Genomic DNA, 352,660 nt, shown 5'->3' on the forward strand with positions numbered 1-352,660 from the left:
AGGCCGAATAGCGGGAGACGATGACCTGCTTCGCATGGCCTCTGCCAGTAGAGAAGGGCAGCCAATCCCGAACCTCTACCTAGGTGCGGTACATTATATGCTTCTAAGCGGCATTGAGCATGACTTGAAGGATTATTATGCGAGTATTGTGCCGAATCCGAAGGACGCCGCAGCAGCTTTTGAACCTTTCAAGGCATTCTGCCTGCTCTACCGAGATGAACTTGTTCAATTGCTGACTACGAAGCTGGTTCAGACGAATGAGGTTCGCCGCTGTGCGTATCTGTATCCGGCGTTCTGCCTCATCCACCATCTATCGAACAAACCGCTTGCATTAATCGAGATCGGAACGAGCGCCGGACTGCAGTTGTTCTGGGATAAGTATAGGTATTCCTATAGTCATGTCGATGGGTATTATGGCAATCCGCAATCCCAATTCACCTTGACCGCTTCTCTGCGCGGACCGAATCTTCCATTCCTCTACTCGGATAGTCCTCCGGTGGCGTCCAGGATCGGCATTGATCTCCATGTAAATCAACTCCATCAGTCGGAGGATCGAATGTGGATGAAGGCTTTAATTTGGCCGGAGCATCGTGAGCGTATGAACCATTTTGAAGAGGCGGCAAGTTATTTTGATCATCAAGCTGTTCAACTTATTGAAGGCAACGCCTTGGCATGTTTGGATTCGGCGGCAGTGACGACCTCTGAGGATCATGCCTTGTGCATCTTTCATACGCATGTGGCTAATCAACTCCGTCACTCAGATAAACACCAATTAGTTGAACAAATCCGAATATTGGGGGAGACAAGAGAGGTCTATCACCTCTACAATAATATGTGGGATCTTGATTTGCATCTCGATACCTATAGGGATGGCCGGTTTCAGAGTATGCGGCTAGCCGAAACGGATGGGCATGCCAGGTGGTTGAGTTGGAAACGCTAGTTTAGAGATGGTCATGACCACGTTTAGCCGTATTAAGAAATAAGGATGTGACTAGGGTGTTCACGGAGAGCGAATATTTCGATGAGCAATTCAAGGATATCAAGTTTAGCAAAGTGGAAGTCGTCGCGGTCCATTTCTACGATTGCACGTTTACGAATTGTGAGTTTAGCGAAACCGTATTCGATGAATGCAAATTTACCGGATGCACGTTTATCCGCTGCGATTTGAACCTCATGAAGGTTGCTGACAGCAAGTTCTCTCAGGTTCATTTCATGCAATCGAAGCTAGTCGGGATCAATTGGTCGGAAGCGGAATGGCCGCGAATCGCAGTGCCGAGCCTGCTCAAATTCGAAGATTGTACGTTAAATCACTCGACCTTCATCGGTGTCGCATTGCCGCAATCGTCGTTCACGAATTGTTCTGTCAAGGATGTTGATTTCCGCGAAGCGGATCTGTCGAAAGCAAATTTAAGAGGCTCGGATTTCACGGAAAGTATGTTCGGTGACACCAATTTATCCGGAGCAGACCTCTCCCACGCGCTTAATTATCAGATCGATCCTAGCCAGAATCGAATCCGCCAAGCGAAATTTATGCTGCCCGAGGCGCTTAACCTCTTGTATTGCATGGATATTGTGCTCGCTGAAGAGTAATTGACGAAGTCGCGATGAATCGCGGCTTTTTTGTTATGTATAAATATGGATATGAAAATGGCCGGTCGCCTGTTATATTGGAGAAAGCGCTTCAATTATGGTAGGCAAATCAGTAATGGGAGGCTTGAACAGAGATGAACATGGTGCTGACTGATTCACAGATTGAGCAATTTATGGAGCTGGGTTGGGTCAAAGTGGAGGAAGCATTCCCGAGAACGTTGGCGCTGGAATGCCAAGACTTCCTGTGGGAGCAGCTAAGACGATATGAGATCGATCGAGACAACCGAGATACGTGGAATACGCCTATATTGTTCATGAAAGAAAACTTTCGAAGCGAAGCATTTGATCGATGCAACACGGACCGGCTTGGTGATGCTATTGAGGATCTGATTGGAGAGGATCGCTGGACGCAGAAGGTATTGTGGTACGGCGACGAGGACCGGAATTATCCGAGCTGGGGCTGGTGGCCGGTTAATTTCAATCTTGGTGCGAACGAAGAGTGGGATGTTCCGGCAACCGGCTGGCACTGGGACGGGTCTCATTTTCGCCATTTCGTCGACGCCCGTGAGCAGGGTTTGCTGTGTTTGTGCATCTTCTCGGAGATCGGGCCGCATGGCGGGGGAACGTTAATTGCAGAAGGCTCTCATCAAGTTGTCGCCCGTTACTTAGCCACGAAGCCGGAGGGAATGGATCCGCATGAAGCGATTGCAGAGTGTAATGTCTGGCATCCCTGGCTGGCCGCGCTAACAGGAAACGCAGATGATTCTTTCTTGCCCGGAGCGAATCGTGTTGAGAGGTTTATGACGAACGGCTTTACCGACGAGCACGGCACTTTACTTCGGGTAAAGGAGACGACTATGTCGCCGGGCGACGTTATCTTATGCCATCCTTTTCTCTATCATACCCCCTCGCAAAACCATAGCGGCGTGACCCGTTTCATGTGCAATCGAACGACGCCTCTCAAAGAGCGGATGAACTTCGATCGTAGCGACGGCAGTGCGTATTCGCCGCTTGAGATGAGCATTAAACGTGCGCTCAAGCTGTAGGCCGGAGGTAGCAAAGTTCTCGTAGAAATAGTAATTGCTTCCAACCACGATCTCATATACGATGAAGATACTTGTTATTTCCGAAAGGAGTGAGCGGCATGAAACGCCGGGCTACGACCACTACTGCAACAATTATTAAGGTGAGCGTGAACTGAATAGGTGGGCAGACACAGTGAGTCTGCCGTGAAGAAGGATGTTTCTGTACTATATTTCTGTATCGGGATAGGTTTGTTTGCGTATGCAAGCAAACCCTAATGATCAGAATTATTAGGCCGCAGGCAATATGCCTTGCGGTCTTTTTGCGCGCAAAAATAAGCTTATGACGCGGAGGTCACCTGAATATGTTAAAGCTGAACTATTTATTCCATAATGAAAACTTGGCCGAAATGATTCTGAGGAACTGGGACTATGATGCAGAGTCGACTGAGATGTTTCAATATTACCGGATATCATCGAATGCGATTTATCCGTTTCGCAAGAAAAGCGAGACACAGCTGCTAAGGTTTGCTCCTGTTGGGGAGAAAAACCGATCGAATATCGAAGCCGAGCTGGCATTCATTAAGTACTTGCACGAACATGAGTATGGCGTGCTGGTGGCCGTGAAATCCAATGCAGGGGAGGAACTCGCAGAAATTCAAACGCCTTGGGGCGACTATTACGCCTCCGTATTCGAGAGAGTGCCTGGATCTGCGATGAATCAAACTGACCTTGCCGACGAGATCGTCTTTAGCCACGGCCAAGCGCTGGGTGAGCTCCACCGGTTCTCGAGCGAGTATGAGCCGGGGGATAAACGAAGATGGTCATATAGCGAGGTGCTGGATTGGATTGATGATCAGATCAAGGAGCTCCCGAATGAAGCAGCAGCCAGGACGGAGGTCCAATTGCTTCGCGATTATTTTGCTGCTTTACCCATCCATTCACGAAATTATGGTTTGATCCATTATGACTTCGAATACGACAATGTGTTCTATGATCATGAAACGAAGCGTTGTTATGCGATTGACTTCGACGATGCCATGTATCACTGGTATGCGATGGACATCGAGCAAGCGCTGGACAGCTTGCAGGACTGTATTTCGGAAGAGCTGTATCACCGTAAGAAACAGTGTTTCTTGGAGGGATACAGCACGGCATATGATTTACCGGAGAACATGGAATCGGTATTACCGGCACTGAGGCGTTTTGCAAATGTATACGGTTATGCGCGATTAATTCGATCCGTTGCGGAGAAATGGGATCATGAGCCGGAGTGGATGCAGCACTTACGAACGAGATTTGCGCAAGCCATGAGCAGAAAGTCGACGAATTTCGGCACGAAGCTCTAATAGGCGACACAAGAGTACAGAGGCTCCTTCATTGAGCCTCTGTACTCGCTTCAATAGGTAACGCGAAGGATAATAAATTGTTGTTGTGAATATCGATTACTCGTTATATAATCAAATGTGCCCGAGCACATAGCGATTGAAACCGTTCCCAACGTGCCGGACTCAAACACGCGATCCCGCGAACCATCGGAGGGAGAACATGAGTAGATACGTAGTTGAAACGCTCAAGCAAGATGGCATAACCATTATTAAGTTGTCTGATACATTAAGCGGAAGTATTGCAGAGCTGCTGCCGGAAGTTGGCAATAATCTGTACAGCTTTACGACTGATGGACGCGAAGTCATCAAGACTTCCGTAAGCTTATCTACGCTGAAGAACGAGAAATTTGCCAGCTCGAAGTACGGGACTCCGGTGTTGTCTCCACCTAACCGGATTAACAAAGGTACATTTACGTTTCGAGATCGTACGTACCATTTTCCAATCAATGAACCGCCGGATTATCATTTACACGGAGAGTTGAGCGTAAGAGCATGGGAAGTGCTTGATTGCGGTGCATCCGATGAACAGGGAGCATGGGTTACAAGTCGTTTGCGCTATGAGAATTACCCGGACATCCTGGCATATTTTCCACATTCATTAACGTTCACGATTACATACCGGCTGCTTGACGGCAAGCTGGGTATGGATAGCTGCATAAAGAATGAAGGCTCCGATGAAGCGCCATTCGCTTATGGATTGCATCCTTACTTCTCGCTGCCCTATGAAAGCGACCCCTATCTTACACTACAGGTTCCTGCTGCAGCAGAATGGCCCATTACGAATTTATCTTTCGTAACGGGACGTCCAGCGGTAACGGAGCTGAGCGAAGCGATCCAATCCGGAATCGAGCTAGCCGATTATCCGGAGCTTGGATGTACGCTGCTCACCATTGATCCGGAGTCGGATTTCATAAACCGTTTAGTACTGCCTAATGCGGGCTATACCATCGCCTACCAACTTGATGCGCAATTCCCATTCGTGCTGTTGTTCCGACCGAACTGGGATCAAGCTTTCTCCATTGAGCCTTATACCTATGTAACGGATGCATTCAATCTTCCGTATGAGCAAGAGTTAACGGGTGTCCAGGGTATAAAAGCAGGAGAAGAGCGCACGATAACAACTTCACTTTGGATCGAATCCAATAACTAGGCAAGGAACGAAGGAGGCATAAAGATGAAACAGCTTGATTTTCAAACCATTATTCGGCCTGAAATGCCCAAACGGATGGATTACCGGATAGGATGTATCGGATCCGGCTTTATTATGCGGGATTGCCACCTAGTCGCTTATCGCGATGCCGGATTCAATCCGGTTGCCATTGCGTCCCGTACGTATGAGAATGCGAAAGCCGTAGCAGAGCTGCGTAATATCCCTAAGGTTCACCGTACGTGGGAAGAGCTCGTGCGCGATCCGGAGATCGAAATTCTCGATATCGCATTGCCTCCGGATCGTCAACTTGACGTAGTCCGCGAAGCCGTGAAGCAACCGCATATTAAAGGGATTCTGTGCCAGAAGCCGCTTGCGATGAATTCACAAGAAGCTCGTCAAATCGTCGAGTTATGCGAGGCAGCAGGGGTCAAAATCGCCGTAAACTCCAACATGCGATATGACCAATCCATCCGCGCGCTTAAAGCGATTCTTGAAGGCGGATTCTTGGGACAGCCTGTTCTTGCAACGATTGAAATGCGTGCGATTCCGCACTGGCAGGGCTTCCTTGAGCAATATGAGCAAATCGAGATTCTTAATATGGGTATCCATCATATTGATGCGTTCCGTTATCTGTTCGGCGACCCTGAGAAGATCACAGCCGTTACGCGCAAAGACCCGCGCACGAAGTTCTCGCATATCGATGGTATTTCGCAATACACCTTCCAATATGAGGATGAGTTGATGGCGACTAGCTTAGATGATGTATGGGCTTGGCCGGGCGAAGGCACAGAGAAGGATATTTACATCAAGTGGCGCGTCGAAGGTTTGGATGGCATGGCTACAGGTACAATCGGCTGGCCGCGTTATCCGGAGCATTCGCCAAGCACGCTGGCATTCACGACCCGTCAGCAACCGAACGAATGGATTCGCCCGGAATGGGATTCCGTTTGGTTCCCGGATGCATTCCAAGGAACAATGGCACAGCTGCTGCGTGCCGTGGAAACAAACAGCGAGCCGGAAATCGGCGGACGCGATAATTTGAAGACCATGGCGGCGGTTGACGCTTGCTACAAGTCCATTGCCGAAGGCAGGACAGTGAAGTTATCGGAATTCATTTAAGCCAAAATATAACGCGCGGAGGTCATCATTATGTTATCAGTCGGTATTTTCAACGCTTATTATCCTTATTCGCTTCAGGAATCGATCGCTAGAATGAAGAAAGACGGTTTCTCATGCGTGCAGCTGGACTTGGCTTTCAAAGACATGGATCTATCCTTCGATTCCTTGACGAAAGAGAAATGCCGCACCATTCGCGATGCATTCCGTGATGCGAATCTGCCGATCGTCTGCATCTCCGGTTATACGAACCTGATTCACCCGGATCCCGAGAAACGCAAACAGAACGTCCATGGCGTTAAGAAAATTCTTGAATTTGCTCGTGAACTAGGCAGCCCGTACGTGGTGAGTGAGACAGGTACTTACAATACGGAGAGTGACTGGGTATGGGATCCGAAGAATGCAACGGAAGAAGCGTACGAGGAAGTAGCAAACACGATTGAAGATCTGGCTAAATTTGCTTACGACAACGGCTCTGTTTTCTTGATTGAGAACTACGTTAACAACGTTATCGGCTCTGTGGATCAAGTATCGCGCTTGCTCTCGGATGTCAATCATCCGGGACTTGGCCTACTGATGGATCCGACTAACTATTTCACCGACAATAATATCGATCATATTGATGAAACGTTGAACCGCATCTTCAATGCAGTTGGCGATAAAGTCAAAATTGCGCACGCCAAAGACTGCATGCGGGCTACTGATACGCTCGAGAAGCATGCTGATATTGACGCTTCCGAGTCTCACTCATTCCGTGGTGCAGGCGCAGTCGAACTTCCGGCTCCGGGCCTTGGCAATTTGAACTATGACTTGTATCTGGAGCGTTTGGCGAAGCTTCATCCGAACATTCCGATCATCATTGAGCATTTGGAAGAAGAGGACATTCCGCGTGCGAAAACGTTCCTCGACAATAAACTCAAATCAGTTGGCGTATAAAGGCTCTTGTGAGAATAAATCATTCGCTCTATAATAAAAGGTGCCCGAGCACACCTGGGCAATAGGAGCGAATTATGACCGTAACCATTAGAGAAATTGCCAAGCAAGCAGGGGTATCGCGAGGAACCGTTGACCGGGTGCTTAACGACAGGCCCGGCGTGAAACCGGATGTTCGCGATCGAATTCTTAGCATTGCAGCTGAACTGAATTATGTACCTAATATTGCTGCCAAAGCGTTAGCGTATCAGAAGAAACCTCTTGTATTCGGCATTATTATGCCGCCGCAGGAAATTCAGTTCTTCGAAGCGATTCGTAACGGAATCAGCGTTGCGGCAGAAGAGCTTAAGGATCTTGGCGTCCGACTGGAGTATCGATTCGTCGATAATAAGAGTCCGGAGGAAGGTGCGGCTGCCATTCGCGAGCTTGTCGAAGCTGGCGTAAGCGGTATTATGTTCTCCGTCATGGACGATGAATTGATTCGTGCAAGCATCGATTACGCTGCTGAACGGGCAGTACCGATTGTCACGTTCAACTCGGATGTAGAGCTCAGCAAACGGATTTGTTTCGTGGGGCAGGATTTGCATAAGAGCGGGATGGTTGCTGCTGGTTTGATGAACCGTGTTCTGCAGCCGAATGCCAAAGTGTTGATCGTTACCGGTAACCTGAAGTTCCATGCACATCGTTCTCGGGTTGAAGGATTCAAGCAAGGACTTGCGGAGCATGGCAATAAGCTTGAAGTGCTTCAAGTCATTGAAGGCTTTGACCGATATGCAGATACGTATCTTCACCTTGATCTTGCACTGCGTACACAACATGATATTAGCGGCATCTACATGGCGACAGGCGATATTGGCGCATGTGTTGACGTTATCAAGCATCATAAGCAAGAAGGCGCACTTCGAGTTGTCTGCAACGATCTGATTCCTCCGGCTATTCAAGGCCTTCGTGAGCGGATCATTGATTTCACGATTGTACAGAATCCGGAGAGGCAAGGGTACTTGTCGCTGCGTATCCTGTTTGATCATGTGTTTGCAGGGAAGCAGCCGGAGTCCGAGCATCATTATACAGAGACACATATTTATATTCCCGAAAGCCTGTAAGGCTTTCTTTTTTGGAGAATGACGTGCCCGCGCACGAATAGAAATAAATAAGGAGGCGGTCATAGTGGCAATTGTCGTACAACGAAGAGACTACAGTTTGAAAGGCGTTGAAAGCAAACGTGCGGATGAGAAAGGTCTTGCTTCCGCAGAGTGGCATCAAACCCCAATCCCTCGTGCAAAGATGAAGGAATTGATGAAGAGAAAGGATGGTCCGGCTATCCGAGATACGCTGATCTGGTTTGGCGGACTCATTATCCTTGGATTCCTTGCTTATCAATCTTGGGGCACATGGTGGGCAGTTCCGGCGTTCTTCCTGTACGGTTTGCTTTATGCAACACCAGGCGATTCCCGCTGGCATGAATGTGGACACGGTACCGCTTTTAAGACACCTTGGATGAATGACGTCGTTTATCACATTGCTTCGTTCTTTGTCCTGCGATCGGCTACGCCATGGCGCTGGAGTCATGCCCGTCATCATACCGATACGATTATCGTAGGCCGCGATCCGGAGATCATTACCGCCAGACCGCCGGTTTGGAAAATCCTATACATGCAAATTTTCCACTTGTACGGCGGCCCGCTGGCAATCAAAAGCTTCCTCCTGCATACATTCGGTAAGCTGGATGAGCAAGAGAAAGACTATATTCCGGCTTCCGAGCACCATAAAGTGTACCGTGAAGCACGTGTTTACATGCTGATTATTCTGGCTGTTATTGCAGCATGCATCTACATGGGCAGCATTCTGCCTGCAATGTTCATCATTCTTCCTTCATTCTATGGCGGTTTGCTTGTACTCACGTTTGGGATTACGCAGCATTTGGGTCTGTATGAAGATGTGTTGGATCATCGCCTGAATACGCGGACAATCTATATGAACCGGGTATTCCGTTTCCTTTATTGGAACATGAACTACCATACGGAGCATCATATGTTCCCGATGGTTCCGTTTCACGCCTTGCCTAAACTCCATGAAGTCATGAAATCCGATTGCCCGGCAGCTCGACCGAGTCTATGGGCAGCCCTCAAAGAAGTTATCGGCGCGCTTCGCAAGCAGAAAGACGATCCGTCTTATGTTGTCGTTAAGCCGCTGCCGGATACAGCCGTTCCTTATCGCTACGGTCCTAATTTGGACCAACTAACAAGGAGTGAAGCATAGTGTCAAACCAGGAATGGGTAGAAGTTTGCGATGCTGATGAAATTGAAGTAGAGGATGTAATCCGTTTCGATCAGGCAGATCGTTCCTTCGCTGTGTACCGCTCCGACAAAGGGGATTACCACGCGACTGACGGTTTCTGCACACATGGGAAGTACCATCTGTCAGAGGGACTTGTAATGGGGAAGCAAGTGGAATGCCCGAAGCACAACGGTCGCTTTGATATTACAACCGGTGCGGCAGTACGCGTTCCTGCTTGTGTGGATTTGCAGTCCTACCAGGTCAAAGTAGAAGATGACAAAGTGTTTATATTGATTTAATCGTGCATTACGAGTAGGCATCGAATGGATAGGGAGAAATTCCTGTTCGCTCGGTGCCTTTTATTGTATGATTAAACTTATATTGGTTTAATATTCCAAATTAGAGGTATGTTCTATGAGTGTCGCAATCGTCAATGGTCCGAATTACTATGAGCCTTGGAGCGAATTTACGATAAAAGATGCCGATGGATATCAGAATACTTTTGGTGGCGGAGTAAGCAAGAAGATAGATTAGGTTCTGCAAATACAGCTGTCTGAAACTAGGCCGCCAGCATCCGGAAGGATGAGGGCGGCTTTTCTATACACAAGAAATAAGCGTAGTGCAGCAAGCGCGACTTCCTAGATCGGGAACTAGGCATTCCAAATGATTTCGACCCGAACTCCACCGAGTGAGGATGAAGAGAACCGAATAACGGCGCGTTCTCCGAATTCCAGAACAAGCCTTCGATACACGTTCCAAATTGCGTGGCCCATATCCTCATTCAGTGTAGAATGTAATTTATCATGTAGACGGCCGATTTCTTCCTGGGTTAGTCCTTTTCCGTTATCTTCAACGACGATGATATTCATCTCACTACGAACTTGTCCTGAAATGCAAATTATACAAGGACCTTTCTTCTGTTCAAAGCCGTGAATGATGGCATTCTCTATAAAAGGCTGCAGAAATAAGTAAGGTAGTTCCATATCCAGCATTTCTTCCGGAATGTCGATCTGGTACTGCAGCCTTTTCATCCTTAATTGCTGAATCATGAGATAGTTGGTGACCAACTTCAGTTCATCATGAAGAGGTGCCGTACGCTTCTCCAATCGTGTCGTATAGCGGAAGAATTCCGCTAAGCTCAGTGCCATTGCTTCAACGGCTTCATCGTTTCCGGAGCGTGACATATTTTGAATGAAAAACAGACAGTTGTACAAAAAATGCGGATTGATTTGAGATTGAAGCTGCTTTAACATGGCCTCGCGCGCGAATAGTTTTTCCTTATAAACATTCTCGATAAGCTGTTCGATTTGTTCCGCCATCTCATTGAAACTCCCGATTAAGAAATCGAATTCATTCTTACTGGTGTCACGAATCCGCACCGCATAATTACCTTGCTTAAACTGAGTTACCCCCCAGATCAGCCTGCTAATGGGGAGTTGAACGTTTCGATAGAGCATGAAGGAGGCCGTAATTCCCGTTGCCAGCAGGAGAACGATAGAGAAATAGAATAGATTTCGGGTTTGCGTAATGGGCTCAAGAACGCGATCGAGTGGCGTGTACCCAATCATATACCAGTTCAATGTTTTGGATTTTGCGAAATACACCATATATTTTTCTCCAAGGAGCTTTAGGACTTGGCTGCCTTCATTCGGAAGCAGACTTGTATCCAGCCTAGCCGTAAGCTGCTGAACCATTGAATTATCAGTCGTTTGTCCCATAATCGGTGCACGGCCGGGGGAGTAAAAGTAGGCTTCCATTTGCTGACCTTTCGTAAAATCACCCAGCATATACCGAATATTCTCAGGAGTAAAGCTTGCCCGCAGAATAACATTCGCGTCGTCGATTACTTTATTTTGCGAGTAGGGGGAGAACAAGTATCGTTCAAAATAAGACTGATATTCCTCATTGATTCCCTGATTCCTCTTAAATGTCCACGATTCGGAGATGGCCCCTGGTAAATCAGGATATTCAAATTCACCAACGGGATAAGTGCCGACAGTTTGTTTAGCAGATATGGAATACACGCTTAAATGATTCGCGAATTGATTGGATACGCTTTGAAGAACAAGTTTTCTCTCGATCGTATTAGCAAGTTCCATCTGCTCAAATGGCTTCAATCGACCAAGGTAGGCGAAATCAATGATGCTTGGATCACTGCTTAGCGTAACAAGTACTTTCGATAATTGGTTTACATTCCCATCAAGCTGGTTGACCAGATAGACAAGCTGATTAAGCCCGGATTGCTGCTGCGTATTTTTGACTACGTTTATACTTGCTTGATTAGAGAACCAATACAGAATATTAATCGGGATTAGCAGAAGGAAAATAATGAAATTCATTTTATGAAAGGTAGTCTTATTCGTTGATGAAACTCTCATAAATGCCCCCTGACTTTAGCGCTTGGACTACTTCTGATCATTCGACGCATGGGCTCCTCTTCCTGCTGATGTATTTGTCTCAGAGCGGCTTGTTGGAGAAAATAGGAAAACATCTTTAAATAGTGACACGATATTGGGTATTTGATCTTTATAAGTTGAAAGCGCTTTATTACTATGGAGGTAGGTTAGTTTCCTTATCCAATTAAAGGGGTGACGGTATGCTTAAAAGTCGGCCAATTATCATGTTGCTTGTCATGCTATTGTGCACAATGACTTTGTTTACGGCCTGCAGCGGATTCCCGGATGACGAACAGAAGAACGCAAGTAACGACAAATCGACGACTGATCGATCCAACAACACACAAAAGAATGATCAGCAGGTACAAGAACCGGATGTGCAAGAGGACAATTCTGCGGAGAATGCCACCGTTGTTGACGGGAACTTATCAGGGAAGTTTAATCCCGAGGTAACGATTACCACCGTTCGTGGCGTTGCTGCAGGTGTTACATTCAAAGATGGTGAGAATGTCGATGATAACGTACATACGAAATGGGCGAAAGAGAGGTTTGGAATCAATATCAAAAATCTTTGGTCTGTAACGGACCAAAACGACGCCTACAAAACAAAACTAAGGCTTGCTCTCTCGTCGAATGAGCCCATGCCCGATGTGATGATTGTCTTTGATGCAAACTTGGCTCAAGACCTTATCTCTTCCGGCAAATTCATGGATGTCGGCGAGACATTCAATGAAAAGGCTGCGCCGATCTGGAAAGACGCGTTGGAAAAGTATGATTATACTTGGAACCCTTTCAAGAAGGATGGCAAGAAGTATGGTATTCCTCTATTGACCTATGGTTACGGCTCGGATCCCGTACTATGGATCCGTCAGGATTGGCTGGATCAATTGAATTTAAAGGCGCCGGAGACGATTGACGATGTAGAGAAAGTGATGGATGCATTCACCAACCAGGACCCCGATCAAAACGGCAAAAAGGATACGTACGGCCTTGTCATTGCACCGAAGGCTAGTTTGGCAGACGGCATTGGCAATTCCACCTGGATTTTCGGTGCCTACGGCGTCGTACCGGAGCAATGGAATATGACTGCAGACGGCAAAGTCGGTTATGGGCCAGTACAGCCTGAGATGAAAGCAGGCTTAGAGAAGCTGAAGCAGTGGTACGACAAAGGCTACCTACCTAAAGACTCGGGATTGTACGACGGCGGCAAAGTGGCTGAAGTAATCAGCAAAGGTACAATCGGTATGATCGCGGGACCTCAGTGGCTTCCGTGGTATCCGTTCCCTGATCTGGTTAAGAACGTTCCGTCGGCCAAGATGAAGCCGTACCACATTCCGACCGGTCCGGACGGACTAGCGGGTCGTAACGGCACGGTTCAAGGCGGTTCGGCCATCCTAATTAACAAGGACATCGAACCTAGAACCCTGGATGCACTATTCGTTTATTTCAATTACTTGTTCGAGAACCTGGCATATCCAAGAGAAGGCAGTGAGTTTGAGCACGGGTATTTCGAAGGTTATGACTGGATCATGAAGGATGGTCAGCCTACCAGGAAAAACGAGGATCTGCCTAACGGCTATATTGACTCCAAGAAGTATTTCCTGCTGTGGGAAATGCCGCAAATTCCCGAAGCCAGCGTAGAGCCGATGATTAAGCGTTACAAAGGAGAGGCTCTGTCAACGCCTAATGATCTGTTCTATAAAGATCATCCGGAGGATCAGGTTCAAGGGTACGGTAAAATATTGGAGCAGGTTGATGCCTCTAAAGTAAATGTTTTCAACGGTGCGCCTACGGCAACCATGAAGAAGAAGTGGGAACTTCTTGAGAAAATAAAACAAGAGACGTTTAGCAAAATCATTTTCGGCAACGCTCCGGTAAGTGATTTCGACAAGTTTGTTGACGAATGGAATTCCGCCGGTGGCGATGCGGTGACCGCTGAAGTGAACGAATGGTACCAATCGGTCTCCCAATAAGGAAGTCAGCATAAATAAGCTTGGATTGGTCAAAGTGGCAAGAAGACTTTGACCAATCCTTCATCTAAACGGAACAGCGTAAGAAGAAGGAAGGTGGCCACAAAGGATGCTGACGAAACTACGAAAATCACGCAAAAACGGATGGCCGCTGCATCTCATGCTGCTGCCTGCCGTTATTTTCACTTTCGTGTTCAGCTATGTACCGATCGCCGGCCTTATCATTGCGTTTCAGGATTACCAGCCTTGGCTTGGTTTCGTGAAATCCGAGTGGGTGGGACTGGATCATTTTCAATTTATGTTCGAATACCGTGACAGCAAGCAGGTAATTTGGAACACGTTCTTAATCGCACTTTTAAAAATCGTTTTTACGACTCTATCCAGCATTGTCTTTGCCGTCCTCCTCAATGAAATGCGAAAAGTCATTTTTAAACGGACGGTGCAAACGCTCGTTTATTTGCCGCATTTTCTGTCATGGGTCATTTTAGGCGGCATATTGATCGACTTATTGTCCGTTGACGGCGGGTTAATCAACCGTGTGCTTGGCAGCTGGTTTGGGATTGAACCCATCTTCTTCCTGGGAAGCGGAAACTGGTTCCGTTTTACGGTCATTCTTAGTGATATATGGAAGGAGTTTGGCTTCGGAACCATTATCTTTCTCGCTTCGCTAGCCGGAATTAATCCATCGCTATACGAAGCTGCCGAGGTCGACGGGGCGAATCGGTGGAGGCAAACATTGCACATTACTTTCCCTTCCATCATTCCGATTATTGTCGTCGTGGTCACCTTATCACTTGGGAATATCCTGAATGCCGGATTTGATCAAATTTTCAACTTATATAATCCAATGGTTTATGAAAAAGGCGATATTATCGATACATTCGTGTACCGTATGGGGATTGTGAATGGGGATTTCAGCTTTTCCACAGCGATCGGACTTTTCAAATCAGTTGTTGGGATGCTGCTAATCATTATCTCGTATCGGATGGCCTATAAGTTTGCTAATTACAGGGTGTTCTAGGGAGGGTGCTATGTATTATAAAGCGAAATCCTATAAAACCTTCTCGGCGATTAACTATGTATTCATGTTTGCGTTATCGCTTCTATGTATCCTGCCGCTCATTCATGTACTGGCCGTTTCTTTAAGCGGATCTGCGCCAGCCGGGGCAAATTTGGTCAATTTCTGGCCAATCGATTTCACCGTTGATGCATATGCGAAAACGATCGACAACCGTTTCTTTCTTCGGTCTTTGATTATCTCTGCGGAACGGACAATTCTGGGTACAGGACTTAGCATGTTCATTATTACGCTGGCCGCATATGCGTTATCGAAAGAAAACCATGTGCTGAAGTGGCGTTCGGCGTATACGTGGTATTTTCTCTTTACGCTACTGTTCAGCGGGGGGATTATCCCGAGTTATATATTAATTCAAAAGCTTCATATGATGAATACCATTTGGGCGTTGGTGCTGCCGGGAGCTGTGAATATCTGGAACCTCGTCTTGCTTATGAATTTTTTCCGTACAATTCCGAAGGAGCTGGAAGAGGCAGCACTAATTGACGGGGCCGGCCATTTCAAAACGATGATGACCATTTATATTTCGCTTTCCATGCCGGCCATCGCAACATTGTCATTGTTTACGATGGTGTCCCATTGGAATTCGTGGTTCGATGGTATGATCTATATCGCAAGGGCGGACAACTATCCGCTGGCAACCTTTCTCCAAACGATCATCGTACAGCAGGATTTTACGAAAATGAATTTTGATCCGAAAAATCTGCAGGATATTTCGAATCGGACCGTCAAAGCCGCTCAAATCTTTATCGGTGCAATGCCTATTCTTCTCGTTTATCCGTTCCTTCAGCGGTATTTTGTGAAAGGCATCGTACTGGGTGCGGTAAAGGAGTAAATCAGCTCTTTATCATCGTTTACGATATTCTTGAGGGGTTAACCCGTAATGCTTCTTAAACTGCTGGATGAAATAGGGCCGGTTGTAGAAGCCGAGCCTATCGCAAATCTCGAAGATTTTGGAGTCCGTATTTTTCAGGAGATAGGCTGCATGCTCCATTTTGATACGTGCTATATAATGTACCAATTTCTCGCCGGTTTCGAGCTTGAATATCTTCGACAAATACACCGGATGTAGAAAGACATATTCAGCAAGCATTTGTAAGGAAAGGTCCTCCGTCCTGTTAAGGTGAATGAACTCTTTCACTTTGTGGATGATGGCGCTTCGATGGTCGTGCTTCTCCATGTCCAGAACCATGGTTAATTTATGCAGTACGGAGAGTGACCAGTTCTGCAGTTTTTGTACCGACATTGCAGGCGATTTAGCAACCGTACGTACGAAATCCTCTTCAAGAAGGTCAGAAAACGTTCGGTTGTTCTTATGCAAAATGTAGGAGAATGACGATGTGATGACAAAAAAAGCTTCCAAAATGTGCTCGGTTGATTCATATGCACCATTCAAATCGCTGCAAATTCGCTCGATTTTCACCTTAACTTCCTGCCAGTTCCCGCTGTCCAGCAAATGAAGAAGTGAAGGGGGTTCGTATAATCTTCGTGAATATTTTGCCTGATTTGGTGCGCTGTCTGCCGACATGGCTGTGAAAAGTCCGTTTTCGCTTCCGAAATGTTTCATTATACCGGATATTGCAGCCTGATAATGCGTTCTCACATCCTCAGGAAACGTGCCACAAGGGCTAAGTAGGATGGAAATGTCGCAATGCAAGAAAGTATGGACGTTATGCTGAAGTTGCAGTGCCTTTTCTTCCAGAACAGGATATTTTGTCGCCTGGTCGCTGTTTCGGAACCGGACTAGGAAAACCAGATAATCGAACTCGTCTTTCGTATGCCAGATATCAAAATGAGACTCGAGTGTTTCTTTGGCAATATTGCAGATTCCATAATCCAGAAGCGATAGTCCGTTACTATCAAGAGTCGTTGCTTTCACATCCTCCATCCGGATCAGCATGAAACAAAACGGCTCATTCTCTTGATAAGGGATCCCATAGAGTTCTAGTTTCGTTTGCAATGTTTCTTTGGGGTACCGTTTACCCGTAATCAGTTCTAGCAGGAGTTTCTCCTTAAGTACTGGAATATGTTCCTTCAGTGCGTTGATTGCACGCTGATAAGAACCGGCTTCTATCCACTGCCGTTTGATGTCTTCGATCACGTTTAATACGGAATTTACTAGAAGCTCGTAGCGGATCGGCTTAAGCAAGTAATCATCTGCCTTGTTTCGAATGGCTTGCTGTGCGTAAGAAAAATCGGAGTATCCCGTTAAAATGATGCATCTGGTTTTCGGGGAGATTTCGTGGATCTTCTCTATCAGTTCAAGTCCGGTCATTTCGGGCATACGAATGTCCGAGATGATGATATCTACGGAATGAGCATCTATAATCTCGATAGCTTCATCACCTGAATAGGCTTTGAACACACGATGGATATCATGTTCGAACCAAGGGATGTTGTCAGCTAAACTATCAACATGATCGGGTTCATCATCGATAAACATGATCTGAAACACATCAGCACCTCCGGTTTATGCGTCTACTAATCATTTCGACTTGATGGTGCAGTCTCCTTTAATAGGGAAGTGGTTCCAAGATAAGTGAAATTTAAGAGTATGAAGGAGGAGCTTACATGATAATGACTCATGAAGATGTAGCTCGATATCATAGAGACGGTTTTGTGTTAGTGAATAATTTGTTTGCTCGTGAAGAAATTAATCAAATGATCCGAGAAATTGAAGATGGCGAACGGGTGGCAGGGACAACGTATAGCAACGATGATCGCTCAGGACTAAAGGCCAAACTGGCGATCTGGTTCGAACTGGGGTCTGACTTATGGTCTGCTGTGTCTACATGTCCCCGCTTGGTGAACAACGTAAGTACCTTATTAGGCGAGGATACCGCTTTCTTTCACGGCAAAGTCATGCTGAAGGAGGCTCGTTCAGGTGGGGCATGGGAGTGGCATCAAGATTATGGTTATTGGTATGATCAAGGTTTTATATATCCCAATATGATCAGCGTATTTATTGCCCTGGATGCCGCAACAATAGAGAATGGCTGCTTGCAGGTGCTACGTGGCTCCCATATGCTCGGCCGACTGGAGCACGGGAAGGTAGGCGGGCAAACCGGTGCCGATGTGAACCGCATCCAACATATTCGGTCGATGTTTGAGCTTGTTCACTGTGAGATGGAACCGGGCTCCGCACTGTTCTTTCATAGTAATCTCTTGCATAGCTCCGCTCCGAACTTGTCGGACTACCACCGTCGTACGTTCGTCTCTTGTTATAATGCGACTAGCAATCCGCAGCTTCAAGGTGATAGGGTTAAGCAGTATGATTTATGTCCGGTAGGTTCGGATAATTGGCTGAAGGAATTCTAAGTACTTGAGACAATCATCGATTAGCCGCCTCTTGCAAAGAGGCGGCTTTGTTCGATTTACATGACTATTAACGCAGTATATGAAGCACTTATGGGCCGCAGGGTACAAGACTATCAGCATGCTTAATAATACAAAATATGACAAAAATAGCGATTGTCGGTTACTTCGGCTACCTCTATAATAAAGCTATATCTAACATTATCGATAATCGATAATCGATAATGTTAAAAGGAGCAGTGAAAGCCATACGCAGTCCTCATGCGGATTATCCAATCAACTCGATAAGCGAACATGTTTATGCGGAATTGAAGAAGGTTATTCTTGAAGGCGTGCTCCAGCCCGGTGCAAGACTAATCGTGACAGAGATTGCGGGTAAATACCAAATCAGTCAAGCACCTGTACGTGAAGCATTGGAGCGGTTGAAGCAAGAGGGCCTCATATCGGGTATTCCGAACAAAGGCTCTGTCGTATCTGCGATAACAGCGAAAGAGATTAGAGATATCTTCGTCCTGCGCGAAATCATCGAGGGATTTGCGGTACGGCAATCCATGCCGCTATTAACGGAAGAAGACTACGAATATCTTCATCACATTATCGGCGAGATGGATATTGCGAATCGGCAGCAGGAAATGATGCGCATTTTGGAGCTGGATATGGATTTCCATGCCTTCTTCTACAAACGTTGCGATAATCAGGCTGTTCTGGAGCTGTGGAATCATATGCGCTCCAAGGTCATGCGTTTCATGGCGATTTCCAATCGTCATCATACCACCGAGGTTCTGGCAGAGTGGCATCTATTGCTTATCGATGCTTTACGCTCGGGCGATCCGGATGCGGCAGCGGCGGCTTTTGTAGGACACATGCACGCTTATAAGATGATTGATCTGGAATAGCAGCATGAAAGAAGCATGCAGCTGATTAACATCCGTTCGTAAAGGGGAGAAAAGATGCTAAGCGAAGGGCTGTTGTATAAGGATGATGTTATTTTGACGTGGATGCGAGACCGATTTCTTCAAGATCTTGTCTTGGGTCTCAAGCCGAAGAGTACAAATTTGAAAGATAGCTTATCTCGGTTGAATTTGAATCCCTACTTCACTTATCCTGCATTAGCGCTGCTTGAGCCTTCTACGTCTAACTTGGAGGAGCAAGAGAAAGTGCTTCTTGAGGAAATGCGGGATTATTTGCAGCAGCAGATAGCCGGTCATACCGGAAGTATTGTATTTATGGATGATCAGAATCGTCTTGCCTTGTTGTTCTCGTGGGTATCCAAGGCGGAATTGGAGAACATTCAAACCAAGCTGAGCAGGCAATTCAGCCTTCAGGTCAATATTGCTGTTGGCAATCCATGCAGTCAATTAAATGATATCAAACAATCGTATAAACAAGCAGCCTGTGCGCTGCAAGAAAAGTTTTATCGCGGAATTGGCCATATCATCTATTACAGCGAACTACCCGAATACTTGGCGTGCTCTGATTATCCGACAGACAAGGAGCTTGACTTGCATGAAGCTTTGAAATCAGCAGACAATGCTGCCGATATTGAAGAGGCTGTTGAAGTCTTCTATCATGCCATGCTTGAGCAAGGACCGGTAGACATCAAGTCTATGTATGAATTGACGGCTCGCTTATTAATTGGAACGGAGAAGAAGCTGCTTACTTCCGCTAATTATGACAGCGCTTACAATAAATTGGAAATAATGTCCATTGCTAAGATGCAAACGTTGCAGGAAATTAAACAATATGTCTGTGATTTCTTATCCGGCGTTAGAGAAGTCCTGTCCTATGATCAGAAGGAGAGCCACAGAAGCATTATTAAGAAAACCATTCATCATATGGAGCAGGAATACCAGGCATTATCGCTGCAAAGCGTCGCGCAGAAGGTTTATATGACACCGACCTACTTAAGTTTGCTCTTTAAGCTGAACACCGGCAAAACCTTTATCGAGCATTTGACGGATATTCGGATCGAGAAGGCTAAGAAGCTGCTGGTCAGCACGCATTATAAGAACTATGAAGTGGCAGAGCAGGTTGGGTACCAAGATCCTCGTTATTTTAGCCAAATCTTCAAGAAGAAGGTAGGCGTATCCCCTACGGAATATCGAGAGACGATTACGAATTAGATCGTAAAAAAGGACTCCGAAGAGCGTTCAACTAACGCTTAGACGGAGTCCTTTTTCATCGCATAGGATTACAATCGCACGTCATGACTATCGGAGCCGCCGGCTAATTTTGCCGCTTCCTCAAGCTCCTTATTCCATGCTAAATGACGGTATACCTCCGCAGCTTGATCGCTTTCGAACCAGCTTGTAAAGTCATTCCACATCGCCAATGTCCAATTGGAATCGATTTGAGCGGTGGAATAGACGCCTTGCTTGAGACGGACGAAGCCAAAGATATCGCGAACCTGAGATTTCTCCGCCTGTACGACCGTAAGCTCGGCGAGGTGCGGAGGGATGAAGATCACGCCTGCAGGCGTTCCGAGCACGATATCCCCGGGGAGGCAAATCGCCTTTCCGATGCGGGTAGGCACATTCATGCCTACCATCGTGACATCCGCGATGGCGGTAGGGTCGCTGCCCCGATAATAAACATTGATATTATCAATCTCGACAATTTGCTGATTATCTCGAATCCCGCCCCATATAACCGCGCCTCCGCGTTTCGTGCGTGTAGATATAGCTGTACTCAGATTTCCGCCAACATAAGTCCCAAGATGGACTTTGTCGAACATATCGACAACGACAACATCGTCCTCCACAAGGGAATCAATGACCCACTGGTTGAAGAAGCCTTTGCGACCTTCCTGCTCATGACCGTACTTAAGGAGAGTCTCATGCAGATCAGGACGCTTCGGAACCATAACTGCGGTCACTGCGCGGCCGACCATCACGTTGTCCGGATGAATGATTTTGAACTCACCTTCGAATTGAAAGGTGTAACCGTGGTTCCATAGAGGACCCCATGCTTCCTCCAATGTGATTTTGCGCATGCGGCGCAGCACATCCTCCGAAACTTTAGGACGGCCATTCGGGAAGCGTTCACCCTCCCATAGCGGGGTTAGCTGGACAATATCTTCCGGGTTATCGAATCTCATATAGAGCACCTCTCTCGACAGGTTTAGGGAATGAATTCTTTTCTTAAGTCTATTGTTATGGACAACTCGCAGATTGTCGATGCGAGATTCTTAAGGCATTTTCGCAGGAACACATAATAATTTCACCTATCCCGCAATCGTTTTAAATAAATCCAACCATTTCGTAAAATTGTCACCTTCACTCTTGTAACCGTTTTCTATTAGAGTTAAGACGAGCTACATCTTACAAAAAAATTACTATATCCTTTCAAGAGGAGGAGATCCAGGGGTGACAACCGAAACGTTAGCCCAAGCACCACGCACGGAGTCGGCAACAGCTTCCGTACGCAAGCGTAAAAACAAGGAAGAAACGAATCTAGCCGGGTATCTATTTATTGCTCCGTGGTTAATCGGATTTTTGCTGCTTACGCTATGGCCGATCGCGCAATCCTTCTATTTATCGTTCACGGAGTATTCGTTGTTGGAAGCCCCGGTTTGGACCGGAACAGACAATTACGCCAATATTTTCACCAATGACGATACGTTCACCAAATCGTTAAGCGTAACGTTTATGTTCGTTCTAATATCGGTCCCGTTAAAACTATTCTTCTCGCTGCTGGTCGCGATGGCGCTGAGCAAGAACATTCGGGGGATGAACCTGTACCGGACGGCGATTTACTTTCCTTCCTTAATCGGCGGCAGCATCGCGGTAGCTGCACTTTGGCGCAATATGTTCGGTTTGGAAGGCTATATCAATCAAGTGCTGTCATGGTTCGGCATACAAGGCTTAGGCTGGATCACGAATCCCGATACCTCGCTTGGAACACTCATTCTGCTCAACGCCTGGCAATTCGGTTCAACGATGGTCATCTTCTTGGCAGGACTAAAGCAAATCCCTCAGGAACTCTACGAGTCTGCATCAGTAGACGGAGCCGGGCGATTCCGTAAGTTTGTCAGCATCACCTTGCCGATGCTGTCGCCGGTCATGTTCTTTAACCTCGTGCTGGGTATCATCGGGTCCTTTCAGACCTTCACTTCGGCTTTCATCATCACCAAAGGCGGCCCGATCAATTCGACTTACATGTATGCGCTATTCCTGTACGAGAAAGCGTTTAAACATTACCAAATGGGCTATGCTTCCGCACTGGCATGGATTCTGCTGGTCATCGTTGCGGTATTGACCGCGCTCAATTTCTTGGCCTCACGTTATTGGGTATTTTACGAGTCGGACGGAGGGAAGGCCAAATGACTACGATTCGGTTCAAGCTATCCAATCATTTGTTTCTCTCTTTATTCTCGCTCTTGATGCTTTATCCGGTGATCTGGTGGATCGGCGCTTCCTTGAAGAAAGCAGAAGAGTTGCGATTACCCACGATTTGGCCTTCTATTCCGATGTGGGAGAATTACAGCAAAGGCTGGAACTTCTCTGCCGACTACAGCTTCGCTCACTTCTTCGGCAACACGCTGCTGATGGAGCTTGGCAACGTAACGGGCGGCGTGCTGACAGCAGCGCTCGTAGCCTACGGCTTCGGTCGGCTTCAATTCAAGTTTCGCGGCTTCTGGTTCTCGATTCTGCTGCTTACTATGATGCTGCCTGGTCAGGTTACCGTGGTGCCGCAATATATTCTCTTCAATAAGCTCGGCTGGGTGGACAGCTATATACCGCTGGTACTGCCGCACTTCTTCGGTGGCGGAGCCTTCTTCATCTTCCTGCTGGTTCAATTTATTCGCGGCATTCCGCGTGACTTGGATGAAGCGGCCAAAATCGACGGCAGCTCCGTGTACGGCATTTTCTTTCGTATTATTTTGCCGCTGATCAAGCCTGCACTTGTTACGGTAGCGATCTTCACCTTCATCTGGAGCTGGGACGATTTCTTTGCCCAAGTGCTGTATATCAGCTCTATCGACAAGTTTACAGTCGGTCTGGCACTTCGGATGTTTATCGACCAATTTGACATCCAGTGGGGACAGCTGCTTGCCATGTCCTTCCTGTCCATCATGCCATCGGTGATCATCTTCTTATTTGCCCAGAAGTATTTTGTGGAAGGGATTTCCACGACCGGTTTGAAAGGATAGCCCATCACTATGAAAGTATGAGAGGAGATTGGAAGGATGAGAAGAAAATCAGCCAGTTTACTATTGTTGAGCTTGGCCCTGACGCTAACGGTAACAGCGTGCAGCAGCGGAGGTGGAAACGGCAATACGAACGGCAATAACGCTGCGGGTACCGAGACCGGCGCAAATAATGAGCCGGCGAAGGATAACAACGAGGCGACCCAGTTAAGCATTATGTGGTGGGGACCGGATGCGCGACACGAAGCAACGAAGAACGCACTGTCGATCTATACCAAACAGCATGCCAATGTGACGTTTAAGCCGGAATTCATGGCCTGGGACGCCTATTGGCAGAAGCTCCCGACGCTGGCCGCGTCCAAATCGATCACGGACGTGCTGCAAATGGATGCCGCATTCCTTCAAGAATATGTAGCAAGAGGGCAGCTGGAGGATTTGTCTGATGTGGATTTAAGCGGAATCGTGGATCCGAAGGTGATCGAGAATCTGAAGATCGGCGGTAAATTATACGGGATTCCGCTGAGTCAGAATGCGGCGGGGATCGCATTCAACAAAGAGGAGCTGGCGAAATACGGCATTGCGCTGCCGAAGCAGAACTGGACCTACGATGAGTTCTTCCAATGGGCGAGGGATGCACGCGCCAAGCTGCCGGAGGGTAAATATCCGATCGGGGATTCGGGCACTTGGGATTCGTTCAATTTCTATCAGACCTCCATGGGCAAGGATCCGGTCATGGCCGATGAAGGCAAGAAGTTTACTCTCGATAAAGACTTATTCATGACCTACTACAAAACGTATGAAGAATTCCGTAAAGCCAAAATCGTTCCGCCGGCGGAACAGGGAGCCGCATTCCTCGAGAATGACCCACAGGCTGATCCGATGGCATCCGGTGTGCTTATGACACGCGGAGCGACGACAGGTTCGGTTAGTGCACTGGAGCAGCTGATGCCAGGCAAAGTAGGCGTCGTCAACATGCCGGTCGGTCCATCCGGAGGCGGCTGGGCACAATCGACGATCTTCCTGAGCGTGAGTGCGAATTCCAAGCATAAGGATGAAGCGAAGAAATTTGTACAATGGTTTATTTCGGACAAAGAAGCCGGCAATGCGCTTGGACTGACACGCGGTATTCCCATTAACCCGGAAATTTACAAAGTTCTTGAGCCGACGCTTGAACAGAAGGACAAGCTGGGCAAAGAAATCTATGATCTCTCGGTTGAGAAGGCGTTGCCGTTCTATTCGGCTGCTGCAGGATTCTCGGAGTGGGTGGATACGTATAAGAAAGAGATGGAGGCTGTCTCGTACGGACAACAATCCATTGAAGATGCTTATGACAAGATCAACAAAATGGGTATGGATTTGGCAGCCAAAGCGGCTTCGAAATAATCTCGGACTTCGTTTCCGAACCAGAGGAGATCACGACTATGAAACTAGCTGAATTTTTCTCTTCACAGCCCTCACAGCTATGGGAGCTTGCGAAGCAAATGAACGTGAACTATGCGGTTGGCGGCCTTCCCTGGGAGGAGAAAACCGAGAAAGCTTGGGACCTGATGCCGCTTATTCGCATGAAGCAGCGGTATGCCGATCACGGCCTGTCCCTATTAGTCATTGAATCCATGCCTCCGAGCAATCATATCAAGCTCGGCACACAGGGACGCGACGAAGAGATCGAGAATTTCCAGAAGTTCATCCTCAACATGGGGGCAGCCGGCATTCCGGTACTCTGTTACAATTTCATGGCGCAGTTTAATTGGTTCCGCACGTCCACAACGACCAGAGCTCGCGGAGGAGCTCTCGTTTCCAGCTATGATCATAGCCTGATGAAGGATGCGCCGCTAACGGAAGCAGGTGTCGTGACGGAAGAGCAGCTGTGGGAGAATCTTCACTATTTCATGGAACGGATTGTTCCCGTTGCAGAGGAAGCCAAAGTCAAGCTGGCGCTTCATCCGGATGATCCGCCGATTACGCCGATTCGCGGCGTCTCGCGTATTCTTCGCAGCGCGGATGCGCTTCAGCGTGCGATTGATTTAGTTCCCAGCGCATATAACGGCATTACGCTCTGCCAAGGAACAATGGCAACAGCGGGGGAGGATATCCCAAGCGTGATCCACCGTTTTGCCAAGCAGGATAAGCTATTCTTCGTCCATTTCCGCGATGTGAACGGTACGCCGGAGAAATTCGAAGAGACCTTCCATGATAATGGCAAAACGAACATGTTCGAAGCGATGAAAGCCTATTATGAGGTCGGATTTACCGGACCTGCGAGACCTGACCATGTGCCGACCATGGCAGGCGAAGCGAACGAGAATCCGGGTTACGAGCTGCTAGGCAGATTATATGGGATCGGTTATATAAATGGTTTGATGGAAGCAGCTTCGGCAGGGTAACACAAAAATACAGTCCGCAGGTGGTTTACACGACCTGCGGACTGTATTTTTATTTATATCAGCTCCAAAGCCGGTCAGAAGAATAGTATTTATTCCACTGATCTGTCGATTCCCACAGGCCCGGGATCTCAGGATGCAGATGCTGCTTAAGCAGTTCATCATTTAAATCGTCAATGCCAAGCCCTGGCGCATCCGTTAGCGTTATAAATCCATTCTGCACCAGCTTCTTCGGGAGTTTGCTGCCAATTATGATATCATCCCACCATTCCACTTCGCAGGAATGATACTCTAGGGCAAGGAAATTCTCGGTGGCAGCGGCGACATGGGCGGCAGCCAAGCATGCGATCGGGCTTTCCGCCATATGAATCGCCATCGCGACACCATAATCCTGCGCCATATCACCAATCTTCTTCGTTTCCAGAATTCCGCCTGATGTAAGGACGTCAGGGTGGATGACCGAGACGCCGCCGGCTTCGAGAAGGGGCTTGAAATTTTCCTTCAAGTAAATATCTTCCCCGGTACAGATAGGCGTCGTAACTGCACGTGCCAATCTTGCATACTGCTCCGTATACTGCCAAGGAATCATATCTTCCATCCAGGCGAGATTGAATTTCTCCACGCGTTTGCCTAGTTTAATGCAATCCTCCAGCCCGATATGACCAAAATGATCAATAGCAAGCGGTACTTCATAGCCGATTACCGCTCGTACATCGAGCACATATTGCTCCAGTATATCCAGACCTTTGTCCGTCACGTGAATGCCCGTGAACGGATGGGCGATATTGTGAATATCATAATGACGATTTCGAATGTCGCAGACTTCTGCCTCTGTCAGACCGGCAGCGTTCAGCTTGTAGCGTCTTCTTGACTTGTCTATCATTTCTTCTATGAAACCAAGAGGCGCGCTCAGCGTTCCGGGTTGATCCATCAGTTGCCCGATGCCCAGATCCATCTTGAGGAAGGTAAAACCGTCGTCCATCCGTTTCTTAAGTGCAAGACCCATGGCTGTCCCCGTATTTTTGCCGCTGACGTCCGTATCGCAATACATGCGAATCTTGTCTCGAAACTTACCGCCAAGCATTTGATAAATCGGCACGCCATACGCTTTGCCTGCCAAATCCCACAGAGCGATTTCAAGTCCGCTGACACCGCCGCCTTGACGGGCATGTCCACCGAATTGCTTGATCCGGCGGAACAGCTTGTCGATATTGCACGGGTTTTCGCCCAGCAGCCTGCCCTTTGCAATTTGAGCGTAGACCTTGTCGGCCCCGTCGCGCACTTCTCCAAAACCAACCAGCCCTTGATTGGTATACACTTTAATCAAGCTGCTATGAAACGGACCGCCAACAATGTCGGTAAAACGGATATCCGTGATGCGAAGTTCAGATGGATTGGAATGTGTATTCACATGTGCAAGTGTTTCTTCATAGGTGTTTGGCTTATTCGTCAACTCATTCACCCCGATTGAATAGAAATAGCGATGCATCTTAATCTTAGTGAATTCCATTGGTCGGTCGCGATACCGTAAAATTATGATTTCGTTTGTTTTCTTTGGAGAAAAACAAGGTCCGGTACCTGGCCTAAAATAAATGACTTATGCTAATATACTTCTAATATATTCCTAAACTATCCTTGTTATTATGATCATGTATCCGATGCAATTGCTATGCCCAAACTATATGAAAGAACGGAGAATGGTACAATGGAATCTTATTTGCAAGAGAAAATTGAATCATTACGTTTCGAAATGACTGAACGGGCATGTAAGCACGGTAGTCTCACAGATGAGAGAGTCGTCTATGTTAGTCAGCAGCTGGACAGGTACATCTTCGTGTATCAGAAGCTGCAGCGCAAACGATATCAACGCAAATCATAATCATCCAATCGGATGAATAACACCCAAGCTATACCGAGCAGTTGCCCGGTTATGGATTGGGTTTTTTGTTGGGTGGCCGGTAAGTTCTACCCATGGATGAATGAATAATGGTAAACTGGAGCTGTTATATTTTAACAGAATAAGCAGTAGATAAGGAGCCGCAGATGAATATTTCGTTTCTATCGAAAGAGGAATATCTGGTAGATGGCATTCGAGTGGACAATCTATTTGACCGGCTCTACTGTATCTTTGATTTGGAAGGCACAGGCATTCTTGCAGAGCATGAATCGATTACCCAGTTTGGTGCTGTTTTATTTCATAAGGGTCGGGTACTGGATACGTTCACATCACTGGTAAAATCCTTCAAGCCAATTCCGGAAGCTGTCCAGCAGCTAACCGGAATCTCGAATGAAAGCTTAGTGGATGCGCCAACGTATGCTGAAGTTTATCGCAGCTTTGTTGATTTTTGCGGGGATGCTGTGCTGGTTACCCAAGCGGGGTATGAGTATGATATCCCCATGCTGAAGAAACATTGTCTCTTGCATCATGTTCCTTATGCGGAGAGTACAGTTATCGATACGAAAGCATTGTTCGCTGCAATCCATCCGGAGCTGGATGATGTGTTCTCAACGGATTATTTGATCCACTATTATGGGATCGATGATGCTGATATCAAACGTCACGATGCTGCTGGTGATTGTGTGTTAATTAGTCGTATTCTAATGAATATTTTAGCTGAGTATCGAACGAAACAAGTATCTGAATTTGATCTGACAGAAGGCTTGAAGGTGAAAAGGTTCATCATTCCGCAGATGTACCTGACCTAGCGGGGGGTGAAACTTCTTCGACTTGTTGAACGTATGGGAAATTAGCAGCGTTGCTGCTTCTGTGAAGAATGGAGTTGAAGGTACTGAACTTATTCATGTCCGATCTAGATGGAACGCTGCTCAATTCGAATCAGAAATTAAGTGATTACTCGATTATGGACAATGCTCGGGACTAGGGGGAGAACGGTGTGGCGTGGATGACTCTAATGGATCATGATTTACTTTGTGCAAGGTTAGATAACGATGATCAGAGTCTGCTGCTTGAGGTTAACGATGGGGGCTTCTCGGCAGAATATGTGACAATCCGATTAGGAAGAGAAGATGTTGAACTTCTCGAAGAGGCTATTCGTCAATATAAAGAAATAACGAAGAAGTGAGGGTGATCACATGTCAGAGGACCTGAATCGTCAATTGCTCGAGGCCAAGGAGCGCATGTACCATTACCAGAAGGCGCAGCGCAAAAGCGAGGAGCTCAACAAGAGACTCCATTCGCAGGAACGCCTCATTATCCAATATGAAGTCCAGCTTGAATCCGAGCAAGCAGATGTCGAGCGCTTAACGGGTTTGACGTTGACTAATATTTTCCATACCATCCTTCGAAGCAAGGATGAACAGCTTGACATGGAAAGACAACAGGCACTGCAAGCCGCGCTTAAGCTGCAGGAAGAGAAGCAGCGATTAGCCGATACGCAGGATGAATTGAAACGAATCGGCGATGCGCTTGCTGCATTCAGTAGTGCAGAGTACGACTATCAATCGTTGATGAAGGCGAAGGAAGCGGCGCTGCGCAGCGGAAGCTTCGGCTCTGAAGAGCTAAGAAAGATGGAAGAGCAAATTGCAGAACAGACCCTTCTAGTGAAAGAAATTCATGAAGCGGTAACGGCAGGCAAGCGAGTAATGGCTTCGCTGGAGGATGCTTCGAACAGTTTGGATAAAGCGGAGAACTGGGGCAACTGGGATTTATGGGGCGGCGGAGGAGCAATCAGTACTCATATCAAACATAACCATGTTGACGACGCCAAAGGGTATATCCATCAAGCGAATCATCAATTGCACAATTTCCGCGATGAGCTGGATGATCTCAATCGGAGCATCAATATTGTCATCGATATTAGCGGTACGCTGAAGATGGCTGATTATTGGTTTGATGGCCTGATTGCGGACTGGATTGTCCAAGGTCGCATCAAAGATTCACAGCAACAAACCTTGGATGCGATTCATAATATTCGTCAAGTTCTCAAACAGCTCGAAGCGGAGTATACCAAAGCAGAAGCCGCACGCAGCGGCCTCGTCACGAAGCGTCAAAGCTGGATTGAAGATACGAAGAGCGAGTAATGGGTAACAAAGTAGATGGCTCCTCTAAAGTAGAGGAGCCATCTTTATTTATGTTGGAGCAGTGCGACGAAAGCTTCGGCGGCGTCAGCAGCTCTAACGAACCGTACAGGTCTTATTCTCACGATAATGGGCTCTCCGAAATTCTAACGAACCGTAAGGACGCTATTCAGCCGAAATGGGCAGCTTGGTGCCGTGATTCGGCTGCTGCGCTTCCACCATTACAGCTTCACCCAGGCCGTCAAACCATCCGGTTCATCGGGGTTGATCCCTTGACGCTCCGCGCTCGAGAGGGCAACGATCTGTGGGATGAATAGGAACGGGATACCTTGAACCGGCACCTTAAGCTCCGATTCCGTCATAATGGCAAGATCAACATCATCTGCGGAGATGTTTGCAGCAGCATCGCCGAAGGCGATTACCTTCGCGCCGCGTGCACGAATGTCTTGCATCAGCTTACGTTGATGCTCGCTGCCGGCACCGGTAAGATGCGCGATAACGAGCGTTTCCGGCCCAACCGTCACCATCGGACCGTGACGGACATCCAGAACATGAAACGCATGGGCTTGCACCTTCGCGATTTCCGTCAGCGCAATTGCGCCTTCAGCAGCAAGGCCGTTCAGCTCTCCATCGGCGAGGAGGACCGCGTTCGTCCAACCATAGTCGCTTGCTTCACGGATTGCCGATTCTACACGTGCCATATAAGCTTCACCTTGAGCAATCGCAACTGCGATGTCGGCAAGAACGAATTCATCATTGCCAAGAAATGCGGCGATCATGAGATTGGCCGTATAGAGATTGGTGACGGTTCTCGTCTGGCAGACGCTGTGGTCAAACGCCCATGGAAGCGATAGTGTGAGATCTGCAATTTCAGATAGGGCGGAACCAACCACGCATGAGATTGCTAGTACCGGCGCTTCACCACGTGCTTTCAGCAGCCGAACGGATTCAACGATTTCGCTGGTAGAGCCTGAGCGAGAAGGGGCAACGAGAAGTGAATCGCTGAGCAGAGGAACGTAAGCTGCAGCATGGAGCAGCAAATCACCGCCTGCAAGTGCAGAAGCAGGTATTCCTGCACGTAAGCGAACGGAGAACGCAGCGGCTACACTGAGCGTAAAGCTCGAACCGCAGCCTATAAAGGTGACTGATCGTTTGCCTTGCGAATGAAAGAAATCGGTAATCACGGTGCGATTCGTCAGCATGTAGTCGTACGTTTGCTGCAAGGACGAATATTGCGATTTTATTTCCTCATAGGTCAAGCTCATCGGAATCCTCCTCATAATAGGTGTTGTCGATGTGTATGCCTTTATAATAGATCGTTTCGTTGATGTCATCAATCATTATTTGATTGAAACTATCAGAAAATGATTGTAAAGATCAAAATAACCCGATATGATAATCTTATCAGAGTCATAATCTTCCAATGCTAGTTTCGGTATGTAAAGCAGTCATTCAGAAACGACAGGAGGCTCCTTCCTTATGCCACTTCTTTCATCCACCCGTATGCTTCAGCAAGCCAGAGCCGGTAAATACGCCGTAGCCGCATTCAATGTTCACACGCTAGAGATGCTCCAAGCGGTAACAGAAGCAGCAATTGAAACACAATCGCCGCTAATCATTCAATCCACAGTAGGTACTGTCAAACATTTGGGCCCGGAATATATCGTTGCCGCGGCTACCGTTGCTGCCAATCAAACCGGATTGCCAATCGCGCTGCATCTCGACCATTGCACGGATTTCAATCTCATTGTAAGATGTATCCGCGCAGGCTATACCTCTGTTATGATGGATGCTTCCATGCATCCATTCGATGAGAATGTACGGCGAACTGCGAAAGTGATAGAAGTCGCAGAGGCGGCCGGTGTTAATGTAGAAGCGGAATTAGGCAAGGTTGGAGGCGTGGAGGACGATATCATTGTGGATGAGCTTGAGGCATTGCTTGCCGATCCGGATGAATGCGTGAAATTCATGGAACTAACAGGTGTCCATACGCTCGCTCCTGCAATCGGTACAGCACACGGCATTTATAAAGGAACGCCCAATATTGATTTTGCAAGAATAGCATCCATCGCTGATCGAATTGCCGCACCTCTCGTGCTGCATGGCGGTTCGGGCATTCCGGCTGAACAAGTGAAGCTGGCGGTATCGCTTGGGATGGCGAAGATGAATATCGCGACCGAGCTTCGCATTGCCTTCTCGGATGCGATTAAGGACGTTTTTGCAAACAAACCAAGTGAGAATGATCCGCGCACCTACATGGTGCCGGCCAAACAAGCAGTGAAACGGCTTGCCATGGAGAAGATGCAGCTATGCGGCTGCGTAGGCAAAGCTATCGAAATGCGCTAATGATGGAGGAAAGAGCATGCTGCAATCGAAAGGCGATCTTCGCAGAACGAAATTGCTTGAACGGATTAAGGAATCGGGCAAAGCCTCAATCGGTGATTTAATGGAAGCCACGGACAGCTCGATCGCAACCGTCCGGCGGGATCTGGAATGGCTCGAGAAATCGCACAAAATCATTCGCACCATTGGAGGAGCCATCTATGATGAAGGCAGCGGCAGAAACGCAGAGCTGGCTTTTGCCGAGAAACGCGATGTCAGCCGAGAAGGTAAGGAGCGAATCGCTGCGGCGGCGGCTTCATTAGTAGAAGAAGGCGACATCATTTGTCTCACCGGGGGCACGACCACGTTCATGATTGCCAAGGCGCTCAAAAACCACCAAAACATAACCGTCGTCACGAATGCGGTCAATATCGCAAACGAATTGTTCGATGCCGAAGGGGTCCAGGTTGTTGTATCCGGCGGAGTTATGAGGCATAAGAGCTATGAGCTTATCGGCCCGCTGGCAGAGAGCGTCATTGAGAAGCTGAACATCACGACAATGTTCCTCGGCGTTGACGGCGTTTCCAAGGAGCATGGGTTTACGACTCATAATGAGCTGGAGGCTCGTATCGCTCAGCTCTTCATCGCTCGTTCAAGTAAGGTGTATGCCGTGTTCGATCAAGCGAAGCTGCAGAAAACAGCGCTGTTTACCATCCTTCCATACGATAAAGTAACAGGTGTAATCACAGATCTGAATGATTGAGAGACGCATAGGGTTGATAAAAGGCGCAAGCAATGCTTGTCGCTTTTTTTGTTTTGCTGCAGGAATTGTGATAATCAATAAAATGATGAAGGTGCGTAAATTTCGTAGATATCTTTTCCGCGTGTCTTCTTATATTTTGAGAGTAAGGAGTACGGTTTTACATCCAATTGGGGGAGTTGAACTGCTGGTGGAAAAAGGGGCAAAGAAAGCGGTAAACTTGGGACGCTTGTATCAAGGACCATTTCAGATTGAACAAGATGATGGCTGGTACACGATCTTTACAACGACTCCATCAAACAAGCCGGTCCGCAATCCCGGCTTGGGATTGATTGCATATGCCTGGGAGGAGAATGGGCCATCCATACAAGCTAGGCAAGGACAGGAGACAATTGAAGAACATGTAGAGAAGCTTGCAAAGCTTCCTTATGTCGATGTTCTCTATATTCGCTGCGATTGGAGAGATGTACAATCCAGCCCCGGACAACTTGACCTTCATCCGATCTGGGAAGCAACGTTTGCTGCCGCTGAACGATATGGCCTCCGCGTTGCCTTCCGTATTCAGCTGTCGAGCCCTAATATTCAACCGGCAAGGCTCGCCATGCCGGATTATTTGCACGATCAAGTACCGCTGGTCAATATCGGCCGATTTCATAATCATGACTTTGATTACTATGAGCCTCGCTACGATCATCCTGCGTTTCAAGCTGCATTCACGGAGTTAAACGAGCTGCTCGCTGAACGATTTGACGGTAATCCGATCATCGAGTTTGTGGATCTGATGATGTATGGCTTCTGGGGAGAAGGTCATACGAATGATCTGAAGAATCCATTTCCCGATTACACAACGGCAGAGCATACCTTCATGTCTATGACGAGAGAGCAAATCGAACGTTGGAAATATACGCCCCTTGCAGTCAATACACAGCCTGACATTAGCCATACCGGTAATCGTACGGTTAGAGAGTATGCGATGAATGAAGACTGCTGGGTACGGACGGACAGCATCATTCTGGATGAACCGGAGCAAATTGAAGTGATTGCGGGGCGGGCGGCTTGGACCGCAGCTGTTATAGAGGATGGTTACTACAGGCATTTCAAGCAGGAGAAGCTCAAATTCGATAGCGGGAATGTCGATGTCATTGCAAACTCCATGCTGCATGCGCTGGATATCGGCGGGAATTATTGGGGGTTATGGACAGAGGCAGATGCGATAGCCGGTTATCACGAGCTGTACCCGGAGGGAATAGATACGCTTCAGCGCCGATTGGGCTATCGGCTTCGCCCATCATGGGTGTGGCAGCGAAAACGTCAGGGGACGGATGAGCTGGTCATCGCACTCGCCAATGACGGAGTTTCAGGCGTTCCAGGCACATTGTGGTTGGAAGCCGTAAACGCAGATGGCTCGGAGAAAGTGCGCGGCAAGCTGGACAAGGGATGCCCGCTGCCTGGTAAGGTAAGTCTGGCTTCGATGATTCTGCCTGCATCCTGGCGTGATCAAGAGATTAGACTATCTATCGAGCTTGAAGTAAAACCGGGTCAATATAAACAAGTAAACTGGGCATGTGCACAGAAAGTGAACGAAGACGGTTCGCTGTCGATTCAATTGAAGGCCCATAAGGATCCCGATTGGCGGTGCGGCGTCTAATGCTAACCATCGGATTAATCGGCTGCGGCTGGCATTCAAGGGCGACACATGGACCTTGCTTAAAGCAATACAAGGAGGCAATTGGCGGCATTCGTCTTACAGCTTGCTGCGATTTAGATGAGGAGGCAGCTGAAGCCTATCGGGCGGATTTCGGATTCGAGCGGGCTTACACGAGCTACGCACAGATGCTTGAGTCCGAACAATTGGATGCTGTATGGGTTATCGTTCCGGAATATCTGACTGTCCCAATCTCGCTGCAAGTCATGCATGCCGGTGTAGCCATATTCATGGAGAAACCACCGGGTATAAACACAGCAGATGTTATACAGCTCCAAGAACTTGCGGCTAAGAAAGGTATCCGGCATCGCGTTGCATTTAACCGTCGATTTATCCCGATGACCGCCACGCTCATCGAGAAGCTGCGCGAACATGCACAAGAACACGATAAAGAAATCTACAGCATCACCTATGACATGATAAGGATTAATCGCAAGGACGCTGATTTCTCCACAACAGCGATCCATGCCATTGATGCGGCGAAGTTTATCGCCGGCTCCGAATATGGGTCGCTGCGGTTTCAGTATGATGATTTGTCAGGATTAGCGCCGGGACTTATTAATATCATAGCTGAAGGTTGTTTCCGCAATGGCGTGCGTGTCAATCTGAACTGTTATCCGTATTCCGGTTCAGCAAGGGAGATGGTCACCGTAAGGGGGGAGGGCTTCTCCTATGAGCTGCATTTGCCGCTTATGGAGAGCCTGGACAGCTTCGCTGGGCTCATTTGTTCGGAGAAGGGGAAGGTTGAAGTCCTACGCGAGGAGCGGGAGTGGACGACGTCATTTGGATTCTACCACGAGAATGCCAGCTTCCTGGATGCGCTGAAATCCGGCGGGAATTTGACGCAGGATCTAAGCTCCTCGATCCAATCCGTCGCCGTCATGGAAGCCATTCGTAATCGCGCAGAAACCTATCACGGATAAAGGGAAAGCCGCTTCTATTCACGGTTAATCGTGAAAAGAAGCGGCTTTTCTTATCCTTCAATGAGATACTGCTGCTTACGGAATTCGCTTGGCGTAACGCCGCTAATCTTCTTGAACATCCGGTTGAATGAATTAATGTTCTGATAACCGACTTGGGTGGCCACATCCTGAATGCGAAGATCAGCGCCTTTCAGCAGTGATTTGGCCCTATCAATCCGGTAATTGTTGATGTAATCGATAAAATTCATGCCAGTCTTGGTCTTGAAATAGGTCGATAAATAGCTGGCAGAGATATTAAGCTTATCCGACAAAATATCAAGGGTAATATCGTCCCGGTAATGCTGCTCCATATATTTCATGACAAACTCAATGATATTGTCGCGAGCCGCTTTCTTCTCATTCACGCGAGCCATCGCGAAGGTGAGCAGCTGGATTACATAGTCCTGCAGCTCATCCTGATTCGAACAGCTGCGTGCTTTGCCGGACAATGCCAGATGACTCTGAAGTGCCTGCATATCGAGATGAAGAGATGCGAATGTTTTGGTCACCAGTTGGACGATGTTATCTGCAAAATCATAATACTGGTTAGCCGTTGCGTCTTTCTTCTCTAGCTGCCCGAGTACTTTAGAGATGATTCGAAGCACGAATTCCTCATTGCCCGATGACAAATTCGTATAGAGCTCTTGCTCTTGGCCGCCGGTCATTGCAGCTTGCCAATCCGGCAGAGGCTCGGCCGCGGTAATGATTTGAGTCACATTCCCTAGCTTCCGGTAGTCAATTAAAGCTTGTACTTGTTCGTAAGCCCGCGTTAAGTCAGATGAATTGCGATAGAGGCTGCCGACGCCGATCGTAATGGACCAATAGCGCTGGTCGAGATCGAAGACGGTCTTCAAGCTGCTGAGAAAGGCTGGGATATCCGCTAGAATCGAATCGCCTATGACAAGCGATAGAATGAGATCATGCTCAAGTTGAATCGTTTGCGTTTGCACATACGTCTTCAGGTGAGAGTCAATATACTCGCGTACGAAGAAAGAGGCTTTACCTCCATCCGCGTCGATCTCACGGAAGAACGAAGGTGTAAACTGCAATCGAAACAGGAGAAGGCGGTATGGCTCCTGGATGGAGAAGTCGTATAACTCCTGATCCTTGAGCTTAATATTTTTGATTTTATTCATAAAAGCATAATAGCTGAGCAGGGAGTTTTTGCGGCTGTTGGCTTGATCGATCGTGTTGTTCGTTTGAACGAGGTGACGGACCTGATCGTTGATGTAGTTGAATTCATGTATGCTGCTTTGAACAGCAGATGGCGCGTTTAACGTCTGAATGGACTGCATAATATTCTTAACCGGATTATGGAATCGTTTGGTGAAGAACCAAGCTGCGCAGATGCTGATAATGGCGAACGCGATCAGTAAGGTGAGCAGAATCGAGTTGATTTTGCTAATTTGAGCTGAGATCAGATTATCGGGAACGATCTTGACGTAACGGATACCGGTGACAGTGCCTACTTTGTTGAAATAATAGATATCGTTCTGGTTCACATAATTCTTACCGCTCTCCCATGCAGGCAGAGTGGCTTCAACCTGCTCATTGACGTTATCAGCCGCTAGGGGGTTCCCGGCTGCATCTAGGAGAATGAATTGATCTTGTGAGGAATCATGGAACTCGTGCAGCATCTTGTTTAAATCAAGCATAATAATGACTTGATAATCCGGGAAGAACTTGTTCCGGACAATAACCGGCATATATCGGCCTTTAGGCGTCAGTCGGTTGATTGTTTTCTCTTTGAACGTGGAGGAAGGCAGAATGCTGTAGCTGCTTGACTTGTTGAATTGCTCCGCCCAGAAAGCAGGCGAATAGTCCGCGCTTTGGTAGTATTGACTGAACATTTCATTGGCGCCGGCACCACGGTCACCGGAAATGATAAAGTTGCTTTTCTTGAAATATATGAAAATATTTTGCAAGGCGATATCTTTATGCCCTAAGTAGCTGTTAATAGAGCGCATAAGAGAGCGGGCATTCAAGTAGTCGAGGGTGGAGCGATTCAGCGTATTCAATTTCTCGTCTAGCAAGAGATCAAGTCCAATATTCCGGATCTGATTGAAATGATTCTCGTATTTCTCGATGGTTTTATTCATGCTTAAGGTATTGTATTTGATGACTTCGTCTGTGGCGTGATTCTTCAGTAGGGTGAAGGAGAAGAAAAAGAATGAGATGAGAGGGATGAGGATGGCTAGAAAGCTAAGTAAAAGCTGAATGAATAGGGAGCCTGCAGCTTGCTTAAGGAGCCCGATTTGTCCCATTGTTTTCCTCCTCTTCTATGGAATACATGAGATGTCCCCATAGTAGCATCGGGAAACTGTTAAATCAAGGTAGAAATTTGTACTTATAGGAAATTCCCCTTGTTAGATAAGGAGGAGATCGAAGCACATCCTGTCGAATAACATAGCAAAATGATCGTGTCGAACTCGGTTTAAGGAGGGCAATCGTGTGAAGAAGAACGGAGTAGCAGGTATGCTCATCATCGCCATGTTCGCACTCCTTGCTGCATGTAACGGTGAGGGAGAAGACAGTACGAATAATAGAACCAATCCGGCATCAACAAAGGCCGGTACATCAGCAGATAACGGTACCCAAGCCATAACCGGTGACGCAGTCCGCGTTTCTTATATGGACGGCTTATGGGACGCAGCCATTCCATCTCAGGATGGTCCTGCGGTTCAAGCCATTAATGAGAAATTCGGCATCGATTTTAGACCTCAATTCTATTACATGCAGGAGTACCCGGATAAGCTTGCAGTCACTATGGCAGGCGGCGATTTACCGGATATGATCGGCCTTGAGAATCCCGATACAGGCTTCATCAGATGGGCGAAGCAAGGCGCGTTCCTGCCGCTGAATGATCTTATTAAGAATTACCCGACGTTATCCAAAATCCCGCAGCCTGTATGGCAATCGGTTTCTGTCGACGGCAATATCTATGCCATTCCTAGATGGTTTACGAAGAAATACGGCAAACATCCGGTGATTCGGAAGGATTGGCTCGACAATCTAGGCTTGCCGATGCCAACCAATTATCAGGAATTGCGCGATGTACTAATTGCCTTCACCAACAATGATCCCGATAAGAACGGGAAGGATGACACGCTTGGTCTTGGTTTATCTTCCGTGGGAACCGGTCTCTTGTACGGAGCTGCAATGGGAGCAGGTTACGACTCGGCCGCCTGGTATGATCGGAATGCTGCAGGGCAGCTCATTCCCGGCACAATTTCGGAGAGCAACAAGGAGCAAATCCAATTTCTAACCGAGCTTTACTCGGCAGGCGCTATTGCCAAAGATTGGGCCGTGTCCAAAATGAGCGATGTGCGCAATGATTTCTTCTCCGGCAAGTTCGGGATGTATTTCGAGCAGCCCTATGATTTCAATGAAAAGCGTTTTACAGCACTTAGGGAGCTGCAGCCCTCTGCGAATTTAGCCGTCATCCCGCCTTTTCTGCAGAATGACGGACAAAGCGGATATGTCTCTACCGGTAAAGGCGTCTATCAGATGATCATGCTGAATGCAGAGCTGAGGGAACAGCCAGAGAAGGTGAACCTGATACTTGGCATGATCGATTATATGAGCAGTTGGATTCCATGGGAGAATCGCAATCCGGCGAACGGGGATTTTGACTGGCAGTACGGAGGCGTGAATCAGGGCTATGAGATGAAAGACGGCATACCTGTCGAGAAAGCAGATGCCCAAGACTTGCGTCCCAAAAACTACTTGATCGGCCGCTATTGGGCACCAAACGATGAAGCGGTTCAACCGCAGTACACCTTCTCAGATCCGCTGGCAAAGCAGTTCGTGCAAGATGCGGTCGACACGTTGAAAAGGTATAAGTTTTACCGGAACCCGGTGGATTACATTACTTCTCCACTGCGCAGCGAGAAGGAATCAGAGCTTGAACTAGCGTTTACGGACCATGTAACGCGTATGATTGTCGGTGATGAACCCCTCTCAAGCTGGGATGAAGCTGTTAAAGAATATCTAAGCAATGGCGGGCAAGCGATTATTGACGAGGTGAACAAGCTCATTAAGGAGCAGCATATTTCGCCGGGATGGGAATGATGCAGTAATAAATAAGAGTTGTCTTCAAAGTGTGCCGGGCACTTTGGAGACAACTTTTTTTGTTGTTTAAGCCAGAGTCGGTGTGGCGACCTGGTCGATTTTATTGGTACTTCACTTTTTTTCACCTGAACGAATAAATCGTTGAAGCAGTCAAAGAACAGTCGATTTTCATCAAGGCGCTCATCTTATACGCTTGGTGTGAGGGGGAAGCGCCTTTCATAACCAATCAAGCTAACGGAGGAGATTGCGTGAAGAGTAGAAGGTCACTGATAGTCCTTCTCGTTATGTCCCTAGCTACAACTCTTGGCGCCTGCAGAGGAGAAAATAACCTCGCACAGAAAAGCACAACGAATTCTTCGAACAACAGCACGGCAACCACTGACAATGCACCTTCAACCACCGGTGCCGATGAGCCTGCATCCGGAACCAAGGAGAGGTTCACGGTTTCGTATATGGATGGACTTTGGGATTCAGCGATCCCCGCTACTGAAGGTCCGGCGGTTACGGCAATCAATGAGAAGTTCAACATTGATTTCAAGCCTCAATTTATCTACATGCAGGAATATCCGGATAAACTGGCGGTCACGATGGCCGGGGGCGACCTGCCGGATATGATCGGCCAAGAAGGACCTGACGCCAATTTCGTGAGATGGGCGACGCAAGGCGCGTTCATGCCTCTCAATGACGTCATCAAGAGATACCCGACATTATCGCAAATTCCACAAGAGATCTGGGATGCGGTATCGGTCGACGGCAATGTATATGCCATCCCGAGATGGTTTCCTAAGAAATATGGTAAACGTCCGGTCATTCGTCAAGACTGGCTCGACAACCTCGGCCTCATGATGCCTACAAACTATGAAGAGTTGAAGCATGTACTTATCGCCTTCACGAAGGATGATCCGGATAAGAACGGCAAGAACGATACGCTCGGAATGGGGATTTCCTCAGTCGGAACAGGTCTGCTATACGGCGCAGCGATGAGCGTAGGGTGGGACTCCGGCGCATGGTACTACAAGAATGACAAAGGTCAGCTCATTCCGGGTACGATTACGAGCCAGCACAAGGATGAGATTCAATTTCTCGTGGATCTATACAAAGAAGGCGCGTTATCCAAAGACTGGGCAGTCGCAAAGCAAAGCGACGTGCGCAACGATTTCTTCACCGGCAAATACGGGATGTATTACGAGCAGCCGTATGATTTCAACCAGAAGCGTTTCACTGCCTTAAGGGAGCTGCAGCCTACTGCTAATCTGGCCGTTATTCCTCCATTCGAACAAGAGGACGGACAAAGCGGCTATATCGCTTCCGGCAAAGGCTTCTACCAAATGATTATGCTAAACGGCAACCTAAAGGATCAACCGGACAAAGCGGATCGTATTCTCGGCATGCTCGACTATATGAGCACATTCGTTCCTTGGGAGCAGCGCAATGCGGATAATGCGGATTTTGACTGGCAAAATGGGGGTCTGGGCAAAGGCTACGAGATCAAAGACGGAATCCCGATCGATCTTCCGGATAAGCAAGACTCACGTCCGAAGAGCTACCTCATCGGTCGTTATTGGGCGCCAAACGAAGAAGCGGTACAGCCGCAGAACGCGTTTACAGATCCGCTGGCGAAGCAGTTCGTGCAGGGTGCGGTCGATACGCTCAAGTCAGTAAAGTTCTACAAGAATCCGGTGGATTATATCACTTCGCCGGTTGCAAACGAGAAAGGCTCGGAACTTGATCAAGCCTTTAATGACCATGTCACACGGATGATTGTCGGCACTGAGAAGATGGAGAAGTGGTCTGCTGCGGTCAAGGAGTATCTCGACAACGGCGGTCAAGAAATGATCGATGATGTGAACAAAGTTCTATCGGAGAAACATGTAACGCCAGGTTGGGAGTAAGTCCGTACAAGCAGCCCTATGCAGGAACCCTTGTCGGTGTAGGACGAGGGTTCCTGCCTGTTACTAACTGAGGGAGGAACATACAAATGTGTCCGATATCGAACCAAGAGCTATATGAATGGTGCAAAGTGCCGGTTAACGAGCTGATGGATCACAAGGCGCGTCGGATTCCTTTTCGATTGGTCAGGGATTCAGTTGAAATGGGAACGATCATGGCCAGAGAATTTGCCGATGATATTCGTCTGGCAAATGAAGAGAGGCGTTCATTCCGAGCGATCGTGCCTTGCGGACCGAAGGCTTGGTATGAACCGTTCGTCAAGATCGTTAATGAAGAGAGCATCTCGCTTGCGAATATGACGGTGTTTCATATGGATGAGTGCTTGGATTGGGAGGGGAAGCAGCTCTCCCGCAATGACCCCTATAACTTCAGAAGCTTCATGGAGACCTATTTCTATGACGGGGTTCGGCCGGAGCTTGCCGTTCCTCAAACGCAGCGATATTTCCCGGTTCCATCGGCGATGGAGACAATCAAGTCGCGTATTGCTGAAGCTCCGATTGATCTGACGCTTGGCGGTTGGGGTCAGGATGGCCATCTGGCTTACAACCAAGCAAGAAGGCATCCATACAGCTCAATTACGGTGGAACAGCTCCGTAATTCAGAGATCCGGGTACAGGATAATAACCTCGATACGATTATAGCTCTTGCACAGCGCACCTTCGGTGGCGCGTATCAATTCGTGCCGCCGATGTCAATTACCCTTGGCATGAAAGAGTGCCTGTCAGCTAAGAAAATAAGGATTTACAGTGATACCGGTGCTTGGAAGCAGACCGCTCTCCGCGTAGCCCTATTCTCAGGGGAAACGGTCGAGTATCCGATGACCTTGCTTCAATCTCATCCGGATGCGCTTATTACAGCAACACTTGAAACGGCTGCACATCCCATTGCCGAACATCCGGAATGGGAGTTTAACGGGGTGCGTGTATGAGTACACTTCGGCCCGTCTCGGGTACCCAATATCGATATCGCCGCCTTATCGGAACCGGTGGAATCGGCTCAGGCATTTTGTTTCAGCTTGAAGGAAATCAAACCCTAGGCAGAAATGAGAGCCGCCTCGGCGTGCTGACGAATAATCAAGATTTCTGCAAGCTCCATATTATATGCCATTATCCGGCGGTCTTACTGAGCGAGCAAAAGATAGACGAAGACCGTTTCGAGCTATATCCAATTGGTAGAGTTGGAAACGACCTAGAGGGAAAAGCACTACTAGAGCAGTTGCTTGCTGCCGGGATGTCCACCGATTACGTGAACAGCCTCTCAGATGCCAAAACACTATTCAGTGTTTGCTTTCAGTATCCGGATTTGGCCGGCGGCAATATAACGACTTCGAATAGTGCCAGTGAGCGCGTAACGCCGCAAGATATCAACTGCGCATTAGAGCAGCTTCCACCAATCGGACCGGCGGAAATTGTGCTTGCCGCTCCTGAAGTACCGCTTGCCGCTCGCATCGCGCTACTCGAAGGAGGCCGAGCACGGGGGAGTTTCAATGTCGCAGCCTTGCTGTCTTCCGAAACGGCCGAGTTCGAACAGCTTGGCGGATTCGTACGCACTGATCTGCTTTCCGTTAATCGCGATGAAGCTCGCCGCATCGCCGAATTAACTGAACCCGAAGAGCAGGTGGAGTGCGGAGGTTATCAACTGGCAGCGATATGCGCGTGTCAACTCAGCAGCCACAATGCTGAGATAAAGATGATCATGACGGACGGTGCAGCCGGCTGTTACAGCTTTGAGAACGGCCGCATCACGCATACCCCTCCGCTTAAGGTTGAGGCCGTTAGTACAGCAGGTGCTGGCGATGCTTTGCTTGGCGGTGTCATTAGTGGCTTGAGCTGTGGCTTACCATTCACCAAGGCGTACAACGATACCTATTTCGCTGAAACACCGCTCGAAAGTGCGGTTGAGCTTGGCACTTTGATCGCGGCGCTGGCCGTTACTTCGCCACATTCCATTTATCTTGAGCTGAATGTGAAGCTGCTCTCCGCTTTTGCCATCAAGAATGAGCTTCCGATGACTTCCGCTTTCCGGCACATGCTTGGTGCAGATCAAATATAAGAGGGAGAGTGCAGCACGATGAAGGTGAAGGTACGACTAGTGCAGCGGTTTCACGCGGTCAGCAGAGAACAATTTCTGGCGCTTGAGAGCAAGTTTGCCAAACTCGAACGTGAGAATCCGGCGTTTCCTAAGGGTAAACGCTATTTGCCTTATAGCGGCAGAGAAGCTGGAAACACATTGATCTGGGAGTGTGAATTCGACACCCTGGAAGCGGCTAACCAAGCGCTCGCTTTCCTCGAGCAGGATACGAGTCATGAAGAGCTGGCCCAGCAGCAGCTGCCTTATTTTCAAGATGCCTATACCGAAATCTATCGATTGTTGGAGGACTAACCATGACGAAGATGAAGATTCTCCCGATTGAGGAAGTCATTCCTGAGCCGACTATCATTGTCATCTCTCCGCATTACGATGATTTCCTATTCTTTCTGGGCGGTTATGTGCTGGAGCTGAAGGAGCGAGGTCTCCTCCATACGAAAAATTTCCGCATCATCAATGTATTCTCGCGCAGCAATTACTTGGCACATACCGGAAGCGGCAATTTCGACGCAAGTCTGGATCGCATCAAGCTGGCAACCGGTAAGCGGCTATTGGAAGATCTGAATTGTATCGATGAGCTGCTCAGCCCATACAGTTACGGCTACGAGCTGCTTGCTGAATATGAATGCTTCACTAGAGGCAAAGCGCTGGCAAGCAGCGAAATGGAGTTTCCGCATGGGATGTTCGAGGATTTCGATGAGCGAGATCAAGAGATTTACGACCGGATGCTTGAGCGAATAGCTCAGTTGGCGATGCTTCCGGATACGGCTCTGGTATTCCCGATTGCATTCAAGGAGCATATCGACCACTTCATCGTGCGTGAGGCTGCGGTGCGAACGGCAAGTGAGCTTGGCAGCGAGGCGCAGGCAGCCTTTTATTTTCAAGAGGATAAGCCTTATGGCGGGATCGCAACGGAGGAGGAAGAGGCGCGAATCCAAGCTTTTATCAGCAAGCATAGTTTGGAGCGGCGCGGTTATCGCCACCATCCAGAAGTCGTTGTGGAGCTTGCCTTCAAACATTACATCAGCCAAGTCGATGAGGTATACCGGCTTGGTGTTCTTAATCGGGCAGATACCTTAAGCAGGATGTACGAAATTCCATTTCCATGTGATCAGCTATTTCGCTATGGACGGTGAGGTAGACATCAATCAACGCGATTGTAGATGAAGGAGGCGGCTTGAAGGTGGAGAAAACGTATGACATCACCTACGAAACGAGCTTTGGCGGTGAATATTCAGAACGATTGCAGTCGTATGCAGGCGAGAAGTTGAAGCTGTTCTTCGTGCCAAGCGTGAAACACGGCCGCGAGATCGTCGAATTTATTCGCCGAACCGGCGTGGCGTATGAGACGGTAACGATCGACAGAGCTTGGGATTTGAACAAATGGGGAATCGGCGATTATTACGATATTCGGGCATCGGTCGATGATCAGCATATTATGTTCGACAACTTAGAGAAGGTGTTGACCTCAGAGCAGCACTTTGATGTGCTGGTAATTCCGGCAGTTAATGGCTGGTCGCATTTCACAGCGGCATCCAGAGAAGCGATTGTTCGCCGCGTAGAGGCTGGCGCGGGACTCGTGTTAATGCGTCCTTTCCATGGAGAGGACAAGCTGAGGTCCACAGAGCTAGAAGCGCTGTCGCCGCTAGTGAACCTATTCGAAGAAGGGTTCGCTGTCGACAATAATGCCGGAGAAGGCTATCCGAAGGTAAGATTTGACTTGTTGAAATCAGGCCGATGGACAGCTGCAAAGTCGCACTTTATAACTAGCGGAATTCCACTTGAGCTGTTGCCTTGCGAGGAGCTGGCTTATTATCCTTATCAAGCGGCCGGGGAGGTGTTAATTGAAGCTGCGGATGGATCGCCAATTGCTGCGGTTAAGAGCTATGGCAAAGGCAGAGTGGTCGCGTTCGGCTACTACCCGCGCGATATCCTGCCTCAGCATAAAGCGTTCACCGGTAAGGAATCCACCTACGACGCGGTCATTGACAGATGGGCTGGCGCGAAGAGCAGCTGTACGTTTGCCTATCTGGAATCGTTCTATGAGCTTGTCTACCGAAGCGTGCTATGGGCTGCTCAGCGCGAGACCGATTGTTTAATAGAGCCTCCGGTACGCAAGGAACAGGAATGGAACGTTCGGACTTCCGGTTCCTTGGCTCCGGATCGTATCCAATATACGATCAAGAATGCGTATGATGACATTGTCGCAGAGGGGAATTGCGATGGCAGTGTGCTTCCATTGCCGAGGCAGCTCGCGAATGGTGGCGAATTTCGTGTTGAATTGAACGCTTATGCTGCGGAGGCGTTAGTAGACTTTGCGACATTCGGCCTCTCTCAACCACTTCAGACCTTTATCACTGAAACTGCGCTTAGCAATCAGTCACTTCAAGTGGGAGAAAAACTGCAAGTGATGCTCAAGCTGGAAGGGATAGCTGCCGGTGAGTTGAGTGTTCAAATCGTAGATGATTATGGCAATATCCTGCAGCAATCGGTGACGGCATTTAAGAGCGGCAGTGATCAGTTGACTCAGGAATTCCGCGCAGCGGCAATGAAATCGATGCATGTTACGGTGCAAGCAGATGTGAGAATCGGTAATCATCTGGTGCAGCGCTGGACGTCGGAGCAAATCGTAGTGAAGCCGTATCAAAGACAGATCGAGGACTTCGAAGTGTTCACAGCTCCGCAGAATCGGGGCCATGGCGACTTTCTCGATCTAATCGGCGAACGTTATCATGAGATCGGCATTACCGGTTTGTTCCCGGGCAGCTCCAAAACACTCACAATGTCAGGGGCAGAAGGCCTTGGCGTGTACTGGTATCATCGAGGACCGTATGTGGAGAGGAAGGAACAATATTACCGGACGAAAGATAAACAATATCTCGTTCGCATTCCTTGTCTGAATGATCCGGCGTTCTGGCAAGGGCTGCAGCATAAAATCACCAGCAAGGTCGCGCAGTTCAAGCACTTCGGTCCCATTGCTTATTTCGCCAATGACGAAGGCTCACTCACCTGTTACACCGATGAGCTCGACCTCTGCTTCTGTTCTCACTGCATAGGAGAGATGAGAGAGTGGCTTAAGCAAGAATATGCAGGCGACATCGAAGCGCTCAACCTATCTTGGGGAACCGCATACAGCACGTGGAATGAGGCGTATCCGCTTACACGCGAGGAAGCGAGAAGACAAGCCAGCTATGCACCGTGGGCCGATCATCGCCGTTTCATGGAGAATACGTTTATTGAAGCCTACCGGCGAATCGCTTCCATCGTGAAGAGTGAAGACGAAGGCGGCGTCATTCGAATGTCCGGCTGCCAAGCGTCTACGGCCTATTCCGGTTATGATTATTACCGCTTGCATCAGCATGTTGGTTATTTTGAAGCCTATGGCGTCGGTAACCAATACGAGTTCCACCGTTCCTTCGCCAAGCCCGGAACCATTATTGGCGGCTGGTTCGGGTATGGGGTCGATGGCGCGACTGCGAAGCATGGCGTATGGCATGGCGTCTATCACGGGCTTACGTTATGCAATATTTTCTGGGAGTTCAGCATGCTGAACCCGGACTATTCACTCAGTAATAGTGCAAAGGACCTCAGCGTGCCGTTCAAAGAAATTCGTGAAGAGGGAATCGGCAAGCTGCTGCTTCATGTGGCTGAGCGGGATCATTGCGGCATCGCCATTCATTATTCAATGGCCTCCGTACGCGGGACAACGATAGCGGCGGACAGGGCTCGTTTCGAAAGCAACCGTCAAGGCTGGATCGACATGCTGGAAGATAGCGGTTATCAATATTCGTTTGTGGCTGCGCAGCAGATCGAAGCCGGTGAACTGCTAAGTAAGGACTACAAGCTTCTCGTGCTGCCTTATTCCATCGCGCTTAGCGCAGCGGAGGCGGCCGAAATCACTCGTTTCGTTCAGCAAGGCGGCGTCATAATCGGGGATATCCAAACGGGATTGATGGATAAGCATTGTACTCCACTGGCACAAGGACAGCTTGACGATCTGTTTGGGATCGAGAGGCTTTCGACTGAGGCGGAGCCGTTCTATAACAATGATGGCTTCGTGCCGAATGCCGATTTCTCTTACTTCACACCGGATGATTCGTTTCAGGATGTACGGATTGCGGAATTCGGTATCCGTTCAAGAGATGGACAGCCGGCTTTCCGCGACGACTTCATGCGGAAGATCGCAGCCGTGAACATTCGCCAATACGGCGAGGGGAAAGCCGTATATCTGAATCTCGCGTTGGCGGAGTATACGAAGCTTCGTCGTCAAACGAATGGAGGCTCGGCACTTCGTGAGCTGATCGGACACGTGATGGGGCTTTCGGCAGCCATCAAGTCAGCCGAGCTTACGCAGGTCGATGGCAAGGCCGTTCATGCCGGCTGCGAGAGCTTCTATTACACGAATGGGAACGCGGCGTATGTGGCCGTGCTCCGCAAACTAAGCGACGTGCAATCGCTGGGTCATGATGGTTTGGCGGTTGGAGGCGGGAAGAAGGAGGAGGTAGAGGCCTCGCTGCTTCGATTCCAGTTTGCCAGCTATGCACATGTCTACGACATCCGAGAGCGTCGTTATTTAGGCTATACAGATCACGCAGAATTCTCGCTTGCCGAAGGCGATACGAAGCTATTCTCCTTGCTGCCTTGTCAAGTTACCGACCTAGGCGTGACAGCCAATCGCGAATGGAAACGCGGAGCAACGGAACAAATCAGCTTCGCACTTGAAACGAATCCACTTGCAGAACCAGACTTTGAGAGTGTGATCAGCATTCATATTAGCGCGCCGGACGGATCGAGAGATTGGCTGTATTCCGATAATATTCGTTTGGCGCGGACCAATTACGTTCATGAGGTCGCAGTTCCTTACAACGCGCGCACAGGAATTTGGACCGTGACGGCGAAAGATACAGCGACTGGTATTTCCACCCAATTTGAAGTGACAATCGTATAGGGCATTCAACTCGGAATCCGGAGGTTGAGAGATGAACGATTATTTGACGGCGCATGCAGCTTGGGAGACGACAGGGAACTGGATCACGAAGGATACAGCCATCGAGTGCGAAACGCCATTCATGAAGGATATGCTGAGCAGCGTTGCAAGTAAGCAGACGAAAGATACGTGCTATAAACGGATCTCATTCCGGTATGGCGTGACGGCAGCTGTCCGTGCGATCATCCGCGAACAACTGAAATGCGAGTATGCAGAGCATGAAGAAGGTTACGTGATACATCTCGCAGCCGATGAAATTACGGTTTACGCGGAGCAAGAACGCGGTTTGATGTATGGAGCGGTAACCTTGTCCAAGTATGTGGATCGGAGCCATGGTTACGTCAATGAAGGCATCGTCTACAACATTCCGACCTGTCCGATTAGAGGGCTGAAGGTATATCTCCCAACGGAGGATGGCATCGCATATTTCAAGAAACTCGTCGACATGCTGGTTCACTTCAAATACAATACCGTTGTCATTGAAGTCGGCGGGGCAATGGAATATAAGAAGCATCCTGAGATTAACGAAGGCTGGGTTCGTTATTGCGAGGAAATGTACGAATACAGCGGCAAAACGATCGTGATCCAGGAGAAGACCTTCTCCTGGTACAAAAATTCAATCCATGCCGAGAACGGCGGAGGCCGCTTCTTATCGCAGAAACAAGTTCGTGAGCTCGTCGATTATTGCAAAGAACGTTGCTTAGACGTCATACCGGAAGTGCCATGTCTCAGCCATTGCGATTATTTGCTCATCAATCATCCCGAAATTCGCGAACGTCATAACGATCCTTATCCGGATACGTATTGTCCATCTGACGAACGCTCTTATGAGCTGCTGTTTGATGTGCTAAGCGAGGTGCTGGAGGTGTTTGAACCGAAGACGGTTCATATCGGACATGATGAGCTGTACTCCATCGGATTATGCGACAAATGCTCAACCAAACCGGCTGAGCAGCTATATGCCGACGACATTAAGCGCATCTATACCTACTTGCAAGAACGCGGCGCACAAACGATGATTTGGAGCGAGAAGCTGCTGAACGCCATTACGTCTGATGGCAAAACCTACGGCGGCTCCGAGCGAAGAATGGTCGATTATGAAACAGGCGTCTATATGGGGGAAACGATCCCTGCCACGTACAAAGCGATTGATCTGGTTCCGGGCGATATCATCATGATGCATTGGTATTGGGGCATTGAGCGGCATTTCGACCAACCGTTTATAGAGCGAGGGATGCCGGTTGTATTTGGTAACTTCGATGGGCCATCCTTTGCAGACTGGAGTACTCGGCTTAGCGATGGACCGCTCGGGGGTATTATTTCCAACTGGAGTGCCTTGAAGGAAGAGAATCTGCAGCGTAACGGCGTGCTGTTCTCGATGGCTTATGCAGCTTATCTGTTCTGGCGTGATTCGTACGACGATACGGTGCACGAGGAAACAGCGAGTTCTGCTTTTGAAGAGCTGTACCGCTACAGGTATCGTGAGGCGCTTCGAGAAGCGGGAACAAGTGCCGGAACTTCGTATGTGGAGGTTATTCATACGACCGATCATATTCGTGAGTACCATCAATTCATTGACGGCATCTATCTAGACAATAAGGAATATCGAATAGGCGAGTACGTGCTTGAGTACGAGGATGGAGCGCGGATTAGCGTACCGATTACGTATGGCTTCAATATCTCCAATAAGGATCGGTTCTGGGATCGAAAGCTGTCCAAAGGCAGCATTCACACAGCGGCTCAGTATAGCGTGGATGCGATTCTGTATGAAGCAGCTTTCACCTCTTTACCGGTGCAGATCGGCGAAGAAACCTATTATAAATGGCTGATCACCAATCCATTCACGGACAAAACGATTACTGCGGTTAGGTTGTTGGTCGATAATCCGGTATCCGGAAACATCTGGGTTCGAGCCATCAATCAAGTTCCCGATCTTGCTGATGCGTCGAAGGCACAGGTTCCGGAACCCATTCGTATCCTCGGAGAGGCGAATTTGGCATCCAATTAGTCACATTGTTGGAAAGCATGAAAACGATGAGAGACATAAAAAACCGACGATAGGCATTTCGTCGGTTTTTTTCTATAGTATGGACATTCTGAAATACGCGGAGGTGAAGAACAGCCGAATTGCATCCTGTAATACGCCCCAAAGGGCAGGCGGGTACATCCAAGGCGCAGTCATGACCCGGTGAACAAACCAAACAAGGAGGAAGAGGATGAGAAGAAAATCGTTGGTTGTGCTTTTTGCATTGTCGCTCGTCATGGGGGTATTCAGCTTCACGCCCCAGATCAAGAAAGCTTATGCTGCTACGATCTACGAGGTTGGCCCTGGCAAAACATATACCAATATCGGGGATGTTCCGTGGGAATCCCTGGTCGCAGGCGACACAGTCAAAATTTACTGGAGATCAACGCCTTACAAAGAGAAGATCGTCATCTCCAGAATGGGTTCGTCAACAGCTCCAATTACAGTAACCGGTATACCGAACGCCAGCGGCGTACGGCCGGTTATCGACGGAAACGGTGCAACGACACGCTCGGCGCTTGATTTCTGGAACGATAACCGTTCGGTCATCAAGATCGGCGGCGCCAGATTCGCAGGCAGTGCTTCCGATCCATCAACAGGCAACCTGCCGAAATACATCACGATCGAGAATTTAGAAATTCGCGGTGCTAAATTAGGCTACAACTACACCAATAATGCCGGCACATCTGTAGCTTATGTCAAAGCAGCTTCACCGATCTTCGTCGAGTACGGCGAGAACCTAACCTTCCGCAACAATATTATCACTGATGGCGGTAACGGATTGTTCGTTGCGAGCTCAGACGCCGGCGTTTCGCGGAATATCCTTGTCGAGAAGAACTATATCTACGGCAATGGCAACAGCGGCAGCGTCTACGAGCATAACATCTACACGGCTGCGATTGGCATCACGTTCCAGTACAACCGTTTAGGCGATCTATGCAGCGGCTGCACGGGAAACAATCTGAAGGACCGTTCAGCAGGTACGGTCGTTCGTTACAACTGGATCGAGGGCGGCAATCGTCAGATTGACTTGGTGGAGGGCGATGATGCGACTGCCATAACAAGCGATGCCAGTTACAATAAGACATTCGTCTATGGCAATGTACTTATTAAGCCCAATGATACTCGTAACCCGCAATTCATCCATTATGGCGGAGATAACGGCACAACGTCACTATACCGCAAAGGAACGCTGTATCTGTACAACAACACCATTATTTCGAATCGGACTACCAATTCTACCATGCTGCGGTTATCTACGAGCAGTGAAACAGCGGATGTGCGCAACAACGTGTACTATAAGAGCGTTTCGACGTCCTCGCTTCGCATCATCGACCAGACAGGAACGGCAAATCTGTACAACAACTGGATTAACACCGGCTATACGAATATCGCTGCAGGTACGGGCGGAACGGTGACTCATTCCGGCACGATAACGGGGACGTCACCGGGCTTCACGAATTTCTCGACGCTCAACTTGCGTCCTACTACGGGGTCTGCCCTTATTAATGCCGGCACCTCATTGCATGCAAACGCAAGTGCTTACCCGGTCGGCAACGAGTATGTGCAGCATCAATTATCCGTGGCTCGCGCAGTGAACGGAACACTGGATATCGGGGCTTTCGAGTATTAGAAATCCGCATCATGATCAGGGGAGGAGAACCGGTTGGTTCTTCTCTTTTTTTATGATTCAGGTCAGATTTTAAACTAGTCGAAGAAGGATGAAGGTTCGCAAAAGGCTACTGTAGTTTGCGAGGTCAATCTACGGTACGTTCAATGGGAAAGGTGACAATCAAATTTCGATTTCAGGAGGTTCGCAGTAATGGTTAATCAATTACCCAGAAGGGCTTTACTGATTACGATTATGGCTTCCATGTTGGTTTCGCTGCTCATGATCGGCAGCGTTCGTTCAGCGGACGGAGCGGCAGCGCCATTCAAGCTGAAGGCGTTATTTAACGTCGATGCAGAAAGCGGTGTCTATGACGCCGAAAAAAGCTTCGCATTCGAGGTGGATCAGAAGGATGGATTTCAAACGTTCAAGCTACCTGTCTCTGTATTCAAAACGCTGGTTGCAGACGGCAAGCTGGGCAGTATTGCTTTTGTACCCGCAGAGGCTTCGCTCAATGACGATGGTGAAGCGGTAGGTGGATGGCCGGCAGACAAGGATGCCGTTTACGTGGACAAGATTAACCTCGGCAGCACGTCCATCTACTCCAATCAAGCGGATAAGCCGTTTTACTTTCAGAACTTTGCCAGCGAAGAAGATCTGTACTATACCTATTCCATTAACGGGATTGAATCGAAGGATTGCGGGGTCAACGACTCCAAATGCGTGGCATTCTCAGTGGCCGGAAACGCCGGCACCTCTTGGATGATCTACAAGGAGCCGATCGATCTGGCAGGCTTAGCAGACTCGGATAAGCTGACGTTTCAATTCGATCTAAGCCGTGTGAAATACGACAACTGGGAGCCGGATTCCTCGAAGAAGCAGCCCGGCGTGAATGAAGCGCCGCCGGCTACAATCGAAATCGGTCCGGGCAAAACCTACGAGAACATCAATGATTTTGCATGGGAAACGCTCAAAGCAGGCGATGTTGTTTATGTGTATTACCGAGAAACGCCTTACAAAGAGAAAATAGGTATTTTCGCAGAAGGGACGAAGGAGCAGCCGATCATTATTCATGGCGTTCCCGGTCCAAACGGTGAACTTCCGAAGATTGACGGTAACGGCGCTGTGTTCAGAGCACAGAATCCGGTTCCGAATGCGAATCGCTCGTTGGTACGTATCGGCAAAGACAGCAGGCCGGCGAAGTATGTGACGTTCGAGAATTTTGAAGTCTTTAACGCGCACGCCACTAAGAAGTATGTGAACGCAAGCGGAGCCCTGGCCAGCTATGGATTCAATGCGTCCGGTATCTGGATCGACAACGGCGATCACGTCACGCTTCGCAACAATAAGATTCATGACAACGGAAACGGCATATTCGGGACATCCTCGATGTATGTATGGGAAGGAGCGGTAATCGACTATACCTCGAATAATCTGCTCATCCAAGGAAACTCCATCTATGGCAACGGAAACGTCGGCAGAATGTTTGAGCATAACAGCTATATCGCGGCAATCGGCACGGTATACGAGAATAATCATTACGGCGATTTGCTGCCGGGTTCACAAGGGTATGGCTTGAAGGACCGCGGAGCCGGAACGGTTGTGCGGTACAACTGGATCGAAGGCGGCAGAAGGCAAATTGCGCTTGATGATGCCGAGGATTCACCGCGCATCGTATTCGATCCTACCTACAATAACTCGTTCGTTTATGCCAACGTGCTGATCGAGCGTGATCACTTATTCGATACGTGGGGCGACGATGAGATCATTAACTTCGGCGGCGATAACGTAACGGTTCCGGATCGTCATGGAACGTTGAACTTCTTCAATAACACGGTAGTGACGTACAGACAGCAGCGTGTTTATGGACAAGATGGCGTGCCTGGATTGAAGGATCCGGGTCGAACCGAACGGACGGTTCTGTTCTATGCACCGGGCAAACATGTGGATGCGCGCAACAATGTTTTCCATCAAGCCGGCGCTAATCCGGCACCGATTGTTATTACGGATGATGATGGTTCAATCGAGCTGCGCAACAACTGGTTTACGGCAGGCTACTTTTACGATTTCAATGAGCCGTCTCGTGTGCCAGCTAAGAACATAGGCACGTTGACGGGAACGAATCCGGGATGGATCGATGGTTCGCTTAGCGGGCAGAACTACAAGCTCAGCGCAGGCTCTGCCCTCATTAATGCCGGAGCGGGATTGCCTGGGCAATATGATGATTTGATCGAGAAGCAATATGTGCTGCATCAGAATAGCGAGAAGCGACCGGAGAAGGGCATACTCGATATCGGCGCTTTCGAGTATGCGAAGAACGGCGGAAATTAACACGTTTATGGACTGGAGCGGGGCGTCGATTGCCGGCGCCCCATCTCACCTTAAACCAACATCTACTTAACGGAGGTACTACCAAATGACTACCCATACCATCGGCATTATTATGAATGGCGTTACAGGACGAATGGGCACGAATCAACACTTGATCCGATCCATTCTTGCCATTCGGAACCAAGGCGGTATCCAGCTTGCGAACGGGGATACGATTATGCCTGATCCCATACTGGTCGGGCGGCAAGCGCATAAGCTGCAGGCGTTAGCGCAGAAACACGGTGTTGCGAAGTGGAGCACGGACTTGGAAGCTTGCTTGGCTGATTCGAGTTATTCGATCTATTTCGATGCGCAGACCACGAATCGACGTGCTGAGAGCATTAAGCAGGCGATTACGGCAGGCAAACATATCTATTGCGAGAAACCGACGGCGGACAGCCTTGAACAATCGCTTGCGTTAGCGCGCTTAGCGAGAGAAGCCGGTGTCAAGAACGGCGTTGTGCAGGATAAATTGTTTCTGCCAGGCTTATTGAAGCTGAAGCGGCTCGTAGATTCGGGATATTTTGGCCAGATCCTGTCCGTACGGATGGAATTCGGTTATTGGGTATTTGAGGGAGATTGGCAGGCCGGGCAACGTCCATCGTGGAATTATCGCAAGGAGGATGGCGGCGGTATAATCGTCGATATGTTCGCGCATTGGCGTTATGTGCTAGACAATTTATTCGGGGAAGTGAAAGCGGTTTCGTGTCTTGGAGCGACTCACATCCCGCAGCGGGTGGATGAGCAAGGTGAGCGTTATGCCTGCACCGCCGATGATGCAGCGTATGCGACATTCCTTCTCGAGAATGGCATCGTCGTACAGGCGAATTCCTCTTGGGCGGTGCGGGTAGATCGTGATGACTTGCTTACGATACAGGTGGACGGAACGGAAGGCAGTGCCGTAGCCGGACTTAGGGACTGTAAGGTACAGCATCGCGTGAATACGCCGAAACCGGTGTGGAATCCGGACATCCCAAATCCGTTCCAGTTCACGCAGCAGTGGCAGGAGGTACCGGACAATCTAGTGTTCGAGAACGGCTTCAAGGTGCAGTGGGAGCTATTCCTGAAGCATGTCGTTGACGACGAGATGCCATTCCGATGGGATCTGTTCGAAGGCGCGAAAGGTACGCAGATGGCGGAGCTTGGACTGCAATCTTGGGCGGAGCGCCGCTGGGTTGACGTTCCGGCTTTGCAGCTGTAGGAGGTGCGATCTACGATGACAATGATGGGAAAAACGATCAGATTGCCTCGTGCCGGCGGCGAGTTATATGATTACAAGCTTGCAGGATCAGCGCCGATTGCCTCACCTTCCGTCCCTTTGCTGGGGCGGATTGCCTTCTCCGCCGTGCATGTCGTCTGTGATCCTTTTGCCGAAGCGGAGCCGCTGCTTGGTGCAGCCATTGATTGGCAGACCACGATGGCGTATCGCCATCACCTGTGGTCGCTCGGCCTTGGCGTAGCGGAAGCGATGGACACGGCCCAGCGGGGAATGGGGCTTGATTGGCTTCGCGCCAAAGAGCTGATCGGAATTTCCTTGAAGGAAGCAAGTTCGGTGCAGGGGAAAATCGCATGCGGTGCCGGAACAGACCAGCTGATGCCCGGACCGCAAGTTACGATTGATCAGGTCATACGCGCCTATGAAGAACAATGCGAATATATCGAGAGTCGAGGCGGGCAAGTCATTCTGATGGCAAGCCGGGCACTGGCTGCCGCTGCGAAGTCGCCGGAAGATTACGAGCGGGTGTACGGCACGATATTGCGCCAAGTTTCTCGCCCGGTTATTCTACACTGGCTCGGCGACATGTTCGATCCCGCGCTGGCCGGTTATTGGGGAGAGCGCGATGTTGACGCAGCGATGGACGTCTGTCTTCGCATCATCGATGCGCATCAAGATAAGGTGGATGGCATTAAGATATCGCTGCTCAATGCGGATAAAGAAGTGCGGATGCGGCGTAAGCTGCCAAGCGGTGTTCGTATGTACACGGGCGATGATTTCAATTATCCCGAGTTGATTCTTGGCGATGAGCAAGGGTATAGCCACGCATTGCTCGGCATATTCGATGCGATTGCGCCGGTAGCCGCAGCTGCGATTCATGCGCTGGATCAAGGGGATATTGCGCAGTATCATGCGTTGTTCGATCCGACTGTTCCGTTATCCCGGCATATATTCCAGCGTCCGACTTATGCGTATAAGACAGGCATTGTGTTTATGGCGTATCTGAACGGACATCAATCTCATTTCCGAATGCTGGGCGGTGCGGAAGGTGCCAGGTCTATCATTCATCTTTCGGAGCTGTTCGCGTTAGCTGATCAAGCAGGACTGCTTGCGAAGCCGGAGCTGGCAGTTCATCGCATGAAGCAAGTACTTGCACTGGCAGGCATAACGTAGATGGGAGTGACTGGCTTGGAACAACTGACAACCTTCAAGCGACTGAGCTTGAATCAAATTACGACAGATCGATTGTCGCTGCCAGAGGCCGTGGAGGCATGCGTACGTGCTCACATTCCATCGATTGCGCTGTGGCGGCATAAATTAGCACAGACCGGATTAACCGAAGCCAAGCGGCTGATTCGCAATGCCGGACTTCATGTTTCGAGTTTATGCCGAGGCGGCATGTTTCCGGCAGCTACTTCAGAAGAACGCCGGCAGCGGATGGAGGATAATCGGCGTGCGGTCGAAGAAGCGGCTGAGCTTGGAACGGATGTCCTTGTCCTTGTCTGCGGCCCAGCCCCGGATAAAGATATTGCCGCGGCCAGGCTCATGGTGGAGGAAGGGATCGCCGAGTTGGTCCCCTATGCGGAATCACACGGGATAAAGCTTGGCATTGAGCCGCTTCATCCGATGTATGCTGCTGAGCGTTCGGTGATCAATCTGTTGTCGCAGGCGAACGATATCGCCGAGAGGTACAGACCGGATCAAGTCGGCGTTGTCGTCGATGTTTTTCATGTGTGGTGGGATCCGGCTTTATATGAACAGATTGCAAGAGCCGCCGGTAGAATTGTCGGCTACCATGTGTCCGATTGGATTGTGCCGATTCCCGACCTCCTAATGGGGCGGGGGATGATGGGGGATGGGGTCATCGATCTGCGGCGCATAAGGGCAGCCGTTGAAGCGGCAGGTTATAATGGCCCGATCGAGGTGGAGATTTTCAACAAGGCGATCTGGGATTTAGATGGCGATGAGTCGCTTGCCTTAATCAAGAATCGTTACTTGGAGCATGTGTAATGATCGGAGGTAATGTCCATGAGAACCTATTATGACGCGGATAAAGTACGTAGCGAAATTCCATATGAACCGATCCCTGATGAAGTAAGGGCGATCTACTTACGTCCGGGGGAGCTGCTGTCTATTCAGAAGCAGTTCCCTGTTGCCTATCAGCCGCTCGGCACGTTGGAATGGCATGGGCGACATAATCCGCTTGGCGTCGATTCGCTCAAAGCCGAGCATTTATGCTTGGAAGCGGCGAAGCGGGCAGGTGGCGTCGTGATGCCTACGATTCATTTTGCAGCGGATGCTTATTGGGATGCTGGGTTTGGAATCGGCTATGGGATGGACGCGACTGCAGGCTACCAGCTGCCGGGTTCGTTCTATGCGATCGATACAGCACTATTCTCCGCGTTGTTACTTAACGCATGTCGAAACTACTTGAATCGGGGCTTTAAGCTCATCGTGCTCGTATCCGGTCACAACCCCTCCATTCAGCAAAATGTACTCGATGAAGTATGCTACCATTGCAAATCTCCCGAAGGCGTGGAGCCGGTCTGTTTTACGATGGATTATTTGCTCATGGATGCGGATGATCCGCGCCGTGCCAGTGATCATGCGGCAGGCATTGAAACGAGTATGATGCTGCACTTGAACAAGGACAGAGTCAACATGACGGCGAATCTGGGGCATGCTCGGGAGCATCTTGGTATCGGCGGTTCGATGCTGTATTCGGATGCTACAGCGGAAGAAGGCGAGCTTCGGTTCAATCGACAGGTCGCTGGTTTGGTCAAGTTTGCAGCAGAACGGCATAACCGTCTGCTTGGCGCAATCTAAGGAAGTCGCACATGATGGAATCATGGAGATGAAGCTGGGCATTAACACGCCCGGCTGTCCGGATTGGACCTGGGGGCGAAAGGGGATGAAGCGATGGCAGCGCAAGCCGTATGTTTTGTTGGCGCCTCTGTTTATACACCTAATGGCATCGTGGAGCAAGGCAAAGTAATCGTAGATGAACATGGCCTACTATCCGCTATTGGCGGATTTGAAATGAATGCGGAATCTGATGTGTTGATGCAAGACGTGAGTGGCTTGCTGCTTATTCCCGGCTTTGTAGATGTACATATCCATGGCGGAAACGGCTGCAGTGTGATGAGCGGGGAATATGAGCAGTTGGACGGAATCAGTCGATTCCATGCGGCGAACGGGACGACCTCGTTCCTGGCGACGACAACCACCGCTCCGCTTGAACGAATTGAATTTGCATTACGGAATATCGCGGCTGCTATTCGCGAAGGTGTCTCGGGGGCTGAGCTGATCGGTATCCATCTGGAAGGGCCCTATATTGATGAGAAGAGGCGAGGGGCACAAAGTAAAGCGGATATCCGTGAGCCTAATGGGTTGGAGATTGAACGGTTACTCGATGCAGCTGAACATCAGATTAAGTTGGTTACCCTAGCGCCTGAGGTGAACGGAGGACTTGAAGCGGTGAAGCAGCTGGCGAGTCTTGGCATTACCGTCTCGGCAGGACACTCGAATGCAACCTACGAGCAGGTAGGTGAGGCAGTTAGCTGCGGGCTTCGCCATACGACGCATCACTTTAATGGGATGAGTCCGTTACATCATCGCGAGCCTGGTTTAGCCGGGGCAGGACTGATGATGGATGAACTGACGACGGAGCTGATTTGCGATGGCATTCATGTTCATCCTGCTGTAGTTAAACTCTTGTTCGATACGAAAGGCCCGGATCATGTGTGTATGATTACGGATGCCGTCTCCTGCGCGGGACTCGCTGATGGAGATTACGGCGACGTTACGATGCGTGGGGGTCAGATCTTGTTGAAGGACGGCTCTAGTTTGGCTGGGAGCTCGCTAACAATGATACATGCCCTGCGCAATGCAATTCGGTTCACTGGTTATCCGCTAGAGAAGCTGTTGCCCTCGATGACAGCCGTGCCCGCACGTCAAGCAGGCGTTGCTGCTTCTAAAGGATCGCTTGAGCCGGGAAAAGATGCGGATTTCCTCTTGCTGGATCAGAATCTGGATATCGTAGCTACCTATGTTCGTGGAAAATCGGTCTATCGGAGGGAGACGGATGACTGATGCGGCGGATGCGGGAGCGGTAGCTTTGAAACAAGCGTATGTGGGCGTAGATATCGGCGGCACCAACACCGTTATTGGTATTTTCGATCATTCACGGCAATTGCTGAAGAAGAAGTCGATCCCAACCCTGCTGCCACATTTGCCGAAATCGACGGATCTCCCTGCAACTTTCTTCGATTTGCTTCGGGATGAAATCTTCCTGCTGGCGAAAGAAGCCGATTGTTCGGATGGCTTGGCGATATGCGGCATGGGAGTTCCGGGCATCGTTGACCCTGTTCGTGGCAGGGCAGAGGCGGCATCTAATCTGGGCTGGTTTGGCGTGCCATTCGCAGAACAGATGAGCAGTCGTTTGGGGGTTCCTGTGTGTATCGACAATGATGTGAGAATCTATGCGCTTGGCGAAGTCATCGCAGGTGCCGGGTATGGCTATCGAAACGTGCTTTGCTTGACAGTAGGTACCGGCATCGCGGCGGCTATATTTGCTGATGGACGTATCGTTATGGGCGGGGATCATTTTGCCGGGGAAATCGGACATGATCCGGTGGATGGGGCAGTTGGCGTCTGTATTTGCGGGCGGCAGGGCTGTGTGGAGAGCATCGTCTCCGCGAAAGGAATTTCTCGTATGGCGCGAGAGGCGGTTGAACGTGATGACGTACGTACCTCGTTGCGTTCACTAAACCGAGAACCTACTGCATTTGATGTCTACACTGCCGCTACGGAAGGCGATGTTGTTGCGCAAGGAATCTTCCGATACGTTGGCGAGGTGCTTGGCTCCAAATTGCTGACAGCCGTATGTTTACTGAATCCGGACGCCGTCATCATTGGAGGCGGCGTTGCCGAAGCAGGTGAGTTGCTGCTTGCACCGATCAGAGACAAAATTTATGAACGCTACGTCAATGCGAAGAAACCGGCTATTCTCAAGGCCAAATTAGGCGATTCCGCTGGATTAATCGGTGCCGTGTCGTTTGCACGGCAGCATTGCCGCGCAGAAAGGAAGGAATGCGAAACATGACTCAATTGGGTGTTACGAAGCTGGTGTTTCCCGGCCCTTATGCGCTTGAATATGAAGTAGGAGACCTTGATCTTGCGGCAGTGGAAGATAATCAGGTCGTGGTCAAAACCACATATAGCTTAATTAGTCCCGGGACAGAGCTTGCGCTGTATACGGGCACTCATATCGATATCGATAATCCGCGGAATCGCTTCGCGAAATTTCCTTTTTATCCGGGATATGCTGCTGTGGGGGAAGTGGTTGTCGCCGGTGCCGGGAGTGGATTCGAGGTGGGCGATCGTGTTTTTACGGTGGGGCATCATGCGAGTTATGGTGTGTTTGAAGCCACGGATGAAGAGATCGTTAAGCTTTCGGACGGCGTGGACCCCAAGCTTGCCTTGTTTGCCAGAATTGCCGAAATCTCGATGACTTCGGTTCTGCAGTCACGAATTAGAGAAGGTGATTATGTCGTTGTGCTTGGCATGGGGCTGGTCGGTAATTTAGCGGCGCAGCTGTATGCGGGGCAGGGAGCTATTCCCATCGGGGTCGATGTAGTAGCGGAGCGACTTGAGTTAGCTCGAAGAACGAATGTGCAGCAGGCCGTGCAGTCGGGGGCGGATCTTCGGGAAGCGATTCATCAGATTACAGGCGGCAAAGATCCTGATATCGTCGTCGAGGCAACAGGGGTTCCGGCACTGGTCAACTCGGCGCTCGAACTGTGCAGGGTACACGGACAGGTTATTTTGCTAGGATCTACGCGCGGATTGGTCACGATGAATGTGTACGACCATATTCATCGCAAAGGCGTCAGCTTAATCGGGGCACATGCCTCTGTGAAAGATATCGACGGGCTTCCGTCGTCAGGTACGCTTTATCGCGAAATGCTGCAGCTTATCGAAACCGGTGAGCTGGTCGTGGAGCCATTCATCACGCATAAGCTGCCGAGTTCACAAGCTAAGCAAGGGTATGAGCTTTTGTTGAATAGCAAGGATCAGGCGCTAGGAGTCTTATTGGACTGGCGTGATTGATTATATGGATGCAATCACCGCCTCATATATGGAGGCGGTGACATATGAATTTGAGCTTATTAGGCATTCAGTAATAGCGAGACGTATTGGATTTCCTTAATTTGTTAGCGACACACATAATGAGATGATAATATTCAGATATGTGGAAATTAAAGTTATAAGTAAATATAGAGAGCCCACTGGGTCCCGCTGTTCTTAAACACCTTTTATATAATCCACGTAGATCTTCGGTAAACTTTTCCGAATTTACTGGTACCGCAGTTGGTTGATGATCAAATGCTGCATAATTCGTTCTAAATAAACTTACTTGATTCAACGTAGTAAAAAATGGCGCCAATTTGGCCGCCATTTTTAGGTGCACTGCAACTTACAATTGGTGGTTAGGCTGACAGTTATCAGGGTCTGCAAAACAAGAAACTCCAATTATTGGAATCGACTCAGCTTACTCGTTACGATTTTTTAAATGGCGATTCTAATTCAATTATGCGTGAATCTTTTATCGAGATATCAAGTAACTTGCAGATTCGTTGTTTCTCCCTAAAATCCATATTGTACATATACATATTTTGAATTACAAATGTTCGAAGTAAGCAATATGCAGCGAAATTATCTTTTAGGTCATCTTTCAATTTGGTTAACTCATTAAATGGCAAAGAACGAGATTGGTCGAGCTTGATTGCTATTTCAATAAGTTTAATTGATGTATAAGGGTATTGTTCAGTTATTTTTTTGAAGATACTGTATAAGTTGTCTGAACCAACTGACACGGCGATTTTCTTCAAAGATTGAAAAGTTAATGCTGTCGTTAAACTGAAAAGTAAGCGCTGGACATCTTTTAAGAGATCAACTTTCTCTTGTTGCATTTTATTTTTTTGTTCTAACAACCCCTGCAGATGGGAAGCTAATGATTCCATATGTTCACCGATAAGTAAAAGAGATGAACTTAAGGTTCGAAGCCCAACCATATAGGCTTCTGTACACAAAAGAAGTTTTTCATCAGCACGTATAGATCCAAAATAATTTTTTAAAATTTGACCGATGATTTCAATGGTTTTATAGCCTAAATTAATCTGGAGGATCATATTTTCATCTGACTCTGTTTCGTCTCTTTTGCCTTGCGATGTTTTTTCCTCCTCAGAACTAAAATGGTTCCCAGCAGCTAATTCTTGTTTAGAGCGTTGATAATCATCCCTTAATTTTAACTGTTTTTCACGATGCTTTTTTACTTCAATATTTTCATAGACGAGTTGAGGGACCTCCTCTACCAATTTATTAATAATCTGAATATCATTCTCCAATTTAGCGGGTTCAACACCTACAAATATGTTTTGTGCCTGTGTATAGAGCTCGTTTAAAATAAATGGATCTTTCGATAAATGTGTCAAAAACATCAGAATGTTTGCCAGTTCCTCAAGATAAACGCGGTTGCACATATCAGATACAATCTCTCTCGTTTTTTTCTCAGAGATATAAACTGAAAGATAGCGAGCGACAAAGTAATAGTAAATGTATTTATATTTAAATCGGAAAATGTCATTAAAACGTTCAATAATCGAAGCTTGAAGCATATGGTTTATATTTTTTTCAAAATCATAAGGAACATCGTATTCTACTGAAAACCATTTAAAAAAATCCGTCAACTCATCTTCATTCATTTCATCAATATTTTCATCGTAAAAACGGAAGGCCAGTTGAGTGATAATATGATAAAAAGCATCGATATCCTCATTCTTAATTTTTATTTTCGTCATGGACTGAAGGATCAAAAGATCGTAATAATGGCCATAAGAACTGTCTCGCAATTTATGTTGAGTATTGCCTTCAATAGCTTGCATCATAACAATAATAAAGAAGGGGAATGAAGGTACAAATCCGTCACCAATCATTGTATTTATCGTGGCTATATCCCTATCATTTTTCTTTTGAAGTTCATTCTCAGTGATTGTTTCAAGTTGCCCTAAAAGGTTCCATTGTTCAACGAAATCTGTTCGTAACTTATACCCTAATTCCATCAATTCATATTTATCAAATTGGACATTGAAACTGTTTTTATCCTGTTCTTGATCATTAAAAATATCTGTAAATCGAAAGAGTTCGTCTCCAGTCAAAACAATATATTTATATATAGGCGTAATATTTTTAACTAGTTCATACGTGAACTTGTTATTTAATTTCGAATTATCTAAATCATCAATAATAATTACCTTTTGGTCATTAGGGAACTGTTTGAACTTTTCCAAATCTTCGGTTGAATATTGCTTAACGAACGTTTTATGTAGAACATTTTGAAAATCAAGTAATGAAGATCTCGTTAGATCACTACCGTTGAGCAACACAGGTATGAGCCCCTTTTTTAGCGCAGTGTTGAACAATACTCGGGTAAATGTCGTTTTTCCTGCTTTTTCTGGACCTACCAAAAGATACTTTTCGGACTTGGAAAAATCGACAAGATTCTTTGAATTTTCGTATTTAATTTTTTCTACTTTTTCAGTTAAATGAATGATCTTGGTGTCAGGAAATATATATATATCATCTAGCAGCACACTAGTCTTTCTCGGATGGTTAATTGTAATACCCGGATCACTAAGAATGCCTTTAAATTCTTTATTCACATGGAATTCATCAGTACCTTTCTCATTCGGCCTTTGATGGATATACCAATTGCTTTCAAATCCTGGAGCGTACAATGATAACTTTTTATTCCATGAATAACGACTAAATTTATGCTGCTTTTTGGTTAAGTTAAATTGGATAAAATTAAACTCACTTATATCGGGCTTATTTGTTTCTTGCAAGACAGCGCCTTCAATATAATTAACCGAATTTCCCTCGTAATCTTCTTTTCTGCTAAATGTGCTCACATGTTCATGACCTGTTAATATAATATCGGAACATTTTTCAAGCTGTTCTCTTATACTACGAGTATTAACAGGACGAAACCAGTTAAAAGGATGGTGAATCATTGAAACGATTAGGCTACCCCTATTTTGATCTAAAACATCCACGTATTTTTCAATTGGAAAGTACATTTCACCAGATTTTTCATGCCTCTCGGAAATCCAGGATGAATTAAAGCAATTGAAAATTATTGTGAAGGAATTGAAAGTAAAGGAATATATTTCGAGTAATTTACTCGTGAAAATTCTGTTTGCAACTTGTGTATAATTAGTAGCAAAATCAAAATAATTTTTCTGGAGTATACAAATTTGTTCAATTACTGAATCATCGATAGCATTTTGAGTATCTTCAGCTTTTATGTTTTTAAGAAGCATATTTCGTACTGCCTGATTCTCTTCAAAATCACAATCGTGATTTCCAGGAATGACCAAAATAGAAACAGAAACTTCTTTTATGGAATGAATTCCAGAAATGATCCTTTTAATGTAATCCCGCATCAATTGATATTCTTCCTGCTTGCCTGAATAGGCAGAGTCCCCAGTAATTAAAATGAAAAGGTGATTGACACCAAGTAATTCAACCTGCAATGCAGAATGAATATGATCAACTTTGTAATCAAAACTATTTTTTTGTTTTTTAATATGGATATCACTAAGTTGAAGTATTCCGATATTCATCGTAAAGCCTCCTTCTGCGTTAAAGCGATCATATACTTCATGCAATAAACCTTAATTCATCGTTATTACACAGTTCCATTCTATATCCTCCACATCAGTAATAAAATATTCGACACGTTTTTACTAATTCGTCCAAATAGTTCCACTTTCCTGCATGTATAGGAAAAAAGTCTACATTAACATGGTGATAAGACAGCAGAGCATGTTAAGTTTTATCATTACCTCTATTATCGCAAGAGACATCGGCAGGAAACTGATAAGTTGAATAAGATGGTCACTCGGGGACATAAGCGGGAAACTAGTGAAAGTCGCAAAAGAAGCTCCCACTGGAATCCAAATAAACGCAATCGCTGATTGCTCGCAAAATTAGTAGCTAGAAGAGTAGCCCATGTGCCTCAATCGCTTATTCCGCGAAAGTGTTGCTCGTGGCGCAACACATTCGTAGAAATGTGTTAGAAATAAAGAAAGAGTTGCTCTAGGAGCAACTCTTTCTTGGATTTTCCGTTCAGCGACTACATATCAAACGCTTGTAACCTGCACTCGTGGAAGCAGCTCCTCTACATCCGCCAAGCTTACTTGCCCGGTACCGGGAGTCACTGCATTGGCGGTGCCGACGGCGACTGCGAACTGCAAGGCCACCGCGATGTTCAAGCCGCGAGCGCATGCGACAGTCCAGCCGGCGACAAAGGAATCGCCGCATCCCACCGTATTAACGGGTTGGATGATCGGAGGGAGTGCCAGCCACAGCTGGCCGTCCGGTGTTGCGGCAAGGCAACCGTCAGCACCTAGTGAAACAATCAAGGTTTGAACGCCATACTCGCCGAGCTGCGCCGCCATTCGGCGAACGGCTTCATAATCTCGAGGATTGGAGCCGCACCACTGGCGAAATTCATCCTCGTTAGGCTTCACCGTATGAGGGCCGCTACGAGCGCCTGCCTCCAGCGGAGTACCGCTCGTATCCAGCACAACATTCGCTCCCGCCAGTTTTGCTTCTGTAATCAGCTCGGCATAGAAATGATCACCAAGTCCGCGCGGCAAACTGCCTGACAATGTCAGCCACCGTCCCGGCACACATAAGCTGCGCCATAAGGTTATAAAACGAACTTTCTCTTCGTGCGATATGCACGGTCCGGGTTCCAATAGCTCGGTCGAATGACGACCTCCTTCATCAATAATATTCAAACAGATGCGAGACTCTTGCTCAATGGAGACCATCTGCTGCTCAAGGCCAATTTCTTGCAGTTTGTTCATAATCCATGAGCCATTGCTGCCTCCGGCGAATCCGGTCGCCATGACCGGAGCGCCGATTGACTTCGCCACACGCGCAACATTCAGACCTTTGCCTCCGGCAGTTGCATCTACGTGCGATACCCGATTTACCTCCCCAAGATGCAAAGCAGGGAGAACAAGTCGTTTATCAATTGCAGTATTCAAGGATGCGCAAACGATCGGAAGTAAACGCCATGCTTCCGTCATATCGCCTGCAACCCTTCCGGCCATAGCTTCCATAAACCTTCACGGGAAACCGTCCCGGCTCCGCCAATCGCAAGCGTCGATAGGGCACCACAAGCATTTGCGAATGAGAGCGCCTCGGAATCGGATTTGCCTTCGAGCTTGGCTGTAATATATCCGGCATTAAACGAGTCGCCAGCTCCTGTCGTATCAACCGGATTCACTGCAAAGGAGGGAGCAAATTCAACAAGCCCGTCAGGGAACACGGCCATGGAGCCTTTACTGCCGCATTTCACCACGACAGCTCCGCGAGATTCCGGTAAGCAATCCGGTAATCCTACTAAGGTATCCGATTCAAAAATCCGCAACGCTTCCTCTTCACTAGGAATGAACCAATCGGTTAAAGCAAGCAGTGAGCGTACCCGCTCGCGATCCCATCCCTCTGACGGATCCCATCCGGAATCGAAAGAGGTCGTGAGGCCATTCGTCTTGGCCTGCTTGAACACCTCAAGCCAATGCGGCTTCATCTGCTCTTGCAGAAAATACGATCCGAAATGTACATGTGCAGCCTCGCGAAGTAGTCTATCCGGAATAATCGCCGGAGTAACAGCGCCAATTGCCCCCATATAGGTTAGCAGCGAACGATCGCTTCCATCTGATAGGGAAAGCGTAACTCCGGTGCGCACATTGCTGTCCATTACGACATGCGTAACGTCAACGCCAAGTCGCTCTAATTCCTTCACACAGAATCGGCCGAACTCGTCCGCGCCAACAATGGAAACAAATGAAACATCCATTCCCAGTCCAGCCAAGCCAGCCGCTGTTATAGCGGAAGAGGAGCCTAACGCAAGCCGAAAATCCCGTATTAGCTTCTCCCGATTCGGTTCAGGTTGGATATCGGAATCAGCGAAGATCAAATCCACATTCAACTCACCAATGACAATGACTTTCCTAGAATTAACGGACATGTACAAGACCTCGTTTCACAAAGGTTTGAACCCGTTTCATTTGATTTCTCTCAATTGAATTGCTCTCATCTCATCTCATCTGATTCCATCTCATATCGTCTCTATCATCGAAGCAACGATTAACTCCGCCGTTTTCCTCCGGTAGCTGTCCCAGTCACTCCCACATGCCGACCACGAAGCTTGCCCATCTGCAATTGTCTCATGCATCCCAGTCGGAACGGCTTCCTTGGCGATCGCATCCGCCGCCGCACGGCTGCCGCGCTGCGAGGCCAGCCACAAATATTCGTAATCCTGGATACCTCGGCGGAGATTCTTCATCCGAATGGAGCTAATCGGCCCATTGATCCCCCGATCCTGCTCGCGGAAGAACGGATCGCGTCCGGGATAGAATAATAGGCCGTCGCCATTACCGAAATGAACACCGTCTTCGCCGTAATAGGCGGATTCATTGTTCGACACATACATGAACGTAACCGGATATTGAAACACATTCTGATTCCAGCGACCGCGCGGACCTTGATGATTATGACGCCAGTGCGTGCCATGCCAGATGAAATACCCTTCAATGCCATATCGCCAGCGCAGCCAAGCATTCACGCGCATATCGACTGCCTCAGATTCCAGGATGATCGACCCATGATAGGGACGATAGCCATTGTAGAACCATAGTTTATCACCGGTTTCTGCACACTGTTCAACGGAAAGCGGATCCACTGTATGTGCGCACCAAATGTCGATGGCATCCTCAATTTCAGGCGTGAATTTGCGTGTCGTAAGTAGAGGAAGTTTGCTTCCTGAGCCTTCGGAGTCGCGTATAATCTTGGCGCGCTCTCGAATCCATTCGTATTTAGCCGGGAGCGGCTCATCAATTAAATAACAGAAATAAACGCCCGGCCATTTCATGCCTTCAAAATAATCCACCCATTTGTCCGCTTCGCGCTGAATCTCCGCCGGCTCACTTCCAAGCACTTTACCCCCGTACATCCCCACCGGAAATACGCCTTCACCAACATACTCGCCCGAGCCTTCATAACCGTTCTCTAAAGTAAAGAATGTCCCGTCCAAATAAGGCGCATACTGCTCCATCATCTCAACATCAAATCGATGATTATGGACATCCGAGCCGACCAAATCAAACCGATGACGATGCGCCATTCTACGAAGCCGATCCCGAATGTCCGGTGTATCCGGGAAATATTCGTCGATTTCGTTCGCATAAACGAAAGTGACCGAGTGATTCTCGTCCGGCAGCGCAAAATCATAGAGCTGCAGTTCGACCGGCAGCTTCGCGACCAGCTCATCGCCGCGCCGTACGGTCACCGCACCGAGGTAGATCCCCGGCTTTAACGACGCCTCGCGCGGAATATACACATCGATCCAGAAGCCTTGGTTGGAGCGGGGAGACATGTGCACGGGCTGACCGCCAAGCCGCGGTTTGGCATCTGCAGGGATAAGTGCATCCGGAATCCAGCCCGAGCGGTGAAGCGGCGGAGCGGATTCCGCATAGAACCATTGAGGCGCCGTTCCAAGATCGGGGGAGACGTATAAATAATGCTGCGTGAACACTTCGATACGACGGCCAACGTAATTGGAGGGATCTTCATCGAGTAAGGCGGCATTGTCGATTCTGCAATCTCCGAACTCCGCATGAACAAGCTCGGACATCTCGACATAGAGGCCGGTAACCTCTGTGTTTCCTGCTTCTACAATAACCTGGAACGCGACCGTCTCGTTCCTTGCCCCGAACAAACGAATCGTGCTGCCATCCCAAACGCTGTTTCCGTTTTTATTCGGATTGGCCAAATCTTCCTTCAATACCTTCTCGCCGTCATTCACGGCCCACACGGAAAGCACCATATCGGATCAACTCCTTCTATATAACCGCTATCCTCATTGTGCGCCTTCCAATGGCAATGGGAAACTGTAGGAATTTCGCATGGTTCACGAATTTACCGTATCTATACTAGTCGCTTTTTTAAGTTCTTCACGAATTTTAAGACTAGCACAAAATAAATGAACTAGTGAAAAAAGCAGCAATTTTCATAGGTATCCTGCGTCCGTTACATTGAAATCAGCGAAAGCGAGAAGATGGCGAAACGAATGGGAGGCTAGTCGATGAAATTGGCATTTTCCACGCTGGGCTGTCCGACTTGGAGCTGGGAGAAAATTTTGAAAGAAGCATCCGAGCTTGGGTTCGACGGCATTGAAATCCGCGGTATCGAAGAGGAAATGGCGCTTCATAAATGTACGCCGTTTCTGCCGGCAAATATCGAGCAGTCCATGAACCAACTAGAAGAACTCGGCTTGGAAATCATTTGCCTGGATACGTCCTGCGTCTTTCACGATTCGGCGAAGCTCGAAGCTTCTATTGAAGAAGGAAAAGCAGCCGTGGATTTGGCGGTCAAGCTAGGCGTGCCTTACATCCGAGTATTCGGGGATGCGATCCAAAGCAAAGACGCCCGCGAAGAAACGATTGCGCAGGTTGCCAGAGGCTGGCAGGCGGTTTGCCGCCATGCGGAAGGCAAGGGAGTCTACGTCTTAATCGAGACGCACGGCGATTTCTCGGATTCTCGCACTTTGCTGGAAGTGATCGATCAAGTAGACAGCAGCGCGCTCGGCGTGCTCTGGGATATTAACAATCCATATAAGTACGGAGATGGGGAACCGCTTGACGTCACCTATGAACGTTTAGGACGCTACATCAAGCATACGCATATCAAAGATACGAAAGGCTCGGACATGCACAGTCAAATTACGCTCGCCGGCGAAGGCGACGTACCGATTCGCGAATGCGTTCGGCTGCTTGCTGACAAAGGGTACGACGGCTGGCTGTCCTTCGAGTGGGAGAAACGGTGGGTGCCGGAGATCGAAGAACCGGAAATCGCGTTCCCGCAATTCATCGGTTATATCAAACAATAGATTCGAACGAATTCGAAGCAGGGAGGTAGAAGCAGCATGGCTACAACATCCGTGGAAGCCAGCACAACCGTTATTAAGAGCCAGAAGGCGCCGACAAAGTCGCTTGCCTCCCGTCTATTCCGAGAGCGCTACGGATTTCTGCTCTTGCTGCCGGGGCTCTTGTACTTCATCTGGTTCCGGTATGTCCCGATGTTAGGCAATATTATCGCGTTCGAGGATTACAGTCCGTTTAAAGGCTTTATCGATAGCGAATGGGTAGGGCTGAAGCATTTTAAACGCATTTTCGAGGATGCAGAAGTGATCCGGGTGCTGTGGAACACGCTCTGGCTTTCTTTTCTGCAAATCGCCTTTGCATTCCCTGTGCCGATTGTGCTCGCTTTGATGCTGAATGAGGTGAAGAACCAAAGGGTTAAGCGGATCATTCAATCCGTCGTCTATTTGCCTCACTTCCTGTCTTGGGTCGTCGTCGTAGGTATCGTGACGATCTTCCTGAAGACAGAAGGCATTGTCAACAAGGGGTTGAGCATGGCCTTCGGCATGGAGGCGATTCCGTTCCTGCAGCAACCGGGATGGTTTATGCCGCTCATCGTGCTCGAGGTCATCTGGAAGGAAGCGGGCTGGGGCACGATTATTTTCCTGGCTGCGCTATCCGGCGTAAACCCGACTTTATACGAGGCGGCGATTGTGGATGGCGCGAACAGGTGGCGTCAGCTATGGCATATTACGCTCCCGGCCATTCGAGGCACGATTATCATTCTGTTAATACTGCGGCTTGGCAGCGTGCTCGATTCCGGTTTTACGCAGATCTTCCTCATGCTGAATCCTTTCACGATGGACGTCGGCAACGTGCTGGACACGTTCGTCTATTTCAAAGGTATCCAGCAGTCGGATTTCAGTTTCGGTACAGCGGTCGGCTTGTTTAAAGGGCTTATCGGGCTAGTACTAATTCTAGCGGCCAATAAAATTGCCAAGAAGTTCGGCGAAGACGGCGTATTTTAATCTGAGGGAGGAGCTGCGAGCCATGCCGATCAAGCGAACGTTGTCGGATCGCATAACCGATGGCATCAATTTATTGCTGCTGGTGGTGCTGTCATTAGTGATGATATTTCCGTTCTATTACATTACCGCGGTTTCGTTCTCTTCCTACGAGGAGTTCATGAATACCGATCTACTGTTGTTCCCGAAAAATTGGGTGCTCGATGCGTATCGATTCATCTTCGACTCCAAAGAATTTATCCGGTCGATCGGCGTAACGGTGTACATTACGATCATCGGCTCGATCGTGAGCCTGCTCCTCACGTCCACGATGGCTTTCGCGTTAACCAGAAAGCTGTGGGGACAACGTTTCTATATGTTCCTTGTCCTGTTTACCTTCATCTTCGGCGCAGGCATGATCCCGACGTATTTGATCGTCAAAGCGACGGGGCTCATTGATTCCTACTGGTCGCTCATCATCCCGGACGCGATCAGCTCCTTTAACTTGATCGTCATGCGCCAATTCTTCTTGAGCATTCCGGAGGAACTGAACGAAGCCGCCGTCATCGACGGTGCGAACGACTGGCAAATTTATACGCGCATCATTCTCCCGCTTTCCAAACCAGCGCTCGCCGCTTTCGGCTTATTCTACGCGGTCGGTCAATGGAACACCTACTTCACGGCTATCTTGTATTTGAACGATCCGTCAAAATGGACCGTGCAGGTTATCTTGAGGCAAATCGTCATTCTCGACGACGCTGCCAACACCCTTGCCAGCGCTGCTCGCGAAGCCGCAAGATCCGCTCACTTGCCGCCGCCGGAGACGATCGGCATGGCCGCCATCATTTTGGCTACGGTTCCGATTCTGATCGTATATCCGTTTCTGCAAAAGCATTTTGCCAAGGGGGTGATGCTGGGCTCGGTGAAAGGTTAATAAGCAGGATTGTAATTGCGTCCAGATTCAGCATACCATTAAGAGGGATACTAGGGAGGGGCTTACACATGACAACGAAAAAGCTCGTGACGCTGCTCGCAGCCGTAAGTATCATTACCGGGCTAACCGGATGCAGCGGCTCAAACGACAATACGAACAAACCTGCAAATACCGCTGAACAGACCGATTCCAGCAATACGCCGGCTACGACAACAACCGAGAATGAGCCTGCATCAACGAACCAGCAGCCTGCTGCCGAAGAAAAGAAAAATTTCGAGATCAGCACCATTCAAGGTACTTGGGCCAGCCCGCTTCCTGACCCGAACGGCAACGGCGCCAAGATGATCAACGAGAAGTTCAGCATTGATCTGAAATCGCAATTCGTGCCGTATGACGAGTATGCGAACAAGCTGCCAGTCGTTATGGCGGCAGGCGACCTGCCTGATATTATCGGCATGGAAGGCGTTGACGCCAACTTCGTCAAATGGTCGAAGCAAGGCGCGTTCCTTCCGCTGAACGATTACATCGACAAATACGATGCGATCAAGAACATTCCTAAGAGCGTCTGGGATGCCGTGACGGTCGACGGCAAGATTTACGGTATTCCGAATTACTTCCCTGCCAAGTACGGCAAGAAACCAATCATCCGCCAAGACTGGCTGAACAATCTCGGTCTGTCGATGCCGACCACCTACGATGAACTGAAGAAAGTGGCGATCGCTTTCGCGAAGAACGATCCGGATAAGAACGGCAAGAACGATACGCTCGGTCTGGGCCTCGCCAAGTCCATCGTTTACGGCGCATGGATGGGCGCGGCGTGGGACAGCGGCTGGTATAACAAGAACGAGAGCGGCCAGTTGATTCCGGGCAATATCTCCGAAGGCTTCAAGAAGCAGGTTACGCTTCTGAACGATCTGTATAAAGAAGGCGCGATCAGCAAGGACTGGGCCGTTACGAAGTCGGCTGACGTTCGTAAAGATTTCTTCGCCGGCAAAGTCGGTATCTTCTACGAGCAGCCTTACGATATTTCCGAAACGCGTTTCAAAACGTTGAAGGATACGAACCCTACAGCGGAACTCGCGGTCATTCCTCCGTTTGCGCAGGAAGACGGCCAACAAGGGTTCATGGGCTTGCCGGGCTATTACGAGCTGCATAGCTTGAATGCGAAGCTGGCGGACGATCCGGAGAAGATCGATCGCATTCTCGAAATGATCAATTACTTCATGACGTTCGTTCCGGTCGATCAGCGCAACGATCAAAATCCGGAGTTTGACTGGCAGAACGGCGGCGTAGGCAAAGGCTATAATATGGAGAACGGCATTGCCCTCGACATCGACGGCGCGTTCAGCGAAATGCCTACGACATATTTGGGCATTCGCTACTGGGCACCGACGGATGAAGATACGCAGCCGGCGATGGTGCTGCAGGATCCGTTTACGAAAGGGTTCGTTCAGTCGGCGGTCGATATGCTGAAGACGACAAAGACGTATCTGGATCCGGTCAACCGCATTCACTCCGACTTGCTGTACGCGAAAGTATCCGAGCTGGATCAAGTCGTGGCCGAGCATACGACGAAGATGATCGTCGGCCAGGAATCGATCAATGACTGGGATAAAATGGTACAGGAATATTTGAACTCGGGCGGTAAGGAAATCATTGACGATGTTAATCGTCAGCTTGACGAGAACGGTATCACGGGCGAGTGGAAATAAGCCTTCCCAATGCGAGGGAGAGAGGAAACTCTCTCCCTCTTTATCATCCGGGGGCGACAATCGAAAGGCGAAAGGAGCTGGCTATGCGTACATACTCCTTGCAAGAACAACAAGCGAATCGCAGGCGGGAGCTGTCTTATATCGACGATTATCCGAATATCGAGCGGTTTCACAGCCATCCGTTCAGGCGATATTTGGATCGGTTAAACACGGATTATTTGGTCAGCAGAAAGTCCGCGCTTCAGCAAGTGACAGACAGAGAAGAGGCATCGGCCTATCGACAGCAGGTCCGGGAAGCTTTCCGTGCTACCGTCGGTCCGCTGCCACATGCTGCCGATTGCTCAACGGTAACGGGAACGCTGGATCAAGGCAGTTACTTCATTGACAAGGTCTGTATCGAAACGGTTCCAGGGATCTTCGCAACCGGAAGCTTCTACTATCCGAAGCAGAGCAGCGGTCCGCTGCCTGCGGTGCTGCTGTTTAACGGCCATGCGAACGAAGGAAAAGCATACGGTTCTTATGTTTCGTTCTGCGTCGAAGCGGTCATGAACGGCTTCTGCGTATTGACGTTCGACCCGATCGGGCAGGGGGAGAGGCGTGTGCCCCAAGCGGAAGGGACCACGGGCGGCGAGAAGTGGATGGACGCGGTCGCCGCCCACTGCTTCTTGGACGAGAAGCTTAGCTTGCTGGGCGAGCATCTCGGTACGTATATGATGCGCGACAATATAGCCGCGTTGACATACTTGCTGTCAAGGCCGGAAGTGGATGCGGAACGCATCGGCGTAACCGGCAATTCCGGCGGCGGCACGATGTCCGCTTATATGGGCGCTTACGATGACCGAATCAAGGCGGTTGCGCCGTGCTGTTACATTACGGAGCTGCGCTCGCTGCTGTACCGGATCATGGCGCAGGATGCGGAGCAATGCTTGCCCGGCATGATGGCGCGCGGACTTGACCATAGCGATCTCGTGACGGCTGCGGCGCCAAAACCGTACTTGATCGGCGCCGCCATGTTCGATTTCTTCCCAATCGACGGCGTGCGGGATGCGTTTATTGAATCGAAGAGGCTGTACCGGCTGCTCGAAGCGGAGGAGCAGTTGGAGCTGCACGTCACGATGAAAGGCCACGGATTCTGGCATGATATGCGAGAGCAGGTGCTCCGATTCTTCTGCCGCGTCTTTGAAGTCGACTTCGTGACCGAGAAGGGGATTGATTACGAGCGGTTGCCGGCGGAAGCGGATTTGTTGTGCTTGGAAGCCGGTGATGCTTCAGGCGGAGCCGCTTTCGGCGGGACGATGATGAGCATGATCAGGGAGCGGTTGCTGCAGCTCCCTATTGAGCGGCAGCTGCAGCTGCCAGAGGTTCGCGAGCAGCTGAGAGAACTGCTTCAGCTGCCGGCTGACAGCGCTTTGAAATCTGAGCCGTTAGCCATCGACGAGACAGGGGCAGTGGCATTCGAGTCCGAAGAAGGCATGCCGCTTGTAGGATCCGTGCACCTCTTCACGGATCGGAGGGATACGGCTCGCGTTTGCCTTGCGGTAGGCGGCATGATCGGCAGGCAGGGACTAGAGCGAGCCCGCGAGGCCGGATACGACGCGGTGATTGTGATCCATCCGCGAGGTACCGGACCTGCAGCGATGGAGCCCACATGCACCTTCGGCATGTTCGAGCCGGAGAAGGCGAGCGGCTATAATGCCAGAATGCTGGGCAGATCGCTGCAAGGGATGCGGGTCACGGACGTACTTGCCGCGATAAACGGCTTGAAGCGAACGCCTGGCTACGAACGGGCGGAGATTACGCTGTACGGGCAAGAAGAGCATGCGCTCACGGCCCTTTATGCTGCCGTGCTTAGCGGAGATTGCCATGGGCTGCATGCGTCAGGCTTGCTTGAAAGTTTCCGTGCGTTTGCGGAGGCGGATTCGCACCGGTACGAATCCGGCATCATCGTTCCGGGACTGCTGCTCGCATTCGATATTCCCGATCTGCTGCAAGTGCTGGAGCAGAGGGACTTCGTCGTCGCCCAGAGCCGGCAGGATCCTATGAAAAATCCACTCGATGGAGGTACTGCGAAGCGATGAGAGGACAACTGCTCAGCGGCGTTCATCAAGCGATCGGCAATACGCCGATGGTTCACCTATCGCGGCTGACAACCGGCTTCGAAGGGACGATCTATGCGAAGCTGGAGTATTTGAACCCCGGCTTCAGCAAGAAGGACCGGATCGCGCTGCAAATCATAGAGGAAGCCGAGCGGGACGGCAGCCTGCAGCCGGGACAGACCGTCGTCGAGCTAACCAGCGGAAATACGGGCACGGGGCTTGCTATCGTATGCGCGGTAAAGGGGTATCCATTTATCGCGGTCATGTCGCGAGGCAATTCCTACGAACGAGCTCGCATGATGATGGCGCTTGGCGCCGAGGTTGTATTAGTTGACCAGGCTCCGGGATCAGCTCCGGGGCAGGTTTCAGGTGAAAGCCTAGCCCTCGTGGAGGCAGAAGCACGAAGAATCGTAAGCGAGAAAGGTGCTTTTCGAGCGGATCAATTTGAACGCCTGGGAAATACACATGCTCACGAATTCCACACCGCTGCTGAAATGTGGGAACAAACAAACGGCGAAATCGATGTTTTCGTCGATTTCGCCGGGAGTGGCGGTACATTCGCAGGCTGCGCAAAGGCGCTCAAGCGTTATAAGCCGTCGATCCGATGTTACGTGGTTGAACCTCATCATGCACCGTACCTTGCGGGTCGAGCGATCAAGAATGCTAATCACCGAATCCAAGGCGGTGGATACAGCATGCATCTGCCTTTGCTGGATCGGGAACTTGTGACCGATTACTTGACCGTTACAGATGAGGATGCGATTGCCGCTGCCAGAGAGCTGGCTAAGAAGGAAGGGATCTTCGCAGGTTACTCCTCCGGTGCGAACATCGCTGCTGCCTTGCAGCTTCTGCAGGAAAGGGAACGCGGCGCTCGAATCGCGCTTACGATCAACGACTCCGGTTTAAAGTACTTAAGTACGGACTTGTTTGAATGAACATGGGGATGGCGCGAATCAAACGCGTTCTACCTTACGAAACTCACTTGGCGTGACACCTGTGAACTTCTTGAACATCCGATTGAACGAGTTAATATTCTGGTAGCCGACCCGGGCGGCGGCGTCCTGGATTTTGACATCCGAACGGGACAGCAGCTCTTTCGCCCGGCTCACCCGAATCAAGTTGACGTAATCCACGAAATAGGTACCGGTTTTCTCCTTGAAATAGGTAGAGAGATAGCTTCTTGTGATGTTGAGCTTATCGGCCATCATATCGAGCGTAATATCATGCGCGTAATGATTCTCCAAATAATCGAAAACGAAGCTCGTAATGTGATCCTTCTTCTCCTTCTTGCTCTTGATCAGATTGGTGATGGAAGGCAGCCATTCCTCAAACAACTGCTCTAATTCTTCGAATGTATGGCTGTGCTGCAAGCGCGTTTGTACGCTTTGAAGCAGCTCCGTATCCAGATGATTCACGTTATAGGCGCGTTTCGTTCTGTCCACCACAATGCTTATGAATGCTTTGACCTCATGCTCAGTCGCTTCTTTCTTCCGTAATCCGGCAATTTCGCGTTTCATGAACTGAACGAGCTGCGATTCATTGCCGTTGTTCAAGCTTGCAGTGATCTCTTCCTCTTGTGCCGACATGAGAAAATAGTTTACCAGTCTTGAATCCGTCTCCGCCCACAGCACTTGGTTCCGATCATTGAATTTACGATGCTGGAGCAGGGATTTGGTTTGTTCAAAAGAGAGATTGAAATCGTCGGCGTGTTCATAACGCTTACTCACAGCCATCGTGGAGAAACAGTAAGCTCGGTCCAGATCCAGCACGATACGAAACCCATCCAGTGTTTCGGCGAGCGTGTGTTCGGAATGATCAGAATAGATGACAGATAACAGCTGATCGCTTTCGAGCTGCAGCGTGAGGGAATCGGGATAACGCTCCGTTAAGATTTTATCGATATAGGCGCGTATAAATAAAGTCGCACGTTCCTCGTCATCGTCGATTTCCTCCAGCAGCTGCGGTCTAAAGGTCAGCTTGAACAAAACGACTCGGTAAGGCTGGTTGTTCTTGATGAGATCTTTTAAGAAGCTGGTGTTGTTCCGTATGTTCTTCAATTGATTGATGTAGGCATAGTGGCGAAGAAGGGAGTTCTTCTCCTCCAAGTTCTGGCTGATGTCAAAGTTTGAATCAAGCAGATGCCGGACTCTCTCCTGGATGAAGGCAAATTCCTTAATTCCGCTGTGCTTCTGCGATTGGAAGCCTGTTGTAAGCTGCTGGATCGATTGCACGAGCTGTTTGACCGGACGATTAAATCGCATGCTGAACAGGAAGGACACCAGCATACTAAATAAGATAGAGAGCACGAGCAGCATAACGAACGTAATATTCCATTTCATCTGCGATACGATGCTGTCATCCGGGATTACATTGACGTAGGTAAGTCCGGTTAGCTCGCCTTTCTTGTAGAAGTAATAATTGGAGTCCTTCTTCACATAACCCTGACTGCCTTCTAATACGGGGAACTGCAGTTGTTGATTATTGACGGTAGTGAAGAATGAGCGCTGCGTGTCGTCTAGGATGTAGAAATCGTTGGTAATGGATTGATGAAAGGCTTTGTACATTTTCTGTGCGTCGGCTAAAGCGATGATATAAACAGAGGGGTTGGTTTGGTTCTTAATGATGATTGGAATCAGCTTGCGTTCACTGACTCGTTTGGCATTGTATTCAAGTTCAGAGAATACGTCGTTTGGCAATATGCGAGTCACATAAAGGTTATCAAATTGCGATTGCCAGAACTCGTAGCCATAGGTCTTGCTCACATAATAACGCTTGAACATGACGTCTGCGTCTGCGCCGCGTGTTTTCTCAATGGCGACGTTGCTTTTCTTGAAGTAGACAATCATGTTCTCCAGGAAGAGCGATTGGTTAGCGAGGTAGATTTGGATTTCGTCGATCAGCTTGCTGCCTGCAGCATAATCGAATTTGGGTTTGTCGAGCGCAGCAATGTGATCATTGAGCGAGAAGGATAGAGCGGCGTTCTCGATGAGTTGGATTTTCGACTCATAATTCTCCATGGTGTTGTTCAGGTTCACATTATTATAGGCGATGACTTCTTCCTTTATCGTGCCTCTGTAGAAAAATACAGAGTAGAGAATGAACGATACGAGCAGGATCACAATCGTCATGTAGCTAATGAGCAGCCAGAAGAACAGAGAAGGGGACTTTATACGTATGTTGGGAAACCGAAGCAGCCTACCGATTATTTTCATGAAAACAACCCTCTCCCGTCATGGTCTGTTTTCAAGCCTGTTTCTCTTATATTAAAGAAAGAAAGCGGTTTGAACAATGGTCTTATTTTCATAACTTCACTGAATTTCTAGGTATTGCAAATAAAATGAATGATAACAAATACTGCTCGTTTCTAGCATAGAATCGATTCGTTATAGTTTGGTCAAGACCGGAAGAACGTCAACTAAAGGGGGAGCAGCATGATTAGAACCATCAGGCAAGATGAAGCAGGCCAGTCGCTTGCGCTAACCCAGGCTGCTTTTGCCGTCCGATTCTCGGAATCCGATGTGCAAGCGCGTCTTGCAAAAATGAACATGGAGCACTTTCTGGGCTACTTCGTGGAGGATCAGTTAGCTGCGCAGCTGGCAGTACTTCCGCTCTATATTTACGTGCAGGGTGAAGCGATGGCGATGGGCGGGATTGCCCATGTCGCTTCCTATCCGGAATTGCGCAGGCAAGGGATGGTCAGTAAATTGCTTGTCCGCAGTTTAGAGATGATGCGGGAGCGCGGCCAAACGGTCTCGATGCTGAACCCGTTCTCCTATTCGTTCTATCGCAAATATGGCTGGGAGTATTTCTCCACGCAAAGCGTTAACACGCTGGATATGTCGGTTGTCCCGAAGTTTGGTTCCGCCGCCGGAGCAGTCAAACGAATGTCGGCTGAGGAGTGGCACACGGCAGATCAAGTCTATGATCGATACGCCCGCTCAAGCTTCAACGGGATGCTGCGCCGTGATGAGAACTGGTGGCGGCAGCATGTATTCAATCGTAAGCTCGGCAGCTTGGCCGTCTATTACGACACGGACGGCGTAGCGAGCGGATATATGCTTTACGACATTAAAGATCGCTTCATGAACATTCATGAGCTTGTTCATCTCGATCAATCTGCTAGAAACGGGTTATGGCAGTTCATCGGCAATCATGACTCTATCGTGACAAGGCTGAAGTTTACCTCAGCTAACGACGATCCTTTCCTATTAACAATGGCCGAGCCTAAGCTCCAGCAAGAGATGGTTTCGAACTTTATGTTCCGCATCGTCGACGTTGAAGCGTTCATTCGGCAATACCGTTTCACCGCGGAGTCAGTGAAGCTAATTGTCCGAATTACCGACGAACACGCAGGCTGGAACCGTGGTTTATGGGAACTTACAGTAAATGACACCGGCCGTGCGGAGGCCGTCCGCCTAGAAGATAGCGACGGAGTTGGAGTCAGCTGCGACATCCAAACGCTCTCCACAATGTTGATCGGCTGCCAGCGACCAGTCCAGCTGAGCATGAACGGCCGACTAAGCGGCAGTCCATCCGTAATTGCGAGCTGGGAGCTCGCCATCCCGCGCCGCATTGCGTATATGACGGACTTTTTCTAGTGGTCGACCTTGGTTTAATCCATATATTAATCTTTCCAAAGCCTTAGCGGAGCAGGCGAAAACAGTCAAAGGAGGCGAACATTCTCGTGAAAAGCTACGCGCTCGTAGGCGCAGGCAACAGAGGCACCTATATGTTCGCGGTTCCGATTGCACGGGATTATGCCGATGTGGCGACCATTGTCGGTGTGTATGACACGAACGCGAAACGCTCGGAGCTGCTTCGGACGCGGACCGGCGGGCATTTTCCCGTGTACACAAGCTTCGAGACCATGTTAGCCGAAGCGAAGCCGGACGTGGTCATTGTCACTTCCATCGATAGCACGCATCACCTATATATCACGCAAGCGCTGCTTGCCGGCTGTGATGTCATCACCGAGAAGCCGCTCACGATTGATGAACATAAATGCAGCCTGATTCTAGAAACGGAGCGGCAAACAGGCAAGCAAGTTACCGTTACCTTCAACTTAAGATACATGCCGTTCATGAATCGGCTCAAAGAAATTTCCCGGGAAAATTCGCGTGGCACGTTGACACATGTCCATTTCGAATGGTTTCTGGATACGATGCATGGGGCGGATTATTTTCGCAGATGGCATCGGAAGAAAGCGAATTCCGGCGGGCTGCTCGTCCACAAATCGACGCATCACTTTGATATCGTGAACTGGCTGCTTGAGGATGAACCGACATCCGTTCATGCGCTCGGTTCTACGAGATTCTACGGTCCGACACGTAAAGAAAGAGGCACCAGATGCTCGGACTGTACCTATTCCAACACCTGCGAATTCTACATCGACCTCAATCAAGGCAACTATAGAGCGCTCTACTTGGATTGCGAAGACGAAGATCACTATTACCGCGATCAATGTGTTTTCGCAGATGAAATCGACATTGAGGATACACTCAGCGTCAATGTCAAGTATTCCAAAGGTGCGATGATGAGCTACTCCCTCACTGCTTATGCCCCTTATGAAGGTTTCCGGATGGTGCTGACGGGGACGAAAGGGCGACTGGAAGCGGAATATTTTGACGGCGCGATCGGCCCATATGCAGGTAACCCGGTTCAGCGCATTCGGTTATTCAACAGTATGCAAGAGATGATCGAGATTCCGCTGCAGGAAGAAACCGGTGATCATGGCGGAGGCGATGGTCGGTTGCTCCGCGCGCTTATGATAGGATCGGATCCGAGCGATTCCAGACAGGCGTCCAGCCGAGACGGCGCAATGTCTTGCGCAATCGGATTCGCAGCTAATCGTGCGATAAGAGAGGGCGCAGCGGTACGAATTGCTGACTTTTTTCAATCTAATCCAGAGGAGGATCAACATGAACATTAGAGTAGTGGAGACTGCACGGCAATTGGGAGAGGAAGCAGCCGAACATGCCTCGCGGATCTTGCAAGAAGTGATAGAACGTCAAGGGAGAGCAAGACTGCTGCTATCTACAGGCTCATCGCAATTTGAGTTTCTCAAAGCATTCGTCAAGCAGCCGGTTGAGTGGAGCAAGGTTGAAATGTTCCATCTGGACGAATATGCAGGCATCGATGGTACGCATCCTGCAAGCTTTCAAGCTTACCTTAAGGAACGTTTTATCAGTCATGTGAATCTGGCGAAGTTCCATCTCGTTAATGGAAATGGTGATATTCAGCAGACGATTGAGCGGCTGAACGATGCCATTCAAGAAGCTCCGATCGATCTTGCCATGATCGGAATCGGCGAGAATGCGCATATTGCCTTCAATGATCCGCCCGCGAATTTCGAGACGGAAGAGCCATACATAGTAGTGGAGCTGGACGATGCGTGCAAACGTCAGCAAGTCGGAGAAGGCTGGTTTGCGAGCATGGACGATGTGCCTGCTCAGGCGATCACGATGAGTGTTCGCCAGATTATGAAGAGCAAGGTTATTCTCTCTTGCGTACCCCATGCGGTCAAAGCGGATGCCATCAAACGTACGCTCGAGAACGACATTACTCCGATAGTGCCGGCTACGATGCTGCGCACTCATCCCAATTGGACGCTCTACTTGGATCAGCAATCGGCCGCAGAAGCTGTTCAGTCTGACACGGCAGTAAACGAGTGAACCTAATCGACCAGAAGCGGCGAGGAGGTGTTGCGTCATGCAATGGATAGGAAGACGGTATGATACGGGTGAATGGGTGCGGCTCGCAGCAGAAAACGGTGTCATTCAAGCCATCTCTCCTGTGCAGCCTGACAATGACGCCAGTGACTCCAGTGATACGTGGATATCACCGGGTTGGATTGACCTGCAGGTGAATGGTTTCGCCGGTTTCGATCTTAATGGCGATGTGACCACGGAGCATGATGTAGCGGAAGTGACGTTTTCCCTATTCCGGCACGGCGTCACCACCTATTGTCCAACGGTAATTACCGGAAGTTACGCCAGAATGAATCAAGCTTTTCGCGCGATTCACTCCGCTTGTGAGAATAACAAGCTGCTCCGTCGTGTTATTGCTGGTATTCATGTCGAAGGTCCTTACCTATCCGCTGAGGATGGGCCGCGCGGCGCTCATGATAAGGCTCATATCCGAGACCCTGCTATGGCTGAATTCGATGCTTGGCAGCATTCGGCCGGAGGCCGAATTGTACTCTGCACGATTGCTCCTGAACGTGAAGGCGCCGTCGAATTCATCAAGCATGCAATCGCAAGCGGAGGAGTTAAAGTAAGCATTGGCCACACGATGGCGAATGCGGAGCAGTTGAAGTCGGCTGTTGAAGCAGGTGCCACGCTGTCCACGCATCTTGGCAATGGCGCGCATCCGGTCATGGCCAGGCATCCGAATTACATATGGGATCAATTGGCTGAAGACGGCTTGTGTGCGATGTATATTGCGGACGGCCATCATTTGACCGCATCGGTGTTGAAATCCATGATCCGCGTTAAACGCGATCGCTTCATCCTCGTCAGTGACAGCGTCATGTTCGGCGGGATGCCCCCCGGGCGTTATCCGAGTATGATCGGGCAAGAGGTAGAGCTGCTTAGCAATGGCAGACTCCAGACGGCAGCTGATCCACGAATATTGGCAGGCTCCGCTCAAGCGCTTGACCGAGGTGTGGAGAATGCCATGCGACTTGCCGGAATCAGCTTACGAGAAGCGATCGATGCGGTGACGAAGCGACCTGCGGAAGTCATGGGATGGACGATGTTAGGGAAATTGGAAGTAGGCGCAAAAGCTAATTTGACTCTATTCCAGATAGATAACAGCGGCCGCATGGATGTCCAACAAACCATTGTGAACGGGGAAACCGTTTGGAACAGCAGACAGCAGTCATTGCTAGAAGAGAATGGGAGGCTGACATGATAGAGGATCGTTTAGGTGTTATAACGGATGAAGTCTCGCCGTCGGATCTCATTGAAGCGCTGAACTTTGCCGTATTAAATGGCTTGAAGCACGTAGAAATCCGTACGATCAATGGCCAGAATGTACTTTCGCTCCATAATCAGCAGCTTGCGATAATTCGTTCAGAGACGGAACGTCGGGGACTGTTCGTTTCATGTATTGCTTCTCCGATATTTAAATGTGCGCTGGGAACAGGCAGTCAGGTAGCGGAAGGCGATCGGTTTAATCAAGAAGAGCGTACGGTTTCCGAGCATTTCACGATGCTGGAACGCGCAATGGACATTGCTGATCAGCTGGGCACTAATCGGATTCGAATCTTCTCGTTCTGGCGTGAAGCAGAGCCGGAGCAGCACCATGACGAGATTGTGAAGCATTTGACTCAAGCTGCCTTGATGGCAGCCAACCGCAGCAAGCTGCTTTTGCTCGAAAATGAACCTTCCTGTAATGGCGGGTATGCCGCAGAAGTTGCTAAACTCGTCGGAGCCGTTAATTCCCCTGCACTGCGCGTCTTATGGGATCCGGGCAATGAGCAATACGGCAACCGTTCCAGCTATCCGGAAGGTTATTCCAGCATCCGCAATCTAATGGCCCATGTTCATTTGAAAGACGTACGGTTCGACGAGAGTGGTCATCCCAAAGCAACTCCGATTGGGTCTGGTATCGTTCCGTATGTGGCTCACTTTCAAGCTTTACTTCGAGATGGCTATACGGGACTGTTCACGCTAGAGACGCATTATATTCCCGAAGGCGGAACTGCGATGGAAGGCACAGCCCAGTCGCTCCAAGGATTGAAGGCTCTTCTTGCGAATATGCGAGCACCAATGGATGCCATTCATAAACCATCTAATTAGGGAAAAGGGGAATGTTAGCATGGAACAATCAATCGTAACAATCGGGATTATCGGGCAAGGCCGCAGTGGACGCGATATTCACGGGCAATTGCTCGCCAAGCTGCCTCACTATTTCCGAATCGCAGCGGTTGCGGATTCCATCCCGGAGCGACAGCAGCTGGCGCGCCAAGAATTCAATTGTAACGCCTATGCGACATGGCAGGAGATGGTGGAGAACGAGCAGCTTGATCTAGTCGTCAATGCATCTCCAAGCCATCAGCATGTTCCCATCTCCTTGGAGTTGTTGAATCGTGGCTTTGATGTGTTGTGCGAGAAGCCGCTGGCCAGAACTTCGGAAGAAGTGGATCAACTGATTGAAGCCTCGGAGCGATCCGGCAAACGATTAGCTGTATTCCAGCAGTCCCGCTACATGCCTGCCTATGTGCGTATTCGTGAAGTGATCGAAAGCGGCGTCTTGGGACGGATTGTACAAGTCGATTTCACCAGCAACCGGTTCGCCCGCAGATGGGATTGGCAAACGCTGCAAAGCAATAATGGCGGAAGCTTGTTGAATTTAGGCTCGCATACGCTGGATCAGGTGCTCCAGCTGTTCGGAACGGATGTGACTCCGGATATCACATGCATTATGGATCAAGCTAATACGTACGGGGATGCGGAGGATTATGTGAAGCTCCTGCTTCGTGGACCAGGTCGTCCGACGATTGATTTGGAAGTCTCCTCTTGCAGCGTTTTCCCTGGGGAATCGTTCGTAATTCAAGGGACAAATGGCGGGCTGCGCGGCAATAACGATCGGTTGGAATGGAGTTATTTCAAACCGGAAGAAGCTCCTGTACAGCAATTAACGACGGAGCCGCTGATGGACAAGAACGGCATGCCAAGCTACTGTCGCGAAACGCTCAACTGGTATAAAGAGAATTGGGAACTTCAATTGGCGGAAGGACAAGGCGAATTCGATTACATGACGGAGCAATTGTATATGATGCTGTACGGAACGCTTGTCCATGGCGATGAATTAGCGATTACGCCGCAGCAGGTTCGGCAGCAGCTAGTTGTCATGGAGGAGTGCCGCCGCCAAAATCCACAAATCTATCGCCCGGCACAAGAAAGCATTAGAGGTTAATCCGATGACGTTCATTCAAACGATTGCGGAGCTCGAAGCCAAATTGTCTGAACCTTCTGAGCAGCTCGTCACCGAGATGGCGTCTATTGAAGGGGATATCATCGTGTTAGGTGTAGGCGGGAAGATGGGGCCGAGCCTAGCCAAACTAGCCGTTCATGCACTGCGCCGTTCAGGCGCTCGCAATAGAGTCATAGGTGTGTCGAGATTCTCGAATGAGGAAACGCGCAGAGAATTGGAAGCCGCAGGCATTGAGACGATCTCGTGTGACCTTCTTGACGATCAGCAATTGCAGCAGCTGCCTGATGCACCTAACATCATCTATATGGCAGGCAATAAATTCGGCACGACAGGCAATGAGCATTTCACATGGGCGATGAACGCATATTTGCCCGGAAGAGTAGCTGAGAAATATCGGAATTCGCGGATAGTCGTATTCTCATCCGGGAATGTATATCCCTTCTCGCCGGCGGGACTCGGCGGCGTAACGGAATCATGCTCACCGGAGCCTAAAGGGGAGTACGCGCAGTCTTGTTTAGGACGCGAGCGCGTGTTTGAATACTTCTCTAAGCAAAACAATATGCCAATGGTTATTTTTCGCTTGAATTACGCGATCGATCTCCGTTACGGTGTCCTGCTCGAAATTGCCAAGTCGGTTATGAATGATCGACCGATTAAGCTCGAGATGGGGCATGCCAATGTAATTTGGCAAGGGGATGCCAACGAGATGGCGCTCCGCTGCTTGGCATTATGTGAATCGCCGCCGCGTACGATCAATATTACCGGGCCGGAGACCATGTCCATACGTTGGGCAGCCGAAGAGATGGGCAAGCGTCTCGGGAAAGAGGCGTTATTCGAAGGTACGGAGTCGGACACGGCACTGCTAAGTAATGCCGGTCAATCCTTTCAATTGTTCGGGTATCCGCGCGTTTCGCTGCTGCAGATGATCGATTGGGTTGCGGAATGGGTTCGAGCAGGCGGATATACGCTGAACAAGCCGACACATTTTCAAGAACGAAAGGGGAAGTTCTGATGCGAGGCAAGCAGCTGACACCGGAACAGCTTGGAGCCCTTCATGACGGTCTGGTTATTCCCGCTCATCCCCTCGCTTTGGATCAGTATCGCAAGCTTGATCCGCGTTATCAACGTGCGCTCACTCGATACTACATCGACTCTGGAGCAGGTGGAATTGCCGTTGGCGTTCATTCCACGCAATTTGAAATTCGCGATGCGGACATCGGATTATACGAACCGGTGCTGCGACTTGCGTCCGAGGAAGTGGAGCGAGCGAAGCTGGAACGCCCTTTCATTAAGGTGGCAGGCATATGCGGCGCTACTGATCAAGCATTGAACGAAGCTGTAATTGCCTTAAATCTCGGTTATGATGCAGGGTTGCTCAGCATGGGAGGTCTTGGAAGCTATAGTGAAAGCGATCTCTTGAAACGTACGGAGCAAATAGCAGAGTTGCTGCCGGTTATTGGGTTTTATTTGCAGCCGTCAGTTGGCGGAAGAGTGCTTAGCTATGCGTTCTGGCAGGCGTTCGCGGAAATTCCCAATGTAGTTGCGATCAAAATCGCCCCGTTTAATCGTTATCAAACGATCGATGTCGTCCGTGCCGTATGCAGCTCAAGCAGGCGTGATCAAATTGCGCTTTATACCGGCAATGACGATAACATCATCACTGACCTTCTGACCGCCTATCGTTTTACGATTGATGGAAATCCGGTGGAGAAAAGGATTGTTGGAGGTTTGCTCGGGCATTGGGCGGTCTGGACAAGAAGAGCCGTGGAACTGCTCGAAGAAGTAAAGCGAGTGCGAAGCGATGCCGCATTGTCATCCGAGTGGCTGACGCGGAACATCGAAGTGACGGATATGAACGCGGCACTCTTTGACGCTGCCAATCGGTATGCTGGTTGTATCGCCGGTATACACGAGGTGCTGCACAGACAAGGTTTGTTGCCGGGAATATGGTGCTTGAATCCTCACGAGACTCTATCGGATGGTCAAGCGGATGAGCTAACTCGAGTTAGCCGCGATTATCCGCTGCGGGTTGACGATGAATTCGTTGCTGAGCATCTAGCGAAGTGGCTGGAAGATTAATAGTGGCGGCGCAGCATGCAACTTCTGCGCCGCCTATTTGATTAACTATATTAAATATTACGAGCTGTGCTGTCTCTAATTATAAGCTCGGGTTTCTTAGGAGGCTCGAGCTTAATAGGTATGCCTTCGATCCGCTGCAGCAGCATATCGACCATTTTACCGCTGGCATGTGAAATATCGAAGCTGACGCTCGTTATGTTCGGCCGAAGACTGCGATATAGATCAGAAGGACCAAAGCCAATCATGGAGATGTCCTGCGGTACGCGATAGCCATAGTCGTAGAAATAGTTCAGCGCCGCCACCGTTGTAATCTCGTTCGAAATCATAAGCGCCGTAGGTCTCTGGGTTTGGAGAAGCTGGTGAATCCCATTGTAGCTCTCTTCCATTTGGCCGGGAATACGAACGATATCATCATCCTTAAACGGCAATCCGTACTCGTTATAAGCTTTCTTAACGCCATTAATTCTCTCGTTGTTGAAGGAAATAACATCACCTTTGATGCTGCCTACAATAAAGCGGATATCGGTATGATTCAAATCAAGCAGATACTTGGCCGCCATGTAGCCGGCTTCAAGATCGTCGGAAGATGTATAGTAAATATCCTCAGGATTATTCGAATATTTCATGTTAAATACATAAGGAATACCGGCTTCCTCCAGCATAGCGGCCAGGGATTCATTGTTAGAAGGGCTTAATATAATAAAGCCGTCCGCTACTTGACTCTTAATGACATTAAAGAAAGTTTCGGAATCCGGATCACTTGCAGTAATAATCAGGATATTGTAGCCTTCGCTGTGTGCCTTCTCGGTCAATGCTTTGAATAGAGCCTGGAAGCCGGCATTGAAAATCAACTCGCTGATATGCTGCGCGCTTACGACCAGCCCGAGTATGCCGCTTTTACCGGATTTAAACATACGCGCGGTTTTGCTGGGGATATAACCTAAACTCTTAACGGCCTCAAGAACCCGCTGCCTGGTGATCGGCTTTACGAGACTTGAACCGTTCATAACTCTGGATACGGTGGAGGGCGTCACTTTGGCTTTCTCGGCGACGTCGTGTATGGTTGGCTTCTTGATTTTACGTTCCTCCTAGCTAGTCCCACGAAATGATAACGATGCCATTCTATTTGGATTGTAAGGGTTTGCGAACTAAAACGCCAGCGGAAAGTGAATCATCCCATTTCTTGTATTGACAGCGTTCTGCAATCTAGGATAATATTGGCTCGAAAAGGCTTACAAATCCTTCTTGATCGCATAAACGTCAAGCGAAGGCAGTGTGAGTTTTTTATTTCAACATAATTGGCAACGTTGCCAATTATGAGGTCGAAAGTCGCACATAATCGCCTTGAAACGAAATTAATGGGCATCAAGTACTGTCACATCACTGCTTACCATTTATGGCAACGTTAACATTATTCCAAATCACTCCTTGAGTGAACCCAGGAGGCATACGAAATGAAACTATCATTAGGTTGCGATCATGCCGGATTCCATCTGAAGTCCGCGGTCTCCGCACATCTGGCATCTATCGGCTGTGAAGTAATTGATCATGGCTGTTACAGCGCCGACGCCGTTGATTTTCCCGATATTGCAAGATTGGTCTGCCAGTCCGTTCTTAAAGGTGAAGCTGAACGCGGAATCATGGTATGCGGAACAGGCGTTGGCGCAAGTATTGCCGCGAATAAGATTCCGGGTATTCGAGCCGCTGTCTGTCATGACTATCATTCCGCGCATCAAAGCGTTGAGCATGATGACGTTAATGTGATGTGCGTAGGCGCTCAAATCGTTGGGGAGTGGCTGGTCAAAGACTTGATTTCCTCCTACGTGTCAGCGACCTTCAGCACGGAAGAACATTTCCGCAGAAGAGTTGAGAAATTAGCCATTCTTGAACGTGAAGCAGCGATTAAACTACCTGAATAAATTGCGGGAGGTCTGTTCATGCAAAGCGTACTGAAATTATCCCCTACATCAGCTCCGGCATTGAAGTCACCTTATATTCAGATTACGAAACCCAAGCTGCTGCAAGAAGCAGGTAAGCTATCTTCCCAGGAACAAGCTTACGGGGTCGAGCTGGAGGAACTTTATCATTTCATCCATCAGTCGATATCGAGCGCGCTCCATGAAGCGAAGCAGCACACCGACTTTAACTACTGGTACAGCAAGGATCGGAATCAGCGAAAGGTGGAAGAGGCGTTGTCATATATTGATGAGCATTTCCATGAAGATTTTGGCTTAGAGCAGGTTACGGATATTATGCACTGTTCTTCGACCTATCTAAATCGGCTGCTGAAGCAGTACACGGGAAGTACCTTCTACAATCTGCTGACTCAGAAAAGAATCGAGCACTCTAAGCATCTGCTTGCAATGGATCATCAGACGGTATGGGAAATCAGCAGCGAGGTCGGCTACACCAATGTGCATAGCTTCATACGAGCTTTCAAGCGCAGTGTTGGAGTTACTCCCGGGCACTTCCGTGAAAGCTGTCTCGCACATTCAGGTTGAACCGGTTAAGCAACGGACAAAGGCCGATCCGAGCAATGACAACGAAGACTTGCCGGTTTCGCTCGCATCAGCCGTGCCGCTTGAAATTACTTATGTGTTGCTAGTTTGTTAAACATATCGATATAGACGAGGCTTCGGTCAATGTCGATCGCTTCTTTGTAGAAGTGTCTGTCATCATCGGTGGAATACGTGAAATTCGGATTCAGAATCGGTGTTCTTCGCACGACAGAGGGCACCCATTCCTCATTCAACAGCCATGCGATGGCCGAGACATCCCAGAGTACCTTCGACCAACCAGGGCGATTGAGGCCGAAACGTTCGAAGCGACCATGGAACAGATCGCTGAAATAGGTACCTAGCTTGTTGCGGTCTCGCAAGCAAGCGTCGATTTCGTAGGTAGAGGTCAGCAGATGGGATGCGACGCTGTGACATGGCAGCACGACTAGCGGAACGCCGCTGTCATAGATAATGCTCGAAGCGTGATAGTCTTGCGATACATTGAAAATATCTTGCGTAGGCCACCAGTAAGAGTTTGGTCCAAGCCAGACTACGACGATTTTCCGGATGATTTCGGGGCATTTGACGATAGCCGAAGCGACGTTCGTAATGGCACCTATAGCGACGACATAAAGTGGGTCATCCAGGTCAGCTTCAAGTGCCAATGCTATGATTTTATCTACAGCCTCACTTGGAACCGGTTCTTCGCGGCTGCTCATGAATTGTGCAGATCCTCTATAAACAGGGGGAGGTGACTGCAGGTCCATCAGCTTGTAGATGTTGAAAATCTCGTTATAGCTTTTCTCCATACCTTCACCTGGGCTCGTTGAATTCCAATTGAAGAATGGAGCAGCAGTGACTGCCAGTAGGTCGATCTTATCCGGCGATAGCAGCGTGTATGCCAGTGCAAATTGATCGTCCACTTCATTGAATGCATCCGTGTCCAGAATCATTTTCACTTTGCCTGTCGGATGGTTCAGCCGCTGCAGCATCGCTGCGTGATCGAGCTGATAGTTTGCCCAACTGCTCATTTGATGCACCTCTTTCATTCCATGTTCGGTAGTTTGTAAGCTTCGAATTCAGTATAGGGGAGCGACTCGGATTTCGAAATGTTCATATATCGAATGACGGAACGTTAGATTTCTGTACATCTTGTTCGATAATTGAGAGTGGCCGGTTGAGAACTGTTTATATAATCGGGCATCCCCCTTCATTACAATAAAACCATGGAACTACCAATTAGTTGTAGAGCACATTATGAATTTTGGGGAGCGAATTAGCCATGAGTGAGCAAGTCTCTTTATTTGACAAATTTTACGGATGCATCGCCGGCGTTCATATCGGTTCCGCAATGGGCGCGCCGGTAGAAGGCTGGGATTTCGATCGAATCGACGCACAGTATGGCATTCTTGAAGATTTGCTGCCCTACGAGCATTTCCATAACGGCTGGGTTCGCGAAGCAGGGACGACAGAGGATGGCGTAGAGCGCCAGAAGCTGATGATCTCCGCGATCATGGAGAAGCAGGACCGCGTCACGGCCGAGGATGTCCGCAATATGTGGATTTCGAGGATCAAGCCGGAATCGGCGGGAATGATCTCTGAGCCTTTCGAGGCCGTACTGCTAGCCATGGCCAAGAGCGGCATTCCAGCCAGGGACATCGGCAAATATTGCGATTATGCAGGGTTAAACAGCTTCTCGCGTTCTTGCCATCCCATCGGATTAATTAATGCCGGCGATATTCCTAATGCCATTCATGATGTGAATGAAGTCGGCCAGCTCTATCAAACAACGAACGGTCGCGGACTGAAATGGGCGACAGTTACAGCGGTTGCTATCGCATCCGGCACCAAAGCAGGTGCTACCGTTGACAGCGTACTTGGCGCGATCTTCGATCACTGCGATCCGGATGTGGTGGTAAGAGAACTGGAACGTGAGCTCAAACGGACCGCGAACATCGAGGACTATCGTGAATTTAGGAAGACGCTCTATGAGTCATACAACATTCGAGGCATTCCTTACGAGGTTAGTTATGCGAATGAAGTGGTGACCAAAGCGGTCTGTATCTTTAATAGGGCCCAAGGAAATGTCAAAGAAGCGATGGTTGCCGCTGTTAATATGGGACGCGATACCGACTGTGTGACTGCGGTTGCAGCCGGTATATCCGGTGCGTTAACCGGCACGACTACGATTCCGGAGTCCTGGATCAAACAAACGGACTATGCAACAACACTGCATGTCGTTACCAACTCCCAGCGCACGATCAAAGAGCACGCGGATGGCTTGTACCAAGCTTATCGTTCGCGATTACATAAGCTGAAGGCTTATACCGAGCTGATGGGTGCATTGTAGGTTGTCGTGATCACGAGAATGAGTTAAACAAAGAGGAGCGAGCGACGATGAGTGAAGTAGTCAGCTTACAAGATAAATTCTACGGTTGTATCGCAGGGGCACAAGTTGGAGCAGCTCTCGGCGCGCCTGCACAAGGGCTAACTTGGCAGGATAGCGAAGCCGAGTTCGGCGTCCTTGATCAGCTGAAGCCCTATGAGGATGGTTGGTTCCGCGAACCCGGAACGACCGGAAGCGGAATCGAGAGGCAGAAGCTGCTCATTACGGCGATCTTAGAGCGACAGGATCGGGTAACGGCCGAGGACGTTCGTGCGATCTGGGTGTCCGATATGCCAATGGAAGCAGCTGCAAAGATCATGGAATCTTATGATGTCAGTTTGCTGGCGGTTGCGAATAGCGGCATTCCGGCACGTGATCTCGGCAAATATTGCGATTATGCGGGACTCAATAGCTTCGCCGGATACTGTCAGCCCGTTGGGTTGATCAACGCAGGTGATGTAAAGAATGCGATCCGCGATGCATTCGAGCTCGGTCAGCTTTACCAAGCATCCAGAAGCTATGGCGTGAAGTGGTCGGGCGTAACCGCTGCCGCGATTGCCTCCGCTACGAAACCAGGCGCAACGATTGACAGCGTAATCCAAGATGTATTCTCCAACTGCGTTTATTCCGATGTAGGTGCTAAGATTGATGGCTACAAGTACGGTTACTTAAGAGATAACGTGGTCGATGAACTCGAATCCGGATTGAAGCTGACAGAAGGATGCCGTGATTTCCGTGAATTACGAGAAGCCTTCGATAAGAGCTACCGCGGCTGCGGCGTTCCATACGGCAATAGCTTTGCCAACGAAGTCGTGACTAAAGCCATTTGTATTGTAAGAATGGTAAACGCCAATGTGCATGATGCGATTATCGCCGGGGCTAACATGGGCCGAGACAGCGTAAGCGTTGCGGCGCTGGCTGGCGGACTTGCAGGTGCAATCAGCGGTGCAGCAACATTGCCGGATAACCTCATTCAGCAAGTGGATTATGCCGCCGGCATTAACAAATATACGTGCTCAAAACGGACGATTCGCGAACAAGCGGATGGCGTCTATCAAGCTTTTCAAAGCCGGCTGAGCATAATTAATAAATTAGTTGAAGAAATGCTCGTATAAGAGGTATAGGTTTTATGTTTAGCGGACATACTAGCAATTATTGCGTTCATACGGTCAGATGGAAGACATGTTTACCGGATAATTGAATCATTGGAGTGAAGTATTGCCTGCAATTTGGCTTTAATCGCCTCTGTATATACGCAGTATCAAGAAGCTGAGATCATCGCGATCCAGCTTCTTTTTGATGCTCTAAAGGTTGCCTAGGAACTAAGCTTCTGCTGCAGGAATGATGATAGGCGCTTCAATTAACAAGGGTGCTGCTTTGGATGCATGAGTTGGATGCAGATCAGGCTCTAGAAGTGGTCCATGCTCCTGCTGAGGAGCTCTTTTCCATTTCTTCACGACATGTTCCATCCCGATGGGGAAGATGGTTAAGTTTCCGCCTTTATCAATATGGATACGGATGAAGTTCTTCCAGTTGTCGATTTGCATCGCAGAGAAAGCTTCGCCGCTGTGACGACCGAAACCATTCAGCGATAGGAGCAAATACAGCCCCATGATGACCGATCCGATGATCCATCCGCCATATGCGATTAATAGGCCGGTCAATGCCCATGCACCGAGTCCCCAATGAAAATGGAATTCCGTACGGACCAGATAGACAGCCGCGCAGCCGATGAAGAATGCAGCTGCAACATGGGATAAACCATGCAGGCAGCCGGCGATCCATTTGTACGTGTGGGAATGCGTATCCGTAAACAGCCAGAATCCGCCGACTATGATGAACATCCATATAAACGCGCCGGGTGTATGAGCAATCTTGTTGAAGGAAGACGTTACGAGATCCAGATAGGTCGCAGCTGCAGGGGGTGCGGTGGTGACGGATAGCACGGAGTTGCACGCTAACAGATAGAGAATAGCCGTTACGACACCGAACATCTGGTTTTTCCAAACGAACAGCAGATTGCCCCAGGTCAGTCGTCTTGATGCGGCAACATTCGGGAAGTCCATTTTTCGTTTAAATTCGATTGGTTTCTCATCCTCGTTCTTGTGCGCATAGATGGCTTGATCTTTGAGATCGTGCGTAGGATGAAGGAAGGCGCCACCACCGCCGGCCGTGATTTTCTCTACTTTGCGGCTATGATCCGCTGAACCGTCGGCTTGGACAGGGATATGCTCGAATCTGCGATAATGATGAAGATCGCCGGCGATGAAAATTTGAATGTCGACCTTGTTCTTATTCAGCATATTTTCCAGGAAGGTTAGATTGTTCTCGTTGTAAATCGGATCGAACTTCCCATATTTATGCGCGGAAACCCAGTAAGGCTCAGCATTGCACAGAATAACGCGATCACCGGCTTGCATTTGCGCAGCGATATGCTCGAAATAGCGCACCTGCTGGCCGTCGATGTCCGAATTCAGCTGAACATCGGTGCCAAGAAGCCACCAGCCATGAGGAAGCTTCAAGGCAAAGTAACTCTTCTGCTGCGGTGCGTGCCAGCCATTGAACCATTTGCGCGAAGTAAATATACGTGAGAATGAAATTAAGCCGTCATACCAGTCATGGTTACCGGGTACGGCGAAAACTTGCGGATGCGGGTCAGCCGTATATCCTTGAGCGAGATAATAAGGTGTAATCAGCCTGTTCATATACTCATCTCGGTTTGCAGTAGGGTAAACTTGGTCACCGCCAAATATAAGGACATCTCCGCGTTTGGTCGCAACGGTCTTCCTTGTTTCAGGATCAACCAGCAGCAATTCCGGACGTGTGGCATGATACGCAATGGAATAAGTGGAATCAAACCCATCGCCGAGGTCACTGATGTAATCAATCCATATTTCATCACGTGGAAGGTCCGCATCCGTCAAGTAGAAGCCATCCTGATCCACCTTATAGTTCCCGGATTCATCGTGTACGAATTGCTTGGAGTAATCGTTCAGTTGTTCTTCCTTCTGGTTGAATGCCTCAATTAATCGAAAGTCTGAATAGAGCCCGAAGATGGTCGAGAGGACCGTCTTCATACCTGTAACGACTAATTGTTTCGGATTAAACCATTCGACCATTCTAGGTCGTGTATTGGGATCCGCAATCATTTTCTCTGCCAGCTGCTGAACCTTGCTCTTTCCCATATGCTTCTCCTTTCAGCATGCCTAAGTAGATATATTATTCCATAATTCTGCTGCAAATCACGTCGAATTGCGTCCGCAGCGGATACTCTTCCCCCACAACAAACAAGCCTGCCGAATGTACGGGCAGGCTTGTTCGATCATTAGCTGAAGCGTTGCAATACTAAATAACCACTGATACTCGATGTGCTTTTGCGAAACACGATTTTGAAGCCGATGTCGTTGTCCAATAAGCAGTTTAAGGCATTTATTAGCAACGCACCTTCCTGCAGATTAGCACGGCAGGGATAGGCAGAGCCAATTACACGAGAAGCGAGAATTCTACGTGGGGATCCGCTTACCAACGGGTTTCTCGACCAACTAATAAGAATTAAGTCAGGCTGTTGAGTAGCTTTTATACGAGCCATAATATTCACCTACTTCTCTTCTAGCGTTACTCTATTAGATGAGAATCAGCGTGAAATGGTGATAGATTAAGAGAAAGAATACGTGTAAGAGGCAGTATAAGACTAGCTAACCTAGATTAATGGAGGCAGCCTGACTGTAGAAACACCCAAGCCTTCCCCATCAATAATGAATACGGTGTAATACATTAATTCTACAACCTAAGGGGATGAATATGTCGCGATATGTAGGAAGCAAATGGACGAAGACAGTTGCTATACGCAAACAACCTTTTCTCGCTCAGTACGTGCCAGAGACCTCGAGAATGACTAAGCTATCGCTTAGAAGACAATTGCTAAAGTATCGCATGGTATACGTGAAACCTGAGTTTGGCATGCACGGTAATGGCGTTATGCGCGTAGAGATGGTGGAGCAGGGTTATCGCTGTCAGCTCGGCAACACGATCAGAACCTACAAGGAGTTTGACTCCTTATATAGAGGCATCACAGCAGCGAAACAAAGAGGGCGATATCTTGTTCAGAAGGGAATCCATCTATTAAAGCATAATGGAAGAAGATTCGATATTCGCGTTATGGCGCAATACACACCAAGGAGGCAATGGATTACTACGGGGATTATCGGCAGAGTTGCAGCCAAACACAAGATTGTCACCAATTATCACAGCGGCGGTCAAATTCTCACGGCTGAGAAACTACTCCATTCTCATACCGAGAAGGTGCAATCTAAGCTCGAACTGCTGTCGAAGCTAGGCGTAGTAGCTGGGCAGGCGATGGGCCGTTCATTTCCTGGTGTTCGTATGATTGGACTGGATGTTGCCCTAGATCAATCACTCAATCCGTGGGTGCTTGAAGTAAATACTTCTCCGGATCCTCATATTTTCAGAAAACATCCGAATCCGCAAATCTATCGAAGTATTATGAAGCTGATCAGAACGAATGCCAGATAATCGCTGTATTCAGAAGCCGCGGCAACGCGGCTTTTGTTGCCTCACAATTACCCAAAACAAACAAAAATCAAACATGTAATCCAAAACATTTTTAATACTTTGTTCTTATCATAAGATGTGTTGGAAAGAATAACGCAATACCAATATACTTATATAAACTTCACACATAACAGATTAAGTACCATTTCATCAGATAAGGTGAGATTCATAATGAAGCTTGGTCAAATGGAGAAGATCAATCTATTCGAAGCTACCAAAAACATGAGTGAATATACCAACTTTATTGTCGGCGAAGTCAACGATCATGTCTTAAGAGCAGCAAGGGGAAGTCTTCACCGTCCCGCAAAATGTGTTACATAGAACGCGTTCGAACGGACGGACGATAAAACTTTGTTTTGAGAAAAAAGAAGAAATGCTAGCTTTCGGTAATGAATAGAAAGTCACCATGGCAGGAGGATAAGACACTGAAAAAAATCGGATGTTTTCATGCACACTATTCCAATATCGCTCATATCGAGAAGGCACTTGAGCCTTATGCAGTGGAGCTGGTTCACTTCGTAGATCCCGGACTGGATCGCATCAAGAACGATGCTCATTTCACCAAACAGCTGGCTGAGAAGAAAGTGAGTGAAACGCTTGAGTGGATTTCCAACTGTCATGTGGATGCGATATTAATTACATGCACCTATTTTACTTCCATCATGCATGATGAGCTTAAGCGTTTGCCAATCCCGATTATCAAGATCGATGAACCGTTATACCGGGATCTCTCCAATCAGGACAAGCCGGTTGTATTCGTTTTTACGAATCCGAATACGATTGAGGGGACTATGAGTCAGTTCCGGCATTATACGGAGAGTAAGGGAATAAACATTCAGGCTGAATCCAGATTGATTTCAAACACCTTCGAGCTGATCATGCAGGGCAAAACAAAAGAATACATCTGCGAGGTTTCTACGGGTCTCCTCAACATCGCGAAGGAACAACCTGGTGCCAAGATTATAGCTGCACAACTCTCCATGGTACCTGCCGCGAGATATGCCGAGAGCTTACTGAATGCTGAGATTGGAAATGCACTGGCTTCATTGTCCGGCCATTTGGAGCAAATCCTCCAGTTAAATAAGCATGAATTGTGAAATGAGCGAAGGAAGATGTATCGTCATGATACATCTTTTTCACATGTAAGCAAACCAAACAAAATTCTAATACTTTTCTCAATAAAGGAGTGTCATTCGAGTGCTAAATTCCAACTCAGAGCTTCTAGACAACAGTTCGGATGAAGTATTAGTCGAGAATCAGAAGCAATACATAATTGAGCTGCGCGAACGATTGTTTGTCTTGAGAAATCTGTCCGAACTTGCGGATGATATGATTTGTTACGAGCAAGCCAGACAAATCTATCGAATCGTTCATTCGATCAAAGGAAGCGCTCCAATATTAGGTTTCGACAGAATCGGCAGCATGGCCGCGCATATGATCAGCGAATGGGAATGGACGCAAGAGGAAGCGAATGAGCCTGATCAGCGGGTTTCTCTTCAGCTTCAGTTCAAGGAAAGCGCACGTGCATTGGATAAACTTCTCCCGGAACTGGAACAAGAATTAGAGAGCCGTACAAGTGGTATCAAGCCAAGTAACGTCCAAGCAGCTAATCGAAACATGGACAGCGAAATGCAGCTGGGTAAACGCATCTTAATCATTGAGGATGATAATATTCTGCGCGGATATCTGGCTCGAAGACTCTTCTTGGATGGGTATCAGGTCGATGAAGCTTCTAACGTAGAAGATGCGATTACGCTGCTGCGAATCCATCACTATCAGCTCATTACGCTCGACTTAATGATGTATCCGAAGAGCGGCTACGAAATCTTTGAAATTCTTAAAGAAGATATGATGATCCGTTGGATTCCCATGATTGTATTATCCGGCCGTGATGATATTCGGGATAAGGTACGCTGTTTTCAAATGGGAGCGGATGATTATGTCGTCAAACCGTTTCATTATGATGAACTGTGTGCACGCGTTCGAAGATTGATTGAGCGCAACCAAGAGTATAACTTCATGGCCTTTCACGATCCGCTTACAGGACTCTTCAATCGGCGGTACATGGACAAACAAATTCAGCTCGAGCTCGCCCGGGTCAATCGCTATCCTTCACCAATTACAATGATCATCCTGGACATCGATTATTTCAAAGCGATTAACGATAATTTCGGCCATCAAATCGGTGATATGGTGCTTCAGAGCTTTAGCAATATTCTGACGAGCCAGCTCCGCAAATCAGATATGATTGCCAGGTGGGGCGGCGAAGAATTTATGATCCTTATGCCCGGCACGCGAGATACAGAAGCTGTAACCCTAGTAGAATCCGTACTTACACATGTCCGCGAGAATCCGATCTTTGTCGATAATACGAGGAATACCTTTATTACCTTCTCTGCAGGTGTTGTACAGTGGAGACCGCAGAGCAGCATCACCGTCTGGACCCGCCATGCTGACTTTGCTCTCTATAAAGCGAAGCGCACAGGAAGAAACCGCGTCGTTAAATCGTCCCTCCGGAAAACAGTCGCGAAGAAGATCCTGGTCGTGGAAGATGATCGCGTACTAAGACGAATGATCGTGGAATTGGTGAAGGGCTGCTCCGAGCAAGTGTTGGAAGCCACAAATGGACTCGAAGCCTATGAGTTGTTGACTAAAGAAGATATTGATTTATGTATATTGGATTTCAACATGCCGAACCTCGATGGTTTGGCGATGCTTAGACGAGTGAATCAAGAGGGGAATGTATCGAAGCGAACGAAATTTTTGATGGTTTCCGGCAACGAGAGCCATCATAATATAAAGACAGCCATAACATTAGGCGCTGATGGCTACATTACGAAGCCATTTACATTCCCTGAATTGAAGAAGAAGGTCCTATCCTTGTTACAGCTGCGATAAAAGATTATTCGGAGGATAACAGAATGAACACAGCAATTACCGTATTAAGAAGAGTGCCGACACTGGCTGAATTCAAGCATCTATGCCAGGGAGTAGGTTGGAACGACTACATGAACTTCGATGTAGCGGAAAAATCATTAAGCCGTTCCTTATTCGGCGTTGTCATAGAGGATCAGGGCAAACCTATTGGTATGGGAAGAGTGGTCGGAGATGGCCGCATTTATTTCTATATTCAAGATATTGTAGTGCTGCCTGGTTACCAGAACCAAGGAATCGGGAAGATGATTATGGAAACGATCAAACAATTTCTGGAGGACCATGCACCTGAGAAAGCGTTTGTCGGTTTGTTTGCTGCACAAGGCAAAGAATCGTTCTATACCAAATACGGATTTCAGAACCATGACGGGATGACCGGAATGTTCGGCGTCATTCATAATGGCGTATTGAGCTAGTCTTTGTAAATCGTACCGCTGCCCATGACTTTCGTTGTTTCATGGTTTCGTTGAACCCAGAACACGATCGAGAAAATAACGATACATACGAAGGTAAGCATAAAGTTGTATAGAAACATCTTACGCATGCCAACCGCTTCGCTCGCGATTCCGCCGGCCAAGCTTCCGATAATACGGGCAACGCCTAGCGTTAATAGTCCGTTCAAGGTTTGACCGCTCGCTTTGAGCTCATTCGGCACTTCTTTATTGATGACATTCGCCATGGTGACGGATAATACGATGAAGATCAATCCGTGAAGCGCTTGAGTCGGCAGCAGCCAGACAGGGTCGTGAATGGTCGAGAACAGATACCACCGAAGCGCGGCTGCTACGCCTGCCCCAAGCAATATGTGCGAGGTTTGAATACGCCGGAAGATTTGTTTAGACATTAACAGGAATGGCACTTCGCTTAAGGAAGAGATGACCATCGACCATCCAAGCCAGGCGCTGTCGCCGCCCATTTCCTTGAAATACAGCGGGAAGAACGCATAATAATAGCCGAGTGTAATTTGAAAAACAAAGTTAGCACTTAAGTACAGCATTAATTTCCGATTACGGAATAACACCCAGACCGGAACTTTGCGATTTCTGGCTTGATGGCCTTCAATCTTCGGGAAGCGCAGTGCGAGTAAGAAGCAACAGGCAAGGATAATCGCATAGACGCCAAACAGCCAGTCAATTCGTTTCTGAGCGATGAGTCCAAATACAATCGACATGACTGCAAAGCCGAACGTCCCGCCCATGCGAATGAGGCTGAAATTCCCTTTACCACGCTTATCCAGTGTTTCTAATGTAACCGCGTCGGTTAACGCAAATATCGGGGATTGAAAGAACGTAAAGATACAGATAAATACAAGCAAAAATACAAAGTGATTGGATAACGGATAGAGCAATACGGTAAGACCGGTACCTACGATGAGAAATAGCAGAATGCTGTTCTTCGTCCTGGCGCGGTCGCTGACCAGCCCCCAGACGGGCTGTGCGAGGATGGCGACTAGCGGACCAAGCCCCAGCAAGGTACCAATCTGGGATTGCGTAAATCCGATGTGCTGGAAGTAAAGTGGAATAAATGTACCATACACGGCATTGGCCATGTAGAAGAATACATAGAAGAAGACGAAATAAGTAAGATTGATCGGCATGGTGTACCTTCCTTTGTTAACGGCTTTAAGTGGTATCGCACTTGTAGTAGTTCCTCGTTGGGCGGTCGATTCCTGCAAGCGAACTCTGCCGGACGATAACGAAAACCAAGGCTGCCGGAATGGCAGCCTTGGTTTATTTCGATTAGATATGCGAGAACTTTGCGAATTTCTTGCGATACAGCTTCTCCAGACCGACGGAGATGAGATGGAAGCCAAGTATATAGATGATGTAGAGGGCAAGCGGAATGAACAGAATCCATTGGTAAATAAATAGATTATTTCGGGCTTGACCGATTAGGCCGCTCCATTCATTCGTGCGGCTCACAAATTGAATAGGATCGAAATACTGGGTCGTACCTCCAACGAATATATTGAAGATAGCCAACTGCCCGAACAGTCCCAATATAAGCACAACTTCTTGTACGAACAAGATGACGAAGCTTTCCTTCATGTGAGGGAAGATGTGAGTGCGGATTATAGTCGCGTGACTTGCGCCGATTGACTTGGCCGACAGCACGAATTGGCGTTCTTTCACGATCATTGTTTTTTCTTTCATGGTTGAAGCTACTGATGGGATCCCAACAACGGTTAAGACGACGGCAATGATTAACGACATATAGAAGGGAGAGGTCGCCGGATTCATGGTAATGCCGATCATGATCATCCAAACGATGATGAAGATCGGAATCCCGTTCAATACATTCCAGATCGGAAACGATTTGGTGTCAGGCTCCTTCTCTTTTCCCATATAGCCAAGGAACAGTCCAATCAATCCGCCAAGGAACACACGAGCTATCGCCACTGCGAGTGAAATGAAGATCGTATATTTGGAGCCCGCAAGCAGTTTCGCCATCATATCGTAGCCGTCTTTATCGGTTCCGAAGAGAAAATTATCGTTTGGCGCAGCAGGAGGCACATAGAGCGTGCTGTTTCCATCGGCATCGACGACATAATCGGTTTCGAAATGATCATTAAGATCATGAGGCGCGAAATATTGTCCGAACAGCGAGGCAGCGATCATCATCAAGGTGATGAGCAGGCCGGCCAGTAATGTTTTATTCATCGTACAAACACCTTCTCCCATCCGAATACGACTACCTTGAGCAGCGCATAGATGATGGCATACAGCAGCAGAAGCGTGATTATTCCGTTCACGACAAGACTGTATTGGTAGCCTCCATATGCAAACGCGTTAGAGAAAACAAGCAGCGTAACGCCATTTAGATTGTATAAATATTCGAAGATGAATAGATTGCCGAATAAGATGCCCATGAACTTGTGCAAATCAGCTTTGACGAAAGGAAGTACATTCGGAAGGGCATGATAGAATACAATGTAGGTTTTCCCAAGTCCGCGTGCCTTTGCAAAATTAATATAATCTTCGGTCAGCGTGTGGCTCATATGCAATGCGACATTTCGAATCATATAAATGGCTGGTATAATGATCGTAGAAATCAAGGGTAGTGCAATCGCCGGATCATCGGTCGAGAAGCTTGCCACTTGGAAGATGACCAGTCCGGTTTCAGAAGCGATAAACACGATAAGAAATTGAAGCAGGAGCACGATGACGAAATCCGGAAATACACTCGTTAACTCCAAGATGCGTTTCAGCCAAACGACACGCGAGACTGCAAAATAAACGCCAAGAATGATGCCGAGCGTCATGCCGACAACAGCCCCGATAATCATGTACGTGAAGGTAACGGAGAAGCTGCTGCCGATCTGTTCCCAGAACGATAATTCGGTTTTGCCGGACAAGTATTGGAAGGAGTTTCCGCTCCAAAGGCCGTCAACGTAGCTGTGAATGCTGGAGAAACCTTTCGCCCAGTGGAATTGAAGCGAACTGTCCAAGCGGTCTGGCACAAGCACGGCAGGGAACATGGCGAAGAGAAGAACGAACAGCAAGATTCCGGGAATAACTAACGATAGTTGGATTGTTTTTGACATACAGTGATCGCTTCCTTTCTAATAGATTTCCAGTTGGGATCATTTTATAAAGTATAGCGGCTTGTGCAATAATTACAAGACTTGACGAAATGCGACAAATCTCAACGCCTTGATGCGTAAATGTTTACATATGATTGTTAATTTTAGGTGAAGACACCCGTGATTCGATTGGAGGGGAACTGATGAATTACGATTTCGATCAGGTCATTGCGCGCAGGAACAAATCCAGCTTAAAGTGGGATGCGGTCAAAAGGACTTCCGAACACCAAGAAATCATTCCGATGTGGGTGGCGGATATGGATTTCGCTTCACCGCCTGAAGTGATTGCTGCGCTTAAGGAGCGGGTGGAACATGGGGTATTCGGCTATTCGTTCCGTTCGGAATCTTATCTGGAGTCGATTGTTTCGTGGCTGAAGAACAGGCATCGGTGGACAGTGGCCGAAGAGTGGATTGCGCATAGTCCGGATGTGATTGCAGCTCTATCGTTGATTATGAGCACCTTTACTGAAGCGGGAGATAAGATTGTCGTGCAATCTCCGGTTTACAATTTTGCCCGAATGGTTGAGGCGCAAGGTCGCGAAATAGTCTATAATCCGTTGAAGTTTCATAATGGACGGTATGAAATGGATTATGAAGACTTGGAAGCGAAAATAGACAGCCATGTGAAGATGCTCATTCTCTGCAGCCCGCACAATCCGGTAGGTCGGGTATGGGAGCGAGAGGAATTGGTTCGTTTGGGGAATATTTGTAGGAAGAATCATATTCTTGTTGTATCGGATGAGATTCATTGCGATTTGGTTTACGGCGGACATCCGCATATTCCTTATGCTTCGTTATCGGAGGCGTTCGCGAATCATTCGTTCACCTGTATATCGCCGAGCAAAACATTCAATATACTGAGCTTTCATGCCTCAAGCGTTATTATTCCGAACCCGGCGCTGCGGGAGAAGTTCAATCAAGAGCTGAATGCCCGGGGCATCTCGTCACCTAATACGTTGGGCTTGGTTGCATTAGAGAGCGCTTATCGGTATGGTGAAGAATGGCTGAATCAATTGCTTCATTACTTGCAAGGCAATGCGCGGTTTCTGGCTCGATATGCAGAAGAGCATCTTCCGGAGATTCGCGTGAATGAATCAGAAGGCACCTATCTGGTCTGGCTCGATTGTCGCGCACTTCACTTATCGGTTAAGGAACTGGATGAACTGTTTTCGGAAGAAGCAGGTGTTGTTCTTAGTTCAGGGTCCCAGTTCGGACTCGAAGGCGAAGGGTTCATGAGGATGAATATCGCTTGTCCGAGAGCCGTGCTTGAGCAAGCGCTGGAACAGATTGCAGGTGCTATCCGATCTTTGCGTACAATTAAGGGTAAGTAATTATAGAAGATAAGTATCGTTGGTTCGATGGCGAACTTAAGATGGAGGAAATAAGATGACTGAACCTACAGCAACACCGCAAGCGGGATGGAACTTTGACAATAGCTATGCTAATTTGCCGGAGTCTTTCTTTAAGCGGCATAGTCCAACCCATGTACATGATCCGGAGTTGTTTATTCTGAATAAGCGGCTGGCGGCCTCGCTTGGACTGAATGTTGAAGCGCTGCAAACAGCTGACAGTATCGCCGTATTTGGCGGCAACGAGATTCCGAAAGGCGCAATGCCGCTGGCGCAAGCCTATGCCGGTCATCAGTTCGGGCATTTCACGATGCTCGGTGACGGGCGGGCTATTCTGCTCGGCGAACAAATCACCCCTTCGGGCGATCGTGTCGATATTCAATTGAAAGGACCGGGCAGAACGCCGTATTCCCGCCGAGGGGATGGACGGGCGGCTCTTGGTCCGATGCTGCGCGAATATATCATTAGTGAAGCGATGCATGCGCTCGGTATTCCAACTACGCGCAGCCTTGCTGTCGTAACAACCGGAGAGCCCGTTTACCGCGAAACGGAGCTGCCAGGGGCTGTTCTAACCCGCGTGGCTGCGAGTCATATTCGTGTAGGTACGTTCCAATATGGAGCGAATTGGTGCACGCTTGATGATTTATGCACGCTTGCGGATTATACGCTCGAGCGTCATTACCCGGAAGCCGCCGACGCCGATAACCGCTATCTCGCTCTGCTGAAAGCCGTTATTTCGAAGCAGGCTGACCTAATAGCGAAGTGGCAGCTCGTAGGCTTCATTCACGGCGTCATGAACACGGACAACATGGCATTAAGCGGAGAAACCATCGATTATGGCCCTTGTGCATTCATGGATGCGTACGACCCGTCGACGGTATTCAGCTCGATCGATTCACAGGGACGTTATGCCTATGGGAATCAGCCGAAGATTGCGGCATGGAATCTGGCTCGTTTCGCGGAAACACTATTGCCACTCCTTCATGAGACGGAATCAGAAGCCGTTAATTTGGCAGAAGATGCAATTGCGGAATTCGCACCGTTATTTCACTCGCATTGGCTATCGGGGATGAGAGCGAAGCTCGGGATCGTCAACGAAGAGCCGGAGGATGAGGCACTTATTGAAGAGTTATTGACCATGATGCATATGCATCATGCCGATTATACGAACACGTTCCGTGCTTTAACGGACGACAAGCCGGATGAGATCGCGATGTATGAAACTACGGGATTTACAGAGTGGCTTGAGAAATGGCAAACTAGACTGGGACGGCAATCCATAACCAAGGATGAATCGAAGCAGGTGATGCGGAGCAGGAATCCGGTCATTATACCCCGTAACCACCGAGTCGAGGAGGCGCTGGATGCTGCCGTGAATCAAGGCGATTACAATGTCCTGGAGCGATTGCTGGAAGCAATTAATCACCCGTTCGAGCAAATAGCCGAGCATGCTGATTATTGCGCAGTGCCTGCGTTATCCTCGCAACCTTACCGCACTTATTGCGGGACTTAACCGTCGAAGAGGCCGAGAACACCGAAATGGAACAAACAGCGGACCCCTGAGGTTCGCTGTCTGAGGTCGAAACTAATCAGTCGGAGGCGATGTATGGTGAACAATAAGGAACGTTATTTATTTGATCTACAGGGATACTTGGTCGTGGAGAACGTATTATCCGCTGAGCAGCTTGAGCGGATGAATCGAATTGTCGAGGAGCGCCAATCGCAGCCGGAAGATTCTATCCTGCAGTGGGGCGAGGATTTCCGTGCATTGATAGATGACGCAAAGCTTAACGCGCATTTAAATGAAATCTTAGGCGAGAATTACAGACTTGATCACGAATATGCCATCATACATCGTAAAGGAGCGCCGCAGCTTGGACTTCATGGCGGAGCTACACCGTATGATCCGGGCCAATACTACACCTTCCGCAATAATCAAATGTATAGCGGTCTCACCGTTGTTTCCTATGCATTGACAGATATCGGTGAAGATGATGGTGGATTCAGCTGTATCCCGGGAAGTCATAAATCCAATTACCGTACACCGAAGGAATATCTGGATTATTCGGAAATCGGGCCGACCGTACATATTCCTCAGAAGGCGGGCGACGTTCTGATCTTTACGGAAGCGCTTACGCACGGGACATTCGCATGGAAAGCGGAGCATGAGCGCAGATCGTTGCTGTTTAAGTTCGCACCGGAGATGATTTCTTGGAGTGAGCATAATCGCGACCAGGACTTCATGGATTCATTGCCTGAAGCACAGCGGAAACGATTGCTGCCGCCGGCATCGCCCGGCCATCGTCATTTTGGCTATTGATTTGCAGGGATTAATAGAATGGATCGATAGAGAGGATGAATCGATTGACAGCTGTCGCAACATCATTACCTAGGTGGAAGAGTATTCCTTTTACAAGTGTAGAGATTAAGGATGCTTTCTGGCGTCCCCGTCTGGAAGTATTGAAGAACGTGACTGTTCGTACCTGCTTAGATCAATGTGAAGCAACTGGGCGCATCTCTAATTTCGCTAAAGCAGGCAACCTGATGGAAGGCGAGCACGAAGGCATGTATTACAACGATTCTGACTTGTACAAAGTGATTGAAGGGGCCGCTTACGCGTTGATGCTGGAGCGGGACCCTGCATTGGAAGCCGAGCTTGATCGTATTATTGCTCTCATTCAAGCAGCTCAGGAGCCGGATGGTTATTTAACGACCTATTATACGCTGCGTACTTCAGAGCGCAAATGGTCCGATATGGAGAAGCACGAAATGTATAACGGCGGGCATCTGATTGAAGCTGCAGTCGCATATTACGAATCGACAGGCAAACGAGAGCTGCTCGATGTTGCCTGCCGTATGGTGGATCATTACGATAGCCTGTTTGGTCCAGGTAAACGGCATTGGGTAGAAGGGCATGAGGAAATTGAGCTTGCCCTCGTGAAGTTATATCGCGTTACGCAAGAAGAGCGTTACTGGAAGCTTGCTCTTTGGTTGTTAGAAGAGCGGGGACACGGACATGGGTTCGGGGCGATTTGGGACAAAGAGGATTGGGGACCTGCTTACTGCCAAGACGACGTTCCGGTGCGCGCTATTGAGAAGGTAACCGGACATGCTGTTCGCGCGATGTATCTGTATACGGCGATGGCGGATGTCGTACATGCTTCAGGCGATCCTGCTTATGTAGGCGCGCTGCACCGGGTTTGGTCACATACCGTGGATCGTAATTTGTATCTGACCGGAGGCATCGGGCCATCGGTACATAACGAAGGTTTCACGCATGATTATGATCTTCCGAATGAATCGGCTTATTGCGAGACTTGTGCGGCCATTGCAATGGCTTTCTGGAATAATCGAATGAATTTGCTATTCGGCGATGCCAAATATGCGGATGTGGTAGAGAGGGAATTGTATAACGGCGCATTGTCCGGCATATCGCTCTCCGGCGATAAGTTCTTCTACGTGAATCCGTTAGCCTCCAAAGGCGAACATCACCGCGTAGAATGGTTTCACACTTCCTGCTGTCCGACGAACCTTGTTCGTTTCCTGCCTTCAATTGGGCAGTATACGTATGCGAGCACAGGTGAAGGAATTGTAGTGAATCAATATATGAGCGGCGATGCGGTGATCGCCTATGGTGATGGCGAGGGGCATCAAGTGAAGCTCCAACAAACAACGAACTATCCATGGGATGGGTCCATTGCGATTACGGTGGAACCGAAGCAAGAAGCGGAGTTTGTCATTCGTCTTCGCTTGCCTGACTGGTGTAGAGGCTACAGCTTGCGTATAGGCGGTGAGAACGTGTTGGCGCTGCCTGTTCGAGGATATCTGGAGGTACAACGGAATTGGTCTGCCGGAGATAGCATTGAACTGGAACTGGATATGCCGGTTGAAATCGTGCGAGCGCGAAACGAAGTCGAGGCTAATCGAGGCCGGGTTGCCTTGCAACGAGGGCCGATTGTATACTGTTTGGAAGAAGCAGACAATTCGAAACTGGCTTATGACGATAGTATGATTACCGATCGGGATTCCATCTACGTCGATTACGAGCCTGAGCTGCTCGGTGGTATTACGGTACTGACCGTAAGCAATAGAGAAGCCGGAAGTATACCGCTTCGCTTCATCCCTTATTATGCTTGGGACAACCGTGAGCCTGGCTATATGCAGGTCTGGATTCGCGAGAAGCATACTACGCATCTCTATCGTTATTAAAGGATTATGGAGGGACTTATTCTAATGACTACTACAGGCAGCACATCTGCAAATGAAGGCAAGAAGTTATCCGGTAATCCAATCGTGCCAGGCTGGTATGCGGATCCGGAAGCTAGAATTTTTGAAGGCCGCTATTGGATTTATCCGACGTATTCAGCTCCGTATGATGAACAGCTGCATTTGGATGCCTTCCATTCTTCCGATTTGGTAGAGTGGACTAAGGTGACGAATATTCTTGAAATGAGCAGCATTTCTTGGGGGAATCGCGCGCTGTGGGCTCCATCTCCGATTGAGCGGGGTGGCAAGTACTATCTCTATTTTGCAGCGAATGATATTCAGAGCAACGATGAGCTTGGCGGTATCGGAGTAGCCGTTTCCGATCGCCCGGAAGGCCCATTCCGTGATGCGATCGGCAAGCCGCTGATCGATAAATTCTATCATGGAGCCCAACCTATCGATCCGCATGTATTCATTGACGATGACGGGGCTGCTTATTTGTATTATGGCGGCTGGGGACATTGCAATGTCGTGAAGCTGAATGAAGATATGATAAGCTTGGATTCATTCGAGGATGGGTCCACTTACGTAGAAATAACACCTGATCATTTCGTAGAAGGTCCTTGTATGATTAAACGCAATGGTCACTATTATTTCATGTGGGCAGAAGGCGGCTGGGGAGAGCCGGATTATTCCGTCGCCTATGCCGTCTCATCCTCGCCAATGGGTCCGTTCGAACGAGTCGGCAAAATTTTGCAGCAAAATGCTGAGATCGCCACAAGCGCCGGTCATCACGGCATCATCGAGGTTCCGGGTGCCGACGAATGGTATATCGTGTATCACCGCAGGCCATTGACTGAAACGGATCGTAATCATCGTGAACTATGTATCGATCGCATGAATTTTACAGAAGATGGCAGCATTGAGCCGGTGCGGATTACGTTCGAGGGTGTAAGTGAGCGATTGCTATAAGTTCAGATCAAAGTATGCATGGAATCCGCGGATTGTCGCGGATTCTTTTTATTTGGCGATGGCTCGAAATTAGCTATACAAAAGTTGGTGAATCGTTTAACCTAAATAGAAATGACATCAACAGAGGGACGACTCATGACTTGGAAATTGCCTTTCTTTCGGAATCGCAAAGATTCAGATCAACGCAAGTACTTGAAGATTATTACAAACGAAGGCATTTCAGGCGTTCTGCTGGCCAGCTTAATTGGAGGGCCATTCCTAACCGGATATATGCTCCATATGGGTGCATCGGCCGCACAGATCGGATTCGCACTGGCCATTCCGGCCTTTGCCAACTTGGCTCAGATCTTCACCGCGATCGTTACGCATAACGTTGATAATCGCAGAGCGTATGTATTGGGGTATGGTGTATTGTATCGATTATTGTGGGTGCTGACGGGACTTATTCCGTTTGTGCTTCCGCAAAGTTACTGGGTATATACGTTTATTATCCTGTATTTGCTCTCGTATCTATGCTCTAACATTGCAGGTGTCATATGGGCGTCGCTGATCGGGGATATGGTTCCCGCTAAGGTTCGGGGACGTTATATGGGCATTCGAAATACAATCGTAGGCGGCCTTGCAGCAGCGGCCGTATTGTTTGGCGGACAGTTGCTGGAGCATTATTCGCAGGAGAAAGGCTTTATCATCCTCTACTCCATAGCAGCGGTTTGTATGGTGTGGAATGGGTATCATTTGTGCCGCTATCCGAATATTCCATTCGAGAAATCAAAGGAATCGCAGAAACTGAAGCTGTTGCTTAAACCACTTCAGGATCGTTCCTTTATGCGAGCCACCTTGTTTCTGGCTGCTTGGATCTTTATTCAGAATGTAGCGGTACCGCTATTCTCTTATGCGATGCTCGACGTCATTAAAGTGAGTATTCAATGGGTGTCGATCATTACGACAGTTCAGATGATTGTCATGATGATCAGCTATTATGTATGGGGTAATTTGAATGCAAAGTATGGCACGAAGAAAACATTGATGTGGACGCTTCCGATTATTGCGGCCTCCTGCATCATATGGGGCGGGATTGCGTGGTTGCCCGCGATTCCGGTGTTGTTTATCGTGCATGTATTGTTGGGGATTGGCACAGGCGGTTTTACTCAACTGACATTTAACTTTACCATTGAGGATTCGCCGAGCGCTGAGCGTACCATCTATGTGGCGGTTTACGCGATGCTTACCGGTTTTACCGGATTTATTGGACCAATACTTGGCGGTGAAATCTATCATCAGCTGCGAACTATGCCTACATGGATGGAACAGTACGGATTCAGCGCAATGATGGGGCTTGTACTGCTGGCCATTGCCATGACGGTGGGTCGTGCGATGTTATTGAGCAGTAACCCTGCTGGTAAGCCGGAGCTAACGACAATGGTGCGCAACAAGAAGAAAGAGCTGCTCGGTTAACGGCCATCGAAGCATAATATGAGCTGTCGCGGAAGAAACCCAACGTTATATAACGTTGGGTTTCTTTGTGGCATTCGGTTTGTTTGAGCTTCACAGCCGCGCTGTTCTTGAGTGCATGTTTGGTTGATTTTCGTTCTTCATGTATCTGTTTAAACTCTAACGGTTGCCAGCGTGGCTATTTCATGAAAGGAGCAACTTTTTAAATTCTAACGGTTGTGAGCCGCGTTATTCGCTGCCATTTAGTAGATTTCTTTCCGAAAATGACGCAAAAAGCTCGGTGGCAACCGTTAGAAAAAATAGGAGCATTTTAGCTTCAACAAGCCCTGTCACAACCGTTACGGATTAGAAATTGACTCTAATAAAGGAATAACTAGCTTGTGTCTCGAAATCCCACTATTAATAGTCGATCGAAAGTGGGGTAATTTCATTGCAAACAACGATTTATCTGACAAGGCATGGCGAAACCGAATGGAATGTTGAAGGTAGACTGCAAGGTCACATGGATTCTGACCTCACGGAGTTAGGCGTGCTACAAGCAGGTTGGTTAGGAAAATCATTGCAGGACGTTCCTTTCGATGCGATCTATACGAGTATAAGTCCTAGAGCACAACGTACTGCTGAGATTATTAAAGGCACTCGCAGCATGGATTTGATCCCTTGCGCAGAGTTGAAGGAAATTTATTTAGGCACTTGGGAAGGACGGAAATTTACGGAGCTTGAACAAACGTTTCCAGACGAACATGTCGCCTTTTGGAATACCCCGCATCGGTATCGGCCAAGCAATGGCGGCGAATCATTCGTGCAATTGCGGGAAAGAGTCCTTCCGAAAGTAAAAGCATTAGAAGCTGTGCATCAGGGCGGAACGATTCTGATCGTTACGCATGCCGTTACATTGAAAACAATCATGACGCATTTCAAAGGGGATCCTCTGGAGCAACTGTGGTCGCTGCCTCATATTCATCCTACTTCGTTGAATAAAGTGGTTACAACAAAGAAGGGGTATCAGATCGAGCTCCATGGCGATGTCTCTCATTATCAAGCTTAGCTCGCCGGAGCTCCGGCTAACCTCTGCTCGAAGAGGTCTATGAGATGCAAGAACCGCTCCGCCTCACGATAAACGTGATCAGCAAGGAGGGGGTGGATAATGCTTTTGATCCGGCAAGCTTCTATGAGATCGCGAGCCGTTTTCTTGAAATCTCGCAGACTGGCAACCGATACCCGGTTCTGATCCAGAAACTGCGTTAACAGCGGCGTCGTTTGAGACTGCGGACGCATCGAGCTTAGATCCTGTGCTTGAAACAGCAGCTGATCGAAATCATGGCTGAAATCTCTCGCTTGCTCCACCAGCTTGCGCTCAGACGGATCCAGCAGATGTCCAATAAACTTGGCGTGATCCGCCATAATCTTGAGAAAAAATACGTTCTCATCAATAATGGCATCCGGCAGCGGCTCCAGCTGACCGTCGTTTAATTCATGAAGACGGTTTCGAAAATAATTCGCTTCCCGGCTTACATGATCCACTAAGAGAGGAAAATTGTTGCCGCCTGGGAGTTTGCATGTAAGGATCAGCCCTAATATTTTGCGTTTGTATACCCAAATATGAGATGCTGCCGTACAAACCTCGGTGTTAAACGCTCTGATTACCTGAGGATCTGTTGTAAGAGGGAATGCATTCGCTTTGGCCTCAATCTGTTCGAAGACGGAATAGAATCCGTTCGCTTCTTGTATGAGCTGTGTATCTTCACAACGAAATCCAAGCTTAAGGAATAAAGAATGCTCCTTCATGATGCGTGACCAGAAACGGATCTCTTCCAGTGATTGCGTGACAAAGCTATCTGCCATGTTATAACCTCCTTTGTTCGTCTGCCATTAATACCATATGGGCAGATGTCGGAGGTTAAATGTTGTCCGCTGCAACTTACTGAAAAAGGAATTATTGAGGAGGTTTTGGATATTGCAATTATAATATTTTTCTTTATGTTTATTGTCGTTATGGGTTTAATTAGCTTAGATAAAAGCTTTAAACGCAAATGAGCAACTTATAGAAAGGCCGCCTTCGACTGCTGCTTAGTAGCAGAATCGAAGGCGGCCTTTTGCCATCCTACATTAGATGATGATTCATGATTTATTGTCCGTAACGTCTTCTCTGGTGTCAGAGACAAGCTCCTTCGCCGAGGTCTTGAATTCATGCAAGGTACGGCCGACGGCGCGACCAAGCTCAGGCAGCTTGGATGGCCCGAAGATAATGAGAACAACAACTAAGATCATCATAAGCCCCGGCAAACCAATATTTTGCAACATGCGAATCATCTCCTATCGAATAGTTGTAGTGGCTTAGTCTTGATTATGATTGCTCGGATATGCGGCTACCGCTTCGATCTCAATCAGCCAGTCGGCATTCACGAGGCCGGCGACTCCGACAGTGGAACGCGCAGTTTTGGTCGGGTTCGTCTTGGTGTTGAAATATTTGGCGTACGCCTTAAACCAGCCATCAAAGTCGAATTTGCCTTCCTTGGCAGCATCTGGGGCGATATACACGCGCAGATAAGTTACATCCTTCATCGTCAGCCCTTGCTCCTTCAATTGTTTCTCGATATTTTGGAGAATGCTGGTTCCTTGCGCTTCCGTGTCCCCGTATCGTTCGTAGATGGTTTTACCATCCTTGTTGATGACTGCCGGCGTAGTGCCGCTAGTCTCGAAGGTAGCCGTTCCGGCTGGCATGGCTACCGCGCTTGAGATAGAGGATTGCGGGCTGCCATAGAATTCAGGCTCATGAATAGGTGTGAGTGGATATTTGTGCGGCGTAATAGCGGCATATACACTTGCGGTAGCTGCCAAGGAAGAGATAACGACGGTGAAGACGGCGATTTTGACCTTGCGTTTCAATTTCATGGTTCTTCCCTCCCGAATGTGTGGTCTATTCTTTCATAACACGCTCATGGATGTCGGTGACAACTTCCCGTGCGGACTCAATGCCTCCTGCCATCCAAGCCGTAATGTAGCTGATATGCTCTCCTGCGAGATAGACGCGGCGATCAGGCTTACAGAGTACGGGATAGTTGGTTTTTCGTTCCTCGGAGGAATAGGAAACCCAGCTTCCCATGTTATATTTGATTGTTTTCCAGTTCACGGAGAACGAAGACTCGAATTCGCTGTAATATTGCGGATGAATCTTAGCGCCTTGTTCCAGTGCAAGCGCTTCGCGCTGCTGGAAGTTGAGCGCTCCGAACTTGTCAGCACTTCCGCCGAAAGCGTAGTAGCCGAGCAGTACCCCTTTCTTGGCAAAATAGTTCGTAGGCGGGTAATAGATGGAGGAGATATCCAAGTTCGTCAGCGTGTTACCTCCATAGATTTGATCGTCTTCTTCCCAGAATCTGCGCTTGAACTGCAGTCCGATCTTGCCGGCGTTCGCGTAACTGGTGTTATTGATCGCTTTGGTCATCTCGGAAGAGAGGTCATGTTTGATCGTCTTCAGCACGGACAAGGGGATCGTGCAGATGCAGAAGTCGCCTTCGATTTGCTTAGCCTCTCCACTTAACAGGTCGGTGTAGGACACTTGGACTTTCTCCCCGACATGCTTGATCTCGGTTACCTCCATATTGTGCTTGATCCGATTGCCAAGCCGCTTCTCAAAAGCCTTCGGAATGGCGTCTATGCCGCCAACTGGGTGGAACATCATCATCTGCTGATCATAGCTGTACTCGCTGCTGAAATAATTGGCGAAACCGGAATTAATGATGGCTTTCATATCGAATGGATCGCGGATGACGCCGGCATCGAGCCTTGAACCAGGCTCGTCTTTGTAGCCGCCGCGTGACGACCCCTTATAGAACAAATCCGCATCCAAGTTGCCTTCGGAGCGAAGGTAAGCGACGACTTTCTCTTTCTCTTCCGGTGAAATCGGTAAATCAAGGCCGGGCTGATTGACGGCTTTGGCGAGCAGCTCGCTGATGTAGCCTCTCGCATCGGCTTTCGCGGCGCGTTTACGGACCCGAGTGCCGGATAAGGCACCGACCTTCTCATTGTAATAATACGCACTATCGTTTACGTTATTGAAGGGCTCCATCGGAATGCCGAATTCCCGGCAATAGTCCATCGTGACATGAAATTGCGGGATACGCATGGGACCTGCATTCAAGTAATGACCATCATCGAATCGCGCGACCTGCTTCTGACCGCCGACTTCTGTCACCGTGGTGCCTCGTCGAACGGACCAGTTTCGACCGCCTGAACGAGCGCGAGCTTCGAGAATGGTGCAATCATAACCGGCTTTGCCCAGCTCGTAAGCGGCTGTTAAGCCGGCAACGCCAGCGCCAAGAATGACGATTTTCTTGCCGGAGCGGTTCGTCCCCTTCAGATCCCAGCTGGTGGGAGGCGTGTATTCAGCCGCTTTCATCGTTTGCGGCGTGAAGAGGCCCATCGTACCCATGACGCTGAATACGGCAGCAGCACCGCCGATCTTGCCGACTGTCGTCAGAAATTGTCTGCGCGACACTTCGTTTGGAGATTCTTTCGTTTCCATGTGCTTCAGCTCCTTTGGTAGATCGTCTGTTCGACTCTGCGAGAAATGTATCATGGATTTTTTCGGAAGCGCCAATATTTTGTTAGAAAATCTAACATCAATAAAATTTATATGGATGATAGAATAAATGAATCGAATTACAATTCCCTTACAGTAAATGTTGATTTAATGCGGGTTTCAATTGAAGTTTGCGAGAGTGGACAAGGTAGTATTTACCAGTTAAACCGTTATGTTGGGTAATCCGTCCCATTGAACATTCCAAGAGATGGTGTTAACATTTCGACCCAAGAAGGTTTATGTAATGTTTTCTAACATTCGAAGTTGTCAGAAGCACTTTCGACGATCAAATACTTGAAGTCTAGGGAGGCTGCCAGCAATGAATGACAAGGTAATGAGCATTGGTACTGTGTGCGACTTGACAGGATTGACGGAAAGACAGATTCGCTATTACGAGGAGAAGCAGTTGATTTTCCCTGTACGGACTAAAGGCGGGGCACGCAAATTTTCATTCGACGATGTGGAAAGAGTGAAGGAGATCAACATGAAGCTCAGGGATGGATTTCATACGATTGAGCTTAGAAAAGCCGGAAGGGCGTGCGGGGAATGAGGAGCGGCGGAGAGACGATGACAATAATGTCGCACATTATTGAGCTGAGAAGACGAATATGGCGGATACTCGCTGTCGTGCTGCTATCACTTGGAGTCGGATTATATGTATCGCCTAAAGTGCTTCGGTATTTAAAAAGCGTGCCGCCGGGCTCGGACATCACCTGGAACGTGTTCTCGCCATGGGATGGCATTCGGATGTACATGACAATTGCGTTTGTCTTCGCACTGGCGATATCCCTTCCCTTTATTCTGTATCAGCTGTGGAGCTTCGTGAGGAAGGGGCTGCATCCTGAAGAACGTTCGGCAGCACTTCGTTATGTCCCTTACAGCGTGGTCTGTTTCTTGATTGGGCTGGCATTCGGGTATATGATCGTATTTCCGATGAGCTTCGACTTCACTTCCAAGATCACGACAAGTATGGAGCTGGTGGAGACTTACGGCGTCGCGCAATATTTCGGTTTCATGTTCAATATCGTCATTCCGCTTGGCGTAGCCTTCGAGCTTCCGGTCGTTGTGATGTTCTTGACGAAGATCGGCGTGCTGACGCCGCAGGTGCTGCACAAGATGCGGAGGTATGCGTATTTGGTGCTTGTTATCGTGGCCAGTCTGATCTCGCCTCCAGAGCTCATCTCGCACTTGATGGTTTTCATCCCGCTTGTCATTCTCTATGAAATCAGTGTTGTGCTCTCACGCATCGTCTACGGGAGAAGAAGAATAAATGCCGGAGCTGAGGTTTCCGGCTCGTTATAAGAAGAGCGCCCCGCATTAATGACGGGGCGCTCATTGTTTATTCACGAATAATGTCCTGCTTCTTCCGCTGTTTCCGATACGCAGAGGGGTTGATCTTGAACAAGCGAGTGAAAGCGGATGAGAAGTAGTTGATGTTATTAAAGCCAATTGAGTAGGCAATATGCTCAATGGACAAATTAGTTTTGTCCAGCAGCTCGGCTGCCTTATTCATGCGTACCTGTATCAGAAACGCATGAGGCGATACCCCCGCGTGCCCTCTGAACATTTTCGTAAAATAACTGCGTTCCAAACCGAGCTGTGCTGCAATGATCGGGACAGATAATGGTTCAGCATAATTATCGGTGATGAATTGTATTGCCTTGGCGATATACACATCTGCAGTAGAGGTGCTCCGGGAGATCGGTTCGCGATACGCCGTGTCTTTCATGACAGTAGCAAACAATTGATAGATAAGTCCAGTTACCAGAAATTCAGTATAGGCTGGACTTCCTTGGATGTCGAATAACTGCTGGAAGAGAGAAGTGATAGCAGCTGGAGATTCATGCGTAATGACGGGGGCTTCCGGCGTAATGCCTGCAAACTGCGCTAACGAATCACGCTGGCTGACGTTGAAACCGATCCACATGTAACTCCACGGATCTTGCTGGTCCGCTTGATAGAATCCTATTTGCTGCGGATACAGGAGGAAGCTATCGTTCGCTTTCAATTCGTAGTTCGTATCATTCGAACGGTAGACGCCTTTGCCATGCTTCACGAAGACATACAAGTAGTGATCTCGTATAGCCGGTCCATACGAATGTCCGGGCAAGCAATCCGATTGTCCGTAGAAATGCAGATGAATGGGAGGAGCATGATGATTAAACACATATTGAGAAGCTTGGATGCGAATCACGCCCTCTTCGAGTAGGTAATCTTAGATTACCACACAAAAGTGTAAATTCACCACGCAATTGTTCATATACGGTTCCATCGATTCTGCATAAAATCAAGCTATAAACCGCACAAACGAGGAGAATCGCGATGACGAATTTATCGATGGGCAAACAAAAGCTGGAGTGGAACAGCAAGTATCTGACTGAGCTTCGTGACTCCAATGCATTGCTTGGAAATATCGATGCCCTAAAAAACAGATTGCATGAGGACGGCTATTTGCTGCTGCGCTCATTTCACGACCGTGATGCTGTTATGAGAGGCCGAATGGATATCCTGCAGCAGTTGTCAGAGGCAGGGTGCTTGAATCCTCATTCGCCAATGGAGGAAGGCAGGATTGGGCCGGAGAATCGCGCTTTGGGGCTGGATTATAAGCGGATGCCTGCGTTTCTCGATGTCGTCAACTCACCTAAACTGATGACGTTCTTCAATGAATTTCTGGGAGGAGAGTCGATCACTTATGATCATAAGTGGATTCGAGCCATTCAACGCGGAGCTAATACAGGCGCACATTATGATCGGGTGTACATGGGGAGAGGAACACAAAATCTGTATACGGTATGGACTGCGTTCGGTGATATAGCGAAGGAGCAAGGGACGCTGGCGATCGCGCTCGGGTCACAGCATTGGGACAAGGTGAAGAACACTTACGGGCAGGTTGACTCTGATTCAGGACCGGTTAAGGATTCGTTGTTCAGCCGCGATCCTTATGAGATTGTGGACAAATTTGGCGGTCGCTGGGGAACGACTGATTTTGAGGCCGGTGACATTATCATGTTCGGCATGTTTACGATGCATGCATCGCTCGATAATAATACAGATCGTTATCGGTTAAGCTCAGACACGCGCTATCAATTAGAATCTGATCCGAAGGATATGCGGTGGATTGGGAAAGATCCCATTGGTCACAAAGGTGCCGATTCATCGAATGAACGTAAGAAAACGATGGCTGAAGCACGTAAGGGCTGGGGGCTTGAGTAACAATGCTTGGTTATTGACCATGCACTTCGTTTATAATGAAAGAAGCGCCAATAGACGATGAGCAAGGTGAAGGAGAGACTCCGTTCATGTACGAAACAAAGACGAAGGAAACGGACAGCAGCGTTCTGGAGTTTATTGAGAATGTGGAGAGTGCAGCAAAACGCGAAGATGCCTATAGGCTGCTGGATATTTTTGCGGAAGAATCCGGATTTGAAGCGAAGATGTGGGGACCGAGCATTATCGGATTTGGTTCGTATCACTACAAATATGAATCCGGTCATGAGGGTGATGCGCCGTATGTGGGTTATTCGCCGCGTAAAGCCAAGATCAGCTTGTATTTTGCTCCGGATGACCCCCAGCGGGAAGAATTACTGCAGCGATTGGGCAAACATACGTCAGGCAAATCATGTGTCTACATCAATAAAATAGCCGATATTGATGTTCAGGTCATGAGAGAGCTTATCCAAAATACGCTCGCATATGTTCGTGAGAAGTACGAATGAATGAAGCGCCAGTAGTATCGCAATCCAACCTCCCATGCCGGTTAAGAGCCGCATGTGGAGGTTTTTTGCGCATCGTACCGATCTAACATGTCCCATAATTGCTCGGCAACAGTGCGCGGTGGCAGGGGCATCTTGTTTTTGATCCACCATTCCACTACTCCGACGTAGGCAGATAACAGAAACTGAGTGGCAACCTCTTTGTCACCTTCCTCGTAATTCCCATTTACTTTCAATCGTTCCACGATTCCGTCTTTGATCAGTTGAATCAATTGCTCTTGAAAACTTGTGATCCCTTTGTGCGTTAGGATGGTGTAATAGAAAGAAAAATGTGCTTCAAAGTAAAGAAACATCTGCAGAAGGGAACGATCAAGTTCTAATTTCTCTTCCGGTAGTTTGGATAGAATGCAAAATTTCATCATATTACCCAAATGAGCTTTGATCACTTTGTCGAGCAAATCAAATTTGTCCGAATAATGAAGATAGACGGTACCTCTGTGAATGTCGGCTTTAGTCGAGATATCGTTAATCGTTATTGCATCGAAGTCTTTCTCGGTCATCAATTCTATCAGCGCTTGATAAATGGCTTCCCTAGTCTTCATCGATCTTCTGTCTATTTTGGTCACTGTCACGTTAGAATGACCTCCCCTCACCTTAAGTTTCTGAACAAAATAGAACAAAGCGTCCATTACATGACACAATCAACTTGTTTGACGATTGAGATCGAGTGTGGACTCTTTATAATGTAAATCAATACATGCGAGTTAATCAACGGTTATCGTCTAATCATGTTGAAAGATAAACATGTATGTCAATACAAAATAGGGAAAGAGGCGGAGAAATGATGAAAATAGAAGTTTGGTCGGATATCATGTGCCCATTGTGCTATATCGGCAAAACGAATTTAGATAAAGCTTTAGAACAATTCAGTAAGAAGGATCAAGTAGAAGTCATTTATAGACCGTTCCAGCTATTTCCCGATGCTCCCAGCAATACGGGCCAAAATTATTATGAATGGACAGCCGAGATTCATGGCGGCGGAATGTCTTCGGACTTTGTAAAAGAAAGTAATCGAGCTGTGGTCCAAATGGGCAAAAATATTGGCCTGACTTATAATCTTGACACATTAATTCCGTCCAATACGACAGATGGACTGCGTGTGGCGATTTATGCACAGGAACAGGGAAAAGCAGTGGAATGGATGGCTGCCGTTTATAAGGCTTATTTTACGGATGCAATGAATATAAGCGACCATGAGACACTTGCCAAGTTAGCCGGGGAGAGCGGTCTTGATACCCGTGCAGTTCTTGCCATGTTATCGAGTGATCGATACAAGGAGACGGTTATACAAGAACGTCAAAACGGTTCCAGAAGGGGAATTACCGGAACACCGTTCTATATCTTTAATGATAAATATGCGATTTCGGGAGTAAGGAGCAGCGATAAATTCCTCGAAGTAATGGAACAAGTCTGGGAAGAGGAACATCCTCTGCAGCTGATTGACAATGGGGCAAACGGCAATTCGGGTGGCGGTATTTGCGGGGAAGATGGCGTGTGCAGCATCTAATATGGAACTGTTGGTATTATTCCCTCTATGCGACGTTCAATTCAGCGATGCATGGAGGGATCAAGGAGGATGAAGAGGATGAAGAAAACGGGATGGCAAAAAATTAGGCTGGCTATCGTTGTTCTCACACTAATCTTTGGTCTCACTGCTTGTACTAACGGCGCTGGGGAGAAGGGAACGAACGGAACGAACGGAACGCCATCCTCAAAACCGGATAACAGCAGCCCCGCAGCTTCGAATGATGAAACAGCAGTTGCAGATCCTGAGAAGCCGATTCCCATTCCCGACCCGAACAAACGCAGCACCGTTGTCTTCTCTATGTACGACTATGACCCCTATTATGAAGATGCGAAGAAAGCTTATGAGCATGAGCATCCCAATACGACAATCGATCTGCGTTACGTAACCAAAGAGTTTGATCCTTCCGGATTGCTGGTGGAGAAATTCAGAACCAAGACCGCGGCCGAATTCCTAAACGGTAAAGGTGCCGACCTGATTGTAATGGACGACCTGCCTGTCGACCATTATATAGGCAAGAATCTGTTAATGAATTTAAGCGAATGGATAGAGGGCGATCCCGCGTACCGGAAAACCGATTATTATCAAAACCTGCTTGATCATGTGAAGGAAAGCGATGGCAGCGTGTATGCCGTTCCTCTATCGTTTTATTTAACCGGGGTAATGGCGGATGAGAATGTACTTCGCGATACGGGCCTGCAGTTTGACGACAGCAGCTGGACTTGGGAGCAATTCGGCGGCCTCGTGCAGAAGCTGCCGCTTGCAAGTCAACATAAGTACGGCTACTTCGAGAAAGCCAAGACTTCTATGTTATGGCGTTTAGTCACATCTTCTTACTCGCAATATGTAGATCAGGTTAATCGGAAGGCCAACTTCGAATCCGATGCATTCATCGCGCTGTTGAACCAGATCAATCAACTGGAAGAGGATAAGGCGGTAACATTTGACGGCAAGGATTTAATCAAGGGGAATGTGTACTTTCAACCAACAGAAATTTATACCCTGTCGGATTATCGCGGGCGTCTGAATGAAAGCAAATTGGCAAATCCGAGGTTGTATCAATTGCCTAAATCCGAGGGACAGCAGGCTGGTGGTTTCTACGCACCGCTCGCCAATATTGCGATCAATGAGAACTCCGGCGTTAAACCTGAGGCGTGGGACTTCCTGAAGTTTCTGATGTCGGGCAAAGGGAGAACGTCGGCTAAGGAATTAACAGACTCTTCCTGGTACAGTGTGTTCCCCATATCCAAATCGGCATTTGAGGCACGGGCGTTGGAGGCGAAGAAGGAAGGACGTATCGAAGACGGGGAGATTCAGTTGTTAACCGAATTGATTGTAAAAGCTGCCAATCCGATTGTCATGCTTCCAGGCGAGATTGAACTTCTTCTCTTCCAAGAAGCACCGGCATTCTTCAGCGGTCAGAAGTCGGCACAAGCCGTAGCTGAATTGCTTCAGAACAAAGCGACGACTTACCTCAATGAATAGGCTTCGGTTTCGTCGTGGCTGGACAAGAGGAGACGGACCGGCAGCCTTGTTATTTCTGGCACCAAGCCTGCTTGGTTTCTCTATGTTCTATGTCATACCGTTTGTGCTCGGTGTCGGATATTCCTTCATGAACAAACCGGCCGGCGGGGTCTTCGTAGGTTTCGCCAATTATAAGGAGCTGCTCGTTAGCAGTTCCTTCCGCCGAGCAGTTATCAATACTCTGACGTTCACCGGAATTGGCGTTCCCACCTTAATCATACTATCGCTGCTATTGGCCATTCTGTTGAATCGGCGGCTATGGCTAAGGAACAGTTTGCAGACCGCATTCGTACTGCCCCTGGTCGTGCCAGTTGCTTCTATAGTAATGATTTGGCAGATATTCGTGGATTGGAACGGTACGTTGAACGCCTTGCTGCACGGCTTGGGCATACCGCGCATCGATTGGATGAACTCGAAAAGTTCCATGACGGTTTTAGTGTTTATCTTTATTTGGAAGAATATAGGATACAATATGATTCTCTTTCTTGCCGGGCTGCAATCCATTCCGCAGAGTTATTACGAAACAGCGCGTATCGAAGGGGCGAATAGGAGCCGACAGATGTTCTCCATCACCCTCGTGTATTTAACACCTACGATGTTCTTCGTCATTCTGATATCCATCATCAATTCCTTCAAAATATTTAGGGAAACGTACTTGCTCGCAGGCGATTACCCGTTCGATCGCATTTATATGATGCAGCACTACATGAACAACATGTTTTTCTCCTTGGACATCCAAAAGTTGACCGCGGCGGCGACACTTATGTTCGGCTGTATTTTCCTGCTGGTCTCCGGTTTGCTGGCGATCGAACGCCGCTTTCAGGATCATTTGGAGTAAGCGGGAGGGAAAGCACATGCGTACGATTCGCGGGCTTACAAATATTGCATTATTTATGTGGCTAGCATCCATGTCGACGATTCTGCTCATACCGATTGTACTGACAGTTGCAAATTCGCTGATGACGCCAAGTGAAATTGCTTTGAATTACGATTTGCTTGGGAAGATGACCGAGGCTTCAAGCCATCAGCGCGCCTTCGTCAATTTGAAAATCATACCGGATCAAGTTAGCTTTGAGCAGTATAAGACATTGCTCATCGAATCGCCAAGGTTTCTGCATATGTTTTGGAACTCGGCTGGCCTTGTCGCTCCGATCGTGTTTGGACAGACATTGTTCGCATCGCTAGCAGCTTATGCGTTTGCTAAGCTTCGGTTTCGTGGACGAGACGCACTGTTCCTGGTCTACTTGATGACGATGCTTATGCCGTTTCAGGTAACGCTTGTGCCTAATTATCTGGTTATCTATCGGCTTGGCCTCTTGAATACGTCGGCAGCGATTATCCTGCCAGGCATCTTCGGCGCGTTTGGCGTCTTCATGCTTCGTCAATTCATGGCGCAGATTCCATCCGCTTACATTGAAGCGGCCAAGATTGATGGTGCCGGACATGGCGCAATTTATGTCCGTATTTTTCTTCCTCTGGTTAAGCCGGGATTGGCTGCGCTGACGGTCCTGCTTTTCGTCGATTACTGGAACATGGTCGAGCAGCCGCTGATCTTTCTGGAGGATGCGTTCAAACAACCTTTATCCCTTTATTTGCTTCAAATCAGAAAGCAGGAGGTCGATGTAATCTTCGCCGCTTCTGTGCTGTATATGAGCCCGATGGTATTGCTATTCTTGTATGCCGAAACGTATTTTATCGCGGGTATCCAGCATTCGGGAATTAAAGGATAATCCGGTGGAGGTGGTCTGAGAATGGATTCAACAGCAGAGAGAACCTCCGCGGGGAGACGTAAGCGATTAATCCAGCTTATAGCATGTATTAGCGTTGTATCGCTTGTCTTATTGACCCTCTTCAGCAATACGCTTTACGGACTGACGCTGCCCAAAGTAACGACAGAGCAGCCTGTAGACGATAGGCTCGAGCCGGCCTTCGAGGGGGAGGCGGTTGTACGTTATGCCGTAAAGCTGGAACTTTCCAACCCGGGAGGCAGCAACGTTAAGGAAGTACTCATCAAGGAAGGCGATGTGGTGACGAAAGGGCAAGGTCTTGTGCGTTACGAGAATGACGAAGCTATGCGGCAGATCGAGGCTGGACAAGCTGCGCTGGACAAGCTGAAACTTGCGCTGCCGGCATTGCGTCGAATCTATATAGAAGCAACTCGGGCATCAGATTTGGCAGTGTTGGAAGATGCTCGCATCGCCTTGGAAAGCGCGAATATCGACATCGCCGCTCAGGAGAAAAGCATTCGAGCACTGCAGCATCAAGCAGAGAAACTAGAAGTGCTAAGAGCACCATTCGACGGTGTCATTATGGCCGTTCATGCCATTGCGGGTCTGCCCTCCGGAGTTGAAGCCGCGTCGGACATTCAGCTTGCCGATCTTGGTAAAGGGCTGCAGATCGAGACACAGGTTCCCACGTATCTAACGCTTTCACTCAAGATTGGTGATCCCATTGCGATGTCAGTCGGTGAAGGTGGACGCACCGTACAAGGAGAACTCGTTGACATCGGCGCATCCAGCTTCGCAGACAGCGGAAGGGCTGAAGTTCTTGCGCCGGGCGACGTGGTTGCTCCTGTCGATGATGCTCCCCCAACCATAAGTGTGCTCATCGGCTTAAAGGATACGAAACTTAGGGATGGCGAACAGATAACGTTTAAGCTGACGACTGAACATAAAGAAGATGGGGTAATCGTGTCAAGCGCGGCCGTACATTATGACATGGACGGTGCTTATGTCTTCATCGTTCAAAGGAGAGAAGGACCTCTCGGAAATGCCGCATATGTCCGCAAAGTTGCTGTCACTGTGGTTGCAGTAAACGGACATAGAACAGCGGTCTCAGAGGGATTATCGGGGGACGAAACCGTCATCCTGGATAGCAGCGAACCGCTTGCGGACGGGGTTCAAGTCCGCCCTTAGTGCCGACAGCGTCAATGTCGGCTCAAGCGGAGTTGGACGGCTAAACGTATAGTGATGATGACAAATTTAACCACATGACGATGTCATGTGGTATTCTTTTGTCTATATGATGTCTTTGGTTGTTAAATACGAAGTTCGAGGAATGATGGAGAGGAGTAATGGATATGACGAAATTCGGACTAATCAGACATGGAGAAACGGACTGGAATATCGAAGGACGAGCACAAGGTCAGAGTGATATCGCACTCAATGATGCCGGCAGACTGCAAGCGCATGCGTTAGCCGATCGATTGCGGAATGAATCGTGGGATGTGATTTTCTCCAGTGATCTGTCACGCGCCAAGGAAACAGCTGATATAGTGGCTAGGTTAATGGGGTTAACTGTTCTAACTGATAGTCGCTTAAGGGAAATGTATAAAGGTGAGATGGAAGGCACGACATTGAAGGAACGTATACAGAAATGGGGAGAACAGTGGGAGCGACTAGCCCCAGGATTAGAATCAGAAGACTCCATTGTAAGTAGAGGAACTTCGTTTATCATAGATACTGCCGATACCTATAAAGGTAAAAATATGCTGGTAATCAGTCATGGCGTATTGATTGGTTCAATTTTAAAGCATTTAATCCCTTCCATGGATACGAAGGTACATATTGATAACACCTCAGTTACGACGATTACTCGAAGTGGTTCGAAGTGGGAATGTGAATTGTTTAACTGCTCCAAGCACGTAGTTTAATAAAAAAATTATTGTAAATTATTGGAGGGATCCAGATGAAACCATTCCAAACATCGAAACGGGCCATTAGGCGATTCTTGCTGGAGAAGCAGCTGTTGCTTCAATCGTCTCAGCCATCACTAAACTCGAATGAATCGATGAAACAGCAGGTGCTTGATGTAATCAAACAATTAGAATGCGTACAGATCGACCCTGTAGCGGCGGTACGTGCGAATCAGCACCTCGCTTTGGCTGCGAGAATTCCCGGATATGAGCCTCGCTTCTTGAATGAACTGCTTAGCAGCAATGAGGTTTTCGAATATATGGCGAACGCGGCTTGTATTATTCCGATGACTGATTATCCGATCTTTGAACCTACAAGGCTGCGACTACGGGAGAATATTCAGCCTCGTATCGATCAAATCGCGCCTGTCATTGAACAGGTGCTGCAACGATTGGAACAAGAAGGACCGCTGTCTGCAAAATCATTCGAATCGAGCGAACGGGTACAAGGGTATTGGGATAAAGTCAACTCGAGCACGAAAGCAACCTCGCACGCATTGAATTTATTAACCGATGCTGCTCAGATTCGCATTGTGGGCCGTGAAGGGAACCAGCGCAAGTTCCATACCACCAGTCATAGTGTTCCTGCTCCGCTGATTCGGCAGGCGGAGGAGATGGACGAGCAGGAAGCGCTCGAAGCGATGATGATGAAGTATTTCCGCGCTTATCGCGTGTTTGAACCAAGCGATCCTCGGTTGGGTTGGCAGAAGCTGTACGCAAGCGAAAGAAGAGAAACGATCGAATCTCACATTAGAGATGGAATTGTATCGGCGGTTGAAGTCGAGGGATTGGACAAGCCCTATTACATCCTAACTGAAGATATGGAGCTTCTTGTTGCGCACGATGAAGCAGCTCGGAATCTGCCGCCGATTCAAGATGAAACTGATCTCGCTGTACACTTCTTGCCGCCGCTTGATAACCTATTGTGGAGCCGTAAACGGTTAACCGATCTGTTCGAATTTGAATATCGTTGGGAAATTTACACGCCAGCAGTTAAACGTACTTATGGGTATTATGCGATGCCGATCTTAGTGGGCGATCGGTTAATCGGCCGCATGGACCCGCGATTGGATAAGAAGCAGGGCCATTTGAAGGTGGAGTATCTTCAAATCGACGCAGAAATCGAATTCACGACTAAGCTTCGCGATCAAGTGTATGGTGCACTTGATACTTTCGCTAAGGCTCATGGAGCGACTACGGTATCCGTGGTCCGCACTTCTTTTGAATAGTTGCATTTTATTTAAAATTTTTTTGAAAATATAGTTTACCTTGCTACGGTTATTTGATACTATAAACGAAATGTTAAAATGCGATGAAGAGACGAGTAAATAAATGAAACCTTTCACAGAGAGCTCCGGCAGCTGCAAAGGAGCAAGGGTTCATTATTGAAGAAAGACTCTGAGCAGCACATCGGCAACCTACTGTAGGGGATGGTGTGACAGGAGCTCCTGTTACAGAGCTAGAGTATAAACATGACAGGTCATGTCGTACTCGAAGAGGCTGATTTGGCGACATGTCAGCGAATTTGGAGTGGTACCACGAGCGGACTAATCTCGTCTCCAAGACTTATTAAAGTCTTGGAGGTGGGATTTTTTTTATTGTTTCAGTGGAAACACCGCTCGTTCGAACGCATAAGGTACACCAAATCATACTTTAACGGATTATGAGAAACCATTCTGAAGGGGATTGAATTGCTAATGACTAACAAACTTAGAGTTGGTATTGTCGGAGGAACAGGCATGGTTGGCCAGCGTTTCGTACAGCTGCTGGATCAGCATCCATGGTTTGAAGTAACAGCAATTGCTGCCAGCAGCAGTTCGGCTGGTAAAACATATGAAGCAGCTGTACAAGGCAGATGGAAGCTGTCCGGTTCCATTCCGGATGCAGTGAAACAAATCGTCGTTCAAGACGCTTCACAAGTAGAAGAAGTCTCCGCTCAAGTTGATTTTGTATTCTGTGCCGTGGATATGAAGAAAGATGAAATTAAAGCGCTGGAAGAAGCATACGCACGTACAGGTACGCCGGTTGTTTCCAATAACTCCGCACATCGCTGGACGCCGGATGTTCCGATGGTCATCCCGGAAATTAACCCAAGTCATCTTGAGGTCATCGCAGCACAAAGAAAGCGTCTGGGCACTTCGACAGGTTTCATTGCGGTTAAACCAAACTGCTCGATCCAAAGCTATGTACCGGCGCTTCACGCATTGCTCGATTTCAAGCCTACTCAAGTAGTGGCTTCGACTTATCAAGCCATCTCTGGTGCGGGCAAGAACTTCACGGACTGGCCGGATATGTTAGATAATGTGATTCCGTATATTGGCGGCGAGGAAGAGAAAAGCGAACAAGAGCCGCTTCGCATCTGGGGAAGCGTTGAGAATGGTGAAATCGTGAAAGCGAGTGCTCCGCACATCACAACGCAATGTATCCGCGTTCCGGTAACGGATGGTCATCTGGCTACTGTATTCGCATCGTTCGAGGTTAAACCGGCCAAGGAAGAAATTCTTGCGCGTTGGAAGGAATATCAAGGACGTCCGCAAGAGCTCGGCTTGCCTAGTGCACCGAAGCAGTTCATCACGTATTTCGAAGAAGAGAACAGACCGCAAACGAAGCTGGACCGTGATATCGAGAACGGTATGGGCGTTTCGGTTGGCAGATTGCGCGAGGATTCCCTCTACGATTATAAATTCGTAGGTTTGTCGCATAATACGCTGCGCGGTGCAGCAGGCGGAGCGGTGTTAATCGCTGAATTGCTGAAAGCAGAAGGATATATTCAAGCAAAATAAGCAGCATAGCCATAAAGTAGAAACAGCAAGCACGCTAATGTGCTTGCTGTTTCTGCATGTATAGGACAATGATCAGTTGTAGCTCATCAGTACGAACATGGGTTGGTTATTGGAATCAACATCAATGGTCATTGCCTCATAATAGCCGTCTGTTATCGATCGCTGTACCGCTTGTGTGCGAAGATCAATCTTTACGACTTCGGTAACATACGATTTATTCCCATCTGGATTGTCCTGATTATGCGAGTAGCGGTCATTTTGGTTATTATGCAGTAAGAAATATAGATTCCCATCAAACATGCTGAGTTCTCCGAGATCGGCGTAATTTTGCCTGAAGAGAGTCGTTACGGATTCGCTTCTCAAATGAATCTTCAGAATGCGGTATCCTTGCAAGAGGTAGAGGTTATCGGATGGACTATCCAGGATATATGAATTCTCCCCTTGTGTCGTACGATCATAAATGCCATCTGGCGTAGAGCGCGGAAATGCAATCGTGCCCAGCCGTTTGCCTTGTCGGTCGAAACGTTCGAGGCGTCGGTCAAGCAGCACAATGACCTCATCATGGTACGGAATAATCCGCACATGGGCTTGCATGTTCTCATTCTCGCTCAAGTAGAAGGAGCGATATTGTTTCTTCTTTTCTTGGATCTGATACAACGAACCCAAGAGATAATACCAGGTGATCCCGGTATTCTTATCGTAATACCACTCTTGCTCATGAAAGTAAGGGTAGTCGACTTTGCCCATCTGTGCAGTGGACTGAAGGCCCTGTGACTTGACGTTGATCCGCTTCAAATCTTGATCAACGATCCAGGTTAACCCAGTGGAAGCGATCTGCAGCTGTTGTCCTTTGATCGTCAGCTTATAGGGAGTGGGTACATAGATGACAGCTGTTATCTCCAGCTTGTCATTCAGCTTTAATACCCGAGATGCTTCCGTATCCGTAACGATCCAACTGCCTTGCCATCGCATGAAATCTCTTGCACCGATGCCGCCGGCCGCTTCTCCAATCTTAACGGTCACCGTAATAGGCAGCTCTCCGATTTCGGTAAGCGCTCCTGATCGGTATTCATAGAAATGACGATCAATCAACACAAACCAAGTCGAACCCATCTTACGGAATGTTTTGGCATAGCTATAATCTTCTTCGCGGTAGATCTTATCTATGGCTTCATGAAGTTCCTGTGGAATTGCAGCGTTTGTGTTGTTTTCCTCGAAATGCCATTCCAGAATCGAATGACTAAACGTTGTGTAGGGTTTGCGATTCTCGTTCTTAATGGTGAAATTCTGTAGTGGGGACGACCTGATTGAACCCAGCTCAGCCTCCTCGGTATTAATAATATCGGGCCATGACAGGGAAATGATCTTGCCATTGTCCTCATACTCCACTTGCGAACCTCGAGATGCGATCCACGTGAGCCCGTTTGTCGGGAACTGCGTGAATTTAGGCGGGTATTTGGCAGTGACTGCGGTTACAGATACAGCTCCTGCTTCGAATTCGGAATCGGTTCGCACCTCATCTTGATACTGAAGAATTTCCAGTTTGTCAGGCGCTACATGAGTGAAGGTACGATTGTTGAATGCTTGCCATTCCTCCTGCCACAGCCTCGGTTCAACCGGAAGCATGCTGAGTTCATAGTTAAGGAATGACATGAATTCTTCACCGGCTTGGTTGCGAAATAATCCGATCAGCTGCGGAGAATCTTCTAAGAATGAGATCCGTTTCACTTGCATTAATTCATACCCGACATACCTTCTCACGAGATAATGGGGGTCTTTGAAGTAGACGATGCTGCTTCCTTCATCGAGGAATGTGTAAACCGTTGGTCCTTCCGGCAATAGAAAAACGCGATTATTCGTTAATACCTGTGTATCCGGTGATTTAGTCGAGATTTCGGGTGCTGTGGATTCCGTTGTTCCTCTATCGATGGTTTCCCAGCCATCGTGGGAAGGATCAAATGCTTCCTCAGAGAATCCTGATCCATTGCGTACTTTCAGAAGGAAGAGCCGTGGTTCTTCGGTAAGTCGAATCGACATTACTTCATGAGGTCCGAAGAAGAGATTCGTGTCCTCAATCACCACCGGGGCCGGTTCAATCCGAATGGCAAGCCATGCTCCGCTTGCGCTTGAAACTTCATCTTGTGCGTTATCTTCTGTCAGTTGAGCCCCAATAAGCAAAAAATCTCCGTTCAACCACGCTTCAAGCGGAACGGGAGTTTTCCATTCGTAAATAAGCTGCTTATTTGTGCCATCAGTTGAGTAGTAGAGTTGGAGGTTTTGCACGTAAATCATAGCTTGCTCATGCTTCCAGAGCACACGGGCATCCTTCGAGTCCGCCATAAATTCGCCTTCAAGAGGCTTCCAATCCGAGTTTATAGCAGGAGATGGTGATTGGATTTCGGCAGAGGTTGAAGTTGGATCTGTGATTGTTGTTTTCTCAGTAGTAGTGCGCTCGGTGATGGGGGGATTATCTTCGGACATCCCGTGAAAATAGAAGAATACGATTGTAAGGAAGGAAAGTGCGATGAAGGTGATAATGATGAGCATACGACTTTGTGGTTTCATAGGGCCACTCCTCAATGCTACCAAATAATCTCAATCATTAGACGTTATTTGGCCGGAAAAGTTGCTGGTTGACATGATCATATTGCAGTTATGCGATTATATCCAATAGCTAATGAAGGAGAGTCAAATTGACTCTCCTTGGAGGAAACTATTTTAGGGTCTCGTGAATAATTGATTAACGGTGTCCATCGCCAAATTCACATTCACTAAAGCTTGTTGAATCATCGCCTCATCCATCACGGCTGATTGATTACCTTGCCAAATCGGCTGCTTATAGGCGATTTGTTCCATTAGAACGTTATTTTCTTCGATTCTGTCATCGGTTATCGCATTCAGCGATTTCAGATGCTGTTCGTATTGTTCCCGTTCATCGGACTTGTAAGGTGTACCAGAATCTAACGAAATCAAGGCATCCTCGAAGAAATATTTCATATAAATGACTATAGGGCCTGCCAACAAGTCTTTCATCGTTGCCAATTCTTCCTCTGTTGCTCCAACCTCATCCACCAGTTCCCAGAATTGTCGATGTGTTTCAGGCGTCAGATTGTTGCGATTGCGTAGAACCCGTGCGAGAATTTCTTGAAAAATGTCCTTCTGATGAGCGGTCATGTTCTTAGCGAGGGTTGTCGTCTGTTCTTCTGTAGTTGAAGCCGTTTGATTTGCATTCGTGTTGTCACAGCCAATAAGCAGTAGAAGTGCAAGTAAGGAAAGAATCAGTCTTGTCAGATTAATCAACACTCCCATCGGGCAAATGATGCTGTGGAAATACATACGTTGAATTATATGCATAAAAATCCGCGAAATCACAGGAATATTCACCGATGTATGACATGTTTTAGAAAGGCGGAAGGGACATGAAAGCTAAATATGTACTCCTTACAGGGATGATGTTCGTAACTGTTCTTGCACTGTCGGGGTGTGTACCCGGAGATGGAACGAATAATGTAGCCCATCCCGCAGGTTTTTTCTGGGGAATCTGGCATGGCTGGATCGCGCCGATCTCGCTCATTATTGGTATCTTCAAGCCCCATATTCGAGTCTATGAAGCTCTCAACACAGGCTGGTGGTACGATGCCGGATTCTATATCGCTGTCATTTGTGGTTTTGGCGGAATTTCTTTCCGTCGACGGAAGAAAGGAAAGCGAGATTAGCTTGCCGAAGTAGCTGGGATAGTTGGGATACCCGACTATCCCATTATTTGTTATGATCAATGTAAAGAATAGTGATCCGTAACAAGACATTGAATATTTATGCATATATCAAGGTCTGTAAACAGAATAAACACGTATTTAAGATTACATATATATAGTTATGTAAACTAACTCATAGGAGACTAAACGACATGATGGAAACAAATCGATTAATCATAAGAGAATTTAAGGCTTCCGATTTGGAAGCTGTTCATGCGTATGCCTCAGATCCTTTGGTCTGTACCCATACGATTTGGGGGCCGAATACCATTGAAGACACACAGAACTACCTCCAAAGTGTCATTGAAATGCAGAACCAGCAGCCGCGCCTGGATTACGAGTTTGCTGTTGTATTGAAGGAAAGCGGGGAATTGATCGGCGGCTGTGGCCTTCACATCGGGACCCCTTTACAAGCGGAATTGGGTTATTGCTTCAATCGCGCATTCTGGGGCAATGGTTATGCAACTGAAGCGGCTGCTGCCTTACTGCAGTTAGGTTTTCGAGAGCATGGACTTCATCGCATGTATGCAACCTGTCGCCCGGATAACGTAGGTTCTTCCACGGTGTTGCAACGAATCGGAATGAAATTCGAAGGTCATTTGAGAGAACATATGCGGCATAAAGGAAAGTGGCATGACTCCTACCAATATTCTATTTTAGAAGATGAATTTCTGTAAGTTCGAACCCATCCTTGGACGGAGGTGATCATGATGATGATGAAAGCAATCGTGTACACATCATACGGGAATACAGAAGTTCTTTCACTTCAGGAGGTGCCTAAACCTACTCCCAAGGACAATGAAGTCCTTATTCAGGTACATGCGGCATCCGTGAATTCATGGGATTGGGACTTGCTAAGAGGAGTTCCATATCTGGTTCGACTTGGCGGGCTTCGGGGACCTAGATTCCCTATTCTCGGAGCTGACATCGCAGGGCGGGTAGCAGCAGTCGGTAAGGATGTAAAGCAGCTGCGAGCAGGGGATGAAGTGTTCGGAGATCTTTCGGGTTGTCACTGGGGCGGTTTTGCTGAATATGTATGTGCGCGGGAGACTGCGTTATCGTTGAAACCGGGAGGCATGTCATTCGAGGAAGCCGCAGCCATACCGCAAGCAGCTGTACTCGCTTTACAGGCTCTACGAATAAAAGGTGAGCTGCAGAAAGGGCACAAGATACTCATTAATGGTGCCGGTGGAGGAGTGGGGACGTTCGCGCTTCAGATTGCCAAGTCATACGGCGCAGAGGTGACAGCTGTAGACCACGGCAGTAAATTGGAGCTGTTACGTTCCATAGGCGCAGATAAGGTCATTGATTATACGTCTGAAGATTTTACAAGTAATGGTCAGCGTTATGATCTGATTCTGGATGTTGCAGGCTTTCGCTCCATGTTTGACTACAAACGCGCATTAACACCTACAGGAACATATGTCATGATTGGCGGTTCGACACCTCGAATTCTTCAGCTTATGGTTGTCGGAGCCTGGGTGAAACGAACCGGAAATAAGAGAATGAAACTCTTATTGCACAAAACAAGCAGAGATGATCAAGATATCATCAGGAAGCTCTATGAGACGGGCCAAATTACTCCCGTTATTGATCGGAAATACCTTTTAAGCCAAACAGCCGATGCACTAAAGCAGCTCGGGGACGGTAACGCAAAGGGGAAATTGATCATTCAGGTGAAAGGAAGCAATAACTAGCCATCATCGTAATTGAGCTGAATACATATCGACTTCACTTAGCCGGACTAGTATAATAGGTGGATTAAATCCAACAGACAGTGGAGTGTAGACCTATGGAAATCAGAATCGACGATTTAACCGGAAATCAAATCATTGCGCTAATAGCGGAACATGTTCGCAGCATGGCCGCGCAATCTCCTGAGGAAAGCATGCATGCGCTCGACCTTGACGGATTGAAGCAGCCTGAAATCACGTTCTGGAGTGCTTGGGAAGAGAATGAATTACTCGGCTGCGGCGCCATTAAGGAGCTGGATGCGGGGCATGGGGAGATCAAGTCGATGCGTACTTCGATGCAGCATTTAAGAAAAGGAGTTGCGAAGCGACTTCTTGTACATATGATCGAAGAAGCCAAGAAACGCGGGTATGTACGACTAAGTTTAGAAACGGGATCGCTGGAATCGTTCAAACCCGCCATGAAGCTGTATGAGAGTCTCGGCTTCGAAGAGTGCGAGCCTTTCTCGGATTACATTCTAGACCCATACAGTGTTTATATGACGAAGGCATTATAAAGTCATGACCTTACAGCAGTTAAAATATATTCTTGCCATCGTAAGCTGCGGCTCCATTAGCGAGGCAGCTAAGCAGCTTTTTATCTCTCAGCCCAGCTTGTCCAGTGCAGTTAAAGAATTGGAGCAGGAGATCGGCTTGGACATCTTTTTGCGGACCTCGAAGGGTATTGCGCTTTCCAACGAAGGAGCTGAATTTCTCTCCTACGCCAGGCAAGTAGTAGAGCAAGCTGAGTTGCTTGAGCAGAGGTACATGGATAAGAAACCCACGAAGAAGCTATGCTCCATATCCACGCAGCATTATGCTTTTGCCGTTCAAGCTTTCGTGAGCCTATTGAAAGATTTGAATACGAACGAATATGAATGTACGTTGCGTGAAACCAGGACTTACGAAATTATCGAAGACGTACGAAACATGCGCAGCGAGATCGGCATCCTGTATCTAAGTGACTTTAACCGGAAGGTTATCGAGAAAATAGTGAAAGAAAGCGGACTCCGATTCCATCCGCTCTTCGAAGCAGAACCGCATGTCTTTATTAGCACGGAACATCCGCTGGCCAATAAGACGATGTTAGAAATCGATGATCTGGACGAATTCCCTTGTCTTGCTTTCGAGCAGGGGGAGTATAATTCTTTCCATTTCTCCGAGGAGATTCTAAGTACCAGGTCCTACAAGAAGAAAATTATGGTGAGCGACCGGGCGACCTTATTCAATCTACTGATCGGTTTGAATGGTTATACGATCAGTTCCGGAGTTCTGAACGAGGACTTGAACGGGGAAAACATTAAATCGGTGCGGCTGCGAACAGTCGAGAAGATGCAGATCGGTTATATCACGAATAAGAAAACCAATCTGAGCCAGCTCGCCACCGATTATGTAGGGAAGCTGGAGAGCATCATCGCGGATTTCGGATACGCCATTCTAAGTCAAAAGGATGAACTCATTTGAGTTCATCCTTTTCTGATCCCAGTAATGTTACAAAGCTGCTCTGACTTCTTTCGCAGCTTGTACCAAGTGTCGCAGACTTTCCCATGTTTCGGTTACGCCTCGCGTCTTCAATCCGCAATCGGGATTGACCCACAGTTTGGCAGCATCGATTTTGTCCAGCATGCGATGGAGTCCTTGCTTGAGCTCGTCCACGGATGGAATACGAGGGGAGTGGATATCGTAAACGCCTGGTCCAACTTCGGTCCGGAAGCCGCAAGCATTGATGGCATCGATGATGGCAAGGTCCGACCTTGATGCTTCGAACGTAATGACGTCGGCATCCATGGCATCGATATCCCGGATGATATCGCTGAATTGGCTGTAGCACATATGGGTATGAATTTGAGTATCGGCCTGGACGCCGCTATGCACCAAGCGAAAAGCAGGGATGGCCCAGCTCAAGTATTCTGCTTGCCAATCCGATTGGCGCAAAGGCAGCTTCTCTCTCAGCGCGGCTTCGTCGATCTGAATGATTTCAATATGATTGGCTTCCAAATCGAGAACCTCGTCTCGGATTGCAAGCGCAATCTGAAGGGCACTATCCTTCAAGCTAATATCTTCGCGAGGGAAGGACCAGTTGAGAATGGTAACCGGACCGGTCAACATTCCTTTTACCGGTTTGCTCGTTAAGCTCTTGGCATACGCCGAATACTCGACAGTCATCGGTCTGGAACGGCTGATATCTCCCCATACGATTGGCGGTTTGACGCATCTTGTACCATAGGATTGAACCCAAGCGTTCTCTGTGAAAATAAATCCGTCTAAACACTCACCGAAGTATTCCACCATATCGTTACGCTCATATTCGCCATGGACCAGAACGTCCAAGCCAATCTCTTCTTGAAGTGCAATACATTCCGCAATCTTATCGAAATTGAACTGTTTGTATTGTTCTTCGGTAATGGCGCCTTTCTTGAAAGAGAAGCGGTTCGCTCTGACTTCAGCTGTCTGCGGGAACGATCCGATGGTAGTCGTAGGAAGCGGAGGCAGCTTGAACTTGTCATTCTGAATCGCTTCACGTTCGGCGAAAGCAGGCAGTCTCGTGAAGTCAGCGTCCGTTAACGCTGACGTTCTGGTTTGTACAGCTTCGTTACCTGCGAAACGAGTGCCATTGAAGAGCTCTTCGTTCTGTAGGTAAAGGTCGGCTGCATATGGATTCGCATGCGCCAAAATCGCTTTAAGGTCAGCAAATTCACGAAGCTTCTCTTCAGCGAATGCGAAATAGTGTTTATGATGGTCAGACAGCTTTGTTTCGTTCTGCAAGGAGTATGGTACGTGCAGCAGCGAACAAGAGGAGCTAAGCACCAGCTGCTTCGCGAGTCCTTTCAACTCTTGCACGGTTGCAAGTGTGTGTTTATAGTTGTTCCTCCAAATATTCTTCCCGTTTACGACACCGGCGAACAGGACTTTATCAGCCGAGAATCCATTCTGGCGCACGAGCTCCAGAGATTGTTTGCCTTCAACAAAGTCAATTCCGATGCCATCGAAGGGGAGGGCTTGAAGGGCTTGATAACAGTCACGAATATCACCGAAGTAGGTTTGAATCAGAACCTTGACGTTGCCTTTCGCAGCTAGAATTTGGTCATACAACTTCGAGAAGAGGGCTAGATCCTCCCCGGTTAGGTCTGTTACCAGTGCCGGCTCGTCAATCTGAATCCACTCGGCGCCAAGTTCGTTTAGTTGCCGTAGGACGTTCGCATAGGCCGCGGCTGTTTCTTGTATGAAGTCGCCCGCTTGCTTGACGCCGGTATATTTGGCAAGCTTGAGCAGCGTGAAAGCACCGATTAATACCGGTTTCGTTGGGATATGAAGCCGTTTAGCCTCCAAGAACTCATCGAACAGCTTCGTGCCGGCCAATTGAATCGCAGTGGAATCGTCAATGATAGGAACCATATAGTGGTAGTTCGTGTTGAACCATTTTTTCATGGCCAGCGCTTTCACGTCGCCTTGCTCGCCTTGGTAACCCCTTGCCATAGCAAAATACGTTTCCAGCGGGCTAAGACCCAGCGATTGATAGCGCTCCGGAATGATATTGAACAAGCATGCCGTATCAAGCAGGCCGTCATAGAATGAGAAATCGTTGGAAGGTATAAAATCAATCCCATTCTCTTGCTGTCTTCTCCAGTGGTTGGCTCGAAGGTCCACACCGGTCTGATGGAGCTCGTCGATCGTAATGTCTCCTTTGAAATATTTCTCGGAAGCAAATTTCAGCTCTCGTAATGATCCTACTCTAGGATAGCCAATAAGTGATGTTTTCAATGTCAATCTCTCCCTACGCTTTGTGTTGAGCTTATTATAGTGCGGAGAGCTTGCTATCGGAAAACACAAAAATACTATGTCAAGGTATAGCTTTTTACTATGGGTTTAGAAGGCGAGTCGCTAATATCATAGACAAAAGCAGCAACATTCTATATTATGAATAGCAATTGAATAGAACTAGTCAAGGCGCACGCTTAGTCCATAAGCGCTGCTTAATAGGGAAGACCGGTGAAAATCCGGCGCGGTCCCGCCACTGTAAATGAAGAGCTGATCTGGGAATTGCCACTGGCCGTCAGGCTGGGAAGGTATAGAGAGGCATTGACGCATAGCCAGGAGACCTGCCTTGATTGGATTTCACACACTCTACGGATGATGGAGGCGGTGCTTTTTTTGTTGTCTTTCCTAGTAGTTGACGACGCGGGCAGCCCTTGATTCTTTCATGAATCAGGGGCATTTTTTGTTATGGTTGATATAGAATGCAACAATATACTTAGAGAGAAGGCAAGACTATGCGTTCAAAGGCACTCCAATCATTAGCTATTATCGTTTCATCCATTATGTTGTTATTGTCGATCACTGCCGGATTCGGTCCGGTGAAGACCGTTCGCGCTGAGGCGGCTTTCGATCTCGAAGCTACAATCGAAGCTGCATCGAGTTACTTCCAGAAAAGCTCATCAGGAGTTGGCTCCGATTGGGGGGCAATCGGACTGACAAAGGCGGGTAAGAAGATACCCGATACCTATGTACAATCATTAGTTAACCGCGTTAAGTATAGCGGCGGTGAATTCGATCGCGTTACCGAGTTAGAACGTACGATTATGGCTCTATCGGCTGCAGGTCAAGATGCAACGAATATCGCCGGCTTTAATTTGATCGAGAAGCTTTATACAAGCGACTACATGATTAGCCAAGGTATCAATGGCCCTATATTTGCATTGATTGCAATGGATTCAGGCCACTATGAGGTTCCGGCTGACGCGAAATGGACTAGAGAAACTCTTATTGACGAAATAGCCTCCCGCCAAAACGAAGACGGGGGATACTCGCTCGGCGTTGGCAACGATAGCGACCCGGATCTTACGGCCATGTCGTTAATCGCTCTTACGCCTTACGCTGACAATGCAACGGTTAAGAGTATGGATTTGATTTCAGATTTAACACAATGGCTTTCCGTAAAACAATCGCCGAATGGCGGTTACATCATTACGTCTTGGGGGAGTACCGTCGATTCCAGCGAAAGTGTATCGCAGGCGATTATCGGTTTAACTGCTTACGGTGTCGACCCAACCGGTCCGGATTATACCAAGAACGGAATTACACTGATCGACAAGCTCATGCAATTCCGAATGGAAGACGGTACATTCACTCATACGATGGATTGGCCAATGTCGAATGGCATGGCTACGGAGCAAGCACTTCAAGCACTTGATGCTTACAAGCTATTCTTGGAAGGTCATGGTGAGCGGCTATATGACTTTAGCGGCACATTGCCCGGACTCGAGCTAATTCCGGCTGCACCTGTAAAGATCCGAGTCGAAGGACCGGAACCTAATCAAGCCTTCTTCGAAGGAACGGTAAATGCAGCAACGCCTTTGGAAGCTTTAAAGTCGGTGTCAACCACTGGCAGCATTCAGCTGGGAATCACTTCAATGTGGGGCATGGTGTTTGTTGCCATTAACGATATTGCATACAATCATTATGATGATGATTATGGAAGCTGGAGTTTTTCAATCCAAAGAGGCAACAAATGGTTGACTTCATCGGATGGAGCTATGGATGAGATTCCATTGAAGCCAGCGGATAAACTTGTATTTTATTACAAAACTGATAACACTGAGATGATAGACACCATTAAGATGTTGCCAGAATCAGGTACATCGCTGAATGAAGATCGTGCATTCGACATCGTAGTCAATAAGATGACTATGGATTGGAGCACCTTTAAACTGGTTTCAGCTCCAGCAGAAGGCGTGAAAGTCGATGTCGTCCACGAGGGTGAAACGATTTCCACGCAGACGACTAATGTGCAAGGTACGGCGCGATTTGACGGGTTGACTGCTGGAAGTTACACCGTTTCCGTATCTAAATACGTCCCTAAGAGCGGGCCTGATGTCGTACATAAGTCCATGCCGCTGGAAGTGAGAAGCGGTATACCGCCGATTGAGCTGCAGCTACCAAATGAAGATCAGCCAACGATTACGATTCCTTCGGATGATCGCCCGTATATAATCGGCATTGCCGATTCGGATTCGAGGAAGCAAATTGCCATCACGATTCCGGAACAGAATCCGTCGTTGTTGATGTTGCACTTGCCGCTTGCCACCGCTCTCCCCGCCATAGAGGCGAAGAAGGGGAATCTAACGTTCAGCATAGCGCAAGGCACGCAACTCGTTAACGGTGATGGTTCTTCTATAGAACTGTTAACCTCCAAGAATAAGTCGGATTCCGTACTGGTAAGTCGCGTTCAATCCTTGATCTCGAGTGGTTCAATTCTTGAGAATGTGAGCGAAGCGATTACAATCGGTGGTGGAGCCGGCAGAATCGAATTTGATTCGTTTCTTACTCTGACTTTTGCAGGATTGAAGGGCAACCAGGCTGCCTATATCGAGAATGGATCTCCTCATGTGATCCAGCGATTCGCGAACGATGCCGAGGGACTGGCTAGCGGGAAAGAAGAGTATGCGTTCGACAGCGGCGATGATCTGATTGTGAAGACGAAGCATTTTACTGACTATGTGGCCTATACGACCAAAGCAGTGACAATTCCGTCAGTACCAACACCTCATGCGACGTTATCCGTTGATAAACTCACGATTAATAAAGGGTATGTGCTGCAAAACACAAGTATTGACTTGCAGCCGGGCGATACCGCATGGAGCGTGCTCAAGCGATCGCTTGACGCGAAAGGAATCGGCTATAAATCCAAATATTATGCTTCGTTCGGAAGTGTCTATGTACAAGCGATCGACGGTGACGGGGAATTCGATCATGGTCCAAACAGCGGCTGGATGTATAACGTAAACGGCAATTACCCTGGTTACGGCTCTAGCAGCTATACGCTCAAAGACGGCGACAAAGTGGAATGGAGATATACGACCAATCTCGGTAAAGACTTGGGGGCACCAACCAGCCAGTGGCCGGATTTGTCGGATGACACAACAGTTATCGAAGTGCCAGCGAATAATCAGCAAGATCAAAGCATCTCCATTACGCAGGCTATGAAAGAAAAGGGTAAAGTCGTCATTCATATGCCGGATAACACTTCCAAAGTGTATTTGGACTTGAACGAGGTGCGCAGCAGCATTCCTTCGATCCTTGCGGAGAGAGGGGACATTACATTCACCATGGACATAGGAACGGCCATCCAATCCGGTAACGCGAAGTTTGAATTGTTATCGAAATACGCTGCGGATGATTTCGGCGTGATGAAGCTTGTGAAAGACAGTCTCGCAAGCGAGAATAAGAAGCTAACGGCTCTTAGTCATGTAATCGGGCTGGGCGGCGAGAAGCAGTCCACCGTCTTCGATCGTCCGGTCACGATTGTAATCAAGAATGGTAAAGGTCAAGCAGCCGGTTATATTGACAATGGGAAGTTTACGCCGATTACGAACTACGATGCCGAGGAGCAAGGCGTTAAAGCAACGAAAGATCGTAAGCAAATCACTTATGCTTTCGTAGCAGGCAATGATCTGGTAATCAAGACAAACCATTTCACCGCATTCGTCACGTACACCGTTGCAGACTCGGATTCAAGCGGTAGCGTGAAAGTGGATCTGAGCAAACAATATTCGGATGCGAAGCAAATTGCAGCATGGGCAACCAGCGCCATCGAAGCGGCTACGAGCAAAGGCTTCGTTCAAGGCACATCAGGCAAGCTGAATCCGAAAACGAAGATTACAAGAGCTGAGTTTGCCAAGCTCATGGTGGAGGTACTCGGATTGAAGGTGACATCCGGTGCAACAAGCCAGTTCACTGATGTACCGCAGAACAAATGGTTTGCAGCCTATATTAATACGGCCTACAACTCGAGGATCATTATGGGCTTCGAGAATCGATTTAATCCGAATGAGACGATTACGAGAGAGCAAATGGCAGCCATTGTGGTGCGGGCCTTAAAACTTAAGCAGACTTCCTCATCCGTACCGCTTCAAGATCGGGATCAAGTATTGAAGTGGGCGCAAGCCGACGTTCAGACCGTTAGCGCGCTGCAAATCATGCAGGGATCGGATAACCGCTTTAACCCGGCCGATTCGGTTACACGCGAGATGGCTATAGTCGTCGCTATGCGGGCTTATACGTACAAGTTGGATCACAATTCATAATCACTGATAAAGCAAGAGCGATTCGATCGCTCTTGCTTTTATTTTACCAATATTGCATTTTGGGCCTATGGCGAGTACGATTTAGGTTATGCGAAGAAAAGGACGTGACGACACTATGAATAACTTCGAGAATATTAAATTAACTTCACTGTCCAGTAAAGGTGGCTGCGGTTGCAAAATAGGGCCGGCCGATCTGTCGGAGGTGCTGAGCAATCTCCCGGCTGCTGAGCCTAATCCCAATTTGCTGGTTGGATTAGATACGAGTGACGATGCCGGTGTATACCGTTTAAGCAATGAACTGGCACTGGTGCAAACGCTCGATTTCTTCACCCCGATTGTGGATGACCCGTACGATTTTGGACAAATTGCCGCGGCGAACGCAATCAGCGATATTTATGCGATGGGCGGTAAACCTTTAACAGTATTAAATATCGTCGCATTTCCGATCTCTACGCTAGACAAAAGCATTCTCTCCGAAATTTTGCGTGGCGCTGCTGATAAAGTACAGGAAGCCGGTGCAACACTGGTCGGTGGACATTCCATCGATGACAAAGAGCCTAAATTCGGTCTTGCCGTTACAGGTCTCGTGCATCCGGAGAAGGTACGGACCAATGCGGGAGCTAAGCCCGGAGATCGCTTAATTCTAACAAAGCCCATTGGAGTAGGCATCTTAACCACTTCGATTAAGAAAGATCAACTATCGATCGAAGAGACGAAACGATTGACCCAAGTAATGGCCACGTTGAACAAAACAGCAGCAGAGGTTATGGAGCCGTACCAGGTAAATGCGTGTACCGACGTGACAGGATTCGGACTAATCGGACATGCTCTTGAGCTGGCTAAAGGCAGCCTGATGACTGTTAAGCTTCATCATAACGATGTTCCTCTGCTTCCGAGAGTGCGAGAACTGGCGGATAGCGGATTTGTACCTGGCGGTACGAAGAATAACTTCGTTCACGTTCAGCATGATGTAACGTTCCCGGATGAGCTTGATCAGGTCGGCCGCTGGATTCTATGTGATGCGGTTACTTCTGGTGGGCTGCTTATATCCGTAGCAGGCGAGCAAGCGGAATCCCTCTTGCGGCAATTGCTGCAAGCTGGGGTAGAAGCAAGTATAATCGGTGAAATCACGGACGAGAAACCAGGACATATTATTGTAGATTAGAAGGGGAAGCCGATATGTTTCAGGACCTAAAACTTCAAGAATTGCTTGCACTGCGAGAGCAGAAGAATATGGTAACGATTGATGTAAGGTCGCCTTCCGAGTTTGAGGATGCCACCATTCCGGGCAGCTTGAATATCCCTTTCTTCGACGATAACGAACGAGCAGAGATCGGTACGATATATAAGCAAGTTAGCATCCAAGCGGCCAAAGAACGAGGCCTTGAGATTTTTTCCGCCAAGCTTCCTTCTTTCATTAAACAATTCTCCCTCATCCCCGGCAAAAAGGCTGTCTTCTGCTGGAGAGGGGGCATGCGCAGCAAAACTACAGCAACGGTCTTGTCTCTCATGGACATTCATGTTAGCCGGTTGGAAGGCGGCTATCGCACTTTTCGACAAGGCGTGGTCCAAACGCTTGATGAACTTGACGTGTTACCTCCTGCATATGTGCTGCATGGCAACACAGGCAGTGGGAAAACAGCAATTCTGCGTCAATTGCAAGAACGGGGCTATCCCGTGTTGAATTTCGAAGAGCTGGCTGGGCATCGCGGCTCCGTGTTCGGTAATATTGGGGTAAAGGCACATAATCAGAAGAAATTCGATGCATTATTAGTAGATGAGCTGGTGGGCATTCAGCAAGCCTCTTATCTGCTTTTTGAGGCGGAGAGTAAACGGATTGGCAAAGTCGTCATCCCAGATCAGCTGCTGCAGAAGAAAGAGGCGGGGCATCAAATATGGCTGGAGGTCCCGCTCGAAACGCGTGTTCAGCATATTTTGGAGGATTATCGTCCTTGGGAGCATCAAGAGGCTTGCTTGAAGTCCTTCCTTCAAATCAAACCGCGCATCCATACTCCGATCGCGGCTGAGATCGAACAGTGTTTGAAAGAAGAGAAGTATGACCGTGCTGTGGAGCTGCTGCTTGTCTATTATTATGATCAGCGTTATGCCCACACTTCGTCGGGATACAGCTCGGAGAACAAGACAGTCATTGCTGCGCAATCTACCGAAGAGGCAGTTGAAGCCGTCGAGCAGATGTTGCGTTCGCTGAAGCCTACATCTATATAGCTGAATGTCGTTAATGAATCCGCTCTAGTGGCGGATTCATTTTTTTTGCCTATGGACGAACATTTTTCGTGAGGGCAACTCTATTTACTCGTCCCACTTTTGTGAGCCGAATGACAAAACGTTTCTCTAGACCCACATCGTTATTGGCTGGTACGATAAGGCAACAAAGCATTAAAGGAAGGGATTTTTGCCGCAATGGAACAGCAGAAGTATGATCAACTCAAAATCGGAGAACGCGGTGCACTCATAAGTATAATTGCGTATATCCTTCTATCTTCATTAAAGCTTGTGGTTGGGTATATGACCGGATCTGAAGCGTTGCAGGCGGACGGTCTGAACAATGCAACCGACATCGCGGCTTCGATCGCCGTACTTATTGGACTGCGGCTGGCTCGTAAACCGGCAGATGATGATCATCCATATGGTCATTGGAAATCAGAAACGATCTCTTCCATGCTCGCTTCCTTTATTATGATGGTTGTCGGCTTGCAAGTTCTTTACCAATCCATCACTTCGATCTTTCAAGGTGAAGAGAAGTCCCCGGACCTGCTCGCGGCATGGGTGGGCATCTTCTCTGCAGTCGTCATGTATGGTGTGTATCGCTATAACAAGAGATTGGCTGCGCAGATTAACAGTCAAGCGGTCATGGCTGCAGCCAAAGATAATCTCTCGGATGCTTTCGTAAGCCTGGGCACATTCGTAGGCATCATCGGTTCGCAATTTCATCTGGCATGGCTCGACCCGTTTACCGCCATCGTCGTCGGATTAATCATCTGCAGGACGGCATGGGTGATTTTCCGTGAGGCTTCACATCATCTCTCGGATGGGTTTAATGAAGAGACGATCCTCTCCTTCAAAGAAATTGTCTTGAATGTGCAAGGCGTAGAAGACGTTCGAGATATTCGAGCAAGAAATTACGGCAGCAGTGCAGTGGTTGACGTGACCTTATTGATTAAGGGAGATATGGAATTTCAAGAAGCGCATGATGTCGCGACAAGAGTAGAGACGGAGTTGAAAAATTCGTCGAACGACGTTTACGAAGTCCATGTGCATTATGAGCCGATTGATTAAGAATCGGTAGGCTTACTCACTTGACCCGCAGACGGCTGCGGGTTTCTTTGTGGAATCAACTGAACTGGAATAATCTTGTATCCATACAGAGGTGATCATAGGCGAGATGTAGAATGCTTGAGGTGGACATTAACCCACTCACAAAGGAGAAATAAGGGTATGGATGCAGCGAAAACTAGTGTATTTAATGAGCTTAATCAATATGTACTGGATATTCGAAATCAAATTTCAGCCTCTGCAGCAACTGTTATTGTGATCCAGAATGATCAGATCGTAAACGAATATTATGCGGGTTACCATGATAAATCGCCTAACAGTCGAATGATCGATGAGCAATCACAGTTCAATGTAGCATCCATCCGCAAAACCTATTTGGGATTCGCAATTAGTCTGGCACTGTATGAAGGGAGAATTAAGGACATTAATGATTCTGTGTCCGACTATCTCGATGACCTGAACGAGAGCATTATCGCGCAGACTACGATTAGGCATCTGTTTACTCATACTCACGGATTACAGGGTCCAATGAAGAGGTTATTTCCTCCGGGAACGGATTGGAAATACAATAATGCCGGTGTGAATATGCTGATTCGCATCGTTCAACAGGTCTTTAATCAGACCCTCGCAGAGGTAATAAACGAACGAGTTTTTGAACCGTATGGGTTTACAGAGACAGGCTGGAGACGCGAAAAGAATGATAACTTGGTGTGGCTTGGTGAGGAGTATCTAAGCGATCAAGGCGGTGAGGCGAATCTCTTCGTGAGCACAAGAGAGCTAGGCTACTGGGGACAGATCCATCTGGCAAGAGGCATGTATAAGGGGAAGCAAATCCTTCCGGCTGCACTGTTTGATCGAGTAGTTTCGATTGCAACGCCGAGCCGCCTTGATGAATCATTACCTCGAAATGCTTTCTTCTGGTGGGTGAAGGACAAGTTCCGCCCGTTATCCGAACTCGGGAATGAGCTTCCGAATGGTTCCTATCAATCGCTCGGATTCTACGGTAATGCGGTATTGGTTATTCCCGCGTATAACGCTGTGGCGGTTCGAATGTTAAATCAATTAGAACCGAATCCAATCGGATATGATTATTTGCAGGATATTCAAGGCTTTGGGAATCTGGTTGCGAAATGTTTGAGTGAGCAATGAATACACAACCTATTCCAGATAATATCGACGCAGAACGAGTTCGAGCAGTCTCTAATCACTGCTTACAACTCGATCACGGATCTCTGATTGAGTGGCATTGCGAAACAATCAAATCGGCCAGACCTAATTTCGTGACAGGCGGCGTGTATCGGATTTCCGGAAGCACATATCTTGAAGATGGAACACCCCAATCATGGTCACTGATTCTAAAAGTCATCCTAGTTGACCCCAATCGAGATGATCCGACGCATTACAATTATTGGCGCCGAGAAATTGACGCTTATGAATCAGGTTATCTTCGCCATTTACCGGCGGGGTTGAAGGCTCCGGAATGCTATGCAATCGACGAAAATGTCGACGGCACCGTATGGCTCTGGCTGGAGGATTTAAGTCAGGAATCACGATCCTGGCAATGGAACGATTATGCCTATGCTGAGGAGAAGCTTGGCGAGTTTCAGTCCGCCTACTTAGCAGGCAGCCCGTTCCCGGATTTACCTTGGGCGAATCGTCACTGGATGCGCTCTTGGATTCATGAATGTCAGACCTATAGGACGACGAATGCCAAGACAGCAACCATAATTGATAACGAATCCAAGCACAGAGTGACCGCCATCATCGACCGCTTCCATTCATTTGAATTATTTATTAACGATTGGCTAATCCAGTTAGAGCAATTACCGCGAACCTTTGCACACCAGGATTTCTATGAGCTTAACATTATGTTGCATGCAGAGCATTCTCAAGTCCGGCAGCTTGCCGTGATTGATTGGCAGTTTGCCAGTATTTCCGGAATAGGGGAGGATTTGGGCCGATTCTTAGGTTTATCGCTTAGCCGCGGAAACGTGCCTATGGATCAATTTCGAGCTTATAGGGAGCATTTACTATCCTCATACCTTGAGGGGATGAAGCGAACGGGTTGGAATGGAGACAAGTCCATTCCACGATTCGGTTATCTTGCCTCTTTCGCCTTACGTGCCGTTTGGGAAGTTCCGAAGCTGCTCCGCAAATGGGAACAAGATGCCGAATCGGCAGAGTGCCAACGTTTGCTGCTCATTACAGAACTACAGATGGAAACCGTGATCGAAGCTGAACGACTGAGAACGTTTCACTTAAGGTGATCCGCATAAATGATAACAAAGAAGAAGCTCTGACGTAACTTACGCGCAGGGCTTCTTTTCATTTCTTGAATAAGGACATCCAAATGCTCACATGATAAAACGAAGCTGTTGGAAGGAGGTGGAAATGACTTGGAGCCAAACTTTCCAGTCGATGTGAACGAAAGTGTGAAAATCAATCATGATGCATTACGCCATATTTTTGATAACTGTGCGGATATCGTATTTAGACCCTTAAAACTCACTGATCAATCCGAAGTTTTACTTGTTTATATAGAAGAGTTTACAGATTCGACTAGACTGGAACAAATCATTTCGGCATGCATGATTAGTCGCGATGTTGAACGGCTGATGCAATATCATATGATTACTCGGTTCTCGGAGGTTATAGCCAACGTTCTCAAAGGCTGTACCGTTATTTTTATAGATGGCAAGCCTTGTGCTTATTTGGCCGAAATGACCGTTTACAAACAACGTGCAATCTCTGAGCCATCGAATGAGGCATCCATTCGCGGGCCGCGTGAAGGATTTACGGAAGATCTCAAAACGAACTTAAGTTTGATTCGAAGAAGAATCAGTCATTCGTCCTTAAAGTTCGAAATGCATCAGGCAGGCGAATTAACCAATACGGATTTTGTCGTGGCGTATATCGAAGAAAAGGTTAAACCAGAGTTGCTCCAAGAAGTCAGAAACCGACTTCAATCTTTTCGCACGAATCAACTGACGGACTCCAGCTATATTGAAGAGTATATCGAGGACAAGACCTTCTCCCTATTTCCACAAATCCAAAATACGGAACGTCCGGACACGGTATCTTCGAGTTTGTTATCCGGCAGGGTAGCCATTATTGTGGACGGCTCTCCAAACGCATTGCTGCTGCCTATGACGTTCTGGTCAGGCTTTCAAGCAGCGGAAGACCACTATGAACGATTTATCTACGTTTCGGCGGTCAGAATATTACGAATCATATTTGTCATTTTGTCATGCCTTCTGCCATCCGTATATGTTGCGCTCACGACGTTCCATCCACAGATGATTCCACTTGCAGTGATGCTCAGTATCTCGGCTTCGAGAGAAGGAATTCCGTTTCCAACCGTTATCGAAACCTTGTTAATGGAATTGATGTTCGAAGGATTGCGGGAAGCCGGTCTTCGATTACCTAAAGCCATTGGTTCGGCAGTGAGTATAGTTGGCGCGTTGGTAATTGGAGAAGCAGCTGTTCAAGCTGGATTTATATCTGCCCCTATAGTGATGATCGTAGCAGGTACCGGGATTGCATCCTTTGCTTTTCCAAGCTATAGCTTGGCCTTGCCGTTTCGAATGCTGCGGTTTCCACTTCTAATCGTAGGCGGTTTCCTTGGTTTATATGGTGTCGCGATCGGAGTCATCTTCATTATGATTCATCTCGTAACGTTAAAGTCGTTCGGGGTTCCTTATTTAAAGCCTGTAGCTCCTATAGGGAAAAATATCTGGAAGGATACGCTTATACGATTTAATAAACGATACGTATCGGCGCATCGAAAATAATGAGGAAAATAGGTTTCATGTCTTGTTTGATCTTGACGCTGTTCATTTCCGGATGTTGGGACAGAAATGAAATAAACGAATACGCGTTTTGGATAGGAACCGCACTGGATTTATCCGAGGAGGGGACGCTGCAGAAAAGTGCTCAGATCGCCGTTCCTGCTGATTTCAAGGCGAGAAGTGGCGGTCAGCAAAGGGCAAACATCGTTCTAACAACGACTGGTACTTCCATCGTAGATTTGGAACAAGAAATTCAAGACAAACTGCCCCGTAAGGTTTTTCTGGGACATCGAAGGTCCATATTCATCGGAGAGAAGCTTGCGCGTAAAGGCTTAACCCAAATCATGGATCAATTCTCACGGAATACCGATACACGTATGCGCACGGATATATTCGTCGTGGATGGTGGAAAAGGAAGCGACGTCCTGAAAATCAACAGTCCCTTTAATCAATTTTCCGCAATCGTTGCCGTAGATCAAGACCGCTTCTGTCGTTTAGGTGACTCTGCCTTACGGGATGTCTTACTTGATGTAGGACGTGATGGCATTCGGCCGTCTATGCCAATGGTTGAGACATCACCTAATAATGTGCTTGAGAAACATAAGATCATCGAAGTGAAATCCGTTGCAATCTTTAATCGACACTTGCAAATGGTCGGTAAGGTGACGGGTAGAGAATCGCTGGAAATGTTCTGGGTGAAAGGCGTATTAAAAAATCAGTTCATTTCGTTGGAAACGGAAGGAGGCGCCGTATCATTATTTGAAACCAACTTGAAGAAAAGCGTTCATACCGAATTTGAAGGAAATAAAATCAAAGCGTACATCAAGCTGGTGGGGACCGGAAGGGTCCTTGAAAACAATACGAATATCGATATCTCAGTAACCTCGGAACGTATTCCGTTAGAACGCAAGCTAAATGAAATGAAAGCCAAGCAAGTAGAGGCAACAATCAAGAAAGTGCAGCTTCAGTATGGACAAGATGTGTTTGGAATCGGAGAAGAGTTTCACAGAGAACATCCGTACAAGTGGAAAGAAATCAAGAGCAGATGGGATCAACTGTTTCCGGCAGTAGAGGTATCGGTTACTGTAAAATTGAGAATTCAGAATACGGGGGCAATTGGAAGACGCATCCCAGGAATAGGAGACAGGAAGTGAAAATTTCTCCTTGGCAATTGTTTTGGATGTTCACCACATTAGAAATTTCAATGAGTATCTGGCTCACGGTGTCTCCTTCAATCGAGATTGCCAGACAGGACGCCTGGATATCCCTATTAGTGGCGGGGGTCATTGGATTATTCGTGACCCTGATTTGTATTCGAGTTTCGCAAAGGCATTCTTCGCTTACCTTGGTGGAGTTTGCTCAGAAGCTGTTTGGGAAGTGGATCGGGAAGCTGATAGGCGTGTTGTATATCATCATGTGGTTTTCAGTTGCGTCAGATATCTTGCGCATTTTCTCCTTGTTCATTAAGCAATTTTTATTTCACAATACGCCGATTTGGGTTATCGCATCGCTAATGGTCGCAGCTATGGTCTATATCAATTTCGCCGGAAGCATCGAAGCGATCGCTCGTTTTAGCGAAATGGCCGGCCCACTTCTTCTGGTGGGCATCTTAGTTACATTCGGATTAAACTTAACTAATTTGCATCCATCGCTAATTTTACCTGTCTACGCAGATACCGGGTTTCAGCTTATAGTGAAAGGGTCTTTTGTGAACGCGTCATTTCTAGGGGAGTCCATGATGATCATGATGTTGACGCCTTTTATCGCAAACTCGCAAAAGTTGGTTAAGCCGACGCTGCTTGCGATATGCGTCCCATCCATAATAGCCGTACTTACAGCAATTATGGTTATTATGACATTCGGAGCCAATATCGGTTCAACCTTAATTTTCCCGTATTTCAGCATGGTTCGATTTATTAACTATTTGGAGTTTGTTCAAAATATGGATGTCTGGATTATGTTCATCTGGATCTTCAGCGTTTTCGTAAAGTTGGCGATCTATTTGTTCATTAACAGCTATGGAACCGCACAATTGCTTGGCATCAAGAACTGGCGAAGAGTTATCCTATTTGCTGCAGCCGTCATTTTCTCGGTCTCACTCGTGCCCGCAAATATAATAGGCATGCTGGATTACGCGAACTTTGTATGGATTCTGTACATATTCCCTATATTCATCGTCGGATTGCCGTTACTTCTATTGATCGTTAGTTTAATTAGAGGGCAATCTCTTATGCATGAATCCAAATAGCTGCGTTGAACTTGACATGAAAAAAAGCCGCGTAAACGCGGCTTATTCTCGAATCCAGACCAGCATTTCCCCCGGCTTACGATTACCCCACTGCGTATAAGGAACCGCATAGATGCTCTGTTTCTCTAGCTTCAGTGATGAGGTTCTATAGAGCGACGAGTTCTCCGCGTCCACATCTTCTTGGCGATATCCTTCAGCGTGCAGCGCTACGGAATTCCCATTATGAACAAGTCGAATTTCAGCATCCGCTGGGAGAATGAGATTCGGAAGGTCAGCACCATTGTCCATTTCCTCGAAGCAGTATACCAGAGGTCCGCGCTGCAAAGCTACGCGACCTGCATTGGCGCGAACGTTAGGATGAGCATAAATACGCTTAGGTTCCATATCTAGCTCGAGAGTGATGACATCGCCTTCTTGCCAGTCACGGGTCAAATAGGCAAAACCTTGACGGATTTCAGGCTCCACAACACTACCATTCAGGGTAAAGTTGGATTGCTCGGACCAAGCTGGAATACGCATCGCGATGGTAAATTCACCGGTTCCCGCCGCAGATGCAACGTGAATACGAACATGGCCATTCCAAGGTAAGCCGCTCTCGAGCTTAAGGTTTACTTGTCGTCCGGCTATTGTATGCGTCGTTTCTGTTCCGATATACAGATGCGTGTAGAGAACATCTGAACTTGCTGTGAACATGTACTGGCCGAGAGAAGAGAGCAGCCTCGAAATATTCGGCGGGCAGCAAGCGCATGCGAACCATTGTTGCCGGGTTGACTTGATGTGATGTTTGCCTGGATTGCCTCTGCCTGCTGCGGGCCACACCTCGAGCGGATTGACGTAGAAGAAGCTTTGTCCATCGCTGGCCAATGCTGCCGTTACCGTATTATATAGCGCGCGTTCCATCACATCCCCGTATTCGCCGTTCGGCTCCAGCTGCAGCATTCGTCTGGCGAAGAAGATCAAACCAATCGATGCACAGGTTTCGGAATAGTTCGTATCATTGGGCAAATCGTAGTCAAATGTGAATGCTTCGCCGTGATGCGTAGAACCGATACTTCCGGTTACATACATCTGCTTGTTCACTACATTACTCCATAACCGCTGGCATGCGGCCAGTAAACTTGCATCCCCCAGATGAAGAGCAAGATCAGCCATAGCGGTGTACATATAGACAGCTCTTACGGCATGTCCGGTTGCTACCTCTTGATTGCGTACCGGCTTATGGGCTTGCAGATAACGTAGATCCTGATGTTCCTTCTGAACGACCCCAGGCGTCCAATAGGTGATACGACCGCGTTTCTCCCATTCTTGGGCCAAGTAATTCGGCTGCTGACCGCGCTCATCAATGAAGAAACTCGCCAGCTTCAAGTATCTCTCTTCTCCAGTGACTTCATAAAGTTTGACTAGAGCTAATTCGATTTCCTGATGTCCGTCGTATCCACGCAGTTTGCCCGGTTCATCCCCGAAGTGAGTATCGATATGATCGGCCAATCGTCTAGCTACGCTCAGCAGGGTCGCCTTGCCGGTTCCTTGATGATAGGCTACAGCTGCTTCGATCAGATGGCCCGCCGTATACATCTCGTGGCAGTCCATCAAGTTCGTAAAGCGAGTACCCGGCTCGGCAATGGAGAAATAGGTGTTCAAATAACCGTCTTCCTGCTGAGCAGAGGCAATTAGGTTAATCGCTTCGTCAGCGAGTTGCTCCAAATCTGCATCCGGTGTAGCGGCAAGGGAGTAGCCGACGGCCTCCAGCCATTTGTACATATCGGTATCCTGAAAAACAAAACCTCCGAAATTCCCTTCTTCCAGTCCTGCTGCAATACGAAAGTTACGTATAACGTGGCTGGGCTCCGCCGATTCTATACGATCGTTCATCGCTTCCCATTGATAGGGAATGACTGTCTCGCGAATCAGATTTACAAATGAAGACCAATAGCTATCTTGGACTTGAACGGCACGAAGGTCGAGTGGGGAGGAGAGGGCTAGTCTATTATCTGTTTTCATGTGTGGTTTCGCTCCTTTGGTTGAACTTGCAAATCTATCATAAATGAAGAGGGAATAGGCTGTCGGTAGGCGAACTAGTAGATTAGGTGTCAAAAACTGACTTCATTCCGAAGAATTCGCCAAGACAGGAGCTGTTGCTGGATTGCTTCCTCTATATGTGCATGAACCTTATCGACTTGTAATGGCCGGTCAGTTTATGTCCGATGAAACGTGGTCACATACGGATCGTACGATTTATGACTACGAGCTTATTATTGGCGTTTCAGGTGTTGTATTCATGGAAACAGATGGCCTTATGTACGAGGTGAAAGCAGGAGATATCCTATTTCTGATGCCCGGTGAACGACATCGCGGATACAGGCTTTCTTCGCCGGGCGTGTCCTTTTATTGGTTTCATTTTCATCTGCCTGAAACACTGGGAAGTGACCCTCTGGGCCAAGTGCCGCGATATGCGGAATGCTCGAATCAGAGCAGAGTCCATATATTAGCTCGTCAATTATTGCATGCAGCCAATGGCGGTTACCGGATTCCGCGAGCGGGGGACTATTATCTGACCTGTCTGTTGATTGAGCTGGCGGAGCAGCTTGAACATTCGAATGAGCTGGAAGCGATGGATCCAAGGCTGCCGCAATTACTGGAATGGACGCGTCTTCATGCACTTGATCGCGATATTTCCGTAGAACGGATAGCCGCCCATCTGGGCTATAACAGGGATTATCTCTCTCGGATGTTCAAGCAGAAATTCGGTTCCGGCCTCCTCAATTATATCCACCATATCAAGCTTGAGACGGCGAAGGAGATCCTTGCGGATTCGAAGCTTCACGTTAAAGAAGTGGCTGTACAGGTAGGTATCGCCGATGACAAGCAGTTTGCCAAGTGGTTCAAGCGATTATCCGGCGTAACGCCGACGGCCTATCGCGAGGCTTTCGCGCGGACAAGGTTGAACAAAGATTAGCGATCAGCTTCTTGGGTGTAGATCGCACTAACCGTATGATGAGAAGGGTGATTAGATGCTTATTGTAAGGCCAATGGAACAAGATGATTTTGATTTTCTGATGGATATGCATTACGAGTCGATTCATATTCTAGAAGACAAACCGCCTAAAGACGAGCTTCTGAATGCACCTGCAATCAAGAAATATAGCGAGGGTTGGGGCAGAAGCGGTGATCAGGCGTTAATCGCATGGCTTGATGCCAAATCGGTAGGGGCTGTTTGGTATCGCTTATTCGATGAATCGGACAAAGGTTACGGATTCGTGGATCGCGAAACACCGGAGCTTGGAATTGCCATACTTCCTGATGCCAGAGGACAGGGAATAGGCAGCGTGCTAATGAACGAGATCATGCTGCAAGCTAGATCTGACGGTTACAAATCTCTATCATTGAGCGTTGATCCTACCAATACTGCAGCAGTTCGGTTGTATGAGAGGCTTGGATTTGAATATTGCGGGATGTGTGGAACTTCATGGACGATGAAGGTAGACCTCTAGAACTTGGAAAACCGTTTTCTAACACTGCCAATCATCCATAGCAGCAGCGGGATCCCGATGAGGAATATGGGGAAAATGACATTTTCCCAGAAAGCAGTGAAGTCTACTTGGGATTCGTCCACATTACGGGGGAACAGAGCGATTGCGAAGATGAGTACGCCGGTGATCCAAAGCAAATGCCGCCATTTGCGGATATGAAACAATTGAGCGGAGCCGTAGCTGGCCATGAACATATAGAGGCATACTTTGATGAATACGGTAAAGCTCATCCCAACAACCAAAAAAATATCGAGATTTTGTATGAACTCCATAACGGATATGTATTGGCTGATGGAATATACGGGGTACACCAGTTTACCCGGAACGGTACTGCCCATCATCATCAACGTGTCGATGATACCGTTTAATAGAATGACCCCGGCAATTCCCACGCTCCATAAACCAGAGGATACCGCCTTTTTCTTATCGGCAAGAAAAGCGACCAGCATCACGATCATAACCGATTCGCTCATGAAAGAAGCCGCAGGTACGCTTCCTGTTATCACAGGCAGCCAGCCCTCTGTGGGCTTGAGTGGGAGCAGACTCTCCAGGTTTAAGTCTTTAAGAGATAGAACTCGGAATAATAAGATGTTAAAGATGATGATAGGTCCGATGATTTCGCTGCAGCGTCCGACGATATGGATGCCTCCGTGTACCGCATATACGATGACCAACAAGATAAACAAGATGATGACCCATAAAGGAGTCAGCACGAATAAGGTCATATGAACAAAGTCCGCAAACTGGCGCAGAATGATGCCGGCTATGACAATCCAAATAAGCAGGTACACGAAGATGATCGCGTTACCTAACCATTTTCCTATTATCTTCGGGACATATTCGACGAACGTGTTCTCTGGATAGAGAAGGCTTAGCTTTATCGCGATATAAGTAACCAGCAAGGATGCCACGCCAGCTAAGACCATGGCGAGTGGTGCACCTTGCTTGGCCTCTTTGAACGTTGGGCCGAGCGCCAGCATGATTGTCATGCCGATCTGCATCGTAAACATCAGCCAGAACAATTGATATTTCGTCAGCTTCATCATAGGGCTCCTTACGGATTATTCCATCGTATTGGGCGGCGGACCTTGAAGTCCGATTCGCCTGATTCTCACGTGAGATTTAACGGTAATTTCAGCATCGGAAAACGCTTGCTCCCATCTGGCGTTCAATGCAGCCCAGTCTTCGGGATGCTGTCGATTTAGTGCTTTTCCAAAGTGGAATACATCGACTTTGAACTGCTTTTGCGCTTTATGAACCACATGTATTACACCTGTCTCGATATGACGGTTCAGCTCGGCTTCGTATAGGCGCAGATGATCGGGATTACGAAGATCTATTGCCGGAATACTCTCGAGAACGACGCCGTTGCCTTTCAAATCGACTTCGATTGTAACTAGACCGCCTTTCACGGATGTGCGCACTTTGCAATTCGGGTTTCGGACACTCACATTGAACGTTCCTTTTCCATTCGGCAAGGCTACCGTGATCGGAACGCTATCCGTTTGATCAGTCACCCATAACCGATACGCACCTTCAAGCCTATCGAAATAACCGACTAATTGCTCCTTCCGATTAAAAACCGCACGACCATATAATTGTATCGTTTTTTTTCGGAGTTTCGTGTCATAGATGATTTCTACGGCAGGAAGCGTCGGACCGCTTCCTTCAACGTTTTGTTCCACTAATAGCTCCAGTAACGAATTGCCGGTTCTCTTGCCAAGACTATGTCTTAATTTAGAAAGGGCTATAGCAGGCATTTTCTCAAGAGGATAGGACATTTGCATAAACGCAAGGGCAGTTCCCCCCTTCACGACCCAAATATCCGATTTAAGCCGGCTATCGGGATCTCGGGTTACAGAGTCCATGAGATTCGTGATGCCGGACACTGCCATCTCTTCTCCAATGTAGATGTTATTGCGATGCCCGCGGGTTATTCTTCGCGACAACTTTAACTGCAAATCTAAGAGACAATCAGACACAGTCGATCCCATTCCCGTTTCGATTAAGTAGCTTTGTTTCTCGCCACCGCCGGCTTCTCCGGATTTTAATGGAATCATGAATTGTCCGATCAACAGAAGCTTTCCATTCTCAAGCAGATCGACGCCGGAACCAAGCTCGAATAAGCGGTCGTTCAATTCGCGGCGATCCCAGCATCCGGTTAACAGAAGCAGAAGAAGGAGAGACGTTAACAAGCCAGGCCGTTTGCTCCGCATATTACCTCCGTGTAGGCTTTCTAATTATTGAGGCCTTTAGTGAAAACTTTTTCCACCAGGGAACGCGTATAAGAACGTCCTTGATTTGATCCGGTTGAAAGGGAGCGATCGGGGATAAGTAGGGGACACCGAATGACTCTAACCTCGCCATATGAATGATGATAATGAGTGTTCCCATAGCGATTCCGTACAAGCCAAGCGCCCCAGAGATAAGAAGAAGGGGAAATCGCAGAATACGGAAAGGAATGCTCATGTTATAACGGGGAATGGCGAAGGACGCGATTCCGGTTAAGGACACGATGATCACCATCGGCGCTGACACGATTCCCGCCTGAACTGCAGCTTCCCCGATAACTAAGGCACCGACGATACTGACAGCGGAGCCAACGGCTTTGGGCAGGCGTACCCCCGCCTCGCGTAAGCCCTCGAAAAGGAATTCCATGAGAAGCGCTTCAATGACGCCCGGGAACGGGACGCCCTCGCGAGCTGACGTGATACTCAGCAAGAAGTTCGTCGGAAGCAGCTGCGGATGAAACGTTGTAATCGCGACGTACATGGAGGGCAGGTACAAGGAAATGGTGAACAGAATAAAACGGGTCCACCTCACCAGCGTGGCATAGATGAACCGTTCGTAATAATCCTCGACAGCTTGAAATGCCGTCCAGAACGTGATCGGAACGATTAGGGCTAGAGGAGTTCCATCGGTTAGAATCGCGACTCTTCCTTCCATCAGGCTCGCTGCCACGATATCCGGACGTTCGGTATTCATGACTTGTGGGAAAGGACTGAATGATGTATCTTCGATAAATTCTTCGATATAACCAGACTCCAGCACGATATCCATTTGGATGTCGGACATGCGCTGTTTGACGAGCTCCACTAAATCCGGGCGTGCTTTTCCCTCTAAATAGGCGATGATGACTTTAGTCTTGGAAAACGTTCCAAGTGTGACGGATACAAACTTAAGTTGTGGCGATTGAATTCTTCGACGCAGGAGACTTGTATTGGTTTGAAGCGTCTCGGTAAAGCTTTCTCTTGGTCCTCGAATAGCCACCTCATTGGCAGGTTCATCGACTCCTCGGTGCTCCGAGGCGGACATATCCAGAATAATCGCTTCCGGTTCGCCGTCTACGAAGACAACAAGGCAAGCTCGCAAGACCGATTCGACAATGATTTGAAGAGAGCTTTCGTTCTGGATCGGCCGTACGATAGCAAAGTGCTCTTTCAAGATGGGGAAGTCGACTGTTTCTTTGCCGACAGTGGTGCCGCTTTTCTCTAATAGCCAGGCTTGAAAGAGCGGCGATTTAATTTCGTTCTTATCGATCATGCCGTCGACGTAGACCATTAGAATCGTACAGCTGTCGGACAACGCAACCCGTTGAAAGATGATGTCAAAGCAATGCTCGAATAGTTGTCGTAGCAGCGCTTCATTTTCGGTCAAATCGGCGCTGATCGTTTCCCGGGGAAATGCTACAGGATTTCGAGAGGAGATCAAGTCGTCACAGCTCCCTCAGTTTTTCCATATTATGCTACGCCAATGGATCCTTTATACCTGTAGGTGACAATAGAAAAAGGCTACCGATTGTAATCGGTAGCCTGCTATTAAAGGAAAGGTAACCCGTATACATCATTTATTTGGGATTGGTAATATCGAATATTTTACCGATCATTCCGGCTGAGCCCAGCGCATTCACGGCGTCGGTTGGGATAAAGATGGTTGTTGCTCGGCCATCTGCCATTTGACCGAGTGCTTCGAAGGATTTATAGGCAAGGATTTGCGCATCCAAGCCTGCTGCTTTAATGGCTTCGATTCTCGCACGCTCCGCATTAGCCACATGTTTAATCGCTTCTGCTTTACCGATCGCTTCCAGTTCCTGTGCTTTTTGCTTAGCTTCCGCATCCAAGATTTGGCGCCGCTTCTCTGCTTCAGCAGCTAGGACAACTGCAGATTGCTGCGCTTCTGCACGCAGTACGGTCGATTGTTTTTCACCTTCAGCCTGCAGAATAATGGCGCGTTTCTCGCGTTCGGCTCGCATTTGTTTCTCCATCGAATTCTGAATATCGGCAGGAATGGCTAATTGCAGCACTTCAACGCGGTCGATACGAACACCCCAATTCTCCGATGCCTGATCGAGTACCAGTCGTAGATCCGTTTGGATGCGGTCGCGGTTGGAGAGGATTTCGTCCAATTCCATTTTGCCAATCGTCGCCCGAAGAGCAGAAGCCACAATATTATGTATGCCTCCAACATAGTTCGCAATTCCGTAAGTCGCGAGCTTAGGATCCACTACACTGAAGAACGTCGCAAGCTCTATACCGATCGCGACATTATCCTTCGTAATGACGGATTGTGAAGGTACCGTTTCCTGATGAATTCGAAGATCGTGACGACCCCGAATCTTATCAATGACCGGTATGATCAAATTCACCCCGGCATGTAGCGTTTTGTTGTATTTTCCAAGCCTCTCCACAATAGCTACGGTTTGCTGGGGAATGATGCGAATCCCTTTGATGACAATAGCAACAACTACGGCCAAAATAACGATAAATACGATTATGCCAACCAAACTGCATCTACTCCTTTGTAACGAATAGTTTAGTTACACTAACCTGGGCGATGGTGACTTTACTTCCTTCCTCGATTCTCTCGTTCGCAACAGCGGACCAAATTTCACCATGCACCTTGACCAAACCGGCCTCATCCGGAGAAATGGTCTGAACGACAAACGCTTCTTGCCCTACCAAATAGTCTGAGAGTTGCGGTATCGTTGATGATTTGGATGAAGAGGGCATTAATTTGCGAAGGAGCGGCAGCAGGAAGATATACATAAGAGCAATCGCGACGACAAACGTGAAGCATTGAACCATAATCGGGAGTCCGGCAAGTGCGGTAATCATAGTGAGGATGGATGCGGCAGCAAGGAGTAGAAAATAGAACGTTCCCGTGTGCAGCTCAATTAATACGAGCACGGCAGTCAGAATCAGCCAAGCTAAGGCGAACATGAATCTCCTCCTTCACGAAGCGTCCATTTCTATAACTATGTTTCTATCTCTTATTCAGAACATTTGAAGGTGTTATATTCCAATAAAATCCTGCAAAAGCAACTCTGATCCCCTATACTAATAGAGTGAAATATAGAAGAAGTGTGAAGTGGGATACGATTAAATGAAATTTGGAGTAATCGTGTTTCGCAGCGTCGTTTCCGTGAATAATGAGAGGATATGGATTGAATTAGGATTCTTTTTGACATTTAATTATTCTAGGAGGGAACAACATGGAAGTATTTGCAGACTATTTGAATGGGATTGATAACCCGCAGCATCGCGCTCGCACGGAAGAAGTTTTGCTGTGGGTAGCGGAGAAATTTCAAGATCTAGAGCCTAAGTTTGCGTGGAAACAGCCGATGTATACCGATCACGGAACCTTTATTATTGGTTTCAGTATATCCAAACAACATTTGGCTGTTGCTCCTGAGAAGGCAGGGATGAATCAGTTCGCAGCTCAGATTAAACAGGCTGGGTATGATCAAACTAAGCTGTTATTCCGTATTCAGTGGGATCAATCGGTAGATTACGATCTACTGGAGCAAATGATCATGTTTAATATTATAGATAAAGCAGACTGTTCGACATTCTGGCGGGTATAAGGAGGCGCGATGATGAAGAAGCTTCGCTGTGCAATACTGGACGACTACCAGCAAGTGGCTTTGACTGCTGCTGACTGGTCACCGGTTCTGGATCGGGTGGAGGTTAAGAGCATCACTCGGCATATCGATCAGCAGGATGAGCTGGTCGAGTTAATAGCGGATTGTGAGATCGTCGTCATTATGCGTGAGAGAACTCCGTTCCGCGCGTCTCTTCTTGACAAGCTTCCCCAATTGAAGCTGCTTATTACGACAGGTATGCGCAATGCGTCGGTTGATCTTGAAGCTGCCGCATCCAAAGGCATCATCGTTTGTGGAACAGGTGGCGCCGGCAATGCAACCGCCGAGCTCACATGGGCGTTATTGCTCGGCTTATCCCGACATATCGTGCAGGAACATAACGCCATCCGAAGCGGTCAGTGGCAAAGCACCATCGGCATAGATTTGTACGGTAAGACCCTTGGTGTTCTTGGACTTGGTAAACTGGGCAGCCAGATCGCGAAATTCGGACAAGCGTTCGGCATGAATGTTCTGGCGTGGAGCCAGAATTTGACGCAGCAGCGAGCGGACGAGGAAGGGGTTAGATTAGCTGCTACGAAGGAAGAGCTTCTGGAAAACAGCGATTTTGTGTCGATCCATCTCGTATTGAGCGACCGCACAAGAGGATTGATTGGTGCCGCGGACCTTAAGCGTATGCGTCCTACTGCATTTCTGATCAATACTTCCCGAGCACCGATCGTTGATCAAATAGCACTTGCGGAAGCTTTACAGAGCGGCTGGATTGCCGGTGCTGCAGTAGATGTATTCGAGGTGGAACCGTTGCCGAAGGAAGATCCGTACCGATCGCTTCCGAATTTGTTAACTACGCCGCATATCGGTTATGTTTCAGAAGCCAGTTATGAGGCATTTTATAGAGACATCGTTCAAGATATAGAAGCCTATTTATCCGGAGAACCGATTCGAATAATGGCCAAGTAGTTGCCGAAACAAATTGGTTGATTGCCACGAAGCACAATGTTCAGGGAATCCATACTATAAAGGTGGTATTGAATAAGGAGGTGCTCCATTGGACTTCAATAAGCTGCTGAACTTGAACATGGGCACGTACACACGCAACATCCCCCTGAAGAATTCATTTGGCAACGTGTTCCCCGTTCTAAATGATGAACTCCTTGCGCAACTGCTTGAGATACAACCCGGAGAGTTAATCCTCGACATAGGCGGCGGTTCGAATCCGTTCACTCGCGCGAATACAGTGACTGAGCCTTATTTGACCCATAATTCTCATCGTTCCGGGACTGGTATTGATACTCGATTTGAATACGTGGAATGTTTTGCGGAGAATATGCCGTTTCGGGATAAAAGCTTCGATTTTGCTCTATCCCGCCAAGTGTTTGAACACACCAACTCTCCCAAAGACGCATGTGAGGAAATGATGCGAGTCGCCAAGCGAGGATTCATTGAAACTCCCCAGAAAATATTTGAGTTGTTGCTAGGTCCTAATCCGTCCCATAATTGGTTTGTATCTCTACAGGGGGATACGATTATCTTCGAGCGGCGGCAGTTTATTCGTCACCCGTTGGGTCATCTCTCTCTAAGTGCCGTACCTTCCTCGCCAGAGCTTCAAGTACTCACACATTGGGAACTCAAAAACCTCAGCAATGTGCAATACTACTGGGTAGGCGCTATCTCATACGAGGTGTTTGATGATCCGAAGGGATTTGATTATAACAACCCGGACCATGCCTCCCAGTCGCATCTTGATGTTGCGCTATGTGCACTCCAGCAAGGTGGTCATTATCTGGATCACCGAGAAGCGGACGCCAGGGAAGCCGTGCGACTTAAGCCCGATTGGTCCCTAGCCCGCAACACACTGGGCATTATCCTGTGGAACCAAGGGAAGAAGCTCGAATCAGTAGCTGAGTTCGCTCGCGCATTTCAATTAGATCCGCGCGAGGAATATGCCCACAATGCTCATCTATCCGAGGATGATGCGCCTGTGCTTGTACGCTTCGAAGATACACTCGCAATGGATGAGGCATTCTACAAGCGATATAGTCAAAGCAGCTATTTTGATATGAATGCGTATTTACATCGACCACATGTGAATCGTTGATGAGGAAAGCGATAACTCGCTTTTCTTTTTTTATGTCGTTTACATTTAAAGGGAAAAGAAGCTTCAATAACGAATTGTAGGAATAGTTCAACTACATATATGAATGACTAACGGCAGGAGGTCCTATGAGAACTTATATTTACATGGTAAGGCATGCGGAATCACCCAGAACGGATCCCAATGAGCGAACACGAGGGCTTACGGACAAAGGTTGGGCTGATTCGCGCAAAATAACTGAAATGCTCAAGAATGAAGGTATTGATAGTTTCATTTCTAGTCCCTATCGCAGAGCGGTACTGACAATCGAAGAAGTGGCTGGTTGCTACGATAAAGAAATAATCGCATTTGAAGATTTGCGAGAAATGACGTTTTCCAAAGATGATGGGCTGTTGTCGGATAAGGATTTTTTCCTGTTCATGGAGAATATGTTCCAAGACCCTGATCTATCATTACCTGGCGGCGAATCATGCCGAGCTTGTACGGATCGTGCTATAGGCGTATTGGCGGGGATTATGGAGAGCCATAAAGGGCAGAAAGTGGTTATCGGCACGCATGGCATGGTGATGACGCTAATGATGCGGTATTTTGACAGTAAATACGATTATGAATTTCTAGTACAGACTTCAAAACCTGATATTTATATTATGGAGTTTGATGAGGGAGTACTGCTTGGCGTACAGAGAATGCAATTTCTATAATCAGAGGAAGTGGAACAACTTTGAGTACACCAGAGTACATTTACAGTCGAATCGTAACAAATGAAAATAGTTTAACTGAATTATTATGTAGTTACATGTCATATAAACCAATTCGCGATCTATTTTTAGGATTGTTTTTAGATCAGTCAGAAATAAATAAATTCAACTATAGTGATTTTACAACACAGTATTCATTAGGTGAAAATGAATGTCGCCCGGACATCGTTATATCTAATGATGAGTACGAAATATTCGTTGAAGTTAAAACTTCGGATTCAGGATTAACTGCAAACCAACCAACTACATACTTGGCATTACTAAATGAGAGTTCAACCACCAAGCAAAAAATGCTAATATTCCTCATTCCAACGAAATACCAACATCTGTCTACATGGGAAACCAAAGTGATAGAGTATGTTCAGGCAGTTCCAAGCCATTTGCGAACAAAGACTGTATACTGGACAGATTTAATAGAAGTTATTAAACAAAGTGAATTGTATTTATTAAGCAATAAAGTAAATGGCTTATTCGGTTTACTAAAATCTTATTTCCTGACTGAACAGGTCACGTTTAATAGTGAGCAAGTTGATTTGATCTACAATAAAGATATTCCGAGCACAATGCTTAAATTATTTGCATTGATTGATTGTGTGAAAGACTATTGCGATCCGGATTTTAATTGTAAAATTCGGACTGATTCTGCAGAGACTTCACTTATAATCAAAAGTAAAGATGGTAATTTCCTATTATGTTTTGGAGTTTGGTATGATTTATGGATAGAACATGGCATTCCTTTATACTACGGTGTAGACGATGATTGTATGGAAAAAAGGGTTGTACAGAATTTTTGTGAGAGAAATGAAAAACTTACTGTAAAGAAGCTAAATCGCACGAAATTCTATCTACAAACCATTCCGCCAGATGTGATAAAGAGTGCTGATTGTTCAGAAACAATATCCAAGATCATTTATACAGAATTAATGGAATTACAAAGATCAAGTCACTCGAGAATAAAAGCGTATTGATCGAAGAGTAACACATACGCACAAAAAGACAGGCAGCCGAAACGGCAGCCTGTCTTTTTATACTCGCTTATTTGAAAAAGAGAAAATGAGTCGGTACCGGCCGAAGTTGACCGTCAGATGGGTGATTCACGATGCGGCCATTGAAAACGAGTGACGATGAGCCTCCGCCGTCTAGGTTATAGCCATCGATCGCGCCGAAGCGCTGAAGGAGCAGCTGCGCTTCTTCAAGTGTCGCGCCTGAACTGCCATTCTCGTTGCGTCCGTCGATAACGAGGAAGAGAAGCTGATTATCCTTGTAATTAGCGACAATCGTTCGTGGTGCACGCAATGGGCTGGTTCGCCATTTGTCGGGTATCGGCTGTGCGTTGCCATTATGTAAGAGCACCGGTACAAACGATGCACCAAACCTCGGATTTTCGCTGTCCAGATGCGATTTGCTCGTATATTTGCCTCCGATGAGCTCTAACTTATCGTTTAGCCCAACGAAGAACAGATCTTTGTAAGTTGGGGAAAAGCCGTTCAAATAATTACCGTTCATCACGGTGGTACCGAGCGGATAGCGCTTGCTGCCGTCATCTGCGAAGCCGCCGGCATTTACACCGGCAATGGCGCGGTAACGATTAACGGCCGCGAGAGTCGTTTCAGCTCCGCCATTCTTGTCTTGACCCAGCACCATTTTCATCGCTTTGGGCGATTTCAGCTTGACCTTCAGCGCATAACCGTTAAAGTGCTGCGCATGAATCACAAACAGCTGTGCGCGGACATTGTCCGAATCAATCTGCTGCGTTGGTGCGCCAATCTTCCGCGTAATGCGCCGATCATAAATGCGAAAGGGCCTGTTAGCTTGTGAGACGGCGAGTGCGACAATGGCGTTCATGTTTTTGCCCGTCGTCGTATAGAGTTGGATCGATTTCTTGAGTGACTTCGCTGTGACGAGTGCCGTTCTCTTCGCTTCGTCTAAACCGGCAGTCAGCTTCGCGGTATCCGCCGGCACGGTTGCCTGTGTTAAGGCAGGCTTCGGGAATGTACTGTCCGGAAGTGTGATCGACAGATCCGAGGCCATCAGCCAAATGACCAGTCCGATGAACGGGGCACATGCCATAAGAAAGAACCTATTGATTTGCTTAACATTCAACGTCATTTCAGCACATCCAAACTTTTCTGCAGTTCGGCCAGTTTTTTCTTAACCTCATTCAGCTGCGTGAATAGTTTGTTGCTGTTGTCGGTTTTTGAATTCGTATTATCTTTCGTGAACTCCAAGAGTTCGTTAAGTGCGTCTACTTTGCCCTGCACCTTACTCAGTTCGCCCGAGAAATCAGTCTGCATTTGCTTCAGCTGTGCATCGTAATTTTGCTGCATCGTCGTAATTTGCTGCGCCGTTTGAGCGCTAATATCTTGCGTCAGTTTGTCTTTCACTTGGCCGGTATACCAGACAGTGCCTATAACGCCACAGCTGATCAACAGCGCCCAGGCTGCAAGAAACATCGGAACAGATGGTTTTGATTTACGGGAAGTTCTCTCGACGGAACGGCTTGCCGACGTCGGGACGTTCGTTTCCATGCTATGAATCGCTCCTCTTACTATCATTCAGAACCTCTATTCTACCACAAAAGTAGTAGGGGAAAAAGAAACGCCGGTGCTAGAGAATAACTTGAAACCTTTTTGTCTTCTGCTTGAAGGGGTTTAACCCGACCTATCGAATATTCACAATATTAAAGTCAGAAGATGGAGTGAGTATGAGGAAAAAGTAGAGGAGAGGCTCCAGAATGAAAGAGAAATCGTTTATTCCTTTCGGTTTTCAATACTACCGCTCACCAACCCCGTACCGCGATCAGTGGGCGATGGATCTGGAAAGGATTTCGTCGAATGGCTTTAATTGCATCAAGCTCTGGGTACAATGGAGGGATTGCCATCCTTCCGAGGACACATTTATTTTCGACGATATCGCGGATTTGATGGATTTAGCGGAAAGCCATCGGTTGAAAGTCGTACTTAACGTCATCTTCGATGTTGCACCGGTTTGGTTTTACAAGAAATATCCTGATTCCCTGATGGTAACGGCTGAAGGTATGGTACTGAAACCGCAGGCGCTTAGCTACCGACAAATCGGTGGTGCTCCGGGTCCATGCTATCATCACGAGCCGGCACAACGAGAGAAGGATCGTTTTCTAATGGAAGCCGTTAAGAAGTTAGGCAGCCACTCGGCACTCTGGGTATGGGATCTATGGAATGAGCCGGAGTTGACGACCGGAATTAAGCGAAAGCTTTCGTTCGAGAACCAGGTTTGCTATTGCGATCATTCGCTGCAAGCCTTCGCTGTCTGGTTACACAAGAAATACGAATCCATAGACGCTCTAAATCTGAAATGGCAGCGCAGGTATGGCGGTTGGTCCGAAGTCGAACCGCCGAGAGGACAAGCGATTTATAACGATATGGTGGACTGGCGGTTGTTCATGTCGGATGCGCTTACCGAGGACTTAAAGCGAAGAATCCAGGTTGTCAAGGCGCTGGATACGGAGCATCCTGTCATGGTCCATACTGTACCTTCGCCAATCTTTAACTTGATTACGGCTGGTTCGGACGATTTCATGCTTGCCGAGCCTTGCGATCTGTTCGGTAACAGCCTTGGTTCCTCCGCTTGGTCCGCAGATCTGTTATTGTCCGCAGCAGGAGGAAAGCCCGTTATCAACTCCGAGATTCATGCTCTCCCCGGCACTACCGCGCTGAAGCCTCGGAAGCTCAATTGGACAGAATTGAAACGGCATGTTCTCATTCCACTTTCTCGGGGCATACTTGGCTATTTGTTCTGGCAGTATCGTCCGGAAACACTGGGACATGAGGCTCCTGCTTGGGGGAGTACCTATATGGATGGTAGTGAAACGCCTTGGTTGAAGGAAATGGCAGTATTGAACGCGACTATTCAATTTCACGGCGACAGACTTTCTGAATCAACTCGCCCCTCAGACGGTATTGCAATCCTGTTCAGCTCGGAGAACCAAATCGCCAATTTCGCCGCTTATGCGCACTTGGACACCTATAACGATTCCGTGCAAGGCATGCATCATCTGCTCCACGATCTTAACTACAAAGTCGAATTTGTCCACGATAGAATGCTAAACAAGGAAACATTAGCTCGATTCCGATGCTTATGGATGCCTTATCCTCTATATTTAAACCGGGACTTGAGTAATTTAATCCGTGAGTGGGTGGCAGACGGCGGCATTCTTCTGGCTGAGAATTCCTTCGGAGCGCTTCAGGCAGAAGACGGGACGCATAGCCCTATCGTTCCCGGTTACGGCTTCGACGAAATATTCGGTGTCCGTGAGACTTGGATTCACTCGGTCGAGCACCTGGACCACAGTTATAATGAAGTTATCGCGGAATCCCGAATTGCAATTCCGATTGCCCCGATTGACACGCTTTCAGCGTCCGTTAATTCGGAAGAAGCGAGTACCGCGAATGAAACTTTGGAAGGTTCTTACTATAAAACGGACATTGTTGTCCGTCCGGATGTCGACGTATTAGCCGCATTTGCGGAAGATGGCATGGCAGCCATCACTTGTGCCGATTATGGTCGCGGCAAAGCAGTGTGGATGGGCACATTGCTGGCGGCTGCTTATGAACGGAATCCCCTTAGCGGAACGAGAGCTTTTTTCAGAGAATTGCTTCAAACTAAATTCGGTTTAATGCCATATGTGATGATAGAGGGTGAGGACGGCGTTCGCTGTGATGCGCTTTCTTGGGAAACGGAAGGAAAAAGCGGTTGTTTCGTGTTTGCAACCAATTGGAGCCATTCTGATAAGGAAGTCTGCATCCGGCTGCCGAAGCCATATTCGCTAGTAGAGTGCTGGTTTGCAGATGGTGAAGGTACATTGGAGTCAAGCGGGGATGCGGCCTCATGTCTTCGTTTCCGACTTGCCCCCGGAGATATTCAGGTCTTTACAATGCGTGCGGGAATTGAAGAATAGGAAATGGGGTCGAATGCGGATGATGACAACGGACTGGACGAAGAAAATTACCGAAATCACATTGTTTGTGGAAGATTTGAATCGGTCGAAGGCTTTCTATCAGGAGACGTTTAAACTTGCGATCCTATTTGAAGATGACGCTTGCGCAGTGTTTGATTATGGTAATACCTATATCAATCTGTTAAATCAGTCGAATGCCAATGAGTTAGTTGAGCCGGCGCCTGTTGGTCGCAGCGGTGATGGAGCACGGTTTCAGTTCACGATCCAAGTACCAGACGTTGATAGGGTATGCGATGAGCTGAAGGAACGTGGCGTTCAATTATTGAATGGACCAATAACTCGCCCTTGGGGGCGGCGAACGGCTTGTTTTGCCGATCCGGATGGGCATGTGTGGGAAATTGCGCAGGTTCTGTAATCAATCTTCACATTAGTTAGTAGACCTAGACAGCCAACGATAGATGATCCCTGTGTTGCTCACTGCGCAGGGGTCATCTTTTTTGAATCTCGTATCAGGCTATTAAATATGCTACTATTTTCAATATAGAGTGTTGAGGAGGAGTCCATTTGTCAGATCATGATGAATTATCGGAAAGACGAAAGAATAAATTAAAGCTTATTCAATTCAACAAGGATGACCAATCGCTCATTGAATCCGATAAACCGAAAGAAACCTTTGAAGATGTCGGTGGTCTTGAAGATGTTAAGAAGAAGATTCGGATGAACTTCATACTTCCTCTTAAGCAACCGGAAATCTTCAAAGCCTATGGCAAAGAAGCCGGCGGAAGTCTGCTGTTATTTGGTCCTCCCGGTTGTGGGAAGACTTTCCTCGCACGTGCAGTTGCCGGTGAGATTGATGCGAATTTTATTCATATCGAGCTGCAGGCCATTCTGTCCATGTATGTGGGGCAGAGTGAGCATAATTTGCATGATATATTTCAGAAAGCACGCGAAAATAAACCTTGTGTCATCTTTATTGATGAGCTGGATGCCATGGGCGGGAGTCGACATCAGATGCGGCAGCATCATGAGCGTATGCTTGTCAATCAGCTGTTGACTGAGCTTGACGGATTGCAAGCCGGTAATGATCAGGTTTTCGTCATTGGTGCAACGAATACGCCATGGTATCTGGATTCTGCATTGCGCAGACCGGGGCGGTTCAACCACCTTGTATTCGTTCCGCCGCCGGAGGAAGAAGAGCGGAGTACGATTCTCAAACTGAAACTTGCAGACAAGCCGACATCTTCACTGAATTTGTCCAAGCTGGCAGCAGAAGCGAAGTTGTTCTCAGGTGCGGATCTGGAACAAGTCGTCAAGGATGCTGTGGATTACGCTATGGAGAGGACGTTTGAGACGGGGGAAATCCAGCCGATTATGCAGGAGGACCTCCGTAAATCCCTGAAGGCGCGGAAGGCTACGACCATTGAATGGTTCTCTACCGCAAGAAACTATGCCACCTTCAGCGATGTGAACGGTGATTACCAGATCGTTCTGGACTATGTGAAGAAGCATGGTATCAAATAGCCGAAGGAGCAGGAGGATATTTCTATGGTAGAAACAATAAACCCTGCAACTTCTTCAGCCTACAGTGCCGTCTATCAGCTGATTGCCTGGAAAAGGTATAAGGAAGCATTGGTTGAAACGGACAAGCTGCTGCGGGAGGATCCACATGACCCGGATCCGTATGCCATAAATGCTCAAATCTTTGTGTTAATGGGAGATTATGAGAAAGCCCAGCATTGGGCGAAAGAAGCATTAAGTCGGGATCCTGAACATCATTTAGGCTGGTATGTACGTGTTTCGGTTTATTATGAAACCGGCAATGAGAAAGCCTTTCATGAAGCACTCCAAGAAGCGCTGCGGATTAACCCGTACGAATCCCATTATTATTATTTAGCGGCGAATCAATTGAACAAGAAGGGCAAGTTCAAGGAAGCGAAGGGACAAATCGAGACGGCCCTAGAGCTGGACTCCGAGAACCCTCAATATCTGGCTGTTCTTAGTTATATCGAATCGCTTCTTGGTAATGTTGTCGAATCCAGAAGGTTGGACCGTGAAGCAATCCGTTATGGAGCCGAAGAGCCTGTCGTATTGATGTATCTTGCTTGGGCAGCGGCGAGCCGTAATGAGCATAAACTGCAAGAAACGTATATGCGCAGTGCGATCCGTCTAAATCCGGATGAGAAGCAGTACCAAGACGAATATTTGGAATCGCTTCGGCATCACTATTTAATCTATCGAATCTTTATGTGGCCTAATAAAGTATTAAGCAAAATGAAGCCTTGGCAAATCCTACTGGTGTGGGCAGCCAGCTGGATCTTATTCAAGCCACTCGTGCTGCTGTTTATTGTTCTACATATACTGGCTCATTGGTCGACAAGAGCGATTGTCCACATCAGTGTATTCGGCTGGCGTAGACGGCGGATCTAAGTTTGTTTATAAGCAAGGCAGGTTCACGCAAAAAGTGGATTGAAAACTCAGGGAACAGAGCATACTTAATTAATCGCAATGAGACTATTCGATGCAATTTTGACGAAGGTTTACTCCAAAAATAGATAGACTATGAGGTTTGCTGGGAATACCGGCAAACCTTTTGTTATGTTCAATTTCTATAGTAAATATGCTTTATATATTTATAAACGTGCGGACCGATTTCACGATCGGCCTAAAACATGCTATAATAAGTGCGCAAAACACATATTTTGCGCACTTTCGTCTCAGATCGACAAAAGATGGCAAAGTCAGCCTATCATAGAGGTGAATCCATGACCCAAAACTACGAAATTGATGAACATTACGAGGAAGAGCTGCGTGCTTTTCATATATGGATGAAGCAAGCTGGATACACATCGACTACACAGAGAGAGTATAAGAGAGAAGCGTACTCCTATCTTCAATCGCTGGACGGGTTATCGGCCCAGAAAGCCGGCAAGATGGATGTGATCGGGTATCTGGTATCCAAACAGGATTCCACCGGAGATCGCACGAGGAACAGAACGCTTTCGGCGATACGCTCCTTTTATGTGTCATTGATTGATTTTGAAATGGCAACGAGGAATCCAGCCATGGAAGTGAAGAAATCCAAGACAGAGAAAAACAAGAAACCGGTTTACCTCGAGGAAGAGGAGCTTGTTCAGAGTCTGGCATTCGTAGACGGTCGGTACCGGGATCGCAATCTGGCGATTTTCTTGCTGATGAGCTATTGCGGCTTGCGCGTTGGAGAAGTCCATCGGTTGAATCTCAAAGATTTCAAGAAAGCGAAGGGAACGATCGAAGTATTCGGTAAAGGGAGAAAATGGAACGAGATTCCCGTACCCGAAATGTTGAGCTCGATTCTGGCGAAAGTGGAGCACGAGAGAATTGCGCCCTATCGCGAGAAAGAAGAAGCATTCTTCGTCTCTCAGAAGGGGAAGAGGCTGTCCATTCGGCAAATTCAGAAAATCGCGGAACAGACCTTTACCGCGTTCAAAGCGGACAAGCCGGGGCTGAGCGATATGAAGCTGTCTTGTCATAAATTGCGACATACATTTGCGACGATGCTGCTTCGTAACGGCGTCGATATTCGGATTGTGAAGGAACTGCTCGGCCATTCCTCGATTGAAACCACGATGATTTATACGCATGTTAATGACGATCAGAAGAAACAAGCCATGTCGACCATTAACATTCCGGTACTGATCTAAATTCATATCCTTTTATTCAAGAGCAGCCGCGAGGCGGCTCTTTTTCTTAATGGTTAGGATAGTTCATCCTTCAGCTGAATAAATATTAGCATAGCTGCTTCGACAACGTCCGCAGGTGCTGAATAAGATAACGGCAAGAGGAAACGGCATTCGCCGTGAGAAAAAGGGTGACACATCATGAGAAAACAACGACGGATCAACAATCAACCATCGGATTTGTTTCCGGTCAGAGGAATCGACTTTCTCGAAATTTATGTCGGTAACGCCAAACAAGCTGCACATTATTTAAGTAAAGGGTTCGGCTTTAAGGTGGTGGCTTACGCGGGCTTAGAAACAGGGGAATCCGGTAAAGTCTCGTATCTGCTGGAGCAGAATCAAGCGCGTTTTGTACTCAGTGGAGCGTTATCGCCGGACCACCCGATTGCAGAGTTTGTCATCAAGCACGGTGATGGCGTAAAAGACATTGCCATGCGAATCGACGATGTGGAGAAAGCTTACCAGGACGCTGTCGCACGCGGCGGCATCCCCATTATGGAACCAAGGGAATATAAGGATTCGAATGGAACAGTGACGACAGCCGCCATCGGGACTTACGGGGATACCATCCATACGTTAATAAATCGCAGTAACTATAAGGGTGTGTTTCTACCCCATTATGAGGCATGTGAGCTGAACATCCCGCATCAATCGACCGGGTTAATCGGGATCGATCATGTTGTCGGCAATGTGGAGCAGATGGAGGAATGGGTATCGTATTACGAGAAGGTCATGGGCTTCAAGCAAATGATTCATTTCGATGATAAGGATATCTCGACCGAATATTCAGCGCTGATGTCGAAGGTGATGTTTGGCGGCGGACGGATCAAGTTCCCCATTAATGAGCCTGCGACAGGCAAACGTAAATCACAGATCCAAGAATTTCTCGACTATTACCACGGGGCAGGCGTCCAGCATATAGCCATTCTGTCGAATGACATCATCGCAACTGTAACGGCATTAAAGAATAACGGAATTGAGTTCCTGAGCACACCGGACAGCTATTATGAAATGTTAACCGAGCGAGTCGGTACAATCGATGAGGAGATTGCGAAGCTTCAAGAGCTGAACATCCTTGTAGACCGCGACGATGAAGGCTATCTGCTGCAGATTTTCACCAAACCGATCGTGGATCGTCCTACTTTGTTCATGGAAATCATTCAGCGTAAAGGCGCCGTTGGATTCGGGGAAGGCAACTTTAAAGCGTTGTTTGAATCGATTGAAAGGGAACAAGCGCGAAGAGGAAATTTGTAAGGAATTACGACAAACCTGAGGAGTTGATACGATGAAAGTGGATCCTGGCACACTGTCGTGGAGGGATGCCTACAAGCTGCTGATCGGCTCCGTCCTGCCTCGTCCTATCGCATTTGTCTCCACGGTTGATCTACAAGGTAATAGTAATTTAGCTCCTTTCAGCTTCTTTACCGGCATCTGCGCGAAACCGATGATGGTGTGTTTTGCGCCGATGATTCGTGGATCGGATGGGAAGAAGAAGGATACGCTTGCCAATATTGAAGCGACCAAGCAGTTCGTCATCAACATTGTGGGAGAGCAAATCGCTGCACAAATGAATGATTGCGCCATTGAATTCCCGCCTGAGGTAGACGAATTCGCTTATACGGGTCTGACGAAAGTGCCGAGTCACAGTGTGCTGCCTCCGAGAGTACAAGAAAGTGATGTCCAGCTTGAATGTACGTTGCATCAAATCGTAACACTAGGCGAGTTGCCCGGCGCGGGCAGCCTTGTGATCGGCCAGGTCGTTTGCGTTCATGTGCAGGATGAATTATTCGAAGGCGGCAGGATCAACAGTGAATTGCTGCGACCGATCGGCAGAATGGCGGGGCAAACCTACACGAGGGCGATTTCCGACACCTTTGAACTGGAAAGGAAGTAAAGCCTGGAAGTGAAGGGGGGAGAACGAATATGGCGTTCTATCATCGGATGGGGGAGATTCCGCCGAAGCGACACACGCAATTTCGCCAGCCCGACGGTACACTGTACCGTGAACAAGTGATGGGAACCAAAGGTTTCTCGGGCATCCAATCGATTCTCTATCATCACCACGCGCCGACTGCAATCACGAAAGCGCAATTGCTGTCAGCGAGCAAACCGCAATTTGAGACGCAAGGAGCGCTCCGTCATCGGCATTTTCGCACCAATCGATTGGTCTTGAAGGGGGATGCCATCTACGGCAGGCAATACATGTTCGGCAACGACGATCTCTTAATCGCTGTCGCACATCCTACAGAAGCGATGGACTATTACTATCGTAACGGGGATGGCGATGAATTGATTTTCGTCCATAAAGGGTCTGGTAAAGTGGAAACGATGTTCGGCACCTTGCGCTATCGGCCCGGCGATTATATCGTGATTCCAATCGGAACGATCTACCGGGTAGTACCGGATTCCGGTAAAACAAAGCTACTCATCGTGGAAACGAACAGTTGGATCACGACACCGAAACGATACCGCAATGAACAGGGCCAGCTGCTGGAGCACAGCCCGTACTGCGAGCGGGATATACGGCTTCCGGAAGTATTGGAAACGTTTACAGACATGGGCGAATTCGAAGTTCGCACTCGAAAAGGAGGCTATCTGCATGCTCATATTTTCACCCATCATCCGTTGAATGTTGTCGGCTGGGATGGCTATTTATATCCATGGATATTGAATATTCGCGATTTCGAACCGATTACGGGACGGATTCATATGCCTCCGCCGATTCATCAAACCTTCGAAGGCAACCAATTTGTTATCTGCTCATTCTGTCCTAGGCTCTACGATTATCATCCGGATTCGATTCCTGCGCCCTATTATCACAGTAATGTCGATAGTGATGAGGTGCTTTATTATGTAAAAGGGAATTTTGGCAGCCGCAAAGGGATTGAAGAAGGTTCGATGACTTTGCATCCATCAGGCATCCCGCATGGACCCCATCCCGGCAAAGTAGAGGAGAGCATCGGCAAGAAGGAAACCAATGAGCTGGCGGTTATGATCGATACGTTCCGTCCCTTGCAAGTCGTCGAGCATCTGCAGTCGATCGAGGATATGAATTACGTATACAGCTGGGTATCGCGTCCGGTGGATCCATAATCCGGCTAGGTACTGAAGGAGATGCTGGTTATGCGGCAACGAGCAGTATGGTTTCCGAAGCGGTCGGAACAGGAGCAAACACGATTATATCAATTCATGCACAAGCATGGATTCACGGATTATGAGGCTTTCTATACCAAATCGATTGAAGACATCAGCTGGTTCTGGGATGCGGTCGTGCAAGACATGGGGATTGAATGGGCGATTCCCTATGATCAAGTCGTAGATTTCGCAGCTGGCATTCAGTGGCCTTCTTGGTTTACGCAGGGACAGTTGAATATCGCTGTAAATGCGGTCGATAAATGGTTGTCGGACCCTCAGGCAGCGGCCAGAAAAGCAATTATTTGGGAAGGCGAGGATCATCAAACGCTTAGCTTCACCTATGCCGAGCTTGCTGAGCAAGTGAATCGTGCAGCGCATGGGTTGCGGCAGCAATTCGGATTATCGGCCGGGGAACGTGTTGCTCTCTATATGCCGATGATCCCGGAAACCGTGATAGCGATGCTTGCATTAGCCAAACTCGGCGCTGTTGCTGTTCCCATCTATTCCGGTTACAGTGCCGAAGCGGTGACTAAACGAATAGATGGATCCGGCTGTACCTTACTGATCACGGCAGACGGTTATTACCGGCGTGGAAAACAAATTCATATGAAGGAAGAAGCCGACAAGGCGACTAATAAGGCAGCTTCCAATGTTAAGCTGGTAGTTGTTCGCCGGTTGGGCATTCCGATCACTAAGCGGCAACTGGCAGGCGATATCGACTGGTTGGAGCTCATTGGCTCTGAGAATAGTGAAGATTCGAAACCATTCCCAGCAGCAGCGATGAACAGCAGCGATCCTTTAATGCTCCTCTATACCTCCGGAACAACCGGTTCGCCCAAAGGTATCATTCATACACACAGCGGATTCCCGATCAAAGCCGCATTCGATGCCGGCTATGTGATGGATTGTCGGCCGGGGGACACGATGTTATGGAATACCGATATGGGATGGATGATGGGGCCATTTATGGTTTATGGCACCTTATTAAGCGGCGGTACGATGGTGCTGTACGATGGTGCACCGGATTTTCCCGGCCCTAGTCGCATATTTAACCTCGTTAATAAACATAAAGTGACTCATCTTGGCATTTCGCCTACACTGATTCGGAGCATAATGAAGCACGGTGAAGCATGTTACAAGGAATGTGATCTGTCCTCGCTAAGGGTCATCGGTTCGTCCGGCGAGCCTTGGAATCCGGAGCCGTGGCAATGGTTATTCCATGACGTCGGTCAAGGCAGGATACCGATTGTAAATTATTCAGGAGGCACCGAGATTTCAGGGGGCATTCTGGGGAATGTGCTGCTTAAACCGATCGCCCCCGCAGGTTTTAACACTGTGATTCCAGGCATGCATGCGGATGTATTCTCACAGGACGGGAAGCCGGTTCGCGGCGAGGTTGGGGAACTGGTGCTGAAGAACGTTTGGCTCGGCATGGCAGGCGGCTTCTGGCAAGAACCGGAACGATACGAGAAAACCTATTGGTCGCGATGGTCGGGTATTTGGGTGCACGGCGATTGGGTGGAGCTGGACGATGATGGCTTCTGGATGATCACAGGACGATCTGACGACACGCTTAACGTGGCCGGAAAGCGGCTTGGTCCCACGGAAATCGAGTCGTTGCTCGTCGACCATCCTCGCGTAGTGGAAGCAGCGGCAGTTGGCGTACCCGACGATCTGAAAGGAGAAGCCGCGGTTTGTTTCGTCGTTCTGGATCATCCGCTGCTCAGTCTCCAGGAATCAACAGCGTTAACATCCGAGTTATTCGTATGGGTGGCCAGCCGACTTGGCAAAGCATTCAAACCTTCGGGGATTCATATCGTAGACGCATTACCTAAGACAAGAAATGCAAAGGTGATGCGCAGAGTCATACGATCCGCCTATTTAGCAATTGATCCCGGCGACCTGTCAGCACTTGAAAACCCTGATTCATTAGAAACAATTAGGAGATTAAGAGGGCAGGGGAATTCACAAAACGATAGCAGTTAACCACCATGTGAAGCAAAGGAGATCATCCGATGGCGTGTTCGTTTATTCATGTTGATGCGGAATCGCATTTTCCAATACAGAATTTGCCCTATGGCGTCTTCCGCCCACTGCATTTCAGTGGTTGCATGCCTCGAGTTGGTGTGGCAATTGGGGACAATGTGCTGGATCTAGCCGTGTTGGATGAAGCAGGCTGCTTCAATAACACCTCTGTTTCAGGGAAAGGCATCTTCGCTCAACCTTCGCTCAATGCATTCATGGCGATGGGAAATCAGGTGTGGAAAGAGGTTCGTTCCATCCTTACGCGGCTGCTTGATTCGGAAGAGCCGGCTCTTCGAGATAACCTCCCGCTCCGATCATCGGCATTTCACCGACAACATGATGTCGAGATGCTTCTGCCAGCGGAAATCGGTGATTACACCGATTTCTATGCATCCAAGTCACATGCTGTTAACGTCGGTACTTTATTCCGAGGCAAGGAACAGGCTTTGATGCCGAATTGGCTTCATCTGCCTGTCGGATATCATGGCAGGGCAAGCTCGATTGTCGTCAGCGGAACGGATGTTCAGCGTCCCTGCGGACAGATCAAACCTCCCGATTCCGCTCTGCCTGTCTACGGCGTGAGCGGTCAGCTTGATTTTGAGTTGGAGGTGGGGTGGTTGATTGGTACAGGGAATAAACTTGGGCAGCCCATCCCAATTGACGAAGCGAAGGAGCATTTATTCGGACTTGTGCTCGTTAACGATTGGAGTGCTCGCGACATCCAAGCCTGGGAGTACCAGCCGCTTGGACCTTTTCTCGGTAAAAATTTCGCTACCTCCATCGCTCCCTGGGTTGTCCCGCTAGAGGCGCTCGCACCATTTCGCATTACGGCAGCTATTCAACAAGAGCCTGCCCCGCTTCCTTATCTGCAACGGAATGATGTAAATTCCTTCGATATTCAACTAGAGGTTTATTGGCAAAGTGAAGCCAATGCCGGCCGTGAACGCATCGCCGTCAGCAATTACAGCAATCTCTATTGGACGATTGAGCAGCAGGTCGCACATCATACGGTTGGCGGATGTAATTTGCGGCCTGGCGACCTGCTCGCTTCCGGAACGATTAGCGGTTCCACGAAGGAATCGCGAGGCTGCATGCTGGAGCTTACTTGGCGAGGATCGGAACCGCTTCAGTTGAATAGCGGCCAAGAGGAACGCTCATGGCTTGGCGATGGCGACCGAATTACGATGACCGGCTGGTGCCAAGGCGATGGCTACAAAGTCGGCTTCGGAGAGGTTTCAGGGAAAGTACTACCGGCAACTAGATAGCAAGCGCAAATTGCAGAGGGAGTGGAAGACATGAGAATGATTCCGCCTCATTTGTCCCCTTATATATCCGAGCAAGATTATGATCAGTATACGCCTATCGATCACGCCGTCTGGCGGTATGTAATGCGCCAGAATCACCATGCCCTGCGAGATACCGCACATGCCGCTTTTGTTAGTGGACTGCAGCAGTCAGGCATTCAGAAGGAAAGTATTCCCCGCGTATCCGAGATGAACGCATGCCTTGCCCGAATCGGATGGGGGGCCGTAATCGTCAATGGGCTCATTCCCGGTGCTGTCTTCTACGAGCTGCTTGCGAATGGGATTCTGCCCATTGCCGCTGAAATCCGTAAGTTATCCAATATCGAGTACACCCCGGCTCCTGATATTATTCACGAAGCTGCCGGGCATGCACCGATCTTGTTTGATCCGGAATATAGGACCTATGTGCAAACGATAGGGTCCATTGGTACAAAGGCCTTCTCTATGAAAGAAAGAGGAGAAGCCTTCGAGGCGCTGCGCCTATTAACGATCGTCATGGAGGATCCGAAATCGACAGCGGAAGAGAAGGCTGCTGCTCAGAAGCTGGTAGAGGAGAAACAACAAGCCATAACTGAACTAACGGAAGCGGAGAAAGTGTCCCGACTCTTCTGGGCAACCGTCGAATACGGGCTGATTGGGGAGCCGGATGATCCGAAAATATACGGCGCAGGGTTGCTGTCCTCCGTCGGAGAGAGCAAACATTGTTTCACAGATGCAGTAATGAAGCTACCGTATTCCGTTGATGCTTGTGCCGCCAGCCCTAAGGTCGTAACGGAGATGCAGTCACGTCTCTTCGTATGTCATAGCTTTGAGCAATTACTAGAAGGTGTAGAAGCATTGGCGAACACCATGGCATTTCGAATCGGCGGCACGGAGAGCTTGGAGAAGGCGCTGCGTTCGCGTAATGTGGCGACTATTGCGTTCAACTCGGGTATTTGTGTTACGGGGATCATCCAGAGCATCGAGAAAGACTCGAATGGCGAAGCCATCTATGTGAACACGACAGGCGGAACAGCGTTGTCGATTGACCATCAGCAATTAAGCGGGCATGGCAAAGATTATCATGCCAAGGGATATGGCAGTCCCATTGGCAAGCTGCAAGGCGGGATTGCATTAGAAGAATGCGATGATCAAGCACTTGCCGGGTTAGGCATATGCCAAGGAAGTCACACGGAGCTGCTATTCGAAAGTGGAATCCACGTTTCAGGACGGATCAAGAGAATCCATAGAAATGCTCATCACGTCGTGCTCCTATCCTTCGAGGACTGTTCGGTCACCTGCAATGACAAGTTGCTATTCAAGAAAGAGTGGGGCACATACGATATGGCGGTCGGGTCAAGTATCGTTTCCGCGTATCCGGGTGCGGCTGACCCCGGAGCCTACTACAGTGCAGTTGTGCCACTCGCAATAGAAGCAGAAGTAGGAGATGAACCTACCCAATCCGCTCCACTTACAGAGCTTGAAACCCTCTATCAACAAGTAAGAGCAATAAGAGAGGCTAGCAGTTTCACAGCCCAGTCTCTCCAAGCGCTCAATGAGATCCATGACAGACTCAACCAAACTTATTCGAACGACTGGTTACTGCGATTAGAGATAATCGAATTAGCCGCTGCCAACCGGGAATTGCAACTACTAGAGCACCCGCTGCAAGAAGAACTGCAAGAATTGAGCAAGGCAGCCGCCATTCGCAATCTCATCCTTAATGGTTTAGCTATACTAAAGTTCCACTAAAGTTTAGAAAAAGCAGTGGTGCAGAGGAGCTCTCGTTCATACATTGATATGTATATCAATATTTGAATAAGAGGGTGTCTTTCTTGGGTCGAAATCGGTTGAGAATCGTTGTCCTCACTTTCATAGTTTCGCTGCTGCTGAGTGTGTTCCCGCTTGCCACTGCAAGCGCTAAAGCAAGTAATAACCAACTGATTGTGATAAATAAAAGCACGAACAAATTGGCGTATTTCAATAACGGCGAGCTGATTAAGACCTTTTCCGTTGCGACCGGCAGAACGCGTACATTAACACCGGAAGGCAGCTTCAAAATCGTCAACAAAATCAAGAACAGACCTTATTACAAAGAGAAAATTCCCGGAGGCGATCCTCGGAATCCGCTTGGTGACCGTTGGTTAGGCCTTGAGGTTGACGGAACAGAAGGCACCACGTATGCGATTCACGGCAATAATAATAGCAAATCGATTGGCAAGTATGTGAGCGCAGGCTGCATCCGGATGAAGAATGATGAAATTCATTGGTTATTTCCGCAAATTGAAATCGGGACGCTCGTTATCATTACGTCGTCGGAGCATACTTTAACTGAAATCGCTGAGGCACATGATTATCCAGTCATGAAGAACTATGAAGGGAAGCTGTTCGTAAACGGGGAACCGAAGGCATTGGATAACGACTTGTTCTTAGCCGATTCACGCGTGTTTATTCCGATGCGAGAAGTCTTTGAATTATTGGGAGCAGAGGTAACGTGGGATGATGCAACGAAGACGGTGACTGCGGTCATCGGTGATCGAACACTCACCCATACGATACAGTCGAATACCGTCGATGTGAATGGAGAGTCCGTAACCATAACCGCATCTAAACTTGTAGCGGATAAGGTGCTGCTCCCGCTGCGGAATATATCGGAGCTGATTGGTTATACCGTAGAGTGGGACAGCAGTACAGGAGAAATCCGAATTACCAAGTAATCCCGAGAACGTGCAACCCTTGTTTCTAATTAGGGTTTGCACGTTTTTCAATTTGCATCCGTCTCTCGACCGATTCCGTTCAGCGGCGAAAACGGTTAGAATATACAAATATGAATGAAACGGAAAGGGGGGATATCATTGTTCGAGCCTTATGATGCGCTTCTATATGCGATGTCCATTTGCACACTTGTTTCATTGGCTTACTTATGTTTCGTTTGGATTCCGACCGCTGCTAATGACGCCAGATGGACGAGAATCCGCGAAGCGGATGCGCCGCATTCGACATTGAAGAAACAACCTGGCGCTGTACTAACCCAGCGGCAGCGGCTAACTCGGCATACGAAACGCAAAGAAGCGCCTGACGATGATTCATCCCCGTGCACGACCCTGTTGATTGCCGCAGCATAACAACAACAGGGAGGATCATTAATTATGTTAAATATGTACGCTCAAGTCGGTTTTTTTCATCAATATTTTGTCTCGCCGTTCTCTTGGATGATTGATCATTTTGCAGGATGGTTTGGAGGCAGCTTCGGTCTTGCTGTTATTGCAATCACAGTAATCGTAAGGCTGGCGCTAATGCCATTCATGATTAATCAATATAAGCAGCAGCAGAAGATGAGACGCAAGATGACGGCCATGCAGCCTGAGCTCGATGCCATTAAGCAGAAATACGTGAATAATACGGATGCGGATAAGCAGCGTAAGCAAACAGAGGAAACGATGGCGGTATACAGCAAGCATGGGTACAACCCTCTGAACATAGGCTGTCTGCCGATGCTCTTACAAATTCCAATCTTATCCGGCATGTATTATGCCATTCGGTCAAACCCGGAGCTTGCTCATCATACGTTTCTATGGTTCCAGCTTGGGAAACCGGATCTTATCCTGCCGTTCCTGGCTGCCGGCGTGTACTTGGCTCAAGCTCTGATTTCGAAGAGTGCGGCACCTCAGATGAATGCAGCCAAAGGAATGGGCTGGATTGTATATCTTTCCCCGGTCATGATGGGCATATTCTCATTCTCCGCGCCGGCTGCGATGCCGCTCTATTGGTGCATTGGCGGGATGATCATCATCCTGCAGACGCTGATTTCCAAATGGATGTATCCACTAGTGGAGACTACAACGCTTCCGGTTAAGACAGCCCATTCGTAGATCAATAAAGAACCGAAGGATCATTGATTCTTCGGTTTTTCTTTATTTAGCGGCATTAATTCATTTGATTTCAGCGTCGGAAAGAGAGATAATGTCCATGCAGTACGAGAAAGTTTATCAAACTTAAGAGGAGTACCACATGACACCCATTCTACTCATACCTGTCGCCATTATGATTCCTGTTATCCTATTCATCGTTTTCATCATTATCTACAACAAGCGGCAAAAGGAAAATAAAACAGAATAAATTGGAGAGTCAAAGCAACTTAAGCAAAGTGCCGCCAACCATCCCGGCAATGACTATCGTCCAAGGCGGTAATTTCCAGAAAACCAGCATTAGAAACAGGATGGACGCCAGTGCAAAATCGGCCGAGTCGATAATTGCCGTTGTCCATAGCGGATTATACAAGGCAGCCAATAGTATACCGACCACCGCCGCGTTTATACCTGCCAGTGCAGCTCCAATGCGCCTGTTATTTCGAAGAACGCTCCAGAAGGGCAAGGTTCCGACGATCAATAAGTAAGCCGGCAGGAAGATCGCAACGGTCGCAACAATGGCCCCGGAAACGCCTTTAGTCATTGCGCCTAAGTAAGCTGCGAAAGTAAATAGCGGTCCAGGTACAGCCTGCGCCGCACCATACCCTGCAAGAAAATCTTCTTTGCTAACCCAACCCGCAGGTACCACTTCCTGTTCCAATAACGGCAGTACAACATGGCCACCACCAAATACAATCGAACCCGATCGGTAGAAACTATCGAATAAAGACAGCCATTCGGAAGACAAGGCATGTCTTAGGACAGGCAGCACAATCAATAGACCGAAGAACAACGTCAGACACAAGGCAGCAAACGTACGAGTAATTGGAACATTGAGCGCGGGAGCATCCGGCACTTTCGTAGATCGAAAAATAATTAACCCCGTTAATCCAGTTACGATAATGAGCAAGGCTTGGCTAAATACAGACTGCCACAATAGCGAAATGACAGCGACTATGATAGCAATGGAGGCTCGGATTTTATCCGGTGCGAGCTTCTGTCCCATACTCAGGATAGCTTGAGCAACAATGGCTACCGCTACGATCTTCAAACCATGAATCCAACCCACATGACTAATATCCAATCCATTTAGAAGGTAAGCGAATACCACCAACGCAATTACCGATGGCAGCGTAAATCCTAGCCAGGCTATCAAGCCGCCAATTAAGCCGGCACGAATAGTACCGATACCGATGCCGACCTGACTGCTGGCTGGGCCGGGTATGAACTGGCATAGAGCAACGAGATCGGCATAGCTCCGTTCATCCATCCACTGTCTTTTGCGTATGTACTCATTGTGAAAGTAGCCCAGATGGGCAATGGGGCCGCCGAAAGAAGTCAATCCCAGCTTGGCTGAAACAATGAATACCTCCATATAGGCTTGTAAATTTCGTTTGGGTAACTCGTTATTCGGATAGTTTGGTTTCACATCTGCAACATCCTTCTACCATAAGATGGATTGAATTTCAACGAACAGCAATGCCATTCCATGTTTTAACTGTAGCAAATGACGGGAAGTCGTTCAAATGTTTTTCTCCCCGGGGCAATACTCAATATTATGGAGACAAAGAATTCTAAAGTGGTGGTGCATATATAATGAATAACACATTTCGAAGGACAGAGATCGCTACATTCGCAGGAGGCTGTTTCTGGTGTATGGTTCAGCCGTTCGACACACTTCCCGGAATTGATTCTGTTATTTCAGGCTATACCGGCGGCCATACCGTAAATCCGACCTACCAAACAGTCGGTACGGAAACGACAGGTCATGCTGAAGCCGTTCAAATTACATTTCAGCCGGATTTGTTTCCCTATGAGCGTTTGCTCGACATCTATTGGCAGCTGATTGATCCAACGGATCGTGACGGACAATTCGGTGACCGCGGTTCGTCTTACCGAACCATAATATTCGTACATAATGAGGAGCAGCGCAAGAAGGCAGAAGCCTCCAAGCAAGCGCTGCAGAAGAGCAAACGATTCAAGAAGCCGATTGTGACCGAGATCGTACCTGCCGTACAATTCTATCCTGCGGAGGACGAGCATCAGGATTACTACAATACACATCGAAGATCCTATAATTTGTATAAAGAAGGCAGCGGTCGTGATGAATTCGCGGAACGAAGTTGGAACAGCAAGAAAGATAAAGATCGTCTGCGTCAGCAGTTAACGGAGCTGCAATACAACGTCACCCAGAACAAGGAGTCAGAGCCTGCTTTTCAGAACGAGTATTGGAATAACGAACGGGAGGGGCTTTATGTCGATATCATTAATGGCGACCCTCTGTTCAGCTCTAGGGACAAGTATGATGCGGGGACAGGGTGGCCAACCTTCTCCAAGCCGATCGAGGAGGGCTGGATCCGTAAAGAATCCGATCTAAGCGATGGTCAGGTACGAACGGCGCTGCGAGCTCGCATCTCCAAATCGCATTTGGGCCACTTAGTTCAAGAAAATAACAAGCCTCAATATCGCGTCAATTCCGCATCCTTGCGTTTTGTTCCTGTAGAACAATTAGAGACGGAGGGGTACGGTCGCTATAAGCAGCGTTTTGCATAATTCTGGGTTTACAGGAGAATACTTTCTTTGATTCTATTCTATTGTTGATCCTGGAGAACAGAAATGATAATCGATCCTTCCGTTGCAAACAACATAAGCAAATTGGAGCAGCTGTATGCGGATAACAACTACTTTTGCTTCCAGAACTTCGAATCGAAACAAGGAAAACCACTGGCTGCGGTTGCCTATTTAAGTGTGATTATCAATCAGCAAACCTTGAACAAACAATTCGTAAGGAAGATCAACGAAGATATTCACGGTCATGAGAATCCTACGGCTGAGACGATTCTCGAATCCATTCGTTCGTTAGGTATCGTCACCGAAATCCCCTTATTGGACAAGGTTACTGGGATGATCGCTGATGCCGGAATCGTCATTTTCGTCGAAGGCTTAACGGTGTGTTATGGGATCGGGATCCCCGGATATGAGACGCGCGCAGTCGATCAACCAACATCGGAAATCAACGTGCGCGGCCCTCGTGAAGGATTCACAGAGGACTTGAAAGTGAATATGGGATTGGTTTATCGCAGGATGAAATCCACCAAATTGAAATCCAAAATCGTTGTTCTGGGACGTGAAAGCCAGACGAATGTGATGATCGTATATCTCGAAGATCAAGTAGAAGCTTCCGTTCTGCGCGAGGTTGAAGAGAGAATAGACTCGGTCAAGCTGAATATCGTCGTAGACAGCGCTCAAATCGAAGAATGGATTCAAGACAGCCCTTATTCGCCGTTTCCTCAGATCATGAATACGGAGAGACCTGACCGTGTAGTTAACGCTTTAAATCTGGGGAAAGTGGTTATTTTCACGGACGGAAGCCCGAATGCGCTTATTGCACCCTCCACCTTTACGGATTTCTTGCACCCCAGCGAGGATCTCTACGAGAAGTTTTATTTTGCCAATTTCCTACGTCTATTACGTATGCTCACATTGCTTATTTCACTCTGCGGACCTTCCTTATACATCGCGTTAACGACATTCCATTTGGAGATGATTCCGACTCCGTTAATGCTCACGTTCCTGTCGACCAAATCAGGAATTCCGTTCCCGACTTTTCTGGAGGCTCTTATCATGGAGGTAGCTTTCGAGATTCTAAGGGAAGCAAGCATTAGACTGCCTCGAACGGTTGGTCAATCTGTAAGCATCGTCGGCGCGCTTATTATTGGCGAAGCTGCTGTTCAATCAGGCATTATCTCGAGACCGATGGTCATTGTCGTCGCGATGACAGGCATTGCCTCCTTTACGATTCCGGCATTTAACACTGCGATTACGCTCCGTTTGCTGCGATTTCCACTAATCTTCATATCTGCATGGACTGGCGTTCTCGGCTTGGCTCTTGGCTTGTTTGCGATTGTCCTGCATTTATGTTCGTTGCGGTCATTCGGGAAGCTGTATTTGCCTACGTTTAATTCGTATCGCTTGAAGGACGTAACCGAGCATTATCTGCTTCTCCCCATTAAGCACCGAAGACAGTCCAAGAATGACACCTCCTATGCATCCATGGAAGGGCAGGTTAGGGAACATGAGGATCATTAAACTGCTCTTATTGGGGTTCATTCCCTTGTCACTTCTTGCGGGGTGCTCACCTGATGTTAGAGAAATTAACAGTATCGCACTTGTTACGATTACAGGGGTTGATTACGATGAGCAATCCAAGAAATTCATCATTACGTTGTATTGCAATTACACCCCCTCGGCCAGTAAGGATATGCCGGATAAGACGTTAGAGTGGATCGCAAGTTCATCCGGTGAATCGATTCTTGATGCTGCGCGGAATATAAGAAGCCGTGCAGGCAAACAATTGATCTGGCAGCATGACAAATTTTTCATCGTGGGGGAAAGTGCAGCCCGGCATAAGTTCTATGAAATTATCGATTATTTTAATCGATCCCGCGAAATCCGGATGTCCGGTTATTTGGCGATCAGCAAAGGAAAAGCATCGGATATTCTTCATTTGAAGTCGGAAACCGGGGATTTGATCACCAATGAAATCGAAGGCAAGGTGAAGAACGAACATCTATGGGGCAAGAGCATCAACATCGAACTTAAGGACATCGTCAATTATTACACAGATCCGTATCGTGGCTTTGTTCTTGGGAAATTGTTTATTTCGAAGCCGATAAACAGTGATCGTGAGGTCATGATATTGAGCGGCGGTTCTGTCATCAATAAGGGTAAACTCGTTGGTTGGATGAATGCCGATGATGTGCTGAGCATTCATATGCTCATGGCGAAGAAGAAATGGAGATACCTTGAATTTGTTCAATCTGTTCCGTATAAATCCAAGAAGGTATCGCTGATGATGAAGATCGTAAAAAGTAAAATACATTACCAAGCCATCAATGGAATGCCGGCAATCACGATCGACGTGAAATTAAGAGGTACTTTAATTGATACCAGCGGACCTATTCAATTAACGGCTAACAATGCGCTGGAACAGCTGGAGCGTTCCGCAGAGGCGACAATAAAGAAGCAGCTCACTGTAAGTTTAACTCACTTCCAGCGTGATATGCAGGTTGATGTTCTTGGCATATCCGATTACCTAAGGCAATATCACCCGAATGTATGGAAGAGAACGAAACCGAATTGGACAGAGGTGTATCCCACTTTACCGGTAACGGTTAATGTCACCGCCAGTATTCCGAATCTCGGAATGAGCCAAGTCTTAGGAGGACCATGAAATGCTAATCTTTACGATCCTAGTGCTTTTCCTCGTTTACGTAATTACGGCGTACGTCAAGCTTAGGAAACAAGGGAATAGAAAAGAAGCCATCGTGCTGTTGCTCTTTAGTCTGTTTATTACCTGTTACTTCATTCCGGTAATCGAGGATTGGATGCCAACCTCTGAATCCCTGAATATGTATTTATACAAGCCTATTTCTGTGTATGTGAGAAATGCGTTGAATATACAGTTGGGGGTCGATTGAACGTGAAACAGGAGAAAATATCGAGTTTCCAGCTGGGCTGCCTTTGTTTTGCGTTTATGTCGGGATTCTCGACTTTATATTTGCTCGAAGCCAAATGTCTTACTCAGGATGTATGGATCTCGAATATGTTAGCAACGATTGCAGTTATCCTTACGTTAGTCATGACTTCCTATATTCAGAAACAATTTCCTAAGCTCAACATGAGCGATATTATCATCATCCTATTAGGGAAGTGGATAGGGAAGCTGATTCTGACGATTTTCATGGTGGACTTGATTGGGCTTGGTGTGTTGTCGGTTCGATCCATAGCGCTGTTTTATACAAGTGCAATCCTGCCCAATACCTCACCGAATTTAATTATGCTCATTGTGATAACCGTGACGATATATGCCGTTTCTCTCGGTATTGGAACGATCGTTCGGAGCGTTCTTGTCATTCTTCCGTTCTTTATTGTCTCCATGGTGGTGATCTGCATATTTATTTATCGGGATGTGGAATACAATCCTTTTCTTCCTCAATTTCAACATCCTCTACCTATGTATGTCTACGGCACGATGGTCTCCTTCGGATTTCCTTTTGGAAAATCAGGCGTGATGGCCTTTCTGTATTCGGATGTGAATAATCCTAGGAAAGTATTGTTAAGCTGCAGCGTAGGTGTCTCCTTCTCTTGCCTATATCTATTGACTGCGACGTATATTGCATTCGGCTGTTTAGGCGTAAATATGTTCCAGACGGCATCATTCCCCTTCTTCTCGGCAATTCAGTTGGTTAAATTCGGCGAGTACTTAGAACGGATCGAGATTCTGATTATCGGGATTTGGACGATCTTTACGTTATTTGAGATCATCATTGTTCAGTATGTGTTTGTGAACATATTAGGCAAAGTTGTCGGGCTCAAGAATACGAAGGCATTCATTGTGCCGGTGGGAACCTTATTGTTCGCTATTGCGATAAAAAGCTTTCTATTGCCAACCGATTTAATTGCATATGATATCAATATACTGCCATTCACTATTATTCTACCGGTTGTGTTCGTTCCCATTGTGCTCCTGTTATTAACGTGGTTGAAGATGCGAAGGTCAGGGATACGTCCTGAATAATCGTTAACAAATTCGATGCTTGCGAATAAAAAACAGCGGATTGCAAGTGTGCTTGCAGCTCCGCTGTTTTTTGTTTGCCTTCGTACCTTAACCCGTCGAAGGGCTGTTCGGTACATTTCCCTTCTGATTGCGGTTACGATCCGTAGAACCGGCTACATTATTCTCGGCTTGACGGGAATCCGCCTGCAAGGCGTTCATTTTGTCTTGCAGTGTTTTGTTCTTATTTCTGGACAATGCTCATCCTCCTCGACGATATGTAGTTGCCTTGAGGGAGGCGCTCATAGGTTGCCCAAACCGCGTGTCAGCGATTCTTCATCCAAATGGCTATCACTTATGTCCTGATCGCAACAGTTATTGTCCAGATCGACCATGATTCCATGCTTTAGGTTGATTATGATGAGGGAAGTAATCGTTTTCATGGTCAGTAAACAAGTGAAGGAGAGAATGAACCCAATGATTGGAGTTGGAATCCTCGGATTTGCCCACGGACATGTCAATGCTTATTGTGACGAATGGAGAACGGCTGATTACGGCGTGAAGGTGCTTGCCGCCTGGGATCATGATGCACAGCGATTGGAGACGGCCTGCAAGACGTATGACCTTCAAGGGTATGCGGATGCGGTCAATGTAGTCGAACGAAGCGATATTCAGGCGGTAGTGATTGCTTCCGAAACATCGCGACATGCTGAATTGGCAGAGCTCGCAGCCAGCTACGGCAAGGCGATTATCTTGCAGAAGCCGATGGCGCTCACAATGGCGGAAGCAGATCGAATTGTAGAAGCCGTGCAGAAGCATCAAGTACCATTCACGCTCGCTTGGCAGATGAGAACGGACCCCCAGAACATCCAGATGAAGCAGTGGATCGAGAGCGGAGAGCTCGGTCAAATCTTTATGGTTAGGCGCAGACATGGACTACCGGTAGGCTTGAATGCTGATTTTGCCAACAGCTGGCATGTCGATCCGGCAGCGAACCGCGATATTTGGGCGGACGATTCCGCGCATCCGACTGATTTTATTCACTGGCTGCTTGGGGCGCCGGAAAGTGTCACGGCCGAGATCAGTTCCATGTATAACCCGCGCATCCCGATGGATAACGGAATTGCCGTGTATCGTTATGCTGACGGTCCCATGGCTGAGGTAAGCTGTTCCTTCACATGTACTTCAGGTCAGAATACGACTGAAATTATCGGCGAGCTTGGCACGATTGTTCAGAACTACGGGGACGCCACAAGCTGCAATGTGCCTCGTCCTGACGATGGCGCAGGGCTCATGAAATATACGACAGCAACAGGTGCTTGGACCCCTAGCGACATCGCAACACCGGCGAATCATGGCGTCCGTATCCGCGGACTTGCGAAGCCGCTGGCTGAATTCCTTCGCGGTGAGCGTGAGCCGATTGCTACCGCTGAGGAAGGACGCACATCGCTAAGAATGGTTCTTGCTTCGTACGTTTCCAGCGGCGAAGGACGGCGTGTATTGCTCAGTGATCCGAAGATCGAGAACGTTTAATAGACAATCCAATTACTATAAAACCATTTCAGGAGGACTCAATCATGGCAGTGAAAATCGGAATCGTAGGTATGAACGGAATCGGCAATTTACATGCAGTGTGTCACAAAGAAGATGAGCTCGCTGATCTCGTTGCTGTCTGCGATATCGTCAAGGAACGTGCGGACGCCGCAGCGGAGAAGTATGGCGTGAAAGCTTACTACAGCTTGAAAGACATGATTGAGAACGAGCCGGACATCGAAGTCATCGACGTCACGACGGGTGGAATCGACAACGGAAGCTGGCATTTCGAGCCTGCGATGGAGGCCATCAGCTACGGGAAGCATGTCCTGGTCGAGAAGCCGCTTTGCCATGATATTCGCGAAGCGCGCGAGCTGGTTGCTTATGCAGAGAAACAGAAGGTCTACCTCGGCTGTAACCTGAACCATTATTTCACCGAACCGGCTGCCAAAGGCAAGCAATACATCGAGAATGGCGAAATCGGCGAGCTGGTGTACTGCTTGGCGAAGATGGGCTTTAACGGCGGAGAAGCCAATTATGGTCCAGCCGGATCGGGCAAAGTGAAAGGTCATCCTTATTTCCACATGAAGGCGTTTCTTACGCACCCACTTAGTGTAATGAGACATTTCTGTGGTGATATCACACATATTCAGACGTTCTCGGATCGTCCTGGCTTCCGCAGAAGCGCAGGCGATGTGATGGCATCGATCAACAGCATCCATCTGAAATTCGCCAATGGCGGCGTTGGTTACTTGCTTAGCCAGCGCGGCGATGCAGTCTACGGTCTTGGCGGCTGGTGGAGTCTGGAGATGGCCGGAACGAAAGGGACTTTCTGCATCGAGAACTGCGTGGAGAAAATCTCGTACTGGAAAGCAGAGAAGGGCATTCCTGCAATCAGCGTACAGCCTGAGCCTGAAGTGACGGACTATGGCACCAACGACTTTAATACGACGTTTAATCACAGGCTGCACGCATTCTTGGAGGATGTATCGAATAAGGTTCCGTTCGAGGAGCTGCGTGCCAATGGCCGCGATGCGCTTGCTGTATTGGAATATACTTTCGCGGTTATCGAGTCGTTCGAGCGTGGCGGAGAAATGGTTAGACCGAATCCGCTGCCGCCGCTTCATGGCGATCCGTTGTTCTTGAAATAGAAACTAACATTAATCAGAAACTTGAGGAGGATATAACAAATGATTCAAATTGGCGTGAACTCGGTATTATTCAAATCCTATGATTTCGCTCAAGCAGCTAAATTAATTGCACAATGCGGGTATGACGGCGTGGAAATTTCGGCGATTCAAGGCATGTGCGAGCATCTGGACCTCAGCCGCTGGCAGGAGCAGAAGGATGAGCTGCAGGCGATTGTCCAAGAGAACGGCTTGAAGTTTCTCTCGATGGAAGTCGCATCGCTGAACGAAGAACGTCTGTTGCTTGCGTTCGAAGCGGCACAAGCCATCGGAATTCCGATTATTAATGTCGGCCCTGGCGGCAAATCCGGCGTGGATGAGGACTTGGCGGCATCGATCGCAACGCTGAGCCGCTTGTCAGAGATTGCTGGCACCTACGGCGTTACACTTTGCGTGAAGGCACATGTCGGCAGCTCCATCTACAACACGCCGACTACACTCGCGGCAATGGAGCAAATCGCATCGTCATCCTTCGGTATCGATATGGACCCAAGCCATATTCATCGCTCCGGCGAGAACGCAGAAGAAGCGCTGCCTGCCGTGATCAGCCGCGTGAAGCATATCCATATCCGCGACTGCAAAGGCCGCGAGCAAGGCCCGGGTTCCATCGAGCTGCAAGCGTGCGGCCGTGGGGAGATCGATCTGTTCGGCTATTGCGAAGCACTTGTAGCGGGAGCTTATGATGGTCCGGTTGTGCTTGAAGTTATCGGCGCGCAGCCAACGCATACGATTGAGCAAGTGACCGCTGTTGCGGCGGAGTCTTATGGTTATCTGAATGCGATCTTCAAGAAATTAGACGCTCGTTAATCATTTCATTCCTCGTCGGATCAAACAATTACGCTTAGGAGGCTACTGCCATGTCCGCAAAAAAACCTAATATTCTATTCTTCGGCATCGACAGCTTGCGCCGCGACCATATGAGCGGCTATGGTTATTCGCGTCTAACGACGCCATATATTGATAAACTTGCTTCACAAGGTGTAACGTTCGAGCAGCATTTTAGCCCGAGCATTCCGACTACGCCTGCCTATGCTTCCATGCTTACGGGAATGGACGTGTTCGGCACAGACGTTGTCGCGCTCCGACATGAAGGCCCGCTTGGCGGACATGTGGACACGCTCGCAGAAGTGCTGGAGGCGAATGGGTACAACACGACTTGTATCGGATTTACGGGCAATCCATCGGCACGCGGCTTCCAGAACTACCTGAACTACGAGTCTTGGCTTCCGAATGAAGAGAGCGGTCGCGCTCCGAAAGCGGAGAACCTGAACGATGTTGCGATTCCGGAACTGGAACGCCTCGCGGCAGAGGATAAACCGTTCTTCCTGTTCCTGCGTCATATGGATCCCCATTCGCCGTATTTGCCTCCGCAGCCGTTCGAGCGGATGTTCTATGGCAAAGACGAGAAGGATCCGTCGAATACGTCGATGGAGCCGGTATATGATTTCAAGCCGTTCGGCGATTATTTGAAATCGTGGATCGGGGAAGACGTAACCGACCATGAGTATGTAACCGCTCAGTACGATGGTTCTATTGCGTATATGGACATTGCGATCCAAACGTTATTCACGAAACTTGCCGATATGGGTATTGAGGAAGATACGCTAATCGTCATTACGTCCGATCATGGCGAAACGCTGTATGAGCATGATTGTTATTTTGACCATCACGGTCTCTATGACTGTACGCTCGTCGTACCGCTTATTATCAAGTTCCCTGGACGGGTGCCAGCCGGCAAGCGAGTATCGAGCGTCAGCGTCATTTCAGACATTATGCCAACGGTTCTGGACCTGCTTCAAATCGACTCCGGCACCTCCTATGACGGGCGCAGCCTAAATGCCTTCATCAAAGGCGAAGCCGATAGCAGCCTGGAGAAAAGCGAGCTCTATATTACGGAGTGCACCTGGATGCGCAAACACGGCTGGCGCACGCCGGAGTGGAAGCTGATCTGCTCGCTGGAACCCGATTTCCATCATAAACCGGAGATCGAACTGTACAATCTGATTCGCGATCCGCAAGAGAATGTGAACGTAGCCGATCAAGAGCCGGAAGTCGTAGCTTTCCTTCAGCAGCGGATGAACGAATACATCGCTAAGCGCGAAGAAGAAGTAAACCGGACTAATCCGATCTACACGAACACCAACTGGCATGGTCAGAACAAAATTTTCACCTCCTCGCAGGAAGCGTATGACTCGCTTTATATCGGGTCGATCAACAATGCACGCAAGCTGCAGCAGAAGGAGAAGGAACAAGAAGAAGCCAAAGAGACGGTAGAGAGCAATGATTAAGGTAGCTGTCGTAGGCGTTAACCATATTGGCAAAATCCACTGTCATGCTTACAAGCAACACAAGGATACAGAGCTGACAGCGGTATGCGATCTCATGCAAGAACGTGCAGAAGCAGCGGGTAAGCTGCATGGCGTTCCGTTCTATACGGATTTGCGTGAGCTTCTTCTGAAGGAAGACGTCGATGTTGTCGTTGTGGCAACAGCCGGCGTCGAGAAGGGCAGCCATCACTTTGCTCCGACGATGATTGCGATCGAGGCCGGCAAGAGTGTTTTCGTCGAGAAGCCGATTTCGAACAACATCGAAGAGGCTCGTGCGATGGTGGCAGCAGCAAGAGAGCAAGGCGTTCGGCTTGCTTGCAACCTGAATCATCGGTTCACGCCTGCCGCCTATAAAGCCAAGGAGCTTGTCACTTCCGGCAAGCTCGGCTCCTTGCTTTTCCTGAATATGCGCCTTACGATCCGCAATCCGCAGGAGGATACGGAATGGCTGCATATGCGTGCGCTGCATCCGCATTCCATCGATGTTATGCGTTATTTTGCTGGGGATATCAAGCGGGTGCAATCCTTTATGACCAAAGCTCCCAACCGCGATTCGTGGTCAACCGTATCGATCAATATGGAATTCGAATCCGGTGCGGTAGGCCATTTGACCGGCAGCTACGATATGTCGATGCGGCACCCGATCGAATATTGCGAAGTAGCAGGGAATGAAGGCCGGATTGTCGTAGATAACGTATATGAAAGTATGACGTATTATCCGCATGAATCCGATGAGCTGACGGTCGTTCGAAACCCACTGTTCGGAGGAATGAAAGGCTTCGACGATACGTTTGAACAACGCATCAATTGTTATATTGAAGAATTGAAATCAGGCGTTACGCCTGAACAGATAACGGCATCAGGAGCAGACGCGCTTGCAGCCCAAGAAGTCATTGAAGCGGCCATTAAGTCGCATCAGCTTGGAGGAGCTCCGGTTACAGTCCTTACTTAAAGGATGCTGCAGGAGATACGGAGGGAAACACGCATGAAGAACGACGGTTATGGCTCGGTACTTTGGTTTACCGGACTATCCGGAGCAGGCAAAACAACGACAGCCAAAGCCGTAGAGAAGAAGCTCCTAGAGCGCGGAAGACGCGTAGAGCTGCTGGATGGCGATGAGCTGCGAGCTACAATATGCAAAGGGCTGGGCTTTAGTATGGAGGATCGGTTCGAGAACATTCGAAGAATCTCCTACATCGCCAATTTGCTCTCCCGCAACGGGGTTGATGTGCTGGTCTCAGCCATCAGCCCTTACAAAGCAATGCGAGATTACGCGAAAGAGCAAATGCCATCGTTTGTGGAAATTTACGTGAAATGCCCGCTCCATGTGTGCGAAATGCGCGATGTGAAAGGGTTGTACGCGAAGGCGAGATCCGGGGAGATTACACGTTTCACCGGCGTATCCGATCCTTATGAGGAACCGGAGAATCCCGCTATTACGCTGTGCACCTCCACTTCGACGCCTGAGCAGAATGTGGATCAGGTTCTGGCCTGGATCGATTTGAATACGTCGACGTTATACAATGACAACCAGAAAGGACTAAGTGGGCTATGAAAATCATTCTAATCTCGCTGGATACGCTTCGGGCATCCCGTTTAAGCAGCTATGGCTATGCGAAGCGAACAAGTCCCCATTTGGATCAAATCGCGCGTGACGGCGTACTCTTCGAACAGGCTTACGCAGCCGATATTCCGACAGAGGTAGCCCATACGGGCGTCTTTACCGGCAAAATCGGTCTCACTACCGGCGCCGTCTCCCATGGCTCTGAATTGACGCAGCTCCCGAAATCGGTCGAGTGGCTGCCAAATTTGCTGCGCTCAGCCGGGTTTACCACGGCGGCTGTCGATAATATGTATCAGTTGAAGGAATGGTTCGCCCGCGGCTATAACTACTACATCAACAGCGTAGGCGGCAACCGCTGGATCGATGGCAGCACAGTGAACAAGCTGGCTCTGCCTTGGATCGATCAGCATAAGGATGAATCTTTCTTCTTGTTTCTGCATTATTGGGATGCGCATACGCCGTACTTGCCGCCTGAGTCATACATTCCGGAGTTCTATGATTCGGCGAAGGATCCGTTTGATCCACGAAATAAAAGCATGGAGCCCGCTTATAATCACTCGGCCTATCCGTTCTTCAAACACCATCATTATGATCTTGTCGGCCAAGTGACGGACACCGATTATTATGATGCGCTCTATGACGCGGAAATCCGCTACTTGGACGATCGCTTGAAGGAACTGGACGATCATTTGGCGAAGCTAGGTATTCAAGAAGATACGCTGCTCGTCTTATTCGGCGATCATGGCGAGAGTTTGACTGAGCACGACATTTATTGGGATCATTGCGGCTTATACGAGCCAACCGTTCATGTACCTATCATTATGAGATGGCCGGGGCGTATGTCGGAAGGAAGACGCGCGTCAGGACTTGTGCAGCAAGTTGACCTGCTTCCTACTTTGCTTGAAGCGATTCGCAAGGAAGCGCCGGATGGAATCGATTTATCCAAGCTGAAGGAACCGGCAGGACTTGACGGCAAGAGCTTATGGCCAACGATTGCCGGTCAATCAGAAGGGACACATGATACGGTCTACTTGAGCGAATGTGCGTGGCAAGCAGCAAGAGGAATTAGGACGGATCGTTACAAGTTTATCCGTACCTATGATGCCGGACCTTTCACTAGGCCGCCGCGCGAATTATATGATTTATCCGTTGATCCTGAGGAGAAAGTGAATCTGGCAGCTACGGAGTCCGCGCTTGCTGAAGCGTTCGAGCATGAGCTGGAAGAATGGGTTCGGCAGAAGCTGAACGGACGACCGGATCCGATGGTTGTGCAGCTTGAGGAGAAAGGCCTGCCTTTCCGCAGACGGATCGAACAGATCTTGGCGGGAGCGGGTATGACGTGGGATGAATGGAAGAGCAATCCGGATCGTACGAAGTTTGATGAAGCAGCCAGTAAACATTCACACAGTAAATAGCCAGACGCGCAAGTCAGAATGGTTGGTGAAGGAGGGCGTGTATGAAGGATATCTTAAGCAGCACCGGATTTATGAAAGTCGAATTTCCTTTCTGGATTACACGCACGGTTCAAGGCTCGATTCGCGAGCATGGGCATGAATTCGTTGAGCTTGTGTATGTCGTTCGGGGGAAAGGGATGCATGTCTTCGAAGGCACTCATTATGCCGTTCACGCAGGCGACGTGTTCATTATCAATCCCGGCGAAACCCATGCCTACGAAGTGGAGAGAGGCGAGCAGATGGAAATTATCAACTGTTTGTTTATGCCTTCCTTCATCCCGGATGCCCTGCTTGCCGAGCTGGAGATCACCGGATCCATGGATTATTTCTACGTGCATCCCTTCCTGAAGCAGGATGTCCGGTTCAATCACCGCCTGAATTTGCATGGGCAGGATGCCGCTCATGTACTGATGTTGCTCGAAAATATGCTGCGCGAGATGAATGGACGGTCAATCGGTCACACGACGCTAATTCGGCTCCAGCTTATTGAGCTGCTTGTCTTGCTGTCTCGCTATTATACGTTGATGCAGCAGCAACGCGCCCATCCTTCGCCGCGCCAGATGGAGCGTGAAATGACGGCGAAACGCATTTATGGTTATCTGGAACGCAATTATGAGAAGAAGATTACACTTCAATCTTTGTCCTACTTGTTTAGCTCCAGCATTAGACAGCTTAATCGGTTGATGCAGGAGGAATACAATCGGAGCGTATTCGAAGCACTCCATGAGGTGCGGATTGAACGGGCTAAACATCTGCTAATGGAATCCGATGAGAAGGTGATTGTCATCGCGACGATGGTCGGCTATGAAGATCAATCCTTCTTCAATCGATTGTTCCTTAGACATGTAGGCTGCTCACCGAGCCAATATCGTGTAAGCGGCTAAACCGAGAGGAGACAACAACCGTAATGGTACAGCGCCCTCCTAATATATTGTTAATAACAGCCGACCAATTGCGTTATGATTGTGTCGGCTACAGCCGCGTCTATCCCGTCCAAACGCCAAACCTGGATCGCCTTGCGGCGCAAAGCACCGTGTTTCACCATGCCTACTCGCACATTCCGGTATGCAGTCCTGCCAGGCAGTCGATGCTTCATGGCAGAAGGGCCGAAACGATCGGCGCTCTGTGGAATTATAATGCGTTTCTGCCGGTTGGCAGCTTGCAGCCGGAGCAGTATACTTGGAGCGCGGCTCTTGCGCAGAAGGGTTATCGATCAGCTTTTATGGGTAAATGGGGCGTTAATCCAAGCGAAGACCCTACAGCATTTGGGTATGACTCCTACGTGAGTGAAAACAATTACAGAGAGTTTCGGAAGAATCGCTACCCTGATCTAACCTACGCGAACGGCTATTTCGGAGAGACCAATCCGATTCCACTTGAGGATTCGGAGACGCATTGGTTCGCGGATCGAGCCATTGAAGCGATCGATCAACTGAACACCGGAGAAGAGCCTTGGCATGTGGCCGTTCATTTCGCTGAACCGCATCTGCCATGCCGCCCAGCTGGCAAGTTTGCTGACATGTATGATCCGGAATTGATACCGGAATGGCACGGATTTCGTGAAACGTTCGAGGGGAAACCCTATATCCAGCAGCAACAGCTGGTAAGCTGGGGAGTGGAGAACTATACGTGGGCCGATTGGGCGCCGGTAGTTGCCCGTTATTACGGGATCATCAGCCAGCTGGACGAGGCTATTGGCCGGATACTCGTTGCACTTGAGCAGAAGGGAGCTGCCGAGAATACCGTCGTTATTTTCACTGCTGATCATGGCGATATGTGCGGTTCACATCGGATGATGGATAAGCATTACATCCTCTACGATGATGTGGTGCGTGTACCGCTGATGATTTCTTGGCCGGGTCACTTGCAATTCGGTGCGGTAAGCGAAGATTTCGTCTATAACTTACTCGATTTGGGTCCGACCGTATTGGAGCTTGCCGGCGTTGCCGATGAACCGCCTATAAAGTTTCATGGTCAATCCCTCATACCTCTGTTGAATGACAGCGCACCAACGAAAGACTTCGATGAACGGGATGAAATAGTGGCTTCCTACAACGGTCAGCAATTTGGACTGTATACGCAGCGTATGATTCGAACTCGGGCTTGGAAATACGTTTGGAATTTAACCGATACGGATGAGCTCTATGATTTGCGGTCTGACCCTGCAGAATTGGCCAATGTAATTGGAGAAGCAGAGAACGCAGAAGTGGTGGCAGATTTGAGACAACGGTTATACGATCGTCTTGCAGCAGACGAAGACCCGGTCGTCACCAACGAATGGACACGCAGACAACTTCTAAATGGAGCGAAACTGCATAAATAAGAAAGACGCGAATTGGAGTGCGATCCGGGCTGTCGACAGTTTGGGCACTCCTTTTGTTCGTTTTTTGTATAGCTTTTCCAAAGCGTTCCTTTTATAATGAATTCACAAACTGTTGTTAGATTATCTGACATGGGAAAGTGGAGGGAAGACGAATGCATGAACTTTGGAAACAGCGTAAAACTTGGGCAGGCTACATAATCGTCGTCTTGGCTCTGCATGTCTTGGGTTTCATCGGGTTAATGGTGGCCGTTCGTGCGGATGCAGGCTTCTGGAGCCTCGGATTATTGGCGTATACGCTTGGTATGCGTCACGCGTTCGACGTGGATCATATTGCGGCTATCGATAACACGGTGCGAAAGCTGGTTCAACAGAAACGTAATCCGCTGGGGGTAGGTTTTTATTTCTCGTTAGGTCATTCGTCGGTTGTCTTCTTAATGGTTCTTGCGATCGCCTTATCGGTCAAGTGGATTCAGAATGAAATGCCATTCTTGCAGCATACAGGGAAGCTGATCGGCACATCGGTTTCGGGAATTTTCTTGCTTCTGATCGGTATTATCAATTTACTCATCCTCATTAACTTGTTTCAGCTGTTTCGTCGTATGCGCAGCGGCAATCACAATCAGAATGAACTGGAAAAGCTCTTGGAAGCACGTGGGTTATTCTCCAGGCTGTTCAAACCGTTGTTCCGTCTGATTAACCGCAGCTGGCATGTGTATCCGCTTGGATTTCTGTTCGGACTTGGCTTCGACACCGCAACAGAGGTAGGGTTGATGGCGATTTCGGCAGGTGCTGCGCAGAGCTCCGTGTCGATCTTAGGCATTCTTGCTCTACCGCTGCTGTTCGCTTCCGGCATGAGTCTCCTGGATACGGCGGATGGCATGTTTATGACCAAAGCGTATCGCTGGGCATTCCATACCCCGCTTCGCAAAATGTTCTATAACGTAACCGTCACAAGTGTATCTGTCATATCCGCGCTGTTGATCGGCATGGTGGAGCTGCTGCAGATTTTGACGGAGAGAATGAACCTGCAGGCTCCGTTTCTGCAATGGGTGAGCAGCCTTGATTTAGGAGATCTCGGTTATTTCTTGGTTGCCCTATTCGTCATAGCCTGGCTCGTGTCCGTGGTAGTCTGGAAGACGATGAAGCTGGAAGAACGTTACTAGTCGCACCGCTCTCGCATAGGTACTGGCAACGCAGTGGTCTGAATTGCTATAATGATCGCAGGTAGGTGATCACGATGGCTAAGAAAGACAAGTTTAGACCCGCTTCTCATTCGCAGCAGCAGCAAAGGCAATCCACAGAGGATAAGCCTGCGACACTGAAGGATCTATTGCGACCGGAAGTGCTGGATAAGCTCAAAGGCGCTGCTCAGGAAATGAAGGATGCGGAAGAGAAGCGTAAGGCAGATCTTCGCAAGCAGGAGGAAGAAGCACGCGCGGCCGAGAAGAAACGGCAAGAGAATGACTTCGAGTATCTGCTGAATAACAGCAAGATGGACTGGCGGAATAACAAAAGCTAAGCATTATGAAAGCTCCTGTCTAGCAAGTAGACGGGAGCTTTTTATGTCCGATGGAATTATTTGGATCACACTACCACCTGTCCAATCTTTCTCCTTCTATTTTACATATGAATAGATAAAGGAGGTGATGTATTATGGCTGCTATTTTGCTAGATTCGAAAACATCACAGAATGCGAGTTATGCTAACTCCATTGCGATTCCAATCTTGGTTATTAACACGCCGAACCTTATTGCTCAGCAAACACTCGATTTATCCGCAGGTGTAGCTGGACAAACACGGGTCGAATTTACAGGCGTTGCAGCGGTTCAATTGCCGCTTATTCCGCTTCTGACGACGGTTACGGTCTTTGTTACAAGAGGTCTGACAGCAGGAGATGTCAACGTGTTCTCCGCTGCGTTAAACCTTTCACTCAGCGTCCTCGGACCACAGTTGGTCTCGTTCTCCGGCTCTGATTTCAACGCGCCTAATATTGCGAACCAGGCTTACTCTGTGTGGATCCAGACGTCTGCAATTGGTACAATTCGTGTTGGACCAGAGAGCTTCAACTTCACCGCTTTCACGAACTAAACTAATTTTTATGGAAATAGAGAGGTGCAAGCGCGACATCGCCATGCTATAATGGGGTATCTTGAAAGTTGTAGGAGGTATCCAATTAGACATCATGTGGACCTAATTTTCTGTCGATCATGATTTTCGAAAATGACGATAAGAGATGAGCTCAGCCTGTGCGCGGAGCGGAATAGGTTACGTGTGTCTATAGGAGACGACTCCTTCTGCCTGGATTGATGCCAATTGTTGGCCTCTATTTAAGGTGTGTTCACGCTATCTCTATATCCGCATATCCTTAGCCGCAGGCGTGCCTTGCGGTTTTTTTGTTGTCTTCGACAATCATCGCCCATGTCAGTTGTTCAACTAAACTAAAAGTGGTGATTGGTATGACATTATTAACATTACGCGGAATTAAGAAGAGCTTCGGAGACACGAATGTGCTCGTGAAAGTAGACGCCGATCTGGCAAACCGAGAACGAGTCGGCTTGGTCGGGATGAATGGCGCAGGTAAAACAACATTGGCCAATATGATATTCGGCAGCATACAGCCTGATGAAGGCAAGCTAACGTTTCATAAGGATCAGCTGCGTATCGGGTATTTGCTGCAATCGACCTCCTATACGGTCAGTACGTTCAGCCAGATGATGGACCCCGCAGTTGAGTCGCGTGAAACCGAGCAATTCCTGCAAACGGCAAGTCACTTGGGCTTGCAGAAGGTGAAGGAATGGGACGGTGAGCGTCTTGCCGGACTAAGCGGAGGCGAGAAGACGAAGCTTGCCATCGCCCATATCTGGGCTTCCAAGCCGGATATCCTGCTGCTCGATGAACCGACGAATCACTTGGATTTTGACGGCGTCGATTGGCTTGTTCAGGAGCTGAGACGGTATAGCGGTACAACGATTGTCATCTCGCATGACCGGTATTTCCTCGATCAGACCGTTGACCGGATTATAGAGCTGCAAGATGGCGTTTCTACATCCTTTCCCGGCAACTATACGTTCTATCGGGAGGAGAAAGCGCGCCGTTTCCAAAGCCAGCTGCATCATTTTGAAGAGCAGCAGAAATACGAACAGAAGATTGAAGCGGAAATCACGCGGCTGAAGAACTGGTCGGACAAAGCACACCGAGAAGCCGGCAAGGTCGGGAAAATGGCTGAAATGCGCACTGGTGTGAAAGAGTTTTATCGCAGCAAGGCCAAAGCTATGGATAAGCAGATCAAGTCACGGTTACACCGACTGGAGAAGATCGATCTGGAAGGTGTGAAGAAGCCGGTAGAGGAAGCCAAGGTATCATTCGGCTGGGATCAGCCGGAGAAACGCGGTCGCCGCATCGTGGAAGCGCAGCGAATCGGCAAAGCATACGGCGGGAGATCGCTGTTTGCAGATAGCTCGTTCTATCTGCAGCGGGGAGAGAAAGTTGGTTTGCTTGGACCTAACGGCAGCGGGAAGACGACCCTCATTCAAATGCTGCTCGGTCAGAAACCGGTCGATGCCGGTCAGCTATGGATCAGTCCGACAGCCAAGGTCGCTTATTTAACGCAGGATGTGTCCGATCTGGATCAACGGCGAACGGTCCTCGAGCTGCTTCAAGACAGCCATGAAATTCGCAGTGATGTCGGGAAAGCGCGAACTTTGCTGGCTAATATGGGCTTTGATTCCTCCATGCTCCAGAAGCCGATTGCGCATTTAAGTCTTGGGGAACGAACGCGTATTAAGCTCTCGCAGCTCATGATGCGCGAGCAGGACCTGCTGATTCTGGATGAGCCGACGAATCATCTGGATTTGACTAGCCGTGAGCAGCTGGAAGAAACGTTAGCGGACTATCGCGGAACGCTGATTGTCGTCTCCCATGACCGGTATCTGATGGATAAGATTTGCACGAAGCTGCTCGTATTCCAAGATGGCGGGATCAAGCGAATCGAATCCGGCTACGAGGCGTTTCGTGAGAAGCCACACGCTTCGCAGGCTGCTGAATCAAGCGAGAATAGGGATGCACAGCAGGAGCTCGAGGAAGAGAAGATGGTTATCGCGAACCGGATCGCATTTCTATTAGGCGAATTCAGTTTGCTGAAGCCAACCGACAGCCGTTATACGGAGCTTGACGCTGAGTATAAGCAGCTCCTAGCCCAGAGGAAACAGCTGAATACACGATAACACAATCCAAGAGTTATGTCGGTATGCTATTGCTGCCGCATAACTCTTTTTATGGTCAAACAGCCATCGTACAAGTGCTTCAATTGCATGAAAATGAGAAACGGCTTTACGATTTCTGAATATAATAATGTAACGTTTGCAGCAGTGAATGACAACGTATTCACCGCCGCATACTAAGTGCTGAAGGTCGAACTAACTTAATTGGCCAACACAACAGGGCGGTGACAACAGCATGCAGGCAGATGTTACCTTGGATTGGGATGTCTACTTATTGGCGGGCGTAGGCTCGAGTCGTACGATTTTTGCGGAATGTGTAAAGGAACTGAAGCGTAAATATGCCGAAGCCGGCAAAGCGTCGAGCATCAGGGAACTCTTCCCGTATGGCGATCATACACACAATTTCTTTCATCAGCTGCTGCGGGTGCGCAAGGATCTATACCGGTTTCGACGTGCTGTTCAGTTTGGTGCTCGTGCCGTAGCGGGACAGGTGCGCATGCAATCCGCAGGCAAACCGGTGCTGTTCATCGGGCATAGCGGGGGAGGCGTAGCCGCTTACCAAGCAGCTGTCATGCTGCATAAAGAAGGCATTATTCCGGATTGGCGAGTTGTGCAGGTTGGCTCACCTAAGATGCCGATTGCAGCGGACTACATCAGTAAAGTACATTATGTCGTGGCGGTAAACGAGAAAGGTGCGTGTGCCGATTTAATAACGCGGCTGGGCAGTTGGGGCGGAATTAGCAGAAACCGGTATGGCATGTGGTACTGGAATCGTGTAAAATATGCTCCGAAACATATTATTCCACTTCCGTTAATCGGGGGGCATCAACACTATTTCCGCAAAGAAGCGCCATACGTTCATCCCGAGAGAGGCCCTAACCTAGTCGTTATGATCGATATGATCTGGGAGCGGGTAGCCAGGGAACTGGCTCTTGCAGCTTCGAGTTTAATGTAAGTGCGCGGATTTGCAGGCAAGAAGGGGAAAATAGGCCATGATTCGTACCATTCATACGTACCAAGCCACGATGCAAGACCTTCCTGAGCTGGCGATTATGTTTGATCAATACCGGCAATTCTACGGCCAGCCTGCTGATCGAGAAGGCGCTCTGCAGTTTCTGAGGGAGCGATTCATTCATCGGCAATCGGTCGTATTTGTCGCGAAGTGTGACGAACAATTGATCGGATTTACACAGCTTTACCCGACCTTCTCCTCAATCTCTATGCAGGGGTCGTGGATTCTCAACGATCTGTATGTCCTGGAAGCTTATCGAAGTGTTGGCGCCGGACAGATGCTGCTTGATGCCGCGAAGCAGTACGGTGAGCAGACAGAAGCGAAGGGGATCGAATTGTCTACCGCTGTTGACAATAGGGTCGCGCAGCGACTTTATGAGCGCAATGGCTATGAGAAGGACGATACTTACTTGCACTATTACCGTAAATTATAAGAAAAAAAGCTTGGTGAGCAGCGCATGATCATGCATTGCGCGCACCAAGCTTTTTTCTATGTTCCGACTGTTATACTTCCGATGTGGATTCGCTCGTTTCCGTGTTGTTCGAGCTGCGGGTTTTACGCGGTCCTTTGGCCATTTCAGCATCGAAATAAGCTTCAAGCTCGGCAACTTTACGCGGGTCCTCTAGTGTAACCTTGCCGCTAAGTACATGCTCAACGATCATCGCCCAGGACGGCGTTACTTTCTGCGATGCGATAATGCGGATCGCGTTCTTGACGATTTTGCGTTCCTTAGCATTGGAATAGACGTCCTTGAATTGCTGAATCCGCTCGAAATCCATATGTTCAAACACAGCTCGGAAGATATCCGCCGTCATCCGTGCATCCTCTAAGGCGCGATGGGCATTGTTCTCTTCGCCGCCAAGTCCAAGCTCATTCAGGGCCGTTTCGACGCTTACATCGTTCGTGACATCCTTATAACGGATATAGCCTTTCAACAAATCGAAATAATTGACCGCAAGCCAATACGCATCGTCTATATTATGCATGCGCGTATCGAATACGATCCGTTTCATATCTTCGCCGCCCCAAGTGACGAACAGGAAGTTCTCATTAGAGCCAAGCCAATTCATAAATTCATGAATGACGGCCGGGAATCCTTCAGCCGCATCGATGCCCTCTTGCGGGATGCCGGTTTTCTTCTTAATGAATTCGTTAAGTTTGGCAAAATAGACCGGCTTGACTAAAGCGGAGAATTCAGCAATCGGCTGCAATTCCGCATTCAATCTGACCGCTCCGATTTCGATAACCTCCATCGGCAATTCGCTTGCGAATTTGCGCCCGTTAAACTCGATATCTAAAATAATGTAGTCCAATGATGAAACCTCCGCCGCATTGTTGTCGTCCTTCATTGTAACAGAATAGGGCCGGGCTGTCTTGCGTAGTCCAAAGTCGCAGCTTTTATCGTTAATCTAGCATTTTCAGCCGGATTGATAGATAATGGAGTCCGAATAACCGATCGTTCGGGACATAGCAGGAGGTGCCTGTGGTTACTTTTCTACAACTCAATACGATCTTTCTAAGCATGATCATGGAAGCGATTCCTTTTATCCTGCTCGGCGTTATCATTTCCGGTCTAATCCAAACGTTTCTGTCTGAACGATGGATCGCAGCGATCCTTCCGCGCAACCGATACTTGGCATCGTTATTCGGCTGTGGCGTGGGACTGTTCTTCCCGGCATGTGAATGCGGCATTGTGCCGATCACGAGGCGATTAATTCGCAAAGGTGTACCGCTGCACGCGGGCATTGCGTTCATGCTAACCGGTCCAATCATCAATCCAATCGTATTGTTCGCGACCTACATCGCATTCGGCAACAATTGGACGATGGTGCTTATTCGTGGTGGGATGGCAATCGTCGTCGCTTATGTTACGGCAATCGTCATTTCGTACCTTTATCCGAAGCTGCCGCTCAGGGGGATGAAGGTAGCGGATGCTGAAATCGCAGCAGGTGCTGAATCAATGTCAGCTGAGCCTATTCGACTGCCGCTTCGTTCACGCTTATATGAAGTGATGCAGCACGCCATTGACGAGTTCTTCTCCGTCGGCAAATATTTGGTGCTCGGGGCATTCATCGCAGCTTCGATGCAAACGTTCATACCAACGTCGACGCTCATGCATATCGGCAGCACGCCAATTACAGCCTCAGTGGTGATGATTGGATTAGCGTTTATCATGTCGCTGTGCTCGGAAGCTGACGCGTTCATTGCTTCTTCTTTTCGCAGCACGTTCTCCGTCGGTTCATTATCTGCGTTTCTCGTATTCGGTCCTATGATTGACATTAAGAACACGCTAATGCTGTTGGCTGTTTTCCGCGGGAAATTTGTGCTTGTACTCATTGCACTGGTGGCGGCATGCACGCTGGCTTCGTCACTGCTTGTGGGGAGGTTGATGGGATGATTCGTCTCTATATGCTTGCCGGTTTCGCGTGTTTGTTTATTATGATGCACCTAGGCGGTAATTTAAATAAATACATTAATCTGAAATACGCGTATTTGACGCAAAGCGCGATCGTCATGTTAATCATTCTGTTTCTATTCGAATTCGTGCGGCTGTACAGGAAGGAACGGGACGAGCGGAAGTCGAAGGAGCGGCACGACCATGAGCACCACGAGCACCATAAACATCCTGAGCACCATGAACATCATGAACATCATGAACATCATGAACATCATGAACATCATGAACATCATGAACATCATGGCCATAATCATGAACATGAACACCATGCGCATCATAATCATTACGGACACTCGCATGAACAGCCCATTCGCTGGAAGCGAATTGTCTCGTACAGTATATTGATTTTCCCGCTGCTTACCGGCTTCTTCTTGCCCGTTCAGACGCTGGATTCCAGTTTCGTAAAGGCCAAAGGTTTCTCGTTCCCGAATTTCGATGCTTCTGCGGATAATCCAGGATTTCACCAGTTTCTAAAACCAGACTCCAGCGTGTTCTATGGCAAACAAGGCTATGCGAAAGTGTCGCGCCAAGAGCTTCAGGAGTTTCTGCCTATGAAGGAGGTTGGGCTGTCGGATACCAACTACTTGAAGGGGCTAGAGGCCATTTATAACTTCCCGGATGCGTTTATCGGCCGGAAGGTCAGCTTTGACGGATTCGTCTATGCGGGGGAGCAGACGGAAGCGAATCATTATTTTGTATTTCGCTTCGGGTTCATTCATTGTGTGGCGGATTCTGGCGTCTTCGGTATGCTCGCAGACTTCCCTGCAGGCACGGCTGCCTTCCATAACGATGAGTGGGTAAGAGTAACCGGCACCTTGACATGGTCGTTCTATCAGCCATTCAAGCAAACGATTCCGATGCTGAAAGTGACCGAGTGGAAATCGATTCCGAAGCCGAAAGATCCTTATGTATACCGTGCTTAACAACAAGAAAGGCTCTCCGCTCAGATTTCGAATGAGCAGAGAGCCTTTATTTCCATTTCTGGTTTACCACCACTTTCCCAAAGTTACTCCTCATAGGTTTCAATCACAATCGTAACCTCATTGGAATAAACCGAGTAGGTGAACAACTCGCCGTCCACTTCATAGCTAAATTGTGCTAAAACACGGAACCGCAGGTGATTTTGGAGCGGGTGAGCAGACAATCGCAGGCGATAGGTGACGATTATGGTCTGATTAGGTGCCAGTATGCCAATCGGGAGCCCTTCTCCCGGCGTAAAAGGAACCTCGACGCCATTCACCCGGATACTTGTAATTTCGATGCTGGTTTCATCAGGAATGAGCGCGAACAGAGTTACGGCGGCGGCATAATTACCGGTATTCGTGATTGCCACTGTAACCGCAATCCATTCTCCCGGTCCGCTGATTGGCGGCGCTGCGCTCAGTTCCGCTCGAATAATAGGCACAACAACGGAAGTAACAACATCATTGGTCACAACCGCATCCGTAACGACGACGCCACTCGGAAGACGGAATGAATATTCTACGTTTGCCCTGTTAATCAGCTCCGATTGATTGCCTGAGCGGGTAACGGTAACCAGAAAGGAAAGCACATACTGCAAACCCGGCTGCAGAAAGCCAAGATGGATGCCAGCATCGGGATTGGCACCGGGAAGCGGCCGACCGTTTACTTCAGCGCTGCCCTTCGCGAAGAGTGCGCCAGCAGGGATGGCATCGCGTACGGTAACATCAGCACCGGTTGTGCCGCTGTTATAGATGGTAATCGTGTAACGAATGGACTGTCCCACGGTAGCTTGTGATAGACTCGCGGATTTATTGACCGCCAATGCAGGACCGGACACAAGTGAAGAAACCGTATTGGAGGTAACGGATTGATCGAAAGTGCCGAATTGAAACCTCAACTCGGCACTGTTCGATAATTGCGTGTGGACGGGAACATCCAAGACGATGACACTGAATGTCACCGGGATGGATATACCCGGCTGAATAATTCCAAGCGTAATGCCGGCAATAGGTGAAGCAGATGGAGAGCGAACACCATTAATGGTGACGCTCCCCTGAACAAACAAAGTTCCTTGCGGTAGCGAGTCATAGAGCACACTTTGCCGCATCGGCTCCGTTCCTTCATTCGCAGCTATGACGGTGTAGACCAGCATATCGCCGGTGTACGTATAAGCGGTATTCACGCCTTTATGCAGACTAACCTGCTGCACGGTAACGGGCAGACTCACGATATTCGAGTTTTCCGAGCCCGTAATCGTACGACCATCTGTTGTTACAAAATAATAGTCTGCCGTCGCTTGATTATCAAGCTGACCGGAAGGCGGGGCGGAAACTAGCAGCAGTTGAAAATAAATCGTGACCGTACTGCCAGGTGCAACATCTCCAATGGGAATACCGCCATCCGGCGTTACGCCGGGGACAGGTGAACCACCTACGATGACACTGTTCGCAACAAACACGGTACCCGGCGGCAATACATCAAAGACCGTTACATTTGCGGAACGATTCCCGCTATTGGTGACCGTTATCTGATACGTAACCGGTAGAGTCAAGCCAGCTTGCGTAGAAGTCGTAGACAACGCAATGGAAATGACCGGCCCATTCACAGTGGTATTGACGATATTCGAGTACGAGAAGCTTGTTGCGCCGGCGGAAGAGAAGGACACGACGGACTGGTTGCGAATCGTCTGCGGCGGGTCCGGAACTGCCATCATACTACCAGCACCTGGAATTGTACGGTAGAAACCGCGCCGACCGCGATTGTGCCAACATGGATACCTGTATTCGGGCTATCACCCGGCATCGGTACACCATTGATGGTGACTGTTCCTGCAATGAAGCTTGCACTAGGCGGAAGCGGGTCAACGAGGGTGACATTGTTAACCGGCGACAGACCATTATTCGTAACTGTGATCGTATAGGTAATCGTATCGCCCACTACCGCATCGATTGCATTGCTGCTCTTCACGACGGACACATCCGGTGAGGAAACCGGAATGATGACGGTATTCGAGTTCACCGTTGCATCGATGATTCGGCCATCCGGCGGCGAGAAGGAATAGGCGGCCGTCGCTTGGTTGGCAAGCTGCTGTGGAGAAGGAAGCGCCTCGACCGTAACCTGTAAGGTGACAAGCACGTGAACAGATGCACCGGCTGGTACAACCCCGATATTAATGCCTGTAACGGGATCAGCGCCTGGTTGAGGAACGCCGCCGATTGCAACGCTGTTCGGTATAAATTCGGCACCGGTTGGAATGGTATCGTACAAGATAACGGTAGCTTCAAGATTTCCGGTATTCGATATGAGCAAGGAATAGGTGATCGTATCACCGACAGTAGCATTCGCCGTACTTGCGCTCTTCACGACAGACATGATCGGGTTGTAGACAGGTGTCGTCAATACATTCGATAATCCCGTGCCAGAGAAGACGCCTGATGTGAAGGACACTGTAGATTGGTTATTTAACTGACCGCTCGCCGGAAGTGAATTCACCGTAATTTCAAAGGTAACGGTAACTGAGGATGACGGTGTTATGACGCCAAGCGCGATACCCGATGCCGGGTTGGCATTCGGAAACGGCACGCCGTTTACGAGCACCGAACCAGGTACGAAGGTCGTGCCGGCAGGTATCGGATCGGAGAGAACTGCACTGTTCAAATTCGCGATGCCTGTATTCGTGACGACGTTCGAATATGTGATGACATCACCGAGAATAGCATCCGTGGACAGTGTGCTCTTCACGATACTGATGTTAGGCGAAGTGACCGGAATTGAAAGCGTATTGGACGACGCGGAACGAATGAATGATCTTGAATCCGGCAATGTAAAGGCATAGCTGGCCGACGCTTGGTTTGTTAATTGCTGCGAAGGCGGCATCGTGTTAATGACGTATTCGAACGTTGTAAGCACGGTTACTCCCGGTGCAACTACACCGATGCTGTAACCAACTGCCGGGTCTGCACCAGCTTGAGGAGACCCGCTTACAATGACGCTGTTCGGTACCAATGCAGTGCCGGTTGGCGTAGGATCTGTAATCGTGACAGTAGTCGGATAGTTGCCGCTATTGGTCACGTTGACCCGATATACGATGGTGTTTCCGACGCTGGCCAAGGAGCTGTTTGCTGTTTTAACCAGCGTAATGACCGGCTGATAAACTGGCGTTGTTACGGTATTGGAGAACGTAACCGCCGAGAATACACCGGAGGTGAAGCTTACCGATGAACGATTGCTGACAAGTTCGCCGACCGGAACTGCGGTTACGGTTACGCTGAAGGCTACTGTGACCGAAGAGCCTGCCAGTATCGGATCGAGTGAGAAGCCTGCTGCCGGATTCGCATTCGGAAGCGGTACTCCATTAATGGTGACGCTGCCTGATAAGAAGGAGGTACCTGCCGGGATCGGGTCAGCGAAGATAATATTATCAACTGTGGCAATCCCGCTATTGGTCACAAGAATGCTGTACGTCTGAATATCGCCAACCGTGAGTGCAGTCTGTGTAGCACTCTTATCGACATCCACATCCGGAGAGGAGACCGGATAGGACAGCGTGTTGGACAAGGAAGAACCGTTAAGCGTGCGGGTGTCGGGCAGCGTGTAGCTATAGGCAGCAGTCGCTTGGTTCGACAATTGCTGCGTTGGCGGCAAGGAGGTAATCACCGCAGTAAAGGTAACATTTACGGTAGCGCCCGGCTGAAGGACACCGACGGGAATGCCTGTAATCGGATCTACGCCTGCCTGCGGCGAACCGCCGACAATGACGCTGTTTGGAACGAACGACAGCTCAGGCGCAAGCGTTGGATCTGACAGAGTAACGGTTGCGGCATAGTTCCCGGAGTTGGTAACGGCCATCGTATAGATGACGGTTTGGCCAACGGACGCATTTGTCGTGCTGGCGCTCTTCACGACACTGATCACGGGTTGATAGACCGGGATGTCTACGCCGTTGGAGAAGGAAGAGCTGGCGAATGCGCCGGATGTATACGTTACGGTAGCTTGGTTAGAAATCAGCGCAGGCGTCGGAACTGAAACGACGAGCAGGTTGAAGGTTACGGTAGCTGAGCCGCCGGCTGGTATCGTGCCTACATTTACACCGAGCGCCGGATTCGCGTTAGGTACGGGGACACTATTGATGGCTACACTGCCAGATACAAACGTAGTACCGCTTGGAATGCCATCAATAAATACCGTATTTGTAATCGGTGAAATCCCGTTATTCGATACCAGCACGACATAAGGGATGATATCTCCAATGGAGACAGCAGTTGATGTCGAAGTCTTAAGTGCCGTCACATTAGGTGAAGACACGGAGATGGACAGCGAATTGGATAACTTCGTCAGTGTGATCAGACGCCCGTCAGGCGGGGTAAATTGATACGTTGCTGTCGCTTGGTTGATGATCTGCTGCGGATTAGGGAGTGTATCGATTACGACCGAGAACATGACGTAGACGGTTTGGTTCACGTTAACCGTACCGGCATTGATCCCTCCGGAAGGCGTGGCGCTTGGCTGAGGGACCCCGTCGACGATGACGCTGTTGGATACGAACGACGTATTCGGCGGAATCGTATCCGTTACGATTGCGGTGGCAGGAAGATTACCGGTATTGCTGACCGCAATCGTGTAAACGACGGTATCGCCTACTTGGGCATTGCTTATGCCCGAAGATTTAACCACGTTAATTATCGGCTGCGTAATCGGTGTAGTAACGACGTTGGACGATGATGTACTCGAGAAGCTGCCGGACGTGAAGCTTACTGTCGACTGGTTAACAATTTGATCGGACACAGGCATGATTAGTTTCACCTCATAGGTCACGGTTGCGAAGGCACTCGGTGCCAAGGAACCGATCGGAATACCGGCGGTCTCATCCGCCTGGGGAAGTGCAATACCGTTCACTTTAACACTGCCTGGAACAAAGGTTGTGCCTGGGATGGCAGATCCGACATAGATGATATTATTGACATTAGTAATCCCATTGTTCGTGATAACAGCCGTGTACAGAATGGTATCGCCGGTAGTGATATCTGTAGCAGCCGTGCTGAGCACAACCGATACATTCGGTGCGGATACAGGAATGGATACCGTATTGGAGTTTGCGGAGCCATTAACCAACCGTCCACCTGGAAGGGTGAAGGTGTACGCGGCTGTTCCTTGATCCACGAGCTGCTGTGGGCTGGGAAGCGAATCCACGGATACTTGAAACGTAACCGTCGAGGTCTGAAGCGGCGGGACAATGACGCTTGGAATACCTGTAACCGGATTAACGCCTGGCTGAGGAGTCCCATTAACAAGGACTGAGTTCACAACAAACGTCGACCCTGCCGGAATGTTATCCGTCAACGTCACATCTGCGCTGATATTACCGCTGTTGTTGATTTGCAGCGTATATACGACGGCATCTCCGAGTGTGGCAGCTGAAGAATTGGCGCTCTTGGAAACGGCGAGTATCGGGGAATAAACAGGTATATTCACCGTATCGGAGAATGATGTTCCCATAAAGGCGCCTGAGGTATAGTTGACTGCTGCCCGATTCGATAAGACAGCAGATGCCGTAAGTGACGTTACGCGAACCCGGAAGCTGATGATCGTAATCGCAGAAGGCGCCAGCGTTCCGATCAGAATGCCTGCCGCGGGATCTGCGCTTGGAGCCGGAATCCCGCCTACGGTCACGCTGCCTGTAATAAATTGTGATCCGTCCGGAATCGGGTCGGAGACGAATACTTGATTGACAGGTACAATGCCGTTGTTAGAGACGATGATGGTATACGTAATTTCATCGTTCAGGGTCGCTTCCGAGAAATCGGCGCCTTTACTGATGCTGACATTAGGTGCGGAAGCGGGAATAGACACGGTGTTAGAGCTGCCGCTTCCGTTCATCACACGACTGTCCGGCAACGTGTAGGTATACGTATATGTTCCGAAATTGGTAAGGGTAGGCGGGTTCGGCAAGGATTGAAGCAGGACTTGAAACACGACATTCACTGTACTTCCCGCAGGAACAGAACCGACAGGGATACCGGTTTGCGGTGTAGAACCCGGCCTAGGAGAACCGTCTACTGTAATACTATTGGCGACGTACGTTGTACCGGATGGAAGTGTATCGGTCAATGTGAGCTGCGCTCCGAAATTCCCTGTATTTTGCACGGCAAAGGTGTACGTTAACGTATCGCCTACCGTCGCGCGAGTAGAATTTACGGATTTCAAAGCGGCGATGATCGGTTGATAGACCGGAACGGATATGGTATTGGACAGGGAAGAACCGTTAAATGTGCCTGAGCTATAGGATACGGTTGCACGGTTGTCAATTTGGGCAGGTGACGGAAGCGATGTGACATTGAGCTGAAATACGACGTTTACGGATGCGCCGGAGGCAATGGTGCCGATCGAGATACCGGCAGCAGGATTGGCAGTCGGCCTAGCTACGCCGCCAACTGTGACCGATCCGTCGATGAAGCTCGTTCCCGCAGGAATCGGATCACTGAATACGACATTCGATACGGCGGCTACCCCATTGTTGGAAATTAAAGTTGAGAATGTAACCGTATCGCCGACGGTCGTTGCGGTGCGGTTCGAGCTCTTCACCACGTTCACATTCGGCAATGAAACCGGAATGACAAGCGTGTTCGACGAGGCGGATCCGCTAAGCGTTCTGCCGCTTCCATCAGGCGGCGCGTAGGTATAAGCCGCCCCTGCCTGATTCGAAATTTGCGGCTGAACCGGGGTCGGCAGTGAATTCACGATGACTTGAAAGGTCACCGTCGTTGATCCGCCGGCAGGTACTAAACCTATGGGAACGCCGGAAACGGGATTCGCTCCGGTTTGGGTGACCCCGTTTACTTTGACGCTGTTCGGGACAAAGGTCGTGCTTCCCGGAATATTATCCGTGAACGTGGTTGTCGCGCCAATACTGCCGGAATTGCTGATCAGCACCGAGTACGTAACGGTAGTACCTACTGCTGCGTTTGCGGTATCCGCGCTTTTGACCAACGTAAGTACAGGTGAATAAACCGGCGTAGAAACCGTATTCGAAGGGATGACACCGCTAATAACGTCTCCGCCGGCAACACTCTGGAAGGTGAAAGCGGCTTTGGCGACGTTTGGAATTTGAGGCGGATTGGGTAGAGAGGTGACCTTTGCCTTGTATGTAATGGTTACGGAGCTGTTCAGGGCAAGGGAGCCTATCGGCACGCCGGCAATGATATCGAAAGTCGGTTTGGCAACACCTGCTACGACGACGCTGCCGGCTACAAAAGTGGATCCGGTCGGTATCGCGTCTGACACGACAACGCTTGCTGCGTTCGCGTTACCTGTATTACTTACTGTGACCGTATACGTAATCGTATCGCCAATGACGGTTCCGGGAACGTTCGCGCTCTTGGTCGTTGAGATGATCGGCGCATTGATATTGATCTGTAAAGCATTTGCATTGACGACATAGGCATCCCCTGAAGTGGTTAACGTCAATACGGCCGATGATTGATTGTTGACTAGGTTGGCTGACACATTCACATTCGTGATATCCCAGCCTTGCCGGCCACCTATGATATTTGAGCCAGGTGCTCCGTTGGTCTGATTTCGCGTCCCGAATGTTCCGGTCGTATTCAATGCTCCGCTATCATCGTTGATCTGCGAAGCGAAGAAATTATTGGCGAAATTGTTTGTTCCGGACAGAGCAACCTGTGTGCCGGTTGTCGGACCGAATAGCGCCTGGTCGCCTGTGCGATTCGCATCGCCTTCCTGGGCGCTGAATAGTGCTCTGCCGCCAAGCGCCCCGGAGACAGGCGTGGCGAATCCGGTTATGGTCGTAACAACCGGGGCAGAGGTGGATTGAACAAGCACGGCTCCTACGCGCAGCGACATATTCCGGAAGGGCAGCGTAGGATTCTGATAGATGACTGCGAGTGTCCAGCCTGCATGGTTGGCCGTCGGATCCGTAACCGTAATGGTTCCGACAACGGCTCCTACTGTATACGTGCCGGCACCGCCATTCGTGATCTGAGAGGTTACGTTAGCTGATCGCGTATAACCGAAAGCGCCGCTGCCGAGATCGAATGTATTTGCGGTTGCCGGGTCCGGCGTGACGCTGAAGTTCGTCGAATTTGGCAAAGTGAGTGTAACGGGATTGTTGATGGCAGCTGATAAATTGACGCCGGGCACGATATACGTACCGCCCCAGATCAATTCCGCATACAGCACAGTGCTGCCAGCAGGTATCACTAGAATGGCCGATGCATTGTTTAGCAGATAATTGCTGGTCGTTCCGAAGGGATAGGTACCATACCGAACTGCTGTATTGATCGTTGAGAATGCGCCGATACTGTCTTGGGTACCGGGAACCCCTTCTACCGTGGAACGGCTTAGCCCAAGCGTATTACCGGTGAAGGTAATTGCGCCGGTTGCATTAAGGGTAGCCCGAACTACTAGTGCAATGCTCCTCGCCCCCCTTAAGTTCCTCTCCGAATATGATGCATAGTGCACACTAACTCAAACATATGCACCTCAATAAGGGGCTATGCTACGGAGCATCGTTACGGCATGCGGCTCTGGGTGAACTTCATTACACATCGCTAACCATTCCTCTTCAGGCAAAGGCGCTTTCACGACGACAAAATAATACAAAATCTCATCTACAACGTTTGCTTGAAGCTCCTTGAGTACTTCGAGCTCATCAGGTTCATAGAGATCCGTCAAATAAGGGGCTTGATAGAAAAGCTCCATACGAAGCAATCTGAAATCATAAGGCGGAGGCGTCACATAGCTGTAAGGGGAAAGGGGAGGGCAGATCGGATTTCCGGGAGGTTGTCTGAAAGATGCCGTCATATAACGAGGCGTGTGTTCATCGAAGCGGTGTTTTAAGAACGGATTCGAGCTATGGCGAAAGTTGTGCGCATACGGGCATAGCAAACAAACGACTGTCTTGTGAACGCTGACCCGATATAACTCGCGCAGCGCGAAGGTTAAGTCGCTTACGTAAGGCAGCATGCGGCTCACGGCAATGAAATCGATGGAGTTATCGGGAAACGGAATTTCACTATTCAGATCACTGACCAGATTGACGCCCGGCAGTGCATAACGGTCAATCCCGTAGCAATCAGGGAGCTTATTGGCACCGCAGCCGATATCCAGCTTCATTGTTCGCACCTCCTTACACGCGAATACTCTACTAGCTTCTAGTGTATGGAGTCCAAGGCTAGCCTGTATATACGCTTGCCCACCGAAACGAAAAACGTGCAGAGCACCTAGGTGCCCTGCACGATATGAAGACTAAATGACGTCGCGAGCGGTTACGAATGTTTTGTCCCAGATGCTTCCTTTGAAGGTTGAGATCGTAACACCGATTCCTACGCGGTACGTTTGAAGGACTTTGCCATTGCCGATATAGATGCTGACATGATTGATTTTGCCGTCACGATTCGTATCCGAGAAAATAAGGTCGCCCTTTTTCAAGTTGCTCTTCAGCACCCTAGTTCCTTTAACGGCTTGCTGTCTCGACGAACGCGGAAGGCTGATGCCATTCTTCTTATAAATGTATTGCACGAATGAAGAACAATCAAATGCGCTAGTAATGCCGGATTTGGCGCCGAATTTGTAAGGCACGCCCATATATTGTTTGCCCTTATTAATGATGTTACTCGCTACGACTGAATCGGATGCTGCGTGAGTCGTCTTCGGCGTAAGAAGCATGCTTCCGGCAAAAGCGATAGATAGGCTGAGTGCTACACCTGCTAATTTTCTACCTATACGCTTGTTTGTTGTGTTATTCATGTCTTCCTCCTATTAATTGAGAGTATAGTGTGATTACTGGTTGTCGCTATCACCTGGTGACCACTATACCACAGCAGAAAAACCCACTACTTACCAATGTGGAGGAAAACTCTTCATTACGAACGCTTTCACTGACATTGTTAGAATACGATTAGAAAACATTCATGGAATTCCCATTGACAATGAGAAAAGGCCAATCAGGATAGTCCTGATTGGCCTTTTCTCTAATAAGGTATGGTTTAAGTGCGTTTTATGAGGGTGAAATCATCATAATGAAAGCCCGGAGCTACAACACAAGAAACAAATACAGGCTCATCGCCGAGCGGCTTGGCCATCTGCCAAACATTCGCCGGTACCAGCGCTTGCGGCCGTTGACCTTTGGCGATATCCGGTCCAATGATAATCTCTTCGGTCGTCTCCGGATTCTCTCCAGTACCGCCTAAGCGGAGCAGAAGCGGGCTGCCGGAGTGCCAGAGCCATAATTCATCGGACAATACGGTATGCCAGTCTGAGGTTTCTTCCGGGTGCAGGACGAAGTAAATCGATGTAGCCGCAAATCGTGCACCGGAATAGCGTTCGCCCAGTATCTCTTGCGGAATCTCGAAAGAAGCCTTCCACAATTCTTTGTACCAGCCGCCTTCCGGATGCGGTTTGAGGTCTAAAGCTTGTACAAGGGGTGATAATTCTTTTGTTAGCATCAGTTTGGTGTGCTCCTTTAATTTCTCTGTGTTTAATCGATAAGCCCATCTCCATGTTTCAATTTAACGTAAGACTCCTCCAGTTGTAAATGGCCATGAACCTCCCTTAAGAGATCCATGGCCGATTTCGACGCTTATTGGTTTACATTTCGTTATTGGGCGATTACCCCGCATACAATGCGGTTCCCTGAATTTCCGGACGGGTCAGTCGCATAATCATCGGCTTTCTCATGAATCACAAGCGCAGTGCCGCCTGTCTTCCGGAGCGAATTAGGCTGGTTAGGCGCTAAAGTGATGATTCGTGTCTCGATATCTACTTTAACCGAGCCATCTGCTGCTACCGTGATGTTCGGTAAATCCCCTACATGAAATCCCTTCGGGTTGTTAAAGCCATGCTGTTTGGTTTGCGGATTGAAATGCGCGCCTGCTGTCTTAAAGTCAGGTGCTTCGCATTTCCCGGTCTCATGAAAATGGATGCCATGTACGCCGGCCGGCAAGTTCTTGGCTTCAACATGAAGCACGACGGCATCGTTCTTCTGTGTCAGTGTCGCCATGCCGACTTCGGTACCGGCTGCACCAACCAGTTTCACTTGAACAACGGTTGGCGTCGTTTCTTGGACGGGGTGCGCGCCGGCAGGACCGCCAATCGTTGCAGCCAGCAAGACGAAGCAAACGGCTGTTCGCGTTGTGTGTAGCAAAGTTCTTCTCATTGCGCTGTGTCTTCCTCCTGTGCATTGATCTCTTAGCTCTTGCTTATCATTGCCTACTTTGTAATTGTCCAAACGTGGATATGGCTTAGCATATCTTGTCGCATATTTGGATTGGTAGCAGCCTTGATTTGTGTTAGCTTAAGGTGGAGATGTCTGATTTATCCAAATGTCTTATCTATTCCAAGCATAAGCGGGAGGCGAATTAATTGAGCTTGATTCGAGTTGGAATGATCGGAACCGGCGGCATTGCGGGTTGGCACGCGCGTCAGCTGTCGGAGTTATCGGAGGTACAGATTGCAGCAATAGCGGATCCCCATGCAGCTGGCAGAGAGCAGTTTGCTGCGCAAAATCAATTAGGTGATATTCCGGCATTCGCGGATTACACCGACATGCTGGATGAAGTAGAGCTGGATGCGGTCGTCATTTGTTCGCCGCATACGCTGCACTTTGAACAGGCCAGCGCTGTATTGCGCAAAGGCCTGCATGTATTAATCGAGAAACCGATGACTTGCTCCTCCGAGGAAGCGAAAGAGCTAATCGAGCTTGCCAATGACGCCGGCAAAATCATGCAGGTGTCCTATCAGCGCCATTTTCAGCCCGAATTTCTATACATCCGAGATGCCATTGCAAGAGGCGAGATTGGCAAGCTGACTTCGATTACCGCATCCCTATATCAAGAGTGGAGGCAGGGGACACCTGGCTCCTGGCGCCAAGACCCTGCCTTATCCGGCGGCGGTTTCTTGATGGATTCCGGCAGCCATATCATTGATGTTCTCCTATGGACGACAGGGCTGACACCGATTGAAGTCAAACCACAGCTGCATATGCATGGCACGCCCGTTGAAATCGACACCTTCACTTCGATACGATTTGCCGAAGGTGCTGTTGCGGGTCTTAATCTGGTTGGTTACTCGCCTTGCTGGCATGAGACTTTTGTATTCTGCGGAGAAGAAGGCGGGATCTTCTACGATAACGGCCGAATCACGCTTCGCCGATTGAGACAAGAGCCGATTGTTCCTGAGCTTCCGGCTGCATCAACCAATCAAGACAAGAGCTTTATTGATGCTATATTAGGTCGCCACGATGTGCTTGTACCAGGTGAGTACGCGCTCAAAGTAGTTCAATTATCGGAGATGATTTATCAAGCGGCCGGTTATTCGCCAGTAGGTGATTTGAAATCAGAGGAGGCAAGCTAAGATGACCTATTCAATCGGCATGCGAATACCGCCCATTATTGGCCGCGCAGGGATTAGACAAACTGCCGCTTGGGCAGCGGAAATCGGACTCGACATCTTAGATGTCTCCGAGCTGACTCCTGAAGTGAAGCAAGCCTGCAGTGAGTTCGGAATCGGCATCGGCTCTGTGGATGCTCGGCATACAGCGCAGCTGCTTAGCCGAGACGATGCACGCCGCTCCGATGCGGTTGAGGCGACTAAACGCCAAATGGACACCATGGCTGAGCTCGGCGGAAACGTCATGTTCATGTGTTTGGTGCCGGAAGATCTCACGCTTCCTCGCTCGGAAGGCTTTGCTATTTGGAAGGATTCTTTCCCGGAAGTCGTTCGCCATGCTGAGCAGCGCGGCATTTATATCGCCATCGAAGGCTGGCCAGGACCGGCGCCTCATTATCCAACGCTGGGCTGTACACCGGAGATGTGGCGAGCTATGTTTGAGGCAATCCCTTCGAAACATTTCGGCCTCAACTATGATCCTTCCCATCTTGTGCGACTAGGCATCGATTACTTACGCGCGTTATCGGAGTTCGGGGAACGGGTTAACCATTGTCATGGCAAGGATACGGAGCTTCTTAATGAAGAACTGTATGAATCCGGCGTGCTGCAGGCAACATTCGGAGCGAAATACGGATTCTCGGAAGGCTCGTGGCGTTACACGATTCCCGGGCATGGCGCTGTTGAATGGAGCAAGGTGGCCGTGCGATTGGATCGCCTAGGATATAAAGGGGCGGTCAGCATCGAGCTGGAGGACCATCGTTTCTGGGGAACCTTAGAGCAAGAACGGCAGGGGATCATGAAAGCGGCGGAACATCTGCGAACTTATTTTAAATAACAGGGAGGAACGAGAATTGAAGTGTCGATAGCGGACACGGGGTTCTCGTTTTTTCATTTCGAATGGAATAATCGCTAAGCTCCGTTTGACCTTGTTCGTTTGATTCTAGTACACTTAATGTAAGGAGTGGATACGAAAGTGGACCCAATTCATTTTACATTAAGCGAAGCGAATGCACTTTTACCGCAGCTGCAGGAAGATCTGCTTAAACTGCAGCTACTGACGCAGCAATTCGAAGAGAAGTTTGATGAGCTGCAAGTATTGAAGGCAACTACAGATAGAGGAAGCGATGATCCGTTCTTTGAGGTGGAGAGTCAGCTCGAGTTCATGCGGATGGATATTGAGCTGCACATCGGAAATTTTGATCGTAAGGGCGTTTTACTCAAAATGATCAACCCGGGATTGATTGATTTCCCCTCCATTCTCGATGGTGAGGAAATTCTAATCTGTTGGAAGCAAGGCGAGGATCGAATCTCTCACTATCACGGCTGGAATGACGGTTTTATGGGGCGCAAGGCGTTTCCGGAAGCGTGAAAAAAGATTAAAAAACACTCATAAAGGAGCCTGATTCACTCAGGCTTCTTTTTTGTTCGCCATAGAAGGAATGTCCGTCGACAAAAGTACATATTTTTCTTACAGAAGGTTTGACATGCTTTTCAGAAGATAGCATTTACAATCTAACCTATATCGGAAAGGCCCTTAAATCCAAGGAAGAGGTGTTTCAATGACTAGAACCATCCAGTGGAATGTAGTGGCTTATATGATTTGTGCGTTGTTTGTAACTACGGTTATTCTATCCTTTACCTTTACGAATGCACTGTGGAATTCCCAAATAGCAGGTTTATCTGCTCCGCATTGGCTCCAAAACAAAGCGGTATCATCACCATCGTCGCTATCACCTGCCACAGAAGCCATGCATCTTCCGAAATCATTGTTCCAGCCCGCGACCGTCATCCCCAAAGCATCAGCCGCCGAATCCCCAGAGCTGATTCGTACTATCCCCGTACCTGCTGTTCCTGCCACCGTCGTTCCGATGGCAAATCCTATCCATACATATAAAGTAACGGCTTTCTACCTCAATGTACGTTCCATGCCGGATGCAAGCTCGACAATCATGACAGAAGTGAAGCAAGGCGAAATGCTTCAAGTTGTGAGCGTAACTGAATCCGGTTGGTTATCACTCCAGGACGGCGGATATGTCCATGGCGGTTATGCTGAGGAAGTGCCGCAGTTATCGCAATCAATATCGGTAACGCCAGCAGTACCTGTTAATCAAGTGAAAGCCGCTAAAGTTGAAGTGTCCACCGCATCTGTGACCCATCAGACGGTCAAGAAGGTGAATGCCCCAACGGCTGTTATTGATAATTTACCCATCAAGAAGAAACTTGTAACGCCGATTGAGACACTGGCTAAACCAACATCCAAGGTGATGTCAGACTCGGGTCTAAACAAAGAACAAATCGCGACAATACTGAAAGGAACGAAGCTTGCCGGTCATGGACTGGAAGCAGCCGTTCTCGCCATTGAAGATAAATATGGCATTAACGCATTCTTTACCATCGCCGTCATGAAGCTTGAAAGCGGTAACGGATCGAGCCGACTGGCGCAAACGAAAAATAATCTGTTCGGCTTGAATGCCGTCACAGGCAAAAACGCCTACAAAAAAGCCTTTTCCTTCGCCACCAAGGGGGAGAGCGTGAGGAAATTCGGACAACTCTTATCGGCCAATTACGTCGAGCGCGGCTATACGACGATCGAGAAGGTCGCGAAGAAATATTGTCCCGCCAACGGCCGATGGGCAGGGCATGTCCGAAGTATTATGCGAAGTGACTTTCTGAAATTAGCTTAATTCCCGTCAATCACCTGTTGACAGAAACTAACGAGTCATGTTACATTTCCATGAGTGATCACAAGCAGTTCCAACGGAAAACATACTTAACTTCATAATAAATTCGTATAACCTCACGAACAAACAGGGTGAGGGTATCTACAGGAAGCCTTAACTTCCTTACTACGAATACGGAATGATCAGTTGATGATTCTGTATTTGTGGTAAGGAAGTTTTTTGTATTTGTTTACCGATCATACGCAAGTTTCGAAGGGGGCATCTTAGATATGAAATATATGCTGTCTGTATTTCTAGGCGCGGTCAGTTACGGCATTCTGTCGACGATCGTAGTGAAAGCTTATGGACAAGGCTACAGCTTAGGTGAGGTAGTAGGTACGCAGCTGTTAACAGGATTTATCCTATCTTGGCTGCTCGTCATTATGCTTAAAGTGCGCAACAAACGTCAGGCTGCAAAGGCAAATGAGCCGATTCAGCAGTCGCTCAGCTTAACTTGGAAACAACGACTCTTGCTGATGTCTGCAGGTATTCCAACGGCGCTGACAGGTCTGCTGTATTATCAGTCTCTGCGATATATTCCGAACTCACTTGCGATCGTACTGTTGTTCCAATTTACGTGGATGGGCGTTCTTATCCATGCGATCAGTACGCGTAAACGTCCGAACGGAATTATGCTGCTAACGCTTAGCATCTTATTCGGCGGAACATTGCTCGCTGCCGGCATTATGGAACAAGGGATTTCTGAGTTTAATTGGGCTGGCATTGTACTTGGTTTGCTCGCTGCAGTAAGCTATTCGCTCTTTATTATTTTCAGTGGAAAAGCTGTACCAGCTGTTCATCCCGCTCAGCGAAGCTTATGGATGATTACGGGCGGAATGATCTTCGTGTTTATTCTGTTCCCGCCGGTTTATCTGTTTAACGGCGTGATCTGGAGCAGCTTGCTGTTATTTGGTTTCTTGCTTGGGCTGTTCGGTGCCTTTATTCCTCCTGTGCTGTTCGCGGCAGGCGTTCCGCATATCGGCGGAGGAATGGCTGGTATTCTAGGTGCATCGGAGCTGCCTGTAGCAGTTATGCTCTCAGCGGTTGTGCTGCATGAACAAGTGAGCGGGCTGCAGTGGGCCGGCGTCGTACTCGTATTACTGGGTGTTGCACTGCCTGAGCTGGTTAAGGGATCTAGAAATAAAGGCAATAACAATAACACGCGCAAGAAGCTTGAATATTCCGCTTAAAATAAGTGAAGCCCGATTCCATTAGGAACGGGCTTCATGTTTTGTTAAGTATCCGATTAGAGGTTACTCTTCGTCTTCAGCTTCATTAGCTGCAACATTAGCCGCAGTTTGGTTCGAAGCAGGGTTGTGCTGGAATACTTCAGCCGCTTCTTCTGCGGAGAACTCGGTGTCTGCTGCACCTGCAACCGGAAGCTTGTTTAATGCCACGGATTGCACATCTGCTTTAGAAACTTGATTTTGTCCGTTTGCCATGTGTGTGATCCTCCTCATTCATTGTGTATTGCAACAGACATTAATGTACCCAAGCAGGTATTGATCTTATGCATGACGAAATGAAAATTAAACTTTATATCGATTTAAGCCGTTATTAAGATTAGCTTCATTTCAATTTTAAGTCGAGCTGATACGCTAGTGGAACATCAAGCAGCACACCGTAAGGAGGAAGTTTCTGAAATGAAAAGGAGAAAGAAGAAATACCCCGGCACGGCCTTGCTTGCCTTAATCGTCTTTGCCGCGGCTTTATTCATATTCCAAGCTCATAATCGAGCCAATGGGTCCAGTGACGATGACGCATCCGCAGGGGTGCCGATCGTCGCAAGCGAGAACCTGCTTCTTGCCGGCAAAACGATTGTACTGGATGCCGGACACGGTGGGAAAGACGCCGGATCGATCGGACAACAAGGGACTTTCGAGAAGGATGTCACCTTGCAGACGGTGCAGCACATTCGGGACGAGCTGGTGAAGAGAACGGGAGCTCAAGTGATTCTGACTCGATCGGATGACGAAACCGTATCGCTGGACGAACGTGTGGCAATCGCGAATGAATCGAAAGCAGATGTGTTTATCAGCATTCATTACGATGCTTTCGAATCCAATGATGTTGCAGGAATGACGACGTACTACTACAACGAAACGGATAACGGACTTGCCGAGCTTATGCATAGCGAGCTTGCTCAATCGATCGACGCCAAAGATCGTGGTGTGAAGGTGGGCAATTATCAAGTCATACGTGAGAATACCAGACCGGCGCTGCTGCTTGAGCTCGGATATATTTCGAATCACGCGGAAGAAGAGCGGATGAAGTCGGCAGCATTCCAGGAAACCGTATCGAGTGCGATCGTATCGGGTATTATAGATTTTCTATCTTAAATAATAAAGCGGCACAAGTGATGAGCACTTGTGCCGCTTTATTATTTACATTAAGAACGTACCGATCACAATCGACGATCCGAGAATAATGGCGCGAAGCAGTTGTGCAACGGATTTGTTGCCTTTGGCAATCTCTTCGCAAACATTGAGCTTAGGGGTAAGGAAATCAAATACAACATAGACAAGGCAGAGTAGCAGAATGCCTATTCCGGACCAGATCAGCATAGCCTCCCAATCATGGGAACTGTACGATACCATCGCTACGATGATGCCAAGACCAAGCAGCTTGCTGCCCATATAAATGCCTGCGGCCTCGTTACCTCGCCTAATTTCCTCCCAATCATTGAAACGCGTAAGCTTGCTAAATACGAAAGAACCAACTAGCAGTGCTACTAGCAAAATAACGATTCCAATTCCTACATTCAACAGATCATTACCAAAGTTATTCACGCTTTGATCCTCCTTGGGTTGTGTATGTAATTGCAGCAGGGCAGTAGTAAGCCATATCTCCGGTAATTTTGCCGCCTATACGAGGCAGCAGGCCGGCGTAATGTCCGCCTATTATATAAGCGCCTGTTAAGAGATAGCCCTCGAAAGGACCTTCTTCCGTTTCAACACGAGCTTCTTGCATAGGGAACAGCTGCTGGTAAACCTTCGGCTGGTTGTCATAATAGTCTTGAACCTCGATGACATCTGCTTCCTCATGACCCCACTCGGCTTGCTGGAATTGTCCTGCGCCATCATAGAGGGAAGTACCTTTGCCTTCGCGTCCCCAGTATCCTTTGGCTACATAAGGAGTACCGGTTTGCACGAACGGTGCCGCTTCATAATAAGTCGGGAGCAGGTAACGTTCTATGTCTGCGATATCAGCTTCATCGAAGAGGGTGAACCCGACAAAAGCCTCGGTTTGATCTCGACGCTCGTAGAGCGACCAAATTAACGCCATAAACCCTTTGCTCTGAGTAATGATGCTCTGTGCCGGATTGATCAGTCCAAGCTTGCCTAAGGCAACAAGCTGAATCAGTGCCTCGCCAATCGGCATGCTCTCTTGTTCATCGTCTGTATCGTGAATCAGATATTCAAGCGGATACAGGCGATATAACACGGCAATACGCTGCCCACCGGCATAGAGTCCGTCACCGGGGATAATTTCCAGTTCTTCGAGGGGAACATAGAGGGTCTCGTAACCCAGCTCGTTGACGGCCTTCATGATATACTCCGTGTTCGTGCGATCCTCAAGATGCCAGCCATAACTGGAAAATACAATCGGACCCGTGAGACCTTGATTGGCATAATGCCGAATCAATTGGTCGAAGGCGCCCTGAATCTCATGGCGCATCCCGATTGAAGCAGCCGTATACGTTGAGAAATGATGAATAAGCTGCTCTGCCAGGTAGGCGGTTTCGGGTATGCCTGTTGGCGTATCCGTGTTATTTTCGATACATTTCATGCCATGTTCGCCCATGATCCAATCCTGTCTGGATACACCGTGATACGGAACTTCCATTCGTGCTGCCGATAAGAGAGCGGGATGAAGTCCTAATTGCTGAACGAGAAACTCATCAGGCAAATATTGTTGAGCGAAACGCAGTACTTTCCAGTAAATGCGGTCAACGGATTCAGAAGCGGCTTGAAGTGCGGCAGCTTCTTCGGGTTGGAACAGCGTCAAGGCAGGAAGACAGTACTGTTTGCCATTCATCCGATGGTAGGGGATATTCTGAGCAATCTCACCGCTAAATATTGCATCATGGTTCCCATCGAGCTGCACGATCCGGTTTATCATGCGTTAACCTCCGCTGCTTCTGCTGCCGCTGCTGCCGAACCCTTTGAATGAACCAGAGCTGCTGTTAGAGCCTTTAACGGCACCGGAGCTGCTGCTTGAACCGTTAGCGTTGACCGCTGGATTCTTGGTCGCGGAACCGCCGCTAGAATAGTAGGTTCCGCCGGTTCCGCCGTAATAACCATCATCACAATTCTCGTAGTTCGGGTCGCAGTCATAGCTGGAGCTGGTGTTGCAGCCGCTTAGCGCGACAGGCACAGCGAGCAACAGCGCGAATTTCAGCACTTTGGCGGACTTCATGTCGTCTTTCATTTAAACGTGAACCTCCTTCATGTACAATACAACTTTGTTGCGGTCATCATCGAGCACGGAGTATAAGGACTCGAAGGTGCGGGTTTGCTTCACCAAATAATGATCAAGGAGCAATCTGGCGATGTCTTGCGACCCTTGCGTACGAATCAGCCCCTCGCCTAATTCGAACGTCCGTCCGTTCCAATAGAGAAACTCGGTTTCCAGAAACACAGATCGGTCACAACGCTCAAGCAGCGCCGGCTTGATATCATCCCCATAGAGATCGAGATCGCTGGGTTGAAAAGACGCCGCATAGATATGATGGACTCCGCTATCCTCGGACTCATGCGAGCTGTGGTGGAGCAGCCTGTTCTGGATGACCGTTGCATTGACGAGCTTGCGGACGAATAGTTCATCGGTATCAACCGAATATTGTTTGAGCGTTCGTACTATTCGCCGCGCCGACTCATCCCAATCTTGATAACAAATCGTATGCATTAAACACGCACTCCTTTGGTAATAGTCTGATAGACTTCGACATCACAGACGACGAAGAGCTTGGCGTCCGCGGGAATGGGAGCGTTCAGCTTCGTGTTGATGGACATGTCTCCGCGATCTGAGATCAAAGTCGCTCCTTGTTTCAATAGGGAGAGAAAAGCATCCTCATAGGTCTTCCAATCCGGTGAGACGGAAACTTGGAACACATCAGAGCCGTGCTGACGACTAAGCAGCTGGGTGAAGATTTCTACGCTGCCATCGTTCAGTGCCGATCGAACCGCGAGCCTTGCAACGGCATCATGAGAGAGTACAAATTCATTCACTTTGACATGTTTGAAATTATGGATATGCTTCTCGAGCATAATTTCTACGGTCGTATGAACCTGCGGGGCGATGCTTTCAATGCTGGAGGCGATCAACAGCGATTTGCCGTCGACCAGCGATGATTCATCGATGCGATAATCGGCGAAGATGATGGCTGCTTTCGCGCTGGCAATGCCGGCTTTCTCCAAGATGTCGCTGGAGCTGGGATCGCCGCTCACAAAGTGAACATTGTGATGCTCGTAGGGATGTTGATCGATGGCATCGATAATCACGATATGAGTAGCAGGAGAGATGGATAGCAGCTCTTCCACTGCATATCTGGCTTTCTTACTCCAATTAATAAAGATGACATGCTGTTTCCCGGAATAGTTCAACTTACCAGCTCTCCTTTGTCGATGATACTGTGAGACCGAATCAATGATTTTGCCGATAATCAAACTCAATAAGCCGATGCCAAACACATAAATAAAGAGCGTTAGCACCTTACCTGCGAACGTGTGGGCGAAATAATCGCCGTATCCGACGGTTGCCATCGTGGTCATGACCCAGTACAGAGCATTGAACCAAGATTCGAATGTGTCCGGCTCCAGCCAATAGGCCAACGTAGAGAGGATCAGCAGGAAGGCAATGAAAAGAATGGCGACAGCTGAGTTCTTAAGCCGAAGCAGCTTTAAGGACAGCGTGTGCAGAAACAGTGGCATGCAGGGGATCCTCCTTCTGAATTCAGGCTGCGCAGTGCACTGTTAACCCGCGAAGCCCTTTACAATCGTACACTATTTCAGTTCATACGAGAACCATATCCATAGGTGTCAATTTCTTGTAAAATGAACAAAAGGATACAGTTCAATAGTAGGTGATTTTCGGTACACATGAGCATAAATGTTTATTGTTTATTCAGGTTGTTATCCTATATAATCAAGTTTAGTACACGAATGGAGGCGAAGCTTAATGCTAATCAGACAACAAGGTCTAGGTGAACGTGATGCTTCAACAGCCATTCCAATTTCATATGTGATCCGTAAACACTAAGGCATTTGCTTTAGTGTTTTATTTTTGTCCAAGGAGGATTGTAATGAGCACATACAAGAGGGTACTGATCAAGTTAAGCGGTGGAGCCGTTGCGGGAAACAGCGAATTTGGGTTTGATCCGGACAGACTGGAGCATATCGCAGGCGAGATTTTGTCGGTGGTGAGCAAAGGTGTGGAAGTATCCTTGGTTATTGGCGGAGGCAATATCTTCAGAGGGAATATGGCGGAGAGCTGGGGAATTGAACGAGCGGAAGCCGATAACATCGGCACGCTTGCAACTGTAGTGAACAGTTTGATGTTAAGAGGCGTGTTGAAGGCAAAATGCAGCAATGAAGTGCGTGTAATGACTGCCATCCCGCTCACCTCTGTGGCGGAGCCTTATATTCGACTGCGAGCCATTCATCATCTGGAGAAAGGGTATATCGTGATCTTCGCAGGCGGTAATGGCCAGCCCTATGTGACAACGGACTATCCTTCTGTCCAGCGGGCTATTGAAGTAAATTGTGATGCGCTGTTTGTGGCGAAGCAAGGGGTAGACGGCGTATATGAAGCTGACCCGAAGAAGAACAGGGACGCGAGGAAATTCCAATCCCTGCACTATAACGATGTCATCAAGCATGACTTGCGGGTAATGGATCAGTCCGCGTTCCTGCTCGCACGAGATTATAAACTCCCGATTCATGTGTTTAATTTCGACGAGCCGGGCTCGATGGCGGCCATATGTGAAGGTGAGTCGATCGGCACCACCATTACCGGTGAATCCATGATGACATTTGCTTGATCCGGCGTTGTGATGGTCCGGACACAATAAAAGGCTGTCTCAGGCGTGCGAAATTGCACGTTTGTGACAGCCTTCTCTAATTCAATGACTCAGCAGCTGTTACCTTGAGACTTGTTGTCGCTCTCTTCCGAGAGCTTCTCTCCGTATTGATCCAGGCGTCCCGGATGGGATGCCGGACCTTTCTTCTTCGGTTTGCTGTTTCGACCTGTCATGGTAATGCTCACCTCCGTCATCCATAAGATGAGCGGAGGGAGCTGAAATCATACACATTATAACTATTTATGAGTCGCTGGCGATGATTAACCCATATCTACAGCATGAGCGGGAGCTTGAGCGCCATTTGGTTGAGGACGCTTCAAGGTGACAGCGAGCAGCAGACCGAAGATAGCCAGCCCGGCAAGGGCTAGGTAAGTATCATGGAACCCGTGTGCCATCGCATCGGGCATTGGTTTCTCGCCTTCCCCAACGTGATGCGTTGTACGGCTGACGATTAATGTCGTTAATCCTGCAACCGCAAACGAGGTAACGACTTGCTGAGCTGCGCTTGTAAGAGATGTAACCCTGCTGACCAAGTGGCTTGGCGCTGATTGAATGAGATGCGTATTCAGTGCCAGGAAAGACAAACCCATTCCCATTCCGAGCATGGCGCGGGGAAGAAGGAACATGACTGCACTGTCAGATGGATCGATGCGTGAGATGAGGAATGCGCCGACCGCAACAATCGTCAAGCCGGTGACAACCAGCGGGCGAGCGCCGATTTTGTCATACAAGCGGCCTCCGATAGGCATAAACAGCCCTGCGGCAATCGCTTGAGGCAATGTCCACATGCCGGCATGGAAGGCGCTCATTCCCATCAGCTCTTGCATAAAATAGGGTACGGTGAAGATGATCCCGAACATGACGAACTGTAGGACCCACTGGACGATAATTCCTCGTGTAAATAAGGGAGAGCGGAATACTCGCAGCTCCAGGAGCGGTTCTTTCTTGCGCTTCAATTCAACGATGATAAAGAGGATGAGCGATACGGAACCAATCACCAGACCGATAATCGTTTTATCTGACGACCAGCTAGCAGATCCCTCGCTAAGTCCATAGGACAAGCCGGCGAATGCAAGAGGACCCAGTATAATGCCTAACATATCAAGTGAGGTGAAGGCCTTCTTGGGCAGCTTCGGCAGTAAGGTCACACACAGGATGACGCCTAGGATGCCAATCGGGACGTTGATGAAGAAGATCCATTCCCAGGCGACATAGTCGACCAGATATCCGGAAACAATGGGGCCGAGTGCAGGTGCCAGCAGAATAGGCATGCCCATAAGTCCCATAATAGAGCCGGCTTTCTCAGGCGGACTGAGCTGGTAAGTCATCGCGAATGCGATCGGAAGCACCATACCGCCGCCGAGTCCTTGCAGTACGCGGTACATAATAAGCTGCTCTGCCGTCGTCGCGAGCGCGCAGAGCACTGAACCGACAGTAAACAAGATGAGCGAAATGATGAAGATTTGTTTCGAGCCGAACCGATCTGTCATCCAACCGGCTAGCGGAATGACGGCTGCTTGAGCAAGCGCATAACCGGTTACGGTCCACTGCACGATGCTGAGCGTGCTGTCAAAGTCTTTCACAAGAACAGGGATAGCTACATTGACAGCGGTACTGTCAAGGATAACCATGAAGATGCCGACAATGATGGCGAGCAGCGGCCCTACAAGTTGTCGCATAGAGGTAAAAGGGATAACAGGTGAATCCTTACGTGCAGCGCTCATGGCAGCCTCCTTGAATACATTTCTAACCTACTTTTACCACTTTACTTTCCCGTACAAGGGTTGTCAAAAAGGGACTGAAAATAACAAAAGAGAGGCCAATATCGCCTCTCCGCGTCTACTTATTCGATTTCGGACTTCATTTCGCTATCCGGTTCAACCTCGCGGAACGCTTGATTGTAACAGCGTCTGCAAACCGGCTTGTAATCTTCATTGCCGCCGATTTGGATTTGTGCGCCGGCATTAACGGGCTGACCGTCACGGAAGCGGATAACCATTGTTGCTTTGCGATCGCAGAACCAGCAGATGGTCTTGATCTCTTCAATCTTATCAGCCTGCACCAGCAGGTTGTAACTGCCTTCAAACAGTTGATTCTGGAAGTCGTTCTTCAGCCCGAATGCCATAACCGGGATATTCAGCTCGTCAACTACTTGCGTGAGCTCTAGGATATGGTGTTTCTTCAGAAACTGAGCTTCATCGATGAGTACGCAATAAATTTTGTTAGGACCGGATGGTGTAGATAAATGCGATTTGACGCTCTCATACAGGTTCGTATGCTCGTCGACCGGAATGGCAGCACGCTCGAAGCCGACTCGTGAGCCGACCAGCTCTGCGCCGTCTCTTGCACTGAAAGAAGGGGAATAGATGAGGACCTGCTTGCCTTGCTCCTCGTAGTTGTGGGCAACTTTAATAATTTCAAATGATTTCCCGCTATTCATCGTGCCGTATTTATAATAGAGCTGTGCCATCTGAATCTCTCCTAAGCAATATCGTCCTTTACTTATTTAACATATTTAAATGAAAGTGACAAGCCTGTTTTTGCAAATGAAACAGGCTGCCGTTGGTGCCGGCAGCCTGCAAGTAATGCGGGCAATGGAGCTACGCTGTAGCGATTACATTTTGCCTTTGAGGTCCATCAGATACTTGAATACAACTCCGAATGCACCGACGTAGTAAGCGGTCAACATCATCCAGCCCCAGTGATCGAGAGACTGCATGTTCGCAAACATGAATAATGGTAATACAAAGTAAACCATGTCTTTGAGATACCCTAGTACAAAATCGGTGGAAAATGTGCCTGATTTCATCATTTTGAACATATCCATTAAGAAGTTCAGACCCATGAATCCAAGTACTGCCCACATCGAGTAGAGCATCCAATCTGTGAGTGCAAATGTCATAAGAATCACCTCCCCTAAGAAAGAAGAGCTCTTGCATACGTTATCATATGAAGCATGGACGACATGCGTACTGGGACAACGCTCATTTTTGGGGCGAGCAATGTTCGGAAAGCTTGAAGAGGAACCGCCTAAACAAGTACAATATGGCGATAGAACTTGAAGGAGATGGATGATCGGTATGACAGCACTACCACTACTGGAGGCTTTTAACCAAACGACCTACCCGGTTACCGGGCACAGCAAGTATACGGTGCAGATTTTATTGGATGCATTTCGCGATATAGACGGCAGCGTGGAAAGCGATATTTACGGAAACGGGAAACTGATTGAGGACTTTCAGCGCAAGATGGCCGACTTTCTAGGCAAGGAAACCGCCGTATTCTTCCCGAGCGGAACGATGGCTCAGCAAATTGCGCTGCGCATATGGAGTGATGAGCTGGGCAGCAAGAAGGTGGCCTATCATCCGTTATGCCATTTGGAAATTCACGAGAAGGATGGGCTGAAGGAGCTGCATCGTCTGGAACCGATTCTGCTCTCGGACAAAGATCGGTTGATAGCACTGGAAGATGTAGTGAGCATGAAAGAGCGCATTTCTTGTTTGCTTCTCGAACTGCCGCAGCGCGAGATTGGCGGACAGCTGCCTTCCTTCGAAGAGCTTGAAGCCATAGCTGCACACTGCCGTGAACGTGGAATTAAGCTGCATTTGGACGGAGCGAGATTGTTTGAAATTTTACCGTACTACGGCAAATCGGCAGCTGAAGTCTGCGCATTGTTCGATAGTGTATATGTATCGTTCTATAAAGGGATCGGCGGCATAGCAGGGGCGATCTTAGCCGGCGGAGAGGCTTTCACCGAACAGTCCAAAATATGGAAGAGACGCCATGGCGGCGATCTGATCAGCCTGTATCCCTATATCGTAAGCAGCGATTATTATTTCGATCAGCGAGTGCGGAAGATGGGGCAATATTACGAGTCGGCTGTTGAACTGGCGAAGCTGTATAACGAATGTGAAGGGCTGAGGACGAACCCGCAATTACCGGTGTCGAATATGTTCCATGTTCACGCAGCGATCTCTAAAGACAAATTAGAATCGATTTTCTTAGCGCTCTACAAGGAGACGGGAATTGGACTAACGCGTTATATTAATGTCGTTAATGAATCGGCTTGCTCGTATGAAGTCAGTCTCGGTGACCGTTATAGCAAGATTCCCGCGTCGCAGTTGAAAGAAGCCTTTGCTTTGCTGCAACAGAAGCTGAAAGCTATCATCGTATAACGCTCAAAGTTATGCGTCTGTAGATAGGTTGTCCTTATAGGGCAGCCTGTCTTTGTTATTGGCTTTGTTATTGGGTATCTTGGAATAATTGCTGTCAGGGTATGGCAAAATATGAAATACGATGAAGTCAGAAGAGAACGATGAGGTGTGCTGTGGAGTTTTTCCTTCGATTAATCAAATTTCTTAATCGTCACCATATTCAATCCTACAAGCCAATGAAAGAAGACCACACACCTGAACGCGATCAGCTGCATACCGACTTAAAGGTGAATGTCGATTCGATCAGCGCGATTTTCAGCAAAGCGCCCGACCTTGTTATTCGTTCGTTTTACTATAAACAGACAGGGAGCCAGGCTATACTTGTCTACTTGTCAGGATTGGCGGATAAGAACTCGATCAATAATAACGTGTTGAATCAACTGATGTTTGAATCCGTTGAAATAAGCAATGGGATGAGCGGAAAAGGAGTTCTTCCGGTACTTCCCGTCACGCTTGGCGATATACGCACACTGACCTCCCTAAAGCATGTCGAGCTATCGGTCCTGGAGGGTCAAAGCGTCTTTATCATGGATGGTCAACAGCATGCGTATGCATTTGACACGCAAGGATGGCCGCAGCGAGCGATTACCGATTCTCAGATCGAAGCTTCTCTTAAAGGGGCCCACCAAGGTTTTATAGAGACGGCGGGATTAAACATCGCGCTGATCCGCAGGTACATTAGCAGCAGAGAGCTGAAGATTAAAGAGCTGAACATCGGTGCCAGAGTCCCCTGCAAAATATCGATTCTCTATCTGGAGGATGTTACCCATCCCGATTTAATCCAGGAAATGGAGAGACGATTAACCTCATTAAATGTAGACTGTATCTTGAATACCGGTGAGTTGGCCGAGTTAATCGAAGATAACCCATTCTCGCTGCTACCGCAATTTATTACGACAGAACGGCCGGATACTGCTGCCTCGCAAATTCTACAGGGCCGCATCTGCGTTGTCGTCGACCGCTCATCAAGTGTATTAATAGCTCCGGCCAGTATTGCCGCATTCTTTCAAGGCATTGATGATTACAGTACGCGCTGGCCGATTGCCACGTTTCTGCGTCTGTTGCGGTTTTTTGCTTGTATCATTGCAGCCTTCCTGCCGGGTATCTATATTGCCTGTATCTCGTTTAATCATGAAGTCATCCCGCTTGACTTGATCCTATCGATCGGTCAATTTAGAGCAGCAGTACCGTTTCCGCCTTTTATCGAAGCGTTTATGATGGAGATTATGCTTGAGATGCTTCGAGAAGCCGGTGTTCGTCTGCCCGCACCGGTTGGTCAAACGGTAGGCATTGTAGGCGGTATCGTTATCGGACAAGGAGCTGTACAAGCCGGGATCGTAAGTAATCTGATGGTAGTCGTCGTCGCGTCGACCGCTGTTGCTTCGTTTATTTTACCCAATTACGATATGGCGGCTTCAATTAGGCTCATCCGATTTCCAGTGATGATCATCGCCTCCATATTCGGCATAATTGGTATTATTGCTGCATTTATGGTGCTCGTCGCACACCTAATTACCTTGAAATCACTTGGTGAACCTTACACTACACCTTTAGCTCCGATGCGTATCGGGGATTGGAAGGATGTGTTTATTCGGCTTCCCTTATGGAATATGCTGAAGCGTCCGACGAGCGTGCGATCCCTGCAGAAGAACAGAATGGGTTTAAACCGCCTTGAAGGTGATGAGGAATGACTGGAATGAGCTTGAAACCTAGCAAAGCAAACTCCATAACGCTGCTGCAGTTTATTCTGATCATCCACAGCATGCAGCTTGGCATAGGCGTCATATCAATGCCTCGCGACCTTGCATTGACCGGAGGAACGGATGGTTGGATCGCCTTATTGATCGGATATGCCGTGTCGCTAATCGCCAGCATCCTGATCGTTCAGATTATGAAGATGTATCCCAACGGGACGATCATCGATCTGATCACGCACTATTTTGGCAGATTTGTCGGACATGTGATATCACTCGTATTTGGCGTATACATGTGCTTGTTTGCTTATTTAATTCTTGATCGTATGGTGCTGCTGATTCGCAGCTGGATCATGCAGCAGTCGCAAGATTACGTACTGATGCTTCTCTTTGTCGTCCCTGCCTATATGATCGTGAAAGGCGGCGTTCGTACTATAGGCAGATATGCGGAGATCGTGGTCATGTGTTCCTTATGGATGCCGCTCGTCTTATTAAGTCTGTTAAACGATGCGCATTGGCTTAATCTGCTTCCTGTTCTTAAAGAAGGGTGGATACCGGTGCTGCGGACCGTGAATACGACCATCATTTCTTTCATGGGATTTGAGGCAACGTTCTTTATCTATCCGCATCTGGAGAATAAGAAGAAAGCCATAGTGGGTGTCTTGATCGCGAATACGTTAACCTTACTTGTTTATTTGTACGTGACGATTCTTTGCTTCATTGTTTATAGTCCCGATGAAATTCAATTCTTTAACGATACGATGCTTACCGTCGTTAAAGTCATCGAATACCGCTTTCTGGAGCGATTTGATATCGTGATGTTGACTTGTTACTTGCTCGTGATATCCAAAACTTGGATTCCTGCGCTTTATATGGCGATGTACTGTACGAAACGGCTGTTTCATATCGGCAAAGTGAGTAAGCATATTATCATTCTTCTTACCGGTATGGTAGTGATTACCTACATCTGGGAACCGGGCTGGAATGCCAGTACGAAGGCGATTCATTATTTCAGTTATTTCGGGATGGTCATGGTGTATCTCTTCCCGCTGGGATTATGGGCAGTTTTGTCTGTGATGACGAGTTTCCCGCGGTGGCAAAAATGAGCCGGTTCTATCGCATTACATTACTGTTCCTCATGCTGACAGTCTTGTTAACTGGTTGCAAAGATCGCGTTGATCTGGAGAATATTACGCTCGTACTCATGATGGGCATCGATTTAGACAAGGACAACAATCTCCTGCTTTTCTCCTCTTCACCCGTCTTCAGCAAGGAAGCGAAGAAGAAGAATGAGACGACGAAAGTAAAAGCGATCACCAGCCGTCAGGCTAGAGGCGAATTGGAAGCCCGCGTGTCTGCACTCGTCAGTAATGGGAAACTGCAGAATATCCTAGTCGGCAAAAAGGTGCTCCAGCACGAGGGATGGATGAATCTGCTCGATGTTTTCTTTCGTGATTCCAAATCCAGAATCAATGCAAGATTAATTGCGGTGGATGGACCGGTGGAGGAGGTTATGTTCTTTACGCCGGAAGACAAGCGCAGGCTCCCGCTCCATATTGCCAAGCTAGTCGATACCGCGCACATGCGTAACCTCGTTGAAATGACGACTCTCTTTGATTATATTCGGCTTGTCTTCGAGAAGGGGGTCACGCCGTACATGACGGAGCTGCACAAAACACCAAAAGAGGTAGTCGTAACCGGAACGGCGCTGCTGGACGACAAAGGGATCTATCGAGGATCGCTCGATCTTATGGAGAATGAACTGCTGCAGATTTTACAGGATGAGAAGCTCGCGGATTTAACGCTGACCGTTATTTTGCCTGATGTAAAGCATAAGAAATCACTTTTCGAGACAAGAGCAATAAGCTTTTATATTACGAAAGTAATGCGGAAAATGAAGGTTTCTTATACGGACAATCATTTTCGTTTCGATATTCGATTAAAGCTGCCTATTCATTTAACGGAACAAATGTTTCGGCTTAGTGCGGAGAAGAATTCGAAAGAACTAGAAGCCATGATTGATAAGCAGCTTGAGCTGGAAATGTACAAGTTGGTGAAGAAAATTCAAAAAAACAAGTTGGATCCAATTGGACTAGGGCTAAATGCAAGAGCTTTTCAATACTCGGCATGGAAAAAAGTGCAAAACGACTGGGGCGGCGCTTTCGCAAAAGCAGAGGTCAACATTCATGTCGATACAACCATTAAAGATCATGGAGAAATCAATTAGTTGAAGAGATGCCCAAGCGGGAAGGCTGCGGTGCCGGCGCGTCCATAACTTGCTTGGGTATTTGCGTGAAATGATTGAGTTGTGGGGCGTCTAACGCTATAATATAACGAGAAAAAAGTCTAACAGAAAAGGTGTCATTCATGAGCATATTAAACGTAGAACGGCTGAGCCACGGTTTCGGAGACCGTGCGATCTTCAACGATGTATCCTTCCGCTTGCTTAGGGGAGAGCACATCGGACTTATCGGCGCGAACGGCGAAGGTAAATCCACTTTCATGAACATCATTACCGGCAAACTGCAGCCCGATGACGGGAAAGTCGAATGGTCCAAGCGGATGCGCGTTGGCTATCTCGACCAGCACGCGGTACTGAACAAAGGCATGACGATCCGTGACGTGCTGAAGGGCGCTTTCCAATACTTGTTCGACATGGAACAAGAAATGAACGACATGTACGGAAGAATGGGCGATGTCACGCCGGAAGAGCTGGACCAAATGCTTGAGGATGTCGGAACCATTCAAGACACCCTCACGAATCAGGATTTCTACATGATCGATGCCAAGATTGAAGAGACTGCACGTGGACTCGGTCTGACGGATATCGGTCTGGACAAAGACGTAAACGATCTAAGCGGCGGTCAGCGTACGAAAGTCCTGCTTTCGAAACTGCTTCTGGAGAAACCGGATATTCTGCTGCTGGATGAGCCGACGAACTATCTCGACGAACAGCATATCGAATGGCTGAAGCGTTACCTGCAAGAGTATGAGAATGCCTTCATCCTCATCTCCCATGATATCCCATTCTTAGATAGCGTCATCAACTTGATCTATCACATGGAGAATCAAGAGCTAAATCGTTATGTCGGCGACTACTCGCATTTCCAGCAAGTACACGAGATGAAGAAACAGCAGCTGGAGTCCGCATTCAAACGTCAGCAGCAAGAAATCTCTGAATTGAAGGATTTCGTCGCACGCAATAAAGCTAGTGTCGCTACTCGTAATATGGCCATGTCCAGACAGAAGAAGCTGGACAAGATGGACGTGATTGAGCTGGCGAAGGAGAAGCCGAAGCCGCAATTTAATTTCAAGGATGCAAGAACTTCAAGCAAGCTGATCTTCGAAGCGAAGAATCTCGTCATCGGATACGACGCGCCGCTCTCCAGACCGCTTGATCTGCTGATGGAACGTGGTCAGAAGATTGCGCTTGTCGGTGCGAACGGGATTGGTAAGACAACGCTGCTGCGCAGTATTCTTGGTGAAATCACACCGATCTCCGGTACGGTACAACGTGGCGAAATCTTGTCGATCGGTTACTTCGAGCAAGAAGCGAAGGATGCCAATTACAACACTTGTATTGATGAGATATGGAATGAGTTCCCATCGCTGAATCAATTCGAGGTGCGTGCTGCACTGGCGAAATGCGGGTTGACCACGAAGCATATCGAGAGCAAAATCGCGGTATTGAGCGGCGGCGAGAAAGCGAAGGTACGTCTATGCAAACTGATCAACCGCGAGACGAACCTGCTCGTGCTCGATGAGCCTACGAACCACTTGGACGTAGACGCGAAGGAAGAGCTCAAACGTGCGCTTAGAGCCTACAAAGGCAGCATTCTGCTAATCTCCCATGAACCTGAGTTTTACCGCGATGTCGTGACAGAGACGTGGAACTGTGAATCGTGGACGACGAAGGTATTCTAATTGGAGTTGCCTGTATAGAGAAGTGAAAAGTCGCTCGGAACAGTCATTATTGGCTGCTCTGAGCGGCTTTTCTTCTGTTCGGTTGGGCTGCTTATTCCGGCAGTCTGGTGAACCAGAGGTCGCGGAAGTGTACCCAGCCGAGCGATTCCAGCGATATTCCCCGAATCGAAGGATGGAAGGCGGTTTTGAGATGTTTGCGATAGAGAAACATGAGGCTGTGAGCTGCTGCAAGCTGCTGCTCGATCTGTCGGAATTGATCCGATCTGCGCTTGGGATCGGACTCGGACAACAAGTCGTTCAGCTGCTGCTCCAGGATCACTTGCATATCCGGCCGCATGTGCAGCTGCATGCTCTTGAACAAATCGATGAGGCGCAGCTCTCGGTGCTCGTCCAGCATAATGGCAAACAGCAGCAAATCCGCATGCAAACGTTCTTCGCCTTTGAATTGTTCAGCGGGAATGAACTTGATCATTAGCGTGATGCCGGCAAGTGCGCAAACCTGCTGTACTATTCGCGCATCGGCTTCATATTGCGGAATGGTCGCAAGAATGATCGGTTCGCCGTTGTAGCCAGCTTCCATAAGACATTGCTCCACATTGTCGGCAGCTGCTGATTTGTTTGCATGACTGCTTGTCGAATGCGGAGTCCAGAAGCTGTCGGCAGGCTCGATGACATCTCCGGATAGGCGTTCAATGATTTCAGCGCGATTCAGTGCCAGATCGAACGCCTCGCGAACCGCTGCATTGGCAAGCGGACCTTCTCGCAGCTCGTTAACGGTCAGAAACTTGCAGGTCGTCCCGGATTGGCGAACCTGCTGCCATTGTTCTGTTGCGGTCTCGGATATACGTACGTTATGCATGACCTGGAAGGCCGGCTGCTCGGCTTGTCCGTCGACCTCTTGCTCCAGCGGTTGTGTCCATACCTCAACACGGTCCAGAAAACCTCGTCCTTGAAAATAAGCAGGGAATGCTTCAAGTACCATGACGCTATGCTCCCGATCCACGAGACGAAACGGGCCGGTCCCGATCGGCTGCAGTCCGAATTCCGCGTAGGTGAACCGGTCCGAGCTGCTGGTAATCTTCTTCGTTGAAGGCGACACTTCCGGAGCCGGAACGATCGATGCTCGGTTAGTAGCCAAGAAGGGGAGGAGGGCTTCATTGCGCTGCTCCAGTACAAATCGAACAGAGCGCTCATCCGGCATCTCGATGGAGACGATACCCATGTACACCCAATTATACAATCCTCGCGGTGCAAGAGCCTTCAGTCGCTCGAAAGTGAATAGGACATCGGCAGCTACCATCTCCCGGCCGTGATGGAAGAGGACTCCTTTACGTAGGAAGAAGGTCCAACTGGTGCGCGTAGCATCGACATCCCATGTATGTGCAAGATGCGGAAGAATGGTATCGCCTGAAGGGCTCATTCTTACGAGCCCGTCGAAGAGCTGGTTGACCAAATGCGATTCACCGGAATAGTGGATGGAGGCAGGGTCCAAGGAATGGATGGTTTGCGGCAGCGGAAATCGTAAAATGTCCAATCGACGCTCACCTAATACCTCGGAATGAAAGCCGAACCGTTTCGAGAGCCAATCCTGAAACTGCGAGCGCAGCCCCCATGTGCCCTCACTGTCCATCGTTTGCAGATAGGAGATTGCCAGTTGCAGGTCCTGCTTCTGTGCGATTTCTTGCGCTTCCAGCAGCACGAGCTCTTCTTTCTTCGCCAGAAAGTTCAAGACGGAGCGATTGCCGCGGCCGCGCCGCGGCTCCCAGCTTAACCAGCCTTCTCGCTGCATGCGCTGCAGCAGAAGGACCATATTGCGATGCGTACAATCCAGCGCTGACGCCAGTTCAAGTGTCGTGACTTCGTACGGTTCATGCTCTTGCAGCTGTGGCAGAGCGCTCCGAAGAGCGATGTAATGCTGCCTCATTTTCATCGTGAGCTCGTCTCCCGACATAAAATATGAAATTTATTTATCAAATCTTACACTTTTTCTTCTTATTTTATAGGCTACAATAAAATAGGAGAAAAGTACAATCGTTGCTAATGTAGTCTACATGTCGGGAGTGAGCCCTTTGAGAGATCCAGCACCATGGCAAAGAAGATATGAGCTAATCGCGCTTTGGTCATTAGGATTTGGTGTATTCAGTCAATATTTATTCGTTGGTAATAGCTTGGGGATATCGGTAGCGTTGTTTACCTGTGCTTTCTATGCTTTGTTCTTCTATGCGATAAAAGGGAGAATTGGCGGGTTCGATCAATGGCGAGGTCAGTCAAAGTCAGGGTGGCTGCTCTGTTTGCCTGTTGCGCTTCTGTCGCTCAGCTACATGCTCTTTAATAATGAGTTATTTCACATGCTCAATATCGTTGTAATACCAGCACTTGTCGCGGCCCAAACAGTATTGCTCTCAAGGAGCAGTACGAAACCTTGGTTTCGGACCGCTTTCTACCAGGATGTGCTTTACTTAAGTCTCATCAAGCCGTTTTCCTACTTTACAGTCCCTTTCGGATTGCTCGCGAATCGCGTTTCTCCACAGCAGCATAGTGGGGGGAAAGCTGGCGGCGGAAAGGTTCGCCGGATCTTGCTTGGACTCCTTCTCGCGTCACCGCTTCTGATTGTAGTGATCTTGCTGCTGGCTTCGGCAGATCGGATCTTTATGGATCTGTTAAACCGATTGCCTGAGATGTTCGGCGATTACTCGATTCGCACTTTGTTTACCAGAACCGTGTTAGCCGTGTTCATTTCAGTCTTTACGTTCAGCTATTTATGGACATTGTTATTCCGCAGAACCGATGACCAATGGAGGGATGGCAGTGAAGGCGGCTCCAATAACGCATTCTCTGCCGCTGCATCTGCTGCTTCGAGACAGCAAGCACCGCTTTCACTCGATGCGCTTACCGCCGGAACATTGCTCATCAGCTTCAACATCGTATATATTATTTTCGCGGCGATTCAATTCTCGTATCTGTTCGGAGCTGCGAATGGCTTGCTGCCCAAGGGTGTTGCATATGCGGAGTATGCGAGGCAGGGCTTCGCACAACTAGTCGTTGTTGCGCTCATTAATCTGGTCTTACTGCTGAGCGGCCTTCATTTCATACGCAGAGAAGGGGTAGTGGCCGAGTGGGTCCGTAAGCTCTCCCTCAGCATGCTGGTTGGTTGCACGGTTGTGATGCTGGTATCGGCTTACAGCAGGCTGTCGCTCTATGAGTCGGCTTACGGTTATACGCAAACGAGAATACTCGTTCAAGGCTTTATGCTGTTTCTGGGCCTCATTCTCATCGCGTCCTTCATGCGGATATGGAGTGAGCATTTCTCATTGGCGAAGGCTTACATAGGGCTTGCGGTAGCTGCCTATATCGTCATTAATTATGTGAACGTAGATGCGATTATCGCCAAGCAGAACATGATTCGTTATCAGGATACCGGCAAGATCGATATGGAGTATTTAGGATCGCTCTCCACAGATGCATTTCCTACTCTTATTAAGCTGCAGAAAGACGAGCCCACTCTGGCCGATGCAATTGAGAACGCGAAGAAAAGTTTAAAGGATGATGCTCTTCAACGTGGTGGTTGGCCCGCTTGGAATTTGTCGGTGGCGAGAGTTTTGAATGAGGAATAATCTGACTATTAATGCGGCTAATTATTTAGTTAACGGCATGAATTAAGTTGTTCGATATAGCTATTCGACGAGAAGTCCGCGTAATCGCGGACTTTTTTATTTTGTGGTGAAGAAATTTATGGTTTACAAACACAGACGTTCAGCATATATTTAAGTCATTCGAGTTTTGCTCTAGGGAAACATTTTGTCCCTTGTCCACATTAATATTTTTTTGATTATTTTTTTGCACTCGGAAAACTTAATTTACTTTATGCAAAATAGGAGGTGGCATCATGGCATTTAATCTCAAACGCCCTGTCTCCAGGCGGGATGTGTTGAAATGGGGAGCCGCAGGTGTCTTAGGGGCTTTCAGCGGAGGCTTATTCAGCCCGGGCTCGTTATTGGGGAAACCGGTTAAGGCGATGACCAAGCATGAGGTGCACTCGGCATTGAAACAGCATAAACATCAAACGATGGCACATGGTTACGACCCCGGGAAAGATCAAACATTCGGACTCCAAGCCGCAATCAAATCGCTGACTGAGTTTGATTACGGGAAAGTAAGTACCCGTGCGGACGGCAAGACTGTACGCGAATATAACATGGTCGCTTCGGATTCAACTGTCGAAATCGCGAAGGGCATCACGTTTCCGGGTTGGACCTATAACGGGACCATTCCGGGACCTACGATCCGCTGCACGGAAGGAGATATCGTTCGAGTGAAGTTCTGGAACGGCTCCTCGCACCCGCATTCGATCCATTTTCACGGCGTTCATCCAACCCGAATGGATGGTATTGAACCGGTACCGACAGGAACGGAATTTATTTATGAGTTTGAAGCGAAACCCGCGGGCATGCATGTGTACCATTGTCATATTCCGCCTTTATCCAAACACATTCACAAAGGACTCTACGGGAATTTCATCGTCGATCCGAAGGTGCCAAGGAAGAAGGCCCGTGAGCTTAATATGGTCATGAACGGCTTTGATCTGGACTTAGACGGTGAGAATGAAATCTACACCGTTAACGGCTATGCATTCGCATTCCAAGCTTGGCCGATTCCCGTGAAGGCCGGCGAGCTTGTCCGAGTTTATCTAAGCAATTTAACCGAATTCGATCTCATTAACTCTTTCCATCTTCATGCGAACTTCTTCAACTACTACGAGGTAGGCGCAGATCCGGATGCCAGACCGGTCATGACCGATACCATCATGCAGTGCCAAGGACAGCGCGGCATTCTGGAGATGGTATTTCCAGAACCGGGACAGTACATGTTCCACGCTCATCAGAGTGAATTTGCAGAGCTGGGCTGGATGGGATTCTTCGAGGTCAAAGCGTAAGGAGGAGGGGGTTACATGGAGGTGAAAGTCGTGAATACCACGAAACAAAAGCCAAGAAGTAAGCTGCTCTGGATATGGGGAGGCGCTCCTCTCATTCTCCTTATTCTGATTATCTACTTCATATCTAATTTAGGAACCGGCATTAAGGATGAACCGGTCGCGCCGATCGAAGCCCTTGATGTTCAGAAGATCGTACTTACCCATGAGGGTTTTACGATGCATGTACTTAACACAGGGCCGGAGAAAGTCACAATCGCACAGGTGCTTGTGAATGACGCATTCTGGAATGCAGATTTTCATCCCAGTGCGACGATTGGAAGACTCGCTCAGACCGAAATTTTCATTCCGTACGGCTGGGTTGAGGGAGATCCTTACGAGATAAAACTGATTACGACGAACGGATTGATTTTCGCAGGCGAGGTGCCAGTTGCCGCGTTGACGCCGGTGCCGGATGTCACTCGCGTTGCCCAGTTCGCCTTGATCGGGTTCTATGTAGGTGTAGTTCCGGTAGGGTTAGGGTTGCTGTGGTTCCCGTTCTTACGACGCTTCTCGCAGCGTGGCATGCAGGCTGTGCTGGCTCTAACGGTAGGGTTGCTGTTCTTTCTTGTCATAGATACGTTCGAAGAAGGGTTTGAGTTAGGAGCAGAAGCAGCCGGCATCTTCCAAGGCAACGGTTTAGTGTGGTTCGGCGCACTTCTCAGTTTCTTGTTCCTGGTTGCCATTGATCAGGCCAACGAGCGTAAAGGTGCGGTAAGCGGCAAGCAGGTCGCTTTCAAGATCGCCGGAGGCATAGGACTCCATAATCTCGGCGAAGGTCTCGCCATCGGTGCTGCATTCGCAGCCGGCGAAGCGGCACTCGGAACCTTCCTCATTATCGGATTTACGCTTCACAACATCACGGAAGGCGTCGGTATTGCCGCTCCGCTTCTGCAAGAACGTCCAACTTGGCGAACTTTCGTCGGTTTGGCTTTCCTCGGTGGAGGTCCGGCAATTATCGGAACGTGGACCGGGGGATTCATTTTCAATGAAGCCTTCGCCGCCTTGTTCTTCGGCATTGGCGCAGGTGCGATTCTGCAGGTCATTTACGTGATCAGTAAGATGGTGGTCAGAGAGGCAGGGAAAAGCGATCGAGCAGTCGTGTCCTGGAGCAATCTGGGCAGCTTGTTTCTGGGGATTCTGATTATGTATGTGACGGCATTGTTTGTTAATGTTTGATTGTGCGAATAAATTAGCGACATAATTTTAGTTATGTAAACCGTATTGAGTGGCTGTAACACTGCTAAGAATAAAATGATGAAGGAGAGGCCGCCGGCCTCTCCTTTTGTGTATCGAGAAACCCATGTTCAATACAACATGGGTTATTAGCTTCCGTTGTACGGGACGAAGGTAACCCTTTATTTCTGTACCTCCTGGATGAGAGTATACGTTGTCGCATGCCAACTCTAACGGTTGTGACAGTGGCTATTTGGCTTCAAATAACCACTTTTATTTTCTAACGGTTGCCAGCGAACCTATTTGAACGTTCTCCGCTAGGAATCGACCGATTTGCTGCAAATAACGTCTGTCACAACCGTTAGCGTTTCAAACAGGCTATTTTTGATGAAATAGCCACGCTGACAACCGTTAAACTTTTATTCATGCTGTATAGACAAGGAGAGGCCGCCGGCCTCTCCTTTTGTCATCTCCTAGAACACCTGAATGCCATTCGTAGGATCCCATGTCATGTATCCGCCTTGGAAGTTTTGTCTCGTACCGGCTCCAAATGCGAATTCATCACTGGTCGGAAATTGGAGGTAGGTATGGTTAGTGCCTTGAAGGTACGTTTGCCAGAAGCCGTTGCGGACTTGGAACGTCCCGCTGCCGGATGTCATAATGGCGCTTGGCCCGATGCTGCCGCCGTCGAAATCCTGTACATATCCGTAGTCCCAATAGTGGACGAACGCGCTGCCGCCATTGTCATAAGGGGACCCGTTCGTTGCCATCCCGCCGTGGCTGTTGAAATAATTAAGGATGTTCGTATTCGTTGTTCCGCCAGACAACTTGCCTTCGTAGGCTGTGGCATTGCGGAAATTAGTCCAGCCTGTTTTCTTGTCTGTTGAACCGAGTCCACTGGATTTGAAAATCCCATAGCTCAGCGATGGCTCATCTTGGAGGTAGAACCATACGCCGCTCTGTATATACGGGGAGGCTTTCATGACGTTGTAAGCTGCCGTAATATTGGAGGCTTGCACGGCTTCGCTGACGGCATCTGTCGTCCAGCCGATCTCTGTCATGAAGATTTTCTTGGTTGTACCTGATCCCTCATAGGCTGCGTATGCGCTATGTACGTAGTTGATGTAATTATTCAGTTGGGTGGTGGATACGCTGCCGCCTTGATCGATATAGATATGCTGTCCGATATGATCGAGAGGGTAGGACCCTGCATTGGATTGGATCCAATTCCAGCTCCCCACGGTCGTGCCTTCAGCATACGTATCACTAAGATAGTCGGCACCTGAGCCGCCGGAGGAGTAACCTGCAATATCGTGTCCGAAGATTCCGCCGCTGATGACTTCCACATCGTAGTTGTTATAGTATTTCATCTGCGTGTACACGTGGCCCAGCATTGCGGCAAAATTGGAAGGGTAGATGAACGAGCATCCGGTGTAGACGCCGGGAGACGGGTTCGATCCCCAGCAGTTCGGCTCATTCCATACTTCCCAATACTTGATGACGCCGTCATAATGGCCTGCCATCCGTCCGGCTAAGTAGCCGAATTGGTCGATAAAACTGTTGTAGCCGTCCCCTCCGGAGGTATTCTCTGCATTATTGTCCGTCCAATCCGACTGTGTGCCTGGCCAGGATTCGTTAGAAATCAGACCGATAACTTGAAGTCCTTTGCTCCGCAGCCGATTCACGATCGTATCGTAAGTGCTGTAAAATGCCGCTGTATCCGAGGTATAAGGGCCGAGGCGGAAGTTAAGCCGGACAAATCCCGCTCCACTGTCGGCAAGTGCCTGTGCAACTTGATTCGTAATCAGAATGTTCCCGGAATCGTCGATTGGGCGACCGAATTGAATGCCTTGCGGACCGGCTGCCGCTGCTTCGCGGACTCCAATAAAGTTAAATCCAGTGAACACAAGGGCAGCAGTCATCAGAGCAGCCACCCATCTTGATACTCGGTTCATCACGAAACCTCCTTAAGTTTGAAATCGCTTACACTATAAATGGTATGCGGGCTGTTTGGAGATCCCTCCTCTACATTCCGGACCTCGTTTAAGTGGAAGATTTTGGGCCGCATGTGATATGTAGAAGGCGAAATTGTTACTGCATGAGGTAGATTTTCGCGGTGATGAAGACTTATGGCTTATAATTTTGGGACGAAATACGGTGTTAGATGCTCTAGGTGGCACTCGTGCGTTGCTCACTTGGAGAATGACCATAGACACGACGGAACAGTTGACTCAGGTAGCTGCCATTCGCAAATCCAATTTCTTGTGCGATTCGATCTAAGGAATAGTCGGACTGTCGAAGCAGGTGCAAGGCACGGTTTAAGCGGATTTCGGTGAGGTATCGATTCATCGTTTTGTCAGTGACAAGCTTGAACATGCGGCCGAGATGCCGTGGGCTGAAATGTACATGATCGGCGACTTGTTCGAGCGTTATCGGGTTCTGATAATTATCTTCCAGGAACAGAATCGTTTCGAGGATGACTTCGTAGCCTTCGCGTTTGGCGGGGACGGAATAGTTAGCCATCTGGTGGTCCTTGCCTGCAAGCATTCTGGCCGTGGAAATAATGACGCTGGCAAGCCGGCTTTGAATGGCTGAATAATAGCCTGCGAATTGATGATTTGCTTCTTCGGCACAGGACATGAACTGTGGAATGGCCCCAAGGACATCAGGGATACTGCTGTAAACGGGTGTGTTGAAAATATCGAGCAGCTGCTTTGCTTCTTCGAAGAGGTGACGATCCGCGTTATTCTTCATCGTGAATTGGCATTGCAGGCACAATTCAGCCATCGGCTCATGCTGATCCGAGTATTGTGCATGGACGATTTCAGGACCGGTCAAGTAGAACTGGTTCGTCTCGACATGGAAAGGGATCTGTTCCATACGAATATGTCCCTTACCCGATGTGATGAAGTGAAATTCATAGGAGGAATGCTTATGCTCGGGTACATGCCAGCCCGGACCGGGAGGAACATAGTTGATTTTGATCACGTCGACTTGTAAGGCACCGATCTCAAGCCGAATAGGCATCCGCTCCAAATGGCGATAATGTCGTTTGATGGGGTCTAGATCGAGCAAGCTGAGCCACCTGCTTTCTTCATGGTTCTAGTACTAGCCTATTCTTGTTTGCCGGTTGACTTGCCGGTTAACTTGTTGTACCTTTAGAATCACATTAAATGAAACGACCGTGATCAAGGAAATGCTTGCTTGGTATTCTGTGCCCAGAGAGGGAGCCCGCCGGCTGAGAGGCTTCCCGCAGATCCAAGTGCTGCCCGGCCTTGTAGTCGCTGCAAGGAACCTAGCTTTCCGTATTTGCAGCCGGGAACGCCCCGTTATCCGTACAAGAGAGCCGTCTGCCGGACGGTTGAATTTTGGGTGGTACCACGAGCACGCACTCGTCCCTTAACCAGGGATGGGTGCGTGTTTTTTGTATGCTGATGTTTACGGAGAGGGTGGTTATTCAATGAGACAGAAGTCCGTATTCCTACCAACAATGAGAGAAGTTCCTGCAGATGCAGAAGCCGTGAGCCATAAGTGGCTGGTCAAAGGCGGATTTATTCGTCAGCTCTCCGCAGGAGTCTATTCCTTCCTGCCTGCAGGTCGCCGCGTGCTGCGTAAGGTAGAAGCTATTGTTCGGCACGAAATGGAGCAGACCGGAGCGCAAGAAGTGCTGCTGCCTGCTTTCCAGCCGGCTGATCTATGGCAGCAATCCGGGAGATATGATGTTTATGGGCCGGAGCTGGTACGGCTTCAGGATCGTAACGGTCGCGAATTCGTGCTCGGTCCTACGCATGAAGAAGTCATTACGCAGCTTGTCGGTCAGGAGATATCTACTTACCGGAAGCTGCCTGTCACGCTGTTCCAGCTGCAGACGAAGTTCCGCGATGAACGTCGACCGCGCTTTGGGTTGCTCCGGTGCAGAGAGTTCGTCATGAAGGATGCATATTCGTTTGACAGCGATTGGGAGGGCCTGGATCGGACATATCAGTCGATGTACGAGGCTTATCATCGTATATTCGAGCGCTGCGGGCTGGAGTTCCGCGCTGTTCAAGCCGATGCCGGGGCGATTGGCGGCGAAGGCGGAACCCATGAATTCATGGCGATTGCTGAATCCGGCGAGGATGATGTGGTGATTTGCGGCACCTGCGATTATGCTGCGAACATGGAGAAAGCGCAAAGTCTTGAAGCTGCGTTGGTCGAAGCGGACAAAAGTCGGCTAACCAGGGACCAGGATGCAGATGGATTGCAAGCGGCGACGGAGCAATTCCACACCCCTGGAATGAGAACGATTGACGAGCTGGTTACAGGACTCGGCATCGGTCATGATGAACTGATTAAGACGTTTATTTATTTAGCTGATGGTAAACCAGTCGCAATACTTGTGCGCGGTGACCATAGCATTAACGAAACCAAAGTGCTCAATGCCCTCCAAGCTGTTACGCTTACGCTTGCTGATACGGATACGGTCAGAAGTGTTACCGGTGCAGGTACCGGCTTCGCGGGTCCAATAGGACTGGCGATTCCTCTGTTGGTTGATTTGGAAGTCGGATTGATGAAGGCGGGAATCGCCGGTGCTAACGAAACGGATTATCATGTTCGTCATGTTGTGCCGGGGAGAGATTTCTCGCTTGAGCGGATCGGAGATTTCCGTAATGTGGAGGTAGGCGATCGTTGTCCTAGCTGCGAGCATGGTGAACTGCGTACGATTCGCGGGATCGAGATTGGTCATGTGTTCAAGCTTGGGACCAAATACAGCGAGAAGCTTGGCGCGCAGTTCGTGGATTCCAACGGTGAAACGAAGCCGATCATTATGGGCTGTTACGGAATCGGGATATCGCGGTTGCTTTCGGCCATCATTGAGCAGCATCATGACGAGAACGGCATGATATGGCCAAGCGCTGTGTCACCGTATCATGTACACCTCATTCCGGTTTCAACGCAGGATACGTTGCAAATGGACGCAGCTGAAAATCTGTATGCACAATTACAGGCAGCAGGAATCGACGTTCTGCTGGATGATCGGGATGAGCGATTAGGCGTGAAGCTCAAAGACAGCGATCTGATCGGAATTCCAATCCGTATTGTCGTTGGTAAAGGCGTTGCTGAAGGCCAGGTGGAATGGAAGCTACGGAGTGCGAGTGGAGCTGCTGATCGTATGGCTATTGCAGATGTGCTTGCTGCTGTACAACATACGATTCATTGACAAAGTCGAAGATTCAAAAAGAAAGCCCCATACCAACACGGTATGGGGCTTTCCTTATGGTTATTTCGGGCGGTCGATAGCTTCGGCCATTGTTTTGTCCGTTAGGTGCGCGTAAATTTGCGTTGTTTCCGGCGAGGCGTGACCGAGCTGCTCCTGCGTCTTGTATAGGTCGTTGCGCAGATAATAGTCGGTCGCGAAGGAATGACGCAGCTTATGTACAGAGAGGTATGGTTTGCCGAATCGCTTGGCATATTTGATGACCATCTCTTGTATGGCTCGCTTCGTCATGCGAGAGCCTTCCTTCTTGCCATTCGGAATGGCGAGAAATAGCGCTTTCTCTCGTTTCGGTGCTTTGTACTGGGAATCCCGTTGCGACATATACAGCTGAAGATCACGCATCGCCTCCTGACGGAAATAAACCGGCGTCTTAAACGTGTCGTCATTCTTACCTTTACGATACACATAGAGCAGTCGCTTCTTCAAATCAATATCATCGACGTTCATATTGAACACTTCAGATACGCGCAGGCCGGAGTTGAGGATAAGACTCACAATGGAAGTATCGCGTGTGCGGTTGTTCGTATACGAGTATAGCGCTTGTTTGTTCGTGGCGATCTCCATGCCGTAATCCTCATTGATGTAGCGGATAAATTCATCAATCTCCTGCTCCTGCAGCAGCTTGCCTTCGAGCTTAGCTGCTGTATCCTTTGGTTTCGATGTTCGTTTGATCGATACCTTCGCCATCACGTTGCGTTTCAACAGCGGATAGAATTGTTCATCCTCGGCAATTTGGCTCAAATAATGAAAGAGCGAGCGAAGGGAGGAAAGCTTGCGGGATATGGTCGTTCTGCTGTTGGCTTGCTGTTGGCGGGTGGCCAGGAACATTTTGAAATGATCGATACTGTCCATATGCAGTCGTTCCAGCTCAATCAGCTCTACATCCCGCAGCGTCGGTCCGGCAGCCAATCCTTCCGCAAGCAACCAAGATAGAAACGCATCATAATCCCGTACATATTCAAGGAGCGAAGAGGGCGAGAGGTCAGGAAGTTTATAGTTAATGAATTTCTCAATATACCAGGGCATTGATGGCGTCCTGCGGTCAAGCTCCTGTCGATCTTTGATTTTGATAATATTCATGCGCAGCCACCTCCATTATTTCTCATTTTAAAGCAGTAGGTGGTCAAAGTAAACCGCGCATTGGAACGAATGTTCGCACTGGGCGAAAGCGGAAATTCATAACGCCTACTTGACGAATCAGTTCATTGCTTATATAGTTAGTTACATGAGTAACTAACCGATGTGGTGGTGTAGCGATGAGTATCAAAATCGATGACAGCCGTCCCATATTCGTCCAGATTGCAGAACGAATTGAGGATGACATTATTGGAGGCGGAATGCCGGAGGAGTCCCAAGTACCTTCGACGAATCAGTTTGCAGCCTTCTACGGTATTAATCCGGCCACAGCAGCTAAAGGCGTGAATCTGCTTGTCGATGAAGAGATTCTATATAAGAAACGGGGAATTGGCATGTTTGTCGCGACCGGCGCTAAAGCGAAGCTGATGGAGAAGCGGAAAGAGCAATTTTTCGAGCAATATGTCGTAACGATGATTCAAGAAGCAGAGAAGCTTGGCATTACGATCGAACAATTAACGGATATGATCCGCAGGAGAGGATGAGTCTGACTTATGAAGACAGTTATTGATGCAAAGCACTTAACGAAGATGTTCGGGAACGATAAGGCAATCGATGATATCAGCTTCCATATTGAAGAGAACAAGATTTATGGGCTGCTCGGACGCAATGGTGCAGGCAAAACTACCATCATGCATATGATAACCGCGCAATTGTTCCAAACCAGCGGTGAGCTTAAAGTGTTCGGTGAAGAGCCGTACGAGAACAATCGCGTGCTGCGTCAAATTTGCTTTATTAAAGAGAGTCAGAAGTACCCGGATAACTTCAAAGTGGTGGATGTATTAGAGACGGCTGCTTTATTTTTCCCCCTATGGGATGGTGCCTATGCGCGTGAGCTGGTTGCGGAATTCAAGCTTCCCATGAAGCGCAGAGTGAAGAAATTATCCCGAGGCATGCTGTCGGCCGTCGGTATTATTGTTGGTCTTGCAAGCCGCGCGCCGATCACGATATTCGATGAGCCTTACTTGGGACTGGACGCCGTTGCTCGGACGATTTTCTATGATCGGCTTATGGAGGACTACGCGCTCCATCCGCGCACAATCATTCTGTCGACACATCTCATTGATGAAGTCAGCCGATTGCTGGAGCATATCATTGTCATCAATGAAGGCAAATTGCTGCTCAATGAAGAAGCCGATTCGCTTCGAGGCCGTGCTTATACGGTTACCGGTCCTATCGCCAAGATCGAATCCTATACCGCGAATAAGAAAGTCATTCACAGTGAGGGAATAGGCGGTTATCGTTCTGCAACGATCTATGGCAGCTTGGTAGCGAGTGATCAGAAGGCTGCAGAAGCATTGGGATTGGACATTACAACGGTGACCATTCAGCAGTTGATTGTCTATCTGACGAGCGATCAATCGCGTAAAGAGGTGAAGCTAGGATGAACATGGTACAAAACGTAGTCAAAATGTATGCAAGAGACAAGTGGGGCTGGTTTATTCTGCCTTGGGTCATTCTGTTTTCCAGTTTTCTTGTAAACCTGTTTATTGCCGCATTCCTTCCGGTGGATGAGCAAATCGTTACCGGCGGACTGATGTCGATCTTTATCTATATGATGGTAATTGGCATTGTTTCGTTGTCACAGACGTTCCCATTCGCGCTGGGGCTAAGCGTCAGAAGGCGGGACTTCTTCTTAGGCTCGATGCTTATGATTTCATTGCTTAGCGCTGCGATTTCTATCATCTTGTGCATGCTTTCTTATATTGAAGGAAGTGTCATTGATGGCTGGGGAGTACGGTTGTCTTTCTTCCATCTGCCCTACATTTCGGACGGTAACGTCCTTGCGCAGTTCGTCATCTTCTTCTCGTGTATGATCTCGCTTTATATGACGGGTTTCCTATGTGCCAGCGTTCATCGTCGTTTCGGACGAAATGGGATGTACGTATTCTCGATCGTTTCAGTTCTTGTGATAACCGTAATTCTTTATGTCATTAAATACTTGGAGTGGTGGTCTGCGATCTTCGATTTCCTCGGTGATCATTCAGCAGTTCAGTTTGCCGTTATGCTCTTACCATTAGCGGTTTGCCTGTCATGCGTGTCGTACTTACTGCTGCGAAGAGCGACAGTGTGAGCTAGTCGTCGGTTGTAATCCGTATAGGATGAGAGATTTTTAAGTTCATTAGAAATTCCCCTTAATCCGTATGGCAGGTGTTGATTCATGTTACAATCAGCCTCATACCAAACGATATGGAGGGGTTTCTACACCATGGTAAGTCACAAAAGAATCGCGGCAGCGCTAGTGTTCTTCGTGCTTCTATCGGTAGGCTCGTTATACAGCACCCAAGCACATGCTGCAGCAGCGCCAACACTCAAAGCAGGAAGTCAGGGCGGAGATGTATCGGATCTACAGTTCCGATTGCAGGCACTCGGCTACTACAAAGACAAAATCACGACCACATACGGCATGTCGACGCGCAATGCAGTTGCAAACTTTCAGCGTGCTAATGGCATTACCAGTGATGGAATCGCCGGTCCCCAGACATGGGCGAAGCTGAAGAAGCTTTCGGTTAACAAGCCTGAGCTATCAAAGCTTGCCCGTATTATTTACTCGGAAGCGCGTGGTGAGGTGTATAAAGGTCAGGTTGCCGTAGGCGCAGTCGTCATGAATCGGTTGAAATCGCCGCTGTTTCCGAAGAACTTAACCGAAGTGATCATGCAGCCCTATGCCTTCACCGCTGTAGCAGATGGTCAGTATTGGCTGTTGCCGAACAACACCGCATTCCTAGCCGCTAAGGACGCAGTTCGAGGATGGGATCCGACAAAAGAAGCGCTGTATTACTACAATCCGATTACAGCCAAATCGAAATGGATTCTCACTCGTAAAGTGACAACGAAGATTGGAAGCCATGTTTTCGCGATTTAATCGAAGCAAACCGCCCTTTGTAGGCGGTTTTTTTATCCCCATTTTGCCTGCAACAAATGGTGAAGATCAACCGTCTGAAGGTTAGATGAAAACGACGGAGTCGCAAATGCGCCATTTCCATACAGTTAACGACAGTAAATGAAATTTATTCCTAAACGGCCCCCGCAAACATACCCATGGCGACGAAATGTATCTGTAGTGAGCGTTTTCACTAATTTATGGTGTAGGGAGAGAGGTTCATGAAGAAGTGGACAGTAATCATGCTTGTCCTTTCCATGTGTCTACTTGGCAGCAGCACCGCACTCGCACATGGGAATAGCCACGACAGTGGCAACGATAGTCGCCAGCAGCAATTGCAGTCTTGTAAAGATGCTGTGAATCGCCTGAATGCAGTTCTGGTTAAAGTAAAGAATGAGCGTACACGTGCAATCCTCAAGCGAATGATTGCAAGTTTCAAAGCGGAATGTGAGTCCGGCACTAATGGCGACAGTACGTATCAGAAAGATCTAGCGAAAGTGAATGCCGACAAGAACGCACTGTCCATTCAATTCATTGGTAATGACAATGCTAAATCCGTAACACTGCCGGTCATTCTTAGTTCCAAAGGTAAGAACGGTTCTGCTATTACTTGGACTTCCAGCAATACTTCAATCCTAGCGAGTAATGGATTACTGCTTAATCGACCAGATAGTAACGATGTTGCGATCGATCTAACGGCAACTATTCGCTCTGGTAACGCCCAAGCAACCAAGACGTTCCGCATCATTATCAAATCTACTGCTCCCGAAATGTCCGATATCGATCGAGTGAAGAAGGATTATGCAGCATTGTCGATCGTATTCGGCGGTTCTGACACCATCGATAGTGTTACTCAACCGTTCAAAGAACTTCCGAGTAAAGGTGTGAACGGCTCTACAGTGACTTGGGAATCGACGTTGCCTTCCGTTATTTCCAATGATGGTAAGAAAGTAGTTCGACCGCCGACCGGCTCAGGCAGCACAATAGTCATTTTTACGGCACAAATTAGATCCGGCAGCTACAAAGAGACGAAGGTATTTATCGTCAAGGTCAAAGAACAAATGCCTGATGCACAACGAGTTGCGGCGGATAAAGCAGCGCTTCAAATTGATTTTGGCGGATCGGACTCTGCAGGCCGTGTAACCCGTCCGGTCGATGCATTTCCAGCTTACGGCGTGAATGGTTCTTCGATTAAATGGATGTCGAGTTCAACTGCCGTATTGTCCGATGACGGCAAAACGCTTCACCGGCCGGCGGCGAGTACAGGAGATACCTTCGTTCTTGTGTCTGCGGTCATCACAAGCGGATCTGCGGTCGATGTGAAACAGTTTACGTTGACCGTGAAGGCTGAGTATACAAGTACGGAGAAGGTCGCTGCAGATAAAGCTGATCTTGCAATTACTTATAAAGATTCCGACAATGCCGGATATGTCACAAAGCCTCTCGGACTTCCTTCTAAGGGCTACTACGGCAGCTCAATCATTTGGTATTCGAGCAACACCTCGGTATTGTCAGACAACGGAACCGTATTGCACCGTCCCGCACATGGTCAAGGTGATATTACCGTGAATTTGACCGCTTTTGTAAGCAATAACGGCATTGGCGATGTTAAAGTGTTCACGGTAACTGTAAAGCAGCAATAATAGGAGTTAGACTTTCGAATTGATCCTCTTGCAACTATTGAACTCTTGACCGACTGGCGCTATGATTAACGAAGCTGAATGGGGATATGAACGTCTCTCTGCAGCTCGAATGATGGCAATTCAATATCGGACAATTCGGGAGAGTTCATTAATGGGGATTAATTATTGTTTAACTTGTGGGGCTCCGCTTGAAGTCAGAGATGTAGATGGTACGTCTCGTAAAGCATGCACGGCTGATGGATGCAATTTCGTGCATTGGGGTAATTACAGTGTCGGTGTCGGCGCATTGGTTGTGCGAAACGAGAAGGTACTTCTTGTTCGCCGGGCTCAAGAACCGGGTAAAGGGTATTGGACGAATCCCGGCGGCTATATCGAACAGCATGAGCTCATTCATGAAACGATTAAGCGCGAAGTAATGGAAGAAGCCGGCGTGGAAGCAGAGGTTCGTAATATCGTTGCCGTCCGCGATCATCCGAGAAAAATTCATAATGTCTATCTTGCATTTGCAATGGATTATATTTCCGGTGAGCCGGTTCCGGATGGTGTCGAAGTCGATGCTGCAGGCTTCTACAGCTTGCAAGAGATGGAAACGATGAATGTGGCTGGGTTCACGAAGTGGTTGGTCGATGTGGCGCTGCATGGTCAAGGCGAAGGTTTGAAGGAAGACAAAGAACCGATCGTGCAATTCGACGGTTATGGGTTGTTCCGAGTTTAAATCGGTCTCGGTCTAGTGAGAATGAAAAAGAGCCTGATAAGAGGAGATGCGGACCGATTCCGTATACCATCTTAACAGGCTCTTTGTTTGATTAACTGAGGACGCGTCTTGCCGTAACGAATGATTTCTTCCAATAGCCTGTCGACATATCAGAGATCTTCACACTTTTACCGGCACTATGCAAAATCTTATTATCTCCGGCATAAATCGCGACGTGGCTAATACCGATTCCATTGGTGTTGAAGAAGACCAGGTCTCCTACACTTAAGTAGCCTTTGGCGATTTTCTTGCCTTTGGCTGATTGATCGGAAGATGAGCGAGGAAGAGAAATATCGAAATTATCATATACATACTGGGTAAACGACGAGCAATCGAATGCATTGGTCATATATGGGATCGCACCGTATAGATAGGGAGTACCTATGTATGTCTCACCGTAAGTGATCAATTCTTTCGACTTCTCCGTTGCAGCGCTTGCTTGTGTTGCCGTGCTTAGCGAAAGTGCAGTAAATCCAACCGTGGCGCAAAGGCTCACACTTAGGATGCTCTTGAGTAAACGTTTGTTAGTTGCTATCATCTGTTTATTCCCTCCAGCTCTTCAAGGTGCCATTTGTCTTTACACACTATAACACACTTCCAAAACACCCTTTTTACACCATTAGGAGTCAACTGTGAGTGTTCTATAGGGATATTCGTCTTTATGAGAATTACGTGAGAAATTTCTCATGTTTGAAGGCGAATAAATGAGAACGGCGTCGTTTGGAATGAAGGCCCGGCTTTGATATGATAGAAACAGAGTAAAATCGACAATGTGAAAGGGGATTCCTGGCCATGGCAGATCAAGTGAATACGACGAATAACGAGTCTTCGAGCAATGTGGAACAAGCGACCTTCGCCGGTGGCTGTTTCTGGTGTATGGTGACTCCTTTCGAGGAGCAGCCCGGTATTATCAGTGTGATTTCCGGTTATATGGGCGGTCATACGAAGAACCCAACCTATGAAGAAGTGTGTTCAGAAACGACAGGACACGCTGAAGTGGTTCAGATTACATTCGATTCCTCGATTTATCCTTATGAGAAATTGCTTGATGTTTACTGGAGACAAATCGACCCGACAGATGCCGGAGGTCAATTCCATGATCGCGGCAATTCGTACCGGACTACGATCTTCTACCATAGTGAAGAACAGCGTGTGATTGCGGAGCGTTCCAAGGTTGAATTAGGACAAAGCGGTCGATTCGATAAGCCGATTGCAACGTTAATCGTTGCGGCAACGCCATTCTATCCGGCAGAGGATTATCACCAAGGCTATCATCATAAGAATCCGCTTCGTTACCGGATGTACCGTGAAGGGTCAGGACGTGATTCGTTTATTAAGAGTCACTGGAATACGAAGGAAGATCGTGAAGCAAGACGCGAGAAGCTGACGCCGATTCAGTATGAAGTCACTCAGAATAACGGGACTGAAGCGCCTTTCGAGAATGAATATTGGGATTTTAACGGGGAAGGTATTTACGTGGATATCGTATCCGGAGAACCGTTGTTCAGTTCAGCGGATAAATTCGATGCACACTGCGGATGGCCTAGCTTCACCAAACCACTAGTAGGCGGCAATGTGAAGGAAAAGCAGGATTTGAGCCACCGCATGATTCGTACGGAAGTACGAAGCGTGAACGCGGATTCGCATTTGGGTCATGTGTTCAATGACGGTCCGGGGCCAACGAAGCTGCGGTATTGCATCAATTCTGCGTCGCTGCGGTTTGTTCCGAAGGAAGACATGGAGCAAGAAGGTTACGGGTATTTGTTGAATTCGGTATAAGTGGCGTTGTGAATGGTTTACATAACTATTGTTAAGTAAACAAAGTGGTAAGGCAGAAAAAAACTCTCGATCGAAGCAGCGGTTAACGCGCGCTTGTAGTCGAGAGTTTTTTTGTTGTCCCAATCAAGATTTGGACTTGGTTTCGGTTAAGAAATAAAGGAAAGCTAGTACAGGCATCGCTCCGCCTACACATGTACTCCATACCCAACCGCCATGCGCATAGGATAATCCTCCTAAGAACGAACCAAATGCTCCGCCAATGAAGAAAATGGCCATAAACAACCCGTTTAATCTTCCTCGAGCTTCATTCCCAAGTGAGTAGATGATTCTCTGACTGGTGACCAGATTGGCGGAAACCGCCATATCCAGCGTAATCGCCACAAGGAAAAGCAGTGCTAGCGATAAGTGCGACTTGTCATGAAATATGGCAATGAGCAGGTAAGATACAATCGCAGTCACGATGGCTGTAATGGTAATGGTTTTGGTGAACCCTCTGTCAGCCCATCTACCACCGATCGGTGCAGCGATGGCTCCAGCCACTCCGACCAAGGCGAACAATGCGATCCCTTGTTGGGACATACCATACTCATCTGCCAGTCGAAGGGGAACCGTCGTCCAGAAGAGGCTGAAAGATCCGAACAGGCAGGCTTGGTAAATGGCTCGACGCCGTAAGATCGGATACTGCTTCAAAAGTTGGATTAAGGAAGCAACAAGCCGACTGTAGCTTAATTTACTTTCTGGGTTTCTCGTTGGCAATGCACGTGCCAGCATGATTGCTAACAATGCCATGAGAACAGCTGAAAGAACAAATATCGTCCGCCATCCCCAAAGTCCGGCCACAAGACTGGAAATCGGTCGAGCCAGCATGATACCAAGTAATAATCCACTCATGACGTTGCCGACAACTCGGCCGCGCTGCTGTTCGCTCGACATGGATGCAGCAAGCGGGACTAGAATTTGAGCAACAACCGAACCAGATCCGATTAATAAGGCAGCAGTCAGGAAAAGAACGGCACCGGGAGAAACAGCGGCCAGAATCAAAGCCAAGACGACAACGAGTAATGAACTGACGATGAGCCGACGATTCTCAAGCTTATCGCTCAGTGGAACGATAAAGAGTAGACCAGACACATAGCCGATTTGTGTAAATGTAACGATTAAGCCGGCTACACCAGACGGTAATCCAAGCGCTTTGCTAATGGGACCAACAAGAGTCTGAGAATAGTAAAGATTAGCGACGACAAGACCACATGCGACAGCTAAGATAATCATCATGGCTGATGAGATATTGTTCGGTTGTTTTGAAGCAGCCTTACTGTTACTCATGATAATGGATGTTCCTCTCTAAAAGATGCATAATTTTGTATTAAGTGAACGTATCGTTTACTTATTATGTGGATATCAATATATACTGAACGGAGCGTTTTGTAAATACGTCGAATTCCTATATACTGAAGTCAAAGGATTGAAAGAGGGATCGAAATGGCTCAAAAAGGACGCCCCAGAGACGTAAAGCTTCAGCATGCAATATTATCCGTTGCTTATGAGCTGCTTCTCGAAATGGGCTATGAAGCTGTAACCGTAGAGAAAATCGCTGAAAAGGCCGGCGTAAGCAAAGCGACCATTTATAAATGGTGGCCGAACAAAGCAGCTGTTGTTGCGGACGGTTTCTTGGAAGCTGCAACAAGTCATTTGCCGGTTCCAGATACGGGATCCGTCATGGAAGATATCATCATTCATGCGACAAATTTAGCTTTATTTATGGAAAGCAAAGAAGGAAACATCATTGCTGAATTGATTGGTCAAGGCCAGATGGATCAGACATTAATGCAAGTGTTTCGAGAATACTATATCAAGCCAAGACGATTGGAATCAGCGATGATTATATCCAGAGGCATTAATCGCGGCGAACTCAGCAACAACCTGGATGTCAATTCCAGTATAAATTTGCTGTACGGACCGTTATTTTATTGTTTGTTAGTTACGGGCGAATCATTTACGGCGGACAAAGTTAAAGCGTTAATATTGATGGCGTTTAATGGATTGAGGAGTTTGGAGGATTAAGGTTTGTGGAGATAAAAAAGAATGTATTTAATTAAGAAGAAGTCAGACACGTGAACAATTAATATTCATTACTGTATTACTACTTCACAAAACCCGTATTTTATACATATGTCACAATCTTCGCAGCTGAAACTTCATTTATCTACTTACTAGTAGGTAGATGTTGTACAGGATTCCCAGAACAATTCCCTTTAGCGTGTAAAACTTTTGCGGGATCTATCTCCTTTCGTCCCCGCAGGAATTAATGTCAAAAGTCCTAATATTTTCTTTGCGAATTCTGAAATGATTATATATTTACTCAATTGTATGAGTCAATCGATTTATTTTTTTACTTTTCAATAATTCCTATAACTTTAAAAAAAAGTTTACGTCAGACGTATTCAAGCCGCCAATCATGCCGGCAGCTTCGTCATATGTGTATATTGAGCTATTCTGCCCGTTAGTTCAGCCATTTAAGTGAGTTGTATTTGCAAAATCAACTAATTCAAAACCCCCATTACCATAAATCACCTTCGTTATCGAACACTCTGCGACCAAATTGCTTTGTTCTTTTAAAAAGTTCGGGTTCCGCTCAATTAGTTCTAATTCGCAAAATACATTTACCATGAAGTCTGTTATCAAACCACCATGAGTAACGATAATGATACTTTCTTGCGGATGTTGAAATGATAGTTCTTTAAGGCATGATGCCAACCGCTCACCTGCATTTCTCGCTGAATCTCCAACTAGAGGAGTATACTCTCGCTCCTTTGTGCACCGGTTCCACATTTCCACGAACTCCTGAAATGTTTGTCCAGGTAAGTCTCCCCAGTTGGCACGTTCTCGCAGCCTGAAATCCTCTGATGTTTCTGTCTTTATTGTTTCTGCAATAATCTGAGCTGTCTGCTTAGCTCTATTGAGTGGGCTACATACGATTTTTGTTAGTAGCACTTTATGAAGATGGCTTGCAGTCTTACGGGCTTCAGATAACCCTTCAAGAGATATGGAGACGTCTCCAATCCCCTTTTCTTTTTTTGCATGTCTAACAAGGTAAAAAGCTGTACTCATTTCACCATTCCCTTTAAATTAAATAGTAATCTAATTAGACAAATATCTAATCAGATGATACCATCTATTTCTTTTTTAGGGAAGAAGAATGTAACTATATTCTGCCCGTTACTTCAACGGAAAACGGCAACCGAACTTAGAGCCGACTGCCGTCGTTGCTTTATTGAACTATCGTGTCCCGTTAGTTTAACATGGCACAATTATTTTTGGATTCTTCCATGATAGTATTTTCCATCATATACTCCATCTTTCCATACTATTATAGGATAAATGTTATAAGAGATGGAAATGCGATTTGGATATCATGCAAGGAGGGTTCAGACTTTCTCAAAAAAGGATTATGAGATTAAACCGTGAATGTATGTAGATAGGTAGGAACAGCATGTATCCAGTAAAGGAGCTATAGCGGACATGAACAAATACATTCGCGCAGTGAAAGCATTAGATGTCAAGGTCATCGAAGAGCTGCTTCAAAAGGATTCAAAGTGTCTGCAATGGTCGGAGGAAGATGGCAAAAACGCGCTCCATTATATATGCGGGCTGGATATTTCAGATGATCCGCGGAAAGTGGATTCGAGTCTTCAAATTGTCAAGCTGCTCCTATCAAGCGGCATGGACCTAAACAGCGTCCAACGAATTCCGGATGACAAGTGCGGCTTCTTCAACGCTACCCCGCTCTGGTACGCGTACACGCGCGGCAGAAACGAGAAGCTTTACACCTATCTGCTGAATGAAGGCGCCAACCCCAATGGCTGCATGTTTGCGATCGCATGGTATGACGATGTCAGAGCGGCTAGTCGCTTTAAAACACATGGAGCAGAAATTGAGGATGAAGCATTTCTATCTGCGTTTAATTGGAAGCGATTCGAGATCGCGGAATGGTTCTTAAACAACGGTTCGAATATTAACTTTGCCGATTCGGATGGCAATACGGCCCTTCATCTCGCATTGCAGCGTAAATATAAAGTGGATCAGATTGAGTGGCTACTGCGCTTCGGGGCAGATTGCAATCAAGCGAACTTGCTTGGAATTTCACCGAAAACCTGGGCGGAGAAGAATAACCGGACTAAAGTGCTGCGTCTATTTGAAGCGCATTAAATCGATCCTTTCACAGTTAAGCAACGCTTAATCATTTTTCGCTGTGAAACCTTTTAATTTCAGATAATTATCCATTGGAAAGTCAAAATTAGCCCCCTTTTCTTTGTATCCTTCCCGTCCATATTTTACCAATAACATGTCCAATGTTTGAGTTATTGTGCTAATAAACTCATGAATTGAACAGGTTTCATCCAGTTCAAAAACTTGATTTTTCTTGTTCCTTATATCCTCATAAGACTTAATTTGTACACGTAAGGAATTAACATTAATCTTCCTTAATGTCCACAAAGTTCCACCGGGCTCCTCATTCCATTCAAACTGCGCCATTGAGACAGGATATGGACCTACTTCTGGAACAAGTGAACTGACTGCTTTCAACATGTCGTAAAGAGCATCCGTTATATAGCTTGCTGCGAAGTGAGCGGTAGATGAGTTGATTTCAATGCAACCATCAGCCCAACCAATACCTGTTAGTTCATATTCAAACTTCATAACGCCCTCCGCTTAAGTATGGAATTTTCCCTTAAAAGGAGCAGCTGCCACCGGCAAACTGCTCCATTATTTTGTCCGACTAACTTATCCCGGTACTGTCGCTGCTGCTGAGTTAAAAAGAAGGGATCACCTGGGATCCCTTTTGAATGTTACGCTCGCCTCGTAAGCGAAACGGAGGACTTTAAAAGTCACACATTGACGAGCGCCTTTAGCATTTTAAGTATATTTTGATCAAGCTTCGTCTGTAAAGCTATTTCTTATTCACAAATCCCTCTATGTTGTTCAACGATTTTCTACAATGTCATCGTAAGCATCGCCAAGTGACTCCCAATCCTCTTCCAGCCAGTACCATCGTTCACCTCTGTTTTGTATTAATTGATTTATCAATTCAGTAAATGATTTAGCTATTACAGGACATTCCCCCACAATACCATGTCTATCCCAGAAACTATCGTAGCATTTCCCTAATCGATCTTGATGTAAATCTATAGAAATGTAGTCGCCATTTCCATCATTACCAATTATGTACCAATGTGACGAGAGGTCTTCGTAAACTTGTTCCCCAATGATGACTGGATTGGATAAAGTGAACTCTTCAGGTGGTATGATTTGGCAGCCATAATCTTTGTTTTCAAACAAAAATACCCCTCCGCAAAGTTCGTAAAACCGTTTCACATCTGGTGGAAGGCTATGCTGATCTGTTCGTGGCAATCCATTTGGCGGTCTCACTCTGCAGTCTGGTAGGCTCATTATCTGTTGTAATAATGCCTGTATATTGTTCAGTCTACATCGTTCCTCTCTGACTCTTGATTTCACTATTGTACCTCGTTAGTTGAATGTAAGGCAGCAGTTCATTTTTGGCTGCCGTTATCGCGATTACGATCCTTTTTGCCCATCACAGCAAACATTGAAGGTAAATTGTCTACTGCATTAGTGTCCCTTTCCAATTCATCGACTCGAGTTATTATGAATCCTGAAGTAAGAAAATCATTTAAGTATTGTGAAAGCGGTCGATGAAAAGCACCTAAAGTAGAGCGAATTGTTCCAACGCCTTCCGACTTCCAAAACTGCGAGTCATATCGAATAATCTTTCTAGAACCGTCACCTAGCGGATAACTAAATGGTGATTGAAAACAAGGGTGCATTATCACCCATATCATCATCCCATTTGGTTTTAAGACTCGATATACAGCATCAAACACCTTCTTATGGTCCTGAACATCCATCAGCATTACGCTAGATATTACATAATCAAAAGCACTATCTTCCAATTTATGTAGTGACATAGCATCATCTTGCACCCAAGTAACCTGATTTGTATGATTTTCTGCGTACTCCAGTAACTTTTCACTTAAATCGACACCAGTTACCTTTACTCCAAGCAGAGACAGTTGATAAGCTAATTCACCTTGGCCACAACCGATATCACATACATTTAGACCGGCAAGATCAGATTTATCTTTTAAGTGCTGCAAAATATATCTGTAGGAGACATTAGGTCCCCCGGAGGTCACCATGTCGTTATATTGCTTTGTAAAGTCATTATAGCTCCCCATCTTCGCCCTCCTTTTATACATGTTATGTATATCACAGTCCATTACCAATACAAGATATTCCACTGAATGTAGAATTATCCTGCCCGATAGCGTAACGAAGCTGCCTGTAGTGCCGGTAGCTTCATTGTAGATATTGAACTATAGTTCCCATTTCTATTCAATATGATCTTCTACTAGTTCAATAATTTCTAAAGAGTCGTACTTTTCTTTAATTTTTTCAGACAAGGATTTCACACCAAATATCTCTGTGAAAGTGTGACTTCCAACGATCAGGTTCATTTTAATGAACTTTGCATATTGGATTGTATATAAGATTTTCTCTCCAGTAATATAGACATCGCATTCTAAATAATGGGCATCACGAAGACTTTTTGTAGAGTTACCTGCACCTGTAATAATCCCCACTCTCTTTATTGGCTTTTCGGAGTTTTCCCACGATTTTACGGTTTCGTTTAGTACCGTACTAACTCGCTCACTTAATTCTTGAAAGCTAATAGGAATCTCGAACTCTCCAATACCGGGTAGGCTCCTGCCCTCGATTTCAATTGATTGTTGGATAACATTATTTATTCCTATTGCCTTGAATAATGAAGTACATGTGCCAAATTCAGCATAATCCAACGGCAAATGTATGAAAAAGTGACTGATTTCATAGGCATCCAGAAGTTTATGACACTCTTCTTTCATTCCAAAGACAAAATCCCATGCATCATGGTGGGTAACTATAAGATCAACATTCTTTTGTGCGGCTTGTTCAATAAGCTCGGGAGTAATATTTGTTGCATACCCAATTCTACGATATACATCGCGACCAAAGTCATATAATGCAAATTCGTCTCCATAATCAAATTGCTTTAGGAGTCCACCAAATAAGGATTCGATTAATTCAATAAATTGTTCTTTATTCACTCGCACTCCCCCAAGAATTAACATTTCAAACTAATACTTGTATTCGGTGAAACACTCAACAAACCTGCTCTTTAGTTCAACAAGTTACCGGCCAACCGGCTGCTTATCGGGAATCGGACAATGTTCTTGTCACTAATCGGGAATCGGATCAAGTTCTTGTCATCGCCAAATGACAAGAACTTGATCCGATAACTAAAAAAACCCGCGATTTACGCAGATTTCATTCGGATAATGTTCTTGTCAACCGACACAAGATGTGTCGCGACAAGAACTTGCTTGAATAACGGACAAGAACATACTTGAATTGAAAATGGACAGCTACGATTGTTCGTAGCTGTCCATCCCTATTGAACTGATATGTTTGAACTAACGTGCCCGTTAGCGTAACGAGGCTGCCATCTGTTTCAGCGGCAACCTCGTGATGTAATATATTCATTATCGTAATTGCTGCGGTAAGTGAGCCATAGAAGTTAATAACTATTGCTTACTACTTCCTCATCAATATCACTGGCGTTGCTATCTAGATTCGACGACAACTATTATAACTTTGATATGTCTAATGGAGGATCTGGAAGATAATATTGCTGTGCTACTCCTCCGAACCTTACATCAAATCCACCTCTGGTAAATTCAATTCCATTGTAATCTTCCCATATGTTTGGATCGTTCGGAATAATAAAATCTAGATCAAAATAACATGGGAAAGTTAAGGAATCCTCATTCCAATCATAAACACCGCCTTTTCCTTCGGTCGATGCTTTGTAAAGTTTAAGCTTAACTACTCTTTCAGCATTAAGTTTTAGATGAGTTGCAGTTAATGTGTTTCCAAAAGCGCTTATTTCTTGTGGAGCTTTAAAGACTACTTCCTTTGAATAATTACCAGCTTCAATAATAGGTTCTTCAAGACTATCGAGATGGTAAAGGAACCAATCTAGGAGGTTTTGGTTTTTTATATACATATCATTAATAGTAGTATTCGGATTAAAATTAAATGGACCATTTCCTAAAATACTTACAGTAAAGTTGGTCCAGTCGTAGAATCTCCCAAGTAATGCGAACTTCAAGTCAAATCCAAGTTTAACTTCATCACTTTGTAGTAGAGATTTTGCACCAATTCTGTTGACTTTGCATTTTTCGAGCGCACGTTTTGTAAAACCTGAATTTGAATAAATGATCCCAAAGTTGGCGAAAACATCATTCATCTTGGTTAAAAACCCGTCGACTACTTTTACATCAACTTTGCTTTTCCAATCCTTACATTCAATGACCCCAAGGATATCATGTCCTCCAAGTTTCCCTCTAATAACAACATCATATTGTCGAGGATGGCCATATCTATCGTTTATTTTCTCGTCGTGAGTAACGTTTGAATTCGGATCAAGTGTAGCTTGTATGCTCGCAACAGCAATTTCAAAAGAAGTTCCGGTCCGCTTCTCAGCCAAAATAGTAACAACCTTTCGAGTAATTTTATCCATATAACTCCACGAAATAAGAACGCAAGAAACCCGGTCCTGTCCCGGTTCTTAACCGCTCGAAAAAACATCTCAGTCCAATGATTATCACTTACTGATTCAAGATATTTTCACGATATCCTGCCCGTTACTTCAACAAACCAAAAAGGAGCTGCCCGTATGGCATGCTCCTTCAAGTAACGTTTCTCGTTAGCTCAACGCTTGTTTACAGTTAATGTTAGAAACCAAGGAGATGCTTCAGAACGAAATGATTTCCCATTTCAAACATGTGTAGCTGGTGGGTTCTTGGAGAGCCTTTGGTCAGATAATAACGTTCTTGGAGAACAGTATCTCCCTTGTATTCATAGCCTATTTCATTAAGAATCTGAATACACTCATTGGCATTACCCTGATATTTAATTTCAATAGCAATATCAATTATAGGTTTAGCGCTAAGATCCTTGACCGCGGTACTGCCAATATGATGAATGGCATAAACAAACTGTCCTATTTTTTTTTTCAATTTGTTGTTTTTCAAAATTGAACTCTTTTTCCCATTGTTGTGTCCAAGGCACAAGTATCACCTTATCACCTGGTACTCCAAGCATACTCCCACCTCCATGTTAATGCAGAACAGTATACAACTCTAAAGTGCCCGTTAGCTTAATCATAATATAATTTAGATAAGGTTTAGATTAAGTGTATGGTAAAGCATATTGATACAAGTGACCTTCTGGAAGAAATAGAGGGGAGTCAGGATCGTCTTGGAAAGCGCCATGGATTTTATTCTCGCCTTCATTAGCTACGATTACGTAGGTCGTTTCATCTCCCCTCTTTTTAACCCAATCTCCTATCTTTAAGGTGGACAAATTAGGGTCGGTAACAGCTATGTTTACTAATTCATCTGTCCAAGTTTCCCCTTGATCCCTACTAACCATAAATAATATCATACGCGGCTCGTGACGACGGTCATTTATATAGGAGAACACTGCGTCCAGAATGACTTGTGCATCACTTTTGTCTACTTCGTAACTATTACTGAGAGCCGCCCTCCGTTTTTGCCTGCGTACTTTCCTTCTATCTATTTTGTCTTTACTCATCTCGGTCTCAACTCCAATAAATTCATAAATGTTATTAAGCCAGCCACTCCATTTACAGGCAGCCTCGGCTTGTGGTGTGATTGAGCTATCGTACCCTTTAGCATAAAGCTTATCGGCAATCTAAATCTTTAATTACCTGTCTCATTGCTCACAATAACCCTTCTCAGTCATTATTTAATTTTCCATTGTACGTGTAATCATCTTCCAGCATGATCTCGATTCTACTGCTCCCGAGCTTTTTCATATCCTTGTAGGCGGTTATCTCAAGTATACTTTCGGTTGCCACAGATTGTGACGGGTCGCCTTCTACCATTGGAGACCAATAGATCGTATCGCCTGACTTTACGGTCGCTTCTTTCCCCTGATGTTTCACAGTGGGATCCGTCGGTTTCCACAATAATAGCTGCCCCTCTGAGGTTCGTACTTCAATTTTGTCTGCATCCTTAGAACCAATTGTTATAGGAAAGCCTGGTACACTGCTCATATACATTGCGTATTGACCTAGCGGGAAGCTTACATCGGGTTTTACCACTAGGGGGACACCGTCTGACGCATAAGCAGTGATAATGAACCCCTTGAACATTGTAGATGGACCGCTATTGGCTTGATCCCCATTATGAAATATAAGCGGTCCTCCAATGGCAAGAAGGAATACAATCACACAAGCAGCGGAAATCATCGCGACCTTACTGCGAAATGAACGAACTCCTATTTGAGGAACAGAAATACTCGAACCAATCTTACTAATGATGGACTGTTTGAGCTCATCGTCCGCTTTAATTTCGTTCATCCCGTTTACATACTTAGATCTCATCGTCATCATCCAAGCCTCCCGTCATTTTCACCTTCAAAAGCTCCTTTGCTCGTTTCAACTGCGTCCGAATCGTGCCCTCGTTGCGGTTCAGAAGCTCGGCAATCTCTGCTGTTTTATAGCCTTCATAATAGTAGAGATGAATAACCATTCGGTATTTCCGAGGGAGCTTGAGAACAAAAGACACGACCTCCATATTCTCAGTATGCTGAATAGGCAAAGGTATCTCCTCAATTGGTGAGAACCATTTCTTCCACGGACTTCTGATCACGTCTTTACACGTATTTATCGTCACTCGAATGATCCAAGCCTTCTCGTGCTCGGCATCGTTAAAGGGGCGTTGGTGCTTTAAAAGCTTGATATATACCTCCTGACACACATCCTGCGCATCAGCTAGGTTTCCGAGGTGAGTTAAAGCCAATCGCAGCACCATATCGGCGTATTTGTTCACCAAGATTGCTAAGTATTCATCATTGTTCATGTTACTTCCCAATGTCTCTCCTCCTTCTGCCCATAACACGATCGAACATGGGGAAATGTTTCATTGAATTAATAAAAATTAAATGTAATGTCTGGAGTAGAGTCAATCAGTATTAAGCTACCGTTAGCGCAACGAAGGCTGCCAATTGTTTTGGCAGCCTTCAGTATTGAATTATCGTGTTCCATTTGTAAGTTTCTCCATTATTCTGCCCCGCTAACGTAACGAAGCTGCCGGAACGAACGGCAGCTTCGACATAAGTGTATATTGAGCTATCGTTTCCCGTTAGTTCAATAACTCTAATAGTCGTTTTCTAACCAGGTCTCCCAGAAATCCATTTCAATAAGTTTATTTGACTCTGATATTATTTGTAATACCCGAACCTGTTCGTCAGTTGGTATTGGTTTTTCTTCCAATGCAACGGGGTTTTCCCGACCAGCAGAAAGTTCTTTTATATAACCTAACGCAAGAATAAAGCCTTTTAGGGACACTGCGATTTTATGAGGTTCCCAATCACCTGCACCGTGCATAGCAGTATAAACAGGGTATTGGTCATCCTCAATATCTATGAAAATGGGGTCTCCTGTTTCATCTTCATAACCAATGACAAGCCATGATTGGAGCCAATCCCCATGACCAATACCAGTAAGGGATTGTCCGTTTTTATCAATGCTATATCCAATTTGTGCTTTTTCTAATTCGTCAGATGAAAATAATATTACTCTTCGGTAACCGATAGAAACCTCTCTAAATGGAAATGAGTTCACCGTATCCAATATAACGTTTCTCAATTGTACAACCCCTTTTTACGTAATACCCCTAAATATTTCTGAAGTAATACATTCTCTTGTCCATTTAGAAATCCTGCTCGTTAGCGGAACAGGCCGCCGAATAAGTCGGCGGCCTGTTATCGTTGCGCTATGGTGCCCGCTAGCTCAACGAATATTAATTTTGTAATACAACAACTTCAACTGCTTCAATGTACCAATTATTCTTCTTAAAGGGTGTTATCCAGACTTCTAATTTCTGATACCGGGTGTCAGGAGAACGGGGGATTTCTAAAGTAGTTGTATATTCAGCTAAATCCGAAGGTTTAATTAGAGTTTTTCTGTTCCCTTTACGAAGATATATTTTTGTACGATCAGTAAAGTTCACATGACGAGTTCCTTCATACGCCTCAGGATAAGTAGAATTAGCTTTATCAAATTCATCTTCGGTCGGATGAAAGTGATCCATGGTCATCGTATACGTGATCCCTTCCTCCTTGTTAACTGTTTCCTCTCTTTGATCGACTAAACCAATCAATTCGCCTGTATAATAGAACAGAATTTCACCACGCTGCTCATCGGTATCCTTACTGCAACTCGATAGAAATAAAGCTACAAATAATATAAGTAGCGATTTTCTTACCATTTTCTCCTCTTTTCCGGAACCGCTTATCCTCAACCATTGGTAATGTGCCAGTTAGTTTACTGTCTGGCGAACAGTCTCTATCTCCATCCTAGCCCCCTATAAATCTCTTTTTTAACTCATGACGAGCTGCTGTTTCCATATGCCGTCATTGATTTTGAAGTAATGTGCCCGTTAGTGTAATTACCAATTTACTTGAGCATTCTCAACTGTGTATCGAATAAAATTAATTGTTTCGTCCATATCACGCTCTGTAATATTACTATTCTCGTCTTTCGATGATAAAGAACGCGTAATCAGCGAGTCCCAAGGCTTGCCCAGTTCGTGTCGAGCCCAATTTATAGCTAGAGGCTTTGAAGCTACAGAACCCGTATGCAGTGAGTAAAGCATTCGGCAAAGAGTTTGTATAACAAAAACCTGCCATTTCCTAATTCGAACCCAGTCCTGCCAAGAAGAATCGCGTTGGGAGCATTCGAGCCACAATCCTGCAATAGCCTTTACTGAAGGTATCATTTCTTTAGGGTCAATAGGGTTAATAAAGGAGCATGGTTCAGCACCAAAAACGACAATCCCATTTTCACGTAATGTGTATGTCTGAAAAATCCAGCCATCTTCAAGAGAATTTTTGAATAACTCAGTCCCATGTTCTACTTGAGGATACTGTGTTGAGGGCGAGTTGTCATTACGAAAGGCTTTTAAAGTAATGTATACCGCATCTATCTTATTAGCCCAGGGCGAACTACTGGAAGCAAACTCAGCATGTATATCTTTCATTCTTTTGAAGAGAGTGTCGTCAATATCAATATCAGTCACAATGACAAAGTCAATATCACTGCTAACTGGGTTGAAATCTCCAAGTGCAAGTGAGCCAATTACATACATGCCAACAAAATTTTCTGCTGTAATGCCCTGAATATTCGTTAGGAAATAATTAAGGACTTCGTTTACATCATCATAGTCTGTTGGTTTGATATTACCATTCATTAATCTATCCCCCTTTTGTTAATAGTAACTTCAAACGTATTGATTGAATTAAACTGCCCATTTGCTTAATGGAAGAGGAGCAGCTGCCATCGGCAAGCTGCTCCTTAGTTTATTGAACTAACGTTTCCCGTTAGTTCAATAAATCCACCACTTTTAATAACCGCATTAAAAGCTCTTCAAAGACTATTACGCGTGACATCAAGGTGCATTCGCAGCTGTGGTTCGCCCACTGAGTTGACGACACTAACTACAACGAACCCCGCTGATTCGTAAAATGCCTTCGCATGCTGATTAGCGGATACCTCTATACGCAAACCGCGCCGTGCGATGTCGTCAATCAGCGCACTCGCAACACCTTGGCGCATCAAGTCAGGATCAGTGAACAGATCCTCGAGTTCGAGAAAGTCATGGCCCGGAAGCGCCGTTGCGAAGCCGACGACCCTCCCGTCAATTACAGCAACAAGCACAAAAGGCAGCAACGCGTCGTCCCATACGAGCCACTCGGGATGAGCGGCAATGAGATCGAGGTCGCCTTTGTTAGTCAGCGAAGCTCGGCGTCTTATGTCATACAACCTGTCAATGTCGCTTGCAGCCGCGTTACGTATGACGAGTTCAGTCAATATGGATGATCGAGTCTTCGGCGTCACATCGTCAAACTGGTGAATCCAAGTTCCTTCTCGCTTAAGGTTTTCGATCCTGTCTCGTACTAAAGAGGCAAAATGGCTCTCACCCTCACCATCAACTAATGTTTTTTCTAGTGCTTTAATCTCGATTGAAATGATAAATCGTTTAAGCTCAGCTATATTCATAAAGTTCCAACGCTCCTCGACTGACGGTAAAACCGTCATCTTATACAGGATGTATATTATGGCTGAGTAAGTCTTAGTCTATCAAGCTGGCGATCTCGGACCGTCTTTTGCTGACTTCGTGTCATGACTACACTATCGTTTCCCGTTAGCCATCACGCTTAATAAGCCACTATAAGGGTGGCTTATAATGACGGTTTCAGTTGTACTACACCTCAGTTAATGGGTTGCCTTATAACATCGTTATGTACTGCTTTTGTAAATGTATTTACGAACAATCTGCATGAATAATTGAGGACTCTCTAATGGTTCAAAACCATATTGCGAATATAAAGAATGTGCGTCATTAGTTGCTAACAAAAACCTGCGAACTCTTTGTAGTTCAGCATGTTCACTAATGGTACTAATAAGCCATTTAGATAACCCTAATCCCCTGTAAGGTTCTAGAATAAATACATCAGCAAGATATGCGAATGTAGCTAAATCAGAAATAACCCTTGCAAAGCCAATTAGTTGTGCTTGTTCAACTTTTGGGTTGCCCTTATAAACTCCAAAAGATAAGGCAGTATTTTCAATGGATTTGGTTACAGTTTCTTTAGGTATTCCGTTTGCCCAATAAGATTCGTTATTCAAATAGTTAAAAACTACTTCTGTGTCCAAGTAACTTTTATCAGTTGAAATCGTAAAGCCATCTCTCTCCCAAAAATCCATTCTCCCCACCACTTTCGTATTTTTTGCTAATTCTAAGATCAAATTAAGTAATCTTCAATCAGTTGATTGATTGAAGAAAGATGTTTTTTCAGCCATTCATTCCTTGTTTGAAATTGACTTAGGATGTAATTAAAGTTCTGCTCGACATTTTTTCCAGAATAATGCTGACCGATGTAAATATGAAGTACAGCAATATGGTAAATTCGAGTCAACAACTCCAGTTGATTCATTTCTCGATATGTACATTTTCGAAATTTAGAGTAGCCTCTGATAAATGCTTCCGTCATATCCCATGATCCGTTTGTCAAATGTAGGATGTGATTAAGAGAAATAGTAAATTCCATAAAGCTAATATCAAGTGAGGTAAAATCAAAATCCAATACACCGTTAATTTTGTTCTCTTTTGAGAGTAAGTTGTAGATCAATACATCATGATGAACTAATTGCTTCGGCAATTCTATCCATTCATTTTTATATTGTTCCACAAAGCAGATCATATCTTTATAAAAGTTAAGTGCTGTTTGAGGAATTTCAAAGGGTGGAGCCTTGATAAAAGATGCAACAGCATCATAATCGGCTAATGGATGCAGTCCATAAATTTCTGTGAAGGGAACGCCTTCAAATATAAACTCTGCTGCACATTGATTAAGTGCTAAGCTGATTTCACCTACAACAGAACCAAACTCTGTGGCTTGATTAACACTAGATATCTCCGGAACTGCCCCTTCAACAAACGAAACGATCGCACCTAATGTTCCATCGGACAAGTGCACGTATTGTTCGTCCTCATTCGTATTTAAAAATACGGGCACCACAAATGAAAGATTCTGTTTACTCAAATACAATGTTAGTTGATCTTCAAATTTAATGCTTTCTACATTTTTAGTATGACGGTTGTAGATTCGAATGACATATTTTTGATCATTTATTGTTAAAATTCTCGTTAGGTTAGTCAGACCGAATGGTACCGGATCGATATGGTATGCAGAATCCTCAAAGTAATTACGAACGATCATATCAATTCTTTCTTGCATGATTATCCCCCAATCCTATATCCATTCATTTTCAAACCAGATTCTCCCAACAGGGTCACAATGAGAAAATTTAGAGAATATTCAATACTACCCGTTACTTCAACGAAACAAGGAGCAGCTGCCACCGGCAAACTGCTCCTTTGTCTTTTCAACTAACGTGCCCGTTAGCGTAATCAGAAATGCCTCGGGTGGTGGAAATATAAAATTATTCTATTAATGTTATATGAATTCGATTTCCATTCCAACCATCCATTTTAGAAAGATGTATTTCATATAAGGTTTGTATGTATTTAAATTGAAAATTGTTTTTGTCTTTTTCTTCAAATGATTCCGATATTACTTCATAGAATTTTTTTATTCTATCTTCTGTTTGATTGCAATAATATACAATTTCTCTTTCAGCGCCTTGAAATTGAAAAATTGTTTTATTGGGCAATATTAGCGCATTCCCATTCTTGTCTTTAATTTTACTTTCAGACTCGGTGGTCATAATTAAATCCATCTTCATTCTAAAATTAAAATTCGAGTAATAATTGTAGATAAAAACAGTAAATGAAGTGAAAATGAAAATCACTAACAAAAAAATAATATATATCTTTTTTGATTTCATTGTTTTATAAAAGGCATCTCCTTTTTTTCATGACTTTAAGCGGCTTCAGATACCACAATATCGTAACCGCATTACGCATTACCACCCCTTTGCGTTATAGGCTACCGATTCCTGCCAGCAGCCTGGTGTTGTTGTTGAACTATCGCTCCCCATTACTTCAACAACTTTGCCCATAACATCTTTCCATCACTAAAAGTTCCCGTCCAAACATTGTCAGTTCTAGTGTTCGAATCACCAAAGAAAATATAATGTTGATTTAGTTCATCTTCTTTTTGTCGCAGTAGTATGTATCGCAATGTTAAATTTTCAATTTTAGTCTGAGATATCCCCGTCTCTTCTTCTATTTCACGTAAACAAGAATCTTCGGGCGAGCCATGCTCGTGTGGCTCAACATGACCTCCGATACACGACCATAAGCCTGGGGCTATCTTTTTGTTTTTCGATCGTTTGAGCATTAACACATCATCATTATTAATAAGAAAAGCTCCAGTCATTGTCCGAACACTTATCATCGCATTAACCTCCGAATCCTGAATCAATCACTTTTCTGGATTTCTCTATAAGGTATTATACATCCTTTCTACATTTAGCCTACCTTATCATTCAACAGGACAACCAGTTGCTGGCTGCCTGTTCGTTTTCATAACTGCCAATGTCGCCACGCTAACCTGCCAATGTCGCCACGCTAACCTGCCCGTTAGCTTAATAGAACTTTAGAAATTTAAACGTTGGGAAACAGGACTTCATTCACTTTTACTTTAGTTTGAAATATTCGTTTTTAAGTTTTTCCTCATAACTCAATAATTCGTTGTACGTATTCCTCGCACTTTCAACTAAACCGTCCACTTCTTTTTTAATGGTATCAAAATTCGATGGAATTGAGGGTTTATCGGAATTAAGCGCACTTTCAAGGACGCTTATGAGGGGAGATGCAACTTTGTGCATATATAATTCCAGTTTTTCATTAACAGTCCAATCAATATTGAGTAACATTACTTCCTCGTGTTTTTGATACTCTTCAAGAAACGTCTTTACGTAGAGTAATTTTCGTTTCATGGTTACAGTTGACTCTTGCGTATCGCCGTTAATAATCAATAAGTACAGGTCAAGTGTCAATTTCGTTAATGGGATCAAGTTCTTGTCTTGTCATTTGCTTTTGACAAGTACTTGATCCCATAAATACAAAAAGCCGCGATTTTCGCGGTCATTAATGAGATGATGTTCTTGTCATCCGACAGTATTTCTAGTTTTTTCTGCCGGATGACAAGAACAATATTTCTGTCGTTCTTCAATCATGCAAAAGCATCCCTCCTCATACCTTTCTATATACCCAAAGGAGGTAGAGGGATGAACGAGAATAATGACCATCGCCCGGATAACAGGCCGGGCCAGACTCCGCCTGCCCAGCACTCGCAAACGGTCGGCGAACGAGGCCCCGTCCTCGAACAGGACAGCCTGCTGCATGAAACGCTGGAGACATTCGTACATTCAACCTTGCTGGAAAGGCCCGTGCATGTCAAAGGCTGCGGCGCGTTCGGCTACTTTCAGACGACGCATGCCATGTCGGCGCACACGAAGCTTTGTTTTCTGCAACAGCCGGGACAGCAAGTCCCTGTCACGGTGAGATTTTCGCTGGCCGTCAGCAACAAAGGCACGCCGGATACGTCCCGAAACATACGTGGCTTCGCCACAAAGTTCTATACGGATCATGGCGTGTTCGATTTGGTCTTCAATCATATCCCCGTGTTCCTAGTCAGGGACGCCGTCCGTTTCCCGGAAGCGGTTAAAGCGCTCTCGCCGTCGCCCGTCAACAACCTCATTAACCCGGAAATTTTCTGGAACTTCATCGCCCGGGCGCCGGAAGCGACCCATCTTATCCTCTGGCTCTTCTCCGACGCGGGCACGGCCAAGAGTCTGCGCCATATTCCGGGCCACAGCGTCAATACATACGTCTGGGTCAACGCGCAAGGTTTCCGAAGCTACGTCAAATATCATTGGCTGCCTCTCGCCGGCACGCAGTATATTGACAGCAGTGAAGCGGCCCGGCTCGCAGGTGAGAATCCGGATTATGCCGCGCAAGACTTGTATGACACGCTGCACGCCGGCAAGACGATTGAATACGGGCTCTACGTGCAGCTGATGAACCCCCAAGATGAGGTCGCCCTCCCTTATGATCCGCTAGACGATACGAAGCTGTGGGATGAACGGCAGTACCCGCTGCTCCCGGTCGGGAAGCTGGTCTTGAACCGCAATCCGAGCAATTATAGGGAGCAAGTGGAGAAACTCGCGTTCTCCCCATCCAACCTGCTGGAAGGCGCTGAACTATCCGACGATAAAATGCTGCAAGGCCGCGCCAATATTTACACGGATTCGCAGCGGCGGCGGCTTGGACCGGATTTCCGTAGCATTCCGATTAATCATCAGTTGAACTGGACGCCTGACTCGCAGATCACCAGCGGCAACGGGAGATTTGTTGAAGGACGCCTGACGCGATCCGATATCCCGAAGCAGGATGATTTTACGCAGGCCGGTCAGTATTATAGGGCGCTTCCGCCAATTCAGCAGGAGCATCTCGTCGATAACCTGGCTGCCAATCTGGCTGCTGTCTCTCCCGGCACGCAAACGTTCGTACTCGGCTACCTCACCCAAGCAGATGCCGGGCTCGGTCAGCGGGTCGCCCGCAAGATTCAGGCACAGCCTAAAGGCTAGGTTGCGTTACGAGGAATTACGGAAATGGGATCAAGTTCTTGTCATCTGGTTTTGACAAGAACCTGATCCCATAAATAAAATAGGCCCCGATATTGAGAGCCCTGCAAAAGCCTTGCATTTGATTAAAAATAAGCTATAAATTGAAACTCATTGAGAAACATTATCAATCACAGGTAACAATCCAAGTTCTTCTCCTAAGTCGGCTAACGATATATGCTCTTGTCACCAGTCAGCATCTCTTTTGCTGCACCAAAGCGTATGAAAGATAATCCATTCTTTCATGGTAGTTGAAACAACGCGACTATCTATTTTCTGTCTAGCGCGTGAAAGTTGTTATCCATGTACAGTCCTTCTTAACTTTCAAGTTTACAATATTCTCTTGTAAGACTCTTGGTAACACGTCATATCTTTTCATACTTTCCGAATTGAAATCAATCCAATAAAACTCAAGATGATCTTCAAGAGATTTTGGCGATGAATTGGAGTCTAATAATTCAGAAGTCACCTCAAAAAGATGGCTAATCTCATGTTGCAAAATACCATTTTCATCGACTCTGTGCGTCTCAAGTACACCAAGGAATCTATCTATCTTACATTCTATACCCATTTCTTCGTACAGCTCTCTTATTAACGCATTTTGATCTCCTTCGCCTAGTTCTACGCCTCCGCCAGGTAAAAATGAATGAGCACCCTTCATTCGAGCAATTAGTATTTTATTCTCATGTACTACTATCGCTCGAGCAATATGAAAATCAACTCATTGAAAAAATTACCGCTCACCATCTGGTGGTCGGGATCGACATCGCCCAGCAAACGCATGTCGCGCATGCTGTTAACTTTCGTGGCATTGTAATGGGTAATCCTCTCTCCTTCTCAAATGATGAAGAAGGATTTCAGAACCTTCAACGATGGATCCTTTCGCTTCAAGCCGCTCAGGGTCTAACAGCAGCCATTGTTGGCATGGAACCTACCGGTCATTACTGGCTCAACCTCTCGAAGTGGCTATCCGAGCGCCAGTATGAGGTCGTTCTTGTTAATCCTCACTTGGTTAAGAAGAACAAAGAGAACCGCGACAACACGCCATCCAAGAGCGACAAAAAGGATGCTCTCGTCATTGCGGACATGGTCAAAAACGGCTACTACTCGTTCATTCGTAACACTCCTGAGGCCTTTGAAGAGTTACGTGTCTTTCTCTCAAACCGAGACTCAGTTGTGACGCGACTCGTTAGTGCCAAGAACCAAATCTCGTCAAAGGCTGGAAATCTCTTATGAAACGGCATTCTGGGGAGCGAAAAGCTCGAGCACTGATCTCTCTTGCTAGCAACTCAGTTGGTTCGAAGCAAGCTATGCATGCCTACAAACTTCATTTAGAGCAGCTACTCGATGAGTACGATCTTGCCTGCATGCAGCTGAAAACGGTAGAAACCGAGGTTAAAGGGATTAGTGCCATTTCACTTGCCGGAATTTTAGGCGAGGCGGGGGATTTGAGCGGCTTTGTACACGGGAATGCTTTGCTTCGGCATGCTGACCTTAATCTCGCAGAAGCAAGTTCGGGCAAATGGACCGGACAAATGAAGATTAGCAAACGGGGACGTTCTCGTCTACGTAGGTTCATTTTCATGATGACCATGAGTTTGGTTGCAAACAATCCGGAATTCAAAGCTGTGCATGCAAATAACGTGAAGGTTAAGAAGATGAAGAAAATGAGGTCCATCATGAAACTATGTGGAAAGTTAGCTCGAATACTGGTTGGGATGGCTTCCCGTGGTGAAGCATACGACCCTCAAAAAATATTACCAATGCAACTAGCAGCATAGCTTTCACCATCGCTTCAATGCACGAGTTTTGGATTATTCGCGGGATTTCAAAGAAAGCACGGAGTACCGGATCCATTAAACCAAAGGGCACCGACCCGTACCGTTAGCATAAACGGCCTCCACCCCTTGGAAATGCGTAACGAAGGAATGAGAGGGCATAGACCCGTTGAGACATGGGAGTTAAAACCTCCAGGGGCGGCGTGGAGATTGCGTGCAGTATATGGAAGGATATGGGGTTACAACCTCCCCCTTTATTTCCTCAAGATCCCAAAAACTATGAACAATCGGATAGGACTACCAATTAGTTGATCAGCCGATCATCAAGATGTGCCGATCTGAATCGCATGGCGACCAGTTTCATCAGCTTCTCTTAGTTGACGGTGTCGAAGTAGCCTTGGATATCAACGTCGATCACCACATTCCCTTGGTGTGCCTCTGAGCATGCTTATAATGAAACAACCGCCAGAGAACAACTCTCTGACGGTCATAACAAGCGCTATTGCATTCCAAAAAATAGGCTACCGTGATACATTATCCAAGATGGACCAGCGATTCCTTAGGCTTCTCATACCATTCCTTTAAGATCTGCTCCGCCTTCTTGCCATAAATATCAAAGCCTACATTCGATTGCGCCTCTTCCTTGTCGTACAGCTTCACGCTCCAATCCCACCAGAAGAAACCGGCAAACCATGGCTCGTCCCAGAACACCTTTAAGACCGAGCTGTAGAAATTCGCCTGCTCTTCTTCACTAACGGGCAGCTCGGTATGCGTGAAATCCCAAGGCATCGTCGCGCAGCCAAGCGCGCTCCGGCAGCCGATTTCCATGAAGATAATCGGCTTGCCGAATTTTGCGTGAAGCGAAGCCATCTTCTCGCGCACCGGCAGCCAGTTGGCGATCATTTCCTCTTCACTGTCGCCAGGGTGATTCGCGACCGGATAATAAGCGCTCGTACCGATGAGATCCACTTGGTCGAACCATTTGATCCGTTCCTCCGACCCGTGATTGGCATTATAGACGATCGGCCCGTCATAGATGCTCCGGATTCGCGCGATTAGCCGCGTCCAATGCTCCTGCTTGGCTTCGGTCTTCACCATTTCGCAGCCGATGCAGAACATCTCGCAGCCTAATTCTTGAGCGAGCTCCGCATAGTGGCTAAGAAAATTGCCATAAGACTGGAACCATGCATCCCAGTAAGGCTCTGCACCGGACTCCTCCGGGAAGCCGATATGCGCGCGCCAGATCCCGTCCTTGGAGTTGACGACGGGCTTCAAGCATACTTTCATCCCCAGCGCCCTCGCTTCTTTTACGGAATGCTCGATATCCCGGTCGGTCATCGTCAATCCGTAATCGAACGGAATTTCTGTGGCATATACATTATTTTGCATCGTATAAAACGATAATGCGATCCATTCGCTGCCTGTCTCGCTCAGCTTGCGGAGAGAATCAACCGCATAAGGCTGCCTGTAAGAGCCTCGGGAACTATTCCATCCATACGTCATTCCTTTGATGAACAATTCGGTCGGCAACGCTTCTTCTCTCCTTTACGTTATTATTCTCGCACTGGCAATGGATAGCTTCTCAAGTCGGGAAGCTCCTCACGCGTCAGCGTGAATGGGTGATCGTAGAATTTCCGGAGCATGTCCCAGTCGGTAAACTGCTCGGACTTCACGAATTCGCCATACCACGTACAGTTCCACGCCCAAAGCGCTCCGTCCGCAAGCATGCTGGCAGGGTCGGGCAGCGGTCCGTTTTCCGAGAGGGCGATGATTTTGGCTTCCTTGGTATAATCGACTGCCTGATAGAATCTCTTAACGCTCGAAACGTAATTGCGATCTGGGACATAGACGTCTTCGCCAATGATGTCAACGTATTCATCACCGGGATACCAGTCTTTATGCTGACCGTTCCAAACCCAAATCAAGTTATGGAGTCCGTGCATATTGGTCATGCGTTCGAGCATGAGCTTCCACAGCCGGATGCACGGCTGAGGGCCTTTCGCCCCCCACCAAAACCAGCCGCCGGATGCTTCGTGAAGCGGCCTCCACAGTACAGGTACGCCGGCGTCCCGGAGCTTGGCCAGCAAGCCCGAAATGGCATCGATATCGCGCAGCAGCAGCTGATAATCCTTGGAATCAGGTTTCTCCATCGCTGCAGCCAAATCGAATGTCGTCGCCGACGTATAGAAACCGCGATGCCATCCGTTGTCGGGAGGCTGATCAATGAGGTCCTTCGGCGCATTCCAGTGCCAGCAGAAGGTGACAATGCCGCCTTCTTCCCACCACTTGAGCGCCAACGCCGTGTCCGTCCCAACCGCTCCACGCTCCAAGCGCGAAGGGGAATCGTTCATGAAATCGAATCCGCCAACAGCTGGATATTTGCCTGTTTCGCGATGGATGAAATCCATCTCAGGCGTCGTGTTAACGCCAATCTGCTGTCCTGTCAACATTTTTCGTCCGTAGGTATCGCATAAATATGCCATCAGCCGTTTGGCGCAATCATCGGCATTCGGATTGATTAATTTCGGCTGCACTTGAAATCGGCTGTGATCTCCAGCAATTGCTGACATACTCCGCCTCCCCATGCTTGATCGTCATGCTACTAGTTCCGCGTAATCGTAAACGCCAGATCGGATTGAGAGGTGTCCGGCGAGGCGAGAACGAGCTTGCCGTCCACTGCCTCTACAGGCACGCCGTCAAGCGAAGTACCTGTCCAAGGATCGTACCAAGTCAACGTGTACATGCCAGCCGGCCAATTCGGCAGCGTAACAGACTTGCCTTCGGCTCCACCGTTCTCCTTGAGCAGCCAGCCATAGGATTGACGTTCTCCTTGCATCGCCCAAGCTTGCGCCTGTCCGCCTTCATCACCTTCCGCACTGTTCACAGGAACGCGCTTCTCGCGAAAATCAATACCCGCCGTAAACGCGGCAAAATGCTTCATATGCAGAAACATCTCGTCGCTGACTTGTCCGAAATCCCACCAGAACGGCGAGGACGCCAAGCCGCTTGCGAGCGAAATCCAGATCGTTTGATGATACTTCAGCGTATCGGTCACATTGCCTGTTTCACCGATCATAAGCGGCTTCTCATAGCTGTCCCACCGTTTGCGGATATCTTGGGCATAGGCTTTGTAACTGAGATTGTAGTAGTTCTCTCGATCGGCAAGATCCAGCGTCCGATAGCCATAATCCCAATAATCCTGGCGATTCCCCGCCATCGAGCCCATCGTCGGATGCCCGTACGGATCATGCTCTTTGAAATAACTGTGCACCTTCGCCGTCCAAGCATCGGTATCTGTTGTGCTGCCGTGCACCCAGCCGTCCGTGCCGTTAATCTCGCATACCAAATCCCATATGCCGATTGCGCTGCTATATCCCCAGCGGGCAATGATGTACCTGTAGAGATGCTCCTGATACACCCACATCTCTTGACTCGTGAAGAAATCCTTCGCTTCGCCGAGTACCGCATAACCGCTCTTCTCCCAAGCTTTCGGCCACCCGTCCAAGGTGTCGGCCAGCGAGTCGTGCGGCCAAATGACGAAGTTCATGTGCAGTTCCCGCTGCTCGAATGATTCGATCAAGTCATCGATGCGCTTCGCCTTCAGCGGGTCGATCTTCTCGACTCCGAATGTGGAGGATTGCAGCTGATTGCTGCCGCCGCCGTTGCCGGAGCTGTCATAATTGCCGTTCCAGTAGGTAATGAGGTTGCCGCCGTGCTCTGCGATTTTATCAAGATTGACATCGGTAATTCCCCAAGGGTAGGCTACGCCTACACCGTAGAAGGAAGAGCCGTCCCTATATTCTAGATACCGCTTATTATCGTCCGAAACCTGAATCCAGCCACGACTCTTGGTAGGAGTCGCCTCGAACGAGCCTTGCGACCCTTCGCTCACATTCCCAGCTGTTACGGCATGCAGCCGGTAGCTCCACTTGCCGGCTTCATCAGGCGAGAACCGGATCTTCCAGGCAAATCCGGTACCGTCATAGAAGCCGTTAACCGACCACTTCTTCCCGCTTGGCGAAGTCAAATCCATGGAAAGGTCAATCTCACGCGGATCGTACGGATTCTTATAATCGGCGTCCATCTCCAGCGTGAGCTCGAATTTCGTATAGAGCTCGATGGCATCTGCATTCTCCACAACATTTTGAATGACCGGCACTTTCGCTGTTGGCGCCGCATCCGGCGCCGTCCCAGTATTAGCTGAAGATCCCGACTCCTTCTGCGACTGCGTCGTGCCTGCATCAGGAGCCGATCCCGACTCCTTCTGCGACTGCGTCGTGCCTGCATCAGGAGCCGATCCCGACTCCTTCTGCGACTGCCCGACTTGATTTGTGGGACCTTTACTCGCTGTCAGCGCCATAAAGCCGACGGCAGCCAACATGAGTAAACTTCCGCCTGCGAAGAGGGCTAGTTTACGATTGATCATGAGTGATGTCTCCTCTCACGCCTCCGGTTAGCCAACGACGCCTGTCCGCTCGACACTCTCTACAAAAAATCGTTGAACAAACAGATACATGACCACAAGCGGCGCGATGGCCAGCAGAACCCCCGTATCCACAATCATGGATACCAGGTTCGGATCAACCTTCACGTTCGAGCCCGCGCCGACGCCTAGAATGCCAGGCAAATATTGATTGGCATCAGCCGGCAAGGAAGCAACCTTGATTGCCATGAGATTGCTTTGGCTCATAAAGAGCGAGCTGTAGAAGGTATCGTTATACTGCCACACGAAAGCAAACAGCGTGACCGTGATCAAAGGAGGAATCGCATTCGGCAGCATGATCGTAAAGAACGTCCGGAAGCCTCCCGCTCCGTCGATGAGCGCTGCTTCCTCAATTTCCGCAGGCATGCCGCGGAAAAATTGACGGAAAATATAAATGTACAAGCCCGACTTCAAGCCATTGGCAAGAGCGGCCGTTATCAGGGAGGGGCCATACGTATTCAGCATGTTGATGCCCTCTTTGCCTGTAAACAGGTTCACCAAGCCCATGATGTCAAAGTTGCGGAAGTGCAAATACATCGGCACCATAAGCGTGCTCGAAGGAATGAGAATCGTCAAAATAACGAGCGTGAACAGAATATTGCGCCCCGGAAATGTGAACCTCGCAAAACCATAGCCTGCAAGGGCGCAAGACGCAGCTTGCAGTACCGTCGTCGAGACGACGAATAGCAGCGTATTCTTCAGCAGCGGCCAATAATTCAGCACACTCAATGCGAGCCGTAAATTCTCCGTCGTGAAATGAACGGGAATCATATAGATCGTCGGATTGTAAATATCGGTCTTATCTTTGATAGCGACCGAAAGCTGCTGAAGGAGTGGATAGATGATGACGAATGAGATGCCGATAATCAGAATGTAACGAAAAATCGACCACAGCAGCTCGATTGATTTGTTCTTCGCCTTTTGCATCCTCAAAACTACAATCTCGTTCTCCATAAGCGAACCTTTCAAGCTGTTCTCCTCCCTTCTGCATCAGTTATAGTAGAACACTTTCCTGGAAACCAGAATGCCGACGACTACGAGAATCAAACTGATGACAATGGTGTAGATCCAAGACATCGCGGCGCTCAGACCGAAATTTTGCGCTTGGAATGCCGTGGTGTAGATCGTTCTCGTTAACTGGCTTTCCGTAAAGGAGTCGATAATTGTATAGATGATGTTAGTTAGAATGAGCGGACTTACCATAGGGAACGTGATCTTCCAGAAGGTCTCATATGGCGTTGCGCCTTCCATCTTGGCGACCTCGTACATCGTGACCGGTACAGACTGAAGCGCTGCCAGAAAAATAAGAATTTGGACGCCGGAGCTGCTAATGATCTCATAGATCCTCTGTACGGCATCGATGATGTATTCGATGAAAATGGTCGGCATACCCGCATCGGCAAGCATAAAAGCGAGCATAAGCGGGTCGAAGCCGTTCTGTGCAAGTCCTAATTCCTGTGCAACCTCGGAGCTGCCCGTTAACTGAATCAATCCGGAGGATTGAGCTGCGGCTACGGCGCCTGAAGCGAGAATGACCGGTAGAAAGAATATCGCTCTCGCAATCGATCTGCCTCTAAACTTCGAGTTTAGCATGACAGCAGTAAATAAGCTGAAGAACAGGATCATAGGCACGTTCCAAGCCATTTCCGTTAACGATTCGGTCAGGATCCGGTTATAGTTCGGATCGACCGAGAGCGCATCGGTAAAGTTCTTCAGTCCGATGAAGTCCAGCGAATACCCGCCCGGAGCCACCTTCAGCTCGCTGAAGCTGAATCGGATGGATTGAATCAGCGGCGTCGCGAACAAGAACACGAAGCCAAGCAGCCAAGGCGTAATAAACGCGACTCCGAGAAATGCACGCTTCTGCGACAAGGTTAATCGTCTGAGGTTCACGAATTGTCACCGCCTACCGAGAAATTTTTGGCTGCGATTTGAATGCCATTGACCGTAACCGACTTATCCGTATAGTTCACATAAACGGAGGTACCGTTGTCATAACGCACCTGTACGACGCCGGGTTGATGCTGGACATGTTCTGCAATCGTTCTGTTCTGCAAACCGGCGAGGACATCGTTTACTTTGCCGTATAGACTGGAAGCGGCTTTGAGCCAATCGGTATAATGCGTCGAGAAAAACGATTCGTAAGCAGTCAATTTCAGCTTGGACGACGATTCATAAGACCAGAAGAAATGCGGCGCGGCTCCATACTCCAGCGAACGCAGCATATGGTAGGTCAAATCTTGGTTGTCATCCAGATTAAGGGCAGAGCCGGCATAATTCTTATAACCGTGTATGACCATTTCGTAGAATGGAATTTCCTGATCAGTGATGCCGAAACCGCTGGAGGCCATCGGTACGTCGATCAACTCATCCGCATATTTCAGCGCATATGCATTTCCGCCGGTCAACATCATATTGGGATTGCTCTTCTCTAGCTTTCCCAGCTGCTCCGTAACGATGTTCTTCGCGACATCGCGGAATATGACGCGGCTTACCCGGTAATCGGCCTGCAGCAAGTCTCCCAAATCGCGGAGCGAAACGGCATCGATTCCGTAGCCGTCATAGCTGTCGATGAATTGGTCAACGAAGTAAGGCAGTTTGGCCGGAGAAAGCAAGTAAAAGGAGCCAAGCGAAAGGTCCATCGCGTTGAACGCGCGATTGATTGGCGCAAGCATCGCTTGCTCGCGCGTTACGAAGCGCGCCGCATCCGAGGCGGGCTTAAAGTTGCGATTCTCGCGAAGCACATGCTGGAACGCGACATCCGGATATAAACGGCCGCCCATCGCCTCAAGCTTCTCAGACAGCTGCTTCAGCTCGGTTTTGCTGCCAAGTTCACTGTCCAATTTGACGTTCTTCGCGATTTTATGATCGACGCCTTCATTGAACCAGCCGACATAGCGCATTTGGATGTTGGAAACGCCGGCAGCCTTCAGCTGATCGGCCATTTGACCGGCTTGGTCGATCGTCGTCATCGGCATGAGCCCTTTATACGGAATGCCGAGGATCGACTTTTGTTTGTCCACGGCCCCCAGCACGTCGAGGTAGAACGGCAGTCCGCTTTGCGATTCGTTCGGCTGCAGCACTTTATCCTGAACCAGCTTCTCGCGATAGCGCTTTGCCATACCGGAGTAATTCGCCTCGCTCCCTGATAAAAAGCTGTAGCGGACCTGCAGATCGTCTTTGAAGGAATCCTCGGTCAGAAGCTGAATCTCGTCCACCTTATTGCCTTTGTAGATTTCGAGCTCATCCTCTCCGCGGATGGCGAAGCTCGCGTACGCATAGTTGTACGAATTTTTGCGGCCGCTAATATCGGCGTTGATGCTGGCGATGCCTTCGCCTTTCTCGATCGTGGCGAACCAGGCGTCATCGCCGGATTTCATGCCGAATACAGGCAGGCGCGCGGCTTCCGACAGCTGCCCCCGGCGGCGGGAGTTGTTGTTCTCGTCTTCGCCATAGACACGCTGGGCGTAGACCTCCTCGCCAATCTTGCCGTTATTCAGTTGAATCAAGCTCCCGGAGCCATCCGGAACAAGCATGTAGCCTTTCGCATCGGAACCGGCTGCACCGAAGAAATCGAGCAGCTCCACCGTGCGAATTTGATAGCCCTTGCTTTCCTGAATCTCTTGCACAGGAACGCGGACCGTCAGTTCATCACCGGCGAGCTGATACTCGATGGGAACCGTAAAGTTCGGCCGGCTCGCTCCGCCCTCGACAGCCAAGCCGTTCTCTTGATTATCAGCGGCTAAATCCTCTGCCGTGTAGCCTGCTTTCGCAAAAGCATCCAGCATTCTGCTGAGCACGAGCGCTCTGGATACCGCCGTATCGAGCCGCTCCAGCACCTCCGGATTGTTCTCGAGCGGGAAATACCGGTTGCCTACATATTTCGCCGTCGCTTCATCAAGCTTGCTGTATACCTTCTCTTCCATGCGCTTCTTGCTGATTCTCTTCGGCAGCGCATCGATGCCGAGCGATGTGTCCCCGATCGTATACGTAAGCCGGATGCCGTTCTCGATGCTCTCGGCCTTAAACTGCTTGCGTGCGATACTATCCGTGAAATTCGTGATCGTTCCAAGCGTACCGATTACATCCCTGTAATTGATCGTAACCTGGGCGGCCAGCCGGTCCTTCTCGAAAGGCGACGCTTTAGCGTCCGAGCTCAGATCCTCCGGATTGCTCCGCCATACTTTGCCGCTGATTCGGTTAAGCACCGCGATTTCGGTCGTGTCCGGATTGAAATACAGCGCCAGCGTATCCGATTGAGCCGCAAGCTGCATTCCTGGAACGGCAGGTGCGCGATCAGGCAAATACTTAAGCTCTGAGGCCGCGGCCGGTTTAACGTCCGGCTGCATATAGGTACTTACCTCGATCGCCGGCGCACCTTTAGTAGACTGGTAATAGGCGAGAGCCGAGATACCCGCTATCCCGATACAAGCCAGCGCCGCATACCATTTCATTCGGTTATTCAAGGGTGCGGCCTCCTTTACGTACGGAATATGATTTCACGATACACATCATAAACGAACCAATAAATTTGTAATCCCAAGCTGAATGCCAGCGTGCCGAGGAATACGACGAATCCCATTGCGATCACGGTCAGCCCTAACGTGAGAATGGCTTTAGCCGGCGTGTATTGATGGACCGTCATAATGCCGATAAACAGCAAGAGGAGGAACCAGATGCTCGCCACACTGTTTACCAGCCAATAGAATGGCGTCTCCTCCTGCGTCATGAACCGGCTTATAAACGTGATCGGCAGATTGAGCAGTACCATCGGCAGCAGCGCATAGCCGGTTGCCATAACGATTTCCTTGAACTTGCCTTCGCCCTCCATCAGTGTCGTAATGGACCAGTTCGCTATGCAGAACAGGAAGAACGGCAGCACCGTGAATTGCAAATCATCCAGACTGTTTAACGACCTCGGGTCCACGAAATTGACGAGAAAACCTGCGAATTGCTTCTGCAGGATGAGCGTCAGCACAAGCAGCAAGAGTATGGCCAAGGAAACTTTGACCTTCCCTTTGCTCTCGTATTTCATGTCCCAGAATCCGTCGAACGGATGCAAGATGAGATGGAGCGGAAATTTAATATAATCCTGCTTCACGTTTCACAGTCCTCCTTCTTATCACGTTCCTGGCGATGCGGAACGCGACGAATGCGGCAACGAGCGAGATCAGCACCGTCATGAATGGGCCGAAATTGTCCTTCATTACTTCCCGGCGATATCGTTTGTAGGCAACGGAGTAGTTTTTTCGACTCATGCCGAGCTTGAAATATTCCATGGCCTCTTCGTTCTTCTTCTCCATGAGCAGCGATTTGCCGATACCTAGGTATGCGATCTCATAGTTCGTATTCAGACGCAGCACTTGGCCCCATAATTTGACGGCCTCGTTATCGTTCCCGCTGTAATGCTGAATCGTTGCTTGACGAACCAGGCTGCCGAACTCCGTAGGACGGAAGACCGCGATATTGTTCTTGCCTCGATCGAGCACGGCGAGCTTATCGCCAATTTGTTCCACGGCCACTGGCGTATTAAATACGCCAAGCTGGTTGCCTCTGTCTCCGAAAACATAGAGCAAGTCGCCTTCGGCATTGTACGTGAACAGTCGCGCGCGATTCGAATCCAGTGCTACATACATGCCGCCGTCAAGCACCTTAATGTCAGTGAGCTTCGACGGACCCGAGTTATTGCCGAACCTCCGGAAGCGGATGTCGCCTTTGACCGGCCAGTAGCCGAATCGTTTTAGCACATCTTGGCCGGATGGATTAAGCCGTTTGATCGTTTCATCCGACGTGTTATCGATGGCAGTCGCATAAACGAACCCTTTGCTGTCAATATCGACGCTTGCGAATTCGGTCGGGATGAACAGCTCCATCTGCTGCTTCTGCGCTTTCGTGGACAATGATCTCCAGAGCCGGTCCCACAGGCTGGGCGATACGCTGATCGTGCCGACATATCCCATGAATACCTTCTTGTCGTCGAATTGCATGATGCCTTCAAAAACGCCGCGGGCGACTACGAATAATCGGTCCGCGCTGTCCACGGTTACCTTCAGCGGCACGAACTTAAAGTCTTTCGGCAAAATATCCGATTTCGGACTTTCCACGATCTTGATCAGCTTGCCATCGTTTGAAAGGACGACGACTCGATTATGCTCGGTATCGGCGACATAGACTTCATTCTTCTCCGAGACGAACAGCCCTTCCGGCGCTGCGAAGCCATCTTCCTTGCCGTTATTGTCAAACTTGGTGATGATCTGCTTGACGTTTAATTGACTATCAAGGATGACCACGCGCGCATTGCCGCTGTCCAAGATATATATAGTGCCGTCATGCGTCACGTACATATCTTTAGGCTGATTGAAATCGCCGACACCCAAGCTGCTCCCGGTAATCGCATAGTCCGGCAAGTAGGGCGCGGGCAGCGGCACTGCATCCCCGTAGAAATCGTAATTGTAAGCTTCATAAGGCGCAGCAGCCGAAGCCGGCGGCGGCACAACGATCGTCATCACCAGCGCTATAATCGCAGCAACCAGGAACACTCTCTTTATTTGCACGCTTCCACCCCCTCTAGTCCTTCATGCCGGACGTCGTCATCGTTTCGATAATGCGGCTTTGCGAGAATACGAACAGGGCAATCGGTACGCTCATGAGAATCAATGCGACAGCCGAGCCAACGCCGGCACGGGCAATCCCGCCGAAAATAATTTGATTGGATGCATAGTGAAGCGTTTTCAACTGTTCGCTATAGATAAATCCGTTGCCGTCCGTACCCCAAAGCATCTGGAACAAGAGAATGACAAGCGTCAACCAAGCCGGCTTTACGTTCGGCATGACGATTTGCCAGAAAATACGGTATTCGTTTGCCCCGTCGATCTTCGCCGATTCGAGAAGCGCGTCGGGAATTTGCTCCATGAACTGCTTCATCAAGTAGAGGCCGAGCGAGAACGCGAAGGCTGGCACGATGACCGCCCAGTACGTGTCGATTAATCCGATCCAAGACATGACCATATAGTTCGGGATTGCCGTAACCTGCGGCGTAAACATCAGCGACAGTACGACGATCGTAAAGATGATCTTGCTGCCCGGAAAACGATGCTTCGCCAGCGGATAAGCTGCGGCGGAAGCCAGCAATACGTGACCGACTACTCCCATCCCGGTAATGAAGAACGTATTGAAAATATATCGCGAAAACGGTACCCACGATTGACCGAGCAGCGTCATCAGATCAATGAAATTGCTCGTGGTCGGATGCCTGACAAACAAGGTTGGCGGGAACAAGAAAATTTCATCCAGCGGCTTGAACGCCGCGTTAAGCGCATAAACGAGCGGCAGCGCCATAAAAGAAGCAACGAGAGCCAGAAATACCGTAAGCCAGAATGTCCCGGCAAAGGAACGGTTTACGCGTTTTTTACGAAGCGTTAGCGCAAGCTTCATGCGGTTAATTCCCCACCTTCCTGAGAAGTCGTTGAACCGCCAAATTCGCGCCAAGCATCAAGAGGAACAAGACGGTCGCGATTGCGGAAGCGTAACCCATTTCGAATCGGATCGTACCGAAATCGATCAGATGCGTGACGATCGTTTCCGCGGCATAGTTCACGCTTGGGAAGCCGGCCAAGTAGATGGAAACGTCCGCGATGGCTAGTGACGCCGTTATCTGGATGACGGCGCCGAACATCAGCTGAGGTTTCATCGACGGCAACGTAATATACCATAGCTCTTGCCAACGGTTCTTTACGCCATCGACGGCCCCGGCTTCATAGAGCGTCTTATCGACGGTCTGCAAACCTGCTATGAAGGCAAGGAAGCCGGTACCCAAACTAAGCCATAATTGAACGAGGATGACGATCGGCATAATGTACTTTTCCGTCTTCAGCCATAGAATCGGGTCCAGAATAACCCCCATCTTAATCAAGAAACCGTTCGCGATGCCGTAACGGTCACCCGAGAAGATCATCTGCCACAGGAAATACACGTTTCCCGAGATTGATGGCGCATAGAACACGAGCGTCATGAATGCGCGCAGCTTCGGCCGTAGATCATTAATGAGCCATGCAAACACAAAGCAGGCGATGTAGCTGAGTGGTCCCGTAATAACCGCGAAGAGGATCGTATTCTTGACCGCAATTAAGAACACGTCGTCTTCCAGAAACAAGCGGCCATAATTTTGCCAGCCGATAAAACGCGGAAATTCCAGCATATTGAAGTAAGTGAAACTAATAACGATAGACATAATGACAGGCAGTACTGTAAATACGGCAAAGAGCAGCAAATATGGCGACATTAGGATATAAGAATGCTTGTGCCCCTTCATGATCTCCCATTTGACAGCCCACCAGCTCGGAGTGTTCGTCGGCGTTTTTCCTGCCCTTGTCTTTGTTCGTTGATTCGGGATATCGATATTTGACATTTGGACCTCTCCTTTATTCCGGCAGGCCGAATTCTTTGCGTTTCGCGCGAATTTCATCTTGGATATATTGCGCGTAGTCGAGGATCGCTTCGCGCGCCTCCGTATCCGCACCGACGACGACTTTCAAGAATGCGTTCTGCAAATGCCGTCCGGTGAAGTAACCGCCCGGAACCTCCGGAATGCCGCGGACCCACTCAAATTCCTCTTTCAAGCTTTCATAATCGGCCATTGGCCAAGGCAAGCTGTCAAGCGCTTTGACGTTCGCGGTCGGATAACGGGCAGATGCGCCCATAAGCGCCTCCATCTCGCGGCCGTATTTCGTCTGCGCTTCCTCGCCGGTCCACCATTTCATAAACTGCCATGCGGCATCCTTATCCTTCGCGCCGCTTAGCATGAGCGTACCGCTTCCATTGCTTGGCGTCTCTCTTCGGATCGTGCCGTCCGGCTGTATCGTGCCCGGAATTGGAACGAATCCCCACATGCCGCGAATTTCCGGCGCGAATACAGACAGCTGGTTGTAAGTCGTATAATCGACGATACCGATCGGCATTTCACCGGTTCTGAAGCGGTTCGCGAAATCGAATTCGCGCTCGAGCTTATAATCGCTGTAGAGGTCTGTCCAGGTTTTGAACGTTTCGACCCCGATTCTGGAATCCAAATCGGATTCCTTTCCTTCATTCCGGTAAAATTGTCCGCCATTCTGCATGAGCAGTGTAGCAAAGATGGCATTAGGAGGAATGTTCTGGCCTGGAATAGGCACGGAGGTCGCAGGTGTCGTAATCGGCATGCCAAGCTGCATCCGGTTCTTGTTCAGCACTGCAAGCAGCTTATACATATCGTCCCAAGTTTGAGGCACTTCTAGGCCCAGCTCCTTCAGAACATCCTTCCGATAAAAAAGCATATTGAAGGTTTGGGTTTCAGGCAGCGCATAGACACCCTTCTGATACGTGAACGGAACTAGCGCGCTTGGACGGAACCAATTGGCCACTTCTTGGTAATCCTGGAATTGCGACAGATCGGCTGCAGCTTTGCGCATCGCATAGTTCACCGGAATATCGTTGCTGATTTGCATCGCGACATCCGGCCCTTGACCTGCAAGCGTAGCCGGCAGCAGCGTATTCATTTGTACCAACTTCAGATTCACGTTAATGCCGGTCTCCGGAGTGAATGTTTCATCGATCATCGCCTTCAGCGTATTCGCCTGGTCGCGGCCGCTTCCGATCCACACAGTGATGGAACGCGGATTCTTCTCATCGGATGCATTGCCGATCTGGTTGTAGTCGATGAAGAAGGAATAAGCGAACGTTGAGATTTCATGGATAAGCCTCGTAAAAAATCCGTCACCGGCGGAAGGAAACTTCTTATTCGGCGAAGCGACATAGATTTCATCGATTTGCAGCGGCATTTCGAGCGCCTTCTGCAGCCAAGTGCCCAGACCGCCGGTGTTGCTCTTGTAGGCGGCAAGACGGCGAGGAATCGTGTCCGGATTATCGATGAGCTCGCCAAGCTGCAGCGCCATCGTCTTGAGAAGCGCTTCGGAATCGCTGCTTCCGCCCGACAGTCTCTTCAATTCTTTGCTGACGGCCGTCAGTCTTTCTTCCTCCGATTTGAACGTCTTCAGCAAGTTCGGCACCTGCTCATCCACCCGGTAGTCGCGGAATTTATCCGGTGATGCGCCTGTAATCATAATGATCTTGCGGTACATCTCGTTGAGGTTAAATAAGCTGTCTTTCACTTCGCGGATGAGCGGCGCAAATTCGCCGAGCGTATCTTCAAGGCGGATGATGTTCTTGCCCTTCTTTAGCTCGAACAAATACGGCTCATCGTCTCCCATGACGTCGATGCGGTATCCACTCTTATAGCGGAACGGAATTCGCTCTGCTTCCCTGAACGGAACTTCTCCGTTTATGTATAGTGTTCGCGTCGAGTAGATGCCGCGAACGAATTGTTGTTTGGCCTTAAGAGCGATCTTATAAAGTCCGGCTTCCGGAGCATTAACCTCCCACTCGATCCACTGACCGGGCATGCGCCAATTGTAGCCGCCGATCGTATTCACCCGAACGAGCTCCGGACTATACGGCTTCACGGCTGCGCTAGCTCGTTCAGTCTGCGGATAAAGCGTCGGAGACGACTTAACGCGCGCGTCCTCGCCTTGAACCGTAATGATCATTCCGTCTGTTTCCTTCAAGCCCTCCTGTTCGTATCGCTTGACCGTTTCTTCATATAGCGCAGGATGCTTGTCTTGATATAAGCGCAGCTGCCGAATGACCATCGGCTCGCGCTGCGATACGAAGGAGAGCGTGTGCGTTCCTGAGGTCAAGTAGAACCGGAAAGGATCCGCGTAGTAGCCGTTCGAATCCTTAAGCAGTGCTTTCCGCCATTCCGGCCGCTCAAACTGCTGCGGACGCAGGTCGTTGCCGCGGTTATCCCGCTTCACCTGATCCAGCTCATTGTCCCAAATGCGGTCGAACTGCAAATAATCCGCTTCCTCGAACGGCAGCTCGCCATCGATCAACAACGACCGTTCAATACTCGAGCTTTTGCCTTGTATCGGATAATACTGCACCGAAATATTGTAAAAGCCCGCTTCAGGGACATTCACCGACCAGTCGACTCGCCCTTGCTCGCCGGTCTTCAGCGAAGTTCCGCTCATTCCCTCGTAATTGTCGAGCTGCTCGATGTCATCGCCTTCCGCATTCGCATAGTCGGAAGCATTGATGATTACTTCGCGATCAGGAAACCCGGCACTTTGATTCTTAGCCAGGTACGATGTGTAGTCTCCTCGTTCTTGCTGCAGCGAGGTCCACGAACCGCTGACGAACGACGACTTCTCGCCAGCACCGCTAACGTTGTCTGCCCCAAGCTGAGACCAGAGCACAATTAGTCCGGCCGCTCCAATGATGCCGATCGACCATAAAGTCAACTTCTTCCTTCGAACAGTTCCTTTCAATGTCAGCCCTCCTATGCGGCGACTTGATCTGCGGTCAACCTCATATTTTTTCACCTAACGAACTAACTGGACAGTTAGGTTGTTATGATCGCATGATAAGTTGAAGTAGCATCGGGAATTTGTGAAACAAAAGGGGCTGTACCGATTAGTCGGCAGCCCCTCTCCTTAGTTGCCAGTACAGCTCCAATCAGCTTATTTCAGCTTATCCAGCGCAGCTTGGCCGTTTGCCTTATACTTCTCAAGCGTTGCCGCTACGGATTGATTTTTTATGATAATGTCATCCATGATCGTGAAGAACGGGAAGTCTGCTACGCCTTCTTCAATCGAAAGGCGACCAGTACCGTTTACATGCTCGATCGCCATCTTGATATCAGCTTCGTTCTTGAAGCGGGACTCAAGCCAGTCTTGACCAAGGTACTCTTCTGTCGCAGGGATATCTTGCAATTCTTCGAAAATTTGGTACACGATTTCCGGGTCCTTCGTTCCTTTTGGAATAAAGTAACCATTTTGCGCCGTGTTCGCGAATGTGTATTTCCCGTCGCTTTGCGGACCTGCCGGGTTAGGCACGATACCAACCTCGAAGGTCAGATCACCCATGTTCCAGTCATAGTTGATCGACATGGCGACATCGCCGTCTTTAAACGTATTTGTTTCGTTCCAGTCCATTTTATTGCCTGATTTCACTTTCACGACATTCTCCACACTGTAGAGACGGTTAACGAATTCAAGCGCTTCAGACATCTTCGGATCTGTAAAACCTAGCGTTAAGTCCGTATCGGTAACGAACAGCGCGCCGTTCGTCACGCCAATGTGACGAGCCGCGTCAGCTGCCCAGCCTGCGTAGCCCCATGTATCTTTCTTGCCATCGTTGTTAGAGTCAGTCGTTGCTTGCTTCGCGATTTCCATGAACTTCTCCCAAGTCCATTCGCCGTTGTTGTACAGATCCTGCGGATCCTGCAAGCCAAGCTTCTTGATTAGATCGCGGTTATAGTACAATCCCACTGCCGAAATGCCGGGCGTGTTGAACGAATATTCCGTTCCGCCGATTGCTGGCAGCTTCTGAACGTGCTTCTGTTCTTTGTTGATGTCGTTATCAGCCGTTGTGAAGTCTGTAAGCGGAAGTACCAAGCCTTGTTTAATTGGCGCGATCGCGCGTTTGAACTCCATGATCGAAATGTCGGCCATCGGCTCACCCGCAAGCACTGCGGTCGTGAACTTGTCCATGTATTGATCGAACGGAATGTTCACGAATTCGAGCTTCATGTTATATTTTTCTTCGAGCTCTGCAATCTTCGCGAGGGAGGCTTTCTCGCCAGCCGTTTCACCTTTTGGCTTGCCATCCCACCACATGGAGATTTTGACTGTGCGGCCGCCTAAATCGATGGCTTCCGCCACAGGCTCGTTCGCTGCGGCATTTTCTTCGGTTGCGGCATTGTTTGCGGCAGGTTCAGTAGTTGTGTTGGAAGCAGTGTTGCTTTCGGTTGTGTTTGAGCCATTGCTGCTGTTATTGCTGTTGCCTCCTCCACATGCACTTAGAGTAAGCATTAAAGCGACAGACAAGATTGTAAGTGCTTTCATTTTTCTCATTGCAAAACAACCTCCTATTTGTTTGTCTTGCCGTACTTCGGAGCAATAGCCAATCCGCCCTCGAACTGCATTTCTTTACCAGATTCCCCAACGTAAACGTTTACATTTCACCGTTTAATGTTTTCTCACCACCACCGTTAGGCTAACTTTCACAAAACTACATGCCGATCATAGCACCCACTACCAAAAACAGTCAATTAAATTTTGGTTAAAATAACAAATTAAATTATCTTTAGTTTTTAAACTGTTATGTATTTGTTATTTTGTTAGGTCATAAGACATTCCAAAACGGCATATAAATAGCCCGCCTGAGCGCTTCGACGCATTCAGGCGGGCTTAAAGGCTCCCGAATTCAGATAACGGATTCCATGCTCGCAACGGGATGAGCATGGGCATCTCGAATAATAATATCGCCGTAAATCAACTTTTTCTCATAGGACGAGCTCGGATTAAGGATCCGCCACAGTATCTGATCGACTGCTCTCATTCCAAGCAATTCCTTGTTCACATTGACCGTTGCAAGAATCGGATAATTGTCGCAGGTGTTGTCGTAGCCGGTAACGGCGCATTGTTCTGGCACCTGGATCTGAAGCTTATTCAGCTCTTCGATCAAATACCTTGCATTCACGTCGTGCGCGCAGACGAAAACCTCAGGCAGCTCTCCCAGCTTGATCTTGGAGAATAACAGATACATATCTTGTGCGTCGGGACCGATCAGCTGCGGGTCTTGATTTAATTCGATCTGGTAGCTTTCCAACGTCGTACGGAAGGCAAGCCATCTCTCGAAATAGCTAGGCGCATCCTTGATGCTCCCAACATACTGGAACTTCCGGTATCCCTTGCTGATTAATTTCGTCATGAGCTCCTGCATACAGCTGAAATTGTCGGAGAATACCGTGTCGCAATGGAGTGCCGGATCACTGTGGTCGATCATAACGACAGGGATATTCATTCGTTTAATATCGAGCAGAATCTGAGTCGAAACAGAGCCGATCGTAATGACGCCTTGAATGGCTTCTGGCTTGAGAAGAGAAAATACATGTTCGCCAGACGGTTCGGTCAGTGTAATAATGTCCATGCCCCGTTGGCTCAATCTCGCGTTGACGCCGTCAAATACAGGACCCCAGTAAACGGAATCCCGATTCTGATAACGCACGTTCGGAAACAGTACGACAATGGTTCCGCTCCGCTTCACGTCCTCATGCTCGTTCAGCTCTCCCGTAAACCGGGAGGGCTCATTATTTTTGAAGTATCCGAGCTGGCCTGCCGCTTTCATGATCATTTCTCTCGTTCGCTCGCTCACGCCATTCTTGCCTGATAGCGCGCGCGACACAGCAAACTTTGAAACGCCAGCAAAATCGGCGATTTCTTGGATTTTCACTTTCCCTCTCATTCGGACCAGTCCATTCTGTGCACAATTTAGGTATCTCAGCCTATTGATCGGTCTTTGACCGCATATCGATGAATGAGTCCAAATTTGCAGCTTGTTGTAAACTAATCATAGCAAACCGTTTGCCAAAGGTAAATCAGATGTTGCAATTTGTTATGTATTTGTTTGGTCGAATGGCTAATTATTAACGAAATCTCCATTTGGACATACAAAGAACGACCTTGCAGACTTCAAAGCCGCAGGTCGTCCCTTATCGTTTCAATCTGGTGCGCAAAGCGCCTTGGGATGCGCCTTCAATCCACGTTCAGTGGTTTGGAGGCATTTTTGCATTATCATATATAATCATTACACAAATCAGCCCGTTAGCTGAATAGGCTGCCGGTCGATCTGCCGACAGTAATCGGGTGTCGTTGAACTATCGTACCCGTTTCTTGTCCTCCGACAAGCGCTCCACCCAATTGAACTAATTATGTATTCAATAGGCCTTGCTATTCCTTATGAGGTATAAGTGCTTCCAGCAATTCCTTCCGATACCGATTAGCTATTGGGTCATATACGCCGAAGCCCGAGCAATATTCCCAATAAGCCCAGCTGAAACCGCGCTTCTCCGCTTCCTCTCGCACAAAGGTCGTCCAACGTGCTCGTGAAGGCATATCGGCTTTGCTGTACGCGCCGAACTCGCCAAGATAGATCGGGCGATGGTGCTCCTTTGCCCAATTGCTCACCTTATCAAAGGCTTCCACAATTGAATTGGGACCTGCCGGATTCGTTTCCACCGGTTTCGTATTGTAATCTTGTAACCAATCGTCCACCCACTTCACCTGCTTTGCGGCAGTGATCGGTTCCACCTTCTGCGCCGGAGGACCTGGCCAAATGATGCCGATGGTTGCGATTTCCGGCCCTCCCCATTCTGCCCCCTGGTGGGTGAAGAGAAAAGGATCGTAATAATGGAACGTAACGATCACGTTTTGTTCGTTAACCGGAATGTCGAGCGACACAAGTTCAGCATAATTGCTCCAGTTGACGGAGCCGATAATGACCGTATGCCACTGATCCTCGCTCCGAATCGTATCGAGCGCTTTCTTCATCATTCTATTCCATTTTGACCAGGTCAGAGAACCGTTTGGTTCATTGAGCAGCTCAAAATACACATTGCTGGGAAGCTCCTTGTACCGTGCCGAGATTTGCTTCCATAGCGCCAGAAAACGAGCCTCTTGCTCATCTGGATTCAGATAGATCTCATCGAAATGGTGCATGTCAAGAACGACGTTCAGCTCCTGCTTCAGCCCCTGGTCGACGACCCAATCAATGCGTTCGAAAAACTTAGCGTCAATAGCGTAAGGAGCTTTCGCGTCCGCATGCGCCGACCACTTGATCGGAACGCGGACCGTTTCGAAGCCTGCATCCTTGATCGTCTTGAAGTAGCTTTCCTGTAAAATGATTCCCCATTGCCCTTCAATCGGCGCCTCAAGCGCGTTGCCAAGATTGACTCCTCTCCCGAGCTGTTTCGCCTGTTGAAATACGTCAAGCGGCGCCGACTGCGGGTCACGCTTCGGCAGTTTCGCGTCCGGCGTAGTCGCGGGCAAAGCAGCCGGAGTCGGGTCGGGAGACAGTGTATTCTCCTCCGCTATGCTGGCCGCCGGCGTGGCATTCTCCGTCTTGTTCGATACCTCCTTTCCTAGGTTTTGCGTGCTACCCTTACACCCCGTTGCCAAAACAAACATGAGCAGCAAGACAGTGATCGCAATACTCCATATTTTCAATGTCACGGACCCCCTTGAAGTCATTCATTCTAAAACCTTTTCTAAAACGAAGATCACTTCTCTTGAATTGTATTTACATCTTAGTTCTTCTCTTCGTAAAATCCCGCTTTCATAGTCATCTACTCGGACTCTCTCCATTTCCTCCAGAGTTGAATCTTTGACTACCAATCCCGTTGGTTTAAATCCATTTTTTAAATAAAAAGCTTCTACTTTTGGATCGTCCGCTGAACCTACACCAATTTTATAATAGCTTCTTTTCTTCACCGCTGTTTCAAAGATCCGCAGCATGTTTGTTCCCAGCCCAACTCTAGCATATTTCTTTGTAACATCCAGATTAACCGCGATCCCATTCAAATTAATGACTGAATCATTTCTCTTAGACGGACTTCCATAGCAAATACCAACCACTTCACTACCATCCACTGTTACGAAGTACAAGTCAGGATTACTTTTCACCCTTTGCATAAAATCCTCAAAGTTCTCTATATCCAAATACTCGCACTGAAATGCATACGCTTTTTCATAATCACTTTCCTCGATTAATCGTATCTCTTTCTCCACCAGGCAACCCTCCGTATTAATAAATACGATTTCCGATAATCTAAAAGTCTAAGGCTCGGAATCCGGGTCTTAGACGCATTTTAGCTATAAACGGAAGCCCTGATGCTTCGCTCGAGCGGCGAGTAGCTATCGTATCCTTCTCGCTGCAGCGATAGTAACAGCGCCATATTTTAAACGTCGAAAACGGCGTGGCAGTAATTTTCGCGGATGTCGAGGGATTCTCGTGCACGACGCCGACCTTCTCTTCCAGCTTGCCCCACAGGAACGACTGCGCCTCCAGAGCTTTGTCGATGATCTGGTCGATTTGTTCTGCCGTCTGTAAGCCAGTTTAATTGCATAATTTCATGAATGTTTTGAACTAACTTTTGTACTACTTGTGTCACAACACCACACCATAACGTGCTTAATTCCACAAAGACCCCAGAAATCCTTGTTTTGATTGAACTAATCTGCCGTTACTTCAACGAAACAAGGAGCAGCTGCCGCTGGCAAACTGCTCCTTGTTCGTTTAGCTATTTTTCTCCGTTAGTTTAATCATTTACCTTTGTAATTCCAATGAAGTCCCCAGTTTCGGCAGCCAAATGATAAAGGTTGTCCCTTTTCCATGCTCACTTTCTACTTTAATTCTTCCTTTATGCCACTCGATAATACTATAGCTCATCGATAAGCCTAGACCTAATCCGTATTTTTTCGTTGAATGAAAAGGAGTAGATAGCTTCTCCAGCGTATCTTTATCCATTCCATATCCATCGTCTCTGATTACAATTTCAATCCCATTATCAAATTGGCTCTGTTGGATTACAACGGATATGTTCCCATCAAAGTCGATGGCATCAAAGGAATTTTGCAACATATTTAGAATGACCTGTTTTATTTTGTCCTTATCGATGTGAATCTCATCTTTATAACATGGTTGATACTGAATCTTTATGTTTTTACTATGGAAGTCACTTTCCATTAATGCCAAAGTATCTTCAATAAGTTCATGTAGGCTTACACCAGTTTTTAAGATTTCTTTTTGATCAGGTTTAGCCATCATTACGAATTGCTGAACAAGATTTTTGATTCTTTCTAATTCACTAAAGATGATTCTAAAATAGTCTTTTTGCTTATGGTCAGCTGTTTTGAAATTTTCTTTAAGGAGCGCTAATAAGCCTATGATTGACGTAAGCGGATTTCTGATCTCATGCGCAAGTCCTGCGCCGATTTTGCCGATAGCTGACAATTTCTCGCTTAGCATGAGTTGTCTTTCTAAGACTAGTCTTTCTGTAATATCTCTAAACTGGCCAAAGGCACCGATTATTTGATTGGATTCATCGTAAATTGGAAAGGAGTCAAATAAAAAAGTTTTATTCGATATCGATATTTCGATATCTTCATACTTTTCACTGCCTCTCAACACATTTTCCATGTATTCTCCGATAATGGCTACTTCTGCAATTTGACGATTGCATAGTTCATCATTTTTACTAGCCAACACTTTCTCGGCATAAGGATTGATTTCAACTATTTTGCCGTCTTCATTGGTCATAATGACCCCGTTTCGACTGGTTTCCATTAGCACTTGATTCAAGACTAGCAATTTCTTATTCTGTTTCTTGGTTATTACCTCTCGTTCAATAGAATCTACTGCAGACTGGAGCAATCCTAGATGGTATGGACTTACATGATTAGCAGCCATCATCATAGTAATGGTCCCGCTTATCTTGCCTGAAGCATGGAATGGCACGGAGAAACAAGCACTTTCATGCAAACAACGGAAGAAATGGTCTGATCCGATGAGTTGGGCTGATTGTCCCATTCTTAAGGCCATTTCAATACTATTCGTGCCTACTTTCTCTTCCTCTAATCTGATTCCGGTGGATAAACCTAATGATTCAATTTGCCACTTTATCATTTCATCCCCGTACAATTCCAAAATATACCCTTCATGATCCGTGATACAGATCAAAACGGCTGTCCCATCCAAATCAGATATTAACCTCGTCATAAACTTTCTTGCTACGGAAATGGTATCATCAAGATTTCTCTTCTTTTGATCCAACACACTTTCCGGCAATTTGTCTTTAGGAGACGGCAAATCATTTGGATTTAAATTTTTATCGAAACATATTTGGTGCGAATTATTAATATATGTGTTTCTTAGTTCCGTTATCATTAGAGTCACCAACCGAAAAATATTGTGTAAGCCATTTAATCCAATTCCCTATGCGATGACGCTTCTATCGACGCAAGATGTGGCTGACCTCAATTATAGCCCATTAAAAAGAGGTTAACCATTAGTTAAGTGACTAACTATTTCAAAACCTAATTTACTTATTAAGTATTGTTCAATAATCTATGATTAATCAAACCTGCCCGTTAACGTACTGAAGCCACCGTTGATGCCGGCACCTTCGTCAGAGTTGTGTATTGAGCTAACATCCCGTTAGCCATTCATGCAGCGCAAGAAACAGCGCTGCACCACAGAGGATGAAAATAGAAATGCCGTCAATAATGCTACTACGGCTGGGAGATGAAGGTCGATCAACTATGGTGCGTTAGAGCCCATCCGATAGTCTGACTCCGACGACCACGGTGCATCACAGAATGTCGCTCCCCTTTGGGGAAGCACTCATGGTAGATTAATCCTATTTGGTTTGTTGCACCAGCTCCAATTACAGAGCCGTAGAAAGGAACCTATCAATGGATATTCTCATTGAACGCGCATGTGGTATGGATGTTCATAAAGACTCTATTACTGCATGTGTAATGACACCTGAAGGAAAGGAGATTTGTACGTTCCCTACTAAAACAGTCTTTCTGTTGCGGCTGATCGACTGGATTAAAAACCATGGATGTTCTCATGTCGCAATGGAAAGTACAGGCGTATTTTGGAAGCCAATTGTTAACCTCTTAGAAGCTGAAGACATTGAGTTTTTAGTCGTGAATGCCCAGCACTTTGGTTTTGACAAGAACTTGATCCAATAAATACAAAAAGCCGCAATTATCGCGGCCTTTAATGAGATAATGTTCTTGTCACCCGACATCTCCTTAAAAAAAAACTTATAACATAACCAATAATAGCACCTACAATAATACCTGTAATCCCTAAGTTAAGTACATTGAAAATACCAATAATTATTATATATATTTGCTCTATTCTTAATACATGAGTCTGAATGAGAAAATTGAATCATTTCGAGGAAGCGTAACAAAAACAGCAGCCGATATCGGCTGCTGTTTGCTATTCCTAGGCGGTTTTTAATTCCCTCTACACCTTGAATACTTTCTTCGTCCTCAGTCGGGCTTGATCATCTCCACCGGCTATTAATATGTGATGCGAGTCCGTACCTGCCGGGAACGAGATCATTTTATAATCACCCTCCAATTAGATACGTTTCCACTTCTTTTCCGAATCAATTGCTTGCCGATTTTTCAATTCGAATGATTTACCAAGCAGTCGCACCGCCGTCGACGGCGTAGTTAACTCCCGTGATGTACGCGGCTCGATCAGAAGCGAGGAATGCAGCGAGTTCTACAAGCTCCTCGGGTTGTCCGAACCGCTTAAGAAGCGTCTTCTTCGTAACGGCGTCCCGCGCCTCCTGATTGTCTCCTAAATCGCGATCGCTGGCCGGAGTGAGAAACGGTCCAGGACTGATAGCCACCGCGCGGATTCCATGCCGTGCACCTTCCAAAGCTAGCTGCCGGGTCATGGAGATAACGCCTCCTTTCGCCGCCGCATGCCCCACCATCGGAGGAACATCGCCGGCGATAATACCGGAAATGGAAGCGACGTTTAGTATGACGCCACCGCCTCTTTTCACCAAGTGCGGCCAGGCGTACTTCGATACGAAAAAGGGAATGTCGAGTTCTCCGGCAATCGTCCTCCGCCAATCCTCGATCGAGAAGTCCGGCATCGGTCCGAATTTCTGTATGGCCGCATTATTGTAAATCACATCAAGTCCGCCGTAAGCTTGAGCGGCTTCCTCTACCAGCTTCTTTACTTGTTCGTGATCGGTGAGGTCGATCGGTGCGATGCCTGTCATTTCGCCTCCGGCGCTTCGCACGAGTTCGACCGTCTCGTTATTTGCCTCTACGTTTATATCGCTGCCGACTACTTTAGCTCCTTCGCGGGCGAAGGTCAATGCCGCGACGCGACCCAGTCCTCCGGCGGTTCCCGTTATAAGTACAACTTTATTATCAAGAAATCTCATGATTTTTCCTCCTGGTATTCAAATTGTCATCTGAATTTAGTTATTATACAGAAAGAGAATATGGTAAAAACAAGAAAATATCCTGTACCATAAATGCAGGCACCAGTAGCAATGCTTTCTCTTAATGTTTACTACACGAACTAACTCAAATATTATTGACGAAGTTTTTTTAGTGCCCCACTCCAGGCAAGCACTTGATCGATCATACCATTAATATTCGTCAGATGAAGATCGGCTGGTTTAAATGCACCATCTTTAAAGTCGGTGAACAAAGACAACGCCGGATGTACGCGAACATCCGCTACGGACAACTCACCTAGAATGCCCCTAAGAACTGGCAAGTTTAGAATTCCACGATTACTTGCCGTTTAGAGGTGTCGAGATTTCTTGTAGGAAACGGCCGAAGTTCCCTTCCGACCAGTGCTCGACGGATTTGCCGTTCTCAATGCGGTCGATGGAAATGCCGCTGAGGTGGACTTCACGGCCGGATGCTGGGATTCCTAAAATCGTGCCGGTATGGACGCCTCCCAGGGTCCAACGCGTAACGACTTTGTTGCCCTCTACGATTTGATCGAGCACTTCCAATTTATAACCTTTGAGCGCTCCTTTTAGCTCGAGGTCGCTAGCAAGCCAAACTCCACGGTCCATGGGACCGTCGAATCCGTGAAGCAACAGGTCCTTCGAGATATACTTATCGAAGCCGGCAGCGAGATCCCCGTTGTAGCTAGCGTAGAACGCCGCGGCTACTTGTTTTGGATCCTGTTGGTTGTTTAGAGGTGTCGAGATTTCCTGCAGGAAACGACCAAAGTTTCCTTCCGACCAGTGCTCGACGGATTTGCCGTTCTCAATGCGGTCGATGGAAATACCGCTGAGGTGGACTTCACGGCCGGATGCTGGGATTCCTAAAATCGTGCCGGTATGGACGCCTCCCAGGGTCCAACGCGTAACGACTTTGTTGCCCTCTACGATTTGATCGAGAACTTGCAGTTTATAACCTTTGAGCGCCCCTTTTAGCTCGAGGTCGCTAGCGAGCCAAACTCCGCGATCCATGGGACCGTCGAACCCGTGAAGCACCAATTTCTTTGAAATATATTTCTCGAAGCCGGCAGCGAGATCCCCGTTGTAGCTAGCGTAGAACGCCGTGGCGACCTGTTTTGGCTTCAGTAGGTGATTGGCCGAGACTTCGCTTGATACTTGGACTTTATTGTTTTTAATGTATTGAGTTACTTGATTGGTTGGGGGAGCCTGGAGCTCCTGCAAGAATCGTCCGAAGTTCCCTTCCGACCAGTGCTCGACGGATTTGCCGTTCTCAATGCGGTCGATGGAAATACCGCTGAGGTGGACTTCGCGGCCGGACGCTGGAATTCCCAGAATCGTGCCGGTTTGGACGCCGCCCAGTGTCCAACGCGTGACGACCTTGTTGCCTTCCGCTATTTGATCGAGAACTTGCAGTTTATAACCTTTGAGCGCCCCTTTTAGTTCGAGGTCGCTAGCGAGCCAAACTCCGCGGTCCATGGGACCGTCGAACCCGTGAAGCACCAATTTCTTTGAAATATATTTCTCGAAGCCAGCGGCGAGATCCCCGTTGTAGCTGGCGTAGAACGCAGCGGCTACCTGTTTTGGCTTCAGTTGATGACTAGACGATGCACCCTGGTTGGATTTTTCAACTTTGTTCGCTCTTACAACAGTAGCTGCGTAAGAATGCGAATTATTCGAGAACGATACTGTTCCGACTGTACCAAGTGTCATCGTTAGAGCAAGACTTAATACCTTTAATTTATTATGGAATTTCTTCATCGCAAATTATCTCTCCCTTAGCATCATTTAGTTAAGTCTTTAAGGTATTCGGCTTAAAGAGACTCTTAGCACTTGTCTACTCGAAGTGGTTACTATCCGAGTAAGGTCATGCGTTCAGAACATCCCCCCGCCTGCGCCGATTGTTTGACCGGTGATCCATCGGGCTTGATCTGATACCAAGATGTCAGCCCCCACAGCGATAGCCTTACCACCGGCTTTGTACGATGCATTGCACGACCTCTTCGGCGTCTTGACGGGCACTGGGGTAGTAGTTGACTACCACGTTGACACCGTCCTTACTAAGACGCTCGCCGAGCCCTACCAATCCCACCCGACCCTCCGGTCACGAACACTACTTCGACCTGAAGAGATAATCTGTCCATGTAAATTCCTCCCTCCTTAATTTCTAGACTTAATTGATAAATTGGGGTTAACTTATCTAAGCTCCCTAGGCTTATCGGAACGCACGAATATTATAAGCTGCCCTACTATGATGCCGGCTTTCGATACGCTGTGAGAATAAATTGTTCCGCCCCTGTACAAGTACTACTTTACATCGATAATTACCGCATGATAAACACTATATCAATGTACATTAACATTAAATCTATATATAATAGTCGCTGAAGCATGATCAAACATGGAGGGTTTTCATGGAACTGCGACAATTGCGCTATTTTATGAAGGTAGCCGAGACCTTACACTTCGGACGTGCGGCCGAGCAATTGCATATGGCCCAACAACCGCTCAGTTATCAAATAAAGCGGCTTGAGGATGAGTTAGGCGTTGAACTGTTGAAGCGAACGACCCGTACGGTCGCGCTAACGTCCGCTGGCGAGGCGCTGCTGGCCGATGTTCAGGCCGGTCTTGGGCGAATTGACCGAGGGGTGGAAATAGCGCAGCGAATCGCGCGCGGTGAAGGCGGCAAGTTGATTATTGGTTACTCAAGTTACAGTTTATACAGCGTTCTGCCACCCATTGTGCGCGTGTTTCGAGAACGGTTCCCGCATTTTGAGATCGTGCTTCTCGAGTTAGTTTCTCCTGAATTGGAGCTTAAGGTTCTAAACGAAGAAGTGGACATTGGCTTCTTGATGTTCCCCGGCGCCAAAATGTCTGGATTGGCGTATGAAACGATCTATCAGGAGCCAGCCGCGATCGCGCTCCCCAAGAATCATCCCCTAGCCGAGCGACAATCACTTTCGCTCCGGGAACTAGAAAACGAGAAGTTCGTGATGTACTCACGCAGCGCAAATCGCATGATCTTCGACGATTTCATTTCGTTATGCCATTTGGCTGGATTTAGCCCCGTCATTAATCAAGAGGCGGCAACCGAGTCTGCTATCATTAGTCTTGTGGCAGCCGGAGTTGGGGTGTCTCTAGTAGCGAGCAGCATTAGCAGAGTTCGACCGGATGAAGTCGCCTATCGACGACTTATCGATCCCCCGCTGATCTCGGAGGCGGCAGTGCTATGGAAGGAGGAAAAACAACTACCGATTCTGCAAGAAATACGTCAGATCGCGCGAGAGGTAACACAAAGAGAAGGTTCTGATTAAAGTAAAAGTCCACCAGGTTTTTCACTCGGTGGACTTTTATTGTCTTGCGCAATTTATGTTTGCTATTTGACAATCACCTCTTGAGCGCCTCTTGAAATTTCCGCCTACGTGAACCCAGCAGCCCAATTACGTAATGTCAATTACTATTGTTATAGCCCTTTAGCCATCCGTTCACCTTGAAACAGCCAGCTCATTTGCTGCGTTAATCTGCCCGTTAGCGTAAAGGCATCTTCCCCGCATTGCATCGGCTGAGAATATGGTATGCCACGAGTATACGATCCGTGGTTATTTTCGTGATGTAACCCATGTACGTAGCGCTTGCAGGCTTCGATTCGACGACATACCGCGGATTCTAATGCATATATGTTCTTGTCCTCTTACAATTAAGAACTTTGGTATACGCTTCGCCATAGCACTTCCTCAGAACTGAAGAACCGTACTTGGTGGCTCTAGCGGTTACCCAGCTCCGCGGATTACTTTTGCGCTTTGGCTAAATCTATATAGGTTGAGTGACCTTCATTCTTTCGAAGATTTCCAATCGTTTGTTTAAAACTCGATCAAGAATAGCATAATAAAGGAAAACTTAGCGCGCTGATTCAGGGGATGAAAAATGACAGCAATCTCTTTAGAAGCTTTAAAGCAGAAACTCGCCCTAATTGAGGATGCGGAGATAATTGATCGAGATACTACCGACGGACTTCGTTTGACATTTATTTATCTTGAAACCTTAATCGATCAGGAGCGTCTTAACGAATCGATTCTTGAGCCCCTCGTTCGATCATTCCAAAGTTCGGTGGAAAGAAGCCTGACTACCGCCAAAATTGCACGTTTATCCAATTTGGAGCAAGCCCTCCAGAATCTCATGAAGGGCTCAGTGCTAGTTTACGACTCATCCAGCGGGCGATGGAACGCTATTATGCTCCCCAACTCGCTCGGCCGGTCCATCGAAACCTCAGAGACGGAAACAATAATGTTCGGCCCGAAAGACAGTTTCAGCGAGCAGCTGGAGCAAAACATCTTGCTGATTAGAAGAAGGCTTCCTTTAACAGCGCTCAAAACAGAGAGATACTCCGTCGGCTCCTTAACCCAAACAACCGTAGTCCTTATGTACATCGACGGGCTAATCAATCCGGAATTTGTAGCGGTCGCGAAAAAAAAGCTTTCCAGCATCGACTTCGATATGTTTTTGGATTCTTCACATGTTGCAGCGTTTATGGAAGACCATTATCACAGCATCTTTCCTCAATATCTCCAGACCGATCGACCGGATTCTTGCGCGTATGCACTAGGCATCGGAAAATTGGTCATTTTAGTGAATAACACTCCTTTTGCTTTAGTCGCTCCGATTACGCTGTTTCACTTGTTTCAGTCGCCGGAGGATTATATTAACCGATGGTTGGTAGCTAGCTTCTTGAGGCCGTTACGCTATCTCAGTTTCCTTCTTTCCATTACTCTAATTCCACTTTACGTGGCATTAACGACTCATCATTATCAAATGCTTCCCCTGCAAATTTTATATGTAATCATCGAGTCTCGTAGCAAACTGCCACTATCCCCCTTCTGGGAAGCGTTAATTATTCTTGTTACGCTAGAAATTATAAAGGAAGCCAGCCTAAGAATGCCGACCAAAACGAGCCAAAACTTGGGGGTTATTGGTGGAATCGTTATTGGACAAGCTGCGGTAGCAGCCGGATTCGCAAGCAAAGTACTAATTGTATTGGCAGGCATTTCGGCGATTTCCACTTTTCTCGTTCCAAACTATCTGGTCACCAAATCCAGTTTACTGCTTCAATTCATGTTCTTGATTCTCGCGTCCTATTTGGGCGTTCCCGGTATCTTGCTTGGACTTGTCGGCATGCTTGCCCATCTGAACGGGCTTACGTCCTTGAACCAGCCCTACTTGGCGCCGGTATCTCCGTTTTATTGGAGAGATTGGGTCGATCTCTTCGTCCGAGGGCCGCTACACGCTATGCGCAATCGTCCTGAAGCATTGCGTCCTTTGAACAAGTATCGTATGAACCGAAGGAGTAAATGAACCTATGCAAGCTATATCGCTGTTTCGAAAAACCTCACATCAAGAAGGCGGTTTTTACGCGCTCTTCCTCACCAATAGGATTCAAATGCTTTATTACATGATTGTCATGCCCTCAACCCTTGTTCAACCGTATATGTTGTTGGCGATTGTAGCAATGGGCATAGCCTCCCAATGTTGCCTATATATGCTGTCCAAGTGGTTCGCAACCCCCTACTCTGCCCAAGGGTACCAGGGTTTTGAAAGATTATTCGGAAAAACAGGTATCAAAATTTTAGCTTTGGCAAGCTTGCCTCTCCTTTTGCTCAAGATCTCTTTCATTTCAATCAGTTATGCCGAAATCATGCAGCAATTTGTTTTTCCCTCTATGGACCGAGAATGGCACATTGTGTTTCCTTTTATCCTTAGCTGCTATTTGGCGCTGTTTGGAATGGAAAACATGGTAAGGTTCGTAACGGTCGTGTTCATTGGAACGATATGGATCTTCTTTTTGTATATTCCGTTTTTTTCCGTGCAATCAAATTCAATTCACGATCTATACCCTCTCATCCCCATTGGCCCAGAGCCGTTTGCATGGAAATCCCTACTGCTCGTTTTTTCGTCGTTTTCCGGTCCTGAATTATTAATCGCTATTTCATACTGGCTGAATCCGCAACGGAAAATGCTCAAATATTTGACGATCGCTAACGCCATCTCGGTCGGCGAGTATCTCATTATTTCCATTGCGTCCTTGCTCTTCTACGGCTCCAAATACTTACCAACCATCAAATACCCGAACGTGGAGATGGGGCGCTACCTGCAATCTCCTGTATTCGAAAGGGTCGATATTATCCTGATCTCGGCATATTCGTTCAGCTTCCTTTACTCAGGCGCTTTGTTCGTGTTAATGATATATGGCGCATCTCGTTTGCTAGGCAAGACGAAGACAAGCACTACTCGTATTGGGCTGATAGTTAGCGGCTGTGCGGCGATGGCCGTCACTCTTCCGATCAGTAAATGGTTTTGGAAGCCCGGGCTCGAACAGGCCTTTTGGCTCGACCTGCAGATGTGGGCAGGATCCGCCACTTATTTGTTATCACCTCTCCTCATCTGGATCGCGATCAAGCGCAAAGCCAGGACAACGTCATGAAACGCTTCGTACGAGCAACGCTTGTGCTGCTATCATTTTCTTTGTTGACATTCGCATGCGGTTGCGTCCCCATTCCAGAGAACAATATAATCGAAGAAATCACGCCGATCATTTTCTGGTCCGTACAGGGTGGAGGAGAAAAAGACGGAAAGATAACAATCAGCACGCTCGTCCCCCCTCTTATCAAGGAGAAGAAGCGAGTCCTTGCCCTTAAGGTCTCTCTATTGAATGAAGGCAATAAGGGGTTTAATTTGACCTATTATAACGAACTGAAAGCCGGTCAAATCCGCTTGCTGTTCGTGGACGAAGCTTATGCGAAACGGGGACTGACCCGTCTTATCAATACCGTCCTGACCGATCCGAACATTTCGCAACGGTTGTACTTAGTCATTACGAAAGGCAACTTTAATGAATTCCTCGCCAAACACTTGGATGAAACAGACAATATCGATTATTACCTTTATCGCATGTTCAAACATTACGAGAAGAAAAAACAAGGCGAAATTACCGTCGTCAATTTGCACCAGTTTATGAAAATGCTGTATTCTCAGGTTTCCGATCCCCAGCTACCCGTATTTCGCGCGAAAGGCGAACAGTTCCTGTACGAAGGCACAGCATTTTTCGACCGGGACAGTATGGTTGCGGAGATACGTGGAAAGGACGATCAAATCAATCAATTGCTGTATAGGGACAGATTCGTACGATATTTAGTCCTTCCTGACCTCTCGGTTACGCTAGGGCATATTCGCGCGCATACCCGAAAGAAACTAACCCCGGATTTATCATCCCTGTCCATCGAAATCGACGTGAAGGGAAGAATTGATGAATTGGATTCGCTCGCAACAATCGAAGATAACTTCCAATATGCCGCTCTCACACAAAAAATCGAACGGTACTTGGAGGAGAATGTCATCCGTTTGTTCTCCCAAATGCAAAAATTGCAGATTGACCCCCTTCAAATCGGGGCGTTGACTGCTAAACCGTTCTCCAAACCAATAACCAGAGATACATGGGATCGGCATTGGTCTACTATGAAGATTAATGTAAAAGTGCGGCTGCATTTAGAGCCTCTGACGAAGGTGAAATAGGAAGTTGGAATCTTGTTCAAAGACTGTTGCTGTCTTATTGAATTCAGAGGGAGATCACAATAGTTTTAAATTCTAATCCCTTTTGAGGAATGACGAGTAGATGGGTAAAATCACGTCAACAATGGTTCCTTCGTTGACCGTGCTTTCGATGTGAATACTCCCTCCGTGTTCCGGGCCAGACTCCGCCTGGGCCTGCTGCATGAAACGCTGGAGACATTCGTGCATTCGACCTTGCTGGAAAGGCCCGTGCACGTCAAAGGCTGCGGCGCGTTCGGCTACGTTCAGACGACGCATGCCATGTCGGCGCACACGAAGCTTTGTTTTCTGCAGCAGCCGGGACAGCAAGTCCCTGTCACGGTGAGATTTTCGCTGGCCGTCAGCAACAAAGGCACGCCGGATACGTCCTCGTTTTGGGGGGTCATCAGTTGCACGTAGAGCCCGTATTCAATCGTCTTGCCAGCGTGCAGCGTGTCATACAAGTCTTGCTCGGCATAATCCGAATTCTCACCTGCGAGCCGGGCCGCCCGCAAGATTCAGGCACAGCCTAAAGGCTAGGTTGCGTTACGAGGAATTACGGAAATGGGTTTGACTATTAAACCAATTATTTTTCTGCAATCACATATTCTCCCGTCGAAGGAAAGGAAGAGCTCCGCATCGTTAAAGTCAATACGATTGATGACAAGGGCTCAAGCCTGGCGACCTTTACGGCGACATGGGATAAACGGTTAACCTCACGAGGATTGCTTCAGACTGCAGAACGGACAGCATTCAAAGCGGATGCGGCTGTTCATGTATGGGGCATACAGGCCAAGAGCACTACGGTATCAACGGCGATCATCACTTCTATCTGACGGCCTCCGCGGTCATCCGAACTATAGAACAAATCCCCGATGGAGCCGGCTGATGAAAAAAAGGAAGCGCATCTGCGCTTCCTTCTCTCCTTGCCAAGCTGCTTATTCGGTTAACCCTAAATCCAAGCTCGTATTCAGCGCACGCAGGATGAGGACAACAGCCTCTTCGCGCGTTGCATTCGCGTTCGGTGCAAAGGTATGTTCCCCTCTGCCTTTCACGACGCCTGCTTCAGTCAATGCATCAATCGCTTTCGCTGCCCAATGATTATTCAAATCGGTAAACGTGCTGGTATGAGTGGCTTTGCCAAAGTCGATGACCTTAGCAAGAATCGTTACCATTTCTGCACGCGTAATCTGCTGGTTCAGCTTAAAGGTGCCGTCGCCGTAGCCCTTAATGAAGCCCAAGGCTTCCAATGCGCTGATCGCGCCATGTGCCCAGTGGTCGTCTTTCACATCTGTGAACGAGACCTTGGCCGATCCAGTCAGGCCAAACGCATTCGCAAGCATCGAAGCAAATTCGGCGCGCGTCACGTTCTTCTTCGGCAGGAACGAGTCGTCCGCATAACCTTGGACAAACCCGGCTTTCGAAGCCAATTCGATGGACGAAGCGCTCCAAGAAGTAGACGGAACGTCGCTGAACGTAACGGACGTCGCATCGGCCTTTGCTTTGCCGATCCGATCTTTCACCGCCGCACCATCCACGGAAGCGTTCAATACAGGCGTTTCTGGCGTCGGCGTAACCGGCGTCGGATCCGTTACTGGAGGCGACGGAGGCGTTACAATCGGGCCCGAACCGCCCGTATTAGCTTGCGTAACCGTAATCGTCAGGTTTTCATTGAAGCCCCAATAGTAAACGCGCAGCTTCGCCGTACCCGGCTTAACGGCGGTTACGAGACCATCTTTGCTGACGGTAACCACGTCCGGATTTTTCGATTCGAACATCGCGAGATCCGTCACAACAGGTTCGCTTAGATCGCTCATCGTTGCCGTTGCCTTCAACTGTTGCGTTCCGCCGACCGTCATCGAATTCAAGTCAGGCGTAATTGTCAAGCCTGTAGCCACCGGCGTCGCATCCGCATACGTCGCTATTACCGGTATTCTGACTCCGATACCCTTGTATTGGCCAACGACGTTGGTTCCGCCTTTACGGTTCGTCCGCGTAATTTTGCCGTCCTCCGTAAGATCGGCAATCGTCGGCTCGCCGCTGAACCATGTCAGATCCGCATTGTTCAGTGTCTGAACGGTCGCGTCACTATAGATGGCTTTGACCACCGGAACAACCGGCTGATCGTCGGCATCATCGAACACGTAATACGTTGGATCTGCGACAAGCGTCATGATTTTCGGCTTGATCGGGTTCTTCGTCACCGTAACGTCGAATGCGATGGTATGGCCGAAGTACTCCCCAGTCACCCGCGTCGTGCCCTCTTTCGTCCCAGCGACAAAACGAACATAAGGCTGCTCGTTGTAAACTGCGACGAGATCAGGATCATCGATCTGCCAATCGACGAACCCGGATAGAGGGTCGGTATACGATTGCCCGTCTTTATCCGTATACGTTTCATTCAAGCCGACGAGCGAGGAACCTTGCGGATGAACGTCGACAGAATAGACGCCAGCCGCTTCGTCCGCATCGGCTGCGATGCCTTCCAGGTCGACAACCTCGAAGTGTAGCGTACGCTTATAGGTCACGCCGTAATGCTCGTACGTGAACACAGCATCCGTCTCCCCGGTTCCTACTGCCTCAAAACCGTTGTCCGTGTTGACGTTCACGACGCCCGGCTGCGAGAATGTCCACGCACCGTCTTCCACCGGGTAGGTATCACCCGTCGTATCCAAAGCGAATGGCTTCAGCTCGTATGGCGATTGTCCGTTGTACAATCTGAAGGACGCGCCGTCAAAGTACCACGAATACTCGGAAGTTCGGAAGCCGATGTCGAGCACGTCGGGCTGATTCGGCTGCTCGCTAACGGACACGTTCACGATCGTCGGCGTAAAATCGCCGTATCCGACGGTAAGCGTCGTTCTGCCCAACTTCTGATAGCCCGGATCTGGATTAACGTCACCCGTCGATTTTCCGAGGATGCTGACTGCGCCGTTATCCTTCACCACGTCGGCAATTTCGGTATCATAGACCGACCATGCTGCTTGGTCGCTCACGTCCTCCGTCGTGCCGTCACTCTTGACAGCGAGCAGCTGGACGGGGAATTTAGCCCCTTTTTGCACCAAAATCTTTGTGGTCGACAGAAGCAGCGCGTCAACCGTCGGTTCCGCTGCCGCGCCTTCGTCTGCCACTCTGACGTTGGAGGAGTAGTCGCCTTCCTTAACGGTGACGCGAACTGCGATGACCGCGCCGTCCAGTACCAGATGCACGCGGGTAGAGCCCGGAGCCACCGGCGTCAAGACGCCGTCCTTAACCGTAACCACGCCGGCATCCTGCGTCGACCACTTGCCTTGCGCGGTTACGTCCGCACTCGTGCCGTCACTGTAGACAGCCTGCACGGTAACCGGGCGAGGGCCAGCCGTAACATCCAGCGTTATTTTCGGATCACTTACAGTAATACCGGTAATCTGCTTCGGTGTCTCTGCAACCGGCGGCAATCCCTCGGAAGCAGCAACCTCAATCGTGACCGATTGCTTCTGTCCGCCGTACGACACTTCGATAGCTGCCGTTCCTTTGCCGACAGCTGTGATCTCTCCCTTGCGGTTAACGGAGACCACCTGCAGGTTGGCCGAGCGATAGACAGCTGCCTGTGTTTTATTCAGCGTCTCGCCGCCGGACATGACCGCTTCGACTGACAACGCTTCACGCTTGCCGAGCTGCAAGTTCAGCGAATCTGGCGTAACGGAAAGGGAGACCGCCGTCTTCGGATCTGCTTGCTTCACGATAACAGGTATAATGGCAACTTCATTCTTGTAGATCGCGCCGAGAACGGCCGAGCCGACGGATTCAGCAACGATCGTACCGTTGTCGCTGTGGTACGCTACCGATGCATCGGAAGCGAGCCAATCGCTGTCGGCGATTTTGGACGTGACGTCTTCAACTGTGCCGTCATTGTAAATGGCTTTGATGATTGGCGGCTGAACAGGTTTGCCATCCTTAATTTCCACGAAGGTCGGCTCAGCTACCAAATTCAGCACCTTGTTTGCAGCAGCGGCCTTCGTCACCGTCACGTTGAACGTGAACGGTTCGAGCGCTAAATAATGGCCCGTAATGGTCGTCGTGCCTTCCTTGCCGCCTGCAAAGATACGGCCGGAATCGTTGATGGTCACGATGGATTTATCCGCGACAGTCCATTCGATATCGCCCGTGACGTCATCTTCGTTATAGTTCTGGCCAGTCCGAGGATCCTCGGAGTAAACGCCCATGATCGTAATTTCCTGATAGCTCCGCGGCGGGAGCGAGATAGGCGTGTCCAGCTCCAGCTGCGCCATCATGTCCGGCGTATAGCGCTCCAGCTTGAACGGTCCGCCGACGAACACCTGCACGGAATTGACAAGCAGGCCGTCGTCATAGCCTTCTTCGCCTTCCGTGCCGGACGGCGCCGTATACTTATATTCGAAGTAAATATAGGCCATGCCTTTGCCGACCGGCGTAATGACGCCGTTCTGGTCGACAGTGGCTATGGATTCATTAGACGAATACCATTTGCCAAGATTCGTCACCTCGTAAAGATCCTGATCGGGATATTCCAGGTCCGCATAGATTTTATGTGGCGCGTCGGTCTCCATGATCTTCAGTACGCTTTCCGACATCATAAGACCGAACAACTGAAACGGAATCGGATCCTTCTGAACGGTGACCGCGATCGACAGTGTCGGCATGCTGCCGTATTTTACACGGATAAACGTCGAAGCCCCGCCCTTGATGCCCTTGATCATGCCGTGCGAAACGGTCGCAACCGCGGCATCGTCCGTGCTCCAGACGGCATCGGCTGTAATATCCCGCGTCGACCCGTCCGTGAACGTCCCATGCAAATGAAGCGGATAGTTCGTATCCGCCTCGACGAACACGTTCAGCGTGGACAGCAGGTATGTGACAAGCGTCGGCTCCGAAGGCTCTGCCGCTTCCGGCGCTCCGGCGCCTGCGGTGATCGTAACAGGAACGTTGACGACGGCGTCGCCGAGATTGAGGCGCACTTCCGTCGTTCCGGCCGCTTTGGCCGTAATGACGCCCCGGTCGACGACGGCGACGGCTGGATTCATGGACATCCAAGCGCCTTGCGTCGTCACGTCTTTCGCCGATCCGTCCTTATACTTCGCTTCGACCGTCACCGGATGGCTTCCCTCCGACAAGGCGAAGACAAGCTTCGACTCGCTTGGCGTCAGCGTGTCGAACTGCGCGGACGCGGCATCCTGAACGGCCGGTTGTTCATTCGCGGTTCCCGGCTCGACGCCGATACTCGTGCTTGGCGAGGCAAAAGCCATACTGCCGAACAACGAACCAATGAGTACTGTTAATACGAGCGATAATGATAGAGCTTTTCTGAAAACCTTCCGATGATGCATGACTTTCCTCCTAAATCAATTTTATATGTAACCCTTTTCAAAGAAAGGTTCATATACAACTAAAAAACTGTTATCCTATCTACTAGTAGATAGATTTATTAAATTAAACAAGACATAAAACACTTAATTTTCTGATATATTGTCAGGTTCATAATACCCGAACATTTTCCATTTATCAATCATTTCTTTGCTGAAACTTATCATTTAACTGCCATAGAACTAGTTTTACGCTCCTTTTAGGTATTTCGATGCAATATTGTGTCATATTTTATCACATATTGACGTTAGGTTATTTACCTGCGCAGTTTACTTAGTAATTATTTGTTCCCTTAGCATTAGGAACCCTATAATAAAAAAAACAACTACAGACCAGTACCTAAAATGCGGTCCAGGCTGTCGCTGTTTATTATGATATTTTATGGCATCGCCGATTTGTTCCCGTATTCTTAAGGGAACTCGAATGATGTTCTTGTCACCTAAACAATTAAAGACATCACGAGTCGTTGTTGTAACAATGTCTAGTGTAATTGAGCTGAAATGTACTGATTTGCTGTCAATAATCGTAATCGATTACCATAGCACGTGTCGCCTCGAGTTTCCAACGATTAACCTCAAAATCATCATGCAACGCGTGCCTTGTGTATGCAGCATAGTCCTCTTTGGTGCCGAAAACCATAGAAATCCCGTAATCAAAAGGGTTATTTGAATATAGCCGGAACGCACGGAACTGCTTCACGCCCGGGATCTTAGTCAACTGACTCTCGGCATCTCGCATGAAGGTTTCTGCAGCCTCCGAACCTGCCTCATGTTTCAGGTTAAAGATAACCTTATGATGAATACTTGGTTTGTACATAACGTTTTCTCCTCAATATAGATTGGATATTAAAAACGGTTCTTTAACAAGTACCACCACCGCAAATCTCTGTATCATAATCATCTTGAGTTTTAACTTCGTTCAATGCAGACTCAAGAACTTCAGTAAAAGCACCGATCGATTGGGCACCAGAGATGGCGTACTTGCCGTCAATCAAGAAGAAAGGAACGCCTTGTACACCTAATCTAGCGGCCTCTATTTGCTCTTCTCTTACGTCGCTCCCGTAACTTGTGCTACGGAGTATTTCCGTTGCTTGTTGTTGATCCAGCCCTGCTTGTTCGGCTAGTGACAGAAGCGTTTCGTGTTGCCCGATTGGCAGTGAATCCGTGAAGTAAGCTTTATATAATAATTCGAGAAGTTCTTGTTCTTTGCCGAATTCCCTCGCGAAATGAAGTAAGCGATGCGCGTCATTTGTATTAGCATTTTTCACGGTATCATAATTCAGAATCAATCCATCTTGTTGTGCCCTTTCAGTAATCGAACGGCTTTGCTTCGCGACACTTTCTATCGTAGTGCCGTACTTGGCGGCTGCATATTCTAAATAATTCTGATCGGTATGCTTCGTAGAATTAGGATCCAATTCATAACTGCGATGAACAACTTCCACTTGATCGCGGTTTTCGAACACTTGCAATGCTGCTTCCAAACGACGTTTTCCAATATAACAATAAGGACACATAATATCCGACCAAACTTCCACTTTCATGATTATCCTCCTTATACCACGCTCTTAGAGCTATACAATCGTTCTACTCTATTGATTATTTCTTTTTTGTGTCATGAGTAAGTAAAGACCCTCTTTTTGAATGTGGATACGATGAAATACAATTTGCACTAACTGGTGTTGGGAAAACTATATCAGATATTCGAAATTAAGATAAGAAGGCTATTTTTTTAAATAAGCTTTAGAAAATTAAAGTGGAGGTAAGTCCTACAAAGTAGCCATGATTGGCTATTGGTTTGTAGCATGCTTTGGAATTACTCCAATTAGCTGAAGAACGAACTTTAAGCTCCTTACTCATGAGTGCTATTCGGCTGCAGCAACTCAGCAATAATTTCAAAATTGCGTAGTCGATCTGTATGTCTGTACATTTGTGTCGTAAGAATGATCTCATTGGCTGACGTTTCCTGCAATAATTTCTCCATGCGATTCCTTATCGTATCTCGATCTCCAATGACGAGTGTGCGGAATAATGGACTATACTCGATCATTTGAATCTCATCCTTGGTAGCGACCTGGTTCATATCTTGAACCGGTGGCTGTATTGGAGCCATTCGTCCTTTGTAGGAACTCAAAAACAGCTGCTTTTGCGTTGAAGACAAGTATTGTGCCTGATCAATCGTATCCGCAATTGTGACATTCATGCTTACCATTACGTAAGGTTCACTTAGGACGCTTGAAGGTTGGAACAACTCCCGGTACAATTTTACTGCTTCTACAGTGTAGTCAGATGAGAAATGACCTGCGAAAGAAAACGGCAAGCCTAACTTCGCGGCAAGCCGGGCATTATAATCGCTGGAGCCTAATAGCCAGATGGGAACTTCAAGTCCATCACCAGGGTATGCGCGAACTTTCGCCGAATCATCGTCATCATTAAAATATCCTCTTAGTTCTTGTAGCATTTTTGAAAAGTCATCTCCGTGTTTTGAGAGTCGTCGAACGGCAGCGAATGCCGCCGAGTCCCCACCAGGCCCGCGTCCGAGGCCGAGATCAATGCGGCCGGGATACATCGACTCTAATGTCCCGAACTGCTCGGCAACCATTAATGGAGCATGGTTGTTCAGCATAATGCCCCCGGATCCGACTCGAATTCGTTTGGTTGCAGCCGCGATATGGCCGATTACTAGAGATGTCGCCGCGCTTGCCACGGAAGGCATATTGTGGTGCTCAGTAAACCAGATTCGGTTATAACCCCAATCTTCGGCCTTTTGCGCCAATTCAACGCTTTCTAAGAATGATTTTCGTGCTGTTCCGCCGGCTGAAATGTTGCTCGTGTCAAGGATGGATAATGGAACACCTTGAAACATTTTAACAGCTGTCATTAGAACCCTCTCCTTTTTATACATGCGCCGCTTGATGAGCTGTATCGGTATTTTTGTTTTTACCTTTGCTGCTCACGAAACCTAAGATCATTGCGGCAATTGCGAAAAAGCCGCTTACGATTAGTGCCGTATGGAACCCAGCTATCATGGATTGACTAGCCGATGCATGATGCGATGCGGTAACCGAAGTCGCGATGCTAGCCAGAATGGACAAGCCTAGACTGCCCCCCAACTGAATGAACGTATTTACAATTCCGCCTGCAATACCATGTTCTTCAGGTTTAACATCCTGAACCGAACCAACGATTACGGCCGTATACGACGCCCCGATCGACAAACCGAGTACAATAAACGCAGGAAGAATAAATGACCCATAATGTTTATCCATGCTCATCGTACTGAGCCAAAACATCCCGATCGCATTAATGGCCTGAGTGACGATCAACACTTTTTTCGCACCGAATTTACGCAAGAAAATCGGTGTAATTTGTGTGACGATAATCGATGTCAAACCGAGTGGCAAGAAAGCCAAACCGTTTTCCAATGCCGAAAAGCCGAGCGCATGGAAGTACAACGTAGAGAAATAGTTGAACCCCGTCAAATACGAAAACATCAAAAACCCGATAATATTGGATATGGCCAGCGAACGGAATTTGAAAAGACGAAGCGGCATCAATGGATTTTTTACGATTTTTTCGATCAAAATAAACAATACCAGTACCGCTAACCCGATAATCAACATGGTGATTTTCGCTGCGGACCAACTACCGCCGACGTCAGGCATCGAAATGCCATAGACCAGAATGAAGATCCCTGCCAATACCATAAGCAAACCGAGCCAATCCATCGATTGTTTTGCCGACTTAGGCGAAGGAGTCACTTTAACGAAAAGCAAACCTAGAATGAGCAAAATTCCCATCGGAACGTTCAGGTAGAATAAAGATCTCCAGCCTGCCGTTTCAGTCAATAAACCGCCTAAAATCGATCCGGAAGCCGCCCCAGCAGATGCTAATGCGCCGAAAATCCCGAAGGCTTTGTTACGCTGTGGTCCGGCCGGCAAATTGTTACTGATGAGCGACATCGCCGCCGGAATCGATAGCGCCGATCCAATGCCTTGAATCGCTCTGCTTGTAATCAGCCAAATCGGATTCATTGTCAAGGCTCCTGCGAGCGAAGCAAGTGCGAAGATGGAGAGACCGATCATCAACATTCGTTTTCTCCCAAACAAATCGCTCGCGCGCCCGCCAATCATCAAGAAAGTTGCAAAGGTAAGCACGTACGAAGTGACAATCCATTGTAAATCGTTGGCATTCATATGAAGAGCGGTTTGGATGGCCGGCAGCGCTACGGTTACGGTAGTTCCATTCATTACTTCGATAAATTGCGCTAAGCTGACAACGATAAGCAAAAACATATTTGCTTTTGAAATGCGATCATTCATTATATTTTTCACTCCATAATTTCATTTTTTTGAAAGCATCTTTTTCCCAATCTTCATGAATTTTTTTGTTGAATGTATAAGGATCGTAGCTATTTTTTTCTATTATTGAATGGATACATGATGCTCCCCCTCATTTTTTCCTGCATGATTTCAACCCCACTTCCTACTGCTTGATTGACCTTTGAATTGTGGAGAGTTACTATAAAAATCAAGCAGCGCACATGCGGACTGTGATCCGCTTCGAACAATAACAATATAACCGGACCGCAGTCCGGTTGTCAATATCATTTTGAAGGAGGTTTTTTGTGTTGGAGCGCAATCTACGGAAGGATGCCGAAGAGCGTAGACTGACGATAATTGATACGGCGGCTAAGTTGTTCGCTGAGTATGGTGTCGAGAACGTTAGTATGCGGCAAATCGCGAGAGAAGCTGGCGTCGGGCAAGGAACCTTGTACAGAAGCTACACGAATAAGAGTGATTTATGTTGGGATTTGATTGGGGAAAGCTGTATTCAAAGTCGAAAAAAAATAGAACAATATCTTTCAAGGAATGCATCGAGTTCTTTAAAAGAACGTCTAATTAACGTGCTCGACTTGCACTTGGAATTGTTGGATACCCACTCTGACATCCTTGCTATTATTCAAAACAATCACAATACAGAGACAGGTAGAAATACATCCTCTAAAGAGGATTATGACTCCATTCATTCCATCCTAGTTAAACTGCTCCAGGAGTACAACGAATTGAATGTCTATCATTCCATAGATCCAATTTTTAGTGCGGATGCGATGTTGTCAACGATTAGTGCGGAGGTTTACCTGTTTTTTAAAGAACAACGTGGTTATTCATCCGAGGAAATTAAATCAAACTTTTTCAAGACTTATATTGAAACGTTATTCTCAAAGCAAACGATTTAATTAGAGTAAGCACGTCCTAGCTACAGTCAGAAACTAAATACCCGAAGGCACATATCGTCTCGGAAATTATAAAAGTTACCCCTAAAGCGCTATATTAGAGCGACTTAAGGGGTAACTTTTTTAAAGCTGAAGTATAACTACCATAATACCTATGAGACATTAACCTCAAACTGAATTCATCAATTCCAAGCAATCCTTTGTCGAGCAATTTATTACAGTATCCAAAGGGATAACTTTCTCGATCGATGGAATACTGATGGAATGCTGATACGATAACCCAAACTATTGTTTACTTTTCTAAAGTTACTTTAAATAATTAGCCTTCTTACAATAATAATAATGAACTGCTATAGTTGTGTCCAAGGGAGCGATACTCCACTCCCACATCTTGAATGAAAAGAGAGGTTTTCCTTATGTAGCGCAGAAAAAACTTCATTCACATTTGGATTTGATCCATATGAATATATATTTTAGGCTTAGATCATTTAGTGAAGTGAAAGCTTAATAAGTAAATTTCGATCATTTAATCGACTTAGCTGGAAGAGAAATCATTGCAATACTATACAAACTAATAATAAAAAAGGACGTGGATTATATGACAACTCAAGAACTAGTAGTAAAAATTGAAGAACTAGAAGCGAAACTCCAAATGCTGGAGGATAATGAACAAATAAAACAACTCAAAGCGCGGTTTTTCCGGTTTGTTGATGAAAAAAAATGGAAAGAATTTGGTGAGCTCTTTACATCAGACGCTCAATTAGTTTCACAAGGCCAAGATTTCTCTCAGCTCGGAGGTGCAGGTTACGGAAAAATGATTGATGACGTTGTCGGTAAAGCACCAACGGTTCACCACGGCCATATGCCTGAAATTCAAATTGTTGATAAGGAAAATGCGAATGGGGTTTGGGCTATGGAGGATTTATTGACTTTCCCTGACGCGGAGAACGCATATCCGGGGCATAACGGGTATGGCCAATACCGTGAAACTTATCGCAAAGAAAATGGTGTTTGGAAAATCAGTAGCACGGTATTAACTCGCTTCCGTATGGACCCTCTAAAAAATTGGGATCCGAATACAGATCCTGTGACCGGACAGCCTGTAACTAATAATTAAATTGTCTTCTTAACCGTTTGCGGTCTGCTCAAAAACGATGTCATCGGGATTGTCTCGAAAGAAATGATCAATTTAAATCCAGCCCGTTACTTGAGAAACGGCAGCCTTTACCGGCTGCCGTTTCATTTTGTTTAGGTCAAGGATTAGAAACAAATCGGTTTATCCCTAGAAGCTCAGGACGATAATCTCGCGGCTTGCCGCTGGAAATCCAAACATTAGTACGCCCTTCTTAAGTTTTTCACACTGTGCTGTAATTTCTGTTATCATTTCACTCACTTAATCAATCACTCCTCTCGTTGGGCCTGAGCAATCTGTTCATTGATGATCTTTACATAATCAGCTTTGCCAGCGGTCACATCTTTCATTAACGAATCATAGTAGTCAATAGCCTATTTTTATTGATTTTTTGATTTATTGGAGGTGATTGTTCAGCCTCGAATTAAAATTTAGAGAACGGAATGACGAATTCAAGCATCCCTTGCGCATTTGGCAAGATTTCGCCTGGAGTGAAGTAAATGACAACGCCGTTGTGGCTTAAGAAGAAATCACGATTAGCTTCGATCGTTTGGAAAGGCGTCAGCAAAGTTAGCTTACGATCTTTGATTTGATAGCCCATCCGTTCTAAGACGAAACGAAGCGGAAGGTACGTCGTATTGTCTTGCATGATAACGCGAGTGCCGTCAATGATTTGCCCATTTAGAGTAACGGTACTTTTCTTAAAGGCAAAGCCCTTGTGTTGAATATTCACTCAAGTTAAATGACGATACAACGTGTTGAAAGGTTACATTCGTTCTCTTTACAAGTCCTCGATGAGTTTCTTAAAAAAGAAAACGAGCCATTCTCGGACACCTGATGCCCGGAATGACTCGGTTTCTGGACAGAAAGTAGTTTCTCATTGTTTCCCATTTGCTCGAATATCGGTGAGGAAGAACCGATTACTTCCTCGTATTCGTCGGTTACATCGCAAACTTTGAACCAATAAGTTGTTCGCTTAACTGCCATAAACGTTCAGCTGCTTCGGGAGCCATTGCCCACTCAAACACGCCGGGAGTATGTGGCGTATCTGTCATAACCGCTATGTCTCCGTTCTCGCAGTAAACGCCTCCTTTTCCTTCAAGCTGAGGATGGACTGCGCACCATACTAATGTGGCTGCTCCTTCTTGTATCGTTTTAATTTCATCGTTATATTCGCTAAAAGCACGTTCGCCGTGTTCGTTTATCGCACCCATTGCACGTAATTCATCATCCGTTAAATGACGGGCCAAATCCGTCACGATCGTCCCCGGATGAACAGAAAAAGCGCGTACTCCATGAGGTTCTCCGCGCTTGTCCATCGCAACAGCAAATAATGCGTTCGCTGTCTTGGATTTAGCATACGCTAGCCATTTGTCATACTCACGAGTATTGAAGTTAGGATCTTCGAAATCAAAGCTGCTGAGCTGCAGGGCACGAGACGATACAGAAACGATCCTTGCGCCTCTGGCCTTCTTAAGTGCCGGCCATAACCTTAACACAAGCTGAAAATGTCCCAAATGATTGGTAGCCAGCTGGGACTCGAACCCCCGCGCATCGCGAACAAGCGGAGCAGCCATTATGCCTGCTGCATTAATAAGTATGTGCAAGGACCGGTCGGAAGTAAGAAAACGTTTTGCAAACCCATCGATAGACTCCGGATCCATAAGGTCTACGCGTTCCAGCTCCACACCTGGCACTCCTTCAAGTGCCGTCCTGGCTTTTTCCGGTGAGCGAGCGGGTACGATTACCTTTGCCCCTGCGGTTGCAAGGGCTTTGACTGCTTCAAGGCCAAGTCCTGAATAACCCCCAGTTACAATAGCAATCTTACCAGTCAGATCCTGTCCTTTAATTACCATCTGGGCAGTCGTTCTTGGCCCGAAGCCGGAGAATAGAGGTGTTTGAAGCTCGGAGTGCTTTTGAATCGTCATAGGTGTAACCTCCATGTTCTTAGAATTTAAGGGATAATCTAGGGCTATTCGTGCCTCAAGGACAACTATAACAGCTCTGTTTTTATTTCATAAGAAGGCACTTTTTTTAAATATGCTTTATAAAAATAAACTGCGTTTTAATGTTCGAATAAGGTATTCAATCGGCGTCAGCTTTTTTAATTTAATTTGAGTTCTAGTCTCGTTGTAAAATATAATGCACGATTCGCCTTTGTGCCTCTTCAATACTTCGTAAATTATTCGTTTGTTGTGCCACCTCCATCATTCGTACCCGTGCCGTCAAGCGGACCGGTCGGGTTCGTTTTAATTTGCTGCAGGAGAACATCACCTTGTGTTTGCCACGATTTGAGTGCCTCTTCGACGGATTTCTTCTTCTCTAGCACATCCAGAATCAACGGCTGCGCCAGCTGACGAACCTGGCAGCACAGTCGACAGCGCCATCGCCGATGCCTTCAATACCTGTTTCTTCTTTGATCTTACTTGTTTCTTCATATTATTAATCCTCCAATAATATGCGCGGTTCGATGATGACTAGCGTATCCGGTTCAAATTAAGATGCCATTGCTTTGGCTAGCAAGGAATGCTTGATATGGTTTATTTTATTTTTTGTTTCTGAAGATGTTGGGTTTGCAGAAAAAATGCATTATTTTGAATAATTCAATTAGAGTTTGAGTAGCTGCTTGCTGGGCCAAAGTTTTATTTTCCAGCTCTCCATCATCCCAAAAGAGCTTCCTCCTATTGGATTCCTTTCTTACTATGATTTCAATAGCTGTATTTAATCAGCGAACCAGGCCCGCGCTAATGACAAATTCACTTATGGCACCGGAAAACGATTCCGGCTTCTCCACATGTCCCATATGCCCGCATTCACTGATGACTACAAGCTGCGATTCTGGAATTGCTGCCGACATCTCGTTGGCCCATCTTGTCCCACAGATGAAGTCATGTTCTCCGACCAAGATGAGCGTTGGTGTCTTGATCGTATTCATGACATCACGCACATCCCAATTCGTTGGTTTTCGATTTGGATCAATGGTTGCGTCTATAGAAGCTTTCCAGTCATCGAAATGCTGAGGCATGTTCCAATAGTCGCCGAAGTAAGCGGGCAGCAGTCTTTGCATGACGCCAAGGAATGAATCTCTGTCATGGATGGATATTGCGCCAGTCCCCATTTCCGCCCAAGCCTGCTTTGCTTCCTGGGCTTCCGGCTGGTTCAACCACCGCTGTGCAAAGAGATCCATTTGCTTGGTCGCTTCAATACCCAAATCTTTCCCATTGCAAGGCGCTCCGTCATAAACGATCAGCCTTGAGAGCTCATTCGGATAATCGATCGCATATTGAAGCCCAACAAAACCGCCATGCGAATGCCCTAGAAAATAACCATCCAGTGCCCCTGCATGCTCGAGCACCTTTCGGGAGAAATAAGCATATTTGGACATACTGTATTCTCCATCCGGCAGCATTCCGGATTGACCTGTTCCGATCGGCTCTATATAAATAGTCGTCATAGACTTCTCCAGCAGAGGCATGCGTAAATAGTTCCAATGGAAACCGGGTCCTCCGGGATGTACAAGACAAATAGGTCCACTGCCTGCAACGTGGTAGGTCTGCCGTATTCCATCGATCATGATTTCGTGCGTACCGGGTGTTAGTGCATCGTTAATTGCCGAATTTAAAGGACTGCTATCTGAATTGTCCATGAACGTACCTTCTCTCTATTGTTTATGGAATACTTTTCTCATGTTCTATTGAACAGGGTCTACTATATCAGGTATAAATGTTCCTCATAAGAGGGCAATTTTTTTAAATATGCTTTATAAAAATAAAGTGGTGCTCTTTGATTCACTAAGTGCATTTGCTTTATTTACAATAATAATTGAGCATGTTATGTTTGCATGGAAGTATCATTTATTGAAACTTTGTTTTATACAATGAAACAAAAGGAGTGATGGTATGGATAAGAAGGAACGGGTGAAAGCCCAATTTGGAGCTAACGCTTCTAAGTATGTCGCGAGCTCACGCCATGCATCAGGCCAAGATTTGAACCTGCTACTCGAGTGGTCCCGAGAAGAAAATGCCGTGCAGGCGCTCGATATCGCGACCGGAGGCGGACATTGCGCCCTCGCACTGGCCTCCGTCGTCGGTGAAGTGACCACCCTGGATATTACGACCGAGATGCTGGAAGAAGCAGAAGCTTTTCTTACCGGGAAAGGATGCACGAATATCAAGTACGTTGTCGGGGACGCGGAGAACCTTCCTTTTGTCCAGGAACACTTCGATTTAATCGCCTGCCGCATCGCCGCTCATCACTTTCCTGACCCCGACAAGTTCGTTCAGGAAGCATGGCGCGTATTGAAGCGTGGAGGAAGCTTCATTCTGATGGACAACATCGCTCCGGAAGCGGATCGGATCGACATCCTCTATAATGATATTGAACAGCGACGGGATCCCAGCCACTTCCGCGCTTGGAAGAAAACAGAGTGGATCCGTCGCATCGAGCTGACCGGTTTCCAGGTGGAACAACTGTTGCAGACAGGCAAGCCGTTCGAATTCGCTGCCTGGTGCGCTCGAATGAATGTCTCTGAGCAGGTGCAGCAAGCGTTGCAATCGGATATGCTGAACTGGTCAGATTCTGATCAGCAGCAGCTTAAAGTCCGTAGCGAGAACGGCAAGCTGCTCAGCTTCGAGGGCAGCTACATGATGTTGAAGGCGCGGAAAAGATAAAGCACATTCAACTTGGAGCTATTCGCAGTTCCGTCCGAGCTAAACCTCACTGGCTCTCCTGCTTCAAAGCATCGATGATATTGACCTTCTTGACCTTGGAACTTGCGTACAACATCGCTGTACTGATGAGGACAAACACTGCAGCGATCATATAAAGCATGCTAATCCATGGAAGGTTAAAACCATAATGGAAACGGTTCATGAATGCTCTATAAATGAGGTACATCAGAGAAATTCCAAGCGGCAACCCGTAAGCCAGCGATTTGATTCCATAAAAAATGCTTTCGGAATGAATCATCTTATTGATGCCCTTGGACGTCATGCCCATCGATCTAAGCATGGCGATTTCTCTTGTCCTCAGAATCAGGCTGGTCGATATCGTATTAAATATCGTTGCGACTGAAATAATCGTGATTAATGTGACAAACCCGTAAGCGAATACTTTAAACAGCAACATAAGCTGTTCATCTCGCTGCCTGGCCTGATATTCATTACGTACGAAAACATGGCTAGCCATCTTTTCGATTTGGTGCTGGGTAACCAGCGGATCTTTACTGTCGAGGAACAGGCTCATGGATTGAACACCGCCGGGACCCTTGAGATGAAGGGATTCTAAGACGACCTCCGACATGACCAGCTTAAGTTTGACGGTGTTCCATGGCAGTGAGACGCCCATCGGCACTTGATCCGTCAAGGCTGCAAACCGCACGCTTGAAAGCTTATCGAATCCGAGTGTAATAGAATCACCCTTCTGAATATCTAGGACCCTAGACGCAATGAATTTATTAGATACACGATCCTCGAACGAGGACGTATTAATAACGATAGCGGATACCTTGTCGGGATTCCGCAAGGATCGAATATCCGCTCCCGTCCTTTTCGCAAAAGCTTGCAGTTGTTCGTCGCTCAAGCCATTCACTTCCACCGCATATGAATAGTTTCCCGATTGGGCAGGAAAGCCGTTATCGTCGAACCACTTTCGAACGGCTTCCGGCACGAGCGAGGAAGGAATCAAGCTATTGAAGGTATACCGGTGGATGAGACTGAATGCTGTCACATCGCGAAGTGAAACGAACGACTGGACTTGTCTCTTATCCAACGCCGGTCTCTCGACGGAGGGCTCAACCTGTATGTCATAATTGAGGCCTACTTTCGACAGCCGGAATGACTTCTCCAAATTAGCAGTGAAGAACGATACAGATAAGAAGAGCACAATGCTGATCATGAGAGACATGACCACGGTTCGGTAGCGACGATTGTTTCTTTTCAGGTTTTTCAACCCCAATTGAGCTTCAATGCCAAGCAAGTTTCTTACGAGTTTGGAGATTCTGACATCTTCGCCCTTTAGTTTAATATCCTTGGTCTGCCGAAGGGCATCGATGGCGGATATTCTGGATGCTCTTCGTGCGGGAAGATACATCGATATCCCGATCGTTAGTAGGGAGACCGCAACCGTAATCATGACGGATATTGGCGTAACCACAATCGTTAGGTCCTCATTAATGCCGAACACGCCTCGCATGCTTGCATTCACGCCTCTAAACGTAATCGCCATGCCCGCCAACCCGCACAGGAAGCCCAAAGGAATACTGATTAACCCCATAATTGTACCTTCAAAGAAAACAGCGTTCCTCTTCTGCCTCTTCGTCGCTCCTACGCTGGATAGCAGGCCCAAATAGCGGGAACGCTCAGAGACTGAAATTGCGAATGCGTTATAAATCAAAGTAATGGAACCTGCCATGATAATCCCGATGATAATCACGCTTAATGCTAGCAAGGTTGAGTTGGTTTGCGTATTACTAGTCACGCCTGAATATTGAAGCAATGGATCGTTAAAACCCACAAGGTCAACGTGAATTTGCTTCGCCAACGCTGCGGCATGTCCATATAAGGAACGGTCGAGCTTCGTTAGTACTACACTCGCATCCACAGTTTCCGCAGGCCTGAGCGTGTTCTCATCCAAATAAGTGAGAATCGTATACCCGGGAGCTTCTGCGGGCTCTAAGGCAGGACGGTCTATGATGCCCACTATGTTAAAGGTTTCCTGCTTCATGTGGACGAGAGTCTCTACCGATTTTCCATCTTCCATCCGTAACCGGGTGTTTTGCTTCAATACTTCGTGGAGCGAGTTTTCCTTGCTTATATCTTCCCTTTCCCCGACTTGAAGAGAAAGCCTTTCCCCTATCTTGAACGCAACCCCCGCTTTAGTAATAATTTCATTGGAAATGACTACCTCGTTAGGATGCAGGGGAAAGCGGCCTTGCTTGAGCTCCATAGGGAAGTTGCTAAAACCTACCTTATTATAGGCTTCGATGTACAAGTAAGGCTTATAAGCATTTTGCGATTCAGACAACGCAGTATAACCGAGGCTTTCGGTCAGAATGACTTCTTTCGTCTTGTTGTCCTTCTCGATAGCCCTTAGTTGATTCCGGGTTACATCATGATACCGCACATGCCACAAACCGTTGTTATCGATCGCTTGCTTCTTCATCAGTTCCTGAAAGGAAAAAAACAAGGTCGCTACCGCAGTTACCATCGCTACGGAGATCATCACGCCTATGACGGTAACCATAGTTCTCCGCTTATTCTGACGGAAGTGTCTTAAGGTTAATTTACTAACAATATTCATCGCCGGAGAACCTCGTCTTTCGCGATCTTCCCGTCTTCGATGGCAATAATGCGATCTGCCTGTAGGGCAATCCGTTCATCGTGCGTGATAACGATCAAGGTCTGTTTATACGTTCTATTCAGCATTTTCAGCAAATCGACAATTTCACCGCTGTTTTTGCTATCTAGGTTGCCCGTCGGTTCATCAGCCAAAATAATTGTCGGATTATTCATAAGCGCCCTGCCGATGGATACGCGCTGCTGCTGACCTCCGGACAGCTGGTTTGGCAGATGGCCCAGTCGCTGTCCAAGCCCTAATAAGCTCACCAATTCGTCGAATTTACGCTTATCGACTTTCTGCTCGTCCAACAGAAGCGGCAGCTGCATGTTTTCCTCCACGGTCAAAACAGGAAGCAGATTATAGAACTGGTAAATCAATCCGATCTGTCTGCGTCTGAAGATTGCCAATTGTGTCTCGTTCAATGTGTATATATCGATATCATCAATGAGCACCTTCCCGCCGGTTGGGCTGTCGACGCCTCCCAGCATATGCATCAATGTGGATTTGCCCGATCCGGACGGACCAACGATGGCGACGAACTCTCCTTTCTCAACTGACAAGGATATATCATCAAGCGCCTTAACGGAGGTATCCCCTCTTCCATATACTTTGGACAGTTGTTCTATTTTCAATATAGGCATGTAAGCTCCTCCAATCATGAATGAATAGATTCAGTATAGCTGTCCAAAGTGACGGTGGAGTGACTACGAAAGTGACGACTTGGTCACTTAAACCGCCACTAAGTGATTCGCTTGTAGAACCGGATACGGAACCGGGTTCCCTGACCCGGTTCGCTTGTTACGTAGATGTCGCCATTTTGATTCGATATGATGCTGTGAGCCAGTGACAATCCGATCCCTGCGCTGCTTTCCCCCGCGTCCTTCCCTTTATAGAACCGCTTGAAGATAAGCGGAAGTTCTTCCTTTACTATCCCCTTGCCTTGATCTGCGATGACAATCTCCGTGTACAGCGCGTTCTCTGAATAATGAATCATCAGTTCGCCACCTTCCGGCGTATGTTCCACGCAGTTTTTCAAAATATTGATCAACGCTTCCGACGTCCAGTTCAAATCGCCTGTGAAGGATACGCCATCCTCACCGGTTATGGATAAGACTTGTCCCTTGATGTCGATCGGAATCAGGACTGGCTGAATGGCTTTCAGGATCAATTCGCTTGCGCTGATACGGTCTGTTCTGAATCCCACGGTGCCTGCATCGATTTTGGATAGTTTTAGCAGAGAGGACACTAACCAGTCTATCCGTTCCAGTTGAACGCTGATTTTGCGGGTGAACTCGATTCGCCTCTCCTCCGGCATATTACGATCATTCAACAAATCGGTCATAGCCGTCATTGAAGTCAATGGCGTCTTGACCTGATGGGAAATATCCGAAATGGCATTCTTGAGGTAATCTTTATCTTTCAACAACAAAGCGTTCTGTTCGGATAGTCTGACAGTGACTTTGTAAATGTCGTTCTTTAGCAAGCTAAGCTCGCCTTCCTGATTATCTCGAACGTCCAACCCGTAATCGCCATTGCTGATTTGCTGCAAGTAGCTCGCCAATCCTGCGAGCTGCTTATATCTCCATTTCGTAAATATGAGGGAGTAGAAAATAAGAAGCGCAGCGGCCAAGAGAACGATCACCGAAGCTACAGTAGACAACAAAGCTGCTACTGCAGCTAAACTAAGACCGGTCAACGACATCGCCATCACCAAAATGCGAATTTCACGGTTTCGAAGTATCTCAATCACCTGCCTTATAACCTAAACCCCGAATCGTTCTTATGATTACAGGCTCTTTAGGGTCATCTTCGAGCTTCTCCCGCAGGCGCTTGATATAGACGGTTAACGTATTGTCGTTCACGAATTCCCCCGCAATGTCCCAGATCTGTTCCAGTAGTTGATTCCTGGAAAGCACTTGCCCTGAATGGTTTACGAAAATGAGCAGCAACCGATACTCCAGCGCCGTTAATTGAATTTCCCCGCCTTGTTTATATACTTTACCCTCCAAGGTATTTACTCGAATGTCGCCAAGTTCAATAACACTTTTACTTTGAGGAAGCTTCTGGTATCGGCGCATCACGGTCTTGATCCTCGAGATGAGTTCCCTTACCCGGAATGGCTTGGTGATATAATCGTCCCCTCCCATATCAAGCCCCATGACCACGTTCACTTCATCGTCTAAGGCTGTTAGGAAGATCACCGGAATATCCCGCTCCGCCTTGACTATTCGGCATAGCTCATAGCCGTTTCCATCAGGAAGCGTCACATCGAACAAACAGAGTGCCAACTCTCCGGCATGTTGCCTTATTGCTTCCTTAGCCGAAGCGACGTCAAAGCAAAGCACGGTTTGGAAATGCTCCTGCTGAAGGGAATATTCCAAGGCGGTGGTAATCGTCTTATCATCTTCAACCACTAAAATTTTCATGATTTGCACCTATCTCCTTTTGTAGCCTCGATAAATGAAAAGAAGGCCTTGAGGTTAAATCTCTTGGCCTTATTGTCATATTTGGTGAAAATTATACACGAGCCGGGATCTGGCAATAAAATGCGTGCTCGAGATCGTTGATATAGCCTTTGAATTCATACACTGGCTGATAAAATCCTTTGGTATCGTACACATAGGTCAGTCCGTACCCATTCACGACAAGCTTGTCACCTTTGTGAAATGACGCGTACATATAGAAATTACCGGATAGAATTTGCTCAAACGCCTGTTTAGGGGAGATGATCTCCAACTTGCGTTCAAATTTGTTCCAAATCATTTGATTAAATAAATCACTCAAAGTACCATCCTTAGCGAACTGCTCCATAATCATGCCAGAAACAAAATCGTTTTCCTTATGAGCGAGATCGTCAGGTGCCTTCGCGTCCCACCGCAAAATGTTCTTGTCTTGCACACTGAATATAGCCTTGGCAGGCAACAGACCGTTATGTGAAAACCATTGTTCCATGTCTTCCTTTAGTAGGGTTACCTGTTTTTCCGAGAGATTTACTCCATCGTCTCCAGTACTGAAGTGCCACCCGCCATCCTTAATCCCATAATTCAAGTCGGCTTGCCGGCCGTTTGATGTTGTGCCCATAAATATACGGTTGTCGTCGCCTCCTCGGCGAATTGCTTGGGAGAATTTCACAGCAAATTTCTCCGAAAGCTGCTCTGCAATATCTTTGCCTCGTTGCAAATGATTGGCATAGATATTCCGGTAAACCGATGCCATGCCTGTGTCCTCAGGCAAGAGCAGTTTATTTTCAATTGTCACTGCATGCATATCCTGCTTCGTTCCGGGAAGGATTGGCATGTTCCCAAATTCCTGCAATTGATACTTCATTAATGCTCCGCCAATCAAAGCACCGAACAAGGCGGGAATCATTACACTAAGCAGAATTGATTTGATCACAACGCGCTTCTGCCTAATACATTCCAGGATCGCCATGACGAAGAAGTACCCGGCCAGACCTCCGACCAAATTATGAAAAATGTCATCCAGTTCAAAAATGCCTTTCCCTGTAATGAGCTGAATAATCTCAATGCTGGCAGTCGTTAACAGAGTAACAAGGCAAGTCATCCAAAATGCCTGCGCTTTGCGCATGAGGATCGGCAGCAGCAAGCCCAAAGGAACGAACATTAGCATATTGAATAGAATCAACTGAAGTTCACTAATGGACCATTTATTCCATGCATTCACATAGCCGCTGAGTAAATCGGCGTTGATATCGCCAGTGAAGCTTGCGCCACGGCTGATTGTAGTTAAGCCCAATACAACTAAAAACCAGCCGACAAGGAGAGTGAGCACGACCCATTGGTTTTTGGTCATACTTCTTTTTCCCCTCAAGACTTTTTTATAGATCAAATAGCTGCCGACCAGCAGCACAAGGATACCTAGGCATCCAATCGTGGCGATGAATGCCCATTTGAGTAGTTCAGAAGAGATCGTAATTAAGTCCATATAGTCATCATTCTCCCTATTCTTTTTGACTTGCTCTTTTCTTGTCATTACTGAGAATTATACGTTCCGACAGTGACTATTGAGTGACTTCTATGTTACTAATTAGTCACTTCAATAGATTGAAGTGAAACTATATGGACTCCACTCTTTCCGATAAATAAAATAACCCCCGTCAAGGGGGGAGAATTTTGATTGTGCTCATGAGTGAGGTCAATAATCGTAATCGATCACCATGGCACGCGTCGCCTCCCGTTTCCAACGATTCTCCTCAAAATCGTCATGCATCGGATGCGCCGCATACGCCGCATACTCCTCCTGGCTGTCGAATACCATAGAAATTCCGTAATCCATATGGTTATTTGCTTTTAGCTTGAAAGCACGGAATTGCTTTACGCCTGGGATCATAGTCAGTTGCTGCTCTGCATCGCGCATGAATGCCTCGGCAGCATGCTTTGATTTGTAAGAACCGAGAATTCGATTAAGAAGCGGACTGCAATGCGCTCATTCGTATTGCGAATGCGAATCCGTGCCATGTGCATTTCCTTCCCCCTTTAGAGTTTTAAACATGCACTTCCTGAGGAACGGCATCTGTAATCTCGCTCTTGCCGCCGTTCATGAACGCAAGAATCAACGCAGCGATCGCAAAACATCCGCTTACGATTAATGCTGTATGGAAGCCCGATAATATGGCCTGATTTGCAGATTCATTTATTGCCGAAGCGGTAACCGTCGTCGCGATGGTCGCCAAAATAGACAAGCCCAAACTCCCCCCGAGCTGCAGGAACGTGTTCACGATACCGCCGGCAATTCCGTGCTCTTTAGGTTTTACATCCTGCAAGGAACCCGTGATAACGGCTGTAAAGGACGCGCCAATCGACAAACCGAGCACGATAAAGGCCGGGAGAATAAACGAGACGTAACTTTTATCCATATCCATAGTGCTTAGCCAGAACATTCCAATCGCGTTGATCAATTGCGTGACGATCAGGAGTCTTTGTGCCCCGAACTTACGCATGAAGAACGGCGTGATTTGCGTGACTATGATCGATGCCAAACCAAGTGGCAAGAAAGCCATGCCGGTAGCTAAAGACGAATAACCAAGCTCGTGGAAATACAGCGTCGAGAAATACATGAAGCCGGTCAAATAAGAATACATCAGAAATCCAATGATATTGGACGTGACAAGCGAGCGAAACTTGAACAGACGAAGCGGCATTAACGGATTCTTGGCGTAATTTTCAACCATTATGAACACGCCTACCAGCAATACTCCTGCAATCAACATGGTAATCTTCGCAGCCGACCAGCTGCCATCGACGTCCGGCATGGAGATGCCATAGACCAGAACGAAGATACCAGCCAGTACGGAAATCAATCCGAACCAGTCGATGGATTGTTTTTCGCCCTTTACGGCAGGACTTACTTTCACGAACATTAATCCGATGATGAGCAAGGTTCCGAGCGGCACATTCAAATAGAACAACGATCTCCAGCCAACTGAATCCGTTAGCAATCCGCCGACAATCGATCCGCCCGCAGCTCCCGCTGACCCTAAGGCGCCGAAAATCCCGAACGCTTTGTTGCGCTGCGGTCCGACCGGGAAATTGTTACTTATGAGTGACATCGCCGCGGGAATGGAAAGAGCCGCCCCGATTCCTTGAATCGCCCTACTGGCAATCAGCCAGACCGGACCAGTCGCCAATGCGCCAGCCAAAGAAGATAACGCAAAGATTGACAAACCCATGATTAAAACGCGTTTTCTTCCAAGCAAATCGCTTGCCCGTCCTCCAATCATCAGAAAACAAGCGAACGTCAGCACATAAGAAGTGACGATCCATTGCAAATCGTTCGCCTGCATGTGAAGCGCCGTTTGAATGGAAGGCAGCGCGACGGTTACGGTCGAACCATTCATAACCTCGATAAATTGGGCAAAACAAACAATAATCAACAACAACATATTCGCTTTCGATATACGATCACTCACTATTTCTCCACTCCTATAGTTATCTATTTATCTATGATGAATCTGAGGAACGTTACATCCGCTCGTCCTGTTTAACCTTGATCATGTAAATTGCATAGCCGATCTTAGGATCCGATGCATGATAAGGGAATGCCCTGAAACGATTTTGCGCAAGATATATCCATAATAAATTATCCTCAATTTGTTGAACGCTTTGGTTAATCTGCAAACGGGAAGAAGTGTTCAATCATTTCCCATAAGGTGTTGGGAAGCTATAACTCCTGTCGGTCGCTGCGGGCGGTTCGAAAATAAATTTGTAAACTTTTGTCATTTCTAATTCCCCCAATAGTACTGAATAATTGCACGAACTAGGATTTCTGACAGGCTGCAATGCACCTTTTGAATACGGAATGGATAAAAAATTCATTTGGTTAGTACTACCAGTGACATTAAAAATGTTATTTAATATACTTAATCTTAGTAAGTTTATTTTTTAGTCCAATGCTATAAAAGAAAGCGAGTCGATAACATTGAAATGTTCAAATTTTGATATGCCTTGCATTGAATCGATTTCCGAAGTACTGCAATTTCTTTCAGGAAAATGGACTTTTCTAGTCATTACAGAGCTTCTAAAGGAGCCTCAGCGTTTTAATCAATTGAGAAGAAATTTAGGCAACGTGAATACGAAAGGTTTAACAGATACATTACGGAATTTGGAAGAACATCAAATGATCAGACGGAAAGTATTTCCCTCCGTTCCAGTGACAGTCGAATATTCAATTACGGAAAAGGGAGAGTCCTTCTCGAGCGTATTTACTGAAATTAATCGCTGGAAAACGGAATGGGAATCTTCTGTTCAACCTCAAACGATTGAGGGGTAATGAATCTGTTCGTATTTTGTAATCCGCCGACTCATCCACCCCCTCCTCATTACAGAATCTATCGCTTTCTCCAGTTGCCTCCTGCTTAACAGCAACCTTTCCATATACATCTCCGAGTGATTCTCTTCCATTAGCGAATCATGCTCGAATTTCGATAAAAGTTGTTTGCCTACATATGCAACCTTCTTCTAATTAGGATTGTAAGTGAGCTTCACTTGCTTCGGGATCAACTATAACAGGCCTTCTTACTTTTCGTAAGAAGGCTATTATTTTAAGTATGCTTTAGAAAAGTAAAGTCCTCCTTTCCGGTTTTTGTTGAAGGTTCATAGTCTCTTTCCTTGCAAACGTTGCGTTGGCCCTACTCCATATCTAACTTAACTTCTTTTTCGCCATTCGGACTCTTGACTTTAAATTTCTAAAGCATATTTAAAAAAAGTACGTTCTTATGAAGAATAAGATTACCTGTTATAGTTGACCCCGAGGCAATTGAAGCACAATTACCATCCCAAATGAGAAGAGGTTTTCACACATGTAGGGGAGCGCACAATATACGAATAAACATACCTGTCGGAGGAAAGATACACTTGGGGAGCGATTAATTTAAGGAGTAATTCTGACGGAACTCGTTTTTTAGCTGCAATCAGGAAAAATGAATAAACAAAACCCTTACAAAGGACATGATCATATGTTGAAGAAGAAGAAGTTTTTTTTTATCAGCCTTATTTTAGGTGTCGTCTTTCTAACAACTATACTCGCGGGATGCTCGTCGCAAAATAATACAAACAAGCAAGCTGCTCAGGCAGGTTTGCAAAATGTTCAAGCGCATCAAGTAGCGAATATCACTGAGCTTGAAGACAAATATCAACGCTTGGAGGATATTGAGCAAATCAAACAATTAAAAGCCCGTTATTTCCGTTTTGTCGACGAGAAGAAATGGACCGAGTTTGGGGAACTGTTTACTTCGGATGCCAAAATCATGTCGGAAGGCGTAGACTATTCCAAAGGCGGGGGAGCAGCATACGGGAAGATGATCGGGGATCTTGTAGGTAAAGCGCCTACGGTTCACCATGGCTATATGCCCGAAATTGAGATGATTGATAAGGAGAATGCCAAGGGTGTTTGGGCGATGGAGGATCTGTTAACCTTCCCTGACGCGAAGGGCGCTTATCCTGGACATCACGGATATGGCCAATATCACGAAACGTATAAAAAAGTAAATGGAGTTTGGAAAATCAGCAGCACGGAACTAACGCGCTTCCGCATGGATCCTCTTAAGAACTGGGATCCGAATACAGACCCTATAACCGGAAGGTAACCGGCGCCTCTATATAAGCGATGAAAAATTACCCCTCTAGACGCTCCAATCGAGCGCTAAAGGGGTATTTTGCATGGCTCCGTCTTGACAAGGACGATTGCTTTTAATGCACTAGAGGCGCCAAGTAAATGACCGGTCATCGACATATTAGAACCCGTAATGACGACCCTTTCCAATTCTGTACTCTCATAAAGGCGCACTCATTTGTTCTCCCATTCAATCAGCATAATAACGCTATGTAAACACGATTATTTCACATCAATCGTTGCATCGAACAAACCGATAAAAAAGCGGGACAAAGCGAAAATAATCCCGCTCTGTCCCGCTCCCCTTAGATTGCTATTTGATGAATTCGCGCTTGATTATTTCAACATCATCGGCGGTCCGATAATTACGGTATCGTTATTCGCCGCAATTTGAACAATTTCTTCAAGAGAATGACGACCGATTTCAGGGAAGAAATCGTCGATCCCACCCGGCGTGAAGATGAACAGCATCCGCCCCGTGTCAGGACCTACGTTAGCCCATGCGTGAGGTACGCCGCGAGGAACCCACACACTTGTTCCAGCGGTAGCATCGAATTCTTCGTCGCCAACTTGGAAACGAAAAGTGCCCTCAAGAATTTCAAACGTTTCCTCGCGTTCGTTATGGATATGCTTCGGCGGGCCCATCAGAGACGGTACACGTGCTTCAATAATCGTCATTGATCCTCCAACCTGATTACTGTGAAGGCGTACGGTCATCTTCTCTCCTGGCATTGTGTCGAACCATTCGAGATCTTTAGCGTAATTAACGACTGTTTTATTCATTTTGTCATTCTCCTTTTTTTCTAATGTGGATAATTGTTAGGTTAGCTTCAGAAGATTAACCGCCAATTCTTCGCTGTGCGAATAGAATGGCGAGTGGTCCGTGTCCATGGTAATGATTCGTTCACAAGGCGTTCGAGTGTGCATCGCGCGCTGTAATTGGATTGGAATTGCTTTATCTTTCAGCCCTTCAATATATACACGGGGGACAGAACCGAATTTCTCGTCCGACAGCTGTACTGGCGTAACCAACGGTACCAACGGGTCTAGACAAAGCTTTTCTTTTGCAGTCCTGAAGTCCAATTCAGAACATTCGGCAAATAGGTGACTCCGGATCGCTTCATCTCTAAGACCCATATAGGTTTGATCTTCGTCTATGAAGACTGCCGTAGGAGCGTCTTCTCCTAGATCAACGGTTGCGAATACTTGAAACATGGACTGTCCATTCCCCGGAAGAAACGCGCACAAATAAACAAGTTTCTCGATTTTTTCGGGGAAGTATTCGGCTGTCTGGCTGATGACCATCCCTGCCATACTGTGCCCCACTAGAATGACCTTTTCGGATTCCTTATCCAGAATAGCGCCAAGACGATCCGTGTAGCTTGTAAAGTTAATATCGGACATCGGCGTATGATCTTGGCCGTGCCCAGGTAAGTCAAATGCGATTACCCGGTGTCCCGCTTCTTCGAGCATGGGCATTATTTTTTCCCAGCACCAAGCTCCATGCCACGACCCGTGTACCAGTACGAACGTACTCATCACTATCACTCCAATTAGCCTTTATTTCTCTCGAACTCTGCATCGTTATATGGTGAAGCAATCCAACCTTCAGTCTCAACGCACTCGATCTTCAGCTTCAATACGTTCATTGGTATTTCGAATTCTTATTTGAGCCATGTTTATTCCTTCTCTCTTACATCACAGTATTATACGAATTGAACGAGGTCTTCCATATGCCGCCTTGTTTTAGCGCGCCTAGGCTCTTTGGATCGGTAGCCGAATGTCGTCATCACGCTCAAACCGTTTTTTGCTTCGATATCCATCGATAAAGTTCACCTCGCAAGTCGATTTTTGTGTTAATAGGCTGTTAATTGATCTTCAATTGCTGTGGGGTCAACTATAACAGGTATTCATTATTTTCATAAGGAGGCTATTTTTTTTAATTTGCTTTAGAAAAGTAAAGTCACGCTTCATGGCTTGTCGTATCCTGCTGCTTAAGCGAGGTCACTTGGTAATGGGAGAACTTCGGGAGAAGTAGAAGAGAATTTTCTTTGTTCCAAGAACACGAACAAGACAATTTATTAATGCACGTATTATTTGCGGAAAGACAAGTACTTCTTCTGGTCACGGAATATCGATGGTACACCGTCGTTGCTGGCAACACGGTCGATACCCTGGAGACATAAACGACGGTTAGAAGAAACACCATTCCACCGGGTCCTCCTTATCGGGAAGTGTCTTGTCATATGGTTTTGACAAGAACTTTATCCCATAAATGCAAAAAGCCGCGATTTTCGCGGCATTTAATGAGAAAATATTCTTGTCACCTGACAGTCCTCGCGGGTCGACATGACAAGGTGCATCATAAAAGGAAGATGATCAAGCAGGAAGCACATGGCATCGGAGACCGGTTTTCGCCGCGTGAAAATCGCCAAGAACAAGTATGAAAGGAGTCGGAATGGCTGCGATCTCATTAAGAAAGAGTAGTCAAGATCGACTCAGTCGATGGCAGTTGAGGTAGTTGAAGCATAGCAAGTACGCATATTCCTATATTCTCTTCAATTGACTTTAGAGCGGAGATCATGCAGGTTAAAAAGCGCATAAATTCGTCCGTTAATTCAACGCCCATAGCACGTGAGTTTTTTGGTACCGAACCCAGAATCTAATCTGCTAATTGAAAGCTCTTATCTGGATCAACTCGTTACTAGTTGCGATTGGCGATTTTTCCGGCGAATTGACCATGAAGGGCTTGTTTAAACTGATCCGCTCCCAGAAAGTCATGGGGGAATCCCAGAGGGATGCTACTGGCTTTGGTTAACAAATCCATCTGTTCAGGTGTCAGCTCGAAGGTTAGGCAGTTTAAATTATCTTTGATCTGCTTTTCCGTTCTTGCTCCGATAATCGGGATCGTCGTCCCTTCCTGCTGCCTGATCCAGTTGAGGGCTACTTGTGCAGGTGTTCTGCCGATGTCTTGAGCAATGCTTTCAACCGTATCCATTATGGAGCGGTTACTTTCCGAAACACTTTCCCCGGTAAAATCAACCCGTTTCGAGTCCTCTGGTCGGCCTCCTTTGTATTTGCCGGACAACAAGCCACCACCCAACGGAGCCCAGGCGGTTACCCCAATGTCCAACGCTTTTGCCATGGGGATTAAGTCGCGTTCTGCCTCCCTTTGGACCAAGCTGTACGACACCTGCAAACCGGTAAATGGAGTCCATCCCCGCAGTTCCGCCATTGTATTGGCTTTTGCGACAATCCACGCCGGAGTGTCGGATATGCCGATGTACAGAATTTTTCCAGCCCGAACCTGGTCGTCCAAAGCCCGCATTACCTCTTCGACCGGCGTCATAAAATCCCATGCATGCAGCCAATACATATCGATATAATCGGTTTTCAGCCTTTTCAAGCTTGCATCTAGGGACTGAACCAGGTTTTTGCGGTGATTCCCCCCGGCGTTCGGGTCATTTGGATTCATGGTCAGTGAATATTTCGTGGCGATGACAAATTTCTCCCGTTCCGATGCGATAAATTCCCCAACGAATTCTTCGCTATCTCCTCCTGTATATTGGTTGGCTGTATCAATCAGATTTCCTCCTGCATCAACATAAGAGTCTAAGATTTTGCGACTTTCCGTTTTATCCGCTCCCCATCCCCAGCGATCCCCGAATGTCATCGTACCCAAAGCGATGTCCGATACTCTCAATCCACTTTTGCCAAGTAATTTGTATTTCAATTGACTTCACGCTCCCTTTAAATTTAAAAACCAAGTTTTCGTTCCGAGTCGGTAATTTACCGATTGAATAGGACTGCAAGAAACTGAACAAGTTCGATCCCCTTTCATAAACCGCAAGTATTGCCATACGGTTGTATGTTGTTTCGTACAATTCAAATCCTACACCCTAGAGTTCACTCTAGATCAAGAGGTTAATTTTTGAACTCTGTTTTCGATGTTCCTGTGAAGGACACTTAATATCTTGGTTTATCGTTTACAATCGAGTATATTCTAAATGATAAAGAACAACATAAACGATTAGCGGAAGGTGGATCATAATCAGAATGAACGAGGAATTTACAATCGGCCAGGTTGCAGAAAAGACGGGGTTGTCCATCCATACCATAAGATATTATGAAAAAGAAGGTATTCTGCCGATCATCAATAGAAACGAAAGTGGAATACGTATTTTTGAATATGAGGATATCCAGTGGATCAATCTTCTAAACTGTCTTCGCAATACCGGTATGCCAATTGCTCAGCTTAAAGACTATGCTGATCTCACTTTAAAAGGCGACCAAACCGGTGAAAAACGTTTGGAAATTCTTGAGAAACAAAAGGAAAAGATAGAAGAACAAGCGAATACTTTGAAGTCTCACATCGACCTGCTCAATCTTCATATGGAGTGGTACCCCAGATTGAAAAAAGAAAATATTCTATTTGATCATGCAATGAAAACGTGGTTGAAGGATGGTAAATTACCTCCTGAACTATAGTGAACTCAAGCGAATTTTATGGTAGTTTAATGCGCTGCTCTCCCAGTCTAATACTTTATTTTCTGAGTCTAGAACTTTATTTTCTCAGTTTATCAAGACCTAGATTTAGGAAAGTCAGATATAATTAAGGGTGGCACAAACATCAAACTCGGGTCCGTTGTTTCCGATATTATGGGCGTCTCATCTAAAGATATGCTTCGTGCAATCAAGTTCTTGTCATCTCCAAATGACAAGAACTTGATTCGATAACTAAAAAAAACCCGCGATTTACGCGGATTTCATTCGGATAATGTTCTTGTCAACCGACACCCCCGTCGTCGTTACTTCAACGGTCACCATATTCGTGGCAACCTCGTCAGTTTCCAGTTAAAGAATGAAATAAATGGTGCCGACATGTGCCGGCACCATTTATTTACTGATCATTTTCAGGCATCCGGTGGATTCTTTTTTATTCTAAATCCACCGAATACTACGCTAAACGCTATTCCAAGACCGATACCAACAGAGATATTATCCATTGCCACGCCAATGGCTACACCAAGGCCGATTCCTAATGCAAGCGCATTTTATGTGACTCCAGTTGTACCCAATGTAACATTCTGGGGAAATTATTCACGCTTCATATTCTTGTCACTCGAACATATATTATTCTTTTCGTTTTTTAAAAATAGTTTATTTTTCTACACTCCACTTCTGCTAGCGCAATGCCGACAGCTGATCGCTAGTTTTTCCTGTAAATATACCGCTTCCCAGAGTACTTTCGGGAATTTATGGCGACGAGCACAGGTTTTAATTAAGAGTAAATATAAATACTATTTTGAGGCTTGCGAAACAAAATCAATCACTGCTTTTACAAACTCTTCGGGCATCTCCACATGGTTCATATGTCCACCTTGTTCGAACATTACGAGCTGCGAAGCTGGGATTTTCTCATCCATCTCTTTAGCCCAACGCGGTCCGCAGTTAAAATCGTACTCTCCGACTAAAATCAGGGCTCTGGTTTGAATTGTTTCTAACGTATCACGAACATCCCACATATACGGCTTGCGATTCGGATCAACGGAGAAATCCAAACATGCTTGCCACTCGTTAATATATCCTGAATATTTCCAATAATTACCGAAGAAAGCAGGCATCAAGCGTCCCAAAACCTTCAGGATTGCTTCTCTATCCTGCGCTTTTCCCGTAATCATGTCCATCCATGCCCGCTTCGCATCCTGAGCTTCCGGAAGGTCCGCCCAACGATGGGTGAAAATTTCGAGTTGTTGAACCTGCTCCATTCCAAGATCATGATTCATACACGGAGCCGAGCTGTAAAGGATGAGGCCGCCGAGTTCGTCCGGATAATCAAGTGCATATTGTAAGCCTACGAAACCGCCATGCGAGTGACCTAGAAAAAATGGCTGATGCGCTCCAATATGTTCTGCTACTTTATGAGCGAAGTAGGCGTATTTGGACATCGTGTAATCTCCGTCTGGAAGGTTATCGGAATTTCCTGTGCCCACTGCCTCCAAATAGATAACGGTCATGGATTTTTCTAGCAACGGCATACGCATATAGCCCCAATGAAAACCAGGGCCTCCTGCATGCACAAGACAAAACGGACCTTCTCCCGCAACATGATAAACTTGTCGTATACCATTAATGACGAGCTCGTGCATAGCTGGTGTACCAATTGAAGCTTGAAAGTTAGATAAGGACATGTATATTCCCTCTTTAAGTTCATTTTTAAAAACAAAACAGCCGTACGTAATTCGTATTACATTTGTTCTTTATACACATCTTCGTATAGAAAGTACTGGACTCTTAAACACCGGCCTGTAGCCTATTGTTCCACTAAAGAACCAATAGCCTCCCAGGCCGATTTCATTTTATTTACGGTTATAGGCTGTAAAATTGCCTTTAATTTGGGGTATTATCCCAAAAATTAAAGACCGGGATAAGTAATATGATACTTTTTGGAAACTGATAACAAATTTTGCATGGCCTCAGGAGTAGGTGGCTCTATATGAGTCTCCATCCCTTCTACATAAGGAACGCCTAGTTCCTTCACAAAAGAATCAAATCCTGCAGGGTACGCGGTCACCAGAAACTTAGCTGTATCTGATTTTACTTTGAAAGTGTGTGGAATTCCGCGCGGTGCAAACACATATTCTCCACTTTTCACCAAAATAGTCTCCGTACCTAACGTCATCTCTATTTCTCCATCCAGAACGTAAAAAGATTCATCTTCTTTTTCATGCAAATGCAGTGGAGGTCCATCATCTTTCTTGACGGCACAATGCACCACGCAAAACTCTCCGTTCGTATCGTCCCCGCTTACCAATATTGAATTTACGTCACTAAGAAATAGGAATGTATTTTCTTTATTATTATTTCTATACATCACATTTGCTTTGATTTGATTACTCATCTTTTGCAGGCTCCTTCTTGGTGAGAATTCTTAATGAATCGTATCTTACTAGCCGGCTGATAAGTTCTTACCCGGGGATGTCGACTTGGTCGGTTTATGGCAAGTTTTGTCCGTAATATGTTTCGCGTGACATGGCAATAATGGTTATGTCTGAAAGAGGAGGTTTGAATCACCTTTTATATCGAGCATATCGCATCTCCATCTCTGGTTAGACAAAATATGGATAATGACTTTGGAATAGCCGCATGACTAATAACTTGATGTGCTCACCTCCTTAATGATTAATCTTTAATAATATCAATGATAACGCTAGCCAATGAGTATGGTATATAACTTGATGAATGTATTTAAACGGGTTTACTTACACTTTGAAAGGAGAAGAGCCGAATGGCCAACCAAGCTATAGATGATATTGATCTGAGGATTCTGTATGCGCTCCTCGACAATGCTCTCCTTACCCACAAGGAGATTGGAGAGTTCGTCCATCTCACAGGGCAGGCGGTTGGTGCGCGAATTCGCAAACTGCAAGACTTCGGAGTTATCGAGGGATATACGCTTCGTTGGAATCCTGAAAAGATCGGACTTATCAATCACGCCTTTTTAACCGTGTTCATTTACTCAAATCAATCGCATCAAGCCTTCCGGAGCTTCGTCCAGTTGACTGAGTCTGTGAAAGAAGTGCATCGCGTAGGCGGAGAAGGATGCTATTGGTTGCGCATTCTGACAAACAACAGTTCTGAGCTGAACAAGCTGTTGGAGGAAGTGCTGAGATACGGCAACTATAGGCTGAGTCTATCGATCGAACACGTCAAGTAATCTACTTTCTAGCTTCAGCCCCATCGTACATAACGACGCCAGGCAGCCTTCCAACTTCCTCAGAACTAGTAGGAGAGCCGGCTTTTACTATAATAATTGTTTTTGATTCATGGCAAGCGAGTGCCTCCCGCATTAATATTCCATTCATCACCTTACTTTAATGCCAGAACTATTTTTTTTGTTGTACGCTTAGCTTGGCGAAAAGCAGCGAGAATTACGATGCAACTCGAGTTTTCCCACAAGCAGTTTAAGATCGGTCGACCCTCACCAAACTCAAGCATTCGCAGGATGACAAGAAGCAGTGAGTATCGGGATATGTTGCGCAAAATGACTCGGACCCGTTCCGTTAGAAAGACCGACCTCCACCCCATCAATTCGTAGTCATGTCTATTTATAATGGTCAATTACAACCCCTCCTTTAATCCCAATTATAAATAAGACATATGAGGCTTATTAAGCAAAACAGCAGCCGATTATGCGCCGGCTGCTGTCATTCATGTTGGTATTGAACTATCGTTCCTCGTTAGCTCAATTACCTTTGTTAACGTGACTTAATCTAATTAGATTTATTAAGCTGTATATGAAGATAAATAAAGACCCCCAAATAATATAAGGACCAATACTAAAAAGTCCGAGCACTGATAAAGCTGTACAAAGGAAACCAATTGTAAGGCAGCTTCCTTAGCGTAACCCTTACCTCTTACGAACATTGGCTTCAAATGCAACCTCCTTCTCTATTTCCCAGGCTGCATTCTCACTAATCTCTACTCGCACCACCTAATTTATTTACACCATCGTTTCCTTATGTCTTCGATCTTTCAAAGGCAATACCTGCTCTTACACAATACTGCCGTTAATTCAATCACAGCTAAAGAAGCATCAACCAAAAAAAAGGCTGTTACCGAAAAATGCTACAAGTTCTTCCCGTCCTTCGTGCCCAGCATCCTCCCCATCGAATAACGAAATGTTGCAGAACAGTATGCCGGCTGCCTTAAATATGCGACTTCTTTTCATTCGTTTTTGACAGAAACTAGATCCCATTCCATCAATAGAAGGAGCAGCTGCCGTTGCAGACTGCCCCTCTATTTGGCGCTAGCTTCTATTTCTTGGCGTTCATTGGAATTGAAATCGTCTTCTTATATGGCTTAATATAGTGGAAGCCGGTTAACAGAAGAAATTCCGGCTTATCCCACGTTTTCACGGAATACGTCTGCTCCCAGAACACGTTATTGTTCCCCAAATCCCATGGACGCGCCTTCGAAATTGCAGCGATCGGTATGCGCTTGCCTCCGGCTTGCACGAATAGCTGGTCGGTGTCGAACTGCGTAAACTGCGCCCTTGCAATGACGATATCATAACCCGACGCAGTCTTGGTCACGCTTCGAATGAATAACTTCTCCGTGTTTATTCGGATCGATCGATCAGAAGGCGAATTAAGCGAGATCGGTTCCATCACCTTCTGAAATCCTGTGAAACTTTCAAGTACGATATCCATCGTTTCGATTTTATCGGTCGGCAACACGTCATATCCCAGCTCGAAATTTGTAATGCCCTTCTTGCGCGATGCGCTTGATCTCATTCCCCATGAATGTACTTCAACCCCATTCACCATAAGCTTCATCGTGCCCGGATATCTCGGAGGTTCACCATCGTTCATCTCGTAGTGCCCTTTAATCACCGTTGATGTCGGTGAAGCCGTAATCGAATCGTAAACTACCATCCCTTCATCGACGGGCACGGATTTCGCTATTTCCGCTCGAAGGATGCTCTTCATCGCTTTATTCGCCTCGAATTTGAACGAAATTGGATACACCTTCGTATTGCCAACATCCAACCAC

At 47.7% G+C, this 352,660-nt stretch carries 300 protein-coding genes, 6 pseudogenes, 2 riboswitches and 1 other annotated feature (1 of these 309 only partly in view); of the genes and pseudogenes, 182 read left to right on the forward strand and 124 right to left on the reverse strand.

The features are described from left to right. The 10 genes from AC0YNS_RS04370 to AC0YNS_RS04415 all read left to right on the forward strand — a co-directional run. Nucleotides 1–940, forward strand: the 3' portion of a protein-coding gene (locus tag AC0YNS_RS04370) for a DUF2332 domain-containing protein (RefSeq protein ID WP_475779786.1). 86 nt of this gene lie to the left of the window's left edge; the window shows 940 of its 1,026 coding nt (coding positions 87–1,026); the start codon falls outside the window, past its left edge; it ends in the stop codon at nucleotides 938–940. A 56-nt stretch (nucleotides 941–996) separates the two neighbouring features. Continuing rightward, nucleotides 997–1,590 carry a pentapeptide repeat-containing protein gene (locus AC0YNS_RS04375; protein WP_475779787.1) on the forward strand — a complete coding sequence of 198 codons (594 nt, stop codon included), beginning with the start codon at nucleotides 997–999 and terminating at the stop codon, nucleotides 1,588–1,590. A gap of 134 nt (nucleotides 1,591–1,724) precedes the next feature. Next, the gene (locus AC0YNS_RS04380; protein WP_475779788.1) at nucleotides 1,725–2,636 is read left to right on the forward strand and encodes a phytanoyl-CoA dioxygenase family protein; all 912 of its coding nucleotides are present in this window, start codon (nucleotides 1,725–1,727) and stop codon (nucleotides 2,634–2,636) included. A 341-nt stretch (nucleotides 2,637–2,977) separates the two neighbouring features. Further along, nucleotides 2,978–3,961, forward strand: a complete 984-nt coding sequence (locus AC0YNS_RS04385; RefSeq protein WP_475779789.1) for a phosphotransferase enzyme family protein — start codon at nucleotides 2,978–2,980, stop codon at nucleotides 3,959–3,961. Between the two features lie 199 nt (nucleotides 3,962–4,160). Beyond that, complete coding sequence (locus tag AC0YNS_RS04390) at nucleotides 4,161–5,150, forward strand: aldose epimerase family protein (RefSeq protein ID WP_475779790.1); 990 nt, start codon at nucleotides 4,161–4,163, stop codon at nucleotides 5,148–5,150. 24 nt (nucleotides 5,151–5,174) lie between these two features. Continuing rightward, on the forward strand, nucleotides 5,175–6,269 hold the full coding sequence (locus AC0YNS_RS04395) for a Gfo/Idh/MocA family protein (RefSeq protein WP_475779791.1): 1,095 nt from the start codon (nucleotides 5,175–5,177) through the stop codon (nucleotides 6,267–6,269). A gap of 30 nt (nucleotides 6,270–6,299) precedes the next feature. Next, the gene (locus AC0YNS_RS04400; RefSeq protein ID WP_475779792.1) at nucleotides 6,300–7,202 is read left to right on the forward strand and encodes a sugar phosphate isomerase/epimerase family protein; all 903 of its coding nucleotides are present in this window, start codon (nucleotides 6,300–6,302) and stop codon (nucleotides 7,200–7,202) included. Nucleotides 7,203–7,276: 74 nt separating this feature from the next. After that, a complete protein-coding gene (locus AC0YNS_RS04405) occupies nucleotides 7,277–8,302 on the forward strand; it encodes a LacI family DNA-binding transcriptional regulator (protein WP_475779793.1) in 1,026 nt (341 codons plus the stop codon). A 64-nt stretch (nucleotides 8,303–8,366) separates the two neighbouring features. Beyond that, nucleotides 8,367–9,458, forward strand: a complete 1,092-nt coding sequence (locus AC0YNS_RS04410) for a fatty acid desaturase family protein (RefSeq protein WP_475779794.1) — start codon at nucleotides 8,367–8,369, stop codon at nucleotides 9,456–9,458. After that, entirely contained in the window at nucleotides 9,458–9,775 is a 318-nt protein-coding gene (locus tag AC0YNS_RS04415) for a MocE family 2Fe-2S type ferredoxin (RefSeq protein ID WP_090975921.1), read from the forward strand. Before AC0YNS_RS04410 ends, AC0YNS_RS04415 begins: the two co-directional genes overlap by 1 nt. Nucleotides 9,776–10,126: 351 nt before the next feature. Here the strand turns inward: AC0YNS_RS04415 and AC0YNS_RS04420 are convergent, their stop codons facing one another. Beyond that, on the reverse strand, nucleotides 10,127–11,854 hold the full coding sequence (locus AC0YNS_RS04420) for a cache domain-containing sensor histidine kinase (protein WP_475779795.1): 1,728 nt from the start codon (nucleotides 11,852–11,854) through the stop codon (nucleotides 10,127–10,129). 218 nt (nucleotides 11,855–12,072) lie between these two features. On the opposite strand from AC0YNS_RS04420, the gene AC0YNS_RS04425 reads away from it, so the two are divergent. The 3 genes from AC0YNS_RS04425 (at nucleotide 12,073) to AC0YNS_RS04435 (ending at nucleotide 15,752) form a co-directional block, all read left to right on the forward strand. Beyond that, on the forward strand, nucleotides 12,073–13,845 hold the full coding sequence (locus AC0YNS_RS04425; protein WP_475779796.1) for an extracellular solute-binding protein: 1,773 nt from the start codon (nucleotides 12,073–12,075) through the stop codon (nucleotides 13,843–13,845). Between the two features lie 106 nt (nucleotides 13,846–13,951). Next, nucleotides 13,952–14,863: an ABC transporter permease gene (locus AC0YNS_RS04430; protein WP_475779797.1), complete on the forward strand. Its 912-nt coding sequence runs from the start codon at nucleotides 13,952–13,954 to the stop codon at nucleotides 14,861–14,863. A gap of 10 nt (nucleotides 14,864–14,873) precedes the next feature. Further along, the gene (locus tag AC0YNS_RS04435) at nucleotides 14,874–15,752 is read left to right on the forward strand and encodes a carbohydrate ABC transporter permease (protein WP_475779798.1); all 879 of its coding nucleotides are present in this window, start codon (nucleotides 14,874–14,876) and stop codon (nucleotides 15,750–15,752) included. Between the two features lie 12 nt (nucleotides 15,753–15,764). Here AC0YNS_RS04435 and AC0YNS_RS04440 read toward each other — a convergent pair whose 3' ends face one another. Continuing rightward, nucleotides 15,765–17,360 carry a response regulator gene (locus tag AC0YNS_RS04440; RefSeq protein ID WP_475779799.1) on the reverse strand — a complete coding sequence of 532 codons (1,596 nt, stop codon included), beginning with the start codon at nucleotides 17,358–17,360 and terminating at the stop codon, nucleotides 15,765–15,767. Between the two features lie 128 nt (nucleotides 17,361–17,488). Here AC0YNS_RS04440 and AC0YNS_RS04445 point away from each other — a divergent pair, with 128 nt between their 5' ends. From AC0YNS_RS04445 to AC0YNS_RS04455, 3 genes are all read left to right on the forward strand, one after another. Further along, nucleotides 17,489–18,235 carry a phytanoyl-CoA dioxygenase family protein gene (locus AC0YNS_RS04445; RefSeq protein ID WP_475779800.1) on the forward strand — a complete coding sequence of 249 codons (747 nt, stop codon included), beginning with the start codon at nucleotides 17,489–17,491 and terminating at the stop codon, nucleotides 18,233–18,235. A 236-nt stretch (nucleotides 18,236–18,471) separates the two neighbouring features. Further along, on the forward strand, nucleotides 18,472–19,128 hold the full coding sequence (locus AC0YNS_RS04450) for a GntR family transcriptional regulator (RefSeq protein ID WP_475779801.1): 657 nt from the start codon (nucleotides 18,472–18,474) through the stop codon (nucleotides 19,126–19,128). A gap of 54 nt (nucleotides 19,129–19,182) precedes the next feature. Continuing rightward, nucleotides 19,183–20,355, forward strand: a complete 1,173-nt coding sequence (locus AC0YNS_RS04455) for a helix-turn-helix domain-containing protein (RefSeq protein WP_475779802.1) — start codon at nucleotides 19,183–19,185, stop codon at nucleotides 20,353–20,355. A gap of 68 nt (nucleotides 20,356–20,423) precedes the next feature. On the opposite strand, the gene AC0YNS_RS04460 is transcribed toward AC0YNS_RS04455, so the two are convergent. Continuing rightward, nucleotides 20,424–21,329, reverse strand: a complete 906-nt coding sequence (locus AC0YNS_RS04460) for an RraA family protein (protein ID WP_475779803.1) — start codon at nucleotides 21,327–21,329, stop codon at nucleotides 20,424–20,426. 373 nt (nucleotides 21,330–21,702) lie between these two features. On the opposite strand from AC0YNS_RS04460, the gene AC0YNS_RS04465 reads away from it, so the two are divergent. Genes AC0YNS_RS04465 through AC0YNS_RS04480 form a run of 4 tightly spaced genes read left to right on the forward strand, consistent with a single transcriptional unit; the run spans nucleotide 21,703 to nucleotide 25,765 of the window. Continuing rightward, the gene (locus tag AC0YNS_RS04465; RefSeq protein ID WP_475780104.1) at nucleotides 21,703–22,557 is read left to right on the forward strand and encodes a carbohydrate ABC transporter permease; all 855 of its coding nucleotides are present in this window, start codon (nucleotides 21,703–21,705) and stop codon (nucleotides 22,555–22,557) included. Then, nucleotides 22,554–23,384: a carbohydrate ABC transporter permease gene (locus AC0YNS_RS04470; RefSeq protein WP_475779804.1), complete on the forward strand. Its 831-nt coding sequence runs from the start codon at nucleotides 22,554–22,556 to the stop codon at nucleotides 23,382–23,384. The genes AC0YNS_RS04465 and AC0YNS_RS04470 overlap by 4 nt, the downstream gene beginning before the upstream one ends. 36 nt (nucleotides 23,385–23,420) lie before the next feature. After that, nucleotides 23,421–24,764 carry an ABC transporter substrate-binding protein gene (locus AC0YNS_RS04475; protein ID WP_475779805.1) on the forward strand — a complete coding sequence of 448 codons (1,344 nt, stop codon included), beginning with the start codon at nucleotides 23,421–23,423 and terminating at the stop codon, nucleotides 24,762–24,764. A gap of 38 nt (nucleotides 24,765–24,802) precedes the next feature. Beyond that, the gene (locus AC0YNS_RS04480; RefSeq protein ID WP_475779806.1) at nucleotides 24,803–25,765 is read left to right on the forward strand and encodes a mannonate dehydratase; all 963 of its coding nucleotides are present in this window, start codon (nucleotides 24,803–24,805) and stop codon (nucleotides 25,763–25,765) included. Between the two features lie 58 nt (nucleotides 25,766–25,823). Here the strand turns inward: AC0YNS_RS04480 and AC0YNS_RS04485 are convergent, their stop codons facing one another. Next, nucleotides 25,824–27,215 carry a mandelate racemase/muconate lactonizing enzyme family protein gene (locus AC0YNS_RS04485; protein ID WP_475779807.1) on the reverse strand — a complete coding sequence of 464 codons (1,392 nt, stop codon included), beginning with the start codon at nucleotides 27,213–27,215 and terminating at the stop codon, nucleotides 25,824–25,826. A 252-nt stretch (nucleotides 27,216–27,467) separates the two neighbouring features. On the opposite strand from AC0YNS_RS04485, the gene AC0YNS_RS04490 reads away from it, so the two are divergent. The 4 genes from AC0YNS_RS04490 to AC0YNS_RS04505 all read left to right on the forward strand — a co-directional run bounded on the left by AC0YNS_RS04490 (nucleotide 27,468) and on the right by AC0YNS_RS04505 (nucleotide 29,803). Next, nucleotides 27,468–27,641 (forward strand): Spo0E family sporulation regulatory protein-aspartic acid phosphatase, encoded by a 174-nt coding sequence (locus tag AC0YNS_RS04490; RefSeq protein WP_475779808.1) that lies wholly within the window; start codon nucleotides 27,468–27,470, stop codon nucleotides 27,639–27,641. Between the two features lie 164 nt (nucleotides 27,642–27,805). Continuing rightward, nucleotides 27,806–28,468 (forward strand): 3'-5' exonuclease, encoded by a 663-nt coding sequence (locus tag AC0YNS_RS04495; protein ID WP_475779809.1) that lies wholly within the window; start codon nucleotides 27,806–27,808, stop codon nucleotides 28,466–28,468. A 188-nt stretch (nucleotides 28,469–28,656) separates the two neighbouring features. Next, nucleotides 28,657–28,845, forward strand: coding sequence for a hypothetical protein (locus tag AC0YNS_RS04500; protein ID WP_475779810.1), 189 nt, complete (start codon nucleotides 28,657–28,659; stop codon nucleotides 28,843–28,845). Between the two features lie 10 nt (nucleotides 28,846–28,855). Further along, nucleotides 28,856–29,803, forward strand: a complete 948-nt coding sequence (locus tag AC0YNS_RS04505; protein ID WP_475779811.1) for a hypothetical protein — start codon at nucleotides 28,856–28,858, stop codon at nucleotides 29,801–29,803. 218 nt (nucleotides 29,804–30,021) lie between these two features. Here AC0YNS_RS04505 and AC0YNS_RS04510 read toward each other — a convergent pair whose 3' ends face one another. Continuing rightward, nucleotides 30,022–31,065: an SIS domain-containing protein gene (locus AC0YNS_RS04510; protein WP_475779812.1), complete on the reverse strand. Its 1,044-nt coding sequence runs from the start codon at nucleotides 31,063–31,065 to the stop codon at nucleotides 30,022–30,024. 214 nt (nucleotides 31,066–31,279) lie between these two features. On the opposite strand from AC0YNS_RS04510, the gene AC0YNS_RS04515 reads away from it, so the two are divergent. The 4 genes from AC0YNS_RS04515 (at nucleotide 31,280) to AC0YNS_RS04530 (ending at nucleotide 35,510) form a co-directional block, all read left to right on the forward strand. Next, nucleotides 31,280–32,146: a class II fructose-bisphosphate aldolase gene (locus tag AC0YNS_RS04515; RefSeq protein WP_475779813.1), complete on the forward strand. Its 867-nt coding sequence runs from the start codon at nucleotides 31,280–31,282 to the stop codon at nucleotides 32,144–32,146. Nucleotides 32,147–32,162: 16 nt separating this feature from the next. Next, complete coding sequence (locus AC0YNS_RS04520; RefSeq protein ID WP_475779814.1) at nucleotides 32,163–32,885, forward strand: DeoR/GlpR family DNA-binding transcription regulator; 723 nt, start codon at nucleotides 32,163–32,165, stop codon at nucleotides 32,883–32,885. A 187-nt stretch (nucleotides 32,886–33,072) separates the two neighbouring features. Then, nucleotides 33,073–34,530 carry a hypothetical protein gene (locus AC0YNS_RS04525; protein WP_475779815.1) on the forward strand — a complete coding sequence of 486 codons (1,458 nt, stop codon included), beginning with the start codon at nucleotides 33,073–33,075 and terminating at the stop codon, nucleotides 34,528–34,530. Next, nucleotides 34,530–35,510 carry a Gfo/Idh/MocA family protein gene (locus tag AC0YNS_RS04530; RefSeq protein ID WP_475779816.1) on the forward strand — a complete coding sequence of 327 codons (981 nt, stop codon included), beginning with the start codon at nucleotides 34,530–34,532 and terminating at the stop codon, nucleotides 35,508–35,510. The genes AC0YNS_RS04525 and AC0YNS_RS04530 overlap by 1 nt, the downstream gene beginning before the upstream one ends. A gap of 50 nt (nucleotides 35,511–35,560) precedes the next feature. Here the strand turns inward: AC0YNS_RS04530 and AC0YNS_RS04535 are convergent, their stop codons facing one another. After that, nucleotides 35,561–37,813, reverse strand: a complete 2,253-nt coding sequence (locus AC0YNS_RS04535; RefSeq protein WP_475779817.1) for an AraC family transcriptional regulator — start codon at nucleotides 37,811–37,813, stop codon at nucleotides 35,561–35,563. Between the two features lie 187 nt (nucleotides 37,814–38,000). Here AC0YNS_RS04535 and AC0YNS_RS04540 point away from each other — a divergent pair, with 187 nt between their 5' ends. The 17 genes from AC0YNS_RS04540 to AC0YNS_RS04620 all read left to right on the forward strand — a co-directional run bounded on the left by AC0YNS_RS04540 (nucleotide 38,001) and on the right by AC0YNS_RS04620 (nucleotide 61,977). Further along, entirely contained in the window at nucleotides 38,001–39,620 is a 1,620-nt protein-coding gene (locus tag AC0YNS_RS04540) for an extracellular solute-binding protein (RefSeq protein ID WP_475779818.1), read from the forward strand. Between the two features lie 248 nt (nucleotides 39,621–39,868). Continuing rightward, complete coding sequence (locus tag AC0YNS_RS04545; protein ID WP_475779819.1) at nucleotides 39,869–41,512, forward strand: extracellular solute-binding protein; 1,644 nt, start codon at nucleotides 39,869–39,871, stop codon at nucleotides 41,510–41,512. Nucleotides 41,513–41,598: 86 nt separating this feature from the next. Next, nucleotides 41,599–42,498 (forward strand): sugar phosphate isomerase family, encoded by a 900-nt coding sequence (locus AC0YNS_RS04550; protein ID WP_475779820.1) that lies wholly within the window; start codon nucleotides 41,599–41,601, stop codon nucleotides 42,496–42,498. Further along, nucleotides 42,495–43,622: a carbohydrate kinase family protein gene (locus tag AC0YNS_RS04555; protein ID WP_475779821.1), complete on the forward strand. Its 1,128-nt coding sequence runs from the start codon at nucleotides 42,495–42,497 to the stop codon at nucleotides 43,620–43,622. Before AC0YNS_RS04550 ends, AC0YNS_RS04555 begins: the two co-directional genes overlap by 4 nt. An 18-nt stretch (nucleotides 43,623–43,640) precedes the next feature. Next, nucleotides 43,641–43,952: a hypothetical protein gene (locus AC0YNS_RS04560; RefSeq protein WP_475779822.1), complete on the forward strand. Its 312-nt coding sequence runs from the start codon at nucleotides 43,641–43,643 to the stop codon at nucleotides 43,950–43,952. Between the two features lie 2 nt (nucleotides 43,953–43,954). Then, nucleotides 43,955–44,794, forward strand: a complete 840-nt coding sequence (locus AC0YNS_RS04565; protein WP_475779823.1) for a hypothetical protein — start codon at nucleotides 43,955–43,957, stop codon at nucleotides 44,792–44,794. A 47-nt stretch (nucleotides 44,795–44,841) separates the two neighbouring features. Next, entirely contained in the window at nucleotides 44,842–48,606 is a 3,765-nt protein-coding gene (locus AC0YNS_RS04570; RefSeq protein WP_475779824.1) for a beta-galactosidase trimerization domain-containing protein, read from the forward strand. A gap of 31 nt (nucleotides 48,607–48,637) precedes the next feature. Continuing rightward, nucleotides 48,638–50,653: a family 20 glycosylhydrolase gene (locus AC0YNS_RS04575; RefSeq protein ID WP_475779825.1), complete on the forward strand. Its 2,016-nt coding sequence runs from the start codon at nucleotides 48,638–48,640 to the stop codon at nucleotides 50,651–50,653. Nucleotides 50,654–50,861: 208 nt separating this feature from the next. Continuing rightward, on the forward strand, nucleotides 50,862–52,304 hold the full coding sequence (locus AC0YNS_RS04580; RefSeq protein WP_475779826.1) for a hypothetical protein: 1,443 nt from the start codon (nucleotides 50,862–50,864) through the stop codon (nucleotides 52,302–52,304). Nucleotides 52,305–52,493: 189 nt separating this feature from the next. Continuing rightward, nucleotides 52,494–54,611 (forward strand): right-handed parallel beta-helix repeat-containing protein, encoded by a 2,118-nt coding sequence (locus tag AC0YNS_RS04585; protein ID WP_475779827.1) that lies wholly within the window; start codon nucleotides 52,494–52,496, stop codon nucleotides 54,609–54,611. A gap of 85 nt (nucleotides 54,612–54,696) precedes the next feature. Continuing rightward, entirely contained in the window at nucleotides 54,697–55,851 is a 1,155-nt protein-coding gene (locus AC0YNS_RS04590) for a Gfo/Idh/MocA family protein (protein ID WP_475779828.1), read from the forward strand. 24 nt (nucleotides 55,852–55,875) lie between these two features. Next, nucleotides 55,876–57,039: a dihydrodipicolinate synthase family protein gene (locus AC0YNS_RS04595; RefSeq protein ID WP_475780105.1), complete on the forward strand. Its 1,164-nt coding sequence runs from the start codon at nucleotides 55,876–55,878 to the stop codon at nucleotides 57,037–57,039. Beyond that, a complete protein-coding gene (locus AC0YNS_RS04600) occupies nucleotides 57,040–57,876 on the forward strand; it encodes a sugar phosphate isomerase/epimerase family protein (RefSeq protein ID WP_475779829.1) in 837 nt (278 codons plus the stop codon). It abuts the gene before it with no gap. An 18-nt stretch (nucleotides 57,877–57,894) separates the two neighbouring features. After that, the gene (locus AC0YNS_RS04605; protein ID WP_475779830.1) at nucleotides 57,895–58,692 is read left to right on the forward strand and encodes a creatininase family protein; all 798 of its coding nucleotides are present in this window, start codon (nucleotides 57,895–57,897) and stop codon (nucleotides 58,690–58,692) included. Between the two features lie 93 nt (nucleotides 58,693–58,785). Continuing rightward, entirely contained in the window at nucleotides 58,786–59,958 is a 1,173-nt protein-coding gene (gene nagA / locus AC0YNS_RS04610; RefSeq protein WP_475779831.1) for an N-acetylglucosamine-6-phosphate deacetylase, read from the forward strand. Continuing rightward, nucleotides 59,951–60,970: an ROK family protein gene (locus AC0YNS_RS04615; RefSeq protein ID WP_475779832.1), complete on the forward strand. Its 1,020-nt coding sequence runs from the start codon at nucleotides 59,951–59,953 to the stop codon at nucleotides 60,968–60,970. Before nagA ends, AC0YNS_RS04615 begins: the two co-directional genes overlap by 8 nt. Continuing rightward, the gene (locus AC0YNS_RS04620) at nucleotides 60,967–61,977 is read left to right on the forward strand and encodes a zinc-dependent alcohol dehydrogenase (protein ID WP_475779833.1); all 1,011 of its coding nucleotides are present in this window, start codon (nucleotides 60,967–60,969) and stop codon (nucleotides 61,975–61,977) included. The genes AC0YNS_RS04615 and AC0YNS_RS04620 overlap by 4 nt, the downstream gene beginning before the upstream one ends. A 449-nt stretch (nucleotides 61,978–62,426) precedes the next feature. Here AC0YNS_RS04620 and AC0YNS_RS04625 read toward each other — a convergent pair whose 3' ends face one another. From AC0YNS_RS04625 to AC0YNS_RS04640, 4 genes are all read right to left on the reverse strand, one after another. Then, nucleotides 62,427–65,552, reverse strand: a complete 3,126-nt coding sequence (locus AC0YNS_RS04625) for an STAND family AAA ATPase (protein ID WP_475779834.1) — start codon at nucleotides 65,550–65,552, stop codon at nucleotides 62,427–62,429. Between the two features lie 519 nt (nucleotides 65,553–66,071). Further along, nucleotides 66,072–67,052 (reverse strand): 1-phosphofructokinase family hexose kinase, encoded by a 981-nt coding sequence (locus AC0YNS_RS04630; RefSeq protein ID WP_475779835.1) that lies wholly within the window; start codon nucleotides 67,050–67,052, stop codon nucleotides 66,072–66,074. After that, the gene (locus AC0YNS_RS04635) at nucleotides 67,025–67,972 is read right to left on the reverse strand and encodes a carbohydrate kinase family protein (RefSeq protein WP_475779836.1); all 948 of its coding nucleotides are present in this window, start codon (nucleotides 67,970–67,972) and stop codon (nucleotides 67,025–67,027) included. The genes AC0YNS_RS04630 and AC0YNS_RS04635 overlap by 28 nt, the downstream gene beginning before the upstream one ends. A gap of 90 nt (nucleotides 67,973–68,062) precedes the next feature. Next, complete coding sequence (locus tag AC0YNS_RS04640) at nucleotides 68,063–69,829, reverse strand: DUF4091 domain-containing protein (RefSeq protein ID WP_475779837.1); 1,767 nt, start codon at nucleotides 69,827–69,829, stop codon at nucleotides 68,063–68,065. A gap of 258 nt (nucleotides 69,830–70,087) precedes the next feature. Between AC0YNS_RS04640 and AC0YNS_RS04645 the strand changes: the two genes are divergently transcribed. The 6 genes from AC0YNS_RS04645 (at nucleotide 70,088) to AC0YNS_RS04670 (ending at nucleotide 77,543) form a co-directional block, all read left to right on the forward strand. Continuing rightward, entirely contained in the window at nucleotides 70,088–70,891 is an 804-nt protein-coding gene (locus tag AC0YNS_RS04645; RefSeq protein ID WP_475779838.1) for a sugar phosphate isomerase/epimerase family protein, read from the forward strand. A gap of 36 nt (nucleotides 70,892–70,927) precedes the next feature. Continuing rightward, nucleotides 70,928–71,890 (forward strand): ABC transporter permease, encoded by a 963-nt coding sequence (locus AC0YNS_RS04650; protein WP_475779839.1) that lies wholly within the window; start codon nucleotides 70,928–70,930, stop codon nucleotides 71,888–71,890. Nucleotides 71,891–71,912: 22 nt separating this feature from the next. Further along, complete coding sequence (locus AC0YNS_RS04655) at nucleotides 71,913–72,800, forward strand: carbohydrate ABC transporter permease (protein ID WP_475779840.1); 888 nt, start codon at nucleotides 71,913–71,915, stop codon at nucleotides 72,798–72,800. A 68-nt stretch (nucleotides 72,801–72,868) separates the two neighbouring features. Next, the gene (locus AC0YNS_RS04660; protein WP_475779841.1) at nucleotides 72,869–74,512 is read left to right on the forward strand and encodes an extracellular solute-binding protein; all 1,644 of its coding nucleotides are present in this window, start codon (nucleotides 72,869–72,871) and stop codon (nucleotides 74,510–74,512) included. A gap of 83 nt (nucleotides 74,513–74,595) precedes the next feature. Then, nucleotides 74,596–76,590: an alpha/beta hydrolase family protein gene (locus AC0YNS_RS04665; protein WP_475779842.1), complete on the forward strand. Its 1,995-nt coding sequence runs from the start codon at nucleotides 74,596–74,598 to the stop codon at nucleotides 76,588–76,590. Further along, the gene (locus AC0YNS_RS04670) at nucleotides 76,587–77,543 is read left to right on the forward strand and encodes a PLP-dependent cysteine synthase family protein (RefSeq protein WP_475779843.1); all 957 of its coding nucleotides are present in this window, start codon (nucleotides 76,587–76,589) and stop codon (nucleotides 77,541–77,543) included. Before AC0YNS_RS04665 ends, AC0YNS_RS04670 begins: the two co-directional genes overlap by 4 nt. An 18-nt stretch (nucleotides 77,544–77,561) precedes the next feature. On the opposite strand, the gene AC0YNS_RS04675 is transcribed toward AC0YNS_RS04670, so the two are convergent. Further along, a complete protein-coding gene (locus tag AC0YNS_RS04675; protein WP_475779844.1) occupies nucleotides 77,562–79,820 on the reverse strand; it encodes a helix-turn-helix domain-containing protein in 2,259 nt (752 codons plus the stop codon). Between the two features lie 219 nt (nucleotides 79,821–80,039). On the opposite strand from AC0YNS_RS04675, the gene AC0YNS_RS04680 reads away from it, so the two are divergent. From AC0YNS_RS04680 to AC0YNS_RS04715, 8 genes are all read left to right on the forward strand, one after another. Continuing rightward, nucleotides 80,040–81,206 carry a GNAT family N-acetyltransferase gene (locus AC0YNS_RS04680; RefSeq protein WP_475779845.1) on the forward strand — a complete coding sequence of 389 codons (1,167 nt, stop codon included), beginning with the start codon at nucleotides 80,040–80,042 and terminating at the stop codon, nucleotides 81,204–81,206. A gap of 86 nt (nucleotides 81,207–81,292) precedes the next feature. Beyond that, nucleotides 81,293–82,537, forward strand: coding sequence for a Gfo/Idh/MocA family protein (locus tag AC0YNS_RS04685; RefSeq protein ID WP_475779846.1), 1,245 nt, complete (start codon nucleotides 81,293–81,295; stop codon nucleotides 82,535–82,537). Further along, nucleotides 82,527–83,279: a glucosamine-6-phosphate deaminase gene (locus AC0YNS_RS04690; RefSeq protein ID WP_475779847.1), complete on the forward strand. Its 753-nt coding sequence runs from the start codon at nucleotides 82,527–82,529 to the stop codon at nucleotides 83,277–83,279. The genes AC0YNS_RS04685 and AC0YNS_RS04690 overlap by 11 nt, the downstream gene beginning before the upstream one ends. 37 nt (nucleotides 83,280–83,316) lie before the next feature. After that, the gene (locus AC0YNS_RS04695) at nucleotides 83,317–84,519 is read left to right on the forward strand and encodes an N-acetylglucosamine-6-phosphate deacetylase (protein ID WP_475779848.1); all 1,203 of its coding nucleotides are present in this window, start codon (nucleotides 83,317–83,319) and stop codon (nucleotides 84,517–84,519) included. Then, the gene (locus AC0YNS_RS04700) at nucleotides 84,516–85,409 is read left to right on the forward strand and encodes a sugar phosphate isomerase/epimerase family protein (protein WP_475779849.1); all 894 of its coding nucleotides are present in this window, start codon (nucleotides 84,516–84,518) and stop codon (nucleotides 85,407–85,409) included. Before AC0YNS_RS04695 ends, AC0YNS_RS04700 begins: the two co-directional genes overlap by 4 nt. A gap of 19 nt (nucleotides 85,410–85,428) precedes the next feature. Continuing rightward, on the forward strand, nucleotides 85,429–86,529 hold the full coding sequence (locus AC0YNS_RS04705; protein WP_475779850.1) for a Gfo/Idh/MocA family protein: 1,101 nt from the start codon (nucleotides 85,429–85,431) through the stop codon (nucleotides 86,527–86,529). Nucleotides 86,530–86,542: 13 nt separating this feature from the next. Beyond that, complete coding sequence (locus tag AC0YNS_RS04710) at nucleotides 86,543–87,559, forward strand: NAD-dependent epimerase/dehydratase family protein (protein ID WP_475780106.1); 1,017 nt, start codon at nucleotides 86,543–86,545, stop codon at nucleotides 87,557–87,559. Beyond that, the gene (locus AC0YNS_RS04715; protein WP_475779851.1) at nucleotides 87,559–88,626 is read left to right on the forward strand and encodes a dihydrodipicolinate synthase family protein; all 1,068 of its coding nucleotides are present in this window, start codon (nucleotides 87,559–87,561) and stop codon (nucleotides 88,624–88,626) included. The genes AC0YNS_RS04710 and AC0YNS_RS04715 overlap by 1 nt, the downstream gene beginning before the upstream one ends. 50 nt (nucleotides 88,627–88,676) lie before the next feature. Here AC0YNS_RS04715 and AC0YNS_RS04720 read toward each other — a convergent pair whose 3' ends face one another. Then, nucleotides 88,677–89,702: a LacI family DNA-binding transcriptional regulator gene (locus AC0YNS_RS04720; RefSeq protein ID WP_475780107.1), complete on the reverse strand. Its 1,026-nt coding sequence runs from the start codon at nucleotides 89,700–89,702 to the stop codon at nucleotides 88,677–88,679. Nucleotides 89,703–90,080: 378 nt separating this feature from the next. On the opposite strand from AC0YNS_RS04720, the gene rpiB reads away from it, so the two are divergent. Next, entirely contained in the window at nucleotides 90,081–90,545 is a 465-nt protein-coding gene (rpiB, locus tag AC0YNS_RS04725) for a ribose 5-phosphate isomerase B (RefSeq protein WP_475779852.1), read from the forward strand. Nucleotides 90,546–90,563: 18 nt separating this feature from the next. Beyond that, nucleotides 90,564–91,127: a helix-turn-helix transcriptional regulator gene (locus AC0YNS_RS04730; RefSeq protein WP_475779853.1), complete on the forward strand. Its 564-nt coding sequence runs from the start codon at nucleotides 90,564–90,566 to the stop codon at nucleotides 91,125–91,127. An 86-nt stretch (nucleotides 91,128–91,213) separates the two neighbouring features. Here the strand turns inward: AC0YNS_RS04730 and AC0YNS_RS04735 are convergent, their stop codons facing one another. Next, a complete protein-coding gene (locus AC0YNS_RS04735; RefSeq protein ID WP_475779854.1) occupies nucleotides 91,214–92,155 on the reverse strand; it encodes a nucleoside hydrolase in 942 nt (313 codons plus the stop codon). A 251-nt stretch (nucleotides 92,156–92,406) separates the two neighbouring features. Between AC0YNS_RS04735 and AC0YNS_RS04740 the strand changes: the two genes are divergently transcribed. Next, a complete protein-coding gene (locus AC0YNS_RS04740) occupies nucleotides 92,407–93,474 on the forward strand; it encodes an ADP-ribosylglycohydrolase family protein (protein ID WP_475779855.1) in 1,068 nt (355 codons plus the stop codon). 47 nt (nucleotides 93,475–93,521) lie between these two features. Then, nucleotides 93,522–94,625, forward strand: a complete 1,104-nt coding sequence (locus tag AC0YNS_RS04745; RefSeq protein ID WP_475779856.1) for an ADP-ribosylglycohydrolase family protein — start codon at nucleotides 93,522–93,524, stop codon at nucleotides 94,623–94,625. A 207-nt stretch (nucleotides 94,626–94,832) separates the two neighbouring features. Here the strand turns inward: AC0YNS_RS04745 and AC0YNS_RS04750 are convergent, their stop codons facing one another. Then, entirely contained in the window at nucleotides 94,833–96,695 is a 1,863-nt protein-coding gene (locus AC0YNS_RS04750; protein WP_475779857.1) for a metallophosphoesterase, read from the reverse strand. Between the two features lie 616 nt (nucleotides 96,696–97,311). On the opposite strand from AC0YNS_RS04750, the gene AC0YNS_RS04755 reads away from it, so the two are divergent. From AC0YNS_RS04755 to AC0YNS_RS04770, 4 genes are all read left to right on the forward strand, one after another. After that, nucleotides 97,312–98,043, forward strand: coding sequence for a YheC/YheD family protein (locus tag AC0YNS_RS04755; RefSeq protein WP_475779858.1), 732 nt, complete (start codon nucleotides 97,312–97,314; stop codon nucleotides 98,041–98,043). Between the two features lie 428 nt (nucleotides 98,044–98,471). Next, complete coding sequence (locus AC0YNS_RS04760) at nucleotides 98,472–99,179, forward strand: aspartate/glutamate racemase family protein (protein WP_475779859.1); 708 nt, start codon at nucleotides 98,472–98,474, stop codon at nucleotides 99,177–99,179. 100 nt (nucleotides 99,180–99,279) lie between these two features. Beyond that, on the forward strand, nucleotides 99,280–100,980 hold the full coding sequence (locus AC0YNS_RS04765; RefSeq protein ID WP_475779860.1) for a diguanylate cyclase: 1,701 nt from the start codon (nucleotides 99,280–99,282) through the stop codon (nucleotides 100,978–100,980). 23 nt (nucleotides 100,981–101,003) lie between these two features. Continuing rightward, nucleotides 101,004–101,432: a GNAT family N-acetyltransferase gene (locus AC0YNS_RS04770; protein WP_475779861.1), complete on the forward strand. Its 429-nt coding sequence runs from the start codon at nucleotides 101,004–101,006 to the stop codon at nucleotides 101,430–101,432. On the opposite strand, the gene AC0YNS_RS04775 is transcribed toward AC0YNS_RS04770, so the two are convergent. From AC0YNS_RS04775 to AC0YNS_RS04785, 3 genes are all read right to left on the reverse strand, one after another. Further along, nucleotides 101,429–102,613, reverse strand: coding sequence for an MFS transporter (locus tag AC0YNS_RS04775; protein ID WP_475779862.1), 1,185 nt, complete (start codon nucleotides 102,611–102,613; stop codon nucleotides 101,429–101,431). The genes AC0YNS_RS04770 and AC0YNS_RS04775 overlap by 4 nt on opposite strands. A 142-nt stretch (nucleotides 102,614–102,755) precedes the next feature. Next, a complete protein-coding gene (locus AC0YNS_RS04780) occupies nucleotides 102,756–103,676 on the reverse strand; it encodes an ABC transporter permease (RefSeq protein ID WP_475779863.1) in 921 nt (306 codons plus the stop codon). Continuing rightward, nucleotides 103,673–104,560 carry an ABC transporter permease subunit gene (locus AC0YNS_RS04785; protein ID WP_475779864.1) on the reverse strand — a complete coding sequence of 296 codons (888 nt, stop codon included), beginning with the start codon at nucleotides 104,558–104,560 and terminating at the stop codon, nucleotides 103,673–103,675. The genes AC0YNS_RS04780 and AC0YNS_RS04785 overlap by 4 nt, the downstream gene beginning before the upstream one ends. A 182-nt stretch (nucleotides 104,561–104,742) precedes the next feature. Between AC0YNS_RS04785 and AC0YNS_RS04790 the strand changes: the two genes are divergently transcribed. The 7 genes from AC0YNS_RS04790 to AC0YNS_RS04820 all read left to right on the forward strand — a co-directional run bounded on the left by AC0YNS_RS04790 (nucleotide 104,743) and on the right by AC0YNS_RS04820 (nucleotide 113,626). Next, nucleotides 104,743–105,930 (forward strand): MalY/PatB family protein, encoded by a 1,188-nt coding sequence (locus AC0YNS_RS04790; RefSeq protein ID WP_475779865.1) that lies wholly within the window; start codon nucleotides 104,743–104,745, stop codon nucleotides 105,928–105,930. 55 nt (nucleotides 105,931–105,985) lie between these two features. Then, nucleotides 105,986–107,461 (forward strand): protein adenylyltransferase SelO, encoded by a 1,476-nt coding sequence (locus tag AC0YNS_RS04795; RefSeq protein ID WP_475779866.1) that lies wholly within the window; start codon nucleotides 105,986–105,988, stop codon nucleotides 107,459–107,461. A 93-nt stretch (nucleotides 107,462–107,554) separates the two neighbouring features. Further along, entirely contained in the window at nucleotides 107,555–108,268 is a 714-nt protein-coding gene (locus tag AC0YNS_RS04800; protein WP_475779867.1) for a phytanoyl-CoA dioxygenase family protein, read from the forward strand. Nucleotides 108,269–108,312: 44 nt separating this feature from the next. After that, nucleotides 108,313–110,157: a glycoside hydrolase family 127 protein gene (locus tag AC0YNS_RS04805; RefSeq protein ID WP_475779868.1), complete on the forward strand. Its 1,845-nt coding sequence runs from the start codon at nucleotides 108,313–108,315 to the stop codon at nucleotides 110,155–110,157. Nucleotides 110,158–110,181: 24 nt separating this feature from the next. Beyond that, on the forward strand, nucleotides 110,182–111,126 hold the full coding sequence (locus tag AC0YNS_RS04810) for a glycoside hydrolase family 43 protein (protein ID WP_475779869.1): 945 nt from the start codon (nucleotides 110,182–110,184) through the stop codon (nucleotides 111,124–111,126). A 135-nt stretch (nucleotides 111,127–111,261) separates the two neighbouring features. Then, nucleotides 111,262–112,581: an MFS transporter gene (locus tag AC0YNS_RS04815; RefSeq protein ID WP_475779870.1), complete on the forward strand. Its 1,320-nt coding sequence runs from the start codon at nucleotides 111,262–111,264 to the stop codon at nucleotides 112,579–112,581. A gap of 427 nt (nucleotides 112,582–113,008) precedes the next feature. Next, nucleotides 113,009–113,626, forward strand: a complete 618-nt coding sequence (locus AC0YNS_RS04820; protein WP_475779871.1) for a histidine phosphatase family protein — start codon at nucleotides 113,009–113,011, stop codon at nucleotides 113,624–113,626. On the opposite strand, the gene AC0YNS_RS04825 is transcribed toward AC0YNS_RS04820, so the two are convergent. From AC0YNS_RS04825 to AC0YNS_RS04840, 4 genes are all read right to left on the reverse strand, one after another. Next, nucleotides 113,623–114,423 (reverse strand): DUF2935 domain-containing protein, encoded by an 801-nt coding sequence (locus AC0YNS_RS04825; RefSeq protein WP_475779872.1) that lies wholly within the window; start codon nucleotides 114,421–114,423, stop codon nucleotides 113,623–113,625. The two genes, AC0YNS_RS04820 and AC0YNS_RS04825, sit on opposite strands and share 4 nt — an antisense overlap. A 276-nt stretch (nucleotides 114,424–114,699) precedes the next feature. Beyond that, entirely contained in the window at nucleotides 114,700–114,882 is a 183-nt protein-coding gene (locus AC0YNS_RS04830) for a twin-arginine translocase TatA/TatE family subunit (protein WP_475779873.1), read from the reverse strand. A 33-nt stretch (nucleotides 114,883–114,915) separates the two neighbouring features. Further along, nucleotides 114,916–115,473 carry a RidA family protein gene (locus AC0YNS_RS04835; RefSeq protein ID WP_475779874.1) on the reverse strand — a complete coding sequence of 186 codons (558 nt, stop codon included), beginning with the start codon at nucleotides 115,471–115,473 and terminating at the stop codon, nucleotides 114,916–114,918. Nucleotides 115,474–115,498: 25 nt separating this feature from the next. After that, nucleotides 115,499–117,103, reverse strand: a complete 1,605-nt coding sequence (locus tag AC0YNS_RS04840; RefSeq protein WP_475779875.1) for a flavin monoamine oxidase family protein — start codon at nucleotides 117,101–117,103, stop codon at nucleotides 115,499–115,501. Between the two features lie 376 nt (nucleotides 117,104–117,479). Between AC0YNS_RS04840 and AC0YNS_RS04845 the strand changes: the two genes are divergently transcribed. Beyond that, nucleotides 117,480–117,710, forward strand: coding sequence for a MerR family transcriptional regulator (locus AC0YNS_RS04845; RefSeq protein WP_475779876.1), 231 nt, complete (start codon nucleotides 117,480–117,482; stop codon nucleotides 117,708–117,710). A 17-nt stretch (nucleotides 117,711–117,727) separates the two neighbouring features. After that, nucleotides 117,728–118,462 carry a twin-arginine translocase subunit TatC gene (tatC, locus tag AC0YNS_RS04850; protein ID WP_475779877.1) on the forward strand — a complete coding sequence of 245 codons (735 nt, stop codon included), beginning with the start codon at nucleotides 117,728–117,730 and terminating at the stop codon, nucleotides 118,460–118,462. Between the two features lie 37 nt (nucleotides 118,463–118,499). Here tatC and AC0YNS_RS04855 read toward each other — a convergent pair whose 3' ends face one another. Next, the gene (locus AC0YNS_RS04855) at nucleotides 118,500–119,354 is read right to left on the reverse strand and encodes an AraC family transcriptional regulator (RefSeq protein WP_475779878.1); all 855 of its coding nucleotides are present in this window, start codon (nucleotides 119,352–119,354) and stop codon (nucleotides 118,500–118,502) included. Between the two features lie 128 nt (nucleotides 119,355–119,482). On the opposite strand from AC0YNS_RS04855, the gene AC0YNS_RS04860 reads away from it, so the two are divergent. Together AC0YNS_RS04860 and AC0YNS_RS04865 are read left to right on the forward strand one after the other, a co-directional pair. Next, on the forward strand, nucleotides 119,483–120,373 hold the full coding sequence (locus AC0YNS_RS04860) for a phytanoyl-CoA dioxygenase family protein (protein ID WP_475779879.1): 891 nt from the start codon (nucleotides 119,483–119,485) through the stop codon (nucleotides 120,371–120,373). Nucleotides 120,374–120,459: 86 nt separating this feature from the next. After that, a complete protein-coding gene (locus AC0YNS_RS04865; protein WP_475779880.1) occupies nucleotides 120,460–120,876 on the forward strand; it encodes a DUF1801 domain-containing protein in 417 nt (138 codons plus the stop codon). A gap of 41 nt (nucleotides 120,877–120,917) precedes the next feature. On the opposite strand, the gene AC0YNS_RS04870 is transcribed toward AC0YNS_RS04865, so the two are convergent. Then, on the reverse strand, nucleotides 120,918–121,505 hold the full coding sequence (locus AC0YNS_RS04870; protein ID WP_475779881.1) for a TetR/AcrR family transcriptional regulator: 588 nt from the start codon (nucleotides 121,503–121,505) through the stop codon (nucleotides 120,918–120,920). A 209-nt stretch (nucleotides 121,506–121,714) separates the two neighbouring features. Here AC0YNS_RS04870 and AC0YNS_RS04875 point away from each other — a divergent pair, with 209 nt between their 5' ends. The 8 genes from AC0YNS_RS04875 (at nucleotide 121,715) to asd (ending at nucleotide 130,459) form a co-directional block, all read left to right on the forward strand. After that, nucleotides 121,715–122,440, forward strand: coding sequence for a DsbA family oxidoreductase (locus AC0YNS_RS04875; RefSeq protein ID WP_475779882.1), 726 nt, complete (start codon nucleotides 121,715–121,717; stop codon nucleotides 122,438–122,440). 78 nt (nucleotides 122,441–122,518) lie between these two features. Further along, nucleotides 122,519–123,943: an ABC transporter substrate-binding protein gene (locus tag AC0YNS_RS04880; RefSeq protein WP_475779883.1), complete on the forward strand. Its 1,425-nt coding sequence runs from the start codon at nucleotides 122,519–122,521 to the stop codon at nucleotides 123,941–123,943. Further along, nucleotides 123,936–124,820 (forward strand): carbohydrate ABC transporter permease, encoded by an 885-nt coding sequence (locus AC0YNS_RS04885; RefSeq protein WP_475779884.1) that lies wholly within the window; start codon nucleotides 123,936–123,938, stop codon nucleotides 124,818–124,820. The genes AC0YNS_RS04880 and AC0YNS_RS04885 overlap by 8 nt, the downstream gene beginning before the upstream one ends. A gap of 16 nt (nucleotides 124,821–124,836) precedes the next feature. Continuing rightward, the gene (locus AC0YNS_RS04890; protein ID WP_475779885.1) at nucleotides 124,837–125,712 is read left to right on the forward strand and encodes a carbohydrate ABC transporter permease; all 876 of its coding nucleotides are present in this window, start codon (nucleotides 124,837–124,839) and stop codon (nucleotides 125,710–125,712) included. Nucleotides 125,713–125,733: 21 nt separating this feature from the next. Next, complete coding sequence (locus AC0YNS_RS04895; RefSeq protein ID WP_475779886.1) at nucleotides 125,734–126,897, forward strand: efflux RND transporter periplasmic adaptor subunit; 1,164 nt, start codon at nucleotides 125,734–125,736, stop codon at nucleotides 126,895–126,897. 164 nt (nucleotides 126,898–127,061) lie between these two features. Beyond that, nucleotides 127,062–127,634, forward strand: coding sequence for a histidine phosphatase family protein (locus AC0YNS_RS04900; RefSeq protein ID WP_475779887.1), 573 nt, complete (start codon nucleotides 127,062–127,064; stop codon nucleotides 127,632–127,634). A gap of 35 nt (nucleotides 127,635–127,669) precedes the next feature. After that, nucleotides 127,670–128,905 (forward strand): DNA glycosylase AlkZ-like family protein, encoded by a 1,236-nt coding sequence (locus AC0YNS_RS04905; protein ID WP_475779888.1) that lies wholly within the window; start codon nucleotides 127,670–127,672, stop codon nucleotides 128,903–128,905. Between the two features lie 74 nt (nucleotides 128,906–128,979). Next, nucleotides 128,980–129,240 (forward strand) — a binding site (T-box leader). Between the two features lie 133 nt (nucleotides 129,241–129,373). Beyond that, entirely contained in the window at nucleotides 129,374–130,459 is a 1,086-nt protein-coding gene (asd, locus tag AC0YNS_RS04910; protein ID WP_475779889.1) for an aspartate-semialdehyde dehydrogenase, read from the forward strand. A gap of 72 nt (nucleotides 130,460–130,531) precedes the next feature. Here the strand turns inward: asd and AC0YNS_RS04915 are convergent, their stop codons facing one another. Both AC0YNS_RS04915 and AC0YNS_RS04920 read right to left on the reverse strand, forming a co-directional pair. Continuing rightward, nucleotides 130,532–133,024 (reverse strand): hypothetical protein, encoded by a 2,493-nt coding sequence (locus tag AC0YNS_RS04915; RefSeq protein WP_475779890.1) that lies wholly within the window; start codon nucleotides 133,022–133,024, stop codon nucleotides 130,532–130,534. Nucleotides 133,025–133,177: 153 nt separating this feature from the next. Beyond that, nucleotides 133,178–133,768 carry a hypothetical protein gene (locus tag AC0YNS_RS04920; RefSeq protein WP_475779891.1) on the reverse strand — a complete coding sequence of 197 codons (591 nt, stop codon included), beginning with the start codon at nucleotides 133,766–133,768 and terminating at the stop codon, nucleotides 133,178–133,180. Between the two features lie 110 nt (nucleotides 133,769–133,878). Here AC0YNS_RS04920 and AC0YNS_RS04925 point away from each other — a divergent pair, with 110 nt between their 5' ends. The 5 genes from AC0YNS_RS04925 to AC0YNS_RS04945 all read left to right on the forward strand — a co-directional run bounded on the left by AC0YNS_RS04925 (nucleotide 133,879) and on the right by AC0YNS_RS04945 (nucleotide 137,408). Continuing rightward, nucleotides 133,879–134,175, forward strand: coding sequence for a hypothetical protein (locus tag AC0YNS_RS04925; protein ID WP_475779892.1), 297 nt, complete (start codon nucleotides 133,879–133,881; stop codon nucleotides 134,173–134,175). A 191-nt stretch (nucleotides 134,176–134,366) separates the two neighbouring features. Next, nucleotides 134,367–134,891: a GNAT family N-acetyltransferase gene (locus AC0YNS_RS04930; RefSeq protein WP_475779893.1), complete on the forward strand. Its 525-nt coding sequence runs from the start codon at nucleotides 134,367–134,369 to the stop codon at nucleotides 134,889–134,891. A gap of 30 nt (nucleotides 134,892–134,921) precedes the next feature. Then, the gene (locus tag AC0YNS_RS04935; RefSeq protein ID WP_475779894.1) at nucleotides 134,922–135,911 is read left to right on the forward strand and encodes an NAD(P)-dependent alcohol dehydrogenase; all 990 of its coding nucleotides are present in this window, start codon (nucleotides 134,922–134,924) and stop codon (nucleotides 135,909–135,911) included. Nucleotides 135,912–136,006: 95 nt separating this feature from the next. Continuing rightward, nucleotides 136,007–136,462 carry a GNAT family N-acetyltransferase gene (locus tag AC0YNS_RS04940; protein WP_475779895.1) on the forward strand — a complete coding sequence of 152 codons (456 nt, stop codon included), beginning with the start codon at nucleotides 136,007–136,009 and terminating at the stop codon, nucleotides 136,460–136,462. Nucleotides 136,463–136,466: 4 nt separating this feature from the next. Then, nucleotides 136,467–137,408: a LysR family transcriptional regulator gene (locus AC0YNS_RS04945; protein ID WP_475779896.1), complete on the forward strand. Its 942-nt coding sequence runs from the start codon at nucleotides 136,467–136,469 to the stop codon at nucleotides 137,406–137,408. Between the two features lie 27 nt (nucleotides 137,409–137,435). Here the strand turns inward: AC0YNS_RS04945 and metE are convergent, their stop codons facing one another. Then, nucleotides 137,436–139,706 (reverse strand): 5-methyltetrahydropteroyltriglutamate--homocysteine S-methyltransferase, encoded by a 2,271-nt coding sequence (gene metE, locus AC0YNS_RS04950; RefSeq protein ID WP_475779897.1) that lies wholly within the window; start codon nucleotides 139,704–139,706, stop codon nucleotides 137,436–137,438. Between the two features lie 167 nt (nucleotides 139,707–139,873). Beyond that, nucleotides 139,874–140,066, forward strand: a riboswitch (cobalamin riboswitch). A gap of 149 nt (nucleotides 140,067–140,215) precedes the next feature. Here metE and AC0YNS_RS04955 point away from each other — a divergent pair. From AC0YNS_RS04955 to AC0YNS_RS04995, 9 genes are all read left to right on the forward strand, one after another. Further along, entirely contained in the window at nucleotides 140,216–144,028 is a 3,813-nt protein-coding gene (locus AC0YNS_RS04955) for an S-layer homology domain-containing protein (protein ID WP_475779898.1), read from the forward strand. A gap of 115 nt (nucleotides 144,029–144,143) precedes the next feature. Continuing rightward, a complete protein-coding gene (selD, locus tag AC0YNS_RS04960) occupies nucleotides 144,144–145,193 on the forward strand; it encodes a selenide, water dikinase SelD (RefSeq protein WP_475779899.1) in 1,050 nt (349 codons plus the stop codon). Between the two features lie 14 nt (nucleotides 145,194–145,207). Continuing rightward, on the forward strand, nucleotides 145,208–146,254 hold the full coding sequence (mnmH, locus tag AC0YNS_RS04965) for a tRNA 2-selenouridine(34) synthase MnmH (protein WP_475779900.1): 1,047 nt from the start codon (nucleotides 145,208–145,210) through the stop codon (nucleotides 146,252–146,254). A 195-nt stretch (nucleotides 146,255–146,449) separates the two neighbouring features. After that, entirely contained in the window at nucleotides 146,450–147,325 is an 876-nt protein-coding gene (locus AC0YNS_RS04970; RefSeq protein WP_475779901.1) for a cation diffusion facilitator family transporter, read from the forward strand. A 159-nt stretch (nucleotides 147,326–147,484) separates the two neighbouring features. Continuing rightward, a complete protein-coding gene (locus tag AC0YNS_RS04975; protein ID WP_475779902.1) occupies nucleotides 147,485–148,471 on the forward strand; it encodes a serine hydrolase domain-containing protein in 987 nt (328 codons plus the stop codon). Further along, complete coding sequence (locus tag AC0YNS_RS04980; RefSeq protein WP_475779903.1) at nucleotides 148,468–149,589, forward strand: phosphotransferase; 1,122 nt, start codon at nucleotides 148,468–148,470, stop codon at nucleotides 149,587–149,589. The genes AC0YNS_RS04975 and AC0YNS_RS04980 overlap by 4 nt, the downstream gene beginning before the upstream one ends. A gap of 129 nt (nucleotides 149,590–149,718) precedes the next feature. Further along, entirely contained in the window at nucleotides 149,719–151,113 is a 1,395-nt protein-coding gene (locus AC0YNS_RS04985; protein WP_475779904.1) for a spore germination protein, read from the forward strand. Nucleotides 151,114–151,130: 17 nt separating this feature from the next. After that, entirely contained in the window at nucleotides 151,131–152,264 is a 1,134-nt protein-coding gene (locus AC0YNS_RS04990) for a Ger(x)C family spore germination protein (RefSeq protein WP_475779905.1), read from the forward strand. Continuing rightward, nucleotides 152,261–153,358, forward strand: coding sequence for a GerAB/ArcD/ProY family transporter (locus AC0YNS_RS04995; RefSeq protein ID WP_475779906.1), 1,098 nt, complete (start codon nucleotides 152,261–152,263; stop codon nucleotides 153,356–153,358). The genes AC0YNS_RS04990 and AC0YNS_RS04995 overlap by 4 nt, the downstream gene beginning before the upstream one ends. 42 nt (nucleotides 153,359–153,400) lie before the next feature. Here AC0YNS_RS04995 and AC0YNS_RS05000 read toward each other — a convergent pair whose 3' ends face one another. Beyond that, nucleotides 153,401–155,359, reverse strand: a complete 1,959-nt coding sequence (locus AC0YNS_RS05000) for a glycoside hydrolase family 127 protein (RefSeq protein WP_475779907.1) — start codon at nucleotides 155,357–155,359, stop codon at nucleotides 153,401–153,403. A 142-nt stretch (nucleotides 155,360–155,501) separates the two neighbouring features. Between AC0YNS_RS05000 and AC0YNS_RS05005 the strand changes: the two genes are divergently transcribed. Together AC0YNS_RS05005 and AC0YNS_RS05010 are read left to right on the forward strand one after the other, a co-directional pair. After that, the gene (locus AC0YNS_RS05005; RefSeq protein ID WP_475779908.1) at nucleotides 155,502–156,314 is read left to right on the forward strand and encodes a helix-turn-helix domain-containing protein; all 813 of its coding nucleotides are present in this window, start codon (nucleotides 155,502–155,504) and stop codon (nucleotides 156,312–156,314) included. A gap of 55 nt (nucleotides 156,315–156,369) precedes the next feature. Next, nucleotides 156,370–156,849: an N-acetyltransferase family protein gene (locus tag AC0YNS_RS05010; RefSeq protein ID WP_475779909.1), complete on the forward strand. Its 480-nt coding sequence runs from the start codon at nucleotides 156,370–156,372 to the stop codon at nucleotides 156,847–156,849. Here AC0YNS_RS05010 and AC0YNS_RS05015 read toward each other — a convergent pair. The 5 genes from AC0YNS_RS05015 to AC0YNS_RS05035 all read right to left on the reverse strand — a co-directional run bounded on the left by AC0YNS_RS05015 (nucleotide 156,846) and on the right by AC0YNS_RS05035 (nucleotide 162,107). Continuing rightward, nucleotides 156,846–157,934: a GerAB/ArcD/ProY family transporter gene (locus AC0YNS_RS05015; RefSeq protein ID WP_475779910.1), complete on the reverse strand. Its 1,089-nt coding sequence runs from the start codon at nucleotides 157,932–157,934 to the stop codon at nucleotides 156,846–156,848. The genes AC0YNS_RS05010 and AC0YNS_RS05015 overlap by 4 nt on opposite strands. Nucleotides 157,935–157,949: 15 nt before the next feature. Beyond that, nucleotides 157,950–159,104, reverse strand: a complete 1,155-nt coding sequence (locus tag AC0YNS_RS05020; protein ID WP_475779911.1) for a Ger(x)C family spore germination protein — start codon at nucleotides 159,102–159,104, stop codon at nucleotides 157,950–157,952. A gap of 1 nt (nucleotide 159,105) precedes the next feature. Continuing rightward, a complete protein-coding gene (locus AC0YNS_RS05025) occupies nucleotides 159,106–160,599 on the reverse strand; it encodes a spore germination protein (RefSeq protein WP_475779912.1) in 1,494 nt (497 codons plus the stop codon). Nucleotides 160,600–160,735: 136 nt separating this feature from the next. Then, entirely contained in the window at nucleotides 160,736–161,671 is a 936-nt protein-coding gene (locus AC0YNS_RS05030; RefSeq protein ID WP_475779913.1) for an SPFH domain-containing protein, read from the reverse strand. Between the two features lie 7 nt (nucleotides 161,672–161,678). Beyond that, entirely contained in the window at nucleotides 161,679–162,107 is a 429-nt protein-coding gene (locus tag AC0YNS_RS05035) for an NfeD family protein (RefSeq protein WP_475779914.1), read from the reverse strand. A 272-nt stretch (nucleotides 162,108–162,379) separates the two neighbouring features. On the opposite strand from AC0YNS_RS05035, the gene AC0YNS_RS05040 reads away from it, so the two are divergent. From AC0YNS_RS05040 to AC0YNS_RS05060, 5 genes are all read left to right on the forward strand, one after another. Further along, nucleotides 162,380–162,751 (forward strand): iron chaperone, encoded by a 372-nt coding sequence (locus AC0YNS_RS05040; protein WP_475779915.1) that lies wholly within the window; start codon nucleotides 162,380–162,382, stop codon nucleotides 162,749–162,751. A gap of 9 nt (nucleotides 162,752–162,760) precedes the next feature. Further along, nucleotides 162,761–163,726 (forward strand): D-2-hydroxyacid dehydrogenase family protein, encoded by a 966-nt coding sequence (locus AC0YNS_RS05045; protein ID WP_475779916.1) that lies wholly within the window; start codon nucleotides 162,761–162,763, stop codon nucleotides 163,724–163,726. 88 nt (nucleotides 163,727–163,814) lie between these two features. Next, nucleotides 163,815–164,864, forward strand: coding sequence for a class I SAM-dependent methyltransferase (locus tag AC0YNS_RS05050; protein ID WP_475779917.1), 1,050 nt, complete (start codon nucleotides 163,815–163,817; stop codon nucleotides 164,862–164,864). A gap of 125 nt (nucleotides 164,865–164,989) precedes the next feature. Beyond that, nucleotides 164,990–165,562 (forward strand): histidine phosphatase family protein, encoded by a 573-nt coding sequence (locus AC0YNS_RS05055; protein WP_475779918.1) that lies wholly within the window; start codon nucleotides 164,990–164,992, stop codon nucleotides 165,560–165,562. Between the two features lie 20 nt (nucleotides 165,563–165,582). Further along, on the forward strand, nucleotides 165,583–166,587 hold the full coding sequence (locus tag AC0YNS_RS05060) for a hypothetical protein (RefSeq protein ID WP_475779919.1): 1,005 nt from the start codon (nucleotides 165,583–165,585) through the stop codon (nucleotides 166,585–166,587). Between the two features lie 67 nt (nucleotides 166,588–166,654). Here the strand turns inward: AC0YNS_RS05060 and AC0YNS_RS05065 are convergent, their stop codons facing one another. Together AC0YNS_RS05065 and AC0YNS_RS05070 are read right to left on the reverse strand one after the other, a co-directional pair. Further along, nucleotides 166,655–167,728, reverse strand: a complete 1,074-nt coding sequence (locus AC0YNS_RS05065) for a phosphodiester glycosidase family protein (RefSeq protein ID WP_475779920.1) — start codon at nucleotides 167,726–167,728, stop codon at nucleotides 166,655–166,657. Then, entirely contained in the window at nucleotides 167,725–168,147 is a 423-nt protein-coding gene (locus AC0YNS_RS05070; protein WP_475779921.1) for a hypothetical protein, read from the reverse strand. The genes AC0YNS_RS05065 and AC0YNS_RS05070 overlap by 4 nt, the downstream gene beginning before the upstream one ends. Nucleotides 168,148–168,353: 206 nt before the next feature. Here AC0YNS_RS05070 and AC0YNS_RS05075 point away from each other — a divergent pair, with 206 nt between their 5' ends. The 14 genes from AC0YNS_RS05075 to yidC all read left to right on the forward strand — a co-directional run bounded on the left by AC0YNS_RS05075 (nucleotide 168,354) and on the right by yidC (nucleotide 184,586). Then, nucleotides 168,354–170,555: a beta-galactosidase gene (locus tag AC0YNS_RS05075; protein WP_475779922.1), complete on the forward strand. Its 2,202-nt coding sequence runs from the start codon at nucleotides 168,354–168,356 to the stop codon at nucleotides 170,553–170,555. A gap of 13 nt (nucleotides 170,556–170,568) precedes the next feature. Next, on the forward strand, nucleotides 170,569–170,970 hold the full coding sequence (locus AC0YNS_RS05080) for a VOC family protein (protein WP_475779923.1): 402 nt from the start codon (nucleotides 170,569–170,571) through the stop codon (nucleotides 170,968–170,970). Nucleotides 170,971–171,119: 149 nt separating this feature from the next. Next, a complete protein-coding gene (locus AC0YNS_RS05085; RefSeq protein ID WP_475779924.1) occupies nucleotides 171,120–172,076 on the forward strand; it encodes an ATP-binding protein in 957 nt (318 codons plus the stop codon). 24 nt (nucleotides 172,077–172,100) lie between these two features. Then, complete coding sequence (locus AC0YNS_RS05090; protein ID WP_475779925.1) at nucleotides 172,101–172,982, forward strand: tetratricopeptide repeat protein; 882 nt, start codon at nucleotides 172,101–172,103, stop codon at nucleotides 172,980–172,982. 335 nt (nucleotides 172,983–173,317) lie between these two features. Then, a complete protein-coding gene (locus tag AC0YNS_RS05095) occupies nucleotides 173,318–174,235 on the forward strand; it encodes a tyrosine-type recombinase/integrase (protein WP_475779926.1) in 918 nt (305 codons plus the stop codon). 177 nt (nucleotides 174,236–174,412) lie between these two features. Next, nucleotides 174,413–175,525 (forward strand): 4-hydroxyphenylpyruvate dioxygenase, encoded by a 1,113-nt coding sequence (gene hppD / locus AC0YNS_RS05100; RefSeq protein ID WP_475779927.1) that lies wholly within the window; start codon nucleotides 174,413–174,415, stop codon nucleotides 175,523–175,525. Nucleotides 175,526–175,556: 31 nt separating this feature from the next. Then, entirely contained in the window at nucleotides 175,557–176,165 is a 609-nt protein-coding gene (locus AC0YNS_RS05105; protein WP_475779928.1) for a flavin reductase family protein, read from the forward strand. Nucleotides 176,166–176,194: 29 nt separating this feature from the next. Next, nucleotides 176,195–177,364: a homogentisate 1,2-dioxygenase gene (locus tag AC0YNS_RS05110; RefSeq protein ID WP_475779929.1), complete on the forward strand. Its 1,170-nt coding sequence runs from the start codon at nucleotides 176,195–176,197 to the stop codon at nucleotides 177,362–177,364. Between the two features lie 30 nt (nucleotides 177,365–177,394). Continuing rightward, the gene (locus AC0YNS_RS05115; protein ID WP_475779930.1) at nucleotides 177,395–179,392 is read left to right on the forward strand and encodes an AMP-binding protein; all 1,998 of its coding nucleotides are present in this window, start codon (nucleotides 177,395–177,397) and stop codon (nucleotides 179,390–179,392) included. 29 nt (nucleotides 179,393–179,421) lie between these two features. Further along, nucleotides 179,422–180,696: a fumarylacetoacetase gene (gene fahA / locus AC0YNS_RS05120; protein ID WP_475779931.1), complete on the forward strand. Its 1,275-nt coding sequence runs from the start codon at nucleotides 179,422–179,424 to the stop codon at nucleotides 180,694–180,696. 30 nt (nucleotides 180,697–180,726) lie between these two features. Beyond that, on the forward strand, nucleotides 180,727–182,466 hold the full coding sequence (locus tag AC0YNS_RS05125) for an aromatic amino acid hydroxylase (protein ID WP_475779932.1): 1,740 nt from the start codon (nucleotides 180,727–180,729) through the stop codon (nucleotides 182,464–182,466). An 83-nt stretch (nucleotides 182,467–182,549) separates the two neighbouring features. Continuing rightward, entirely contained in the window at nucleotides 182,550–183,431 is an 882-nt protein-coding gene (locus AC0YNS_RS05130) for a L,D-transpeptidase family protein (protein WP_475779933.1), read from the forward strand. A gap of 138 nt (nucleotides 183,432–183,569) precedes the next feature. Then, nucleotides 183,570–183,839: a hypothetical protein gene (locus AC0YNS_RS05135; RefSeq protein ID WP_475779934.1), complete on the forward strand. Its 270-nt coding sequence runs from the start codon at nucleotides 183,570–183,572 to the stop codon at nucleotides 183,837–183,839. 24 nt (nucleotides 183,840–183,863) lie between these two features. Continuing rightward, the gene (gene yidC, locus AC0YNS_RS05140) at nucleotides 183,864–184,586 is read left to right on the forward strand and encodes a membrane protein insertase YidC (RefSeq protein ID WP_475779935.1); all 723 of its coding nucleotides are present in this window, start codon (nucleotides 183,864–183,866) and stop codon (nucleotides 184,584–184,586) included. A gap of 256 nt (nucleotides 184,587–184,842) precedes the next feature. Here yidC and AC0YNS_RS05145 read toward each other — a convergent pair whose 3' ends face one another. Next, the gene (locus AC0YNS_RS05145) at nucleotides 184,843–185,997 is read right to left on the reverse strand and encodes a chromate transporter (protein WP_475780108.1); all 1,155 of its coding nucleotides are present in this window, start codon (nucleotides 185,995–185,997) and stop codon (nucleotides 184,843–184,845) included. Between the two features lie 221 nt (nucleotides 185,998–186,218). Between AC0YNS_RS05145 and msrA (AC0YNS_RS05150) the strand changes: the two genes are divergently transcribed. The 4 genes from msrA (AC0YNS_RS05150) (at nucleotide 186,219) to AC0YNS_RS05165 (ending at nucleotide 191,202) form a co-directional block, all read left to right on the forward strand. Beyond that, nucleotides 186,219–187,175 (forward strand): peptide-methionine (S)-S-oxide reductase MsrA, encoded by a 957-nt coding sequence (gene msrA, locus AC0YNS_RS05150; protein WP_475779936.1) that lies wholly within the window; start codon nucleotides 186,219–186,221, stop codon nucleotides 187,173–187,175. Between the two features lie 63 nt (nucleotides 187,176–187,238). Then, nucleotides 187,239–188,711 carry a spore germination protein gene (locus AC0YNS_RS05155; RefSeq protein ID WP_475779937.1) on the forward strand — a complete coding sequence of 491 codons (1,473 nt, stop codon included), beginning with the start codon at nucleotides 187,239–187,241 and terminating at the stop codon, nucleotides 188,709–188,711. After that, a complete protein-coding gene (locus AC0YNS_RS05160; RefSeq protein WP_475779938.1) occupies nucleotides 188,698–189,855 on the forward strand; it encodes a Ger(x)C family spore germination protein in 1,158 nt (385 codons plus the stop codon). The genes AC0YNS_RS05155 and AC0YNS_RS05160 overlap by 14 nt, the downstream gene beginning before the upstream one ends. Before the next feature lie 249 nt (nucleotides 189,856–190,104). Continuing rightward, nucleotides 190,105–191,202, forward strand: coding sequence for a GerAB/ArcD/ProY family transporter (locus tag AC0YNS_RS05165; RefSeq protein WP_475779939.1), 1,098 nt, complete (start codon nucleotides 190,105–190,107; stop codon nucleotides 191,200–191,202). A gap of 87 nt (nucleotides 191,203–191,289) precedes the next feature. Here AC0YNS_RS05165 and AC0YNS_RS05170 read toward each other — a convergent pair whose 3' ends face one another. Further along, nucleotides 191,290–191,436 (reverse strand): hypothetical protein, encoded by a 147-nt coding sequence (locus AC0YNS_RS05170; RefSeq protein ID WP_177186438.1) that lies wholly within the window; start codon nucleotides 191,434–191,436, stop codon nucleotides 191,290–191,292. A 219-nt stretch (nucleotides 191,437–191,655) separates the two neighbouring features. On the opposite strand from AC0YNS_RS05170, the gene AC0YNS_RS05175 reads away from it, so the two are divergent. The 15 genes from AC0YNS_RS05175 (at nucleotide 191,656) to AC0YNS_RS05245 (ending at nucleotide 207,231) form a co-directional block, all read left to right on the forward strand. Continuing rightward, nucleotides 191,656–192,711 (forward strand): Gfo/Idh/MocA family protein, encoded by a 1,056-nt coding sequence (locus AC0YNS_RS05175; RefSeq protein ID WP_475779940.1) that lies wholly within the window; start codon nucleotides 191,656–191,658, stop codon nucleotides 192,709–192,711. Nucleotides 192,712–192,755: 44 nt separating this feature from the next. Next, nucleotides 192,756–193,862 carry a Gfo/Idh/MocA family protein gene (locus AC0YNS_RS05180; RefSeq protein ID WP_475779941.1) on the forward strand — a complete coding sequence of 369 codons (1,107 nt, stop codon included), beginning with the start codon at nucleotides 192,756–192,758 and terminating at the stop codon, nucleotides 193,860–193,862. A 39-nt stretch (nucleotides 193,863–193,901) separates the two neighbouring features. Further along, nucleotides 193,902–194,705 (forward strand): sugar phosphate isomerase/epimerase family protein, encoded by an 804-nt coding sequence (locus AC0YNS_RS05185; protein ID WP_475779942.1) that lies wholly within the window; start codon nucleotides 193,902–193,904, stop codon nucleotides 194,703–194,705. Between the two features lie 50 nt (nucleotides 194,706–194,755). Then, complete coding sequence (locus AC0YNS_RS05190; RefSeq protein WP_475779943.1) at nucleotides 194,756–196,186, forward strand: sulfatase family protein; 1,431 nt, start codon at nucleotides 194,756–194,758, stop codon at nucleotides 196,184–196,186. After that, nucleotides 196,179–197,177, forward strand: a complete 999-nt coding sequence (locus AC0YNS_RS05195) for a Gfo/Idh/MocA family protein (RefSeq protein ID WP_475779944.1) — start codon at nucleotides 196,179–196,181, stop codon at nucleotides 197,175–197,177. Before AC0YNS_RS05190 ends, AC0YNS_RS05195 begins: the two co-directional genes overlap by 8 nt. Before the next feature lie 3 nt (nucleotides 197,178–197,180). Continuing rightward, nucleotides 197,181–197,780, forward strand: coding sequence for an adenylyl-sulfate kinase (gene cysC, locus AC0YNS_RS05200; RefSeq protein ID WP_475779945.1), 600 nt, complete (start codon nucleotides 197,181–197,183; stop codon nucleotides 197,778–197,780). Further along, on the forward strand, nucleotides 197,777–199,204 hold the full coding sequence (locus AC0YNS_RS05205) for a sulfatase family protein (RefSeq protein WP_475779946.1): 1,428 nt from the start codon (nucleotides 197,777–197,779) through the stop codon (nucleotides 199,202–199,204). The genes cysC and AC0YNS_RS05205 overlap by 4 nt, the downstream gene beginning before the upstream one ends. Nucleotides 199,205–199,245: 41 nt before the next feature. Further along, nucleotides 199,246–200,127: an AraC family transcriptional regulator gene (locus AC0YNS_RS05210; protein WP_475779947.1), complete on the forward strand. Its 882-nt coding sequence runs from the start codon at nucleotides 199,246–199,248 to the stop codon at nucleotides 200,125–200,127. Nucleotides 200,128–200,150: 23 nt separating this feature from the next. Beyond that, entirely contained in the window at nucleotides 200,151–201,566 is a 1,416-nt protein-coding gene (locus tag AC0YNS_RS05215; protein WP_475779948.1) for a sulfatase family protein, read from the forward strand. A gap of 152 nt (nucleotides 201,567–201,718) precedes the next feature. Further along, nucleotides 201,719–202,729 (forward strand): HoxN/HupN/NixA family nickel/cobalt transporter, encoded by a 1,011-nt coding sequence (locus AC0YNS_RS05220; RefSeq protein ID WP_475779949.1) that lies wholly within the window; start codon nucleotides 201,719–201,721, stop codon nucleotides 202,727–202,729. A 74-nt stretch (nucleotides 202,730–202,803) separates the two neighbouring features. Continuing rightward, nucleotides 202,804–203,085 (forward strand): YqkE family protein, encoded by a 282-nt coding sequence (locus AC0YNS_RS05225; RefSeq protein WP_475779950.1) that lies wholly within the window; start codon nucleotides 202,804–202,806, stop codon nucleotides 203,083–203,085. 134 nt (nucleotides 203,086–203,219) lie between these two features. Next, nucleotides 203,220–203,654 (forward strand): hypothetical protein, encoded by a 435-nt coding sequence (locus AC0YNS_RS05230; RefSeq protein WP_475779951.1) that lies wholly within the window; start codon nucleotides 203,220–203,222, stop codon nucleotides 203,652–203,654. Between the two features lie 368 nt (nucleotides 203,655–204,022). After that, nucleotides 204,023–205,789: a ribosomal protection-like ABC-F family protein gene (gene abc-f, locus AC0YNS_RS05235; RefSeq protein ID WP_475779952.1), complete on the forward strand. Its 1,767-nt coding sequence runs from the start codon at nucleotides 204,023–204,025 to the stop codon at nucleotides 205,787–205,789. 232 nt (nucleotides 205,790–206,021) lie between these two features. Continuing rightward, nucleotides 206,022–206,741 (forward strand): hypothetical protein, encoded by a 720-nt coding sequence (locus AC0YNS_RS05240; protein ID WP_475779953.1) that lies wholly within the window; start codon nucleotides 206,022–206,024, stop codon nucleotides 206,739–206,741. A gap of 49 nt (nucleotides 206,742–206,790) precedes the next feature. Then, entirely contained in the window at nucleotides 206,791–207,231 is a 441-nt protein-coding gene (locus AC0YNS_RS05245) for an N-acetyltransferase family protein (protein ID WP_475780109.1), read from the forward strand. 70 nt (nucleotides 207,232–207,301) lie between these two features. On the opposite strand, the gene AC0YNS_RS05250 is transcribed toward AC0YNS_RS05245, so the two are convergent. Beyond that, on the reverse strand, nucleotides 207,302–208,111 hold the full coding sequence (locus AC0YNS_RS05250) for a 3'-5' exonuclease (RefSeq protein WP_475779954.1): 810 nt from the start codon (nucleotides 208,109–208,111) through the stop codon (nucleotides 207,302–207,304). Nucleotides 208,112–208,320: 209 nt separating this feature from the next. On the opposite strand from AC0YNS_RS05250, the gene AC0YNS_RS05255 reads away from it, so the two are divergent. Together AC0YNS_RS05255 and AC0YNS_RS05260 are read left to right on the forward strand one after the other, a co-directional pair. Continuing rightward, the gene (locus tag AC0YNS_RS05255) at nucleotides 208,321–209,196 is read left to right on the forward strand and encodes a permease (RefSeq protein WP_475780110.1); all 876 of its coding nucleotides are present in this window, start codon (nucleotides 208,321–208,323) and stop codon (nucleotides 209,194–209,196) included. Further along, the gene (locus AC0YNS_RS05260; protein ID WP_475779955.1) at nucleotides 209,193–210,179 is read left to right on the forward strand and encodes a TIGR03943 family putative permease subunit; all 987 of its coding nucleotides are present in this window, start codon (nucleotides 209,193–209,195) and stop codon (nucleotides 210,177–210,179) included. The genes AC0YNS_RS05255 and AC0YNS_RS05260 overlap by 4 nt, the downstream gene beginning before the upstream one ends. An 83-nt stretch (nucleotides 210,180–210,262) precedes the next feature. Here AC0YNS_RS05260 and AC0YNS_RS05265 read toward each other — a convergent pair whose 3' ends face one another. The 6 genes from AC0YNS_RS05265 to AC0YNS_RS05290 all read right to left on the reverse strand — a co-directional run bounded on the left by AC0YNS_RS05265 (nucleotide 210,263) and on the right by AC0YNS_RS05290 (nucleotide 221,392). Further along, the gene (locus AC0YNS_RS05265; protein ID WP_475779956.1) at nucleotides 210,263–211,933 is read right to left on the reverse strand and encodes a hypothetical protein; all 1,671 of its coding nucleotides are present in this window, start codon (nucleotides 211,931–211,933) and stop codon (nucleotides 210,263–210,265) included. Then, the gene (locus AC0YNS_RS05270; protein WP_475780111.1) at nucleotides 211,930–218,649 is read right to left on the reverse strand and encodes a DUF7507 domain-containing protein; all 6,720 of its coding nucleotides are present in this window, start codon (nucleotides 218,647–218,649) and stop codon (nucleotides 211,930–211,932) included. Before AC0YNS_RS05270 ends, AC0YNS_RS05265 begins: the two co-directional genes overlap by 4 nt. Nucleotides 218,650–218,718: 69 nt before the next feature. Further along, the gene (locus AC0YNS_RS05275) at nucleotides 218,719–219,351 is read right to left on the reverse strand and encodes a methyltransferase domain-containing protein (RefSeq protein ID WP_475779957.1); all 633 of its coding nucleotides are present in this window, start codon (nucleotides 219,349–219,351) and stop codon (nucleotides 218,719–218,721) included. Between the two features lie 132 nt (nucleotides 219,352–219,483). Then, entirely contained in the window at nucleotides 219,484–219,984 is a 501-nt protein-coding gene (locus tag AC0YNS_RS05280; protein WP_475779958.1) for a C40 family peptidase, read from the reverse strand. Nucleotides 219,985–220,223: 239 nt separating this feature from the next. After that, nucleotides 220,224–220,682 carry a cupin domain-containing protein gene (locus tag AC0YNS_RS05285; protein WP_090975619.1) on the reverse strand — a complete coding sequence of 153 codons (459 nt, stop codon included), beginning with the start codon at nucleotides 220,680–220,682 and terminating at the stop codon, nucleotides 220,224–220,226. A 152-nt stretch (nucleotides 220,683–220,834) separates the two neighbouring features. Continuing rightward, nucleotides 220,835–221,392 carry a superoxide dismutase family protein gene (locus tag AC0YNS_RS05290; protein ID WP_475779959.1) on the reverse strand — a complete coding sequence of 186 codons (558 nt, stop codon included), beginning with the start codon at nucleotides 221,390–221,392 and terminating at the stop codon, nucleotides 220,835–220,837. Nucleotides 221,393–221,598: 206 nt separating this feature from the next. Between AC0YNS_RS05290 and AC0YNS_RS05295 the strand changes: the two genes are divergently transcribed. The 5 genes from AC0YNS_RS05295 (at nucleotide 221,599) to AC0YNS_RS05315 (ending at nucleotide 226,534) form a co-directional block, all read left to right on the forward strand. Further along, on the forward strand, nucleotides 221,599–222,588 hold the full coding sequence (locus AC0YNS_RS05295) for a Gfo/Idh/MocA family protein (protein ID WP_475779960.1): 990 nt from the start codon (nucleotides 221,599–221,601) through the stop codon (nucleotides 222,586–222,588). A gap of 1 nt (nucleotide 222,589) precedes the next feature. After that, nucleotides 222,590–223,459 carry a sugar phosphate isomerase/epimerase family protein gene (locus tag AC0YNS_RS05300; RefSeq protein ID WP_475779961.1) on the forward strand — a complete coding sequence of 290 codons (870 nt, stop codon included), beginning with the start codon at nucleotides 222,590–222,592 and terminating at the stop codon, nucleotides 223,457–223,459. Between the two features lie 138 nt (nucleotides 223,460–223,597). Further along, a complete protein-coding gene (locus AC0YNS_RS05305) occupies nucleotides 223,598–223,993 on the forward strand; it encodes a DUF2203 family protein (RefSeq protein ID WP_475779962.1) in 396 nt (131 codons plus the stop codon). A gap of 190 nt (nucleotides 223,994–224,183) precedes the next feature. Continuing rightward, entirely contained in the window at nucleotides 224,184–225,308 is a 1,125-nt protein-coding gene (locus tag AC0YNS_RS05310; protein WP_475779963.1) for a glucosaminidase domain-containing protein, read from the forward strand. 83 nt (nucleotides 225,309–225,391) lie between these two features. Next, nucleotides 225,392–225,493: riboswitch (purine riboswitch) on the forward strand. 81 nt (nucleotides 225,494–225,574) lie between these two features. Beyond that, nucleotides 225,575–226,534 carry an EamA family transporter gene (locus AC0YNS_RS05315; RefSeq protein WP_475779964.1) on the forward strand — a complete coding sequence of 320 codons (960 nt, stop codon included), beginning with the start codon at nucleotides 225,575–225,577 and terminating at the stop codon, nucleotides 226,532–226,534. A 63-nt stretch (nucleotides 226,535–226,597) separates the two neighbouring features. Here AC0YNS_RS05315 and AC0YNS_RS05320 read toward each other — a convergent pair whose 3' ends face one another. Further along, nucleotides 226,598–226,786 (reverse strand): hypothetical protein, encoded by a 189-nt coding sequence (locus AC0YNS_RS05320; protein WP_090975612.1) that lies wholly within the window; start codon nucleotides 226,784–226,786, stop codon nucleotides 226,598–226,600. 201 nt (nucleotides 226,787–226,987) lie between these two features. On the opposite strand from AC0YNS_RS05320, the gene AC0YNS_RS05325 reads away from it, so the two are divergent. Next, nucleotides 226,988–227,683 carry an N-acetylmuramoyl-L-alanine amidase family protein gene (locus AC0YNS_RS05325; RefSeq protein ID WP_475779965.1) on the forward strand — a complete coding sequence of 232 codons (696 nt, stop codon included), beginning with the start codon at nucleotides 226,988–226,990 and terminating at the stop codon, nucleotides 227,681–227,683. A gap of 45 nt (nucleotides 227,684–227,728) precedes the next feature. Here the strand turns inward: AC0YNS_RS05325 and AC0YNS_RS05330 are convergent, their stop codons facing one another. The 5 genes from AC0YNS_RS05330 to AC0YNS_RS05350 are packed head-to-tail and all read right to left on the reverse strand — an operon-like array spanning nucleotide 227,729 to nucleotide 231,277. Then, entirely contained in the window at nucleotides 227,729–228,133 is a 405-nt protein-coding gene (locus AC0YNS_RS05330; RefSeq protein WP_090975610.1) for a DUF350 domain-containing protein, read from the reverse strand. Further along, nucleotides 228,126–229,466 (reverse strand): glutathionylspermidine synthase family protein, encoded by a 1,341-nt coding sequence (locus tag AC0YNS_RS05335; RefSeq protein ID WP_475779966.1) that lies wholly within the window; start codon nucleotides 229,464–229,466, stop codon nucleotides 228,126–228,128. Before AC0YNS_RS05335 ends, AC0YNS_RS05330 begins: the two co-directional genes overlap by 8 nt. Before the next feature lie 3 nt (nucleotides 229,467–229,469). Continuing rightward, nucleotides 229,470–229,775, reverse strand: a complete 306-nt coding sequence (locus tag AC0YNS_RS05340; protein ID WP_475779967.1) for a hypothetical protein — start codon at nucleotides 229,773–229,775, stop codon at nucleotides 229,470–229,472. Continuing rightward, nucleotides 229,776–230,252 (reverse strand): hypothetical protein, encoded by a 477-nt coding sequence (locus tag AC0YNS_RS05345; RefSeq protein ID WP_475779968.1) that lies wholly within the window; start codon nucleotides 230,250–230,252, stop codon nucleotides 229,776–229,778. Continuing rightward, complete coding sequence (locus tag AC0YNS_RS05350; protein WP_475779969.1) at nucleotides 230,252–231,277, reverse strand: potassium channel family protein; 1,026 nt, start codon at nucleotides 231,275–231,277, stop codon at nucleotides 230,252–230,254. Before AC0YNS_RS05350 ends, AC0YNS_RS05345 begins: the two co-directional genes overlap by 1 nt. Before the next feature lie 371 nt (nucleotides 231,278–231,648). On the opposite strand from AC0YNS_RS05350, the gene pyrH reads away from it, so the two are divergent. Beyond that, nucleotides 231,649–232,386 (forward strand): UMP kinase, encoded by a 738-nt coding sequence (pyrH, locus tag AC0YNS_RS05355; RefSeq protein ID WP_475779970.1) that lies wholly within the window; start codon nucleotides 231,649–231,651, stop codon nucleotides 232,384–232,386. 89 nt (nucleotides 232,387–232,475) lie between these two features. Here the strand turns inward: pyrH and AC0YNS_RS05360 are convergent, their stop codons facing one another. The 4 genes from AC0YNS_RS05360 to AC0YNS_RS05375 all read right to left on the reverse strand — a co-directional run bounded on the left by AC0YNS_RS05360 (nucleotide 232,476) and on the right by AC0YNS_RS05375 (nucleotide 235,327). Next, nucleotides 232,476–232,598 (reverse strand): hypothetical protein, encoded by a 123-nt coding sequence (locus AC0YNS_RS05360; RefSeq protein ID WP_256208255.1) that lies wholly within the window; start codon nucleotides 232,596–232,598, stop codon nucleotides 232,476–232,478. Nucleotides 232,599–232,685: 87 nt separating this feature from the next. After that, nucleotides 232,686–234,149, reverse strand: a complete 1,464-nt coding sequence (locus AC0YNS_RS05365; protein ID WP_475779971.1) for a DHA2 family efflux MFS transporter permease subunit — start codon at nucleotides 234,147–234,149, stop codon at nucleotides 232,686–232,688. 119 nt (nucleotides 234,150–234,268) lie between these two features. Beyond that, nucleotides 234,269–234,895, reverse strand: a complete 627-nt coding sequence (locus tag AC0YNS_RS05370; RefSeq protein ID WP_475779972.1) for a thymidine kinase — start codon at nucleotides 234,893–234,895, stop codon at nucleotides 234,269–234,271. A 144-nt stretch (nucleotides 234,896–235,039) separates the two neighbouring features. Next, nucleotides 235,040–235,327, reverse strand: a complete 288-nt coding sequence (locus AC0YNS_RS05375; protein ID WP_090975602.1) for a hypothetical protein — start codon at nucleotides 235,325–235,327, stop codon at nucleotides 235,040–235,042. Nucleotides 235,328–235,505: 178 nt separating this feature from the next. Here AC0YNS_RS05375 and AC0YNS_RS05380 point away from each other — a divergent pair, with 178 nt between their 5' ends. From AC0YNS_RS05380 to AC0YNS_RS05400, 5 genes are all read left to right on the forward strand, one after another. Then, complete coding sequence (locus tag AC0YNS_RS05380) at nucleotides 235,506–236,600, forward strand: threonine aldolase family protein (RefSeq protein WP_475779973.1); 1,095 nt, start codon at nucleotides 235,506–235,508, stop codon at nucleotides 236,598–236,600. Between the two features lie 152 nt (nucleotides 236,601–236,752). Continuing rightward, nucleotides 236,753–238,330, forward strand: coding sequence for a spore germination protein (locus AC0YNS_RS05385; protein ID WP_475779974.1), 1,578 nt, complete (start codon nucleotides 236,753–236,755; stop codon nucleotides 238,328–238,330). Nucleotides 238,331–238,335: 5 nt separating this feature from the next. Continuing rightward, the gene (locus tag AC0YNS_RS05390) at nucleotides 238,336–239,439 is read left to right on the forward strand and encodes a GerAB/ArcD/ProY family transporter (RefSeq protein WP_475779975.1); all 1,104 of its coding nucleotides are present in this window, start codon (nucleotides 238,336–238,338) and stop codon (nucleotides 239,437–239,439) included. Further along, entirely contained in the window at nucleotides 239,436–240,560 is a 1,125-nt protein-coding gene (locus tag AC0YNS_RS05395; RefSeq protein ID WP_475780112.1) for a Ger(x)C family spore germination protein, read from the forward strand. The genes AC0YNS_RS05390 and AC0YNS_RS05395 overlap by 4 nt, the downstream gene beginning before the upstream one ends. A 140-nt stretch (nucleotides 240,561–240,700) precedes the next feature. After that, a complete protein-coding gene (locus tag AC0YNS_RS05400; RefSeq protein ID WP_475779976.1) occupies nucleotides 240,701–242,257 on the forward strand; it encodes an ABC-F family ATP-binding cassette domain-containing protein in 1,557 nt (518 codons plus the stop codon). 91 nt (nucleotides 242,258–242,348) lie between these two features. On the opposite strand, the gene AC0YNS_RS05405 is transcribed toward AC0YNS_RS05400, so the two are convergent. Further along, on the reverse strand, nucleotides 242,349–244,187 hold the full coding sequence (locus tag AC0YNS_RS05405) for an ABC transporter substrate-binding protein (RefSeq protein ID WP_475779977.1): 1,839 nt from the start codon (nucleotides 244,185–244,187) through the stop codon (nucleotides 242,349–242,351). A 139-nt stretch (nucleotides 244,188–244,326) separates the two neighbouring features. On the opposite strand from AC0YNS_RS05405, the gene AC0YNS_RS05410 reads away from it, so the two are divergent. The 3 genes from AC0YNS_RS05410 (at nucleotide 244,327) to AC0YNS_RS05420 (ending at nucleotide 248,405) form a co-directional block, all read left to right on the forward strand. Further along, nucleotides 244,327–245,871 (forward strand): DUF4153 domain-containing protein, encoded by a 1,545-nt coding sequence (locus tag AC0YNS_RS05410; protein ID WP_475779978.1) that lies wholly within the window; start codon nucleotides 244,327–244,329, stop codon nucleotides 245,869–245,871. A 272-nt stretch (nucleotides 245,872–246,143) separates the two neighbouring features. Continuing rightward, on the forward strand, nucleotides 246,144–247,190 hold the full coding sequence (locus AC0YNS_RS05415; RefSeq protein WP_475779979.1) for a multicopper oxidase domain-containing protein: 1,047 nt from the start codon (nucleotides 246,144–246,146) through the stop codon (nucleotides 247,188–247,190). A 15-nt stretch (nucleotides 247,191–247,205) separates the two neighbouring features. Next, nucleotides 247,206–248,405 carry a ZIP family metal transporter gene (locus AC0YNS_RS05420; protein ID WP_475779980.1) on the forward strand — a complete coding sequence of 400 codons (1,200 nt, stop codon included), beginning with the start codon at nucleotides 247,206–247,208 and terminating at the stop codon, nucleotides 248,403–248,405. A gap of 470 nt (nucleotides 248,406–248,875) precedes the next feature. Here AC0YNS_RS05420 and AC0YNS_RS05425 read toward each other — a convergent pair whose 3' ends face one another. Continuing rightward, nucleotides 248,876–250,357 carry a hypothetical protein gene (locus AC0YNS_RS05425; protein WP_475779981.1) on the reverse strand — a complete coding sequence of 494 codons (1,482 nt, stop codon included), beginning with the start codon at nucleotides 250,355–250,357 and terminating at the stop codon, nucleotides 248,876–248,878. A gap of 214 nt (nucleotides 250,358–250,571) precedes the next feature. Then, nucleotides 250,572–251,477 carry a helix-turn-helix domain-containing protein gene (locus AC0YNS_RS05430; protein WP_475779982.1) on the reverse strand — a complete coding sequence of 302 codons (906 nt, stop codon included), beginning with the start codon at nucleotides 251,475–251,477 and terminating at the stop codon, nucleotides 250,572–250,574. Between the two features lie 385 nt (nucleotides 251,478–251,862). Between AC0YNS_RS05430 and AC0YNS_RS05435 the strand changes: the two genes are divergently transcribed. Continuing rightward, nucleotides 251,863–253,602: a proline--tRNA ligase gene (locus AC0YNS_RS05435; protein WP_475779983.1), complete on the forward strand. Its 1,740-nt coding sequence runs from the start codon at nucleotides 251,863–251,865 to the stop codon at nucleotides 253,600–253,602. A 60-nt stretch (nucleotides 253,603–253,662) separates the two neighbouring features. Here the strand turns inward: AC0YNS_RS05435 and xerS are convergent, their stop codons facing one another. Next, nucleotides 253,663–254,739 (reverse strand): tyrosine recombinase XerS, encoded by a 1,077-nt coding sequence (xerS, locus tag AC0YNS_RS05440; protein ID WP_475779984.1) that lies wholly within the window; start codon nucleotides 254,737–254,739, stop codon nucleotides 253,663–253,665. Between the two features lie 176 nt (nucleotides 254,740–254,915). On the opposite strand from xerS, the gene AC0YNS_RS05445 reads away from it, so the two are divergent. The 6 genes from AC0YNS_RS05445 to AC0YNS_RS05470 all read left to right on the forward strand — a co-directional run bounded on the left by AC0YNS_RS05445 (nucleotide 254,916) and on the right by AC0YNS_RS05470 (nucleotide 260,035). Continuing rightward, nucleotides 254,916–255,278 carry a GntR family transcriptional regulator gene (locus AC0YNS_RS05445; RefSeq protein WP_090975588.1) on the forward strand — a complete coding sequence of 121 codons (363 nt, stop codon included), beginning with the start codon at nucleotides 254,916–254,918 and terminating at the stop codon, nucleotides 255,276–255,278. A gap of 9 nt (nucleotides 255,279–255,287) precedes the next feature. Beyond that, complete coding sequence (locus AC0YNS_RS05450) at nucleotides 255,288–256,181, forward strand: ABC transporter ATP-binding protein (protein WP_475779985.1); 894 nt, start codon at nucleotides 255,288–255,290, stop codon at nucleotides 256,179–256,181. Next, nucleotides 256,178–256,867 (forward strand): hypothetical protein, encoded by a 690-nt coding sequence (locus AC0YNS_RS05455; RefSeq protein ID WP_475779986.1) that lies wholly within the window; start codon nucleotides 256,178–256,180, stop codon nucleotides 256,865–256,867. The genes AC0YNS_RS05450 and AC0YNS_RS05455 overlap by 4 nt, the downstream gene beginning before the upstream one ends. A 135-nt stretch (nucleotides 256,868–257,002) precedes the next feature. Then, the gene (locus AC0YNS_RS05460; protein WP_475779987.1) at nucleotides 257,003–257,659 is read left to right on the forward strand and encodes a cell wall hydrolase; all 657 of its coding nucleotides are present in this window, start codon (nucleotides 257,003–257,005) and stop codon (nucleotides 257,657–257,659) included. Nucleotides 257,660–257,898: 239 nt separating this feature from the next. Next, a complete protein-coding gene (locus AC0YNS_RS05465; RefSeq protein ID WP_475779988.1) occupies nucleotides 257,899–259,320 on the forward strand; it encodes an immunoglobulin-like domain-containing protein in 1,422 nt (473 codons plus the stop codon). 151 nt (nucleotides 259,321–259,471) lie between these two features. Next, on the forward strand, nucleotides 259,472–260,035 hold the full coding sequence (locus AC0YNS_RS05470) for an NUDIX domain-containing protein (protein ID WP_475779989.1): 564 nt from the start codon (nucleotides 259,472–259,474) through the stop codon (nucleotides 260,033–260,035). A gap of 91 nt (nucleotides 260,036–260,126) precedes the next feature. Here the strand turns inward: AC0YNS_RS05470 and AC0YNS_RS05475 are convergent, their stop codons facing one another. Further along, a complete protein-coding gene (locus AC0YNS_RS05475; RefSeq protein WP_475779990.1) occupies nucleotides 260,127–260,612 on the reverse strand; it encodes a C40 family peptidase in 486 nt (161 codons plus the stop codon). Nucleotides 260,613–260,866: 254 nt separating this feature from the next. On the opposite strand from AC0YNS_RS05475, the gene msrA (AC0YNS_RS05480) reads away from it, so the two are divergent. Further along, nucleotides 260,867–261,853, forward strand: a complete 987-nt coding sequence (gene msrA / locus AC0YNS_RS05480) for a peptide-methionine (S)-S-oxide reductase MsrA (protein WP_475779991.1) — start codon at nucleotides 260,867–260,869, stop codon at nucleotides 261,851–261,853. A gap of 123 nt (nucleotides 261,854–261,976) precedes the next feature. Here msrA (AC0YNS_RS05480) and AC0YNS_RS05485 read toward each other — a convergent pair whose 3' ends face one another. Next, a complete protein-coding gene (locus AC0YNS_RS05485) occupies nucleotides 261,977–263,179 on the reverse strand; it encodes an MFS transporter (protein WP_475779992.1) in 1,203 nt (400 codons plus the stop codon). Between the two features lie 156 nt (nucleotides 263,180–263,335). On the opposite strand from AC0YNS_RS05485, the gene AC0YNS_RS05490 reads away from it, so the two are divergent. Continuing rightward, nucleotides 263,336–263,917 (forward strand): TetR/AcrR family transcriptional regulator, encoded by a 582-nt coding sequence (locus AC0YNS_RS05490; RefSeq protein WP_475779993.1) that lies wholly within the window; start codon nucleotides 263,336–263,338, stop codon nucleotides 263,915–263,917. A gap of 444 nt (nucleotides 263,918–264,361) precedes the next feature. Here the strand turns inward: AC0YNS_RS05490 and AC0YNS_RS05495 are convergent, their stop codons facing one another. Then, nucleotides 264,362–264,964, reverse strand: coding sequence for a histidine phosphatase family protein (locus AC0YNS_RS05495; RefSeq protein ID WP_475779994.1), 603 nt, complete (start codon nucleotides 264,962–264,964; stop codon nucleotides 264,362–264,364). Nucleotides 264,965–265,375: 411 nt separating this feature from the next. Here AC0YNS_RS05495 and AC0YNS_RS05500 point away from each other — a divergent pair, with 411 nt between their 5' ends. After that, the gene (locus tag AC0YNS_RS05500) at nucleotides 265,376–266,062 is read left to right on the forward strand and encodes an ankyrin repeat domain-containing protein (protein ID WP_475779995.1); all 687 of its coding nucleotides are present in this window, start codon (nucleotides 265,376–265,378) and stop codon (nucleotides 266,060–266,062) included. Nucleotides 266,063–266,089: 27 nt separating this feature from the next. Here the strand turns inward: AC0YNS_RS05500 and AC0YNS_RS05505 are convergent, their stop codons facing one another. The 18 genes from AC0YNS_RS05505 to AC0YNS_RS05590 form a co-directional block, all read right to left on the reverse strand. Then, the gene (locus AC0YNS_RS05505; protein ID WP_475779996.1) at nucleotides 266,090–266,554 is read right to left on the reverse strand and encodes a hypothetical protein; all 465 of its coding nucleotides are present in this window, start codon (nucleotides 266,552–266,554) and stop codon (nucleotides 266,090–266,092) included. 282 nt (nucleotides 266,555–266,836) lie between these two features. Continuing rightward, a complete protein-coding gene (locus AC0YNS_RS05510; protein ID WP_475780113.1) occupies nucleotides 266,837–267,304 on the reverse strand; it encodes an SMI1/KNR4 family protein in 468 nt (155 codons plus the stop codon). A gap of 101 nt (nucleotides 267,305–267,405) precedes the next feature. Beyond that, nucleotides 267,406–268,110, reverse strand: a complete 705-nt coding sequence (locus AC0YNS_RS05515; RefSeq protein ID WP_475779997.1) for a class I SAM-dependent methyltransferase — start codon at nucleotides 268,108–268,110, stop codon at nucleotides 267,406–267,408. Nucleotides 268,111–268,263: 153 nt separating this feature from the next. Continuing rightward, on the reverse strand, nucleotides 268,264–269,019 hold the full coding sequence (locus tag AC0YNS_RS05520) for a Nif3-like dinuclear metal center hexameric protein (protein ID WP_475779998.1): 756 nt from the start codon (nucleotides 269,017–269,019) through the stop codon (nucleotides 268,264–268,266). 539 nt (nucleotides 269,020–269,558) lie between these two features. Beyond that, nucleotides 269,559–270,494 (reverse strand): restriction endonuclease, encoded by a 936-nt coding sequence (locus AC0YNS_RS05525; protein WP_475779999.1) that lies wholly within the window; start codon nucleotides 270,492–270,494, stop codon nucleotides 269,559–269,561. A 214-nt stretch (nucleotides 270,495–270,708) separates the two neighbouring features. Beyond that, nucleotides 270,709–271,008 carry a GrpB family protein gene (locus AC0YNS_RS05530; protein WP_475780000.1) on the reverse strand — a complete coding sequence of 100 codons (300 nt, stop codon included), beginning with the start codon at nucleotides 271,006–271,008 and terminating at the stop codon, nucleotides 270,709–270,711. Nucleotides 271,009–271,165: 157 nt separating this feature from the next. Further along, nucleotides 271,166–271,570, reverse strand: a complete 405-nt coding sequence (locus tag AC0YNS_RS05535; protein WP_475780001.1) for a hypothetical protein — start codon at nucleotides 271,568–271,570, stop codon at nucleotides 271,166–271,168. Between the two features lie 163 nt (nucleotides 271,571–271,733). After that, nucleotides 271,734–272,393 (reverse strand): hypothetical protein, encoded by a 660-nt coding sequence (locus tag AC0YNS_RS05540; protein WP_475780002.1) that lies wholly within the window; start codon nucleotides 272,391–272,393, stop codon nucleotides 271,734–271,736. Further along, the gene (locus AC0YNS_RS05545; RefSeq protein WP_475780003.1) at nucleotides 272,374–272,874 is read right to left on the reverse strand and encodes an RNA polymerase sigma factor; all 501 of its coding nucleotides are present in this window, start codon (nucleotides 272,872–272,874) and stop codon (nucleotides 272,374–272,376) included. The genes AC0YNS_RS05540 and AC0YNS_RS05545 overlap by 20 nt, the downstream gene beginning before the upstream one ends. A 284-nt stretch (nucleotides 272,875–273,158) precedes the next feature. After that, nucleotides 273,159–273,650 (reverse strand): copper resistance protein, encoded by a 492-nt coding sequence (locus AC0YNS_RS05550; protein WP_475780004.1) that lies wholly within the window; start codon nucleotides 273,648–273,650, stop codon nucleotides 273,159–273,161. 154 nt (nucleotides 273,651–273,804) lie between these two features. Next, nucleotides 273,805–274,272 carry a hypothetical protein gene (locus tag AC0YNS_RS05555; protein ID WP_475780005.1) on the reverse strand — a complete coding sequence of 156 codons (468 nt, stop codon included), beginning with the start codon at nucleotides 274,270–274,272 and terminating at the stop codon, nucleotides 273,805–273,807. A 180-nt stretch (nucleotides 274,273–274,452) separates the two neighbouring features. Then, nucleotides 274,453–275,253 (reverse strand): nucleotidyltransferase domain-containing protein, encoded by an 801-nt coding sequence (locus AC0YNS_RS05560; RefSeq protein WP_475780006.1) that lies wholly within the window; start codon nucleotides 275,251–275,253, stop codon nucleotides 274,453–274,455. A gap of 176 nt (nucleotides 275,254–275,429) precedes the next feature. Continuing rightward, entirely contained in the window at nucleotides 275,430–276,062 is a 633-nt protein-coding gene (locus tag AC0YNS_RS05565) for an N-acetyltransferase family protein (protein ID WP_475780007.1), read from the reverse strand. A 240-nt stretch (nucleotides 276,063–276,302) separates the two neighbouring features. After that, nucleotides 276,303–276,770 carry a GNAT family N-acetyltransferase gene (locus tag AC0YNS_RS05570; RefSeq protein WP_475780008.1) on the reverse strand — a complete coding sequence of 156 codons (468 nt, stop codon included), beginning with the start codon at nucleotides 276,768–276,770 and terminating at the stop codon, nucleotides 276,303–276,305. A 38-nt stretch (nucleotides 276,771–276,808) separates the two neighbouring features. Continuing rightward, nucleotides 276,809–277,804: a phosphotransferase gene (locus AC0YNS_RS05575; RefSeq protein ID WP_475780009.1), complete on the reverse strand. Its 996-nt coding sequence runs from the start codon at nucleotides 277,802–277,804 to the stop codon at nucleotides 276,809–276,811. A gap of 205 nt (nucleotides 277,805–278,009) precedes the next feature. Continuing rightward, entirely contained in the window at nucleotides 278,010–278,294 is a 285-nt protein-coding gene (locus tag AC0YNS_RS05580; RefSeq protein ID WP_475780010.1) for a hypothetical protein, read from the reverse strand. A 272-nt stretch (nucleotides 278,295–278,566) separates the two neighbouring features. After that, nucleotides 278,567–278,926: an NUDIX domain-containing protein gene (locus AC0YNS_RS05585; RefSeq protein WP_475780011.1), complete on the reverse strand. Its 360-nt coding sequence runs from the start codon at nucleotides 278,924–278,926 to the stop codon at nucleotides 278,567–278,569. Nucleotides 278,927–279,167: 241 nt separating this feature from the next. Then, a complete protein-coding gene (locus AC0YNS_RS05590; RefSeq protein ID WP_475780012.1) occupies nucleotides 279,168–279,470 on the reverse strand; it encodes a hypothetical protein in 303 nt (100 codons plus the stop codon). 291 nt (nucleotides 279,471–279,761) lie between these two features. On the opposite strand from AC0YNS_RS05590, the gene AC0YNS_RS05595 reads away from it, so the two are divergent. Beyond that, entirely contained in the window at nucleotides 279,762–281,123 is a 1,362-nt protein-coding gene (locus AC0YNS_RS05595; protein ID WP_475780013.1) for a catalase, read from the forward strand. Between the two features lie 316 nt (nucleotides 281,124–281,439). Here AC0YNS_RS05595 and AC0YNS_RS05600 read toward each other — a convergent pair whose 3' ends face one another. Then, nucleotides 281,440–281,820, reverse strand: coding sequence for an NUDIX domain-containing protein (locus tag AC0YNS_RS05600; RefSeq protein ID WP_475780014.1), 381 nt, complete (start codon nucleotides 281,818–281,820; stop codon nucleotides 281,440–281,442). On the opposite strand from AC0YNS_RS05600, the pseudogene AC0YNS_RS05605 reads away from it, so the two are divergent. Continuing rightward, nucleotides 281,802–282,940, forward strand: a pseudogene (locus tag AC0YNS_RS05605) (IS110 family RNA-guided transposase). The gene AC0YNS_RS05600 and the pseudogene AC0YNS_RS05605 overlap by 19 nt on opposite strands. A 531-nt stretch (nucleotides 282,941–283,471) precedes the next feature. Here AC0YNS_RS05605 and AC0YNS_RS05610 read toward each other — a convergent pair. From AC0YNS_RS05610 to AC0YNS_RS05685, 16 genes are all read right to left on the reverse strand, one after another. Beyond that, nucleotides 283,472–284,467 carry a glycoside hydrolase family 113 gene (locus tag AC0YNS_RS05610; protein WP_475780015.1) on the reverse strand — a complete coding sequence of 332 codons (996 nt, stop codon included), beginning with the start codon at nucleotides 284,465–284,467 and terminating at the stop codon, nucleotides 283,472–283,474. 23 nt (nucleotides 284,468–284,490) lie between these two features. Further along, nucleotides 284,491–285,507, reverse strand: coding sequence for a glycosyl hydrolase (locus tag AC0YNS_RS05615; protein WP_475780016.1), 1,017 nt, complete (start codon nucleotides 285,505–285,507; stop codon nucleotides 284,491–284,493). A 32-nt stretch (nucleotides 285,508–285,539) separates the two neighbouring features. Then, nucleotides 285,540–287,363 (reverse strand): DUF5060 domain-containing protein, encoded by a 1,824-nt coding sequence (locus tag AC0YNS_RS05620; protein WP_475780017.1) that lies wholly within the window; start codon nucleotides 287,361–287,363, stop codon nucleotides 285,540–285,542. Nucleotides 287,364–287,390: 27 nt separating this feature from the next. Continuing rightward, on the reverse strand, nucleotides 287,391–288,347 hold the full coding sequence (locus AC0YNS_RS05625; protein ID WP_475780114.1) for a carbohydrate ABC transporter permease: 957 nt from the start codon (nucleotides 288,345–288,347) through the stop codon (nucleotides 287,391–287,393). Between the two features lie 63 nt (nucleotides 288,348–288,410). Further along, nucleotides 288,411–289,313: a carbohydrate ABC transporter permease gene (locus tag AC0YNS_RS05630; RefSeq protein WP_475780018.1), complete on the reverse strand. Its 903-nt coding sequence runs from the start codon at nucleotides 289,311–289,313 to the stop codon at nucleotides 288,411–288,413. Beyond that, complete coding sequence (locus AC0YNS_RS05635; RefSeq protein ID WP_475780019.1) at nucleotides 289,310–291,886, reverse strand: DUF5696 domain-containing protein; 2,577 nt, start codon at nucleotides 291,884–291,886, stop codon at nucleotides 289,310–289,312. The genes AC0YNS_RS05630 and AC0YNS_RS05635 overlap by 4 nt, the downstream gene beginning before the upstream one ends. Nucleotides 291,887–291,900: 14 nt before the next feature. After that, complete coding sequence (locus AC0YNS_RS05640) at nucleotides 291,901–292,521, reverse strand: Yip1 family protein (protein ID WP_475780020.1); 621 nt, start codon at nucleotides 292,519–292,521, stop codon at nucleotides 291,901–291,903. After that, nucleotides 292,502–293,974 (reverse strand): gluconolactonase, encoded by a 1,473-nt coding sequence (locus AC0YNS_RS05645; RefSeq protein WP_475780021.1) that lies wholly within the window; start codon nucleotides 293,972–293,974, stop codon nucleotides 292,502–292,504. Before AC0YNS_RS05645 ends, AC0YNS_RS05640 begins: the two co-directional genes overlap by 20 nt. 13 nt (nucleotides 293,975–293,987) lie before the next feature. Next, the gene (locus AC0YNS_RS05650) at nucleotides 293,988–294,854 is read right to left on the reverse strand and encodes a carbohydrate ABC transporter permease (protein ID WP_475780022.1); all 867 of its coding nucleotides are present in this window, start codon (nucleotides 294,852–294,854) and stop codon (nucleotides 293,988–293,990) included. 4 nt (nucleotides 294,855–294,858) lie between these two features. Continuing rightward, on the reverse strand, nucleotides 294,859–295,731 hold the full coding sequence (locus AC0YNS_RS05655; protein ID WP_240548257.1) for a carbohydrate ABC transporter permease: 873 nt from the start codon (nucleotides 295,729–295,731) through the stop codon (nucleotides 294,859–294,861). Between the two features lie 109 nt (nucleotides 295,732–295,840). Continuing rightward, nucleotides 295,841–298,777 carry an extracellular solute-binding protein gene (locus tag AC0YNS_RS05660; RefSeq protein ID WP_475780023.1) on the reverse strand — a complete coding sequence of 979 codons (2,937 nt, stop codon included), beginning with the start codon at nucleotides 298,775–298,777 and terminating at the stop codon, nucleotides 295,841–295,843. A 192-nt stretch (nucleotides 298,778–298,969) separates the two neighbouring features. Beyond that, entirely contained in the window at nucleotides 298,970–300,364 is a 1,395-nt protein-coding gene (locus AC0YNS_RS05665; RefSeq protein ID WP_475780024.1) for an ABC transporter substrate-binding protein, read from the reverse strand. Nucleotides 300,365–300,716: 352 nt separating this feature from the next. Continuing rightward, nucleotides 300,717–301,757: a substrate-binding domain-containing protein gene (locus AC0YNS_RS05670; protein WP_475780025.1), complete on the reverse strand. Its 1,041-nt coding sequence runs from the start codon at nucleotides 301,755–301,757 to the stop codon at nucleotides 300,717–300,719. A gap of 485 nt (nucleotides 301,758–302,242) precedes the next feature. Next, nucleotides 302,243–303,517, reverse strand: a complete 1,275-nt coding sequence (locus AC0YNS_RS05675; RefSeq protein WP_475780026.1) for a glycoside hydrolase family 5 protein — start codon at nucleotides 303,515–303,517, stop codon at nucleotides 302,243–302,245. A gap of 24 nt (nucleotides 303,518–303,541) precedes the next feature. Further along, the gene (locus AC0YNS_RS05680) at nucleotides 303,542–304,078 is read right to left on the reverse strand and encodes a GNAT family N-acetyltransferase (protein ID WP_475780027.1); all 537 of its coding nucleotides are present in this window, start codon (nucleotides 304,076–304,078) and stop codon (nucleotides 303,542–303,544) included. 538 nt (nucleotides 304,079–304,616) lie between these two features. Further along, nucleotides 304,617–306,236 carry an ATP-binding protein gene (locus AC0YNS_RS05685; RefSeq protein ID WP_475780028.1) on the reverse strand — a complete coding sequence of 540 codons (1,620 nt, stop codon included), beginning with the start codon at nucleotides 306,234–306,236 and terminating at the stop codon, nucleotides 304,617–304,619. Between the two features lie 527 nt (nucleotides 306,237–306,763). On the opposite strand from AC0YNS_RS05685, the pseudogene AC0YNS_RS05690 reads away from it, so the two are divergent. Continuing rightward, a pseudogene (locus tag AC0YNS_RS05690) lies at nucleotides 306,764–307,018 on the forward strand (IS110 family transposase); the annotation flags it as partial. 491 nt (nucleotides 307,019–307,509) lie between these two features. Here the strand turns inward: AC0YNS_RS05690 and AC0YNS_RS05695 are convergent. The 4 genes and pseudogenes from AC0YNS_RS05695 to AC0YNS_RS05710 form a co-directional block, all read right to left on the reverse strand. After that, nucleotides 307,510–308,274 (reverse strand): SDR family NAD(P)-dependent oxidoreductase, encoded by a 765-nt coding sequence (locus tag AC0YNS_RS05695; protein ID WP_475780029.1) that lies wholly within the window; start codon nucleotides 308,272–308,274, stop codon nucleotides 307,510–307,512. Between the two features lie 152 nt (nucleotides 308,275–308,426). Continuing rightward, nucleotides 308,427–308,606: pseudogene (locus tag AC0YNS_RS05700) on the reverse strand (NADPH-dependent oxidoreductase); the annotation flags it as partial. A 25-nt stretch (nucleotides 308,607–308,631) separates the two neighbouring features. Next, the gene (locus AC0YNS_RS05705; protein ID WP_475780030.1) at nucleotides 308,632–310,071 is read right to left on the reverse strand and encodes an ester cyclase; all 1,440 of its coding nucleotides are present in this window, start codon (nucleotides 310,069–310,071) and stop codon (nucleotides 308,632–308,634) included. A gap of 92 nt (nucleotides 310,072–310,163) precedes the next feature. Further along, a complete protein-coding gene (locus AC0YNS_RS05710; protein ID WP_475780031.1) occupies nucleotides 310,164–310,301 on the reverse strand; it encodes a hypothetical protein in 138 nt (45 codons plus the stop codon). Between the two features lie 423 nt (nucleotides 310,302–310,724). On the opposite strand from AC0YNS_RS05710, the gene AC0YNS_RS05715 reads away from it, so the two are divergent. The 5 genes and pseudogenes from AC0YNS_RS05715 to AC0YNS_RS05735 form a co-directional block, all read left to right on the forward strand. Further along, nucleotides 310,725–311,624: a LysR substrate-binding domain-containing protein gene (locus AC0YNS_RS05715; protein WP_475780032.1), complete on the forward strand. Its 900-nt coding sequence runs from the start codon at nucleotides 310,725–310,727 to the stop codon at nucleotides 311,622–311,624. 610 nt (nucleotides 311,625–312,234) lie between these two features. Beyond that, on the forward strand, nucleotides 312,235–313,659 hold the full coding sequence (locus tag AC0YNS_RS05720) for a spore germination protein (protein WP_475780033.1): 1,425 nt from the start codon (nucleotides 312,235–312,237) through the stop codon (nucleotides 313,657–313,659). Nucleotides 313,660–313,663: 4 nt separating this feature from the next. Further along, entirely contained in the window at nucleotides 313,664–314,785 is a 1,122-nt protein-coding gene (locus AC0YNS_RS05725) for a GerAB/ArcD/ProY family transporter (protein WP_475780034.1), read from the forward strand. Beyond that, complete coding sequence (locus AC0YNS_RS05730) at nucleotides 314,782–315,873, forward strand: Ger(x)C family spore germination protein (RefSeq protein WP_475780035.1); 1,092 nt, start codon at nucleotides 314,782–314,784, stop codon at nucleotides 315,871–315,873. Before AC0YNS_RS05725 ends, AC0YNS_RS05730 begins: the two co-directional genes overlap by 4 nt. Nucleotides 315,874–316,065: 192 nt before the next feature. Next, nucleotides 316,066–316,278 (forward strand): annotated as a pseudogene (locus AC0YNS_RS05735) (catalase); the annotation flags it as partial. Here the strand turns inward: AC0YNS_RS05735 and AC0YNS_RS05740 are convergent. From AC0YNS_RS05740 to AC0YNS_RS05765, 6 genes and pseudogenes are all read right to left on the reverse strand, one after another. Continuing rightward, nucleotides 316,278–316,397, reverse strand: a pseudogene (locus tag AC0YNS_RS05740) (catalase); the annotation flags it as partial. The pseudogenes AC0YNS_RS05735 and AC0YNS_RS05740 overlap by 1 nt on opposite strands. A gap of 429 nt (nucleotides 316,398–316,826) precedes the next feature. Next, entirely contained in the window at nucleotides 316,827–321,233 is a 4,407-nt protein-coding gene (locus AC0YNS_RS05745; protein ID WP_475780036.1) for an S-layer homology domain-containing protein, read from the reverse strand. Between the two features lie 553 nt (nucleotides 321,234–321,786). Further along, a complete protein-coding gene (locus AC0YNS_RS05750; RefSeq protein WP_475780037.1) occupies nucleotides 321,787–322,086 on the reverse strand; it encodes a Dabb family protein in 300 nt (99 codons plus the stop codon). A 43-nt stretch (nucleotides 322,087–322,129) separates the two neighbouring features. Continuing rightward, entirely contained in the window at nucleotides 322,130–322,813 is a 684-nt protein-coding gene (locus tag AC0YNS_RS05755) for a DsbA family oxidoreductase (protein ID WP_475780038.1), read from the reverse strand. Nucleotides 322,814–323,121: 308 nt separating this feature from the next. After that, on the reverse strand, nucleotides 323,122–324,150 hold the full coding sequence (locus AC0YNS_RS05760) for an LLM class flavin-dependent oxidoreductase (protein ID WP_475780039.1): 1,029 nt from the start codon (nucleotides 324,148–324,150) through the stop codon (nucleotides 323,122–323,124). Nucleotides 324,151–324,166: 16 nt separating this feature from the next. Further along, complete coding sequence (locus tag AC0YNS_RS05765; RefSeq protein WP_475780040.1) at nucleotides 324,167–325,591, reverse strand: MFS transporter; 1,425 nt, start codon at nucleotides 325,589–325,591, stop codon at nucleotides 324,167–324,169. A gap of 308 nt (nucleotides 325,592–325,899) precedes the next feature. Between AC0YNS_RS05765 and AC0YNS_RS05770 the strand changes: the two genes are divergently transcribed. Both AC0YNS_RS05770 and AC0YNS_RS05775 read left to right on the forward strand, forming a co-directional pair. Further along, nucleotides 325,900–326,508, forward strand: a complete 609-nt coding sequence (locus tag AC0YNS_RS05770; protein ID WP_475780041.1) for a TetR/AcrR family transcriptional regulator — start codon at nucleotides 325,900–325,902, stop codon at nucleotides 326,506–326,508. A 595-nt stretch (nucleotides 326,509–327,103) separates the two neighbouring features. Next, nucleotides 327,104–327,622 (forward strand): nuclear transport factor 2 family protein, encoded by a 519-nt coding sequence (locus AC0YNS_RS05775; RefSeq protein WP_475780042.1) that lies wholly within the window; start codon nucleotides 327,104–327,106, stop codon nucleotides 327,620–327,622. A 439-nt stretch (nucleotides 327,623–328,061) separates the two neighbouring features. On the opposite strand, the gene AC0YNS_RS05780 is transcribed toward AC0YNS_RS05775, so the two are convergent. The 4 genes from AC0YNS_RS05780 to AC0YNS_RS05795 all read right to left on the reverse strand — a co-directional run bounded on the left by AC0YNS_RS05780 (nucleotide 328,062) and on the right by AC0YNS_RS05795 (nucleotide 331,283). Then, nucleotides 328,062–328,370, reverse strand: coding sequence for a DUF3298 domain-containing protein (locus AC0YNS_RS05780; RefSeq protein ID WP_475780043.1), 309 nt, complete (start codon nucleotides 328,368–328,370; stop codon nucleotides 328,062–328,064). Between the two features lie 208 nt (nucleotides 328,371–328,578). Continuing rightward, nucleotides 328,579–329,565 carry an oxidoreductase gene (locus tag AC0YNS_RS05785; RefSeq protein ID WP_475780044.1) on the reverse strand — a complete coding sequence of 329 codons (987 nt, stop codon included), beginning with the start codon at nucleotides 329,563–329,565 and terminating at the stop codon, nucleotides 328,579–328,581. Between the two features lie 254 nt (nucleotides 329,566–329,819). After that, a complete protein-coding gene (locus AC0YNS_RS05790; RefSeq protein ID WP_475780045.1) occupies nucleotides 329,820–329,978 on the reverse strand; it encodes a hypothetical protein in 159 nt (52 codons plus the stop codon). A gap of 384 nt (nucleotides 329,979–330,362) precedes the next feature. Then, nucleotides 330,363–331,283, reverse strand: a complete 921-nt coding sequence (locus AC0YNS_RS05795) for an alpha/beta fold hydrolase (protein WP_475780046.1) — start codon at nucleotides 331,281–331,283, stop codon at nucleotides 330,363–330,365. A gap of 253 nt (nucleotides 331,284–331,536) precedes the next feature. Between AC0YNS_RS05795 and AC0YNS_RS05800 the strand changes: the two genes are divergently transcribed. Continuing rightward, nucleotides 331,537–332,307 carry a class I SAM-dependent methyltransferase gene (locus AC0YNS_RS05800; RefSeq protein ID WP_475780047.1) on the forward strand — a complete coding sequence of 257 codons (771 nt, stop codon included), beginning with the start codon at nucleotides 331,537–331,539 and terminating at the stop codon, nucleotides 332,305–332,307. A 46-nt stretch (nucleotides 332,308–332,353) separates the two neighbouring features. On the opposite strand, the gene AC0YNS_RS05805 is transcribed toward AC0YNS_RS05800, so the two are convergent. From AC0YNS_RS05805 to AC0YNS_RS05840, 8 genes are all read right to left on the reverse strand, one after another. Then, nucleotides 332,354–334,879: an ABC transporter permease gene (locus AC0YNS_RS05805; protein ID WP_475780048.1), complete on the reverse strand. Its 2,526-nt coding sequence runs from the start codon at nucleotides 334,877–334,879 to the stop codon at nucleotides 332,354–332,356. A 53-nt stretch (nucleotides 334,880–334,932) separates the two neighbouring features. Continuing rightward, the gene (locus AC0YNS_RS05810) at nucleotides 334,933–335,616 is read right to left on the reverse strand and encodes an ABC transporter ATP-binding protein (RefSeq protein WP_475780049.1); all 684 of its coding nucleotides are present in this window, start codon (nucleotides 335,614–335,616) and stop codon (nucleotides 334,933–334,935) included. A gap of 98 nt (nucleotides 335,617–335,714) precedes the next feature. Next, complete coding sequence (locus AC0YNS_RS05815) at nucleotides 335,715–336,716, reverse strand: sensor histidine kinase (RefSeq protein ID WP_475780115.1); 1,002 nt, start codon at nucleotides 336,714–336,716, stop codon at nucleotides 335,715–335,717. 1 nt (nucleotide 336,717) lies between these two features. Continuing rightward, the gene (locus tag AC0YNS_RS05820; protein WP_475780050.1) at nucleotides 336,718–337,401 is read right to left on the reverse strand and encodes a response regulator transcription factor; all 684 of its coding nucleotides are present in this window, start codon (nucleotides 337,399–337,401) and stop codon (nucleotides 336,718–336,720) included. A 91-nt stretch (nucleotides 337,402–337,492) separates the two neighbouring features. Further along, nucleotides 337,493–338,920, reverse strand: coding sequence for a VanZ family protein (locus tag AC0YNS_RS05825; RefSeq protein ID WP_475780051.1), 1,428 nt, complete (start codon nucleotides 338,918–338,920; stop codon nucleotides 337,493–337,495). 210 nt (nucleotides 338,921–339,130) lie between these two features. After that, nucleotides 339,131–339,325, reverse strand: a complete 195-nt coding sequence (locus AC0YNS_RS05830) for a Dabb family protein (RefSeq protein WP_475780052.1) — start codon at nucleotides 339,323–339,325, stop codon at nucleotides 339,131–339,133. A 2-nt stretch (nucleotides 339,326–339,327) separates the two neighbouring features. After that, complete coding sequence (locus AC0YNS_RS05835) at nucleotides 339,328–339,453, reverse strand: hypothetical protein (protein WP_475780053.1); 126 nt, start codon at nucleotides 339,451–339,453, stop codon at nucleotides 339,328–339,330. A gap of 26 nt (nucleotides 339,454–339,479) precedes the next feature. Beyond that, on the reverse strand, nucleotides 339,480–340,904 hold the full coding sequence (locus AC0YNS_RS05840; RefSeq protein ID WP_475780054.1) for an MFS transporter: 1,425 nt from the start codon (nucleotides 340,902–340,904) through the stop codon (nucleotides 339,480–339,482). 530 nt (nucleotides 340,905–341,434) lie between these two features. Here AC0YNS_RS05840 and AC0YNS_RS05845 point away from each other — a divergent pair. Continuing rightward, nucleotides 341,435–341,764: a winged helix-turn-helix transcriptional regulator gene (locus AC0YNS_RS05845; RefSeq protein ID WP_475780116.1), complete on the forward strand. Its 330-nt coding sequence runs from the start codon at nucleotides 341,435–341,437 to the stop codon at nucleotides 341,762–341,764. A 649-nt stretch (nucleotides 341,765–342,413) separates the two neighbouring features. After that, the gene (locus AC0YNS_RS05850; RefSeq protein WP_475780055.1) at nucleotides 342,414–343,079 is read left to right on the forward strand and encodes a nuclear transport factor 2 family protein; all 666 of its coding nucleotides are present in this window, start codon (nucleotides 342,414–342,416) and stop codon (nucleotides 343,077–343,079) included. Nucleotides 343,080–343,441: 362 nt separating this feature from the next. Here AC0YNS_RS05850 and AC0YNS_RS05855 read toward each other — a convergent pair whose 3' ends face one another. From AC0YNS_RS05855 to AC0YNS_RS05865, 3 genes are all read right to left on the reverse strand, one after another. Continuing rightward, the gene (locus AC0YNS_RS05855) at nucleotides 343,442–343,888 is read right to left on the reverse strand and encodes a cupin domain-containing protein (RefSeq protein ID WP_475780056.1); all 447 of its coding nucleotides are present in this window, start codon (nucleotides 343,886–343,888) and stop codon (nucleotides 343,442–343,444) included. 36 nt (nucleotides 343,889–343,924) lie between these two features. Continuing rightward, the gene (locus AC0YNS_RS05860; protein WP_475780057.1) at nucleotides 343,925–344,644 is read right to left on the reverse strand and encodes an alpha/beta fold hydrolase; all 720 of its coding nucleotides are present in this window, start codon (nucleotides 344,642–344,644) and stop codon (nucleotides 343,925–343,927) included. A 1,165-nt stretch (nucleotides 344,645–345,809) separates the two neighbouring features. Continuing rightward, on the reverse strand, nucleotides 345,810–346,838 hold the full coding sequence (locus tag AC0YNS_RS05865; RefSeq protein WP_475780058.1) for an aldo/keto reductase: 1,029 nt from the start codon (nucleotides 346,836–346,838) through the stop codon (nucleotides 345,810–345,812). Between the two features lie 323 nt (nucleotides 346,839–347,161). On the opposite strand from AC0YNS_RS05865, the gene AC0YNS_RS05870 reads away from it, so the two are divergent. Beyond that, nucleotides 347,162–347,593 carry a MerR family transcriptional regulator gene (locus AC0YNS_RS05870; RefSeq protein ID WP_475780059.1) on the forward strand — a complete coding sequence of 144 codons (432 nt, stop codon included), beginning with the start codon at nucleotides 347,162–347,164 and terminating at the stop codon, nucleotides 347,591–347,593. Nucleotides 347,594–348,018: 425 nt separating this feature from the next. On the opposite strand, the gene AC0YNS_RS05875 is transcribed toward AC0YNS_RS05870, so the two are convergent. The 3 genes from AC0YNS_RS05875 to AC0YNS_RS05885 all read right to left on the reverse strand — a co-directional run bounded on the left by AC0YNS_RS05875 (nucleotide 348,019) and on the right by AC0YNS_RS05885 (nucleotide 350,006). After that, complete coding sequence (locus AC0YNS_RS05875; protein ID WP_475780117.1) at nucleotides 348,019–348,141, reverse strand: glycine zipper domain-containing protein; 123 nt, start codon at nucleotides 348,139–348,141, stop codon at nucleotides 348,019–348,021. A gap of 264 nt (nucleotides 348,142–348,405) precedes the next feature. Continuing rightward, nucleotides 348,406–349,296, reverse strand: a complete 891-nt coding sequence (locus tag AC0YNS_RS05880; protein WP_475780060.1) for an alpha/beta fold hydrolase — start codon at nucleotides 349,294–349,296, stop codon at nucleotides 348,406–348,408. A gap of 224 nt (nucleotides 349,297–349,520) precedes the next feature. Beyond that, nucleotides 349,521–350,006, reverse strand: a complete 486-nt coding sequence (locus AC0YNS_RS05885; RefSeq protein ID WP_475780061.1) for a quercetin 2,3-dioxygenase — start codon at nucleotides 350,004–350,006, stop codon at nucleotides 349,521–349,523. Between the two features lie 387 nt (nucleotides 350,007–350,393). Here AC0YNS_RS05885 and AC0YNS_RS05890 point away from each other — a divergent pair, with 387 nt between their 5' ends. Beyond that, nucleotides 350,394–350,822, forward strand: a complete 429-nt coding sequence (locus tag AC0YNS_RS05890; RefSeq protein WP_475780062.1) for an Lrp/AsnC family transcriptional regulator — start codon at nucleotides 350,394–350,396, stop codon at nucleotides 350,820–350,822. A gap of 1,099 nt (nucleotides 350,823–351,921) precedes the next feature. On the opposite strand, the pseudogene AC0YNS_RS05895 reads toward AC0YNS_RS05890, so the two are convergent. Continuing rightward, nucleotides 351,922–352,660 (reverse strand): annotated as a pseudogene (locus AC0YNS_RS05895) (DUF4179 domain-containing protein); the annotation flags it as partial.

This window comes from Paenibacillus sp. J22FR21 (genome assembly GCF_056269135.1).

Coding starts and splice junctions, on each gene's coding strand:
- AC0YNS_RS05425 (WP_475779981.1), bottom strand. CDS start 250,357: ATGAACCGAGTATCAAGATGGGTGGCTGCTCTGATGACTGCTGCCCTT.
- AC0YNS_RS05490 (WP_475779993.1), top strand. CDS start 263,336: ATGGCTCAAAAAGGACGCCCCAGAGACGTAAAGCTTCAGCATGCAATA.
- mnmH (WP_475779900.1), top strand. CDS start 145,208: ATGTTTCAGGACCTAAAACTTCAAGAATTGCTTGCACTGCGAGAGCAG.
- AC0YNS_RS05725 (WP_475780034.1), top strand. CDS start 313,664: ATGCAAGCTATATCGCTGTTTCGAAAAACCTCACATCAAGAAGGCGGT.
- AC0YNS_RS04565 (WP_475779823.1), top strand. CDS start 43,955: ATGACGAAGATGAAGATTCTCCCGATTGAGGAAGTCATTCCTGAGCCG.
- AC0YNS_RS04670 (WP_475779843.1), top strand. CDS start 76,587: ATGAGAGGACAACTGCTCAGCGGCGTTCATCAAGCGATCGGCAATACG.
- AC0YNS_RS05810 (WP_475780049.1), bottom strand. CDS start 335,616: ATGCCTATATTGAAAATAGAACAACTGTCCAAAGTATATGGAAGAGGG.
- AC0YNS_RS04645 (WP_475779838.1), top strand. CDS start 70,088: ATGAAATTGGCATTTTCCACGCTGGGCTGTCCGACTTGGAGCTGGGAG.
- AC0YNS_RS04755 (WP_475779858.1), top strand. CDS start 97,312: ATGTCGCGATATGTAGGAAGCAAATGGACGAAGACAGTTGCTATACGC.
- AC0YNS_RS04490 (WP_475779808.1), top strand. CDS start 27,468: ATGGAATCTTATTTGCAAGAGAAAATTGAATCATTACGTTTCGAAATG.
- AC0YNS_RS04825 (WP_475779872.1), bottom strand. CDS start 114,423: ATGGCAGATAGCTTTGTCACGCAATCACTGGAAGAGATCCGTTTCTGG.
- AC0YNS_RS04735 (WP_475779854.1), bottom strand. CDS start 92,155: ATGAGCAGTTGGGCAAACTATCAGCTCGATCACGCAGCGATGCTGCAG.
- AC0YNS_RS04690 (WP_475779847.1), top strand. CDS start 82,527: ATGAACATTAGAGTAGTGGAGACTGCACGGCAATTGGGAGAGGAAGCA.
- AC0YNS_RS05290 (WP_475779959.1), bottom strand. CDS start 221,392: ATGAGAAGAACTTTGCTACACACAACGCGAACAGCCGTTTGCTTCGTC.
- tatC (WP_475779877.1), top strand. CDS start 117,728: ATGACAATAATGTCGCACATTATTGAGCTGAGAAGACGAATATGGCGG.
- AC0YNS_RS05870 (WP_475780059.1), top strand. CDS start 347,162: ATGAACGAGGAATTTACAATCGGCCAGGTTGCAGAAAAGACGGGGTTG.
- AC0YNS_RS05155 (WP_475779937.1), top strand. CDS start 187,239: ATGATAATCGATCCTTCCGTTGCAAACAACATAAGCAAATTGGAGCAG.
- AC0YNS_RS05525 (WP_475779999.1), bottom strand. CDS start 270,494: ATGGATAAAATTACTCGAAAGGTTGTTACTATTTTGGCTGAGAAGCGG.
- AC0YNS_RS05000 (WP_475779907.1), bottom strand. CDS start 155,359: ATGAAAACAGATAATAGACTAGCCCTCTCCTCCCCACTCGACCTTCGT.
- AC0YNS_RS04560 (WP_475779822.1), top strand. CDS start 43,641: ATGAAGGTGAAGGTACGACTAGTGCAGCGGTTTCACGCGGTCAGCAGA.
- AC0YNS_RS04915 (WP_475779890.1), bottom strand. CDS start 133,024: ATGAAACCACAAAGTCGTATGCTCATCATTATCACCTTCATCGCACTT.
- AC0YNS_RS05795 (WP_475780046.1), bottom strand. CDS start 331,283: ATGGACAATTCAGATAGCAGTCCTTTAAATTCGGCAATTAACGATGCA.
- AC0YNS_RS04675 (WP_475779844.1), bottom strand. CDS start 79,820: ATGAAAATAATCGGTAGGCTGCTTCGGTTTCCCAACATACGTATAAAG.
- AC0YNS_RS04660 (WP_475779841.1), top strand. CDS start 72,869: ATGACAACGAAAAAGCTCGTGACGCTGCTCGCAGCCGTAAGTATCATT.
- AC0YNS_RS05765 (WP_475780040.1), bottom strand. CDS start 325,591: ATGAATGATCGCATTTCAAAAGCAAATATGTTTTTGCTTATCGTTGTC.
- selD (WP_475779899.1), top strand. CDS start 144,144: ATGAATAACTTCGAGAATATTAAATTAACTTCACTGTCCAGTAAAGGT.
- AC0YNS_RS04815 (WP_475779870.1), top strand. CDS start 111,262: ATGACTTGGAAATTGCCTTTCTTTCGGAATCGCAAAGATTCAGATCAA.
- AC0YNS_RS05540 (WP_475780002.1), bottom strand. CDS start 272,393: ATGATGACGATGAGATCTAAGTATGTAAACGGGATGAACGAAATTAAA.
- AC0YNS_RS04775 (WP_475779862.1), bottom strand. CDS start 102,613: ATGCCGATCAATCTTACTTATTTCGTCTTCTTCTATGTATTCTTCTAC.
- AC0YNS_RS04680 (WP_475779845.1), top strand. CDS start 80,040: ATGATTAGAACCATCAGGCAAGATGAAGCAGGCCAGTCGCTTGCGCTA.
- AC0YNS_RS05080 (WP_475779923.1), top strand. CDS start 170,569: ATGCGGATGATGACAACGGACTGGACGAAGAAAATTACCGAAATCACA.
- AC0YNS_RS04665 (WP_475779842.1), top strand. CDS start 74,596: ATGCGTACATACTCCTTGCAAGAACAACAAGCGAATCGCAGGCGGGAG.
- AC0YNS_RS04495 (WP_475779809.1), top strand. CDS start 27,806: ATGAATATTTCGTTTCTATCGAAAGAGGAATATCTGGTAGATGGCATT.
- AC0YNS_RS05620 (WP_475780017.1), bottom strand. CDS start 287,363: ATGATCAATCGTAAACTAGCCCTCTTCGCAGGCGGAAGTTTACTCATG.
- AC0YNS_RS05350 (WP_475779969.1), bottom strand. CDS start 231,277: ATGCCACTGTTTCTGCACACGCTGTCCTTAAAGCTGCTTCGGCTTAAG.
- AC0YNS_RS04575 (WP_475779825.1), top strand. CDS start 48,638: ATGAACGATTATTTGACGGCGCATGCAGCTTGGGAGACGACAGGGAAC.
- AC0YNS_RS04890 (WP_475779885.1), top strand. CDS start 124,837: ATGCGTACGATTCGCGGGCTTACAAATATTGCATTATTTATGTGGCTA.
- AC0YNS_RS05750 (WP_475780037.1), bottom strand. CDS start 322,086: ATGTACAAACCAAGTATTCATCATAAGGTTATCTTTAACCTGAAACAT.
- AC0YNS_RS05845 (WP_475780116.1), top strand. CDS start 341,435: ATGCCTTGCATTGAATCGATTTCCGAAGTACTGCAATTTCTTTCAGGA.
- AC0YNS_RS04405 (WP_475779793.1), top strand. CDS start 7,277: ATGACCGTAACCATTAGAGAAATTGCCAAGCAAGCAGGGGTATCGCGA.
- AC0YNS_RS05055 (WP_475779918.1), top strand. CDS start 164,990: ATGAGAACTTATATTTACATGGTAAGGCATGCGGAATCACCCAGAACG.
- AC0YNS_RS05760 (WP_475780039.1), bottom strand. CDS start 324,150: ATGACAGCTGTTAAAATGTTTCAAGGTGTTCCATTATCCATCCTTGAC.
- AC0YNS_RS05535 (WP_475780001.1), bottom strand. CDS start 271,570: ATGAGTAAAGACAAAATAGATAGAAGGAAAGTACGCAGGCAAAAACGG.
- AC0YNS_RS04700 (WP_475779849.1), top strand. CDS start 84,516: ATGATAGAGGATCGTTTAGGTGTTATAACGGATGAAGTCTCGCCGTCG.
- AC0YNS_RS05555 (WP_475780005.1), bottom strand. CDS start 274,272: ATGGTAAGAAAATCGCTACTTATATTATTTGTAGCTTTATTTCTATCG.
- AC0YNS_RS04835 (WP_475779874.1), bottom strand. CDS start 115,473: ATGAAATTGAAACGCAAGGTCAAAATCGCCGTCTTCACCGTCGTTATC.
- AC0YNS_RS04790 (WP_475779865.1), top strand. CDS start 104,743: ATGAATTACGATTTCGATCAGGTCATTGCGCGCAGGAACAAATCCAGC.
- AC0YNS_RS05105 (WP_475779928.1), top strand. CDS start 175,557: ATGAAAGTGGATCCTGGCACACTGTCGTGGAGGGATGCCTACAAGCTG.
- AC0YNS_RS05565 (WP_475780007.1), bottom strand. CDS start 276,062: ATGAATATAGCTGAGCTTAAACGATTTATCATTTCAATCGAGATTAAA.
- AC0YNS_RS05745 (WP_475780036.1), bottom strand. CDS start 321,233: ATGCATCATCGGAAGGTTTTCAGAAAAGCTCTATCATTATCGCTCGTA.
- AC0YNS_RS04585 (WP_475779827.1), top strand. CDS start 52,494: ATGGTTAATCAATTACCCAGAAGGGCTTTACTGATTACGATTATGGCT.
- AC0YNS_RS05240 (WP_475779953.1), top strand. CDS start 206,022: ATGCAGGCAGATGTTACCTTGGATTGGGATGTCTACTTATTGGCGGGC.
- AC0YNS_RS05115 (WP_475779930.1), top strand. CDS start 177,395: ATGCGGCAACGAGCAGTATGGTTTCCGAAGCGGTCGGAACAGGAGCAA.
- AC0YNS_RS05500 (WP_475779995.1), top strand. CDS start 265,376: ATGAACAAATACATTCGCGCAGTGAAAGCATTAGATGTCAAGGTCATC.
- AC0YNS_RS04655 (WP_475779840.1), top strand. CDS start 71,913: ATGCCGATCAAGCGAACGTTGTCGGATCGCATAACCGATGGCATCAAT.
- hppD (WP_475779927.1), top strand. CDS start 174,413: ATGAGAAAACAACGACGGATCAACAATCAACCATCGGATTTGTTTCCG.
- AC0YNS_RS04770 (WP_475779861.1), top strand. CDS start 101,004: ATGAACACAGCAATTACCGTATTAAGAAGAGTGCCGACACTGGCTGAA.
- AC0YNS_RS05175 (WP_475779940.1), top strand. CDS start 191,656: ATGATTGGAGTTGGAATCCTCGGATTTGCCCACGGACATGTCAATGCT.
- AC0YNS_RS05465 (WP_475779988.1), top strand. CDS start 257,899: ATGAAGAAGTGGACAGTAATCATGCTTGTCCTTTCCATGTGTCTACTT.
- AC0YNS_RS05860 (WP_475780057.1), bottom strand. CDS start 344,644: ATGAGTACGTTCGTACTGGTACACGGGTCGTGGCATGGAGCTTGGTGC.
- yidC (WP_475779935.1), top strand. CDS start 183,864: ATGTTAAATATGTACGCTCAAGTCGGTTTTTTTCATCAATATTTTGTC.
- AC0YNS_RS04745 (WP_475779856.1), top strand. CDS start 93,522: ATGAGTGAAGTAGTCAGCTTACAAGATAAATTCTACGGTTGTATCGCA.
- AC0YNS_RS05665 (WP_475780024.1), bottom strand. CDS start 300,364: ATGAGAAAAATGAAAGCACTTACAATCTTGTCTGTCGCTTTAATGCTT.
- AC0YNS_RS05625 (WP_475780114.1), bottom strand. CDS start 288,347: ATGCAAAAGGCGAAGAACAAATCAATCGAGCTGCTGTGGTCGATTTTT.
- AC0YNS_RS04420 (WP_475779795.1), bottom strand. CDS start 11,854: ATGAGAGTTTCATCAACGAATAAGACTACCTTTCATAAAATGAATTTC.
- AC0YNS_RS05275 (WP_475779957.1), bottom strand. CDS start 219,351: ATGAAGCTGGATATCGGCTGCGGTGCCAATAAGCTCCCTGATTGCTAC.
- AC0YNS_RS04740 (WP_475779855.1), top strand. CDS start 92,407: ATGAGTGAGCAAGTCTCTTTATTTGACAAATTTTACGGATGCATCGCC.
- AC0YNS_RS04530 (WP_475779816.1), top strand. CDS start 34,530: ATGCTAACCATCGGATTAATCGGCTGCGGCTGGCATTCAAGGGCGACA.
- AC0YNS_RS05455 (WP_475779986.1), top strand. CDS start 256,178: ATGAACATGGTACAAAACGTAGTCAAAATGTATGCAAGAGACAAGTGG.
- AC0YNS_RS04640 (WP_475779837.1), bottom strand. CDS start 69,829: ATGGTGCTTTCCGTGTGGGCCGTGAATGACGGCGAGAAGGTATTGAAG.
- AC0YNS_RS04390 (WP_475779790.1), top strand. CDS start 4,161: ATGAGTAGATACGTAGTTGAAACGCTCAAGCAAGATGGCATAACCATT.
- AC0YNS_RS05825 (WP_475780051.1), bottom strand. CDS start 338,920: ATGGACTTAATTACGATCTCTTCTGAACTACTCAAATGGGCATTCATC.
- AC0YNS_RS05230 (WP_475779951.1), top strand. CDS start 203,220: ATGGCTGCTATTTTGCTAGATTCGAAAACATCACAGAATGCGAGTTAT.
- AC0YNS_RS05340 (WP_475779967.1), bottom strand. CDS start 229,775: ATGAAAGACGACATGAAGTCCGCCAAAGTGCTGAAATTCGCGCTGTTG.
- AC0YNS_RS05405 (WP_475779977.1), bottom strand. CDS start 244,187: ATGAAAATGAGGCAGCATTACATCGCTCTTCGGAGCGCTCTGCCACAG.
- asd (WP_475779889.1), top strand. CDS start 129,374: ATGACTAACAAACTTAGAGTTGGTATTGTCGGAGGAACAGGCATGGTT.
- AC0YNS_RS04830 (WP_475779873.1), bottom strand. CDS start 114,882: ATGTTGCAAAATATTGGTTTGCCGGGGCTTATGATGATCTTAGTTGTT.
- AC0YNS_RS05045 (WP_475779916.1), top strand. CDS start 162,761: ATGATGAAGAAGCTTCGCTGTGCAATACTGGACGACTACCAGCAAGTG.
- AC0YNS_RS04810 (WP_475779869.1), top strand. CDS start 110,182: ATGACTACTACAGGCAGCACATCTGCAAATGAAGGCAAGAAGTTATCC.
- AC0YNS_RS05880 (WP_475780060.1), bottom strand. CDS start 349,296: ATGTCCTTATCTAACTTTCAAGCTTCAATTGGTACACCAGCTATGCAC.
- AC0YNS_RS05655 (WP_240548257.1), bottom strand. CDS start 295,731: ATGAAGGGGCACAAGCATTCTTATATCCTAATGTCGCCATATTTGCTG.
- nagA (WP_475779831.1), top strand. CDS start 58,786: ATGGCAGCGCAAGCCGTATGTTTTGTTGGCGCCTCTGTTTATACACCT.
- AC0YNS_RS04510 (WP_475779812.1), bottom strand. CDS start 31,065: ATGAGCTTGACCTATGAGGAAATAAAATCGCAATATTCGTCCTTGCAG.
- AC0YNS_RS05145 (WP_475780108.1), bottom strand. CDS start 185,997: ATGGAGGTATTCATTGTTTCAGCCAAGCTGGGATTGACTTCTTTCGGC.
- AC0YNS_RS05890 (WP_475780062.1), top strand. CDS start 350,394: ATGGCCAACCAAGCTATAGATGATATTGATCTGAGGATTCTGTATGCG.
- AC0YNS_RS04845 (WP_475779876.1), top strand. CDS start 117,480: ATGAATGACAAGGTAATGAGCATTGGTACTGTGTGCGACTTGACAGGA.
- AC0YNS_RS05075 (WP_475779922.1), top strand. CDS start 168,354: ATGAAAGAGAAATCGTTTATTCCTTTCGGTTTTCAATACTACCGCTCA.
- AC0YNS_RS04940 (WP_475779895.1), top strand. CDS start 136,007: ATGGAAATCAGAATCGACGATTTAACCGGAAATCAAATCATTGCGCTA.
- AC0YNS_RS05035 (WP_475779914.1), bottom strand. CDS start 162,107: ATGTTCGCCTTAGCTTGGCTGATTCTGACTGCCGTGCTCGTATTAATT.
- AC0YNS_RS04625 (WP_475779834.1), bottom strand. CDS start 65,552: ATGAATATCGGAATACTTCAACTTAGTGATATCCATATTAAAAAACAA.
- AC0YNS_RS05510 (WP_475780113.1), bottom strand. CDS start 267,304: ATGAGCCTACCAGACTGCAGAGTGAGACCGCCAAATGGATTGCCACGA.
- AC0YNS_RS05390 (WP_475779975.1), top strand. CDS start 238,336: ATGAGCTTGAAACCTAGCAAAGCAAACTCCATAACGCTGCTGCAGTTT.
- pyrH (WP_475779970.1), top strand. CDS start 231,649: ATGAGCACATACAAGAGGGTACTGATCAAGTTAAGCGGTGGAGCCGTT.
- AC0YNS_RS05600 (WP_475780014.1), bottom strand. CDS start 281,820: ATGAAGGGTGCTCATTCATTTTTACCTGGCGGAGGCGTAGAACTAGGC.
- AC0YNS_RS05685 (WP_475780028.1), bottom strand. CDS start 306,236: ATGATAACGGAACTAAGAAACACATATATTAATAATTCGCACCAAATA.
- AC0YNS_RS05265 (WP_475779956.1), bottom strand. CDS start 211,933: ATGATGGCAGTTCCGGACCCGCCGCAGACGATTCGCAACCAGTCCGTC.
- AC0YNS_RS05460 (WP_475779987.1), top strand. CDS start 257,003: ATGGTAAGTCACAAAAGAATCGCGGCAGCGCTAGTGTTCTTCGTGCTT.
- AC0YNS_RS05395 (WP_475780112.1), top strand. CDS start 239,436: ATGAGCCGGTTCTATCGCATTACATTACTGTTCCTCATGCTGACAGTC.
- AC0YNS_RS05260 (WP_475779955.1), top strand. CDS start 209,193: ATGATTCGTCTCTATATGCTTGCCGGTTTCGCGTGTTTGTTTATTATG.
- AC0YNS_RS04760 (WP_475779859.1), top strand. CDS start 98,472: ATGAATAGAAAGTCACCATGGCAGGAGGATAAGACACTGAAAAAAATC.
- AC0YNS_RS05435 (WP_475779983.1), top strand. CDS start 251,863: ATGAGACAGAAGTCCGTATTCCTACCAACAATGAGAGAAGTTCCTGCA.
- AC0YNS_RS04920 (WP_475779891.1), bottom strand. CDS start 133,768: ATGGGAGTGTTGATTAATCTGACAAGACTGATTCTTTCCTTACTTGCA.
- AC0YNS_RS05415 (WP_475779979.1), top strand. CDS start 246,144: ATGGCATTTAATCTCAAACGCCCTGTCTCCAGGCGGGATGTGTTGAAA.
- abc-f (WP_475779952.1), top strand. CDS start 204,023: ATGACATTATTAACATTACGCGGAATTAAGAAGAGCTTCGGAGACACG.
- AC0YNS_RS05695 (WP_475780029.1), bottom strand. CDS start 308,274: ATGAGATTTCTTGATAATAAAGTTGTACTTATAACGGGAACCGCCGGA.
- rpiB (WP_475779852.1), top strand. CDS start 90,081: ATGAAACTATCATTAGGTTGCGATCATGCCGGATTCCATCTGAAGTCC.
- AC0YNS_RS05505 (WP_475779996.1), bottom strand. CDS start 266,554: ATGAAGTTTGAATATGAACTAACAGGTATTGGTTGGGCTGATGGTTGC.
- AC0YNS_RS04930 (WP_475779893.1), top strand. CDS start 134,367: ATGATGGAAACAAATCGATTAATCATAAGAGAATTTAAGGCTTCCGAT.
- AC0YNS_RS05720 (WP_475780033.1), top strand. CDS start 312,235: ATGACAGCAATCTCTTTAGAAGCTTTAAAGCAGAAACTCGCCCTAATT.
- AC0YNS_RS04620 (WP_475779833.1), top strand. CDS start 60,967: ATGACTCAATTGGGTGTTACGAAGCTGGTGTTTCCCGGCCCTTATGCG.
- AC0YNS_RS04705 (WP_475779850.1), top strand. CDS start 85,429: ATGGAACAATCAATCGTAACAATCGGGATTATCGGGCAAGGCCGCAGT.
- AC0YNS_RS05300 (WP_475779961.1), top strand. CDS start 222,590: ATGACCTATTCAATCGGCATGCGAATACCGCCCATTATTGGCCGCGCA.
- AC0YNS_RS04785 (WP_475779864.1), bottom strand. CDS start 104,560: ATGTCAAAAACAATCCAACTATCGTTAGTTATTCCCGGAATCTTGCTG.
- AC0YNS_RS04905 (WP_475779888.1), top strand. CDS start 127,670: ATGAAACCATTCCAAACATCGAAACGGGCCATTAGGCGATTCTTGCTG.
- AC0YNS_RS05730 (WP_475780035.1), top strand. CDS start 314,782: ATGAAACGCTTCGTACGAGCAACGCTTGTGCTGCTATCATTTTCTTTG.
- AC0YNS_RS05580 (WP_475780010.1), bottom strand. CDS start 278,294: ATGACCACCGAGTCTGAAAGTAAAATTAAAGACAAGAATGGGAATGCG.
- AC0YNS_RS05070 (WP_475779921.1), bottom strand. CDS start 168,147: ATGGAAACGAACGTCCCGACGTCGGCAAGCCGTTCCGTCGAGAGAACT.
- AC0YNS_RS04605 (WP_475779830.1), top strand. CDS start 57,895: ATGAGAACCTATTATGACGCGGATAAAGTACGTAGCGAAATTCCATAT.
- AC0YNS_RS05380 (WP_475779973.1), top strand. CDS start 235,506: ATGACAGCACTACCACTACTGGAGGCTTTTAACCAAACGACCTACCCG.
- AC0YNS_RS04795 (WP_475779866.1), top strand. CDS start 105,986: ATGACTGAACCTACAGCAACACCGCAAGCGGGATGGAACTTTGACAAT.
- AC0YNS_RS05125 (WP_475779932.1), top strand. CDS start 180,727: ATGAGAATGATTCCGCCTCATTTGTCCCCTTATATATCCGAGCAAGAT.
- AC0YNS_RS05420 (WP_475779980.1), top strand. CDS start 247,206: ATGGAGGTGAAAGTCGTGAATACCACGAAACAAAAGCCAAGAAGTAAG.
- AC0YNS_RS05095 (WP_475779926.1), top strand. CDS start 173,318: ATGACCCAAAACTACGAAATTGATGAACATTACGAGGAAGAGCTGCGT.
- AC0YNS_RS05450 (WP_475779985.1), top strand. CDS start 255,288: ATGAAGACAGTTATTGATGCAAAGCACTTAACGAAGATGTTCGGGAAC.
- AC0YNS_RS04980 (WP_475779903.1), top strand. CDS start 148,468: ATGAATACACAACCTATTCCAGATAATATCGACGCAGAACGAGTTCGA.
- AC0YNS_RS05400 (WP_475779976.1), top strand. CDS start 240,701: ATGAGCATATTAAACGTAGAACGGCTGAGCCACGGTTTCGGAGACCGT.
- AC0YNS_RS05375 (WP_090975602.1), bottom strand. CDS start 235,327: ATGACATTTGCACTCACAGATTGGATGCTCTACTCGATGTGGGCAGTA.
- AC0YNS_RS04860 (WP_475779879.1), top strand. CDS start 119,483: ATGACGAATTTATCGATGGGCAAACAAAAGCTGGAGTGGAACAGCAAG.
- AC0YNS_RS05160 (WP_475779938.1), top strand. CDS start 188,698: ATGAGGATCATTAAACTGCTCTTATTGGGGTTCATTCCCTTGTCACTT.
- AC0YNS_RS05310 (WP_475779963.1), top strand. CDS start 224,184: ATGACTAGAACCATCCAGTGGAATGTAGTGGCTTATATGATTTGTGCG.
- AC0YNS_RS04885 (WP_475779884.1), top strand. CDS start 123,936: ATGAATAGGCTTCGGTTTCGTCGTGGCTGGACAAGAGGAGACGGACCG.
- AC0YNS_RS05010 (WP_475779909.1), top strand. CDS start 156,370: ATGCTTATTGTAAGGCCAATGGAACAAGATGATTTTGATTTTCTGATG.
- AC0YNS_RS04550 (WP_475779820.1), top strand. CDS start 41,599: ATGTGTCCGATATCGAACCAAGAGCTATATGAATGGTGCAAAGTGCCG.
- AC0YNS_RS04990 (WP_475779905.1), top strand. CDS start 151,131: ATGTCTTGTTTGATCTTGACGCTGTTCATTTCCGGATGTTGGGACAGA.
- AC0YNS_RS04445 (WP_475779800.1), top strand. CDS start 17,489: ATGATAATGACTCATGAAGATGTAGCTCGATATCATAGAGACGGTTTT.
- AC0YNS_RS04590 (WP_475779828.1), top strand. CDS start 54,697: ATGACTACCCATACCATCGGCATTATTATGAATGGCGTTACAGGACGA.
- AC0YNS_RS05475 (WP_475779990.1), bottom strand. CDS start 260,612: ATGATAGCAACTAACAAACGTTTACTCAAGAGCATCCTAAGTGTGAGC.
- AC0YNS_RS04515 (WP_475779813.1), top strand. CDS start 31,280: ATGCCACTTCTTTCATCCACCCGTATGCTTCAGCAAGCCAGAGCCGGT.
- AC0YNS_RS04650 (WP_475779839.1), top strand. CDS start 70,928: ATGGCTACAACATCCGTGGAAGCCAGCACAACCGTTATTAAGAGCCAG.
- AC0YNS_RS04975 (WP_475779902.1), top strand. CDS start 147,485: ATGGATGCAGCGAAAACTAGTGTATTTAATGAGCTTAATCAATATGTA.
- AC0YNS_RS04630 (WP_475779835.1), bottom strand. CDS start 67,052: ATGGCCGGAAGGGTTGCAGGCGATATGACGGAAGCATGGCGTTTACTT.
- AC0YNS_RS05040 (WP_475779915.1), top strand. CDS start 162,380: ATGGAAGTATTTGCAGACTATTTGAATGGGATTGATAACCCGCAGCAT.
- AC0YNS_RS04875 (WP_475779882.1), top strand. CDS start 121,715: ATGATGAAAATAGAAGTTTGGTCGGATATCATGTGCCCATTGTGCTAT.
- AC0YNS_RS04635 (WP_475779836.1), bottom strand. CDS start 67,972: ATGTCCGTTAATTCTAGGAAAGTCATTGTCATTGGTGAGTTGAATGTG.
- AC0YNS_RS04460 (WP_475779803.1), bottom strand. CDS start 21,329: ATGAGATTCGATAACCCGGAAGATATTGTCCAGCTAACCCCGCTATGG.
- AC0YNS_RS04695 (WP_475779848.1), top strand. CDS start 83,317: ATGCAATGGATAGGAAGACGGTATGATACGGGTGAATGGGTGCGGCTC.
- AC0YNS_RS04580 (WP_475779826.1), top strand. CDS start 50,862: ATGAGAAGAAAATCGTTGGTTGTGCTTTTTGCATTGTCGCTCGTCATG.
- AC0YNS_RS05595 (WP_475780013.1), top strand. CDS start 279,762: ATGAACGAGAATAATGACCATCGCCCGGATAACAGGCCGGGCCAGACT.
- AC0YNS_RS05325 (WP_475779965.1), top strand. CDS start 226,988: ATGAAAAGGAGAAAGAAGAAATACCCCGGCACGGCCTTGCTTGCCTTA.
- AC0YNS_RS04970 (WP_475779901.1), top strand. CDS start 146,450: ATGGAACAGCAGAAGTATGATCAACTCAAAATCGGAGAACGCGGTGCA.
- AC0YNS_RS05835 (WP_475780053.1), bottom strand. CDS start 339,453: ATGGCACGGATTCGCATTCGCAATACGAATGAGCGCATTGCAGTCCGC.
- AC0YNS_RS04955 (WP_475779898.1), top strand. CDS start 140,216: ATGCGTTCAAAGGCACTCCAATCATTAGCTATTATCGTTTCATCCATT.
- AC0YNS_RS04615 (WP_475779832.1), top strand. CDS start 59,951: ATGACTGATGCGGCGGATGCGGGAGCGGTAGCTTTGAAACAAGCGTAT.
- AC0YNS_RS04800 (WP_475779867.1), top strand. CDS start 107,555: ATGGTGAACAATAAGGAACGTTATTTATTTGATCTACAGGGATACTTG.
- AC0YNS_RS04435 (WP_475779798.1), top strand. CDS start 14,874: ATGTATTATAAAGCGAAATCCTATAAAACCTTCTCGGCGATTAACTAT.
- AC0YNS_RS04440 (WP_475779799.1), bottom strand. CDS start 17,360: ATGTTTATCGATGATGAACCCGATCATGTTGATAGTTTAGCTGACAAC.
- AC0YNS_RS04505 (WP_475779811.1), top strand. CDS start 28,856: ATGTCAGAGGACCTGAATCGTCAATTGCTCGAGGCCAAGGAGCGCATG.
- AC0YNS_RS05370 (WP_475779972.1), bottom strand. CDS start 234,895: ATGGCACAGCTCTATTATAAATACGGCACGATGAATAGCGGGAAATCA.
- AC0YNS_RS04600 (WP_475779829.1), top strand. CDS start 57,040: ATGGGAGTGACTGGCTTGGAACAACTGACAACCTTCAAGCGACTGAGC.
- AC0YNS_RS05205 (WP_475779946.1), top strand. CDS start 197,777: ATGAAAATCATTCTAATCTCGCTGGATACGCTTCGGGCATCCCGTTTA.
- AC0YNS_RS05015 (WP_475779910.1), bottom strand. CDS start 157,934: ATGATGAAGCTGACGAAATATCAATTGTTCTGGCTGATGTTTACGATG.
- AC0YNS_RS05210 (WP_475779947.1), top strand. CDS start 199,246: ATGAAGGATATCTTAAGCAGCACCGGATTTATGAAAGTCGAATTTCCT.
- AC0YNS_RS04595 (WP_475780105.1), top strand. CDS start 55,876: ATGGGAAAAACGATCAGATTGCCTCGTGCCGGCGGCGAGTTATATGAT.
- AC0YNS_RS05670 (WP_475780025.1), bottom strand. CDS start 301,757: ATGAGAGGGAAAGTGAAAATCCAAGAAATCGCCGATTTTGCTGGCGTT.
- AC0YNS_RS04400 (WP_475779792.1), top strand. CDS start 6,300: ATGTTATCAGTCGGTATTTTCAACGCTTATTATCCTTATTCGCTTCAG.
- AC0YNS_RS05805 (WP_475780048.1), bottom strand. CDS start 334,879: ATGGTTACCGTCATAGGCGTGATGATCTCCGTAGCGATGGTAACTGCG.
- AC0YNS_RS05800 (WP_475780047.1), top strand. CDS start 331,537: ATGGATAAGAAGGAACGGGTGAAAGCCCAATTTGGAGCTAACGCTTCT.
- AC0YNS_RS05775 (WP_475780042.1), top strand. CDS start 327,104: ATGACAACTCAAGAACTAGTAGTAAAAATTGAAGAACTAGAAGCGAAA.
- AC0YNS_RS05345 (WP_475779968.1), bottom strand. CDS start 230,252: ATGCATACGATTTGTTATCAAGATTGGGATGAGTCGGCGCGGCGAATA.
- AC0YNS_RS04945 (WP_475779896.1), top strand. CDS start 136,467: ATGACCTTACAGCAGTTAAAATATATTCTTGCCATCGTAAGCTGCGGC.
- AC0YNS_RS04730 (WP_475779853.1), top strand. CDS start 90,564: ATGCAAAGCGTACTGAAATTATCCCCTACATCAGCTCCGGCATTGAAG.
- AC0YNS_RS04475 (WP_475779805.1), top strand. CDS start 23,421: ATGAGAAGAAAATCAGCCAGTTTACTATTGTTGAGCTTGGCCCTGACG.
- AC0YNS_RS04470 (WP_475779804.1), top strand. CDS start 22,554: ATGACTACGATTCGGTTCAAGCTATCCAATCATTTGTTTCTCTCTTTA.
- AC0YNS_RS05515 (WP_475779997.1), bottom strand. CDS start 268,110: ATGGGGAGCTATAATGACTTTACAAAGCAATATAACGACATGGTGACC.
- AC0YNS_RS04430 (WP_475779797.1), top strand. CDS start 13,952: ATGCTGACGAAACTACGAAAATCACGCAAAAACGGATGGCCGCTGCAT.
- AC0YNS_RS05315 (WP_475779964.1), top strand. CDS start 225,575: ATGAAATATATGCTGTCTGTATTTCTAGGCGCGGTCAGTTACGGCATT.
- AC0YNS_RS05285 (WP_090975619.1), bottom strand. CDS start 220,682: ATGCTAACAAAAGAATTATCACCCCTTGTACAAGCTTTAGACCTCAAA.
- AC0YNS_RS04385 (WP_475779789.1), top strand. CDS start 2,978: ATGTTAAAGCTGAACTATTTATTCCATAATGAAAACTTGGCCGAAATG.
- AC0YNS_RS05570 (WP_475780008.1), bottom strand. CDS start 276,770: ATGGATTTTTGGGAGAGAGATGGCTTTACGATTTCAACTGATAAAAGT.
- AC0YNS_RS05180 (WP_475779941.1), top strand. CDS start 192,756: ATGGCAGTGAAAATCGGAATCGTAGGTATGAACGGAATCGGCAATTTA.
- AC0YNS_RS05590 (WP_475780012.1), bottom strand. CDS start 279,470: ATGAAACGAAAATTACTCTACGTAAAGACGTTTCTTGAAGAGTATCAA.
- AC0YNS_RS05885 (WP_475780061.1), bottom strand. CDS start 350,006: ATGAGTAATCAAATCAAAGCAAATGTGATGTATAGAAATAATAATAAA.
- AC0YNS_RS04520 (WP_475779814.1), top strand. CDS start 32,163: ATGCTGCAATCGAAAGGCGATCTTCGCAGAACGAAATTGCTTGAACGG.
- AC0YNS_RS05830 (WP_475780052.1), bottom strand. CDS start 339,325: ATGATCCCAGGCGTAAAGCAATTCCGTGCTTTCAAGCTAAAAGCAAAT.
- AC0YNS_RS05755 (WP_475780038.1), bottom strand. CDS start 322,813: ATGAAAGTGGAAGTTTGGTCGGATATTATGTGTCCTTATTGTTATATT.
- AC0YNS_RS05090 (WP_475779925.1), top strand. CDS start 172,101: ATGGTAGAAACAATAAACCCTGCAACTTCTTCAGCCTACAGTGCCGTC.
- AC0YNS_RS05320 (WP_090975612.1), bottom strand. CDS start 226,786: ATGGCAAACGGACAAAATCAAGTTTCTAAAGCAGATGTGCAATCCGTG.
- AC0YNS_RS05445 (WP_090975588.1), top strand. CDS start 254,916: ATGAGTATCAAAATCGATGACAGCCGTCCCATATTCGTCCAGATTGCA.
- AC0YNS_RS05575 (WP_475780009.1), bottom strand. CDS start 277,804: ATGCAAGAAAGAATTGATATGATCGTTCGTAATTACTTTGAGGATTCT.
- AC0YNS_RS05215 (WP_475779948.1), top strand. CDS start 200,151: ATGGTACAGCGCCCTCCTAATATATTGTTAATAACAGCCGACCAATTG.
- AC0YNS_RS05220 (WP_475779949.1), top strand. CDS start 201,719: ATGCATGAACTTTGGAAACAGCGTAAAACTTGGGCAGGCTACATAATC.
- AC0YNS_RS05225 (WP_475779950.1), top strand. CDS start 202,804: ATGGCTAAGAAAGACAAGTTTAGACCCGCTTCTCATTCGCAGCAGCAG.
- AC0YNS_RS05360 (WP_256208255.1), bottom strand. CDS start 232,598: ATGACAGGTCGAAACAGCAAACCGAAGAAGAAAGGTCCGGCATCCCAT.
- cysC (WP_475779945.1), top strand. CDS start 197,181: ATGCTGCAGGAGATACGGAGGGAAACACGCATGAAGAACGACGGTTAT.
- AC0YNS_RS04900 (WP_475779887.1), top strand. CDS start 127,062: ATGACGAAATTCGGACTAATCAGACATGGAGAAACGGACTGGAATATC.
- msrA (WP_475779936.1), top strand. CDS start 186,219: ATGAATAACACATTTCGAAGGACAGAGATCGCTACATTCGCAGGAGGC.
- xerS (WP_475779984.1), bottom strand. CDS start 254,739: ATGAATATTATCAAAATCAAAGATCGACAGGAGCTTGACCGCAGGACG.
- AC0YNS_RS05820 (WP_475780050.1), bottom strand. CDS start 337,401: ATGAAAATTTTAGTGGTTGAAGATGATAAGACGATTACCACCGCCTTG.
- AC0YNS_RS05185 (WP_475779942.1), top strand. CDS start 193,902: ATGATTCAAATTGGCGTGAACTCGGTATTATTCAAATCCTATGATTTC.
- AC0YNS_RS05335 (WP_475779966.1), bottom strand. CDS start 229,466: ATGATAAACCGGATCGTGCAGCTCGATGGGAACCATGATGCAATATTT.
- AC0YNS_RS05065 (WP_475779920.1), bottom strand. CDS start 167,728: ATGACGTTGAATGTTAAGCAAATCAATAGGTTCTTTCTTATGGCATGT.
- AC0YNS_RS05560 (WP_475780006.1), bottom strand. CDS start 275,253: ATGAATGGTAATATCAAACCAACAGACTATGATGATGTAAACGAAGTC.
- AC0YNS_RS05850 (WP_475780055.1), top strand. CDS start 342,414: ATGAATAAACAAAACCCTTACAAAGGACATGATCATATGTTGAAGAAG.
- AC0YNS_RS05280 (WP_475779958.1), bottom strand. CDS start 219,984: ATGAATAACACAACAAACAAGCGTATAGGTAGAAAATTAGCAGGTGTA.
- AC0YNS_RS04865 (WP_475779880.1), top strand. CDS start 120,460: ATGTACGAAACAAAGACGAAGGAAACGGACAGCAGCGTTCTGGAGTTT.
- AC0YNS_RS05365 (WP_475779971.1), bottom strand. CDS start 234,149: ATGAGCGCTGCACGTAAGGATTCACCTGTTATCCCTTTTACCTCTATG.
- AC0YNS_RS05495 (WP_475779994.1), bottom strand. CDS start 264,964: ATGAGTACAGCTTTTTACCTTGTTAGACATGCAAAAAAAGAAAAGGGG.
- AC0YNS_RS05705 (WP_475780030.1), bottom strand. CDS start 310,071: ATGAAGAAATTCCATAATAAATTAAAGGTATTAAGTCTTGCTCTAACG.
- AC0YNS_RS05485 (WP_475779992.1), bottom strand. CDS start 263,179: ATGAGTAACAGTAAGGCTGCTTCAAAACAACCGAACAATATCTCATCA.
- AC0YNS_RS04780 (WP_475779863.1), bottom strand. CDS start 103,676: ATGAATAAAACATTACTGGCCGGCCTGCTCATCACCTTGATGATGATC.
- AC0YNS_RS04715 (WP_475779851.1), top strand. CDS start 87,559: ATGCGAGGCAAGCAGCTGACACCGGAACAGCTTGGAGCCCTTCATGAC.
- AC0YNS_RS05585 (WP_475780011.1), bottom strand. CDS start 278,926: ATGATAAGTGTTCGGACAATGACTGGAGCTTTTCTTATTAATAATGAT.
- AC0YNS_RS04455 (WP_475779802.1), top strand. CDS start 19,183: ATGCTAAGCGAAGGGCTGTTGTATAAGGATGATGTTATTTTGACGTGG.
- AC0YNS_RS05470 (WP_475779989.1), top strand. CDS start 259,472: ATGGGGATTAATTATTGTTTAACTTGTGGGGCTCCGCTTGAAGTCAGA.
- AC0YNS_RS05195 (WP_475779944.1), top strand. CDS start 196,179: ATGATTAAGGTAGCTGTCGTAGGCGTTAACCATATTGGCAAAATCCAC.
- AC0YNS_RS04895 (WP_475779886.1), top strand. CDS start 125,734: ATGGATTCAACAGCAGAGAGAACCTCCGCGGGGAGACGTAAGCGATTA.
- AC0YNS_RS05615 (WP_475780016.1), bottom strand. CDS start 285,507: ATGTCAGCAATTGCTGGAGATCACAGCCGATTTCAAGTGCAGCCGAAA.
- AC0YNS_RS05715 (WP_475780032.1), top strand. CDS start 310,725: ATGGAACTGCGACAATTGCGCTATTTTATGAAGGTAGCCGAGACCTTA.
- AC0YNS_RS04840 (WP_475779875.1), bottom strand. CDS start 117,103: ATGGAAACGAAAGAATCTCCAAACGAAGTGTCGCGCAGACAATTTCTG.
- AC0YNS_RS04425 (WP_475779796.1), top strand. CDS start 12,073: ATGCTTAAAAGTCGGCCAATTATCATGTTGCTTGTCATGCTATTGTGC.
- AC0YNS_RS05855 (WP_475780056.1), bottom strand. CDS start 343,888: ATGAATAAAACAGTCGTTAATTACGCTAAAGATCTCGAATGGTTCGAC.
- AC0YNS_RS05190 (WP_475779943.1), top strand. CDS start 194,756: ATGTCCGCAAAAAAACCTAATATTCTATTCTTCGGCATCGACAGCTTG.
- AC0YNS_RS05255 (WP_475780110.1), top strand. CDS start 208,321: ATGATCATGGAAGCGATTCCTTTTATCCTGCTCGGCGTTATCATTTCC.
- msrA (WP_475779991.1), top strand. CDS start 260,867: ATGGCAGATCAAGTGAATACGACGAATAACGAGTCTTCGAGCAATGTG.
- AC0YNS_RS04750 (WP_475779857.1), bottom strand. CDS start 96,695: ATGGGAAAGAGCAAGGTTCAGCAGCTGGCAGAGAAAATGATTGCGGAT.
- fahA (WP_475779931.1), top strand. CDS start 179,422: ATGGCGTGTTCGTTTATTCATGTTGATGCGGAATCGCATTTTCCAATA.
- AC0YNS_RS04395 (WP_475779791.1), top strand. CDS start 5,175: ATGAAACAGCTTGATTTTCAAACCATTATTCGGCCTGAAATGCCCAAA.
- AC0YNS_RS04555 (WP_475779821.1), top strand. CDS start 42,495: ATGAGTACACTTCGGCCCGTCTCGGGTACCCAATATCGATATCGCCGC.
- AC0YNS_RS04535 (WP_475779817.1), bottom strand. CDS start 37,813: ATGGGACAAATCGGGCTCCTTAAGCAAGCTGCAGGCTCCCTATTCATT.
- AC0YNS_RS05710 (WP_475780031.1), bottom strand. CDS start 310,301: ATGCATCGTACAAAGCCGGTGGTAAGGCTATCGCTGTGGGGGCTGACA.
- AC0YNS_RS04380 (WP_475779788.1), top strand. CDS start 1,725: ATGAACATGGTGCTGACTGATTCACAGATTGAGCAATTTATGGAGCTG.
- AC0YNS_RS04480 (WP_475779806.1), top strand. CDS start 24,803: ATGAAACTAGCTGAATTTTTCTCTTCACAGCCCTCACAGCTATGGGAG.
- AC0YNS_RS04935 (WP_475779894.1), top strand. CDS start 134,922: ATGATGATGATGAAAGCAATCGTGTACACATCATACGGGAATACAGAA.
- AC0YNS_RS05110 (WP_475779929.1), top strand. CDS start 176,195: ATGGCGTTCTATCATCGGATGGGGGAGATTCCGCCGAAGCGACACACG.
- AC0YNS_RS04925 (WP_475779892.1), top strand. CDS start 133,879: ATGAAAGCTAAATATGTACTCCTTACAGGGATGATGTTCGTAACTGTT.
- AC0YNS_RS04880 (WP_475779883.1), top strand. CDS start 122,519: ATGAAGAAAACGGGATGGCAAAAAATTAGGCTGGCTATCGTTGTTCTC.
- AC0YNS_RS05785 (WP_475780044.1), bottom strand. CDS start 329,565: ATGACGATTCAAAAGCACTCCGAGCTTCAAACACCTCTATTCTCCGGC.
- AC0YNS_RS05020 (WP_475779911.1), bottom strand. CDS start 159,104: ATGCGGAGCAAACGGCCTGGCTTGTTAACGTCTCTCCTTCTTCTGCTT.
- AC0YNS_RS05650 (WP_475780022.1), bottom strand. CDS start 294,854: ATGAAGCTTGCGCTAACGCTTCGTAAAAAACGCGTAAACCGTTCCTTT.